A 461,373-nucleotide genomic window follows, 5' to 3' on the forward strand; every position below is an offset into this window, starting at 1 on the left:
TATCCGCCCTCCAGCTCCGCCACCGCCTCTTCGAAGGCGAAGCTGGTGGGGGTGCCGATCCGGCCGTAGTTCACCGTGTCGAAGGGCGCCCGGTCGCTGGCCTCCAGCGCTTCCAGGTTGGGATAGATGACGGTGGAGGCGTGGTAGACCGGCGGATTGACGATGCCGTGGTTGGCAAGGGGGTTGCGCCCGGCATGGGCCAGCACGGTATCGGGTTTGGCGTCCTTCATTCCTGAAAAGCCTGCAAATGGAAAGGGAAGGCGTCATTGTGCCCATGCCCCGCTCCCGCCCGCAAGCCGCGGCCCGGCGGCGGTTCCATGACCTCCCCGCAGCCCGGCCCTGCAAACCCCGCCCGGTGACCGTTGCCACCACGGACAGCTACGTGATCTCCACAAGACCCGCCGATTTCGGCAATGGAGAATCGACAAAAGGGCATGGCTTGCTAAACTTGACCCATAAGGCGCGGGACGGACTGTCCGAATTCCGGCCAAATCCGGGTTACGCCACTGTCGCGTAATCTAAGATCAAAAAACAGGGTGGAGTTTAACATGAAAGCGGTCTTTTTCGCGGCAACGGCGGCCATTGCGCTCAGCGTTGCTTCCGGTGCGGCCCAGGCCGGTCCGACACTGGATGCAATCAAGCAGCGTGGATTCGTCCAATGCGGCGTGAACACCGGCCTCGCCGGCTTCGGCAATCCCGACAGTGCCGGCAACTGGACGGGCCTGGACGTGGATTATTGCCGCGCCGTGGCGGTGGCCCTGTTCAACGACCCGAACAAGGTGAAGTTCACCCCGCTGTCGGCCCAGCAGCGCTTCCCGGCCATCCAGTCGGGTGAAGTGGACATGCTGTCCCGCAACACCACCGTCACCCTGACCCGCGACACCTCGGTCGGGCTGAACTTCGCCCCCGTCACCTATTACGACGGCCAGGGCTTCATGGTGCCGAAGAAGCTGGGTGTGAAGAGCGCCAAGGAGCTGAGCGGCGCCACCGTCTGCGTGCAGTCGGGCACCACCACCGAACTGAACCTCGCCGACTATTTCCGCACCAACAACCTTCAGTACAACCCGGTCGTGATCGAATCGGTGGACGAGGTGAACGCCGCCTACTTCGCCGGGCGCTGCGACGCGCTGACCACCGACGCCTCCGGTCTGGCCGGCACCCGCGCGGCGGTCGCGCCCAACCCCGACGACCACATCATCCTGCCGGAAATCATCTCCAAGGAGCCGCTGGCCCCCGCGGTGCGTCACGGCGACGACCAGTGGTTCGACATCGTGAAGTGGACCGTCTACGCCACCATCGCGGCGGAGGAAAAGGGCATCACGTCCAAGAACCTCGACGAATTCCTGGCCAGCAAGGATCCCGAAATCCAGCGCATGCTGGGTGTTGCCCCCGGCATGGGTGCGGCGCTGGGCCTGGATGACAAGTGGCTCTACAACGTCATCAAGAAGATGGGCAACTACGGCGAAATCTTCGAACGCAACGTCGGCGTCAAGACCCCGCTGAAGCTGGAGCGCGGCCTGAACGCGCTGTGGACCAAGGGCGGCATGCAGTACGCCATGCCGTTCCGGTAAGCCGGCAGGCACGGCCATTCCGCGGGCAGGGGGTGATCCTCTGGCCGCGGCTTGGCCGGGACTTATGTCAAAGGAACAGGGCGGCCCGGCCATGCGTGCGCCGGGCCGCCCCCCGTGAAAAACGTCGGGCGGCGGACTGGCCCCGCCGCAGACCTGAACGATGGAACGGAGGCCCCCCCGTGTCCAGCGAACACCGGGATTCCGGGCGCGCACCGCCGCGCGCGGGATTCGCTTTTTCCCTCAACGATCCGACCGTGCGGTCGCTGGCCTATCAGTTCCTGCTGATCGGCGGCATCCTGTTCATCGGCTGATATCTTATTCACAACACCCTCGACAACCTGTCGCGGCAATCGGTCGCAACCGGGTTCGGATTCCTGAACCGCGAGGCGTCGTTCGCCATCGGCGAAAGCCTGATCGACTACACGCCCCAGAACACCTATGGCCGTGCCTTCGTGGTGGGGGTGCTCAACACGGTCAAGGTGTCGGCCATCGGCATCGTCGCGGCGACCATCCTCGGCACGTTGATCGGCGTGGCGCGGCTGTCCAGCAACTGGCTGCTGGCGCGGCTGGCCGGCGGCTATGTGGAGGTGGTCCGCAACATCCCGCCGCTGCTCCAGCTTTTCATCTGGTACGCCGTCATCACCGAAAGCATGCCGCCGGTGCGTCAGGCGCTGAACCCGCTGCCGGGCGTGTTCCTGTCCCAGCGCGGCGTGCGCTTCCCCGTTCCCGCCGCCGATCCGGTGTGGATGTGGGTGGTGCTGGCGCTGGTTGCCGGCGCCGTCCTGGCCTTCGTCCTCAACCGCTGGGGCGGCAAGCGGCAGGCGGCGACGGGCAAGCCGTACCCGGTGCTGCTGTCGTCGCTGGGCTGCGTCGTCGGCCTGCCGCTGGTGGTCTATCTGCTGGGCGGCGCGCCCACGAAGATGGACGTGCCGGAACTGCGCGGTTTCAATTTCGTCGGCGGCACGGTCATCAGCCCGGAATTCTTCGCCATCCTGATGGGCCTGACCGTCTACACCGCCGCCTTCATCGCCGAGGTGGTGCGCAGCGGCATCGTGGCCGTCAACTGGGGCCAGACGGAAGCGGCCCGCGCCCTTGGCCTTCCCGCCGGGCAGACGCTGCGGCTGGTGGTTCTGCCCCAGGCGCTGCGGGTGATCGTTCCGCCGCTGACCAGCCAGTACCTGAATCTGACCAAGAATTCGTCGCTGGCGCTGGCGATCGGCTATCCCGATCTGGTGTCGGTCGCCAACACCACCCTGAACCAGACCGGTCAGGCGGTGGAGGGCGTGGCCATGATCATGGGCACCTATCTGGCGTTCAGCCTGGCGATTTCCGCCTTCATGAACTGGTACAACAAACGCATTGCCCTGGTGGAGCGGTAGGCCATGACCGGAACCGTCGATAACTCCGCTCCCGCCCCGGCCATGGAACGGCCCCCCGTGGCCACCGTCGGCCCGCTGGCGTGGGTGCGCAACAATCTGTTCAACACGTGGTACAACGCGCTGCTGACGGTGATCATCGTCTGGACCGTCATCCGTGTGGTGCCGCCGCTGCTGGACTGGCTGGTCATCAGCGCCCACGGGTTCGGGGCGGCGCCCAAGGAGTGCCGGGCCGATCTGGGCGGGGCCTGCTGGGCCTTCGTGTCGGAAAAGCTGCGCTTCATCCTGTTCGGCATGTTCCCCTATGACGAACAGTGGCGGCCGCTGGCCGTCATCATGATCTTCATCGCGCTGCTGGCCGCCAGTTGCGACCGGCGTTTCTGGCACGCGTGGTTCGGTCTGGTGTGGCTGGGCGGGCTGGCGCTGGTGGGCGTGCTGATGTGGGGCGGGGTGCTGGGGCTGACCCCGGTGGAGAACACGAGCTGGGGCGGTCTGCCGCTGACGCTGATCCTGTCGGTGATCGGTCTGGCGGTGGCCTTTCCCTTCTCCATCCTTCTGGCGCTGGGCCGGCGGTCCACCATGCCGGCGGTCAAGGCCATCTGCGTCACCTACATCGAGCTGATCCGCGGCGTGCCGCTGGTCAGCCTGCTGTTCATGGCGTCGGTGATGTTCCCGCTGTTCCTGCCCACCGGCGTGACGGTGGACAAGCTGCTGCGCGCCCAGGTGGCCTTCATCCTGTTCGCCGCCGCCTATATGGCCGAGGCCATCCGCGGCGGGCTGCAGGCCATCCCCAAGGGCCAGTACGAGGCCGCCGACGGGCTTGGCCTGTCCTATTGGCAGAAGATGGGCAAGGTGATCCTGCCCCAGGCGCTGGCGATTTCGATCCCGCCCCTGGTCAACACCTTCATCAGCTTCTTCAAGGACACCTCGCTGGTCATCATCATCGGCCTGTACGACCTGCTGGGCAGCGCCAAGGCGGCGCTGACCGACCCGGCGTGGCGCGGTTTCTACCGCGAGGCCTATCTGTTCATCGGCCTCATCTATTGGGCGTTCTGCTTCTTCATGTCCAAATACAGCCAGCGCCTGGAACGGGATCTGAACCGTTCGCGCCGTCACTAAGGGGACACCACGATCATGGCTATGGCCCAATCCCAGGCGGGCACCGCCCAGCCGGACACCGCGGCACCGGTCATCTCCTGCACCGGCGTCCACAAATGGTATGGGGAATTCCACGTCCTGCGCGACGTGAACCTGACCGTGCGCAAGGGCGAGCGGATCGTGATCTGCGGCCCGTCCGGGTCCGGCAAATCCACGCTCATCCGCTGCCTGAACCGGCTGGAGGAGCACCAGAAGGGCTCCATCGTCATCGACGGCATCGAGCTGACCGGCAACCTGAAGAACATCGAGCTGGTCCGGCGCGAGGTCGGCATGGTGTTCCAGCACTTCAACCTGTTTCCCCACCTGACGGTGCTGGAGAACTGCACGCTGGCCCCCATCTGGGTGCGCCGCCAGCCCAAGGCGGAGGCCGAGGCCACCGCCATGAAGTATCTGGAACGGGTGCAGATCGCCAGCCAGGCGCACAAGTACCCCGGCCAGCTTTCCGGCGGCCAGCAGCAGCGCGTCGCCATCGCGCGGTCGCTGTGCATGAGCCCCAAGATCATGCTGTTCGACGAACCCACCTCCGCTCTCGACCCCGAAATGGTGAAGGAGGTGCTGGACGTCATGATCGGGCTGGCGGAATCGGGGATGACCATGCTGTGCGTGACCCATGAAATGGGTTTCGCCAAATCGGTCGCCGACCGGGTGATCTTCATGGACCGCGGGCAAATCGTCGAGCAGAACACGCCCGACCTGTTCTTCACCAACCCGCAGTCGGACCGTACCCGGCTGTTCCTCAGCCAGATTCTCAACCACTGACGTTACAGGACTGAGACAACGGCATAATCGACGGTCACGGGCCTGTGGTGCAATGCGCCGCAGGCCCGTTTTTCGTGTGGGCGTTTTCTGGGCTGGTCAGGATCGGTTATTTCCGTTTGAATGCAGTGCACGCCGGTTGAACCACCGGATGCGACCGTTCGATTAAGCCGCGGAGCCGCCTGATGGAATTCTTGTCGCCTCGTCCCGGTATCAGCCATATCCGCCCCTATCAGCCGGCAAAACCATCCGACGACGACGGGCGGGCGTGGATCGACCTGTCGCTGACGGTCAACCCCCTGGGGCCGAGCCCGGCGGCGCTGCACGCCTATCGCCATGCCGCATCCCGGATCCACCATTACCCCGATTCACGCCAGACCGCGCTGCGCCGCGCCATCGCCCGGCGCTACGATCTGGACGACAGCCGCATCGTGTGCGGCGGCGGGTCCGACGACCTGCTCCAGCTTCTCTGCCAAGCCTATGCCGGGCCGGGGGACGAGGTGCTGTGCCACGAGCACGGCTACCGCGGCTTCATCAAGGCAGCCCGCCTGACCGGCGCCACCCCCATCGTCGCCGCCGAACGTGACATGGTGGTGGATGTGGAGGCGATGATCGAGCTGTCGGGCAACAAGACCCGGCTGTGCTATCTGGCCAACCCCAACAACCCCACCGGCACCTACATCCCGGCGGACGCGGTGCAGCGCCTGCGCGCCGGGCTGCCGCCCCACACGCTGCTGGTGCTCGATTCCGCCTATGCCGAATACATCCGCCGCGACAACTACGCCGATGGCGTGGATCTGGTGGAGGGCAGCGACAATGTGGTGATGGTGCGGTCCTTTTCCAAAATGCACGGGCTGGCCGGGCTGCGGGTGGGCTGGGCCTATGGCCCGCGCACGGTGATCGACGCGCTGGAGCATGTGCGCTCCCCCTTCGCGGTGTCGGTCCCGGCCCAGGCGGCGGCGGCGGCGGCCATTACCGACGCCGAGCACGAGAACGCCACCTATGACCACAACGCCGCGTGGCTGCCGTGGCTGACGCAGGAGTTGGAACAGCTTGGCCTGCGCGTATACCCCAGCGTGTGCAATTTCCTGCTGGTGCGGGTGGCGCCCGACCCGTCGCTGGGGGTACCGCAGATCCTGGACCATCTGGCCCGCCGCGGCATCCTGGTGAAAAGCTGCGTCGAATACGGCATGGCCGACGGCCTGCGCATCACCGTCGGCCTGGAAGAGGAAAACCGCGCCCTGGTCACGGCACTGGGGGAGGTGGTGGGATGAGCGGCCCGTCCACCCCCGCCGCCACGCCGGAGCCGCCCTATTACGCGGTGATCTTCACCTCCGTCCGCACGGATGATGATGACGGCTACGCCGAAACCGCCCGGGTGATGGCGGAGCGCGCCGCCCTTCAGCCGGGATACCTGGGTGTGGAATCGGCCCGGTCGGACGGGCTGGGCCTTACCGTGTCCTATTGGCGCGACCGGGAGTCCATCGCCGCCTGGAAAGCCGACGTGCAGCACCAGCTTGCCCAGGCGCTGGGGCGCGAACGCTGGTACGAACGCTATGTGACCCGCATCGCACGGGTGGAACGGGCCTACGGGTTCCCGTAAAGCCCTCTCCCCGGGGGGGGATTACGCACTGCACACATCGTACAACATACTGATATAACACAACCTTTCATCGTCATCCCAGCGAAGGCTGGGATCCAGAAGGTGTTTCCATGGCCAACACCTCAGGCGATTCATATCGCCGCTGATCGCGGCTCACACCTGGATTCCCGCTTTCGCGGGAATGACGACGAAAAATTGTTTTATATTAATGAGTTAAAGATCTGTGCAGTGCGTAGCCCCTGGGGGGAGAGGGGGATTGCGGTGGTCACGGGCGGAACAACTGGTCGATCACCGCGTCCGGGGTGGCGGCCAGCAGGTCGATGCCGGGGCCGGCACCGTGGGACAGGAACACCCCGTCGCCCGGCCGGGCGGCGGCGCGGATCTGGTCCAGCATCCGTTCCACCTTGGGCACAAGCTGGAAACGGTCGGCCAGCGACAGCGCGTCGTTGGCGGCACCGGGCAGGGCCAGCAGCAGCGCTGCCACCGCCAGCCGGTTTCCCCGCTCGGTCTCCGCCCCCGCGGCAACCGTCTGCGGCATCACCGCCGCCGCCAAAGCCTCCGCCACCGCCGTTTCCACCACGGCGGCAAGCCCCGCGGCGCCGGGGCCGGTGATGTGAATGGTGGCACTCATGCCATGCTCTCCCGGATGGACGCCTGAAGGGCGCGGATCTTTTCAACGGATGCGGTGCGTTTGAGGATGGTGAAGGCCTCGGCGGCCTGGTCGAGAACCGCGAGGGCTTCGTCCTTCAAGCCCCCGGCGGCCAGGATCTGGCCGAAGAGCTGGCCGACGATGGCGATGCCGTCGGTACGCCCGATCGTGCGGAACAGAGAAAAGCTTTCCGCCACTTCCGCGGCGATGGTATCCGCTTCCCCCGTTTCCAGCCCACCCCGGTTCAAACGGATGGTGGCGCAGGAAAAGCGGACATGGGCAAGGCTATCGCTATCTCCCATTGCTTCGGCGACAGGCAGTCTTTCTTCCACATGGATGCGCAGAGCCTCGTCGGTCTGTCCGCGTGTTGTCAGGATGTCGGCGATTTTGCCCATGGTCACGGCACGGGAGCGCACGTCGCCGAGGCGTTCATAGACGGGGAGTTGCTCCTGGTACCGGATGCGCAGAGCCTCGTCGGTCTGTCCGCGTGTTGTCAGGATGTCGGCGATTTTGCCCATGGTCACGGCGCGTTCCCGCACGTCGCCGAGGCGTTCATAGACGGGGAGTTCCTCGTCGCGCCGGATGCGCAGAGCCTCGTCGGTCTGTCCGCGTGTTGTCAGGATGTCGGCGATTTTGCCCATAGTCACGGCGCGGGAGCGCACGTCGCCGAGGCGTTCAAAGGCCGGAATGAGATCCTCTCGGAAGATGCGCAGAGCCTCGTCGGTCTGTCCGCGTGTTGTCAGGATGTCGGCGATTTTGCCCATGGTCACGGCGCGTTCCCGCACGTCGCCGAGGCGTTCAAAGGCCGGAATGAGATCCTCTCGGAAGATGCGCAGAGCCTCGTCGGTCTGTCCGCGTGTTGTCAGGATGTCGGCGATTTTGCCCATGGTCACGGCGCGGGAGCGCACGTCGCCGAGGCGTTCAAAGGCCGGAATGAGATCCTCTCGGAAGATGCGCAGAGCCTCGTCGGTCTGTCCGCGTGTTGTCAGGATGTCGGCGATTTTGCCCATGGTCACGGCGCGTTCCCGCACGTCGCCGAGGTCTTCGAAGCGTTTGACGGCATCCCGGAGAAGGCCTTCCGCCGTCTCTGTGTCGCCTTTTTCGAAAAGGCGTACGGCGTTGTCATACAGGGCCATGGCGGCAGCGCAGGGGTCGGTCCCTTTCGTAGCGGTGGCCCGCTTCAGAAGGCGGTCCTGTTGCCCGCCATGCCCCAGCCGTCCGGCGCATTCGGCGGCGAGGCGCAGAAGATGGAGGTCGGGCGGGATTTCCGCGGCGTCCAGGCAGGCGATGGCCCGTTCCGCCAGATCCAGCGCCTGTTTCGGTTCATGAGCGGTGTCGAACAGGAAGCGGCCCCCGAACAACCCCGCCCTCTGCACCACCGCCGGTGGCCCGCCGGCGCACAGGGCGAGGGTGGCCAGCAGGACGGCGCGCTCACCGACGGGCATATCCCCATCTTCGTCTGCCCAAGCCTCGAAAAGGGCCAGCACCACCGCCGCCGCCAGATGGGCGCGCTCGTCATCGGACAGGGCGGGAACCAGCGGGCGGGCGAGGGGGTTGACCTGGGCCTCCGTCGCCGTGCCGCGGACGGCGGTGCGGTCCAGCAGGCCCAGGCCGAGCAGGCGGTCCAGCGCCGCACCGGGGGCGCCGACACCGCCGGCCCGCCCCGCCGTTTCCAGAACCGGGCCGGGCACGGGCAGGGTGAACAGGGTGGCGGCGCGCAGCAGCGCGGTTTCGCCGGGGGTCAGCATGGCGCGGTACGCTTCCAGCGACACCCGGCGGAAGAACGTCTGCGCCGCGCTGTCGTCCGCCGGGACCGTGCCGGTGGCGCGGTAGTGTTCCACCGCCGCCACCGCGCGGGTTGCCGCGGCCAGACCGTCCGCCGGCTTCAGGGTCAACAGCGGGCGGGTCAGGATCTCCTGCAAACCGGGGTTGCCGCCCGCCACGTCGCGGATGCGGGCTTCCAGCCCATCACGCACGGGATCGTCGCCGGGGCCGCGCAGGCGACCGGCCAGACGGGCGGCGGTGTGCATCTGCTTGGCGCGCTGGGCGGCGTCCATGGCGGGGAAGGGGATGGCAACCAGTTCCGCCGCCAGATCCCGCCCGCGGTCATCGGTCAGGGCAAAGCTGTAGCGGCTGGTCACCAGCAGGCGGGAGCGGGTGGCCCGCCCGGCATCGCGGAACGCGGCGATCACCGCCGCCACCGCCGCCTGCGCGTCCTGTGAGGCGAAGGGCGTGGCCGTCTGCCCCGGCTTGGGCGTCTCCAGGCATTGTTCCAGATCGTCGATGATGAGCAGCACCGGGCGTGTGCCCCTGGTGCCGCTGAGCGGGCCCTTCAACAGCTTTTGCAGGACCAGTTTCAGCGCGGCGGGGGTGTGAAGAATGGTGTCCTCGTGGGTCTGCCGCACCGCCTCCTGCTCGTCTTCGGGCAGGGCGTCGAGCACGGCCAGGAACACCGCGTGGGCGTCGTAGCGCCCGTACACCACCGCCACCTCAGAGCCGTTGTGCCGGCTGGCGATCCGTTCGGCGAGGCTGGATTTGCCCAGATTGCCCATGCCCTGGACCAGAATCCCGGTGGCTCCGGCGTTCCATTCCCGGAACGCCGCCTGGATCGGGCGGCGGCGGCCGACGAACTGTTCCGGTGCCGCCACCGGCACCCGCCGCTTCCGGGGGTCCAGATACGCCTTGTCCGCCCGGCGGGGCAGGGCGCGGGCCGGCTGTTGGGTATCGCACAGCGGCCCGCCGCCGTCCGGCCCCACCCACAGGCGGGCCAGATGCCAATGGGTGCCGGTGTCCGCCGCCGGCTTGCCCGCCGCCGCGGCAGCCCGCTCCGCCGCCCGCATCTGTTTCAGCAGATCATGGCGCGCGGCGGCGACGGCATGAGCCACCGAAGAACCGCCGGCCAGCTTGCCATAAACCACGGCGGCAAAGCGGGTGGCGTCGGTGTCATAGACCGATCCGTCCCAGCCCAGCGCGTTGGCCACCCCGGCCCGGATCAGCGCCTGGGTATAGGGGGCCGCCGCCCCCTCCGTCTCCGCCGTGCGGCAGGCGGACAGGAACACCAGCCGCGGCATCTGGCCGGCATCGCCCAGCGTGGTGCACAGGGCATCGGCGTCCACCGGGTCCGGCCCGCCGTCCTCCGTCTCCAGCAGCAGGTAGGGGCCGGTTTCGCCGATCTCCCCGTGGGCGGTCAGGTGCAGCACGTCGGGGCGGATCTCCTGCCTTTGCCGCAGCCGCCGGTCCAGCCCGGCGCGGCTGCCGCTTTCCTCCACCGCCCAATGGACATCCAGCCCGGCGGTGGCGTCGAGGAAGGCCATTTCCTCCCGCTCGTAATTCAGCGTGCTCTGTCCCTCCACCTCCGCCGCCATGAACAGCACGGCGATATCGCCGTGCGGGGGCGAATCGGTGGGGGAGGCGGGCCGGGGTTTCCCCAGCCGGCGGACCACCTGGAACAGCCGCTGCGCATCCTCCGCCAGCAGGGCGCCGCCGGGGGCCAGCACCTCCCACGGGGCATCGAGCAGGGCCTGTTCGGTTGCATCCGGTGATTGCGGGGCGCGGATTTCCAACATCACCGGCCCGGTGCCGGCCGCCAGCCCGCGGTCGAGCCAGGAATCGCCGGCGTTCAGCCAGTCCGCCATCTCCCGCCCCACGGCGGGCAGCCTCTGGGGCTGGCGGATCAACACCGCCACGTCATAGCGCCCGGCCCAGGATTTCAACGCCTGGATGCCGTCGTCGCCCAGCGGCGTGCGGCGGGTGCCGTGGGGGCCGGTGCACAGCAGATCGCCGCCGTAAATTTCTAGGAAGAGAGGTTTCACCGCTCCCATGACACCCCCTGTCCGGCCCATCAGCACGAAAGATCAACCCATGGGATAGGGTAAATCAGCGTTCCCGCGTGTTCTACCCCCCTTGGTTCCTCAACCACCCATGCGCACCGCCCGCCGGACTTATCCCATTCGGAAAGCCACTCATACCCCTTGCGGCAGAGAGGGGAGTGGGGTACTAAGCAATCATAAGAATGAGAATCACTCTCATTAACAGCGAGAGCACACATCGGGGGTAGCAGCACAATGGGATATCGTTCAACGGGACCACGCCTGACGGCGCGGGGGCAGGGCACGTTTTCGTTCAAGTTTCTGCTGCTGGCGGCGGCCATGGCGGCGTTGGTGCCGGCGGGAGCACAGGCGCAGCAGGCCGCCGCAACCGATCCGAACGCCGACGCCGGCCATCTGCTGGGGCCGGTGGTGGTGACCGCCACGGGAACGGCGCAGACCACGCTGACCGCGCCGGCCTTCACCACCGTCATCACGTCGGAAGACATTGAAAAGAAGGGGCCGTCCAACGGCCTGCCCGACCTGCTGCGGGAAACGGTCGGGGTCAACAACAGCTCCGACAATCTGGGCCGGGACGAGGTGGTGATCCGCGGTCTGGGCGCCAACTACACGCTGGTTCTGGTGAACGGCAAGCGGGTGTCGTCGGGTGATGCCCTGTGGCGCGGCGGCGATTTCGACTATCACTCGGTGCCGCTGTCCTCCATCGACCGTGTGGAGGTCGTGCGCGGGCCGATGTCGTCGCTCTACGGCTCCGACGCCATGGGCGGTGTGGTCAACATCATCACCAAGAAGCCCACCGACAAATGGACCGGCAGCGTCGGTGCCGAATACCGCATGGTCGAACCGGGCCGCGACGGCAACCAGTACCGCGTCAACGTCTATGGCGCCGGCCCGGTGACGGACAAGGTTTCGGCCTCGGTGTCGGGGGAGTTCTACCGCCGCGATGCGTGGTACCTGGATTCCAAGGACGGCGGACGGGTGCCGTTGCTGGAAGAAAAGGATCTGAAGAACCTGCGCACCGCCCTCACCTGGGATGTGACGCCGGATCAGGCGGTGGACGTCGCCTATGACCTGAACCACGATTCACGGCCCTATAACATCTACGACAAAACGCCGTCGTACCGGGAACAGGAAATCACCCGCAACACCGTCAGCCTGAGCCACACCGGCAAATGGGGCTGGGGCACGACGCTGCTGGAAGGCAATTACGAAGACGCCAGCATCGACGACTACAATTCCACCTACAACGCGCCCAAGCAGCGCTCCATGTCGGAAAAGAACCTGTTCCTGCATGGGCGCACCAACTTCAAGGTGCTGGGCTTCAATTCCATCACCACCGGCGCCGAATACCGCAAGCAGAAGGTGGAGGATGCCGCCACCTACCTCGCCACCGGCGCGTTCGAGGTGGACCAGAAGGCAGCCTATCTGCAGGACGAAATCGCCGTCGGCGACGCGGTGACCCTGACCATCGGCAGCCGTTACGACAACCACGAGATCTTCGGCGGCAAGGTCACCAGCCGCGCCAACGTGGTCTACAAGGTCACCGACGGGCTGAGCCTGAAGGGCGGCGTCAGCCAGGGCTACAAGGCCCCCGACGCCTACCAGCTCAGCCGGGAGTACCGGGTCATCAGTTGCGGCGGCCGCTGCTATCTGGCCGGCAACCCCGACCTGCAGCCCGAAACCAGCACCAACTATGAAATCGGCGCCGAATACCGGCAGCGCACCTGGGACGTCAGCTTCGCCCTGTTCCGCAACAAGGTGAAGGACATGATCACCGCCGTCTACGACCCGGTGACGGTGCAGCGCAATTGGTCCAACGTCGATGAAGTCACCATCAAGGGCGTCGAGCTGAACGGCTCGGTGGACATCACCAAGGATCTCTATTTCTCGGGCAACTACGCCTATCTCTACACCCGCAACAATTCCAACATCGAGCTGGAGAACCGTCCGCGGCACAAGGTGAACGGCAGCCTGACCTACCGCTTCACCGAGATCGTCAGCGGCACCCTGTCGGCCTCCTACACCGGGTCGCAGTTCGAAGGCACCGGCAAGATGCCCGGCTACACGCTGGTCAACGTGGGCCTGACCGCCGACGTCAACGACAGCATCACGCTGCAGGCCGGGGTGAAGAACCTGACCAACGTGCTGCTGAACGAAAAGAACACCAATTTCCTGACCCACGAGCTGGGCCGCAACTATTACGTCAGCGCGCTTTACCGCTTCTAACGCTGACGGCCGGGGTGGGTTCGGGCGGCAGGCCGGACCCACCCCTTTTTTGAAACCCGCACAGGTGGAGCTCTCCCCGTGACGGCCAAGAAACTCTTCGTCGATACCGGCCTGTTGAAAAGCAACGCCCATTTCCGGCGGCTGCTGGTGGCGCGCATGATCTCCCTTCTGGGGCTGGGCATGCTGGCGGTGGCGGTGCCGTTCCAGGTTTATGAATTGGGCGGGTCGAGCACGCTGGTGGGTCTGGCGGTGGCGCTGGACGGCACCGGCATGTTCATCGGCCTGCTGCTGGGCGGCGTCCTGGCCGACTGCTACGACCGCCGCCGGCTGATTGTGTTCGCGCGCAGTGTCTGCGGGCTGGGGTTCGTGGCGCTGGCGGTCAACAGCCTGCTGCCGGCCCCGTCACTGGCGGCGGTGCTGGGACTGGCCTTTTGGGACGGGTTCTTCGGGGCGCTGGGGGTGACGGCGCTGCTGGCCGCCATGCCGCACATCGTCGGGCGCGAGCATCTGATGCAGGCGCGTGCGCTGGGGATGCTGACCATGCGCGCCGCCACGGTGGCGGCGCCGGCACTGGGGGGGCTGCTGGTGGCGTCGGTGGGGCTGCACGGGGCTTATCTGGCCGCCGCGGCGGGGACGGGGCTGACCGTGCTGACCCTGTTGGGCCTGCCGGCCATGGTGCCGCCGCGGGGGGAGAGCGGCGGACACCCGCTGACAATGCTGGCGGATGCCGTCGCCTTTCTGTTCGGGCACCGCGTCATTCTGGGCGTGGTGGCGCTGGGGACGCTGATGACCCTGACCACGGCGATCCGCGTGGTGTTCCCGGCCCTGACGCTGGAGGTCTATGGCGGCGGGGCGCTCGGCTTGGGGCTGATGTACACGGCGGTGCCGGTGGGGGCCACGCTGGGGGCGGTGGTCAGCGGCTGGGCCACCCGGCTTGCCCGGCCCGGCGCCACCATGGGGCTGGTCTGCCTGTCGGCCTTTGCCTGCGTAGCGGTGCTGGGGGTGGCGGGGTCGCTGTGGCTGGCGCTGCCGGTGCTGGTGGCCTATGGCTACGCCACCGCCATCGCATCCCTTCTGCAATACACGCTGGTGCAGGGGCACACGCCCGACGCCTATCTGGGGCGGGTCAACAGCCTGTGGACCGCGCAGGACGTGTTCGGCGACAGCGTGGGCGCCATCGGCATCGGGGCGCTCGCCACCCTGACCACGCCGGCCTTGGGCATCCTGGTGTTCGGCCTGTCGGCGCTGGTGCTGGGCGGGGCGGCGTGGGGGGCATCCGGGGCCATGCGCCGCGCGCCGCTTACCGATCCTTCCCTGGCCGATCCTTCCCTGGCCGATCCTGTTCTGGCGGAGGCGTCGTCATGAACCGGGCCACGCCCTTGCTGATCGTCGCCCTGGCGCTCCTGGCCGGGGAGGCCGCGGCGCAGACCAAGGTGCAGGTGGCCGACGTGGTGGCCGCCCCCATGCGCCGCACGCTCCAGCTCCCCGGCACGGTGGTGGCGCCGCAGGCCAGCCTGCTGACCATGCGCGTGGCCGGCTCGGTCGAGGCGCTGCTGGTGGAGGCCGGCGACCGGGTGGAGGCGGGGCAGCCGCTGGTGCGGCTGGACGACACGCTGGCCAAACTGGAACAGGAACGGCTGCGGCACGGGGTGGAGGAGGCGGACCTGACCTTCCGCGATGCCCAGCGCCTGGCCCGCGAGGCGGAAGCGCTGCTGGGCAGCCAGACCGTCCCCCCATCGAAATACCGCACCCAGGTGGCCCAGGCCGCCATCGGCGAGGCGAAGGTCCGGCAATTGCGGGCATCCGCCGCCGCCCAGCGCACCGAGCTTGAGCGCCACACCCTGACCGCCCCCGTCGCCGGCGCCGTCACCCAGCGGCTGGTGGAGCGGGGGCAGTGGGTGGCCGCCGACACCGCCGTGCTGCGGCTGGTGCCCATGGACCCGCTGCGCGTGGATGTGGAAGTGCCCGAGCGCTATTACGGCACCATCGCCCCCGGTGCCGCCGTGACGGTGGTGCCCAACACCGAGGGGGGCCGGGCGTTGCCCGCCGCCGTCGGGCGCATCGTGCCGTCGGGTGATACGGTCAGCCGCACCTTCCGCCTGCATATCCCGGTGGCGAACCCCGATTGGGCGCTGATGCCCGGCCTGTCGGTGCAGGCGCACATCGCGCTGGACGGTGTCGCGGGAGAGAGCGTGCTGCAGGTGCCCGAGGACGCGGTGGAACACCGCATCGACGGCACCGTGCGGGTATGGGCCATCCGCACCGTCCCGGACAAGGGCACGGTGGCCCAGCCGGAAACCGTGCGGCTGGGGCGGCGCAGCGGGACGCTGGTGGAAATCACCGCCCCGTCCTTACGCGCCGGCGACCGGGTGATCGTGCGCGGGGCCGAGGGGCTGGACCCCGGCGAGCCGGTGACGCCCGAAGCCTCCACCCCGGCCGGCTGAGGAGGGTGCTGATGTTCCGTCTGATCCTTGAAAAGCCGCTGGTCTTCCTGATCGGCATCCTGATCGTCTGCCTGCTGGGGGTGGTGTCGGTCCTGCGCATCCCGGTGCAGATGATCCCCGACGTCACCCCGCGGGAGGTCAGCGTCGAAACCTCCTGGCCCGGTGCGGCACCGGAGGATGTGGAACGCGACATCATCCTGGAGCAGGAACGCGTCCTGCGCGGCATCCCCGACCTGGAGCGGATGACCGCCACCGCCGACTTCGGCTATGGCTCCATCGTCCTGAAATTCCCTCCCGCCGTTCCCATCGCCGACGCCCTGGTGCGGGTGAACAACGCCCTGGCCGAGGTGCCGTCGTACCCCGACAACGCCGACAGGCCGCGGGTGGTGGCGGAATCCGTGTCCGATGATCCGTTCATGTACTTCAGCCTGGAGCGGCTGGCGGCGGACGGGCCGGGGGTGCAGACCGAAACCGGCTGGGTGGAAAACACCCTGCGGCCCCGGCTGGAACGGGTGCCGGGGGTGGCGAACGTGCGGGTGATCGGCGGGCTGGACCGGCAGATCCACATACTGCTCGACCCCGTGAAGCTGTCGGCCCGCCGGCTGACGGTGGGGGAGGTGCGCGACGCCCTGCGCGCCCGCAACCGCGACCTGTCGGGTGGCGACAGGGATTTCGGCAAGCGCCGCTATTTCCTGCGCACCATCGGGCGCTTCGCCGATGTGGAGGCGCTGAACGGCCTGATCCTGCGCGAAGACAACGGCACCCACATCCGCCTGCGCGACGTGGGCCGGGCCGAGATGGCGGCGGAAGAGCCCCAGAGCATGGCGTTCGCCGACGGCAAGCCCATCATCCTGCTGGGCATCGCCAAACGGGCCGGCGCCAACGTCATCGGCGTGCGCGACGCGGTGGTGGAGGCGGTGGCCGATCTGAACCCCCACACGCTCAAAGAGCGGGGCCTGACCCTGCGGCTGCTGACCGACGACGTGCGGTATGTGGAACAGTCGGTGCGCGCGGTGGTGGACGATCTGGCGCTGGGGGCGGTGCTGGCGGCGCTGGCGCTGTTCGTGTTCCTGCGCTCCCCCTCGGCCACGCTGATCGGGGCGGCGGGGCTGCCCATCTGCGTGCTGGCGGCCTTCCTGATTTTGCTGGCGGCGGGGCGGAGCATCAACGTCATCTCCCTGTCGGGCATCGCGTTCGCCATCGGCATGACGGTGGACAACAGCGTGGTGGCGCTGGAAAACATCAGCCGCCATCTGGCCATGGGCAAATCCCGCTTCGCCGCCGCCCTCGACGGTGTGGGGGAGGTCTGGCCGGCGATCCTGTCGTCCACCCTGACCACGGTCATGGTCTTCATCCCCGTGCTGTTCCTGGAGATGGAGGCGGGACAGCTCTATTCCGACATTGCGGTCGCCATTGCCGGGTCCATCGTCATGTCCATGATGGTGGCGGTGATCGTGGTGCCCATGGCGGCCAACCGCTGGCTGGCGCCGCCGTCCCCGGCGCAGCGGGCGCGGGGAGACGGGTGGTTCACCCGGCTGACCGTGCGCGCCGTGCGCTGGTCGGTGGGCGGCCTCGGCCGGCAACTGGCGATCCTGGCCGCCACGCTGGCCGCCACCGCCGCCGTCCTGCTGACCATGATCCCCGCCGCCGAATACCTGCCGGAGGGGGAGGAGGCGACGGTCTTCGGCTTCATGGCCACACCGCCCGGCACCAACATGGCGGCCATGACGGAGATGTGGCGGCAGGTCGATGGGGTGCTGACCCGTGCCGTGAACGATGAAAAGGGGGCGGAGGGCATCCCGCCCCTGTCGCTCAACCTCAGCTTCATCCGCCCCGGTTTCCTGCGCTTCGTGGCGGTTCCGCGGTCGCGGGAGGATTCCCAGGCGCTGATCGTTGCCATGACGCGGACCATGCGCGCCTTCCCCGGCGTGCGGGCCTTTGCCGCCAAGGGGTCGATCTTTTCCGGCAACGGCGGAGGAGCCAGGGCCATCACGGTGGAACTCAGCGGCGGCCGTTCGCTGGAGGCGCTCTACACCTCATCCCTGGCGGTGCTGGACCGGGCGCGCGGACTGTACGACGACGTACAGGTCAACAGCGACCCGTCACCGCCGACGCTGGCCCTGTCCCAGCCGGTGCTGGAGGTGCATCCGAACTGGGAACGGACCAGCGCACTGGGCATCAGCCAGACCGAGCTGGGCTATACCCTGCGCGCGTATGCCGACGGGGCCTTCGCCGACGAATTCCTGCTGGACGACGACAAGATCGACATGATGCTGCGGCTCGACCCCGCCGCGGGGAACGGGCGGCACGCGTTCGAAACGCTGGTTCTCTACACCGGGCGGGGGGAACCGGTGCCGGTGTCCGCCGTGGCGGAGATCCGCGAGACGGTGGGATCGTCCAGCATCACCCGCGTCGATGGCCGGCGCACGGTGACCCTGACCATCATCCCCCCGCGCTCCGTGGCCCTGGAAACCGCCATCGCCGAGATCCGCGGCACGCTGCTGCCCACCTTGCGGGCGGAGGGGGTGATCCCCGAGGGCGTTTCCACCCGTATCGCCGGGGCGGGCAGTGCTTTCGACGAGATCCGTTCGGCCCTGGCCGGCGGATTCCTGCTGGCGCTGGCCATCACCTATCTGGTGCTGGTGGCGGTGTTCGGGCACTGGGGCTTTCCGCTCATCATCATGGCGGTGGTGCCGCTGGGTGTGGGCGGCGGGTTCGCCGGTCTGTGGCTGTTCAACACGATGGGCGCGCATCTGGACCTGATCGGCATGGCGCCGCTGAACCAGCCGTTCGATGTGCTGACCATGCTGGGGTTCCTGATTTTGATCGGCACCTCGGTCAACAACCCCATCCTGATCGTCGAGTACGCGGTGGAAAACATCAAAAAACGCGGCATGACCGCAGCGGAGGCGGTGGAGGATGCCACCCGTCTGCGTCTGCGCCCCATCCTCATCACCACCGTCGCAGCCATCGCCGGGCTGGCCCCGCTGGTGCTGATCCCCAGTCCGGGAACCGAGCTGTACCGGGGGCTGGGGGTGGTGGTGATGTTCGGGCTGCTGTTCTCCACCCTGGTGTCGCTGATCGTGCTGCCGGTGGTGCTGGCGCTGGTTTTCCGCCTGCCGGCCCAGGACGGCAGCGGGGTGGCCGAGCCGGTTGAGCAGGGAGCCGCCGGCTAACGGAAGGCGAGCAGATTTCGCTTGCCTTCCACACTGCATACCCCTATATTGCAACTAAGAATTATTCGCATATTGGGGTGTGCGGCGGGACGTGGACTCCCATCGGGGCCGGACCCGCCGCCGCCCAGCGCGGCAAAAAAACAAACACCAGCGACGACGAATGCCCAAGAGCGGCGGGTCCAACCGCCGCATCCATCCGTATGCGTGTTTATGCGTGACCCGATCCGAACGTCCGGGCGCATCCGCATGGCGGCTGTCCCAACCCCTTACCCGACGGTGGAGGGCTTTCCCCATGGGTGTCATCCAATCCGCCACCACGGACGACGTGTCCGCCGGGGGCGATAGCGATCCCGATTTTGTCTTCTCGTCCAACGGCACGGTTCTGCGGGCCTTCGGCGTGGCGCACACGCTGGACACCGCCCTTGACGGCGATGATTTCGCCGGCGGCCGGTGGGACCGCCGGCTTTCCGGTATCTTCGACAGCCTGCGGGCGCAGGGCATGGCCAACCCGGTGGTGGTGGGGGCGGTGCCGTTCGATTGCCGCCAGCCGGCCCGGCTGTTCATTCCGCGCCGCTACAGCTTGAACAGCCTTCCCGACGGTGCCGCCGCCTCGTCCGCTCCCCCGTCCGCCGTCGCCGGGGTGCGGGAGGTGGTGGACCACAGTGCCTACACCGCCGCCGTCCGCCGCGCCATCGGGCTGTTCACCACCACGGACCTGCGCAAGGTGGTGCTGTCGCGCCCGCTGGACATCGACGCCGACGGCGGCTTTGCCCCCGCCCGTCTGGTGGACGCGCTGCTGCAGCAGAACCCCACCGCCTATGTCTTTTCCGTGCCGGTGGGGCAGGGGGAGCATCTGATCGGTGCCAGCCCCGAATTGCTGCTGCGCAAGGTGGGCCGCACCGTGCTGAGCAACCCGCTGGCCGGCTCTGCCCGCCGCGGCGGCCCGGAGCACGAGGAACAGGCACGGCTCGATGCCCTGCTGGCATCTGAGAAGGACCGGATCGAACACCGCTACGTGGTGGACGCGGTGCGCGATGCGCTGGCCCCCCATTGCCGCACGCTGTCCGTTCCCGACGAGCCGGAGGCTCTTTCCACCCCCACCATGTGGCACCTGTCCACCCGCGTCACGGGCGAACTGGCCGACGACGGGCTGTCGCCCCTGCGGCTGGCCCATGCGCTGCACCCGACGCCGGCGGTGTGCGGCACCCCCCATGCCCTGGCCCACGAGGCCATCGGTGCGCTGGAGGGTTATGCCCGCGGCTGGTACAGCGGCATGGTCGGATGGATGGACAGCCACGGCTGCGGCGAATGGGCGGTGACCATCCGTTGCGGGCTGGTCAGCGGCACCCGTCTGCGGCTTTACGCCGGTGCCGGCATCGTCGCCCATTCCTGCCCCGAGGCGGAGTGGGAGGAGACGGCGGCCAAGCTGCGCACCATGCTGAACCTGTTCGGCCTGGGCGGCGCGGTCGCCGCCGCCGGGTGCGGGGCGTGACCATGGCCGTGTCCTTCACCCCCTGGCCGGCGGATCTGGCGGCCCTGTACCGCGCCAAGGGCTATTGGCGCGACGATCCCCTGACCGACGTCATCGCCCGCCACGGGGAGTCCCCGGCCCCCGCCATCGCGTGCGGGGACCGGGTGTTTTCCTACGCCGACATCAACCGGCGCACCGGCGCCCTGGCCGCGGCGTTCCAGCAGCGGCTGGGGCTGCGGCCCGGCGACACGGCGCTGGTGCAGCTTCCCAACGTGGCGGAATTCTATCTGGTGTTCTTCGCGCTGCTGAAGTGCGGCGTGGTGCCGGTCAACGCGCTCAACAACCACGGCGCCTTCGAGATGCTGGCCTATGCCCGGCAGATCGAGCCGCGGGTGGTGGTGCTGGCAGCCCCCCACCCGCTGGTGCGGGCCGATCCGCTGGGGACCGCCCCCGGCTCCCTGACCGCGGCGTTGCGGGCCATGGTGGGCGGCACCCATATGCTGCTGCTGGAGGAGGGGGGCTTCGCCGACCTCGACGGCCTGCCCCTGGCGGTGGAGGCGGACGCCCGGCCCCGCGATGCCGTCACCGTGGACGGGGTGGCCTTCTTCCAGCTTTCCGGCGGCAGCACCGGTACGCCCAAGCTGATCCCCCGCACCCACAACGATTACCTCTACAGCGTGCGGCAGAGCGTGGCGGTGTGCGGGCTGGACGCCGGGTGCCGCTTCCTCTGCGCCCTGCCGGCGCCGCACAATTTCACGCTGAGTTCGCCCGGCGCGCTTGGGGTGTTCCACGCCGGGGGCACGGTGGTCATGGCCCCGGACCCCAGCCCCGACACCTGCTTCCCCCTGATCGAAAGGCACCGGGTGACGTGGGCGGCCCTGGTGCCCCCCGTTCTCACCCTGTGGCTGGCCCACGCGCCCAAGGCCGCCCCCGGCACCCTGGACAGCCTGGACGTGGTGCAGGTCGGCGGGGCCAAGCTCAGCCCGGCGCTGGCCGAGCAGGTGCCGGGCGTGCTGGGCTGCCGGCTGCAGCAGGTGTTCGGCATGGCCGAGGGGCTGGTGAACTACACCCGCCTGGACGACGACGCCTGGACCGTCACCAACACCCAAGGGCGCCCGATGAGCGGGGACGACGCGGTGCGCATCCTCGGCCCCGACGGCCATCCGGTCCCGGCGGGGGAGGTGGGGGAACTGTGGACCCGCGGCCCTTACACCTTCCGCGGCTATTACAAGGCCGATGCCCACAACGCCCGAGTCTTCGACGGCGAGGGGTTCTATTGCAGCGGCGACCTCGTGCGCATGACACCGGACGGGAACCTGATCGTCTGCGGCCGCAACAAGGACCAGATCAACCGCGGCGGCGAGAAGATCGACGCGCAGGAGGTGGAGGACGTGCTGGCCGCCCACCCCGCCGTCCGCCTGTCGGCGCTGGTGGCCATGCCCGACCCGGTGATGGGGGAACGGGGCTGCGCCTTCGTCGTCGCCCGCACCCCGGTGCGCCCGCCGGACCTGCGCCGGTTCCTGCGCGAACAGGGCCTGGCCGACTACAAGCTGCCCGACCGCTTCGTCTTCGCCGACGACCTGCCGAAAACCGCGGTGGGCAAGATCGACAAGCAGACCCTGCGCGCCCGCCTTCAAAACGATCCGAATCTTGTGTGAGTGGAAAACGTCATGACCATTCAAGCACTCTCTTCCTATGCCTTGCCCACCGCCGCCGACATGCCAGCGGACAAGGTGTCCTGGACCTTCGACCCGGCCAGGGCGGTTCTGCTGATCCACGACATGCAGGATTACTTCGTGGGCTTCTACGGCGCGGGGAACCCCACCATCGCCGCCGCCACCGAGGCCATGGTGGCCGTGCGCCGCCACCTGCGGTCCATCGGCGTGCCGGTGGTCTACACCGCCCAGCCGCCGGAACAGTCCGACGCCGACCGCGGGCTGCTGAACGACATGTGGGGGCCGGGGCTGACCCGCCAGCCGGACAAGGCCGGCATCGTTGCCGCCCTGGCCCCGGAAGACGGTGACCGGGTGCTGACCAAATGGCGCTACAGCGCCTTCTTCCGCTCCGATCTGGCCGAGATCATGGCGCAGGAGGGGCGGGACCAGTTGCTCATCGGCGGCATCTACGGCCACATCGGCGTGCTGCAGACGGCGGTTGACGCCTTCATGCGCGGGATCAAGCCGTTCCTGATCGCCGACGCCATCGCCGATTTCTCCCGCGAGGATCACCTGTGGGCGTTGCGCTACGTGGCCCGCAACGCCGGGCGGACGGTGCTGTCCGCCGATCTTCTGCAGGCCGGGGCGGCGGTGCCGCTGACCAAGGATGCCTTGCGCGCCCGCCTGCTGAGCGTCCTCGACGACGCGCCGGGGGATGGGGACAACCTGCTCGACTTCGGCCTGGATTCCATCGCCGTGATGAAACTGGTGGAGGAGTGGAAGGCGGCGGGCCTGACGGTCGGGTTCGCCGAACTGGCGATGGCGCCGACCATCGACGGCTGGTGGGCGCTGCTGGACGGCAAGCAGCGGCGGGATCGGGCGGCATGAGCGCGGCGGACCGTTTCGACGGACAAAACGTCTGGGTCACCGGGGCCAGCCAGGGCATCGGGCTGGCGGTGGCCCGGCGCTTCCACGCGCTGGGCGCCACCGTCACCGGCTTCGACCGCACCGGCGATCCCGCTGCCGAGGTGCCGTGGCAGCGGGTGACGCTGGACATTTCCGACGCCGCGGCGGTGGCGGACACCTGCACGGCCTTGCTGGCCGCGGGGACGGGCGTGGACGTGCTGGCCAACGTGGCCGGAATCCTGCGCATGGGCGCGGTGGACGACACGGCGGACGCCGATTGGCGGGACAGCTTCGCCGTCAACGTCTCCGGCCCCTTCCACCTGATGCGGGCGCTGATTCCGCAGTTCAAGGCACGGCGGCGGGGCTGCATCGTCACCGTGTCGTCGAATGCCGCCCATGTGCCGCGGGTGGGCATGGCCGCCTATGGCGCGTCCAAGGCGGCGCTGACCAGCCTGTGCCTGACGGCGGGGCTGGAGTTGGCGGAATACGGCGTGCGCTGCAACGTGGTATCGCCGGGGTCCACCGACACGCCCATGCAGCGGGGCATGTGGTCCGGCCCCGACGGCGCCGCCGGCACCATCGCCGGCAATCCGTCGGCCTACAAGCTGGGCATCCCGTTGAAGAAGCTGGCAACGCCCGAGGACATCGCCGCCGCGGTGGTGTTCCTGGCGTCCCCCGCCGCCGGGCACATCACGCTGGCCGACATGCTGGTGGACGGCGGCGCCACGCTGGGCAGGTAAGGACATCCCCCATGAGCAACGAGCGCAACGAGCATTACGTCAACCCGTTCGACGATGAGCGGCACGCCTTCCGCGTGCTGGTGAACGGGGCCGGGCAGTACAGCCTGTGGCCCGACTTCGCCACCGTGCCCGCCGGCTGGACCAGCGTTTTCGGCCCCGCCCCCCGCGCGGCCTGCCTGAACCACATCGAGGCGGCCTGGACCACGCTGGTCCCGGCCTGAGCGCCTTCCCCCTCTCTCTCCCATGACGAACACGGAAAACACGGCCATGCGGGACATTCCCCTGCTCAGCACGCAGCTCGGCATCTGGTTGGCGGATCAGGTGGCGGACCGCAAGAACGCCTATGTCATCGCGCACGCCGTCGAGATGCCGGGCGCCATCGACGCCGGGCGGCTGGCCCTCGCCATCCGCACCGTCATGGCCGAGGCCGACACCGTCACCGCCACATACCGCCAGACCGAGGACGGCATCGTCCAGACCATCCGCACCGCCTGCGGCACCGCCGATATCCCGGAGCCGGACCGCATGGACCTGCGCGGCGCCCCCGGCCCCATGGCGGCGGCCCGCGCGGTGATGGAGGCGGATCTGGCCTGCGGCCTGCCGGCGGACGGGCCGGGGCCGCTGTTCCGCCACGTCCTGTTCGATGTGTCGGGGGAGGAGGGGCCGCGGTGGGTGTGGTATCAGCGCTACCACCACATCATGCTCGACGGCTTCAGCTTCACCGCCGTCACCCGGCGGGTGGCCGAGGTCTATCAGGCGCTGCGCTGCCACGAACCCATCGGGCCGTCGCCTTTCGTGTCCGTTGCCGCGGTGGTGGAGGAACAGCGGGATTACGCGGCGTCCCCCGCCATCGCCCGCGACCGTGCCTTCTGGCGGGCGGTGTGCGCCGACCTTCCCCCCGCCGTCACCCTGTCGCTCCAGGGGGCCAAGCCTACCGAGCAGCAGGCCACGTCGGAGGTGGTGACCCACCGGGTGGATCTGCCCGCCGGGGCCGGCGCGGCCCTGGGCCGGATCGCGGAGGAACACGGGCTGGCCCTGCTCGACCTGCTGACCGGCGTCATCCTCGCCACGCTGGCCCGCGTGACGGGGGAGCGGCGGCAGGTGATCGGCTTCCCCTTCATGCGCCGCATGGGGTCGGTGGCGGTGAACGCCGTGGCCCCGGTGGTCAACGTGCTGCCGCTGCGCGTGGACGTGGACGAGGATGCGGCGGTGGTGGACACCGCGCGCGCCGTGCGCGAGGCGCTGAAGCACGCCCGCCGTCACCAGCGTTACGATGCCGAATGGATCCAGCGGGATCTGGGGCTGGTGGGGACGGGGCGGGCGCTCTATGGCCCCATCGTCAATGTCCGCCTGTTCGACGACGGGCTGGATTTCGCCGGTGTGCCCGGCATCACCCACCATCTGGCGACCGGTCCGGTGGATGATTTCGAATTCGGCGTGCGCGTCCAGGGGGGCACGGTGCTGATCGACCTGCGCGCCGACCGCACCCGCTACACCGTGGACGACCTGATCCGCCAGGGCCAGCGGCTGGCGCGGGTGGTGGAACAGACCATTGCCGCCCCCGCCACCCCCGTTCACGCCTTGTCGGTGATGGGGCGGGACGAGGACGCGGCCATCTCCCGCTGGTCCACCGGGCCGGTGTTCGAGGCACCATCGCGTCCCGCCGACATCATCGACGTGTTCACCCGTCAGGTGCAGGAAACGCCCGAAGCCACGGCCCTGGTGTTCGGCCCGGCCCGTCTGAGCTTCGCCGCCTTGGCCGGGCGTGTGTCGCGGCTGACGCGGGTGCTGATCGGGCGGGGTGCCGGCCCCGGCGTGGTGGTGGGCGTGGCGGTGCCGCGCTCGGCGGATTCGGTGACGGCCATGCTGGCGGTGCTGGCGTCGGGCGCCACCCACATGCCGCTCGATCTGGATTACCCCGATGAGCGTCTCGCCATGATGGTGGAGGACGCACGGCCCCGCGTCCTGCTGACCTGGATGTCCGTCGCCGGGCGGCTGCCGCCGGGGGTGGAGCGTCTGTGCCTGGACGATCCCGCCGTGCTGTCCGCTTGTGCCGCCGCGTCCGCAGCCCCCTTGGTGCCGTCGGAACGGTTGGCCCCTCTCACGCCCGCCACCATCGCCACGGTGATCTTCACCTCCGGCTCCACCGGGCGGCCCAAGGGGGTGATGAACAGCCACGGCGCGCTCCTGAACCTGCTGCTGTCACACGCGGGCACGCTGTACGGCCCGGCGCTGGCGGCGGTGGCCCGCCGGCACGGCGGACGGGCGGTGCGGGCAGCGCACACACATTCGTTTTCGTTCGATTCCTCGTGGCTGCAGATGTTCTGGATGCTGCTGGGCCAGGAACTCCATGTGTTCGGCGAGGACGCCCGCCGCGACGCCTTCGCGCTGGTGGAGGCGGTGCGGGAGACCGGCATCGACGCCATGGACCTGCCTCCGTCCTTTTGCACCCAGATGCTGAACTGCGGCCTGATGGAACCGGGGCACCACACCACCACCCTGATCCTGATCGGAGGGGAGGCGGCGTCGCCCGCCCTGTGGGCGCGGCTGCGGGCATACCCGGACCTGACCGCCTGCAACCTCTACGGTCCCACGGAGAACACCGTCGATACGCTGCAAGCCTTCGTGTCGGTGGCCGAGCGTCCGGTGGTCGGGCGCCCGGTGGGCAATGTGCGGGTGCACGTGCTGGACCACCGGCTGCGCCCGGTGCCGGTGGGGGCGGTGGGTGAACTCTACATTGCCGGCAAGGGTTTGGCCGCCGGCTACCTGGGCCGCCCGGCCCTGACCGCCCAGCGCTTCGTCGCCGACCCGTTTGACGGGGGCGGGGTGATGTACCGCACCGGCGATCTGGTGCGGTGGACGCCGGACGGGCAGGTGGATTTTCTCGGCCGCGGCGACCAGCAGGTGAAGGTCCGCGGCTACCGCATCGAAATCAGCGAGGTGGAAGGGGCGCTGAAGGCGTTGCCCGCCGTGGACAACGCCGTGGTGGTGGCCGAGGCGGTGAACGACAGCCATCGCCTGATCGCCTATTGCACCGCCCCCGGCGTGCCGGTGGATGAGCGGGCGGCCCTGGCCGGCAGCCTGCGCCACGGCCTGCGGGCGGTGCTGCCCGACTATATGGTCCCGGCGGCGTTCGTCGTGCTCGATGCCTTCCCCCTCAACGTCAACGGCAAGGTGGACAAGGCCCGGCTGCCGGCCCCCGGCAGCGCGGTGGCCGACGGCATCGACACGACTCCGCCCGCCACGGTTGAGGAGGCGATCCTCTGCCGTGCCATGGCCGATGTGCTGAAACTTCCCGCCGTGGGGGCGGAGGCGGATTTCTTCGCGCTGGGCGGCGACAGCATCACCGCCATCGCGCTGTGCACCGCCGCGCGGGCGGCGGGGTACGTGCTGCGCCCCCGCGATATCTTCGCGACCCGCGGCCCGCGGCGCATGGCGCGCCTGCTGGCCGCTTACGTGCCCGACACCGCCACGGGCGCGGTTGCCGCCGACCTGACCGCACTCGGCGCCGCCCATGGTCCAGTGGCCGACGCTGTGCCGGTGCTGCCGCTGCAAAAGGGCATGCTGTTCCACACCCAGATGGAAGGGCAGGGGGAGGTCTATACCGCCTTCACCCGCCTGACCCTTGAGGGGCGGGTGGACGAGGACCGTCTGCGCGATGCTTTCGATGCGGTGCTGCACCGCCACCCGCAGCTGGCGGGTCTGTTCATACTCGGTGACGAGGACGACCCGCTGTTCCTCATCCCCCGCCTGGACGGGAACGCCCGCCACCTGTGGCCGTGGGAAAGCCACGACGTGACCGATGATGCCGCCGTGGCGGCCATCGAAAACACCGTCATCGCCCGCGCCGGGGTGACCGACACCTTCCGCGGCATGGTCAACGCCGCCCTGCTGCGCCACGGCGGGGACCGCTCCACGCTGGTGATTGCCATTCACCATCTGGTGGTGGACGGCTGGTCCACGCCGCTGATCCTGCGCGATCTGTTGCAGGCGTACGAGGCGGGGGCGAACCGCCTGCCGCCGCTGCCCACCGGTTACGCCGCCGTGGTCCGCCGGCTGTCCACCCGCGATCCGGGACCGGCGCGGGCGGTGTGGGCCGAAGCCTTGACGGGCGTCACGCCCACCGTGCTGTTCGGCAACGCCACCCCCGCCATTCCGGTGACGGAGGCCACGGCCACCCTGTCCGCCGCCGAAACCGCGGCGCTCCTGGCCGTCCTCCGCCGCCGCGGGCTGACGCTGAACGCGGTGATGCAGGCGGTGTGGGCGGTGGTGCTGTCGGCGTTGGCCGGGCGAAACGACGTGGTGTTCGGCACCCCGGTGTCGGGGCGGTCGGGGGCCATCGACGGCATCGGCGATCAGGTGGGGCTGTTCCTCAACACCATTCCCGTGCGCGTGCCCTTGCTGCCCGGCCTGTCCCTGTGGGACCAGATGCCGGCCATCCAGGACCGCCACATCGAGCGGATGGAGCACGACGGGCTGGGGCTGGGCGAGATCCAGGCACTGGCCGGCGGTGCGGCCCTGTTCGACACGCTGCTGGTGGTGGAGAACTACCCTGACAGCGGCTATCTCGACCGCGACATCGGCGGGCTGAGGGTGCGGGAGATCCACAACCGCGGCTACAGCCATTATCCCCTGGCCCTGCTGGTGCTGCCGGGGGACGAACTGACCCTGCTGGTGGAGAACCGCGGCGCCGTGGCCGACGCGCCGGCTCTGGCGGAGCGGGTGCGCGGGCTGCTGTCCACCCTGCTGCGCGAACCGGAACGGCCCGTGGCCGCCCTGCCGCTCGTGACGGATGATGAGGTGCGGCTGCTGGAAAGCGTCAACGCCACCCGCCACCCGCTGCCGCCCCTGACCCTGCGCGACGCGCTGCGGGTGCAGGCGGTCCGCACGCCCGATGCCGTGGCGCTGACCGGCGACGGCCACACCCTGACCTTTGCCGAGGTGCGGCAACAGGTGCGCCATCTGGCCCACCGCCTGCGGGGCATGGGCGTGGGACCGGGGGCGGTGGTGGCGGTGGCGCTGCCGCGCTCGGTCCGGCTCAGCATCGCCCTGCTGGCGGTGGTGGAGGCGGGCGGGGCCTATCTGCCCCTCGACCTCGGCTATCCCGCCGGGCGGCTGGCCTTCATGATCGCCGACGCCCGCCCGCGGGCGGTGGTGACCGACGGGGCCACCCGCGGCCTGTTCCCCGATGATGCGCCCGTGTGCCTGTTCGACGCCCTGACCAGCGATGATGCGGCAGAGGGGGGGGATGATGGGCTGACCCCGGCCCACCCGGCCTATGTGATCTACACCTCGGGCACCACCGGGCGGCCCAAGGGGGTGGCGGTGTCCCATGGGGCCATCGTCAACCGCATCCTGTGGATGCAGCATGCATACCCGCTGGATGCCGGCGACGTGATCCTGCAAAAGACGCCGTGCGGGTTCGACGTGTCGGTGTGGGAATTCTTCTGGTCCTATATGGTGGGTGCCCGGCTGGTCATGGCCCCGCCCGAGGCGCACCGCGACCCGGCGGCGCTGCTCTCCCTGATCGACGCCCACCGGGTGACGACGCTGCATTTCGTGCCATCCATGCTGGCAGCCTTCCTGTCGGCGGTGACCGAACTCCACGGCGAGAACACGCCGGTGGCGGCCAGCCTGCGCCGGGTGTTCTGCAGCGGCGAGGCGTTGCCCAAGGCGCTGGCGCGGGCCTTCACCGTCCGCATCAAGGCCGAGCTTCACAACCTCTACGGCCCGACCGAGGCGGCGGTGGACGTGACCTATGCCCCCGCCTTCGGCGATCTCGGCCAGGGCGGGGCCGGGGTGCCCATCGGCAGGCCGGTATGGAACACGGGCCTGCGCATCCTCGACCACGCGCTGCGTCCGGTGCCGGTGGGGGTGGGCGGCGAGCTTTACCTGTGCGGCGAGCAACTGGCGCTGGGCTATCTGGGGCGGGCGGGGCTGACCGCGGAGCGCTTCGTGGCCGATCCCAGCGGCGACGGCGCGCGGATGTACCGCACCGGCGACGTGGCCCGGTGGCTGCCGGACGGGCAGGTGGAATACCTGGGCCGCACCGACCACCAGATCAAGATCCGCGGCCAGCGGGTCGAACTGGGCGAGATCGAGACGCAGCTTGAACGGATTGACGGCGTCCGGCAGGCGGCGGTTCACGCGGTGGTGCTGGGCGCCGGTTCCGGTACCGCCGGGGCCGACGAACGCCAGATCGTGGCGTGGCTGGTGCCGTCCCATGACGGCGGGCCGGACGACACCGCCCTGCGCGCCGCGCTGTCCGCCGTTCTGCCGGCCCACATGGTGCCGGTGGCCTTCGTGCGGCTGGACGCGCTGCCTCTGTCGGCCAACGGCAAGCTGGACCGCAAGGCGCTGCCGCCGCCGGCCGTGGCGTCCCGCCGGGGCCGGGGGCCGGCGCCGGGGGTGGAGACCACCCTGGCCGTCCTGTTCGCCGAGCTTTTGGGGGTGGAGGCCGAGACCATCGGGGCGGAGGATGATTTCTTCGCCATCGGCGGCCATTCGCTGCTGGCCATGCGGCTGGCGGCGCGCATCCGCCGCGCCCTGAAACGCCCGCTGACCGTGGGCCAGATCATGACCGCCCCCACCGTCGCCAGACTGGCGGCTCTGGTGTCGTCCGACGCCGAGGGGCACGAGCTGCGCCAGGGCTTCGACCTCGTGCTGCGGCTGCGGGAGGGGGTGGGGGCGCCGCTGGTCTGCGTCTATCCCGGATCGGGGATTGCGTGGCAGTACAGCGTGCTGACCCGTTATCTCGACAACGCCATGCCGGTCATCGCGCTGCAATCGCCGCGGCCCCATGGCCCCGTCGCCACCAGCGCCACCATGGAGGCGCTGTGGGAAAAGCAGCTTGCCATCCTGCGTACGGTCCAGCCCCGCGGCCCCTATTACCTGCTGGGTTATTCGCTGGGGGGCACGGTGGCCTATGGGCTGGCGGTGCTGCTGCGGCGGATGGGGGAGGAGGTGCGGTTCCTGGGCATGCTCGACACCTACCCCAGCGAGGATCACGACTGGAGCGCACTCGCCACCGGCGATGCCAACGCCGGGGCGGAGCGGGAGCAGGAACGGTTCATCGCCGACGCCATGGCCGACGACCGGGACGACGGCTTCCAGGGGGAAAAGGACGAACTGTTCGGCCATATCTTCCAGAACTACACCGACGCCGTGCGCCTGCTGTCCCGGACCCGCACCCCGGACTACGACGGGCCGATGACCCTGTTCGTGGCGGAACGGTCGATCCCGCCGGACATCGATCCCGACACCTGCTGGACGGGGCGGGTGGAGCAGGTGGCTATCCACCGCCTGTCCCATTGCAGCCACGAGGACATCCTCTCATCCTCGTCGCTGGAAACCCTCGGCCCGCTGCTGAACCGCGTGATTGCCGCCGCGGAGCAGGCGGCGGACGCATCGTGACGGGGGCAGCGCCATGATGGAACCATGCACCGTTTGCCTGTTTTGCTCGCCGCCCCGGTTCTCCTGATGACCGTCCTGAGCCAGCCGCTCGCCGCCCCCGCGGTGGAGACGGATCAGCCCTTCACCGCCGATCCCGGTGATTACGTGGAGGGTGTGATGGACACCACCGCCCATGCCGACCTGTCCCTGGTGGACGGGCAGGGGCGGGCGGTGCGCCGGCTGCTGACCCGTTCCGTGGGGCGGGACAGTTTCCGGTTCGTGGCCGAGCCCGGCGTCACCCATTTTCGGATAAGGGCGGAAGGGGCGGCCACCGTCACCATCACCCGCCGCGTCGGTGCGGGCCAGCAGATCGCTCCGCCCGCCGTCCCCCTCAGCCCGACCATCGCCGCCATGGCCGCGGCCCTGGAGCGGGGGGAGGGCACGGACGGGTTCTGGCAGCGCATGGCCGAGGCAGGAACCCCGCTGGTGGAACCGCTGAAGCCGGGAACGGTGATCCTGACCTTTCTTCAGCGCGGGGCGCAGCGCAACGTGCGCCTGCTGGGCGGCCCCACCGCCGACCACGAGATGCTGGAGCGGCTGGGCACCAGCGACATCTGGTACAAGAGCTTCACCGTGCCGGACGGCACACGGCTGGCGTACAAGCTGGCCCCCGACGTGCCCGACTTTCCCGGCACCTGCCGGGAATGCCGCATGGCGATCCTGTCTCAGGCCCAGGCCGATCCCCTGAACCGCCATCCCTGGCCCGACGATGCCCCCGACCGCTTCAGCCGGTGGTCGGGCGTCGATCTGCCCGCGGCCCCGCCCATGCCGGGGGTGGGGGTGCCGCCGGCCCCGGTGCCGGGTACGGTGGCGGTCCACCGCTTCGCCAGCGCGCGGTTGGGCAACACGCGGGATGTGGCCATCTATACCCCGCCGGGCTTCGATCCCCTGACCCGGGATACGGTGCTGCTGGTGCTGTTCGACGGGGACGATTACCGGACCCAGGTGCCCACGCCGGCCATACTGGACCATCTGACCGGGACCGGGCGGCTGCCGCCGGTGGTGGCGGTGTTCGTCGGCAACGTGGACGCCACCAGCCGGGCGCGGGAATTGCCGGCCAACCCGGATTTCGCCGCCATGCTGGCCGACGAGCTGGTGCCGTGGGTGGCGGCGAAGACCGGGCTGTCACCCCGGCCCGAACGCACGGTGCTGGGCGGGTCCAGCTATGGCGGGCTGGCGGCGGTGACGGCGGCGCTGGAGTATCCGCAGCGGTTCGGCAACGCGCTGTCGATCTCAGGTTCCTTCTGGTGGCACCCGGCGGGCACGCCGCCGGAGCGCGCCAACATCGTCGCGGCCTGGGCCGCGGAGCGGGAGCGGCAGCCGGTGCGGTTCTTCCTCAGCGCCGGCCTGTTCGAGAACGGAACCCCCGACGATATCGGAATCCGCGACGCCAACCGCCACCTGCGTGACGTGCTGGCGGCCAAGGGCTATGACGTGACCCACCGCGAATACGCGGCGGGTCACGATTACTATTCCTGGCGCGGGGTGCTGGGGGACGGGCTGCTGGCCCTGTTCGGGCGCCCGTCTCCGCCCCGGTCGTTCTCTCTTACTCTGCCGCCTGCGGCTGGGCGGCAGTGACCGTCCCGTGCTCCCGCCTGGCCGACCACACGCTGTCCGCCGGCCCGTCCTCCGCCCGGCGGGCGGCGGCGCGGGCCATCAGGGCGAAGGCGCCGGCCCCCATCAGCGCCACGGCGTCCACACCCAGCCCGGCCCCCGACACCCACAGCCCGGGTATGACGAAACCCAGCAGCGAGGTGGCGGGAATGGCCGCGGTGGCGCCGGCGGCCAGCCACAGCAGCTCGTACCCCGCCCGGCCCGCCCCACGCCAGAACGCCCAGGCGCAGGCGCCGAGGAACACGGCGTAATAGATCACCAGATGCCCGGTGTTGATGGACTCCAGCGCGCTCAGCCAGCGCCCGGCGGCGATGGTGGCCGACAGCCCGGCGACGGCGCCCAGGCTGACACCCACCGTGGCGGCGGCCATCAGCGTCACCGCGCGGGTCTGGGTCACCGGCCCCGACGCCCGCCGCTCGGTGCGCCGCCGCGCCTCCACCCACAGCAGGTTGCCGGAATAGAACAGAAAGGCCCCGGCCAGCCCCATCAGGAAATAGCTCCACCGCACCAGATCGCCGCCGAAGCTGCCGAAGTGCAGGGCGAAGAAGGCCGATACGGTGGCGCCCCAGTTTCCCTGGTGCCCCGGGAGATACTCGGTGCTGACCACGTTCCCGGTGGCGGGGTCGAGCGCCAGAAAGCCATGACGCCGCACCAGATAGCGGGGATCGTCGCCCCACACCCGCACCACGGCACCGGGGGTGCCGAGGCGCTGATAGTGCAGGCTGCTGGGGATCAGCCCCGGCTCCACCGCCGCGGTTTTGGCCAGCAGGTCGGCGGGGGACAGATAGGGGCCCCTGGACACCGGGCGCGGCGGCGGATCAGCCACGGCGATCACCTTCTGCATCCGGCCGCCGTAGACCACCTCGTCCAGGGAATCATAGAAATAATCGTGCAGCCCGAACACCACCGCCGACAGGGCGATGACGATGTGAAAGGGCACGCTGATGATGCCCAGCAGATTGTGGACGTCCAGCCACAGCCGCTTGGCGCTGTTGGCCAGCCGCAGGGCAAAGAAATCCTTGACCAGCGACGGGATCAGGATGATCACCCCCGATACCAGCGCCACCCCATAGAGTGCGCTGGCGATGCCGGTGATGACCGTGCCGGTCTCCAGATCGCCGGGCAGAATGGCGGTGCGGTGAACATCGTCCACCAGTTGGGCCACGGCCGAGGGTTCCTCCTGCCGGATATCCAGGCGCCCGTCGTGGCTCATGGCGGCGGTCCACACGGCGGTATCCTCGCGGTCCAGCCGCCATTCCAGGCGCAGGGCGCCGGCCTGCCCGTGGCCGGGCTCAAGGATCAGAGAGAAATCCTTGGCCGCTTCGGGGCGCAGAGCCAGCAGCCGGCTGACCAGCTCGCCGCCCCGGTCCAGCGGGATCAGGTTTTCCGCCGCCCGCGGCGGGGTGACCCACGCGGCCAGCGGCTCCTTGAACATCGTCAGGGCGCCGGCATAGAAGGCGATGAACAAAATCAGCCCGGAGACGATGCCGACCCAGGAGTGGACGACCCGGTACAGGCGGACGATATCGGTGCGCATAAAAGATCACCCGGCAATAATCAGGGAAGCGGGCCGCGGCTGAGAAGCAGCGCGGCATAAGCCAGGACGTTGGCACCCCCCAGCCACGCCCAGGCCCGCAGCCCGGTGCGGAACAGGAAGCAGCCGCTGACCACCGCCAGCCACAAGGGTGCGATCATCCACATGACGAACTGGTACTTGTTGGCCGCCAGAACGCCGCCGGGACCGGCCCAGGCGAACAGCCCGGCCAGGGCCACCGCCAGCGTGAAGCCCAGCACGGTGCCGGCGATGGTCTTGCTCCACCAGTCGGGCCGGATCGGGCTGTTGGGATCGAGCGTGGGGGCCGGCATGGATCAGGTCTTTCTCAGCAGAACGGGAACGGCGGCCACGAAGGGCAGGGCGGTCAGCACCAGCATCACCACGGTCAGTGATGTGAAAAAGGCCGTGGCCGGGTGCATCACCCCGCACCAGATGACCCAGCCCAGGTAAAGCCCGACGGCGCCACCGGCCCGGCCCGGACGCGCCGGCCATGTCTGTTTCAGCCAGATCTGCCGCGGTGCGCTGACATACAGGCACAGCGCCCCGGCGACGGTGACGGCCAGGGCCGTCAGATGCATGAGAAAGCTGACCATGGGTGGCGCATCCATGTTCGGGTTGGTTCGGTCGGCCCATACCGCCGGGATCACCCGGAAACGTTCAGGGCTTTTGCCCTTGTGCCTTCGTTCCGGAGAAAATGCAAATAATTCTTATTTGCTTTTTATCGCTGCGTGAAGGGAGCGCCACACACTGACGGATAGTGGCACCCATATTTTCCATAACAATCATTATGTGATCTTAATGCCGCCGACGGTGGCCGTCGTGGATGGCCTGATCCAGTTGCGCTGTGGTGATGTCAAAACGGCCCGGCCCGGTGTAGAAAGGCCAGGTTTCGTGAACACGGGAGACGCCGGAATGGCACCGCGGCCCACCACCGATCAGCCCTCCACCACCCTGCCCGCCTCATCTTCGGCGGCGGACGAGCGGCCCATAGACCGGCTGCTGGCCGTCATGGCGCGGCTGCGCGCGCCGGTGGGCGGTTGCCCGTGGGATCTGGAGCAGACCTACCGCACCATCGCCCCCCACACCATCGAAGAAGCCTATGAGGTGGCCGACGCCATCGAGACCGGCGACATGGACGCGCTGAAGGAGGAGTTGGGCGACCTGCTCTTCCAGGTCGTCTATTACACCCAGATGGCCCAGGAAGACGGGCTGTTCGATTTCGACGCCGTGGCCCAGGCCATCACCGACAAGATGATCCGCCGCCATCCCCATGTGTTCGGCAGCGACGAGGTGAACAGCGCCGAAATGCAGACATCCCGCTGGGAAGAGCACAAGGCGGCGGAACGGGCGAAGAAGGCCGAACGGGGCGGGGCCACGGCACCGCCGTCGGCGTTGGATGGGGTCAGTCCCGGCCTGCCCGCCTTGACCCGTGCGATGAAGCTGCAAAAGCGCGCCGCCCGCGTCGGCTTCGACTGGACCGACGCCCGCGACATCCTCGACAAGATCGAAGAGGAAATCGCCGAGCTGCGGGCGGAAATGACCGACACCCCCGCGCCGGAACGGGTGGCCGACGAGATGGGTGACCTGCTGTTCGCCGTTACCAACCTTGCCCGCCGGCTGGAGGTTGACCCGGAAACCGCACTCCGCGGCACCAACGCCAAGTTCGAGCGCCGCTTCCGCCATATCGAGGGGCGGCTGGCCGAACAGGGCAAGACCCCGGCGCAATCCACCCTGGATGACATGGAAGCCCTGTGGCAGGAGGCCAAGCGGGACGAGCGGGCCCCCTGATCACCCGAACAGGTAATCGTTCAGCATGTCCCAACTGTTGCGGTCGGGTGCCGCCAGCAGCCGCCCCTCGGTGACCGTGGGGCGGTAGGGGGCTCCACCCGCCAGGGCCGTATGCCCCCCGGCCTCCGCGTGAATCAGCACGCCGGCGGCGTGGTCCCACGGCATCAGCCGGTGATAGAGGGAGAAGTGGCTGAGACCGTCCGCCAGCCGGATGTATTCATGGGCGGCGCTGGCCAGACAGACGATCGGACCCAGTCCGCTTTCCCGCGCTTCCAGCCGCCGGCCCATGTCGGGGCCGCAATAGCGGGTGGACATGGCGCCGGTCATGGCGGCCAGCGGCACGGGGGCCGCCACGCGCAGGCGCCGATCTTCCCCCTCGCCGTCTGCGCTCATCCAGGCGCCCTGCCCCGCCACCGCCCAGGCGGTGCGGCGGTTCAGCGGGTCGTGGATCCAGCCCATGCGGGTTTCCCCGCCGGCCACCAGCGCCACGATGACGGCAAAGGCCGGGCGGCCCGACGCGAAGTTCAGCGTGCCGTCCACCGGGTCGATCACCCACACCGGCCCCGGCCCGGCCAGCCGGTCCAGCACCGCCGGATCGGCCGCCGCCGCTTCCTCCCCCACCACCGTAGAGCCGGGCAAAAGGGCGCTCAGCCGCTCCGTCAGCAGGGCTTCGGCCTCTTCATCGGCGATGGTGACCAGATCGGTGGGGCCGGTCTTCTGCCGGATGTCCCCCGATGCCAGTTGCCGGAAACGGGGGAGGATCACCGCTTGCGCCACCGCGGCCATCAGGCCGGTCACGGTGCCGGGCGCGGGCAAGGAAAGGGCGGAGGTCACGGTTTGGCCGGTGCCTTCTTTTGTGAATCCAGGGTCATGGTGGTGCTTCCCTGCTTGGGTGGGGCGGGCACGTGGACCTTTCCCTCCAGCCCGACCTCCCGGATGGCACGGACCAGGGCCTCATAGGTGGCAAGATCCGCTTCCGGGTTGGGGGGTGGTGGCTTTCCGCCCGTGGCCCCGCCCGGTTCCGCCGGCCCGCGCGGTTCCCCCGGTTTGGGGGGCGACGGCGGCGGGGGCGGCACCTTTTCCGGTTCCGGCGGGGGTGGCGGCGGCTGCCATTCGCGGAAACAGTCAATGAAGCTGGGTTGGGTGCAGCTCTTCAGCAAGTCCCGCGCGTCGGGTGCCAGCACCACCGGCCCCAGAGGCACCACGGCCAGGGGCTGGGGCGGGCGGGGCAGAAAGGGTTCCGGGGCCTGTTCCTCGTCCTCACCGCCATTTCCCGCATTTCCCGGAGGCTGGCCGAGAACGGGGGAAAGGACGGCAAGGGTTCCCGCAAGGGCGGCGCAGGACAGGATCAGGAAACGGGGCACGGGAACTCACCGCGGGAAGGCATCGGAAAACCGCGGGTATTATGACCCTACGCCGTCCAGCCCGCTACGGACAAAAATCCGCAAGCCTCCCCTGCCCCGTGGCGTCCGCTGCCTTTCCCTGCTACCCTTGGGTGTGCGGTTCAACGAAACGCTTTTCGAACCGTGCGATGTCGGCGGGGTCCAGCGCCACCTGCAGGTGGGCCGTCTCCTCCTCGTCGCGGCGGTCCAGCACCTCGCCGTTGGCGTAGAGCCAGGCCAGCGCCGCCCCGTCTCCCAGATTGACCGACAGGTCCACCACCCGCCGCCCGGCGTTCATCCGCCGGTCCAGCAGGGCATCCAGATCCGCGATCCCCTGGCCGGTGATGGCGGACACCGCCACCGACCGCGGATCGCGGCGGGTCTGGGTCAGCACCGCCTCGCGGTCGTCGGGCTCCAGGCAGTCGATCTTGTTCAGAACCTCGATCACCCGTTCGTCGGTGTCGGGGTCCAGCTCCAGTTCCCGCAGCACGGTGTGCACGTCGTCCCGCTGCGCCTGGGTGTCGGGGTGGGAGATGTCGCGGACATGCAGGATGATGTCGGCGGCGTCCACCTCTTCCAGCGTGGCGCGGAACGCCGCCACCAGATGGTGCGGCAGGTCCGAGATGAACCCCACCGTGTCCGACAGGATCACCTTGCGCCCCGACGGCAGCGTCACCTGACGCATGGTCGGGTCCAGCGTGGCGAACAGCAGATCCTTGGCGAACACCTCGGCGTTGGCCAGCCGGTTGAACAGCGTGGATTTGCCGGCGTTGGTGTACCCCACCAGCGCCACCACCGGGTACGGCACCTTCGCCCGCGCCTTGCGGTGCAGGCCGCGGGTCCGCCGCACGTCCTCCAGCTCTTTCTTGATCTTGATGATGCGGTCGCCGATCAGGCGGCGGTCCATCTCAAGCTGCGATTCGCCGGGGCCGCCCAGGAAGCCGAAGCCACCGCGCTGCCGTTCCAGGTGGGTCCACGACCGCACCAGACGGGACCGCTGGTAGGTGAGAGCCGCCAGCTCCACCTGAAGCTGGCCTTCACGGGTGCGGGCGCGCGCCCCGAAGATTTCCAAAATCAGGCCGGTGCGGTCGATGACCTTGGCCTTCAGTGCCTTTTCCAGGTTGCGTTGCTGCACCGGCGACAGGGCATGGTCGATGATGACCAGCCCGGCGTCGTGCTCCTCCACCGCCGCGGCGATGGATTCAACGCTGCCCGACCCCAGCAGGGTGGCAGGTTGCGGACGGTTCACCCGCACGGATTCGGCGTGGACGACATCAAGCTCGATGGCCTGCGCAAGGCCGACCGCTTCGTCCAGACACGATTCCGGGCTGCGGGCACCGGGTTCGCCGGTGCGCAGATCGGGATGAACAACGATGGCGCGGCCGGCGCCGTCCGGCTGCCGGCCTTCGCCTTGGGTCACGGTATCAGTCGCCTTCACCTTCTTTGGCAGGCTCGAACAGTTGAATCGGATGGGCCGGCATCACGGTCGAGATCGCGTGCTTATAGACCAGTTGGCTGTGCGCGTCACGGCGCAGCAGAACAGAAAAGTTGTCGAACCACGTGATGATGCCCTGCAACTTGACACCGTTCACGAGGAAGACCGTTACGGGAGTCTTATTCTTGCGGATGTGGTTGAGGAACACATCCTGCACGTTTTGGCTTTTTTCGGACATTACGTCACGCCCCCTTCTTTGAGTGTTCTTGGGGCTTCCCTCGGAAGCCCTCATCCCCGAACCATGAAAACAGATCACACATGGCCGGCCGCCCCAGCCTGTGCCGGGACGAATATGGTATCACCAATGCCTTTCACCAAGTCATTCAGCGATTGGCACGACGGAAAACGGTAGCGGGGTGGGAACTGGCTAATGCCCTCCCCCCCCTTGTCACCGATCAGGATGGGTATGCAGCCGCTGGCGTGCGCGCATTCCATGTCGATATCGGCGTCACCGATGAACCAGATCTCATCGTCGGCCCCCAGCGGTGCCCCGGTCAAGGCCATCCGTACGGGCGCGCAGTCGGGCTTGTCCCGCTCGGCGTCCTGGGCGCCCACCAGATGGGCGAAATAGCGGCCCCACCCCAGCGCCTCGGCCTCCGCCCGCAGGAAACGGCCGGTCTTGTTCGACACCACCGCCTGCCACACGCCGCGTTCCGCCAGGGTTTCCAGCAGCGCCTGGGCACCCGGCAGCGGGCGCAGGTGGTCCAGGTGGTGGGCGTCGAAATAGGCATAGAACACATCGCGCGCATCCGTCCAGCGGTCCCCGAACAGGGTGGGGAAGCTGTCGCGCAGCGATTGGCGGATGCGCATCCGCGCCTCGTCATCCGACCACGGGGCGTGACCGAAGGTGACGAGCGCATGGTTCAGAGCGGCGACCACGGTCCCCCAGTTGTCAACAAGGGTGTTGTCCCAATCGTACAGCACCGCTGTTGGAATTTTGTCTGGGTGGGTCAACGCCGGCCCTCTGCCGCCTGGGGTTTGCTCATATTTGAAACGAACTGTGAAACGAAAGCGTTAGGGCAGCCGCACGAAAAATTCAAGCCCGTAAAGCTTCAGCCCCCCACAGCCGGGGCGCGAGGGGGGAAGGCAGCGGTCAAAAGAACTCCAGCCGCACGGCGAAGAGCTTTTCCACCTTCTTCACCTGCCCCACGGTGGCCAGAATGATCACCCGGTCCTTGGGGCGGATCACCGTGGCCGGGCGGGGCATGATGACCTCTTCCCCCCGCACGATGGCGCCGACGATGACGCCGGACGGCAGGCGGATGTCGCGCAACGGCATGTTGACCACGGCGGAGGTTTCCAGCGCCTCGGCCTCGATCACCTCGGCAAAGCCTTCGCGCAGGCTGTGGACGGCGCGGATGCGGCCCCGGCGCACATGCTGAAGGATGGTGGAAACGGTGATGCCCCGCGGGCTGACGATGGCGTCGATGCCCAACGGGGCCACCATGGCGGAATAGCTGGTCTTGTTGATCAGCGTGATGGCCCGCCGGCAACCGTAGCGCTTGGCCAGCAGCGAGGCCAGGATGTTGCCTTCGTCGTCGTTGGTGACGGCGACCACGGTTTCGCTGGAGCGGATGTTGGCCTCGTCCAGGGTATCGGGATCCAGCCCGTCCCCATGGAGCACCATGGTGCGGTTCAGCCGCTGGGCCACGTACTGGGCGCGCTCGCGGTTCATCTCCACGATGCGGGCGGAGACGTGGGGGTATTTCGTCTCGATCTCCTCGGCCAGGCACAGGCCGATGTTGCCGCCGCCCAGGATGGTGATCCGCCGCGCCTCCCCCTCCTCGTGGCCAAAGGCGGCCATGCCGCGCTGCAGGTGGCGGGTGTCGCAGACGAAATACACCTCGTCCCCCGGCAGCATCTGGTCGTCGCCGGTGGGGATGATGGGTTTGTCGTTGCGGATGATGGCCACCACCTCCAGCCCCAGGCCGGGGAAGAGGCCGGTGAGCTGGCGCAGGGGGGTGTGGAGCACCGGGCAATTGTCGGTGCACAGCACCCCGATCACCCGGACGCGCCCATCGGCCAGGGGGATCATGTCCACCGCCCCCGGCACCTGCAGCCGCCGGGCGATGGCGCGGGCCACCTCGATCTCGGGCGAGATGATCACGTCGATGGGCAGGTGCTCGCGGGTGAACAGGTCGGACCAGATGGGTTTCAGGTACGACTGGTTGCGCACGCGGGCGATCTTGGTCGGGACGTTGAACAGGGAATGGGCCACCTGGCAGGCAACCATGTTCACCTCGTCCGTCTGGGTGACGGCGACGATCATGTCGCTTTCCGCCGCTCCCGCCGCTTCCAGCACGTCGGGATAGGACGCGTGACCGACCATGGCCTGCACGTCCAGCGTATCGTGCAGCTTCTGGATCAGCGTGGGGGACTGGTCGATGACGGTGACGCTGTTGCCCTCCAGCGCCAGATAGCGGGCGATGTTGGAGCCGACCTGCCCCGCGCCGCAAACGATCACCTTCATTGCCGGCCCCTTCCGATATGCACCGCCCTGTATGCCATCGGTGGGCGGGCAAGGAAAATATCACCGCCGCCGCCATGCCGCCAGAGGGGGCGGGGGCGGTTGCCGGCGCCCCTGCCCTTCCCCTCTGCGGGCTTTTCCCGCGGGGGCCGGCGCGGCATAGTCCGCCGTCCCTGTGGCCGCATGTCCGGTGCGGGGCCTTCCTCTTTTCCAGCCCGGTGGCGCGTTTTCCATGATGACTCTTCTTTTGCTGGTCTCGGCCTTTGCCGCCGGAGCCCTGAACGCCGTGGCCGGCGGCGGCAGCTTTCTGACGTTCCCGGCCCTGATGATGGCCGGGGTGCCGCCGGTCAACGCCAACGCCACCAGCACGGTCGCGGTATCCCCAGGTGCCCTGGCCAGCGCCTTCGGCTACCGGCGGGAGCTGAGGACCATCGGCCAATCCATCAACCTGCCGCTGATGATCGGCATCAGCCTTGTGGGCGGTCTGGCCGGGGCGCTGCTGCTGCTGTGGACGCCGGAGCGGCTGTTCGAGGCGATCGTGCCCTGGCTCCTGCTGTTCGCCACGGCCCTGTTCGCGGCCGGCCCGACGGTATCGGCCTATGCCCGGAAACACTTCACCATGGGCCAGACCAGCCTGATGGTTCTGCAGTTTCTGATCGCGGTGTACGGCGGCTATTTCGGGGGCGGGATCGGCATCCTGATGCTGGCGTTGCTGGGGGTGTTCGGCCTGACCGACCTGAACGCCATGAACGGGATGAAGACGCTGTTGTCGGGGTGCCTGAACGCCATCGCCGTGGTGGCCTTCGTGGCCGGCGGGGCGGTGTATTGGCACGAGGCCATCATCATGACCGTGGCGGCGGTGGCCGGCGGGTACGTGGGTGCATCGGTCGCCCGCCGCATTCCCGGCCCGGTCCTGCGCAAGTTCGTGATTGTGGTCGGGTGTCTGATGACGGTTTATTTCTTTGTAAACTGACAACTCCGGCAGCGTGATGCGGCTGGGGGTTGAGATGTGGCGGGATATGTTCCCGAATATGCACGACCCCCTTGCTTTCCATTCATTTTCCCGCCACATTCCCGCTCCCGGTAGGGCCTGTAGTTCAGCGGTTAGAACGCGCCGCTCATAACGGTGTTGTCGTCGGTTCGAATCCGGCCGGGCCCACCATCTTTTCAAGGGGTTGGCAGTGGCCCCAGATGGGAAAATCGGTAATGGGAAAGCAATGGGAAAGCAGGTTGGCCCATTGCTCCCCGGTCACCGCCCCTCACGCCGCCATGGGCGCCCGCCGCAGCAGCGCCAGCGGGACCATCACGGCCCGCGACGATCCCTGACCAAACTTGAACGGCTTGCCGCCATCGCGCGCCCCTTCCAAGGACAGCAGGGCGCGCCGTCCGTCGCCGCGCGCATGGCCCCAGGCCAGCAGCGTTGCCGGGCCGGTGTTGGCGATGGCGAAGAACCCAGGCCAACCGGGCGGGTCGATCAGCACACCGTTGCGCGCCAGGAACCGCCGGCAGTCGCCGGCCTCGATCATCTGGGCCACCGTGCTATGGGGGCTATGTTGGATTTATCATAAGTTGAATTTGTGGAAAGTTATTACAATTTCTTGGGTAAATTTCTTGGATAAGGCTGGTTTCAGCGACATTCTTCCGAGGTTGCGCCTCCCCCAAGTCCCCCCACGCCACGCCCGTGACCGCAGGGGAATCGCTTCAGGTTAAGGATCCGGATTGGCGGATGAGCTTTTCGAGATAATCGGGGTCGAGATTGGCCCGTTTTCGTCGAACCTTGAGACTGTGTTTGTCGATGGGTTGGCGGACGAGGTTCATGGCGATATGCCGGACGACGGCCATGTTCTGGGGACCGTGCCCGGAGCGCAGGCGGGCGAGGTCGTCGTGGAAGACGACATCAAGGATCCAATGCAGCCGGTTCTCGATGCCCCAATGGGCACGGACGGCGCGTGCGAAGGTCTCAGCGTCGAGCGGGGCGGAGGCGAGGTAATAGCGCCGCTCGGATCGTGTCCCTGGCCGTGGTGTAGGAACGGAGAGGCGCTCATGGTCTCCGGCTGGTCTGGCCGGGATGATCAGGCGGCCACGGCAGGCAGGCTGACGAGGGGGTCATCGCCGAGTGGGGCGATGGTTTCCAGGGTTATGTAGCGCGCCCTCTGGACAGCCCATTCGTCGTTCTGTTCCAGGAGGATGGCACCGATGAGGCGCGTAATCGCCTCCGGGTTGGGAAATATGCCGACCACCTCGGTGCGTCGCTTGATCTCGCCGTTGAGACGTTCAATCGGGTTTGTCGAGAGGAGCTTGGCCCGGTGCTCCTTGGGAAAGGTCATGTAGGCCAGGACGTCTTCTTCCGCTTCATCCATCAGCGCCGCCAGCTTGGGTAGCTTGGTTCGGACCTGATCAGCCACTTGCCGCCACTGCGTGCGTGCGGATGCCGCATCGTCCTGCGCGAAAGCCGTGGCGATGAAGGCGGCGACGACGCGCCTGCCGCTCTTGCCGGCATGGGCAAGGGCGGTCCTGGAGAAATGGACCCGGCACCTTTGCCACGTCGCCTGGAAGACTCGGGTGACGGCGGCCTTGATGCCACCATGGGCGTCGGAGATCACCAGCTTGACGCCGTTCAGCCCCCGGCGCTTGAGCTTGCGCAGGAACTCGATCCAGAAGGTCTCGGCCTCCGACGGGCCGATGTCCATGCCCAGGACCTCGCGGCGGCCGTCGGTGTTGACCGCCACGGCGATGGTGACGGCGACCGAGACGATACGCCCGTTCTGGCGGACCTTCACGTAGGTGGCGTCGAGCCACAGGTAGGGCCAATCGCCTTCGATGGGACGGCCCAAGAAGGTCTTCACCCGCTCGTCGATCTCGGCGCACAACCGGCTGACCTGGCTCTTGGAGATGCCGGACATTCCCATCGCCTGGACCAGATCGTCCACCGAGCGGGTCGAGATGCCCTGGATATAGGCCTCCTGGATCACCGCCGTCAGCGCCTTCTCGGCCATCCGCCGCGGCTCCAGAAAGCCGGGGAAGTAGGAGCCCTTGCGCAGTTTGGGAATGCGCAGCTCGACGGTCCCCGCCCGGGTTTCCCAGTCGCGGTCCCGATAGCCGTTGCGCTGGACAAGCCGCTCGGCAGACCGTTCGCCATGACCGGCGCCGGTCAGCCCCTGCACCTCCAACTCCATCAGCCGCTCGGCGGCGAAGCCGATCATCGCGCGCAGAACATCGGCATCCGCGCCCTTCTCAAGCAGCGCGCGAAGCGCCATCATCTCGTCGGTCATCGTGGTCACCCTCGGTCGAGGTTGTGTTGTGGTGACCAGACTCGACCGAAGAACCACGATGACCGCCCGCTGTGGATAACCGGCCCGCCTACGCCAGCCATGGAAGGGCGCTGCGGCGGGCCGGTTCCCCACAGCTCCTACACCACGCAATGGGACACGACCCTTCCGTTGCGGACGGGTGGGGACACGACCCCGTTCGAACAACCGAAGATGCACCGCCAAAGAAAAGATCGGAAAAATTGCCCGCCGCCGCCGTTGCTGTAGACTGGTGTCTCTTCGACGCTCACGGCTGATCAAAGGCGCATCCCATGTCCGTCACCCTCCCCGCCGCCGCCGCTTTCCTGGGGGTGGCTTCCAGCCTGACGCCGCCGGTTCCGGCCCCGCATGCTCTCCCGGTACCGGTACCGCCGGGACAGGCGCAGGTTCAGACCCAGCCGGCCGCCCCGGCAGCACTGCCGGCCCCGCCGAAGACGGCGGCGGCCCCCGCCGCGTCCGTCACCGGCCCCTACACGGTGCATCTGGCCTCCTACCGCAACCACGGCAACGCGGCGGACGGATGGCGGAAGCTGAGTCACGCGGCGGCCCCCCTGTCCAGCCTGCAGCCGGCCTATCGCCCGGTGGAGGTGCCGGGCCAGGGCGCGTTCGTGCGCCTGACCGCCGGGCATTTCGCCGACAAGGCCGCCGCCCAGAGCTTTTGCGACAGCATCAAGGCCGCGGTCGGCTATTGCCAGCCGCTCAAGGGGTAAGCGGTTCTTCCAGGGAGCGGCGGGCGCCGATCAGGAATTCCTTGTTGCCCTCGGGGCCAAGAATGGGGCTGTCGGTCAGCCCCAGAACCTCCCAGCCCGGCAGGGTGGCGATCCAGGTGCGGATGCGCTCGCACACCTCCTCGTGAAGGGCCGAGTCGCGGACCACGCCGCCCTTGCCCACCCGGCCCTTGCCCACCTCGAATTGCGGCTTGATCAGCGCCACCAGACGGGCGCCGGGCCGTGTCAGGGCCATGGCGGCGGGCAGAACGACTTCCAGCCCGATGAAGCTGGCGTCGCACACCACCAGATCCAGCGGGTCGGGAATTTCCGCGGCGGTCAGATGACGGGCGTTGGTCTTTTCCATCACCACCACGCGGGGATCCTGGCGCAGCTTCCACGCCAATTGTCCGTGCCCCACGTCCACGGCATAGACCTTGGCCGCCCCACGGGACAGCAACACGTCGGTGAAACCGCCCGTGGATGCCCCCACGTCGATGGCGGTCAGACCGGCGGGATCGATGGCGAAATGGTCCAGCCCCTTGACCAGCTTCAGCCCGCCGCGGGAGACCCACGGATGATCCTGTCCCTTGATGTGCAGGGGCGCTTCGGCGGGGATCAGGTCGCCGGCCTTGTCGATTCGGCGGGTTTCGGAATAGACCAGCCCGGCCAGGATCATCGCCTGGGCCTTTGCCCGGCTTTCCACCAGCCCGCGCTCCACCAGCGCCACATCGACCCGAACCCGCGCCATGCCGAAAAGACCCTTATCCGTCGTTCCGGGCCATGGATGGACCAGGGACGCCCGGCGGCGCAACCGAATTCGGCAGTGTCATGGCCGGCAGGCCGGCGGTCACGGCGCCGGCAGGTCGATGACGAAGGCCACCCCCGGCCCGGTGCGGTCGATGGCAATGCGCCCGCGAAGCTGGGATACGAAGGCGCGCGTCATCTTCAACCCCATGCCCCCCTGGCGGAACGGGTCGCACTCGGCCGGGATGCCGATCCCCCGGTCCGACACCACCAACTGGCGCCCGCCGTCGGCACCGGCGCGCAAGGTGACCGACACCACGCCCCCCTCCCCCGCACCATAAGCGTGGCGGGCGGCGTTGTTGACCAGCTCGTTGATGATCAGGGCCAGGGATACGGCGGTTTCCGCCGGCAGCAGCGCCGCATCGCTTTCCGTGACCACCGGGCACCCCCGGCCCGCCGCCGTCACGTCGTTGGCCATGTCGTGAAGATAGGCGGCGAAATCCACCCGTGGCGCTCCGTGCTCCAGCCGGGCCTTCTGATGAAGCTGGGCGATGATGCCGATACGCCCGCAACAGTCCTGCAGCGTCCGCCGCACGTCGGGATGGGGCGTGGACAGGGTTTGCAGGGTCAGCAGGCTGGTGATGAGCTGGAGCGTGTTCTTGGCCCGGTGGTTGGCCTCCCTCACGGCCTGGACGTGAGCGGCTTCCGCCGCGGCCAGACGCTCGCGGCTGGTCACGTCCTGGGCGGTCAGCAGCACCCCGGCGATTTGCCGCCCACCGCCGGTCAGGGGGGAACAGGCGAGATCCCAGCAGACATCCGTGGCCGGGTCGATCACCGCGGACCATTGCTCACGCCGTCCCGACGATCCCACCGCATCGATGCCCCCGTCGGCGCACACGGCGCCGAACACCGGGTCGGATGCCTTGAGAATCGCGTGTTCCATCAGGCACCCGCCAAAGGCATCTTCCGCCGCGGCGTTGACGCACAGGATGCGGCGGGACGGCCATTCGGCCACCAGGGCCGGCGTGGGCATCAGGTCCAGAATGGACAGCAGAAGGGCGGGATCGGACAGATCCAACCCGGTATGCCGGAAATTTGGCTGCGGAAGGCCCACGCGATACCACTCCCCTGCTCCGCCGCAGGCAGCACGCCCCGATGCAGCCTGATAATCGGGATCTTAATGATCGGCGGAGCCGGGCTCCAGATGGTCGAGCGTTATTTCCCTTACCAAATTCCGGCTATACCTTTTGCATGGTGCAATGCAATGGAACGGCCTATTTCCTATGCGGCACCCCTTACGCCCGAACCCCGATGAGGGAGGGTTCGCCCAGGCCCAACGCCGCCAAAGCGGCGGCGGTGATGCCGTTGGCGCTCAGCCCCGCATCGTCGTACTGCTGCGCCGGGGTGTCGTGATCCTGGAAGCGGTCGGGCAGCGTGAGCGGGCGGATCTTCAGCCCGTGATCCAGCAATCCGGCACGGGCCAGGAAATGCAGGACCAGTCCGCCGAAGCCATTGACCGACCCCTCCTCCACCGTCATCAACACCTCATGCTCCAAAGCCAGACGGCGGATGAGATCCTCGTCCAGGGGCTTGGCGAAGCGGGCGTCGGCGACGGTGGTGGACAGGCCGCGGGCGCCCAGATCCTGGGCCGCCTTCAGGCACTCGCCCAGACGGGTTCCATAGCTGAGGATGGCGACCTTCGACCCCTCGGTCAGCACCCGGCCCCGGCCCAACGGCAGCACGCTGCCCCGTTCGGGCAGGGTGACGCCCATGCCCTCGCCGCGGGGATAGCGCAGGGCCGAGGCACGGTCGTCGATGGCCGCCTGTGTCGCCACCATGTGCATCAGCTCCGCCTCGTCCGCCGCCGCCATTAGCACGATGTCGGGCAGGCAGCCGAGATAGGCGACGTCGAAGGCCCCGGCGTGGGTCGCCCCGTCGGCCCCCACCAGCCCGGCGCGGTCGAGCGCGAAGCGCACCGGCAGGTGCTGGAGCACCACGTCATGGACCAACTGGTCATAGGCGCGCTGGAGGAAGGTGGAATAGATGGCGCAGAACGGCTTGAATCCCTCGGTCGCCAGCCCGGCGGCGAAGGTCACCGCGTGCTGCTCGGCGATGCCCACGTCATAGCAGCGGTCGGGAAACCGCTGGGCGAACAGGTCCAGCCCGGTGCCCGACGGCATGGCGGCGGTGATGGCCAGAACCCGCTCGTCCGCTTCCGCCTCGCGGATCAGGGCGTCGGCGAACACGCGGGTGTATGTCGGCAGGTTCGATTTCGGCTTGGCCTGGGCACCGGTGATCACGTCGAACTTGGCGACCGCGTGCAGCTTGTCCGCCGACGCTTCCGCCGGGGCGTAGCCCTTGCCCTTCTTGGTCACCACGTGGATCAGGACCGGCTTGTCGTCCTGGGCGTCGCGGACGTTCTGGAGCACCGGCAGCAGGTGGTCCAGATTGTGCCCGTCGATGGGGCCGACGTAATAGAATCCCAGCTCCTCGAACAGGGTGCCGCCGGTCACCAGCCCGCGGGCGTATTCCTCCGCCCGGCGGGCGGCGGTGCGCAGCGGGCGGGGAAGCTGGCCGGCGATGTCCTTGGCCAGATGGCGCAGGCTGAGGTACGGCTTGGACGAGATCAGCCGCGACAGATAGGCGCTCATCGCCCCCACCGGCGGGGCGATGGACATGTCGTTGTCGTTCAGAATGACGATCAGCTTGCTGTTCATCGACCCGGCGTTGTTCATGGCCTCATAAGCCATGCCGGCGCTCATGGCGCCGTCGCCGATGACGCAGACCACGTGGTTGCCCGCCTGCTTGATGTCGCGGGCCACCGCCATCCCCAGCCCGGCGGAGATGGAGGTGGAGCTGTGGCCGGCGCCGAAGGGGTCATAGCCGCTTTCCGACCGCTTGGTGAAGCCCGACAGCCCGCCGCCCTGGCGCAGGGTGCGGATGCGGTCGCGCCGCCCGGTCAGGATCTTGTGCGGGTAGCACTGGTGCCCCACGTCCCAGATCAGCCGGTCGTCGGGGGTGTTGAACACGTAATGCAGCGCCACCGACAATTCGACCACGCCCAGCCCTGCGCCCAGATGGCCGCCGGTCACGGACACGGCGTCGATGGTCTCAATGCGCAGTTCGTCGGCAAGCTGGCGAAGCTGGTCCGGTTTCAATCCCCGCAGGTCGGCGGGGGTGCGCACGCGGTCGAGGAGCGGCGTCTTGCTGGTCGCGGTCACGCTGGTCAAAGCCTCCCTGTCACCCGTGGGCCCGTCAGGACCGGCGGTGAACGACGAAATCGGCCACGGCCTTCAAAAGGCCGGCCCGGCCGTCGAAGATTTCCAGATGCTGCGCCGCCTGCGCGGCCAGAAGCCCGGCCTGGGCACGGGCGCGCTCACGGCCCAGGATCGACACGAACGTCGCCTTGCCGGCATCGGCGTCGCGCCCGACGGTCTTGCCCGTTTCGGCCTCCGTCCCTTCCACGTCGAGGAGGTCGTCCACGATCTGGAACGCCAGCCCCAGATCGTGGGCATAGGCGCGCAACGCCAGCCGCTGGGGCGGCGACGCCCTGCCCAGAATGGCCCCGGCCTCGCAGGAAAAGGCGATGAGGTCGCCGGTCTTCATCCGCTGCAGCCGGGTGATGGCGGTCATGTCGAACGTCTCGTGCTCGGCGATCAGGTCGAGCATCTGCCCGCCCACCATGCCGTGAGCCCCCGCCGCCTTGCCCAGCGCCGCCACCAACTGGCACCGCACGTTGGGGTCTTCGTGGGTGGCGGGATCGGCCAGCACCTCGAACGCATAGGTCAGCAGGGCGTCGCCGGCCAGGATGGCCGTCGCCTCGTCGAATTCCCGGTGGACCGTCGGGCGCCCGCGGCGCAACTCGCCGTCATCCATGGCCGGCAGATCGTCATGGATCAGGGAATAGCTGTGGAGCATCTCCACCGCCGCACCCACGCGCAGGGCGCAGTCGGGGTTGACCCCGAACAGCCCGGCGCTGGACAGCACCAGGAACGGGCGCAGCCGCTTGCCGCCGCCCAAGGCGCCATAGCGCATGGCCTCGAACAGGCGGGCCTCCACCAGATCGGGCAGAGGGAGCAGGCGGCCCATCACGGTTTCGACCGCTTCCGCCGCTTCGGCCAGCGCCGCCTTGAAACTGGTTTCGTCCATGCTCGTCAATCCAAGGGGGTGATCACGTGAAGCTCTCAGCCGATGCGGGCAGGTTCCGTCCCGACGGAGCCGTCGGCGGCCATGGTGATCCTGTCCACCTTTTCCTGGGCCTCGCGCAGCTTCGCCTCGCAATGGCGCTTCAGCGCGGTGCCCCGCTCATAGGAGGAAATGGCGTCGTCCAGCCGCCCGCGTCCCTCTTCAAGCTGCCGGACGATGCGCTCCAGCTCGGCCAGGGCGTCTTCGAAGCTGAGCGCTGCGATGTCGGCGGGGATCGGCGGGGTGTCGGACATGACGGTTCCGTTGTGATCGTATCGTCCCGGAAAGTAGGACTTCCCCCCCACCCAACGCAAGCCCGGACGGCGTGCCATGGGCGGGCACACCGTCCGAAACGGGTTTTTTACCGGTCTGCGGGGCCGGTCAGGCCGCCATCAGCTCGCGCACATGGGCAGCACAGGCCGATGCAAGCGACCGAAGGTTGTATCCCCCTTCCAGGACCGAGACGATGCGCGCCCCGCAATGGGTACGCGCCAGGTCACCCAGCTTGCGGGTGGCCCAGACGAAATCGTCGTCGATCAGGTGCAGACCGGCCATGGGATCGCGGGAATGGGCGTCGAACCCCGCCGAGATCATGATCAGGTCCGGCTTGAAATGGTCGATGGCCGGCAGGATCACATGACTCATGGCGTGGCGGAATTCCGGGCTGCCCGCCATCGCCGGGAGGGTGGCGTTGACGCAATTGCCGTAATCGCCCTTTTCCGCCGGATCGCCGGTGCCGGGGTACAGCGGCGACTGGTGGGTGGAGCAATAGAGCATGTCGGGATCGGACTGGAAGATGTCCTGGGTGCCGTTGCCGTGATGGACGTCGAAATCCATCACCGCCACCCGCTGCAGCCCGTGGACCGCGCGGGCGTGGTAGGCACCGACGGCCACGTTGTTGAACAGGCAGAACCCCATGGCCTTGGCCCGTTCCGCATGATGCCCCGGCGGGCGCACGGCGCAGAAGGCGTTGCGGGAATGGCCGGTGGCCACCGCATCCACCGCCGCGATCACCGCACCCGCGGCGTGCAGCGCTGCGTTCCACGACCCCGCGGACACCACCGTGTCATCGTCCACGCCATGATGGTGGCCGGCCTCGGGCGTCATGGCCCGCACCGCCTCGATGTGCTCCATGGGGTGGGCGCGGGCGATCTGCTCCACCGTGGCGGGGGGGCCTTCCTGCCGGTCCAGAAGGTAGAAATCCTCGGACTCCAACGCCGACAGGACGGCCTTCAAGCGGTCGGAGCATTCCGGGTGCCCCAGCCCCGTGTCGTGCTCCAGGCACGCCGGGTGGGTGAACAGTGTGGTCTGCATGTATCGTCGTTATCGTTTGTTTTGCGAGAGCATTTCCCTCCGTCATTCTTCCCCTTCCGCCTTTAAAAGTACAGGAAGATTGCGGGTACGGATCGCCGCACGCCTCCCGGTTGCCGTGACGCGGAAGGCCGCGTACCGGCGGCTCAGGTCAGACGCTCGATCTCCAGCAGGTGGACGCCATCATCGCGCGTGCTCGCGGTCAGGCGGTTGCCCGTGGTCTCGCAAAAGGCGGCAAAGTCGCGGGGGGCCGCGGGGTCGGTCGCCTCCACCGCCAGAACGTCGCCGACGCTCAGATTTTTCAAAGCCTTGCGCGCGCGCAGGACCGGCAGGGGGCACAACAGCCCCTTGGCATCCAGGATGTGTCTGGCCATGACCGCCAACCTCTCTTTCGGAAAACCCGTAATTAGTTTTACGGATGGTAAAGCGCGCGGCAGAGGCGGACAATCCCGCACATCTGTCTGACCCGGCATCACATTTTCCCGAAGGTTCCGGCACCACCCATCAGCGTTCCCTATTACGGAGATCCCTAATAGACAGATCGGGGGACTTTTCGTAACGGTATGGTACGACCAGTTGATTGTGTGGTATGACCGCTCACGGCCCGCCTCGAGTTATCTCCCCAGATAGCATCTGAGGACCGGCAACAGCACGACGAAAGCAGATCGATGAAGATTGAGGATTTGCAGGCCAACGCGCGCAAGGCAAGCACTCTTTTGAAGGCCATGAGCAACGAACGCCGCCTTCTGATTCTGTGCTACCTCTCGACGGGGGAAAAATCCGTTGGCGAGTTGGAAGGGCTTGTCGGCCTCAGTCAGTCCGCGCTGTCGCAGCATCTGGCGCGCCTGCGCCGGGACAAGCTGGTCCGTACCCGCCGCAGCGCACAGAACATCTATTATTCATTGAGCGGCGGTGAAGCGACCGCGGTCATGGGAACGCTCCATTCCCTGTACTGCGCGACGGGAACGCCGGGCGGCGGTGACGCCGACGAACAGCCGATCGCCGCCGCCCCCTGCTGATACCGGCCAGCCGGAACGGTGCTCGGGCGTGACGGTGCTTAGGCGTGACGGTGCTTGGGCGTGACGGCGGCGGTTCAGCGCCGCTTCGCCGTCCATCCGGGCACCAGGGCGCCCAGCGCCAGCAGCGCCCATCCGGCAATCATCGACGATCCCCCCGCCGGGGCCGTGTTTCCCATAGGCAGGGCGATCCCCAAGGCCAGGGCGTACAAGGTGCCGCAGAACAGCAGGCTGCCCGCCAGGAACAGCCACCCCGACAGCCGCACCACCAGACGGGCCACCCCCGCCGCGCGCTCCGCCAGCACCGCGGCGGCAACCAGAGCCAGCGCGTGCCAAAGCTGGTATTGGCTGGCAAGCGTCATCCAGGCCCGCGCCTGTTCGTGCTCCGCCCCGGCAAGGGCGTGGTTGGCATAGGCTCCGGCCCCCACGGCCACCGCCCCGCCCAGACCGGCGAGCATCACCCACAGACGTCCGATCCCGCCCATTCCCATTCATCCTTCCCATCAGCCCAGCGTCCATACGGAACAGGATAGCGGTCACGCCGCCGTCCGTCCAACAGTCACGTCCACGCTGTGGGCCGGGTTGGCCCCGCAATTGCTTCTCATGACCGTGCGGGGCGATCCGCACCCGGAAAAGGTTCACTTTCTCAGGGTGCAGCGCCAAACTGCAGTGCAATTTGCGAATGCGTGACGGTCGGACGAGCAGCATGCACATCCTCCTGAATGGAGCCGAAGGTCGGATCAACCTGTGCGACGGCATAAGTCATGCCTCGCTGGCAAGCTGGCTGTTCGATCTCGACCGCTTCTGCATGGTGGATGCGAACCCGGCCGCCGTGGAGTTCTGGGAGGCGGATTCCCGCGACGAGTTGCTGGAGCGCGATTTCGCCACCCTCAGCCCCGCCGCCCGCGCCCGTCTCCTTGACATGGGGGAACGGCTGCGCCAGGGACAGGTGGTCTATGATCTGTGGACCCTGTATCCCCGCGGGCGTCCCAAGACCATCCAGTGCGAATGCCGGGGCGAGAAACTGGCCGACGGCCGCATCGCCATGCGCGTCACCGCCGCCGCCGCGCCGCCCCAGGTGGATTTGGGGTTGGAGGCGCTGCGCTGGACCGAGGCGTTCCGTCAGACGCCGTTGGCGATTTCCGTCTACACCCAGGATGGCGACTGTCTGATTCAAAATCCCGCGGCCATCCTGGCCCTGGGGATCAAGCCGCCGCTGCTGGATCACGTGCGCAACCGGACCGCCGCGCAAGCCGCGCTGGTCGCCCTGAGTGACGGTGAGACCACCCGCCTGACCGCGGAGGTGATGACCCAGCGGGGGGCACGCCACCACGATCTCTATCTGCGGCGCACCCTGGACCCCGCCACCGGCCGCACGGTGATCCTGGTGCAGGAGTTGGACGTGACCGAGCGGGAGGACGCGCGCCGCCGGCTGGAACGCAGCGAGGCATTGTTGTCCGGTGTGCTGGCCGGTTCCACCGATGGGATGATGGCCTTCTGCCCCGTGACCGGGAATGACGGGACCATCCGGGATTTCGAATGCCGGCTGGCCAACCCCGCCGCCGGGCGCCTGCTGGGGGTGGATCACGCCACCCTGCCCGGCCGGACCGCCAGCGACCTTTTCGGTACCGACCCCGTTCTGCTGGACCGTTGCCTGCGGGTGGTGCAGACGGGGGAACCGCTGGAGACCGTCACCGTGGGGCGTCTGCGGCTGAAGGCCGTCCGGCTGGACGAGGGTTTCACTCTCAACCTGTCGCCTCTCGCCTCCCTGCCCTCCCCCCAGCCACGGCGTCCGCAGGGGGGATCCCTGTCCTGCGGCAGCGGCGGCCCCGGCGAGAATGAGTGCGTGAAGCGGGGCGCTTCGCCGGTCATGGCCCTTGTGGGGGTGTTGGACCGGCTGGCCGCCACCGGGCTGACCGCGGAACAGGCGGCGCTGCTGGCCTCGGCCCGTCAGATGGCGGCCATGGCCCAAGAACAGGACAAGGAAAACCCGGTCTGTTCGGTCTGCCCCCAGCCCTGCGCCCCGGCGGCGGTTCCATCCGCCGTGGCCGGCGGCAGCCGGCTGGACCGGCTGTCGTCATGGGCGCAGCACCGCGGCGGGCGGCTGCTGGTGGTGGACGACAGCCCCACCAACCGCATGGTCACCGGGGCTGTGCTGGGAAAGGCCGGATTCACGATCGAGCTCGCCGCCAGCGGGGAAGAGGCGGTGCGCATGGTGGCCGACGCGGCGGAACCGCCCGAAGCGGTGCTGATGGACATCGCCATGCCCGGTATGGACGGGATGGCCGCCACCGCCGCCATCCGGTCCTTGCCCGGCGGGCGCGGGCAGATGCCGATCATCGCCGTCACCGCCCACGCCGACCCGGAGGACCGCGACCGGTGCCTGCAATCGGGCCTGGACGATTACCTGTCCAAACCGGTGCCCAAGGTGGAGCTTCTGGCGGCGCTGGAGCGCTGGCTCACTCCGTGACGGCCCGGGCGGCGGCGGGGCGGGTCACCGCCGCCGGCAGCCCCGCGTCCCAGTACGGTTCCGGCCCGAAGCGGGCCGCCAGGAACGCCACCAGCGCCCGCACCTTGGACGACAGGTGGCGGTTCTGCGGATAGACGGCATGGACCGCCGATTCCGACACGTAGCAATCGAACAGCAGGCAGCGCAGCGCCCCCGCCTCCACCGCCTGCCCGCACATGAAGGTGGGCAGCACCGCGATCCCCTGCCCCGCCATGGCGGCGGCCATCAGCAGGTCGCCGTTGTTGGCCCGCAGAACCCCCGACACCCGCACCGATTTCACCTCGGTCCCCACGCGGAACTGCCATTGTTCGGCGGCGGGGGTGTTGGTGTAGAGCAGGCAGCGGTGATGGGCCAGATCCTCCGGCGCCTCGGGCGTGCCTTCGCGGTCCAGATAGGCGGGGCTGGCCACCAGCACCCGGCGAGACGGGGCCAGCCGGCGGGCGATCAGCGAGCTGTCGCGCAGCCGCCCGATGCGCACCGCCATGTCGAACCCCTCGTCCACCAGATCGACGTAACGGTCGTTCAGTTCCACATCCACCTCGATGGCCGGGTGCTGGGCCATGAAGGCGGTGATGGCCGGGGCCAGATGCTGGATGCCGAACGACAGCGGCGCGGCCAGCTTCAGCCGCCCCCGCGGCGACGCCTGAAGGTCGGAGGCCGCCTGCTCCGCCTCTTCCAGGTCGGCCAGAATGCGCTGGCAGCGGTCATAGAACGCCTGCCCCACCTCGGTCAGGCTGAGACGGCGGGTGGTGCGGTTGAGCAGCCGGGCGCCCAGCCGGTTTTCCAGATCGGCCACCCGCCGCGACACCACCGATTTCGACAGGTTCAAACGGTCGGCGGCGGCGGTGAAGCTGCGGGCGTCCACCACCTTGATGAAGGCCAGCATGTCGTCGAGACGGTCCATCGGACTGTTCCGCTGCGGAGAACAATGAAATGCCACCCTGCCGGATTACCGGGACGCCTTCAATGCATTACTTCTAGGTCACCAACCGGCGGCACACCGCCGCCGGAACCCACACCGAAAGGGGAACAGGGATGGCCAAGGTTCTGGTGCTGTACTACAGCAGCTACGGTCACATCGCGACGATGGCCCAGGCGGTTGCCGAGGGTGCCGCGTCGGTGCCCGGCACCGAGGTGACGGTGAAGCGCGTGGCCGAGACCGTGCCGGAAGAAATCCGCGTCAAGGCCCATTACAAGGACGATCCCACCCCCGTGGCCACCGTGGACGAGCTGCCCGGTTACGACGCCATCATCATCGGCACGCCGACCCGTTACGGCAACATGGCGGCGCAGATGAAGAACTTCCTCGACCAGACCGGCGGCCTGTGGGCGCGCGGCGCGCTGAACGGCAAGGTGGGCAGCGCCTTCACCTCCACCGCCACCCAGCACGGCGGGCAGGAAAGCACCATCCTCAGCACCCACATCGTCCTGCTGCACCTGGGCATGGTGATCGTCGGCCTGCCCTATTCCTTCCAGGGTCAGATGGGCGTGGACGAGGTGAAGGGCGGTTCGCCCTATGGCGCCTCCACCATCGCCGGCGGCGACGGCTCGCGCCAGCCCTCGGCGGCGGATCTGGACGGTGCGCGCTATCAGGGCCGCCACGTGGCGGAAATCGCGGGCAAGCTGACCGCCTGATCCCTCTTCTCTTTCACAAAGGAGGCTCCCGATGGGCTTGCTGATCGACGGCCGTTGGCATGACCGCTGGTACGACACCTCGACCACCGGGGGCGCCTTTGTCCGGCCCGATACCCAGTTCCGCGACCGGGTGTCCGACGACGGTTCCACACCGTTTCCGGCGGAAGCCGGGCGCTATCACCTCTATGTCTCCTACGCCTGCCCGTGGGCGCACCGCACGCTGATCGCCCGCGCGCTGAAGAAGCTGGACGATGTGATTTCCGTCACCGTGGTCGATCCGCTGATGCGCGAGCACGGCTGGGTCATCCCCGAGGGATCGGACCCGGTGAACAACGCCCGCTTCCTGCACGAGGTCTACACGCGGGCGGAGCCGGACTACACGGGCCGGGTGACGGTGCCGGTGCTGTGGGACAAGGAAAACGGCACCATCGTCAGCAACGAATCCGCCGACATCCTGCGGATGCTCAACAGCGCCTTCAACGCCGTCGGCGATGCGTCGGTGGATCTCTACCCCGAGGATCTGCGCGGCGAGATCGACGCCCTGAACACCGTCATCTATGACCGGGTGAACAACGGGGTGTACAAGGCCGGCTTCGCTACCGCCCAGGACAAGTACGAGGCGGCGTTCGACGCGCTGTTCGCCACCCTGGACGATCTCGACGCCCGGCTGTCCACCCGCCGCTATCTGCTGGGGGACCGCATCACCGAAGCGGATTGGCGCCTGTTCACCACGCTGGTGCGGTTCGACGCGGTGTATGTGGGGCATTTCAAGTGCAACCTGCGCCGCATCGCCGATTACCCGCACCTGTCGGGGTATCTGCGGGATCTCTATCAGGTTCCGGGCATCGCCGGGACCGTCCATTTCGACCACATCAAGCGGCATTATTACGCCAGCCACACCCAGATCAATCCCACGGCCATCGTGCCCAAGGGACCGGCGCTCGACCTCGACGCCCCCCATGGCCGCGGCCGCCTCGGGTAAGGAACCACTGACATGATCGAGCTTCGCCCCTTCGACCGCCTTGGCCGTTTCGACGCCGATTGGCTGAAGGCCCGCTATCATTTCAGCTTCGCCGACTACCACGACCCCGCGCGCATGGGGGTGGGGATGCTGCGGGTGTGGAACGACGACATCATCCTGCCCGGCACCGGCTTTCCGCCCCACCCGCACCGCGACATGGAAATCGTCACCTATGTCCGCGAGGGCGCCATCACCCACGAGGATCATCTGGGCAACCGTGGCCGCACCGAGGCCGGGGACGTGCAGGTGATGTCCGCCGGATCGGGGATCGTGCACGCCGAATACAATCTGGACGCGGAGCCGGCGCTGATCTACCAGATCTGGATCCGCACCGACGCCCGCGGCCACACCCCGCGCTGGGCCAACCGCCAGTTCCCCAAGGACGAGCGGGCGGGCCAGCTGGTCCCCCTCGCCTCCGGCCGCCCGGAGGACGAGGCGGCGGGTGCGCTCCACATCAACCAGAACGCCGCGGTTCTGGGCGCCACCCTGAAGGCGGGGCAGACCATCACCCACGCCATGGCGCCGGACCGCTGCGGTTATCTGGCCGTGGCCAAGGGGGCGGTGACGCTGAACGGCCAGCCTATGGGCTTGCGCGACGGCGCGGCCATCGAGGACGAGCCGTCCCTGACCATCACCGCGGTGGAGGATGCGGAAATCCTGCTGGTGGACACGGTGGCGTAAGACGGAACCAGGGGCGCCGGCCATCACCGGCGCCCGTCTCCTTTTTGGTGTTGTCCATGGGTTGACAGCCGGCCTGTCATGACCGAGAGTCCCGGTCCATGTGCTCGATGCTCGTGAAACGCCGGGAACTGCTGATGGGCTGCGGTGTCCTGCTGCTGCTGCCGTCCCCCGCCCTGGCGCTGCCGTCCACCCCGCGCCGCCTGTCGTTACGCAACCAGAACACGGGCGAGACCTTCGACGGCCCCTACCGCGATGCGTCCGGTCCGCTGCCCGACGCCATGGCCGATCTGGGGAAATTCCTGCGCGACCACCGGGCGAACAAGACCGGCCCGGTGGATGTGGGGACGCTGGATTTCCTGGCCGACATCATGGACGCGGTGGGCCAGAACAAGGCGACGATTCTGTCGGCCTTCCGCACCCCCGAAACCAACGCGATGCTGGCGAGCAAGAGCCTTGGCGTTGCCGAGCACAGCCAGCACCTTCTGGGCAAGGCGCTGGACGTGTCCTTCGCCTCCCGCCTGCCCGACGCGCACCTGAAGGCGCTGGAGATGAAGCGCGGCGGCGTGGGGTGGTATCCGCGCTCGTTCTTCCTGCACCTGGACACCGGCCCGGTGCGAAGCTGGGAGATGTTCGGGCGCAACCTCGACAATCTGTTCGCTCCCGGCGTGAGGGGCCGGCTGCGCACCGTCGCCGACCGGATGAAGCTTCACCGCGCCCTCGCCAAGCGGCGGATCGCGGCGGCGGAGCGGCGGTGAGGGCCGTCAGGGAGATCACACCGTACACCCGCCCTTGCCAAGTGGAGGGTTTGCGGCTGGTGTGGGCGCAGATCATCACGAACCCCCTCCGGCTCGATGCGGAAATAAAGCGCGTAGGGAAAGTGGCGCACCAACGCTTGGCGAATTCCCGCGTGGACTACGGGAAAATGCAACGGATTCACCCCGATCCGGGCGACCGTGGCATCAATCGCTGAAAAGAAACGGTTCCCCAAGTCAAAGACCCGGCTGTCAGACTATGACTGTGCCTCGCGCAGATCGGCTTCGGCGCCCGGCAGGAAGAAAACGGGAAGGCTCACGGGGTGCCCGAACGCAGCCGGGCGCGGACCTCCGCCCAGGGAACGGCATGGGCGCGGGTTTCGGCGAAAGTGGCATTGCGTCGGTCAATCTCAGCCTTCGACTCCGCCGACAGGGGAACATCAGCTTCACTCAAGCTGCCCAACAAATCATCAGCCAGATCAAGACGCTCTCGCGGTGTCAGAAGGCTGAAATCAATGCTCGGCATTGGCATATCTCCGTAACAGACCGTTGAAAGGATGGCATTGGGACTGCCGTCTGTCGAGAATAGTGCACCGTTGCCGATTGTATGAAATTTCACCACGCACTTGGCTGCCGACGGAGCGCGACGGAGTAGTGAGAGGACAGCCTTACGGCGGGCAGCTTATCAGGTACCGTCGCGACAGGGCTAAGAACGGACTTTTGTAGGATATAATTTTATTGTATCATAATTATGATATTCATCATCAAGTTAGAGAACAGGAGTTATTGCTATGCCCATATCAAATAAAAAATTAATTAATTATTAAATTAACATCAATTTTAGATTTGTCTGCAGGAATATATTATGAAACGCGCAGATGACATTAAGCAAAAACTTGCATTTTCACTTTTAAAGCACAACAATCTCCATAGTGAAATAGATTATTCACAAAAAAATGATGCGGATATTGCTTTTATTGGTCAGAAAGTTGGTGATATATTGAGTGGGTGTAGGGAGTGTTTTGACTATTGTGCAAAAGATATGGCGGAAACTTTTGTATTGCAGAGTGCTAATCAAAATATGGTGAGTCGCTATTTTTCTGGAAAGGCAAAGGCATATTTCCCATTCTTTCCAACCCAGCTTTTGAACGGGACACTATTCTATGAACTGACCGCAACAGCTCCAGAATTATATGCTCATCTCTTCAATCTGGCGCACGAAATTGAGGAAAAGAAAATTATACCCGGTACGGTAATTGGCTATGACGTATGTAAGACATTAAATGAAATCGTAAATGATAAAAAGCATGATCAAATTACAGTTGCAAGGATTCGAGACAATGCAGCTACGCGCATAAGTTTTTCAGGCGGTACAGAGATTACAATTTCTCCGATGTTTCCCTTTACAGATAGACCTGATTTCAGCGCAGATATTGATGCAGAGCAAATGATTGGTTCAGATGGCGTGCAAATTAAATATGTTCGTGAGTATCGACTCTACCATAACAACTGGGAAGTAGAGAGATTTTGCCTTCACTCGATTCAGGCAACTAAATTCATTCTTTCGGATATTTACCAGAATTTTTTCAGGCTCTCTCGCGATTATTTTGATCCATGGGAGACTATAAAACCGGAAGATGTGAAAAGTGGCGAGGCACTTTTGCGATCGATCTCGCCAATCAATAATCGCCCGCTTCGGGTGGTTCTTTTGCTAGATGATGTGGAGTCCGCAAACATTAAGATAACATTTGAGGGCTATATTGAGGCAACAGATGCCACATATATTTCATTAGCAAGATTGTTTATGTTTATTTTTGAAAAATATTTTCAATATTTTGTTAAATTAGAGTTGGAAAAATACATCATGGAAAATTGGAAAAAATTTGATTCAAAAAATCACACTCCAAGATACTTTGAGATGGTGAAATCATTTCACAGAAGAAAAATTATAGTGATAAATGAATTTAAGCGCATTGAATTTAACAAAATTTTATTTGGTATTGGAAGCAAATTCTGTTGCAATGAAAATATATTACTGCAACAAGAAATGGATATCCAATCAATGCAGTCCGCCATTGCCATTATCAACAGTAGTACGGAAAATTTTGCTTTATATACCGATGCATCTGGACAGGTAATAAAATGTTGTATTTTATGAATTTCTGACTACCTGCCTTTTTATCGGACTTATCTGTAGTTACTACTTAGCGAAATATCCGGTGTCTTCGTTTCGACTCTGAAAGCAGCCAGACTGTTTAAGCCCATTTCGGGCTTTAGCAGGGCGCGGAAAAACGGACCGATGCGGTGGCATTGTCTCCGCTGAAGCTTGGAAATGGTGTTTTCGGGGCCTGTTTTGGTCTGGATGGCGCCTTTTTCCGCGCCCTCAGGCTCCTGGAGCCGCCATTCAGGCGGACTCCGGGATGATTATGCCGTTGTCAGCAGCTTGGGCAGACGGATCAGGTTATAGGCGGCGGCAGTCAGCGTGAACATCCAACCGACGCGGGCGGTGCCGCGGTGACGGGTCTTGCGCAGCCCCGCCCCCTTGATCCAGCCGAAGACCTCCTCGATCCGCTTGCGGATGCGCAAGGACACGGCATAGCCGGGGTGACGGGTGGTCCGGCCATCAATGGCTGAGCGGCGGTTGCTGGTGTTCTGGGCAACGTGCGGGGTGGCGCCCAGGCGGCGCATGTTCGCCACGAAATCCTTGGTGTCGTAAGCCTTGTCGGCGCCCAGCGTGATGCGGTGGCAGCCGGAGATGGCCTCGACCATCGACACCGCCGCCTCGCGTTCGGCCAAGCCCGTAGCCGCCGTCAGCCGGACATCCACCACCAGAGCATGGCGGTTCTCCATCAGCGCGTGGCCCATGAAGGCCAGCTTCGCCGGCTGCCCGTTGCCCTTGCGGTAGAGACGCGCCTCGGGATCGGTTGTGGAGGCATGCGTTTCGTTGGACCGTTTCTCACCGTGAAAGTCGCGCTCGCCGTTGCGGCCCGGCCCCGGCGGCTCACCGCTGCCATCTTTGGGCCGGAAGCTCTTCACGCTGGCCCACGCCTCGATCAGCGTGCCGTCCACCGAGAAGTGCTCGTCCGACAGCAGCGCCTTGACCCGCGGCTGATCCAGCACGGTGGCCAGGAACGTGGCCGCCACATCCCCCGCCAGCAAACGCTCACGGTTCTTGGTGAAGACCGTCACGTCCCACACCGGGGCGTCCATCGACAGCCCGACGAACCAGCGGAACAGCAGGTTGTAATCAAGCTGCTCCATCAACTGGCGTTCCGAGCGCACCGAGTAGAAGGCCTGGAGCAGCAGCGCCCGCAGCAGCTTCTCCGGTGCGATCGACGGCCGCCCGATCTTCGAGTACAGACCCTCGAAGGCTGGCGACATCACCTCCAGCGCTTCATCCACGATGGCCCGGATCGCCCGCAACGGGTGGTTGGCCGGAACCCGAGCCTCACAGCTCACGTAGCTGAACAGACCCTCGCTGCGTTCGTCCGAACCCCGCATCGCCCCCTCGCCGGCCTCATTCTCTACGAAATGAGAGAATCACGACCGGCCAGCCGGGCATAGCCTTTTTCCGCGCCCTGTTAGATTACGGGAGATCAATTTCCGCTTTTGGCGCAAAGCCCCTTCCCACCAAACACCCTCCCCCGCCACTCCCAGAGTGACGGGGGAAGCGCATCTCCCCAAAAGCCCCCCCTACACGCTTTCCACCACCGGCAGCAACCGTGCCAGCAGCGCCTTCGCGCGGTCGTGGGCGGCGTTGGCGTGGTGGTCCAGGGTGGGGAGGCCGCAGCGGGCCGCTTCGGTGTCCCAGCGTTTTTTCGTGGCGGATACCGCGTCCTGAACGGCGGGGAAGGCCGCCTGCATCGCCGGCTGGTCGGGCACCGGGATCAGGCGCAGGAGGCGGTAGAACTCGTTGGTGGTGGAAATCCGGATGGGGAAGGTCTGGCCGTCGGGAAGCTGCACCATCCCCAACGTCACGGCGCGGGGGCCGATGCGGCGGGTCAGGGCGGTGCGCAGGCGGTTGGCGTCGCGGCGCAAAGCCGCCGCGTCATAGGCGGCCTGGGTCCAGGCACGGCGCAGGGCGGAGTCGGGGGACAGACCCTCCTCCGCCGCCGCAAGTGGGGCGGCCAGGACCGGGGCCGCCGTGGCGGCCCCTAATAAAGAACGGCGGGATACGGTTACGGTTGTGTTATCGTCGTTGGTAGCCATGATCCGGGCTTTCCTTAAGCGGTGACGGATTGTGGTCAGGCCGGACGGAAGGGCGGCAACCCAACCGTTCGGCCGCTTCGGCGCCCGCGGGTCCGAAGATCCGGGGACAGCGAATCGTACATTCGTATGCCGAGTCCCGCAATCCGTTTCTGCGTTTCGAGCGTGCGGATTCACAACCACCGGACGGTACGGGTTCCAAGGGCCGCCGGCCCTTGGCCGGGGATGCGGGAAGGGGCCGGGAAGGCCCCTTCGCCGTGGCGCGCGGCCCGCAATCAGGACTCTGCCGCACCGCACATCCTGTGGCATAAGGGGCGACCCTACGTCACGGAACTCCGCCTGCCATGATCCGCTTTGAAAACGTCAGCAAACACAACAGCCACCGCATCCTTTTTCTTGAGGCTTCCGCAGCGCTGAACCGGGGGGAGAAGGTCGGGCTGGTCGGTCCCAACGGTGCGGGCAAGACCACGCTGTTCCGCATGATCACGGGCGAGGAACTGCCCGACACCGGGCAGGTCTCCATCGAAAAGCAGGTTCTGATCGGCTATTTCAATCAGGACGTCGGCGAAATGGCGGGCCGCAGCGCGGTGGCCGAGGTGATGGACGGGGCCGGGCCGGTCAGCAGCGTGGCGGCGGAACTCGCCAGCCTGGAAGCGGCCATGTGCGACCCCGGCCGCGACGACATGGACGCCGTCATCGAACGCTACGGCGAGGTGCAGGCGCGGTTCGACGAGTTGGGCGGCTATGAGCTTGAGGGCCGCGCGCGGGAGGTGCTGGCCGGGCTGAGCTTCAGCCAGGAGATGATGGACGCCGATGTCGGCGCCCTGTCGGGCGGGTGGAAAATGCGCGTGGCGCTGGCCCGCATCCTGCTGATGCGCCCCGACGCCATGCTGCTGGACGAACCCAGCAACCATCTGGACATCGAAAGCCTGATCTGGCTGGAAAAGTTCCTCAAGGAATACGACGGCGCGGTGCTGATGACCTCGCACGACCGCGAGTTCATGAACCGCATCGTCAACAAGATCATCGAGATCGACGGCGGCTCGCTGAACAGCTATTCCGGCGACTACGGCTTCTATGAACAGCAGCGGGCGCTGAACGAAAAGCAGCAGCAGGCGCAGTTCGAACGGCAGCAGGCCATGCTGGCGAAGGAGCTGAAGTTCATCGAGCGGTTCAAGGCCCGCGCCTCCCACGCCAGCCAGGTGCAGAGCCGCGTCAAGAAGCTGGACAAGATCGAGCGGGTGGAGCCGCCCAAGCGGCGCCAGACCGTGGTGTTCGACTTCCCCTCTGCCCCGCGCTCGGGCGATGACGTGGCGGTGCTGAAGAACGTGCACAAGGGCTATGGCAGCCGGGCCATCTACCAGGGCTTTGACCTGACCATCCGCCGCAAGGAGCGCTGGTGCGTCATGGGCGTCAACGGCGCCGGCAAGTCCACGCTGCTGAAGCTGGTGGCCGGCGTGACCGAGCCGGATCAGGGCACCGTTACCGTCGGCGGCAGCGTCAAGATGGGCTATTTCTCCCAGCACGCCATGGAACTGCTGGACGGCGACAGCACGGTGTTCGAGGCGTTGGAGGCGGCCTTTCCCCTGGCGGGCCAGGGGTCGCTGCGGGCGCTGGCCGGCTGTTTCGGCTTTTCCGGCGACGACGTGGAAAAGCGGTGCCGGGTGCTGTCGGGCGGGGAAAAGGCCCGGCTGGTGATGGCGAAGATGCTGTACAACCCGCCGAACTTCCTGGTGCTCGACGAACCGACCAACCATCTGGATCTCGACACCAAGCAGATGCTGGTGAAGGCGCTGGGGGCGTACGAGGGCACCATGCTGTTCGTGTCGCACGACCGCCATTTCCTGGCCGCCCTGTCCAACCGGGTGCTGGAACTGACGCCGGACGGCATCCACCAGTACGGCGGCGGCTACACCGAATATGTGGCGAGCACCGGCCAGGAAGCCCCCGGTATCCGCAACTGACCGGGCGTGGGGTGGGGGCCGGAAGAAGCCTCCCGCCCCTGCCCTTTTCCGCGCGTCAGGCCGGCAGCCAGTCCGCCGCCCGCTGCCGGGCCGCCGCCGCCTGGGCTTCCGGCGGGGCCAGCCGGCCAGGGTGGGCCCGCCAGTCGCGCCACAGTTCTTCGGCGTAGGGCAGAAGTTCCAGCACGGCGATGGCACCGATCACGGTGGCGAGGTAGCCGGTGGGCAGCGTGTCCTGTTTCCACCGGATGCCGGGGTTTTCCTCATCCCGCAGACCGGCCAGGGCCTGCACCTGCGGCCAGTGCAGCAGGCTGACGAAGGAGGCGGCCATCAGCGGCAGCATTTCCAGGAAGCTGTGGATGTGCTGCTCGATGGGGGGCACCTCGCGCCGGCTGACGGCGTAGGACACATCCCACAGCGCCGTCGCCTCGTGCAGAATGAAGGAGGCGATCATCAGCCCCAGCACCGGCGAATTGATCTCCAGGAACAGCCCGGCCAGGGTCGGCACCCCCATTTCCACCAGCATCAGCAGGTGGAGCATGCTTTCCTTGGCGCCGGCGGTGTCTTCGATGTGGGTGGCGCGGTGGCAGTACCAATCGGCAACGCCGGCCATCAGCCACAGCGGCACAATGTAATAGAGCAGGAAATTGCGGGTCAGCGCCTGCACATCGTGGGAGGGCGGCTCCCGAGCCGGTGGTGGTGGCGAAACCCGCCGCCGTGCCCTGTAGCGCATCAGGGAACCGGCCCCCAGCGCCAGCGCAGCGACCGACGCGGTCGCGAGCAAAAGCCCCTTCATCACGACGCTCCTTTGCAGCCGGGGAGTCGTTTCCCCCCTCCGCAACAGCCCCAGCGCCGCAACATCACAAAAATACCGGGTTCCAAGGGCCGCCGGCCCTTGGCCGGGGAAGCGCGAAGGGGCCGGGCGCCCCTTCGCAAGAACCCATACCTTAGAGTGTGATCGGTTCAAACGGAATCGTTTGAAGCGTGAATCACACGGGAAAACCAAAAGCTTAGAGTCCTTCAGGTGCTTCAATAAGCACCTGAAGGACTCTAAATCCGAGGTTTCACAAGCCTGACGGCTCGATTTTCGGGCTGCCGCGCGAAAATCGGCCCTCTCCCCGACGGGGAGAGGGGGAATGGACGGTTTGAGCGGCAACGAGCCTCACATCTGGATCTCGCCCCTCTTGGCGGCCCCCTCTTGGCGGCCATTGAGGCCGCGGCCAAGGGCGCGGATGCGCCCGCCCGGCGAGGGCAAAACAAGGGTCAGTGGGACATCAGCACCGGAATGGTCATCTGGCGCAGGATGTGGCGGGTGTTGCTGCCGCGGTTGAACAGGGGGAAGGCCCCGGCGCTGTAGCCGCCGAAGCCGCCCATCACCAGCAGGTCCGACCCCTCGTCCGACGCGCGCGACAGCACGGCGTCCATGGGCAGGATGTTCTGCACGGTCATGCGTTCCCGCTTGGCCTCGATCCCGTGGCTGGCCAGGTGCTCCAGGATGTCCACCTGCGGCACTTCACCGGAATCGGCCACGCTGTCGCGCGGCGGGTGCAGCGCCAGCACCAGCACCGACTTGGCGTGCTTCATCACCGGAATGGCGTCGTTGACGGCGCGGGCAGCCTCGCGGCTGGCGTTCCAGGCGATGATGACCCGTTCGCCCACCACCGGGAACTGCCCGGCGAAGGGCACCACCAGCACCGGGCGCCCGGCGTTCAGCAGCACCTCTTCCACCAGCGACGGGGGCACGCGGTTGTCGCCGCCCTGTTCGTGCTGGCCCAGCACCACAAGGTCGGTGTAGCGGGCGCAGATGACCGTTTCGCCGATCACATGGCCGTATTCCCCATGGGAAAGCTGCCACCAGCGCGCCGTCACGCCGGCATCCGCCGCCGCGGCCTCGAAAACTTCCCGTACCCGCTGGGCGGCGGCCAGAAGGTGGTCGCTGGCGCGCCGGGCCACCAGGCTGGGGCCGGAATTTTCGCTCTGGGCGAACAGGCCGGTGACCGTCGCCCCGCAGGACTGGGCCAGCCGCAACGCCACGCCCAGCCGCTCGCTGCAGCGGTCACCCTCGTCCAGATGCACCAGAATATTCTTGTAGCCCATGACCGTTTCCTCTTTTCCCTGTCCCTGTTCCACCCTTTTGCGGGTGCCTCGGCCCCAATCCTTAGGCGCAGCCGCGGGCACGGGCAACCTTGGATGCGGAAGGTCTGCCCAGATGTGCGCTGATGAACGCCCCGGCCTCCACCAGCCGGTCCAGGTCCACGCCGGTCTCGATGCCCAGCCCGTTCAGCAGATAGAGCACATCCTCGCTCGCCACATTGCCCGAAGCCCCCTTGGCGTACGGGCATCCCCCCAGCCCGGCGACCGAGGAGTCCACCACCGCCACCCCCATTTCCAGGGCCGCGAAGATGTTGGCCAGCGCCTGCCCGTAGGTGTCGTGGAAATGCACGGCGATGCGGTCCATGGGCACGACGCCGGCCACGGCGGCGATCATCGCCTGCGCCTTGCCCGGCGTGCCGGTGCCGATGGTGTCGCCCAGCGAGATCTCGTAACACCCCATGTCCAAAAGGCGCCGGGACACGTCCGCCACCGCCGCCGGGGCGATCTCCCCCTCGTACGGACAGCCCAGCACGCAGGAGACATAGCCCCGCACCGGCACCTTCGCCGCCTTGGCCCGCTCCATCACGGGCGCGAAGCGGTCCAGGCTTTCGTCAATGGAACAATTGATGTTCTTGCGGGAAAAGCTTTCCGAGGCGGCGGCGAACACCGCCACCTCGTCGGCTCTGGCCGCCAGCGCAGCCTCCAGCCCCTTGTCGTTGGGCGTGAGGGCGGCGTAGCGCACGCCCGGTTTGCGGTCGATCCCGGCAAAGACGGCGGCGGAGTCGGCCATCCGCGGCACCCATTTGGGCGACACGAAACTGCCGGCCTCGATCATCGGCAGACCGGCGGCGGACAGGCGGTTGACCAGCTCGATCTTCACCGCCGCCGGCACGTCCGCCGGTTCGTTCTGGAGACCGTCGCGGGGGCCGACCTCCACCATCCGCACGCGGGCGGGAAGAATGGTCATGCCTTTTTTCCCTCCTCGATCTCGATGGACAGCAACTCCACCCCCTCGGCCACCTGATCCCCGGCGGCGAAGTTCACGGCGGTGACGCGGCCGGCGGCGGGGGCCTTGATGGTGTGTTCCATCTTCATGGCCTCCAGCAGCATCAGCGGCGCGCCGCGCTCGACATCCTGCCCTTCGTCCACCAGCACGCGGACGACGGTGCCGGGCATGGGGGCGGTCAGCTTGCCCGATCCGCCCTCCGTCTCCGCCGCCTTGGCCGCGGGGTCGTCCAGGCGCAGGCGCCACACCAGACCGGCGCCGGGCAGGATGGTGATGTCGTCCTTCTGCATCACCACCGTGGCCCGCACCCGCTCGGCCCCCAGCACCACCGTCAGCGTGCCGTCGTCGAGCGAAACGGAGGAGGCGGTGACGGTGCCCTCCCCCTCCACCTGCACCTCATAGGTGCCGCCCGCGCGGAAATGCAGGGTGACGGTGCGCAGCGCCTCCCCGTCCAGGAAGCGCAGGTCGTGGTGGTTGTCGTCGTTCAGCCGCCAGCCGGTGGCAAGCAGCCAGGGGGAATGCGGGTCGGTCCCGGTACGGGCCGCGGCCCGCGCTTCCCCATGGCGGCGCATCAGCACGGCCAGGGCGGCCAGCACCAGCCCCCGCCCCGGCACCGGGGCCGGCGGCGGCAGCAGGTCGTCGCGGTGCCGCTCGATGAAGCCGGTGTCGATTTCCACATCCTTGAACGCCGCATGGCCGGCGATGGCGGTCAGGAACGCGACGTTGGTCGTCACCCCCACCACCTGATAATCGGCCAGCGCCCGGTGCAGCCGGCGCAATGCTGCGTCGCGGGTCTCGTCCCACACGATCAGCTTGGCGATCATGGGGTCGTAGTGGACGGTGACCGAATCCCCCTCGCGCACGCCGGTATCGACGCGGACGTGGGCGTTTTCCGCGGGCGGGCGCAGGCGGACCAGACGGCCCGTCTGGGGCAGGAAATCGCGCTGGGGGTCTTCGGCGTAAAGCCGCGCCTCGAACGCGTGGCCCTTACGGACAAGCTGGTCCTGCATCAGCGGCAACGGCTGGCCCGAGGCGACCCGGATCTGCCATTCCACCAGATCCTGGCCGGTGATCATCTCCGTCACCGGATGTTCCACCTGCAGCCGGGTGTTCATCTCGATGAAGTAGAAGCGGCCATCCTCGTAGAGGAATTCCACCGTGCCGGCGCCGACGTAGTTCACCGCGCGGGCGGCGGCCACCGCCGCTTCGCCCATGCGGCGGCGGATGTCGTCGGGCAGGCTGGGGGCCGGCGCCTCCTCGATCACCTTCTGGTGACGGCGCTGGAGCGAGCAATCGCGCTCGAACAGATAGACCGCGTTGCCGTGGGTGTCGGCGAAGACCTGGATTTCCACATGGCGCGGACGGGTCAGGTACTTTTCCAACAGCAGGCTGTCGTCGCCGAACGCGGCTTTCGCTTCACGGCGGGCACCGGCCACGGCATCGGCGAAGTCGGCCGGGTCGCGCACCACGCGCATCCCCTTGCCGCCGCCGCCGGCGGATGCCTTGACCAGCACGGGATAGCCGATGCGCCCGGCCTCCGCCGCCAGGGTGTCGAGATCCTGGGCGGTGCCGTGGTATCCCGGAACCAGCGGCACGTCGGCACCGCTCATCACCCGCTTGGATTCCGCCTTGGACCCCATGACCCGGATTGCCTCGATGGGCGGGCCGATGAAGGTGATGCCGGAGTCGGCGCACGCGGCGGCAAAGCCGGCGTTTTCCGACAAAAAGCCATAGCCGGGGTGGATGGCCTGGGCGCCCGTCAGGCGGGCCACTTCAAGGATTGTGTCCCCGCGCAGATAGCTTTCCGATGCGGCGGCGGGGCCGATGCACACGGCCTCGTCCGCCAAGGCCACGTGCAGCGCCTTGGCGTCGGCGTCGGAATGGACGGCGACGGTGCGGATGCCCAAACGGCGGGCGGTGCGGATCACGCGGGCGGCGATTTCGCCGCGGTTGGCAATCAGAATGGTGTCGAACATCGGCGTCAGCCCTCCGCGCCCGGCATACGCCAGCGGGGTTTGCGTTTTTCCAGGAAAGCCCCCACCCCCTCGCGCCCTTCATCAGAGGCGCGGACGGCGGCGATGCGCTGGGCGGTCCAGTCCAGCACATCTACCCCCGGTTCCGGGTGGGTGACCCCGGCGATGAGTTCCTTGGCCGCGGCCTGGGCGGCGGGGCCACCCTCGGCCAGCCGGGCCAGCGTGTCGGCCACGGCGGCGGCCAGACCGTCCGCCACCACCACCTGATGCACCAGCCCCAGCCGGTGCGCCTCGTCGGCGGCGAAGCGTTCGGCGGTCAGGAAATAGCGCCGGCTGGCCCGCTCGCCGATGGCGGCGACCACATAGGGGCTGATGACGGCGGGGATCAGCCCCAGCTTGACCTCCGACAGGCAGAAGCCGGCGTTGTCGGCGGCGATGGCGATGTCGCAGGCGGCCACCAGCCCGACCCCGCCGCCATAGGCCGCCCCCTGCACCGCCGCCACCACCGGCTTGGGGCAACGGTCGATGGTGCGCATCAGCCGGGCCAGCGCGCGGGCGTCGCGCAGGTTCTCGTCCTGCGAATATCCCGCCATCCGCTTCATCCAGCCCAGATCGGCCCCGGCGGAAAAGCTGGGGCCGGAGGCGGCCAGGACCACGGCGCGCACGCCGTCATCGGCCCCGGCCTTCTCGAAGGCATTGGTCAGGGCCGCGATCAGCGCGTCGTCGAAGGCGTTGTGACGGTCGGCACGGTTGAGCGTGATATAGGCCACCGGGCCGTCGCGGTGGGTCAGTACGGCATCGGTCATGATCCCCCCTCCCCCCATCACATGCGGAACACGCCGAACGGCGTCGGCGGGATCGGTGCATTCAGCGAGGCGGAAATGCCCAAGCCCAGCACCATGCGCGCGTCGGCGGGATCGACGATGCCGTCGTCCCACAACCGGGCGCTGGCGTAATAGGGGTGCCCTTGCGTTTCGTACTGCTGGCGGATCGGGGCCTTGAAGGCGTCCTCCTCCTCTGCCGGCCACGTCTTGCCCTGAGCCTCCAGCGCGTCGCGGCGCACCTGGGCCAACACGCCCGCCGCTTGCTCGCCGCCCATCACCGCGATGCGGGAATTGGGCCACATCCACAGGAAGCGCGGGCTGTAGGCCCGGCCGCACATGCCGTAGTTGCCGGCGCCATAGCTGCCGCCGACGATCATGGTGAATTTGGGAACCTTGGCGCAGGCGACCGCGGTCACCAGCTTAGCCCCGTCCTTGGCGATGCCGCCGCTCTCGTACTTGCGGCCCACCATGAAGCCGGTGATGTTCTGCAGGAACACCAGCGGGATGCCGCGCTGGCAGCACAGCTCCACGAAATGCGCGCCCTTCAGCGCGGATTCGGAGAACAGGATGCCGTTGTTGGCGATGATCCCCACCGGATAGCCGAAGATATGGGCGAAGCCGCACACCAGCGTGGCGCCGTACAGCGGCTTGAACTCGTCGAACCGGCTGCCGTCCACCACGCGGGCGATGACCTCGCGGATGTCGAACGGCTTGCGGGCGTCGTTGGGGATGATGCCGTAGAGTTCGCGCGGGTCGTACAGCGGTTCTTCCGGGGTGCGCAGGGCCAGCGGCACCGCTTTGGTGCGGTTCAGGTTGCCCACCACCTGACGGGCCAGCGCCAGCGCGTGGGCGTCGTTCATGGCATAGTGGTCGGCCACGCCCGAGGTGCGGCAATGCACGTCGGCCCCGCCCAGATCCTCCGCCGAGACCACCTCGCCGGTGGCGGCCTTCACCAGCGGCGGGCCGCCCAGGAAGATGGTGCCCTGGTTGCGGACGATGATCGCCTCGTCCGACATGGCGGGGACATAGGCGCCGCCCGCGGTGCAGCTTCCCATCACCACGGCGATCTGGGGGATGCCCGCCGCCGACATGTTGGCCTGATTGAAGAAGATGCGCCCGAAATGGTCTCGGTCGGGGAACACCTCGTCCTGGTTGGGCAGGTTGGCGCCGCCGCTGTCCACCAGATAGAGGCAGGGCAGATTGTTCTGTTGCGCGATTTCCTGGGCGCGCAGGTGCTTCTTGACGGTCAGGGGGTAATAGGTGCCGCCCTTCACCGTGGCGTCGTTGGCGACCACCATGCATTCCTGGCCCATGACGGACCCGATGCCGGTGACGATGCCCGCCGCCGCGATGTTGTCGTCATAGACCCCATAGGCCGCCATCTGGGACAGTTCCAGAAACGGCGACCCCACATCCAGCAGGTGGCGGATGCGCTCGCGCGGCAGCAGCTTGCCGCGCGCGGTGTGCTTGTCCCGCGCCTTGGCTCCGCCGCCCTGCTTGATGGCCGAAACCTTGTCGCGCAGGTCGGCGACCAGGGCCGCCATGGCGTCGGCGTTGGCCTGGAATTCCGCCGAGCGCGGATTGATGGCGCTCTTGATGACCGTCATGTCGGCCGTCCTCCCCTTCAGCCCTGCGCCAGCGCGCGGGCGATGACCAGCCGTTGAATGTCGCTGGTGCCTTCGTAAATCTGGCAGACGCGGACGTCGCGATAGATCCGCTCCACCGGGAAATCCTTCAGATAGCCGTAACCGCCATGGATCTGGATGGCGTCGGAGCACACCCGCTCCGCCATTTCCGAGGCGAACAGCTTGGCCATGCACGCTTCCTTCAGGCACGGCACGCCGGCATCGCGCATGGATGCGGCGTTCAGCACCAACTGCCGCGCCGCCTCCACCCGTGTCGCCATGTCGGCCAGCCGGAACGACACCGCCTGATGGTTGATGATGGCGGTGCCGAAGCTCTGCCGCTCCTGCGCGTAGCGGAGCGCGTGCTCCAGCGCCGACCGCGCCATGCCCACGGATTGGGAGGCGATGCCGATCCGCCCGCCCTCAAGATTGGCCAGCGCAATGCGGTAGCCGTCACCCTCCCGCCCCAGCATCAGGTCGGCGGGGACGCGGCAATCCTCGAACGTCACCAGACAGGTGTCGGAGCAATTTTGCCCCAGCTTGTCCTCCTTGCGCGCCACCACGTAACCGGGGGTGTCGGTGGGCACGATGAAGGCGGAGATGCCGCGCTTTCCGGCTTGCGCGTCGGTGACGGCGAAGACGATGGCGACGGATGCCTTGGACGCGCTGGTGATGAACTGCTTGGACCCGTTCAGCACCCAATGATCGCCGTCGCGGCGGGCGCGTGTCTTGATGGCGGCGGCATCCGATCCTGCCTGCGGCTCGGTCAGGCAGAAGCAGCCGATCGCCTCCCCCCGCACCATGGGGCGGAGGAAGCGTTCCTTCTGCGCCTCGGTGCCGTAATTCAGGATCGGGGTGCAGCCGACCGAGTTGTGGACGCTCATGATGGTGGAGATCGCACCATCACCGGCGGCGATTTCCTCCACCGCCAGAGCGTACGACACGTAATCGGTGCCGGCCCCACCCCATTCCTCCGGCACGGTCATGCCCAGCAGGCCCAATTCGCCCATTTCCCGCAATTCATCGGCGGGAAAGGCGCCGGTGCGGTCCCGCTCGGCGGCGGTGGGCGCCAGCCGCGCTTGCGCGAAGCTGCGCGCCATGTCGCGGACCATGCGCTGTTCTTCGGTCAGCATCATCGTTTCCTCCCCGCTTTTTTCTTTTCCTCCCGAAACGGTTCCGTCCGCATACGGGCGCGTGAATGACCAAAACCTCTTCTCTCGTCATTCCCGCGAAGGCGGGAATCCAGGCGTTGAGCCGCGGTCAGCGGCGACATGAGTCCCCAAGGTTTCGGCCATGGAGACACCTTCTGGATTCCCGCTTTCGCGGGAATGACGGAAAAGGGGTTGGCAGCCAAACACGCACGCGGCACGCAAACCCGGCCTTTCCGGGAAACGCCTCTTTCTTACACCCGCTCGACCGCGACCGCCGTCGCCTCGCCGCCGCCGATGCACAAGGAGGCGACACCGCGCTTCAGCCCGTACTTCTCCAGCGCTGCCAGCAGCGTCACCAGAATGCGGGCACCCGACGCGCCGATGGGGTGACCCAGCGCACAGGCACCGCCGTGGACGTTCACCTTGTCGTGGGGCAGGTCCAGGTCGCGCATGGCGGCCATGGTGACCACGGCAAAGGCTTCGTTGATCTCGAACAGGTCAACGTCGCCGGCCTTCCAGCCCACCTTGTCGAACAGCTTGCTCATGGCGCCGACGGGGGCGGTGGTGAACAATGACGGCTTCTGGGCGTGGTTGGTGTGCCCCTTGATCTCCGCCACGATGGGCAGGCCGCGCTTTTCCGCTTCCGACCGCAGCATCAGCACCAGTGCTGCACCGCCGTCGGAGATGGACGACGAATTCGCCGCCGTCACCGTGCCGTCGGGGCGGAAGGCTGGCTTCAGGGTGGGGATCTTGTCGGGGCTGGCCTTCAGCGGCTGCTCGTCCTGAACGATCTGGGTGTCGCCCTTGCGGCCCTTCACCGTCACCGGCACCACCTCGGCGGCAAACGCCCCGGTTTCGATGGCGGCCTTGGCGCGGCGCAGGCTTTCGATGGCATAGGCGTCCTGGGCCTCGCGGGTGAAGCCATAGGCATCGGCGCATTCCTCGGCAAAGGTGCCCATCAGGCGCCCCTTGTCATAGGCGTCCTCCAGCCCGTCGAAGAACATATGGTCGATCACCCGCCCATGGCCCAGGCGGTAGCCGCCGCGCGCCCGGTCCAGCAGATAGGGGGCGTTGGACATGCTCTCCATGCCCCCCGCCACCATGACCGAGGCGGTGCCGGCCTTCAGCAGATCGTGGGCCAGCATCACCGCCTTCATCCCCGACCCGCAGACCTTGGAGATGGTGGTGCAGCCCACCCCCAGCGGCAGGCCGGCGCCGAGTGCCGCCTGACGCGCCGGGGCCTGACCGACGCCGGCGGGCAGCACGTTGCCCATGAACACCTCGTCCACCGCGTCGGCGGCGATGCCGGCGCGCTCCACCGCCGCCTTGATTGCGGCAGCACCGAGCTGCGGCGCGGCGACGGAGGCCAGATCACCCTGGAAACCGCCCATGGGGGTGCGGGCAACGGCGACGATGACGACCGGATCGGTCATGGCTCTCTTCCCTTTGGTCTAAGGTGCCGGTGGTTACTTGGTTTCGTTGAACAGTTCGCGGCCGATCAGCATGCGGCGGATTTCCGACGTGCCGGCCCCGATCTCATAGAGCTTGGCATCGCGCAGCAGGCGGCCCGTGGGGTATTCGTTGATATAGCCGTTGCCGCCCAGCACCTGGATCGCCTCCAACGCCATCCAGGTGGCCTTTTCCGCGGCGTAGAGGATCACGCCGGCGGCGTCCTTGCGGGTGGTCTCGCCGCGGTCGCAGGCCTTGGCCACCGCGTACACATACGCCTTGCAGGCGTTCATGGTGGTGTACATGTCGGCGATCTTGCCCTGCATCAACTGGAATTCGCCGATGCTCTGCCCGAACTGCTTGCGGTCGTGGATGTAGGGGATCACCACGTCCATGCACGCCTGCATGATGCCGGTGGGGCCGCCGGCCAGCACCGCGCGTTCGTAATCCAGGCCGGACATCAGCACGTTGACGCCCTTGCCCACCGTGCCCAGCACGTTTTCCTCGGGCACTTCGCAGTCCTCGAACACCAGCTCGCCGGTGTTGGAGCCGCGCATGCCGAGCTTGTCCAGCTTCTGGGCGACGGAGAAGCCCTTCATCCCCTTTTCGACGATGAAGGTGGTGATGCCGCGCGGCCCCGCCTCGGGGTCGGTCTTGGCATAGACCACCAGCGTGTCGGCGTCGGGGCCGTTGGTGATCCACATCTTGGTGCCGTTCAGGACGTAGCGGTCGCCCTTCTTCTCGGCGCGCAGGCGCATGGACACCACGTCCGACCCGGCCCCCGGTTCCGACATGGCGAGCGCGCCGATGTGTTCGCCGGAAATCAGCTTGGGCAGATACCTGGCCTTCTGCGCCGCATTGCCGTTGCGGCGAAGCTGGTTGACGCAGAGGTTGGAATGGGCGCCGTAGCTGAGGCCCACGGAGGCGGATGCGCGGGAGATTTCCTCCATCGCGATCACATGCTCCAGATAGCCCATGCCGGCCCCGCCGTATTCCTCCTCCGCGGTGATGCCGAGCACGCCCAGTTCCCCCAGCTTGCGCCAGAGTTCGTTGGGGAATTCGTTGGTCCTGTCGATCTCGGCGGCGCGCGGGGCCACGTGGTCGGCGCAGAAGCTGCGGATGCTGTCGCGCAGCATGTCGGCGGTTTCGCCCAGATCGAAATTCAGCGACGGAAGCTGGTTTGCCAGCATGACGGGCACTCCCCCCAAAAAGATGTTTTTCGTTGCCACCGATCTTAACGCGGTGTGCGGCGTTTTGGAATACGGAACCGTATGGTAACGCAAACGGAGACCGCGGCACCCCTTTCCCCCGCGGGGGAAAGGGGTGCCAACGCATCACTTCATGTTGATGATGATGGTCTTCTTGTGGGTGAAGTGCTCCAGCATGGATTCCAGCGAGGCCTCCTTGCCAAGGCCCGAGGTCTTGACGCCGCCATAGGACAGGTTGGGCTGGACGACGAGGTTCTGGTTGACCTGCACGAAGCCGGCCTCCAGCCGGGTCACGGCGTCCATGGCGGCCTTGAGGTCGCGGGTCCAGATGGAGGCGGCGAGGCCGTATTCGCTGTCGTTGGCGGCGGCCAGCACCTCTTCGTAATCGCTCCAGCGGATGATGCAGCAGACCGGGCCGAAGATCTCTTCCCGCGCGATGCGGTCGTCGTTGGTGACGCCGGTGAAGACGTGCGGCTGCACGAACAGCCCCTTGGCCAGTTTGGGGTCGGTGGGCATGGCCGAGCAGACGTGGGCGGTGGCGCCCGCCGTCCCGTTGCCGATGGCGATGTAGCTTTTCACCCGGTCCATCTGCTGCTGCGAGATGATGGTCCCGATGTCGGTGGCCTCATCCAGCGGGTCGCCCATCTTCAGCGTGTTGACCTTGGCGGTCAGCTTGGCGACGAATTCATCGTGGATGCTGTCGTGGACGAAGATGCGGCTGGCGGCGGTGCAGCTCTGGCCCTGGCGGGTGAAGCGCATGCCGGCGATGGCCCCGGCCAGCGCCTGATCCATGTCGGCGTCGGCCATCACGATCATCGGGCTTTTGCCGCCCAGTTCCAGCGTGACGGGGATCAGCTTTTCCGCCGCGGCCTTATAGACGATGCGGCCCGTTTCCACCGACCCGGTGAAGGTGACCTTGTTAACCTTGGGGTGCGACACCAGCGGCGCACCGCATTCGGGGCCGAAGCCCGACAGGATGCTGACCAGCCCCGGCGGGAGGATGGTGTTCATGATCTGCACGACGCGCAGCACGGTCAGAGGAGCTTCTTCCGCCGACTTGACCACCACGGCATTGCCGGCCACCAGCGCCGGGGCGATCTTCATCGCCATCAGCAGCAAGGGCACGTTCCACGGGATGATGGCGCCCACCACCCCCACCGGCTCGCGCACGGTCATGGTCAGCATGGTGGGGTTGAAGGGCACCGTCTCGCCCTTCAACTCGCCGCCCAGGCCGCCGAAGAAGGTGAACATGTCGGCCAGCACGCCCGCTTCCACGCGGGATTCGGTGCGCAGCGCCTTGCCGGTTTCCAGCGCGATCAGGCGGCCCAGTTCCTCCACCCGCTCGGTCAGCAGCCGGCCGCATTCGGCCACCAGCTTGCCGCGTTCACGGGCCGGGCGCTTGGCCCAGTCCTTTTGCGCCTTGACCGCGGCGGCGACGGCGGCATCCACGTCGGCGGCTTCACCGAATGCCGCCTCCGCCACCGTCTCGCCGGTGGCCGGATTGACGACGGGGAAGGTCTTGCCGCCGGACGCGGGCCGGAATTCGCCGTCGATGAAGTGCTTGCCCGACAGCGCACGGGCCAGGGCAAAGGGATCAAGCTGGATGGCGGTATCGACGCTCATGATATCCGTGTCCTTTGGGACTTTTGTGTGAATGTCGGGGGTCACGCGCGGGTGTCGTCGATCACCTTGCCGTCGTTGGGCAGGGTGTCGGGCGGGCACAGCTCCACCGCACCTTTCAGGTTGCAGACCGCGTGAAGGGTCGCAGCCACGGCGTCCGGCAGGCCGGGGGACGCAACGCCGGCCGCCTCGCACCGCAGGGTCATGGTATCGTTGTCGCCCGCCCGCCCGACGACAAGCCGCGCGCGGCCAAGCTCGGGGTGACGGCGCAGGATTTCGGCGATCTGGCGGGGGTGGATGAACATCCCCTTGACCTTGGTGGTCTGGTCGGCACGGCCCATCCAGCCCCTCAGCCGGATGTTGGTGCGCCCGCAGGGGCTGACGCCGGGCAGCAGCGCCGACAGATCGCCGGTGGCGAAGCGGATCAGGGGATAGGCGCGGCAGAAGCTGGTGACCACCACCTCCCCCACCTCGCCCACCGGCACGGGGTCGCCGGTGCCGGGGCGGACGATCTCGACGATCACCTTCTCATCCACCACCAGCCCCGCGCGGGCCGGGGTTTCATAGGCGATCAGGCCCAGGTCGGCGGTGCCGTAGCTCTGATAGACCGTCACGCCACGCTCGGCGTAATGGTCGCGCAGGGAAGGCGTGAAGGCGCCGCCGGTCACATGGCCGATTTTCAGGCTCGACACGTCGGCCCCGGTCTCCTGCGCCTTGTCCAGGATGATCTTCAGGAAATCGGGGGTGCCGATGTAGCCCTTCGGGCGCAAATGTTGGATGACGCCGGCCTGCTGCTCGCTGTTGCCGGTGCCGGCGGGGATGACGGCGCAGCCCACCGCGTGCGCCCCGCTCTCGAACATCGAGCCGGCGGGGGTGAAATGGTAGGCGAAGCAGTTCTGCACCACGTCGCCCTTGCGCAAGCCGCTGGCGAACAGGGCGCGCGCCGTGCGCCACGGGTCGCGCCCGTGGGGTTCCACGTCATAGATGGGACCGGGCGACACGAAGAGGCGCGCCAGTTCCCCCGGCGGCACCGCCAGCATGCCGCCGAACGGCGGGGCCGTGCCCTGCAGGTCGATCAGGTCCGATTTGCGGGTGACCGGCAGGCGGGCGAGGCTGGCGCGGTCCACCACCCCATCGGCGTCCACCTCCGCCAGCAGGGCGGCGAAATAGGGCGACGCCGCCTTGGCGTGGGCCACCTGCCCCGGCAGCGCGCCGAACAGGGCGGCCTCGCGCTCGTCTGCTGAGCGGGTTTCCAGGTCATCGAAAAAGTCGGCCATGGCACTGCGTCTCCCCGTTCTTTTCTTGCGCTTTTCTCATCACCAGAACCGCCGCGCGCACGGCGCTTTCCTGAAAACCATTCCCTTTCACCGTCATCCCAGCGAAAGCTGGGATCCAGAAGGTCTCTCCCGCGCCGAAGCGTCCGGGACTCATATCGCCGCTGACCGCGGCTCATGCCTGGATTCCCGCCTTCGCGGGAATGACGATGAGGGGTGGTTTCGGTCCTCTTCAGATCCACCGCTTGCGGCGCTTGAAGCTCTTGAGGTTCTTGAAGCTCTTGCGCTCCTCGTTGCCGCCGCCGAGGTAGAATTCCTTCACGTCCTCGTTGTTGGTCAGCTCGTCCGCGGTGCCGTCCAGCACCACCTTGCCGCTTTCCATGATGTAGCCGCTGGATGCCGCCTGCAGCGCCATGCGGGCGTTCTGCTCCACCAGCAGGATGGTGACGCCCAGGTCGCGGTTGATCTGGCGGATGATGGAGAACACCTCCTTCACCATCAGCGGCGACAGGCCCATGGACGGCTCGTCCATCAGGATCAGCTTCGGGCGGGCCATCATGGCGCGGCCGATGGCGAGCATCTGCTGCTCACCGCCCGACAGGTAACCGGCCAGCCCGGTGCGTTCCTTCAGGCGGGGGAAATAGTGGTAGACCATCTCGATGTCGTCCTTCACCCCGCCGTCGCGGCGGGTGAAGGCGCCGAGGCGCAGGTTTTCCAGACAGGTCATGTCGGCGATGATCCGCCGCCCTTCCATCACCTGAAAGATGCCGCGGCGGACGATCTGGTCGGGGTCGATGCCGTTAATGCGCTCGCCGGCGAAGGTGATGTCGCCCCGGGTGACCTCTCCGTCCTCGGTCTTCAGCAGGCCGGAAATGGCCTTGAGCGTGGTGGACTTGCCGGCGCCGTTGGCGCCCAGCAGGGCCACGATCTCCCCCTCCGGCACCTGAAGGCTGAGGCCGCGCAGGACCAGGATCACGTCGTTGTACACGACCTCGATGTTGTTCACCGACAGCAGGATGCGCTTTTCGGGTGCAGCGGCGGGTGCGGCCACCGCGGCGGTGGCCGGAACGGCGTTCATCATGGGGCGCCTCAGTGCGAAGAAAGAACCGCTCCCCCTCCCCCCGCCCCGGCTGGAAACGGGGGGAGGAGGAACACGGGACAGGTCAGCCGGTTACCAGCCCAGCCATTCCGGCTTGCGCGGCACGTCCACGGTGGCGGCCTTTTCCAGCTTGATCGTGCCCGACTTCACCAGATCGGCCACCGAGGCGCCGGTGTCGCCCGACACGTTGGCCTTGTAGAGATGGACGGTCAGGGTGCCGCGGTGGTCCTTGTCGGTCCACGACGACGGGTCGCACACGCCTTCCAGCCCCGCCGGCACCCAGTCCTTCTTCTGGTACATGCCCTTGCGGATGTTCGGGCCGGTGACGCCGCCGTTCTTGTCGGCCCATTCCATCGCTTCCTTCATGTAGAAGGCCGAGCAGATGCCGGTGACGTAATGCACCGGACGGTAGGCGTTGCCCGAGGCGTCGGAGATCTTGGAGATCGCCTGCACCAGCTTCATGCCCGGCGCGTCGCCGCCCCAGATGGCGCCGGTGCGCACGGGGAAGATCACGCCGCTGGCGGCCGACCCGGCGGCCTTCATGGCGTTCTCGTCCATGCCCCACACGTTGCCCAGGAACTGGACGGTGGCGCCCACGGTCTGGCACGCCTTCAAGACCGAGATGTTGGAGCCGGCGGTGTTGCCCAGATAGGCATAGTTGGCGCCGCTTTCCTTCAGCGTCAGGCACTGGGCGGTGTAGTCGCCGGGGGTCAGCGCGAACTGCACCGCCGGCAGCACGTCGAAGCCCAGTTCCTTGGCCAGCGACTCGCCCGCTTCCTTGGGCGCGTTGGGATAGGGGTGGTTGGCGCCCATGTGGACGTACTTGGGCTTGCCCGCCCCGCCCTTCTTGGCCCAATCGTCCTTGGCCCACAGCAGCATGGCACGCAGCGCGTCGGAGTATGACGGGCCGTAGAAGAAGTTGTACGGCGCGCCCTTGCTGTGGCCCGACCCGCCGGTCGGATCGGTCAGCGCCCCGGCGTAGGAACCGGAATAATACGGGATCTCGTCCTTGGCGACGAAGCCGGTCAGGGCTTCGGTGTCGGCGGTGCCCCAGCCCTGGATGGCTGCCACCTTGTCGCTGCCGCCCGACCACTTCTTGTACTGGCTGATGGCGCGCGGGGCCTGATAGGAGTAATCGACGGTTTCCACCGCCATGGCCTTGCCATTGATGCCGCCGTTGGCGTTGATGTAGGCCAGAGCATCGGCCACGCCCTGGCCGAACGGCTGGCCGACGTCGGAGGTGGCGCCGGAATAATCGGCCAGATGCCCCACCGGGATCTTGTCGGCGGCCAGAGCGCCGGACGCACCGAGAGCGATGGCGACACCCGCCAGCAGCGCCGTCTTCATGGTCATTGGTCGTTTCCTCCTGAATTCGATTGGTTTGTTTTGATTGGTGCTTTTGCTTGGTTTTGGCCCGCTCAGTGCGAGAACGGGTAGAGCTTCCAGTACGCCTTGATCTGCTTCCAACGGTGGGCCAGCCCGTCCGGCTCGAAAACCAGGAACAGGATGATGACCACGCCGATCGCCATTTCGCGCAGGAAGGCGATGGAGTCCTTCAGGTTCAGCATCCGGTCCACGGCGGTGCCCGACAGCAGGTCGGTGGACGCCTGCATCAGTTCCGGCAGCAGAACCATGAACGCGGTCCCCATCAGCGACCCCATGATCGACCCCAGACCCCCGATGATGATCATGCCGAGGAACTGGATCGAGAACAGGATGGTAAAGCCTTCCACCGAAACGAACTGAAGATAATGGGCATAGAGCGCACCGCCGATACCCGCATAGAAGGCGGATATGCCGAACGACATGGTGCGGTACTTGGTCAGGTTGATGCCCATCATTTCGGCGGACAGGTAATGGTCGCGCACCGCCACCAGCGCCCGCCCGTCACGGGTGCGCATCAGGTTGGTGGCCAGCAGGTACATGACCACCATGTAGAACAGCACCACGTAGAAGTAGCGGCCATCGGTGTCGAACACGAAGCCGAACAGGCTGAACGGCTCGGCGATGGTGCCGGCGACACCGCCGGTGAACCAGTTGGCCCGCGCGAAGAAGTCCTGAAGGATGTACTGCGCCGCCAGCGTGGCGATGGCCAGGTACAGCCCCTTCAGCCGCGCCGCCGGCACGCCGAAGATCATGCCCACCGCCGTGGTCAGCACGCCGGCCAGCGGGATGGCGAGCGCCACCGGGATACCGAACCTGTTGTTGATCCAGGCCGAGGCGAAGGCCCCGAACCCGAAGAAGGCGGAATGGCCGATGGATATCTGCCCGGTGAAGCCCACCAGGATGTTCAGCCCCAACGCCGCAATGCCCAGATAGCCGATCTGGATCAGCAGGTTGAGCCAGTAGCGGTCGAGGAAGGCCGGGGCCACCGCCAAGAGCACGATGCCCAGGATGGCGAAGTTGCGGCTGGTGGCCGTGGGAAAAATGGTGGTGTCGGTGGCGTAGCGGGTCTTGAAATCGCCGCACGGGATCATGCTGGTCGTGGTCATGTAGTCCTCACACCCGCTCGATGTCTTTGGTGCCGAACAGGCCGTAGGGCTTCACCATCAGGATGGCGATCAGCACGTAGAAGGGCGCGATTTCGTACATGTTGCCGAAATTGAGCCACTGGCTGTCCACGTAATGGGCCATGTTCTCCAGCAGGCCGACGATCAGGCCGCCGACCACCGCCCCCACCACGCTGTCCAGGCCGCCCAGGATGACGGCGGGGAACACCTTGATGCCGAAGAACGACAGGGCCGACGACACGCCGTTGACCACGCCCACCACCACGCCGGCCACCGCCGACACCATGGCGGAAATCGCCCAGCTCATGGCGAACACCTGCCGGACCGAGATGCCCAGCGACTGCGCCACCTGCTGGTCGAAGGCGGTGGCACGCATGGCAAGCCCCATCCGGGAGAATTTGAAGAACCACCCGAACCCGGCCATGATCAGGATCGAGATGACCAGACTGACCACATAGACCGTCTGCACGTCCAAACCGAACACGTTGACGGTGGGGCTGGCGAAGATGGCCGGGAACGGCTTGGCGAACACGCCGAACATCCACTTCATCAGCGCCTGGAAGAAGATGGACAGGCCGATGGTCACCATGATGACCGAGATGATCGGCTCGCCGATCATCGGGCGCAGCACCACCACCTGCAGCACCACGCCGAAGATCATCATGAAGGCGAGCGTTATGGGGAACCCGATGTAGAAGGGCAGTTGCCAGTGGGTCAAAAGCCACCAGCAGGCCCAGGCGCCGATCAGCAGGAATTCGCCCTGGGCGAAGTTCACGATGCGGCTGGCTTTGTAGATCAGCACGAACGACATGGCCACCACGCCGTACAGCGCGCCGACGATCAGTCCGTTGACCAGAAGTTGGAACAACAGGTTCATGGGGCGTTTCCTCCCGCCACTCAGGCCGCGACCGGGGCGGGCTTGTTCGTCGCCGCTTTTCCGCCGGTGGGCAGCAGATCGACCACGCGCAGCGTTGTGCGGATGCGCTGCTTGGTGCCGTCCTGGAATGCGATGGTGGTGTCCACGTCGATGGTGGACTGGTCCGCGTACACCGCGTCGATGATGTCGCCGTATTTCTCGGCGATGACGCCGCGGCGCACCTTGCGGGTGCGGGTCAGCTCGCCGTCGTCGGCGTCCAGTTCCTTGTACAGCAGCAGGAACTTGGAGATGCGCTGGAACTCCGGCAGCGTGGCGTTGACCTTCTCCACCTCCTGCCGCAGCAGGTCATAGACTTCCGTCTTGGACGACAGGTCGGAGTATGTGGTGAAGGCGATGCGGTTCTTTTCCGCCCACTTCGACACGATGGGGAAGCGGATGCAGATGATGGCGGACAGGTAATCGCGCTGGTTGCCCAGGATCACCGCCTCGGCCACATAGGGGCTGAACTTCAGCTTGTTTTCGATGTACTGCGGGCTGAAGCGGTCGCCCTTGGCGGTGGTGGCGATGTCCTTGATGCGGTCGATGACGACCAGATGCCCCTTCTTGTCGATGAAGCCGGCGTCCCCGGTGTGCATCCAGCCGTCGCGCACGTCGGCATTGGTCGCCGCCTCGTTCTTGTAATAGCCGGCGAACATGTTGGGGTGGGTGGCGACGATCTCGCCCATGCCGTTCTGGTCGGGGTTCTCGATCTTCACCTGCACGCCCGAGTCAAAGGGCACGCCCACGGTGTCGAAATCCACGTCGGTGCCGCGGTGGACCGTGTAGGCCCCCATGGTTTCCGTCTGGCCGTAGATCTGGCGCAGCGGCACCCCCAGCGCCTGGAAGAAGCGGAAGGTGTCCGGCCCCAGCGCCGCACCGCCGGTCGCCGCCGATTTCAGGTTGGAGAAGCCCAACCGATCGCGCAGCGCCCGGTACAGGATCTGGTCCGCCAGCCCCGACCGGCGCTTTTCCCCCAGCGCTTCCAGCCCCAGCTTCATGCCGTAGTCGTAGAGCTTCTGCTTGAAGGGGGAGGCGTCCATCATGCGCGCCCGCACGTCCGCCGCGATGGCTTCCCACAGGCGGGGCGCGAACAGCACGAAGGTCGGGCCGATCTCGCGGAAGTCGTTCATCATCGTCTCGGCTTCCTCGACGAAGTTCACGCGCATCCGCGTCAGCATGCCCATGCCGACCGCGTACACCTGCTCCATGATCCACGACAGCGGCAGCACGGAGACGTATTCGTCCTCCGGCCCCTTGGGGTCGGCGGAGACATAGCTGGCGCAATGGCGCAGCAGCCGCCCTGACGGCAGCATCGCCAGCTTCGGGTTCGACGTGGTGCCCGAGGTGGTGCAGAGGATGGCCACATCCTCGCCGCGGGTCTGGGCCACCAGCTCGTCGTACAGGTGCGGTTCGCGGGCCGCCCGCGCCTGCCCCAGCCGGACCAGTTCGTCCGCCGGCATCAGCCGCGGATCGGAATACTTGCGCATGCCCCGCGGGTCGGAGTAAATGATGCGGTGCACACCGCCCAGGCGGTCGCCCAGGTTCAGGAGCTTGTCAACCTGCTCCTCATCCTCAGCGAAGATCACCCGTACGTCGGCGTATGTGATGAGGTAGGAGACTTCCTCGTCCAGCGCGTCGCGGTAGATGCCCAGGCTCATGGCGCCGATGGCGTGGGCGGCGATTTCCCCGCCCACCCAGTCGGGGCGGTTGTCGCCGATCAGCGCCACCACGTCGCCGCGCTTGGCGCCCAGTTCCAGCAGGCCGAGCGAAAAGGCCCGCACCCGGTCGTGGAACGCCGCCCAGGTGATTTCCTTCCAGATGCCGAAGTCCTTTTCGCGCAGGGCCACCGCGGAGCCATGGTCACGGGCGTGCAGCGCCAACAGCTTCGGCAGGGTGTCGTAGGTGTCGAGATTGGGAATGGTGGACATCACGCAACCTCCTGCTGCTGGGGAGCGGCGGGCGCCTCCTCCACGTCGTCCTCGCCCAGATAGGCGGAGCGGACGCGGGGATCGGCCAGCACCTCTTCCGGTTTGCCCTCGGCGATCTTGCGGCCGAAATCGAGCACGATGACCCGGTGGGAGATGTCCATCACCACACCCATGTCGTGTTCGATCATCACCACGGTCATGCCCCACTCCTCGTTCAGATCGACGATGTAGCGGGCCATGTCCTCCTTTTCCTCCAGGTTCATGCCGGCCATCGGCTCGTCCAGAAGGATCAGGTCGGGTTTCAACGCCACCGCGCGGGCCAGTTCGACCCGCTTGCGCAGGCCGTAGGACAGGGTGCCGGCGGTCGCCTTGCGCACGTGCTGGATTTCCAGGAAGTCGATGATCTCTTCCACCTCGCGCCGGTGGGCCAGTTCCTCCTTACGCGCACCGGTGAACCAATAGAGGGCGCCGGTCAGGAAATTGTTCTTAAGCTGGTTGTGGCGCCCGACCATGATGTTGTCGAGCACGGTCATGTGACCGAACAGCGCCAGATTCTGGAACGTGCGCCCGATGCCAAGGGCCGCGCGCTGGTTGGGGGCCATGGGTGTCACGTCCTGGCCCTTGAAGAACACCTTGCCGTCGGTCGGGCGGTAGCGCCCCGAGATGCAGTTGACCATGGAGGTCTTGCCCGCACCGTTCGGCCCGATGATGGAGAACAGCTCACCCTTCTTGATCGAGAAGCTGACATCCGTCAGCGCCCGCACGCCGCCGAAGCGCAAGGAGACGTCCCGCGCTTCGAAAATGGGGGTATCGGTGCCCCCGGTCACCGGGGGCGCGCTCATGAGCGGCCCCGGAGCATGTTGACGATGCCGGAGAAGTCCACGCCGGCATTGCCCAGGTTGCAGAACAGGGTGTAGAGCTGCGCCGCCTCGGCCCCCAGCGGCAGGGACGCGCCGACACTCTGGCCGGCGTCAACCGCCAGCTTCAGATCCTTCAGCATCATCGCCGCGGCGAAGCCCGGCTGATACTCGCGGTTGGCGGGCGAGGTGGGCACCGGCCCCGGCACCGGGCAATAGCTGGTCAGCGACCAGCACTGGCCCGACGATTTGGACGAGATGTCGAACAGCTTCTGCGCGTCCAGCCCCAGCTTTTCGGCGAGCGCGAAGGCTTCCGACACCCCGATCATGGAGATGCCGAGCAGCATGTTGTTGCAGATCTTGGCCGCCTGACCGTTACCGGGACCACCGGCATGAACGATGGTCTTGCCCATGGCCTCCAGGATCGGGCGGGCGCGTTCGAACGCCGCGTCGTCGCCGCCGACCATGAAGGTCAGCGTGCCCGCCGCCGCCCCGCCGACACCGCCAGACACCGGGGCATCGACCATGGCGTGGCCTGCCGCCGTGGCCGCCGCCGCCACCGCGCGGGCCGAGGCCACATCGACGGTGGAACTGTCGATGAACAGACTGCCGGGCTTGGCCGCGGCGATCACCCCACCCTCGCCCATATAGACCGCGCGGACATGGGCGCCGGCCGGCAGCATGGTGACCACCACCTCCGCCCCCGCGGCGGCGTCCGCCGGGGAGGCGGCGACACCGGCCCCGGCCTCTTTCGCCGCGGCACAGGCATCCTGCGCAAGGTCATAGGCCAGGACCGTGTGGCCTGCCTTCAACAGGTTGCGCATCATCGGCGCACCCATGTTGCCGAGTCCGATAAAGGCGATCGTCGCCATATGTTCCTCCCAGAACGTGCGGCCGGTCCCCTTTGCCCGCCGGAGAAGGGGCGGGGCCGGTGTTTCTTGCTGTTTTCAACCGCCGGTGAGCTGGCGGGCGATAATCACGCGCATGATCTCGTTGGTGCCTTCCAGGATCTGATGAACGCGCAGATCACGGAAGATGCGCTCGATGGGGTACTCTTTGATGTAGCCGTAGCCGCCGTGAAGCTGGAGCGCGTCGTTGGCGACCTGGAACCCGGTGTCGGTGGCGAAGCGCTTGGCCATGGCGCACTGCACCGTGGCCTCGGGCGAACGGGCGTCCAGGCTGAGGGCCGCGCGGTGCAGCATCAGCCGGGCGGCGTCAAGCTCGGTCGCCATGTCGGCCAGCTTGAACTGCAGCGCCTGGAAGGCGCTGAGCGGCTTGCCGAACTGCTTGCGCTCGCGGGTGTAGGCCACCGCCTGTTCCAGACAGAAGCGCGCACCGCCGATGGAGCAGGCGGCGATGTTCAGACGCCCGCCGTCCAGCCCCTTCATGGCGATCTTGAACCCCTCCCCCTCCGCACCGATCAGGTTTTCGGCGGGGACGCGGCAATTGTCGAAGATCACGGCGGCGGTGGGCTGGCTTTTCCAGCCCAGCTTGTGTTCCTGCTTGCCGAACGACAGGCCGGGGGTGCCCTTTTCCACCACGATGCAGGAGATGCCCCCCGCCCCCTCCCCGCCGGTGCGCACCATGCAGACGTACACGTCCGACACGCCGCCGCCGGAGATGAAGGCCTTGGACCCGTTCAGCACGTAATGGTCGCCGTCGCGCACGGCGCGGGTGCGCAGCGATGCCGCATCCGACCCCGCCCCCGGTTCGGTCAGGCAGTAGCTGGCGAACTTCTCCATGGTGGTCAACGCCGGCAGCCAGCGGTGGCGCTGGCCGTCGGTACCCCAGGTGTCGATCATCCACGACGCCATGTTATGGATCGAGATGAACGCGGCGGTGGAGGGGCAGGCGGCGGCCAGCTCCTCGAAGATCACGGCGGCGTCCAGCCGGCCCAGCCCCGAGCCGCCCACGTCGTCACGCACATAGATGCCGGCGAAGCCAAGCTCCGCCGCCTTGCGCAGCGTATCCACGGGGAAGATCGAGTCGTCATCCCAACCGGCGGCGTAGGGGGCCATTTCCCCCTGCGCGAACTCCCGCGCCGCTTCGCGGAACGCCAGCTGATCCTCGGACAAGCGCATGTCCATCGGTTCTGTCTCCCTAGCCTCGGGCCGCTTGGTGGTCCGGTGCCTTGTCCGGGCGCCGGTTTTCCGGTCATCCCGCCCGGTGGTCCGTGTCCGGCCGCCGGGTTTCTTTCCTTGGACACAGAGGTAACACAGCGCATACCCCTTGTCCACATTCTGTATACACCGCCGTACGGTTTTGTGTTCTTATTGCGGAAAGGGTACAACGCGCGCGGAAAAACCGCGCGTGGTACAGGGAGGGTAGCGTTCATGTCCGACAAGGCTGTGCTGGAGAGGGCCGACAAGGCCGCACCGGACAAAAAGTCGGCCACCCGCGCCGACGAAGTCCGGCTGGCAATCGAAGAAGACATCTTTCTGGGCCGCCTGCGCCCCGGAACCCGGCTGGACGAAGAGAGCCTGGCCCAGCGGTTCAATATCTCCCGCACCCCGATCCGGGAGGCGATTCTCCAGCTCGTCCATGCCGGTCTGGTGGAAAAGCAGCCCCGCCACGGCGCCGTCGTCGCCCCGCTCAAGCTCCACCGCATGGTGCAGATGTTCGAGGTAATGTCGGAGATCGAGGGCCTGTGCTGCCGCTACGCCGCCCGGCGCATGTCGGACGAGGAAAAACAACAGCTTAAGGAACTGCACGAGACATCCCGCGCCCATATGCAGGCCCGGCGCCTGGACGAATATTATGCCGTCAACCGGGCGTTCCACGAGGCGGTGCAGGCCGGCAGCCACAACGAGCCGCTTCAGGACATCGCCCGCGGCCTGTTCGTGCGGCTGGCCCCCTACCGCCGTTATCAACTGAACCATCCCTCGCGGATTCAGGACAGCTTCGACGAGCACGACGCGGTGGTCGAATCGATCCTGGCCGGCGACCCGGAGGGGGCGTATCAGGCCATGCGCCGCCACGTGACCATCCAGATCGACATCTTCGCCGAATTCGTATCAATCATGGGCGGGCAACAAATACAGTAGCATGGTATTTTGTATACAATACCCTGGCGCTCCGTCGGCGCCTGTGCTACTCCGCTGATACGGAGAACCGTCCGCATAACGGCCAAACCAAAAATCACACCGCAAAAAATCACACGAGGGAGAAACGCCCATGGTCGGATCAGCACCCGCCGGAACCATCGGCAACATCTATGACCTGTTCCGGTCCCGCTTCCCCGCCGACCTCTCCCGCCCCTTTCTGGAAACCGAGGACGGGGGCGTCTTCACCTATGGCGATCTGCACACGCTGGCCGGGCGTTACGCCCGGCTGCTGACCGACCTGGGCCTGAAGAAGGGCGACCGGGTGGCGGTGCAGGTGGACAAGTCGCCGGAAACCGTCGTGCTGTATCTGGCCACCGTGCGCGCGGGCGGCGTCTACCTCCCCCTCAACGCCGCCTACACCCCGGCGGAGGTGGATTACTTCCTGAGCGACGCCACCCCGCGGGTGTTCGTCTGCCGCCCCGGCACCGAATCGGTGCTCCAGCCCATCGCCGACAAGGCGGGGGTGGGCACGCTGCTGACGCTGGGCACCCGTGGCGACGGCACCCTGCCCCAGCGCGCCGCGGACCTGGACCCCGACTTTCCCACCGTGGCGGTGGGGGACGACGACATGGCGGCCATCCTCTACACCTCCGGCACCACCGGGCGGTCGAAGGGGGCGATGATGAGCCACCGCAACCTCGGCTCCAACGCCCTGACGCTGCACCAATACTGGGGGTTCCGGCCCGGCGACGTGCTGCTGCACGCCCTGCCCGTCTTCCACACCCACGGGCTGTTCGTCGCCACCAACTGCGTGCTGCTGAACGGCGGCAGCATGATCTTCCTGCCGAAATTCGACGCCGATCAGGTGCTGTCGCTGCTGCCGCGCGCCACGGTGATGATGGGCGTGCCCACCTTCTACACCCGCCTGCTGGCCCATCCCGGCCTGACGCGGGAGGCGGTGGCGCACATGCGGCTGTTCATTTCCGGCTCCGCCCCGCTGCTGGCCGACACCCACAAGGAATTCTCGGCCCGCACCGGCCACGCCATCCTCGAACGCTACGGCATGACCGAGACCGGGATGCTGACCTCCAACCCGCTGGACGGCGACCGCATCCCCGGCACCGTCGGCTTCCCGCTGCCCGAGGTGGAGTTGCGGGTGGTGGACGACCAGGGCACGGCGCTCGGCACCGACGCGGTGGGCATCATCGAGGTGAAGGGGCCGAACGTGTTTTCCGGCTATTGGCAGATGCCGGAAAAGACCAGACAGGAAATCAAGCCCGACGGCTTCTTCATCACCGGCGACGTGGGCAAGGTGGACGCCCGCGGCTATGTCCACATCGTGGGCCGGGCCAAGGATCTGATCATCTCCGGCGGCTACAACGTCTACCCCAAGGAGGTGGAGACGGTGATCGACGCCATCGACGGCGTGGTGGAATCCGCCGTGGTCGGCGTGCCCCACCCGGATTTCGGCGAGGGGGTGGTGGCCGTCGTCCTGCGCCGGCCCGGTGCCGCGGCCCCGGACGAGGCGGGGGTGATCGCCGTCTGCAAACAGCAGCTTGCCAACTACAAGATGCCCAAGCGGGTGTTCTTCGTCGATGAGCTGCCGCGCAACACCATGGGCAAGGTGCAGAAAAACCTGCTGCGCGACCAGCACACCGGCCTGTTCACGGGGAAATAAGACCAGCCATGAGCGAACCCACCGTCCTGTTCGAGACCCGCGGCGCCATCGGCCGCATCACCCTGAACCGGCCCAAGGCGCTGAACGCCCTGACGCTGGAACAGATCCGCCAGATCGACCCGGCGCTGCGCCGCTGGGCCGCCGATCCGGCCATCGCCGCCGTGGTGATCGACGGGGCCGGTGACCGCGCCTTTTGCGCCGGGGGCGACATCCGCGCGCTCTACGACGCCGCGGTGGCGGGGGACGAAGCCTTTCTGGTGGATTTCTACCGGGAGGAATACACCCTCAACCGCCTCATCAAGACCTACCCCAAGCCCTATGTGGCGCTGCTGGACGGCATCACCATGGGCGGCGGCGTCGGGCTGTCGGTCCATGGCCGCCACCGCGTGGCGACGGAGCGGATCACCTTCGCCATGCCGGAAACCGGCATCGGCTTCTTCCCCGACGTGGGCGGCACCTATTTCCTGCCCCGCTGCCCCGGTGCGGTCGGCACCTACCTCGGCCTGACCGGCGCGCGGCTGAAGGTGGCCGATGCGCTCTACGCCGGCATCGCCACCCACGTCACCCCGTCGGACAAGCTGGGCGACCTGCTGGCCGCCCTGGCCGACATCCCCGCGGGCGGTGACGCCGACGGGGATGTGGCCGCGGTGCTGGCCCGTTTCCACCAGGACCCCGGCCCCGCCCCGCTGGCAGCCCGGCGGGAGGCCATCGACCGGCTGTTCGCCGGCACCACGGTGACGGCGATCAAGGCAGCACTCGCCGCCGACGCCGACCCATGGGCGGCGGAAACGCTCGCCACCCTGAACACCAAGTCGCCGACCGCCGTCGCCGCCACCCTGGAACAGCTTCGCCGGGGCAAGACGCTGGACTTCGACGACGCCATGCGGCTGGAACTGACGCTGGGCGTCCACATGGCGCTGGCCCCCGACTTCCGCGAAGGGGTGCGCGCGGTGATCGTGGACAAGGACAACGCCCCCCAATGGCAACCGGAAGGCCCGGTGGCCCACTGGTTCGAACCGGGTCCGGTCCGGCTGGAATTTCCGGCGTAACGGAACGGAACAGTAATAAAGCCCCGCCCGAAACGGCGGGGCTTTTGCCATGTTGCCGGGGCCTGTGTTTCCTGACAGGATGATCATCACCGACAGCGGAGGCGACGGATGGCAAATCTTGGTTTCGGGACAGTCCGCCCGGCAGGACCGGGCAAGGCCACCGAGTCCGCCGAACAGCGCGTCTCCCGTCTTGCCCGCGAGCAAGCCTTGCTCGATGAAGCACGGGATGAGTTTCGGCAGGGCCTCACCATGGATGAGGACGAGGTTACGGCGTGGCTTGATGCGCTGGGCAACGGCGACCCGCGTCCTCTGCCCCGTGTGTACCGCAGCGGGCAAAATTAAAGGGTTTGGCGGGCTGTGGTCTGGAAGGTCACACCGTCACCCGCAGCCTTGCGCGATCTTGATGCTATTCAGCGATGGCTCTTGCAACCCGGGTCGGGCGTAACCGCCAGGGCCAAGCTTCGACGATTGATCAATTCCATACGCCAGCTTGAACACACACCTGAACGGTGGCCTGCCGGCGATCATCCGGGCGTCCGGGAAATTCCCGTGGAAGGCTGCCGGGTGATGTACGAGGTTCACTCCGGGATGATAACAGCCCAGGGCGTGGCCGGAACGGTGCGCATATTGCGTGTTTTTGGCCCCGGTCAGGACCGCTCGGCCCTTTGAGCCGGCCCCTCACCCCGCCCGTTTTCGGGCGCAAAGGCGGCACCGCCCGCCACCGCCTCCAGGGTCCGCATCACCCCATCCTTGCCCCCATTCGCGGCCATCCACTGGAGCACACGGCACACGGCGTCAGCGTAGATCATCGGCTCCTTGCCCGCCCGCACGTTCCAGTCGGACGGGTCGGCGGGCAAGGGCGCATCGGTCTGCCGCACACACCGTTCCGCCGGGGCCGCGCCGGGCTTGAGGTAACGCTCATCGCCCGAAAGCAGAACGGCAACCCCCTCGTCGAACCACGCCGGGAAGGCACCGGACAGCAGCGCCCACACCCCGATCCGCCGGTGCAGTTCCACATGCGAGAATTCATGGGTGAGAATCACCGGGTTCAGCCCCCGCGGCGAGGCTTGGATGACCGTCGCCAGCGGGGTTGACAGCGTGACCGCCCGGGCACCCCGCCCGCCCATCCGGCGGTCGCAGTCCTCGGTCGAGCAGGCGACCAGAAACGGGATGCGCTCAAAGGCCCCATAGAACGCCTGAACCTCCGTCCGCGCCGCCGCGGCGTCCCGCAGCAGGTCGGCGCGCTGGGGCGCCGGCATCGCCCGGTCAACGATTACGCGGGGGGCCGCGGCTTCCATCCCATAGCACGGCGGGCAGATCGGGGCCGCCAGCGCCGGATAGGCATAGGCCCCCCCGCCCAAGGCCACCACGCCCACCAGCGCGGCAGCGGTCAGCACGAACCGGGCAATCCTGCGCAAAACGTCCCCTCCCCTCATTCCCCCGGCATGGGCGCCGATCCCGGCGGGACCGGGGCCGGACCGCCGCGGCGCAGGCGGTTCAGCGCATCGCCCAGGCTTTCCATGAACAGGTACAGGACCGGCGTGATGTAGAGGGTCAGCATCTGCGACACCACCAGACCGCCGACCACCGCCAGCCCCAGCGGCTGGCGCAGTTCCGCCGACGCGCCGAAGGCCACGGCAATGGGCAAGGTGCCCATGATCGCCGCCATGGTGGTCATCATGATCGGGCGGAAGCGCAGCAGGCACGCCTGTTCGATGGCATCGCGCGGGCTCATGCCCTTTTCACGCTGTGCGGCGATGGCGAAGTCGATCATCATGATCGCGTTCTTCTTGACGATGCCGATCAGCATCAGGATGCCGATGATGGCGATCACGCTCAGCTCCTGCCCGAACACCACCAGCGTGCCCAGCGCCCCCAAGGCCGCCGAGGGCAGGCCCGACAGGATGGTGATGGGGTGGATGAAGCTTTCGTACAGCACCCCCAACACGATGTAGATCACCAGCACCGCGGCCAGCAGCAACAGGCCCTGGCTCTGCTGGGCATCCTGGAACACCTGGGCCGTGCCGGCGAAGCCGGTGCTGATGGTGGCGGGCAGGCCGATATCCTGCTCCACCTTGCGGATGGCCTCCACCGCTTCGCCCAGCGAGGCGCCGGGGGCGAGGTTGAACGACAGGGTGACGGCGGGCATCTGCCCCTGGTGGTTGACCGTCAGCGGCCCCGCCGTCCGCTCCACCCGCGCAAAGGCGTCCAGCGGGATCAGCTTACCGGTGCTGGAGCGCACATAGATGCGCGACAGGGCGGTGTCGTCCTGCTGATACAGCGGGTCCAGCTCGATCATCACCGCGTAATCGTTGCTGGGGGTGTAGATGGTGGACACCTGCCGCTGGCCGAAGGCGCTGTAGAGGGTGGCGCGCACCTGATCCACCGCCACGCCCAGGGTCGCGGCCTTTTCCCGGTCGATGCGCACGAACGCCTGCGGGTTGTTCAGTTGCAGGTCGCTGGTCACGTCCTGCATCACCCGCACGTCGTGCATCGCCCGTTCCAGGCGGTTGGACCATTGGAACAGCTCGTCCAGATCCAGCCCCTGGAGCGTGTACTGATAGGCACTCTTCGACGACCGGCTGCCCAGGCGCAGGTTCTGCACCGGCTGCATATAGACCTGGATTCCCGGCAGCCGGGCCAGCGACCGGCGCAGCTCCTGGATCACCTGCGTGGCGCGGGGACGCTCGTCGCGGGGCTTCAGGTTGACGAACAGGCGGCCGGAATTGACCGTGGCGCTGATCCCCCCCGACCCCACCGACGACGTGACCGTCGCCACCGCCGGATGGGCCTGGATGATCTCCGCCACCGCCTTCTGCCGCTCGACCATGGCGGGGAAGGAGATGTCGGGCGCCGCCTCGGTGGACACCGTGATCTGCCCGATATCCTCTTCGGGAAAGAACCCCTTGGGCACGGCCTGGAACAGCAGCACGGTGCCCACCACCGTGGCGATCATCACCAGCCCCATGACGCCGCGGTGGCGCAGCGCCCAGCGCAGGGTGACGGCGTAGCCGTGCAGCAGCCCGTCGAACCCCCGTTCAAGCGTCCGCCCGAACAGGTTCTCCTGCTGCCCATGCAACTCGCGCTTGAGGAAACGGGAACACAGCATGGGCGTCAGCGTCAGCGACACGAAGGCCGACGCGCCGATGGCCATGGTCACCACCACGGCGAATTCGTGAAACACCCGGCCGACCACGCCCCCCATCAGCAGGATGGGGATGAACACCGCCACCAGCGACAGGGTGATGGACAGGATGGTGAAGCCGATTTCCCGCGCGCCCGTGATGGCGGCGTCGAACGGCCGCATCCCCTCTTCGATGTAGCGGACGATGTTTTCCAGCATGACGATGGCGTCGTCCACCACCAGCCCCACCGACAGCGTGAGCGCCAGGAGCGAGATGTTGTCGATGGAAAAGCCGAAGGCGTACATGCCGGCGGCGGTGGCGATCAGCGAGATCGGCACCGCCAGCGCCGGGATCAGCGTGGCCGGCAGGCGCCGCAGGAACAGGAAGATCACCAGCACCACCAGAACGATGGTGAGCGCCAGGGTGAACTGCACGTCCTCCACCGCCTCGCGGATGGAGGTGGAGCGGTCGTTCATCGGCTCCAGCACCGCGTTGGCCGGAAGCTGAAGCCGGAACTGCGGCAGCAGCGCCTTCACCCGGTCCACCACCTCCACCGTGTTGGCGTCGGGCTGGCGCTGGACGGCCAGCACGATGGCGCGGGTGCCGTTGTACCAGCTTGCCGTGCGCACGTTCTCCACGCTGTCCAGCACGGTGGCGATGTCGCCCAGCCGCACGGGCGCGCCGTTGCGGCTGGATATGATCAACTGCCGGAACGCCGCGGCATCGGGAAGCTGAGGGTTGGAGGCGATGACGAGCTGCTGCCGCGCCCCCGACAGGGTGCCGACCGGCGTGTTGGCATTGGCGGCGGCCAGCGCCTTCTGCACCTCGTCGATGCCGATGCCGCGGGATGCCAGCGCGTTAGGGTCCACCTGCACCCGGACCGCGTATTTCTGCGAGCCGTAGACCATCACCTGCGCCACGCCGGGCAGGGTGGCCAGCCGCGGCTGGATCAGGGTTTCGGCATAATCGTTCAATTGCGACAACGGCAGGACCGGCGACGACAGCGCCAGCAGCAGGATCGCCTGATCCGCCGGGTTGACCTTGCGGTAGCTGGGCGGGGTGGTCATCTCCTCCGGCAGCCGGCGCTGGGTACGGGCGATGGCCGCCTGTACGTCCGCCGCCGCCGCGTCGATGTCGCGGTCCAGCGCGAACTGGATAGCGATGGAGGTGGAACCCAGGCTGGACGAGGAGGTGATGGCGTCGATGCCGGCGATGGTGGAGAATTCCCGTTCCAGCGGCGTGGCGACCGACGCCGCCATGGTCTCCGGGCTGGCACCGGCCAGGGTGGCCGACACGTTGATGACCGGGAAATCCACCCGCGGCAGGGCCGCCACCGGCAATTGCCGGTATCCCGCCAGCCCCGCCAGGATCAGCGCCGCGGTCAGCAGGATGGTCATGACCGGGCGGCGGATGCACAGCTCCGACAGGTTCACGACACCCCTCCCTTGGCCGGGGCGGCGGAGGCGCCCTGCCCCGGCCCCTTGTCCTTGCCGCCCGGATCCTTGCCGCCCGGATCCTTGGCCGCCTCGCGGTCGCTGACCGGCGCGCCGGGGAACAGGCGGGACTGGCCGTCGGTGACCACCGTTTCCCCCTCGCTCAGCCCCTTGGCGATGACGGCCACGCCGTCGGCGTAGCGGGTGACCGACAGGGGCCGCATCTCCACCGTCTTGTCCGGCTTGACCACATAGGCGAACGGCCCCTGCTGTCCGGTCTGCACCGCGGGAGCGGGAACGGTCAGTGCGTCGGCGTCGATGCGCAGGGTCAGCACCACGTCCACGAACTGGCCGGGCCACAGACGGGTGTCGGCGTTCTCGAACGTGCCCTTGGCCAGCACGGTGCCGGTCTGCTGGTCCACCTGGCTGTCGATGAAGGTCAGCGCCCCTTCCGCCGGCGGGCGGGTGTCGCCGGGGGCGCGGGCGGTGACGGCCAGGGTGCCGCCGGCCATCGCCTCGCGCACGCCGGACAGATGGCGTTCGGGGATGTAGAAGGCCACCTGGATGGGCCGCAACTGGGTCAGGCTGACCAGGGGGGTGGCGTCGGCGGCGCGCACCGAACTGCCGGGCTTCACGCCCACGGTGCCGGTGCGCCCGTCCATGGGCGAAAAGATGCGGGTGTAGCCCAGCGCGATGCGGGCGCTGTCGATGGCGGCCTGATCGGCCTTGACCGTCGCCTCCAGCCCGTCCGCCGCGGCGACCGCGGCGTCGTACTGCTGGCGGGCCACGGCGGCGCGCTTCAAAAGCTCGGAATAGCGGGCGACGTCGCCCTTGGCCTTGTCGAACTGGGCGGTGTCGCGCTCCAGATTGGCTTCCGCCAACCGGAGCTGGGCCTTGAGGCTGCGGTCGTCGAGGGTGAAGAGAAGGTCGCCGCGGCGCACCTCCTGCCCTTCGGTGAAATGAACCGTGTCCACCACGCTGTCCACGCGGGCGCGCACGGCCACGGTGGCGAGCGGCTGGGCCGAGCCGACGGTGGCGAAACGCTCAGGCACCGCCTGCCGCGCCACGGGCTTCATCACGACCGGAACGGCGGAACGGCCCGCGGGCTTGGCCACCGACGGCGGCGGGCTGGCGTCGGGATGGGAACCGAACCGCCAATATCCAGCACCTGCCACCAGCGCCACCAGCGCCACACCGATCAAAAGACGCCGCATATCCCCGAACCCATATGCCTGGAACGGCTTTTCCGACAAAAGCCCTGGGGGTCACCATGCCGCAGATCCTTGCCCCGCAAAACATCCGTAACACGCTGTAACAAAAATTTGCGGGGAAGCCTGCCCCGGACGGGGGCGGTCACAGTCAGGCATATTCGGGGTCACGCACCGACAACACGGTCCAGTTGCCGTCGATGACCGTGGCCGGAGACCGGGCGGAACCGGACGGACGGGCGGCGGGCGCCGCCTGGGCGGGACTCCGGCGGGCCGCGGAGGCCGCCCTGGTGAACAGGCGGGCAAGGCCGACACCGGCCATCACGCCGAACGACACCATGGCGGCAATCAGGCCGACCACCACCGCCGCTGGCAGCATCAGCACGGTGAACCAGCCGGGCACCTGGTCCAGGCGGCTGGAGGAACGGGCGGAGCGGGTGGTGAAACGAGACGGCATGACCTTCTCCCTGATTGGTGCGGTCATGGCCACAACAGCCATGGACAGGCTGCCATCCTGACGGCGGCCGTCTTGCGTCATGATGGGCGGATCATGAAATGCACGTCATGTTCGGGCCGCGGGCGCGGCCTGCATTTCCAAAGCCCGCACCGCCCCATGATATGGTACGCATGCGGCCCCGACCATCAGGAGGGCAGGAATATTGGCCCGGTTTCCGTTCCGCTGGTACAAGGTTTACTTCGTCCGTCCCATGCCGGGTGCCAGACCCGGACGGCCCGAACGTGACCTCTACACCGAAACATTGCGCCGCTTTATTTCCGAAAACGGGCTGGCGGGCGAGCTCAATACAATCGCTCCCTCGGCGGGATTCGGAATAATGGAAGTTCATTGCACAGAAAAGCTGGCTTCGCGCCTTACCGATCTGTCGGAAGTCGAAACGGTGCAGGAGCGCTAGGCATCTTTGCCGCATCCCCATCTTCCTATGGCCCATGCTGCGATCCTATGGCATTGGTCAGAGAGGTTTTTTCCATGGTGGTATTTTCTCCCTGATCGATCCGGGGCATGTTCTGGGTTGCCCAGCGCCAGAACAGGGGAACCCGATTTCCGGTCATGAGTGATGCCGCCGTCCCGCCGCCCGCCATCGTTTTCGACGTGTCCGGCCACCGCCTGTCCCTGCCGGCGGCGGCGGTCGTGCGCGTCCTGCCTTTGCCGCGGCTGGACCGGCTGCCGGCGTCCCCGGCGGTGATCGCCGGGCTGTTCCGCTATGGCACGGCACTGGTGCCGGCTCTGTATCTGGATGTGCTGCTGGGACTGCCCGCCGCCCTGCCCGGCCTGTACCGCCCGCTGCTGCTGTGCCGGCGGCCCGGCGGCATGACCGCCTATCTCTGCGACCGGGTGGTCGGGCTGGTGACCCCGCCGTCCCTGGCGCCGTTGCCGCAGCCGAACGGGGGCATGGTGCCGCTCAGCTTCAACCGTTGCGTGGCCGGACGGTTCGAGCACGGGGGGGCGGTGTGCCTGCTGCTGGACCCCGCGCGGCTGCTGACCGCGGCTGAGGAACAGAGCCTGGACGCCCACCGCCGCATCGCCGAGGAACGGGCCGCCGTGTGGACCGATACCCCCGTCTGGCCCGCCGCCGCGGAGGATGCGCCATGAACGCCCGCCCCTCCGTGCCCCTGCCGGTCCCCGGTCCGGCGGCCATCGCCCGCGACCCCCATTTCGCGCGGCTGAAATCCTTCATCATCCAGCGCACCGGCCTTGCCTATTACGCTGACAAGGATCTGGCGCTGGCCGAGCGGATCAACCGCCGCCTGACCGACCGGGGGCAGGCGGACCTGGGCGCCTATCACCGCGCGCTGGCCGACGAAAGCGTGCGGGGCACGGAGATGCAGGCGCTGATCAACGAACTGTGCGTCGGCGAAACCTTCTTCTTCCGCTATGTGGAACAGTTCGAGGCGCTGCGGGTGGTGGCGGTCCCCGAATGCCTGCGCCGCAACGCCGAAACCCGCACCCTGCGCATCTGGAGTGCGGGCTGCTCCATCGGGGCGGAGGCGTACACGCTGGAAATCCTGCTGAAACGCCATTTCGCCGCCGAACTGGACGGCTGGCGGGTGCTGATCCTGGGCACCGACATCAACCGTGCCTTCCTGGACCAGGCCCGCCGCGGGGTGTACGGCGACTGGAGCCTGCGCGGCCTGCCCGCCGCCTTGCAGAAGGATTGCTTCGACAGCGCCGGCAACGGCTGGTCGGTCAAGCCGGCGTTCCGCGCCTGGACCCGGTTCGACATGGTCAATCTGGTGGAAGACACCCTGCCCGATTTCTCCCGCGGCATCGCCGGGTTCGACATCATCCTGTGCCGCAACGTCATGATCTATTTCGACGAGCCCACGCGGCACCGGCTGATCGGCAACCTGCGCGACAGTCTGCTGGACGGCGGCTGGCTGGTGGTCGGCCATGCGGAGACGGGGGCGGAGATGAACGCCGCCTTCACGCCCGTGCCGGTGCCGGGCGCCACGCTCTACCGCAAGCCCGATCCGCTGGCCGCCCGCCGCCCGCCGCCCCCGCCCGCGGCGGACATGACGGCCGTGGCGCCCCCGCCCCTGTCGCCCGTCCTGCCGCCGCCCCAAAAGCCGTGCCGGCCCCGCAAGGCCCCGGCTGCCGAACCCGCCGCCGCCCCGCCGCCGGGCACCCCCGCCGTCACCCTGGCGACGGTGACGGCGCTGGAGGATGCGGGCGAACTGGCCGCGGCCCTGGAAGCCTGCACCACCCTGACCCGGGAGGAACCGCTGAACAGCGGCGCCCACTTCCATCTGGCCCGGCTGCAAGAGGAACTGGGGGTGGGCGACCCGCTGGTGCCGTACCGTGCAGCACTCTACCTCGATCCCGATTTTGCACTGGCCAGCTATCACCTGGGGCTGGCCTGCTGGCGGCGGGGCAAGCTGGCGCCGGCCCAGCGCTGTTTCCGCAACGCGCGCAACGCCATCGCCCGGCTGGACGGCGATGCCCCGGTGGCCGAGGGCCGCGGCCTGACCGTGCAGGAGCTGAACGGGATGATCGCCCTGTGGCTGGACGGCGAGGAGGGCGGCGCGTGACCCCGGCCAGCCTGCGCAAGGGGGAACCCATCGACTGGAACGACGTGCGCCGCCGGCTGGCCGAACGCCAGCGGGCGCTTCAGCAGGCGTTTGCCGGCGAAGGCCCGTGGGCCGACGCCCTGCTGGAACGGCGCACGGAGGAGTTGGCCCGCCTCGACTCCCCCGTTGACGGGGGGGCCGGGACCGGACGGCTGCTGGTGGCCTCGGGCACCCGGCTGCGCTACGGCATTCCGCTGGACCGGCTGTCACGGGTGCTGCCGGTGCCGCAGGTGGCCCCGGTGCCGGGGGCGCGGCCTGAACTGCTGGGGCTGATCGCCGTGTTCGGGCGGGTGATGCGGCTGTTCGACGCCGACGCCCTGTGCGGCGAGCCGGCGGAGGCCGACCGCGGCTTCGGCTATGCCGCCGTCCTGCGCGGCGGCATGCGGCCCGTGGCACTGCGCTTCCTGGCGCTGGAAGACGCGGTTCCCACCCCGCCGGCGGCGGAGGGCGGCGGGACGGACGCCCGCCCCTGCCCGTTCATCGGCGTGGTCACACCCGCCCGCATCGCGGTGCTGGACGTGCCCGCCCTCTTCACCTCCCTGGACATGAACGAGACATCGGAAGGACCGGCAGAGCCATGACGTTCAAGGTTGCCCACAAGCTGGCGCTGGGATTCGGGGCCGTGTGCCTGCTGACGGTCGCCCTGTCGGTGTATCAGCTCTACCATTTCGCCGACGCCCTGCGGCTGATGCGCGCCATCGCCACCCAGGACATCCTGGTCACCGACCTGATGCGCGACATCGTGCAGATCCAGGGCGAACTGCGCTACGCCCGCGAGGTGGCGGTGACCGACGCCGTGATCGCCCAGACCAGCGGCGCCCCGTCCCACACGGTGGAGCAGAACCAGGAGTATCTGGAGGCGTCCCAGCGCCTGCGCGGCCAGCTTCAGCGCCTGATCGACCACACCACCGACCGCCGCACCAGCGGCCTGACCGAGGGGCGGCGCAATGCCTGGGGGGAAACCGCCGAGGCGGTGCAGGAACTGTCCCGCCGCTTCCAGAGTCTGCGGGACCGGGTAACCCCGCTGTTCCAGGCGCTGAACGACGGGCGGCTGCAGGACGCCCTGCGCCTGCGCGGGGAGGTGGACGCGCTGCGCGGCCAGCTGGACAACCAGATCAACGCCATCAACGACCTGATCCGCAAGCTGGGCATGGCCGGCAACCAGGAACTCGAATCCATCTACGACACCGCCCTGCGCTCGGCGGCGCTGGCGCTGGCGGCCATGCTGATCACCGCCGTCACCATCGCCGTGCTGATCGGCCAGTCCATCAGCCGCCGGCTGGGGGAAGCCATCGGCTTCATCGGGCGGGTGGGCCAGGGCGACCTGACCCAGACCGCCACCATCCGCGGCAACGACGAACTGGCCCAGCTCGGCCGCCACCTGAACGACATGACCGTGAACCTCAAGGCGGTGGCCGGCACCACCCGCGCCGCGGCGGAAAACGTCCACGCCGCCACCGCCCAGATCCGCGCCAGCACCCAGCAGCAGGCGGCCAGCGTGTCGGAACAGTTGGCGGCGGTGGAGGAAACCACCGCCACCCTGTCGGAGATCACCGAATCCGGCGCCCAGATCAGCCGCCGCGCGCAGGAGGTGGCCCACAGCGCCCATGCCGCGGCCTCCACCGGCGACAGCGGCATCAAGGCGGTGGCCGACACCAACCAGGCCATGGACGCCATCCGCGAACAGGCCGAGGCGGTGGCGGAGAACATCGTCATCCTGTCCGAACGCACCCAGGCCATCGGCGAGATCATCATCACCGTCAGCGACATCGCCGAACGCTCCCACCTGCTGGCGCTGAACGCCGCCATCGAGGCGGCGGCCGCGGGCGAGCACGGGCGCACCTTCGCCGTGGTGGCCGGCGAACTGAAAAGCCTGGCCGATCAGGCCAAGGAGGCCACGGCCCAGGTGCGTTCCAACCTGTCGGAGATCCAGCACGGCATCAACGCCTCGGTCATGCTGACGGAAGAGGCGGTGAAGCGCGTGACCGCCGGCAAGCGCCAGACCGATGCCACCCAATCCACCATCCGCGACCTTGTGGACAACATTCAGGACAGCGTGGTGGCGTTCCAGCAGATCGTCGCCGGCACCAACCAGCAGCAGATCGGGCTGGAGCAGGTGATCCAGGCGCTGCAGAACATCCGGCAGGCGTCCAGCCAGACCGCCGCCGGCACCCGCCAGCTCGAAGGGGCTGCAACCAACCTCAACACCCTTGGCCAGACGCTGGTCGAAGCGGTCAGGAACTACCGGGTGTGACCGATATCCGCCAGCGGCTCCTGGCCGCCTTCGAACTGGAGCACAAGGAACATCTGGCCGCCATCCGCGACGCGCTGCGCCTTGCCGAGGGGGAGGGCGGCGCGCGTCTCGACCTGCAGGAAATCCATCGCCGCGCCCACAGCCTGAAGGGGGCTGCCCGCGCGGTGGACCTGCCGGATGTGGAAGCCCTGGCCCACCGGCTGGAATCCCTGTTCCTGATGGTGCAGCGGGGGGAGCGGGCGCTGGGGCCCGACCTGTTCAGCCTGATCCGTCACACGCTGGATGCCATCGAGGATGCGGTGGCCTGGGCCAGCCGCGGCGGGACGGAAGCCGGCAGCATCGCCATCGACACCGTGCTGGCCCAGCTCGACCGGGTGGTGGGGACCGGCGCCTCCCAGCCGCCCCCGCCGGCAGCCGTGCGCCACGCGCCCCCGCCCCGCCCCGTCCGCCCGGCGGACACGGCGGCAGCCCTGGCGGCGGCCCCGGTCCCGCGGCTGGTGCGCATCAACGCCGCCAGCCTGGAACAGCTTCTCGACACCGCGTCCGCCCTGCTGCCGGAGGTGGAGGAGCAGGCGGCGCTGAACGACGGGCTGCGCACGCTCAGCCGCGACATGGGGGTTCTGGAACAGGCGTGGCGCCGGCTGCGTCAGGCCCTGCCCGACACCCCCGACGCCCGGCTGGCGGAAACCCTGTCCGCCTTCGAACGGCGGCTGAGGACGGCGGCCTCCAGCACACAGGCCGTGCGCCGCCGCCAGGACCGCGCCCTGTGGAACCTGCGCCGCTGGGGCGGGGGCCTGCACGACGGGGTGCGGCGGCTGCGCATGGTGCCGGCGGAATCCCAGTTCGGCGGGCTGGGCCGCATGGTCCGCGACCTCGCCCGCTCCCAGGGCAAGGAGGTGGAGGCCGATATCCTGGGGCTGGATGTGGAGGCCGACCGCATGGTGCTCCAGCGGCTGAAGGATCCGGTCCTCCACCTGCTGCGCAACGCCGTCAGCCACGGCATCGAGCCGCCGGAGGAGCGGCTGAACGCCGGCAAGCGCGCCGCCGGCTCCATCCGGCTGGAAACCGCGGTGGTCAACGGGCGGCTGCGGGTGGTGATCGAGGACGACGGGCGCGGCATCGACCTGGCCCGCATCGCCCGCGAAGCCGCCGCCCGCGGCCTGATCCCCGATCAAGGAGAGGGGGAGGCGGCACCCCTGCCCCCGGAACAGCTCACCGGCCTGCTGGCCGAACCCGGCTTTTCCACCGCCGCCGCGGTGACCGAGATTTCCGGCCGCGGCATGGGCGTCACCATCGCCCGGCAGGAGGTGCTGCACCTGCAGGGCCAACTGACCATCGCGCCCCGCCCGCGCGGCGGCACGGTGGTGACGGTGGAGGTTCCGGTCAGCCTGTCGTCCCAGCGGCTGTTGTTCGTCTCAGTCGGCGGCCACACGCTGGCCCTGCCCGCCGCCGACGTGGCGCGGGTGATGCGGGTGCGCACCACCGACCTGCTGCCGCTGGGCGGTTCGCCCGTGCTGCGGCTGGAGGACGAGGATGTCGCGGTGGTGCCGCTGGCGGCATTGCTGTCGCTGCCCCTGCCCGCCCCGGCGGATTGGGCGGTGCTGGCGGTCACCCGCATCGGCGGGCGGCGGGTGGCGCTGGCGGTGGACGAGGCCCAGGCCACCCGCGACGCCGTGGTCAGCGGCATCGACGAGGTGGGGCTGGATCCGCAGCGCTTTTTGGGCACGGTCCTGCTCGAAAACGGGGCGCCGGCGCTGGTGCTGAACGCCGGCAGTCTGGCCCTGCCCGCCCATGGCCTGCCCAGCCTTCCGGTATCCACACCATCGGCTATGGTCCGCCGAAGTCATATCCTGGTTGTCGATGACTCCATTACGACACGCACGCTGGAAAAAAGTATCCTGGAAGCCCATGGTTACAGGGTAACCCTGTGCGTTGACGGGCGGGAGGCCCTGGAAACGCTCCATGGGCAGACTGTTGATCTTATCGTCAGCGATGTGGAGATGCCGCGGATGGATGGTTTCGCCTTGGTCCAGGCGGTAAAGTCCGATCCTGTTCTGTCGGATATTCCGGTGATCCTCGTCACCTCCCGCGCGTCGGACGAGGACCGGCAGCGTGGCCTGCTGCTGGGGGCCGACGCCTACATCGTCAAGACACGCTTCGATCAGGATGAACTGCTGGACGGAATACGGCGGCTGATATGACCACCCCCCGCCGCACCAAGGTGCTGATTATCGAGGATTCCCCGGTCGTGCAGGAGCTTCTCTGCCACATCGTGGGCCAGGATCCACGGCTTGAGGTGACCGGAGTCGCCGCGTCGGGAGAACAGGCGCTGCGCATGCTGGACCGCATCCATCCCGACGTGGTGTCGCTGGACATCCGTCTGCCCGGCATGGACGGGTTCCAGGTGACGCAGCAGATCATGCGCCACCGCCCGACCCCCATCGTGGTGGTGGCCTCGGCCTCCACCGACGCCGCCATGCCGATGAAGGCGCTGCAGGCGGGGGCGCTGGCGGTGGTGGAGAAGCCGGGCGGCCTGTCGCGCGGCGATTACCAGGCGCTGTCCCGCCACCTGTGCACCCAGCTCTACAGCATGAGCCAGGTGAAGGTGATCCGCCAGCGCATCACCCGGCCCGAACGGGGACCGCCCGTGCGGGGAAACGGACGGATGCCCGCCCCTGCCGACGGCCCGTCGCCGTTCGCTTCGGCACCGGCCCAGCGGGTGTATAAGGCGCTGGGCATCGCCACGTCCACCGGGGGGCCGAACGCGCTGGTCAAGCTGCTGGGCGGGCTGGGCGGGCTGCCGCCGCTGCCAGTCCTGCTGGTCCAGCACATCGGGGCGCCGTTCGTGGCCGGGTTCGCGTCATGGCTGGGGTCGGTCTGTCCGTTTCCGGTGGTGGTGGCGGAAAACGGTGCCTTTCCGATGCCGGGGACCATCCACATGGCCCCCGGTGACCGCCACCTGTCGCTGACGCCCACCGGGCGGATCGTCCTGACCGACGACCCGCCCCAGTGCGGCCAGCGCCCGTCGGGGGATGTGATGTTCGAGGCCATGGCCGCCACCTACGGCCCCGGCGGGTTGGGGGTGATCCTGACCGGCATGGGGGAAGACGGTGCCCGCGGCCTGCTGGCCATGCGGCGGGCCGGCGCCTACACCATTGCCGAGCACGCCTCCACCGCCGTGATCCACGGCATGCCCGGCGCCGCCGTGCGTCTGGGGGCTGCGCTGGAGGAACTGCCCTTGGACGACATCCCCGCCCGCCTCCTTCATCTGGTCCAAAACCCGACGGAATCGCCATGACGCCGGCCCGTGTCCTCATCCTGAACGGTTCAGCCACGCAGGCCATGCTCCTCCGCCACCTGCTGGAGGAGCGTGGCCTGCGCGCCGACTGCACCGACAGCGTGGCGGGGGCGGCGGCGGCCCTGGCGCCCGAATTCGGCACCTTCGATCCGGAAAACGGGCCGCCCGACGCCATCCTGGCCGACCACACCACGCTGGGGGAAAACGGGCTGGCGGAGTTGCGCCGCCGCTCCGCCGTGCCGGCCATCATCGTCACCGGCGCCGACCGGGTGCCGGCGGGGCTGAACGACATCCACCGCATCGAATCCCGCGACCCGGAGGCGGTGGCCGACGCGGTGGAGGCTCTGCTGAAACGGCGGGAGGAGCCGCCCACCGCCGACGCCATCTTCAAACGCGCCCGCATCCTGATCGTGGACGACAGCGTGACGTACCGCGAGTTCCTGCGCCTGGAGCTGATGGAGGAAGGCTGCGGCATCACCGTGGCCCGCAACGCCGCGGAAGCGATCCAGGCGTTGTCGGAGGCCACCTTCGACACGGTGATCATCGATCTCGTGATGCCCGGGGTCAGCGGCACGGCGCTGTGCCAGACGCTGGACCGTTTCCGCCGCCGCCGCGGCCTGTTCTTCCAGATCCTGATCCTGACCAGCCAGGAGGGGGACGAGCAGCTTGCCAGCAGCCTGAACGCCGGGGCCGACGATTTCATCGGCAAATCGCGGTCGCTGGAGGTCTTCAAGCTGCGGTTGATGGCGCTGTTGCGGCGGAAATACCTGATGGAGGACAGTCTGCGCCTGCGTATGCCGAACGCCCTACCCCGGCCATGAGCATACCAACCATGAGGTTACACCGTTCGATGGATTCCGCAGCGGCGCCGCACACGGTAAGTTCGAGAGACAACAATATTTCAGCTTGTTGAATTTTTCCGCCCGCTTTCCCGAACGAACGGACATCCCATGACCCGTACGGTCCATGCAGCCAGCGTCAACAGCCCGGTCCACGGCGCCTCCCCCGTGCCGGACGGGGTGGCTGCGGCGCTGGCCATCTGCCGGACCAGCCCGGTTCCGGCCTTTGCCGTCACCGGCCCCGAACGGTCTGTGATGGAAAGCCCGGCGCTGGAAAGCCTGCGGCTTTCCCGCGGGGGCCACGGCGTGCCCGCCGCCGCCCTGGCCGGGGCGGTGGAGGAGCTGTTCGGCGACGGGGTGACGGCGGACGACGCCATGATCATTTCCGTTCCGCTGGGCAACCCCGCCGTTCCCGTTTCCATGACCGCCGTCCCGGTGGTGGCAGGGGGGAAGGTTCAGGCGGTGTTCGCCAGCGGCGCCCCGCCGGCCGGAGACGACGCCGTGCGGGTGGAGGTGGAGCGGGCCACCGCCGCCAAATCCCGTTTCCTTGCCTCGGCCAGCCACGACCTGCGCCAGCCGTTCCAGGCCATGCGCCTGTTCCTGGAGGCACTGACGGTGCAGCTCGACGGGCAACAGCGCGCCCTTCAGACCGCCGGACTGCTGGGCAACGCGCTCCAGGCGGGGGAAAAGCTGCTGACCGCCCTGCTCGACATCTCCACGCTCGACGCCGGCACGGTCAAGGTGGCGCCCAAGACCTTCGCCCTCGATGACATGATACTGCGGCTGGCCGACGAGATCCGGCCCCAGGCGGCGGAAAAGGGCCTGTCCATCAAGGTGCGCATCCAAGCGGCCACCGCCGACACCGATCCGGTGCTGCTGGAACGCATCATCCGCAACCTGCTGTCGAACGCCGTGCGCTACACCCGTCAGGGGGCGATCCTGCTGGCCGTGCGCCCCCGTGGCGGCGCCCTGCGGGTGGAGGTGTGGGACACCGGCTTCGGCATCCCGCCGGAACAGCTCGACTCCATCTTCGACGAATTCCACCAGTTGGAAAACCCGTCGCGCGATCCCGACAAGGGGCTGGGGCTGGGGCTGGCCATCGTCCGGCGCCTGTCGCATCTGCTGCACACGCCGCTGACGGTGCGGTCCACCGTGGGGCGCGGGTCGCTGTTCGCCGTGACCGTGCCACGGGCGGCGGAGGAAGAGGTGGCCGCCGAGGACAACCCGGATTCCGCCGGCGCGCTGCCGCTGCACGGCACCACGGTGCTGGTGGTGGACGACGACGCCATGGTGCTGACCGGCCTGCGGCTCAGCCTGGAAAGCTGGGGCTGCACCGTGGTCTTTGCCGGCGACATGCGCGAGGTGATGCAGGCGGTGGACGGGCTGACCGAGCCGCCGGACATCATCCTGTCCGACCTGCGCCTGCCGGGCGGGGTGACGGGGTTCCAGGTGATCGACCGGGTACGGCGGCTGTTCGCCACCACCATCCCGGCGGTGGTGCTGACCGGCGAGACGGGGGAAGCGGAACTGGTGGAAGGCCGGCGCCGCGGCTGCGCCTTCCTGCACAAGCCGCTGCACCCTGCGGACCTGCGCCAGGTGCTGGGCCGCATCCGGTCGGGGGAAGCGTCATAATCAGGGCCGGTAATCGGCCCGGCAGTTGGGGGTTTCCCACACCGTCAGGGCCGACAGGCGGGCAAGACCGCCGCTGCGGCGCAGGACCAGCGGGGCCAGCCGCTCGAACCAGTGGCGGGCCAGACATTCGGCGGTGGGCTGGAACGGCACCACATAGAGCTTGGTGGCAAGCCGCGTGTCCTCGGTCAGCAGGAAGCCTTCCGCTTCCACCGCATCCCGCACCCGCGCGGTCCACGCCGCCGCTTCGCCGGGGGCGAACATGGCCAGCAGGTCATCGTCCGCCGCCGCGGCGATGAAGCCGTGGTCGCAGGGCGTGTCGATCACCTCCACCATCGCCCCTTTCAGGAAGCCGAAATCCACCACCATGCCGGTCTGTTCACCGCTGCCGTGGACGGCGGCGGCTTCCGCCGTCGCCTCGACGGCATAGCGGTGGCCGTGCATGTGCCGGCACTTGGACCCGTGGGTCATGATGCGGTGGCCGGCGTCGATCTCGATCCGGCGGGTGACGGTGAAGCTCATGGAATTCCGAGAAACTTGTGGGTTTGCAGGCTGAGCCGCCAGCGGGGGTGGTCCAGACAGTAGCGCACGGCGGCGGCGGTGTTGGCCGCCTGCTCCGGCCCGTCCATGGGCTGGAGGAAGCGGTGGGCAAAGGCCAGCCCGTCCAGAGCGTCGGGCGCCAGCCCGTCCTGGGGGAAGACCAGTTTCAACTCGTCCCCGCCGGTGACGGCCAGCGGCACCCCGGCCTTGGGGCTGACGCACAGCCAGTCGATGCCGGGCGGCGGCGCCACCGTGCCGTTGGTTTCCACCGCCACGGCGAAGCCCCGGCGGTGAAAGGCGTCCAGCAGGGCGGGGTCCAGTTGCAGCAGCGGCTCCCCGCCGGTGCAGACCACCAGCGGCGTTCCCTCCCCGCGTGCCGGCCACTGGTCGGCCACCGCATCGGCCAGGGCGTCGGCGCCGGCGAAGCGCCCGCCGCCTTCGCCGTCCATGCCGACGAAATCGGTATCGCAGAACCGGCAGGTGGCCTCCCCCCGGTCCTCTTCGCGTCCCGACCACAGGTTGCAGCCGGAAAAGCGGCAGAACACCGCCGGCGTGCCGGCCTTCGCCCCCTCACCCTGAAGGGTGTAGAAGATCTCCTTGACGGCGTAGCTCACGGCTCCTCGCTCATCCCCCGTTGGCGGCCGCATTGGGACACCGGGCCGCGGCGTCTTGGCAAGGGATTTCTGTGTCCCGCCCCCGCCGCCGCCCGGTTTGTCGCCTTTGCGACAAAAACGCTGGCCTGAGATTTGCTTCTTCATGGCGTGGGACAAGGGGGAGCCATGAAAACCCATCTCGACTGGTCGGCCTACGACACCTATGGCATCGGCGATGCCTTTTCCGGCATTCCCATCACCGGGGGCAGCTACGCCAGGGCGGTTGCCGTGTGCATGCACAACCGCCAATGCCAGCGGTCGGGCAAGGGGGTGATGTGCCCCAGCTACCGCATCACCGGCGACGCCGCCCATTCGACCGAGGCGCGGGTGGCGGCGTTCAAGGCGGCGCTGAACGGCCAGTTGGGCGATTCCCCCTTTACCAGCGCCGAACTGGCCCGGGCCATGGACCTGTGCGTGTCGTGCAAGGGCTGCAAGAAGGAATGCCCCAGTTCGGTCGATATGACGCTCATCAAGACCGAATTCCTGGCCCAGCGCAACGACGTGGCCGGGGTGCCGCGGCGGGCGCGGCTGTTCGGCGGGCTGCCGGCGTGGGTCGGCCATTACCGCCGCACGGTACGGGCCATCGTGGCATTGCGCAACCGCGTGCCGGCGGTGGCGTGGGTGGCGGAAAAGCTTCTGGGCATCGCCGCGTCCCGCGCAATCCCCGTCCCCGCCGCCCGGCCGTTCCAGGCACCGGCACCCGCGGCGGACCCGGCACCACGGGGGGACGTGATCTTGTTCGTGGACACCTTCAGCCACCATTTCGAGCCCGCGGTGGCCGACGCGGCAACGGCGGTGCTGGCCGCCGCCGGCTACCGCGTCATCCCCGCCCGCCCGGCGGCGACGGATGCGGAGCCGGAGCGGGCGCTGTGCTGCGGGCGCACCTACCTGTCCACCGGCATGGTGGACAAGGCGCGGGCCGAGGCGAAGCGGGTGCTGGAGGCGCTGCACCCGGCGCTGGAGTCCCGCACCCCCATCGTCGGGCTGGAGCCGTCGTGCCTGCTGGCGCTGCGCGACGAGTTCTACAGCCTGAGCCTGGGCGGGGCGGAGGTGGCGCAGTTGGGCAAGCAGGCGTTCCTGTTCGAGGAATTCCTGGCACGGGAGGCCATGCGGGGCATGACCCTGCCCCTGAAGCCGGTGGCGGCCCGCAAGGTTCTGGTCCATGGCCATTGCCACCAGAAAGCCTTCGGCGCCATGAAATCCATGCGCAAGGTGCTGTCGTGGATTCCGGGGCTGGAGTTCGAGCTGATCGATTCAAGCTGCTGCGGCATGGCCGGCAGCTTCGGGCTGGAGGTGGAGCACGCCGAGGCATCGCGCCGGATGGGGGAACTGTCGCTCCTGCCCGCCATCCGTGCGGCCGCTCCCGACACGCCGGTCATCGCCGACGGCTTCTCCTGCCGCCACCAGATCCATGACGGCACCGGACGGACGGCGGTGCATATTGCACTTTTGTTAAGGGAAGCGCTGGATATCTCTGACGATAAGCGTATAACAGGGGAATAACGCAACTATACTGTTTGTAGAGCAAGCGGACGGTCCAGACCGGACGCGCCAATGATGCCCATGACGATCACCGACGACCTGCTCGACCCCGACCTGCTGAACGATGCCATCCATACGCTGTCGCGTCAGCCGGACGGCACGCGGCCTCTGGCTGCGGTCCGCCGGCTCCAGGCCGTGCGCGACGGCGTATGCAGCCGGACGGATGATTGCCGCCGCTGCCCGGTGGAATGCCGCCTGAGCTACCACGCGGCGTGAACGGCGTGAGCTGTGCCCCCTTTACCGGGCCAATGCGGCCAGACAGGCTTCGCCGTCGGCGATCACCCGCGACGGTGGCAGGCAGACGGTGACGCTGGTGCCGGCACCGGCATGGCTGTCGATCAGCAGGCGGCCGCCGTGCCGCTCCACCAGCCGCTTGGCCAGCGGCAGCCCCAGCCCGGTTCCCCCATGGGTGCGGGTGATGGATTGGTCCAATTGCCCGAAGGGCACCAGGATGCGGGGGATATCGCCCGCCGGGATGCCGATGCCGCTGTCCTGCACCGACAGCACCACGCCCCCCTTGGCGGAGACACCGGCCCCCACCACCACCCGCCCGCCGGGATCGGTGAATTTGATGCTGTTGGACAGCAGATTGACCAACACCTGCCGCAGCCGCAGGGAATCGCCCCACAGCAACGGCAGCCCATCGGCCACCTGAAAGTCAACGGCCACCCCGCGCCGCTCCGCCTCCAGCGCCAGCAGGGTGATGGAATCGGCGGCCAGAGCCGCCACGTCCACCGGCTCCTCCTGTAATTCCATCTGGCCGGATTCCACCATGCTGATGTCCAGGATCTGGTCGATCAGGCCCAGCAGATGCTCGCCCGACGAGCGGATGGAATGGGCGTACTCCCCCACCCGCTCCGGCGTGGGCGGCCCCAGCGTCCGGGATTCGAGCAGTTGGGCGAAGCCGATCACGGCGTTGAGCGGCGTGCGCAGCTCGTGGCTCATCACCGCCAGAAAGGCCGTTTTGGCCCGGTCGGCGGATTCCGCCCGCTCCTTGGCCAGGATCAGGGCGCTCTGCGCCTCGATCCGTTCGGTGACGTCGCGGATGAGGGCGATGAACAGACGGCGGTTGCCGGCCTCCATCACCGAGATGGAAACGTCCGCCGGGCATGACGCGCCGCAGGCCCGGATCACCGGCACACCGGCATAGCGCTGCACCCCGTCGCCGCCCAGCGCCAGCAGGCCGCCGCACAGCCGGTCCTGCGCCGGGTCGAACAGGATGGGAAGCAGCCGGTCCACCCGCTGCCACAGAAGATCGCCGGGCGCCTGCCCGAACATGGTCCCGGCGGCACGGTTGGCGCTGTGGATCAGGCCGGCATCGTCCAGAACCACCACGGCGTCCGCCGCCGCCTCCATCACCGCGTTGGACCGCGCCTGGGCCACGGCCAGCGCCTCCACCGTGCGCACATATTCGCCCATGTCGGTGACGGTGCCGACCATGCCGCCGCCCAGCCCGCCGCCTTCGGGCAGGGGTGCGCTTTGCAGCAGGACCGGCACCTCCATGCCGTCGGGGCCGGTGAAACGGAAATCGATCAGCACCGGCTGGCGGGCGGCGGCACCGCGGCCCCATTCGCTGCGCACCCGGCCGCGGTCGGCGGGGTGGACGGCGGACAGCCATTCCATCCCCATGGCCCGTTCCGGCGATGCCAGCCCGGCCAGCATGGCGAAACGGCCGTTGGCGAAGATCACCCGGCCCGCGCCGTCCGTGCGGAAAATCCCATAGGGCGCCGAGCGCGCCAGCGTGTGATAGACCGCCTCCACATCCAGGAGCCGATGCCCGTCGTCCCCGCACCGGGCCGCACCGTCCCCGTTCCCGTCCCCGCAGTGGCGGGTCATGCGGACCACCACGCCGCCCACCGCCGGATCGCCCGTGTGGTCGAACGCAGTCAGGGACAGGGCGACCGACGACGCCTCGTCCTCCCCCGCCCGGTGCAGCACCGCCTCACCGCCGCCGCCGGCCGGCCCGCTGCGCCGCCACGCCGACAGGCAGGCGGTGGCCAGGGGGGGGCACAGGAACAGCGTGGCGAAGCCGGCCCCCACAACCGTCTCCGCGTCACGGCCCAGCAGAGCACGGGCAGGGCCGCTCACCTCCCGAACACGGTCATCGGGACCGACCAGAAGCAAGAGTTCGGTTGCAAAGGCTGCCAAGCCGGAACAGCCCGGCAACAGGTGATCCATCACACCCTCACTTTTCCGGTTGACGAAAGCCCGATACCGTCAGGCGGCCAACAGACAACCCCTAATTGCTTCCCTTTCGTAATATTTGAATTCAAATGTTAAAGACTGATAACGATAAACCTTCTATACATAGTGAACGAGACAACGCCCGGAACTCAACAGCGAAATGCCGCTATCACCTTCGATACGGGAACCGGGGTTTCCAGCATCATCATATGCCCCGCCCCCGCCATGGCGGCGACGGTGGCTCCGGGGATCAGCGCGGCCAAGGCCTTGCCTGCTCGGGCCGGGGACATGCGGTCATCATCCCCGACGATGACCAGCGCCGGGCAGGCCACCGCGGCGGCCCTGGCGGCACCGTCGGCAAAACCGTTGCACGCCGCCAGATCCACCCCCAGCACCCCCGGCCCCGACCGGCCCATCAGCCGCAGCGAACCGGGAATCAGCGCCAGCCCCGGCGTGGGCTGGCCGCCGACATGGCCGGCGGCGGCGAAACCCCAGGTAGCGATCAGACGGGGTGCCAGCGGGTCGCCGGCACGGGCCGCGGCCAGCAGGTCCGGGTGAACCGGCATCCGCTCCGCCGCACCCAGCAGGATCAGCCCGGCCACCCGCGCCGGGTGGCGGGCGGCGGCGCTGAGCGCCGTCAGCGCCCCCATGGAATGGCCGGCCAGCACCGCCCGTTCCACCCCCGCCGCGTCGAGAAAGGCGATGACCCAGTCGGCCAGCGCGTCGATGCTCTCCAGCGGCGCCCCACCCGACCGTCCATGACCCGGCAGGTCCACCGCCAGCACCGATTGCCCGTGGTGGGCCAGATAGCGGCTCTGGTGGACCCACACGGTGTGGTCCATGCCGGCCCCGTGCAGCAGCACCGTCACCGGGCCGCTGGTGTCCAACGGCCGCCCGCCGGTGTGGGCATAGACCGGGGCGCCGTTCACCATCACCTCCATGGGGCACCTCATGCCTTGGCGGCGGCGCGCAGCGCCTGCCGCAGGTCGTCTATCAGGTCGTCGGCATCCTCCAGCCCGATGGACAGGCGGATCATATCCTCCCCCACCCCGCTGGCGGCCAGCGCCTCGGCGTCGAGCTGGGCGTGGGTGGTGCTGGCCGGATGGATCACCAGCGACTTGGCATCGCCGACGTTGGCGAGGTGGGAGAACAGCGCCAGCGATTCGATGAAGCGCTTGCCCGCCGCCCGTCCTCCCTTGATGCCGAAGCTGACCACCGCCCCCGCTCCATGGGGCAGCAGGGCCGCGGCCAGCCGGTGGTCGGGGTGGTCGATCAGCTCGGGGTAGGTGACCCAGGCCACCGCGCCCTTGTCGCTGCACAGGTCGGATTCCAGGAACCCCACCACGCGGCGGGTGTTGTGGATGTGCCCCTTCATGCGCAGCGGCAGGGTTTCCACCCCCTGGAGCAGGTGGAAGGCGGTGGCCGGCGCCATGCAGGCGCCGAAATCCCGCAATCCCTCGGCCCGCGCCCGCATGATGAAGGCGGCGGGTCCGTATTCCTCGGCGAAGTCGATGCCGTGATAGCCGGCGTAGGGCTCGGTCAGGGTGGGGAATTTGCCCGACGCCTCCCAGTCGAAGGTGCCGCCGTCGATCACCGCCCCGCCGATGGCGATGCCGTGGCCGCCCAGCCATTTGGTCACCGAATGCATGACCAGATCGGCCCCATGCTCCAGCGGCCGGCACAGGTACGGGGTGCAGAAGGTGGAATCCACCAGGAACGGCACCCCGGCGTCGTGCGCGATGGCCGACACCGCCGGCAGATCCAGCACTTCCAGCCCCGGATTGCCCAGCACCTCGCCGAACACCAGCCGGGTTTCCGGGCGGATGGCGGCACGGAAGCCGTCGATGTCGCGGGGCGGAACGAAGGTGGTGGTGATGCCCAGCCGCGGCAGGGTATAGGCCAGCAAATTCCGGCTGCCGCCGTAGAGGGAGGCCGAGGCAACGATGTGCCCGCCCGATCCCATCAGGGTCAGGACCGCCAGGGTCAGCGCCGCCTGGCCGCTGGCGGTGCACACGGCCCCCACCCCGCCCTCCAGCCGCGCCAGCCGTTCCTCCAGCACCGCCACCGTGGGGTTGGAGATGCGGGAATAGATATGGCCCGGCTGTTCCAGGTTGAACAGCGACGCCGCGTGGTCGGTGTCCTCGAACACGAAGGACGAGGATTGGTAGATGGGCACCGCCCGCGCGCCGGTGTGCGGATCGGGCACCTGTCCGGCGTGCAGGCTGAGCGTGTCGAATTTCAGAAACTTGGCGTCCACCATGACCGGCCCCTCGCCCCCCGTGGCCTGTTCCATCCTCTTCCCCTAAAGGGAAGGTACGGGGGAGCCTATGGGGTGGTGCCGCAGCGCGTCAAGGACACTTACCCGGTTACGTTGGACGATCCGGGCGTGCGGCGGCGCAGGGGCACGGCCCCGCCCTCCCCCGGCGGGGAGTCGGTCAGCAGATCCTTGAGCGTGACGGACAGGATGCGGGATTCGCTGGCCTCCATCTCCTCCACCAGCCGGGCGGCCCGCTCCTCCCACGGGGTGCGCAGGCGGCCCAGGCCGCGCACCGACCCGCGCATGCCGATGCCCAGCGCCTTGCACAGGTCGTTCACCGTCGCCTCGTTCAGGTCGCGGGTGACCACCCAGGAATCGCGGGTGGTCAGCGCCACCCAATGGGCCTCGCGCAGTTGCTGGAGGATCGCTTCGACCAGCAGCGACCCGACGGGCACCCGCGTGACCAGCGTGCGCCGCCGCATCCCCACCCCCAGCCGGGCGGCCAGCATCAGCTCGTGCAGCACCGCCAGCGCCAGGGCCAGACGCTGGGCGGGCAGCAGCCCCTCCGGCCCCACGCGGGCGATGCGCCCGGCCCGCCATTCCGGCAGGGCCGCGGTGACCACCGCGCCGAACAGCACCGTTGACCACGCGATGAAGATCCAGAACAGAAAGATCGGCACGGTGGACAGCGCGCCATAAATGGTCTGGTACGCCGGGTATGCCCGCAGGTACCACCCGAATCCCGACTTGGACAGCTCCAGCAGCACCGCCCCCACCAGCCCGCCGTACACCGCATCCATCCACCCCACCGTGCGGTTGGGCAGCACGATGTAAAGAAAGGTGCAGCCGACAAACTGGAACGCGAACGGCAGCACCGCGCCGATGCCCTGGAGCGGATAGGCGTATTCGCTGACGTGGATCATCTCCAGCACCGACCACAGGCTGCTGGACAGCGACAGCGACACCCCGAACAGCAGCGGGGCAAAGGTCAGCAGCGCCCAGAACGACAGGATGCGGGTGACCAGTGACCGCGGTTCCTGCACCCGCCAGATGGACGCAAACGACCCCTCGATGGTCCACATCAGCAGGATGGCCGACACCGCCAGCCCGATCACGCCGAAGCTGGTCATCTGCCCGGCGTTGACCATGAACCGGCCCAGGTATTCCAGGATGGCGTCGCCGATCTCCGGCACCATGTTGCGGAAGATCAGCGCCTGAAGCCGGTTCTGCATGGCGCTGAAGGCGGGAAAGGCGGTGAAGATGGCAAAGCCGATGGTCATCAGCGGAACGATGGCCAGCAGCGTGGTATAGGTCAGCGACGCCGCGGTCTGGAAACAGTTGCCGTTGTAGAAGCGCAGGGCGGCATGGCTGAAGAAGCCCACGTAATCCATCAGCCACCGGCTGGCCCGCAGGGCCACGGGGGGCAGGTCCGGCGCGCCGGAAGGGGCGGAATCGCCCGGCGGCGGCGTCATCGCGGCCCACCTGGCCAAAGGTTGTGTTCCTTCCGTCCCTGTTCTGTCACAATCGCTCCCTTGCTCCGGTTTGACCGGGGCTTTCTTTCGTGTAGGATGCGCCCCGCTTTTCGCATTCTGAACCGTTGTTCACCAAAAATAACGAGGTCCGCATGTCCACCCCGAAGCCGCTGATGGAAGGCAAGCGCGGCCTGATCATGGGCGTCGCCAACGATCGTTCGATCGCGTGGGGCATCGCCCAGACTCTGGCGCAGCATGGTGCCGAACTGGCCTTCACCTATCAGGGCGACGCTCTTTTGAAGCGGGTGAAGCCGCTGGCGGATTCCGTGGGCTCCAAGCTGGTCCTGCCGTGCGACGTCACCGACGAGGATAGCATCACCGCCACCTTCGACGCCATCAAGGCGGAATGGGGCACCCTTGATTTCGTCGTCCACGCCATCGCCTTCTCCGACAAGAGCGAGCTGACCGGCAAGTACGTGGACACCACGCGGGCCAACTTCCTGCGCACCATGGATATCTCCTGCTTCTCCTTCACCGCGGTGTGCAAGGAAGCGGCAGCGATCATGCCCAACGGCGGCAGCCTGCTGACCCTCTCCTATTACGGGGCGGAACGGGTGATGCCCCATTACAACGTGATGGGCGTGGCCAAGGCGGCGCTGGAAGCCAGCGTGCGCTATCTGGCGGTGGATCTGGGTGCCGACAACATCCGCGTCAACGCCATCTCCGCCGGCCCGATCAAGACGCTGGCCGCCAGCGGCATCGGCGATTTCCGCTACATCTTGAAGTGGAACGAGCTGAACGCCCCGCTGAAGCGCAACGTCACCATCGGCGAGGTCGGCGGCGCCGGCCTGTTCCTGCTGAGCGATCTGGGTTCGGGCGTGTCGGGCGAGGTGATGCACGTCGATTCCGGCTATCACGTCGTGGGCATGGTGGCGGTGGACGAGGCGCAGAACGTCTCCCAGCTTCTCAGCTCGCTGGGCGGCGGCGGCAAGGCCGAGTAAGCTTTCTCTCCCTATCACCTGACCGGGACACGCGCATCATGGCCGGGAACAGCTTCGGCACCCTCTTCCGCTTCACCACCTGGGGCGAAAGCCACGGACCGGCCATCGGGGCCGTGGTGGACGGCTGCCCGGCCCGCATCCCCCTGACCGAAGCCGACATCCAGCCGTGGCTGGACAAGCGCCGCCCCGGCCAGTCGCGCTTCACCACCCAGCGTCAGGAACCCGATCAGGTGAAGATCCTGTCGGGGGTGTTCGAGGGCCGGACCACCGGCACCCCCATCCAGCTTCTGATCGAAAACACCGACCAGCGCTCCAAGGATTACGGCGACATCGCCGAGAAGTTCCGGCCCGGTCACGCCGATTATGCCTATTGGAAGAAATACGGCATCCGCGACTACCGCGGCGGCGGGCGGTCGTCGGCGCGGGAAACCGCATGCCGGGTGGCCGCCGGGGCGGTGGCCCGCAAGATCCTGGGCACCGGCGTCACCATCCGCGGCGCCATGGTGCAGATCGGCCCGCACACGGTGGACCGCAGCCGGTGGGATTGGGCGGAGGTGGACAACAACCCCTTCTTCTGCCCCGACCCCGTGGCCGCGGCCCAGTGGGCGGAGTATCTGGACGGCATCCGCAAGGCCGGCTCCTCCATCGGCGCGGTGGTGGAGGTGGTGGCGTCGGGCATCCCCGCCGGGCTGGGCGATCCGCTCTATGACAAGCTGGACAGCGACCTTGCCAGCGCCATGATGAGCATCAACGCCGTCAAGGGCGTGGAGATCGGCGAGGGCTTCAACGCCGCCGCCCTGACCGGCGAAGAAAACGCCGACGAGATGCGGCGGGGGCCGGACGGGGAGCCGCTGTTCCTGTCCAACCACGCCGGCGGCATCCTGGGCGGTATTTCCACCGGTCAGGACATCGTCGTCCGCTTTGCCGTCAAGCCCACCAGCTCGATCCTGGTCACCCGCAAGACGGTGGATATCCACGGCAACGATGCCGAGATCATCACCAAGGGCCGCCACGACCCCTGCGTCGGCATCCGCGCGGTGCCGGTGGGCGAAGCCATGATGGCCTGCGTCCTGGCCGACCATTGGCTGCGCCAGCGGGCCTATACCGGGTAAGCGCCGGGATGGCCTTCCGCCGGTCCCTCCTGTCCGCCCTGACCCTGGCCGCCGTCCTGGCGGCCCAGCCCGCCCGTGCGCAGGAACCGCCCTTGCGCGAGGTGACGGAGCAGGCGGGGGCCTGGCGCCTCTATTGCCAGATCTGGTCCGCCCCCCGCCGGCTGGAATGCGAAATCATCAGCCGCCAGAGCATGGGGTCCAGCCGCGGCGGGGCGCTGGTCTGGTACCGCTCCTCCACCCGCTGGGCGGAGGGGCTGCGCTTCCGGCTCGACGGCAGCGGCATCGACGTGGACAAGGGCGTGCGGGTGTGGATCGACAACGGGCTGTTCCGCCCGGAATTCCCCTGCAAGCCCTATGAACTGGAACCCGGCTCGTGCGTGGTGAGCGACCCCGCCGCCAACACAGCCCTGGTCCAGCGCATGGCCGCGGGCCGGGAAACCGTGTCGGCGGTGGGTGTGTCACCGTCGGGCGCCAAGGTGGATGTGTTCTTTTCCCTCAAGGGCTTCCGCGACATCATTGAGAAGATGGAGCAGGTGCGGGAGCAGGCGGGGATCCCCTTCTCCACCACGCCTTAACCACACTCTAAACCCGGACCAGAACCTCCACCGTGCGGGCCAGGACGGTGCCGTCCGCGTCCAGGCGGGCCACCCGCCCGAACAGCCGCGTGCCCGGCTCCACCGCCGCCTGCGCCGCGAGATCCCCGTCACACGCCACCGTGAAGAACGTCTCCGCCACCGCGCGGAACCCGATACCGTTGTCACGGAACAGACGCCCGAGCGGTACATCCGTAACAGGCAGGTGCGGGCGCAGCCCCGGCGGCACCGCGGCCAGCATCACGTCGATGCCCGCCACCTCCACCGGCACCGGGCCGGCGGACAGCACCACGCAGCGCCGCAGCACGCCGCCCGTGACGGTGCCGTTCAGCACCGTGGCGGCCAAGGGTGTGCGCCAGTGGCGCTCCAGGGTGCCTGTCATGCCGGTGTCCTGGTCCAGCAGCCGGCGGACGGGTGCCGGCAGGCCGCCGGCCCGCAGCCACTCCACGCCCATGACGGCGGAGCCGGCGGACAGATGGTGGTGCAGGGCGGCGATTCCAGACAGCGGCGGCATGGCACCACCTTAGCGCCCCGACGCTGCGATGCAACAGAAGCCTTGGGGGAAGGTGCGGAAAACGAAGGGGTTTTCCCCAAGGCGCCCCGACGCTACCCTGCTTCCCAACCAGAGCATCACCCGGAGGAAACACCCGTGCCGCAGCCCGATCACATCATGGACCTGCCGGTCCCCGAGCCAGAGACCCTGGACGCCGACCAGCGGGCCTATTTCGACAAGTGCGTGGAGAAGCTGGGCTTCGTTCCCAACGTGCTGAAGGCGTACAGCCTGCGGCCCAAGAAGCTGCGCACCTTCACCCTGCTCTACAACGAACTGATGCTGGGCGACAGCGGCCTGAGCAAGCTGGAGCGGGAGATGATCGCCGTCGTGGTCTCGTCCCACAACCACTGCTATTACTGCCTCGTCGCCCACGGGCAGGCGGTGCGCAAGCTGTCGCTGGACCCGGAATTGGGCGAAATGCTGGCCTTCAACCACCGTGTCGCCCCGCTGGAGCCGCGCCACCGCGCCATGCTGGATTTCGCCCACAAGCTGACCGCCGCCCCCAGCACGGTGGGCGATGCCGACCGCGCCGCCCTGCGCGCCGTGGGGTTCAGCGAGGAAGATATCTTCGACATCGCCGACGTGACCGGCTTCTTCAACATGTCCAACCGCGTGGCGACGGCGGTGGATATGATGCCCAACCGCGATTACCACAGCATGGACCGCTGACCGATGCGTTTCAGGACCGGATTGACAGGGTTGGTGTGTGCCGCCGTTCTGGCAATGGGGGCGGCTGACACGGCCACGGCGGCGGATCCGTCGCTTGCCCAATTGGTGGCCGACATTCCCCGCCATCCCGAACGGGTGGCCGCCGCCCTGGAAACCCGGTCCGAACCGGCGGCTCGGGCGTGGCTGCTCTACCTGCTGCGCACCACCGGTCCCCGCGGGGAAACCCCGAAGGAGCGCATTGCCGGGCTGGAGCAGGCTATCTTGTCCAGCGAGATCAAGAACGACAAATATCTTGTTGAAGAAATTAAGAATATTGGGGATCTGACCGACGCGCCGCTGCAAGGGGTGCTGCTGTTCCTGCGCCACATCCTATCGGCTGATGCGCAGGAGACGGCCCCCTGCTTTCTCTTCATCCTTCATGGTCAAGCTGCCTTCGAAGCCTTTGGTCCCTTTTGGGGAAACGGGCGCGACCAGCGGCCCAGGCTGTGCGAGGCGCCCCAGTCTCTCTACAGCCGGGCGGAATGGCGCAAGCTGGCCGCGGTGATCGACCCGGCCATCGAGCCGGCGCTGAAGGAACGGGGCAGCATCCGCATCGGGTACGAGCGTCAGTTCGCCGTGGACGCGCTCCAGGCATCGCTGGTGCCCGCCAGCCTGCTGGAACTGCCGTACACACCCCAGGGGCGCAAGGCGGCGGATGAACGGGGGCGGGCCATGGCCGCCTTCCGCTCGTGGTCCGACTGGAGCCAGTGGCCCAAGGAGCAATACGAGGCGGCAAAGCGGCTGCTGCCGACGGTTATCGACACTACATCAAAGTATTACGAGACGGCGTTCGAGCTATCCCCGAAGTTCGCCCGCCAAGCGGCGGAAGCGGCGGCGGAACGCTTCATCGCCAGCCGGCTGGTGCTGCTGACGGCGGAGTGAGGGAGAGTACACGCATGAAAAGCCCTCTCCCGAGGCGGGAGAGGGACAATCATCACACCGTGATCACCAGCCCGTCATAGGCCGGCTCGACGCCCGGCGGCAGCTTCCGCCGGATGGTCTCGTAATCCATGGTGTTGTTCATGTGGGTGAGGAAGGCGCGCTCCGGCTTCACCCGCGCGATCCAATCGAGGGTCTGGGCCAGATGGGAATGGACCGGGTGCGGCGGGTCTTCCCGCACGCAATCGACCACCCACACCTTTACCCCCTCCAGCGCGGCAAAGGCCGCCTCGTCCAGCCGCACCACGTCGGTGGAATAGGCGAAATCACCGAAACGGTAGCCCAGGGTCAGCGTGTAGCCGTGATCCTGGACGAAGGGGGTGACGGTTACGCCCTTCACCGAAAACGGCCCCGAGACATCGTGCGGGGTCAGAACCGGGCGGTAGACCGGCGCCCCCTCGGGCAAGGGCTGGAAGCAGTAGCCGAAGCGCCGCTTCAACTCCTCCACATGCTCGGCCATGCCATAGACATCGAGCGGCGCCTGCATCAGCCGGCAGATTTCCCGCAACTCGTCAATGCCATGGGCATGGTCGGCGTGCTGGTGGGTCCACACCACGGCGTCCAGCCGCTGAACATCGGCGTCCAGCAACTGCTGCCGCAGGTCGGGGGAGGTGTCCACCAGGATCGCCACCCCGTCCTGCTCCACCAGCACCGACGGGCGGGTGCGGCGGTTCCTGGGGTTGGCGGGGTCGCAGTCACCCCACTGGTTGCCGATGACCGGCACCCCCGCCGATCCGCCGCTGCCCAGGATGGTGACGCGCATGCCGCTCACGCCGCCTGGACTTCGGACGCATCCGCGCGGGGCACCCGCTGGAACAGGTCGAAGAAATTGGCGGTGGTCTGCCGCGTCACCTCCGCCGGATCGATACCCTTGATCCGCGCCACCTCGGCGGCGGTGTGGACCACGTACGACGGCTCGTTGCGCTTGCCGCGGAACGGCACCGGCGCCAGATAGGGGGCGTCGGTTTCCACCAGAATACGGTCGAGCGGAATGTCCGCCACGATGGCGCGCAGGGCGTCCGACTTCTTGAAGGTGATGATGCCCGACAGCGAAATGTAAAAGCCCAATTCCAGAGCTTTCTCAGCCACATCCCGGCCAGAGCTGAAGCAGTGGATGAGGCCCTTTTGCGCCCCCTCATCCTGCAACACGCGGATGGTGGTGTCGTCCGCGTCGCGGGTGTGGACGATCAGCGGCAGGTCCAGCACCTTGGCCGCCCGGATGTGCCGGCGGAAGGATTCCTCCTGCACGTCGCGGGGGCTCTGGTCGTAGAAGAAATCCAGCCCGGTTTCACCGATCCCGATCACCTTGGGATGGGACGCCATGGCGATGATGCGCTCGACCGTGGCGCCCTCGAACTCCTCCGCCGCCTGGTGGGGGTGGACGCCCAGCGAGCAATAGATGCCCTCGTACCGCTCGGCGACCGCCGCCACCTGGGCAAAGCGGGTGAGATAGGTGCAGATGGTGACCATCCGGCCCACCCCCGCCGCCCGCGCCCGGTCCACCAGCGCGTCCAGATCCTGGGCGAAATCGGGGAAGTCCAGATGGCAATGGCTGTCGATCAGCATCTCAGTTCTTCGCTTCCTCAACATAGCGGGGGAATACCCCCTGGGGTATCGGCAGCGGCGTGCCCGCCACCAGCGCCCCCGCCGGTCCCAGCCGGCCGAACCCGCGGGCGTCCTCGCCCTGCCCCAGCAACTCCAGAATGCGCGCCGAGGCGGCGGGCATGATCGGCTGGGTCAGGATGCCCAGATGACGGATGGTTTCCGCCAGCACATAGAGCACGGTGCCCATGCGCGCCGGGTCGGTCTTGCGCAGCGCCCACGGCGCCTGCTCGTCCACATAGCGGTTGGCATCGCCGATCACCGCCCACAGGGCATCAAGCACCTTGTGGAACGCCTGCACCTGGATTTCCCGGCGCACGGTGTCCAGCAGGGCATGGGCGCTGCCCAGCAGCCGCTCGTCGGCCTCGGTGAACGGCCCCGGCTGCGGCACGGCGGCACCGCAGTTCTTGCCGATCATCGACAGCACGCGCTGGACAAGGTTCCCGTAATCGTTGGCCAGATCGCCGTTGATGCGGTTGACCATCGCCCGGTGGGAGAAGTCGCCGTCGTTGCCGAACGGCACCTCGCGCAACAGGAAATAGCGCGTCTGCTCAAGACCATAAGTGTTGACCAGGGTCTCCGGCGCAATGACGTTGCCCAGCGACTTGGACATCTTCTGCCCTTCGATGGTCCACCAGCCGTGGGCGAACACCCGCTTGGGCGGCTGCAGCCCGGCGGCCATCAGGAACGCCGGCCAGTAGATGGTGTGGAAGCGCAGGATATCCTTGCCCACCATGTGCAGATCGGCGGGCCAGTATTTGGCGTAATCGCCGCCCTCGGTCTCCGGGTAGCCGACGGCGGTGATGTAGTTGGTCAGGGCGTCCAGCCACACATACATGATGTGCGCCTCGTCGCCCGGCACCGGGATGCCCCATTTGAAGGTGGTGCGGCTGATGGACAGATCCTTCAGCCCCGCCTTGACGAAGGCCATCACCTCGTTGCGCTTGCCGGGCGGCAGGATGAAATTCGGGTTCTGCTCGTAGAATTCCAGCAGACGGTCCTGCCACGCCGACAGACGGAAGAAGTAGCTGGGCTCCTCCACCCATTCGCATTCGGCGCCCGTGGGCGCGATCTTGCGGCCCGTGGGGGTGGTGGTCAGTTCGTCCTCGCCATAGAACGCCTCGTCGCGCACGGAATACCAGCCGGCATAGGAGCCGAGGTAGATCTCGCCGCGCTCCTGCAGCCGCGTCCACAGCGCCTGCACCGACTTAATATGGCGCGGCTCGGTGGTGCGGATGAAATCGTCGTTGGAATAGTTCATCAGCCCGACGAGATCGCGGAAGTTCTGCGACACGCGGTCGGTGAAGGCCTGCGGTTCCACCCCGGCGGCCAGCGCGGATTTCTCCACCTTCTGCCCGTGTTCGTCGGTGCCGGTCAGGAAACGGACGTCATAGCCGTCGAGACGCATGAAGCGCGCCAGCACGTCGCACGCCAGGGTGGTATAGGCGTGGCCGATGTGCGGAACGTCGTTCACATAGTAGATCGGCGTCGTCAGGTAATAGGTCTTGGACCCGGCCATGACAGATGCTCTCCCGTTCTTCTTGGTGCCGGCGGGCGCGCCGGTGTCAGGCGGCTGCCGCTTCCAACGTCAGCAGGGCGTTCAGAACCACCTGCTTGCGGTCGAGATTGGCGGAATCCGCGCGCATGAATAAGGTACGGATCTTTTCCCACACCTCCACCCAGCGATCAAGCCCACCGCTGCCCCCGGCCAGCCGGGTCATCAGCGCGATTTCCCCCGCCACCACCTCCGCCGGCCACGCACCGACGGCCAGGGCACGGGCGAAGCGCGCCAGCCACCACACCAGCAGGTCGGTGGCGGTGCCGTACATCCCGGTGTCCTGCCCCCGGCCCAACAGGTCGGCGAAGGCGTGGGCGGCGGCGATGTCCAGCCGCGGCAGCCCACTCAACAAGGTGATGATGCTGCGGTAAAGATCCAGCCCCCCGGCATCGGCCAGCGCCATGGCCCGCCCGATGCTGCCCTCTCCCAGCCGGGCCAGCGCCAGCCGGTCGGTTTCCGACAGACCGGGGCGGTGCCGGCCCAGCAGGTCGGCCACCAGCCCCTCGTTCAGCGGGTTCAGCACCAGCTTGCGGCAGCGCGACCGGATGGTGGGCAAGAGGCCGCCGGGGTTGTCGCTGACCAGCAGCAGCAGCGTGGAGGGCGGCGGCTCCTCCAAAATCTTCAGGATGGCGTTCAGGCCGCTGGTGTTCATGCGGTCGGCGCCGTCGATCACCGCCACGCGCCACCCGCCCTCCGCCGCCGTGCGGCGCAGGAAGGGGGCGATGCGGCGCACGTCATCGACGGCGATGTCCCGCTTCATCTGCCCGCGCTTCTCGTCCATCTGCCGTTCGATGGTCAGCACGTCGGAATGCCCGCCCGACGCCACGCGCAGAAACACCGGATCGTCCGAGGACAGCGCCAGGGTCTCGGGCAGGGCCGCCGCCCCGAACAGCCCGCCCGCCGCCTGGGGCGACGGGTTGGCCAGCACGAAGCGGGCGAAGCGGAAGGCCAGCGTCGCCTTGCCGATGCCGGGCGGCCCGCCGATCAGCCACGCGTGCGGCATCCGCCCCGACGACCACGCCGACAGCAGCAGCCGTTCCGCCGCCTCGTGCCCCCACAGGTCGGGGTTGCGGCGGGGGGGGAGCGCGGTCCCGGTGTCGGTGGCGGGTGCGGCGGCGCGGCTCATGACGCCGGCAGGTCCAGGCGGCGGGTGACGGCATCGAGAATGCGTGCCTGCACCGTCTCGATGGTTGCCGTGGCGTCGATGAGCGCACAGCGCCCCGGCTCGGCAGCGGCGATGGCGCGGAACCCGTCGCGCAGGCGGTGGTGAAAGGCCACGTCCATGCGCTCGTACCGGTCCTCGCCGCCATGGCGCACGGCGGCGCGGCGCAGCCCCGTTTCCGGCGCAATGTCGAGGATCAGGGTCAGGTCGGGGCGGAAATCGCCCAGCGCCACCCGCTGCACCTGGGCCACATACTCCGCCCCCAGCCCCAGCCCATAGCCCTGATAGGCCACGGTGCTGTCGAAGAAGCGGTCGCAGATGACCCACGTCCCGGCCTCCAGCGCCGGCCAGACGGTGCGTTCCAGATGGTCGCGGCGGGCGGCGGTGTGCAGCAGCACCTCCGTCACCGGCCCCCAGCGGCCCGTGTCGCCCGACACCAGCAGGGCGCGGATCTCCTCCGCCCCCTTGGAGCCGCCCGGCTCGCGCGTGACCACCACCTCCAGCCCGCAGGCCCGCAGCGCCTCGGCCAGCAGGCGGATCTGGGTGGATTTGCCCGCCCCCTCCCCGCCTTCCAGGGTGATGAACCGTCCGCGGCTCATGGGTCTCACGCCCCGCTGCCGAGAACGAGGTACTTGGCCGCGGCAATCGCCCGGCCGAAGAAGCCCAGACGGCCCACGTCGGCCGCCGCCACCACCGGCACCTCGCGCGTCGGTGCGCCGGGGGCGGTGATGACCAGCTTGCCCACCGGCGTGCCCTTGGCGATGGGGGCGGCCACGGGGGCGTTGGTGACCAGCGCCACCTTCATGTTGGGGCGGTCGGTGCGGGCCATGGTCTGGTTCAGGTTTTCCGCCACGGTCACCGGCACGGTTTCCTGCTCGCCCAGCCACACGGGCACCTGTTCGATGGTGTCGCCGGCCTTGAACAGGGTGTAGGTGTTGAACTCGCGGAAGCCCCATTCGATCAGCCGGGCGGATTCGTCGGCACGGGCCTGCATGTTGGGCAGGCCGTTGACCACCAGCACCAGCCGCCGCCCGTCGCGGATGGCCGATCCGGTCAGGCCGTATCCCGCAATGTCGGTGTGGCCGGTCTTCATGCCGTCGGCGCCGATGTTGCGGTAGAGCAACGGGTTGCGGTTGCCCTGCTTGATCCCGTGATAGGTGAATTCCCGGACCGAGTAGTAATGATAATACTCGGGGAAGTCGGTGATCAGCCGCTTGGCCAGCGTGGACAGATCCCGCGCCGTCATCAGATGGTTGGGGTCGGGCCAGCCGGTGGCGTTCACGATGGTGCTGTTGGTCAGGCCCAGTTCCTTGGCCTTGGCGTTGGCCTGCTCGGCGAAGGCTTCCTCCGACCCCGCCAGACCCTCGGCCAGGACGATGCAGGCATCGTTGCCCGACTGCACGATCACGCCCTTGATGAGGTCATCGACCTTGATGGAGTTGTGAAGCTCCACGAACATCTTGGACCCCTGCATCCGCCACGCGCGCTCGCTGACCGGCAGGGTGTGGTCCAGGGCCATGCGGCCCTTCTTGATGGCGTCGAACACCATGTACATCGTCATGATCTTGCTCATGGACGACGGCGGCATCCGCTGGTCGGCGTTCTTCTCGAACAGCACGGTGTTGGTGCTGACGTCGATCAGGATGGCCTGCTTGGCGATGGTGTCGATGTTGGCAGCACGCGCCGGCAGGATCGTGGCGGCGGCGGCCAGGGCGGCGGACAGCGCGGCGACGAAACGGACCCGGACAGCGGTCATGGCGGCTTCCCTCTTGGCAACGAGTGTTTGCGGTTTCCCCCGGAACGCGGATCATCCCGGACGGGGTATCAATCGACCACGATTTTGGCGTCGGTAAGGCCGGACTGGATCACCTGATTGAGAACGGCGTCGGCGCGGTCCACATCGTCCAGCGGCCCCACCCGCACGCGGTAGAACTGGCGGCCGTTGACGGTGGCCTGACTGACGCTGGCATTGCCGATGACGCCCAGCCGCCCGCTCAGCTTCTGCGCGTTCTCCGCGACGGAGAAGGCGCCGGCCTGCACATAGATTCGGTTCCTGCCCTTGACCGGGACCGAGGACACCACGGGCGCCGGCATGAACCGCCCGTCGTCCTCCGTCTTGCCGGGCACGCGGGCGGTGACGGACGGCGGCAGTTCCGCCACGGTGATTCCCGACGGGCGCGATGCGGACGGGGCCGGGGGCGGCACCTCGCTCACCTGCACGGGCGGACGGGCGGCGGCGGCCTGGACCGGCGGGGCGGTGCCGCCGTCCACCTGTGCCGTCAGCACCGGCGGGGTTTCGCCGCGCCGCGCGGCCTCGGCCAGGGCCCGGCTTTCGTCGGCCAGGATCTGCACCCGCACCTTGGCCGTGCCGGCCCGGTCGTACCCCAGAAGCTGGGCGCCGCGCTGGGACATGTCGATGATGCGGTTGTTGGCGAACGGCCCGCGGTCGTTGACCCGCACCACGATGGACCGGCCGTTGTCCAGGTTGGTCACCCGCACCAGACTGGGCATGGGCAGCGTCCTGTGCGCCGCCGTCAGGTCCATCTGGTCATAAGTCTCGCCGTTGGCGGTCGTCTTGGCGTGGAACCCCGGCCCGTACCACGAGGCGATGCCCGTCTCGCTGTAGCTGTAGTCTTCGGCGGGATAGTACCAGACGCCCTTGATCTGATAGGGCTTGCCCACCTTGTAATAGCCGCCGGTGCGCGGGCCGGCGGGACCGCCGGGCGACCCGGCGCACCCGGCCAGGATCAGCGTGCCCAGCACCGCCGCCGCCATTGCCGTGAACCCGCCGCTGCGCACCATCATTCCTTCGCCCCGTCCGGCCCTGCCGCGCCCAAGCCGCGCACTCTAGCGGCTTTGCCCCGGCAGGCCAAGACGGGACGATGCGCCCCCGCCGGGCATCACGGTCCCGGAAACAGCCGGTCCGTCCGGCCCATCAGGAAATAGCCGGCCAGCCCCAGCCACTCCCGCATCATGTCCGACGTCAGGTTCAACCCGCTCAGCAGGTCGAACGACGGATACCACACCCCGTCGGCACGGGTGCGGAAATCCACCGGATAGGGGATCACCGGCCAGTCCTGGCGGCGGAAGATCCCCACCGACCGCGGCATGTGGACGGCCGACGTGATCAGGATCCACGGCGCCCCCGGCTGCGGATCGGCCAAGGGGCGGCTGAACAGGGCATTTTCCCAGGTGTTGCGGGACAGGTTCTCGACCATCACCCGGCCGGTGTCGAATCCCATCTGTTTCAGCACCGCCACAACCACATCCCCCTCCTTCTGGCCGCTGTCCCACACCAGCCCGGCGCCCCCGGTGGCGATCAGCGGCGCATCGGGGTAGCGGCGGGCCAGTTCCACGAAGGACAGGAGCCGTTCGGCGGCCCCGTTCAGGGCGGGATCGCCGCGGCTGGCGGCGATGGGCGGCTCCACCGCCCCGCCCAGCACGATGATGCCCCCCACCCGTTCGGGCAGGACGGCGGGACGGGGGAAGCGGTCCTCCAGCGGGTGCCCCAGCCACGCCCCCACCGGCAGCAGGGCCAGCGCCGTGAAAACCGCGGCGGCGGTCCAGACCAGCCCCAGGCCCAGCCGGCGGCGGCGGGGCCGCAACGACAGGACCAGACCGCCCACCAGCATCCACAACAGGGCGTTGGCCGGCGCCAGCAGCCCCCAGGCCGCCTTGGTGAGGTAGAAATCCATGGATCCATCCTTTGAATGGGAAGGATGCGATGACGAAGGATTCGCCCCCTCCTGGATGACGGGATCATCGGGGCCTGTCCAGCGGTAACCGGACGCGCGATCCCCCGCCTCCGCGGCAAGTTTCTTCAAACTGTCACGCAACCGTCACGCAAGTTACCGGGATCGCGCGCATTGATGGCCCCGGTTGCATGTCTGGTTTCGTTCCATGGTTTTCACCAGTTCCGGGGGGGCAATGCTGTCGAAGGTATCCATCGGAACGCGCATCGGGCTGCTGGTCGCCGGTGCGCTGGTCACGCTCGGCCTGCTGGGGGGAACCGTGTCGGTGGGGGCGCTGCGCGTGTTCCAGGCCACCGACGAGCTGAACCAGTTCCGCAGCATCGACGAACGGATCGCCGGGATCGAACGGCGGGCCAGCCGGCTGCGGTTCCAGGCCCTGCGCTTCATCACCGAACGGGACCAGACCGCGGCCCGCACCTTCGCCACCAACACCGAGGAAATCGCCGCCCTGCTGGCCGAGGTGCGCGGCAAGGCCGGTTCCCTGGTTCCGGCGGACGACATCGACAACCTGTCCCACGGGGTGTCCACCCTGTCGGAACGGTTCAAGGCGGTGGTGGAGCAGGCATCCACCCTGGGCCTGACCGACGAGACGGGCCTGCGCGGCCAGTTGCGCGCGTCGGCCCGCGCCATCGAGGACGAGCTGAAGCAGTGGCCCAACGCCGACAAGCTGACCGCGCGCATGGAAGCGATGCGGAAGATGGAAAAGGACTTCATCATCTACAACGATGAGGAGCTTCTGTCCGGCCACCGCAAGGCGTTCAGCGAGTTCACCTTCTTCCTCAGCGACTCCGGCCTCGACCCCGCAACCGCGGCGCGGATCGAGAAACAGGCCCGCACCTACCGCAAGGATCTGCTGGCCTTCGTGGACGCCACCAAGGAATTCCGCGCCGGGGTCGCCCGCTTCAACGAGGCGTTCCAGAGCCTGGGGCCGCGGTTCGAAGCGCTGCTGGACATGGCCGGCGAAGGCATGGCGCGGGCGGTGGACACCCAGAACCGGGTCGGCAACGACGTGATCCGCACGGCCACGGTAACGGGATCGCTGTTGCTGCTGGGGTTCCTGCTCATCAGCCTGTACGTCGCCCGCTCCATCACCCGGCCGCTGGCCAGCATCGAAGGGGTGATGGAACGGCTGGCCGCGGGCGACCGCTCGGCCAGCATCCCCGGCATCGAACGGCGCGACGAGATCGGCGCCATGGCCCGCGCGCTTCAGGTGTTCAAGGAAGGTCTGCAGCGCAACCACGATCTTGAGATCGAAGCGCGGGAAACCGAACGGCGCGCCACCGCCGAACGGCGCCAGGCGCTGCACACCGTCGCCCACGATTTCGACGGCGCCTTCGGCAAGGTGCTGAACACCGTGGGCAGCGCCTCGGAACAGATCCGCACCGGTGCCCACATCCTGCGCGACACCGCGGAAAAGATGCGGATGCAGGCGCTGGACACCGCCGACAAGGCCGAGCAGACCTCCGAAGTGGTCGGGATCGTCAGCACCGTGTCCCGCACCCTGACCGACTCCATCGGCGAGATCGGGGTGCGCGTCTCCACCAGCACCACCGCGGTGCAGCGGGCCGTGGGGCATGCGCGCGACAGCGACGCCGCCGTGCGCGCCCTGTCGGAAAGCTCCCAGCGGATCGGCGAGATCGTCGGGCTGATCAACACCATCGCCGGCCAGACCAACCTTCTGGCGCTGAACGCCACCATCGAGGCGGCGCGGGCGGGCGAAACCGGCAAGGGCTTCGCCGTCGTGGCCAGCGAGGTCAAGACCCTGGCCAACCAGACCGCCAAGGCGACCGAGGACATCGCCGGCCAGGTGGCCGCCATCCAGACCGCCACCACCGACGTCGTGACGGCGATCGAGGCCATCCGCACCACCATCGAAGAGGTGGAGAGCCTGTCGTCGGAGGTCTCCACCGCCGTCACCCGCCAGCTTGCCCAGACGCAGGAGATCGTCCACGCGGTGGACCGGGCCACCAACACCTCCCACGAGGTGTCGGAAAGCGTGAGCACCATGGCCATGACCGCGGCGGAAACCGGCAAATCGGCCATCGAAATGATCTATTCCGCCAGCCAGCTTGCCGAGGAGTGCCGGCAACTGGAAAACGACGCCAACCGCTTCGTCGCCTCCATCCGCGAGTAAGGCGTCACGTGAAAGGCACCACCGGGCGTGCCGTCACACGCCCGGACCGCCGGGCGGCAGATGGACCCGCACCGTGGTGCCCGCCCCTTCCCGGCTTTCCAGCTCCAGCCGGCCGCCGTGGCGTTCGGTGAAGGCGCGGGCCAGCGGCAGGCCCAGCCCGGTTCCCCCCGCCCGGCGGGCCAGACGGTTGTCGGCCTGTCCGAACGGTTCCAGTGCCACGGCCAGATCGGCGGTGCTCATGCCGATGCCGGTGTCGGCCACCGTGATCACCACGCCACCCGTCGCCGGGTCGGGCCCCACGCTCAAATGAACCTCTCCGGGCGCGGGGGTGAACTTCACCGCGTTCGACAGCAGGTTCAGAACGATCTGCTTCACCCGCACCGGGTCGGCGTGAATGACCGGGGTGGCGCCGTCACAGGCGAACGACACCTCAACCCCTCCCTCTCCGGTCTGGTCGCGGACCAGAACGCAGCACCCCTCCACCGCATCGCACACGTTCAGCGGCTCGGGATTGATGGCGAACTTGCCGGCTTCGATCTTGGCGATGTCCAGGATGTCGTTGATGACGGCCAGCAGATGCTCGCCCGACGTGACGATGACGCCGGCGTATTCCTGATACTTGGGCAGCCCCAGCGGCCCCAGCATCTCCGCTTCCATCATCGACGAGAAACCGATGATGGCGTTGAGCGGGGTGCGCAGCTCGTGGCTCATGTTGGCGAGGAAGTCGGATTTGCTGCGGCTGGCGGATTCCGCCATCTCCTTGGCCCGCAGCAGGGCGGCCTCGGCCCGTTCCCGTTCCTTGATCTCGGCGATCAGCGCCTGCGTCCGCTCCGCCACCCGGACCTCCAGCGCGTCGTTCATTCCCCGCAGCGCCAGCTCGGCGGACCGGCGGCGGGTGATGTCCTGGCCGGCGCAGATGATGGCCGGGGGACCGTCGCCGCCGGGGGCCGGCAGGGCGGTCATGTTCCACAGAACCGCCCGCTCCTCCCCTTGGGCTGTCCGCCACACCAGTTCGGCGTTGCGGATGGTCTGCCCCGACAGGGCCACGGCCATCACCTGGGCGAACGCCCCGTCGGCGGGGATCAGATCCTGCCAGGCGCAGCCCGGACGCCAGGTCTCGCCCTCCTTTTCCGGCATCAGGGCGCGCACCGCCTCCCGGTTGGCTTCCTGGACACAGCCGTCGGGGCCGATCACCAGAATGATGGTGCCGGCGGCCTGGATCAGCGACCGGAACCGCGCCTCGCTGGCCGCGAGCGCGGTTTCGCGCCGCTTGATCTCCGTCACGTCGGCGATGGACCCCACCATGCGGTACGCCATGCCGTCCGCCCGCCGCAGCGCCAGCCCGCGGGCCAGCACCCAACGGTAGCTGCCCGCCGGGCCGGCCACGCGGTAGGTGTCCTCGAAATGGGGGGTCAGGCCCTTCAGGTGCTCGGTGACACGGGCCTCGTAATGGGCGCGGTCGTCGGGATGGACCAGCTTCAGCCACTCATGGGTCGTGGTGCGCACCGTATCGCGGTCGAACCCGATGATGGAAAGCAGGCGGGCCGACAGGTAGAGATCCTTGGTGATGGGGTTCCAATCCCACAGCCCGTCGTTGGCCCCGTGCATGGCCAGGTTGAGAAGCTCTTCCCGGTCCAGCAGAGCGGCCTGGGCGCGGGACCGCTCGGTTTCGTCCAGCCCCAGCAGGAACGCCCCCAGTATTCCCCCCGCCCCGTCGCGGTGCGGCACGAAGGACAGAGCCAGACGCCGCGGGGTATCGGCGCATTCCACGTCGGTTTCGAACGACAGCGCCTCCCCCTTCAGCGCGGCGGCCATGCCCTCCGCCACCTGGGTCAGGGCCGGGATGCCCTCGATCCCGGCGTCCAGCGGCAGGGCACCGAACCATTCCTGCCAGATGCGGTTGGCGTAGCGGCACCGGCGCTCCCCGTCGAAATAGGCGACGAGGGCGGGAATGGAATCGGCGATCAGCCGGATGCGCCCCTCGCTGGCCCGCGCCAGCGCCAGCGCCGAGCGCATCTGAAGCCGTTCGGCCTCCAATTCATGGACGCGAGCCTCAAGCCGGCGAATGCGGTCGCCCGCCGGCTCGAACGGGATCTCGTCCATATGGGTCGTTGCCACCGGCTGCGTGATCCTTTGGAAAGAAGGTGTGCTTTACCGCGGCGCACAATCCGAATCGAAACCTATCGAATTATGAACAGCGCGTCGAAAAGACGCAAGAGCCGCAAGGCAGTAGATCTCCCGCTTTTGGCTTTATACATTTTTAAGACAATTCTCGTTCCATACGACAATGCAGAGAATTTGACAGATCAGATGCGTCGAATCTCCCGGAGGACAGTGCGTGTTGAAATATTTGAAAATCGGTTCGAAAATATATCTTCTGGTGGGGCTTCTGTCCGCTGTTGCCCTGCTGACCGCCGTTCTGGGCGTTCTGGCGACCCGTGACCTCAGCGAACGCACCGCGCTTCTGGAAAATGCCGCCGCCCGCGAAGCGCTGGGCGAGCGGGTGAACGGTCTGATCATGGCCGTGGTGATGGACTCCCGCGGGGTCTACATGGCCCGCGACGCCGCCGAGGTGGAAAAGTTCGGCAAGCCGCTGCTGGCCAACCTGACGCTTCTGGACGAGCGGATGGCCGAATGGCTGCGCCTGGCCCCGGCCGGCGACCGCGCGGCGGTGGAACGGGCGCGCGCCAGCGTCACGGAGTTCATCCGCTTCCGGGCCGAGCTGGTCCGCATCGGGCGGGAGAAGGGCGCGGCGGAGGCACGGCCCTTCGGCGACAACGACGCCAACCGCAACGCGCGTCAGGCGCTGAACCGTGATCTCGAAGCGCTGGTGGCCGCCACCGGCGCTGCGGGCGACCGTGTGCGGGCGGAAATGGCCGTGGCCCAGAACACCTGGATGACCGTGATGGTGGGGGTGCTGGCCGCCGGCATCGGGCTGGGAGCGGTGCTGTCGATCCTGATCGCGCGGGGACAGATTTCCCGCCCCGTCGCCGCCATGACCCGTGCCATGAACGACCTTGCCGCCGGCAACACCGCCGTCACCCTGCCCCCGGCCAACGGCTCGGACGAGCTGGCCGACATGGCCCGCGCGCTGGTGGTGTTCCGCGACGCGCTGAGCCGCGTCACGGCCATGGCCGACCAGGAACGGCAGAGCATCGCCCAACAGGCCGAGCGTCAGACCCGGCTGGAGCGGATGACCCAGGACTTCGCCACCACCATCGACGGCATGGTCCGCGCCCTGACCGACGAGGCCGGGCTGATCCGCACCAACGCCCAGACCCTGAACGCCTGTGCCGGCGACGTGCGCGGCCGGGCCGACGCGGTGTCCGCCGCCGCCGGGGAAGCCCGCGGCAATGTGGAAAGCGTGGCCGCCGCCACCGAACAGCTCACCCTGTCGATCCAGGAAATCCGCCGACGCATGGACCGCGCCAGCAGCATCGTCGGCGACGCCGAACAGCAGGCGCAGAGCACCAACACCGTGATGCAGAGCCTGAACGCCGCCGCCGGACGCATCGGCGAGGTGGTGCATCTGATCACCGAAATCGCCAGTCAGACCAACCTTCTGGCGCTGAACGCCACCATCGAGGCGGCCCGCGCGGGCGAAGCCGGCAAGGGCTTCGCCGTGGTGGCGAGCGAAGTGAAGCAGCTTGCCAACCAGACCGCCCGCGCGACCGAGGAGATCTCCACCCAGATCGGCGCGATCCAGCAGGAAACCGGGCGCGCGGTGGACGCCATCGGCGGCATCGTCACCATCATCGGCCAGATCAACCAGATCAGCGCCGAGGTGGCGGCGTCGGTCGGGGAACAGAGCAGTGCCACCAACGACATCGCCCGCAACGTGCAACAGGCGGCGGGGGCGACCCAAACCGTGTCGCACACCATCTCCGGCGTGTCCGACACGGCGGAACGCACCGGCAGCGCCGCCGCCGACATGCTGCGCGCCGCCGAGGATCTGGCCCGGCACGCCAGCAGCCTGGGTTCCAACGTGGACAGCTTCGCCAGCCGTCTGCGCCAGGGCTGACCGGATCCGCTGGACGACACCAAGCGGCACCCGGCCGTCATGGCCCGGTGCCGCCCATGACGTCAGGACCGGGCTTCAGCCCCGCCCAGCTTCAGCCCCGCCCAGGCGCTTCAATACCGCCCAGGCAGGGCGGCCACATCGACAGCCGGCCCCAGCGGCAGGGCCGAGACCTTTCCGCCCTGCAGATGCCCGCGGGGATCGATGGCCTGGCTGCCGCGGCGCAGTTCGAAATGAAGCTGGGGCGACGTCACCGCGCCCGTCTGCCCCACGGTGCCGATCACCTGCCCGCGCTTCACCTTGGCCCCCCGCTCCACCGACATGGTGTCCAGGTGGGCATAAGCCGTGATCCAGCCGTCGGCGTGCTTCACCAGCAGCAGATTGCCGAACCCGCGCAGCTCGTTGCCGGAATAGGCGACGATGCCGTTGTCGGCGGCGATCACCGGCGCGCCCTTGTTGGCCGCGATGTTCAGCCCGTCGTTGTGCATGCCGTCCGGCTTGGGGCCGTAACCCGAAATCACCTTGCCCTTCACCGGCCACAGGAAACGGCTGCCGGCGCGGGCCGGCGGTTCCTCCTCCGCGGCGGCGGGGGGAGCCGGCGGGGCCGCCGGAGCCGCGGCGGGGGCGGCGGCCACCTCGGCCGGCTTGGCGGGGGGCGTGGGCTGCGGCTTGGAGGCCGGAGGCGCCTCGGAGGGGATCACCGACGGGGCGGCCAAGGGGACGGAGACGGCGGGCTTGGCGCCCGGCGCACGCAGACTCTTGGGCTCCTGCCCCGGCTGATAGGTGTGGTTTTCCTCCCCGCCGCCGGAATCGCTGGACGGCGCGGCGGCGGACGGCGCCACGGCAGCGGCGGGCGCTCCCGACGGGGGGGGCAGTTCGGCGGCGGCGATGCCGCCCTTGCCCGCCCGTGGCGAAACCGGCGGCAGCGGAGCGGCGGCGATGGCGGCAGGCTCGCCGGCCCCGCCTTGGGCCATGGCGCCCCCCCCCTCACCCGCCCGCGCGCCGGGCAGACGCAGCGGCTGGCCGACGGTCAGCTTGTAGGGCGGGGCCAGGTTGTTCAACTGCGACAGTTCACTGGAGTCCACGTTGAACATCCGCGACACGGTGTAGAGCGAGTCCCCCTTCTGCACGATGTACTGGCGCGAGGTGGGAAGGGTCAGGCGCTGCCCCACCTCCAACGTGTAGGGAGGCTTCAGCCCGTTGATCTCGATCAGGTCGCGCAGCGGCACATTGTAGCGGCGGGAGATGAGATAGGCGGAATCACCCTTGGCCACCGTCACGCTGCCGGCCCCGGAGTCGGCCGGGTTGGTCACGGTGGTGAAGGGAGCAAGCTCGCCCAGGCGCTCACACCCCGTCAGCGCCAGCGCCAGCAGAACGACGGCGGCACCGTTGGCGATGGCGGCGCGGCGGCGGGGGGCCGCCATCACGGGAGCCGGGCGGATGCTTCCGATCCCGGAGGCGTCTCCGCGGGCGGATCGGAAAGCAAAGGCACGAAACGCACTGGCCACAATTCCTCCCGGACGAGTCCCTCTGCGGTGCGGCGGAAGCGGACCACCCGCTGACCGCGGTCATCCACCCCCAACGGAATCACCATGACACCACCAACGGCAAGCTGATCCGTCAAGTCCTTTGGCGGTTCCGGCCCGCCGGCGGCGGTGACCAGAATGCGTTCGAACGGCGCCACCTCCGGCCAGCCGCGGGTGCCGTCGCCCAAACGGGTCGTGATGTTGTGCAGCCGCAGCCTCTGAAACCGCTTTTCCGCCTCCACCAGCAGCGGCTTCAGCCGTTCGATGGTGTAGACGCGGCGGCACAGACGCGACAGCACTGCCGCCTGATACCCCGAACCCGTGCCGATTTCCAGCACGGTATGCCTGGGTTCCAGTTCCAGCGCCTGGGTCATCAGCCCGACGATCAACGGCTGGCTGATGGACTGGCCCAGGGCGATGGGCAGCGCCGTGTCCTCCCACGCCTGATCGCGGAAGAGATCGGGGACGAACAGGTCGCGCGGCACCCGCTCAAGCGCGGACAAAACGGCCTCATCGGTCACGCCGTCGCGGCGCAACGCCATGAGAAGCCGGTTGGTCCGCGCGGCGATGGTCACATGAAGGCCTGTTTCAGCGTTTCCAGAGTCGGCACATGGGTCAGGTCGAGGAACAGCGGCGTCACCGCGATGCCGCCGTGGAACACGACATGGATGTCGGTGTCGGACGCCACCTCGGCCTCGCCACGGGCCGTACCGATCCAGATATAGGGACGGCCCCGCGGGTCAAGCCGCTCCACCAGCTCGTCGCCGATCTTGCGCTTGCCGTGGCGCACCACCTGGATGCCGGTCACGGCGTCGGGCGGCACGGCGGGGAAGTTGACGTTCAGCAGCACGTTCTTGGGCCACGCCCGCGACACCGCCTTGCGGATCACCGCCTCGCCCCAGCGTTCCGCCGTGGACCAGTCGATGACGCGGGTGACGGGATCGTAATGCTGGCTCAGCGCAATGGCCGGCACGCCCAGCAGCGTGGCTTCCATGGCCGCGGCGATGGTGCCGGAATAGGTCACGTCCTCGCCGATGTTGTGGCCGTGGTTGATGCCCGACAGCACCAGCGTCGGCAGCCCGTCCTTCAGGATGTGATTGATGGCCAGCAGCACGCAGTCTGTGGGGGTACCATCCACGGTGTAGCGCTTTTCCCCCACCTGCCGCAGCCGCAACGGGCGGTGGATGGTCAGGGAATGGCTGGCCGCCGACTGCTCGGTCTCCGGCGCCACCACCCACACGTCGTCGGTGATGGACCGGGCGATCTTTTCCAGCACCTTGATCCCGTCGGCGTGGATGCCGTCGTCGTTGGAAATCAGGATGCGGCAGTGGGACAGGTTGAGCGGGGCGTCAAACATGGGCCGTGATCCGTTCCAGCCCGCCCATGTAGGGGCGGAGCGCGTCCGGCACGAGGATCGAGCCGTCGGGCTGCTGGTAATTCTCCATCACCGCGATCAGGCAGCGGCCCACCGCCACGCCCGACCCGTTGAGGGTGTGGACGAACTGGGTCTGCTTGTCGCCCTTGGCGCGGAAGCGGGCCTTCATGCGGCGGGCCTGGAAATCGCCGCAGTTGGAGCAGCTCGAAATCTCGCGGTAGGCGTTCTGCCCCGGCAGCCACACCTCCACGTCATAGGTCTTGCGCGCACCGAAGCCCATGTCGCCGGTGCACAGAACGATGGTGCGGTAGGCCAGCCCCAGCCGCTGCAGGATGGTTTCGGCGCAGGCGGTCATGCGCTGCTGCTCGGCTTCCGACTGCTCGGGGGTGGTGATGCTGACCATCTCCACCTTCCAGAACTGGTGCTGGCGGATCATGCCGCGGGTGTCCTTGCCCGCCGACCCCGCCTCGGCCCGGAAGCAGGGCGTCAGCGCGGTGAAGCGGTAGGGCAGCGCCTCGGCCTCCAGGATCTGGTCGTTGACCAGATTGGTCAGCGGCACTTCCGACGTGGGGATCAGGTAATGGCCGCTGTTGGTGCGGAACAGATCCTCTTCGAACTTGGGCAACTGGCCGGTGCCGAACAGGGCGTTGTCGCGCACCATCAGCGGCGGCGACACCTCGGTGTACCCATGCTCGCCGGTGTGGACGTCCAGCATGAACTGGGCCAGCGCCCGTTCCAGCCGTGACAGCGCGCCGCGCAGCACGGTGAAGCGCGCCCCCGACATGCGGGCCGCCACGCCGGCGTCCATCAGCCCCAGCGCCTCGCCCAGGTCGAAATGTTCCTTGGCATTGGCGATGTCGGGCGGGGTGCCCCAGCGGCGCACCTCCACGTTGGCGGTCTCGTCCGGCCCGTCGGGCACGTCGGCGGCGGGGATGTTGGGAATCGCGGCCAGCAGCCCGTCGAGTTCGGCGCCGAGGCGGCGTTCCTCCTCCTCGACTTCCGGCAGGCGGGTCTTCAGCTCCGCCATTTCGTCGAGGATGGGCTGGACGTCGCGGCCCGCCTTCTTGGCAAGGCCGATTTCCTTGGCCGCCTCGTTGCGGCGGGCCTGCATTTCCTGCATCCGCGTCTGGGCATCGCGGCGGCGGGCGTCGAGATCGAGCACGGTGGCGGACAGCGGCTCCAACCCCCGGCGGCTGAGGCCACGGTCAAAGGCTTCGGGGTTCTCGCGGATGGCGCGCAGGTCGTGCATGGCGGCGAAACACGGGTTGGGGAATGGGGGTATGGTTATAGTCCCCCCACCCCCCCGAGGTCCAGCCCCCAGCGCCCGTCACCCGGCGGTCCGGGCGGGGGCGGTCCGGGTCGGGGGCGGTCCGGGTCAGGCGCCGGCGGCTTCCGCGGCGTCGCGCTTGCGCTCGATGGCGCGGCCCACCCAGATGGAAATCTCGTACAGCACCAGCAGCGGCACGGCCAGGCTGACCTGGCTCACCACGTCCGGCGGGGTCAGCACGGCGGCGATGACGAAGGCCAGAACGATGGCGTAGCGGCGCTTGGAGGTGAGCTGTTCGGTGGTCAGCAGCCCGGCGCGGATCAGCAGGGTCAGCAGAACCGGCAACTGGAACGCCACGCCGAACGCGAAGATCAGCGACATCACCAGCGACAGGTATTCGCCCACCCGCGCTTCGAATTCGATGGGCAGGGCATCCGCCCCCACCGGGTGGGATTCGAAGCCCAGGAAGAAGCGCCACGCCAGCGGGAACACGAAGTAATAGGCCATGGCCGCGCCCAGCGCGAACAGCACCGGCGTCGCCGCCAGGAACGGCAGGAAGGCCCGGCGTTCATGCTTGTAAAGCCCCGGCGCGATGAACATCCAGATCTGGTTCGCCACCACGGGGAACGAGATCAGGCAGCCGGCCCAGAACGACACCTTCACATAGGTGAAGAACGCCTCGGTCAGGCCGGTGTAGATCATGCGCCGGCCCTGCCCGGCCAAAAGATCGGCGAGCGGCTGGACCAGGAAATTATAGATCTTGTCGGAAACGGCGTAGCACAGGAAGAATGCCACCAGCATCGCCAGAACCGACCACATCAGCCGGTTGCGCAGCTCGATCAGGTGATCGATCAGCGGCATCTTGCCGTCGTCAAGCTCGTCGTGCTCGTCGGTGTCGTGAGGATTGGTCGTCACGAGGGTCAGGCCGTCTTGTCGGTGGCGGGCTTGTCGGATGCGGCGGGGGCCGCAGGCGCCGGCGCGGCGGCGGGCGCATCGGGTTCCGGCTCCGGCGGGCTGCCGGCGTGGCCGGTGGCCCCGGCGGCGCTCACGTCGAAAGCGGCGGCCCCGCTGCCCACCGCGGCCCCGGTTCCGGGAACGGTGGGGGCGGCGGCACCGGCGGCGGCAGCCGCCGCCGCCGCGTCGGAATAATGGCTGGTGTCCTTGACCTCCAGGTCGAAGACATGTTTCAGCCGACCGTCGGGATCGACGGTCTTGTCGATCACGTTGCCGAGATTCATGGTGTCGCGTGCCTTCAACGCCTGCTGGCGCAGGTCGTTGAGTTCCGCTTCGCGCATCATGTCGTCCAGGTGGCCCTGGAAGTCACGGGCCATCAGGCGCGCCTTGCGCACCCATTTGCCCAGCGCGTAGATCGCACCGGGAAGGTCTTTCGGGCCGATCACCACCAGGGCGACCACACCGATGACCATCAGCTCCGACCAACCGATGTCGAACATAGCCCCTCACGGTCTCCGCGGAACGCAAGACCCGCCGCCACGGGACGGCCCCGCCGGAACGGGATCGCTGTGGAACGGCGGGGTGTGCCGGGTCCGGCTGCGTACCCGTTACGGGCGCGCGGCCTCGTCCTTCTTCACGGCATGATCGGCCGCGGGGGCGGCCGGATGGACCGGGGCCGGCTGGTTCGGCAGGGTCTTGCTGCCGTCGGCGGCGGCTTCGTCCTCGTCCTTGAGGCCGGCCTTGAAGTTCTTGATGCCCTTGGCAAGGTCGCCCATCACCTTGGGCAATTTGCCGGCTCCGAACAGAAGCAGGACGATCAGGAGAACGATGATCCAGTGCCAGATGCTGCTAAATCCCATGGTGCCTTTTCCTGAGCGGTCATGCCCCAAACGCGGCGGCACTATGGCAGAAACCCCCCTGTGCCGCAACGCTGGGAGGAGCCTTCCGATAACAAATCAGCGCGGCTTTTCCATGGCAAAGACGAACACCTGCCCCCAATCGGGAGCAACCGAGACATACGATTCCTCCGGGGGTAGAAACTGCCCCGGCATGCGGGAATGCAGGTGAACCGCCCCGCCCCGCCCGTCGGCAAGGCTCAGATGGATCAGGCTGGACCGCCCCAGGAGCCGCGCCGTCATCACCCGCGCCAGATTGGGCACGTCCGCGCCCGCCGATGCCGCCAGCGGCGCCAGCCGCAGCGCTTCGGGCCGGATCAGAACCTCGGCCTCGGTGCCGTCGGACAGCCCCTCCGCGGAAACCGATCCCACCGGCGTGTCCACCCGCCCGCCGCGGACGGTGCCGGTGACGCGGTTGGCCTCCCCGAAGAACGCGGCGGCATAGGCGCTGACCGGGCGGGTGTAGAGGTCCACCGGGCAGCCCATCTGCACCACCCGCCCCTCCTGCATCAGGATGATGCGGTCGGCCAGGAACATCGCCTCTTCCGGGTCGTGGGTGACCAGCATGGTGGCCGCCCCGTTCTTTTTCAGGACATGCAGCGTCTCGTCGCGGATCTGTTCGCGCAGGCGGGCGTCAAGGCCGGAAAAGGGTTCGTCCAGCAGCAGCACCGCCGGCTTGGGCGCCAGGGCGCGGGCCAGCGCCACCCGTTGCTGCTGCCCGCCGGAAAGCTGGTGGGGGAAGGCGGCGGCGTAACCGGCCATGCCCACCTGCTCCAGCGATTCCAGGGCGCGGGCTTTCCGCTCCTCCGCCGGCAGGGCGTCCAGGCCGAAACGCACGTTGTCCAGCACCGACAGGTGGGGGAACAGGGCGTAATCCTGGAACACCAGCCCCACCCCGCGGCGTTCCGGCGGCACGGCGCCGGTGGTGTCGGCCACCACGCGCCCACCGATGCGCACACGCCCGGCCTGCAGCGGCTCCAGCCCCGCCGCCAGCCGCAGAAGCGAGGATTTGCCGCAGCCCGACGGACCGCACAGGCACACGATCTCCCCCGCCCCGATGGACACCGACACATCGTTGACCGCCACCACGCGGCCATAGCGGTGGGTCACGGCGTCCAGCGCCAGCGCCTCCACCGCCAGGGCCGCCCCCGTTCCGCCGGGGCCGCGGGCATCCAGGGGAAACGCCCCCGCCCCGCCCGGCACCCCCGCCGGCTGGCACGGAGCGTCAGTGCCGGCGGCAGTGGCGGCAACCGATGCCGCCGATGCACGAGAGAAGGGAAAATTCATCGCCTGCCCTGCCTTGTGTCCTGTCATGGGGGCCGATCACGAATGATGGCCTGCCTAGCTAAACGCGGACCGGCGGCCTATGCAATTGGTTCTTAATCTCGGACACTTATTTTTCGGCGCGCACCGGGCGGCACGGCAGAGGGTGAGGCGCGGGCGGCGCGCGCTCAGGGCTCCTTCGGAGTGCGGACGAAGAACAGGAGCCGGATGTCGTTTTCCGGCACAAAATTCTCGATCACGGATTCGAACACCGCCGGCCCGGTCTTCTTCAGGCCGTTCCAGCACAGCGACAGGATGTTTTCCGGCGCCCCCTTGTCCAGGGTCAGGTGGAACCGGCCGATCGGACCCTGCCAGTTGCGGGCGGTGGTCAGGATGTATTCGACCTCCCACGCGGTGAACGGCGATTCGGGTTTGCTGTTGCCCTTCTCCGCCGCGGCCAGGGCGCGTCGGGTGCCGGCGTCCAGGCAATAGCGGTCGCCCCCGGCGTCCTTCTCGTCGCCGACGAACCGCCCGACCACCCGGCGCCCGTCGATCTCCGCCGCCTTGCCGATGAGGGCCGAGCCGGCGAACGGGTGATAGGCGTGCTGAACCCGCACATCCACCCCCGGCGGGAAGGTCTGACGCCAATGGTAGCGGGTGCGCAGCACCCATTGCGGGGTGTTGTCGTCCTCGCCCTCCTGAATCAAACCGCTGCTGCGCAGCCGGGCGAGCGTGTCGGCGGGAATCGCCTTGACCTGATCGTCATAGCTTCCCGGCGCCCAGGGCGACAGGGCCAGCGCCCCCGCCGCCTCCAGTTCCTGCGTAACCTCACGCCCCTGGTAGAAGGCTCGGCGTTCCAGCTTCGGCGACAGCGGGCGGCCGTCCACCCACAGCCGGAAGCCCAGAAAATCCGCGTCCTGCCGGGGAAAGTTCCAATTGGGCGCCGTCGTCCCTTTCGACAGGTCGAGATCGGGCAGCGGGAACACAACCAGCGTGTCGATGGGCCGGCTGCCCGTGTTGCGGAACACGTACGACACCCGGATCTCGTCCAGGCCGATGCGCAGATCCTCCGACACCATCCGAATGTCGTTGGTGACCGACAATTCGATTCCACCCGTCCCCTGGAAGCCAGTGCTGTCGTTGGCCGCCGCCGGCACCACCCCCAGCATCAGGGACACCAGGAAAGACATCAAACCACGCTCGCTCATGATCGACCGGCCCCCGTTGCCGAACCCCGTGAGCCGCCATCCTAGCGCAGACGCGGCGGCGGGGCACGGGGGCTTGCCATCGGCCCCGGATTCGTCCTCGGCCCCTCCCGGCACGGGAATTTCGTTCCATGCACTGATGGTTCCGGCATGGGTCATGTTATTTTCCGTGCAGCCAATGGTGTAACGCACCATTCTTTTGGCCGATCAAAGGGTTACATTACGCTTCCCTGATGCACGATATTATATTGGTAATACCACTTATCGGCCAATGATGTCACACCGCGCCGCAGCATCAGTTATTTTCTTTCTTCGCCCTTTGACGGTTTGATGTAGATCAATGCCTGGATCGGTCCGCTTTTGCTGGAATGCCCATACACGCGGTATGCCTTAATATCCATGACAGACATATGGGTACCTGCCCCCGGTTGGGCGCGGGACGGGCTTTGCCGTGTCCGATGGACGCAATGGGTTGCGTCCGGCCACCGCACAAGGGTTTTTGGGGGGAGACATGCCCGACGGTCATCAGGACCTCGACACCGCCGACATCGGCGATCTTGACAGCTACGACGGCGCTCTGGGTGGTCTGACCCGCCGGGAGTTCCTGAACTACTGCACCGGCGTTGCCGCCGCCCTGGGCCTGTCGCCGGCGCTGGGTGTCAACATCGCCAACGCGGCGGTGACGTCCCCCCGCCCCTCGGTCATCTGGCTGTCGGGCCAGGCGTGCACCGGCTGCGTGGAAACCCTTCTGCGCACCAGCCACCCCAGCCTGGAGACGCTGATTCTCGATCAGATCTCGCTGGAATACAACGAGACGCTGAACGCCGGTTGCGGCCATCAGGCCGAGAACTGGAAGAACGCGGCCATGAAGGCCAACTGGGGCAAGTACCTGATGGTCACCGACGGTTCGGTGCCCACCAAGGACGGCGGCGTCTACTGCAAGGTGGCCGGCAAGACCTATCTGGAAAGCGTGCAGGAATGCGCCAAGGGGGCCGCGGCCATCCTGTCCATGGGGTCGTGCTCGTCCTGGGGCGGCTGGCCGTCCACCGGCGTCAACCCCACCGGGGCCGTCGGCCTGCACGAGGTGATCACGGACAAGCCGATCGTCACCATCCCCGGCTGCCCGCCCAACCCGTACAATTTCCTGTCCACGGTGCTGCACTTCGTCACCTTCGGCAAGCTGCCGGCGCTGGACGACAAGGGCCGCCCGAAGTTCGCCTATGGCCGTCTGATCCACGAGAACTGCGAGCGCCGCGCCCATTTCGACGCCGGCCGCTTCGCCATGGAATTCGGCGACTACGGCCACCGCCAGGGCTATTGCCTGTACAAGCTGGGCTGCAAGGGCCCGGAAACCTACGCCAACTGTCCGTCCATCGGCTTCAACGACGTGGGCCAGGGGTCGTGGCCGGTCGGCACCGGCCATCCCTGCTTCGGCTGCACCGAAAAGGGCGTGGGCTTCACCAAGAGCATCCACGAACTGGCGGCGCTGAAGTCGGTGACCCCGCCCAACTCCTACCCCGACGTGCGCATGCAGAAGGGTGAGGGGGCCAGCACCGGGGCCGTGGCCGCGGTGGCGGGCATCGCCGGGGCCGCGGTCGGTGCCGGCGCCATCATCGCCAGCCGGCTGGGCAAGCAGGACCAAAAGAATTCCACTGGGCCTAACGACACCAACCCCGGCGCGTGAGGCTGACATGTCCGTATCACGTCGCAATTTCCTGAAAAGGGCGGTGAAGGGCGGTGCAGCCGCGGCGGCGGCCGCCTGCACCACCGTGGCGGGCGCGCCCGAACCGGCCAACGCGCTCCAGCGCGAGCCCAAGCCGCTGGCCCCGGAAGCGGTGGGTCTGCTCTATGACAGCACGCTGTGCATCGGCTGCAAGGCCTGCATGAGTGCGTGCAAAGAGTCGAACCACATGCCGCAGGAGGTCGGGCCGGACCAGCCGTGGAACGACACCCGCCAGTGGGACACGCCGGTGGAGCTGTCGGCCAAGACCCTGAACGTCATCAAGGTCTACACCGACGGCAACGCCACCCAGAAGGACCACGAAAAGGACGGCTTCGCCTTCCTGAAGCGGCAGTGCCTGCACTGCACCGATCCGTCGTGCGTGTCGGTGTGCCCGGTGTCGGCGATGACCAAGGACAAGACCTCGGGCATCGTCAGCCACAACCCCGACGCCTGCATCGGCTGCCGCTATTGCGTGCTGTCCTGCCCGTTCGGGGTGCCGAAGTACGATTACAACGACGCCTTCGGCCAGATCCACAAGTGCCAGCTCTGCAAGCACAAGCTGGCGGAAAACCAGCTTCCCGGCTGCGCCGACGTGTGCCCCACGGGCGCCACCCTGTTCGGCAAAACCCCGGACCTGCTGGCCGAGGCCAAGCGCCGCACCGCGCTGAAGCCCGGCGAGTATGCCCACTATCCCCGCGGCGACATCAACGGCCACGTGGGCGGTGCCCGCGACGGCCATGAGAAGCGCGTGGAGGTGGCGTACCAGTCCCACATCTACGGCGAGCGGGAGTTGGGCGGCACCCAGTGCCTGTCGGTGTCGGCGGTGCCGTTCGACAAGCTGAACCTGCCCACCAACGTTCCCGAATACGGCTACCCCACCCTGTCGGAAGGCATCCAGCACACGCTGTACGCCGGCATGGTCGGGCCGGCGGCGGTGCTGGGGGGGTTGGTCTACTTCGCCCACCGCAACACCAAAGACCAACATGACCCGGATTGAGGGGGAACCGTCATGACCTCGTTGGCATCCCATGACACGGCCCCGTCCGCCCACCACGATCACGCGCCCGTCGGCGGGCGCCTCATCACGGTGCCGTTTCTGATCGCGCTGGCGTTCGTCGCCATCGCGGGTTTCATTCTGGTCCAGCGTTTCGCCCACGGCATCGGTGCGGTGAGCAACCTGTCCGACGGTTATCCGTGGGGCATCTGGGTCGCCATCGACGTGGTGATCGGCTCGGCCTTCGGCTGCGCCGGCTATGTGATGGCGCTGCTGGTCTATATCCTGAACCGCGGCGAATACCACGCCATGGTGCGCCCGGCGGTGATGGCCAGCCTGTTCGGCTATGGCCTGGCCGGTGCGGCGGTGCTGGTCGATCTGGGCCGGTACTGGAATTTCTACCACATGATGATGCCGTCCTACGCCCAGCCCAATTCGGTGATGCTGGAAGTGGGGCTGTGCGTCGCGACATACACCATCGTCCTGATCCTGGAATTCGCCCCGGCCTTCCTGGAGCGGTTCGGGATGCATGACGCGCGCCGCAAGCTGTCGAAGATCCTGTTCTTCTTCATCGCACTCGGCGTGCTGCTGCCCACCATGCACCAGTCGTCGCTGGGCACCATGATGGTGATCCTGGGGCACAAGCTGTCGCCGCTGTGGCAGACCCAGATGCTGCCGGTGTTCTTCCTGACCACCGCGGTTCTGATGGGCTTCGCCATCGTGGTGTGGGAATCGGTGCTGTCGGCGCTGGGCTTCCGCCGCCCGATGGAAACGGCGGAACTGGCCCGGCTGTCGGGGCTGATGGTTTATGCCGGCCTGGCGTTCGTGGTGCTGCGGTTCGTCGATCTGGCGGTGCGCGGCCAGTTGGGCGCCATGTTCGGGGCGCACGGCACCGTGATGTTCTGGGTGGAAACCCTGCTGATGATCGGCGGCATCGCCGCCATCCTGCCGGTGGCCAGCCGCCGCCGGGGCAAGGCGCTGTTCGTGTCCTCCTCCCTGTTCCTGGCCGGCGGGATCGTCTACCGGCTGAACGTCTACATCGTCGGACTGATCCCCGCGGTCGGCCCGTGGACCTATTTCCCGTCGCTTTCCGAAATTCTCATCACCGTCGGCATCTTCTCGCTGGAAGTGGTCCTGTACCTCGTCTTCGTGAAGAAGCTCCCCGTCATGCACGCCGTCAGCACCAAACACGGCTGACTCTAGGAGGACTTACCCGTGGTTCAGCGTATTGTTGTTGACCCGATCACCCGTATCGAAGGCCATCTGCGGGTCGATTGCGATGTGGACGGCGGCAAGGTGACCAAGGCCTGGGCGTCGGGCCAGATGTGGCGCGGGATTGAGCTGATCCTGCAGGGCAAGGATCCGCGCGATGCCTGGGTGTTCGCCCAGCGCATCTGCGGCGTGTGCACCACCGTGCACGCGATCACCTCCGTCCGCGCGGTGGAAAACGCGCTGAAGATGGAAGTGCCGCTGAACGCCCAGTTCATCCGCAACATCATCCAGGGCGCGCACGCGGTTCACGACCACATCGTGCACTTCTATCACCTGTCGGCCATCGACTTCGTGGACATCGTGTCGGCGCTGAAGGCCGACCCGGTGGCGACGTCGAAGCTGGCCCAGTCGCTGTCCGACTGGAAGATGAACGGTGTCGGCGATTTCGCCAACGCGCAGAAGAAACTGGCGGCTTTCGTCAACTCCGGCCAGCTCGGCATCTTCGGGTCGGGCTACTGGGGCCACCCGGCTATGAAGCTGCCGCCGGAAGTGAACCTGCTGGCGGCCACCCACTATCTCCAGGCCATCGAATTCCAGCGCCGCATGAACAAGGTGGTGGCGATCCTGGGGTCCAAGACGCCGCACATCCAGAACATGGCGGTGGGCGGTGTCGCCAACCCGATCAATTTCGACAGCCAATCCACCCTGACACTGGAAAAGCTGCACTACATCAAGGAACTGATCGACGAGGTGGGCGAGTTCGTCCAGCAGGTCTACATCCCCGACGTCTGTGCCATCGGCGCCTTCTACGCCGACTGGACCCAGATCGGGCGCGGCGTGGTCAACTACCTCGCCTGCCCCGACATGCCGGTGGACACCAAGGGCGAGAAGCTGTCGCTGCCGGGCGGCTTCATCAAGGGCGCCGATCTGGTGGGCGGCTTCAACCCGATCAAGACCTTCAACGACGCTTATTTCGAAAAGGGCGTGAAGGAAAGCGTCAAGCATTCCTGGTATCAGGGCGGCAAGGGTGCGCTGCACCCCTATGACGGCGAAACCATCCCGCAGTACACCGACTGGTCGGACGACGGGAAGTATTCGTGGATCAAGTCGCCGACCTTCTACGACAACCGTGCCCAGGTGGGGCCGCTGGCCAACGTGCTGTGCATGTTCGCCGCCGGCCACGAGCCGACGGTCCGCTGGACCACGGCGGCGCTGAACACCATCGCCATGCACCTGAAGACCCCGGTCGGCCCCGACATCCTGCATTCCACCATCGGCCGTCACGCCGCCCGTGCCGTCCGCGCCGCGGTCCTGCACGAGGAGGTGGGCAAGCAGTGGACCATGCTGATGGAGAATCTGGGCAAGGGTGATTTCACCACCTACAACAAGCCCGTGTTCCCCAAGGGTGAGATCCGCGGCTTCGGCTTCCACGAGGCGCCGCGCGGCATCCTGTCCCACTGGGTGGTCATCGAGAACGGCAAGATCAAGAACTATCAGGCCGTGGTGCCCACCACCTGGAACGCCGGTCCCCGCGACGAGGGCGAGCAGATGTCGGCCTATGAATCGGCCCTGCTCGACACGCCGGTGGCCGATCCCGAAAAGCCGCTGGAGGTCATCCGCACGGTCCATTCCTTCGACCCGTGCCTGGCCTGTGCCGTGCACCTGACCGACACCGAATCCCGGTCCAGCTATCAGGTGAAGGTGGTGTGACCATGGCCCCCTGCCCCATCCCGTGCTGATGGGGCGGGGAATTCCGTGTACTCTTCTCGGGCCCTCTTCTTCGATCGGGGAAGAGGGCCTTTTTCGTCTTCGCCTTTTTTGTCTTCAGGGAGTTGGTTTCATGTCCATCCTGGTCCTCGGCCTCGGCAACATCCTTCTGTCCGACGAAGGGGTCGGCGTGCGCGCGGTGGAGGCGTTTCAGGCCCAATGGACGGTGCCGGACGGTGTTGACGTGGTGGACGGCGGCACCTGCGGCATGGACATGCTGGACATCATCGCGTCCCACCGCACGCTGATCGTGGTGGACGCGGTGAAGACCGGCGCCCCGGTGGGCACGGTGGTGAAGATCACGGGATCGGACGTGCCGGTGTTCTTCCGCGGGCGGCTGTCGCCGCACCAGCTCGGGCTGTCGGACCTGCTGGCCACCCTGACCCTGACCGACGAGGCGCCGGGGTACGTGTCGGTGATCGGCTGCGTGCCGGCGTCCATGGAAACCTCGCTGGAGATGACGCCGGGCATCGCGGCGCGCATCCCCGCCATGGTGGATTTGCTGGTGGAGGAGCTGCGGTCGCTGGGCGTTTCCCTGGAACCCAAGGCGCCCTGAGACGGGATCGCCCTTTCCAATTCCCTTGGTTTGGTTCAGAAAGGGGAGCACGCCCTGTCGGGAAGACATGGCATATGACATATATTCGGGGAGAAATACTATGCGTCTTACCGCCATTTCCTTTGTCAGCGCCGCGGCGCTGCTGGCCGGTTTTGGCACGGCGCAGGCGGACATCGTGATCGGCCTGGGCACGGCGACCACCGGCCCGGTGGCGGCGCTGGGCGAACAGTCGGTGTTCGGCGCCAAGCAGGCGGTTGCGGACATCAACGCGAAGGGCGGCGTGCTGGGCCAGAAGCTGGTGCTGAAGGTCAGCGACGACGCGTGCGATCCGCGTCAGGCGGTCGCCGTCGCCAACCGGTTCGTCAGCGACAAGGTGACGGCGGTGGTTGGCCATCTGTGCTCCGGTTCCAGCATCCCGGCAGCCGACGTCTATCAGGAAGAAGGTCTGGTGATGGTCACCCCGACCGCCACCAACCCGCTGCTGACCTCCAAGAACTACCCGAACATCTTCCGCGTCTGCGGCCGTGACGACCAGCAGGGCGTGGTCGCCGGCACCTATCTGGCCGAGGCGTTCAAGGGCAAGAACATCGCCGTGCTGGACGACAAGCAGGCCTATGGCAAGGGTCTGGCCGACGTGGTGGCCCAGACGCTGGAAAAGGCCGGCGCCAAGGTCGCCTACCGCACCTCGGTCACGGCGGGCGAGCGCGACTTCTCCGCCCTCATCACCAGCCTGAAGGACAAGGCGGTGGAGGCGGTCTATTACGGCGGCTACCATCCCGAACTGGGGCTGATCGTGCGCCAGTCGCGCGAACAGGGGCTGAACATGCAGTTCATCGCCGGCGACGGCCTGAACAACCAGGAATACTGGGCCATCACCGGTGCCGCCGGCGAAGGCACGCTGTACACCGACAGCCCGTCGGCGGCCAGCGATCCCAAGGCGCAGGCGCTGATCGCCTCCTTCAAGGCCGCCGGCCTGCCGGAGCCGGGCAACTTCGCCTTCTACAGCTACGCCGCGGTGCAGACCATCGTCCAGGGTCTGGAAAAGGCCGGCAGCGCCGACAGCCAGAAGCTGGCCGCCGCCCTGCACAAGGGCACCTATGACACCGTGGTCGGCCAAGTCGAGTTCGACGCCAAGGGCGACGTGACCAAGCCGGCCTATGTCCTGTACGTGTGGAAGAACGGCAAGCCGGAGATGGTGGCGGCGAAGTAATCACCCCAAAAAAAACGGCCCGGCGGAGCGGCTTTCGGCTGCTCCGCCGGACTGGCTTACCTCACCATACCGGCAATAAGCCTTATCAAGATGATACTACTCTGACTGCGCTACCGCCCATAGCGGTTGCAAAAGCAAAGGTTGCAAAAGCAAAGGTTGCAAAAGCAAAAGGGCCTAGCCCACATTCTGGCTAAGCCCTTGAAATCGCTGGCGGACCCGACGAGATTCGAACTCATGACCTCTGCCTTCGGAGGGCAGCGCTCTATCCAGCTGAGCTACGGGTCCGCGCTTCAGCGGAGCCAGAACCTAGGGCATGAGGCCGGCGGATGCAAACACTTTTTTCACCCTCAAACCCCCTCGGGTGAAAAAATCTCATTCGAGGTTGAGAATTACCCGTTTGCCGGCCCGGCCCCCCGTGGGGTCTCATCATCCCATGGCGCAACGGGGATGGAAACGGCACCATGGGCACCCGCGTGGACACCAGTGATTCCGGGATGACCGCCGATGGCGTACCGCTTGCCGCCCCTGTCCACCCTGCGGGTGTTCGAAGCCGCCGGGCGCCTGCTCAGCTTCAAGGCCGCTGCCGAGGAGCTGGGCATCACCCCCAGCGCCGTCAGCCACTCCATCCAGACGCTGGAGGATTGGCTGGGCGTGCCGGTGTTCGTCCGCACCAACCGCAGCCTGAGCCTCAGCCCGGCGGGCGTGGCCTATCTGCCCCGTGTGCGCGACGCGCTGGTGGCGCTGTCGGAAGCCACGGCGGCGGTGCCGGGGCGGTTGGGCGGCGATCCGCTGCGCATCAGCGTGGCGCCCACCTTCGCGCTGCGCTGGCTGCTGCCCCGCCTGCCCGCTTTTCAACAGGCGAACCCGGAGGTCACGGTGTCCATCGACACCGACCAGCGGGTGGTGGAATTCCCCCGCGATGGCTTCGACCTTGCCATCCGCATGGGCCGTGGGGGGTGGGCGTCGGTGCGGGCGGAACGGCTGGTCACCGAACGGCTGATCCCCGTCTGCACCCCGGCGCTGGCCGCCCGCCTCCGCACGCCCGCCGATCTGCGCTCCGTCCCCCTGCTGCACGTGGTCAGCGTGCGGGAGGACTGGCGGGCCTGGGCGGCGGCGCGCGGGGTGGATGCGCTGGACCTGCGGCGGGGGCTGCGGTTCGACACCGTGCATCTGGCCCTTGATGCCGCCCTGCAAGGGCTGGGGGTCGCCATCGGTCACAAGCCCCTGACCGATGGCACTCTGGCCGGCGCCGACCGGGCGGACGGCGGGCTGGTGGAGGTGCTGGGACCGCCGGTCGCCAGCGAAAGCGCCTATTGGCTCGTTACCGGAAACCGGGGACCGCTGCGGCCCGAGGCCGCCCGGTTCCGCGACTGGCTCTTTGACCAACTGGCCGCCGACCGGCCCGCATCCTGAACGGCGGGCCGCAACGGCCCCCTTTGCCCGTTCACGATGGAGGATACCCATGCGTGGCCTGCCCTCGCTGCTCTATGCCGAACAGATGGCGGACGCCCGCCGCCGGCGCGCCGATGCCGTCGCCGTTCTGGTCCGCCGGCTGCTGTTCTGGCGCCCCGCCGCCGCCCGCACCTGTCCCGCGGCCAACGCCAACCGCCGGCCCGGCGGCGGGCGGGGGGTGACGGCATGACCACCGGCGAGCAAACGATCCTCTGCCACACCGCCGATGGGGTGGCCGAGGTGGTGCTGAACCGCCCGCGGGCGCGCAACGCCCTGTCCCGCCCGCTCATCGCCGCGCTGGACGGCACCCTGGAGCGGCTGGCGGCCGACGATTCCGTCCGTGTGGTGATCCTGACCGGGGCCGGCGGGCACTTTGCCGCCGGGGCCGATCTCAAGGACATGGCGTCCATGACGGCGCAGGAGGCCGCGGCGGCGGATTTCGCCGGCTGCTCCCACGCCCTGCCCCGCCTGCCCCAGCCCGTGGTGGTGGCGGTGGAGGGGGTGGCGCTGGGCGGCGGGTGCGAGATGGTGGAAATGGCCGACATCGTGATTGCCGGCCTCGGCGCCCGTTTCGGCCACCCGGAGGTCACCGCCGGCACCATGCCGGGGGCCGGGGGAACCCAGCGGCTGCCCCGTCTGGTGGGGCCGGCGCTGGCGCTGGACCTGCTGCTCACCGGGCGCAGCCTGACGGCGGCGGAGGCCCTGTCCGCCGGGCTGGTGTCGCGGGTGGTGGACGATGGGCAGGCCCTGGGCACCGCCCGCGCCGTGGCCCGCCACCTGTCCACCCTCTCCGCCCCCGTGCTGCGGGCCGTCAAGGCGGCGGTACGGCGGGGGCAGGAAGTGCCGCTGTCCGCCGGGCTGGCCGAGGAACGGCGGCTGTTCCACCGCACCTTCGCCCTGGATGACCGGCGGGAGGGGATGTCCGCCTTCGCCGAAAAGCGCCCGCCGCGCTTTCAGCACCGTTAGGCGGCGCGGCGGCCCATCAGAATGGTGGTGAGCATGGTGGCGATGAACAGCACCAAGGCGGCGCCGTTGGTCAGCGCCCCGGCCTGACGCAGAAGGATGTCGTCGGCCAGCACCCCGCCCACCCGCAGGGCCACGCCCCCGTGCAGCACCGCCAAGGGCAGATAGAGCGCCGGGCGGTACGGCACCGCCACCCGCAACACCGCGGGCAGGATCACCGGTGCGTGCCCGAATACCATGGCCAGCACAAATCCCAGAAACACCGCGTGCAGCACCGCGTCGTACAGCGGCCCGCCCACCGGGTCGCCGCCCGCCAACGCCAGGGCACCGCCCACCGCCAGCCAGCCATAGCCGGTCAGCAGGCACAGGGCGACATAGCGCACCAGCCCCACCCCGCGCACCGTGCGGCGGGCGATGTCGAACCGCGCCAGCCACCCGGCCAGCGCCAGCATCCCGGCCCCGGCCAGCCGCCACCCGGCATCCCCCGCCAGCGGTACCAGGGCGGCCCCCAGCACCAGCGCGCCGACGGTGACGGCAAAGGCCGGCACCGCCCAGCGGCTGGGCGGGCGGAAACGGCTCAGTTCCAGCCGCTCCCCGGCGATGGTCAGCACCAGGAACAGCAGCCACCACAGCACCACCCCGGCCACCGGCACCCCCGCCAGCCACAGCAGGGTGCCCAGCAGCCAGCAGGCCGCCGCCCCGGCCATGACCGCGGTGAAACCGGCCCGGTGCCCCTGCCACACCATCACCGACGCGGCGGTCAGGATGGCGGCGCCAAAGGCCATCAGCCCGGCCCCCATGGCCACCGGCGCCCCGACGGCCAGCAGCACGCCGCCCAGCCCGGTGGCCAGCGGCCCGCCATAGACCCACGCCCGGCCCAAGGCCGCGGCGCGCTCCAGCCCGATGACGGTGCCGAAGAAACCGCCGACCATCAGCGGCCCGTGCAGCAGCGCGAGCCCCGCCGCCCCATCTTCCAGCAGCGGGACCGGCACACCCAGCCGGGCCAGCCCGGTGAGCAGCCCGGCCATCAGCGACACCGCCCCCAGCATCAAGAGCGGCAGGCGCCGCGCCCGCAAGGCAACGGGCGACGACACTCCGTTCGGTACGGATGACAGACAGGCCATGGCTTCAGCCCTCCCCCCAGCCCAGGCTGCGGCGGGCCTCGGGCGACAGGCGGTCGGGGGTCCACGGCGGATCGGTGGCCAGCGCGACGCTGACCGATGGCGCGCCGGGCAGCGCGCGGCGCACCGCCACCGCCGCCTCGTCGCACAGGAACGATCCCAGCGGGCACGAGGGCGAGGTGGTGCCCAGACGCACCCGCACCGCCCCGTCGTCGCCGTGGCCAATGTCATAGACCAGCCCCAGCGCCACCACGTCCAGGCCCATTTCCGGGTCGATCACCGTCTTCAGGGCCATCAGCACCGCATCGTCGTCCATGTCCGTCACTCCTCCTGCCGTAATGACGGAAAGGATGCGCCCACGAAAGCGAACGGTTCTTGACTCCGGTCAAGGAGCTCCCGCGGCCCCGATGCCATGGTCACCCCCATGGCGGCATGGTGCCGTCAATAAGAAAACCCTGTTATTACTGGGGACAACCGGCCTTTTAGGGCTTGGAGGGGCAAAGGCAAGGGCATGGACACCGATGGCGGATGACCGTTCCACGCATAGGAACTGATCTTTTGTCATAGTGTTCTTGACTTGCGAACAGGTCACGGTCCTTTACTTTTTTCCCAAGCCCCCTCCTACGATCAGCGGTGACAGGCGAGCGCTATGCCAGACGGTAGTTCCCAGAAGCCCGAGACGCCGAAATACGCCCTGTGGGAAACCCACAGGAAGATCCACCCCAAGGCGGTGATCGGCCGGTTCCGGTCCATGAAGACGTGGCTGCTCTATGGGCTGCTCGCCTTCTTCATGGTTCTGCCGTGGATCCGCTGGGACCGCGGTCCCGACGCGCCGAGCCAGGCGGTCCTGTTCGACATGAGCCAGGGCCGGTTCTTCATCTTCGGCCTGGAGATCTGGCCGCAGGAAATCTACTACCTGACCGGCCTGCTGGTGATCGCGGCCATCGGCCTCTTTATGGCGACGGCGCTGGCCGGGCGCGTGTGGTGCGGCTTCACCTGTCCCCAGACGGTGTGGACCGACCTGTTCGTGTGGGCCGAGCGGCTGGCGGAAGGCGATCGTGCCGAGCGCATCCGCAACGACATGGCGCCGATGAACCGCCGCAAGCTGATGCGCAAGACGGCCAAGCACGCCATGTGGCTGGGCATCAGCCTCGTGTCGGCCTTTGGCTTCTGCGCCTATTTCGGCGATGCGCCCACGCTGCTGACCGATCTGGTGACGTTCCAGGCGACGGGCACGGAATGGTCGTTCTTCGCCATGTTCGGCATCGGCACCTATGTCATGGCCGGCTGGGCCCGCGAGCAGATGTGCATGTACATGTGCCCCTGGCCGCGCATCCAGAGCGCCATGCTGGACGAGCACAGCCTGGTCGTGACCTATGATGCCGCCCGCGGCGACAGCCGCGGCCCCCGCCGCAAGTCGGAAACGTGGGAGGAGCGGACGGCCCGTGGCCTGGGCGACTGCATCGACTGCAACCAGTGCGTCCAGGTCTGCCCCATGGGGATCGACGTGCGCACGGGCGAGCAGTCGGATTGCATCAACTGCGGCCTGTGCGTGGACGCCTGCGACAGCATCATGGACTCGGTCGGGCGTCCGCGCGGGCTGATCGCCTTTGAAAGCCTGGCGCGTCAGGCGGCCATGGCGGCGGAACCCGCGGCCCCGGCGGCGGCCCAGTGTGCCACCCCCGCCGCGGCTCCGGCGGTGGTCAAGAAGCCCAAGCCCCAGCTCGCCCGCGCCCGCATCATCGTGTATCTGGTGCTGATGACGGTGATCGGCAGCGCCATGACCATCGCGCTCACCCAGCGCAGCGCGTTCACCCTGGCGGTGCAGCGCGACCGCGCGCCGCTGTACATCACCCTGTCCAACGGCTCGATCCGCAACGCCTACACGGTCAAGATCGCCAACAAGACCCGCGAGGATCGCCATTACGTGCTGACCGCCAGCGGGGTTCCCGGCCTGACGCTCTCCATGGCCGGCAGCGAGGATACCCATGGCGACCGCCTGACGGTGAACGCCGGGGGTGACAGCGTGGGCACCTTCCGCGTCTACGTCACCGTTCCGGCGGGGACAAAACTCGACGCCTCCAACCCGCTGACCATCGTGTCCGCGGCCGAAGAAGGGCGCAAGGAACGCACCAGCTACGCCACCGTCTTCATGGCCCCGGCGCCATAGGACACCTCCGTCCCCCCACCCCCCTCAAGGACACGCCCCATGACCACCCCCGGCCGGAACCGGCCCCTGAAAATCGGCATCGTCACCGTCTCCGACCGGGCCAGCCGGGGGATTTACGAGGACAAGGGCGGTCCTGCCATCCATCACGAACTGACGCGCATCATCGCCAACCCGTGGGAGCCGGTGGCGCGCGTCATCCCCGACGACATCGACACCATCGCCGCCACCCTGACCGCGCTGGTCGATGACGAGGGGTGCGATCTGGTGGTGACCACCGGCGGCACCGGCCCCGCCCCACGCGACGTGACGCCGGAAGCCACCGAACGGGTGTGCGGAAAAATGATGCCCGGCTTCGGCGAGCTGATGCGCAGCGTCAGCCTGTCGGTGGTGCCAACCGCCATCCTGTCGCGCCAGACCGCCGGCATCCGCGGCACGGCGCTGATCCTCAACCTGCCGGGAAAGCCGTCGGCCATCCACGACTGCCTGATGGCGGTGTTCCCCGCCATCCCCTATTGCCTGGACCTGACCGGGGGGGCATGGATCGAGACCGACCCCGCCGTCTGCGCGGCGTTCCGGCCCAAAGGTTGAGCAGCCTGCCCCATTCCTGGGCGAAATCAACCGTACTCTAACCATTTCTTCATCCCGATCGGGTAACCGCAAAAGGATGGGGTCAGGGGATACGCAACCGGCGGGGGCAACCATCCGCCCGCCCCTGCCCCCGCTTTGGCTGTGCCTTGGGGGGAAATGCGCATGACCGTCCGTCTGTCCAACTGGCCGCTGCACCGTCAGGTGCTGGCAGCCCTGGCTGCTGCCATCGTCGCCCTGGTCGCCCTGTCGGGCGGGGTGGTGGTGGAACGCTGGCGCCAGATGACCGCCATCGGCCATCTGAGCAATCTGGCCGACGCCGCCACCGCCATCGGTGCCGCGGCGCACGAGATGCAAAAGGAACGCGGGGCCAGCGCCCTGTTCCTGGGCAGCGGCGGCACCCAGTTCCGCGACGAGCTGGCGGCCCAGCGCCGCGCCACCGACACCGCCCTGTCCGGGCTGCGCGCCGCCCTGGCGCCGCTGCGGGCGGAGGCCGCCTACGCCCCCTTCTTCACCGCCATCGGCGACGCCGAAGGCGCGCTTGAGGGGCTGCCGGCCCGGCGGGCGGGCATCGACGGGCTGACGGTCAAGGGGCCGGATTCGTTCGCCTTCTACACCCGCATCATCGTCGGGCTGCTGGATTCCGCCTATGCCATCGTGTCGCTGGCCGACGATGCGGCGCTGAAGAGCCGGGTGATGACCTATGCCCTGTTCATGCAGGGGAAGGAGCGTGCGGGCCAGGAACGGGCCACCGGCTCCGCCGGCTTCGCGGCCAAGGCGTTCGACGGTGCGCTGTACCGCCGCCTGACCAGCCTGATCGCAGCGCAGGACACGTTCTTTTCCGGCGTCCGGGGGATCGCCCCGCCGGCCATCCTGACGGCCATGGACGCGGAGATGACCGGCCCGGCCCTGGAGGGGGTGCAGGCCATGCGCACCACGGCCCTCGACGCGGGCATCGGCGGCGACCTGAAGGGGGTGAAGGCCCCCGACTGGTTCGCCACCACCACCGCCCGCATCGACCGCATGAAGCGGGTGGAGGACGCCATCGCCGCCGACCTGCACGCCCAGGCCGAGACCGCGGCGGGAGCCGCGGCGCGGGAATTCGTGATCGTGCTGGGGGTGGCCGTGGGCGGATCGCTGCTGGCGCTGGCGGTCGGCATCGCCGTGGTGCGGTCCATCACCCGCGCCATCGGCGGCTTGACCGCCGCCACCGAACGAATCGCCGCGGGCGACGTGCAGGTCGCCATTCCCGGCGAGGAGCGCGGGGACGAGGTGGGGGCGCTGGCCCGCGCCATCCATGAAATCCGCAACGCCGGGGTGGCCGCCATGCGGGTAAAGGCGGCGCTGGACAGCGTGTCGGCCAACGTCATGCTGTCGGACACCGACGGCACCGTGATTTACGCCAACCACGCCATCACCGGCATGTTCCGACGGGCGGAAGCCGATATCCGCACCCGCATTCCCGATTTTTCCGCCGAGACGGTGACCGGCGGCAACATCGACCATTTCCACGACGATCCCGCGGCCAACCGCCGGCTGCTCGACACCCTGACCGCCCCCCACCACACCCGCATCGCCATCGGTGCCCGCCGCTTCGACGTGGTTGCCACCCCGGTGCGCGACGAGGCCGGCGAACGGCGCGGCACGGTGGTGGAATGGCGCGACGTGACCCAGGAACTCGCCATCCAGGAGGAGGTGAGCGCCATGGCCGCCGCCGCCGCCGCCGGGGATTTCAGCCGCCGCGTGCCGGAGGCGGGCAAGGAAGGCTTCATGCTGGACCTGGCCCGCAGCATGAACGGGCTGGCCGAAACCGCCGCCCGCTCGCTGGACGATGTGGTGCGGTTCCTGGCGGCGCTGGCGGCGGGCGACCTGTCGAGCCGCATCACCGGCGACCACCGGGGCATGTTCGCCCTGATCCAGACGGACGCCAACCGCACCGCCGAACGGCTGGGCGGCATCGTCACCAGCATCGTCGATGCCTCCACCACCATTTCGTCCGCCGCGGGGGAAATCTCCGCCGGCTCCGCCGATCTGGCCGAGCGCACCGAGCAGCAGGCATCCTCCCTGGAGCAGACCGCGGCCAGCATGGAAGAACTGGGCGCCACCGTGCGCTCCAACGCCGACAACGCCCAGCGCGCCAACCGCATGGCGTCCGACGCCCGCACCCGCGCGGAATCGGGTGGCGGGGTGGCCGGGTCCGCCGTCGGCGCCATGCGCCGGATCGAAGACGCCAGCCGCAAGATCACCGACATCATCGGCGTGATCGACGAAATCGCCTTCCAGACCAACCTGCTGGCGCTCAACGCCGCGGTGGAGGCGGCGCGCGCCGGCGATGCGGGCCGCGGCTTCGCCGTGGTGGCGCAGGAGGTGCGCAATCTGGCCCAGCGCTCGGCTCAGGCGTCCAGGGAGATCAAGACCCTGATCATGGCCAGCGACGCCCAGGTCCATGACGGCGTGGAGCTGGTGCAGAAGGCCGGCACCACCCTGGAGGGCATCGTCGGCGGCGTGAAGGAGGTGGCGGGCCTGATCGCCGAGATGGCGACCGCCTCCGCCGAACAGGCCGGCGCCCTGGACGAGATCAACACCGCCGTCGCCCAGATGGACGAGATGACCCAGAAGAACGCGGCCCTGGTGGAGGAAACCACCGCCGCCGCCCACCAACTGGCCGAACAGGCCCAGACCCTGACCCAGCTCGTGGCCTTCTTCCGCCACACGGGCCGGTCGTCAGGGATGCCATAACCCCACGGAGGCTTCCATGACCGCCATCCCCGCCGCCCTGCGCAGCATCCGCCCGCCCCTGCTGGTGGCGTACGGCTTCCGCCCCTTCTTTCTGCTGTCCGGCATCGCCGGGTTCGGGCTGGTGGCGGGGTGGCTGGCGGTCCTGGCCCATGGGGGATGGCCGCCGGGGCCGGTGGCGCCGGCCCAATGGCACGCGCACGAGATGCTGTTCGCCTTCGCCGCCGCCGCCATCGCCGGGTTCCTGCTGACCGCGGTGCCCGGCTGGACCGGCACCCAGCCGCGCCACGGCTGGCCGCTGGGCATCATGGTGGCGCTGTGGCTGGCCGGGCGGCTGGTGCTGCTGCCGGGCGTGGGGTCGCCCCCCGCCGTGGCGGCCGTGGCCGATCTGGCATTCCTGCCGGCGCTGGCCGTGGCGCTGGCCGGGCCGCTGGTGCGGGCGGGAAAGGCGCGCAACACCGCCTTCGTCGGGCTGCTGGCCGTGCTCACGGCGGCCAACCTGCTGTTCCATCTGGATTGGCTGGGGGTCGTGGACGGCGGCGCCGCAGCGGGCGAGCGGCTGGCCATCGCCGTGGTGCTGATGATGGTGACGGTGGTGGGCGGGCGCATCGTGCCCAACTTCACCCGCAATGCCCTGAACGCCCGCGGCATCACCGCCCCGGTGGTCACCGGCCCGTGGGTGGAACGGGCGGTGCTGGGCGGCACGCTGGCCCTGCTGCCGCTCGACCTGCTGCTGCCGGACTCCCCCGTAACCGGCATCGTGGCGCTGGCCGCCGGGCTGGCCCACGCCGCGCGCCTGTCCCGCTGGCAGGGGCTGCGGACGCTGGACCAGCCCATCGTGTGGATTCTCCACGCCGCCTATGCCTGGATTCCCGTGGGGCTGCTGCTGAAGGCGGCGGCGCTGCTGGGAACGGAGATCAGTGGCAGTGCCGCCATCCACGCCCTCACCGTCGGAGCCTTCGCCTCCATGATCCTGGCGGTGATGACCCGCGCCACCCTGGGCCACACCGGGCGGCGGCTGGACGTGCCGCGTCCGATTGCCGCAGCCTATGTCCTGGTCCTGCTGGCGGGGGCGTTGCGGGTGCTGGCGGCGCTGGTCCTGTCCTATGGCGAACCGCTGCTGCACGGCGCGGGGGCTGCGTGGTTGCTGGCCTTTGGGCTTTACCTGTGGGTCTATGGGCCGATGCTGCTGTCGCCGCGGGTGGACGGACGCCCCGGCTGACAGCCCGTATTCCGCAACGGAAAAGAAACAATTACCCTCCTAATCTTCACGTCCGCCCCGATTAGGGCGGGTTGATGCAACGAATACTTCTTTTTGACTGGCCGGGGTGCAACCATGTCGCTCATCGCATGGGACGACAAATTTTCGGTGGGCGTGCGCGAATTCGACGACGCCCACAAACGACTGATGGCGCTCCTGAACCAGTTGTGGGACGCGAACGAGCAGCGCCAGGGCGGCGACGTGCTGGGCCGCATCCTGGCGGAACTGATCAGCTACACCGCCACCCACTTCGCCGAGGAAGAGGCGCTGTTCCGCAAATGGAACTACCCTGTCCTCGACCGTCATAGGGACATCCACGAGAAGCTGAAGGCGACCGCCGTCTCGCTTCAGCAGAAATTCGCCAACGAAAAGGCGGACGTCATCTCCGACGAGGTGTTCGACTTCCTGCGCGACTGGCTGACCAAGCACATCCTGGGCGAGGATATGCTCTACAAGAGCTATTTCAACAGCCTTGGCATCACCAGCACCCGTGACGAGCCGCCGGACCTGGACAACGCGCAGAACCCGTTGCGCGGCGCCGGGCTGGCCGTCACGACCGGGGCGCTGCTGGCCGGCGGCACGGTGGCCGGCGGCATCGGGCTGCTGGGGGTGCCGTGGCTTGTGCCCACGGGCATGGCGTTGAGTGCGGCCGGGCTGGGGCTGTACGCGGTGTTCACGCTGCGGCTGTTCCCGACGCTGCGGGCCATGGCCTCGGCCTTCGGGCGGGCGGCGCTGCGCGATTCCGATGTGCCGATCCCGGCCGGGGCCGCTCATGGGCCGCTGGCCGACCTGTCCCGCGCACTGCGGGTGCTGAAGGCCAACACCAGCGAAATGCGCCGCCAGACGTCGGAGGTTGACGGGCTGATGCGCAAGGCGGAACAGGAGCGCCGGCAACAGCTTCTCGATATGTCCGACGGGCTGGAAGGGGTGGTGAACGAATCCGTCACCACCATCATCGACCGGGCCCGCCAGATGCGCACCAGCGCCGAACACATGCACGCCCAGGCCGACGACGTGCGCAGCCAGAGCCAGTCGGTGGCCCGCGCCGCGCAGGAGGCGACCCACAGCGTCCAGGGCGTGGCATCGTCGGCCAACGAGCTGGCCCACGCCATTTCCGAGATCGAACGCCACGTGCAGCAGTCGAGCGGCATCGCCGCCGATGCGGTGACCGAGGCCGACCGCACCAGCGCCATCGTCAGGGCGCTGGCCGAATCCTCCGCCCGCATCGGCGAGGTGGTGCAGCTCATCAACGACATCGCCGGGCAGACGAACCTTCTGGCGCTGAACGCCACCATCGAAGCGGCCCGCGCGGGCGAGGCCGGCAAGGGATTCGCCGTGGTGGCGTCGGAGGTCAAGAGCCTGGCCAACCAGACCGCCAAGGCCACCGAGGACATCACCGGCCAGATCGGAGCCATCCAGGGGGCGGTGAACGAGGCGGTGCAGGCCATCGGCTCCATCAGCGCCACCATCGGCCAGATCAGCGCCATCACCCGCACGGTCAGCGTTTCCGTCGCGGTGCAGAAGACGGCCACCAGCTCCATCGCCGAACAGGCCAGCCACGCCGCATCGGGCACCACCCGCGTGCTGGCCAGCATGGACAGCGTGTCCTCCACGTCCGAAGACGCCGGGCGCATGTCGGCGGCGGTGCTGGAAAACGCCGCGTCGGTGGCGGAGGAGATCGAACGGCTGCGCAGCCGTCTGGTCGCCACCCTGCGCCAGTCGGCGGCGGGCAACCGGCGCGAGCACAGCCGGGTGCCGGTGGACCTGATCATCCACGCCGACGGCCAGGGCCATCACCTGTCCAGCCATGTGAAGGATCTCAGCATGGGCGGCGCCCTGCTCGACCCGCGGCTGGACGTGGGGCCGGGCACGCGGCTGTCGGTGACCATCGACCAGGAACACGCCAGTTTCCCCGCCGTGGTGGTGAACCACAGCGCCAAGGGCACCCACATCCGCTTCGATCTGGATGGGGCCGGGGAAACCCGCCTGCGCCACATCATCGAACGGCTGTCGGGCAGCATCGAAGGGCTGACGGTGATGGCCGCCCACGGCTATCGTTCCTGACGGGGAATGGCGGCGTCGATCAGCACCGACGCCGTGTCCGCCGCCGCCGGGGCATGGACGCTGCGGCTGCCGGCGGCGTAGGCGCCGTCCATCACCATCAGCAACTGCACCGCCAGCCGTTCGGGATCCGCCGCCCCCGCTGCCCCCGCCAGCCGGGTGAAATAGGCCAGCACGTCGCGGCGGTGGGCATCGGCCACGTCCAGCCCCGGATGACCCGCCGCGCCATACTCCACCACCGTGTTGAGAAACGGGCACCCGCGGAAGCCCGGACTGACCGCCCAGCGGTCCAGCGAGCGGAACAGCGCCTTCAACTGTTCGCGCGGGTCGCCGGGATGGCGGCTGGTCACCCGGCCCCACCATTGCCACACCTGCGCCCGGGTTTCCTCCAGCCACGCGCAGACCAGATCGTCCTTTGACGGGAAATTGCGGTACAGGCTCATCTTCGCCACGCCGGAGCGGGCGATGATGGTGTCCACCCCCACCGCCCGGATGCCCTCGCGGTAGAACAGGTCCGCCGCCGTCTCCAGGATGCGCACACGGGCGGACCGGGGCGGGGTGGCGGCGGTGCCGGCGGGCGGGGTGGTCATGGCGCATGGCTTTCCGGGCGGGAAGTGACGAAGCCCTCTCCCCACCAGGGAGAGGAAGGGCGAAACGGGAGGGCTTGACAATGATACAGCTCTGTCTCATCCTCGGGCAAGAGACAGACCTGTCTCATTCATACCAACGACACGACCCGGACGGCATCCCATGCGCTATTTCGACGACCTGTCCCCCGGCGACCGTTTCAGCGGCGGCCCCGTCACCGTCAGCGAGGCGGACATCACCACCTTCGCCCAAGCCTATGACCCCCAGCCCTTCCACCTGGACCATACGGCGGCGGACTCCTCCATCTTCGGCGGGCTGGCGGCCAGCGGGTGGCACACGGCGGCCCTGTCCATGCGCATGGTGGTGGACAGCGACGCACGTCTGGCCGCCGGCTATGTCGGTTTGGGGGTGGAGGATATGTCGTGGCCGCGCCCGGTACGCCCCGGCGACACCCTGCGCATCGAGCAGCAGGTGGTGGACACCCGCCTGTCCGGCAAACGGCCCGGCAGCGGCATCGTCAAGGTGCGGGTGGAGACGTTCAATCAGAACAACGAACTGGTGATGCGCTGGCACGCCAATCTGTTGGTTCCGCGGGCTCCCGCCCGAAGCAGTACCACCCTTTCGTCAGCGGCGGAATAATGCTGCATCTGCGAAAGGTATAGGCCAAAATAAAAAACCCGGCGGAAGATCCACCGGGCGGCAGGTGTTCATAAATTCTTCTTAGACTGTTTGGCGTTTCCTCCCTCGGGGCGTCTTTGGCTTTTGCCTTTTTAGCTCCCGTGGAAAGGTTTATGCCAAACTCAGACCCATATTAGAAGGATGCATTAGTCATAATCCCCACGCTCTTTGGTCTGATGAACGTAATAGAGATACCCCTTATAGCATATTATCTTTCGCTAGGCTGGAGGGGGCACACCATGGGCCGCCAACGCCTCCTTCTGGCGGGCGGCCATGGCGTCCACGTCGAAATCGTCGATCAGGCCATGGAACAGACGGTGCCAGTTGACCTGTGAGCCCAGCCGCAGGAACACCCCTCCCAACCCGATGGCGGCGCGGTCCATGAACACGAACTCGCGCGGGATCTCCACCCCGCCCACCCGGCGCAGTTCGGCGTGGACCCGCTCGGCGGTGTCGCGCCCATAGTGGCTGGCGTTGGTTTCGTCCAGCCCGCGGGTGCGGTCCTCCATCAGCGGGCCATAGATGAAGCGCGCCCAGATGTTCAGCACATCCACCAGGTCCCGCGTCAGGTTGCCGAAGCCCCAGGCGCGGTAGGCCTCCACCGCCCGTTCCTCGTCCCCTGCCCGCAAGGCGTGGTAGAGGTCGAGCACGCCCTTGACGAAACGGGGCGGAAACACGCGGATGCAGCCGAAATCCAGCAGGTTCAGCGACCGGTCGGGCCGCACCGTGTAATTGCCCAGATGCGGGTCGCCGTGGATGACGCCGTAGCGGTAGAACGGCACGTACCACGCCCGGAACATGGTCAGCGCCAGAGCGTCGCGGGAATCGGGGTTGTCGGCGACGAAATCCAGGATCTTCCGCCCCTCCACCCATTCCAGGGTCAGCAGGCGGCGTGTGGACAGCTCCGGCACCACCGCCGGCACATGCACCCCGTCCACCCCGTCCAGCATGGTGCGGTAGAGGGCGGCGTGGCGCGCCTCCAACCCGTAATCCAGTTCCTCGCGCAGGCGGGCGGCGATCTCCTCCTGCACCTGCCGGGTGGACACCGCGTTGTCGGCCCGCTGGTAGAGCGAAAAGATCACCGACAATTGCCGCAGGTCGGCCTCCACCGCCGAGGCCATGTCGGGGTATTGCAGCTTGCAGGCCAGCACCCGCCCGTCCAGCCCCACCGCCCGGTGCACCTGCCCCAGGGAGGCCGCGGCGGCGGCGGTGTGCTCGAAGCTGCGGAACCGGCTCTGCCAGTCCGGCCCCAGTTCGCCCGCCATGCGGCGCTTGACGAAGGGCCAGCCCATGGCCGGCGCGTCGGATTGCAACTGCGCCAGTTCGGCGGCGTATTCCCGTGGCAGGGCGTCGGGGATGGTGGACATCAGTTGTGCCACCTTCATCAACGGCCCCTTCAGCCCGCCCAACGCCGCCCGCAGATCGGCAGCGTGCTTTTGGCGTTCCAGCGGCAGCCCCAGAACCCGTTCTCCGGCCAGCCGCGCCGCCAGCCCGCCCACGGCGGTGCCGACACGCGCATAGCGCGCCAGCCGCCCGCCCAGTGTGTTTTCATCGTGTTCCGCCATGCCCCCCAATGTGGAGCGGCGGGGGGAAAGGTCCAGGGGGCGCTGGAGGGTTGGGCTACCGCGCATCCCCCCTTTCTCTTCTCACTGGCCGCCGCGCAGGCGGATCCAGGCGGCGGTGGCGCTGTCCATGGTGTTCTTGTGGTTGATGAACCAGTCGGGGACGATTTCGGTGATGTAGCCGCGGGCCAGCATCAGGTTGCCGGCGGCCAGCCGCTTTTCGATGCCCTCAAGCTCACGGCGCACCCGCTCGTGCTCGTGCTTGTGAATGGGGGTGGCGGGGAAGTCGTACTGCTCCATCAGCCCCTCTTCACGGGCCAGATGGTCGCGCAGGTGGTCGGCGAAGCGCTTGAACCCGGCGGGAAAGTCGGTGTTGCTCAGGCCCGCCACCTCGGCCAGCAGTTCGACGGTTTCCTTGTGGTCGGCGTCGATGACGGCGTTGCCGACTTCCAGGCTGGAATCCCAGGACAGGGCGGTCAGGGTGGACATGGGCGGTTTTCCTTATGGGCAGAATGCACGTTTGTGCGCTGCGGTGAAGGTAACCCGCCCACCCCCGGCGGATCTTGACCGAGATCAAGCAATCCGCCGGTTTAGCTTTTTCCTGCCTCACGCCGCGGTGAGCACCCTTACTCCGCCTTTTCCAACTCGTCGATGAAACCGCGGATCACCGCCAGCCCCTTGCCCCAGAACGACGGATCGGCGGCATTCAGCCCGAACGGGGCCAGCAGTTCCTGATGCCGCAGGGTGCCGCCCGCCGACAGCATGGCGAGATATTTGCGGGCAAAGCCCTCTTCCGCGTCCTGATAGACGGCGTAGAGCGAGTTCACCAGACAATCCCCGAAGGCATAGGCGTAGACGTAGAACGGCGAATGGATGAAATGGGGGATGTAGGCCCAGTAATGCCGGTAACCCTCGTCGAAGCGCAGCGACGGACCCAGGCTGTCGGCCTGCACCTGCATCCAGATCTCGCCCAGCCGCTCGGCGGTCAACTCGCCCTCGGCCCGTTCGGCGTGGACCCGCGTTTCGAAATCATAGAAGGCGATCTGGCGGACCACCGTGTTCAGCATGTCCTCGACCTTCGACGCCAGCATGATGCGGCGGCGTTTGGGATCGGTTTCGCCGTCCAGGAGCGCGCGGAAGGTCAGCATCTCCCCGAACACCGACGCGGTTTCGGCCAGCGTCAGCGGCGTGTCGGACAAGAGATGCCCCTGCCCGCCCGCCAGGATCTGATGCACCCCGTGCCCCAGTTCGTGGGCGAGCGTCATCACGTCGCGGGTCTTGCCCTGGTAGTTCACCAGCAGATAGGGATGCGCGCTGGGCACGGTGGGGTGGGCGAAGGCGCCCGGCGCCTTGCCGGGGCGCACCGGCGCGTCGATCCAGGCGTTGCGGAAGAAGCGTTCGCCCAGGTCACCCAGTTCCGGCGAGAATCGGCGGTAGGCGCCCAGCACCAGATCGCGCGCCTCGTCCCAGCGGATGCTGCGGTCGGCGTCGTCGGGCAGCGGCGCGTTGCGGTCCCAGTAATCCAGGTGCTCCCGGCCGAACCATGTCGCCTTCAGCCGGTAATAGCGGTGGGACAGGTCGGGGTAGGATTCCTTGACCGCCGCGGCCAAGGCATCCACCACCGAATCCTCGACCCGGTTGGACAGGTTGCGGGACGACACCGGGCGGGGGTAGTTCCGCCACTTGTCGTCGATCTCCTTGTCCTTGGCCAGGGTGTTGGTGATGAGCGCGAACAGGCGCACATTGTCGCCCAGCACACGCCCCACCACCTCCGCCGCGTCCCGCCGGACGGCGGCAGAGCGGTCGGACAGGCGGTTCAGCGCCTCGGCGCAGGTCAGATCCTTGCCGCCGATGGGGAAGCGCAGCGACGCGATGGTCTCGTCGAACAGCCGGTTCCACGCCGCCCGGCCCACCACGTTCTTCTCGTGCAGCAGCCGTTCCATCTCGTCGGAAAGCTGGTGGTCGCGGAACAGCCGCACGTCGTTCAGCCACGGGGCATAACGGGCCAGATCCGCTGATTCCGCCAGCCGGGCGCGGAACTCGTCGTCACCGATGTGGTTCAGCTCCAGGGTGAAGAACACCAGATGGGTGGAGATGCCGTTCACCCGCTCCTGCATCGACTGATAGAACTTGCCGATCACCGGGTCGGTCTGGTCGGCGGAATAGACCAGCCCGGCATACGACATGACGCGCGACAGCACCTCGTCGATGCGCTCGTACTCGGCGACGGCACGGGCCAGTTCGGCGCCGTCCACATGGGCCACCCGCCCGGCGTAGGTCTTGTGAAAGGCCTTGGACGCCGCCTCCATCCGGTCCAGGTCGGCCTTCAGCTCCGGCCCGTCCATGGACGGGTAGAGATCCCGAAGATCCCAGGTGGGCAAATCCCCCAGATCGGCATCCCCGGCGGCGGACGGGGCCGCGGCGGTGTCGGGCATGGACGGATGGTCGGACAGGATGGAAGAACGCATGGCGATACCCCGGCTCATTCGGCCCCTCGCAGCATCAACAGGTTGATGGGATATAGGCCGCCGCGGCGCCGGGGAAAAGCCCGAAGCTCAGGCCCCGCCCTTTGGGGGCAGCGGGACGGCGGCCCGCTGGATCGCCACGTTGACGCATTGCATGTGCAGCTTGCGCCGGGCCAGCGCGCGGGCGCGGCTTTCGTCGGGGTCGGTGGTGGGCATGGCTTCGATGGTGCAGCCGCGCCAGCCGTTGGCGTCCAGCGCACGGGCCACCTCGGCATAGCCGAAATACCCCTTGTCCGGCTGCTCCCACGGGGCCCGCAGGTCGGCGCGGCGCAGCACGAAGCGGTTGGACTGGCTGGACGCCCCCACATTGGTCAGCCGGGCCACCAGCAGCCGTTCGCCGTTGGTGTGGATCAGGGTCAGGATCGGGCGGATCCCGGTGATCGGCACGTCGTGGGTCATCGTCGCTCGGCCATGAAGCCCCGCTGGGAAGGGCGCTGCACCACAAGCTTTAGTGCCGCACCCGTTCCATGACCAGCGTTTCCGTCACCGCCCCGTTCAACTGTCCTTGTTGCGGGTGTCGCTGACCGGCTGGACCGGGTTCATCTGGTCCTGCGGCGGCCCGTCCGTGCTGTGCTGCTGGGTGTCGGCGGGGGGCTGCTGCTGGGACTGGCGTTTGGTCCGGCCCGACTTCACCTCCTCGTACACCGCCTTGGAGATGTTTTGCAGATCCTCCTTCGACAGCCGCCCGATCAGGGCATAGGCGGTCGAACCCTCCACCCAGTAGAACGCCGCCACATCGCCGTTCTGGGCAAAGCGGAACGATGTCTCGGCACCGCTGACGGGGTTGCCGACGAACAGGGTGATCCGTTTGCCCTGCTCGTTGATGTACATGTACTGGGCGCCGGCCCCGGTGTCGGTGGGCAGCGACCGCCCGCCGATCAGGCGGTAGCCGATGCGCCCCAGGTCGGGGCCGAAGATGTCGCGCCCCACCCGCTGGGACAGGAAGCTGTCCAGTGCGCCGCGGTCGTCGGCCCCCATCTCCACCTGGAACCGTTCGTCGGAGGTGTAGAAGCGGTGGGCCTGCGTCGCCTCTTCCGCGAAAAGCTGAAGCGAATGACCCTTGTCCATGGCCACGGGCGACGGCGCCACCGCACCGCGGCCCAGATAGCCGCCGGCCACCCCGGCGACCAGCAGGACCACGGCGGCGGCGGCCCGCATCCACGTCCGGCTGTACCACGGGGGGGTGTTGTCGTTGCCGGCCAACCGGCCCTTCAGCCGTTCGGCCAGCGCGTCCACGGGCACCGGGGCCGGTTCCCGCAGCACCGAATCGAACATCTCGTGCAGCAGGGCCGACTGGACACGGTAATCCTCGGCCCGCGCGGCGGCCTCGGCGTCTTCGGCCAGCCAGCGTTCCACCGCCAGCCGCCGCCCGGCATCGAGGTGCCCATCCACATAGGCGTGGAGATCGTCTTCCGTCACCCGGTACTCGCTCATCACTTCACCCTTCGCAGGGCCACCGATCCCTCGGTCGCCAGCTTCGCCCGAACCGCTTCCCGCCCGCGCGACAGGCGCGACATGACGGTGCCGATGGGAATGCCGAGCACCTCGGCCACCTCATCGTATTTCAGGCCCTCCAGCGCCACCAGAAGCAGCACCTGGCGCTGCTCGTCGGGCAAGGCTTCCACGGCCCGCATCATCTCGCGGACCTCCACCCGCTCCTCCTGGCGCGGCGGGGTGGTCAGGCGGCTTTCCACCGCCTCCACCGGCACCTCGTCAGGGCGTGCGGCGCGGGCACGGACCTGATTGACGTGGACGTTGTGCAGGATGGTGAAAAGCCACGCCCGCAGGTTCGTCCCCGCCTGAAAGCTGTCGGCCCGCGACACCGCGCGCACCAACGCTTCCTGCACCAGATCTTCGGCATCCACCGGATTGCGCAGCAGCGCGCGGGCGTACCGGCGCAACGACGCGATGTGGACTTCCAGCTCCGACCCGAATCTGCTCAACCGCGCACCTGCTCGTTCCATCGCCCGCCGGACGGCGGGTCCGTCATCACACCCGCCGTCCGGCGGGCCGTTTACCAAGCATAATCAACGCGGCACAGGCACTCAGGTCAAGACCAAGCCGGCGGTCCCGAATTCTGGTTCGTCCTGATGAACGCGCCCTTGTCCCGGTTTATTCCATGCGAACAGTGCCTGTGCAGCAAAATTTCGGCGGGATCGCGGCAACTGTGGGGCAAGCCCATGAACGGCAACCCTTTTGTTTCCACGCCACCGTTCCGCCATGATACAAACGCCGGCCCGCCCCCCGGTCCCGAGAAGGAGATACGCCCGGATGCCCCGCCCCCCGTCCGGCCACCGCGGCGCGCTCGATATCCTGGTGACGGTCCGGCATCTGGAGGCGCAGGGGCTGCGCCCAACCCCGCGCATGGTGCGGCTGGCGCTGGGCGGCGGCACACCGTCGGCCATCGCCCAGACCATGGCCGCCGCCGCGGTCACCCCGGTCGAGGAACTGCTGGACCGCCGCCGCCGCGAGCTGGAAAGCGACATCCTGGCCGCCCGCCGCCATCTGGCGGAACTGGAGGCGGAACTGGCGCGGGTGGAGGAACTGGCCGCCACCCTGCCCCCGCCCGCAAAAGGTTAGAATTCCTGCAAAACCTTCGGGCTGGATTTCAGCAGCTCGTCGATCATCTTCAGCACCTCCTCGATCTTGACGCGGGTGGCGTCGAGTTCGTCGGCGGTCTTGTCGTCGATGCCCGCTTCCATGATCAGCATATCGAAGTACGACAGCACCTCGGTAAACGAGGCGTGCTCGGTTTCCAGCAGCGCGAAGGCACCCAGGGATTGCGTCAATGCAATCGGAGGATTCTGGATGAAGGCATGGCTGATGTCGGTGAAAATCGCCAGGGAGTTCAGCTTCTGCCGCACCACCCATTGGCCGAAGTTGGGGGGAAGTTTATCCGCAACATCGGGAAGACGTTCCTGAATGGCGAAGATCAACCCATCGATTTCCCGAAAAATATTACGGATGTCGCGGAATTGCGGCACCGTTTTCGGGACCAGCCGGCGATAGCGACCAAATGACGCAATATCATCCTGCAGTTTTCGCGCCATCTGCTTGACAACTTCGGCCGCGCGGGGATCGACACCCTTTTTCTCAGACATCAGCGTACTCTCCCGGCAGGACCGAATTCCGCTTCCGTCATACTCTCATCGCGCAATTTTGTCATCGTTCTCGGTAACACGGCCGGCGGGAACAATGCATTGCGCGTCACAACGATAATCCGTCACGACCCGATGCACGGCTGGGTTATGATGGCATCCCCTTTTCCAACGCACAGATCATCCCCGGCCCATGCGCATCCTGATCGCCGACGACACCTTGCTGATGCGCTCCATGCTGTCGGAGATGGCCGAGTCCTTCGGCCACACCGTCATCCTGGCCAAGGATGGGGCGGAGGCGCTGGAAAAGGCCTGGAGCGAGGCACCCGACATCGCCATCATCGATTGGGAAATGCCGCGCATGGCGGGGATCGAGGTGTGCTGGCACCTGCGCGCCGATCCGCGCACCGCCTACACCCACCTGATTCTGATGACCGCCGGCGACGAGCCGTGGCGGGAGCTGAAGGCGCTGGACTGCGGCGCCGACGATTTCCTGCACAAGCCCATCAACGCCGCACACCTGAAGGCGCGGCTGACCGCCGGGGTGCGCATCCGCGCCATGCACGAACAGTTGCTGCATCTGGCCCTGACCGACGGGCTGACCGGCATCCTGAACCGCCGCGCCTTTCTCGACCGGGCGGATCAGGAACTGGCCCGTGCCCGCCGCACCAAACGCCCGCTGGGTCTGGTGATGGCGGACATCGACCATTTCAAGCGCATCAACGACACCCACGGCCACGCCGCCGGGGACGCGGCGCTGAAACGCTTCGTCACCGGGTGCAAGGTCAACCTGCGGGTCAGCGACGTGCTGGGGCGGCTGGGGGGCGAGGAATTCGCCATCCTGCTGCCGGAATCCGACCGCGCCGGCTGCGTCATCACCGCCGAACGGCTGCGCAAGGCGGTGGAGCGGCTGGATCTGGAGTTCGAGGGGGCGCGCATTCCCATCACCGCCTCGTTCGGGATCACCGCGCTGGCGCTGAATGAGGAAGGGGAGAGCATCACCGCCGCCCTGCAGCGCGCCGACCACGCGCTTTACAGGGCCAAGGAGGGCGGGCGGAACAGGGTCGAACTGGAATAGCCCCCTATTTGACGGCAAAGGCGAAGCTGGACGCCGGCACCGCCAGATTGCGCCGCCGCCCCTCGCCGGTGACCACCGCCACGTTCACCCCGGCCACCGCCCAGCCGTCGCCACGCCGCACCAGCAGCGGCCCGCCGCTGGTGCCGCGGGTGCCGTCGCAGTCGTGGACCAGCAGCGGTCCCGCCGCCGTCTCGTTCCGGCCCATCAGGGAACAGGTTGTGTCGGCCATCAAAATCTGCGCCCGGTCCTGGCTGTAGCCGCCGAGCGCCAGCGCCTGCCCCCGCGATGGCGCCGGGTCCAGCGGCAGCACCGGCACCCCGGCGGGCACCGGGCCGTCCAGCACCAGCACCGCCCAATCCACCGGCAGCCCGTCCAGCGGGCGTTCGGGATCATACCCCGGCCCGCTCAACACCGCCCGCACCCGCGCATGGCCGCGGTACTGCCCGCGGTCATACCCGAACAGCACATGCAGGGATGACGCCTGCACCGGCTTGCGCGTGCGCGGGCCGATGATGCAATGGGCGGCGGTCACCACCCGCCCCGGCCCCACCAGCGCCCCGGTGCAGCGCGTGCCCAGCTCCGACTGCACCTTGACCAGGCTGTTCCACGGGGCGGCGGACACCGCGACGGGGGCCCGCCGGTCGTCCGGGCCAACGCCGGGCACCCGTTCCGCCACCGCCGGCACCGGGAGCAGACCCAGAAGGACCGCGCCGGCAAAACGCCGCGTCCACGCTTTATGTTCTTGAAAAGTTGCCATAACGCCCCTATCCTGTTTCCATCTTAACGCCGTGGGCGGTATCGGGAAAGCCTGTTCGTGTCAGGGTTGCGGTGATGGCCACGCTCATCATTACGGAAAAATCCAGTCAGGCCAAGGATCTGCGCGCGGCGCTCGGATCGCGCTATGGCCGCATCCTCCCCGCCGAGGGCCATCTGTTGCGCCTTGCCGAACCGGAGGAGGTGAACCCGGCCTGGAAACGCTGGACAACCGACGTCCTGCGGCCCGACACCCTGCTCTACCCCACCCGCCCCGACGGCAACGGCAACAAGCCGGCCAAGCTCCAGGCCATCGCCGCGGCGCTGAAGGAATGCGACTCGGTGATCCTCGCCACCGACTGCGACCGCGAGGGGCAGTTGATCGGGCAGGAGATCCTGGAGCACCTGAACTACCGCGGACCGGTGCGCCGTGCCCTGTTCACCGCGCAGGATCCCAAGACCATCCGCGAGTCCTTCGGCCGGCTGAAGCCGAACGCCGAGATGCGCTCCCTGTACGAGGCGGCGGTGGCGCGGCAGCAGGCCGACCAGATCTTCAACCTGTCCCTGACCCGCACCGCCACCACCACCCTGCGTGCCCCCGGCACCCGCGGGGTGATCGGCATCGGGCGGGTGAAGACGCCGACGCTGGCCATCGTCTGCCTGCGCGCGATCGAGATCCGCGATTTCAAGCCGGAGGATTATTTCGAGGTGGTGGCCACCGCCGTCACCGGCCAGGGCGGTTTCCTGATGCGCCACGCCCCGCCGCCCAAGGACCGCATCAAGGACCGCGCGCGGGCCGAGGCCGTGGCCCGTGCCGCCGCCGGCCACAACGGCCCGCTGTCGGTGACGGTGGAGGACAAGCGGCAGGCGCCGCCGCGCCTGTTCGACCTGCCCACCCTGCAAAAGACCTGCGGCCAGCGCTGGAGCTGGACCGCCGACAAGACGCTGGCCGTGGCCCAGAGCCTGTATGACGGCGAGGGCAAGAAGCTCATCACCTACCCACGCGCCGAGGCCCGCTATCTGGCGGAAAATCAGGCCGGCGATGCCCCGGCCCTGGTGGCGGCCCTGACCCGCCTGCCGGGATTCGCCCATCTGGACATCGGCAGCCCGGTCATCCGCCGCGGCAAGTCCGGCCATTTCTGCGACAAGGCGCTGGAGGGGGTGTCGCACCACGCCATCGTGCCCAACGTCAACGTCATGGACGATCTGGAAAGCCGGCTGGGGCGGCTGAGCGCGGATGAAAAGCGGCTGTTCGCGCTGATCTGCCGCTCCTACCTTGCCGCGGTGATGCCGGATTTCCACTACCGCCAGACCACCGTCACCATGACCGTGCCGGTGCCGGACGGCACCCCTGCCCTGTTCCGCGCCACCGGGCGCATCCCGCTCAAGCTGGGCTGGAAAGCCGTCTATGGCGGCAGTGAGGCGGCGGACGCGCCCGCGGACGGCAAGGGTGGCGACGGCCGGGAGGCGGAGGCCGATCAGACCCTGCCCCCCCTGGCCGACGGCGAGCCGGCCACCCTGACCGACCCGACGGTGGAGGCCAAGCGCACCCAGCCGCCACCGCGCTACAACGACGGCACCCTGATCGACGCCATGCAGAACGCCTGGCGCTTCGTGGACGATCCCGCACTGCGCGACCGGCTGAAGGAGGCCAAGGGCATCGGCACCCCCGCCACCCGCGCCGAGGTCATCAAGGGGCTGAAGCTGCAGCAGTTGATCGGCAACGAGGGCAAGTGGCTGCACCCGACCCCCGCCGGGCTGGCGCTGTTCGAACGGCTGCGCGCCGCCGCCCCGGCGCTGGTCGATCCCGGCACCACCGCCCTGTGGGAGATGCAGCTCGACGATGTGGTGACGGGCCGCGCCGATTACCGCGCCGTCATCGACTCCATTGCGTCGGAGGCCGGGCGGCTGATCGGCGTGTTGGCCGGCAGCGGCGGCCCCGCCATCGCACTCGCCCCCGACACCGGCTTCGCCGCCCGCCGGAAGCGCACGGTGCGGCGGGCCAAGCCCGGCGGCGGCACGCCCAAAGCCGGCACCGGTGCGCCCGAGGATGGCGCACCCGCACCCCGCAAGCCCCGCACCCGCAAGGCGGCGGTGGGCAAGGCGGAGGTGCCGAAGACGCTCGCGCCCAAGGCCGCCAAGGCCGCAAGCCGTACCCGCAAGACCACGGCCCCGGTGGTGGAAGCCACGGTTGCGGACACGCCCGCCCCCTCCCCCGCCACGGCAGCCCAGCGGCGCAAGGCGCCGACCGAGCGGATGCTGTCGTTTGCCCGCGCGCTGGCGGAGCGCAACGGCATGACCCTGCCGCCGGGGGCGGAGGCGGATTTCGACGCCTGCCGCCGCTTCCTCGACGCCCACGCCCGCTTGCGTCCTCTCGACTCCCGCGACGGGTTCCGCCAAGGTAGCGGCCCATCAACAGGATCGCCGCCATGACCGACAGCACCGACGCCACCACCGTTGCCGCCCCCGCCGCCGCCCCGTCCGCGGGCGGGCTGTATCTGGTGGACGGGTCGGGGTTCATCTTCCGTGCCTTCCACGCCCTGCCCATGCTGACCCGGCCCGACGGCACGCCGGTCAACGCGGTGCTGGGCTTCACCAACATGCTGACCAAGCTGCTGGCCGACCTGCACGCCGAGGCGGTGGCGGTGATCTTCGACGCCAAGCGGGAGAATTTCCGCAACGCCATCTATCCCGCCTACAAGGCCCAGCGCCCCGAACCGCCCGAGGAACTGCGCCCGCAGTTCGCCCTGATCCGCGAGGCGACGGAAGCCTTCTGCCTGCCGGGGGTGGAGCTGGAAGGGTTCGAGGCCGACGACCTGATCGCCAGCTACGCCCGGCTGGCGGTGGAGGCCGGACGCCCCGTGACCATCGTGTCGTCGGACAAGGATCTGATGCAGCTCGTGGGGCCGGGCGTGCGCATGCTCGACCCGCTCAAGAACAAGATGATCGGCCCCGACGAGGTGATGGAAAAGTTCGGTGTGCCGCCGTCCAAGGTGGTGGACGTGCAGGCGCTGGCCGGCGACAGCGTGGACAACGTGCCCGGCGTGCCCGGCATCGGCGTCAAGACCGCCGCCCAGCTGATCACCGAATACGGCGACCTGGACTCCCTGCTGGCCCGCGCGGGCGAGATCAAGCAGCCGGCCCGCCGGCAGAAGCTGATCGACTTCGCCGAGCAGGCGCGCATCTCCCGCCGGCTGGTGCAGTTGGACGCCCACGCCCCGGTGCCGGTGCCCCTCGACACCCTGACGGTGCGTGAGCCGGACCACGGCAAGCTGTTGTCCTTCCTGCGCGCCCAGGGCTTCCGCAGCGTGGTGGCGCGCATGGAGGCGGAGTTGAGGAAGGACGGCATCATCACCGCCGATCCGCCGCCCGCCCCCGCCGTCACCGATCCGGCATCCGCTGAGGGCACCCCGGCCCCCGCCGGCAAGACCGCTCCCGCCTTCGACGGGGCGGAGAAGCGCTACGCGCTGATTCAGGATCGCCCCGCGCTGGAAGCCTGGGTCGCCCGCGCCCTGGCGGCGGAGGTGGTGGCGGTGGACACCGAAACCAACTCCCTCACCCCGTCCACGGCCACGCTGGTGGGGGTGTCGCTGGCGCTGGCGCCGGGCGATGCCTGCTACATCCCCCTTGCCCACGTGGGCAAGACCAACGGCGAGGGGCAATTGTCCCTGGACGGCGACGACACCCCGCCGCAGATCCCCGCCGCCGACGCCATAGCGGTGCTGAAGCCGCTGCTGGAAAACCCGGCGATCCTGAAGGTGGGGCACAACTTCAAGTTCGACTTCCAGCTTTTCGACCGCCACGGCGTCCGCCCGGCGCCGCTGGACGACACCATGCTGATCTCCTACGTGCTGGACGGCACCACCCACGGCCACGGCATGGACGAACTGGCGGAAACCCTGCTGGGGATCACCACCATCAAATACGCCGACGTCTGCGGCACCGGCAAGAACGCCATCACCTTCGATAAGGTGCCGCTGGACAAGGCGCTGGATTACGCGGCGGAAGACGCCGACGTCACGCTGCGCCTGTGGCTGCTGCTGAAGCCGCGGCTGGTGCAGGACCGCATGGTCACGGTGTACGAGACGCTGGAACGCCCGCTGATCCCGGTGATCGCCGACATGGAACGGGCCGGCATCCGCATCGACAAGACCGAACTGAGCCGCCTGTCCCGCAATTTCGCCGAGCGCCTGACCCAGATCGAAGGTGAGATCAACGCCCTGGCCCCCCGCCCCTTCAACGTCGCCTCGCCCAAGCAACTGGCCGAAATCCTGTTCGTGGACATGGGCCTGACCGGCGGCAAGAAGGGCAAGACCGGTACCTACTCCACCGATTCCGGCGTGCTGGAGGGTCTGGCCGAACAGGGCATCGACATCGCGCAGAAGGTGCTGGACTGGCGCCAGCTCGCCAAGCTGAAAAGCACCTATACCGACGCTTTGCAGGAACAGACCGACGGCGACAGCCGGGTCCACACCAGCTTTTCCATGGCCCTGACCAACACGGGCCGTCTGTCCTCCACCGATCCCAACCTGCAGAACATCCCCGTGCGCAACGAGGAGGGGCGGCGCATCCGCCGCGCCTTCATCGCCGATCCGGGCTTCACGCTGCTGTCGGTGGACTATTCCCAGATCGAATTGCGGCTGGTGGCCGAAATCGCCGACATCGCGGCACTGAAGGACGCCTTCCGCAACGGCATCGACATTCACGCCATGACCGCATCCCAGGTGTTCGGCGTGCCGCTGGATCAGATGACCTCGGAGATCCGCCGCAAGGCCAAGGCCATCAACTTCGGCATCATCTACGGCATCTCCGGCTTCGGCCTCAGCCGCCAGTTGGGCATCACGCCGGGGGAGGCCAACAGCTTCATCAAGGCGTACCTGGAACGCTTCCACGAACTGAAGACCTGGATGGAGAAGACCAAGCAGGAAGCGCGGGAACAGGGCTACGTCGCCACCCTGTTCGGGCGCCGCTGCTACATCCCCGGCATCCAGGAAAAGAACGCCGCCCGCCGCGCCTTTGCCGAGCGTCAGGCCATCAACGCCCCCATCCAGGGCACCGCGGCGGACATCATGAAGCGCGCCATGGCCCGCATCCCCGCCGCCATGACCGCCGCCAGCCCCCGCAGCCGGCTGCTGCTGCAGGTGCATGACGAACTGCTGTTCGAAGTGCCCGAGGATGAGGTGGAAGCGCTGAGTGCCGCCGTACGCACGGTGATGGAGGGGGCTGCCAGCCTGAGCATTCCGCTCGTCGCGGAAGCGGGCGTCGGGCCGTCGTGGGACGAGGCGCATTGAGAAGGCTTGTCGAGGGGATCTTCCCCTCGACGCTCCCCGACAGGGGCCCAGCGGCCCCTGTACCCCATCAATGGGGTCAGTGGTCCCGGGTGTTTCTGATGGTTTTCGACACGGCGTCCAGGCTGGAAACCACAGCACCGAAAATCAGGTTCACCCCAAGGATACCTTCGCCGGTAAGGTGGCCGCTCCGTCCCGAAAGCGCGTTGCAGACGGCGCCGTTCAGGAACGTCACGACAGCCTTCACATTTTCCAGCACATCGGCGGGATCATCGTACTCGCCGCCGAAGCAATGCAGCGAAACCGTGGATGGCTGTCGATCGGAAGCGTCTTGTGACATAATGAGAACGTCTCCATCCTGTGAAGCCGGCTCAGATATAAAAATTGTGCCCCAGCCACAAGAATGTGGACCATATCTCGTTATGGGTCAACAAAATTGTGAATGATACACAGCTTCGAATGGCACGGGCGGCCCTGAAATGGAAGATTGCGGACCTTGCCGCACGGTCGGGGGTGCATGCCAACACGATTTCGGCTTTTGAATCGGGCAAGACCACGCCCCACGGCCCGACCATGGCCGCCCTGCGCCGCGCCTTTGAAGAGGCCGGCGTGGAATTCATCGAGCGCGGCGTCCGGCTGAAAGAAGGCGAAGCCGGAACCACTCCCCCACAGGCCGCCGCACCCTGAGTGGTTGATCAATGGGATGCAAGGGCCGCCGCCCTTGCTGGGGGGTGTCGGGGGGCAAAGCCCCCCGACGGGTTACACATCACGCATCGGTCAGCACCAGAACCACGAATTCCTTCGGCCCGTGAACGCCGAAGGCCAGGGTCTGTTCGATGTCCGCGGTCTTCGACGGGCCGGAAACCAGCACCACGTTGGTGGGCATGCGGTCCTTCCACCCCTGTTCCGTCACCACGTCGGCCATGGTGTCGCGCACCGACGACGCGGCGACGACCGCCACATGGACCGGCGGCAGCAGCGACATCAGGCGGGGCTCGTCAGCGCCGGGCCACAGGACCACGGTGCCGGTTTCGGCGATGCCGGCCACGGTGCCGGTCACCCCGGCATCGGCCTGCTGCACCAGCACCGTTTTGAAGCTCTCCACCGATTCGATATAGGGAACCAGCACCGGAACGTCGCTCCGCCCGGCCCAGGCTTCAGCCAGGGTCTGGCCGGTGACGGTGTTGGGGGCGTGGATCACGGTGCGGCTGTTCTTGCCGGCCAGCTTGGTGCCCAGAAGTGCCGCCAGTGTCTCCGGCCACGCGGCGGCGGTGGTGTCGTGCACCTCCGCCCGCCAGGATTCCAGCATGGTGCGGAACTTGGCCAGCCGCTGATCGCCGAAGCGCGGCGGCTGCCAGTCGGGACGGTCGGGGGCCACCGACGGCGGGGCCGCGCGCAGGCGCGACAGGATGCGGGCGCGGGCTTCAGACATCGGAATACCCCTGTTCCTTGGCCAGTTCGTGCAACGTCTTCTTGGCGAACACCGGGCGGGTGCGGACGGAGGTCCACTCCTTCAGCAACGGCATTCCCCCCGGCATCATGTTGCCGAAGCGCTGCATCATCTTGGCCCCCATGCGGTAGAGCGCGGGAGAAGCGTACATTTTCTTCCACCCGGCCCACACCGCGGCTTCGGTGGCGGTGTGCTTGCACCCGGCCCCCATCACCGCCGGGCTGTCCGACGGGTGCACCGCCTCGCGGCGCAGGCGCACCATGATGTCGGCGATGGGGATGTTGACCGGACAGATCTCGACGCAGGCGTTGCACAGCGTGCAGGCGTGCGGCAGGTCGCCGGCCACGGCGATGCCGTCCAACTGCGGCGTCAGAATCTTGCCGATCGGGCCGGGATAGACGGCGTTGTAGGTATGCCCACCCACCCGCGCATAGACCGGGCAGTGGTTCATGCACGCACCGCAGCGGATGCAGCGCAGGGTGTCGCGCAACTGGTTGTCGGCATAGACGCGGGACCGGCCGTTGTCCAGCAACACCAGATGAACCTCCTGCGGGCCATCCTTTTCCCCCGGCTTGCGGGGCGAGGTGATCATGTTGACGTAGGTGGTGATGCTCTGCCCGGTGGCCGAGCGCGGCAGCAGCGACAAGAGCGGCGGAATGTCGTCCAGCGTTTCCACCAGCTTCTCGATGCCCATCACCGCGATGTGCAGCGGCGGCAGGGTGGTGGACAGCCGCCCGTTGCCCTCGTTCTCGATCAGCACCAGCGTGCCGGTCTCGGCCACCGCGAAATTCACCCCCGACAGACCGGCGTCCGCCGCGGCGAAGCGCGAGCGCAGCACCCGGCGGGCGGCGTCGGTCAGCTCGGCCACGTCCTCGGTGTAGGGCTGCCCGTCGATGTGCCGGGTGAAGAGTTCGGCGATCTCGCCCTTGTCCTTGTGGATGCAGGGCATGACGATGTGGCTGGGCGCCTCGCCCGCCAACTGGATGATGTATTCGCCCAGATCCGATTCGATGGCCTCGATGCCGTGCTTTTGCAGGAAGGCGTTGAGGTGCATCTCCTCCGACACCATCGACTTGCCCTTGACGATGGTCCGGGCGTCGTGGTCCTGCAGGATCTTCAGGACGATGCTGTTGGCCTCGTGGGTGGTTTCCGCCCAATGGACTTTGATGCCGTTGGCGGTGCAGTTGGCCTCAAGCTGCTCCAGCAATTCGGGCAGACGGGCCAGCACCCGGCGCTTGGCGGCGGCCCCGCGGGCGCGCAGGGATTTCCAGGCGGCGATGTCGGCGAACTGGGCCGCGCGCTTGGCCATCAGCCCGTCCATGGCCCGGCGGAAATTGCCCCGCAGCTTGGTGTTGCCCAGAACCTTGTGGGCGCGCTCGACGAAGGTGGACGCGGCAGCGGTTTCAGCCATTGGTGCGCTCCTTCAGGAATTCGGCGATGTGACGCGGCTTGACCGGGGAGCCGGACTTGGCCATCGCCCCTGAGATGTTCATCAGGCAGCCGCAGTCACCGGTGACCATCTGGGCCGCCCCGGTGCCCTCGATGCTCGCCACCTTGTCGGTGACCATGGCGCCCGACACCTCGGGCATCCGCACGGCGAAGGTGCCGCCGAAGCCGCAGCATTCCTTCTCCCGCGGGTTTTCCACCAGCGTGACGTTGGACAGCCGGCGCAAAAGCTCCTTGGGCTCGTCGGTCACGCCCATTTCCCGCACGGAATGGCACGATCCGTGCCATGTGACCGTCAGCGGCTCGCCCTTGTCCTTCAACTGGATGTCCAGCACGTGGACCAGGAACCACGTCAGCTCATAGACGCGGGACGCGAACGCCTCCGCTTCCGCCTGATCGGGTTCGCCGGCGAACAGCTCGGGGTAATGCATGCGCATCATGCCGGCACAGCTTCCCGACGGCACGATGATCGGCCAGGGGTTGGGGAACGCCTTGAACTGGGCGCGGGCGACGGCGCGCGCCTCCTCATACATGCCGGTGTTGCGGGCCGGCTGGCCACAGCAGGTCTGGTTCTGCGGAAACACCACCTTCAGCCCTTCGCGCCGCAGCAGATCCATCCCGGCCAGACCGGCGTCGGGGTAGAACAGGTCCACCAGACAGGTGCCGAAATAATAGACGGTGGCGGGACGGGGCGGGACGGGATACGCCGATGCGGGGGTCAAGGCGTCACCTCATGGATGGCAGGGGGAGCGGTCAAAGAGACAAACAAAGAAATAAATAAGCGGGATGGGATGAATGAAAAAGACGGGGGCGACGCGCGCACCCCCGCTGCAAGTTGCCACCGGGCGGGCCTGGACTGCCCCTGCCCCGCCCGGTGCCTCCGATGCGAACTCAGTGGTGGATCACCATCTGGGTGAACGGCCACACGTAAGCCTGGAGCATCACCAGCCCGCCGATCAGCGAGGCCATGGCGATGGAGTGCCAGAAGACGTAGCGCAGGATCTTGCCCTCGTGCCCATGCCACTTGGTGGCGACGGCGGCGACGACGATGCTCTGGGCGTCGATCATCTTGCCCATCACGCCGCCCGAACTGTTGGCCGCGGCCATCAGGGTGGGCGACAGGCCGAGCTGTTCCGCCGACACCTTCTGCAGGCTGCCGAACAGCACGTTCGACGCGGTGTCCGATCCGGTCAGCGCCACGCCCAGCCAGCCCAGCAGGGTGCCGAAGAACGGATAGAGGAAGCCGGAGTTGGCAAACGCCAGACCCAGCGTGGTGTCGAGGCCCGAATAGCGGGTGGTGTAGCCCAGCGCCAGCATCGCCGCGATGGTCAGCAGGGAATAGCGGATCGCCACCAGCGTGCGCCAGTAGGTGCGGGCCATTTCCTTGACCGAGCAGCCCATCAGCAGGCCGGCGAGGACCGCCGACAGCAGGATGCCCGTGCCCGTGGCCGACAGCCAGTTCAGGGTATAGACCGCGGCCTCGGTGTGCGGCTTCACCACCACCGGGGGCACGCGCTGGATCATCTGGTGCAGCCCGTCGATGGGGAATTTGAACACCGACACGCCGTCCAGGAACGTCTTGATCTGCGGCACGCCCCAGATGAACACCAGGATCGACAGGATGGCCCAGGGCATCCACGCACGGCGCACGTCCGACGGGGCGTAGCCATGATCGGCACGGGCCGAAGCCTTGCCTTCATCCACCGGAGCTTCATCGCCGTTGACGGTGTACCAGATGGTCTTGGGATGCCAGACCTTGAGGAACAGAGTCAGGCTGACCATCGACACGATGGCAGCCACCACGTCCACCAGCCACGGGCCGTGGAAGTTCGACACCAGATACTGCGGAACGGCGAAACTGACGCCGGCGACCAGAACCGCGGGCCAGATCTGGAGCATGCCGCGCCAGCCGGCAAACGCGACGATCAGCCAGAACGGCACGATCACCGAGAAGAACGGAAGCTGACGTCCGATCATGGCCGACAGGTCTTCCAGCGGCAGGCCGGTCACCGCGGCCAGCGCGATCACCGGGGTACCCAGCGCGCCATAGGCCACGGGGGCCGTGTTGGCGATCAGCGACAGGCCCGATGCGGCCAGCGGCGAGAAGCCCAGGCCGATCAGCATGGCGCCGGTCACCGCCACCGGGGTGCCGAAGCCTGCCGCCCCTTCGAAGAAGGCGCCGAAGCAGAACGCGATCAGCAGGAGCTGCAGACGGCGGTCGTTGGTGATCCCCGTGATGCTTTCCTGCAGGATCTTGAACTGACCCCGCTGTTCGGTGAGGTGGTAGAGGAAGATGATGTTGATGACGATCCAGCCGATCGGCAGCAGGCCGTAAGCCGCGCCATAGGCCGCCGTCTTGCCGGCCATGGCCACCGGCATGCCGAACACGCCGATGGCCACCGCCAATGCTGCGGCCAGACCCATCAGGGCCGCCTTGTGCGCCTTGATGTGGAAGATGCCGAGCGCGCCCAGCATGACCAGAACCGGGATCGACGCCATGAACGTCGAGAGCCACATGTTGTTGAGGGGGTCGTAGACCTGCGACCAGACCATTGGGAATCCATCCTCCGCCAGACCGTTTGTCACGTTGGCGGTGCGCTTTCGGGCAAGACGGAGGCAGCCCACGGCGGCCATGGCACGGGCCATGACGGCCCGCGGCGGCACACCGGCGGCGTTTCCCGTATTCCCAAAACCCGGATGTTTCATTCGTTGCAGCGCAGCATTCGGAAAGGATGCTGCGTTGGGCTGCGGCCAAATGACATCTCTTAGCCAACGTTGAAGTTTGGATAAAAGATTTGACCATGGCCCGCAACAGGAAAATTCTTCTGACGACGAGCCCGTCTCAACCCGCTGGACGCGCCCGGCGGGGGAGGCTATCTAACCCTCAAACACACCCGGTTGAACGGGGAGACGACGCGAAGGGAAACGCCGATGCCGCCCGAGGGCACCACCAGCGACAGGATCAAGCCGGCAAAGCTGTCCGACGCCATTGCCGAGCACCTGGAAAAGCTGATTCTGGAAGGGGTTCTGCGCCCCGGCGAAAAGCTGCTGCCCGAACGGGAACTGGCGTTGAAGCTGGACGTGTCGCGCCCGTCGCTGCGCGATGCGCTGGCCAAGCTGGAAAGCCGCGGGCTTCTGATCACCGGGCGCGGCGGCACGCAGGTGGCGCAGTTCCTGGCCCCCATGACCGACCCGCTGGTGTCGCTGCTGCAATCGAAGCCGGAAACCGCGTACGACTATCTGGAATTCCGCACGACGATCGAGGGGACGGCGGCGGCACTGGCCGCCGAACGGGCCACCGACCTGGACCGCCGGGCGATTCAGGATTCCATCGACCGCATGACGACCGGCCACGGCCAGGACGACCCCACCATCGAGGCGGACGCCGACGCCGACCTGCATCAGGCCATCTATGAGGCGGCGCACAATGTGGTGATGCTGCACATCATGCGGGCCTTTTCCGCCATGCTCCGCAACGATGTGTTCTACAACCGCTCCCGCCTCTACACCCGCCCCGGCGTGCGGGAGATGCTTTTGAGCCAGCATCTGGCCATCGCCGACGCGGTGCTGGGCGGGCGCCCCGCCGACGCGCGGCGGGCGGCGGAGGAGCACGTGACCTTCACCCTGCGCACCCTCCAGGAAATCCGCGACGACGACCAGCGGCTGGCGGTGTCGCTGCGGCGAATCGGGCGGTCGGATCTGGTGGACGGGGTGACGCCGCCGCCCTCGGCATGACGGCGGTTACGCGCCGTCATCCTCCCCCTCGGCATCGTCCGGCGGGCCGTCCAGGCTGAGCAGGACCGACCGGGCCAGCGGCACGGTGATCCGCCGCTGCTCCACCAGGGATGCGTGGTCCAGCGCCGCCACCACCCGGCGGGCGGCGTCCAGCGACCGTTCGATTCGGGCCACCAGATAATCCACAACCTCTTCCCCCGGCATCACCTGCCGGTCGGCGAACAGCTTGACCAGCACGGCGGCCAGCAGGGCGTCGTCGGGCGGTTCCACCGCCACCGCCGGGGCGGCGTTGAGGCGGGAGCGCAGGTCGGCCAGCTTCACCCGCCAGCGGGCCGGCGGCTGGTGCGCCAGCAGCAGCAGATGACCGCCCGCGTCCCGCATGCGGTTGTACAGATGGAAAAGCGCCTCTTCCCGGCCCTTGCGCCCGGCCACCTTGTCGGCGTCGTCCACCACCACGGCACGCCCGGCGGCCAGCGCCGGAAGATCGGCGTCGGTCAGGTCCGCCGCCGCGATGCACGGCGCGCCCGTACGCGCCCGCCACACGCTGGCCAGATGACTCTTGCCCGACCCGGCGGGGCCGAACAGGGCCAGGGCCGGCGCCGGCCACGCGGGCCAGCGGTCCAGCCACGCCACCGCCTCGGCGTTCGACGGGGCGACCAGGAAATCCTCCCCGCCCATGGCCGCACGGTGACCCAGATCCAGGGGGATTTGCGTCGGGCCGGTCATTCCCCCTCCCCCCGGATCGGCAGGGTGCCGCGGTAATAGGGGCTGTCCATGTAGCGGGCCACGGCGAAGCGGGTCAGCACCCCGATCACCGCCGCCACCGGCACCGCCAGCAGAATGCCCAGGAACCCGAACAGATAACCGCCGGCCAGCAGGGCGAACATCACCCACACCGGGTGCAGCCCCACCCGGTCCCCCACCAGCTTGGGCGACAGGAAATTGCCCTCCACCATCTGGCCGAACAGGAAGATGCCGACCACCACGCCGGTGCTCCACAGCTCGTCGAACTGCAGCAGCGCCAGCCCGGTGGACGCGATGAAGCCGAACAGCGTCCCCACATAAGGGATGAAGGACAGCAGGCCCGACACCAGCCCGATCACCAGCCCGAACTTCAGCCCCGCCGCCGACAGCCCGACCGCGTAGAAGGAGCCGAGGATCAGACACACCAGCGCCTGCCCGCGCAGGAAGCCCGACAGGGTTTCATCCACCTCCCGTGCCTGCTGGCGGATCACCGCGGCGTGGGGGCGCGGCAGGCAGCGGTCCACGGTGGCGACCAGGATGTCCCAGTCGCGCAGCAGGTAGAACGCCACGATGGGCATGATGAACAGCATGGACAGCACATCGAACAGCGCCATGCCGCCGCTCAGGATGCGCTGGATCACGCTGCCCAGCCACCCCACCGCCTGTCCCGCGTACTGACCGGCGGCATCGCGCAGCCGCTGCATGTCGTCGCTGGGCAGCCGGCTCAGGAATTTCTCCAGGGCCGGCAGCACCCGGTCGCGCACGGCGTGGGAATAGCCCGGCAGCGCGTCGATCAACTGCACCACCTGCATCTGCACCAGCGGGATCAGCAGCAGGATCACCGCCACCAGCATCAGCAGGAACAGCAGCAGCACCAGCGCCGTGGCGGCCCAGCGCGGCAGCCGGTATTCCTCCAGCCGGTCCACCAGCGGATCGAGGAAATAGGCCAGCGCCAGGCCAGCGACGAACGGCAGCAGCATGCCCGACAACTGCCACAGGACCAGAAGGAAGATCCCCAGCCCGATCAGCCAGAACCGCGCCTGACGCCCGCCGCTCATCACACACCGCCATGCCGGTTGAACAGACGCCCGCCTCGGTACAGGTAGCCGGCCCCCGACAGCAGCGTCGTCGCCAGCACCACCCACACCAGGGCGTTCACCACATCAACACCCTGAACCACCAGATTGGGCAGCCCCAGCCCGGCGGGGGCCAGCACCGCGGTGGCCAGCGCGATCTGGGCCGCGGTGTTGATCTTGCTGATGGTGGAGGGCTGCATCACCAGCGCCTCCTTGAGCGTATAGAGCAGCATGACGCCGCCCACGATCATGATGTCACGCGACACCACCACGATCACCAGCCACAGGGGCAGCGCGTTCACGTGCCCCAGCGCGATGAACACGCTGACCAGCAGCACCTTGTCCGCCAGCGGGTCGAGATAGGCGCCCAGCGCCGTCAGCGACCGGAACATGCGGGCGATGGCGCCGTCCAGCGCATCGGAAATCCCGGCGCCCACCACGACCCAGAAGGCCCAGCCCAGTTCACCCGCCAGGATGAAATAGACCGCCGCCGGAACCGCCAGCAGCCGGGCGAAGGTGATGATGTTGGGGATGCTCAACGCCCCGCCCCCTTACAGGCCGCCCGCGCCGCGCGGGGCGGCCGGCACGCCGCCCAGGCCCGACAGGCGCAGCTCCCACGCCGGGGCGGCGGCCGGCGGCTGGCCGGGGGTGGCCATCACCGGGGCGCGCGGCGGCGCTTCGGTCAGGGACAGGCCGCTGCCGGCCAGGGTCTGGCGCAGCTTGCCCACGTCGCCGCGGAAGCTCAGCCCGATGGTGGCGGCGGTGCGGCCCAGCGACTGCACCTCCACGTTCGACACGGCACCGATGGCCGACAGGCGCTTGCGCGCCTCGATCCAGTCGCCCAGACCCGACAGGGGCACCGACACGGCAATCGTCTGTTCCGGGCCAGCGGGGGCGGTGTTTTCCTGCTTCCACCCCTCGTCGATGGCGGTCGCGGTGGCGGCCACGGCACGGGCCAGGAAGTCGGCGGGCTTTTCCGTGGCGCTGCCGGCCACGGTCACGGGCCGCTGGTCGCGGCTGCCGTCGGGCATGTAGCGCACCACGTCCACCGTCAGCCCCGCCTTGGGATCGGGGCCGGAGGCCGGCAGGTCGGTGCGGACCACGATCACGCCGCCCGCCTTGTACCGCTGGGCGATCTTGCCGAGAGCCGCCGAGTCGCCCGCCAGCGCCTCCGACACGCCGATGGCGGCCACATCGTCGAGTTCCCCGTCGGGAACCAGCAGCGGCACGAAGGAGGAGGCGCCATGACGCGCTTCCCACGCTTCGCGCCACGCGGTACGGTCCTCCCACAGAATCGGGCGGCCCGCGACGGTCGTGACGGGCAGCAGGACGAAGGGGCGCGTGGGCTGTTCGGTGATGGCCGCGGCCCCGCTGTTGCCCAGCGCATCGCGCACCGCCTGGGGGCGGAAACGCACGGTGTAGCTGGCGACGTAGCGGCCCGGCGCCGTCTTTTCATCCTCGATGTCGAAGCCCTGGACCATGCGGGCCAGATCCGTGTCGGACATCTTGGGCACCGCCCCCCCGCCGGGGGCCATGCGCTGATAGAGGCTGTCCCACGCCTTGCGCTGGGCCTGGGTGATGGCCTGATCCCGCGCGGTGGTGGGATTGGCGGACGACACGTCCACCGTCACGCCCGACACGGTATAGGCTTCGCCCCCCCCGGCGGCGGCCCCGGCGGTCTGGGCCAACGCGGGGCGCACAGGGGCCAGGGCCGGCCCGGCAGCGGCCAGAATCACCCCCAGAACCATCGCGGAAGCCCTGATGGAGGGGACAAGACCCGTTTTCAGGGTCCGGCAGCGGCGGTGGAGCATTGCAATGCCTTCCGATTCGAGTATGTTTCGGCCATTCCGTTGGCCCGGTTTATAGCCCAGCCCAAGCGAGGATACCATCAGCACCCAACCCAACAACACGTCCGACGCCTACAAACAGGCGGGTGTGGACATCGACGCGGGCAACGCGCTCGTCGAGGCGATCAAGCCGCTGGCGCGTTCGACCGCACGGTCTGGTTCCGACGCCGGCCTCGGCGGCTTCGGCGCGCTGTTCGACCTGCGCGCCGCCGGTTTCCGCGACCCGCTTCTGGTCGCCACGACCGATGGCGTCGGCACCAAGCTCAAAGTGGCGATCACCGCGGGAAAACACGATACCGTGGGCATCGATCTCGTCGCCATGTGCGTCAACGATCTGGTGGTCCAGGGGGCGGAACCGCTGCTGTTCCTGGATTATTACGCCACCGGCAAGCTGGACGTGGCCGCGGGCCGCGCCATCGTCGCCGGCATCGCCGAGGGCTGCCGTCAGGCCGGCTGCGCGCTGGTCGGCGGCGAGACGGCGGAAATGCCCGGCATGTATTCCGACGGCGATTATGATCTCGCCGGCTTCTCGGTGGGGGCGGTCGAGCGCGACTCCGCCCTGACCGGCGCCGGGGTGACCGACGGCGACGTGGTGCTGGGGCTGGCCTCGGCGGGCGTGCATTCCAACGGCTATTCGCTGGTCCGCCGTCTGGTGGAAAAGTCGGGCCTGGGCTATGCCGATCCCGCCCCCTTCGCCCCCGGCCAGACCATGGCCGAGGCGCTGCTGACCCCCACCCGCATCTATGTCAAGAGCACGCTGGCCGCGGTGCGCGCCGGCACGGTGAAGGCCATGGCCCACATCACCGGCGGCGGGCTGATCGAGAACATTCCGCGGGTTCTGCCCGACGGGCTGGGCGTGACGCTGGATGCCAAGGCGTGGCAGTTCCTGCCGGTGTTCGGCTGGCTGGCCCGGACGGGCGGTCTGTCGGCGCTGGACATGGCCCGCACCTTCAACTGCGGTCTGGGCATGGTCGTCATCTGCCCGGCGGGGATGGCCGACGAAGCCGCCCGCATCCTGCGTGACGGCGGCGAGACGGTTTATACCGTTGGCCGCGTCCACACCCTGGCCGATGGCCAGCCGCGGGTGACCGTGGAAGGAATGGACACGGAATGGCCCCTGTAAACGACAAAGGGCTGACTCGTCTGAAGCTCGGGGTTCTCATCTCCGGGCGGGGCAGCAATCTCCAGGCGCTGATCGACGCGGCGGCGGATCCGTCGTTTCCGGCGGAGATCGCGCTGGTGCTGTCCAACAAGGCCGACGCCTATGGGCTGGAACGGGCGGCCAAGGCCGGCATCGCCACCACCGTGGTCAGCCACCGCGATTACCCCGGCGACAAGCCGGGGTTCGAGGCGGCCATGGACGCCCGCCTGCGCGATGCGGGCGTGGAGTTGGTGTGCCTGGCCGGCTTCATGCGGCTGCTGTCGCCGTGGTTCGTGAACCAGTGGCACGACCGGATGATCAACATCCACCCGTCGCTGCTGCCGTCGTTCAAGGGGCTGGACACCCACCAGCGGGCGCTGGACGCCGGGGTGCGGTTCCACGGCTGCACCGTGCATTACGTGCGGGCGGAAATGGACGCCGGCCCGATCATCGTGCAGGCGGCGGTTCCCGTCCTGCCCGGCGACGACGACCACGCCCTGGCCGGCCGCGTGCTGGAGCAGGAGCACCGCATCTACCCCCTGGCCGTCCGTCTGGTGGCCGAGGGGCGCACGCGGGTGGACGGTGACCGCGTGGTCATCGACGGGCCGGTCCCGGCCTTGCCGGCGCTGGTCAACCCGCCGGCCTGAGCGTCTTCCCCGCCGCGGGCGCTTGCCACGCCCGCGGCTGCTTCCCATCTCCTCAGCCTGAGCGTTTCGCCGGTCACGGCAGCAACCGAGGGGGGGAAGACGACATGGTGGATGTGGCACACGGCGGTGAACACCGCGCGGTCGATCCCGAACTGGTCCGCCAGCGGATGGCCGATTGGCACGCCTTCACCCATTTCACCAAGATCGCCGTCGCCGGGGTCATCGCCCTGCTGATCCTGCTGGCGCTGATCACCCTTTGAGGTTTCCGATGGACGACCGTACCCGAATCGAACTGGAAGCCGCGGCCTTCCGCGGTCTGGTGGCGCATCTGCAAAAGCGCACCGACGTGCAGAACATCGACCTGATGAATCTGGCCGGGTTCTGCCGCAACTGCCTGTCGAAATGGTATCTGGCCGCCGCCAAGGAACACGGCGTCGCCATGACCGACGACGAGGCGAAAGAGGCCGTCTACGGTATGCCCCATTCCCGGTGGCGGTCGGAATTCCAGACCGACGCCACCGCGGAACAGAAGCAGAAATTCGAAGACACTAAGCCGCTGCACGCCGAAATCAGCGGCCACTGGCTAAAGAAGTAATTTTTACACAAACAACCCGGTAAAGGGCAGGAAGGCCACCATGTCGCCTTCCCGCACTTCCTGCGTGTCGGCGGGGATGTCCACCAGCCCGTCGGCTTCCACCATCGAGGTCAGCACGCCCGACGAATCGTTGGGGAACTTGTGGGCCACGGGCAGCCCGTCCGGCCCGGTGCCGAGCGTGGCGCGCAGGAATTCCCGCCGCCCCGCCTTTTTGCGGAAGGAGAAGCCGGCCACCGCCAGACAGCGCGGCGCCGCGGTCTTTTCCACGCCCATCAGCCGCATCACCAGCGGGCGCCCGATCAGCATGAACGTCACCATGGCCGACACCGGGTTGCCGGGCAGGCCCAAAAACGGCGTGCCGCCCACGCGGCCCCCCCGGATTTTACCAAGCGCAACCGGCTTGCCGGGCTTGATCGCCAGCCGCCACAGGTCGATGCCGCCCAGCGCGTTGACCGCCGCCTTCACGTGATCCTCCTCCCCCACCGACACCCCGCCGGAGGTGACGATCAGGTGGCCGCGGGCGGCGGCACCGGCCAGCGCATCCCTCACCACCTCGGCCCGGTCGGGCAGGATGCCCAGATCCTCCACCTCCACCCCCAGCGCCTGAAGCTGGGCGGCGATGGTGTAGCGGTTGGCGTCATAGATGGCGCCCTCCGGCTTCGGGGTGCCGGGTTCGCGCAACTCGTCCCCGGTGGAGAACAGCACCACCGTCACCCGCTGGCGCACGCGCAGCCCCGCCCGGCCCACCGCCGCGGCCAGCCCGACGTCCTGGGCGCGCAGGCGCGCACCCGGGTGCAGCACCACCGCCCCCGCCCGCATGTCCTCCCCCGCCGGGCGGATGTTGGCGCCGGGCTTGGGCGGGCGGTTGACGGTGACCGAGCCGTCCTCATGGGCGGTGCAGTCCTCCTGCATCGCCACGGTGTCCACCCCGGCGGGCACGGGTGCCCCGGTGAAGATGCGCACCGCCTGCCCCGCCGCCACCGTGCCGGAAAACACGGTGCCCGCCGGCACCCGCCCGACGACGGGAAGGGAGAACGGCCCCCCGCCGGCCCCGGACGCGGCGGCATAGCCGTATCCATCCATGGCCGACACCGCCGCCGGAGGCACGTCGATGGGGGCCGTCACCGGCTCGGCCAGCACGCGCCCGCGGGCGTGGGACAGGGGCACGCTTTCGGTGTCCACCGCCGGGCCGAAACCGGACACGATGCGGGCCAGCGCATCATCCAGCGACAGCAGCCCGGCTCCCTTCGGGGCGTAGCAATCCATTCGTCCATCCTCCCAGACGGGTGCGCCGGCTGACCGGCTTTGGTTTGATTATCCCACGGTTGTGCCGCCCGGCGCCACGGCGGGCAATGAGCAAGGCGCCGCAGGGGCATGAAGGCAAGGGCTTATTGGCACATCCCCCCGCATGGCCGCCTTGACCTCCCTCAAGCGCCCTGCCCGTGGCGCGATGTCTATAGGTTAAGTAGTGTTCATGCCCCCTTCCCCCTGTCGCGGCAGCCCCATGACCGACGCCCCCTTGCCTGTGCGTTCCATCGTCCTGCTGAGCATCGCGGCGTTCGCGTCGTCGGCGACGATCCGCATCGCCGACCCGCTGCTGCCGCAGATCGCCGGGGAATTCGGCACCACGGTGGCGCACGCCTCCATCATCAGCACCGCCTGCACGCTGGCCTATGGGCTGTGCCAGCTTGTCCATGGGCCGGTGGGGGACCGTTTCGGCAAATACACCATCATCACGCTGATGACGCTGGTGTCGGCGGTGATGACCGGGGCCGGCGGGTTCGCCGACGATCTCGCCACCCTGGGTTTCCTGCGGCTGCTGGCCGGGGCGACGGCGGCGGCGCTGATCCCGCTGTCCATGGCCCACATCGGCGACATCGTGCCGCTGGACCGGCGCCAGCCGGTGCTGGCCCGCTTCATGTCCGGCCAGATCCTCGGGTCCATCGCCGGGCAGGCGGCGGGCGGCATCTTCGGCGAGTTCCTGAGCTGGCACGCGGTGTTCATGGTGCTGGGCGTCATCTATCTGGGCGTGGCGCTGCTGCTGTGGCGGGAGGTGCTGTCGGGCCGGGTCAAGCAGACGCGCACGGCGGTCAGCCCGTCGTTCCTGGCCACCACCCTGCTGGCGCTGGCCCGCACGCCGCGGGTGCGGCTGGTGGTGGGGGTGGTGTTTCTGGAAGGGGTGAGCTTCCTCGGTCCCTTCACCTATCTGGGGGCCTATCTGCACGAGCATTATGGGCTGGGGTATGCGGCCATCGGCGGCATTCTGGCGTGTTTCGGGCTGGGCGGGCTGGTGTACGCCGGGCTGTCGGGGCGCATCGTCGCCACGCTGGGGCCGCGCAACATGGTGGTCAGCGGCGGCGTGCTGATGGCGCTGGCCTTCGCGCTCGTCCTGTTCGTGCCGGCGTGGCCGGTGGTGCCGGTGGCGTCCGCCGTGTGCGGTATGGGCTTCTACCTGTTCCACAACACCCTCCAGACCCAGGCGACACAGATGGCGCCGCACGTGCGCGGCATCGCGGTGTCGCTGTTCGCCTCGGGCTTCTTCCTGGGGCAGTCGGCGGGGGTGGCTGTGGGCGGGCTGGTCATCACCGCCGCCGGCTATGCCCCGGTGTTCGCGTGGCCCATCGTGACGCTGCCGCTGCTGGCGGTGTTCTTCCGCCGCCGCATGGGGTGAAACCGGGGAAGAGGGTTGCCCGGTGGGCGGGGCGGGCCTATTGTGGCCGCGGATTTCCGCCTTTTTCCCTCTTGAAAGCGCGCCCCCGCGATGACCGACACCGCCGCCCTCGCCCCCCATCTGCACAATGTCCTGGTGGATGTGGACATCCCCGAACTGCCGAACCATTACCACGGCAAGGTGCGGGACAATTACGACCTGCCCGACGGGCGGCGGATCATCATCGCGTCGGACCGGCTGAGCGCCTTCGACATCAATCTGACGGCCATCCCGTTCAAGGGGCAGGTGCTGACCCAGACCGCCCGCTTCTGGTTCGAGAAGACCGCCGACATCATCGCCAACCACGTGATCGACTATCCCGATCCCAACGTGGTGGTGTGCAAGCGGCTGACCATCCTGCCGGTCGAGGTGGTGGTGCGCGACTATCTGGCCGGCACCACCTCCACCTCCATCCTGTCCATGTACAAGGCGGGCAAGCGGGAGATGTACGGCCATAGCTTCCCCGAGGGCCTTCGCCCGAACGAGAAGCTGCCCCAGACCATCATCACCCCCACCACCAAGGCCGCCATCGGCGACCACGACACGCCGCTGTCCCCGGACGAGATCGTGTCGGGCGGCATCCTCCCCGCCGCCCAGTGGGAGCAGGTGCAGGCCGCAGCGCTGGCCCTGTTTGCCCGCGGGCGGGAGATTGCCGACCGCCACGGCCTGATCCTGGTGGACACCAAGTACGAGTTCGGCGTGGACGAGAACGGCACCGTGTTCCTGGCCGACGAGATCCACACCCCCGACAGCAGCCGCTATTGGATCAAGGACAGCTACGCGGCCCGCTTTGCCGCCGGTGAGCGCCCGGAAAGCTTCGACAAGGATTTCGTGCGCACCTGGGTGTCGGAACGCTGCGATCCGTACAACGACCCCATCCCCGCCATCCCCGACGAGCTGGTGCTGAACACCGCGCGCGTCTACATCACCGCGTACGAGATGATCACCGGCCAGCGCTTCACCCTGCCGGACCAGCCCGTGCCGGTGCTGGAGCGCATCCGCGCCAACCTCGCGGCCTATTTCTAAACCCATGACGGTGGGGGGCGGCCTTCTCTCGGAACGGATGCGGCGCATCGGCCTGTGGGCCGGTGTGCTGGCGCTGCTGTTCCAGATGCTGGCCGTTCCCTTCACCATGCCCCGGATGGGGCAAAAGGCCGGTGACACCATCGTCATCTGCACCGCCGAGGGGATGAGCACCGTCACCCTCGACGCCGCCGGCCTCCCGGTGACCGACGCGGCCGGCACAAGCGGCCCGGCCAGCGGGCATGATGCCTGCGACGGCTGCCTGACCTGTTCCCTGTGCAGCCCGTCCCTTCTTCCCGCTCCCCTGCTGGTTCTGGCGCTGCCCGTGGTGTGGGTGCTCCATGGGCCGGAAGCCCTGCCCGGCTCGCACATCGCCGCCGGGTGGTTCCTGTCGTGTCTGCAGGCGCGCGCACCCCCATTCTTCGGCTGATCCCTCCCTCACCCCACCGATCACATATGCCCGCACCGGCCCGATGAGCGCCGGTGCGGCTCACGGGATTTGCCGAATCATGTCCGTCCGTTCGTTCAAACGCGGCCTGCTGGCCGTGACCGCCCTCATCATGCCCGCCGCCGCCGTTGCCCAGACGGTGAGCCTGGACACCATCACCGTGGAAGGGGCGCCGGAAGCCCTGACCGCCACCACCCTCGGCGGGGAGGCGCTGGCGTCCCGCCGCCTGTCCACCAGCGACACCGCCGGGCTGCTGCAAAGCGTGCCGGGGGTCAGCCTGAGCAGCGGCGGGGCCATCTCCGCCCTGCCCGCCCTCAACGGGCTGGGCGCCGACCGGGTGAAGACGCTGATCGACGGCATGAGCATCACCGCCGCCTGCCCCAATTTCATGAACCCGCCGCTGTCCACCATCACGCCCGCGTCGGTGGGCCAGATCACGGTGCTGGCCGGCATCACCCCGGTCAGCGCCGGGGGCGACAGCATCGGCGGCACCATCGCCGCCGACTCCCCCGCCCCGCCTTTCTCCCAAGCCGGCCAGGGGGTGACGGTCAGCGGCCGAGCCTCCACCGCGTTCCGCAGCGTGAACGAGGGGGTGACCGCCGCGGCCTCCGCCACCGTGGCGACGGAGAGCGTCAGCCTCGGCTATGACGGGTCGTGGAGCCGCTCCAACAACTACCGCGCCGGCGGCAACGGCGCGCGGGTGCGCTCCACGGAAGCGGAGGCAATCAACCACGCCCTGACGCTGGCCCTGCGCAGCGATAACCATCGGGTGGAGATCAAGGGGGGCGTGCAGTCCATCCCCTATCAGGGCTTCCCCAACCAGCGCATGGACCTGACCGACAACCAGCAGGGGTTCGTCAACCTGCATTACGCCGGCAGCTTCGGCTGGGGCGGGCTGGACGCGCGGGCCTATTTCCAGCGCGTCAACCACACCATGAACTTCCTGGACGACAAGGGCGGCACGTCACGCGGCGGCATGCCCATGAAGACCCGCGGCACCGACACCGGCTATACCCTTACCGGCACCATCCCGCTGACGGAGCGCGACACGCTGCGGGTGGGGAACGAGTTGCACAGCTACGCGCTCGACGATTGGTGGCCGCCGGTGGCCGGGGCGATGATGATGTCGCCCCTGACCTACATCAACGTCAACGACGGGCGGCGCACCCGGCTCGGCACCTTCGCCGAGGTGGAATCCCGCTGGTCGCCGGCCTGGACCACCCTGCTCGGCGTCCGCAACGATATGGTATGGTCAAGGGTGGGCACGGTGCAGCCCTATTCCTGGGCCAGCCGCATCGGCATGATGGCCAACCCCGATGCCGCCGCCGCCACCGCCTTCAACCGCGGCGACCGGTCGGCCACCGACGCCAATATCGACGCCACCGCCCTGGTGCGCTACGAGCCGTCGGCCACAGCCACCTACGAGGCGGGGGTCGCCCGCAAGACCCGCTCCCCCAACCTGTACGAGCGCTATTCCTGGGGCACGGGGCAGATGGCGAGCACCATGTCCGGCTGGTACGGCGACGCCAACGGCTACATCGGCAACCCGGCGCTGAAGCCGGAAAAGGCCTACACCGCCAGCCTCAGCGGCGGCTGGCACGACGCCGGGCGTGCCGACTGGGCGGTCACCGTCACGCCCTATTACACCTATGTCCAGGATTACATCGACGTGGACCGGGTGCAGCGCTTCAGCCAGGATTTCGTGCAGCTTCGCTTCGCCAACCACGACGCGGTGCTGTTCGGCATCAACGCCTCGGCGTTCAAGGTTCTGGCGCGCGGGGAACGCTGGGGTGACCTGAAATTGTCGGCGGTGGCCGGGTGGGTGCAGGGCCGCAATCTGGACGATGGCGGCAGCCTCTATCACCTGATGCCGCTGAACGCCACGGTGACCCTGGAACACCGTCTGGGCGGGTGGAACAACGCGCTGGAGCTTCAGGGGGCTGCCGCCAAGAACCGGGTGGACGACACCCGCAACGAGCCGCACACCGCGTCCTATGCGCTGGTCAACCTGCGCACCGGCTATCAGTGGGGGAATGTGCGGGTGGATGCCGGCATCGACAACCTGTTCGATGCCCGCTACGACCTGCCGCTGGGCGGTGTCAGCTATGGTGACTTCAAGGCCGGCGGCAGCGTGGCCGGCACCCTGCGGGCCCTGCCCGCACCGGGCCGGTCGTTCAACGCCGGCCTGACCATGACGTTCTGAACACGGATCGTTCCGAACGAACCCGCCCCCGGCCCCCGTTTCCGCGGGGGCCGGGGGCGGGTTTCCCGTCCGTTAGCCCTTCAGCCCGCCGCCGACGCGCAGGCAATCGGCCTCGTCGCTGCCCGGCTCGGCCTTGCCGGTGGAAGCGACGTAGCGGGGATCGTCGCATTTGCCGTCAAAGGCGAACTGCATGGTCCACCGCGGCTTGCCCCAGGCGGGGTTCGCGGCATCGCGGGTGATGGGGGCCACCGTTTCGGCGGACGCCATGCCGCCGAAGGTTCCCGGCAGACCGACGGCGGCAAAGGCGGCAAGCGTCAGCAGCGCACCGGCCGGAGCCAGCACACGGAAAACAAACGTGCGTTTCATGGCGGATCGTGGGGAATGTGTGTGAGGGATGAGGGTCGTCATCACCGGGGCCGGCACCGCGCCGCCCCTTCACCCCTCATGAACACGGGCTGTCAACCGTTATTCCGAACTTTTTGCGGCGGGGAAATTTTTTCCGCCACCCCCGGTCCCGCCAGCGCGCGGGCGGCACAGAGCACCGCGGCGCTGGCGGGATCCGCCGCAAACCCCGCGCGGTGCTCGCCGGGGCAGACCTCCCACAAGGCCAGCAGCAGCGCGGCCATGTCCTGATCCCGCGCCTTCCGGCGCTGCCGGAAGAGACGCTGACGCTCCGCATCCGACATCGGCTTGAAAAACGGCTCCACCATGGCCTGTACCGGACTCCCCGTCGGTTCCACCATGGCATGACGATGACGTATGTATGAAAAAGCGCAACCGGTGATGCGTGACGCCGGTTGCGCACCCGCCCCAAAGCCGTCCCTACTGCCCGTTGCACACCCGTGCGACGAAATCGTCGATGTCGCGGTTCAGGTCATTGGCCCGGCGGGACAGGGCGCCGGCAGAGGTCAGCAGCTCGCCCGCCGCCGCACTGGCGTCGTTGGCGCCGCCGGCCACCCGCGACACCGCCCCCGCCACCGTGCGCACGCCGTTGGACGCTTCCTGGATCGAGCGGCTGATTTCGCCGATGGCGGCACTCTGCTCCTCCGCGGCCCCGGCGATGCCCATGGCGATGCCGTCGATGTCGCGGATCATGGTGCCCACCGCCTGGATCACCACCGCGGTTTCCCGCGTCACCGCCTGGACCGAAGCGATCTGGCGGCTGATCTGGTCCGTGGCCTGGGCCGTCTGATTGGCGAGCGTCTTGACCTCGCTCGCCACCACGGCAAAGCCCTTGCCGGCCTCGCCCGCCCGCGCCGCCTCGATGGTGGCGTTCAGCGCCAGCAGGTTGGTCTGGCTGGCGATGTCGGTGATGAGTTGCACCACCGCCCCGATCTCGTCCGCAGCACTCAGCAGGGAACGGATGGTGGTGTCCGCCGCCTCCACCCGCGTCACGGATTCCTTGGCCAGCGTCGCGGTGCGCGACACGCCCTGGGCCACCTCGCCCACCGCGCTGGACACCTGCGAGGTGGCGGCGGCCACACCGTCCACGTTGCCCGACACATGCTCCGCCGCGTCCGCCGCCGACGAGGACTGGTCGAAGGTGGTGGTGGCGATGCCGCTCATGCTGCGCGACGCGGTTTCAAGCTGGGCGGCGTTGGCCGACAGCCCTTGCGCCACCGCGCGGATGTTGGCGCCGATGCGGGTGGCGCTTTCCACGAAGGCGCGGCTCTTGCGGTCCATGGCCTCCAGCCCGGCGTTGACGCGGCTGGAGAAGGTGGCGAAGTCGCCGGTCATCCCCACCATGACGATGCGGCGGAAATAATCGCCCCTGGCCGCGTATTCCATGGCCGCGTTCGCCTCTTTCCCGAAGGATTCCACGCGGTCGAGCAGGCGGTTGACGTTGCGCTGCATCTCGGCCACGCCGTCGGCGCCGCGGATGCGCAGGATGCGCGGCTCCAAGTTGCCGCGCTCGGCGGCGGACAGCACGGCGTTGGCCTGGGCGACGGCGGCCAGCACCCGGCCCGACCAGCGGGCGGCCAGCACCGCCGCGGCCAGGGACGCCGCCCCCAGGCCCGCCATGATCCAATCGCCGCCCATGGCCCCATAGCCGGCCTGCACCAGGGACAGAACAATCAGGACCGAAACCGCAAGACGCCCGTTAAAGGCTGAAGACGAATTCGTCATAGCTCGCCCCTTTTTCGCGCAGAATCGACTGAAGCAGGGCGCCACCGGCCTCCATCCCCGCTTTCCGGTCGGCGTGTTTCGCCTCTTCCGCCCTCAATGCCGCGTACAGGCCGGTTGCGGCAGTCACCGCCGCGCGCGACGGCACGCGGCGGCTGGAATGATAGCCCGTGACCGCCGTCCCGCCGGAATAAACCGGTGTGACATGGGCCAGAACCCAATAATGGTCACCGTTCTTCGCCAGATTGACCACATAGGCGAAGATCTCGTGACCCGACGAAATCCGGTCCCACAGCAGCTTGAACACGCACCGCGGCATGTCCGGGTGGCGGATCAGGCTGTGCGGACGGCCCAGAAGCTCGTCTTCGGCAAAGCCGCTGACGCGGATGAAGACGTCGTTGGCATAGGTGATCACACCCTTCAGATCGGTCTTGGAAACGATGATCTCGCTCTGATCGAACGTCCGTTCACGGCCCGTCGGAGCCGCCGTTGAACGCGCCATGACATTCCCCGTCCGCGCGAAGAAAACCTTATCGCGCAAGAAAGTAGTTGAATCTAATATGCGGTGGAAAGCTGTACGGCGGGAGTATTAATACACAATCCCGGACTGTAAAGTGAATTTATGATCAAAGAGAGCCATGATTACGCCGACGATATAAAACATGAGGCAGGCCGGAATAAATGAAATTCCGCTCATATAAGAAGCCTGTTTTCTCCATCACGCGGCGGGATTGCACATTTGTCGGCAGCGTGAACGAAACAAGACTGGTAAACCGCAACCGAGAAAAGGCAATATCAGCCAAGGCTACCGCTATTTCGGTAGCAACACCCCTTCCCCACCACCTTTTGCTGTAACCGTACAGCAATTCGTCTTCCCAAACCCCGTCCAGCGGCAGACGGCGCAGCCCGGCCCGCCCGGCAAAATCACCGGTCGCGGTGTGGCGGATCGACCACAGGCCGAACCCGTGCTCATCCCAATGGGCCTGGACCCGGCCCAGAAAGGCACGGGTCTCATCCTCCGACCACAAACGGCCGCCCAGGGTCGCCATGACCGCCGGGTCGGTGTGCATGCGGAAAATATCGTCGAAATCGGCGACCCCCAGACGGCGGGCCGTCAGGCGTTCGGTCCGGAACTCCTCGATCACGCGCACTCCCCCCTTTGCCCAGCGGGTTTTCCCGCTTTTCTTATGACGGGCGGACGGGCCTGACAGCCGGGTGGGCGGGCTGTCCGGGCCGGATCACATCCCGCTTTCGTACACCACCACCCGGTTCCGCCCTTCCCGCTTGGCACGGTAGAGCGCAAGGTCGGCGCGGTGGATCGCCTTTTCCAAGGTGTCGCTGTGAATGTCCACCGCCGAGATGCCGATGCTGGCGGTCAGCGTCACGCGGTCGCGCGACACCGGAATCACCAGACGCGACAGGTTGCGGCGCAGCCGGTCGGCGACCACCCGGCATTCGTCGGTGGTGGTGCCCGGCAGGGCCACCACGAACTCCTCGCCCCCCAGCCGGCCCAGCACGTCGTATTCGCGCAGGCTGGTGTTGCAGGCGCTGGCCACCATCCGCAGGGCGTCGTCGCCCACCGCGTGGCCATAGGTGTCGTTGACCCGCTTGAAGTGGTCCACGTCCAACACCAGCACCGACATGGGTTCGTTGAAGCGGTGGGCGCGGGCGAACTGCTGCCGGGCCATTTCCATGAAGGACCGGCGGTTGTAGATACCGGTCAGCGGGTCGCGGGACGCCATTTCCCGCAACGCCTCTTCCATGTTGCGGCGTTCGGTGTAGTCGTAGATCCAGGCCAGATTGACCGGCACGCCATTGATGACCGCGTGGTTGACGGTGAAGAGCGTCCAGAAGGGTGAATCGTCGGCGCGCTTGAACTGCACCTCCATGTTCATCACCGCTTCATTGGTCTTGAGCTTCTCCACCACCCGTTCCCGCTGGGCGTCGTCCACGTAATAGTCGCGCGCCCGCGATCCCACGATCCGGTCGCGGTCCAGCCCCACCAGTTCGGCGAAGCGGGTGTTGGCGAAGATGATGACCCCGTTGTCGCGGCGCGACACCGACACGCCGATGGGGCTCTGCTCCAGGATCATCTGCAGCTTGGCGCCCGTCGGGTTGTCGCCGGACAGGTCGTGGATGACGCCGAGAATGCCGCCGAACTGCCCGTCGGTGCCGCGGAACACGGATTTGGAGATGCGGACCTTGTGCAGTGTGCCGTCGGCGTGGGGGATCAGCTCCTCGTACGAACGCTGACCCCACGACGCCTGAACCTCGCGGTCCATATCCTCGTGCGCGGCGGCCAGATGGGGATCCATCATGCTGAACGAGGTGCGTTCGATCAGGTCGCGGCGCGGCAGGCCGGTGAACCGTTCGAACGCGTCGTTGCAATCCACGAACCGCCCCTCCGCGTCCTTGATGAACACCGGAACCGGCAGGGTTTCGAACAGCACGTCCTTCAGCAGCATCTGGTCGCGCAGCGCCGCTTCGGCCCGGCGGTGATGGCTGACGTCGGTCAGCACCCGCAGTTCGCAACTGCTTCCGTCAGGAGCCGTGACCGACGACGACGCTTCCAGAACCCACACGAATTCGCCGTCGCGGCAGCGGTAACGCCGCTCGCGGCCCGCGCGCGGCTGAAGGGGCAGCCCCTGGTCGGGCATAGGGTCGGCAGCCTGAAACAGATCAACCCGTTCCCCGGTCAACTCCCCATAGGGATATCCCAGGAGTTCGTGAAGGGCGGGGTTGGCATAGAGGATGGCGCCGTCCGCCGCGGCGATGCACACCCCCGCGGGCAAAGGGTCGAACATGGCCCACGGCGCCGACGTTTCCGCCCCCGCTTCGTTCATTCCCGCCACCGTGGTGCCAACCGCCTCGAGCATGGAGCGAAGTGTGTCATAGCGGCTTCCGAGTCAGCAACCACCGTTATGCCCGGTTGCGTGCCGGATGCCGTTTCCATAGGCAACCGCGCGCTTATGTCGCGGATACCATACGCATGCCAACCTATGGTTAGTTTTTATTAACTTATTTGGCGGCCAAGGCCACATACAATCTGCGCTCGCCATCGGAATCGGGGGGCAAACCAAAACGCAAGCGCGTGGGATGATCGGCAAAACGGCGGACCAGAATTCCCGCCCGGCCCAACCGGGAATAGAATTCCGGTGCCCGATGATCTTCGGCCAGACGGAACAGGCTGGTGCCCCCGGCAACCGCCAGCCCTGCCCCCGCCAGCACCCCGTCGAGCCGGCGCGCCGCCGCCTCCAGCCACCGGCGCGTGTCCTGCGCCCAGGCCGCGTCGTTCAGGGCGGCCGTGCCGATGGCCAGGGCCGGACCGGCCACCGCCCATGGGCCGACGGCGGCGCTCACGGTCCCCGCCAGCGCCGGGGCGGCGAGAACGAAGCCCAGACGCACCCCGGCCAGCCCGAAGAATTTCCCGAAGGACCGGATCACCACCAGCCCCGGCATCCCGGCCCGGGGTGCGATGCTGGCCTGCGGCGTCACCTCGGCAAAGGCTTCGTCCACCACCAGCCAGCCGCCCGCGGCATGGCGGCGGGCGGCCAGGGCCGACAGGGTGTCGGGGGGCAGAATGCGGCCATCGGGGTTGTTGGGGTTGACCACCACCGCCACGTCGGCATCGGCCAGTTCGTCCAGGCCGGCAACCGTGCGCACCCGGTGCCCGGCCTGCGCCCATGCCTGCGCGTGTTCGGCATAGGTGGGGCCGAGAACCGCCACCGTCCCCGGCGGGCGCAGCCGGGGCAGAAGCTGGATCAGCGCCTGCGACCCCGGTGCGGCGGCCACATGGTCCGGCGACGGGGCGCCGTAGAAGCCGGCGGCGGCGCGGCGCAGCCCCTCCTCCTCTCCCCGGCCCGGCAGACGGGTCCAGGCATCCGTGGCGAGGGGGGGAAGCGGATAGGGCCGCGGGTTGATGCCGGTGGACAGGTCCAGCCACGGCTCATGCGCACCGGGAAAGGCCGCGCGGGCGGCATCGAGATCGCCGCCGTGCAGGATCGGTTCGTCCTTGGTGCCGACGGTGGTTTCCGCCATGATCCGTCCCTCTTTTCTTTCTCTTTCCCGCCCGTACCGGCCCTGGAGCCCCGCCTGGACATGGAGTTGCATTTCACGCTGCTGGCCGCCGCCCTCGCCGTCGAGGGGCTGGCCGGCTATCCCGGCCCCCTGTACGCCCGCATCAGCCACCCGGTGGTGTGGTTCGGAGCCCTCATAAACCGGCTGGACCGGATGCTCAACCACGATGGCGCCCCGCCGCTGAAACGGCGGCTGGCCGGGGTGCTGGGACTGGCGGCGTTGCTGGCGGTGGTGGGCTGGGGATCGGCGGCGCTGGCGGCGGCGCTGCGCACGCTTCCCTTCGGCTGGCTGCTGGAGGCGCTGGCCGCCTCCACCCTGCTGGCCCAGCGCAGCCTGTACGACCATGTGGCCGCGGTGGCGGCGGGCCTGCGCGACGGCGGGCTGGAGGGCGGACGCCGCGCCGTCGCCATGATCGTCGGGCGCGACCCGGCGACCCTGGACGAGCACGGCGTGGCCCGCGCCGCCATCGAAAGCCTGGCCGAAAACTTCTCCGACGGCATCGTCGCCCCGGCGGTGTGGCTGGCGGCGGGGGGGCTGCCCGGCATCGCGCTTTATAAGGCCATCAACACCGCCGACAGCATGATCGGCCACCGCACCCCCCGGCACGAGGCGTACGGCTGGGCCGCGGCGCGGCTGGACGATCTGGTCAACCTGCCGGGGTCGCGGCTGGCGGCCCTGCTCGTCATCGGAGCGGCGGCACTGACGCCGGGGGCCGATCCGCAGGCGGCGGCGGCCAGCGTGCGCAAGGACGCCACCCGCCACCGCTCCCCCAACGCCGGCTGGCCGGAATCGGCCATGGCCGGGGCGCTGGATCTGCGGCTGGGCGGCCCGCGGGTCTATGGGAACATGCGGGTGACCGACCACTGGATCGGGCCGGGGCGCACCGCCGCCACCGCCCAGGACATCGACCGCGCGCTCGCGGTGTTCCGCCGCGCCTGCCTGCTGCTGCTGGCCGGTGCGGTGGTGCTGGGCATCGTCGTGCCGTAGCGGCTGGCGTCGGGGGCGGCGGGCCGCCCCTTATTCCTCCTCCACCGCCGGGGCTTTCTGGATCAGGATCTTGTCGATCCGGCGCCCGTCCATGTCCACCACCTCGAAGCGGATGTCCTGCCACAGGAAATGCTCGCCGGCCTTGGGAATATGGCCGAAGCGGTCGAGCATGAAGCCGGCGATGGTGTGGTAATCCCCCTCCCCGCGCAGGTCGCGCACGCCCACCAGATCCTCGATCTCCTCGACCGGCGACATGCCGTCCACCAGCCACGAGCCGTCGTCGCGCTGGACCGCCGCCTCACCGTCGTCGCCCGGTTCGGGCAGGTCGCCGGCGATGCTGACCAGGATGTCGGTGACGGTGACGATGCCCTCCACGCTGCCGTACTCGTCCACCACCACGGCCATGTGCACGGTCGCCTGCTTGAACAGCTCCAGCATGCGCATGATGGGGGTGCCGTCGTGGACGATCAGCGGTTCGGCCATGGCCGCGCGCAGGTCGATGGGCTTGCCGCGCAGCGCCTGTTCCAGCAGCGCCTTGGTGGAGACGATGCCCTGCACCTCGTCCACGTCGCCGCGGCAGACCAGGAAACGGGAATAGGTGCTGGTGCTGATTTCCTGCGCGATGGCGTCGGGGGGGTCGGTCATGTCCAGCCACATCACGTCCGGGCGGGGCGTCATGATCGAGCGCACGGTGCGGTCGGACAGGCGCAGAACCCCCTCGATCATCGCCTGCTCGACGGGATCGAACACGCCGGTCTGAGTGCCCTCCTTGATCAGGGTCTTGACCTCTTCTTCCGTCACCGTCTGTTCGCGGGTGGTCTGCTGCCCGAACAGCTTCAGCAGCCCCTCGGTGGATGCCCCCAGAAGCCAGACGAACGGGCCGGTGGCCGACGACAGCACCCGCATGGGCCGCGCCACCGCCGAGGCGATGCGCTCCGGATGCACCAGCGCCATGCGCTTGGGCGCCAGTTCCCCCACGATCAGCGACAGATAGGTGATGACCGCCACCACGATGGCGAAGCCCGCCTGGCTGCCGTACGGGGCGATCCACGGAATGGTGTCCAGATATTGCCCCAGCCGGTCGGCCAGGGTGGCGCCGCCATAGGCACCGGCAACGATGCCGATCAGCGTGATGCCGATCTGTACCGTGGACAGGAACCGGCTGGGGTCGTCGGACAGCGCGAGCGCCGCCTTGGCCCCCCGCGCCCCCTTTTCCGAGGCCATCTGCTGAAGCCGCGCCCGCCGCGCCGACACCACCGCCATCTCCGACATGGCGAAGAAGCCGTTCAACACGATCAGCAGCACGATAATCAGAACTTCCCAGATCATAGCCTCATGCCCCCCAGGGACGAATGTGTGTCTTGCCCACCGCTGTCACTCAACGCCGTCCTCTCCCCGCCCTATCCCGTCGCCTGCCGCACGACGAAGGCGGCGCCCTGGAACAGCCCGAGCCCCACCGCCGAGACGATGGCCAGCGCCGCCAGCCCCGCCACATACCCGGCCAGGACGAACAGCCCGTCCCGCTCGATCAGGCCCAGCGCGATGAGGGCGATGGCGAAGGCGGGCGGCTGGTTGCCGAACACGATGGGCAGCGCCATCACCGCCGCCATCAGCATGATGACCAGCCCCGCCCCCCGTTCCCCCGGCCCCTGCGCCAGCGGCACGAGCCGGGCGCGCAACAGGTTCCGTTCGATCCAGGCGATCTTCGGCCGTGCCCGTTCCAGCACGCGCAGCAGCGCCCTCCGCTCCACCGACGCCGCGGCCAGACGCCGGGGCAGCCATGGCGTGGACCGTCCGGCGGCGATCTGCGCCCCCAGAAACAGCATGGGCAGCCCCGTCACCGTGGACAGCCCCGGCACCGGCAGCACGTTGGGAACCGACAGCAGGATGAGAAAGGCGCCGAACGCCCGGTCCCCCAGCGCCGCCATGGCATCGCCGAGGCGGATGCGCTCGTCATGGTCAAGCGCAAGGAAATCGTCCAGCACCTGCGAGGCGCGGACGCTTTCCGGCCGGCCCGCGTCCGCGCCGCTTTGCGTGGGGGGTGATGACGGCATGATGACCGGCCCGTCCGCAGGGGACGGGGATCGTGGCGGCGGGTCGTCGCTCACAGCGTCCCCTGTGCTGACGAACCGCGGCTATGGCGGGAGTGACCCATGACTCCGAATGATATTCAACCAAACCGTTGGGGACAGCTTTACAGGAACAGGGGCCGCTTGACCAGCCCCGCTGACGCTTTACCCCCAACAGCCCATGATTGCGGGGACGATGGTTGCGCGGATGATGGTCATCACGAGGACGATCCGCGACCCTTCTGCATGGCAAAGCTCAGCCGCTTGACCAGATCGGCCTTCGACACCGGCTTCACCAGATAGCCCGAGATGCCATAGGCGATGGCGCGTTTGACCATATCCGCCTCCCGGTGGGCGGTCAGGACGATGACGGGAATGTCGGACAGCGGGTTGCCGGTGGCGGTGCGCAGCGCGTGCAGCAGGTCCAGCCCGCTCATCCGCGGCATTTCCAGATCGCAGATGATCAGGTCGATGCCGTCGCCCTTGTCCCGCAGAACCTCCAGCGCGTTCATGCCGTCGCGCGCCTCGGTCACCAGGTGGACGTCCAGGTCGTGCAGCAGGCGCAGCACCAGCCGCCGGGTGAAATCGTCATCCTCCACCAGCAGCACGCGGAGATCCCGCATCATGGGATGGCCGCCGCCCATTCCCCCGCCCTGCGTCGCACCCCGCCCCCATTGCTGCATCCCAGCCCCCCAATAAAACGCACCCCTTCACCGGGATTGGACGATGTAGCCTGACATACACGCTCCATGTCTATCTTTTTTGATTAAGACGAAAGACAGGAGTCGCAAATTTTAATTCCCTTTGAAAAGCATTTATCATTGATTATTGAATAAATTCGATAAAATTACCCAGGACGATCGCTGGCACATACCCGCATAATCTTCCGCCGTGCCCGCCCAGCCAGCGGGTAGACTTGCATCCGTATGCAGGCGGCACGGTTGCCCGGCGGCGGCGGGCTCTGCTATGGCTTATCCATGAGCGACACGCCCCCTTCTTCCCGGCGCCCGTCCCGCCGGCGCGCCGGCGCCCCGGACCCCGACCAGTACGACCTTCTGGACGTACCGGAGGCGACGTCGGTGCTGCTGACCTATTCGGGCCGCACCGTCGATCTGGAAAAGCCCGATTTCAGCCGTTTCGACATCGAGGACATCGCCCGCCCGCTGGCGTACCAATGCCGGTTCGTCGGCAACACGCGGGTGTTCTTCAGCGTGGCGCAGCATTGCATCGTGGCCAGCGATCTGGCCCCGCCCGGCTATGCCTATGACGCGCTGCTGCACGATTGCGAGGAGGCGTTCACCGGCGACTGGCCCACCCCGTGGAAGGTGCGGATCGGACGCGACCGGCTGCGGGATGCGATCGCGCCGCTGAAACGGGCGCTGGCCGACCGGTTCGGGTTCCGTTACCCCGAACCGGCGGCGGTGAAGCTGGCCGACCAGCGGGCGCTGGCGACCGAGTTGCGCGACCTGTGCGCGCCCCACCGGGTCAACTGGCAGGATCTGCCGCCCCCGGCGCCGGCCCCCATCGTCCCCCTGGGACCGGAAGAGGCCCTGGCGGCCTTCATCGAACGCTACCACGCCCTGAAGAAGGCCGCCTGACCGGTCCGCCGGATGCTGGATCAGGCCCGCCCGGCGGCGTGGCCGTAGGTGCCGGCGGCAGAACCGGCCGCCGGGCCGGCACCGTCGTCCACGGCGCAGCGTTCGGCCAGTTCACGCAGCGCGCTGCGGACCTGGGGGTCGCGGATGCTCTGGAAATAGCGGGCCAGCATCAGGGCCTCGCGCGAGCGCAGCGTGTTGGCGTCAACGCTTTCCGCGGCATGGGTGTCGGAAACCGCCGCCGGGCTGCCGGTCTGGGAATCCAGCCCTTCGAAGAACACCGACACGGGAACACGGAAGAACTGGGCCAGCTTGTACAGCCGGCTGGCCGACACCCGGTTGAAGCCGCGCTCGTATTTCTGAAGCTGCTGGAACGTCAGGCCCAGGCCCGCCGCCACGTCGCTCTGACTGAGCCCCGCCAGCATCCGCAGTTCGCGAAGCCGCTGTCCGACGAAGACATCCACCTCGTTCAGACCCTCTTTTTTCTCACGGCCACGTTTTTTCACGGCCATCTCCCTGCTTGAAGCCGCATCGGAAAAACCGGCGGCATACCAAAAACCATACTAATTTTCGCCGTATCTGAGGTGAACGCGGAAAAGAGGAAAATCAACAAGTGCACCCCCACCCCCGTCACTCACCTTTGCGGCGAATGGCATCATCAACTTTATGCAGATGATGGCCTAGACCTGTGTTCTCCTTATCAGCATGTCAACGGGGAGCAAAATATTTGCTGTCATCCTCAACTGAAAACAGCGTGCTCCAACCTTTGCACGCAGCCTCCCGCCGGCCCCCTGCGCATGGCCGGGACCGTCATGGAGCACGGGGCCGGGCGGGTGTGACGGGGGCGCATCATCACCTGTAACGCGGCCGCACCAGTGGGCAGATTTTGCCTAGCGCCCGGCAAAAGCTGCCGGGGAATTTACCTTCTGTTCATCAAAACCTTCCTAGCATGACCGGACCTTAGGGAACGGAAAGCCGGAAACCGGGCCGCGGCGGAAGCCGTCGGGCCGGGGTGCGTGACTGTGGCACAGGGGTAACAGCCACGCGGCCGCACGGGGCGGCAACGGGACGGCTACCCCCCGCGGCGCCCATCTGCTAGGGATAGGCTGAACCGTGCCGTCTGATCCCCTTCTGTGACAAACCCTGGCCGATTGGGAGCCGCCCTCGTGAACAACCTGCTGCAGACGTTGCGCAATCTGGGGCCGGCGCGCCTGGCGGCGATCGGTGGCGTGGCCCTGCTTCTGATCGGATTCTTCGTCTATTTGACCACACGGCTGTCGTCGCCGGAGATGGAACTGCTCTACGCCGAGCTTCAGCCCGCCGACGCCGCGGCCATCGCCAAGAAGCTGGACGAGTCCAAGATCCCCTATCAGGTGGACAAGAACGGCACCAAGATCATGGTGCCGCCCGACAAGGTGGGCCAGATCCGCATGAACATGGCCCAGGCCGGGCTGCCGTCGGGCGGATCGGTGGGGTACGAGCTGTTCGACAAGCCCGAAGGGTTCGGGGCCACCAGCTTCATCCAGAACATCAACCATCTGCGCGCCCTGGAAGGTGAGATGGCCCGCACCGTCGGCACGCTGAACGGCGTGATGCAGGCGCGCGTGCATCTGGTGCTGCCCAAGCGCGAGCTGTTCGCCCGCACCCAGAATCCAGCCACCGCCAGCGTCTTCGTCAAGATGAAGCAGGGTGCCACGCTGTCGCGGGAAAACATCCTGGCGATCCAGCACCTGATCGCCGCGTCGGTGCCCAACCTGGAACCCACCCAGGTCTCGATCATCGACGACAAGGGCAAGCTGCTGGCCCGCGGCATGGGCCAGAACAGCGAGGAAATGCTGCTGGCCACGGCGGAGGAAAAGAAACAGGCGTACGAACACCGCATGGTCGGCGTGCTTGAGGATCTTCTGGGCCGCACCGTCGGTTACGGCAAGGTGCGGGCCGAGGTCTCGGCGGACCTCGACTTCGACCGCATCAGCACCCAGTCGGAGGTGTTCGACCCCGAAAGCCAGGTGGTGCGGTCCACCCAGACCGTCAACGAAAGCAACGAAAGCCAGGACCGCGACCCGCTGGCCCCGGTGACCGTTGACCAGAACCTGCCCACGGCACAGGCCGGCAACGGCTCCAATTCCGGCCCGATCTCGTCCAACAAGGCGAACCGGACCGAGGAGACCATCAATTACGAAATCAGCAAGACCACCAAGAGCCATGTACGCGAGACCGGGCAGATCCGCCGCATCTCGGTGGCGGTGCTGGTGGACGGCCTCTACGCCCCCGATCCCAACGGTGGCAAACCCACCTATCAGCCGCGCTCGGAACAGGAGATGGAGAGCATCCGGGCGCTGGTGCGGTCGGCGGTGGGGCTGGACATGGTGCGCGGCGACACGCTGGAAGTCATCAACATGCGTTTTGCCACCCCCGACGACGAATTCGCCAAGCCCGAGGAGATCTTTCTGGGCATGACGAAGGAAGACCTGTTCCGCATCGCCGAAATGGTGGTTCTGGGCATCGTCGCCGTGCTGATCATCCTGCTGGTCATCCGTCCGCTGATCACCCGCGCCTTTGAAAAGGCCGAGGAGGGGGACGAGGACGAAATGGACAAGCTGCTGACCGACCAGAGCGGCATGCCCGCCGCGCTGGCCGGCCCCAGCGGCGCCCTGGCCCAGGATCTGGCGCTGGAAGCGGCCCAGGCCGACGAAGAACTGGAACAGATGATCGACATCAACCGGGTGGAAGGCCGGGTGCGCGCCTCGTCCCTGCGCAAGGTGGGCGAGATCGTGGACAAGCACCCGGAAGAAGCCGTGTCCATTCTGCGCAACTGGCTGTATCAGGAAAGCTGATAGTCCTCTTTCGTGGTAGTGAAGCGTTTCGGTCTGGATTTCCGTCGATACAGGACACACCATGCCCTCGATCCGCAAATTTCTGTTCGACGAATCGTTCGACGTCGATGTTCCCAACCGCAGCTACTATGTGGAAGATGAGGAGCTGCTGCCGGAACCCGAACCGGAGCCGGAACCCGAACCGGAGCCCGAGCCGGAGATCCCGCCCCCGCCCACCTTCAACGAGGAGGAGCTGGCCGCCGCCCGGCGGGAGGGGTTTGCCGAGGGTGAACGGGCCGGACAGAGCGCCGGCTACGGCAAGGGCTTCACCGAGGGGTTGAACGCCGGCAAGAACGAGGGGCTGGAAACCGGCCGCGCCCAGATGGCCGCCAGCAGCGAGGCGCGGCTGGCCGGCGCGCTGGAGCGCATCGCCGGGGGCATCGGCCAGTTGCTGGCCGACCGTCAGGCCACCAACGCCATGCGCCAGGACCAGCCGGCCCACATCGCGCTCGCCATCGTGCGCAAGCTGATGCCCGAGCTGGCCCGCCGCGGCGGGCTCGACGAGATCGAAGGGCTGGTGCGGTCCTGCCTGACCGAGCTGCTGGACGAACCGCGTCTGGTGGTGCGGGTGGCGCCCGACATCATCGACCCGGTGCGCGAACGGCTGGAAGCGCTGGGGACGCAGTCGGGGTTCGGCGCCCGCATGATGGTGGTGGCGGAAGCCGGGCTGGAGCCCGGCGACTGCCGGATCGAATGGGCCGAGGGCGGCGTGGAGCGTGACACGCGGCGCCTGATGGCCGATATTGAGCATTGCGTGGCGCAATTGTTGCAAGCTCCGGCGCAGCCGTGACCGGCGCCGCTCACGGTTCCTGTTGGGAAAGGGTGTGACACTCCATGGGCAAGGACAGTTTCAGCCTGGACGAGATCGAGGGCGGCGGACGCTCCGATTCCGATTACGAAACCGGCCTCGGTCCCGCCAAGGATCTGGAGGCGGTCTATGACATCCCGGTGCAGATTTCCGCCGTGCTGGGCAAATCCACCATGCAGGTCAGCCAGTTGCTGAAACTGGGCCGCGGCGCGGTGGTGGAGCTGGACCGCAAGGTGGGCGAAGCCATCGACATCTATGTGAACAACCGGCTGGTGGCCCGCGGCGAAGTGGTGGTGGTGGAAGACCGGCTGGGCGTGACCATGACCGAAATCATCAAATCGGACCGCGGATGACCGACGCCCGCGACTCCGCCCCCTCCCCCTCTTCCGGCAGCGGTGTCAGCGCGGCGGCCCCGGCGCGGGCGCGTCTGCGCGGCGGGCTGGACGCGGCCACGCTGCTGGGTCTGGCGGCGGCGGCGGGCGTGGTGGTGGTGGCCATCACGGCGGGCGGTTCCTTGCGCGCCTTTCTCGACCCGCCGTCGCTGCTGATCGTGCTGGGGGGGACGCTGGCGGTGACCACCGCCTCCTTCTCCATCCCCGACATCGGCGCGGCGTGGCGGGATGCGGCGCGGGTGCTGGTGCACCAGCCCCACGACCCCCGCGCGGTGGGGCGGCAGATGATGCTGGTGGCCGAAAGCGCCCGGCGGGCCGGCCCGGAAATCCTGCGCGCCATGCTGCCGGAGGTGCGGGGCGAAGCCTTCCTCCACCGATGCCTGACCCTGGTGACCGAGGGGCTGCCCCACGACGAGGTGGAACGCATGCTGTCGGGCGAGGTGGAGGCATCCGCCGCCGGCCGGCTGAAGAGTGCGTCCGTGCTGCGCCGGGCGGCCGAGGTGGCGCCGGCCATGGGGCTGATCGGCACGCTGATCGGGCTGGTGCAGATGCTGGGCAGCCTGAACGACCCGTCGGCCATCGGCCCCAGCATGGCGCTGGCGCTGCTGACCACCTTCTACGGGGCGGTTCTGGGCAACGTCTTCCTGGCGCCGCTGGCGGCCAAGCTGGAACGCAACGCGGAGGAAGACGCGCTGATCCGAACCCTATATACCATCGGAGCGGTCTCCATCGCGCGGCAGGAAAACCCGCGGCGGCTGGAAATGCAGCTCAACACCGTTCTGCCGCCGGGGCGGCGGATTCAGTATTTCGACCGTGAATCCCCGAGGGGAGCCTGAGTGATGCGTCTGTTGATCGTTGGAACGCTGGAAGGATACATCACCGCCGCGGGCAAGATTGCCATGCAGCGCGGTGCGAAGGTGTCCCACACCGACAGCATTGAGGGCGCGCTCAACGCCTTGCGGGCCGCTGCCGGCGCCGATCTCGTGATGATCGACGTCAAGCTGGACATCGCCGCCTTCATCACCAGCCTGAAGGCCGAGCGCATCCACATCCCCGTGGTGGCGTGCGGCATCGGCACGGATGCCAGTGCCGCCGTGCGCGCCATCCGTGCCGGGGCAAAGGAATACGTGCCGCTCCCCCCCGATGCCGAACTGATCGCCGCCGTCCTGGCCGCGGTGGCGGAGGAAAGCCACGCCATCGTCTGCCAGGATCCGGCCATGCTGGCGGTGCTGGGGCTGGCCGACCAGATCGCCCCCAGCGACGCCTCGGTCCTCATCACCGGCGAATCGGGCACCGGCAAGGAGCTGATGGCCCGCTACATCCACCGCAAGAGCCGGCGGACCAACGAACCCTTCGTCGCGGTCAACTGCGCCGCCATCCCGGAAAACCTTCTGGAATCCGAACTGTTCGGCCATGAGAAGGGCGCCTTCACCGGCGCCGTCGCACGGCGCATCGGCAAGTTCGAGGAAGCCAACGGCGGCACCCTGCTGCTGGACGAATTGTCGGAGATGCACCCGCGGCTGCAGGCCAAGCTCTTGCGCGCCATCCAGGAACGGGAAATCGACCGCATCGGCTCGTCCCAGCCGGTGAAGGTGAACGTGCGCCTGATCGCCACCTCCAACCGCAATCTGGAGGCGGAGGTCCGGGCCGGCAATTTCCGCGAAGACCTGTTCTTCCGCCTGAACGTGTTCAACCTGCGCCTGCCCAGCCTGCGCGAACGCCCGCTCGATATCCCGCTGGTGGCCGATTACTTCATCAAGAAGTATTCGGAGGCCAACGGGCTGGCGCCCAAGCCGCTGGCCCCGGAAACCCTGGCCATGCTCCAGGGGCACCACTGGCGCGGCAATGTGCGCGAGCTGGAAAACACCATGCACCGGGCGGTGCTGCTGTCGCGCGGGGACAGCATCGGGCCGGAAGCCATCATGCTGTCCAGCCAGATGCTGGCCCCGGAAGGGTCGGGGCCGGCGTCGGTTCCCAGCAATTCGCCGGTGGCCCAGCCCTTCGCCTATCCCGGCGGCACGGTGCCGCCGGCGGCCCCCGTCACCGCCCCGCCGGTCGCGGTGCCCCCGGCGCTCCCCCCCGGCTCCAGCCCCTATGGCATGACCGGGTACGGCATGCCCAAGGTGGCCGCCCCGGCGGCGCCCACCGTGGTTCCGCCCCCCGGCACGCCGATGGCGGGGCTGGTCGGGCGCACGGTGGCCGACGTGGAGCGCGACCTGATCCTGGAAACGCTGACCCACTGTCTTGGCAACCGCACCCACGCTGCCAACATCCTGGGCATTTCCATCCGCACGCTGCGCAACAAGCTCAAGCAGTACAGCGAGGAAGGCATCCCGGTGGTTCCGCCGGGTGCGGAAGAGCGCGCTTCGCTGTAAGGTGGCAGAACGCGGGGTGATGGACGGCGGCAGAATGGACAGCGGCGGACGGCATTAGGGCATGGCGCTTACCGAACACACCAATCCAGGCGGCGGCAAGGGCGGCGGGGGCGGCGGCAACCTGTCGGCCCTGACCGACATGCTTGCGGTCGCCAAGGCGTCGCTGAAGCGCGGCGACGTGGTGATGGCGTTCGGCATCGTCATCATCATCGTCGGCCTGATCGCGCCGATGCCGTCGATCATGCTCGACATGATGCTGGCCATCAACATCACCATCTCGGTGCTGATCCTGATGGTGGTGCTGTTCATCGAAAAGCCGCTGGAACTGTCGGCCTATCCCACCATCCTGCTGATCACCACGCTGCTGCGCCTGTCGCTCAACATGGCGTCCACCCGTCTGATCCTTCAGCACGGGCACGAGGGCACCGACGTGGCGGGCCATGTGATCGAGGCCTTCGCCGGCTTCGTGATGGGCGGCGACTTCATCATCGGCGTGATCGTCTATTCGATTCTGACCATCGTCAATTTCAAGGTCATCACCGCCGGCTCGGGCCGCATCGCCGAAGTGGCGGCCCGCTTCACCCTGGACGCCATGCCCGGCAAGCAGATGGCCATCGACGCCGACCTGTCGTCGGGCATGATCGACGAGGCCACGGCGCGGGCGCGGCGCAAGGAACTGGAGGACGAGAGCGCCTTCTTCGGCTCCATGGACGGTGCGTCGAAGTTCGTGAAGGGCGATGCCGTCGCCGGCCTGATCATCATGGTGATCAACATCGTCGGCGGCGTGTCCATCGCCGTGCTGCGCCACGGCCAGCCGGTGATGCAGGCGCTGGACACCTTCACCAAACTGACCATCGGCGACGGCCTGGTGTCGCAGATCCCGGCGCTGATCATCTCCATCTCCGCCGGTTTCCTGGTGGCCAAGGCCGGTGCCGGCGGCTCCACCGACAAGGCGGTGGTGGGGCAGCTCACCAACCACAGCGCGGCCCTGGGCCTGTCCACGGTGATGATCGGCGCCATGGCGCTGCTGCCGGGCATGCCGCTGCTGACCTTCCTGCCGGTGGCCGGGGCGGTGGGCGCCGCCGCGTGGTACATCCCGCGCGCCAAGGCCAAGAAGGAACTGGAAGAGGCGGAGGCCGCGGCGGCCGCGGCGGAGGCGCAGGCCGGGGGCGGGGGCGGTCCGGCCCCGGTGGCCGACGAGCCGATCGCCACGGCGCTGGCCATCGACCTGATCCGGCTGGAGCTGGGTTATGGCCTGCTGACGCTGATCAACCAGCCGCAGGCGGGCAGCCACCGGCTGACCGACCAGATCAAGGGGCTGCGCCGCCAGATCGCGGGCGAGGTGGGGTTCGTCATGCCCGCCGTGCGCATCCAGGACAATCTGCAGCTCCCCCCCAACACCTACATCATCCGCATCAAGGAGATCGAGGCGGGGCGCGGCGACATCCGCCCCAACATGCTCCTGGTGATGGACCCGCGCGGCGAGGCCATGAGCATGCCGGGCGAGCAGACCACCGAGCCCACCTTTGGGCTTCCGGCCATCTGGATCGAGCCGGGATACCGGGAAGAGGCGATGTTCCGCGGCTACACCGTGGTCGATCCCTCCACCGTCGTCACCACGCACCTGACCGAACTGATCAAGGACAACATGCCGGAACTGTTGTCCTTCACCGAGACGCAGAAGCTGCTGGACGAGTTGGACAAGGAGCACCAGAAGCTGGTGGCCGACGTGGTGCCGCAGCAGATCACCGTCGGCGGGCTGCAGCGGGTGCTGCAGAACCTGCTGGCCGAGCGCATCTCGGTGCGCGACCTGCCGACGATTCTGGAGGGGATCTCGGAAGCGGCCAGCCAGACGCGCAGCATCACCCAGATCACTGAACACGTCCGCACCCGTCTGGCCCGCCAGATTTGCGACGCATGCGCCAACGAATTGGGTATTATCACCCTGATCACCCTGTCCCCCGAATGGGAGCAGGCGTTCGCCGAGGCCCTGGTGGGCGACGGCGACGACCGGCAGTTGACCATGGCGCCCAGCCGGCTGCAGCAGTTCATCACCTCGGTGCGCCAGACGTTCGAGCGACAGGCCATGATGGGCGAAACCCCCGTTCTGCTGACCAGCCCCTACATCCGGCCCTACGTGCGCTCCATCGTCGAGCGGTTCCGCCCGTCCACGGTGGTGATGTCCCAGAACGAGATCCACCCCAAGGCCAAGATCAAGACGCTGGGGCAGATCTGATGACCTGCCCCCCTCCCACCCGTGACCGGAAGGAGCTTCGCCGATGCGGTTGAAATCCTTCCACGCCAAGAACATGGCCGATGCCATGCGCCAGGTCCGCCAGGCGCTGGGCGACGATGCCATCATCGTCGCCACGCGGGAGGAGGAAGGCGGGGGCGTGCGCGTCACCGCCGCGGTGGAGGACGACGACCAGCATTCCCACAACAGCGCCGCCGTCTCCATGGCGCGCGTGCCCCCGCCGCCGCCCGAGCCGGTGGTGGACGTGGGCGAGGTGCTGGCGGAGGCGCTGCACCGCCACGGCGTACCGGCGGTTCTGGCCGAACAGTTGCTGGATTCGGCGCTGGGGCTGGACACCGACGATCCCACGCTGGCGCTGGGGGCGGCACTCGATTCCATGTTCACCTTCCACCCGCTGCCCGACGGCGGGCGCGGCCGGACCAAGCCGCTGGTGCTGATGGGACCACACGGCAGCGGCAAGACGCTGACGGTGGCCAAGCTGGCCGCCCGCGCGGTGTTCAAGAACCGCAGCGTCAGCGTCATCTCCACCGACACCGTGCGGGCCGGCGGGGCGGAACAGCTTGCCGCCTTCACCCGTCTGTTGAAGGTGAAGTTCCACATGGTCGAAGACCCGGAGGCGTTCAGCGGTGCCTTGCAGATGAGTGCCGACAACGATCTGGTCCTGGTGGACACCGCCGGGCACAACCCCTTCGATCCCGACGAGATGAACGACCTGAAACTGCTGCTGTCCGCCACCGCCGATCAGGTGGAACCGGTTCTGGTCCTGCCCGCGGGTCTGGACATGGTGGACGCCGCCGAAACCGCGCTGATCTTCCGCCAGATGGGTGCCCGGCGCATGCTGGTGTCGCGTCTCGACACCGCACGCCGCCTGGGCAACGTGCTGGTGGCGGCCCACCGATCCCGCCTGGCCTTTTGCGACGGGGGCGTCGCCTCCAAGGTCGCGGAGGGCCTGACCCCCCTCAACCCCATTGGACTGGCCCGGCTGATGATGCCGGACCAGGACAAGAAGAAGCGGCCGGCGGCGTCCCCGTCCCGCTCCAAACCGTCCGGGAACAAAGCCCGCGCCATGAGCACCCCGTCGTCGAGGACACTTCCATGACCGACCCGGTTTTCAACACGAACCCCGCCTCCATGAGCAATGTCCGCCCGCTGCGCGGCGCGAACGTCATCGCCGTGGCCAGCGGCAAGGGGGGTGTGGGCAAGACCTGGTTCTCCATCACGCTGGCCCATGCCCTGGCCCGCGCCGGCAAGAACGCGCTGCTGTTCGACGGCGACCTGGGTCTTGCCAACGTGGACATCCAGTTGGGCTTCACCCCCCGCCACGACCTGGGGCAGGTGATCGACGGCTCGGTGAGCCTGAAGCGCGCCGCCGAGCGGTTCCCCGACACCGGGTTCGACATCGTGGCCGGGCGGTCGGGGTCGGGCACGCTGGCCACCCTGCCCAGCCAGCGGCTGTCGGGGCTGCGCAACGACCTGCTGGAGCTGGCGCGCAACTATGATTACGTGATCATGGACATGGGGGCCGGCGTTGACCGCACGGTGCGCACCCTGGCCGGTCCCGCGGGCCGCACGCTGGTGGTCACCACCGACGAGCCGACGTCGCTGACCGACGCCTACGCCTTCATCAAGCTGACCCACGCCACCAACCCCAACGCCGACCTGCGCATCGTGGTCAACGTGGCCCAGAGCCTGAAAGAAGGCGAGCGCACCTACAACACCATCCTGAAGGCGTGCCAGAACTTCCTGAAGTTCAAGCCGGAACTGGCCGGGATCATCCGCCGCGACCTGAAGGTGCGCGACGCCATCCGCACCCAGACGCCGCTCCTGACCCGCTCGCCCGCCTGCGATGCCGCCAACGACGTGATGGGCATCGCCCAGCGGCTGATCCGCGAGTAACGGGGGACCGGCGCCATGGGCGGCGTTCCCCCCTCGGTCACCGCCGCCGCGACGGCCCCGGCGGCGTCATCCGCCACCGTTACGGTGGGGGAGGCGCCGGTCAAGGCCGTGCCGGAAAAGCTCCAGGATCTCGCCCGCCCGGTGGTGCTGCCGGGCACGGTGGCGGGGGAAACCGCCGACGGGCTGACCCGCGTGCGCACCCAAGCCGGCGAGGTGGTGATCAAAAGCCCGCTGCCGCTGCTGACCGACCGGCCCGTGACGTTGCAGATTGCCGCCGGCCAGCCACCGTCGCTGGCAACCATCCTGGCCCCGCCCACCTCGCTGGGCACCGCACCGGCCCAGACGCCGGCACCGGCGCCGGCGGTGCTGGTGCAGATCGGCGGCCCCCCCGTGCCGGCACCGGCGATGCCCTCCCCCTCCGGCCCGGCGGTTGCCGGACCATCGTCCGCGCCGTCTCCCACACCCGCGGCCCCGCTGCTGTTGCCGGGGCCGGCGGGGACGGTTTCCCTTCCGGCTTCGCCGATCCAGCCGGGCGCCCTGCTGCCGGCGGTGGTGCTGGCGGTGGCGCGCAACGCCCAGGCCCCGGTGGGGCGGGATGCCGCCGGGGTTCCCCTGCCCGCCACGGCCCCGCAACCGTCCACCGCCGCATCGCCCCCACTCCCTGCCCAGACGGCGCCCACCGCCGCGGCACCACAGGCCGGCGCTCCGGCCAGCCCCGCCGCGGACGGGCTGGCGGCGGCGGCTCTCAACGCCTTTGTCGGTCCCGACGGGGCGGAGGACAACCCGGTGGAACTGGGCGGGGACGCGGCCCATCCCGGCGGCGGTTCCGGCCAGCCCCCGGCGGCCAAGGGCGATGCCGCGCGCCCGCCTCTGCCCCCCGTCCTGCGCCCGGGAGGAACGGTGGCGGTGAAGATCCTGATGCTGGAGCCGCCCACGGCCCAAGCGCCGGCCTTCGACGGCGGGGACACCCCCGTGCCGGAGCCGCCGGACGGGCTCCCGCCCGGATCGGTTGTGGTGCGCGGCACCGTGGCCGGCACCACCGGCGAAGGCCGCCCGATCATCGCCACCCGCCTGGGCATGCTGGCGTTGGGCCAGGGAGAGGCGCTGCCCAAGGGCACGGTGCTGACGGTGGCGCTCAGCGACCCCGGCACCGCGCTGGAGGGGATCGCCGGGCGGGAGGTGTTCCTCGCCTCCTCGCGGGAATGGCCGGCGCTGCGGGAAGCGCTGGTGACGCTGGCCGGCATCGACCGGGCGCTGGCGCAGTCGCTGATGAACACGGTGGTGCCCCAGCCCAACCGGCGCATGGCCGCAGCGGCCAGCTTCTTCCTGGCCGCGGTGCGCGGCGGCGACGCCCGCGCATGGCTGGGGGACGACGCCACCGAGACCTTGCGCCGCCATGGGCGCGGCGACCTGCTGGCGGCACTCGACCGCGAATTCCGCGCCATGCAGCAGCAGGCCGCCGACCCGCTGCCCGGCGGCTGGCACGGCTTCACCCTGCCGGTGTTCGACGGCACCATGCTTCAGCCGGTGCGGGTCCACATCCACCCCATCCACGGCGACGAGGACGAGAAGGGCGCGGCCAAGGACCGTCCCCCCAAGGGCAGCCGGTTCGTCATCGACGTGGATCTCAGCCGGCTGGGGCCGCTGCAGCTTGACGGCATGGTGCGGGAACGGCGGTTCGACCTGATCCTGCGCAGCCGCACCCCGCTGGACGCCGGCCTGCGCGATGAGCTGGGAGGGGTGTTTTCCACCAGCGTCGGCGCCGTCGGCTTCGCCGGCAGCCTGCTGTTCCAGACCGACAGCCGGCAATGGGTGACCCTGACCCCCGGCGGCGGGCCGCGGATGGGGGTGACGGCATGACCGCTCCGCCCGTCCTGACGCCGGCCCAGCGGCGCAGCCCCCTGCGCACCGCCGCCAACCCCGCCGGGACCGCCGACGCGCTGGTGATGCTGACGGCGGAACCCCATCCCGGCCTGCACGTCGTGCTGCGCTATGTTCCCGACCGCTGGACCGTCACCGCGGCCAGCGTGAAAGAGTATCTGGACACGCTGGCCGCCGCCCCCGGCTGGGGCGATGCCGGGCCCGAGGCACTGGCCGCCGCCATCCTGGACGACATCGCCAACGAGGCGGTGCCCCGCTGGGCCGAGGTGTGGGTGGAAACTGCCGCCCCCTTGCGCCACGGTGCGCTGTCCACCGAACGTCAACCGGGATGGGACAATCCCGCCCTTCTCAACCGGCTGGCACCGCTGGGTGGTTTGGCACGGATTGATTGAATAAAATGCCCTTAAATTATTCCACCGGCGGAGCACGCCACCGCCAATCAGGCGTCTGTCTTTGTTTTCAAAAACCTGTCATACCAGCGGGCATACAAACAAAGATTGACAGAAATCAAACATACCCCCATATCTGAGTACATATATATTTTAGCAGCACCGGGCGTGCGGACGTGAATTTTCTCCAGGGGATAGCCGGGCAGTGGCGGGCACGCCGGAAGAGTCTCGTTTTCCGTCTGCTGGCGTTCGGCATCACCTTGGTGATTGTCGGCGGCACGGCCCGGCTGGGCTTCGTCACGCTGTACCTCAAGGATGCGGTCGAATCCATGACCGCCGCCCAGCAGCAGGCCATTGCCTCCTACGTCGCCCATGACATCGATGAAAAGATCAAGGCGCGGCTGACCGCGCTGGAACGCATCGCCGGGCTGGTTCCCGTCCCCCTGTTGCGCGATCCCGCCGCGCTGCGGTCATGGCTGGCCCAGCGTTACGATACGGAGCCGCTGTTTTCCCGCGGTCTGGCGGTCATGGCGCTGGACGGGCAGCAGGCGCTGGCCGAACACCCGGTGCTGCCGGGGCGCAGCGATCTCAACTATACCCTGTGGGACTGGTTCGAAAGCGCCCGCGGCGGACAGACGGTTCTGGGCCGCCCGGTGCGCAGCCCCATCGACGGCAAGCCGATCATCGTGATGGCCGCCCCGGTCCGCGACGCCCAGGGAACTCCCATAGCGGTTCTGGCCGGGATCGCCGACCTGAACGCTCCCGGCTTCCTCAATCTGGTGCAGGAATCGAGCATCGGGCAGACCGGCGGTTTCCTGCTGATTTCCCCGCGCGACAAGCTGTTCGTCGCCGCCACCGACCCGCACAAGGTGCTGACCGACACGCCGGCCCCTGGAATCAACCCGCTGCACGACCGGGCCATGCAAGGATTCCGCGGGTCGGGAATCACCACCAACGCCGCTGGCGACGAGGAATTGTCCACCATGGTGTCGGTGCCCAGCGCCGGCTGGTTCCTGGTGGCCCGGATGCCCGCGTCGGAGGTCTTCGCCTCCGTCTACAATTTCCGCACCATCGTCATCACCGCCACGCTGGCGACGGTGGTCGTGGTGGTGGTGGTGGTGTTTCTGGTCCAGCGGCACATGCTGCGCCCGCTGGCCGACGCCGCCCGGCAGATGCACCAGATGGCCGACGGCACCCAGCCCCTGTCCCACCTGCCCGTGCGCCAGGACGACGAGGTGGGGGATCTGGCCAAGGGTTTCAACTATCTGCTGGGCAAGCTGCGCGAACAGGAAGCCGCCTTGCGCGAGAGCGAGGCGCGCATGGCCCACATGGCCCATCACGACCCCCTGACCGGCCTGCCGAATCGGGCCATGTTCCAATTGAAGTTCCGTGGTGCGCTGGTGCGGGCCGAACGGGACAAGCAGCCCTTCGCCCTGCTCTACATCGACCTGAACGGGTTCAAGCCCATCAACGACACCTACGGCCATGCGGTGGGGGACGAGGTGTTGCGCCACGTGGCCCGGCGTCTGTCAACGGTGCTGCGGCCCGGCGACACCATCGCCCGCATCGGCGGCGACGAATTCGCCGTCCTGCTGCCCGGCACCGGCAACGCCCGCCCGCCGTGCGAAACCATTGCGCGCCGCTGCCGCGAAGCGCTGGCCGAGCCCATCATCGCCGACGGGCACGAGGTGACCGCCGGCCTGTCCATCGGCTGGTCGATCTATCCCGACAATGGGACCGACGCCCACCACCTGCTGACCCATGCCGATCAGGCGATGTACGCCGCCAAGGCGGCATCGAAGCGGGAGACCTCCCGCTCTGCGGGTGCCGAGCAAGGATTTCTGACCTGAATTCCGAGAAAACCATCCTCCAAAGGATGAATTTTGGGTTAACATGTGTTCGCTCCAGGGAACGCCACCGCTCCCGGACCCCGTAAGGACACATGACCATGCGCCCCATCCTCCGCCGTCTGGCCCTTGTCTGCGCGCCGATCCTCGTCCTGGCCGCCGCTGGCTGGACCGGGGCCTGGTTCCTGGCCGCGCGGACGGTGGAACGGGGGATTCACGACTGGGCCGACACCCAGCGGGCTCACGGCATCGACGTCCGGTTCGCATCCTTGGGCATGGAGGGTTTCCCCTTCGCCGTCCGCGCCGTGGCGACCGACGGTGCCATCGCCACCCGTTCCCTCCAGTGGCAGGGGGCCAAGCTGGTGGCGGAAGCGGCGGTCGGCAACCCGTCCGACATCGCCATCACCCTGCCCGGCACGCAGAAGCTGACCATCGTCGATGGCGCCGTCACCTCGCTGGAGGCCGTCTCGGGCCATGGCCGCGTGCTTTTGGGACCGGATGGGCAGGTCACGGACGCCACCATGATCTTCACCGACGTGGCCGCCGCCCCCGCCGGGCCGCATTCGGCCCCCGTGCGGGTGCGCAGCCTGTCGCTGGTCATGACCCAGCCGGGCCGCCCCCCGGCAGACCATCAGGAAACCGGCCTGACCATGGCCGTCACCGCCGACGGCATCACCCTGCCCCCCGAAGCCGCCGCCCTGGGACCGGCCATGGAACGGGCGGAAGCCACCGTGCGGGTGCAGGGCCGCCCCCCGGCACCGGAACCGGCCAGCCTGTCGGCGTGGAGCCGCAGCGGCGGCACGGTGGAACTGGACCGGCTGGCGGTGAACTGGGGTCCGGTGAAGCTGTCGGTCAACGGCACCTTCGCCCTTGACCGCGAACTGCAGCCCCAGGCGGCCATGACCATGGAGGTGCGCGGGGCGCAGCAGGCGCTGACCGCCATCAGCGCCATGCTGAAACCGAAAGAGGTCAATCTGGCCCGCACCATGCTGGCCATGCTGTCGCGCCCGGCGGCGGATGGCGAGCCGGTGGTCACCGCCCCCCTGACCATCCAGTCGCGCGCCCTCTACGTCGGCCCCATGAAGGTGGCTGCCATGCCGGAAGTGGTGTGGTGACGGTTACAGGAACGGCAGGCTGACGATCAGGGTGAAGCCGTTGACCATCGCCAGGAAGCCGGTGACGGCGCAGGCGCCGCTGAGCCACAGCAGGCCCGACACCCCGATCACCGTGGACACCGACGCCAGCACGATCGCCAATTGCAACAGCGCTTCCGCTGCGTCGAAATAGGGATCCTGGCGGGCGGCGTAATCCCGTTCGGCCTCTTTCGCCTTGGCCTTGGCCAGCAGTTCCTTCTTGCCCTCCCCGCTCTGGGGATCGCTTTCATAGCGGGCGACGGTCTGGCGGTAGGACGCCACCTCCCGCTCGACGTCGGCGCGCTGGTCGGGCGTCAGGTCGGTGCGGGACAGGACCGACAGTTCCAGGGCGCGGGCGGCCTGCTGATACTGGGTCTGGCGCAGCACCTTTCCCTGGTAGAATGAGAAGACGTCGCTGGCCTCGATGTTGGCATTGACCATCTGCTTGGCGGCGTTGGAACCGCCGACGCTGGTGATCGCCAACAACGCGGCCAGGACGGAGATGTAGATCGCGATGCCTTTACGCTCGGAGCGTTCGGCGTCGCGTTCCTCCTTGGCCGCCTCCTGGATCTTTTCCTTGATTTCGTCGATGTCCATCTGGGGGCGGCTCGTCGGCTGGGGTGGGTTACGCCTGCCGGGCGTCGATGATGCTGCGGCGGATGGCGCGGGTGCGGGTGAAGGTTTCGAACAGCACGTCGCCCTCGCCCCAGCGGATGGCCCGCTGCAGCGCCGTCAGATCCTCGGTGAAGCGCTGGAGAACCTCCAGCACCGCCTCACGGTTGTTGAGGAACACGTCGCGCCACATGGTGGGGTTGGAGGCGGCGATGCGGGTAAAGTCGCGGAAGCCACCGGCGGAGAACTTGATGACCTCCGACTTGGTGTCTTCTTCCAGATCCGACGCCGTGCCGACGATGGTATAGGCGATGAGGTGCGGCAGGTGGGAGGTGATGGCCAGCACCCGGTCATGGTGCGACGGCTCCATCAACTCCACCTTGGACCCGAAACGGCGCCACATCTCGGCCACCGTGGCCGCGGCCTCGGCGTTGCTGCCGGTGGGCGGGGTGACGATGGCCCACCGCCCGTCGAACAGGGTGGCGAAGCCCGCTTCCGGCCCCGAATGTTCGGTGCCGGCCACCGGGTGGCCGGGGATGAAATGCACCCCCGCGGGCACGAAGGGGCCGACGTCGCGCAGCACCGCCTGTTTCACCGAACCGACGTCGGTGATGATGGTACCGGGCTTCAACACGGGGGCGATCCGCTCGGCCACCGGGCCGCAGGCGCCGACGGGCACGCACAGCACCACCACGTCCGCCCCCTCGGCGGCGGCGGCAAGGTCGGTGGTGGCGCTGTCCACGATGCCCAGCTCAACGGCCTTGTCACAGACGGCGGCGTCCAGGTCGCCGCCGGCCACGTATCGTGCCACCCCGTAATACCGCAGAGCCCGCGCCAGCGACGAGCCGATCAGCCCGATGCCAAGGATCGTCACGCGGTCGAAAAGCGGAGTCTGGGTGGTCATGATACGGGTTCCGTTCAAAGGCTCATGTCAGCTTTCTAGGAAAGCCTTCAGGGTATCGGCGACGGTGCGCATGTCGTCGCCCGTGCCGATGGTGACGCGCAGACAGGTGGGCAGCCCATAGGCCGACATCTGCCGCACAAGGATGCCGCGGGCCTTGAGATACTGGCGCGCGGCCTCGGCATCGTCCTTCCCCGGTTTCTGGCCGGCGAAATCGACGAGCACGAAGTTGGTCACGCTGTCGTGGACCGTCAGCCCCAGCCCCTGCACCGCATCGCGGAACCACGTCCGCCATTGGGTGTTGTGGGCGCGGGAACGCTCCAGGAAACCGGTGTCGGCCAGCGCCGCCACGCCGGCGGCATGGGCCGGGGCGGAGACGTTGAAGGGGCCGCGCACGCGGTTCAGCACGTCGGCGATGGCCGCCGGGAAATACCCCCAGCCCAAACGCAGCGCGCCCAGCGCGAAAATCTTGGAGAAGGTGCGGGTCATCACCACGTTGGGGTGCTTTTCCACCAGCTCTACCCCCGACGAATAGTCCGGGGCATCGACGTATTCGGCATAGGCCGCATCGATCACCAGCACCACGTCCGACGGCAGCCCGGCGTGCAGGCGCGTCAGCTCGTCCGCGGTCAGGTAGGTGCCCGTGGGGTTGTTGGGGTTGGCGATGAACACCATGCGGGTGCGCGGGGTCACATGGGCCAGCAGCGCGTCGATGTCGGCCTTCAGGTTCTTTTCCGGGGCGGCCACCGGGGTGGCGCCGCAGGCCTTGGCCGAAATCGGGTACATCAGAAAGCCGTGGGCGCTGTACAGCACCTCGTCCCCCGGCCCCACGTAGGAACGGGTGAGCAGGCTGATGATCTCGTCCGACCCGGCGCCGCAGATGATGCGGGCGGCGTCCAGGTTGAAACGCTGGGCCAAAGCCTGCCGCAGCTCGGTGGACCCGCCGTCGGGGTAGCGGTGGATGGAGCCGGCCAGACGGCTGTACGCTTCCATGGCATGAGGCGACGGACCTAAGGCGCCCTCGTTGGACGCCAGACGGATGGTGCCGTGCGCCTCGCCGCCCACATAGGCGGCGATGTCGAGAATGCCCGGACGGGGTGCCGGACCGGAAGTCGTGGTCATGTCGGACGGACCTTGAGCGATAAGACGGAACGAAAACGGGGGTGTTGTGGGGTTTCGGCCGGAGCCGGGATCAGGGATGGTGGAGCGTCAGCGGCACGGCATAGCCGCCCATGACGTTCACCCGCACCGGCTGTTCCCCGGCCCGCCCCAGGAAATAGGACAGGCGCTGGTCGCCGGGGCCGACGAAATCGGCCACTTCCACCAGATGCAGCGAATGGCCGGCGGCTTCGCGGGCGTGCCAAGTGCAGAAGGCGGTGGGGGCCAGCCCCGACGCCTCCAGCATGTCCTTCAGCCGGCCGCGGCTGAGGTCGAAGCCCAGTTCGATGGCCAGCAGCGTGCGGTCGTCGCCCGTGGGCTCGTTGGGGCACAGCGCGATGGCCAGCGCATCGCGGTCCTCGCCGCGGGCATTGCCGCGGCCGGCGAACGGCAGGCGGGCCACCACCCGCGGGGTGCGCCCGTCGGACGACAGCAGGTAGCGCCACCAGGGATCGGTGTCGTCTTCGGCCGGATAGGGGACGATGCCGACGGTGGCCGTGCCCTCGCTGACCGCGCGCACGGCCGCCACCGGGGTGTTGACCGCGGTCATCGGCACGATGCTGCCGTAATGGTCGCGGGCCACGTCCCAGAATCCGCGCCGGTCCTCGGGCGCATAGACGGCGACGGCGAACGGCCCCTGCATGCGGGTGAAGGCGGTGATGAGTTCGCGCCACATGCGCACCACCACGGCGGGGGGCAGGCTGCCGCTGTGCCGCGCCACCAGCCGGCGCAGGATGACCGCCTCGCGCCCTGGACGCAGGAAGATGCCGCCCGACCCGCCGGGCTGCTGCCCCTTGGCGGCGGCCACCTGGCCCACGATCTGGGCGCGGCGCATCAGCAGGTCGTGGATCGAATCGTCGATCCGGTCGATGTCGCGGCGCAAATCGTCAAGAGCGGTCGTCGAGGGCTGCATGGGAAAAACCGTAACATGCGGATTCACTTTAGGTGTAGACCGCAGCCCCGCCAAAATCAAAGAAAACGTTGACACCCCCGGCGGGTGGTTCCTAGCTATACCGTCCCGTCATGGTCGAGGCTGGAAAGAGCGCCCAACCGATGCCTCCCTCCGACACCCCCGCCGCACCGGCCCGCCCCATCGACACCGCCGCCCTGCCCGGCCACCGGGCGCATCTGGGCGCCGGCGCGCCGCTGCGGCTGGATTGCGGGGCGGACCTGGGGCCGTTCACCATCGCCTATCAGACCTATGGCGCGCTGAACGCGGACCGGACCAACGCGGTGCTGGTCTGCCATGCGCTGACCGGCGACCATTACGTGCTGGACCGCCACCCGGTGACCGGGAAGGACGGCTGGTGGGAACGGATGGTGGGGCCGGGGCGCCCGGTGGACACGGACCGTTATTTTGTCATCTGCTCCAACATCATCGGCGGCTGCATGGGGTCCGCCGGCCCGCTGGAGCCCGACCCGGCCACGGGAGAGCCGTACGGGCTGAACTTTCCCGTCATCACCATCCCCGACATGGTGCGGGCGCAGAAGATGCTGATCGAGCATCTGGGCATCAAACAGCTTTTCTGCGTGATCGGCGGGTCCATGGGCGGGATGCAGGTGCTGGAATGGGCCACCGCCTACCCTGAATCGGTGTTCTCGGCCATCCCCATCGCTACGGCGTCGCGCCATTCGGCGCAGAACATCGCCTTTCACGAGGTGGGGCGGCAGGCGATCATGGCCGACCCCGACTGGGCCGGCGGCACGTACCACCGGCAGGGCACCCGCCCGCACCGCGGGCTGGCGGTGGCGCGCATGGCCGCCCACATCACCTATCTGTCGGAACCGGCGCTGCACCGGAAATTCGGGCGCAACCTGCAAAACCGCGAGCGGGTGACCTATGGCTTCGACGCCGATTTCCAGGTGGAAAGCTATCTGCGCCACCAGGGCATCAGCTTCGTCGAGCGGTTCGACGCCAATTCCTACCTCTACATCACCCGCGCCATGGATTATTTCGATCTGGCGCGCGACCACGGCGGCACCCTGTCCAACGCCTTCCGTCTCCCCGATGGGCGGGGCACGCCGGTGCGGTTCTGCGTGGTCAGCTTTTCCAGCGACTGGCTGTTCCCCACGGCGGAATCGCGGGCGGTGGTCCACGCGCTGAACGCCGTGGCCGCCAACGTCAGCTTCGTCGAGGTGCAGACCGACAAGGGCCACGACGCCTTTCTCCTGGACGAGCCGGAATTCTATCAGGTGGTCCACGGCTTCATCGAGGGCTGCGCCCGGCACCGCGGCCTGATTCCCCGCCGCAGCGCCCAGACGACGTAGCCGCTTTCCCCCTATCCTTCCGGGTTCAGCACCGATGACCACCGCCCCCGCCGCCCAGACCATCCGCATCGACCTGCGCCTGATCGCCGACATGGTGGCACCGGGGGCGCGGGTGCTGGACGTGGGGTGCGGCGACGGCACGCTGCTGGCCCATCTGACCCGGGAAAAGGGCGTGGACGGGCGCGGCATCGAGCTGAGCATGGATGGGGTCAGCCGCTGCGTGAAGCACGGGCTGTCGGTGATCCAGGGCGACGCGGAAACCGATCTGAAGGATTATCCCCCGGACGCCTTCGACTATGTGATCCTCAGCCAGACCATCCAGGCCATGCGCGACCCGCGCGGCGTTCTCAACACCATGGTGCGGATCGGGCGGCGGGCCATCGTGTCGCTGCCCAATTTCGGGTATCTGCCCATCCGGCTTCAGCTTCTGTTCCGGGGGCGTATGCCGGTGACGGAGCGGCTGGGCTATCAGTGGTGGGAAACCCCCAACATCCATTTCTGCACCATCGCCGATTTCGTCGAGCTGTGCGCGCAGATGGGCATCGTCATCGAAAAGACCGCCATCGTGGACAAGGCCGGGCGGGTCACCCGCCGGTCCCCCACCGGGCTTGCCAACCTGCTGGGGGAACAGGGGGTCTTTCTTCTGCGCCGGGGATGAGCGGCCCCGCCGGCTGTTGGTTTTTCGAAAACCAACCAACCCGACGGGAGACGCCGCCATGCCCCTTTCTCGCCCCCTGCTCGCCGCCCTGATCCTCCTGTCCCCCGCCATCGGAGCCGCGCAGCAGCCGCCCCCCGGCGGCTCTGCCCCCGCCCCGCTGATGACCGCACCGCGGGCCGACGACCGCGCCGCCACCCCGCCGGCCCAGCCCACGGACACCACCCCCCTGCCCCCGGTGACGGTGGAGGACGCCCAGCGGCTGGCCGGACGCACGGTCACCACCCAGGACGGCAAGGCACAGGCGGTGATTCACGGTGCCGCCCACCGGGACGGCACGGTCACCGGCCTGATCCTGGCCACCGAGGCGGGGCGGACGGTGACCGTGCCCGCCCAGGTGCTGCGGGTGGGCAGCGACGGAACCCTGACCATCGCCATGACCGCCGAAGCGCTTGCTGCAGCACGGTAAAAGGGAGGGCGCCCCGTTTTTGCAACCAGATTTTAAACAAAAACGGTTATGGTGCCCCCCTGGCCTGATTCAAGGAGACGGACCGTGGAATTGAGCGCGAAGACTGCGCAGGACATCTGCGACCATATGGCGCGGGAACTGGAGGTTACGGTTTCGTTCATGGGGCCGGGGGGTGCCATCATCGCCTCGTCCGCCCGCGAACGGGTCGGCCAGACCCACGCCATCGCCGCGGAGATCATGGCCCGCCGTGCCGACGAGCGCCCGGTCAGCCGGGACGAGGCCGCCCGCTCCGGCGGGACCATGCGCGAAGGCTACAACGCCGCCATCGACGTGGACGGCGAGCGGGTCGCCAGCCTGGGCATCGCCGCCCCGGTGGAGCAGGCCCGCCGCTATGCCCGCGTGGCGCGTCAGTGGGCCCTCTCCATGCTGCGCGCCGAACGGGCGGAACAGCAGCGCAGCCAGATCCTCCGCGACCTGTCGTCCCAACTGGAGCGCGACGTGGGCGCCGTGGTGAACGAGGTGTCGGACACCGTGCGCCAGCTCGACAGCGGCATCAACGGGGTGAAGCGCGCCAACGGCGATTGCGTGCGCCAGGCGTCGGAAGCCGCCCGCGCCTCCCAGTCGGTGGATGAATCGGTGGGCACCGTGGCGTCGATGATCGGCCAGTTGGCCGCCACCGCCGACCGCATCGCCGCCGACACCGCCAAGGCCCGCGACATCAGCGCGTCGGCCACCGCCGATTCCGAACGTGCGACCACGGTCATGACCTCCCTGCGCACGGCGGCGGAGCAGATCGCCAGCGTGGTCAAGCTCATCAACGCCATCGCCAGCCAGACCAATCTGCTGGCGCTGAACGCCACCATCGAAGCGGCCCGCGCGGGCGAGGCGGGGCGCGGATTCGCCGTGGTGGCCAACGAGGTCAAGGCCCTGTCGCGCCAGACCGCCGACGCCACCAAGCAGATCGCCGATCAGGTGGCGAACCTGCAGCGGGAAACCGCGGCGGTGGACGGCGCCTTGTCCAGCATCCACGGCACCATCCGGTCGATCCAGACCATCAACGACACGGTGGCCGGGGCCATCACCGAACAGACCCATCTGGCCGGCGACGTGTCCCAGCGCCTGGACCGCACCCGCCACGACGTGGCGGCGGCGGAACAGAGCATCCGCGCCGCCGAACGCGCGGTGACCGAGGTCACGGCCACGCTGGACGGCCTGTCCGGCCCCATGCAGACCCTGAGCGGCCGCATGGGCGGTCTCAACGACCGCGTGCGCTCGGTCCTGGGCACGCTGCGGAAGTAACACGGCCGTCGTCTCCCCTCTCCCGCCGGGGAGAGGGTTTTTAGCCCCTACTCCACCCCACGGCGGGCCGCCGGGGCGGCGCCACCGGGGAGGGAGACGATCAGGCGGCGTTTGGGCTGTTGCACCACACGGCGCGGGGTGGCGGCGGCGAAGATCTGCTTGGAGGCTTCGATCATCGTCACCCCCGCGAACGCCTTGAACCAGCGCGACCCGATCTCCTCCCACGCCGGGGCGGACCGCAGCAGCATCCGCGATTTCAAGGGCGGGATGAACAGCGCGTGTTCGGTGCGTTCGGGCACGAACATGGCTTCCCGCATCACCTGCTTCAGTTGCGAGGGCGAATAGGGGAAGCCGTGGCCGAACGGCGTCCAGTCGGCGCGCGCCCACAGGCCGCGGCGGTTGGGCACCACCGCCAGCACCCGCCCGCCACCGGCCAGCACCCGCCAGATCTCCCGCATCAGCGGGCGGAGCTGCTCGGTGCCCTCCAGCCCGTGGACCAGCAGCACGCGGTCGATGGTCATGTCGCCGAAGGGCAAATCCCCCTCGTCCCCCAGCGCCACCAGCCCCGGCCCCTCGGGCGGCCAGAAGCCCACGCCCTGCGTCGCCGGCATCAGCGCGATCACGCGGTCCGCCTCCTCGCGGAAGGGCCGCAAATAGGGGGTGGCGAAGCCCAGACCCAGCACGATCTGCCCGCGCACGTCGGGCCAGATGAGGCGGATGCGGCGGCGGATCATCCGCCGGGCGGCCTGCCCCAGGCTGGTTTCGTAGAATTCGCGGAGATCGACAATATCCGTATGCATGGCGATAGTGGGCTCACACGGTTGTCAGAAAGGGACGGAAAGCCATGGACATCCATCGGATACCAGCGTTCGACGACAATTATATCTACCTTCTGCACGATGGGGAAACCGGCACCACCGCCGTGGTCGATCCCGGCGATGCCGCCCCGGTCCAGGCGGAGCTGGACCGCCGCGGCTGGCGCCTGACCCACATCCTGCTTACCCATCACCACAACGACCACATCGGCGGCGTCGCAGCGCTGAAGGCGGCGCATCACTGTACCGTGGCCGGCCCCCGCGCCGACCGGCACCGCATTCCTGATATGGATGCGCTGCTGTCGGATGGCGAGGTTTTTTCCGTGGGACCGCAACAGGCACAGGTGTTTTTCGTGCCCGGCCACACGTCGGGCCACATCGCCTATTATTTCCCCGGCCTGGGGGCGCTGTTCTGCGGCGACACCCTGTTCGCGCTGGGCTGCGGGCGGCTGTTCGAAGGGACGGCGGAACAGATGTGGGACTCGCTGTCGCGCCTGCGCGCCCTGCCCGCCGGCACGCGGGTTTATTGCGCCCACGAATACACACTCTCCAACGCCCGCTTCGCGGTGACGGTGGACCCGGACAATGCCGCGCTCGCCCGCCGCGCCGACGCCATCAAGGCCGCCCGCGGCCGTGGCGAGCCGACGGTGCCCTTCACGCTGGAGGAGGACCGGCAGACCAACCCGTTCCTGCGCGCCGACGATCCGGCGGTGCAGGCCGCGGTGGGGATGAGCGGCGCCGAACCGGCGGCGGTGTTCGCCGAAATCCGCCGCCGCAAGGACGTTTTCCGCTAAGCTTGCCGCCGACGCTGCCCGCCTAAGGGACCGACAAGGGACGAGAGAAGACCCGATGATTACCCTACGCCACAGCCCCACCTCGCCCTATGTGCGCAAGGTGATGATGACGCTGATCGAATGCGGCCTGGAGGATGCGGTGACGCTGATCCGCACCGACGCGTGGTCGCCGGACACCGACCTGCCCAAGGACAACCCGCTGGGCAAGGTGCCGGCGCTGTCGCTGGGCGACGGCACGGTGCTCTACGACAGCCCGGTGATCTGCGAGTATCTCGACACCCTGCACGACGGCCACCGGCTGTTCCCCGCCCCCGGCCCCGCCCGCTGGACGGCCTTGCGTCAGCAGGCCCTGGCCGACGGGCTGAACGATGCCGCGGTGCTGCGGCGGCTGGAACTGAACCGCCCCGACGGCGAACGGTCGCAGACCTGGGCCGACCGTCAGGCCCGCGCCATGGCCCGCGCCTGCGATGCGCTGGAGAGTGAGGCGGACAGCCTGTCCCCCACCCCCACCATCGGCACGGTGTCGATCCTGTGCGCGCTGGGCTATCTGGATTTCCGCTTCGCCGCGGACGCCTGGCGCCAGGGGCGCCCGGCCTTGGCCGCGTGGTTCGACAAGGCCGCCGACCGCGACAGCTACCGCCGCACGGCCCCGCCGGCGTAAATGCCCCCTGCCCGGTAAGCAGGTGGCGAAGGGACGGAACGCCCCTTTGCCACCACTCCGGCGCTTATACTTCCCGGCGCTTACTTGGGCAGCTTGCCGACCACGCCTTCCACGAACCAGTCCATCTTCAGGATCTGCTCGTCGGTGGCCTTCTGGCCGGCGGGGATCACGACCTTGCCCGACTGGTCCTTGATGGGGCCGGTGAAGGAATGGCGGCTGCCGTCCATGATGCCGTCGCGGACCGTGTTGGCCAGCGCCACCACGTCCGCCGGAATCGCCGGGTTGTAGGGGGCCAGGTACAGCATCTTGTCCTTCAGCCCGCCCCAGGTGTCCTCGGCCTTCCAGGTGCCGTCGAGAACGGCCTGGACGCGCTGGATGTAATAGCCGCTCCAGTCATCGACGATGCCGGTCAGGTGCGACTTCGGCCCGAAGCGGGACATGTCCGACGACTGGCCCACGGACCACAGGCCGCGTTCCTCGGCGGCCTGCACCGGGGCGGGGCTGTCGGTGTGCTGCACGATCACGTCCGCACCCTGGTCGATCAGGGCCTTGGCCGCTTCGGCTTCCTTCGGCGGGTCGTACCAGGAATTGACCCACACCACGCGCACTTCCGCCTTGGGGTTCTGCTCACGCAGGGCGATGGTGAAGGCGTTGATGCCACCCACCACCTCGGGGATGGGGAAGGAGCCGATGTAGCCGACGATGTTCGACTTGGTCATCTTGCCGACGATGGTCCCGACCACCGTGCGCCCCTCGTAGAAGCGGGCGGAGTAGGTCGCCACGTTCTTGGCGCGCTTGTAGCCGGTGGCGTGCTCGAATTTCACGTCGGGGTAGCGCTGGGCCACCTTCAGCGTCGGGTTCATGAAACCGAACGAGGTGGTGAAGATGAGCTTGTGGCCGGAGGCGGCCAACTGCTCGATCACGCGCTCGGCGTCCGCACCCTCGGGCACGTTCTCGACGAAGGTGGTGGTCACCTTGTCGCCCAGCGTCTTTTCCACGGCCAGACGGCCCTGATCGTGCTGGAAGCTGTAGCCGTGATCGCTGATCGGGCCGACGTACACGAAGCCGACCTTCATCTTGTCCTGGGCCACGGCGGCCCCGGCGCCCAGGCTGCACAGCGCCGCGACCGCGGCGGCCCCCATCAGGGCCTTGCCCATCGTCCGTCTGTTCACTTGAGTGACTCCCCGTTTTGTTATGAGACGATCAATCGGGATAAAAGATCTTGCCCAGGCTGGCCGGCGCGTTCAGCCGGATGCGCGTGACGTCCCGCGAGATCAGCACCAGAACCAGAACCGTAGCCAGATAGGGCAGCATGGACAAGAGCTGCGAGGGAACGGCGAACCCCACCCCCTGCGCGTGAAGCTGAAGGATGGTGACGCCGCCGAACAGCCACGCCCCGGCCAGCACCCGCCCCGGCTTCCACGTGGCGAAGACCACCAGCGCCAGCGCGATCCAGCCGCGCCCCGCGGTCATGCCCTCGGCCCACATGGGGGTGTAGTCCAGCGACAGATAGGCCCCGCCCAGCCCGCTCATGGCGCCGCCGAACAGCACGGCCAGGAAGCGGATGCGGATGACCTTGTACCCCAGCGCGTGGGCTGCCGTGTGGTTCTCCCCCACCGCGCGCAGCACCAGCCCGGCGCGGGTGCGGAACAGGAACCAGTGCACCGCCGGCACCGCCGCCAGCGCCAGATACACCGGCAGGCTCTGCCCGAACAGCGGCTGGCCGATGATGGGCAGGTCGGTCAGGACCGGGATGTGCAGTTCCGGCACGTCGGCGATGGGGTGGCCGACATAACCCTGCCCCACCAGCGACGACAGCCCGACGCCGAACAGGGTCAGCGCCAGTCCGGTCGCCACCTGATTGGTGAACAGCCCCAGCGTCAGCACCCCGAACAGGGCCGCCAGCAGCAGCCCGGCCAGCGCCCCGGCCACGAAGCCCACGGCGGAACTGCCGGTCAGCACGGCGGCGGCGAAGCCGACCACGGCCCCGCCCAGCATCATGCCCTCCACGCCCAGGTTGAGAACGCCCGATTTCTCCACCACCAGCTCGCCCAAGGCGGCGAACAGCAGCGGCGTGGCCGCCGTCATCATGGCGGCAATGACGGGGCCGGCGACCTCGATGCTCATGCGGTGGCTCCCTGGGAAACGGTCTTGCGGGCGCCCACACGCACGCGGTAGCGGATCAGCACGTCTGATCCCAGCAGGAAGAACAGCAGCATCCCCTGGAACACCCCGGTGATCGCCTTGGGCAGGCCCAGGCCGATCTGGGCGGCCTCCCCCCCGATGAAGGACAGCGCCATCAGCAGGGCGGCCAGCACGATGCCCACCGGGTGCAGACGCCCGAGAAAGGCGACGATGATGGCGGTGAAGCCGTAGCCGGGCGACACGCTGGGCACGATCTGGCCGATCGGCCCCGCCACCTCCCCCAGCCCGGCCAGACCGGACAGGCCGCCCGACAGCAGCAGCGTCAGCCAGATGATCTTCTTTTCCTTGAACCCGGCGTAACCGGCCGCCGCCGGGGTCAGGCCGATGACGCGGATCTGAAAGCCCACGAAGGTGCGGGCGACCAGCACCCAGCACCCGGCCACCGCCGCCAGCGCGAACAGCGCCCCCAGATGGATGCGGGTGCCCGACACCAGCACCGGCAGGGTTGCCGCCTCTTCGAACAGGCGGGATTCGGGAAAGGCGAAGCCGTCGGGGTCGCGGTACGGCCCATGCACCAGATAGCTGAGCAGCAGCAGCGCCACATAGGTCAGCATCAGGCTGGTCAAAATCTCGCTGGCGTTGAAGCGGGTGCGCAGGAACGCCGGGATCGCCGCCCACGCCATGCCGCCGGCGATGCCGCCCGCCACCATCAGCGGCAGCAGCCACCACCCGCCCTCGCCGTAGAACGCCAGCGCCAGCCCGCCGCCGGTGACGGCGCCCAGCGTCAATTGCCCCTCCGCCCCGATGTTCCACACGTTGGCGCGGAAACCCACGGCCAGACCGACGGCGCACAGGGTCAGCGGCGTCGCCTTCACCACCAGCTCGCCGATGCCGCGCGCGCTGGTCAGCGGCGCCACGAAGAAGGCGTGGAGGGCTGCCACCGGGTTGAAGCCCATGGCCCAGAACAGCAGGAAGCCGCTGACCAGCGTCAGCGCCACCGCCAGCAGCGGCGCCCCATACACCCACAGCGGCGATGCCTGCCCCCGCGGTTCAAGACGGATGAAACTCATGAGGTGACTCGGGATGAGGTGGGTGTGACGGTCTCAGGCGGCGCCATGGGGCAGGTCTTCCTCGCCGGGGGCCGCACCGAACAGGCCGCCCATCAGCAGCCCGATCTCCTCCACCGTCGTGTGGTGGGTGGGACGGCTTTCCGACAGGTGCCCGTGGAACAGCACGGCGATGCGGTCGCTCAGCACGAACAGTTCGTCGAGATCCTGGCTGATGACCAGCACCGCCGCACCGCCGCGGGCCAGGTCGATCAGCGCCTGATGGATGGCCGCCGCCGCCCCGGCGTCCACGCCCCAGGTCGGCTGCCCCACCACCAGCAGGGTGGGCTTTTGCAGGATTTCCCGCCCGATGATGAATTTCTGCAGATTGCCGCCGGACAGCGAGCGCGCTTCCGCCTTGTGCCCGTGGGTGACCACGTTGAAACCGCTGATGATGCGTTCGGCGAACCCGCGGGCGCGCCCGAAATGCACCAGCCCGCGGCGCACCAGCGGCTCGGCCACATAGCCGGACAGGATGGCGTTTTCCGACAGACTCAATTCCGGCACCGCCCCGCGGCCCAGCCGCTCCTCGGGCACGAAGGCCAGGCCCAGAGCGCGGCGCTGGCGGGGGTCGAGATGGCCGGCCGCCTGCCCCTTGATGCGCACGGATCCTTCGTCGGCGATGATGATTTCCCCCGACAGCGCCGACAGCAATTCCGCCTGCCCGTTGCCGGCCACCCCGGCAATACCGAGGATCTCGCCCGCCCGCACCTCCAGCGACACATCCTTGAGGTTGGTGGCGAAGGGATCGTCGGAGGTGGTGGACAGGTGCCGCACCTCCAGCGCCGCCGCCCCCGTCACCGCCGCGGCGCGCACGGGGGCGGTCAGGGTGGTGCCGATCATCATCTCGGCCATGCTGCGCGCCGATTCCCGGCGCGGATCGCAGGCCCCGACCACCCGCCCGCCGCGCAGCACGGTGGCCCGGCTGCACAGCGCCCGGATCTCCTCCAGCTTGTGGGAGATGTAGAGGATGGTGCATCCCTCCTCCGCCAGCCGGCGCAACGTGCCGAACAGCCGGTCCACCTCCTGCGGGGTCAGGACGCTGGTGGGTTCGTCCATGATCAGCAGGCGGGGATCCTGCAACAGGCAGCGCACGATCTCCACCCGCTGCCGCTCGCCCACCGACAGGGTGTGGATGTGGCGGGCGGGGTCCAGCGTCAGGCCGTACCGCTCCGACACCGTGCGGATCTTGCTCTCCAACTCACGCATGGGCGGGGGCTGTTCCAGGCCCAGCGCCACGTTCTCCGCCACCGTCAGCGTGTCGAACAGGGAAAAGTGCTGAAAGACCATGCCGATGCCCAAACGGCGGGCGGCGTGGGGATCCTTGATCACCACCGGCTGGCCTTCCCACAGGATGGTGCCGCTGTCGGCCTGCTGCACGCCATAGATGATCTTGACCAGCGTGCTCTTGCCGGCCCCGTTTTCCCCCAGCAGCGCGTGGATTTCTCCCGGCATCAGGGTCAGGCTGACCTGATCGTTGGCAAGGCAGCCGGGAAAGCGCTTGGATATGGACGAAAGCTCGAGGCGCGGGACGGTCACGGGCGGCGGGTTCCAGTGTGCGGGGATCGGGGCGGGACGGCTATGCCAACGCCGTGCCAAACATCCCTACAGTTAGGCGGAAACCCCCGGCATCCGTCAACTCTTTGACGTGTACGGGAGTTCACGGAGGCGATGCCCCTTGCCCCGGCGGCCCGCTTGCCCCACGTTGAAGCCGGAACGCCCACAGGACGGGCAGTGTCCCGCGGGTGGCGCAGAAAGAGGCAAAGGACGATGACGGAACAGGATGCGGTCTTTGCGGTGCTGGACAACCGCGGGGTGGTGGCCCTGGGTGGGGAGGAGCGGTCGGCCTTCCTCCAGGGGCTGGTGACCAACGATCTGCGCAAGCTGGCGGCGAATCGGGCGCTGTATTCCCTGCTGCTGACGGCGCAGGGAAAGTTTCTGCACGACTTCATCCTGACCGACGCCGGCGACGCCATCCTGGCCGAGACCGAGGGGGACCGCACCGACGAGATGATCCGGCGGCTGAAGCCCTACAAGCTGCGCTCCAAGGTCACCTTTGCCAACGCCACGGCCACTTACCGCGTGCTCGCCCTGTTCGGGACCGCCGCGCTGGCAAAGCTGGGCCTGACGGCGGAGCCGGGGGATGCGAAGCCCTTTGCCGGGGGCGTGGCGTTCACCGATCCCCGCCTGCCCGGCCTGGGTGCCCGCGCCGTGGTGCCCGTGGACGGCGGGTGGGAAGCGGCGGTGGCGCAGGCCGGGTTCGCGCCGGTGGAACCCGGGGCCTATGACGCCCACCGGCTCGCGCTGGGGGTGCCCGACGGCAGCCGCGACATGCCGGTGGAGCGCACCATCCCGCTGGAAGCCAACATGGATGCGCTGAACGCCATCGCGTGGGACAAGGGCTGCTACATGGGTCAGGAACTGACCGCCCGCACCCGTTACCGCGCGCTGATCAAGAAGCGGCTGTTCCCGGTGACGGTGGATGGCCCGCTGCCCGGCAGCGGCACGCCGCTGACGCTGGACGGGGTGGACGCGGGCGAGATGCGCGGCGGGGCCGGAACCCAGGCCATCGCCTTGATACGGCTTGAACTTCTGGCGCAGGCGGAGGACGGGGGGCGGGCGTTCGCCGCCGGGGACAGTGTGGTCCGGCCCCACCGTCCCCAATGGCTGACCGCCCCCTCCCCCGAACAAGGTACGCCCTAAGCGCACCCGGTGCCGCGGGAATGCGGAGCCGCCAGCGTTGTTTGTACCGGTGTCTTCACAACGCCAACAGACAACGCTGAAAGGAAAGACGATGCGGAGGGAATTGTTCGCGGCCGCTTCCGTGCTGGTGCTCATGACCGGGGGCGCCTTCGCCCAATCGTCCGGCAGCACCACGACGGGCGGGACCGGCTCCACGATGTCGTCCACCACCCACAGCGGGCAGCTTGCCAGCACCGAAAAGATGCTGGGCAAATCGGTGGTCGGCCAGGACGGCAACAACATCGGCGAGGTGGAGGACGTGATCCTCGACCCCACGTCCGGGCAGGCGCGGCAGCTTGTGATCTCGTCGGGCGGCTTCCTGGGCATCGGCGCCAAGCAGATCGCCGTGGATTTCAATCAGGCCAAATGGAATCAGGACACTGACAAGATCCAGCTTTCCGGCCTGACCCGCGAGGACGTGCGCAATATGGCGGAATTCGAATATTCCGACAGCATGACCTCGCTCAACCGCCCGCACAAGAGCGGGACCGGCACCGGCACGACCGGCACCACCACCACCCCGGCCACGCCGGGTGCGTCGGGCGGCAGCACGGGCACCATGACCACCCCGTCGCCGCAGTAACCTTGCGCGCAATCGAAAGCCCCTCCCCCGGCCGGGGGAGGGGCTTTCGCCGTTCTGTGCTTATCCCAGCAGGGCGAGGAAGCGTCCGGCGGCGCCGATGTCCCGGCGCAGGCCGGCGCGGCGGCGGGTGGACTCGGCGTCCTCCCCCCATTTCTCGATCTGGAAGGTTTCGTCGATCTGCGAGATGTCGAACGCCTCGTCGGCGCTCACCCGCCCTTCGGCGAGCGCCAGCGCCACGATCAGCGACCCGCAGGACGCGGTGGCGCTCTGCAGCGCCGACAGGTGCCAATGGCCGTACGAATCCACCGCCCGTTCCAGCGCGTGCAGCGCGTCTGCGGGCTGCGGGCGGGGCATCAGACCGGCGGCGATGTGCAGCGAGGCGTCGAACCGGTGGGTGGCCCAGTCCAAAAGCGGCTGCCAGTGGCGGTTCTGCCGCTCCACCAGGGCCTCGGGGTGTTCGGCGCGGTAGCACAGCAGGTCGGTTTCGGCGTATTTCGCCACCCCGGCCACGATCTCGGCCCGCTTTACCGCCACCACGTCCACCGCGGTGGCGGCCAACTGCATCAGCACCATGGAATCGGGGATCACCTGCTCCCCCTGCTCCTGCCATTCGGCGGCGATGGCGTCGGCCAGCGCGCCGGTGGGCAGGAGCAGCGGCGCCTTGGCCGGGCTGCGCAGGCTGCGGCCGTCCAGACGGACCTCGAACCCGCCGTCCACGGCGGCGGAGGCTGCTTCCTTGTAAAAGCGCTTCATATCCCTACCCGATTCCTTACTCTTGCGTGGCGCGCAGCATGTCGAGCACCGCCGCGGTCAATTCATCGGCGCTGTCCACGATGCGGGCCGCACCGGCGCTTTCAAGCTCCGCCACCTCGTGATAGCCCCACGACACACCCACCGATTCCACATGCGCGCTGCGCGCCATCTGGATGTCGAAGGTGGTGTCGCCGATCATCACCGCCCCGCCCGCCGGCACGCCCGCTTCGCCCAAGGCGCGGTAGAGCATGTCGGGGTGGGGCTTGCCGGGGCCGCGGTCGCTGGTCTGCAGCGTCACGAACCGCCCGGCCAGCCCGTGGTGCTCCAGCACCGCGTCCAGCCCGCGCCGCGATTTGCCCGTCGCCACCCCCAGCAGCACCCCTTCGGCCTCCAGCGCGTCCAGGCATTCGCGGATGCCGGGGAACAGCGGTTCGTGCAGCGTGCCGCTGCGCCGCTGACGGAAGAAGGCATCGCGGTAGCTTTCGGCCACCGCGGCGTGAAAGGCCGCGTCATGGCCCGGCAACAGCACCGCCACGGCCTCCGCCAGCGACAGCCCCACCACCCGGCGCACCGGGCGCGGGTCGGGCGGCGGCAGGTCGTGGACGGCGAACGCCGCGGTCATGGCGCCGACGATGGAAAACTGGCTGTCCACCAGCGTTCCATCGCAATCGAACACCGCAAGGCGCAGACGGGTGTAGGGCATCACTCCACCTCGGCGAAGGGGTCTTCCCGCAGGTTGGCGGAAAAGCCCAGATAGCGCCACGTCGCCGCCATGTGCTCCGGGATCGGCGCCGTCACGTCGATGGTGCGGTGGCCGCCGCGGGGGTGGGGCAGGATCAGCCGGCGGGCGTGCAGGTGCAGCTTCTTCGGCACCTCGGCACCGGGCAGGAAGGCTTCCGCCCCGCCGTACTTGCCGTCGCCCAGGATCGGCGTGCCGATGGCGGCCATGTGCACGCGGAGCTGGTGGGTGCGCCCGGTGCGCGGCCACAGCGCCACGAAGGCCGCGGTCTTGCCCAGGTTTTCCAGCACCGAGAAATAGGTCAGCGCCCGCTTGCCGTCTTCCTCGTTGGCGGCCACCCGCTCGCCGTGGGGGCCGCCCTCTTTCGCCAGGGCCAGGTCGATCTTGCCCTGGAACGGGCGCGGCACGCCGACGGTGGCGGCCCAATAGATCTTGCGCGCGTCACGCCCGCGGAAACTCTCCGCCAGCCGGGTGGCGGCAAAGGCGTTGCGGGCCAGCAGCAACACGCCCGAGGTGTCCTTGTCCAGCCGGTGGACCAGCCGGGGCCGCTCCGCCGAGCCGAAGCGCAGGGAATCGAGCATGGCGTCCAGGTGCTTGGTCATGCCGGTGCCGCCCTGGACCGCCAGACCGGCGGGCTTGTCGATGGCGATCACGTCGTCGTCGCGGTAGAGCACGCGGCCCACCAGCGCCTCCGCCTCCCGCTTGGCGGCGGCGGACAGGGCGGGCTTGGGCTTCGGCGGGGAATCGGGGGACGGGGTGGGAGCGGTCAGCGGCGGGATGCGGATCGCCTGCCCCGCGGCCAGCCGGGTGGAGGCGTCGGCGCGCTTGCCGTCCACGCGCACCTGCCCGGTGCGCAGAAGCTTTTGCAGATGGCCGTGCCCAACCTCGGGGAAATGCCGCTTGAACCAGCGGTCAAGGCGGATGTCCGCCTCGTCCGGGGCAACGTTGCGTGTCTCCACAGCGCTCATAGCCGATACCGAACCACTCAATCCTGGAAAAGCGCGGGATTAGACGCCAAAGCGGGGCTTTTGTCACGCGCCCCTTTGCAGCAGACTTCCGTTTTTGCCACGCCCCACCCCAGACCAGCGAGCGGCCATGATTCCCGACGGTGCGGCCCTTCTCATCATCGACGTGCAGCGGGCCATCGACGATCCCCGCTGGGCCGCCGACGGCCCGCGCAACAACCCGGGCGCCGAGGCCAACATGGCCGCCGTCCTGGCCGCGTGGCGCGACCGCGGGTGGCCGGTGGTCCACATCCGCCACGATTCCACCGTGCCGGGCTCCACCTACACCCCCGGCACGCCGGGCCACGGGTTCAAGGACGCGGTGATGCCGCGGGCCGGGGAAACGGTGATGGGCAAGGCCACCAACAGCGCCTTCATCGGCACCGGGCTGGAGCCGTGGCTGCGGGGCCGGGGCATCGGTGCGGTGGTGGTGATGGGCGTCATCACCAACAACAGCGTGGAAGCCACCGTGCGGACGGCGGGCAATCTGGGATTCACTGTGTGGCTGGTGGAGGATGCCTGCTTCACCTTCGCCCGCCGCGACCGCCGCGGGCACCTTTGGACGGCGGAGGATGTCCACGCCCTGTCGCTGGCCAACATGGACGGGGAGTATGCCGCCATCGCCACCACGCGGCAGATCGCGTGATGCCGGGTCTTTCCGGGGGGCAGGCCCCTGTTTTTCCACGCCCCCGGCGGGGCAAGCGCCATTGTGGAAGAGGGGCATCGGGCGTATATCATAACCGTCTATTCCTTTAGGAAGAGGTCGGAGTGTCTGGACACGTCTCCGCCGTTCTCCGCGCCCTGGCCGCCTGCGTGGCCGTGGCGCTGAGCCTTTGCGCCGCCGCTCCCGCCCTTGCCGCCGAAGGGGCGGCCCCGCTTCCCCCCACCATCAAGATCCGACCGGTGCTGGTGCCGGTGGTCAGCACCCGCGGCGAGGTGCAGCGCTACAACCATCTTGAAGTCACCCTGGAACTGCTCAACGCCGCCAAGGTGCCGGAGGCGCAGGCCATCGCCCCCCGGCTGCAGGACGCGGTGCTGGGCGTGATCTACATCGGGGTGGAGAAAGGATGGATCGTCAACGGGGCCATCACCAACGCCCAGGCCGTCCGCCAGAAGATCCTGGAACGGAGCGAGGCGCTGATGGGCCGGGCCTCGGTCACCCGCATTCTGATCACGCCGGTCGCCAAGCAGGCGTCCTGGCCCTGAACCCGGCATAGAGGTTCCTGCCATGAGCGTGCGCAGCCTCCTGCGCACCGTTCTGGTTGCCGCCGCCCTGGCGATGATCGGGGTGGCCCAGCCCGCCGAGGCGGTGCGCACCAACAGCATCAGCTTCCCCGACCTGCTCCTGCCGACCGAGCGGGACGGGATTCTGACCGGCAACGCCCGGTTTCAGGTCACCCTGGAACTGTCCAGCCCCCGCGTCCTGAAGGTTGCGGACGGGCGGCGGGCACAGATTCAGGACGCCATCGTCTCGGTGTTGTTCACCGCCATGGGCGAACGGCTCATCGTCAACGGCGGCATCGAAAACGGCGCGGAACTGCGCCGCCGCCTGGACGAGGCGGCGGAACGCATCACCGGCGCCGGCACCGTCATGCGGGTTCTGGTCTTTTCCGTCCCCCAGAAGCCTTAAGCCAAGCCGCAGGCCATTACCCCTCCGCCAGCGCTTCCAGCTCCGCCAGGGGGGCGGCGGCGTCCACCGGGGTGTCCCACAGCACCGCCGCGATGCGGGGACCACGCAGGGACAGGCCGCATTTGGTGCGGGCGGAGGGGGACACCCCGTCGAATTCCACCACCACCACCAGCCCCGGCGCCACCTCGCGCACCGGACCGAAGCGGTTGGTGGTGGCGGCGGTGATCCAGCGGTCCAATTCCCGCCGTGCATCCGCGGGCAGCGCCGCGGTGGCCTTGCCCAGCGGCACCAGCGCGCCGCCGCGCCACAGGCCGGCGGTGTAGCTCTCGTACCCGCCGCCGCCCGGGCCGCCGGCCCGCTGGGCGTACATCAGCACGGCGCGGACGCTGCGGGTGGCGCGCTTCCACGCCAGCCACGCCCCGCCGGCCCCCGCCGGGTCATAAGGGGCGTCCCGCCGTTTCAACACCATCCCCCGCACCCCCGCCCCGGCGATGCCGGTGTGAAGCCGCCGGGCCTCGGCCAGGGGCAGCAGCGGCGACAGAGCGGCCAGGGCCGGGGAACGGCCGGCGAACCACCGCTCCAGCCGGGCGCGGCGGACGGCGAAGGGCATGGGCCGCAGATCCTCCCCGCCGTCGGCCAGCATGTCGAACAGGCGCACGAACACCGGCACCGCCCGCCCCCTGGCCGTCCGCTTCAGGCGCGGCTGCAGCAGCGCCGCCGAGGCCGGGGCGAAGGGCGGGCCGTCCGCCGCGGCGGCCAGGATTTCCCCCTCCACCGCACCATCGATATCCAGCGCTTCGGCCAGGTCGGGGAAGGCCGCCGTCAAATCCTCCCCCTGGCGGCCATAGACGGCACGGCCCCCGCTTCCCGCCACAAGCTGGACCCGCAGCCCGTCCCACTGCCATTCCGCCGCCCATTGGGCGGGGTCGAGCGCGTCCAGCGCACCGGCATCGAACGGTGCCGCCGGCATGAAGGGACGGAACACCGGCCCCTGCCCCGCCGCCGGGCGCGGCCCCCGCCGTTCCAGCCACGCGAACAGCGGCCCGTAGGGCGGGGTCAGGCCGTGGCGGCATTCCTCCACCGCGTGAACGTCCACCCCGCCCCACTCCGCCAGCGCCTCCGCCACCAGCCGGGGGCTGACGTCCAGTTTCAATGAGCCGGCAGCCAGCTTCAGCAGGGTGTAGCGGCCCGTGGCGTCCAGGGTGTCCAGCCACCCTTCCAGCAGATCCTCCACCCCGGCGCGGTCCGCGGACAGCAGGGCCGGCGCCACCTCGGCCATGGGCGGGGGCAGGCTGTTGGAACGCGGCGGCGGGTCCGGCCACATCAGCGCCACGGTTTCCGCCACATCGCCGACGAAGCCGTGGGACAGGGTGAACAGCACCGGATCGGTGCGGCGGGCGGCCAGGGCGCGCAGCACCGCCGGACGGGCGTGCCGCACCGCCACCGCCCCCAGCAGCACCGCCAGCCCCCACCCGCGGTCCGGATCGGGCGTGGTGGCGATGTAATCGGCGATCAGCCGCCGCTTGCCGGTATCGGAGGCCATGAAGGCCAGGGCTTCGGCCAGACGGGCGAAACGGTTCACGCGCCCTCCTCCTCCCCGTCCCCCTCGCCACTCCGGCCCACCAGCGCCAGGGCGCGGGCGCGGATGCCCAGACGGGCGGCGTGGTGGGACAGCGCGTCGTCACGGCCATGGGTGATCCACACTTCCGCCGGGGACAGTTCGGCCAGGGTGGCGGTCAGTTCGTCCCAATCGGCGTGGTCGGAGATGACCAGGGGCAGTTCCGCCCCCCGCTGGCGCGCCCATTGCCGCACCCGCACCCAGCCGGACGCCACGGCGGTCACCGGGTCGCTCAACCGCTCCATCCAGTGTCCCCCGCCGCCGGAGGTCAGCACCACCGCCCCCCGCAACGCCGCCGCGCCGGCCTCCGCCGCCGGGCGCAGGTCGCCCAGATCCACACCGAACCGGGCATAGAGGGCGCATAGCGGCTCCAGCGCGCTGTGCAGATAGATGGGGCGGCCGTAGCCGGCGGCGCGCAACAGCGCGATCACCCGCTGGCATTTGCCCAGGGCATAGACCGACACCAGATGGCTGCGCTCGGGAAACAGGGCCAGGGAGTGGAGCAGCCGCCCGATCTCCGCCTCCGCCGGCGGGTGGCGGAAGATGGGCAGGGCGAAGGTCGCCTCGGTCACGAAGACGTCGCAGGGCACGGGGTCGAAGGGGGCGCAGGTGGGATCGGGCCGGCGCTTGTAATCTCCCGACACCACCACCCGTGCCCCCCCATGCTCCACCACCACCTGCGCGCTGCCCAGCACGTGGCCGGCGGGCACCAGGGTGAGGCGCACATCCCCGACGGTCAGGGATTCGCCATAGTCCAGCGGCTGGCGCACCGCCCCGGCGGCACGGCCCAGACGCTGCTCCATGACCGCCAGCGTGGCCGGGGTGGCCAGCACATGGGAATGGCCGCCGCGGGCGTGGTCGGAATGTCCATGGGTGATGACCGCGCGTTCCACCGCCCGCACCGGGTCGATGAAAAATCCCCCCGGCGCCACGAACAGCCCGGCGGGGGTGGGATGAATCCAGCGGTCTGCCGCCGCGGCACGGGCCGCTGACGGAACGAAGGCGGACGATATCGGCATCGCCGCCACTATGGCGCGCCACGCGGGCGGGCGCCACCCCGCTTCGGGGGAATCAGCGCTGGGATGCGCTTTCGTCCGCCGTATGGCCGGTTTCCGGCACCACCTTGGCGGCCAGGGCCGGGTTGCGGGCCAGACGGCGTTCCACCGCGTCCATCTGCCGTTCGCGGGCGGCTTCGGCGGGCGGGGAACCGCGGCGGCGGCTGCGCAGCGGCAGGCCGGCGCGCTGGGCCAGAAGCTCCTGATACGTCAACATTTCGTCCTCCTGCTCCGCGCGGCCGTCCCCGGAAACGGGGGATGGGCGTACGCGGGCCATCCTTCCCTGTGATTACCATGGGCGGCGGCAAGAATGTCAGCGCGACTGACCATTTTCCGTCAAGCCAACCATTTCCCGTCAAGGATAACCGTCGCCATATCCCTTTTCTTTTTCAGGGTATAGGGCGCATTCACCCATTTCCATTATGATAACCAATCCAATCTGCCGGGGAAACCACCATTTGGTCTTATCAATTATTCCATAACTTTTGTAATGACTTTGCCATGGGGCATTTTCGCTCCAGCCGTCGCATCCCATTGCGCGCGCCTGCGTACAGGGGCATTCTTGCGGGCGTTTCCCGTCAAGCTCCGGCAGTGCGATGCACGATTTCCTGTCCATCACCCCCGCGGTGGCCGATGCCATCCAGCGCCGCCGCCCGGTGGTGGCGCTGGAATCCACCATCATCTCCCATGGCATGCCCTATCCCGAAAACATCGCCACCGCCCAGCGGGTGGAGGCGGTGGTGAGCGCGGCGGGGGCGGTGCCCGCCACCATCGCCGTGCTGGACGGGCGCATCCGCATCGGCCTGACGGCGGAGGATCTGGAACGGCTGGCGCGGGGGCCGCACGTGGCAAAGCTCAGCCGCCGGGATCTGCCGGTGGCGCTGGCGACGGGGGGCATCGGCGCCACCACGGTCGCCACCACCATGATTGCCGCCCGCATGGCCGGCATCCCGGTGTTCGCCACCGGGGGCATCGGCGGGGTCCACCGGGGGGCGGAGTCCAGCTTCGACATCTCCGCCGACCTGGAGGAACTGGCCCGCACCGACGTCTGCGTGGTGTGTTCGGGGGCCAAGTCGATCCTGGACCTGCCCAAGACGCTGGAATACCTGGAAACCCGTGGGGTGCCGGTGCTGGGGTTCGGCACCGCGGATTTCCCCGCCTTCTACACCCGCACCTCGGGCCTGTCCGTGGACCACCGCTGCGGCACGGCGGAGGAGGTGGCGCGGATCATGGCCGTCAAATGGCGGATGGGGCTGGGCGGCGGCGTGCTGCTGGCCAACCCAGTGCCGGAGGACAGCGCCGCCGCCCCCGGCGCCATCGCCACCGCCATCGCCACCGCCCTGGACGAGGCAGGCCGGCGGAACGTGCAGGGCAAGGATGTGACGCCTTTCCTGCTGGCACGGGTGACCGAACTGACCGGCGGCGACAGCCTCAAGGCCAACATCGCGCTGATCTGTGACAATGCGCGCGTTGCCGCGGCGGTGGCGGCGGCCTATTCCCAGCAGCAGGCGGGTCCGGGCCTGCCGCCCAAGCCCGCGGCACCCAAGGGGCAACCCCCGCGGCCACGGCTGTGACCCCGCCGCGGGTCAGGGAAAACACTTAATCCAGGGCAAACGGTCGTTTTACCTCTTGCGAAAGGGCGTAGGCACTCTACTATTTGGGTACGACTTCTGCCCCTGATCGTCTTAAGCCGCCGTTAACCGCCTAGGACTGACGCTAGGGCCATCTACAACGGAGGTCATTATGCGCGCGTCCAGCCCGTCGAACCTGATGTCCCGTATGATCACTATGGCCGCCAATCCCACCATGCCCGCCGCGGAGGACCAGAGCCCCGCACGCGTCCAGCGCATCATTTGGACCGCCCAGGCGGCCAAGCTGCACGCGGCCATGCCGGCCTTCATCGCCCACCAGATCGAATGCCGCGTGGCTGCCGAACTGGACGCCATGGAACTGCCGGAAATCTTCTTCACCTCGGTCGAGGTGGCGGATCGGGTCATCACCTGCGATCTCGACTCCTCGGGCACCGCCTCCATCTTCGGCGTGATCGATTCCGCCGAATACGAGGATCTGGTGGAGGACGCCGGCGAAGATGCCCTGTTCGGCGTCGATTGGGATGGCGTCTACGTCACCCCGGCCCGCACCCGTCACTGACCTCCGCCCCTTTCCCGGCGGCCCCGCCGCGCATCGGGGCCACCGGGGTTATGACCTTTGCACGAGGCCGGATGAACGGGGACGGGCATAAGGGGCGGCGATCCTTCCCCTCATGCCCCCTTGCCCCGCCGGCAGCACCGCCCCCATCCTGACCGGCAGGACCGGATCAGCCATGGGGGACCGCCGCATGACGGCTTTTCAGCGTGCACAAATCCTGCGCTGGCGTCTTCAGCAGCATTTCCGCATCGACCTTTATTCGCCCGTCGCCGAGCGCGATTTCGAACGCCGGCTGGCCGAGGCCATCGACGCCGCCGAGCGGGAAGGCTACCGCCGCGGCCAGGAAGAGGCGCGCGGGACAGCCGCCCCCCACCATCCCCACACAGCCCCTCATCCCCACGCCGCCGCCCCCCATCCCCACGCTCACCGTCAGCGCAGCGGCATCATCGCGCGCCGCCAATAACCGCCGCGTTTTCGCCTCCCCGATCATCCTGCCCTTGCATCCTGGGCCCGGACGCGCATCTCTTACGGAAACGGCGACCCCTTGCCGTCAACGATAAGAACGGCCGAGCACCGGATGGATGATCTCTGGGCGGCGTTCCGGGCCGCCGCGGCGCTGGTCACCAGCGCAAACCCGGACTTCCTGTCCATCGTCGGGCTGTCCCTGCGCGTCACGCTTCAGGCGGTGACCGTCGCCGCGGTGGTGGGCATGCCGCTGGGGGCGCTGCTGGCCGTCACCCGCTTTCCCGGCCGCGGGATCGTGGTGGTGATCTTCAACGCCCTGATGGGCCTGCCCCCGGTGGTGGCGGGTCTTCTGGTCTATCTGATGCTGTCGCGCGCCGGCCCGCTGGGGCCGCTGGGCATGCTGTTCACGCCGGGGGCCATGGTGGTGGCCCAGACCGTGCTGGTGCTGCCCATCGTCCTGTCGCTGACCCGTCAGGTGGTCGAGGGGCTGTGGGAGGAATACGCCGACCACCTGCGCTCGCTGGGCGCCACCAAACGCCAGGCGGTGCCCACCTTGCTGTGGGACGGGCGCTATGCCCTGCTGACGGCGCTCCTGGCCGGGTTCGGGCGGGCCAGCGCCGAGGTGGGGGCGGTGCTGATCGTCGGCGGCAACATCGCCGGCCTGACCCGCACCATGACCACCGCCATCAGCCTGGAAACCGGCAAGGGCAACCTGCCGCTGGCCCTGGGGCTGGGGGTGGTGCTGCTGGGGCTGACGCTGGTCATCAACGCCGCGGCCTATGCCGTCGGGCACGCCGCCCGCCGCTGGGCCGGGGCGTGAGGGCGTTTGCCGTGCGCGCCGCTCCCACCATTTTGCCGCTGCGGCTGAGCGGGGCCGGGTTCGATGCCGGCGGGCGGACCCTGCTGGACGGGGTGGACCTGACCATCGGCGGCACCGCCCCCACGCTGATCCTCGGCCACAACGGGGCGGGCAAGAGCCTGCTGCTGCGCCTGTGCCACGGGCTGCTGACGCCGACCCGCGGGCGGGTGGACTGGCTGGGGCCGGGGGCGGCATCGGCGCGGCGCCAGCCGTTCCGCCACGCCATGGTGTTCCAGCGCCCGGTAATGCTGCGCCGCTCCGCCCTGGGCAACCTCACCCACGCCCTGGCGGTGGCCGGGCACGGCGGTCTGCTTACCGGCTGGCGCCGCCGGGCGGACACCGCGCGCGCGGTGCTGGAGCGCTTCGGCCTGACCCATCTGGCGTCCCGCCCGGCACGGGTGCTGTCGGGGGGCGAGCAGCAGCGGCTGGCGCTGGCCCGCGCCTGGGCGCTGGAACCGGAGGTTCTGTTCCTGGACGAACCCACCGCCGCCCTGGACCCCGCCGCCACGCGCGCGGTTGAGGCGATGCTGACCGGCTTCACCGGGGACGGCATCAAGGTGATCATGACCACCCACGATCTGGGACAGGCGCGGCGGCTGGCCGGCGACGTGGTGTTCATGGACCATGGCCGGGTGGTGGAGCACACCCCCGCCGAACGCTTCTTTCAATCCCCGGACAGTCCCCAGGCCACCGCGTTCCTGCGCGGCGACCTCTATCCCTGAACCCAACAACGATAAACGGAGGGAGTCCCATGCCCACCAGCACCCTGAACCGGCGGCTGTTCACCGCCCTGACCCTGACGGCGGCCCTGGCGACGGCAACCGCCCTGCCCGCCGGCGCCCATGCACAGGACAAATCCATCGTGGTGGCCTCCACCACCTCGACCGAGCAGTCGGGGCTGTTCGACCACCTGCTGCCGGCCTTCACCAAGGCGACCGGCATTGCCGTGCGCGTGGTGGCCCAGGGCACGGGCCAGGCGCTGGAAACCGGCCGCCGCGGCGATGCCGACGCCCTGTTCGTCCACGACACCCCGTCGGAAACGAAATTTGTCGCCGACGGCTTCGCCGACGCGCGCCACGACGTGATGTACAACGATTTCGTGGTGGTCGGCCCCAAATCGGACCCCGCCGGGATCAAGGGCGGCAAGGATTCCGTCGCCGCCCTGAAGGCCATCGCCGCCAAGGGCGCGCCCTTCGCCTCCCGCGGGGACGACAGCGGCACGCACAAGGCCGAACTGCGCCTGTGGAAGGACGCGGGCGTGGAGGTGAAGTCGGGCGCCGGCTGGTACAAGGAAACCGGGTCGGGCATGGGCCCCACCCTGAACACCGCCGCCGCCATGAACGCCTATGCCCTGACCGACCGCGGCACGTGGCTGAACTTCAAGAACCGCGGCGATCTGGAAATCGTGGTGGAGGGTGACAAGCGCCTGTTCAACCAGTACGGCGTGATGGCGGTCAGCCCGGCCAAGCACCCCCATGTGAAGGCGGCGGAGGCCAAGCAGTTCGTCGATTGGCTGATTTCCCCCGCCGGGCAGGAGACCATCGCCGGCTACAAGATCAACGGCGAGCAGCTCTTCTTCCCCAACGCCGGGAAGTAAGGCATCCCCAAAACGGAACCGCCCGGCACCGCATGACGCGGGCCGGGCGGTTTCCGGGGATGATCGGAGGCGCGGGTCAGCCCAGCCAGTGGCGGACCGGGCCGACGTCCACGTGCACGAAATTGCTGTCGGGGTAATACCCCACCCCGCCGGCCCGCAGCGACAGGGCCGCGCGGTGCAGCTTGGACAGTTGCACGCCGGGGAAACGCAGGTCCACCGCCTTGCCGTCCATATGATAGCTGCGGCGGGCCACACCCTCGGGATCGGCCTCGCGCAGTGCCGCATTGGTCGCGGGCGAGCGGTAGGCGGACACGATGTGGATCGGCCCCTTGGTCCCGGTCATGCGCTGAAGCTGGAACAGCACGTCCAGCAGCTTGGGCTCGATGGGGTGGATGGAGCCGTTGCGGTGGTCGCGCATCAGCTTGTTCACCTGGCGAAGCCCGTCGCGCACGTACTTCCCGCGCGCCCAGTACTCCACCGACACCTTTTCCGAGGTGTGGAGATTGTAGAAAGACAGCCGGCGCCCCGGAACCGCGGGCAGCGCCCAGGATTCATCCGGCGTCAGCAGGGTCGCCGAGGCGGCGGCGGCCAGTCCCAGACGAATGAATTTCCGCCGTCCGATCTCCGGCTCCTGGTCGGGCGGAGTGCATTCGGTGGTCATCGTGATCCCCCTTTGAGGCTCAGGAAAGCTGCGGCCGCTGCAGCGGCTCTCATGCGTCGTGAGCGCACCTTTAGGGGATCTTTACCTCCTTTGACAAGTCACCAAATGGCCACGGACCCGCCCTTCGCGGTATCGCTGGAGCTAACCCTTTGGCGGAGCGCGGAGGTTGGGACGTGCTTTTTTTGTTACGGACGGGCGGCAAGCTTGGCCTTGGCCGGCGGAACCGGGGGGGCCGTCACCGCCGCGGCCCGCGGGGCGGCGGGCTTCGGCGCGGCCGGCAGGGCCACGACCGGCTGGGCGGCGGTGGGCTGGGCGGCGGTGGGCTGGGCCGCCGCCGGGGGCGTGGGGCGGCGGCGGGCGATGGCGTCCATCAGCTCGCCGTCGCGGCCATAGATGTCGTCGCGCACCTGCACCACGCCGGCCCCGTCCACCCAGACGGTCTGGTAGAGCAGATGGACCTCCAGCGGGTCTTTCAGCGCGACGGTGCGGGTCGCGGCCTTGTCCAGCGTCTGCTGGCGGCGCTCCGGCGTCCAGTCGCCGTTGCCGCCCAGCACGAAATCGGCCAGCACCAGCGGTTCGCCCACCCGCACGCAGCCCGACGACAGGGCGCGGGCGTGCTGCTGGAACTTCTCCCGCGCGGTGGTGTCGTGCAGATAGACGTCGTAGCCGTTGATGATGTTGAACTTCACCTGCCCCAGCGCGTTCTTGGGCCCGGGATCCTGGCGCAGACGCAGCTTGGTGATGCCGGTGCCCACCGCCTTCCAGTTGATGCGGCCGGCATCCAGCGGGCGGGAATCGGCGCCCCAGCCGGAATAGACCGTGAAGCCGTGGGCCGCCAGATAGCCCGGATTGCGGATCAGCTTGGGCAGGTAATCTTCGCGCGCGATGGTCGGCGGGATGGTCCAGGTGGGGTTCAGCACCACCGACGGCACCACGCTGGACAGCACGGGCGTGCGGCGGGCCTTGCTGCCGACGATCACCCGCATCTGCAGCGCCGGCTTGCCGCCGTCGAAGGCGCGCAGGGTGTATTCGGGGATGTTCACCTCGATCCGCCGGTCGGCGAAGCGGGGGGGCAGCCAGCGGGCCCGCTCCATGTTGGCCTGCACCTGGGCGATACGGACGGAAACGGGCACGTTCAGGGCCGCAAGCGTGGCCGCGTTCACCTCTCCGTTGGCCGGCAGGCCGTGGCGGGTCTGGAACCGCTCCACCGCTTTGCGCAGGGCGGCGTCCATCACATCCGGTCCATTGGCCGATCCCTTGGCGTCCGCCCGCCCGTCGAAATCGCCCGACGCGGCCAGACGGCGGCGCAGGGCCGGCACCGCCGGATCCTTGGCCCCCACGGCCAGCGTTCCCCCGCGCGGGGACGGCACCAGCGGCCAGCCGCCCGCCTTTTCCGCCGCCGCCATGCGCTTCAGCACGCCCTTCAACGCGCCATAGGCCGGGTTGGGCGGGGCCAGAGGCGCCAGCAGGGGGCGGGGGTCGGCGGCTTCCGCCACCTGGGTGGCCAGAGCCACCGCGTCCACCTCGGGCCGCGGAACCTCGGCGTAATCGGCGCTGACCAGCCGCGGGGCCACCCGCCCGGCGCGCAGGTGGGTTGCGTATTTGATCACCGCGTCGGTCAGCAGGACGTCAAGCTCCATCCGCCGGGCCTGGGCCGGATCGGCCAGCCGTTCGGCGATGGCCGCGGCGTGATAGTCGGCGGGGGCCAGCCCCTCTGCGTCCGACTCGCGCAGGACGGACAGCACCGCCGAGGCCGCCGGCACCACCGCGCCGCCCGAAACACCACCCGGTTGCACCCACAAGGGCACAAATCCGCGCTGTGCATAAAAACGGCGCAAGCCCTGCAAATCCACCGGGTCGCCGGCGACGAAACGGCCGTTGTCCACCATCCGCGCGGCGATCGCCACGTCGAGGGACGCGCGCTCCGCCCCCTCGGCACGGGCCGGAACCGGCGCCGCCGCCAGGGGCAGAACCGGCCAAAACGCAGCGGCGGCAAGGAGGAGACGGGCGAAACCAGCGGAAGAGCGTGTCATGGAACCAACCTCGGCGAATGAGGCAAGCGATAGACCATCGCCGGCGCCTCTGTCGATGTGGGTTCCATGGTGTGTTTCTGCAAAGCCGCAGGCTGTGACAAAGACGCAACAAAAGACTGCGCGTTTTCTACCCCCTTCGCGGAGGATCCGTTTAGCCTTCGGTAAGGAATGCTGTCAGAGAATTGCGCTACGCACTCCTTGCGTCCACAACCATACAGACGTGCTTCCGTGCAAACGCCGTCCGCCGTCCAGCCCCGTCCGCCCGCTCCCGTCCCCCCCGACCAACTGGCCGAGGTGCTGGAACGGCACGTGCGCTGGGTGAAGGGGCTGCCGGGCGGCATGCGCGCCGATCTGGTGATGGCGGACCTGGAGGGGGCGGATCTGGCCCACCGCGACCTGCGGTCGGCCCGCATGACCGGGGCGCGGCTGGTGAAATGCCGGCTGCACGCCACCAATCTGGCCGGCGCCGATCTGTTCGGGGTCAACCTGAACAACGCCGACATCAGCAACGCCAACCTGTCCCAAAGCGACCTGCGCGGCGCCCGGCTGCGGGCGGCCAATTTCACCGAGGCCATCCTGCGCGGCGCCGACCTGTCCAGCGGCACCCCCGCCGGGCCGAAGCGCCGCAACAGCGTGCTGGAATCCCCGGAGCGGGAGGCGGCCCAGCGCCAGCTCCGCACCTCGGTCCTGGTCCAGGCGTCGCAGGGGCTGGCCATGGGCGAACCGTCGGTGCCCACCGACATGACCGGCGCCATCCTGCGCCAGGCGGAATTGTCCGACGCCGACCTGTCCAACGGCATCCTGCAGAACGCCGACCTGCGTCTGGCGGTCCTGGTCAACACCTGCTTTGCCGGGGCTCGGCTGAACGGCGCCATACTGGCCGGCGCCCGGCTGACCGGGGCGGTGTTCCGCGACGCCGAACTGGTGGGCGTGGGGTTGGCCGACTGCGACCTGTCCCAGGCGGATTTCTCCGGCGCCCTGATGGCCCGGCCCATCGACGCCATGGGGTCGGAGATCCAGCGCGCCATCTTCGACCATGAACGCTGGATCGACAGCATGGGCCAGCGCGGCCAGCGGGCGGAGCTGGACGGCATCGATCTCAGCCGCGCCAACCTGCGCGGGGTCAACCTGTCCGCCGCCAGCCTGCGGGGTGCCAACCTGTCGGGGGCGTCGCTGGCCGGTGCGCGGCTGATCATGGCCGACCTGTCGGGGGCCGACCTGTCGCGGGCCAACCTGATGGGGGCCGACCTGTCGGGGGCCAACCTGTCCTATGCCCGGCTGGCCGACGCCGACCTGACCGGCGTGCGGCTGAACGCGGCGGAGATCAAGGATCCCAACGGGCGGTCCACGGGCCGGTCCTGGGCCTCGAACCTGATGGGGGCCGATCTGACCCGCGCGCTGCTGACCGGGGCCAATCTGGTGCAGGCCAATCTGGCCGACGCCATCCTGCTGGGCACGGTGCTGGACGGCGCCAACCTGACCGGCGCCCGGCTGCAACGCGGGCAGGTCACCTTCAGCGGCATCCGCCGGCGTTAGGCCGGCCCGCATCCCACCTCTTTTCGGTTGCATTCGTATGCTGTAAGGATGGGTCTGGTGTGTGTTCCGGCCCCGGTCATCCTTCATGGCGATGCGCCGTCTTCCCCTCCTTCTTCTTCCGATGGCCGTGCTGGCGGTGTGTCCAGCGTCGGCGCAGCCGCTGACGCCCACCCTGTCCGACTGGGGCGGCACCGGGCTGCTGGAATCGCCCAGCGCCCGCATGCTGCCCGCCGGCACCGTCACCGCCGGGTTCGCCCGGCAGCGGTACGGAACGCAGCACCTGACCTTCGGGGTTCAGCCCCTGCCCTGGCTGGAGGTGGTGGCCCGCTCCACCCTGTCGCCCAGCCTGTTCGGGCTGAACGAACCGGGCCTGGATGTGAAATTGCGCCTGTGGGACGAGGGGGAATGGTGGCCGGCGCTCGCCATCGGTGCGCGGGACGTCAGCGGCATCGGCTATGACCTGCGGGAACGGGGGCGGCTGGCGTCGGAATATCTGGTGGCGACACGGCGCTGGTGGGATCTGGATCTGACGGCGGGCCTGGGATGGGGCCGGCTGGGCGAAGGGCCGGGCATCGCCAATCCCCTGCCCGGCCGGCTGCGGCGGGACCGCCCGCTGCAGGGGCCCGGCAGCCGCGGCCCGCCCGGCTGGTTCACCGGACGCCGCATCGGTCTGTTCGCCGGGGTGGAATGGCGCACGCCGCTGGACGGGGTGTCGCTCAAACTCGACCTGCCCGGCAGCCGCTTCGCCTATGAACGCAGCGTCGATCCCACCTACCCCGCCGGGCCGCCGTGGGGCGTGGCGGTGGCGTGGAAGCCGGCGGGCTGGGCCGACCTGTCGCTGGGGTGGCAGCAGGGCTATGCCGGGGTGCGCCTGTCGCTCACCCCCGGTCCGGCGGATCTGGCGGAGGAGGGACGCATGCGCACGCCCCCGCCCCTGTCCTGGCCGGTGCCCCGCGCCCCCGCGGCCATGCCCCGCGACGACCTGCTGGCGGTGGCCGAAGCCGAAGGGCTGCCGGCCCGCGCCGCGGTTCTGGACGACGCCCACGCGGTGCTGTGGCTGGACCCGGCGGGCCAGGACGGCCCCGCCGCCCGCCCGGTGGGCCGCGCCGCCCGGCTGCTGGCGGAGGCCGCCGCGCCGGGGGTGGACTCCCTGACCGTGGTCACCGGATCGGGCGGGCTGACCGGTGCATCCTACAGCCTGCCCCGCGCCCAGGTGGAGCGGGCCATGGCCCGCCGCGGCAGCCCCGAGGAGATTGCCCGGACCACCGGGGTGACCGGCACCCCGCCGGTTCCGCCCGCGTCCTGGTCGTGGCGGATCATGCCGGTGCTGACCATCACCTCCGACCAGAGCCTGTTCGAAGCCGGCGTACCCTATGCCGGGCGCACGGTGACCGAAGCCGGGATGACGGCGGAGCCGGTGCGCGGGGTAGTCCTCGACGCCACCGCCCGCATCACGCCCGCGTCCACGCTGGGGGCTCTCGACCTCAGCGCCCTGCCGGTGGAACGGCCCGTGCGCAGCGACGTGGCGCTCTACGACGCGGTGCCGGTGCGTGCCGGGCGGCTGATGCTGTCGTGGCTGTCCACCCCTGCGGACGGCTGGCACGCCCGCCTGTCCGCCGGCTGGATGGAGGAGATGTTCGCCGGCGCCGGGGCCGAGGCGCTGTGGAAACCGGTTCAGGCCCGGTGGGCCATCGGCCTGGACCTGAACCGCGTGTGGAAACGCGAGCCCGCCGCCGGGCTGGCGGTGCAGCGGGGCAGCGGCCGCATCACCGGGCATCTGGCCGCGTATCTGGAGTCCGGCGACGGCATGAGCACCGCCACCCTGCGCGCCGGGCGCTATCTGGGCCGCGACCGGGGCGCCACGCTGGACCTGTCGCACCGCTTCGACAACGGGATTGCGGTGGGGGCCCATGTCACCTGGACCGACGGGCCGCACACCGGCGGCAACGCGCTGGCCGCCGCTTACGGCCTGTCGGAGGGACGCATCGACCATGGGCTGCGGCTGACGGTTCCGCTGGGCGCCATGGGGCTGGGCATGGCCGACGGCCTGGCGGCGGGCGGCGCCGCCGTCACCACCCGCAGCATCGGACGCGATGCCGGCCAGCGCCTGGAGCTGCCGTGGACGCTGCACGGGCGGGTGAACGCCGCCGGTTTCGGCCCCGTGGCGGGAAGCTGGGGGCGGCTGATGGATTAGGCGGGCAGCCCCAGGGGAATCGGGTGAAGGGTTTATGAGGTGATGAGACTGGCCAGGAAGTCGTCGTCCCAAGCAGCGAGCTTCCGGCGGATGCGCAGGGAGTCCTTGCCCGGTGCTCTTCGGAGCAGGTTATGGGCCATGTGCTTGATGGTGGTGAAGTTGGCGGGGGCGTGCTCGGTACGGATGCGGCATTCGTCGTCACGGAAGATCATGTCCATGACCCAGTGCAGGCTGTTTTCCACCGCCCAATGGCTGCGAATGATCGGCCCCAGTTGGGCAGCCAGGAGCACCAGGGAAGCGATGTAGAAGCGGGTTTCGACCTCGGATTTGTCGCCGATGTCGCGCCGGCTTTCGACCATGACGACGCTGTTCAGCCCCGGCCAATTGTGGCGCTCCTGTAGCCAGGCGACGTCGTGAATGACCGTGGTGGTGCGCGTTTCGATGCGGCCATGGTCGCCGTCAACCGTCTGGTGCCGGCTGATCGTGGTGTCCGGGAAGCCGCGCTCTTTCTGTTCGATCACGAACAGTTCGACGTCCTCGCGCAGGCTGCCCTGGTTGCCCTTGAGAGCCAGAAGGTAGTCGGCCTTCTTGGCAAGGATAGCCGTGGCGATGCCGCGCTGGCAGCCCATCGCGTCGATGGTGACGATGGCACCTTCGATGCTCAGCATTTCCAGCAGCTTGGGAATGGCGACGATCTCGTTCGCCTTCGCGGCGACCTGGACCTGCCCGAGCACCAGCCGTTGCCGGGCGGCGAAGGCGGAAACCATGTGGATGGCCCCCTTGCCGGCGCTCTTGTGGTGCGACCGCCGCACCGTCTTGCCGTCGATGGCGATGACCTCGGCGGGGGCGCCGGTCAGGGCGGCAACCCAGGCGACGAAGCAGCGCTGGAAGTGCTCGGCGACCAGCGTGGCGAAGATGTCGCCCAGTTGGTCATGCGACGGAGTTCCGTGGGCAAAGGCCCGGAACCGCTGCAAAAACGCCAGCTTCTTAGTCCCAAAGCGGGCGATCTCGACAAAGCTCTCCGCTCCCGCCAACACCGCCAGCAGACACAGCAACAGCACCTCGTCCAACGGGTAGATCACCTTACCGCGTTGCCGAGGGTCCGGCAGCGCACGAAAATGATCCAGAAAAACAATCGTCTCACCCAGCGCCCCGGTCGCGTCCATCATGCCCGCCAGTGTCGATGCCAAGGCACGGCATCGATTCAGAACTCCGACCCGTTGTCACGCACTCCTTCACCCGATTGCCCTGGGCAGACCCCCTTGCCGTTCCCGGCCCGCCGCGCCATAGTCTCTGCCTCAATCACTGGGGGGAGCCGGCTGGCGGCTGAGAGGTCTCCGCACCCCTGCGGAGGCGACCCCTGGAACCTGATCCGGTTCATACCGGCGTAGGGATCAGTGAGCCATGCATGATGTCCTGCGGGCTGGGCCGTCGGTCCCGGCCCCCCTCGGCCTATCCATCGCCCGGGCACGGCTGACCCGCGGCGGCGCCCGCCTGTTCGACGGGCTGGGCCTGAGCCTGGAGCCGGCGGCCATCACCAGCCTGCTGGGGCCGAGCGGGGTGGGAAAGACCACGCTGCTGCGGCTGCTGGCCGGGCTCGACACCCCCGAACCGCCCACCGCCATCGAAACCTCCGACGGCACCCCGCTGGCCGGACGGGTGGCCTATATGGCGCAGCAGGATCTGCTGCTGCCGTGGCTGGCGCTGCTGGACAACGTGACGCTGGGCGCCCGGCTGCGGGGAGAGGCGCTGACCGCCACCGTCCGCAGCCGCGCCCGCGGGCTGCTGGCCGCCGTCGGGCTGGCGGGGCGGGAGCGGGACCGGCCCGCGGCCCTGTCGGGCGGCGAGCGGCAGCGGGTGGCGCTGGCCCGCACGCTGATGGAGGACCGGCCCGTGGTGCTGATGGACGAGCCGTTCTCGGCGCTCGACGCCATCACCCGCCTGCGGCTTCAGGATCTGGCCGGCACCATGCTGGCCGGACGCACCGTCCTTCTTGTCACGCACGACCCGCTGGAGGCGTTGCGCCTGTCCCACCGGGTCCATGTGATGAGCGGGCGCCCCGCCGCCATCGGCCCGGCGCTGGAACCGCCCGGCCCCCCGCCCCGCGATCCCGCCACGGTGATGGCTCTGCACGCCGAGGTGCTGCGGAGGCTGGCGGCATGATCCGCATCATCCGCGGGGCCGTCACCGCCGCCGTGCTGCTGGCGCTGTGGCAGGGGGTGGTGTGGCTGACCGACGTTCCCCGCTTCATCCTGCCCGGCCCCGGACGGGTGGCCGAGGCCCTGTGGACCCAGGCCCCGCTGCTGGCCCATCACGCCCTGTGGACGCTGGCCGAAATCGTGGCCGGGCTGGGGCTGGGGGTGGCGCTGGGGGGGGCGTCGGCGCTGCTGCTGTCGGGGTTCCGCCCGGCACGGCGCTGGCTGCTGCCGCTGCTGGTGGTCAGCCAGGCCATCCCGGTGTTTGCCCTGGCGCCGCTGTTGGTGCTGTGGCTGGGGTACGGCATGGCGTCGAAGATCGCCATGGCGACGCTGATCATCTATTTCCCCGTCACCACCGCCCTGTTCGACGGGCTGCGGCGCACCGATCCCGGCTGGGTCGATCTGGCCCGCACCATGGGTGCGGCCCCCGCCGCCGTTCTGTGGCGGGTGCGGCTGCCGGCGGCGCTGCCGGCGCTGGCGTCCGGCGTGCGGGTGGCGGCGGCGGTGGCCCCCATCGGTGCGGTGATCGGCGAATGGGTGGGGTCGTCGGCGGGGCTGGGATACCTGATGCTGCACGCCAACGCCCGCATGCAGACCGACGTGATGTTCGCCGCCCTGACAATTCTGGCGGTGTTCGCCATCGCCCTTTACGCCGGGGTGGACGCGCTGCTGCGCCGTGCCCTGCCCTGGCAGCCCGATGAAGCAACCCTCAACGAGGAACCCACACGATGAAGCATGTGATGGCCGCGGTGGTGCTGGCCGCCGGTCTGTGCGCGGCGGTGCCCGCGGCGGCGGCGGACAAGCTGACGCTGATCCTGGACTGGTTCGTCAACCCCGACCATGCCCCGCTGGTGGTGGCCAAGGAGCTTGGCTTCTTCACCGACGAAGGGCTCGACGTGGAACTGGTGGCCCCCGCCGATCCCAACGACCCGCCCAAGCTGGTGGCCGCCGGCCAAGCCGACGTGGCGGTCAGCTACCAGCCGCAGCTTCAGGTGCAGGTGGGCCAGGGGCTGCCGCTGGTGCGCATCGCCACGCTGGTGTCCACGCCGCTGAACTCCGTCGTCGTCCTGGCCGACGGGCCGGTCAAGAGCGTGAAGGATCTGAAGGGCCGCAAGGTCGGCTTCTCGGTCGGCGGGTTCGAGGATGCCGTGCTGGGCGCCATGCTGGAAAAGAACGGCCTGTCGCTGAAGGACGTGTCGCTGGTCAACGTGAACTTCAGCCTGTCGCCGTCGATCCTGTCGGGTCAGGTGGACGCGGTGATCGGCGCCTTCCGCAATTTCGAACTGAACCAGATGGCGCTTGAGGAACGCCCCGGCCGCGCCTTCTTCCCCGAGGAAGAGGGGGTGCCGCCCTATGACGAACTGGTCCTGGTCGCCAACAAGGCCAAGCTGGACGATCCCCGCCTGCCGCGGCTGGTGCGGGCGGTGGAGCGTGCATCGCTCTACATCCTGAACCACCAGGAACCGGCCCACGCCGCCTTCGTCAAGGGGCGCCCGGAGCTGAACGACGATCTGAACCGCCGCGCCTGGGCCGACACCCTGCCCCGCTTCGCCAACAACCCGGCAGCACTGGACCCGGCCCGCTACACCCGCTTCGCCGAGTTCCTGAAGGCCCGCGGCCTGACCGGCACGGTGCTGCCGGTGGACGCCTACGCCGTCACCTTGCCGGTGAAGTGAACAGAAAAAGGGCCGGCGATGGGTACCGCCGGCCCTTCTCTTCCCATGATCGGTGCTGCACCCGTCAGGCGCTGATGTTCACCGACGAGGCCGCGGGCGTGGACGACGACGCGGACGAATCCGCCGCCGTCGAGGCCGCTGCCGCGCTGCTGCCGCTGCTCAAGCCGTCCACCGGCACCGACAGGTCCACGTTCAGGTGCATGACCCCCTTGGAATCGGTGGAGGGGGACAGGGTGGCCAATCCCTTCATGCCGCCACCCTTCGACGCCATGTCGGTCAGCTTGCCCAGGATGTTCTTCATCTCGTCCGAGCTGAAGTTCTCCGCACCCCGCACGATGATGCCGGTGGCCTTGGCCGTGGCGGTGGTGGTGGACTGGCCGAACATGGCTTTGGTCATGTCGCCGTTGGCGCCGAACACGGCGGATGCGCTCTGCTCATCCTTGCGGAAGTCGAGCGTGGACTTGGCGAAGGAGATCGACACCTCGCGGTCGCCGTCCTTGATCTTCAGCTCGATGCCGCGGGATTCGATGGTCCACTGCGACCGGGCCGTCTGCATATCGACGGCCATGTTGCTGAAGTCCATGTTCGCCATCTTGGAGTTCATGGCGTCGTCGAAGCTGCCCATGGCGTCCTTGACCTTGTCGTCGGACATGCCGAGGCCGCTGAGCATGGAGCCCAGATCGCTCTTGAACGAACTGACCGCCTTGTTCAGCAAGCTGGCCACCTGCTTGCCCTGGTCCGCCGCCGCCTGCATGTAGCGCTGCGCGTCCGTCGCCCGCTTCAGCCCCGCGTTGGCCGACGAGGACGACGGCGCCGAGGACGAGCCGCCGCCCGAGGAATCGGTGGCGGTGCCGCTGTCGTCCTGGGTCTTGGCCGGCGCCTTGCCCGACATGGCGTCGAGCAGGGATTCCATGGACTGGCTGATGGTGTAGGCCGGGCTGGACGATGCCGGCGTAGCCGCGGACGTGGTTGCCGCGGCCTTGGCATCCGCAGCCTTGGCGTCCGTGGTCTTCTTGGTGACCGGCGTCGCCACGGTGCTGGCGCTGCTGCCGGGTCCGGTAACTTGCGTGCTGTAATACATGACACACCCTACAGGCCGCGTGATTGCCCCCGGTGCATAGTATTTCGTTCGCACCGTTTACGGTAGATTAAAATAGCATCGCATCACAACGCATAGTGTACATCACCTGTCGTCATCGTGATTCCTTACCAATAAAAGAATCTCCCTATGACGGAAGCGGCGTTGCGATCACCGGGCGGCGGCGTTACCTAAGGGCATGGCTCCGCAAGGGCCGCCCCACGAGACAGAGCGGGTTCCATGCCGATCAAGACCATTCTGCTTCACATGGCCAACGATGAACGCCACGACGTGCGGCTGCGTGTCGCGGTGTCGCTGGCCGCCCGTTTCGGTGCCTTCGTCGATGTGCTGTACATTGCGACTCCGGTGCACATGCCGGCGGCGGTGACGGGGCGGGGGGCATCGTACGGGTTCCTGGCCGAAGCGACGGCCATCGCCCATGAGAAGGCCGGGCAGATCGAGCATGAGGTGCGGCAGGCGCTGAAGGACTGCTCCTATTCCTGGACGGTGGACGAGGGGGACCATGTGGAGCTGCTGGCCGCCCGCGCCGCCTTCGCCGACCTTGCCATCATCACCCAGAGCCACGCCGGCCACCTGGAGGACCGGGTGCTGCTGCACGTGCCCGACCGGCTGCCGCTGCAATCCCCCTGCCCCGCCCTGGTCCTGCCTTACGGGGGCATGCCGGAGGACGAGTTCGGGCGCAACATCGTCATCGCGTGGAAGAACACGCGCGAGGCCGGGGCCGCGGTGCGCGCCGCCCTTCCCTTCCTGGCCGCCGCGGGCAAGGTGACGGTGCTGACCATCGACCCGCCCGGCCATACCGGCGACAGCGGGCGCAACATCATGATCTATCTGGAACGCCATGGCATCCGCACCCACCACCAGTCGGTCATCCAGCAGGGCGGCGATGTGGGCGCCACCATCCTGGAGTGCACCCGCACGCTGGGGGCCGACATGCTGGTGATGGGCGCCTATGGTCATTCACGCCTGCGCGAACTGGTTCTGGGCGGCGCCACCCGCACCATTCTGGGCGAAGCCACGGTGCCGGTGCTGATGGCCCATTAGGGCCCCCTAGCCGGGAGCGGCGGGGGCACCAAGGGCGGGTGCAAGATGGGCGCCGCCATGGGCGGCGGGGCCGCCTGAGAGCAGCGCCTTGGCCGCGCGCCCGGCCTGCCGGGTGGACACGGCGCTCAAGCCCCCGCTGATGAGGCCGCCGACGACGGGCAGGAATTTCGTCATGGTGACCACCCCGCCCGCCCCCGCCTTGGTGGAAAGGCGGGCGGCGATGCGCCGGTTGATCTGAGCAAGGACGGGATCGGACACTCCGGCGACCAGCCTGCCGGTCAGCCGGCTCCCCACCCGCACGCCCGCCGAACGCACCACCTCCGCCGCCGCCCCGCCCAACAGGCAGAGCTGCGCCAGGGTCTTCACCCGGTGCGACGGCAGATCCCAGCCGTACAGCAGCGCCACCACCGCCACCGTGCGAAGCTGAAGATAGGTCGCCACCGTCAGCCCGGCGGGAATGGTCACCGCGCCGAACACCAGACCGGGCAACCCCAGCAGAAAGCCGCTCCCCGCCGCCTTGGCGGTTTGCCACGCGATGAAATGATCCACGCTTTCGTCGGGGGTCCGCCCGCTTTTGCGGTATTCCGCAGAAAGCTGGTAGCAGGATTTTTCGGGGTTCCAGGCGCTGTCGGCGTTGACGATGCCGGCCCAGATCTTATCGACCACCTGAACAGCCAGCCCCGGTTTTTCATGGGTTGAATAGCCGCTGGTAATTGCCATTCGAATACCTTGGAATTCAAAATAATAAAACCACTCCCTTCTTGAAAAGAGAGCACAGAGACTCATTCGAAATCCACAAAAACAAAACGGCCCCAAACGGGGCCGTTTTGCACACACTCGAATTCTTGTTCTGTCAGATAAAGAACACCAGCGTCACCACGGCGAACGACGGCACCAGCAGGGCGCACGACCACAGCATGTAACCGAAGAAGCTGGGCATGGCGACCCCGCGCTCCTCGGCGATGGCCTTGACCATGAAGTTGGGGGCGTTGCCGATGTAGGTGTTGGCGCCCATGAACACCGCCCCGGCGGAAATGGCCGTCAGCGTCACCGCAAGCTCGCCCATCAGGTGCGCCGCATCGCCCCCGGCGGTGTTGAAGAAGATCAGATAGGTGGGTGCGTTGTCGAGGAAGCTGGACAGGATGCCGGCAGCCCAGAAATAGGCGGCGGGCACCGGCTGCCCGTCGTGGTTCACCGCGGCGATCACCGCCCCCAGCGCCCCGTCGGTGCCGGCCTTCAGAATGGCGATGGCGGGAATGATGGTCAGGAAGATGGCGGCGAACAGCTTCGCCACCTCCACCATCGGCCCCCAGGAAAAACCGTTGAGCGCCCGGCTCCGGGCACTGGTCAGGCGCAGCGACGCGGCGGTGATGGCGATCAGCAGGCCCTGGCTGACCAGGCTTTCCAGCGGCACCGCCACCCCGAACACCGGCAGGGCCACGCCGGGATGCCACACGCCGCTCAGCAGCACCGCCCCCACCACCGCCCCCAGCAGCAGCAGGTTGACGCCGCCCTCGATGCCGATGGGTTCGGCAACCCCGTCGGTTCTGGCCGGCGGCGGCTCGTCACGGGCATAGAGCACCAGATCCATCACCAGATAGGCCGCCAGCAGCATCCCCGACACCAGCAGCATCGGTTTCAGCAGGTGCTCGGCGGGCCAGAAGAAGCCGACCCCCTTCAGGAAGCCCAGGAACAGCGGCGGGTCGCCCAGCGGCGTCAGCGACCCGCCGATGTTGGCGACCAGGAAGATGAAGAAGACCACCGTATGGACCTTGTACCGCCGGTGGGCGTTGGCGCGCAGCAGCGGGCGGATCAGCAGCATGGCCGCCCCGGTGGTGCCCATCACGCTGGCCAGCGCCGTACCCAGCGCCAGACCGGCGGTGTTGGCCACGGGCGTGCCCACCAGCGCCCCCTTCAGCCTCACCCCCCCGGCGACGGTGAACAGGGCCGTCAGCAGGACGATGAAGGGGATGTATTCCAGCAGCGCCACGTGCAGCACCTCGTACACCGCCAGCGCGGGGCCGAAGGTGACGGCGAAGGGCACCAGAAAGGCCAGCGCCCATCCGGCGGCGATCTTCCCGAAATGGTGGTGCCAGAGGCTGGGAGCGGCCAGCGGCATGACGGCGATGGAGAGCAGCATTCCCACGAACGGCACCACCCACAGCGGCCCCATCAGCCGCCCGTCCAGCAGCGGCTCGGCTTCCGACGCCCAGGCCAGGGCGGGCAGCAACAGGGCGGCGGCGCCGCCGGCCAGCCCCGCCGCACGGCGGAGCGTTCGGGAGAACGGGGTTACGTCCATCGTGGGGGGTCTTCTTTGTTCCGTGTGGGGGCGCAGTATGCGTTCGCAGGCAAAGGATGCCAAGCCTGAACGCGGCACAGATCCATGCCGTCCACGGAACGGGACGGGGCCCGGCTTTCAGCCCCCCGGCGGGCCGGCGCCCTTATCCCCGCCGGCGCTCGAACTCCACGCCGGCAATGGCGTCGGGGAAGATGTCCAGCTTTTCCACCCGCACCCGCACCCACCGGACCCGCGGGTCGGCCAGACAGCCGGCGGCGGTGCGCTCGGCCAGGGTTTCCAGCAGCATGATATGGCCGGATGCCAGAACGGCGTGCAGTGCGGCGATGGCGTCCGCCGCGGTGACCGCCGGGGCCTGCGGATCGGTTTCCAGCTCCAGCCCCACGCGGATGCGCTGCTGGCGCCCCTGTTCGTGGTCATAGATCCCGATGCCCGCCATCAGCACCAGATCCCGTACCACCACGCGCGTGGGCGTGGACGGCATGGCGCCGGCTTCGAACGGGAGGGACGCGGGAGCGTGGAGCGTGGTCATGGATTACCCGTTAACACGCCCGTCCCCACCCTGCCAAGCGGCGCAACCCTGCCAGAACCGCATACCGGGGAAGTCAGGTGCCCCCCTCACATCTTCTCCGACCGGATCTGTTCGCGCAGCACGTCGATGGGCAGAAGCTCGCCGCCCTTCTCGAAATGCCAGAAGGTCCAGCCGTTGCAGGCCGGCAGCCCGGTCATGGACGCGCCCACCTTGTGGATCGACCCGGCATGGCGGCCCAGATGGTTTTCCCCCGACAGGGTGCCGTCGGCACGCACGCGGGCGGCCACGCGGCGGCGGTGGTCCATCAGCAGCGTGCCGGGGTTCAGCAGGCCGCGTTCCACCACGGTGCCGAACGGCACGCGCGGGGCCTGGCGCTTGCTGGCCGGGGTGTCGATCACCTCGGCGTCGTCCATCTCCTGCACCTGATCGATGCGGGCCTGGGCGGCGCGGGCATAGGTCTCGTCACGTTCCAGCCCGATCCACTTGCGGCCCAGACGCTTGGCGACGGCCCCGGTGGTGCCGCTGCCGAAGAACGGGTCCAGCACCACGTCGCCGCGGCGGGTGGACGACATGATCACCCGGTACAGCAGCGATTCCGGCTTCTGCGTCGGGTGGGTCTTGCGGCCCTGCTCGTCGCGCAGCCGTTCCGGGCCGGAACAGATGGGCAGCAGCCAGTCCGAGCGCATCTGAAGATCCTCGTTCAGGTTCTTCATGGCGTCGTAATTGAAACGGTAACGGGCGTCCTTGTCGCGGGAGCACCAGATCAGCGTTTCATGGGCGTTGGCGAACCGGGTGCCGCGGAAATTGGGCATGGGGTTGGTCTTGCGCCACACGATGTCGTTCAGAATCCACATCCCGAGATTCTGGATGGTGGCGCCGACGCGGAAGATGTTGTGGTAGCTGCCGATGACCCACAGCGTGCCGTGGGGCTTCAGCAGACGGCGGGCCGCCGACAGCCACTCCTGCGTGAATCGGTCGTATTCCTCAAAGTCGTGGAACTTGTCCCAATCGTCGTCCACGCCGTCGACTCGGGTGTGGTTCGGGCGCAGCAACTCCCCGCCAAGCTGGAGGTTGTAGGGGGGGTCGGCAAAGATCATATCGACCGACTCAGGTTCCATGGAGTTCATCATCTCCACGCAGTCCCCAACCCGAATCTGGTTCACATCCACCATAGCCCCCACCTGTTTTTGCAGCGCGAATCACCCCCCGACAATGAATCCCGCCCGAGTCGGCGTCAATGGTTTTATTCGTAGCCTTGTGGAAAGAGTCAGGAGAGTCAGGTGGTTAGCCCCAGAACCTCCCGCACCGGACTAAAGCTTGTGCGGTGATGGGGGGTAGCCCCCAACCGCTTGAGTGCCTCGCGGTGCGACGCGGTGGGATAACCGGCGTTGCGATCCCACCCGTAACCCGGAAATTGGTTATGCAATTGCCGCATGACAGAATCTCGGTCCACTTTGGCGATGATCGAGGCCGCGGCTATGGACAAGCTGCGTGAATCCCCCTTCACCACCGCGGTGCCCGGACAGGGCAGGTCGGGCAGGATCTTGCCATCAACCAGCGCGTGTGTCGGCACCACGCCGGCCAGGGCCAGACCGTCGAAGGCGCGGCGCATGGCGACCAGGGTGGCACGCAGGATGTTGAGATCGTCGATCTCCTCCACGCTGGCCTCGGCGATGGCATAGGCCAGGGCGTGGCGGCGGATCTCCGGGGCCAGCCGGTCGCGCGCGGCCTCCGACAGCGCCTTGCTGTCGCGGATGGCCAGGGCCAGGCCGTCGGGCAAGACGGCGGGCAGGACCACGGCGGCGGCGGTGACGGGACCGGCCAACGGGCCGCGCCCCACCTCGTCGATGCCGCAGACGACGGCGCCGGGGCCGCAAGCGGCCTCCAGCGACAAATCGGCGATGGCGGCGGGTGTCACGGCAACGGTGGTGCGGGGCTTGCGGGGCGGCATGGCGGCGTCGGGTCCGGCGGTTGAAGGAAAAACAGCCGGCAGAGTATGCGCCCCTTGTGCCCGGTGCCAGGGGGCTGCACTCTGCCTGCCCCATACGGAACATGAGAGGTGCGTGATGGAACGGGTGGATGTGCTGGTGGTGGGCGGCGGCATGGCCGGCGCCTCGGCGGCGTACGAACTGGCGGCCACCCATCGCGTGGTGGTGCTGGAGCGTGAGGCGCAGCCCGGCTATCACACCACCGGCCGCTCCGCCGCCCTCTACACACAAACCTACGGTCCGCCCACGGTGCGGGCGCTGACGGTGGCGAGCTGGGATTTCTACACCCGCCCGCCCGCCGGCTTTGCCGACGCGCCCCTGCTCACTCCCCGCGGCGTGCTGCTGGTCGGGCGCACGGATCAGGAGGCGGAACTGCGGCAGGCGCTGGACGAGGGGCGGCGCTTCACCCCCGCCATCCGCCGGCTGGACGCGGCGGGCGCCCTGACCCGCGCGCCCGTCCTGCGCGCCGATTACGTGGCCGGTGCCGTGGACGAGCCGGACGCCATGGACATCGACGTCCACGGGCTGCTGCAGGGATATCTGCGGGGGCTGAAGGCGCGGGGCGGGCGGCTGGTCACCGATGCCGAGGTCACCGCCATCGCCCGCGCCGATGGGCTGTGGCGGGTGGACAGCCCCGCCGGGCGCTTCGCCGCCCCGGTGCTGGTGAACGCCGCCGGGGCGTGGTGCGACGTGGTGGCGGGGCTGGCCGGCATCGCCCCCATCGGTCTGGTGCCCAAGCGGCGCACCGCCGTGCTGGTGGACCCGGTGACCGATTCCCCCGCGGTGTCCCAAGGGGTGAACGGCTGGCCCATGGTGATCGACGTGGCCGACACCTTCTACGCCAAGCCCGACGCCGGGCGCGTCATGCTGTCCCCTGCCGACGAGACCCCCATGGAGCCGTGCGACGTGCAGCCCGACGAGATGGACATCGCCGTCGCCGTGGACCGGGTGGAACGGGCCACCCGCCTGACCGTGCGCCGGATCGCCCATTCCTGGGCCGGCCTGCGCAGCTTCGTCGCCGACAAGGTGCCGGTGGCCGGGTTCGACGATCAGGCCGAGGGGTTCTTCTGGCTGGCGGGTCAGGGCGGCTATGGCATCCAGACCGCCCCGGCCATGGGGCGCTGCGTGGCGGCGCTGGTGACCGGCGGCATCCTGCCCGCCGACGTGGCGGCGCTGGGTGTGACGCCGGGGGATCTTTCACCGGCCCGCTTGCGTTCCTAAATACTAAGACTGACTTTCATTGGGGAGATTCGTCATGGTCCGCCCCTTCCTTCGTCCTGCCCTGGCCGCCGCGGCCCTGCTGGCGCTGGGGGCTTGCGCCAACCCGCAGGCCGACAGCGCCGCCGCCGCCCGCAACCTGCTGGTCGGGATGCCGAAACAGACGTTGCTGTCGTGCGCCGGGGTTCCCGACCGTCAGACCAGCGTGGACACCCGCGACTTCTTCACCTACCGCAGCCAGCGGCTGGTCAGCACCCCCGACCTGTCCGTCGGAACCGGCTATTGGGGGCCGGGGTGGGGATGGGGAATGGGGGCGCCGCTCTATGGCCAGGACGTCCGTACCTATGATTGCGACGCCACCTTCACCCTGCACAACGGACGGGTGGAACGGCTCGTGTATGGCGGGGGCGGCAACCTGGACCAGTGCTACGCCATCGTGCGCAACTGCCTGGCCGCCATCCCGCCCCAGCCGGGTGTCACCCGCCCGCCACAGGCTCCCTGACCCCCTGCCCCAGCGTCAGTATCTGCGACAAGACGCCACTGTGGCTTTGCAGCCGCAGTATGACGGTTTTGCTGTGCTCCCCCGGTGTCAGTCTGGTGCCGGGGAAAAACACCTGCTAAGAGAAGGGGAATAACAGCAACCAATCCTGATCCCTCGGGAGCATACACATGACCGTCCTGAAGCGCGCCGCCGCCGCCCTGCTGGCGACCACCGCCATCGCCGCCTTTGCCTCCACCGCTTCCGCCCAGGAATTCAAGGGCAAGCAGGCCGGCGACATCATCGTCCGCGCCCGCGCCCTGGCCGTGATGCCGCAGGAAAAGGCCGATGTGAACATCGCCGCCACCGGCGCCAAGCTGGGCACCGCGTCGGTTGACAACGCCTACATCCCCGAAGTGGACCTGTCCTACTTCATCACCAACAACATCGCGCTTGAGCTGATCGCCGGCACCTCGCGCCACACCGTCAACGCTGACACCGCGCTGGGCCACGTCAACGTCGGCAAGGTGTCGCTGCTGCCCCCGACCCTGACCGCGCAGTACCACTTCCTGCCCACCTCGCGCGTCAGCCCGTACGTCGGCGCCGGCATCAACTGGACCCTGTTCTACCGCGAAGACGCCGCCGGCGGCGTGGTGACCAGCACCGACTACAAGAACCGCTTCGGCTGGGCTCTGCAGGCCGGCACCGACGTGTTCCTGACCGACAAGATCCTCCTGAACTTCGACGTCAAGAAGATCTTCCTGAAGACCGACCTGACCGCCAACACCAGCCTGGGCATCCCGCTGAAGTCCAAGGTCACGCTGGATCCGTGGCTGGTCGGCGTGGGCATCGGCTACAAGTTCTAATGCTCTGACGGCTTCGCCGTTCGGAAAGGGCCGGCCCCCTCGAAAGAGGGGCCGGCCCTCTCCTTTTGCGCCCTTTGCATGGAACCGGCCCCGTGGAAACCTGATTGAAAGTGTAAAATTCCGGGAGGGTTTTTGCCCATGCATGTGTCCGCCGTTTTGAAGCGCAAGGGCCGCGACGTGGTGACGGTCCACCCCACCCACAGCATCGCCGCCGTGGCCGAGGTGCTGTCACGGCACCGCATCGGGACCGTTCTGGTGGTGGATGATCTGGGCCACCCGGCCGGCGTCGTGTCGGAACGCGACATCGTGCGCCTGATCGCCACCGAAGGCCCGGCAGCGCTCGACCGCCGGACGGGGGACGTGATGACCCACCCGGTGGTGACCTGCGCCCCGTCCGACACCATGTCCGAAGTGATGGCGGTGATGACCGAACGGCACATCCGTCACCTGCCGGTGATGGACGGCGGCGCGCTGGTGGGCATGGTCAGCATCGGCGACGCGGTGAAGGCACGCCTGGACGACGCCGAACTGGAGGTGGACAGCATGCGCACCTTCGTGGCTGGCGTGCGGTAGGAGAGGCACCGGCCACAAACGAAAAGCGCGCCGACTCCGGCGCGCTTTTTTCTGTTTGTGAGCGGCCTTTTACGCCGATGTGGACTGGGGGAAGGCCATGGCCGCCTGGGTGCGGTTGCGCACGCCCAGCGACTTGAAGATCGCCGTCATGTGGATCTTCACCGTGCCTTCGGACAGGCCCAGTTCGTGGGCAATCTGCTTGTTCGACTTGCCTTCACGCAGGCGTTCCAGCACCTCGCGCTGGCGCTGGGTCAGAAGCTGCTCCAGGGCCGGGTCGGCGGGCGGCACCGCGGGGCGCGGCTCGGCAACCTCGCCCGGTTCACGCAGCACCGTGGGCGGCACATAGACACCGCCGGAGAAGATGAGGTCCAGCGCGCTCAGCATGATCTTCACGCTGCTCGATTTCGGAATATAGCCGGCGGCCCCGTGTTCCAGCGCATCGCGCACGTCGGAGTGCGCCTCCGACGCCGAGACCACCACCACCTTGGCGCCCGGCTGCTTTTCCCGCAGCATCTGAATCCCCGAGAACCCCGGCCACCCCGGCATCCGCAGGTCGGTCAGCACCAGATCGAACGTGGCATCCCCGTCGCACATGACCAGCAACTCGTCGAAGCTGCTGGCTTCGAGGAATTCGCTGCCTTCCTTGAGTTGCTCAAGGAGTCTCCGCAGACCCTCACGGAACAGGACGTGGTCGTCACCGATCAGGATCTTCATCGCTCATTCCCCCGTATGCTTGTACTGAAGCGGCTGCTCAACCGGCGGCTGACCTGATTTTGCTTCGCGTACGCAGCATATGACTAAGACTAAATGCAGAATAGACATTATATCTTGTGTATTCCGATCTGAGACATATCACGATCCGGTGTCAGCCCTCAACCCGATTTCGCCCCTGGTCACCTGTCCTATCTCCGCCATGCTTTTGCCATATAGGACATACGTCGATTCGTTCAAGAGAAACGGCCCCGCGGCAAGAGCCGGGGACCGTTTCTTCATGGGTACATCAAAGTTGTGCCGAAACCTTTAGAACGCCTCAACCTCCATATCCATCAATGGCTTAGCGCCGGACATGATGGTCAGGAACAGGGTGTTCGTCTGCGGCAGCAGCTTGGCGGTGAAGAACGCCGCCGTCTTGAGCTTGGCGTTGAGGAAGGTAACGTCCCCTTCGCCCGCCGCCAATTTTTCCGACGCGGCCTTGGCCATGCGCAGCCACATCCAGCCCAAAGCCACCAGACCGAACAGCCGAAGGTAGTCGGTGGCCGCCGCCCCGGCTTCCTCCGGGTCTTTCAGACCCTTTTGCGCGATCAGTGCCGTGGCCTGTTGCAACTTTCCGAACGCCTTGGCCAGCGGCCCGGCCAGTTCGGCCAGCGAATCATCATCCAGGGCCGCGGTCAGTTCGGCCTGCACCGGGTGGAAGAACCGGCGCAGCAGACGGCCCATGTCCTGGCCCATCTTGCGGCCCACCAGATCCAGGGCCTGGATGCCGTTGGTGCCCTCGTAGATCTGGGTGATGCGGGCATCGCGGACGTACTGCTCCACCCCGGTTTCCCAGATGAAGCCGTGGCCGCCGTGGACCTGCACCGCGATGTTCGCCACGTCGAATCCGATGTCGGTCATCAGCGCCTTGACGATGGGCGTCATCAACTGGACGAACTCGTCGGCCTCGGCGCGGACCTTGGGATCGGCGTGCTTCTCGGCCACGTCGAGCTGGTAACCGACCAAGGCCGCCAGCGCGCGGGAACCTTCGATGTACGCCTTGCCGGTCAGCAGGTTGCGGCGTACGTCGGGGTGGACGATGATGGGGTCCGCCGGCTTGTCGGGGAACTTCGTCCCCTTCAGCGAGCGGCCCTGGAGCCGTTCCTTGGCGTAGGCGACGGCGTTCTGGTACGCCACCTCGCCCAGCCCCAGCCCCTGGATCCCCACCGCCAGACGGGCGGCGTTCATCATCACGAACATGGCGCGCATGCCCTTGTGCGCCTCGCCCACCAGCCAGCCGGTGGCGTCATCGAAGTTCATGACGCAGGTGCTGGACGCCTTGATGCCCATCTTGTGCTCGATGGAGCCGCAGGCGACACCGTTGCGCTTGCCCGGCGTGCCGTCGTCGTTGGGCAGGAACTTGGGCACCAGGAACAGGCTGATGCCCTTGGTGCCGGCGGGCGCGTCGGGCAGACGGGCCAGCACCAGATGCAGGATGTTCTCGGTCAGGTCGTGCTCGCCGGCGGAGATGAAGATCTTCGTGCCGGTGATGCGGTGGCTGCCGTCGTCCGCCGGCACCGCCTTGGTGCGGATGATGCCCAGATCGGTGCCGGAGTGCGGTTCGGTCAGGCACATGGTGCCCGACCAGGTGCCCTCCACCAGCTTGGGCAGGAAACGGGCCTTCAACTCGTCCGACCCGTACAGCGACAGGGCGTTGTACGCCCCCAGCGACAGGCCGGGGTACATGCCGAAGCTGAGGTTGGCGGAGCAGACGAACTCCTCCAGCAGCGTGTTGACCAGCTTGGGCAGCCCCTGCCCGCCATACGCCGGCTCGCACGACAGCCCGATCCACCCGCCCTCGGCGTATTGGTTGTAGGCTTCCTTGAAGCCCTTGGGCGTGCGGACCACGCCGTTTTCGTAATGGCAGCCCTCGGCGTCGCCGGACTGGTTGAGGGGGAACAGCACCTCCTCGCACAGCTTGGCGCCCTCGGTCAGCACCTGGTCGATCAGGTCGGGGGTGGCGTCCTCGTAGCCCGGCAGAGCCGACAGGGAGTCCTTGCCCACGATGGTGTCGAGGACGAAACGCACGTCCTCCAGCGGAGCCTTGTAGATCGGCATCCTTCAGTCCTCCCTCAACTCAGTTCCGCAGCGGCTTGCCGGTGGTGAGCATATGCTCGATCCGGTCGATGGTGCCCGGTTCGCGCACCAGCGCCATGAAGGCTTCGCGTTCCAGCTCCAGCAGACGGTCCTCGCCCACCGGTTCGGTAAAGTCGGCGTCGGCACCGGTCAGCACGCGGGCCAGATGGTCGCAGACCACCGCATCGTGGGGCGTGGCCTTGCCCTGCAGGCGGAAGCCGTGGACGAACATGTCCAGCGCCGCCTTGCCCCCCGGCCCGGCCAGGGTATAGCTGGGCTTTTCCGGCGGGGTGTAGTTGGCCGCCAGTTCCAGCGCCTTGGCCTTGGCGTCGGCCAGCAGCCGGTCGCGGTTCATGGTGATGCCGTCGCTGCCGCGCAGATACAGCATGTCCTTGGCCTCGGCGGCGGACTTGGCGACCTTGGCGGTGCTGATGGTCTCGAACACCGGGGCCAGTGCCGGCATCGGCCCGCGCGGGTTCTTGCGATTGGCCGCCGACCGGGCCAGAAGCTCGGTGCACCCACCCCAGGCGGGGATCAGCCCCACCCCCACCTCCACCAGACCCATGTAGGTCTCGGCGTGGGCCTGGACGTGGTCGGAATGCAGCAGGATCTCGCACCCGCCGCCCAGCGCCATGCCCGACGGGGCGGCAACCACCGGGAACGGCGCGTATTTCAGCGCGCGGTACGTGGCCTGACCCGTTTCCACCATCTCGTCGATCGCCGGCCACAGGCCGATGTTGACGACGAACATGGCGAGGCCGAGGTTGGCGCCGACCGAGAAATTGTCCGCCTCGTTGTGGATGACCAGCGCCTTCCAATCCCCCTTGCCGGTGCCGATCAGCTTCATGGCCTTCTGATAGGCGGCCATGATGTCGCCGTCGATGGCGTTCATCTTGGAGGTGAACTCGACGCACAGCACGCCGTCGCCGATGTCCCACAGGGATGCCGAACCGTTCTTCCACACCGGCTTGGACGCGCGCTTGATGTCGCTCAGCAGCAGCACGCCGTCAGGGCGGACAACCGTCTCATACTCCCCGGCCACCGACAGCGCCTGGAGTTTGCCGCCTTCGACGCGGTAGAACGGACGGCCCGCCGCCGTTTCCACCAGCGCCGGGACCGGCACGCCCATGCCGCGGCACAGGTCGGCGAAGGCCGCGGTGCCGATGCGGTCGATCAGTTCGAACGGACCCTGGCGCCAGTTGTAGCCCAGCTTCATGCCTTCATCGACCGCGGTGATGCCGTCGGCGATGTCCGGCACCAGCGAGGCGGCGTAGGCCAGCGTCTTCACCAGCACCGAGCGGGCGAAACGGCCGCCGGGGCTGTCGTGTTCGGCCAGGGCCCGCAGATCCTTGCCCGCCGCCGATACCGCCTCCGGCTTCGGGCGTTCGGCGGGGCGGAAGGCGCCGGTCGTCAGATCGACGGCTTCCTTGACCTTGCCGCCGCCGGCCTTGTTGACGCGGTAGAAACCGCCCTTGCCCTTGCGTCCGGTGTAGCCGTCGGCGATCAGCTTGGTGATGACCGGGTGCTCACGCGATTCCGCGCGGTACGGGTCGTTGGCCGGCAGGGTCGCCAGCATGGACCGCGCGATGTGCGGCATCAGGTCCAGACCCACCAGATCCATCAGGCCGAAGATGCCGGTCTTGGGGATGCCCATGGGGCGCCCGCCGATGGCGTCGGCCTCTTCCACCGACACGCCATGTTCGACCGCGGCGTTGATGGCCGCCTGGATCCAGAACACGCCGATGCGGTTGGCGATGAAGCCGGGGGTATCCTTGCAGCGCACCACGCCCTTGCCCAGCTGCCGGTCGCAGACGTCGGCGATGAGTTCGGCGGCGTCCGTGCGGGTCTCCGGGCTGGTGACCAGCTCCAGCAGGCGCATGTAGCGCGGCGGGTTGAAGAAGTGGGTGATCAGGAAGTCGCGGCGGAAGGCGTCGGACTGCCCCTCGGTCAGGATGTGCAGCGGGATGGTGGAGGTGTTGGACGACACCACCGACCCCGGCTTGCGCACCGCGTCGATCCGCGTGTAGAGGTCGGCCTTGAGCGCCTTGTCCTCGATGATCGCCTCGACGATCCAGTCCACGTCGGCCAGCAGGCCGATATCGTCCTCCAGATTGCCGGTGGTCACCAGCCGGGCGTTGCGCTTGTGCATGAAGGCCGCGGGTTCGGTCTTGAGCATCCGCTCGACCGCCCCCTTGGCGATGGCGCTGCGGTCCTCGCTGTTCTTCGCAACGATGTCCAGCAGCACGACGGGAATGCCGGCGTTGGCGAAATGGGCGGCGATGCCGCTGCCCATCACCCCGGCGCCGATGACGGCGGCGCGCTTGATCTCCGCGCGTTTGGAGTCCATGGCGTTTTCCTCCCTTGGAACCAGCGCGGGATCAGACCGCTTCCAGAATGGTGGCGATCCCCTGGCCGCCGCCGATGCACTGGCTGGCCAGTGCGAACTTCTTGCCTTCGCGCTTCAGGAGCTGGGCGGCCTTGCCGGTGATGCGGGCACCGGTGGCGCCCAGCGGGTGGCCCAGCGCGATGGCGCCGCCGTCCAGGTTGATGCGGTCCAGGGGGATCTTCAGATCGCGGGCACAGGCCAGCGCCTGGGCGGCGAACGCCTCGTTCAGTTCCACGATGTCGATGTCCTCGATGGCCAGCCCGGCGCGGGCCAGCGCCTTGCGGGTGGCGGGCACGGGGCCCAGGCCCATCACCTCCGGCGCACAGCCGGCAACCGCGATCGACCGGATGCGGGCCAGGATCGGCAGGCCATGGGCGCGGGCGTATTCCTCCGACGCCACCAGCACCGCCGACGCACCGTCGGTCAGGGGGGAGGAGGTGCCGGCGGTCACCGACCCGTCAACCTGGAAGGCGGGCTTCAGCCCGGCCAGCGTTTCCGCGGTGGTGCCGGGGCGGATGCAGCCGTCACGCTCCACCGTGCCGCCGGGGCCGGCGATGGCGACGATCTCGTCCGACAGGCGCCCGGCGGCCTGGGCCGCGGCGGCCTTGGCGTGGGACGCGGCTGCCAGTTCCTCCTGCTCGGCGCGGGAGATCTCATAACGCTTGGCGACGTTTTCCGCCGTCACGCCCATGGAGCAGTAAGCATCGGGGTAGGTCTGCGACAGGCCCGGATGCAGGATCGGGTTGTAGCCCATCATCGGCACGCGGCTCATGGATTCGATGCCGGCGCACACGAACACCTCACCCGCTCCCATCTGGATGGCGCCGGCGGCCATGTGGATCGACTGCATCGACGACCCGCAATAGCGGTTGACCGTGGTGGCCGCAACGGTCAGCGGCAGCTTGGCCAGGAACGACACGGTGCGGGCGACGTTCATACCCTGCTCGCCTTCGGGGAAGGCGCAGCCGACGATCAGATCCTCGATATCATCGGCGTTGACACCCGTGCGCTTCACCAGATCGGCGACCACGGCGGCCAGCAGATCGTCGGGGCGGACCTTGGCAAGCTCCCCCTTGGTGGCGAAGGCGAAGGGCGAACGGGCGTAGCCCGCGATGACGACGGGTTTCATTGGTTTTTTTCCTCCCATGCGGCCACGGCGGCAGCACCGCAGCGGTTCAGGTGACGGTCGATGGCGGTGTCCAGATCGCGCAGTTCGGCCAGCGTTTGCTGCACGTCGGCAAGCTGGCGCTCCAGCGCGTCGATTCGGCGGCGGGCGATGGATTGGGTGTAGCGCATCTGCTCCACCTGCCCGTCGCCCAGTTCATAGAGGTTGAGGAAGTCCTTGATCTCCGCGAGGCTGAAGCCCAGACGCTTGCCGCGGCAAATCAACGCGAGCCGCGCCCGGTCGCGGTGGGTGTACACGCGCGTCTGCCCGTCGCGGGACGGGGCCAGCAGCCCCTCCTCCTCGTAATGGCGGATGGTGCGCAGCGTCAGCCCGAATTCCGCCGCCAACTGGCCGATGGCGTAAGTGGATGAAATGGAACGGTCGGCACCGTCCACCCCCTCCCCGCCTTCCGCCGTGCCAGCGCGCCGACAGGACATGATCCGCGTTTCCTTCCACCCTGGGGGCCGGCCCCATGCATGGGCCATGCCTTATTTATTGTATGTGGTGCGGCATGCCGGCGCATGCCTTACGTTTACGTAAAGGTAAGTTGGCTTCACCCAAGCGTCAAGTGTTTTGTCGGCATCCCGCGAACGGAGTGTGACAGCGTGCCGCGCAGGGAAGTTTCAGGTGCTTGTGGCAGGGTGGAAGGAAACAACGAAGAAACGCGTACCGGAGTCACACTCGAAGGGTTTGAGGCAAACGATGTCGGCACGCATCATCGTGACACTGGGAATCTGGATTCTCGTCATGGTTCTGATCGGGACCATGACCGTGGGTCTGACCGGAACGTTCTATCTGGCCATGACGGCGTTCTTCGCCGCTGTGGTGGGGGTCATGACGCTGCTGTCCCGGCGACGGGGCGAGCCGCACGACACCCCCGCCCACCACGGGCCGTCGCGCCACGGATGACCATCCCCCCGCTGTCCCGGCTGGACCACATCACCGTCGCCGCCGCCACCGTGCGCGACGGGGTGGAATGGGTGGCTGCACGGCTGAAGGGAATCACCCCGCCGGCCGGCGGGGCGCACCCGGTCATGGGCACCCATAATCATCTGCTGCGGCTGGGCGACGGCCTGTTTCTGGAGGTCATCGCCCCCGACCCGGCGGTGCCCGATCCCCCGCGCCGTCCGCGCTGGTTCGCGCTGGACGATCCCGCCTTTCTGGCGGGCCTGCGCCGGGACGGGCCGCGGCTGGCCACCTGGGTGGCGCGCACCGACGCTATCGGTGCGGTGGCCGCCCGGTCCCCGGTGCCGCTGGGCGCGCCGGAACGGGTCGGGCGCGGAACCCTGGAATGGCTCATCACGGTGCCGCCCGACGGTTCGCTGCCGGCGGACGGGGTGGTGCCGACGCTGATCCAATGGCCGGCGGACCGGCCCCACCCGGCGGAATCCATGGCCGATTTCTGCGTGCGGCTGGAAGGGCTGACCCTTCACCATCCCGACCCCGCCCTGGTGGCGGCGGCGCTGACCCAACTGGACGTGGCGGAGGCCCGCCCCGGCGGCCCCGTGCGTGTGGACCCCGCCCCCGCCGCCCCGCGTCTGGTGGCGCGGCTGCGGCTGGGGTCGGGGGACGCTGTGGTGTTGGGGTAATGCTGGGGTGACGGTGCCCCTTCCCCGTCAGGGCTCGCCGCCCACCGTCAGCCGCCCGCCAGCGGTGCGGGCGGTGGTGCCGGGGCGTTCCAGATCCTCGGCCACGGCACCCGGCTGGACGAAATCGCCCGGCAACACCGCGCGGGCCAGATAGGCCAGACGGAACCCCGGCTTGTCGCGGCTCACCGGCACCACCCCGGCGAAACGGTCGTCGCGGTATTCCACCAGATGCACCGGCGACAGGGCATCCAGCCACGCCAGATTCCCCAGCGACCCGCTGTCGCCCACCCGCACGTTCTCGATCACCAGACCGGCGGGCAGCGGGTCGGCCACCGCCAGCGTGCGCTCCGCCGGCTCCAGACTCTCGCCCGCCAGGATCACCACCACCAGCTCGTTGTGGCGCAGGGTGCCGGCGGTGACCGGCTTGCCGTCCATGGTGTAGAGGCTGCGGGTCAGGCGCAGGCCGTTTTCTTCCGCCGGCAGCGGTGCGGCGGGAACGCCGGTCACCGCCACGGCCACCCGCCCCTCGCCCGCCAGCACCACCGGGGCGGCCAGAAGATCGATGCGGCGCACCACGCCCCTGGCGGAATCGAAGGGCTGGCCGTCGATGGTGAGTTTCGGCGCATCGCCGCGCCCGGCCCCGCGGGCGGCCAGGGCCACCCACGCCTGTTCCTGCACCCCCGTGCGGGGTACCGCGGCCACGGTGCGGCCCAGACGGGTGACGGCCTCGCCCAGCCGGCCCTTGTCCACCACACCGCTTTCCTGCATCAGCGCCAGCACCGCCGCCTCGTCACGCAGGGCGGAGCCATGGTCTCGCAAGGCCGCCGACACCATGCGGGCGCTGGACAGGCCGGTGAACGCCTCCGCCCCCGCCTTGGTCTCCCCCGCCAGCACCAGGGCTGCGGCCACATGGGCGCGCGCCAGATCGGTGGGCAGGCTCTTCCACCAGCTCTCATGGAAGAAGCGCACGGCGCCGGCGTCGGCCTGCTTGGCGCGGGCCAGCACGTACCCGATGTAGGCGCGGGCGGGAAGCTGCTCCTCCTCGGTCCAAGCGCTTTCGGTCTGCTGGCGCAGCCAGTCCATGCCGCGGCGGTAGGCCGGCTCGGGCACGTCATGGCCGGCATCCCGCACCCGCCCCAGCACATCCATGACAAAGGCGCTGAGCCACGGGTCGGGATCGCCCTGGGCGTTCCAGGGCGAAAAGGCGCCGTCGGCCCGCTGCATCGCCAGCAGCCGGCCCAGCAGCAGCGGCACCCGCTGCTTCGCCGGTTCCACCGCAAAGGGCACCAGCGGCGCGTCGCCGCCGGCCAGCGCGATCAGCGACAGGATGCGGCTGCCCAGCGCCTCCGCCCCGCCGGCCAGCGGACGGTCGAGGCCCAGCGCCAGGGAGGGCAGGTCAAGGTCGGCCAGCGGCCCCGCCGCCAGCACCGCCGTCACCGTGCCCGGCACCAGCCCGGCGGCCAGATCGGCACCCAGCGTGCGCGGCCCCTCGGCCAGGGAGAAGACCTGCCGCCGCGGCGGCATTCCGCTGGTGCCATGGACCCGCACCGGCCATTCCTGCTCCAGCGACAGCCCGTCCGGCCCGGCCAGCGACAGGCGCACGGTGCCCGCCCCGGCCCCGTCGGCCTTCAGCGTGCCGGACAGGGTGGCGCGGCGTCCGGCTGGGATGGCGACCGCCTGCTCCGCGTCCTCCGCCACCGTGACGGCGCCCGTGGCGGACAGGCGGGCGGTGTAGGCGCCCTCCGGCCCCTCGATGGTCAGGGGAGCGTGGACCGCATCCCCCGGCGCCAGGGCGGGCGGCAGGGCCAGACCCGCGAGCACCCGTTCACCCACGGTGACGGTGGCATCGGCGCGGCCCAGCTTGTCCGCACTCCACGCCGCCGCCATCACCCGCAGCCGCCCGTGGAAATCGGGAAGCTCCAGCGGCACGGCCACCGTTCCATCGGCCCCCACCGGCAACACGCCGGAGAACAGCGACACCACCTGACGGTTGCGCGGCGGCACGGCGGCGCCGGGGCGCACCCGGCGCAGGGTGATGGCCGGGGCCGGCGCCGGGTCGGTATCCAGCAGCCGGCCATAGACGTCGCGCATCTCCACCGCCAGCCCGCGGCGGCCGAGGAAATAGGCCACCGGGTCCAGCACCGGCACCGGGTCGGCCTGGGGCGCCAGGGCCAGCATTCTGTCGTCCACCGCGGCCACCACGGCAAAGGCCGGCTTGCCCGCCGCCGCCCCGCGGACGGTCAGGGTGACGGGCAGCGTCCGCCGCGGCTCCGCCGCAGCCGGGGCCGACAGGGCCACGTCCAGCCGCCGCGGCGCCGGGTCCAGCCCCAGCCACGACAGGCCGACGGCACGGCGCAGCGCCCCCTTCTGCCCCGCTTCGGGCACGGGAAAGGCGGTGGCCAGCACATAGGCGCCCGCCGTCCACGCCGGATCGACGGGGATGTCAAGAAATGCCCCCTCCGGCCCGATGGTGCGGGTCAGCGCCATGCGCACGGAACGGTCGGCGACGGTGACCAGCACCTCGCTGCGGTACGGCGGGCGGATGTGGACGCGGGCGGTGTCGCCGCCCTTGTAGGCGGCGGTCATCACCGTCACGTCCACCTTGTCGGGGCGGGCGGCGGCGGGGGCCGCACTCCACCACCCCGCACCGAAACGCACGCTGGAGGCGACGCCGGTCTGGGGGTCGAACACCTCCAGCCGGTAATGGCCGGCCTGCACCGGCTCCTCCACCACCGCCGGGGCGGACGCGGCGGCCGACAGGGTGCCGCCGGTGACGCGGGTGTCCTTGGTCGTCGTCTCGTAATCCCAGCGCCCGTTGGTTTCCACCCAGCGGTAATCCTGGGTTTCCTCGAACAGGTCGAAGGACAGGTCGGGCTTGTCCACCGGGGTGCCGTCGCGGCCCACCACCACCACCTCGAACGCGGCGGACGCGCCCTCGGGCACGCCCTGGCCGTCGAAACGGGGGCGGATGCCGATGGCGAAGGGCTGGTGGTTGACCGGCAACACCATCTCGCGGGTCAGCGGGCGTCCGCCGATGTCGGTGACGGTGGCGCGCAGCACCGCTTCCAGCGGACGGGTGGTGTCGGGGCGGCGGGGCAGAGCCACGGCGATGTGCGCCTGGCCGTCCGGCCCGGTGGTGAAGCCGGGAAGATCCTGTTTCTGTGGCGGGAATTCCTTTTCCACCGGCCCGAAGCGATAGCCGGACAGGCCCGGTGCCGGGCTTTCCGCCGGGCGCAGGGTCAGGCTGGCCTCCCCCGGCAGGCCCGCCGCCGGAGCGCCGTAGAGGTCGCGCACGTCCAGCGTCACCGCCACCGGCTCCGTCCCTTCCAGCGCCGGACGGTCGGCGGCAAGGCCCAGCGTCAGGCGGGGAGGAACCACATCCTCCACCTGGAACCGGGCGGAGCCGATGGCTTGCCCGCCGTCCCCGTCATGAACCGTGGCCGTCCATTGGCCGGTCATGGCGTTGGGGGCGATGGGGAAGGACACCGCCGCCCCGCCGGCACCGGCATCCATCACCGTCCTGCGGTCCACCTCCACCCCGTCGGGGCGGCGCAGCGACACCGCCAGCGCGCGGCCCGTGACCGCGTTGGCATCGCCGTCGCGCACCAGCACCGTCAGCACCGCCGGCTCGCCGGGCCGGTACAGCCCACGGCTGGGGGAGATCCAGGCATCGAGCGCCTTGGGCGGCTCCAGCGCCCCGGCCGCCTTGGGCGGGCGCCCGTCCCCCGGCCCGTTCAGATCCATCATGGCCAGATCGCCGCCGCGGCGGGCCAGCAGCACCTGGGCCGGCCTGTCGCCCGCCAGGGCGTCGGCGGGCACGCGGGCGATGCCGTCGGGGCCGGTGGTCACCGTGGCCCTGTCGCTGTGGTCGCGGGCCAGCAGGCGCAACTCCACCCCCTCTTGCGGGCGGGCGGTGGCGACGGAGCGGGCATAGACCAGCAGCCCGTCGTCGCCGCGCACGGCGGTCAGCCCCAGATCGGTCACCAGGAACCATTGGGTGGCGCGCGATGCCCAATCCTTTTCCGGCACCTCGTCGGCGGACGCCACGGCCACATAGACGCCGGGGTCCAGCCGGCCCACCACCGCATCCACCGGGAACGGGGTGATGAGCACGGCGTTGCGGGCGCCGGGCACGGCCATCTCGCCCTTCCACACCTCCTGCCCCGCCTTGGCGACGATGGCGCCGACGTCGTTGTCGGTCAGTTCCTGGTTGATGCGGCCCTGATGGATCTGTTCGACGATGGCCGGGTCGGGCAGCCGCAGGATCTGCAGGCGCACCCGCGCCACGTTGATGGTGCGCAGCGGCAGCCCCTCCATCCCCAGGCGGGGCAGGATGTAGCCGGCGCCGCGGAACGCCAGGGCGGAGCGGCGGTTCGGCACCTCCACCGTGCGCGATACCCCTTCGGCCAGGGTACGGCCGTCGGCGGCGGGCAGGCCGGCGGCCACCGTCACCTGATAGCTCTGCCCGTGCTGCAGCCCGTCCAGACAGACGGAGCGGTCGCGGGCGGCCAGCGTGCCCTTGACCTCCGGCGTGACGCTCAGCCAGGGGCGCAGGTCGGGGGTACCCGCCCGCTCGACCCGCGCGTTGAAGGTGACGCAGACCTGGGGCACGTCCCGTTCGGCCACCACCTCCACCTCGCCCACCGCCAGGGGGGCGGAATCGGCGGGTGCGGGATCGGCGGCGGCGGCCGGCTGGGCAAGGACAGCCGACCAGACGGCGAAGACGCCGAGGGTGCACGCCAAAGCACGTTGCATGACGGGAAGGACTCCGTGTCTTCGGGGCTGACGGACCGGCGGAGTATGCCCAAGCAGCCACCCCAGCGCCATGGGGTTGTTTTTGTTTCGGAAAGAGCCCCGCCGTCAGGCGGCGAACTCGAGGGTGACCTGACTGCCCTGCCCCGGCTGGCTGTCGATGCGCAGGCGCCCGCCCTGGGCCTCGATCAGCGCCTTGACGATGGACAGCCCCAGCCCGTGGCCCTGCCCGTCCCGCGCCGCCAGGGCCGAATCCTGGCCGAAGGGGATGGCCGCCTGCTCCACCTGTTCCGGCGTCATGCCGATGCCGGTGTCGCACACCCGCAGCATGCAGCCCCGCCGCCCCCGCCCGGCCAGGGCGATCACCATGATGCGCCCGCCCCTGGGCGTGAACTTCACCGCGTTCGACAGCAGGTTCAGCAGCATCTGCCGCAGCGCGCGGACATCCGCCATCACCGTGCCCACACCGGGCAGGATGTTCTTTTCCAACACGATGTCCTTGCGGTCGGCCTGGGGGGCCATGACCCGCAACGCCCATTCGATGGTGGCGTCCACATCCACCGGTTCCCGCTTCAGCACCGTGCGCCCGGCCTGCAGCCCCGACAGGTCCAGGATATCGTTCACCAGCCCCAACAGTTCCTGGCCCGAGGCGTGGATGTCGCGGGCGTATTCCAGATAGCGCTCCGACGCCGCCGGGCCGGTGCCCAGCACCTGATCCCTGATCATCTCGGAAAAGCCGATGATGGCGTTCAGCGGCGTGCGCAACTCGTGGCTGACGCGGGCCAGGAAGTCGCGGTTGACCTTCAGCGCCAGCCGCAGCCGGTCCGACACCCGCCATTGGGTGATGAGAAAGGCCGTGCCGAGAAACACCGCAAGGCTGAACGCCACCGCCCCGGCGAACAGCATGCGGATGATGCCGTGCACCGCCGCGTCCACATCCGCCTGCGCCACGCTGACCGTCACCACCAGCGGATAGCCGGCCACCCGGCGGTAGGTGACGGTGCTGCCCGACACCCCGCCCTTCCCCGGAACCGGAAAGACGCCCTCGGGCGACAGGCGGGCATGCTGGAGCAGCAGTGCATTGGGAAACGAGGCCGCGGCCTCGTCCACCCCGGCCCGGCTGCGGCGCAGGCGGACCACCCCGTCCATCCCCACCAGCGCCACGTTCCCCCGCGCCCCGATGGAGACGGACGGGTAGAAGGACACGAAATAAAGCGGGTCAACCACCGCCACCAGCACCCCCCCCGGCGCCCCGTCCACCAGATGCAGGGGCCGGCTGATGGCCATGCTCCACGGCCCGTCCACACCGGAGCGTTCGGGAATGCCGATGTAAAGGCCGGTGACCGGGGATTGGTAATGGATGGCGACGGCGGGCAGATCCCCCGCATGCTCGGGCAGCAGGCCGGGGGTGGACTGGTACGTCACGAACCCCGACGGCGCCACCACGGCAAAGCCGCGGATCAGCGCCCGGTTGTAATAGCCGCGCGACACGATATCGGCCATGGCCGGATAGCGGGCATCGACGATGCTGAGCGCCAGAACATTCAGCGTTGTCCCGACCTCGTTCAGCGTACCGGCGGCGTTATTTTCAAAGCTCTTGACGACATTTTCGGCATTGGCCAGGGTTTCTTTGTATTGGCGGTCGTGAATTCGGTCACTGAAACGGACGGAATAGATCCAGACCGCTGCAATGATAGCGGCGGCGATCAAGACCAACCCTTCGCGCAGTCCTGCCCATTTCATGACACCGACCATCCTTGGCCTGTGGTCCGGCTGCATTCCCGTGGTCCGATCCGCCGCCGCCCGCTCTTTCTCCTTTGAAGTCTATACGATCTTTGCGCGTTTTCGGCATCCGATGAAAGTTCTATACACTTCAGATGGAAAAACGCCGCTTCAGCCGGGCCGCCGCCTCGTCCAAAATCTCATCACGCTTGCTGAAACAGAAGCGGATGCAATCCTTCGGGGCGTCCTGCACGTAGAAGGCGCTGACCGGAATGGCGGTCACCCCGGCTTCGGCCGTCAGCCAGCGGCAGAAGTCCTGGTCGTCGATCTCATCCCCGGCGAATCCGGCGTTGGCCGCCGCCGCGGCGCCGATGCGGGCCACGATGAAATAAGTACCCGCCGACGGTAGAACGTCCAGCCCCGCCGCCGACAATCCCGCCGCCAGCCGGTCGCGCTTGCCCTGCATCTCGGCGGCCAGACCGGTGAAATAGCCGTCCTCCTTGCCCAGGCCATAGGCGACGGCGGTCTGCAGGTTCGGCGGCGTGGTGAAGGTCAGGAACTGGTGCGCCTTGGCCACCGGCTGGAGCAGATGGGGGGCGCCGGTGATATAGCCCACCTTCCACCCGGTCAGGGAAAAGGTCTTGCCCGCCGATCCTATCTTCAGGCAGCGGTCCCGCATGCCCGGCAGGGTCATCAGCGGGATGTGGCGCCGCCCGTCGAACACCAGATGCTCGTACACCTCGTCGCACACGGCATAGGCGTCGAAGCGCTGGACGAATTCGGTGATCAGGCCCAGTTCGTCCCGGCTGTAGACCTTGGCCGCCGGGTTCAGCGGGTCGTTGAGGACGATCAGCTTGGTCTTGGGCGTAAAGGCCGCTTCCAGGTCTTCGCGGGTAAAGCCCCAGTCCGGCGCCTTCAGCGTCACGAACCGGGGGATGCCACCGGCCAGCCGGATGATGGGCAGGTAGCTGTCGTACATGGGCTGGAACAGCACCACCTCGTCCCCCGGCTCGATCAGGCCCAGCAGGCTGGCGGTCAGCGCCTCGGTGGCGCCCGACGTGACCAGCACCTCCGTCTTCCAATCGACGGTCAGGCCGTAGAAACGGGCGGCGTGGGCGGCCAGCGCCTGACGCAGGTCGGGGGTGCCCAGCATGGACGGGTACTGGTTCCAGCCGTCCAGCAGCGCGCGGGACGCCACGTCCAGCACATCGGCGGGGCCGCGGGTGTCGGGGAACCCCTGGCCCAGATTGATGGCGCCGTGCTCGTCGGCCAGACGCGACATCACCTCGAAAATCGTCGTTCCATACCCCGACAGAATGGCGTTGCCCGTCTTCACCCGTCGTCTCCTTCTCTCTGGCCGTCCGCACGCACGCGGACGGGCCCCAAGGATGGACGGGCGTTTCCCTGTCTGTCCAGGGGAGAAAGCGGACGGCAGGCCCGCCGCTTACCGGCGCCGCCGCTGGCGCAGGTAGAGGCGCACCTTCTCCACCGGCGCCAGCATGCGCGGATAGCGCCGCTTGGTGCGGACGAACAGGCGGCGGGCCGCCGCCGAATTGCGCAGAAGAATGGCCCCGCCCACCAGCGCCACCGGCAGGCCGCCCGGCCCCGGCAAGGGCGCCAGCAACAGGCCCATCAGAATGATCGTGCAGCCCACGCCGATCAGCATCCCCTGCCGCAGCCGGGCGAAGGATGGCATGACACCGCCGGGCGGCGGTTCCTTTCCGTGCACCGCGTCCCCCTCTTCCTTGAACGGGAAAGATATGGGGAGCAACCGCCGGGTTACCAAGACCGCACGAAAGGGTTGTGCCGCACCCCGAAGGGTCAATGCAGGCGCCCCCGTCCGCCTGCGGCCCCCCCTGCTGATATCCCCCCTGCTGATATCCCCCCTGCTGATATCATGGCCGCCGGGACCGGGACGCTAAAGGAAATGCGCGAGGACTGCGGCAGGTCCAGACGGTGCAGAACCTCCGTCACCTCCGCCGGTTTGGGCTGCCAGCCGAATTCACTGGCCAGCCGGGCGCGGGCACGGCCGGCGCGGCGGGCTGCCTCGTCACACCCGGACGGGCCGGCAGCGGCGGCACGGCACCGGCGGTCCTCGCAGCTTTCCAGCATCAGCCGGATCATGCGGTCGCGCTTGCCGCGGTCAACGAAGCCCACCGCGTCGAAATAGAGCTTGGTGAAGGACATTTCGGCCAGGGTCGGATTCTCCCCCTGCTCCCCCACCAGAACCGCCGACACAACATCGACGCATTGCCCGGCGAAATCCGGCAGGGGTGCCACACGGTCTTCCGCACGGTCGAACAGACGGCTGGACAGTTCGGTCAGATGACCCGACGGTTCCCGCACGAGGTAACGGCGCCACACCGGCATCATCGCCTCCCCATGTGTCTTGATTGGGCCCATGTGTCTTGATTGGGATCAGGGTACCGCAAATCGGGGACGAGGAACATTAACGCGAAGGTTCGATGCCGAAACTGAACCTCGGCCATTTGGCCTAACCCACTGTTTCCCCCGCCCCCCGGCACCGGATCCTTAGAGCATGCAGGATTCCATTGCAGGAATCCCGCACGATACGCCCAAAGATACGGACGGGTTACAGAACGTCCAGGATCGCTTCCGCCGACGACACCTCGAACTGGCCGGGTTTTTCCACCGCCAGATGCGTCACCGTCCCGTTCTTGGCAACCAGGGCGAAACGCTGACCGCGGGTGCCCAGACCATAAGCCGAACCGTCCATGGTCAGCCCCAGGGCGCCGGTGAAGGCGGCGTTGCCGTCGGGCAGCAGGAACACCTTGCCCGCCGCCTCGTGCTTGTCGCCCCAGGCGCGCATGACGAAGGGATCGTTGACCGCCAGGCAGACGATCTCGTCCACGCCCTTGGCCTTCAGCGCCTCGGCCTTCTGCACGAAACCGGGCAGGTGCTTGGCGGAACAGGTGGGGGTGAAAGCCCCCGGAACGGAGAACAGCACCACCGTCTTGCCGGCGAACAGGTCGCCGGTGGCGACCTCCTGCATGCCATTGTCGGTCAGATGCTTCAGCGCCACGTTCGGAATCGGATCACCGACGGTGATGGTCATGATTCGGCCCTTCCCCTGTTGCTGCCGCCCCCTCATGGTCGTCGTCCGGTCTTCTTGCGGTCCGGGTGGAAGCGGCGTGTGGGTTCCTTCTACTCCGCTTCCCAGCCATGGGCAAGATGTCCTACTGTTTCACTTTGTCTTCGCCTGCTCCAGCGCCGCCAGTACCGCGGATTCACTCAGCAATTCGGGCAGGACCACCCCTTCCGGCGCAGCGGGGCCGTAGACGATGTTGAACGGGATGCCATAGCGGCCATAGCGGGCCAGGAAGCGGCTGATCCGCTCGTCCGGGCGGGTCCAGTCGGCGCGCATGGGGATCACCGCCGCCGCCTCGCCCAGCCGCTGGGCCACCGTACCGCGGTTGATGACCAGCTTCTTGTTGGCCTGGCAGGTGATGCACCAGTCGGCGGTGACGTCCACGAACACCGTGCGCCCACCGGCGACGGCAGCGGCGATGGCCGCCTCGTCGAACGGCACCCACGGCACCGCGGCGTGGGACGGCTCGTCCCGCACCGGAGAGGCCCCGGCCCCGCTGCCCACCTGCGCCGGCACGGCGAAGGCCGCGGCGGCCAGAGCCGCGGCCAGGGTTCCGCCGGCCCAGCCGGGGGCCGCGGCGATGCGCCGGCCCAGCCACAGGGCGCCGACCACCGCCGCCATCAGCACGGCCACCAGACCCGCCGCCGTGGCCCCCGCCGACACCGACAGCACCGACAAAAGCCACACCCCGGTCAGAGCCAGGGCCGCACCCAGGATGCGGCGCAGCCCGATCATCCACCGCCCCGGGCGGGGCAGCGCGCGGGCCAGCCCCGGCACCGCCGCCACCAGCAGATAGGGGGCCGCCATGCCCACCCCCAGCGCCAGGAACACCAGCCCGATCTCCATCGGCCCATGGGCCAGGGCGAAGCCCACCGCCGTGCCCAGGAACGGTGCCGAGCACGGCGTCGCCAGCAGCGTGGCGAAGGCCCCGGTGGCAAAGGCCCCGCCCGACGAGGACGTGGCGGAATCGGCCAGGAACCGCGGCAGGGGCACCTCGAACAGCCCCCACAGGTTGGCGGCGAACAGGGTCACCAGCACCACCATGAACACCAGGAACAGCGGCTCCTGGAACTGGATGCCCCAGCCCACGGCGGCGCCGGCGGCCTTCAGCCCCGCCATGGCCGCGGCCAGCACGAGGAAGGAGAAGATCACCCCCGCGGCGGACGCCAGGAATCCGGCCCGCACCCGTGCACGGTCCTGCCCGCCGTGGCTGACCACCGACAGCAGCTTCAGCGACAAGACCGGCAGCACGCAGGGCATCAGGTTGAGGATCAGCCCGCCCAGCAGCGCCACCCCCAGCATGGCCCACAGCCCCGCCCCCGCCGTCCCGCCGGACAGGGAGGGGGGTGCCGCCAGCGCCGCCACCGTGGCCGGCACGGTCATGGCCCGTTCACCGTCCACCACCGTCAGCGTCACCGTGCGCCCCGTCAGGCCGGCCAGGGTTTCCCCCTCCGCCGGGTCCAGGCGCAAGGTGACGAGCCGGTCATCCTCGGCAAAGCGCCGCTGCGGCGCCTTCAGAGCCAGGGGCGGATCGGTTTCCACGAAGACGTCGGGGGACACCATCGGCTCGCGCCCCGCCACCGTCACCACCAGCGCCGTTCCGTCGAAGCCGGTGCTGCGCAGCTCCAGCCCGGCGGCGGCCCCGCTGCCGGGCACCGAGGCCACGGCGCGGGCCACGTCGTTGGCCTCCGGCCCCGGCGTGGCCGGGCCGGCGGGAAGATCCAGCCTCAGCACCAGGCGCTGGGGGACGCACAACTCGGAACAGACCAGCAGGTCGGCGGCCACCGACAGCCCCACGGGCTGCCCCGGTGCCGCCGGGGTCAGGCGGATGGGGAAGGTCACATCCCCCTCGTACCCCACGGTTTCGATGCCCAGCGTGGTGATGCGGTGCGGGGTGGGATAGTCGAGCGTTGCGCCGCGCAGGTTGACCGACCCCGCCCAGTCCAGCCGCGGCGGCAGCCCGGCATCGCCAGGAGAGCGCCAATAGGTTTTCCACCCGCGGTCAAGACGAACCTCCAACGCAGCCGGAATGGTGGTAAGATCACCGGCGCCGTCAACCGCCGACACCAGACGCGCCTCCACCGCCCCGTCCCGTGCCCAGGGAGATGAGGCAGCCAGGGCCGTGCCACCCCATATGAGGAGGAGCAACGCCGGCAGGAGGGTGCGGATGGAGCGTTTCGCCGGGACGGCTGTTTCCAGAAGCTTCACGAAAGACACCCTATCGCCGCTATAATCCGCGCAGACCCCCGCAGGGGCCGCCACAGTTTCGGGAACCATCAAGCCCAAGGGGGTGGGGCCGGCGCACCGGCCATCCCCGGACGTTTGACCATAAGGATAAACCGGATGCCACGCTCCACCAAGTCGCCAGCCTTCCTGACGGGCCAATTCCTGATCGCCATGCCGGGAATGCTCGATCCGCGTTTCCAGCGTTCGGTCGTCTATATATGCGCCCACAACGAGGATGGCGCCATGGGGCTTGTCATCAACAAGCTGTTCGGCTCCATCACCTTCCGCGATCTGTCGGAACAGCTTGAACTGCCGGCCCCCACGCCCGCGGTGGGCCGCACGCCGGTGCATTACGGCGGGCCGGTGGAATCCGGCCGCGGCTTCGTGCTGCACACCGCCGATTACGTGCGCGACGGCACGCTGGTGGTGAACGAGGACATCGCGCTGACCGCCACCATCGACATCCTGCGCGCCATGGGCGAGGAGCGCGGGCCGAAGCAGAGCCTGCTGCTGCTGGGCTATGCCGGCTGGGGGCCGGGCCAGCTCGATTCCGAGATCCAGGCGAACGGCTGGCTGAACGCGCCCTGCGACACCGGCATCCTGTTCGACGACGATCTGGAGGGCAAATGGGAGCGCGCCATCGGTCTGCTGGGTGTCAGCCTGTCCATGCTCTCGCAAGAGGCCGGGCACGCCTGATCCGTCCATCGAACCATGGGCCGTGAAAGCGGGATACGGTCCTAAACAGTCCGTATCCCCCTGAATTTGCTCCCGGAAATTTTTCTCAGCCACCGTCATTTTTTTGCTTGCGCACCCGGCGCGATCCCCCTATAAACCCGCTCACCGAACGACGCCGACGGCGAAGCGAAAGCGGACAACGCGGAAGCAAAACGGCGACGGAGTTCAGTAAAACGCGCTTGTGGCGGAATTGGTAGACGCGCTAGGTTCAGGTCCTAGTGGCTGAAAGGCCGTGGGGGTTCGAGTCCCTCCAAGCGCACCACTTTGTGGGGCCGTAGCTCAGCTGGGAGAGCGCCGCAATGGCATTGCGGAGGTCAGGAGTTCGATCCTCCTCGGCTCCACCATCTCTCTAAAAGAGATTGGTGATTTGCGATGGAAGCTTTGTCCTGCCGGACAAGGCTTTTTTCGCGTTTTGGGGCTGGCGCCACCCCTCCCCTTGCTCGCCGCGGAGGCGCAGGCGCGCCACCCTGCTCACCCTCATTCGCTCAAACGAAAAAGCCCCCTCGCATGGCGTGCGAGAGGGCTTCGTCATCCGCCGGACGGGTCCGGGAAAACCTTAGGAGCGGCCCACCTTCTGGCGCAGAGCCTGGATCAGCGCCGCCACCTGTCCGCCGCCGCCCTGGATGACGGAAGCGAATTCCTGGCGCTGGGTCAGCCCCATGCTGACCCCTTCGACCGCCACGTCGATGATCTTATAGCCGCTGCCGGCCTTGCGCACACGCCAGTCGGCGTTGATGGGCGGGCCGTCGGGGCGGATGATCTGGGTGGTGACGGTCGTGTCGTCGCCGGCCTCCGGCCGGGTGCCGGCGATCTTGAAGGTCTGGCCGGAGTAATCGACGAACCGGTTGGCATAGGTATCGACGATCAGACGCTCGAACAGCTTCTGATACTCGGCCTGCTCGGCGGGGCTCGCCTGATTCCAGTAGCGCCCCAGCACCCAGCGCCCGATGTAGGGAACATCGAAGCCGGTGTGCAGCAGCGCGCGGAACCGCTCCACCGCCTGCTCGCGCGACAGCGATTTGTCGGCGAAGGTGGCGATGGTCTGGTCACCCAGCTTCTGGATGAAGGCGCTGGCGCCCGGATCGGTGGACTGGGCGAACACGGCACCCGGAACCATGCTGCCAATCGCGAGCATGGCCGAGCTAATGAGGAGGTGGCGGCGGGTCAGCATCGTAGCTCTGAAGATGGTTGAATCGGTGTCCCTGTCAACCGGCGGAATCGCGGTCCAGCGTCCGCAATTCCGCCGCACGGCCCCGACGGGACCAGCCGCAAGAGGCCGGCGTCAGTTGCCGAAGACCGGGAATTCCGGCGCTGCATCGGTCTTGTTGTCGTTGATCTGCGCGCGGCGCTGCTGGGCGTACAGGCTGCGCACGGCGGCGTAGTAGTCCAGAGAATTGCGCTTCAGATCGTCCACCTGCTTGAGCACCTGCGAACGCCGGTCGATGGCCGACACGCCGGTGCGGACATAGAGGACGTTCTTGGAGTCGTTGGCATAGGCCCACACGCGCAGGGGATCGGCAACGGTATCCACCGCCAGTCCGGTGGCGTCGCGCACGCTGGACGGACCGAAGAGCGGCAACACCACGTACGGGCCGCTGCCCAGGCCCCACACGCCCAGGGTCTGGCCGAAATCCTCTTCCTCGTCCTTCATCCCGGCGACGGACGCCACGTCGAACAGACCGCCCACGCCCAGGATGGTGTTGGTCAGCATGCGGCCGGTGGCCACCTGCGCGCCCTCCAGATCACCCTGAAGCAGGTTGTTGGCGATCACCAGCGGCGACACCAGATTGCGGATGAAGCTGTGGACGGCTTCGCGCACGGGGTCGGGGGCGACGGCCACATACACCTCCGCCGCAGGGCGGAGAAGGATGGTGTCGGCGGCATCGTTGAAGCCGAAGATGATCCGGTTCACCGGCTCGATCGGGTCGCTGATGCCCGCACCGTCCTGCCCATCGGGAGTGTTGGCGCAGCCGGCGGCGGAAAGGGACAGCATCACCGCAGCGGCGACGCGGATGAAAGGACGGGTAAAGCTGGCCATGGTCATGGAGGCGGGGACTCGTCTTTTGTCGCGTCAACTGCTCAACTGCGAGCGATTCTCATCATCCCGGCAGCGGAGACTTTGGGGCGGCACCGCACAAAGGCCCGATTCACTTTCGGTTTTGGCGGCTCGATCCTAGCTAACATAGGCATAGCCATTTGACCAGCCTGCCATTCCGGCATGGTGCTCTATTTCCAACAGGTGTGTTCACGGTGCCGCCATACCCCTTTCACGGCAACCGCCGGCTTATGCAGAATGGTGTTTACGAGGCATAAAGATATCTTTATATCTCTATTAAGCCTCGGCGACGGGGCATCTCCCTATTCTCATCAAGACGGCGGACGGTACGGGCGTGATACGGTCGATGGATGACCTGCTCCAGATCCTGAAGGCGGCGGCGGAACCGACCCGGCTGCGGCTTCTGGCGCTGTGCGCGCGGGCGGAGCTGACCGTCAGCGACCTGACCCAGATTTTGGGGCAGAGCCAGCCGCGGGTGTCGCGGCATCTGAAGCTGCTGTGCGACTGCGGCCTGCTGGACCGCTCGCGGGAGGGGACGTTCGCCTTCTTCCGCCTGTCGGAAAAGGGGCGGGCCACGGCGTTGGCCCACACGCTGGTGGACGCCATCCCCAAGGACGACGCCACGCTGGCCCTGGATCTGGAACGGCTGGACACCATCCGCCGCAGCCGGGCCGACGCCGCACTGGCCTATTTCAGCGACAACGCCGAACGCTGGCACGAGATCCGCGCCCTGCATGTTCCCGAACGCGAGGTGGAAGGCGCGCTGGCCGCCCTGTTCCCCGAATCGGTCGAGGACATGCTGGACATCGGCACCGGCACCGGCCGGATGCTGGAAATCCTCGGCCCCCGCTGCCGTCACGCGGTGGGGGTTGACCTGTCGCGGGAAATGCTGGCGATCGCACGGGCCAAGCTGGAGGCGGCGGGCCTGCGCCAGTGCCATGTGCGTCAGGCCGACATCTATCAATTGCCCTTCCCCGCCGCCAGCTTCGACGCGGCGGTGATCCACCAGGTGCTGCACTTCGCTGAAGACCCTGCCGGGGTGGTGGCCGAAGCCGCCCGCGCGTTGCGGCCCGGCGGGCGGTTGCTGATGGTGGATTTCGCCCCGCACGAACTGGAATCCCTGCGCACCGACCACGCTCACCGCCGGCTGGGTTTTGCCGATGCGGAGGTGGCGCAGTGGTGCCGCCAGGCCGGGCTGACCATGGCCGCCCCGGTGCATCTGCCGGGCGACCCGCTCACCGTATCCATCTGGGCGGCGGAACGGACCGCCGCCCCGCCCTCTTCCCCCGTCACCGGAGCCGCGTCATGACGACCGCACCTTCCGTCAGCTTCGAGTTCTTCCCGCCCAAGACGGAGAAGATGGAGCAAAGCCTGTGGCAGGCCATCCAGCGGCTGGCCCCGCTGGCCCCGGCCTTCGTGTCGGTGACGTACGGGGCGGGCGGCTCCACCCGCGAACGCACCCACGCCACCGTCTGCCGCATCCAGGCGGAAACGGGCATTCCCGCCGCCGCCCACCTGACCTGCGTCGGCGCCACCCGCGACGAGATCGACGCCATCGCCCGCACCTATTGGGACGCCGGCATCCGCCACATCGTGGCGCTGCGCGGCGACCCGCCGGAAGCGGCTGGCGGTCTGGGCGGCGCCTATGTGCCGCACCCCGGCGGCTACGCCTATGCCGCCGATCTGGTGGCCGGGCTGAAGGCGGTGGCCGATTTCGAGATTTCCGTGGCGGCCTATCCCGAAGCCCACCCCGACGCCCCCTCGGCCGCTTTCGATCTGGACAACCTGAAGCGCAAGGTGGACGCCGGCGCCACCCGCGGCATCACCCAGTTCTTCTTCGACAACGACAAGTACCTGCGCTTCCGCGACCGCTGCGTGGCGGCGGGGATCACGGCGCCCATCGTGCCCGGCATCCTGCCCATCACCAATTTCGCCCGCGCGGTGGAATTCGCGGCCAAGTGCAACGCCACCATGCCGGCCAAGCTGGCCGAGACCTTCGACGGGCTGGATTCCGACCCCGAGACCCGGCAACTGGTCGCCGCCACCGTCGCCGCCGAGCAGTGCCAGGCGCTGCAGGCCGAAGGGGTGGACGCCTTCCACTTCTACACCCTGAACCGCTCGGACCTGACCACCGCCATCTGCCGGATGCTGGGGGTGAAGGCGAAAGCGGCGGTGGCCTGACACGGCCCCCATGATAAGGTGACGGAGCCTTTACCCCACGGGGGCAACGCCATGGACAGCCGGTTCGACCACGACAGGGATTTCCACGCCTGGACCCGCGAGCAGGCCCGCCTGCTGCGGGAAGCGGCGCGGCAGCGGATCAACGCGCCCATCGACTGGGAGCACATCGCGGAGGAACTGGACGGCATGGGCGATCAGATCCGCGATGCCATCCAAAGCCATCTGGCGACGGTGATCGAACATCTGCTGAAGCTGGAGCATTCCCCCGATCCCTATCCCCGCCGGAAATGGCGGGCGTCGGTGGACAAGGCCCGCCGCCATCTGGCGCGCAAGCTGGAACGGCATCCCAGCCTGAAGCACTGGCCGGAAACCGTTCTGGACGATGCGTGGCAGGATGGCCGCGACGATGCTCTGTCGGACGACAGCCTGTCATCCGCCCCCCTGCCCGGCTCCTGCCCCTACACGCTGGACCAGATCCGCGATGACGCGTGGTGGCCGGAAAACCGTCACGGCCACCCCCTCTGACCACACCCTTACCGGCCGGCTTTGCGGCCCGGCGACCGCTGAAAGGTAACGTTTCCCCATGGCCCATATTCTCGACACCCTGCGCGACCGCGTTCTGCTGTGCGACGGCGGGTTCGGCAGCCGGATTCAGGCGCTCGATCTGGATGTGGAAAAGGATTTCTGGGGGCACGAGAACTGCACCGACATCCTGCCCCTGTCCCGTCCCGACATCGTGCGGGAAATCCACCGCGGCTATTACGAGGCCGGGGCGGACATGGTGGAAACCGACACCTTCGGCGCCTCCCCCGTCACGCTGGGCGAATTCGGGCTGGAGGACAAGGCGTTCGAGATCAACAAGCGCGCCGTGGAACTGGCCCGCGAGGCCGCCGACAGTTTCAAGGACGGGCGTCCGCGCTTCGTGCTGGGGTCCATGGGGCCGGGCACCAAGCTGCCCAGCCTGGGCCATATCCCTTACGCCAAGGCCGAGGACTCCTTCTATGCCCAGGCCGCGGGCCTGATCGCCGGCGGCGCCGACGCGGTGCTGATCGAGACTTGCCAGGATCCGTTGCAGATCAAGGCCGCGGTCAACGGCGTGAAGCGCGCCCGGGCCGAAGCCGGGTCCGACACCGCCATCTTCGTGCAGGTGACGGTGGAAACCACCGGCACGCTGCTGGTGGGCACCGACATCGCCGCCGCCGCCACCATCATCCAGGCGCTGGACGTGCCGCTGATGGGGCTGAACTGCGCCACCGGCCCGCTGGAGATGAGCGAGCATGTGCGCTGGCTGACCCAGAACTGGCCGGGGCTGGTGTCGGTGCAGCCCAACGCCGGCCTGCCCGAACTGGTGGACGGCAAGACCCACTACCCCCTGCGCGGCGAGGATTTCGGCACCTGGATCGAGCGCTTCGTCCGTGACGACGGCGTCAATCTGGTGGGCGGGTGCTGCGGCACCAACATCCCCCACATCGCCGCCGCCGACGCCGCATTGCGCCGTCTGGCCCCGGCGGGCCAGATCCGCCCGGCGCCCAAGAACCGTACGGTGCACTGGGTGCCCGCGGTGGCCTCGCTCTATTCCCAGGTGACCTTGCGGCAGGAAAACGCCTTCTTCGCCATCGGCGAGCGCTGCAACGCCAACGGCTCCAAGAAGTGGCGCGAGCTTCAGGCCGCCCACGACTGGGACGGCTGCGTCGATATGGCCCGCGAGCAGGTGAAGGAGGGCAGCCACTCGCTGGACGTCTGCACCGCCTTCGTCGGGCGGGACGAAAAGGCGGAAATGAACGCGGTGGTGCAGCGCTTCGTCGGCTCGGTCACCGCCCCGCTGGTCATCGATTCCACCGAACTGGGGGTGCTGGAAGCGGCGCTGGCCCTTTACGGCGGCAAGGCCATCATCAACTCCATCAACTTCGAGGATGGGGAGGAGCCGGCGCGCAAGCGTCTGGCGCTGGCCAAGAAGTTCGGCGCCGCCGTCATCGCGCTGACCATCGACGAAGAGGGGATGGCGAAGACGCCCGAGCGCAAGCTGGAGATCGCCAAGCGCCTCTATGACATGGCGGTGGGCGAATTCGGGCTGGCGCCGTCGGACCTGCTGTTCGACCCGCTGACCTTCACCATCGCCACCGGCAACGAGGACGACCGCAAGCTCGCCATCTGGACGCTGGAGGGCATCGAGGCCATTGCCAAGACGATGCCCGACTGCCAGATCATCCTTGGCCTGTCGAACGTGTCGTTCGGGCTGAACGCTGCGGCGCGGCACGTGCTGAACTCGGTGTTCCTGGACCACGCGGTCAAGCGCGGCATGACCGGCGCCATCGTGCACGTGTCCAAGATCATGCCGCTGCACCTGATCGCCGAGCAGGAGGTCAGGACGGCGGAAAACCTGATCTTCGACCGCCGCGCCGAAGGGTATGATCCGCTCCAGGCCTTCATCGCCCTGTTCGAGGGCCGCAAGGCGGCGGACGCCAAGAAGAAGGCCCGCCCCGACACCATCGAGGAATGCCTGAAGCAGCGCATCATCGACGGCGACCGCACCGGGCTGGACGACGACCTGAAGACCGCGCTGGAGAAGTATCCGCCCATCGAGATCATCAACACCTATCTGCTGGACGGCATGAAGGTGGTGGGCGAGCTGTTCGGGTCGGGCAAGATGCAGCTTCCCTTCGTGCTGCAATCGGCCGAAACCATGAAGGCCGCCGTCGCCTATCTCGAACCCTTCATGGAAAAGGCCGACGGCCAGCAGAAGGGCACCATGGTCCTGGCGACCGTCAAGGGCGACGTCCACGACATCGGCAAGAACCTCGTGGACATCATCCTGACCAACAACGGCTACAAGGTGGTCAATCTGGGCATCAAGCAGCCGGTCACCGCCATCATCCAGGCCGCCAAGGAGCACAAGGCCGATGCCATCGGCATGTCCGGCCTGCTGGTCAAATCCACCGTCATCATGCGCGAGAACCTGGAGGAGATGACCCGCGAGGGGCTGGAAATCCCGGTGTTCCTCGGCGGGGCGGCCCTGACGCGCGCCTATGTGGAGGAGGATTGCGTCCGCTCCTACGGCTGCGGGCGGGTGGCGTACGCCGGCGATGCCTTCGACGGGCTGACGCTGATGGACAAGGTGGTGGGCGGCAGCTTCGACACCGATCTGGCCGTCATCCAGACCAAGCGCCAGGGCCGCGCCGTCAACCGCCGCCGCACCATCGGACGCCCGACCGAGGCCGCGACCGGCCCGGTGGACCGCGCGGCCGTGCGCGCCCGCCGCACCCGCCTTGGGGAGGGTGTTGCGGTGCCCACCCCGCCGTTCTGGGGGCCGAAGGTCATCGAGCACGTGCCGCTGAAGACGCTCGTCACCTATCTCAACGAGCGGATGGTCTATCAGCTTCACTGGGGCTACCGGAAGGACGGGCGCACGCTGGACGAGTTCAAGGAATGGGCGAAGAAGGATCTGCGCCCCATCCTCGACACTCTGCTGGCCACCTGCGCCAGGGAAAACATCCTCCAGCCCCAGGCGGTCTACGGCTACTGGAAGGCTGCGGCGGAAGACAACGACCTGATCCTGTTCGCCGAGGACGGCACGACGGAGGTGGCGCGCTTCACCCTGCCGCGTCAGGCCAAGGAGGACGGGGAGTGCATCGCCGACTTCTTCCGCGACGTGTCGGCACCGGAGCGCGACGTGATCGGGCTGCAGGTGGTGACCATGGGCCAGCACGCCACCGACGTTCTGCAGGACTGGTTCGCCGCCAACCGCTATCAGGATTACCTGTACCTGCACGGCGCGTCGGTGGAGATGGCGGAAGCCATGGCCGAATATGTCCACGCCCGCATCCGCGCCGAACTGGGCTTCGCCGCCGAGGACAGCCGTGACAAGGAAAAGCTGTTGCAGCAGGACTATCACGGTTCCCGCTACAGCTTCGGCTATCCCGCCTGCCCCAATCTGGCGGATCAGGAGGCGTTGTTGCGGCTGCTGGGGGCCGAGCGCATCGGCATCAGCCTGTCCGACGAGCACCAGCTTCACCCGGAACAGAGCACCTCCGCCATCGTCGTGCATCACCCGAAGGCGAAGTACTTCTCCGTCTGACGGCATGGTTCCCGCCCCGCCCCGGCCTTTTCACGCCGGGGCGGGGTTTCATTTTTCCATCCGCTCCCCATCTGGAGGGTCATGACCGACACCGCCCCGCTGACGCTCCACCGCGCCACGGTCCGCCCGGAGTGGATCGACTACAACGGCCATATGAATGTGGCCTATTACCTGCTGGCGTTCGATCAGGCCACCGACGCCGTGCTCGACCATCTGGGCATCGGCAAGCGGTATGTGGAGGAGGAGAACCGCTCCCTCTTCGTGGTGGAGGCCCACCTGACCTACGCGCGCGAGGTGACGGAGGGCGACGGGCTGGTGTTCGACACGCTGGTCCTGGGCGCCGATCCCAAGCGGCTGCACCTGTTCCACACCATGCGCCATGAAAGCGAAGGCTTCCTGGCCGCCACCGCCGAATTCATGCTGCTGCACGTGGACCTGAGCGACCGGCGCGCCGCTCCCTTTCCGCCGGCCATCGGCGACCGGGTGACCGGTCTGGCCCGCCGCCACGCCGCCCTGCCCCGCCCGGCCCAGGCTGGGCGCGCCATCGCCCTGCCCGCCCGCGCCGCGGATTCAGGGCCGCGGCCATGACCGCCCGTTCCATCCTGTGCGCCCTGGCCGCCGCCGTGACCCTCGCGGGGGCCGGGACCGCCCGGGCCGACTGCGCCGACCAGCCGCAGGCCGAGGTGGTGTGGCGCCGCTGCACCTTCGACGGGCGGGATCTCAGCGGTGCGGTTCTGGACAAGGCCAACGTGCGCGATTCCGCCTTCGTCCGCGCCCGGCTGAACGGGGCGTCGCTGACGGACGCCGACGGCTACCGCGCCAAATTCGTCAGCGCCGACATGACCGGCGTGAAGCTGGACCGTGCCCGCCTGATCGAAGCCGACTTCACCCGCGCCACCATGACCGGCGCCAGCCTGCGCGACGCCGACCTGCGCAACGCCAAGCTGACCGGCGCCGACCTCAGCGGTGCCGACCTGACCGGCGCGCGCCTGTCGGGCAGCGATTTCCGCCACGCCAACGTCAGCGGCGCCACCTGGACCGACGGCAAGACCGTTTGTGGCGAGAACTCCGTGGGACAGTGTAATTAAAGTACGGAGATAAAAACTTTATTTGCTAAAAGGACGACCAAAGGCATCTTTCGGTCGTGAAGCGCGATCAGCGCTTCCATTTTTAGGAAAATTGCGTTTTTCTCTGGGAAAAGCGGTGCCGCCACCGATGTTTCTTTCGTGCGCCTGTGCCCGACGTTTCCCGGAGCGAGCGTCCCCATGACCGAACAGAGCCAAGCCGAGATCGAGGCCATCAAGGCCATTCTTCAGGCGCATCAGCTTTGGCTGAAGCGGCGGGGGGGCCGGCGGGCCGACCTCAGCTTCCGCAACCTGTCGGGGCTGCCGCTGAACCGGGTCAACCTGACCGGGGCCAAGCTGTCGGGGGCCAGCCTGGTGCGCGCCCGGCTGGCCGGGGCCGATCTCAGCCAGGCGGACCTGTTCGGCGCGGATCTGGAGGCGGTGGACCTGACCGGAGCCAACCTAGCCGGGGCCGACCTGCGCGGGGCCAACATGCACCGGGCCACCCTGACCGATGCCATCCTGCGCGGCGTCGATTTCCGCGCCGGGGTGCTGGAAAACAGCGACGGCAAACCATCGCTGGGCGGGCAGACCAAGCTGACCGAGGCGCATCTGGAACGCTCCATCCTGGCCGGGGCCAATCTGGAAGGATGCGACCTGACCGGCGCCGACCTGAACGACGCCGACCTGACGGGGGCGGAACTGGGCAGCGCCATCCTGATGGGCACCGACCTGTCGGGGGCGGTGTTCGACAACGCCCGCTTCGGCCAGACGGTGCTGGACCAGCAGACGCTCAAACGGACCTACATCCCCTTTTCCCTGCCTCCCGACGCCATCGCCGAACCCACCTACACCGCCCTGCCCGCCGCCCAGGCCATGGCGGCGGTGGAGGCTCACGAGGCATGGGTCAACACGCAAGGGGCCGAAGGCAAACGGCTCGACCTCGACATGGTGGAGGTGGCGGGGCTGAACCTGGACAACCGCATGCTGTCGGGGGCACGGCTGCGCCGCTGCCGCCTGCCGGGGCTGACGCTGCGCATGGCCAGCCTGGAGATGGCCGACCTGTCCTATTCGGAGATGGACGCGGCGGACATGCGGGGGGCGGAGGTCAACGGCACCAACCTGCGCCGCGCCACCCTGACCAATGCCCTTTTGAGCGCGGTGAAGGGGCGGCCCGTGATGCTGAGCGGCGGGCGCCCGTGGCCCACCAATCTGGACGGTGCCGACCTGTCCGGCGCCGATCTGGCCGGGGCCGAACTGGGCGGCGCGATCGTCACCAACGTCCGCCTGACCGGGGCGCGTCTGGACGGATCGGGAATCACCGGGCCGGTGGAGGTTCCGCCCCCGCCGCCGCTGCCCAGCCAGGAACGCCGCCGGCACAAGCGCTACGCCCGCCCGGCGCTGACGGTGGAAAGCGGGGGGCTGCGCTTTGCCACCCGCAACTGGTCCATCGGCGGCATGTGCCTGCTGACCGACGGCCACCCCTTCGTCCACGGCCAGACGGTGCAGGCCACCGTCATCCTGGACGAGAGCAAGGGGATCAAGGCCCCCGCGGAATTCGTGGTGGTCCACAGCAACCGCGGGCGGGCCCAGATCTCGGTGCGGTTCGACCGCTACAGCGATGCGTTGAAGGCGGTCCTGAAGACCGCCTTCCTCGAACACCAGCGGATCGCCGGATAGGTGAATGGCTATTCCGCCGGGCTGGTGCCGGGCGTCATGCCCGGCTCGCGGGGGAGCGGGGTACGGGCGGGGTTGCGCTGCTTGCCCTTGAAATCCTGAAGCTGGCGTTCCGCCGCGTCGAAGGCATCGCGCACCGACGTGGCGGCATCGGGGTTGCTGTAGCGCTTCTGCACCTTGGCCGGGCGGCTGACCACCAGATCCGTGCCGGGCACCATCAGTTCCACATGCACGTCGAACACGTTGCCGGTGCGGTGCTGGGCCATCTGTTTTTCCACCACCACCCGCACGCCGACCAGCCGGTCGTAACGCTGCTTCAGACGGTCGGCCCGCTCCGCAATCAGGGTTTCCAACGAGGGCGAGGTGTCCATGTTGTGGAACGCAACTTCCAGATTGACGTTCATCGACTCCCCCTTGCAGTTGCTGGGATTGAGGCTGATATCAGCGGCGCCCCGCCCGGCGTTTGGCCTGTGCCGGCCGGGCCGGCGGCGGACGCTCGGACGGCGGCGGGCTCAGGCTGCCGGTCGCGCTCTCGGGCAAGGAGAATTCCTCCCCCTGGTCGGCCAGACCGGGCAGATCGCCCAGAACGGCCACGCTTTCGACACGCTCCACCGGCTCGGTGCGCTGGGCGGTGGCCTCCGGGCCATCGGCGGGGTTGGGAAGAAGGGTCTGGGACAGGTTGTCTTCGATGGCGATCTCTTCACGGGCGAGCGCCCAATGATCGGCGTCCCGCCCATCGGGACGGCCCTCCCGTTCCCATATGGCATACGCGCGGCGGCGGATGCGTTCCTCCACATCGACAGGATCGTCAGCCATTCGGATTGATCCTCCCTGCTTTGGTCACATAAGCACTGTCGGGGAATGGTCAAGGGATAACCGGACCGGACGCGTCCGGTTCCCGCCCCGTCCGTCCATCAGAAAAAGCTTTGAAATTGATATTTATTTCATAACGTTGCTAATAATTGTGTTCCCTCCCTTTTCAAGAGCGGCGATAGTCATCCGCATCCGGCTTGGGGTTTTGAGGACACGCAAGGGGACGGAGGGGAGATGATGGCGGCGGAGGGACGGACGGCGCGGCGTTTCCGGGCGCGCCGGGTGCGTGGGGGGGAAGCCTTCCATGTCGGGGTTGCGGAGATGCGGCTGCGCCGCATCCACAAGGCCAGCGTCGTCGCCCTGGCCACCCTGGCCGAACACAAGGATCCGTCCGCCGGACAGCACATTCTGCGCGTTTCCCGCCTGACCGACGAGATTGCCCGCGCGCTCCAGCACAGCGGCCCCTATACGGCGCAGGTGACGGACGCGTTCCGCGAACGGCTGCGGGTGGCGGCCATGCTGCACGACGTGGGCAAGATCACCATTCCCGACAGCATCCTGCAAAAGCCGGGGCGCTTCACGCCCGACGAACGCGCGGTGATGGAGCGGCACAGCAGCAACGGCCGCGCCATCCTGGAGCGCACCGCCCGTTTGTCGGAGGACGGCGGCTATCTCGCCCTGGGGGCGGAGGTGGCCGGGTGCCATCACGAGAAATTCGACGGATCGGGGTACCCCGCCGGACTGAAGGGCCGGGACATCCCCCTGTCCGCCCGCATCGTCGCCGTGGCCGACGTGTTCGACGCCCTGACCCACCGCCGCGTCTACAAGGACGCCTGGAGCGTCGGCGCAGCGCTGGACTATATCCACGAGCGGGCGGGCCGCGATTTCGACCCCGACGTGGTGGCGGCCTTCGACACGGCGCTGACCGCCCGCGCCGCCGTCACCATCATCCGTTGGGACGACGGCATGAGCGTGGGCGTGGAGGATCTGGACAACGATCACCGGGTTCTGATCGACCTGATCAACCAGCTCGCCGCCGCCGACGCCCGCCACGACCGCATCATCCTGGAAGCGGTGTTCGACGAACTTCTCGATTACACCGTGTTCCATTTCGAGAAGGAAGAGGGCTATATGGCCCGAGCCGGGTATCCGGCGCTGGATGGCCACCGAAAGCTGCACGCCGCCCTGACGGCGGAAGTCGTGGCGATCCGCCGCCGGCTGCTGCGCACCGACCAGGACACGCTGGGCGATGACGTACTGGCCTTTCTCAGCCGCTGGCTACAGGATCATATCCTGTGTTCCGATGCCGGCTACAGGCCGTATCTGAACGGCAACATGACCACGGAATAACGCGGCCCTTCCTCATTTTCGCCACACTTCCGATTGGTTTTTCCCGACACAGGTGGTACTTCGACCGGGTTGCCCCCTCACGGTTCCACAGGGCCCTGCCCCGAACCGCCACACGGGAACCCGCATGGTGCTGCCCACGTTGCCTGTCGCCTCCCGCCTTCCCCTGGATCGGTCCTGCCGGGCCGGCATGTTCCGGCGGGGGGGTGCTCTGCTCCTCATGATGGGGGTGGCCCTGGGCGCCCTGATGGCGGACGCGTCCGCCACCGTCATTCCGGGGCGAAAGCCCGTCCACCTGCTCCAGCAACAGCAAGCCCCGGTGGTTCCCGGCGAAAAGCCGCGCGACACAACAGCCCCCGTCACCCCGGCCGCCCCGGTCCAGCCCGCCCAGCCCGCGGCCGCAGCCCCCGCGGCCCCCTCCACCCCGGCCGGCGCGCCCGTGCTCCAGTTCGGCCTTTACCAGCGCGAGGGCGAGGCCTGGGCCGATTGGGGCATGCTGACCCGCAAACTGCCGGGAATGGTGTCGGGCATCACCCCCATGATCGTTCTGATCGACCCGCAGCGCCCGGCGTCGGGCTATGCGCTGCGCGGAACGATTCCGGCGGGCGAAAACGCCGCATCCCTGTGCCGCCGCATCATCGGCGCCGGCTTCGGCTGCCTGGTCATGGACCGTGCCCCCGCTGCGCCGCCGGTGGCCGCGGCCCCGGCACCCGCTCCCGCCGCGGCACAGATCGCATCACCTGCGGCGCCGGCACCGGCCCCCGCGGACGCGGCCCCGCCATCCGCCCCGCCCCCCGCCCCGGTGGTTGCCGCCGCCCCGCCGGCAGCGGCAACCAAGACCGCCGCTGCGCCCCTGCCCTCCGCCCCCTCCATTTCCGACATCCAGGACGCGGCCCCGCCGCCCAACGCCATGCAGGCTGCCGCCGTGGCCCTGGCCAAGGTGGTGCCGCTGTCCACCGAGCCGGTGGTGCAGGCGGACGGCGTGGTCCATTATTCCGCCGAAGAAGCCAAGGTGCTGAACGAGATCGAGCAGCGCAGCCGCCGCACCGGACGGCTGGGCAGCGTTCTGCCCGACACCCGGCTGAAGGTCACCCACGCCGTGCTGGAACGGGAAAAGTGGAACCTGTGCGCCCTGACCTTCGATGACGGCCCACACCGCACCGTGACGCGCCAGATCCTCGACATCCTGCGCGAGGAAAAGGTCACGGCCACATATTTCCCCGTCGCCAAGGTGGCGGCGCGCTACCCCGAGGTCATCCGCGATTTCGTGGCCGAGGGGCACGAGATCGGCAACCACAGCCTGACGCATGCCGACCTGCGCGCCCTGCCCCCCACCGCCCAGCGCTTCGAGATCGCCGAGGCGAACCGCATCCTGCGGACCATGGGGGCCGACCCCGTGCTCTTCCGCCCGCCCTACGGCCGCTACACCAACGACATGCTGGCCATCACCCGCGACGAGAACATGAGCCCGGTTCTGTGGAACGTGGACACCCGCGACTGGCAGGTGCGCGACCCGGACAAGATCGTCCATCATGTGAAGACGTCGGCGGGCACGGGCAGCGTGATCCTGCTCCATTCCACCTACGCCTCCACGGCGGCGGCGCTGCCGCGGGTGATCGCCGAACTGCGGGTCAAGGGGTGCAACTTCGTCACCCTGTCGGAATGGATCACCAGCATGAAGGCGCTGGCCACCCCCATGATGGTCAACGCCACCACCACGGCCCGCCAGTAACACCGCCCGCCTCCCCCCCGGCCCGTTCCAATGCGGGCCGGGGGGAACGGAGCATCACCCCCGCTTCGCCTTTTCCTTGCGCCGCTGGGCGTAGGTCTTGAGCCGCGACACCATGTCCGGCGTCAGCAGGGTCCATTCCCCCACGCATTTCCCGTTCGACGCATCGTTGATGGCGACGGTGGCGGGAAAGCTGAACAGGCCGATCTCGTCGTCCACCTTCACCGTGATTCGTGCGGTCTGGCCGGCAATCAGCGATCCGTCGAACTGGGTGGCGACGAACCCCTTGTCGGTCAAGGCGGCCAGGGGAAAGCTCTTGCCGTCGAATTCGATCTTGCTGTTGTTGGAACGGGCCGCTTTCTCGGGCTTGGTCTTTTTCTTGTCCGAAATCAGCACTTTGAGAAAATCGAGAGCGCCCATGCCACATCCTCCGCGTCGTCCATAACACGCGCGGATTTAACCCCGTCACAGGGACCGAGGGCAACACTTCCTTAATGATATTTTATCACGTACCGGATGTTTCGCCCCGTGCCGATGCCCCGCGCCACCCACGCACGGTCCTGTGCAGCAGCACGACCATGATCGGCAGCAGGGTCACCGCCACCGCCGCCAGCCCCAGGACCACCGACAGGGCGTCGTCACCTTCCGCCCCATAGCGGGCCAGCTCGGCCACAACCTGAAGCATCAGCACCGACAGCAGGGCCGCCCCCGCCCCCGGCATCACCCATCCCACCGGGCGGCGGGGCATCCCGCCCGCCGGAGGCAACAGGCTGATTCCTCCCGGCACGCCACCGGGAACACCCGGCACAGAGACACCGGCCATAGGCTCCTCCCCTTCCGCTGGGCGCGAAACGGCTGACCCGAAAGGAAACTATAAGGCGTCCGAAACAACTTTCATCAGCAACATATGTTCTAATACAAAAGGGTTAAACATAATAACATCTTCAAAAACTTCGCCTTTTTAAAGATGAGCGGGAAGCCGCCCTTCGTCTCAGGCCGTATAAAAAGTGGTTTCACCTTTGGATAGGGGCAAGGGCCATGGCGCATCCGTTCGACGATCCTGATGGCTGTGATGGCGTGGATGCGGTCGCCGCGGTCAGTCACCTGCGGCGGACCGAGATACAGCCGCGCAGGGCGACGAAGATCTGCACCCCATTCATGGCAAACCGCTGATGGAATCCTTGACAGCCGCCCGCTGTCTTTGCACAGTAGCGCCCATGACGACCTGCATGATTCCGAACGCCCTGCTGCTCCTTATCGACCCGGCGCTTTGACAGCGACCGGGCAAACGGCGTTCCACCCTATCCAGCTTCACAGGTCGAAGTACTCATTCCATGATCGAGCATCGGACCAGCGGCGCTTCCCGGCGGGGGCCGGGGCTGCGACTTAGGGGCGGCCGCAGAGCCTCCCCGGCGGCTCGGCGGCCGTATTGCGCGCCGGATACCCGACCTTCCCCTTGATGACGACCGTCCCGCCGGCCACACCGAAACAGACGCCGGTACAGGGAATCAGGAGTGCGATAAGCGCCATGACCCACGTCTCCTCCATGCCGATCCACCGCTACACCCCGTTCCAGTCCGTCGATATGGGCGGCAAGCGCGAATGGCCCAGCCGGGTGCTGGACAAGGCCCCCATGTGGTGCTCGGTCGATCTGCGCGACGGCAACCAAGCCCTGATCGAACCCATGGGTGCCGACCGCAAGCGCGCCATGTTCGACCTGCTGGTCAAGATGGGGTTCAAGGAGATCGAGGTGGGCTTCCCCGCCGCCTCCCAGACCGAATTCGATTTCTGCCGCGAGTTGATCGACGGCGGGCGCATCCCCGGCGACGTCACCATCCAGGTGCTGACCCAGGCCCGTGAGGAGCTGATCCGCCGCACGTTCGAAGGCATCAAGGGTGCCAAGCGGGCGGTGGTCCACCTGTACAACTCCACCTCCGAATTGCAGCGCCGCGTGGTGTTCGGGATGGACCGCGCCGGCATCATCGACATCGCGGTGAAGGGCACCAAGCTGGTCCGCGAGATCGCCGCCCAGTACCCGGAAACCGAGGTGGTGCTGGAATATTCGCCCGAAAGCTTCACCGGCACCGAACTGGACTTCGCGGTGGAAATCGTGGAGGCCGTGGCCGATGCTTGGGGTGCAACCCCTGAGCGCCGGATGATCGTCAACCTGCCGGCGACGGTGGAAATGGCGATGCCCAACATCTACGCCGACCAGATCGAATGGTTCGGGCGCACGGTGAAGAACCGCGACAGCCTGATCATCAGCGTCCACCCCCACAACGACCGCGGCACCGGTGTGGCCGCCGCCGAGCTGGCCGTGCTGGCCGGCGCCGACCGGGTGGAAGGCACCCTGTTCGGCAACGGCGAGCGCACCGGCAACGTGGACATCGTGACCCTGGCCCTGAACATGTTCACCCAGGGCGTCGATCCCGGCCTGGTGGTCAACGACATCAACGAGATCGTGCGGGTGTCGGAATACTGCACCCAGTTGCCGGTCCACCCCCGCCACCCCTATGCCGGCGAACTGGTGTTCACCGCCTTCTCGGGCTCCCACCAGGACGCCATCCGCAAGGGTCTGCACGCGCTGGAAAAGGCCAATTCCGACAAGTGGGAAGTGCCCTACCTGCCCATCGACCCGCAGGACATCGGCCGCAGCTACGAGGCGGTGATCCGCATCAACAGCCAGTCGGGCAAGGGCGGCATCGCCTATATCCTGGAGACCGAGCACGGGCTGAAGGAAATCCCCCGCCGCCTGCAGATCGAATTCTCCAAGGTGGTGCAGAAAGTGGCGGACGAAACCGGCAAGGAATTGTCCCCCACCGCCATCTGGGAAACCTTCCAGGCCGAATACCTGGACCGCGACCGTCCCCTGATGCTGCTGGAACACGGCACCGAGCCGCGCGGGCCGAACTCGGGGCAGCGCGCCCTGACCGCCTCGTTGCTGAAGGACGGCAAGCCCCTGACCATTCGCGGCAAGGGCAACGGCCCCATCGACGCCTTCCTGAACGGTCTGCGCGCCGATGCCGGCTATGACGTCCACATCGTGGATTACAAGGAGCACGCGGTCGCCACCGGCGAGGATTCCCAGGCCGCGTCGTTCGTGGAAATCCGCACCAACGACGGGCGCACCCTGTTCGGCGTCGGCATCGATCCCGACATCGTGACGTCCAGCCTGCGCGCCATCGTCAGCGCCGTGAACCGGGCCTACCACGCCGGCTGACCACCCCGCCGGTCCTGATGACGGAAAAGGGCGCCTCCCTGACGGGGGCGCCCTTTTTTCATACGCGGCCCATCAGGACCAGAACCAGCAGCACGACCAGAACCACCCCCAACAGCCCGCTCGGCCCATAGCCCCATCCCCGGCTGTGCGGCCACGCCGGCACCGCGCCGATCAGCAGCAGAATCAGGATAACCAGCAGGATCGTCGAAAGCATCCCATCCCTCCCGGCCGGGTCGCGGCCTTGTCCGTTTTCGGTCTGGTCGGAAAACGGCAGAGGTGCCGCCGCCGTTCCCTCCGCGGACGGGGGGCTGCGGAAGAGGGGGTGCTCATCCGTTCGGGGAGTTTGCCAGGGGCTTCGCCCCCGGCGGCCCCCACCAAGGGCCGATGGCCCTTGGAACCCGGTAAAGGGGTTTTGTCATGTTTCCGACAGCGCAACTGTCGTGAATCGGACAATTGGTGCGTCACAAACACGACAAAGACAGTTTGTCGAACAATGCAAAATAGATCAACCTATTGAAAAATAACAAAATATAAAAAGAGCAAAAACTGGCACGCTCTTTGCTGAATAGAGGCGAGCTTGGCGGGCAACGGCGTCCGACGGGCTTTTGTCAGGTTTCGCGCACCCGTCCAACGGCGGATGGTCGGCGCACACGTTCACCGGTCCAATGGCGGGCCGGACCACCGGATAATGGCGTCCGATTGGCGGAAGATGTTCCGCTGACGGGCGCCTTTTTGTTTTTTTCGGCCTTATCCGGCCAGAACGGAGCGTAGCATGGACACCACGTCCGACCAGAACCACACGGGACAGAACCGGGAGCGGCGCGGTATCCTGGCCGCGGGTGCCCGGATCGCCGCCGGTGTGGCGCTGGCATCCGCCGTCACGGCCATCCTGCCCCACGCCGCCCTGGCCGGGGCGCTGCCCAAGGGGACTATGGTGGAAAAGAGCGCTCTGACCCTGGGCTTCGTGCCGCTGACCGACTGCGCCCCGCTGGTGGCCGCCAAGGAAATGGGCTTCTTCGCCGACGAGGGGCTGGACGTCACCCTGTCCCGCGAGCCGTCGTGGGCCAACATCCGCGACAAGGTGTCGGTGGGCATTCTGGACGGGGCACAGATGCTGGCCGGCATCCCGCTGGCCGCCAACGCCGGCATCGGCGCCTTCAACGTGCCCATGGTCGCCCCGCTGGTGCTGGACCTGGGCGGCAACGCCATCACCCTGTCGCGCACCCTCATCCAGCGGATGGACGCCGCCGATCCCGCCGCCATGGCCGAACGCCCCCTGTCGGCCCGCGCGCTGAAGCGGGTGATCGAGGCCGACCGCGCCGCCGGGGCGCCGCGCCTGACCTTCGGCGTGGTGTTCTCGGTCGCCAGCCACGCCTATCAACTGCGCTACTGGCTGGCCGAGGCCGGCATCGACCCCGACGCCGACGTGCGGCTGGTGGTCATCCCGCCGCCCGACATGGTGACCAGCCTGCAGCTCGGCGCCATCGACGGCTTTTGCGTGGGTGAGCCGTGGAACAGTCTGGCCGCCGCCACCGGCATCGGGCGCATCGCCATCACCTCCCACGATCTGTGGGCCAACGCCCCGGAAAAGGTGCTGGGCGTCACCGCCGACTGGGCGGCCCGGCACCCCGCCACCCTCGCCGCCCTGATCCGCGCCCTGCTCCGCGCCGGGCGCTGGCTGGACCAGCCGGACAACCGCCGGGTGGCCGCCGCCCTGCTGTCGGACCCCCGTTACGTCGGCGCCCCCGCCTCGGTGCTCGACGCCGCCCTGACCGGCGCCCTGACCGGGACCGGGGCCAGGAACGACGATTTCGTGGTGTTCCACCGCTACGCCGCCGGTTTCCCCTGGCATTCCCACGCCGTGTGGACGCTGGCCCAGATGGTCCGCTGGGGGCAGGTGCCGTTCGGCACCGATCTGGCCGCCATCGCCGCCGCCACCCACCGCACCGACCTCTACCGCACCGCCGCCGCCACCCTGGACGAGCCGCTGCCGCTGGCCGATACCAAGGTGGATGGCACCCACGACACCCCCTGGACCCTGACCGACGCCACGGCCCCCATCGCCATGGGGCCGGACCGTTTCCTCGACGGCCAGCCCTTCGACCCCGCCGACGTGGCGGGCTATCTGAACCGGTTCGCCATCACCCGCCACCGGCCGGTGCCCGACCCCACCGCCTAAGCCCGCGAAAACTCCCCCCCTTAAAAACGGCCTCAACGGCCCCGACGCCCGACGTGCGCCCGCGCATACCCTTTTTACGATACAAACCAACGGACGACGCAACCATGAAGACGAATTTCCCCTCGGTCTCGCGCCGCTCGCTGCTGACCGGCACCGCCAAGGCCGCCGGTGCCGCCGCCCTGCTGTCCACCGCCCGCACGCTGGTGCCGGGCGGTGCCTGGGCCGCCGGGCTGGACACCCCGGAAACCACCAAGGCGCTGTTGGGCTTCATCGCCCTGACCGACGCCGCCCCGCTGATCGTCGCCAAGGAAAAGGGCCTGTTCGCCAAGCACGGCATGCCCGATGTCGAGGTGCTGAAACAGGCGTCGTGGGGCACCACCCGTGACAATCTGGAACTGGGCTCGGCGGGCGGCGGCATCGACGGCGCCCACATCCTGACGCCGATGCCGTACCTGATGACCGCCGGCAAGATCACCAAGAACGGCACCAAGGTGCCCATGAGCATCCTGGCCCGCCTGAACCTGGACGGCCAGGGCATCTCGGTGGCCGGCGCGTACAAGGGGCTGAAGGCCGGGCTGGACTCGTCGCCCCTGAAGGCTGCCTTCGCCGACGCCCGCAAGGCCGGCAAGGACATCAAGTGCGCCATGACCTTCCCCGGCGGCACCCACGATCTGTGGCTGCGCTACTGGCTGGCGGCGGGCGGCATCGACCCCGACCACGACGTGTCCACCATCGTGGTGCCGCCGCCGCAGATGGTCGCCAACATGAAGACCGGCACCATGGAAGCCTTCTGCGTCGGCGAGCCGTGGAACGCCCAACTGGTCACCCAGGGCATCGGCTACACCGCCGTCACCACCGGCGAGTTCTGGCAGGGCCACCCGGAAAAGAGCCTCGCCCTGCGGACGGACTGGGTCGAGAAGAACCCCAAGGCCGCCAAGGCGCTGCTGATGGCGGTGCTGGAGGCGCAGCAGTGGTGCGACAAGGCCGAAAACAAGGAGGAGATGTGCCGGATCGTCGCCAAGCGTGAATGGCTGAAGATCGACGCCGCCGACATCCTGGGCCGCGCGTCGGGCACCTTCGACTACGGCACCGGCACGGTGGTGAAGGACAGCCCGCACCTGATGAAGTTCTGGCGCAACCACGCCTCCTACCCCTTCCCCAGCCACGATTTGTGGTTCCTGACCGAGGATATCCGCTGGGGCTACCTGCCCGGCAACACGGACACCAAGGCGCTGATCGCCGCGGTGAACCGTGAATCCCTGTGGCGCGAGGCAGCCACCGCGCTCGGCGTGACCGGCCTGCCCGCCGGCACATCGCGGGGCAAGGAAACCTTCTTCGACGGCAAGGTCTTCGATCCCGAAAACCCGTCCGCCTACCTGTCCAGCCTGACCATCGTCCGCGCCTGATGCCCGGTCCAGAGGAGCCTGCCGCCATGTCCGTCACCGTCAACACCGAAGACCGCGCCGCCCCCACCCCCTCCGCCATGGGCCGTCTGATCGCCGGCTTCATCGCCAGCCTGCCGGACCGGGGCCGGGCGCTGGCCCACACCGCCGTGCCGCCGCTGGTGGCGCTGGCCCTGCTGGTGGGGGTGTGGCAGGTGCTGTGCTCCCTGCCCGGTGCCGCCCTGCCGCCGCCGACCAAGGTGGTGGCCGACACCTGGGAACTGATCGCCCACCCGTTCTTCGACAACGGCGGCACCGACAAGGGGCTGTTCTGGCATCTGGCGGCCAGCCTGCAGCGCGTGGCGGTGGGCTTCACCCTGGCCGCCGTGGGCGGCGTGCTGCTGGGGGTGCTGATCGGGCAATCCAGCCTGGCCTACCGCGGGCTCGACCCGATCTTCCAGGTGCTGCGCACGGTGCCGCCGCTGGCGTGGCTGCCCATTTCGCTGGCCGCGTTCCGCAACGCCGACCCCTCGGCCATCTTCGTGATCTTCATCACCGCGGTGTGGCCGATCATCCTCAACACCGCCGTCGGCATCCGCCAGATCCCGCAGGACTACCGCAACGTCGCCCGCGTCATCCGCCTGTCCGGGCCGGAATACTTCTTCAAGATCATGCTGCCGGCGACCGTGCCCTACATGTTCACGGGCCTGCGCATCGGCATCGGCCTGTCGTGGCTGGCGATCATCGCGGCGGAGATGCTGATCGGCGGGGTGGGCATCGGCTTCTTCATCTGGGACGCCTGGAACAGCTCGCTGATGAGCGAGATCATCCTGGCCCTGGTCTATGTCGGCGTCGTCGGCTTCATCCTCGACCGGCTGATCGGCGCCGTCGCCGCCCGCGTGTCCGGCCCCCGGGGCCGCGCCTGATCCCCCTCCACGCCCGCGAAAGGGACCATTCCCATGGCCTATCTCAGCCTTGAAAACGTCGGCATGGAGTTCAAGACCTCCAAGGCCCGCTTCACCGCCCTTCAGGACGTGAACCTCAAGATCGAACGCGGCGAGTTCATCTCCATCATCGGTCATTCCGGCTGCGGCAAGTCCACGGTGCTGAACATCGTCGGCGGCCTCATCACCTGCACCGGCGGCGGCGTGCTGCTGGACGGGCAGGAGGTGAACGACCCCGGCCCCGACCGCGCCATCGTGTTCCAGAACCATTCGCTGCTGCCGTGGCTGACCGTCTACGACAACGTGCGGCTGGCGGTGGACAAGGTGTTCGGCAAAACAAAGACCAAGCAGGAGCGCCACGACTGGACCCTGCACAACCTGTCCCTGGTCCACATGGACCACGCCCTCCGCAAGTTCCCCGAGGAAATCTCCGGCGGCATGAAGCAGCGCGTCGGCATCGCCCGCGCGCTGGCCATGGAGCCCAAGGTGCTGCTGATGGACGAGCCGTTCGGGGCGCTGGACGCGCTCACCCGCGCCCACCTGCAGGACAGCCTGATGGAGATCCACCTGACGCTGGGCAACACCGTCATCATGATCACCCACGACGTGGACGAGGCGGTGCTGCTGTCCGACCGCATCGTGATGATGACCAACGGCCCCGCCGCCACGGTGGGCGAGATCCTGTCCGTCCCCCTGCCCCGCCCGCGCCGCCGGCTGGAGCTGACGGAAGACCCCACCTACACCCACTGCCGCGGGGAGGTGATCCGCTTCCTCTACGAACGCCACCGTCACGCCGACGCCGCCTGACGTCCGTCCCCGCCTGTTGGAGAGCATTCCCATGAAAGAACGTCTCGTCGTCGTCGGCAACGGCATGGCCGGCATCCGCGCGGTGGAAGACCTGCTGGCCAGCGCCCCCGGCCGCTATGACATCACCGTCTTCGGGGCCGAGCCGCACCCCAACTACAACCGCATCATGCTGTCGCCGGTGCTGGCCGGGGAAAAGACCTTCGACCAGATCATCCTGAACGGCCACGACTGGTATGAGGCCAACGGCATCACCCTGTACACCGGCGATGGGGTGACGGCCATCGACCCGGCGGCCCGCATCGTCACCTCGGCCAGCGGGCGGACGGTGGCGTACGACAAGCTGCTGCTGGCCGTCGGCTCCACCCCGGTGGTGCTGCCGGTGCCGGGGGCCGGCCTGCCCGGCGTGATCGGCTTCCGCGATCTGGCCGACGTGGACGCCATGATGGACGCCACCCGCACGGGCCGCAACGCGGTGGTGATCGGCGCCGGCCTCCTGGGTCTGGAAGCGGCCAACGGGCTGGCCGCCCACGGCATGACCGTCACCGTGCTGCACCTGATGGGCACCATCATGGAGCGCCAGTTGGACGAGGCCGCGGGCGCCCTGCTCCAGGGTGAACTGGAAGGCCGCGGCATTTCCATCATCACCCGCGCCCAGACCGCCGCCATCGAGGGCGACGGGCGGGTGCAGCGGGTGCGGCTGAACGATGGCCGCGTGATCGACGCCGATCTGGTGGTGATGGCCGTGGGCATCCGCCCGGCCACAGCGCTCGCCAAGGCCGCCGGGCTGGAGGTCAACCGCGGCATCGTGGTCAACGACCGCATGGTCACATCCGACCCCAACATTCTGGCGGTGGGCGAATGCGTGGAGCACCGCGGCCAGACCTATGGCCTCGTCGCCCCGCTGTGGGACATGGCGAAGGTGGTGGCCGGCGAACTGGCCGGGATCGGCGGCGCCGGCTATCACGGCACCGTCACCGCCACCCGCCTGAAGGTGACGGGCATCGAGGTGTTCTCCGCCGGCACTTTCAACGAGCCGGGGGCGGACGACATCGTGTTCCGCGACGCCGCCCGCGGGGTCTACAAGCGCATCCTGATCAAGGACAACCGTATCGCCGGGGTGGTGCTGTACGGCGACACCGCCGATGGCCCCTGGTACTTCCAGATGCTCAAAGACGGCGAGAGCGTGGAGACGATCCGCGACACGCTGATCTTCGGCCCCAACGCCGGGGCGGTGGACGCCGATCCCGCCGCGGCGGTGGCGGCCCTGCCCGACAGCGCCGAGATCTGCGGCTGCAACGGCGTGTGCAAGGGCACCATCGTCGCCGCCATCCGGGACAAGGGCTGCACCTCGGTCGATGACGTACGCACCCACACCAAGGCGTCGGCGTCGTGCGGCAACTGCACCGGGCTGGTGGAAAAGCTGCTGGCCTCCACGCTGGGCGCCTCATACGCGGGCGAAAGCGCCAGCCGCCCCATGTGCAAATGCACCCACCACACCCACGACGACGTGCGCCGCCTGATCGTTGCCGGGAACCTGAAATCCATCCCCGCGGTGATGCAGGCGCTGGAATGGACGACGGCGGAAGGGTGCGCGTCGTGCCGCCCGGCGCTGAACTATTACCTGATGTGCGCGTGGCCGGGCGATTACCGCGACGACGCCCAGTCGCGCTACATCAACGAGCGCGTCCACGCCAACATCCAGAAGGACGGCACCTATTCCGTGGTGCCGCGCATGTGGGGCGGGCTGACCAACCCGGCGGAACTGCGCGCCATCGCCGATGTGGCCGAGCGATACGCCATCCCCACGGTGAAGGTCACCGGCGGCCAGCGCATCGACCTGCTGGGCGCCAGGAAGGAGGACCTGCCGGCCATCTGGGCCGACCTGAACGCCGCCGGCATGGTGTCGGGCCACGCCTACGCCAAGGGCCTCCGCACGGTGAAGACCTGCGTCGGCAGCGAATGGTGCCGCTTCGGCACGCAGGCGTCCATGGACATGGGCGTGCGGCTGGAACGGATGACCTGGGGCACCTGGACCCCGCACAAGTTCAAGATGGCGGTGTCCGGCTGCCCGCGCAATTGCGCCGAGGCCACCATCAAGGATTTCGGCGTGGTGGCGGTGGACAGCGGCTGGGAACTGCACGTCGGCGGCAACGGCGGCATGAAGGTCCGTGCCTGCGACCTGCTCTGCAAGGTCGAAACCATGGAGGAGGTGGAGGAATACTGCGGCGCCTTCATCCAGATGTACCGGGAGGACGCCCGCTATCTGGAACGCACCGCCCCGTGGATCGAGCGCATCGGGCTGGAGCCGATCCGCGCCCGCATCCTGAACGAGGCGGACCGCAAGGCGCTGCACCGGCGCTTCCTGCATTCCCAGAGCTTCGAGCAGACCGACCCGTGGGCCGAGCGCGCCTCGGGCCGTGTGGACGCCCACGAGTTCGCGCCGCTCGCCACCTTCGACGCCCCCGCCACCCCGACCACCCTCGCCGCGGAGTAAGCCCCATGAACGCCATCTCCCCCATCTCCTGGGTCCGCATCGGCCATCTGGACGATATTCCGCCCCGCGCTGCCCGCGTCGTCCGCACCCCTGCCGGCGACGTGGCGGTGTTCCGCACCGGCACCGACGAGGTGTTCGCGCTGAAGGACCGCTGCCCCCACGGCACCGGCCCCTTGTCCAACGGCATCGTTCACGGCCGCCGGGTGACCTGCCCCCTGCACGGCATGGTGTTCGACCTGACCACCGGCGAGGCGGTGGGGCCGGAAACCTGCTCCGCCGCCACCATCCCGGCGCGGGTGGTGGACGGCATGGTCGAACTGGGCGGTCTGGACGCGCTGGGGATGGCCCATGGCTGAGATCCGCACCACCTGCCCCTATTGCGGGGTCGGCTGCGGCGTGCTGGCGGACGTGGCCGCGGACGGGCGCATGACCGTCCGCGGCGACCCGGACCACCCGGCCAACCGCGGGCGGCTATGCTCCAAGGGCGCGGCCCTGGGGGAAACGGTGGGGCTGGCCGGGCGGCTGCTCCACCCCACGCTCGACGGACGGCGGGTGACGTGGGACCACGCCACCGCCACGCTGGCCGCCGCCATCACCGATGCCGTCGAACGCCACGGGCCGGAGTCGGTCGCCGTCTACGCCTCCGGTCAGTTGCTGACCGAGGATTACTACATCGCCAACAAGCTGATGAAGGGCTTCATCGGATCGGGCAACATCGACACCAATTCGCGGCTGTGCATGGCCTCCACCGTCGCCGGGCACAAGCGGGCCTTCGGCGCCGACACCGTGCCCGGCACCTACGAGGATCTGGAACAGGCCGATCTGGTGGTGCTGGTGGGATCCAATCTGGCATGGTGCCACCCGGTGCTGCACCAGCGCCTGCTGGCGGCCAAGGCGGCGCGGGGCACCCGGATCGTGGTGATCGACCCGCGGCGCACCGCCACCTGCGACGCCGCCGACCTGCATCTGGCGATCCGGCCCGGCAGCGACGTGACCCTGTTCAACGGGTTGCTGGCCTGTCTGGCCGCCAACGGCCGCATCGACACCGCCTTCACCGGCGCCCACACCACCGGGATGGACGCGGCCGTCGCCGCCGCCCGCGCCGACGCGCCGTCACCGGAGGCGGTGGCCGCCGCCTGCGGCGTTCCGGCGGCGGACCTCGCCCGCTTCTACGCCCTGGCGGCCGCGACCCCGCGCATGGCCACCGTCTTTTCCCAAGGGGTGAACCAGTCGGCCCACGGCACCGACAAGGTGAACGCCATCCTGAACGTCCACCTGCTGACGGGCCGCATCGGGCGCCCCGGCATGGGCCCGTTCTCGGTCACCGGCCAGCCCAACGCCATGGGCGGGCGCGAGGTGGGCGGGCTGGCGAACCAGCTTGCCGCCCACATGGGCTTTTCACCCGCAGAGGTGGACCGGGTGGGCCGCTTCTGGAACGCCCCCCGCATGGCCACGCGGGAGGGGCTGAAGGCCGTGGACCTGTTCCGCGCGGTGGAGGACGGGCGCATCCGCGTGCTGTGGATCATGGGCACCAACCCGGCGGTGTCCATGCCCGACGCCGCCCGTCTGCGGGGCGCGCTCTCCCGCTGCGGTTTCGTCGCCGTGTCCGACGGCTTTGCCGACACCGACACCGCCCGGCTGGCCCGGCTGGTGCTGCCCGCCGCCCTGTGGGGGGAAAAGGACGGCACCGTCACCAATTCCGACCGCACCCTCTCGCGCCAGCGGGCCACCCTGCCGCTGCCGGGGGAGGTGCGGCCCGACTGGCGCATCGTCCGCGACGTGGCCCACGCCCTGGGCCACGGCCCGGCCTTCGCCTATGACGGCCCCGCCGCCATCTTCCGCGAGCACGCCGCCCTGTCGGCGTTCGAGAACAACGGTACGCGCGATTTCGATATCGGCGCCCTGGCCGGTATCGCTGACGCGGCTTACGACGCGCTGGCCCCGGCGCCGTGGCCGCGCCCGGCGGGGGGGCAGCCGGTCCGCCGCCTGTTCGCCGACGGGCGGTTCTTCACCCCCGACGGCAAAGCGCGGCTGGTGCCGGTCGCCACGGGCGGGCTGGCCCGCGCGGTGGACGACGCCTTCCCCGTGCTGCTGAACACCGGCCGGGCGCGGGACCAGTGGCACACCATGACCCGCACCGGCCTGTCGCCGCGGCTGTCGGCCCACGCGCCGGAACCGTGCCTGGATGTCCACCCCGCCGACGCCGCCCGCTGGGGGCTGACCGACGGCGGTTTCGTCCGCATCGCCACCCGCGCCGGCATGGCGGTGACCCGCGTGGCGGTCAAGGACGGGCAGCGTCCGGGCGAAGCCTTTCTGCCCATGCACTGGAACGACGGCTTCACCGCCGATTGCGCCGTGGGCCGGCTGATCGACGCGGTGCCCGACCCCGTGTCCGGCCAGCCGGAGCTGAAGGCCATGCCGGTGCGGCTGGAGCCGGTGGCCGTGCGCTGGATGGGCTGCCTGATGACCGCCGCCCCGGTTACCCCCCGCCACGGCGGCTATTGGGCGCGGCAGACGGTGGAGGGCGGTTCCCTGCTGACCATCGCGGGGGAAGGCGCCATCCCCGACGCGGCGGCCATCGACGCGCTGCTGCCCGGCCTGCCGGCGGGGTGCGAGACGCTGGAGTACGGCGACAGCCGCCGCGGGGTTCTGCGGCGGGCGTGGGTGGACGGCACGCGGCTGGCCGGATGCCTGTTCATCGCCGCCGAGGGCGCCCTGCCGCCGCAAAGCTGGCTGTTGCGCCTGCTGGCGGGCGAGCCGCTGGAGCCGGCGGCCCGGCTGGCGGTGCTGTCGGGCCGCGCCCCCGGTGCGGTCGGCGACGACGGCAAGATCGTGTGTTCGTGTTTCCGCGTCGGGTTCAACCGGCTGGTGTCGGCCATCCGCGGCCAGTCCCTGACCTCGGTGGAGGCCATCGGCGCGGCGCTGAAGGCCGGCACCAACTGCGGCTCCTGCATTCCCGAACTGAAGGAGGTTCTTGCCCATGCCCAACGCGCTGCCGTGGCTTGACGCCGCCCCCGTCCTGGCCGCCTGCGCCGCGGTGGCCGGTTTCCTGCGCCCCCGCCGCGGCACGGCGGAGGTGTTCCTGGTCGGCGCCGGCCCCGGCGACCCCGACCTGCTGACGGTGGCGGCGGTCAAGGCGCTGGGCCGGGCCGACGTGGTGCTGTACGACGCCCTGGTCGGCCCCGGCATCCTGGATCTGGCGCCCAAGTCCGCCCTGAGGGTGTTCGTCGGCAAGCGTTCCGGCGCCCACGCCATGGCGCAGGAGGCGATCAGCGCGCTCATCGCCGCCCGCGCGGCGGCGGGCAAGGTGGTGGTGCGGCTGAAGGGCGGCGACCCCATGATGTTCGGCCGTGCGGGCGAGGAGATCGACCATCTGAAGGCCCGCGGCATCCCGGTGACGGTGATCCCCGGCATCACGGCGGCGCTGGGCTGCGCCGCCTCCGCCGGGGTGTCGCTGACCCGCCGCGGGGTGGCGGCGACTGTGCATTTCGTTACCGCCCACCGCTGCGACGCCGGGGCCACCCCCGACTGGTCCCGTCTGGCCGACCCGGAAGGGACACTGTGCGTCTATATGGGCAAGGAGCAGGCGTCGGCGGTGCGCGGCGGCCTGCTGGCCGGCGGGCTGGACCCGGCAACGCCGGTGCTGGCCATCGAGAACGGCACCCGCCCGGACGAGCGCCGGGTGTCCGGCCCCCTCTCGGCCCTGCCGGACCTGACGGCGGCACTGGGCGGTGGCCCGGCACTGATTATCATCGGGTGGGCGGTGGCGGGGGCCGAGGCCTCATCCCCGGTGTCCGCCGCCCTCGCCGGCTGAGCGCAGACGGCGCAGTTCCACCAGCCCGGCGGCGGCGCGGCCCGCCGCTTCGAACCACGCCGGGTCGCGGTGCAGGAGGGAGGCGGAAAAGGCCCCGTCCAGCAGCAGCAGGATTTCCCGCGCCAGCGTCTCGGCATCGTCCAGACCGGCGGTGCGGATCTCCCCGGCCAGCCATGTGGCGAAACCGTTCTTGTGGCGGGCGCCGATGCGCACCGCCGGGTGGCCGGGCATGGACGCCAGTTCGGCGGTGGTGCGCAGGAAGCCGCAGCCCTTCCATTTCGGGTGCGCCGCCACGCGGGCAAGATGGGCGAACACCGCCGCCACCTTGTCGCCCAGCCCGCCCTGGGCCTCGGCGAACCACGCCGCCATCTGCGCCAGGTTCGGCTGGTCGCGGGCGTCGAGATAGGCGGCGATCAGGTCGTCCTTGCTCTGGAAGTGATAGTAGAGCGTGCGCTTGGTGACGCCGGTCTTTTCCGCCACCGCGTCCATGCTCACCCGCCCGATTCCCTCGGCGTAGAACAGCTTGGAGGCGGCGGCGACGATGCGGTCGCGGGTGTCGGTGGGGCGGGCCATGGGGCAATGGTATACCGTACAGTGAGTATACACAAGCCGCCCCCGGCCCCATCCTCCCCCCATTCCCAAGACACGGAGGAAACACCCATGGAACCGACGGTTCTGGTGCACATCGACGGGCCGGTGGCGACGCTGACGCTGAACCGCCCGCACAAGCTGAACGCGCTGAATTACACGCTGATCGACACGCTGCTGTCCCATCTGGACGCCATCGAGAGCGATCCCGCCGTGCGCGGCGTGATCCTGACCGGCGCGGGGGAGCGGGCCTTTTCCGCCGGGGGCGACATTCCCGAATTCGCCCGTTCGGTCGCGGATGGGGCGGACACGGCCCGGCGCGATTTCGTCGCCCGCGGCCAGCGCCTGACCGCCCGCATCGAGGCGTTCCGCAAGCCCATCGTGGCGGCGGTCAACGGCCTGGCCTATGGCGGCGGCTGCGAGGTGACGGAGGCCGCGCCTCTGGCGGTGGCAAGCGAACAGGCGCTGTTCGCCAAGCCGGAAATCAAGCTCGGGATGCCGCCCACCTTCGGCGGCACCCAGCGTCTGCCCCGTCTGGCCGGGCGCAAGCGGGCCATGCAGCTTCTGCTGACCGGGGAGAGCTTTTCCGCCGCCCGCGCGCTCGACCTCGGCCTCGTCAACGCGGTGGTGCCCCATGACGACCTGCTGCCGGCGGCGCGGGATCTGCTGGACCGCATCCTCGTCCATTCCCCGCTGGCGGTGGCGACGATCCTGACCGCTGTGACCCGCGGCATCAACCTGCCCATCGCCGAAGGGCTGCTGGTGGAAGCCGAGCAGTTCGCCCGCATGGCCCCCACCGCCGACCTGCGCGAGGGGCTGGACGCCTGGATCGCCCGGCGGCGCCCGGATTACCGCGGGTCGTGGTTCGCCACGGCACCGGGCGCCCCGCGGTAACCGCCGGCCCCATCCGCCATCACCCTCTGTGGCTGTACGGGCCGGGCGTCAGGAATGATGACCGCCCTCGTGATGCTCATGGGGGTGGTGGGGATCGGCGGCGGGTTTGACCGTGCCGGCGAAATAATCGCGGATAGCGGTCAGGGGGTCGGTTTCGCTGGTGATGACCGGCTCGATGCCGCGGCGGCGCAGATGGTTGATGAAGCCCTGGCCGGAGGTGCCGGCAACCAGCACCTGCACCGCGTCGATGGGGTGCGGCGCGCCGTCGCCATGGAGGTGCAGCACCATGTCGTCGGTCAGGTCCAGGCGCCCGGCGGCCACCGGCCCGGCCCCCGCCTCGGCGTCGAACAGCAGGAAGCTGCGGGCACGCCCGCCGTGGGTGGCGATAGTCTGGCCGTCCTGGGTGGCGATGGCGAATTTCATGGTGCGGTTCTCGTCGGGGAAAATCCATAAGGGAGTTGGCAGAATAAGCCGGCCCGAAAACCGCTGCCACAACGGAATGAACGCATCACCAACCACCCGCCCCACCACGGCGCATCTGGTCAAACGGGCCGCTGCCGTGTCATAAGGAAGAATGCCCGATGGATCACCCGAAGAGCACGGATCACGTCCGTTGAAGAAAACCGATATCGTCGCCGCGTGGCAGGGTCTTGCCAATTGCAAGGGCTGCGGCGTGCGGGATCTTGCGCTGTTCGCCGATCTGACGGAACAGGATTTCAATCTGATCCATCTGCCCATCGACGAGCTGCTGATCGGTCCCGGCGCGCCGCTGTACCATCTGGGCGATGATCCGTCGGCGGTGTTCACCGTGCGCAGCGGGCTGGTGAAGCTGGTGCAATATTCCCCCAACGGCGGCCAGCGCATCGTACGGTTGCTGCGCCGGGGCGACACCGCCGGGCTGGAAGCGGTGCTGGGCGAGCCGTACCAGCACACCGCCATCGCCATTCACCCGGTGCTGACCTGCCGCATCCCCCGCGCGGTGATCCAGCGCCTGTCCAATGAAACGCCCCGTCTGCACCAGCAGCTTCTGCGCCGCTGGCACAAGGCGGTGGAGCGTGCCGACGCCTTTCTGGTGGAGCTGGGCACCGGCACCGCGCGGGCGCGGGTGGCGCGGCTGTTCCTGACCCTGGTCAACGACGACGAGGCCAGCACCGAATGCGACCTGTTCGGGCGCGAGGACGTGGGCGCCATGCTGGGCATCACCACCGAAACCGCCAGCCGCATGGTGGCGGAATTCAAACGCCAGGGGCTGGTGACCGAACTGCGGCCCAACCACTTCGCCTGTGACATCGACGCCCTTCAGGCCATCGCCGACGAAGGGTGATCGGCCGCGCCCGCCGGTTGAGGGAAAAGAAAAAGAGTCAGTCGCCGCGCGACTCCGGCACGCCCATGATGCCGTTGGGGCGGAAGATCAGAAACAGCGTCAAAAGGCCGAACGCCACGATGTCCTTGTAGGCGATGGCGAAATAGCCGGACCAGAAGGTCTCGATCACCCCCAGCAGCGCGCCCCCCAAAAGCGCGCCCGGCACCGATCCCACGCCGCCCACCACCGCCGCGGCCAGGGCTTTGAAGCCCACCTGATAGCCGGTGTAGAAATTGACCCCGCCGTAATAGAGCGCGATCACGCACCCCGCCGCGCCCGCGCACGCCCCGCCCAGCAAAAAGGTCAGCGCCACCGTGCGCGGCACATGCACCCCCAGCAATTCCGCCGTGGGCAGATGGTCGGTGCAGGCCCGGTGCGTGCGGCCAAAGGCGGTGCGGTGCATGATCCACCACAGCCCGCCGGCAAACGCCCCTGCCAGCCCCAGAATGACGAGCTGCGCGGTCAGCACCGTCAGGGTGAAGCCCCCCGCCTCCATCAGATCGTGGCGCTGGGCCAGCACCGGCGGCGGCCACCATTCCCGCGCGCCCTGCAACAGCCGCGTGCCCTCCTGCATGGCGATGCCCAGCCCGACGGCGGCGATCAGCGGCGTGTGGCTGCGCACTCCCTGCAAATGACGGAACACCAGCCGGTTCATGGTCCAGCCATAGGCCCCGCCGATCAGCATCGACAGGGCCAACACCAGCACCAGCGCCGGCACGAACGCCTGCGCGCCCCCCATGGACAAACCGGCCATGGCCATGGCGGCGACGATGGCCCCCAGCATGGTCAATTCGCCCATGGCCAGGTTGATTTGCCCCAGAATGCCGTAAATCAGCGTGTATCCCACCGCCAGCAGCCCATAGACGCAGGCCACGGTGATGGCATTCACCAGTTGCTGCGCCAGGAACAGCAGCGGTTTCCACGGCGACGGCGCCACCGGCTGAACCGGCCCCGCCTGAACCGCCGGCAGCGGCAGCCGCGCCCACAGCCGCAGCATGGTGAAGCGCATGGGCGTCAGAACGCCGGTGCGGCTGGTCGCCACCGCCTCCAGCGTATGGCGCCCGGCGTCAAGAAAGCGTCCGGCAAAACGGCAGGCGATCCAGCGGTTCACACCGCCGGTCTCATAGGCGACGATCAGGGTGTTTTCACCCTCGTGCCGTTGGTCGAGGATGCGGGCCGGCTGGTCTTCAAAGGCGGGGATCAGGCGGCGGCACAGGGTGGATTGTTCGGCATCGACGCCGCACCCGGCCAGCAGCACCCCGGCCACCAGCAGCCACAGCCAGCGGCCCCAGCCGCTCACGGAACGGAGGGGCTCCACCCCGGCGGGGCCAGCTCGAAACCGGCGAAGTCGAAGGCCGGCGACACCGAACACCCGACCAGCGTCCATCCCCCCAGCGGGCGCGCCGCCTGCCACGCATGGGCCGGCACCACGCCCTGGGGCCGTTCGCCGTGGGACAGCCGGCTGCCCAGCCGGACCGTTTCGATCCCCCGCCCCTCTTCGGCGATGGACAGGTCGAGCGCTGCCCCGGCGTACCAGTTCCAGATTTCCACCGCATCGACCCGGTGCCAGTGGGACACCTCCCCGGCCTGGAGGAGGAAATAGATCATGGTGACCGCCCCGCGCTGCCCGTCGGGGGCCGGCGCGCGGTAGGTCTCCACAAAGTGCCCGCCCTCGGGGTGCGGGGCCATGCCGAGCCGCGCGATGATGGCGGCGGCGTCCAGGGCGGGGTCGAGGGAAAACCAGTCGGGAACGGGCGTGGTGGTCAGTGTGGCGGTCACGGCGGCTCCGGCGTCAGGCGGCGCCACCGGCCAGACGGTGCGCCACCCCGCGAGCCTGCATGAATTCCACACAGCGGTCAATCAGGCGGGAGTCCAGGTAAACCGCCCAGCGGCTTTGGAACCCGGCTTCCTCGTACCGCAGTTCAACGCGGTGGGAGCCCCTGCGCATTTCATAATGATGGGACGTCCGTTGCGTCCAGCTTGACCTTTCGGACATGGGAAAACCTCGCATCAAGTCACGTCGTTACCGTGATCCTGACTCTATTCGATTAAATATTTCCTAACAAGGCCGCTCAGAGACACAACAAGAAAGTGGTGGCGTAACCCCATGGGTTTTTCTACCGCTGTTGCGGCGGTGCAACGCCACGGTCGCGCCATTCGTCGGCCAGGATGGCGTAGAGCACATGGTCCCGCCACACCCCATCGATGCGCAGATAGCCGCGGGCATAGCCTTCGTGGGTGAAGCCCACCCGTTCCAGCAGCGTGCGGCTGGCGTCGTTGATGGGCAGACACGCCGCCTCCACCCGGTGCAGCCCGATGTGGGTGAAGGCGAAATCCAGCACCAGCCGCGTGGCGGCGGAGACATAGCCCTTGCTGGCATAGGGCTTGCCGGCCCAATAGCCCAGCGTGGCCGTCTGGGCCACGCCGCGGCGCACGTTGGTCAGCCCCAGCCCGCCGACCACGGCGTCGGTGTGGGGATCGAAGATCAGGAAGCTGTAGGAAAGATCGTCGCGCCATTCCTGCGCCTGACGCCGCAGCCGGCGGGCGAAGGACGCACGGCTCAGCGCGTCCGCCGGCCACGTGGGTTCCCACGGCGTGAGGAAATCCCGCGAGGCCGACCGCAATTCCGCCCACGCGCGCCAGTCGTGGGGGGATGGGGGGCGGATGTAGCAGCGCGGCCCGTCCAGCCGCACCGCGGGCGGGCCAATCAGCCCCCCGCTGAGGAAGCGAATCATCGGCCCTGCCCCGTCATATGCCCCCGGCCTTTACGCCAGACGCGCCGTAATGCGGCTGTAATCCTCCAGCCCGCTCACCGGCCCCAGAGCGGCCACCGTCGGCATGCACGCGCGCAGCCGGCGGGCCACCCGCATCACCGCGTCGCAATCCACGGCGTCGATGCGCCGGACCATCTCGTCCACCGGCACCGGGCGGCCATAGACCAGCAACTGCTGCCCCAACTGCTCGCAGCGGGACATGGAGCTTTCCAGCGCCATCAGCGTGCCGGCCTTCATCTGCGCCCGCGCCCGCGCCACCTCGTCCTCGGTCACGTCCTTGCCGACCTTGACCAGTTCCTCGCAGACGATGGGCAGCAGTTCCGTCACCTCGTCCGGGCCGGTGCCGGCGTAGATGCCGAACAGCCCGCCGTCGTGATAGCCGCCGGTGAAGCTGTAGATGGAATAGACCAGCCCGCGCTTTTCCCGCACCTCCTGGAACAGGCGCGACGACATGCCCCCGCCCAGCAGGGTGGACAGCACCGAATGGGCGTAGAAATCGGGATCGTGGATGCCCACCCCGTCGAAGCCCAGGACCAGATGCAACTGCTCCAGATCCCGCTCCTCGCGGAAATCACCGCCGCGGTAGGCGGCGGCCTCCCCCTTCGGATCGGCGTTGGCCTGCAGGCCGGCGAAGGCTTCCTCGGCCAGGGACACGAAGCGGTTGTGCTCGATCCGCCCCGCCGCCGCCAGCACCATGGACGACCCGGCGTAGTTCTGCCGCATATATTCCACGAGCGCGTCGCGCGACAGGCTGCCGACGATCTCCTCCGACCCCAGCACCGGGCGGCCCAGCGCCTGGCTGGGGTACGCAGTGGCCTGGAAATGGTCGAAGATCACGTCGTCGGGGGTGTCCGCCGCCTGCCCGATCTCCTGCAGCACCACGGTGCGCTCGCGGGCCAGCTCCTCCCCGTCGATGACGGAGTTCTGGAGCATGTCGGCGATGATGTCGAGCGCCAGCGCCGAATCCTCGTGCAGCACCTTGGCGTAATAGGCGGTGTGCTCGCGGGTGGTGTAGGCGTTCAACTGGCCGCCCACGTTCTCGATCTCTTCGGAAATGCGGTAGGCGGACCGGCGCTGGGTGCCCTTGAACAGCATGTGTTCGACCAGATGGGCGACACCGTTGACCGGAGCGGGCTCGTTGCGCGTGCCGACCCCCACCCAACAGCCCAGCGATACCGTCTGCACGTCGGGCATGGTGTCGGTAGCGACCCGCAGCCCGTTGGAAAGCGTCGTGACCTTCACTGCACTCATGCGTTGGCTCCGGCGGCCCGCGACCGCCCCATGACGAAGGACTGCACTTCGGCCAGATCGTTGGGCAGAACGGTCAGCCGTTCCTCCCGCTCGAACAGGTCGGACAGGCGCGGCGGCAGGCCGGGGCGCCGCCCGGTGGCCTGTTCCACCGCGTCGGGGAACTTGGCCGGATGGGCGGTGGACAGCACCACCATCGCCGCCGCGTCATCGACCACGCCGGCATCCGACAGCGCCGCCGCCGCGGCCCCCACCCCCACCGCGGTGTGCGGATCCAGGGTGTAGCCGCCGCTGGCCGTGGCCGTGGCGCGGATGATGTCCATGGTCTGCGTCTCGTCCACCCGGTAGCCGGCGAACAGGACGAGCGCGGCGTTCAACTGGTCCGGGGTGACGGCGAAGCGGCCCTCGGCGCGGAAACGGTCCATGCTCGCCTGCACCGCGGAACCGTCGCGGCCCAACAGGTCGAACAGCAGCCGTTCGAAATTGCTCGAAATCTGGATATCCATGCTGGGACTCAAGGTAGGCGTCACCGGCGCCATGACCATGGACCCGCTGGCAAAAAATCGCGCCAGGATGTCGTTGCTGTTGGAGCCGACCACCAGCCTGTCGATGGGCAGACCCATGGCGCGGGCGCCATAGGCGGCATAGACGTTGCCGAAGTTGCCGGTGGGCACGGTGAACGCCACCTTGCGGTCGGGCGCGCCCAGAGCCACGGCGGCGGCGAAGTAATAGACGATCTGGGCCATGATGCGCGCCCAGTTGATGGAGTTCACCGCCGACAGCCCCACCCGGTCGCGGAAGGCCCCGTCGTTGAACAGCGCCTTCACCAGATCCTGGCAATCGTCGAAGGTACCCTCCAGCGCCACGTTGTGGACGTTGGACGACAGAACCGTCGTCATCTGGCGGCGCTGCACCGCCGACGTGCGGCCCTGGGGGTGCAGGATCACGATGTCCACGTTCTCGCGGTCGCGGCACGCCTCGATGGCCGCCGAGCCGGTATCGCCCGAGGTGGCGCCGACGATGGTCACCCGCTGGCCGCGCTTGGCCAGCACATGGTCGAACAGCCGGCCCAGAAGCTGGAGCGCCACATCCTTGAACGCCAGCGTCGGGCCGTGGAACAGCTCCAGCACCCAGGTGCGGGAATCGAGCTGCACCAGCGGCGTCACCGCGGCATGGTCGAAGGTGGCGTAGGTGTCGCGGACGATGGCGCGGAATTCATCCTCGGCGATGGCCCCGCCCAGGAAGGGCAGCATGACCCGCACCGCGATTTCCGCATAGGGCAGACCGCGCAGGGCGCGGATTTCATCGGGTGAGAACTGCGGCCAGCTTTCCGGCACGTACAGCCCGCCGTCGCGGGCCAGACCGGCAAGGAGGACATCTTCGAAACCCAGAACCGGGGCCGCACCCCGCGTGCTGACGTACCGCACCGCTTGACACTCTCCTGACGGAAGAAACGACGGAAGGTAGCGGGGGTGCGGGGTGTCCGCAAGGGATTCAGCACCGGTCACGGGGCCGCGGGGCCGGGAATTTTCCCGGCCCCCGCCCGTTTCGCGCCGCAGTCCGCCGCCGTCAGGCGGTGGGCAGCGTCAGGTAAAGCAACTGCTGGTACGTCCAGGGCATGTGCTGCCACAGGTTCGACGTGGTGCTGTTGATGGTGGGGCCGGCGGTGTTCAGCGTGGCGATGTTCCACTGGGACGGCGGAACAACCCCGGTGCCCGACCCCTGCGACACCAGATAGGTGGGGTAATAGACGGTGGCGTTGCCGTTGAGCGGGAAGGTGTAGGTATCCGCCGGGGTCTGCGGGCTGGCGGTGGTGACCGGGGCGCCGTTCAGGATGATCGGCGTGCCCACGCGCGTGTAGTTGAGGTTGTAGGGCAGGTTCAGCGTGTTGATCACGTTGAACAGGTCATCGACCAGTTGCGACGCGCCGGCCGCCTGGGCGATGGCCTCGATCCCTTCCCAATAGTTGAGATCCTTGGAGGTCTGGATGGTCAGCGGCACCTGGGGCACGGTGTCCAGCGTGTTCAGCACGGTGTAGAAGCCGAAGCCCTGATTCTGGAACGCCAGCGCGGTGGCATAGGCGAAATAGTCGTTGCCCGGCTTGGGCTGGGCGAAGGCATAGCACTTGACGTTGATGGTGTAGCCGCTGAACGGCTGGGTCGCCAGCCACGCCGCCGCCAGCGACGCCAGACCGGCGCCCAGGCTGTGGCCGGTGACGTACAGGTTGATTTCCTTCACACCGGCGGGAAGCTGGCTCAACAGGGCCTGAATCCGTCCCGACAGGGACGTCATCACCGGAACCGGCTTGGTCTGTTCCGGCAGCTCGGTCGCCAGGGTGTCCAGGCTTTCCAGCGCCAGCCGGAAGCCCAGATGCACCAGCGCGCTTTCCGCCGAGATGTTGCCGGCGGTGTTCACGTACGACTTGGAAAGGCCGATGGTGTTCAACACCGTCTGCACCGCGGCGGGCAGCGCGTTCCAGATGTCGGCGGGGATCAGGGTCTTCAGCTCACCCGCGGGAATCGGCTGGGCCGTGACCGGGATGGCGAAGAAATCCTCCAGCACGTTCACGCCGGTCATGGTGCCGCGGAACGCCAGGGCATAGGTGGGGGTGGACGTCTGGCTGACCAGACCGGCCAGGATCGCCTGATTCCCCAGCGAAGATTCGACGATCGACCAGGCCCAGTCCAGATTGCCCAACGCACCCTTGGTGAAGGCAGCCTGCCAATCGGACGGCCAACGGTTGTAGAAGATGGACGGGATCAGATCCTGCGTCGCCGCGGCAAAGGGGGAGCCGGTGGCCGGCTGGCTTGGCAGCAGATACCCCGGCTGCCCCTCGGGCGCATAGGCGGGCAGGAACGAGTCCACCGCGCTGGCAAGCTGAAGAATTTCCAGGCATTCCGCGGCGTCGTACGCCGCCCCAAAAGTAGGCAGGGCCATAACGGTCTCCAAAAAATATCGTGGAATGGATCGGACAGGGCTAAATTTGCCGCCGGATGCATTATGGCCGGCAAGCGCGCATGCTCTCGGGCGCACCCAAATTGGAATTTCGGGTGCTAGCATCTTTCAGGTGTTTCATCTTTACTTGGAACAGCGCTACATTGCGTAAGCTAATCATTGGCAATCAAGAACAAATTGATTACAAACGAATTATTACATATGAGTTCAATTCGACCCTTCACCCCCTTCCTCGTATGGGAGCGGCCATGACTCATCGCCTCGTCCTTTTCGACTTCGACGGAACGCTGGCAGACTCGTTCCCCTGGTTCATCGGCATCCTGAACGAGGTGGCGGAGACCTTCCGCTTCCGCCCCGTGGCCGATGACGAGGTGGAGGAACTGCGCGGCCTGGACGCCCGCGCCATCATCGCGCGGCTGGGGGTGCCCCTGTGGAAGCTGCCGATGATCGCCACCCACATGCGCCAGGCCCAGCGCCGTGACATCGGGAAAATCCACCCCTTCGACGGCGTGCCGGAGATGCTCGGGACGCTGAAGGACGCCGGCCTGACCCTGGCCGTGGTGACGTCGAACAGCGAGGAGAACATGCGCCGCGTGCTGGGGGACACCGCCAGGGTCTTCGCCTGCACCGACTGCGGCGCGTCGCTGTTCGGCAAGGCGGCGCGGCTGCGGGCGGTGCTGCGGCGTACCGGCATCCCCGCCGGATCGGCCCTGTTCATCGGCGACGAGATCCGCGACGCCGACGCCGCACGGGACGCGGGGGTGGATTTCGGCGCCGTGGCCTGGGGCTATACCACGGCGGGTGCGCTGGCCGCCACGCAGCCGGCCCACCTGTTTTCCACGGTCGCGGACATCGCCGCCGCGCTTTCCACACCAAAATGTTGATTTAAAGATGAAACAATACATACAGTGTGGAGTATCTTTTTCGAGAGACGCATGATGCCTGATGCGGTGAATATACGGCCCCTGTCCCTGACCGAATTGGAACAGCGCATCGCCCCGCTGACACAAAAAGACCTTGAGCTTCTGAAGCTTGACATTCGGTTTGAGACCGAGGAAAGCAAGATTTTAGATTACAAAATCACCGTTCTGTACTACAGGGAAGAGAAAATCCCGATGCTGTATTGTCTGAAATTACCGGAGAATCAACCGGTCAACCTCCCGATAAGCCGCATATTATCGATCAAAGACTGCGACAATCTCATCGAAGGACCGGTGCGATTCTTTTCCCGCTTTGGGATCAGCACCGATGGGGTGTGTTTTTCCCGCCACGCCTTGAGCGACAGCCAACCGTCCGGCACACAGATGTTTCGGGGCTATGGCCGCAAATTCCCGCCCAGACCACCGGCCGGAGGATTCGATGCCGCGGTGAATGCGCAGCAGCCCAAGACCTCCCCTCCTCCTCCGCAGCCGCAGCCGCAGCCGCAGCCGCAGCCGCAGCCGCAGCCCGCTTCGGTTGAAGAGGAACTTCCTGTACGGGATTTAAATCAACCGCTTTGGAGATTTATGCGGAAATCAGTATTGATTTTTTTCATCATTTTTGCATCCCTCTTTTTCATGTATGGAGGTGCAATGGCGGCATCGGGTATTATTTTTTTTGAAATGATTCTAGCAACAATTTTTGGAACGCTAATGCCCAGGCTGATCTTGCCCCACGAGCTTAATCCATCGAGATTAAAAGTATTTTTGATATGCTTTTTCACTCTCCTTGTTTTTACTATCTGTACCGCAATCATCATGGGATAACAGCAGAGGGGCTGCCCTCTCCTCCCGCGCCGGTCTCTACCCCATCCGAACCCGGCGCCCCTTTGGCCCATCCTCCTTCGCGCCCGTGATTTCCGCTCTGCCTCTCCACACTATCGGGGATGCGGCCCCCACGAAATGGGAGGGGCCGATCACAAGCGGAGGACACCATGCGCAGATGCCGCACAGCCGCGGCGGCCATCGGTCTGCTTCTGATGGCCGGCTCCACAAGCACCCTGGCGGACGCCAGCACGCGCCGCATCGGCACCGGTTTCGAGGATTCGTTCCTGAAATTCGACCTCACCCGCTGGCACAAGGGCAACGGGTGGAGCAACGGTACCTATATGGGCTGCGCGTGGAACGCGCGGAATCTTGCCGTGCAGGGCGGCAACCTGATGCTGTCGATCACGGGTGACCGGGCTGGGCGCGAGCAGTATTCCTGCGCCGAGTACCAGACCAACCAGCATTACGGCTACGGCATCTATCAGGTAAACCTGAAGGCGGTGCGGGCCGACGGGGTGATGACCAGCGTGTCCCACTACACCGGCCCGCCGTTCAACGACCCGTGGGACGAGATCACCATGGGCATCGCCGGCAAGGACACGGGCAAACTGGAGGTCAGCTACGTCTCCAACGGCACACCCCACCGGGACACGGTGATCGATCTGGGCTTCGACGCCGCTGCCGACTTCCACACCTATGGTTTCGAATGGAAGCCGGACCGCATCACGTGGCTGGTGGACGGCAAGCCGGTCCACACCGTCACCGGCGCGCCGGGCAGCCTGCCCATGGTGCCGGGGCGGCTCTATCTGCAATTCTGGAACGGCATCGGCGCGGGAGAGTGGCTGAAGCCGTTCAAGTATCCCGGCCATCCCCTGACCGCGACGGTGGCGTGGGTGTCCTATCGTGAAGAGGCGTCCACGCTGAACAACTGAGTCCTATTGCCGTCAAGCTCCCACCGGGACCATTGCCGTGGTCCCGGCGGCGGCTCGCCCGCCGGGGAGGCGGCCCATCAAGGGAGAAGAAAGGAGAAGGTGACCGCATCCTTCGCCCGGGTGATATCCTCGATCGTCCAACGGTGGCAGGGGGTCAGAACGCCCGGAAGCGGGCGCATGCCATTGGAGTCGACCACCTTCACCCCCTTGTCGGGCTTGATGCAGATGGTGCCCTGCCCCTTGATGCCTTTCTTGCGCAGGGCCGCTGCGTGGCTGTCCTCCATATCCCGCAAGGAGATGGCGTATTCCCCGTTGGAGAAGCGGTGGAAGGAGAACCAGATCGTTCCGCCGCCCGCATCGGGCACAAAGGTTTCGGTCTCTTTCGTGACGTCCCCCTTCCACGTGAACGCCCCCGAAGAGCGCAGGGCGCCGCGGTAGGTGCCGCTGAAACCCAGCTCCCGGAGCGCCTGCGCCATGTCCTCCGGCGGAGTATCGGCCTTGGCACCGGCCGGCTGACCGTCCTCGGCCGAAGACAGGGAGATCACGTCACCCGCATACTGCAACTCATAGGTGCCGTCGCGGTGGATGGTCAGCGTTGCCGTGAATTTGTCGGGAGCCAGGCAACTGGACAGCGACAGGGCTGCCAGCACGATCAAAAATGGGCGCATCCATGTCATGGCAAGGAAACCTTCCACGGCGATCCGGGAGGTTTCATCAACTCGATGTTGCCGATATTTGTCTTTATGATACCGTTCTTGAGGATAACGTCAATTTTGCATTCGGCCGATTGAAACTCGGCACCAAGAATTTCTTTTTTCTCATACTCACAAGCGTACGCCTTCACTGTTTCCAGACCGATGATGTGCATCTCGTCCTTTTCCAGCCCCTCGCGCATCTTGACCAGCAGGTTCGGGTCTTTGGCCATATTCTGCTTCATTTCGCCGGTCATGAGGATCAGCGACTGCATGGCATCGATATCGGCCGCCGCGATCGCTTTGATGAACGACTCGGCGGTGGAAGCGGCATCGTCCCTGAACCAGGCTTTGCCCCCCAACACCACGAAAGCCACAGGCACCGCAACGGCGACAGCCGCCAGCAACGCCAGCTTCTTTTTACGGCCACTCATGACAAAACCCCGTTCTTCGCCCCGAAACCGCGGAGCAGCCTGAAAAAACGGGGGAAAATATATGGTCAGGGCCGCGCCATCGGCAATTGGGGGAATTTCCCCATAGCAGGGTTAGCGGCCCAGATAGCGCGCCTCCAGATGCCGGCGGAACACGGCGGCGTCCAGGGGGCGCCCGGTGGCGTGTTCCAGCACCGCGTCGGTGGAGGGCGGCAGGCAGCCCAGGCCATGGACCTTCTCCCGCAGCCATCCCACCAGCGGCGCGAAATCGCCGCGGGCCAGCGCCGGGCGGATATCCGGCGCCGCGGTGGCGGCGGCATCGAAAAGCTGGGCGGCGGTCATCGCCCCCAGCGTGTATGTGGGAAAGTACCCCCAGCCGCCGCCGGGCCAATGGATGTCCTGCAGACAGCCGTGCCGGTCGTCGGGCGGCACCACGCCCAGCAGATCCCGCATCCCGTCGTTCCACGCGCCGGGCAGGTCGGACAGCGCCAGGGTACCGCCGATCAGCGCCCGTTCCAGCCGGTAGCGCAGGACGACATGGGCGGGATAGGTCACCTCGTCGGCGTCCACGCGGATGAAGCTGCGCTCCACGCGGGTGTAATGACGGCGCAGGTTGTCCGGCTCCCACGCCGGGCCGCTGCCGCCGAACGCCTCGCGGGCCACCGGCCCCAGCCACGACAGGAATTCCGCCGAACGCGCCGCCTGCATCTCAATGATCAGCGATTGGGATTCGTGCACCGCCATGCCACGGGTCTGCCCCACCGGCTGGCCGCGCCACGCCGCCGGGCGCCCCTGCTCATAGAGGGCGTGGCCGGTTTCGTGCAGCACGCCCATCAGCGCCTTGGTGAAGTCGCCCTCGTCGTAGCGGGTGGTGATGCGCACATCGTCGTCGGCCCCGCCGCAGAACGGGTGCAGGCTGACATCCAGCCGCCCGCGGGTGAAATCGAACCCCGCCTGCCGCATCAGCCGCTCGCCCAGCGCCCGCTGGGTCTCCACCGGGAACGGGCCTTCGGGCGCGGTGGAGGGGGGCTGCGACGCCTGCCGCTCCAGCGCTGCGCCGATCAGGCCGGGCAGGAATCCCGCCAGCTCGTCGAACAGCGCGTCGATGCGCACCGCCCGCGATCCCGGATCATGCTCGTCCAGCAGCGCGTCATAGGGGCTGAGGCCCATCGCCTCCCCCATGGCGGCGGCGCTGTCGCGCACGCGGGCCAGCACCTCGGTCAGCGTGGGCAGCAAGGCTGGGAAATCGCTGTCGGCCCGCGCCGTGCGCCATGCCATCTCGCACGCCGAGGTCGCCTTGGACAGCGCCTCCACCAGATCGGCGGGCACGGCGGTGGCGCGGGTATGGGCAGCGCGCATTTCCCGCACATTGGCCCGCTGCCAGGGGTCCAGGCTCCCATCGGCCTCCGCCGCCGCCAGATCATCGGCCACCCGCGGATCGGTCAGAAGCTCGTGGGCCAGCACCGACAGGGTGGCCGTCTGCTCCGCCCGCGCGTCCGCCGCCCCGTCGGGCATCATGGTCTGGGTGTCCCACCCCAGAATGCCGATGGCCCCGCCGATGGCCGACAGGCGGGCGAAGCGTTTTTCCAGGGCGGTGGCGGCGGTGACGGTCATGACGGCTCCCGTGGGCGGCGGCGCTGGGACAGGACGTAGATCACCACCAGCGTGGCGGCCAGACCGAACCACGTCAAGGCGTACTGGGCATGGTTGTTGGGAAGCTCGGCGCGCGGCTCGATCCCGGCGGGCGCCCCCGCCGGCTCCTGCCCCGGCGTCACCTCCACCACCACCGGCAGGGCGGTGCCGATACCGGCCAGCGCCACCAGATCGGGGATGTGGACCCACCCCGACGATCCCGGCACCCGCGCCACCCCGCGCCACGCCACGAGCCGGTCGGGGCCGGGGGCCGCGTGATAATCCAGCGGCACCCAGCCGCGATTGACCAGCACCGGCGGCCCGGCGGCCCGCTGGACCGGGGTGACGATCTCGTACCCCGCCCGGCCCTGGCGCGGGCGGGCCGGCACCTTCTGCGAGCGGCTGTCCAGCAGCACGCCCGCCACCGTGACCGGGCGCAGGTCCAGCGCGTCCGCGTCGTCCACCGCCGCCGGCAGCGGCACGGGCGGGGCGTGGATGCGCTCCTGCACGCGGGCCAGCAACGCCTCCTTCCATTCCAGCCGGTGAAGCTGCCACACGCCCAGCCCCACCATCACCGCCACCGCCGGCACGGTGACGAGGGTGGCGCGGCGGGAGGGGCGGAACGCCGCGGTCCTCACTCGTCCATCTCCGAACGGCGGTGACGGTACTGAAGCGCGGTGGTGTAGGCCTTGGCCGGGCGCAGCATGCCCAGCGCCAGCCCCAGCACCAGCGCCCCCCAGACCAGCGTGTGCAGCCACAGGGGCCAGTCCACCGCCATCGACACCCACAGGGCCGGCGGCACCACCAGGAAGCTGATGATGAAGATCAGGAACACCGCCGGCCCGTCGCCGCTGTCGTGGCGGGCCAGTTCCAGCCCGCACACCGGACAATGCTCCACCACCGTCAGGTATCCGGCGAACAGCCGGCCCTTGCCGCAGCGGGGGCACACGCAACGCAGGCCGGCATCCAGCGGCGAGACCGGCGGGTAAGAGGGGCTTTCGTCCATACCCGCGCTCAATGCTGGGCCAGGGTGCCGCCGTGCGATCCCCACCAATAGATGGAGACAAACAGGAACAGCCACACCACGTCCACGAAGTGCCAGTACCACGCCGCCGCCTCGAACCCGAAATGGCTGGTGGGGGTGAAATGGCCCTTGACCGTCCGCACCCAGCACACGGCCAGGAAGATGGTGCCGACGATGACGTGGAACCCGTGGAACCCCGTCGCCATGTAGAAGGTGGACGGGTAGATCCCCTCCTTGAAGCCGAAGGCGGCGTGGGCGTACTCGTACCCCTGGAAGAAGCTGAACGTCACGCCCAGCAGCACGGTCAGGCCCAGCGCCTTGGCCGCCTCGCCGTTCCGCCCCTCCAGCAGCGCGTGGTGCGCCCAGGTGACCGTCACCCCCGACAACAGCAGCACCACCGTCATCAGGAACGGCATGTCGAACGGGCTGAACACATGCACGTTCGGCGGCGGCCACACGGCGTGCGGGTTGACCTCCGTCACCTTGGGAAACAGGGCGGTGTCGTAGAAGGCCCAGAAGAAGGCGGCGAAGAACATCACTTCCGACGCGATGAACAGCGCCATGCCATAGCGCAAGCCCACCTTGACCACCGGGGTGTGGGCCTTTTCCCGCACCGCCTCGTGCACCACGTCGCGCCACCAGCCGGCCATCACGCCGATCACCGACAGCAGGCCCAGCACCAGCACCCAGACGGTGCTGTAGTGCATGTAAAGCACCATCCCCACCGCCAGAAGCCCGCCGGCAAAGGCGCCCAGCAGCGGCCACGGGCTGGGCCGCACCAGATGATAGGGGTGGGGAATGCCCGTTCCCACCCGGTCCGTGGACGGGTGCCCGCCGTGGTGGGGGGCATCGTGGGTGATATCCGCCATCGTCTCCAACCCTCATGAAGTTATACCGACCCGCCAATGAATTGGCGTGTCGTATTGCGTTCAAACGCCACGCGGGCTTTTCCGCGCCATGTGGCGCGCCGCCGCGGTCGCGTCGGCCGGCGAACAGCGTTCGCCGGGATTATGGTTCGGGCCGTTCCGCCGTCTGCTGCTGCCGGCTTGCGCGGAAAAAGGTGTAGGACAGGGTGATCGTGCCCACATCCGCCAGATCGGGATCGTTGGCCATGGCCGGATCGACGAAGAACATCACCGGCATGTCCACGGTCTGCCCCGGTTGCAGCGTCTGTTCGGTGAAGCAGAAGCACTGGATCTTGTTGAAATACAGCCCGGCCTTGTCGGGGGTCACGTTGAACACCGCCGTGCCGGTCACAGGCGTGCTGCCACGGTTCTCGGCGCTGTAGCTGGCAAAACCCTGTTCCCCCAGCGCCAGCGTCACGTCGTGCTGGTTGGGACGGAAGCGCCAGGGCAGCGGCCCGTTGACGTCGGCGTTGAAGCGGATGGTCACCACCCGCCCCGCCGCCGCCCCGTCATGGGCCGGTCCCGGTGCGGCCGCCGCCCGCTGGGTGGTGCCGCCGAAGCCGGTGACCCGGCAGAACAGCGAATAGAGCGGCACGGAAGCGAAGGCCAGCCCCACCATGGAGAAGACCAGCACGAACAGCCCCGCCATCATCCGCGCGTTGCGCCGCCGCACGTCGGGGGTCATGGCTCAGCTCCCGCCCATACGCACCAGCGTGATGGCGTAGAACAGCGCCACCAGCCCCATCAGGGCGGCCAGGGTCGCCAGATTGCGCCCGCGCAGGCGGCGGCGGCGTTCGGCGTACAGGGTGGCGGCGGAAAGGGTGGATTCGCTCATGACGGCACTCCCCCGGTCAGGTGCTCGCCCACCAGCAGGGCGAACAGGGTGAACAGGTGCAGGATGGAAAAGCCGAACATCCGCTTGGCCGGACGGTCGTCGGTAGCCCACAGCACGTTCAGCGCGCAGAGCACGAACAGCCCCCCCATCACCAGCGCCCCGGCCAGATAGGCGGGCCCGGCGATGCCCACGGCATAGGGGGCAGCCCCCGCCGGCAGCAGGATCAGGGTGTAGGCCAGCATCTGGCGCCTGGTGCTGTCCGGCCCCGCCACCACCGGCATCATGGGCACCCCGGCGCGGGTGTAGTCGGCGTTGCGGAACAGGGCCAGCGCCCAGAAATGCGGCGGCGTCCACAGGAAGATCAGGGTGAACAGCACCACCGACCCCAGATCCACGCCCCCGGTCACCGCCGCCCAGCCGATCATGGGGGGAAAGGCCCCAGCCGCCCCGCCGATGACGATGTTCTGCGGCGTGCGCCGCTTCAGCCAGATGGTGTAGACGAACACATAGAACAGCGTGGCCAGCGCCAGCAATGCGGCGGCGGTCCAGTTCACCGCCAGCCCCATCACCACCACCGACACCACCGCCAGCACCACGCCGAAGGCCAGCGCCTCCGCCGGATCGACCCGGCCCGACGGGATCGGGCGGCGGGCGGTGCGGGTCATCACCGCGTCGATGTCACGGTCGTACCACATGTTGATGGCCGCCGACGCCCCGGCGCCGACGGCGATGCACAGCACCGCCACCGCCGCCAGCACCGGGTGGATGTGCCCCGGTGCGGCCACCAGCCCGGCAAAGCCGGTGAACACCACCAGCGACATCACCCGCGGTTTCAGCAGTTCGATGAAGTCCCGCGCACTCGAACCGGCAGCGGCGTGCTGAAGGCTGAAGTCGGTGCTGAAGTCGGTCATGGGTCACCCCCTCACTTCACGGTCGGCAGCTCTTCGAAGGCATGGAAGGGCGGCGGGGAGCTGACGGTCCATTCCAGGGTCGCCGCCTGCGGCCCCCAATAGGCGGCCTCCACCCGCACCCCATGGCGCAGCGTGCGCCATGCGATCCACACGAACAGCAGCGTGGAGGCGAAGGAGATGTAGGCGCCGATGGACGACACCATGTTCCACCCGGCAAAGGCGTCGGGGTAATCGGGGATGCGCCGCGGCATGCCCGACAGACCCAGGAAATGCTGGGGGAAGAACACCAGGTTGACGCCGATGAAGGTGGTCCAGAAATGGACCTTGCCCCAGAATTCCGGGTACTGGCGCCCCGACATCTTGCCCACCCAGTAATAGAAGCCGGCGAAGATCGAGAACACCGCCCCCAGCGACAGCACATAGTGGAAGTGCGCCACCACGTAATAGGTGTCGTGCAGCACCACGTCCATGCCGCCGTTGGCCAGCACCACGCCCGTCACGCCGCCGACGGTAAAGAGGAAGATGAAGCCGATGGCCCACAGCATGGGCGTCTTGAACTCGATGGACCCGCCCCACATGGTGGCGATCCACGAGAAGATCTTGATGCCCGTGGGCACGGCGATGATCATCGTCGCGGCGGTGAAATACGCCTTGGTATCGACGTCCAGCCCCACCGTGTACATGTGGTGCGCCCATACCACGAACCCGACCACGCCGATGGCCACCATGGCATAGGCCATGCCGAGATAGCCGAAGATCGGCTTTTTCGAGAAGGTGGACACGATGTGGCTGATGATGCCGAAGGCCGGCAGGATCATGATGTAGACTTCGGGGTGGCCGAAGAACCAGAACAGGTGCTGGAACAGCAGCGGGTCGCCGCCCCCTTCGGGGTTGAAGAAGGTGGTGCCGAAGTTGCGGTCGGTCAGCAGCATGGTGATGGCCCCGCCCAGCACCGGCACCGCCAGCAGCAGCAGGAACGCCGTCACCAGCATTGCCCACACGAACAGCGGCATCTTGTGCAGCGTCATGCCCGGGGCGCGCATGTTGAAGATGGTGGTGATGAAGTTCACCGCCCCCAAGATCGACGAGGCGCCGGCCAGATGCAGGGCGAAGATCGCCATGTCCACCGACGGCCCGCTGTGCCCCAGCGCCGACGACAGCGGCGGGTAGATGGTCCACCCCGTGCCGGCCCCGGTGCCGACGAAGGCCGAACCCAAGAGCAGCAGGAACGCCGGCACCAGCAGCCAGAAGCTGATGTTGTTCATGCGGGGAAAGGCCATGTCGGGCGAGCCGATCATCAACGGCACGAACCAGTTGCCGAAGCCGCCGATCAGCGCCGGCATCACCACGAAGAACACCATGATGAGGCCGTGGGCGGTGATCAGCACGTTCCACATCTGCCCGTCGCTGACGAACTGCAGCCCCGGACTGTGCAGTTCGGCCCGCATGATGACCGAGAACAGCCCGCCGATCAGCCCGGCAATCACCGAGAAGAACAGATACAGCGTGCCGATGTCCTTGTGGTTGGTGGAAAACAGCCAGCGCGCCACGAACCCCGGATGGGCATGGGCGTGATCGTGGCCGTGGTGGATGTCGTCGTAGGTTCCGTCAGCCATTCTTGGTCACCCTCCTGGCGGGGTCAGCGGGTGGGTTCGGGGGCTTGCGCCACCGACACGGGTGCTTCGGCGGGGATGCCCTGCGCGGTCTTGGTCTGGGCGACCCATTGGGTGAAGGCGTCTTTCGACACCGCCTCCACCGCGATGGGCATGAAACCGTGGTTCACGCCGCAGATTTCCGAGCACTGGCCGTAATAGACGCCCTCCTTCTCCACCCGGAACCACGTCTCGTTCAGGCGGCCGGGCACGGCGTCCTTCTTGATGCCGAAGGACGGCACGGCCCAGGAATGGATGACGTCGCCCGCGGTCACGATCACCCGCACCGTGGTGTTGACCGGCACCACCAGCCGCCGGTCCACCTCCAACAACCGCTTCTGACCCTCCTTCAGGTCGGAATCGGCGATCATGTAGCTGGAAAAGGCGATGTTGCCGTGGTCGGGGTATTCGTAATCCCAATACCACTGGCGGCCCGTGACCTTGACGGTCATGTCCGCCTCCGGCACCACCTCCAGCGTGTAGAGCAGCTTGAACGACGGTACGGCGATCACGATCAGGATGATCACCGGGATCACCGTCCACGCCACCTCCAGCACCGTGTTGTGGGTGGTGCGCGACGGGGTGGGGTTGGTGCGGGCGTTGAACCGCGCCGCCACCACCACCAGCAGCGCCAGAATCAGCAGCACGATGGCGGTGATGATCACCACCAGCAGGCCGTGAAAATCGTCCATCAGATGCTTGACCGGGGTGGCTCCCGGCTGCAGCCCCATTTCCCAGGGCTTCGGTTCGGCAGCGGCGGCAGAGCCCGCCAGAACAGCACCAAAGGCCGCCACCGCGGCGGCGCGCAAGGAACGTCTGGTCATTCCCACCCCTTCCCCTGGACCACGGCCGTGACAGCGGGGGCCGTGATCAGTTTTTGCGCTTGCGGTATTTCGTATTTTGCAATGCGGTGTTACGCCGCATCATGGATCTGTCTTCAGCTTTCTGACTTTTACCGGCGGAGGCAACCGTCCGTTCGGGCCATAACTTTTGGAAAAGCCCTCATCCGAAAGCCGCTTCCCCAATGGTTGAGCTCCAGGCTCGGCTTTTGTATGCGTCATTTTGCCGCATAGTGTCCGGTGCGGCGAACGGCGGCCCGTGCAACCGAAACTGGGGCACGGCGATGGCGCTGCCCAGCGTCTCTTTGGCGATAGGCCGATGGGCAAGCGGGGGAATACACCCTCTTGTGCCGGGGGCGGGGGCGGCTTATGGTCCCCGGCCATGATCCTCGACCTCGACGCTCTCGCCGCCGCCCTGCCAAGGGGTGGGCGGCTTCTCGGCCTTGACCTCGGCACCAAGACCATCGGCATGGCCGTGTCCGATCCGGGCCTGGTGGTGGCATCCCCCATCGGCACCGTCAAGCGCACCAAGCTGGGGCCGGACCTGGTGGAATTGGCCCGTGTTATCAAGGACTACGCCATCGCCGGCATCGTCCTCGGCCTTCCCCTCAACATGGACGGCAGCGCCGGGCCGCGGGCGGATGCCACACGCTCCTTCGCCGATGTCCTGGCCCAGCGGGGCGGCGAGATGAAATGGTCGCCCCTGATCACCCTGTGGGACGAGCGGCTGTCCACCGTGGCGGTGGAGCGGTTCATGCTCGCCGACGACATGACCCGCAAGCGCCGGGGCGAGGTGGTGGACAAGATGGCCGCGGCCTACATCCTGCAAGGCGCCCTGGACGCCCTGGCCCACCGCCGCCGCCTGGCCGCAGAGGCCGCCGCGGATCTGGCCGACGGCGAGGATAACGACGAGGACGGGCGCGACTCGGAACGGTTCTAAGACCGCCATGACGGTCGTTTTCGGCGCCCTGGCCCCCACATTCCTGCTGATTTTGCTGGGGTATTTGCTGCGTCGCAGCAAAATGGTGCCCGACAGCTTCTGGCCGCCCGCCGACCGGCTGACCTATTATGTCTTCTTCCCCTGCCTGATCGTGGACGAACTGTCCAAGGCGCATCTGGACGCCGCCACCGTCCTGCCCATGGCCCTGTCCATGGCGCTGGCCGTGCTGGCGGCGGGCGGGCTGGCGGTGGCGGCCAAACGCTGGACCGGGCTGGACGGCCCTGCCTTCACCTCGGTCTTTCAGGGCAGCATCCGGCCCAACACCTATGTGGGTCTGGCCTCGGCCCGTGCGCTCTACGGCGTGCCGGGGCTGACCTTGACCGCGGTCGGCATCGCGGTGGTGGTGCCGCTGGTCAATGTGCTGAGCGTCGCCGCCATGACCCGCTGGGGGGCCGGGGCCAACGGCGGCGGAGTGCGGGCGGTTCTGGGTGGGCTGGTGCGCAACCCGCTGATCATCGCAGCGCTGATCGGCGCCTTCCTGGCGGTGTCCGGCATCGGCCCGCTGCCGGTGGCCGGCAGCGTGGTCGAAATTCTGGCCCGTGCCGCCCTGCCCCTCGGCCTGCTGTCGGTGGGGGCCGGGCTGGACCTGTCGGCGGTCCGCGGTGCGGGAGCCGGCGTGGCGCTGGCCGGTTTCTGGAAACTGCTGCTGGCCCCGGTGCTGACCGCCGCCATCGGCTGGGCGCTGGCGGTGGAGCCGCTGGCCCTGACCATCGCCGTGCTGTTCAACGCCCTGCCATGCTCGGCCAGTTCCTATGTTCTGGCCCGCCAGATGGGCGGCGACCATCGGCTGATGGCCGCCATCATCACCGTGCAAACCCTGCTGGCCGCCCTCACCCTGCCGCTGGTGCTGGTGGCGTTCGGGTGATGGCGCTCACCCCTCCGCCCTCACCCGGCCCGTTTCAGAACGCCGCCGCCTTCAGGCCCGCCGCGGAAAAGCCGGGGCCGGACGACAGGGTATAGAGCCCGCGCTGCCCGTCCACCGGACGGAAACGGTCGGTGATGCCCAGCACGGTTTCCGCCCCGCCCAGATACAGCACGCCGTCCGGCGGCATGATGCGGGCGATGCCGTCCAGCACCTTGCCCTTGGTCGGCTGGTCGAAATAGATCAGCACGTTGCGGCAGAACACGATGTCGAACTGCCCAAGCCCGCCCAGGTCCGTCAGCAGGTTGTATTCCCGGAACGTCACCATCTGGCGAAGCTGCGGGTTGATCTGCCACTTGTCGCCCTGCTGCTTGAAATGCTTCACCAGCATCTGGATGGGCAGGCCGCGCTGAACCTCGAACTGGGTGTAGACGCCGGCCTTGGCCCGCTCCACCATCTCCGCCGACAGGTCGGTGCCGACGATCTCGATGCGCCAGCCGGCCAGCCTGGCCTGTTCCTCCTGCAACAGCATGCACAGCGAATAAGCCTCCTGCCCCGAGGAGCAGGCCGCCGACCAGATGCGCAAGGACCGCTTGGTCGCGCGGGCCTCCATCATCTTCGGAAGAACGATCTGCTTGAACTGGTCGAAGGGCTTCTGGTCGCGGAAGAACGACGACTCGTTGGTCGTCATCGCCTCCGTGATGTCCCGCAGCAGGGCCTCGTCCTTGCGGGTCCGCACGGTGGCGGCCAGCTCGTCGAGCCCCTTCATGTTCCATTTCCTGGCCACCGGCATCAGCCGGGATTCCAGAAGATAGGCTTTGTCTTTCGTCAGCACCAGGCCGGAGCGCTGCTTCAGCAAGGTGGCGAACATGTCGAAGTCTTCGACCCTCATGCTGCCGTCCTCGATGCATACTTGCGGATTGCGGGACCGATTTCCTTGAGCGGCAGGATGACGTGGCACAGGCCCGCCTGGGCCACGGCACCCGGCATCCCCCACACGACGCTGCTGGCTTCGTCCTGACCGATCAGGGTTCCGCCGTTGTTCACAACGTCCGTGCAGCCTTTCAGCCCGTCCTGCCCCATGCCGGTCAGGATGCAGGCCAGAATCTTGCGCCCGCCAAAGGTCTTGACCAGCGACCGCATCATCGGATCGACGGCGGGCCGGCAGAAGTTCTCGGGCGGATCCTTGGTCAACTGGATCACGTTCACCCCGCCGCGCTGCACCGCCAGCATGTGGAAGTCGCCGGGGGCGATGTAGCAGCGGTTCTCGACGATGCGCTCGCCGTCCTTCGCCTCCGCGGCGTTCAGGCCGCACTGGCGGGTGATGTGCTCCGCCAGGATGGTGGTGAAGGTGGCCGGCATGTGCTGGGTGATCATGATCGGCTGGGTGATGCCGGTGCGCAGGTTGCCCAGCACCTCGAACAGCGCCTGCGGGCCGCCGGTCGAACTGCCGATGGCGATGATGTCGGGGCGGACGGTCACGCCCGCAGGCTGGGGCCGCACGGTGACCGGCCCGGCTTCGCGCGGGCGGAAGCCCGACGTGATGGGGGCCGCCCCGCCCTCGGTGCTGCGCGCGGCGCTGAAGCTGGCGGACGGAGCCGCCAGAGGCCGCATCTCGCCGCGGCTGCGCGATCCGGCGCGGCGGGCGGCCGCCCCCAGCGCCTTGACCTTCGACACCAGCTCGCGCTTGAAATCCTCCGCCGTGCTCACCTCGCGGGTGGAGGTGGGCTTGGGGATGTAGTCGGCGGCCCCCGCCTGCAGGCAGCGCATGGAGATGTCCGCCCCCCGCGCCGTCAGGGTGGAGGCCATGATGATCTTCACCTGCGGCGCCACCGCCAACAGCTTCGGAATGGCGGTCAGACCGTCCATCACCGGCATCTCGATGTCCAGCACCACCACGTCGATGGTGTTGCGCTGGAGCGAGTTGACGGCCATCTGCCCGTCGCCCACCGACGCGGCGACGCGGATTTCCGGGTCGCCTTCCAGGGCACGGGTCAGAAGCCCGCGGATGACCGCGGAATCATCGACCACCATGACCCGGTAGGGATCGGGGCTGGGCGGACGCGCCGCGGTGGACAAACCTCGAAACGAATCGGACATGAGAACGCCGGGCCTTCCTGCGCTGACATTCCGGTCCCCTGGGATTACAGGAGGCCGACCTGAGCAAATTTCGTCTGGATGATATCGCTGTCGAAGGGTTTCATGATGTACTCATTGGCCCCGGCCGACAGCGCCTCCTGAATATGCGCCAAGTCGTTTTCCGTCGTGCAGAAGACAACCTTCGGACCATCCCCCCCGCTCATCTTGCGAAGGCGCCGCAGGAACTCGATTCCCGACATGACCGGCATGTTCCAATCCAAAAGGATGGCGTCCGGCATTTCCCGCGCACAGGCTTCCATCGCCTGCTTGCCGTCCTCGGCTTCCGAACAGGCGAATTCCAGCTCTTCGAGGATCTTACGGGCGACCTTGCGGACGACCCGGCTGTCATCAACCACCAAACAGGACTTCATCGTCTATGCCCCGGCTGTTGCTTGGGGTGCGGCACCGGCCGCACCCACCGTCATCCTGGGGGTACGGCGTGGGCGCCGTACCGTCACGCCGCTTCCATATTTGTGAAATTGAGCAGACGCGGCACGTCCAGGACAACCATCAATTGGCCGTTGAGGCGATAAATACCAGTTGACACCTCGCGCCAGCGCGGATCCAGCGTTGCCGGATTGCGCTCGAAGTCCTCGTTGGACAGGCTCAGCACCTCGCCCACGCTGTCCACCATCAGGCTGTAAAGCTCGCCGCGCAGGTCCACCACGATGGACATGCCGGGCTTGTCCTTGGACCGGGCCGGCAGGCTGAGGCGCAGCCGGACGTCGATGGCGGTGACGATGCGCCCACGCAGGTTCAGCGACCCGGCCACCTCCGGCGGGGCCAGCGGGATGCGGGTGATCTTCTGATGCCCCAGAACGTCCTGGACCTGAAGGACCGGGATGCCGAACAACTGGTCGGCAATGGTCATGGTCACATAGTCCTGGTTGCCCCCGGAAATGACCTCCTCGCCCTTGGTTTTCTTGGCGGGAACCTTGGCGTTGTTGGTCATGCGGCACCTTTATGTTCGGAGAGGGTCTGCTGCAGGGTGTAGAGGAGCGCGTCGCGGTCGAACTTGGCGACGTAATCGGTAAAGCCGACCTGACGGCCGCGGTCAAGATCACGCGGGGTCGCGTGGCTGGACAGCGCCACCATGGGCACGTCCTGCCAGCGGGTGCCGTGGCGGACGGTGTGGGCGAAGTCGAAGCCGCTCATGCCCGGCATTTCGATGTCGGAGACGATGACGTCGAAGTCCTCGCCCGCTTCGCACAGCGCCAGCGCTTCCGTCGGGTTCTCCACCGCGGTCACGTCGTAGCCGGCGACCGACAGCAGCGGCGTCAGCAGGTTGCGGAAGAAGGGGCTGTCGTCCACCAGCAGCACGCGCTGGAGCTTCTCCTCCTCGAACCCGTCGGTGGACGACGAGCCGAACCAATCCTTGTACGCCTGGGTCAGGTAGAAGCCGGCGTCGATCACCTCGGTCGCCTTGCCGGCGATGATGGCGCTGCCCATAAGGCCGGGACGCTCGGCGGTCAACTGCACCACCAGCTTTTCTTCGACGATATCGACGATCTCGTCCACGATCAGGCCCATGGAGCGGTCGCCGTCGGCGAACACCAGCACCGGCTGGCGCCCTTCCTGGCCCAGCGAGAAGCACGGGTCGATGGGCACCAGCGGCATCAGCTTGCCGCGGTACTGCACCACCGGCAGGCCGTTGGACAGCTCCACGGCGCTGAGCTCCACGTCTTCCAGGCGGGCGACCAGCGACAGCGGCACCGCCTTGGGCGCGCCCTCGCCCGCGCGGAACAGCAGCAGCGCCATCTTGTCCTCCTGACGCTGGGCCTGGACGGCGGCGGCTTCCTTGCTGACGTTCTCGCCCATTGCCATTTCGCCGGTGGCCGACGCGATGCCGTTGGGGTCGAGGATCATGATGACCGAGCCGTCACCCAGGATGGTGTTGCCCGAGAACATCTCGATGTGGCGCAGGATCGGGGCGACCGGCTTCACCACGATTTCTTCGGTGTCGAACACCCGGTCAACCATGATGCCGAAGGTGTAGGTGCCGACCTGGGTCACGACGATGAAGGTCTCGTCGTCGTTCTTGACCTCCTGCCCGTCCTCGCGCTCCAGCCGCAGCAGTTCCTGCAGGCTGACCAGCGGCAGCAGACGGTTGCGCAGGCGCAGGACCGGCGTGCCCTTCAGCCGCTCGATGGTGTGTTCGCTGTCGGCCGCCGCACGCACCAGCTCCACCACGCTGATCTGCGGGATGGCGAAGCGTTCGCCGGCGCATTCCACGATCAGCGCCGAGACGATGGCCAGCGTCAGCGGGATCTTGATGACGAAGGTCGATCCGCGGCCCTGCACCGACTTGATTTCGATGGTGCCGCCGATCTTTTCGATGTTCGTCTTCACGACGTCCATGCCGACGCCGCGGCCCGACACGCTCGTCACCTTGGCGGCGGTCGAGAAGCCGGGCTTCATGATGAACTGGATGATCTGCTGGTCCGACATGTTGGCGAGTTCCGCCTCGGACGCCATCCCGTTCTGGATCGCCTTCTGCTTGATCTTGTCGATCGCCAGGCCCTTGCCGTCGTCCTGGATCTCGATGATGATGTGGCCGCCTTCGTGATAGGCGTTCAGCGTGATGCGGCCCGTTTCGGTCTTGCCCGCGCGCACGCGGTCCGCCGGCACTTCCAGCCCGTGGTCGGCGGAGTTGCGGACCATGTGGGTCAGCGGATCCTTGATGAGTTCCAGCACCTGCCGGTCAAGCTCGGTGTCGGCACCCAGCATCTGCAGGTCGATCTTCTTGTTCAACTCGTGCGCCAGATCGCGCACCAGACGCGGCAGCTTGGCCCAGGCGTTGCCGATGGGCTGCATGCGCGTCTTCATCACGCCTTCCTGCAGCTCCGACGTCACATGGTTCAGGCGCTGGAGCGGGGCGGCGAATTCGCTTTCCTTCTGCGACCGCAGGATCTGGAGGAGCTGGTTGCGGGTCAGCACCAGTTCCGAGACCATGGTCATCAGGTTTTCCAGAAGATCCACGTTGACGCGGATGGTCTGGGCGGCGACCGCCGATTCCTTGTTGCCGGCCTCGCGCACCTCGTCGCCGCCCTGGGCGCCGGCGGCCTGGGCCGCGGGGACGGGCATCTTGGACGGGGCGGGGGCGGGTTCGGGGTCGGGCACCACCAGATCCTGCGACGGGGCCGCCGCCTCTTCCGGTTCGGGGGCCGCCACGGGGGTCAGGGCGGTGCTGGGGCCTTCGGCGGCCTGCCACGCGGCTTCCAGCTCTTCCAGCGACACGCTGGGAACCTCGACCGTGGCCGCGGTGGGGGCCGGCGGCGGGGGCGGAGCGGGCGTCGGGGCCGGGGCGCCGGACAGCTTGCCCTCGGCGCAGGCGTTCAGCCGCGCGATGAGGTCGTTGTCGTCGCCGGGGGGTTCGGCCTCGGTCGCTTCCAGAACGGCCAGCAGCCCCTTGATGGTGTCCAGCGCCTTCAGGATCAGCGACACCGCTTCCGGCGTGATGGTCAGTTCGCCGTCACGGAACTTGCCCAGCACGTTTTCCGACGCGTGCGCCACCTTTTCCAGGCGCGGCAATCCCAGGAAGCCGCAGGTGCCCTTGATGGTGTGGACGAGACGGAAAATATTCGAGAGCAGTTCGGGATTGTTCGGGTTCTGCTCAAGCCGCACCAGCTCTACGTCGAGAACCGACAGGTTCTCGTTGGTTTCCGTCAGGAATTCACTGAGCAGATCATCCATATCCTATCCCCAGGCGTTTTGGTCGCGGCACGGCACGGTCCGCATCTTGACCGCCCCGGCGGTCGAGGGATGGGGCGGTCCGATGGTTTATTCCGGCGGCAGCGGGCTGATTCAGCCATTCCGGCACGGTTTGGAGCGTGTCAAATACTGATAAACAAAGTCTTACCTTTTGTCCGCCCCCCCGCGTTCAACCGGGGGGCGGCGGGGCGCCGCACCCCACCCCCCTTTTACCAGACCAGGGTGAACACCAGCGTGTCCGGCCCCGCCGGCTGGGCCGACAGCCGCACGCCGTAGGATTCGGCGAACCGCCCGGTGACATAGGCGTGCACCGTGCGGGGGGTGACCGCATCGGGGGCGGCGGTGCCGTCCAGGGCGGCCTGGGACGCGGCGGTCAGCGCGCCGGGACGCCCGGCGGCGGTGACGGTCAGACGCCCGGCGGCGCCGTCCCCCTGCCCCGCCACGGTGATGCTGCCGCCGTGGGTCAGCGCCTCTTCGGCCAGGATGATGGTGTTCAGCAGCACCTTGGCGATGCCGGTGCGTTCGGTCACCGCATCGGCGGGCACGCCGGCATCCCACACCGCGGCGGTGCGGCTCCCTTCCAGCCAGCCGGCGATGATGGCGCGCATCTCCCCGAATCCGCGCACCTCGCGCCCGGCCACGCCATAGGCCAGGCGGAAAAGGCGCAGCCGCCGGTCGGCCTGGCCCGAGGAATGGTCGATGAGCTTGATCGCCTCCCCCATGAAGCTGGGGTTGGGCTCGTCCTCCATCTCCTCGATCAGTTCCAGGCCGTTGCGGATGGCGCCGACGGGGCTGACCAGATCATGGCACAGGCGGGAGGCGAGAAGTTCCAGGATTCGGATATCGAAAGCCATGATGACTCCGGCGGAGGGGCGTAGAACGGGAAGAGACGTTTCTTTCCGCCTTCGGGGGAATGTTCCGGGCGGATCCGACATCTATATAACATGCGGACGCGGGGTGCGCCTCCCCGGCGACACCGGACATCCCCGACGGCTCCGGCCCCGCCCCATCACCGGGGGTGGGACGGGAGCGGTCGGCCAAGCCGGCGTCCGCCCCGTTTCGGTTCTGGAGAAAAGGTTTTCGCCATGATGGACGACATGATGGTCCCCGGTTCCTGGGTCCGCCACCCCACATGCCCGGAATGGGGGCTGGGGCAGGTGCAATCGGCGGTCGGGCCGCGGGTGACGGTCAATTTCGAGAACGCCGGCAAGATCCTGATCAACTCGGCGCTGGTCACCCTGGACATCGTTGACCCCGACGAGCTGTCATGAACCGGGGCTTCACGATGCGGGCGGGTGGCCGGTGATCTTCGGCTTCGCACGGCAGGCCAGGGCCGAGCCGGCGGCGGTGCCGCACGGGCTTCGTCTCTATGCCGTGGGGGACATCCATGGGCGGCTCGACCTGCTCGACCGCCTGCTGGCCGAGATCATCACCGATGCGGAACGGGCGGGCGACGCGCCGGGCGGGACCATGAACTATCTGGTCTTCCTGGGCGATTACGTGGACCGCGGGCCGGACTCCTCCGGCGTCATCGAACGGCTGGCCGAAGGGCCGCCGCCGGGGTTCGGCGCCTTCTACCTGAAGGGCAACCACGAGGCGGCGATGATCCGTTTCCTGACCGACCTGCGAGCCGGGCCGGCGTGGCTGCGCTTCGGCGGCGACGCGACCCTGCACAGCTACGGCATCCTGGCCCCCGACCCCGCCGACCCGCTGTTCGCCGCCCACCTGCAGCGGGTGCAGGAGCGGCTGTGCCATGGGTTGCCGCCGCGGCATCTGGCGTTTCTGACCGGGCTGCGGCCCAGCCTTGCCATCGGCGGCTATCTGTTCGTCCACGCCGGCATCCGCCCCGGCGTGCCCATGGACGCGCAGCAGGAGGACGACCTGCTGTGGATCCGCGAGGATTTCCTGGACTCCCCCGCCGACCACGGGCCGGTGGTGGTGCACGGCCACACCATCACCACCAGCCCCGACGTGCGCACCAACCGCATCGGCATCGATACCGGCGCCTATGCCACCAACCGCTTGACATGTCTGGTGCTGGAGGGCACGGAACGGCGGTTCCTGTCCACCTGACGGTCCCGCTCCCCCGATGATCCCCGGCATGCCCCCCGTTTCCCGCACCGATCCCGGCGCCCGGCTGGCCCTGGCCCTGTCCAAGCCCCTGTTCCTGCTGGCCGCCGCCCCGGACACCCCGGTCGAGCCGCTGGCGGCCGCGCTCAACGCCCACGGGGGGCTGGCCGTCGGCGGCAACGGCCATTTCACCGACGCGCTGGCCGTGCCGCTGAAGGATGTTCTGTCCGGCTACAACGAAACCCACGCCGGGGCGGCGGCCTTCACCCAGGCGGATTTCCGCCAGCTCGTGCGCACCGCCGCGGGCCTGTCGCTGGCGCGGCTGCCGGGGATGGAGGGCGCGCGGGCGCTGGGCACCACCGTCACCGTGCACGCCCACAACCTGGATTTCCTCGACCTGCTGTTCCCGTCCATGATGGTGGTGCACGCGGTGTGCGACGGGCGCGGGCTGCTGCCCGCGGACGACGGGGCCCAGGCCGCCGCCCATGTATGGGCCGACGCCGTGGGCACCGCCTGCCGTTTCGGCGCCAGCCGGCCCGAGCGTTGTTACGAGATCCGGCTGGAGGATCTGTCCGGCCCCGACTCCGCCATGCACTGGCGCTCCCTGCTCCGCTTCCTGCTGGGGGATGAGGCGGGGGACACCACGCCCCCGCCCCTGCCCCCCCCGCCCACCGGCACGGCGGACGGTGCCACCCTGGCGCGCATGGCCCCGCTCTTGCGGCAGTTCGACTATCTTTGATCCACTGGGGTGGCATCCACCCGACGGAACCCACCCATGGCCCGCCTTCCCGTTCCAGCCCTTGCGCTGTGCTCCCTTCTCCTGTTCGCCGGTCCGGCGGCGGCGGCCAGTTTCGATTGCGCCCAGGCCCGCAGCGCCGACGAGCGGCTGATCTGCTCGGTGCCGGCGCTGGACGCCGCCGACACGGCGGTGGGGGCGGCGTACAAGACGCTGATGGGAACGCTCGCCACCGACGAGACCGCCCGCGGCTTCGCCCGCACCGAACAGCGGGCATGGACGGAACGGCGCAACCGCGCCTGCGGGTTCGGGCCCGGCGCCGTGGCGGGCGTCACCGATCCCGGCGTCTGCCTGCTGGCGGAATTGACCCGGCGGTCCCGGCAGCTCGTCGCCCTGCGCGCCAACCCCGCCCTTGGCGCCCGCCTGCGCACGGTGCCGGTGACGAAGGGACAGCCCGGCACCCGCCTGTTCATTCAGGCCGAACAGCCGGACATCGCCGATCCCGCCTATCCGGGGGCCGCGGCCTTCAACGAGACCATCCGCCGTTTCGTGGCCGGGGAGATCCAGACCTTCCGCACCGATGCCGCGGATCTGCCCAAAGAGATGGAATCGGAGCTGATCCTGACCGCCGATGCCTATCTTCCCGCCCCCGGCATCGTCTCGGTGCAGTTCGTGGCCGAAGGGGTGCAGGGCAACGGCTTCCGCTATGCCGCCGCGGTGACGGTGGATGTGGCACAGGGTCTCCCCCTGACCCCGGCGCAGATGTTCGGCGACAGCCCGTGGCTGGCCACGGCCACCGCCGCCTGCCGCACCGCCGTCGGCCCCGATCCCGGCATGGCGGAGGTGTGCACCGGCCCCGATCTGCAGAACCCGCGCACCTGGCGGTTCGAGCCGGACCGCGCCGTCGCCACCCTGTTGCTGCCGGGCAAGGAGTTGCGGGAAATCGCGGTGCCGTTCCGGCCAAGTCTGTGATTGGGATACCGTCCCCCCCTCTTCTTTTCTTTTATCAAGAAAAAAGGGGGGAGGTTTGGAGGCGCCGGCCTCCAAGCGGGGCCGGGGCAGCCGCCCCGCTCTCCCCATTACATCGCCCGCACCCCCATGGTGCGCACCACCGACCACCCTTTGCCCGCCTGCAGCAGCCGGTCGCGGATGGCCGGGATATGGGCCTGACCGTAGAGGATCAGGATGTTGCGCCCGGCCTCGTCCTGGATGGCCTGGGCCACCTTGGCCTCGCGCTTGAGCGTCAGCCCTTCGGGCAGGCCGGCGTGCAGCCAGCTTCCCGACGCGGCCAGCGACAGGCCGATGCGCACGGCGGCGCGCAGCCGCACCTGAATCCACGGCGGCAGCGTGGCGAATTCGTCCCGCGCGGCGGCCAGATCCACCATGGGATCGTCGGCATCCGCGGGTGGCAAAGCGGACAGCAGGTCCGACAGGGTGATGTCCACGTTGCGCTCGTCCGGGCCGGGCGGCCCCAGCAGGGCGCGGTTGTCCTGGAGCACCAGCCCGTCGCCCAGCAGCGACGACAGCATGACATAGGGATGCTCGCCGGACTCGGGCGACCATTCGGCGCCCAGCCGCTTCATCACCTCTGCCGTGCCGGCCTTGGCGTCGTCGCCGGGTTCCGGGCGCACCTCTTCATAGAACACCAGCCAGCCGGCCCGCCGCCGTTCCGCCACCAGATCGGTGACGTCGCGGTAGAAGCGCGGCTCGGCCAGATGGACCATGCCCTGCATCTCCACCGTGCGGGCGCCGTCGGTCATGGTCACGCGGCTGAGCACCAGGGGCACATGCTCGGCGATGGTGGGCAGGGCCGCGAAGATCCCGCCGGCGGCGCCCAGCACCACCACGGTCAGGATGCCCAGCACCACCAGCAGCACGCGCACGGCGCGCCAGAGGAATCTCATCGTGTCAGGTCTTCATCGCTTGAGGGCCGCATAGCGCGGGGGCGGGACGGGCACGAACTTGGCCCGGTCCTCTTCGTTCAGCATGCCCATCATCACCTTGCGGAACCCCTCCACCGCCTCCGCCCCCGCCATGCGATACGCGCGCGCGATGCGGTGACGCTGGGTTTCCGACAATTGCCGTTCCAGATCCGTCCCCTTCTCGGTCAGTTCCAGCAGGCGCTGGCGCCGGTCGCGGGTGCCGGTGGTCTGCTGCACATAGCCCTGGCGCACCAGTTCGCCCAGCACCCGCGACAGGCTCTGCTTGGTGATGCGCAGGATGCCCAGCAGGTCGGTGACGGTGATCCGCGGATGGCGGCCCACGAAATAGATCACACGGTGGTGCGCCCGCCCGAAACCGATCTTGCCCAGGATGGCGTCGGGTTCGGCGGTGAACTCGCGGTAGGCATAGAACAGCAGCTCCATGCCGGTGCGCAGTTCCTCCTCGCGCAGGTAAAGCTGGTTGACGCCGGCTTTGATGTCGGACATGGGGCTGTCGGTCCGCTCCCGTACAGGACGTGGGGGAAAGGCTGTGGGATTTAGGTCAGCGATTCAGACATAAGCGATGGTCCGGCCCGCGGCAAGCCATCGTTCTTCGGCTTTGTTTCGTCCTGTCCTGTGTAAAAGACACGGATGGTTTTGACAACGGCACGAACGTCGCGCCCCCCTCTTCCCGGGGCGGGGGGCGCGGCGATTGCCCGCGGCAAATTTTCGCGGTTGCCGGCGGCGGGGCGTGCTATGAACCCGCCTACGGAAAAAAACCGCTCTCCGCCAAGGGGGGCGCGACAACGGCGGATACGGCGGATGACACCACGGCAAGCCCTGCAGCAGCGCCTGAACGCGCTGGAGAACCATCTGAAGTCGGAAAACCCGATCCTGCTGCCGATCATCCCCACCTATCGGCAGTTCGACCGGCTGCTGTATGGCATGGGGCTGCTGCAAGACGACGAATCGCTGGCGACCCGCATTCCGTGGTGGCCGATGATCGCGGTGCTGGGCACCTTTTCCGCCGGCAAGTCCAGCTTCATCAACACCGCGCTGGGCGCCAACCTGCAAAACACCGGCAACCAGGCGGTGGACGACAAGTTCACCGTCATCTGCTACGGCGCCGACACCAAGTATGAGCCGCTGCCCGGCACGGCGCTGAACGCCGACCCGCGCTTCCCCTTCTACCGCATCTCCGACGAGATCGAGAAGGTGGCGGCGGGCGAAGGCAAGCGCATCGACAGCTACCTGCAGCTCAAGACGCTGAAGAACGACAGCGTGCGCGGCAAGATCGTCATCGATTCCCCCGGTTTCGACGCCGACGACCAGCGCCGCTCGGTCCTGCGCCTGACCGACCACATCATCGAGCTGTCGGATCTGGTGCTGGTGTTCTTCGACGCCCGCCATCCCGAGCCGGGGGCGATGCAGGACACGCTCCAGCATCTGGTGTCGAAATCGGTGCGCCGGGCCGACGCGCGCAAATTCATCTATGTCCTGAACCAGATCGACACCACCTGGAAGGAAGACAACGCCGAGGCGGTGTTCGGCGCATGGCAGCGGGCCATCGCCCAGGCCGGCCTGGTCAGCGGGCGCTTCTACGCCATCTACAACAAGAAGGCCGCCCCGCCCATCGACGACGAGACCCTGCGCGCCCGGTACGAGGCCAAGTGCGACGCCGACCTGACCGAGATCCAGGGCCGCATCGCCGAGGTGGAGGTGGGCCGCGGCTACCGCATCGTCGGCATGCTCGATTCGCTGACCAAGGAACTGGAGGGGGAGATCATTCCCTTCCTTCAGCAGGCGCTGGCCCGCTGGCGCCGCGGGGTGCTGATCGGCGATGCCCTGTGGGCCGGCTTCCTGGCCGTGGTGCTGGGCGGCCTGTCCTATCTGATCGGCGGGGAGTCGCTGGGCCGGTTCGCCGGGTGGCTGGGCGAAACCGGGGCCGGGCCGGACGGCGGCGGGCTGCCCATCCGCCTCTTGGTGGCGGTGGCGCTGCTGGCCGGCGTGTTCCTGGCCGGGCATCACTGGATCCGCGGCTGGATGGCCAGACGGGTGGCATCCGGCCTGCCCGAACGCATGGGCGAGGCCGACCTGAACCCACGCCACGCCTTCCTGCGCAACACCCGCTTCTTCCGCATGGCATTTCGCAAGCTGCCGGTGGGCTGGGGCAAGCGGGCCAAGGGCCGCATCTTCGCCATCCGCGAAGCGGTGGCCCAGCATGTCCAGCGGCTGAACGACCTCTACACCGATCCCGCCGGCCGCCGGCCGCACCCGGCTCAGAGCGAGTAATCCGGGCCAAACGCCACAGTAACGCTAGGAACAAAGGGGTGTTTCTCCCCGCTCGCGAAACCGTGTATCGTCACGCTTTCGTTTGCGGGGGATCGTCCGATGCGTTTTTCCATTTCCTTGTATGCCGTTTCCGCCGTTCTTCTGGCGGGCTGCGCCACCGCACCGGAGGCGGAGAAGGCGGCGGTCCCGGCGCAATCCCAGCGCGCCGCCTATGACGCCACCATCACCGACACCGCGGTCTACCGCGATTCCAACGTCCGCCCGCTGACCCCGCTGACCTATCCCATCCAGGCCCTGACCTTCACCGGCAACACCGCCTGGGCCGAGGGGAAGGAGGGGCAGACGGTCACCGTCGCCAGCTCGTACGGCATGTGGATCACCGTGGAACCGGAGGTGCGGACCATCTGCCGCACCTTCGCCCAAGGCACGGTGATCGAGGGGCTGCATTATCTGCTGGGCCTCCAGCCGGTGAAGCCGGGGGACGAGAAGGCCCGCTTCGTCCGCTTCACCATCGACGCGCCGCAAAAGACCGGCCCCACCGGTCGGGGCGTGTACCGCCCCTGCGCCAACCCCGATCCCGCCGCCACGTCCTGCGGCAACCAGATCAAGGGCACGGCGGACTATACGGCGTGGTTCGCCAACCAGATGGTCTATTCGTATCAGATCAACCCCGACCTTGCGAAAACCGGCTATCCCTGGACCCGGCTGGGCTACACCTACAACTGGGCGCCGGGGGCCGCCGACCACCGCGGCGCCCAGGAATACATCGTGCCCGGCGGCACCAAGGTGCGCGTGACCGAGATCGTGGCGCCAGAGGTCTATTGCGCCGGGGTCAACAACTGACCGAAAGACGCATGAACGGAACGGCAATCCCGCGTTTGCGGGCATTGCCCTTCCGCAAGGCCGTGCTATAAACGCGGCACCTAAGATAACCATCCGAAGGCGTGGTCCCGTGGCGATCAACGCATCTGTGCTGATTCTGAACGGCCCGAACCTCAACATGCTGGGGGTGCGGGAACCGCAAATCTATGGCTCCCTGACGCTGGACGATGTGGAGGCCATGTGCCAGGAACACAGCCAGCGGCTGGGGCTGGAGGTGGATTTCCGCCAGTCCAACCACGAGGGCGAGCTGGTCACCTGGATCCAGCAGGCCCGTTCGGAAAACGACGGGATCATCATCAACGCCGGCGCCTACAGCCACACGTCGCTCGCCATTCTGGACGCGCTGATCCTGGCCGAGCTGCCGGTGGTGGAGGTGCACCTGTCCAACATCTTCAAGCGCGAGCCGTTCCGCCATCATTCCCACGTGACGTCGGTCGCGCGGGGCATGATCTGCGGCTTCGGCCCGCAGGGCTATGTGTTGGGTCTGGACGCCATGGCGCAGATCCTGAACAACCGTTCCTGACCTTCGACTCCCGCGCGCCGGTCGCCGCTGCTTACCGCCCCTCTTCCGCACGCGCATCTTGGATTTTGTGAACCCGGACTGAAACGATGGCCACTTTCGATATTGACGGCGACCTGATCCGCAAGCTGGCGGACCTTCTGCGCGAAACCGGCTTGAACGAGATCGAATTCGCCGAGGGCGAAAAGCGCATCCGCGTCAACCGCGGCGCGCCGGCCCCCATGGCGCTGCAGGCCGCCGTGGCCGCCGCCCCGGCCCCCGTGGCCGCGGCACCGGCCGCCCCGGCGGTGGCCGCGGCCCATCCGGGTGCGGTGAAATCGCCCATGGTCGGCACCGCCTACATCGCGCCCGAACCGGGCTCCGCCCCGTTCGCCCGCGTGGGCGACACGGTGAAGGCGGGCCAGACCCTGCTCATCATCGAAGCCATGAAGGTGATGAACCCGATCAAGGCGCCCAAGGGCGGCACGGTCGTGGAGGTCATGGTGTCGGATTCGCAGCCGGTCGAATACGGCGAAGTCCTGATGATCATCGAGTGATAAGGGGCCAATCCCTTGGCGATGTTTGAAAAGGTTCTGATTGCCAACCGCGGCGAGATCGCGTTGCGCATTCACCGCGCCTGCCGCGAGATGGGCATCCAGACCGTGGCCGTGCACTCCACCGCCGACGCCGACGCCATGCATGTGCGTCTGGCCGACGAAAGCGTGTGCATCGGCCCGCCCTCGGCCCGCGACAGCTATCTGAACATCCCGGCCATCCTGTCGGCGGCCACCATCACCGGGGCCGACGCCATCCACCCCGGCATCGGCTTCCTGGCGGAAAACGCCCAGTTCGCCGAAATGGTGGAAGAGCACGGCTTCGCCTTCATCGGCCCGACCGCGGACCACATCCGCATCATGGGCGACAAGGTGACCGCCAAGTCCACGGTGAAGAACCTGGGCCTGCCGGTGGTGCCCGGCTCCGACGGGCCCGTGGCCTCGCTGGACGAGGCGGAGGTCATCGCGCGCTCCATCGGCTTCCCCGTGTTGATCAAGGCGGCGGCGGGCGGCGGCGGCAAGGGCATGAAGGTGGCGCGCAGCCCCGAGACGCTGCGCGAGGCCTACCAGCTCGCCCGCGGCGAGGCGCGCGCGGCCTTCGGCAACGATGAAGTCTACATCGAAAAGTACCTGGGCCACCCGCGCCACATCGAAATCCAGTTGCTGGGCGACATGCATGGCAACTGCGTGCATTTCGGCGAGCGCGACTGTTCGGTCCAGCGCCGTCACCAGAAGGTGATCGAGGAAGCCCCGTCGCCGGCGCTCAACGCCGAACAGCGCAGCTTCATCGGCGATCTGGCCGCCCGGACCACCGCCGCCATCGGTTACCGCGGCGTCGGCACCATGGAGTTCCTGTTCGAGGACGGGCAGTTCTATTTCATCGAAATGAACACCCGTCTGCAGGTCGAGCACACGATTTCGGAAATGATCACCGGGATCGACCTCGTGCGCGAACAGATCCGCGTGGCGACCGGCGCGCCGCTGGGCTACGGCCAGGCGGATATCCGCTTCGAAGGCCACGCCATCGAATGCCGCATCAACGCCGAACACCCGGAAACCTTCCTGCCCTCGCCGGGCAGGATCGACGGGTATCACGCGCCGGGCGGCTTGGGCGTGCGCATCGATTCGGCGCTGTACGACGGCTACCGCATCCCGCCGCACTACGACAGCCTGATCGCCAAGCTGGTGGTGCACGGCTCCACCCGCAACGAATGCCTGATGCGCCTGCGGCGGACGCTGGAGGAATACGTCATCGGCGGCATCGACACCACCTTGCCGCTGCACCAGCGGATCATCGCGCAGCCGTCGTTCATCGACGGGGCCTATGACATCCACTGGCTGGAGCAGTTGATGGCCAAGGGATCATGACGGAACGCCGGCTGTACGTCCGCCCCACGGGGCTGCTGCCCGCCGGCTCACCGAACGCAACGCCCGCCGCACCGCTTGCCGGCGGGCGTTTTGCGTTCACGCTGGTGGACCTGACGGTGCGCGAGGCTGCGCGGATCACCGCCCGCACCACCCTGCCCTTTGGCGAAGCCCGCGCCTGGGCGGCACGCCATGGGCTGGCCGCGGCGTTCGATCACCGGATGGCCTTGCTGACCCGCCCCCGCGTGCCCTTCGGCGGGGTGGACATCCGGCGCCCGGCGGTGATGGGCATCGTCAACGTCACCCCCGACAGCTTTTCCGACGGCGGCGATTTCTTCCATGCCGGCACCGCCATCGCCCATGGCGAGGCGCTGGTGGAGGCCGGGGCCGACATTCTGGACGTGGGCGGTGAGTCCACCCGCCCCGGCGCCGCCACGGTGACCGAGGATGAGGAAAAGGCCCGCGTCCTGCCGGTGATCCGCCATTTCGCCGCCCGCGGGGTGGCGGTGTCGGTGGACACCCGCCACGCGGGCGTCATGGCCGCGGCGCTGGACGCCGGGGCGCGCATCATCAACGACATCAGCGGCCTGGCCGGGGATCCCGCCAGCCTGGACGTGGTGGCCCGCGCGGACGCCCCGGTGGTGGTGATGCACATGCAGGGCGAACCGGGCACCATGCAGGACGATCCCCGCTACGACGACGCGGCCCTGGACGTGTTCGACTGGCTGGAAAACCGGGTGGCCGCGTGCCGGACCGGCGGGGTGCCGCTGGACCGCATCGCCGTGGACCCCGGCATCGGCTTCGGCAAGACGGTGGCCCACAATCTGGAGATCCTGCGGGCGACGACGCTCTATCACGGCTTTGGCTGCCCGCTGCTGATCGGCCTGTCGCGCAAGCGCTTCATCGCCGGCCTGTCGCGCCAGGAACCGCCGAAGGAGCGGTTGCCCGGCTCGCTGATCGCCGGTTTCGAAACCTTGAGCCAGGGAGCCCAGATCCTGCGCGTCCACGACGTGACCGCCACCGTCCAAGCCCGCGCGGTGTGGGACGGGCTGCACCCGGCGGGGTAGCGCTGCCAGCTTTTTGCATTCGGCGTGGGGCGTGGTATGATCGGAGACAGGAGGTGACGCGCTGTCCGTTCCCTGGCGGTGAGGCCGGTTTCCCGGCCCCACCTGTTGGCCTTACCGATCCTGATTCTCATTGAAGCTGGCTTGGAACTCAATCTTCAACGTGAACCGGAAGCAGTGCAGCCACTTCAGGAACTCTCTCAAACGCGTCACCTCCTTTCGGTCTGCCAGCCGGGAACGGCCCGGCCAGCGCTCACACATTGGTATGAGTCACACGGATATCCAACCGATGCGCGCAAAAGCCCCTCCCCCTTATAGCGGAAAGGGCGTCGTGTGGATGATCCTCTGTCCAGCTTTTTGAATCCACCGCGGGACATGGTATGATCGGGGACAGGAGGTGACGCGCTGTCCGTTCCCTGGCGGTGAGGCCGGTTTCCCGGCCCCACCTGTTGGCCTTACCGATCCTGGTCCCAGTTGAAGCCGGCCTCGAACTCCAACTTCACCCGGAACCGGAAGCGGTGCAGCCACTTCAGGAACTCTCTCAAACGCGTCACCTCCTTTCGGTCTGCCAGCCGGACACGGCCCGGCCAGCGCTCACACATTAGTATGAGCCGTGCGGATATCCAACCGATGCGCGTCGAGGTGATAGCGAAGAAACGCCGAGGACGCAAAATCCATGGACACGCAACCCCAGATTTTTCATGATGCGGCAAACACTCAGGGGAATGCCGCCATGAAACGGGTTTCTGCCGTTTTCGTCTTATCCGCTGCCCTCATCCTCGCCTTATCCGCCGTGCCGGCGCTGGCGCATCCCGGCAATGTGGATAAGGAGGGGTGCCACGTGCAGAAATCCACCGGGCAGCGGCATTGCCACCCGGAACGGCGCAAGGCCGGCGGCGAAGCGCCCAAGAAGGCCCCCGCCACCGACAAGAAACCAAGCGGCGATGAGAAATCCAAGCAGCAGTAACCCGGCGCCTACGCCGGGCGGGCCGCCACGATCTGGTTGATGAGGAAGGTCAAAACCACCTCGCCCTGCTGGTTGCGGGTGGCGTAGGCGCAGCGCACGGTGCCGCGGTCGCCCCGGCGTGACGGGGTGACCGACACCACGGTCATGGTGACGGACAGGGTGTCACCGGGGCGCACGGGTTTCAGCCACCGCACCTCGTCCATGACGCCACCGCCCAGGCTGGTTCCGGCGAAGATGCCGGTTTGCAGCAGCAGACGGAACGACAGGGCCATGGATTGAAAGCCGCTGGCGATCAGCCCGCCGAACGGCCCGGATTCGGCCGCCACCCGGTCGATGTGGAACGGTTGCGGGTCGTGGACGAGCGCAAAGTCGATGATGGCGCTTTCGGTCAGGGTCACCCCCGCCGTTTCCACCACGTCGCCCACCGCAAAATCCTGAAAATAACGTCCGGTCATGGGTTCCTCCCGAGGGTGTTCTTACAGGGATTTTTCCATGTAAAGAACGCCATCGAGCGGATTGGCGCAATAGGCGCCGATGCGGCGGAAGCCCAGGGTCTCGTACAGTTTGATCGCGGCCCCCAGCTTTTCCAGGGTGTCCAGCCGCATGGCGCGGTAGCCCCGCTCCACCCCGGCGGCGATGATGGCCTCGGCCAGCCGCCGCCCGGCCCCGGTGCCACGGAAGGCGGGGCGGACGTAAAGCCGCTTCATCTCGCACACCCCGTCCTCGTCCAGCGGGCGCAGGGCGACACAGCCGGCCACAGCGTCCCCGACGCGGGCCAGCAGCAGTTCCCCCGACGGCGGCGCGTACTTGCCGGGCAGGCCAGCAAGCTCCTCGGCAAAGCCCTGGAAACACAGGGACACGCCGAGGAACGCCTCGTACTCGCGGAACAGACCGGCCACCACCGCCATGTCGGCCTCCCCCACGGCGCGGGACAGGACGACGGTGGCGGCGGCGGATGGATCAGACATGGATGCGCCCTTCCAGATACAGCACGGCACGCCCGCCGATGCGGACACGCTCGCCGCGATGTTCGCACATCAGCGCACCGCCGCGGGCGGAAATCTGCCGCGCCTCCAGCACCGTCTTCCCCAGCCGCTTGGCCCAGAACGGGATCAGGGTGCAGTGGGTCGAGCCGGTCACCGGGTCCTCGTCGATGCCGTGGGTGGGGGCGAAGAAGCGGGACACGAAATCCACCCCGTCCGTCCCCGGCGCCGTCACGATGACCGCGCGGTCCAGTTGCCCCAGCACGCGGAAATCGGGGGTGAGGTCACGCACCGCCGCCGCATCCTCGTACAGCACCACGTAATCACGCGCCGTCAGCACCGCCAGCGGGGCCGGGCCGCCCAGGGCTGCGGTCAGCGCCGTGGGGGCGTTGACCGTCTTGGGCGGACGGGAGGGGAAGTCGAGGATCAGCCGGTCCCCGTCCCGCTCCACGGTCAGGATGCCGGCCACCTGGGTGAAGAAATCCACCCGCTGCCGGTCCGGCTCCAGAAGGGTGGTGATGACGTGGGCCGCCGCCAGGGTGGCGTGGCCGCACAGATCGATCTCCACCGTCGGGGTGAACCAGCGCAGGCCATAGCCGACACCCTGGGGCACGATGAAGGCGGTTTCCGGCAGGTTGTTTTCCGCCGCGATGGCCTGAAGCCGGTCGTCGGGCAGCCAGCGTTCCAGCGGCACCACCGCGGCGGGGTTGCCGCCGAACACGGTGTCGGTGAAGGCATCGACCTGATAGATGGGCAGCGTGGTCATGGATTGTCCCCCTTCCTTATCGGATTAATCGCGCCAGAAGGGCTTGCGCCCCTCGCCGTCGGCCTCCACGCGGGAGATGCCGATGTCGCGCAACAAATGATCATCCAGCGCCTGAAGCGCGAGGCGCTGGCGCCGCCGCTCCTCCCACTCCAGGATTTTTTCGACAAAGGCCCACATGGCACGGGCGGTGGCACGAACCACGCCGGCCGGGGCCTGGGTGGCCGGGCTCTGGGCGGGGGCGGTGCGCAGCGCGTCGTTTGTGCTCATGATAACCTCCGTCGGATGGGATCAATCGTTCCCTGTGATCGAGACAATTTGCATTATGCAGTGCGAAATGCGCCGGTCAATGTCTTAATTGTCACCATTACATATCCGTGATGGGATGTATTCCGTTTGCAACACCAACCATAACCAACTGGCGGACATACAAAAAGGCGGGCCGCAACCGCGGACCCACCCTTTTCAGCCTGCCATGATGACGCAGGTGACGCTTAGGACAACGCTTTATTCCCGCACCCGGATCCCCCGCCCCGGCAGGGCATCGCGTCCGTGCGGGCCGTCCAGGTCGATGGCGGGGCCTTTGGGCACGATCAGGGTGGGGTTGATGGCGCGGTTGACGTAATAGCCGGTCTTGATGTGGTCCAGCCGCACCGTGGCCCGGATGCCCGGCCACTGATACAATTCCCGCAGATACCCGGACAAGGCGGGGTAATCGGCGATGCGCTGGCGGTTGCACTTGAACGCCCCGTGATAGGCCGCGTCGAACCGCACCAGCGTGACGAACAGGCGCCAGTCCGCCTCCGTCAGATACTCCCCGGCCAGATAACGGCTGCCCGACAGGTGCGCCTCCAGCCGGTCCAGTGCCGCGAACAACTCGTCGAAGGCGGCGTCATAGGCGCCTTGCGACGTGGCGAAGCCGCAGCGGTACACGCCGTTGTTCACCGCCGGATAGATCAGCGCGTTCCACCCGTCGATGGTCTCACGCAGGGATTCGGGGTACAGGTCCAGCCGGTTGCCGGTCAGCCCGTCGAAGGCGGTGTTGAGCAGACGGATGATGTCCGCCGATTCGTTGTTGACGATCCGCCCCTGCTGCCGGTCCCACAGCACCGGCACCGACACCTTGCCGGTGTAGGTGGCGTCGCTGGCGGTGTAGAGCTGGTGGTGGAAGCGCACCGGCCCCAGCGCCGGCCCGGCATCCTGCGGCGTGGCATAGGTCCAGCCGTCGTCACCCATGATCGGCTCGGCCACCGACACCGGGATCACGTCCTCCAGCCCCTTCAGCACACGGACGATCAGCGTGCGGCAGGCCCAAGGGCAAAGATACGACACGAAAAGCTGATAACGCCCGGCCTCCGCCCGCTCGATGGGGCCGCGGAAGCGGGTGGGTTCGCGGTGAAAGGCACCGCCCTTCTGTTCCCCTTGGGCGATGGGGGTGTTGACCCATTGCCCGTTGACCAGCCCGGCCATGCTCCGCCCTCCCCTGCTCGTGTCAGAAACAGAAGAAAACGCCGGCGATCCCGGATGGGGAACCGCCGGCGCCGTCTCCCGTGGTGCCGTGACTTACGCCAGCCCTTCGGCGGCCAGGGCCGCGCGCACCGCCGGACGGTCGGCGACACGGGCGGCGAAGGCCTTCAGATTGGCCAGACCGCCGACGTCCACGCCGGCATGCCCGGCCCAGCGGCTGACGGTGTAGGCATAGGCATCGGCCACGGTGAAGGTATCGCCGGTCAGGTACGGCTTACCGGCCAGTGCCGCGTCGAGCACCGCCAGCTTGGCAGCGACGTTGGCACGCGCGATGGGCTTGTAAGCCTCGGGCGTGTCGGGGCGGAACAGGGGCGAATAGCTCTTGTGGATTTCCGACCCGATGAAGTTCAGCCATTCCTGCACCTTGTAGCGCTCGAACGAGCCGGCGGGGGGCAGCAGGCCGGAGTCCGGCGCCTGATCGGCCAGATACTGGACGATCACCGCCCCTTCGGTCAGCAGCGCACCGTTGTCGAGCAGCAGGGCCGGCACTTGGCCCCGGGGCGCCACGGCACGATAATCGCTGCCGTCTTCCAGGGTCTTGGTGACCAGATCCACCTTGACCGCCTGCACCGCCAGCCCGGCTTCGTGGGCGACGATGTGGGGGGAGAGGGAGCAGGCACCGGGCTTGTAATAGAGCTTCATGATACGCTTTCCATTCCCTGGTCGGTTATTTCTTCACCGTCTCGGATTCGATGAGCAGGGTCACGTCGTCACCGATGGCCGGCACACCGTACTTCATACCAAAATCGCTGCGCTTAATCGTCCCCCGCGCGGAGAAGCCGGCGGTTTCCAGCTTGCTGGCCGGGCTGACCCCCGCCTTGTTGAAGGTGACGTCCAGCACCACCGGCTTGGTCACGCCCAGCAGGGTCAGGTCGCCGTGCAGCTTGCCCGTGGTGGCGCCGGTCTTTTCCACCGACGTGCTCTTGAAGGTCAGCGTGGGGAATTCCTTGGTGTTGAAGAAGTCGGGCGACTTCAGGTGTTCGTCACGCTTGGCGTGGTTGGTATCGACGCTGCCGGTATCGATGGTGACGCTGACGGCACTCTTGTCCAGCGCGTCCTGGTCCAGCGTCAGGTCGCCGGCCACGGCGTTGAAGCGGCCGATCAGGTTGGCGAAGCCCACGTGGTTGATGATGAACACCACGCTGGTGTGCGCCGGGTCCACCTTGTACGCCACCGGGGCGGCGGACGCCGGGGCCAGGCCCAGGGCGGCGGTGGCGAACAGGGCGGCGGCGAACAGGGTCTTCTTCATGGCATCAAGCTCCGTTTCGGGAATGAGGTGAATGTCGGGTCAATAAGGCGACGGTTCGCCGCCGCTGAGCGCATAGGCGGCACCGATGGCCGCCAGCGCCGGGATCAGGGTCAGAACGGTCACCACGGCGGCCCCCGCGGCGCGGCCCACGGCGGTGTCGGCCAGCGGCAGCCGCACCCGGCCCGCCAGCACCGCCGGCAGGGTCAGCAGCAGCACCGCCCCTTGCGTCTGGGTGAACAGGGCCAGCACGCCGGCCAGCAGCACGGCAACGCCCAGCGCCGCCCGCCCCGCCTGCCCCCACACGTGCCGGGCCACCGGCCAGTTCCACAGCAGGAACCCGCCCGCCGCCGCGGCCAGCGCCAGCGCCATCTGCGCGATGGAGGCGGAGGAGCCGATCAGCGCCGTGCCGCCGATGGCAAGCGACAGCGCCAGCAGCAGCGCCGCCCCGCCCACCGGCCCGGATCCACCGGCACCGGCACCGGTGCCGGAACCGAACAGGAAGGCCACGCCCCCCGCCGCCAGCACCGCCAGCGTCACCCCGGCGCTCGGCCCGTCGAGTGCCGGCAGCGCGATCCATACCAGTGCGGCCACCAGCCACAGGGACAGGACCGCGGCCCCGCCGCGCCCCTTCACCCCGGCAAGATCCAGGCCGGCGCCCAGAACCAGACCGGCGGCGGACGCCCAGAACAGCTTGCCCAGGCTGGACGGCGGCGGCAAAGCGGGCACCCCGACCACCAGGGCGAAGACGCCCAGGAACACCGCCCCCACCGCCGCGGCGGCCAGCGGCTTCCACAGGCGGTGCAGGACGCCCACCGCCAGCAGGGCGAGCAGCAGGGGCAACAGGCTGGATTGGATGAAGGGATCGTGGAGAAGCTCGGTCATCGCAGGCACCGGATCGAAAAGGTGAACCGTTCCCCCAAGGGTTAACCTGTGCTCTTATGAGCGTGAATTCCCCATCTTTGCCGAAAGGATCTGCATGAACGAGCGGGAGAGCTGGGACGACCTGCGTTATCTGCTGGCGGTGGCCCGCCACGGGTCGCTGTCGGCGGCGGCGCGGGTTCTGGGGGTGAACCACTCCACCGTGCTGCGGCGGGTGACGGCGCTGGAACAGACCATGGGCGCCCGGCTTTTCGACAAGCTGCCCGGCGGCTACGTCCTGACCGCCGCAGGCGACGAGATGACCCGCGTCGCCCAGCGGGTGGAGGAAGAGATGGCCGCCGCCAACCGCCTGTTGTCCGGGCGGGACGCGCAGTTGCGCGGGACGGTGCGGGTGACCACCATCGACATCGTGGCACTGCACGTGCTGCCGCGGCATCTGGCGGCGTTCCACGACCGTTATCCCGACCTGCGGGTGGACCTGATGACGGCGGAGGCGTCCCTGAGCCTGACCCGGCGGGAGGCGGACGTGGCCATCCGCTCCACCAACCGCCCGCCGGACAATCTGGTGGGCCGGGCGGTGTCGGGTCTGGCCTTTGCGGTTTACGGCGCCGCGGGCTATCTGGCAAAGGCCGGCGGGGGAGAGGATCCGGCCGCCCACCGCTGGGTGGATCTGGACGAATCCTTCGCCCATACCGCCATCGGCCTGTGGCGGCAACACACATACCCCGAGGCGCGCGTGGTCCAGCGGGTGAATTCCGTGGCGCTGGCGGTGGAGGCGGTGCGGGCCGGGGCCGGGCTGGGGCTGCTGCCCTGCGGGCTGGCCGGACGCGACCCCGCCCTGCGCCGGCTGGGCCCGCCGGTGCCCGGCGTCGGATCGGCGCTGTGGCTGCTGACGCACGAGGATCTGCGGCACATGGGCCGGGTGCGCGCCTTCCTGGATTTCATGGCCGCGGCCTTCGCCGGGGAACGCCCGCTGCTGGAGGGGCTGACTTCGCCCTGAGACCACAAAGAAAAAGGGCCGCCCGTTGATGGCGGCCCCGAGGTCAGGGAGGAACACGGAACCAAGAAGCGTTCGTGTCGAGAATTGTTTTCTCATAGAACTCTTAAGCGAAGGTAAATATGACTGGTCACAAAAGGCATACTCCTTTTGAGAAATACGAACGGATGTCTTCTTCCGATACCATCACCGACACGGGCGATACAGTGCGTCACGCATCGCGTATCTTCAGGACGACGCCCCTCTGTAAGGCTTGGTTTTGTTAAGTCCCGATTAACCGCTTCCTTAACCAAGCGTTAAGCAACAATCTCCGCAGTGTGACACTCCGTATCGGCCATCGAAACAGGGATTACCCCCTATCGGGGTGCCAGGGGCCGCCGGGACGGGCGAACCCTTCGATATGGTCGCGCAGCTTCTGCACCTGCGACGGTGTCAGCTCCACCCCGGCCAGATGGCGCATGCCCTCGGCCAGGGCGCCGCGGGTCGGGCGGCGTCCACCGGCGGACAGGTGCTGATAGACCACGAACCCGTCCAGGTAGCGCTGGACCAGATCGGCCCGCCCGCGCAACTGCTGCGCCTGACGGGAGGGGTCGGCCCGCAGGTGCTCGGCCAGCCGGCGGGCAGCCTCGCGCACCGGGATGGGGGGCAGCACGGCGGCGGCGGCCGGCGGCGGGGGTGCTGCGGGGTGGCCGGCGCGCTGGGCGGCGCGGTGGCGGGCCTGCCGTTCCCGTTCGCCCGCCCGCAGACGTTCGGCGAAATCCGGGTCGGCGGCCCGGCGGGCGGTGCGGACGGCGTTGGCGCGGGCAAAGCGGGCGGCACGCTTTTCCTGGGGCGACAGCCCCTCCTCCAGCCCGCCGCCCAGCAGGAAGGCCACCTCCTCCGGCGTCAGGCGGGCCAGGGAATCGGTCTCGGTCTCGGCCATGCGGGCGCCCTCCCCCTGCGTTCGTCCCATGCGGGACGAAACGGGCGGAGGGCCGCCCCGGTTCCACCATGATCAAACCGGGGGGATCAAACCGGGGGGATCAAACCGGGGGGATCAAGCCGGGGGATCAGGCCGGCAGACGGGCCAGCGCGCCGGGCAGGTCGGCAAAACGGTCGATGATGATGTCGGCGCCCAGCTCCGACACCGGCATGCGCGGATAGCCGTAGCTGACCGCCACCACCGGGATGCCGACGGCACGGGCCGACAGCACGTCGTTGCGCCCGTCACCCACCATCACCGCGGCGGTGGCGCCCAGCTTTTCCATCACCCACGCCACCGGGGCGCCGTCGGGCTTGCGCACCGGCAGCGTGTCGCCCCCCGCCACCACCGGCAACAGGTGGCCCAGCCCCAGCAGCCCCACCAGCTTGCGCGCGATGCGCTCGGGCTTGTTGGTGCACAGCCCCAGCTTGACGCCGGCGGCGTGCAGCCGCGTCAGGGTATCGACCACGCCGGGGTACAGGCACGACGGTTCCGCCGAATGGCTGAAATAGGTGTCGGTGTAATGCTGCAGCACCGCCGGCACCTGTCCGTCGGACAGGGCGGCACCGGTGGCGGCGAAGGCGGCGCGCAGCAACTGCCCCGACCCGTCGCCCACCATGGTGCGCACGTCGTCCACCGTCAGCGCCCGCCGCCCGAAATGGGCCAGGGTCTCGTTCAGCGCCTGGGTGATGTCGGGCACGCTGTCGATCAGCGTTCCGTCGAAATCGAACACCAAGGCGGACGGAAGGGCGGCGGACGGAAGGGCGGCGGAATCCAGGGACATGGCGCTCACGGGGCGGGCGGTGGCAGGGATCGGACCGGGACTGTCGTACCACCCCCCGCCCCGCCCCTCAACCCGCCGGATCACGGGATGATGGGCGAAATGGGGATAGCAGCCCCGCCAAAGAACAAGCCCGCTATCCTTTTGGCGAGGTTTTCACTATTTCACTCCGTCACAAAAGTTGACTTGGGCGGCGGCGGGCCGATGTGGCACACAGAAAAATGTGGGTCCGGGCCAGCCGCCGCCCGGCGTCCCATGTTTCGTTCGTTTTCGTCCGCACCAGCATCAGGAAGCCGCATGACCCGCCGTCCGCTCGCCTGCGTCATCCTTGCCGCCGGCAAGGGCACCCGCATGAAGTCCGATCTGCCCAAGGTGCTGCACAAGGTGGCCGGGCGGCCCATGGTCGGCCACGTGCTGGCCACCGTCGCGGCGCTGGAACCGGAACGGGTGGCCGTGGTGGTCGGGCCGGGCATGGACGACGTGGCCGCCGCCGTCGCCCCCGCTCCCACCGCCGTGCAGCGGCAGCAGCAGGGAACCGCCGACGCCGTGCGCGCCGGCCTGCCGCTGCTGGGCGGTTTCGACGGCAACGTGGTGGTGCTGTACGGCGACACGCCGCTGGTCACCCCCGCCACGCTGGAGAAGATGACGGCGGCACTGAATGGCCCCGAGGCCCCGGCAGTGGTGGTGCTGGGCATGCGCCCTGCCAATCCCCACGGCTATGGCCGGCTGATCCTGAACGCCGATGGCGGTCTGGACCGCATCGTCGAGCATCTGGACGCCACGGCGGAGGAACGCGCGGTCACCCTGTGCAACGCCGGGCTGATGGCGTTCGACGGGGCGCGGATGGGCGGCATCATCGGGCGCATCGGCAACGCCAACGCCAAGGGCGAATATTACCTGACCGACGCTGTGGAGATCGCCCGCGCCCTCGGCATGGCCTGCGCGGTGGTGGAGGTGGACGACACGTCGGAGGTGCTGGGCGTCAATTCCCGCGCCGAACTGGCGGAGGTGGAGCGCATCCTGCAAAACCGCCTGCGCACCGCCGCCATGATCAACGGTGCCACCCTGGCCGACCCGCAGACGGTCTCTTTCTCCCACGACACCGTGCTGGGCCGCGACGTGGTGGTCGGGCAACACGTGGTGTTCGGCCCCGGCGTGACCGTGGGCGACCGGGTGGAGATCAAGCCCTTCTGCCATTTCGAGGATGTGACGGTGGCCGACGGCGCCGTCATCGGCCCCTACGCCCGCCTGCGCCCCGGTGCCGAGATCGGGCCGGACGCCCACATCGGCAATTTCGTGGAAATCAAGAACGCGCGGATCGAAGCGGGGGCCAAGGTCAACCACCTGACCTACATCGGCGATGCGCGGGTGGGGGCCAGGGCCAACATCGGCGCCGGCACCATCACCTGCAACTACGACGGCTATTTCAAGCACAGGACCGACATCGGCGCCGGCGCCTTCATCGGGTCGAACACGGCGCTGGTGGCACCGGTCACCGTGGGTGACGGGGCCATCGTCGGGGCCGGCAGCACGATCACCGGCGACGTGCCCGCCGACGCCATGGCCGTGGCCCGCGGGCGGCAGGCCACCCTGCCCGGATGGGCCGCGCGGTTCCGCGCGCAGAAGCAAGACGAGAAGAGCCGTAAGGCGTGACCGGGCCGGACCAGGCCCCCTTTCCCGACCAGTAACGGAGAACGGTTCGACATGTGCGGCATCATCGGCATCATCGGCACCCGCGACGCGGCCCCCCGTCTGGTGGAGGGACTGCGCCGGCTGGAATACCGCGGCTATGACAGCGCGGGCGTGGCAACGCTCATCAACGGCCACATCGACCGGCGACGGGCGGAAGGCAAGCTGCTGAACCTGGACGCCAAGCTGCGCGAAAACCCGCTGCCCGGCATCGTCGGCATCGGTCATACGCGCTGGGCGACCCACGGCGGCCCCACCGAGAACAACGCCCACCCCCACGCGACCCCCCGCGTGGCCGTGGTCCACAACGGCATCATCGAGAACTATCAGGAGCTGAAGGACGAGCTGATCGCCCACGGCCACGCGTTCGAAAGCGCCACGGACACCGAGGTGATCGTCCATCTGGTCACCCACTATCTGAACCAGGGCATGACCCCGGTGGATGCGGCCTCGGCCTCCTTCAAGCGCTTCACCGGCGCCTTCGCCCTGGTGCTGATCTTCGCCGGCGAGCACGACCTGATGATCGGTGCGCGCCACGGCACGCCGCTGGCGGTGGGATACGGCGAGGGGGAGATGTATCTGGCCTCCGACGCCTTCGCGCTGGCGCCGCTGACCAACCGCATCTGCTATCTGGAGGACGGCGACTGGGTGGTGATGACGCGGGAGCGCTGCACCGTCCACGATGCCACCGACACGGTGGTGGACCGCCCGGTCAAGACCACGGCGGTGTCGGGTGCCCTGATCGGCAAGGACGGCTATCGCCACTACATGCTCAAGGAAATCTATGAGCAGCCGCAGGTGATCGGCGACACGCTGAATTCCTACATCAACCCGGAAACGGCGCGGGTGACCCTGCCCGACCTGCCCTTCGACATTTCCCGTGCCACGCGCCTGACCATCGTCGCCTGCGGCACGGCGTATTACGCCGGTCTGGTGGCGAAATACTGGTTCGAGACGCTGGCGCGGCTGCCGGTGGACATCGACATCGCCTCGGAATTCCGCTACCGCGAGGCGCCGCTGCCCGAGGGCGGGGTGGCGCTGTTCATCTCCCAGTCGGGCGAGACGCTGGATACGCTGGAGGCCCTGCGCTACTGCAAACGCCAGGGCCAGAAGATCCTGTCGGTGGTGAACGTGCCGGAAAGCACCATCGCGCGGGAATCGGACGCGGTGCTGATGACGCTGGCCGGGCCGGAAATCGGCGTGGCCTCCACCAAGGCGTTCACGACGCAGTTGACGACTCTGGCCTGTCTGGCGGTGTCGGTGGCGCACGCCCGCGGCGCCATTTCCACCGAACGGATGCAGGAGATCGCCCGCGCGTTGCGCGAAGTCCCCGCCCGCGCCGCCGAGGTTCTGGCCCACGACGAGCGCCTGAAGGAACTGGCGGCGGAGGTGTCGGAGGCCCGCGACGTGCTGTACCTGGGCCGCGGCGCCATGTACCCGCTGGCGCTGGAAGGCGCCTTGAAGCTGAAGGAAATCAGCTACATCCACGCCGAGGGTTACGCGGCGGGCGAACTGAAGCACGGGCCCATCGCGCTGATCGACGATTCCGTTCCGGTGATCGTTCTGGTGCCGTCGGACGGGTTGTTCGAGAAGGTGGTGTCGAACGTGCAGGAGGTGTGCGCACGGTCGGGCAAGGTGCTGCTTCTGGCGGATTCCAAGGGTATCGACAAGCTGAAGGACAAGGTCCGCTGGTCGGTTGAACTCCCCGCCTGCGACCCGCTGGTGGCCCCGCTGCTCTACGCCATCCCGGTGCAGTTGCTGGCGTATCACACCGCCGTGCTGAAGGGCACGGATGTGGACCAGCCGCGGAATTTGGCCAAGAGTGTCACGGTGGAGTGAGGGTGCGCCGGGCGGTTACGCCGGTGTCCGCGGACAAAAATGTTTGCTCATGGACAATAAAGTCTGCACATGGACAAAATAGTCTGCTCCTGACGCCTGCCTTTCCACGCCCAGGCCGAACAAAAAAGTTTGCACGTGGTTAAGCTTTGCAGAACTCCCATGGGGGCGTATCCTTGAATAAGGAAGCGCACCCATGGGGGCGGGCATGGCTCGCAATCGGTACGGTTTCGACGAAGACAAGATCACGCGCTTCCACAAGGAAGGGCGCGGGACCGGGCGGGGGGGGCGTACAAGCCCTGGCTTACCGTCCTTGACGTTCTTCCAGCGGACGCTCCCATCGGCCGCACGGCCTCAAGACGGGCCGGGTCCATCATCTGCTGTCCGACATCGAGCACGATCTCTTCCTCCTGCTCGATTGGGCCGACAGCGTTCGCGGCATCCGCGAGCAATTTCCCCTCGACCGATCGATCACCCAACGGATCGTGGAAAGGACCGGCATTCAATCCCAACCAAACCCGCAAGACAAAGCCAGATTTTGACACGGATGCCTACAAGGATAGTAAAAAATTAAACAGATGATGTGGGTCGCAATTCGTTATGACAAGCCCCACTCTTCCTTCCTCACCTTCATCAATCTCGCCGCTATTCGTATTTTGATACCAACATTTGTCCAAAAACCTGGCGATCCAGGCCGACCGGCGACACCATCCTTCCTGCACGGGGAATCATTCGGCTTTTCGCGTAATACGGATGCTGAGCTTCTTGACCCGGTGCCACAGGCTGCGTTCCGTGATGCCCAGTTTCTTGGCGGCACTGGCCTGAACGCCGCCGCTTTCGTGAAGGGCATCGGTCACGATCTTTCGCTCGATCCGTTCCAACTCGGAATCCAGATCGATGGGAAAGCCCGACGCCTGCGCGATCTTCGGGCGCCCTTCGAAGATGTACTGCGGCAGGTCGCCCACATCGACCATCGCGCCGCGCGCGACGATCACCGCCCGTTCCACGCAATTCTGCAATTCACGCACGTTGCCGGGCCAATGATAGGCCGCCATCGCAGCGGCGGCCGGACGGGTGAACCCGGTCAGCCGCTTTCCCATGGCGGCGGCGTGCCGCGCCAGAATGTGGGCCGCCAGCATGTCCAGATCGTCCTTGCGGTCCCGCAGCGACGGCACATGGATCGGAAACACGTTCAGACGGTAATAGAGATCGTCCCGGAAGGCCCCCCGCTCCACCTCCCGGCGCAGGTCGCGGTGGGTGGCGGCGATGAAGCGGATGTCAACGGTCTGGGACCGCGTGCTGCCCACCTTCTCGAACGTCTGTTCCTGGATCGCGCGCAGCACCTTGGCTTGCAGCGGCAGCGGCATGTCGCCGATTTCGTCCAGGAAAAGGGTGCCGCCGTCCGCCGCCGCGAAGCGGCCCTCGCGGGTGAAGACGGCGCCGGTGAACGCCCCCTTCACATGGCCGAACAGCTCGCTTTCCATCAGGCTTTCCGGGATCGCCGCACAGTTGACGGCGATGAAGGGCTTGTTGCGCCGCTGGCTGTTGTCGTGAACGGCGCGGGCGATCAGTTCCTTCCCGGTCCCGCTTTCCCCTTGCAACAGGACGCTGGCCCGGCTGTCGCACACCTCCGTGATCTGCTTCAGGACAAGCTGGAACGGGGTGCTCGTGCCGATGAGGCTGCCGAAATCATATTTTTCCCTCAGCTCTTCGCGCAGGCGGAGGTTTTCCGCCTCCGCCTCCCGCAGCTTCAGGGCGCGCCCGATGGTTGCGACCAGATCCTCGATTTCGAACGGCTTGGAGATGTAGTCGAAGGCCCCGTCGCGCACCAGCGCCACCGCATCCGGCACCGAGGCATAGGCGGTGATGATGACCACGGGGATTTCCGGCCGCGCCGCCTGCAAAAGGCGCAGGAACTCCCGCCCGTCCATGCCCGGCATGCGCAGGTCCGACAGGACGAGGCTCACCGGATTGTCATCGATCCACGTCAAGGCGGCTGCGGCCGAATCGACGAAATGCGCCCGGAAACCACGGACCTCCAGGGCGTCGGCAACCACCTCGGCCAACCGGACCTCATCATCGACGATCAGAATCACCGTGGATCTCCCTCACTGCCGGGAACCATGGGAAGGCGCAGGGTGAAGGTGGTGCCGACACCCGGCAGGCTGTCGAAGTGGATGCTGCCGCCATGCTGTTCCATGACGTCGCGCACGCGCGCCAGACCAAGCCCCGTGCCCCGCGGTTTGGTGGTCACGAAGGGATCGAAGATGCGGTCCTGAACCTCGGTGGAGACGCCGGCGCCGGTGTCGCCGATGGTGACCACGATGTCGCCATCCTCGCGCGCCACGGCCACCGTCAGGGTTCCGCCGTCGGGCATGGCGTCCATGGCGTTCAGCAGGATGTTCAGGAAGGCCTGATGCAGCCGCGTGGCGTCGCCCATCGCCACGGCCCTGCCCGTGGGCCATGCGGTCTGGACGGCGATGCGCCGCTGCGCCAGTTCGGGGGCGGTGAACTCCAGCACCGTGTGCAGTTCGGCCCCGATATCGACGGGAAGGCGGGCAATCGTCTTGGGCTGGGCGTAGTCCAGGAGTTCCTGCACCAGCTTCTCGATCCGCCCCACCTCGTCGAGCACGAAGCTGATCAGCCGTTCGGATGCCTGCGGCAACTGGAACTTCATGCGCAGAACCTGGCTCGACGTCTTGATGATGCCGAGCGGGTTGCGGATTTCATGGGCCATCACCGCCGCCGCCTCGCCCAGCACCGCCAGTTTCTCCCGGCGGCGCACCAGCGCCTCCCGGCGGCGCAGGGTTTCGAGCTGCTCGGTCATGTCGTTGAAGCCGGTGGCGAGCTGGACCAGTTCTCGCCCGCCTTCCACCGCAACGCGGGTGGAATAGTCGCCTTCGTGAACGCGCCGCAGCGCCTGGGTCAAGCGGCTGAGAGGACGGGAAATCAGCTTCGACAACGAGAGCGCCACCACCAGGGACAGCGCCCCGGCGATCCCCGCCAGCAGAACGAAGAGTTCGAGCGTGCGGACGTGGGACAGAAGCGTGAGCTGGTCGGTCATCCGGCAGGCGACGACGCCCACCAGACTGCCGTCGTTGTCACGCAGCGCCGCAAAGCCGGTGGCCATGCGGTCGGTTTCGAACATCTTGGCGGTCACGCTCGGCATCCCGGCGGAGAATTTCTCCAGCACACCGCCGGGAAGCTGCGCCGCTTCCCCGCCGCCGGGGTTCAGCGTGGCCACCTGACCGTCGGTGACGGCAAAGACCTGGACCCGCAGGTTGGGGTTGGTTTCCCCCATGTTGACCACGGTGCCGTCCCAGCGGTCGCCGACAAAGATGCGATAGGTCTGGCCGTTCCTCTGAAACCGCTTCACGGCCCCCAGCAGCAGGATCGGACGGTCCTGGTCCTTGAACACGAAGAACCGGTTCTGGCGCGAGCGGGGCAGCCAGCGCCCATCGCCGATGGCCCCATGGCTGTACAGGATCTGTCCGGCATCATCGTAGATCGCCACGGCGTCATAACCGACCGAGGCGAGGAGATTGGCCGACATTTCCATGATCTTTTTTTCAAGATCGCCGGTATCATTGCCCAGGCTGGCGGCAATGATCGTTACGGCCTGCTTGGCGTCCACCTGCTCGTCGATGAGGCGCTGCGTCACGAACAGCGACGCATCCTGGAGCCAATGCTCCATGCTTTCGCTGAACAGGCCGGCGATCAGGTCGGCCACGACGAGGCTTGCCATCAGAACCGGAAAGGCGCTGACCGACAGGAACGCGATCACCAGCCGCCACCGCAACGTCATCCCGCCGAACAGCGCGAACCGCCCCGGCCGGTTCACCGCCCGGAGCGCCTTGGGCGGGGCGGGCACGGTGGTGCCGGTCATGACGCCCGGTCCGGGCGGCGGGACCGGAAAGCCCGGAGATCCGGATCCCAGCGGTCAAGGGCGAGCCAGGGTGCAGCCCCGCGGATGATCCGGTTCAAAACCCCGTTGCGGCACTGGACGAAATTCGTGGACGGTGCCAGACGGCTGCCGAAACGCAGTTTCGAGGCGTAGGCCGTCTGCCCCACCTGCAACAGGGGGCGATGGGATTCCATCGCGAAACGAACGTTCTCCATCCAGCTCACGGCGTAGAGATTGTGCTCCCGCGCCAACGGATACGCCATGCCGAGGAATTTGTCGATCACCCGGTCCGGCTGCAAAAGAAGGAGGTTGAAGGCGGCCAGACGGTCCCCCACCCAATACAGGACGAACCGGGTCCGTCCGGGCTGCATGCGGGCGACGTTCTGGAAATAACCGTCCGGCAGATCCTCGAACTCGCCATAGCGCACCTGGCTGTTTTGCCGCGTGCTCTCATAGAGGGCGTCGATCTCGGCGGCGATGCCGTCGATCCCGCTGCGGTGTTCGATCCGCACCGACGCGCGGCTTTTCAGCTTGCGCTTCAGGTCTTTGCGCGTCGCCGGCGACAGGCTGGCCAGATAGCCCGCCGCGTCACACCCGCCCAGATCCAGCACGGCAACCGGCAGGCTGCCGACCGCGGCGTAACGGTGCGCGCCCAGGACCGGGGCCAGCCAGCCGGCGTCCGGTTCCGCCACATCCTTGAAGACGACGAGCCGGTCACCCGTCCGCGCCGCCTCCGCCTCCAGCAGCGCCAGCAGCGCCGCGAGGGCGCGGGCGCGGTCTTGCGGGGACAGTCCGGGCCGCACCGCCACATGGCAGCGTTCGGTCAGCGGCGACCCCACCCCCAGCATCCCCCAGCGCATCAGCCCCGGCACGGCATCGCCCAGCCGCTGGGCCACCGCGGCGGCACGGCCCTGCAACGGCGTGTCCAGCCGGTATTCCATGCGGAAAAGCGGCGCCCCCAGCACCAGCCCGCGGTCATCGAACACCGCCGCCGCCCGGTCGTTGCCGCAGGCGCGGTAATAGTCCCAGCCCTCGGCCTCGCCGGGAAAACACGCGGTCCAGTCCTCGGCGGGCAAGGCGCCCACGCCGGGCACGATGGCCGCGCGGAGCGCCGGCTCAGCGTTCATTGACCGCTTCCTCCCGGTGGAAGGCGGGGGCGGGCAGCCCCGCGGCCAGCGACGCCAGAAACGCGGCGACCCGCCGGGCGACCACATCCCGCTGCCGATCCACGGTGATGAGATGGTAGGAATCCTCCAGCACCAGCGCATCCACCCGTCCGCCCAGCCGGCGCTGAAGATAAAAGGCGTTGGACAGGCTGGCCGTGTCATCCTCGCGCGCGTGGATCAGCAGCGTCGGCTGGCGGATCTCGGGCAGGCGCGGTTTCAGATCGGCGGTCAGGCGCCACATCTCCTGAATCGCCTGGGACGGCGTGGACAACAGCCCGGCGCCGGCGGAATCGCCGCTGTTCATGGCGCGCACCACCAGCGCCCGGATGCGGGCGTCCTTCACCCCATAGGGTTCATGCTCGACGAAGGAATAGCGCTGGCCGATCGGCGTGTTGATGAGCAGCTTCAGCAGAAAGCTGTACCAGGGGATCGCCCAGCCGTCGTACCGCAGCGTCGGCGCCAGCATCACCAGACCGCCCACCCGTTGCGGCTGTCCCCAGGCCAGACGGGCGGCCAGCAGGGCGCCCATGGAAAGCCCGCCCACCACCACCGTGTCGCAAACCGCCTCCAGCCGGGCCAGACCGGCCTCCACGCTGGCGTACCAGTCGCGCCAGCCGGTGGCCTTGAGATCCCCGGCGGTTCCGCAATGGCCGGCAAGCTGGCAGCACAGCACCGTCGCCCCGCTTTCCTGAAGCCGGCGGCCCAGCGTCTTCATCTCCACCGGCGTGCCGCCCAGCCCGTGGATGAGCAGAATGCCCAGACGCTGGTGCCCGGTGCCGGAACCGGGAAGAAAGATTGTCCGATCGACGGTCATGGCACCCCTGGCCCTTTCGCCCATAGCCCTTTCGCCGCCATGTCGTCGGCGGCCTCCATAATGCGCGCGTTGGTCCGGCCATTGACGGCGCGGGCCGCGTCCGGGCTGGCCGCCGGCAGGACCGGACGGTCCGTGGCCGACAGCAGCGCCCGGAACGGATCGGAAAAGGCGGGGGGCGAGTGGTCCCCGCACACATCCATGCCCAGCAGCGGGCGCCGCCCCGCCAGACACCGGATCAGCGCCAGCACCGCATCCAGCGTCAGCCCGCCCTGGTCCCAGTTGGTCACCGCGTCCGCCGGCACCAGCGCGTCCTTGTCGAGCGAGACCCAGACCGGCAGTTGCGGCAGCCGCCGATCCAGCGCGACGATGAAATCCTCCCACCGCTGCCCTTCCAGGCAGTGCCAGACAAGGCGCCCCTTCACCGTGGTGCAGCCGGGGGCGTCGATCCGGCGGCCCCACAGCCGGCTGGACGGCGCCCGCCACGGGTGAACCTCCAGCGTGCCGCGGCGGATGGCGTCCAGATTGGCGAACGACCATTGGGGGCGGTCGAGATCGCCGCTGGCCGGGCCGATGGTCACCACCCGCCGGACCCCCGGCAGCTCCAGCGCCCGGTTGACCCAGGAGCCGCAGTTCCAGGTCGCCGGAAAGGTCGTCCAGTCGGGATGATTGTCGATGTGCAGCACCATCAACGGCCCGCTCAGCGCGCTGAGGAACAGGGCCGCCAGATGGTGAAAATCGCCGGACCCGTAAAAGATCAGCGGCGGCGGCCCGTCCGCCAGGGGAAAGGCACGCTCGATCCGCCCGCGCAGATCGGCCAGCGCCCCACGGCTGGCGACGATGCGCAAGCGGGCCGCCAGATCCCGCGCATCGATGCGCGTCATGGTGCCGGCGGCCAGACGCCGCTGCACCTCCGGCTGGTCCGGCACCGCACCGTCGAGGTCGATCAGCACCGCCCGGACCGCCGCCGCACCACCCCGGTCCTCAGTGGACGTGCCGTCGGGCATCCGCGTCTCCCAGGGTGGCCGGCACCGGGGCCGTGTGGTCCAGCATCCGCTGGAACAGGGGGATCAGATCGGCGAAGCCCGCGAATGCGGTGTGGGGAATGGCGCGCTCCCGGCAATGGGCCGCCAGCTTGCCCTTGGCGAAAACGAGGCCGGCGGCCCCGGCGGCACAGAAATCCGACCGCCCGTCGCCGATCAGCACCGACGCCGGTCCCAGCGCCGGCCGCGGCACATCCGGCCAGACGCGGGCGCATTTGCAGTTTCCGGCAGCGCTGGCGCAGTCGGCGCGGGCGTGGGGGAAATCCAGCCGCCAGCGGTCCCCCCCCTGCCAGCTCAGACGGTTGGACACCACCGGCGCATCGACCCCGATCCGGTCCAGCACGCCCCGCGCCACCCGGTCCAGCCCGTCCGACAGGATGGTGACCGGCACGCCGTACCGCCGGCACAGAGCCATGAAGCCCGCAAAGGCCGGATCGACGCGGATGCCGTCGAGGAACCCTTCCAGCGCCGCGGGCGTCACGCGCAGCAGGCCGACCTGACGGGACATGCATTCACGCGACCCGATCGCACCGCGCAGCCACGCCTCCTCCACCGCCTCCCATTCCGGGTCGGCAAAGCGCTGGAGAAGCAGGTCGGTCGTATCCTCTTCCGAGATGGTGCCGTCGAAGTCGATGAAAAGGTGAAGGGGCATGGGCAAGGGACTGTCTTTCGGTGTCATCGCGCCGTGCAGGAACCGGCGCCATCCCCCCGTATAAGCAAAAGCTGCGCCAGCGCCCGCACAGCCGGCGTCATCCCCCTCTCGCCCCCGTGGGAGAGGGGGAACGTCGGCGGCAATGGCGCCAAACGGGGTACCCCGAAGCTACAAATTTTGTAGATCCCCCCGTTTGGGGGAGGAAACGGGGTGCTCCTCCAGACCCGCGGAACGCCTCCGATGCGTGGAAACCAGCCGCGGCACCTCCCTTGGCGCCGGGTGGAACGGGGTGTGCAAAGGAAGCGGTGCTGGCCGACGGCGGCCGGCACCGGATTCTCAAGCCACAGCAGGCACACTACCCATGACGTCAACCTACCAGCGGCCGGACCGCACGTGCCGCAGCGCCGCATTGTTCGACAAGGCCCGCACCCTCATTCCCGGCGGGGTGAACAGCACGGCACGCGCCACGTGGTCGGGTTGGGATCCTTATCCCCTGTTCGTGGACCACGGGACCGGCTCGCGCGTGACCGACGTGGATGGCAACGAATACATCGACTATCTGCTCGGTCTCGGCCCGATGCTGCTGGGCCATCGCCCCCCGGCGGTGACGCAGGCGGTCGTGGATTTCATCGAACAGCGGGGCACGGTCTTCGCCCTGCCCTGCGCCGAGGAAATCAGCCTCGCCGAGAAGATCACCGCCGCCGTGCCCAGCCTGGAGCGGGTCCGCCTCTGCAACACCGGCACCGAGGCCGTGCTGTACGCCGTCCGCCTTGCCCGCGCCTTCACCGGGCGGCCCAAGCTGGTGCGGTTCGAAGGCATGTACCACGGCTTTTCCGACGGGGTTTACTGGAGCAAGCACCCCAGCCTGGCCACCGCGGGCGACGATAAGGCGCCGGTGGCGGTGCCGCAGGGGCCGGGCATGCCCCAGGGGGTGGGGGATTCCCTCATCATCCTGCCGTGGAACGACGTGGACGCCCTGCGCGACACGCTGGAACGCGAAGGCAGCCGGATCGCCGCCGTGCTGAGCGAACCGATCATGTGCAACACCGGCTGCATCCTGCCCGAACCCGGCTATCTGGAGGCCATGCGCGACCTGACCCGCAAGCACGGCGTCCTGATGATCCTGGACGAGGTGATCACCGGGTTCCGCATCGGGCTGGGCGGCGCCCAGGGCCATTACGGGGTGACGCCCGACCTGTCGGTGTTCGCCAAGGGTCTGGGCGGCGGCTTCCCCGTGGCGGCCATGGGGGGCCGGAGCGACATCATGGCGCTGGTGGAAACGGGAACGGTGTCGATCGCCGGCACCTACAACGCCAACGGCATCGCCGTCTCCGCCGCCAACGCCACGCTGGACGAGCTGGCCCGGCCGGGGATGTACGAACGGCTCTACGCCGTGTCCGACCGGCTGCGCGAAGGATTGGCGCGGCTGGTCCACGACCTGCGCGTTCCGGCCCACGTCGTCGGGCTGGGGCCGGTCTTCCAGCTCTGGTTCTCCGAACACCCGATCCGCAGCTACCGGGATGCGGTGCGCCACGCCGACCACGCCGCCTTCCGGCTCTGGTGGGAAGGGATGCTGGAACGAGGTGTTCTCTTCCACCCCGGCGCCTATGAAAACCTGTTCGTGTCCTTCGCCCACACCGAGGACGACGTGGACCGCACGCTGGACGCGGCACGGTCCACGCTGACCGCGATGCTCGTCGCGTGAGGGGGGGGCTTTTCCGGTCCGCCGCCGTTCTCGCGCTCATGGCCGGGGGACCGGCCATGGCGCAGACGGCGGGTTTTCCCGGGCTGCCGGAGGGCACAACGCTCTCCCTCGGCGGCGGTGCGGTGGCGTCCCCCTCCTATCTGGGAGCGCGGGGGATGGAGGTGTCGCCGGCCCCCTCTTTCAACGCCGAGATCGGGCGGGATGTGTCCATCGACGCCGCGGACGGCATCCGCTACACGGTGCTGCGCGCCGGTGGCTTCAGCCTTGGGCCGATTGCGCGCTACCGTCCGGGGCGGAGCCGCGGCTCCCTGCCCATGCGGCTGCGCGGGCTGGGCGGCATCGCCGATGCCGGGGAACTGGGCGGCTTCGCGGCCTACGAGGCCGGTCCCGCCGCCCTCGACCTCATCGGGACCAGGGACATCGGCGGGTATGGCGGCGCCCTGCTGGAAGCGCGGGCAACGCTGTCGATCCCCTTCGGCGACCCGGCCAGCCAGCAGGGCATCGTGGTGGGACCGTTCGTCAAGATGGGCAACCGGGCCTTCCTTCAGAAGAACCTGGGCGTCGATGCGAAGCAGGCGGCGGCGACCGGGCTTGCCGTCTCCCAGCCGGGGGGCGGGCTGTACATGGCCGGGCTGGAGGCCAACGCCGCCGTCGGGCTGTCGGATCACTGGTCGCTGCGCGGCACCGCTTCCTGGGGGCGCCTGACCGGCGATGCCGGCTCGTCCTCCCTGGTCCGCGACGGGGGCCGGCGGGATCAGACATCGGGGGGCCTTTTCCTGGTCCTCACGCCATGACGGGGGCCGTATGAGCACGCTTGCCTATCTCATCTGGGCGATGAACATCCTGTGCGACACCGGCGGCCAATTGGCCTTCAAGAAGGCGGCGACCGTGCCCGGCGACGGGCTGGACCGCTGGACCGCCATGGCGGCGGACCCGTGGCTGTGGGCCGGCATCGCCTTTTATGTGGGGGAATTCGTGGCGTGGCTGGCGTTCCTGTCGCTGGTCCCGCTGTCGGAGGGGGTTTTGCTGGGGTCGATCAACATCGTCCTCATCATGGTCGCCGGGCGGCTGCTGTTCGCGGAACGGATCACCCGCCTGCGGCTGGCCGGGATTCTGCTTGTCGCCGCCGGTGTGGCGGCCGTGGGGGTGGGAAGCTGATGCGCCGCGGTCTCGTCATCGGATTTCTGTGCCTGCTCGGCTTCGACATCATGGCGCAGCTTGGGTTCAAATACGCCGCCCTTGCGGCGCTGCCGGTGTCGCCCGACGCCGGGTGGCTGCTGCGGGTGCTGGGGCAGCCGGCGGTCTTTCTGGCGCTTCTGGGCTATATCGGCGCCTTCTTCACCTGGATGTCGCTGCTCAAGCACGCACCGATCGGCCCGGCCTTTGCCGCATCGCATTTGGAGGTGGTCGTGATCCTGCCCTTTGCCGCCGTGCTGTTCGGCGAACGGATCGGCGCGTGGCAGATGCTGGGAGCTTTGGGGATCCTGTCGGGCATCCTGTGCCTGGCCCTGGATGAAGCCCATGGGGATGAAGCCCATGGGGATGGCGCCCATGGGGACGAGGCCCATGCCGGACCGGCCTAACCCGTTCCGCGAGTTGCCGCCCACCGCCGGCCTGCCCCTGGGCTGGAAAGACCTGCTCGGGGCCGCGGTCACGCGCACGCCGCCGGATTTCGCGCGGGATGCCGCCCGTTTTCTCGGCGTCGATGACCTGCTGCTCACCTGTTCGGGGACGGCGGCGCTGGTGGTCATACTGACCACCCTGCGGCGGTTCAGCGCGCGCCGGCAGGTGGTGGTGCCCGCCTACACCTGTCCCCTGGTGGCGATTGCCGTTGCCCATTGCGGCCTCGATCCCGTTCTCTGTGATCTGGCGCCCGGCAGCCTGGATCTGGATCCCGCTGCCCTGCGCCGCCTGTGCGGGGCGGACACGCTGGCCGTCGTTCCCACCCATCTGGCCGGGCGCGTTGCCGATGTGGCCACGGCGGCGGCCATCGCCCGCGCGGCGGGGGCCTGGGTGATCGAGGACGCCGCCCAGGCGTTCGGCGCCCGCACGGCGGCGGGCATCGTGGGCACCGACGGCGATTTCGGCCTTTTCAGCTTGGCGGTGGGCAAGGGGCTGACGCTGTTCGAAGGCGGCCTTCTCCACGTGCGGGAGCCGGCGTTGCGGGCCGAGATGCGCCGGACGGCACAGACGCTGCTGCCCGCCGCCCCCTGGCGGGAGGCGCTGCGGGCGCTCCAGCTTGCGGGATACGCCGCCGCCTATCGTCCGGGGCTGCTTCCCTTCGCCTACGGCGCCGGGGTGCGGCGGTCGCTGCGGCGGGGTGACCCGGTTGCGGCGGCGGGCGACGCGTTCAGCCGGGACATCCCCCTGCATCGCGTCGGCGCGTGGCGGCAGCGGGTGGGCCGTTCCGCCATCCGGCGGTTGGGCACGTTTCTGGACGCGGCGGCGGAGCGTGCCCACCGGCGGGTGGAGCGGCTGCGGGCCGTCACCGGGCTTCATGTCTTCGGCGATGGGCCGGGTGGCCGGGGTGTCTGGCCGTTCCTGCTGGTCCGCATGCCGGACCGGGCGGCCCGTGACCGGGCGCTGGCCGTGTTGTGGCCGGCGGGGCTGGGTGTTTCGCGCCTTTTCGTCCACGCCTTGCCCGGTTACGGTTTCCTCCGCGGGCTGGTGCCGCAGGAGGCCGTTCCCAACGCCGCATCGCTTGCCGATACCACCCTGACCATCGGGAATTCCCCCTGGATGTCGGAGCAAGACTTCGCAGCCATCTGCGGCCGCCTCGAACGGGCGCTGTGAGTGACGCCGGTCCTGAAGGAAAGGTTCAACCCGCCCCAAGCCGATCACACCGGGCAAGCCAATCCCGCAGCACCGGCACGAGCCGCCGCGTGGCCTCCGCCCCCAGAAGCTGCCCGTGCCGATGGGGAAGGTCGAGACGCTCGACCCCGCCGGCATACGGCTCCCACCGGCGCGGGTCGAGAACGTTGCCCCCATCCTCCAGGGCCGCGCGGACGTGCAGCAACGTTCCCGGAAAACGCCGGTGATGGTGGCGCCGGACCAGACGGTTGGTGTGCAGCATCGACCGCGTGATGCCGGCCAGAACGGCGTCGGGCAAATCCGCCAGCGGGTGGCCGGCGGCCCGCAGCCGCGCGATGGTCTCCGCACGGGCCGGCGCGGGCGGCGGGTCAAGCCCGGCGATGAGCAGCAGAGCCTTGAGAGCCGCTGACTCATCCGGCTCCGGCGCGTGGCGCCAACAGTCGCACGGATAGGCGTCCAGCAGGACCAGCGCACCGGGCAGCCCCCCCGCGGCGGCCAACTGCACCGCCATCTCGTGGGCAATGATGCCGCCGGCCGACCAGCCCACCAGATGACAGGGGCCGCGCGGCTGGATCGCCCGGATCTGCGCGAGGTAGTCGGCGGCCATCTCCGTCAGGCCGGCGGGCAGGGGCTGCGCCGGATCCAGGCCGCGCGCCTGCACGCCGTACACCGCCCGCCCCGCCCCGATGGCCCGCCCCAGCCCGACATAGCACCAGCCGATGCCGCCCGCCGGATGGATGCAGAAGACCGGCGGCGCGCCCTCCCCTCCCCCCTCCACCAGAGGGAGCACGACATCCAGCCCCTCACGCCCACCCGGCCCCGGCCCGCCGCCGGCATCCGGGGCACCGGGACGCCGCGCACCGCACAGCGTGTCCAGATGCGCGGCGAGGCGGGCCGGGGTCGGGTGGGCGAACAGCGCGCCGAGCCCGACCGTCACCGGCCATGCCGCGCGGATCCGCTGGATCGCCCGCGCCGCCAGCAGCGAATGCCCGCCCAGCCGGAAGAAATCATCGTCGGCACCGATCCCGCCGCACGCATCCGGCGGGGCGAGAAGCTCGGTGAAGAGCTGAACCAGACGCCGTTCGGTGTCGGTCGCCGGCGGACGCCGCCCGGCGGCGGCAGCGCGTCCGGGCGGCGGCAGGGCGGTCCGGTCCAGCTTGCCGTTTGCGGTGAGCGGCAAGGCCGGCAGCACCACGATCGCGGGAATGAGGGGCTCGGGAAGATGGGCCGCAAGACGCATCTGCAAAGCCGCCGGGTCGATCGCTGCGCCGGCGGAAGCGGGCGTGACATAGGCGACCAGACGCGGGCCGCCCGGATGATCCTCCCGCAGGATGACGGCCAGGGGGCCGGCCGGACCGGCGGCGTGGACCGCCGCTTCGATGTCGCCCAGCTCGATGCGCATCCCGCGCAGCTTGACCTGATGGTCCGAGCGCCCGAGAAACTCCAGCGCCCCATCCGCCCGGCGGCGGGCGATGTCGCCGGTGCGGTACATGCGCGCCCCGCCGGACGGGCCAGGGGGGGCAAACGGATCGCCGGAAAACCGTTCCGCCGTCAGGGCCGGGCGGTTGAGATAGCCGCGCGCCACCTGGCGTCCGGCGATGTAGAGGTCACCGGCCACCCCCGGCGGCACAGGCCGCAGGCGGCGGTCGAGCACGTACAGGGCGGTGTTCCACACCGGATGCCCGATGGGAACCGGCACCGACCGGTCGCCGGGGGACGCGGCCCAGTGGGTGACGTCGATGGCCGCCTCGGTCGGGCCATAGAGGTTGTGCAATTCGCCCACGGCCGTCCGGTGAAAGCGGTCGCGCAGCACGGCGGGCAGTTCCTCCCCGCTGCAGAAGACCCGGCGCAGAACAATGCCCTCGGCCGACGGCTCCGACAGGAACAGCGCCAGCATCGAGGGCACGAAATGCACGGTGGTGATCCGCTCCTCCCGCAGCAGGCGCGCGATCCAGGCGGGATCCTTGTGGGCCGACGGCGGGGCGACCACCAGGGTGGCCCCGGCGATCAGGGGAAGGAAGAATTCCCACACCGAAACGTCGAAGGTGGCCGGGGTCTTTTGCAGGATGCGGTCGTCCGGGCCGATGGCATAACGGGTGCGCATCCATTCCAGCCGGTTCACGATGGCGCGGTGCTCGGTCACCACGCCTTTGGGCACGCCCGTGGACCCGGAGGTGTAGAGGATATAGGCGGCATCCTCCGGCTGCGGCGGCTCGATGGGCACGTCCATTCCACCGCCGGGGCCGTCCGGGCGCAGGACGGGGATGTCCGGCGGCAGGCGGGATGCCGAAGCGGCATCGCCGAGGATCAGCCGAGGCCGGGCCTCGCCAAGAATACGGGCGATGCGGCCCGGCGGATGGTCGGGGTCGATGGGCAGATAGGCCGCCCCCACCCGCAGGACCGCGGCCAGCGCCACCACGAGGTCCGGCGAGCGCGGCAGGGCGACACCCACGACATCCCCGCGCCGCACCCCCGCCGCCGCCAGCCGCCGCGCCAGCCGTTCCACCGCACAGGCGAACGCCCGGTTGCTGAGGGCGATACCGCCGAAGGTCAGCGCCACGGCGTCCGGTGACCGCGCCAGCGCCGCCCCGATCAGATCGGTCAAGGTCCGCTCCGCGACCGGATGGGCGGTGTCGTTGATGCCGATGGTCCAGCGGCGATGCTCCTCCGGCGTCAGCGTCGGCACCTCCGCCAGCCGCGGCGCCGCAACCGCCGTTTCCAGGAAGCGGGCCAGACGGCAGGCATGCACGGCGGCCGCGGCGGCGGCGTAGCGGTGCGGGTTGGCCTCGACCCGCAGGCGCAGGTTCCGGCCCCGGCTGTCGGCCCGCAGGGTGATGGTGAGATCCTCCACCGGCCCGCTGCCCAGAATCCGCAGCCGGGTCACCGCCTGGGGCAGGACCGGCGGCCCATCGAAGGGCACGACGTTGATGATCGGCCCATAGAGGCGCCGGTCCGGGCCGAACAGCCGAAGATCGCGGCGCACCTGTTCGCTGCGGTAACGCCCATGCCGCCGGGCCAGCCGGAGATGACGCGCGGCCTCAGCGACGAAGCCGGGCAACGGTGCGTCCTCGTCGATGGGCAGCCACACCGGCAGGACGTTCATCACCGTCGCGGGCGTCCCCGACGCCACCGAGCCGAAACGGTTCATATGGGGAACCCCGACCATGGCCGCGCCGTCTCCGCCACTCTCCCCGTCATCGCCCCCCTCGCCGAGATGGCGGCGGACATAGGCGGCCACCAGGGCCACCAGCGCATCGGGCCAGCCCACGCCAGCCGCCGCCGCCAGCCGGTCGAGCGCCCCGGCGCCGAGATCGTCCAGCGCCGCGTCGCACCGCAGCGCCAAAGGTCCGTGCGATGCCGGGTCCGGCGCCATTCCCGCCTCAAGCCCCCTCATCGGCCCTTTTCCCGGCGGGCGGCTCCCCAAGACCTCCAGCCAATAGGCCCGGTCCGCCCTGCGCCGCTCGGACAGGCGGTAGGCGGCATCCTCGGCCAGCAGATCCCCATAGGGCGACAGGGCCGGCCCCGGCGCATCGCCGGTCAACCGCGCGGTGTAGAGACCGGCGATGCGCCGCGTCAGCAGATCGAAGCCATAGCCGTCGATCACCAGATGATGGATGCGCTGGTACCAGACATGCCGGCCGGGGCCGAGGATGAACAGCGTCTCCCGCACCAGCGGATCGCGGGTGGGATCGAGCGGCGTCGCCAGATCGCGCGCCATCGCGGCCTCGGCTGCCGCCGCCGGATCGGGGGCGGCGCACAGATCGACGACGCCAAGCTCCGGCACGGGGGCGCCGGTCCACTGGAACGGTTCACCGTCGCTCTCGCCGAAGCGCACCGTCAGGCCGTCCGCCTCGCCCAGCGCCGTACGAACCGCCCACGCAAGGGCGGCAATCTCCAGCCGGCCATCGATCTCGATGCAATGGGCGGTGTTGAAGGCCGGATTGTCCGGCTCAAGCCGCTGCGCGTACCACAGGCCGAGCTGGGCCTCCAGCAACGGCAGCGGGGCGGACCGGGGCGGCGCCATGGCCGGTAACGCAAGGGCGTCGAGATGCTGGGGCATGGGCCGTGGCCTTGTGGTGTATGGGTCGGAACGGGGGGAACAGAGGGTCACTCGCCCCCGCGGAAGGGGCCGCGGCGCATGAGGTCGCGGGTTCCCTTGAGCGCGCTCATCGGCTCCAGCCGCGCCGCCGCGCGCACGGGAACCGCCGCGCCGGCCAGGCCGGTCAGCACGGCGGCGGCGGCGGTGGCGGCGGCCACCGCCGGGTCGAAGGACAGCACCAGCACGGGAAACACCAGCCCGGCGACATGAGCGGTGACGAAGCCGAGCAGAACGCCCATCAGCGCCGCCGCCGTGAGCAGCACCGACACCTCACCCATCAGGGTCACCAGGATGTCGCGGTCGCGCGCGCCCAAGGCCTTGCGGATGCCGATCTCGGGGATGCGCTGGAGCACGATGACGGTGATGCCGCCGGAAACGTTGAACCCCGCGACGAGCAGGCACGTTGCGATGATGCTGCCGAACAGGGTGTAAAGCCCCTGTGAAAAGCGTTCGTAACGCCCGATCAGCCCTTCCGACTTCACGATCAGGAAGTCGTCCTCGGCCTGGGTCGCCACCTCGTGGCGCAGGCGCAGCAGCTGGGCGATTTGCGTTGCGACGTGATCGGTGGCTCCGGGCTGGGCCACCTGGGCGATGATCTCGATGTTCGGTTCCCCCTTGGCGACGATCAGCGAGCGGCCGACGTCGAAGGGGATCAGCACGAAATTGTTGCGGCCGGACTGGGTAAGCTGGGATTGGGGCTGCATGACGCCGACGATCAGGAAAAGCTGGCCGGCGATCTCCACGTCGCGCCCGACCACCGGGGCCGTCATGCCCAGCAGCGGCGGCACGTCGCTGCCGACGACGGCGACGCGGCTGTGCCTGGCCGCGTCCACAGCCGACAGGAACCGGCCATCGGCCATGTCCATGGCCAGGATGCGGCGGTAATCCTCCTCGGTCGCCAGGATCGTGGTCGCCAGCCGCCGCACGCCCCACCGCAGATCCACCGGCCGGTAACTGTTGACGCGCAGGGACGGCACCACGAAGGACAGCCCGCCGATCCGGCTTTCGATGGCGGCCATGTCGCCCGCCGTCAGCTTGGGCGGCGGCCCGCCCTGGATGTGGCGGTTGTCCAGATGGGGGATGATCGACAGCGTGTTGCGGCCAAGCGCGTCGAACTGGCCCCGGATCGAGATCACCGCCGCGTCCAGCAGCGTCGCGATGGTCAGAACCAGTGCGACGGACAGCGCGGTCCCGACGACGCAGATCGCCAGCTCGCGCCGGAAATAGCTCAGGTAATGGCGAAAGGAAACGAAGGCGCCCGTCATTCCCGCGGCATCTCCGCGATCCGGCCGCCGCTGACCGAGATGGCCCGGCCGCATTGGGCGGCGATGGCCGGGTTGTGGGTCACGATGATCGTCGTCGTGCCCGCCCGGTTGCGCTCGGCGATCAGATCGAAGACCGCCTGCCCGGTGTCCGGGTCCAGGTTGCCGGTCGGTTCGTCGGCCAGCAGAACCTTGGGATCGTTGATGAGGGCGCGGGCCAGGGCGACCCGCTGCTTCTGCCCCCCCGACAGTTGGGAGGGAAAGGCCCCGGCCAGCTCGGCAAGCTGCACGCGCTCCAGCACCTCCATCACGATGCCCCGCCGCCGCGGCGCCGCGACCTTGGCGTAATGAAGGGGCATGGCGACATTCTCGGCCACCGGCAGGTGCGGCACGAGATGGAAGTCTTGAAAGACGAAGCCGAAGCAGCGGGTGCGCAGGGCGGCGAGCCGCTCCCGGCTCAGACCCTCCAGCGGCTCGCCGTCAAGACGGTAGGTTCCGGCATCGGCCCGCATCAGCAACCCCACGATCGCCAGCAGCGTCGTCTTTCCCGACCCCGACGGGCCGCAGATGGCCAGGCTTTCCCCCTGCGCGACCGATAGATCGACGTCGTTCAGCACCGTCACGTCGCGGCCGGTGCTTTGGCGGAAACACTTCCGTATCCCGCCGAGATGGAGAAAGCCGCCGCCCGTTTCCCCGCCCATGCCGGTGTCCATGCCGGCGCCGGTCCCCATGGTCACGCGCCCAACGGCAGCAGCAGGCACAGCACGCCCAGAACGACGGCGGCAGCCGGCACCAGACGCACGGTTCCGGTGGCGATGGCCGGGGCGGCGTCGAAAACGCTATCGGCGTCCGGCTTGTGCCGGCGCTGCCGCGCCACCACCGCGACGATCGCCAGATTCCACAGCACCACGCCGGCGGCGAACAGCAGGACGACGCCCACCGGCAGCCCGAAGCCAAGGTTGACGGCACCGATATGGAGCAGGGCCAGGGCCGGAACCAGCGCAAAGGGCGCGGTGCCGAGCGCCGCCGTCTCGCGGTCGAACCGGCCCACGCGCGACGGGCGCGTCGCCAGGGCGATGAACAGCCAGACCAGCAGCACCGACAGGCCGATCAGAAGCAGCTCGCCCCGCCCGCCGGAACGGTTGGGCTCGCCCGCGGCGCTCCAGTGATAGACGACCGGCTCCGCCAGCGTCCAATAGAGAATCAAACTCATGGCGAACGTCACCACGGACGTGACGAGGACCACCGGAACGAACCGTGTGGGAAACAGCGTTTGCATGTCGATTCTCCTTGGGGTCAACGGAACCACAGCCCGTCCTGTCCGGGCTCCGACAGGTCGATGTACTGGAAACCGGGGGCGGGATCGTTGCAGACGGTCAGATAGTAGGAGCAGAGATGCATCTGCCCGAACCCGGTGCGCAGGTGGTCATACTGGCCGCGGACGGTCTCGCGGTCCTGGCCGAGGCAGCGCTGCGCCGTCGTCGTCAGCATGTCGAACATCGGCGTGCCCGGCTGGAAGGGGTTGTGGTGGGTGACGACGACCGTGGCCGACATGCCGTTGGCGGCGGCCCACGCCGCCACCTCGTCGGTGAACATCGGCGCGGCACCGTCGCTGAACGTGGTGCCCAGCGTCTGGAAGCGGCCCCCCGGCGCCAGCGCGCCGGGCAGCGCGTGCAGTATCTGGCGCGTGATCCGCAGCCCGTCGTCGCCGCCGTCGCCGACCAGGGGATAGAAGGTGCCGGACGGGACCGGCAGCAGCGGCGGGTTGGCGACGATCAGGTCGAAGCGCCCCTCCACCGGCCAGCGGGCGGTCAGATCGGCCTGGGTCAGCCGGACCCGGCCCGCGGGAATGCCGTTGACCGCAAGATTGCGCCCCGCAAGGTGGAGCGCCACCGGGTTGATATCGACGGACGTCACCTCGGCGCCCGCCGCCGCCAACTGCAGCGTCTGGATGCCCGGCCCGCAGCACAGGTCGAGCGCCCGCATGCCCGCCCGGACCCGCAGCCGGTTGAGCAGGGCGAAGGAATCATCCCCGTAATAGAGCGTCATCATCACATGCGGACGCTCGAAGAACAGCCAGTGATTGAGGACCGGCAGCAGCATCAGCCCGTGCAGATGGACATTGCCCGCCGGGTCGGTGTCAAGCAGGCCGGCATCGCCCAAGGCATCGGGCACCAGGGACGGCAGGCCCGCCAGCTCCGCCGGTGTCAGCGGTTCCCCCAGATAGAGGAGCCGCACCAGCGCCCGGAGCCCGTCGTCGAGAATCGGCGCCAGTTCGATGAAGCGGCCGGGGCTGAAGGAGGCCGGATGGAAACTGGAAAACAGGTCGGCATACCCCGTTCCGTCGAGCCAGCGCCCCAGGGCGGCCAGACCGCCTTCGGACGTCCGGGCCGAAGAGACCGTGGCCGCGAAGGGCGCCGCCGGGGGATGGGCGATGGTTTGGGCCGTGGTGGCAGTCATCATGGTGTCGTTCCCGTTCAAACGTCGCATCCAATGCCGAGCAGCCGGAGGGCCAGCTCGTCGGTGTGTTCGCGCAGCAGGGCCACCGCCTGCGGGTTTCCCGTCACGTCCTCGCACAGCTCGCACATGGAGCCGTAACGCCCGCGCAGCGGAGACATCCGGCTGCGCTCCTCGACGAAGGAGGCCAGGAATTGCGGTCCCTTCTGGGCGATGCAGCGGACCAGCAGGTCGCCGAAGGCGCGGTCGAGCAGCGGCAGCGCCGGCTCGGCGTCGAGCGCGCCGAAATCAAGGATCCGGTTGTGTTCGGCCTCGAAGCCGCAGCAGGCGAGCAGGTGGTTCTTCGGCGACACCGCCGGGCTGACCCCGGCATAGCGGCAGCCGCCCTCCATCGAACGCCAATCGATGTCCTCGACCTCGCCGGGGTCGAGTTCACGGTGGAAGCGGCCCAGACGCTGCAATTCCGTCTCGTACACGACATAGATCGTGCCGTCGGCCTGCCGCGGCACGGTGTCCAGCTCGTCCTCGGCACAGATCAGCCGGGCCTCGGGATCGTCCAGCGCCTCCAGCAGCCCGGCGCCGGTCAGACGGCTGGAACGCCCCACGGCACAGGCCGCGAGGACCGTCTCGAAACCGATGCTCTTGGCCGCCCGCCAGGCGTTGACGATGTTGTCCAGGGGCACATAGGGAAGATGATAATCGTCGGCGCTGATGTTCAGCTCGTCCAGGCCGGCCTCCCGCAGCGCCAGCAGCGTGGCGCGCGCGCGCTCGACCGAGGTGGCATAGGCGACGTTGGTCACGAGGCGGGTGCTGAGGCCGAGCGAACCGGCATAGGCGATCGATTCGAACAGATGCTCCTTCAACAGGGTCGGCTCGCCGCCGGCAAAGATGACGGTGCGCAGCCCGCCGCGCCCGGCAAGGGAATCAAGTGACCGGCGAATTCGTTGAAAATCCAGCCGGTCCCTGCGATCCGGCGCAGAATTGACGCTGCAATGCGCGCAACGAGCGGTGCATGTGCTGGTAACAAGAAATGTCACACGAATCGGCTTGAACATTGGGCGTCTCGGCTGCGGAGATCGAAAAGAAAGAGAAGACGTTTCCTCGCTGACTGACGGGAGGAATTAATTCAGCAAGGAGCCGCCATGCACTTCAGCGACACGGCCATTCAGCCGCACCGCGATCCGCAGAAGCTTGTCTTTGTGCGGATAGTCGAGAGTCGTCAGGGAATCGTCCATGTCCGAACCCGTCTCATCGTCGTCCTGCCCGCGGTGGGCCGCCCCGCCGGCCGCGGCCAGCCGGTGCGCGCGGAGCGCGTGCCGCAACAGCGCCTTGGCCCTGTGGTCGGACACGGTGTTCTCCTTGAAATAGCGGGACAGCGGGCTGTTCTCGAACGTGTCCGAAAACACGATCTGGAGCGGTGAGTCGATGTGCGACCCGCAGCCGACCGTGGAAACGTTCACCGCCGAATAGACGTTGGCGTAGGCGCCGGCATTGACGCCGACCGCCACGTTGACCAGCAAGCCGGCGTTGACGTTGACCGCGGCGTTGATGTTCAGCACCGCGTTGACGTTGTTCACGATCTGCGCGTGCTTCTCGATCTGGCCCGAGCCGTCCGCATGGGGCCCGACCAGACTGGACAGCACCTCGGCGCGGCGCTTTTCGCTGAGCGTTTCCAGCAACTGGCCGAACGTGGCCGCGTCGGCCTCCCCCACCGGAAAATTGAGATTCTTCTCGGCGAAATAGCCCGCCGGATCCGACACCAGCCGGTCCATGCTTTCCGGTGCACGCGCCAAATCCGCACGCAATGCATTCAGCCCGTCCCACAGGCTGTGCTGTTGTCCTTCGGACATCATCGTCTCCATAAATATTTGCAATCAAAGGATTATTTTGTGCATTCGAATGCACGCATTTTCGATGCGTGCCGCGCAGCAATTAAACCCTTCGATTGAACGATACGGCGAGAGTGATAAAAATCAAGTGCAATTGCGAATGAGACTCATTAATCTGGCGCTCATAAGGACGCCTCGGCTGCCGCAAAAACACTTTTCACATCATTGCATTCAATTAACACAACCAAGGGGGCGGCCATGACCGGGTATGACGGCACATTGGAGAGCGGGAATGTGGAAAACAGCGGCGACTCCAGCACAAAAACCACCTTGTCCTTGGTAATATCGGCATTTTCAAAGAAAAAAATTTCCGTTATTTTGATATTAATCCTATCACTTCTTGCCCAGGCGGTGGCGATAGGGTTCCCTATCTTCCTTCAAAAATTCATCGATACGATCCTATCCACAGATGGCAGCCATTATCTGCTGCTGGTCAGCGCGGCGATCGTGTCTTTTGTCGTCGCGGAATTTCTGATCAATTTTGCCAAGGTTCTCCACCTGTCGCGGATCATCACGTTCGTCGGCATCCGCCTGCATTCCCAACTGTTCGCGCACATCATACGCCTGCCGGTTCCGCTGTTCCGGCGGCTCGGCATCGGGTCGGTCAGCCAGCGCTTCAGCGACATCGAGGCGGCGCAATCCGCGTGCCTTCAGGCGGTGCTGGCGGTGCTGTCCGAACTGCCGTTCCTGATCGCCGCCGGGGTGGTGATGATCGCCTATTCCCCCCTGCTGGCTGGGGTCATGGCGGTGAATCTGCTGCTGGTCGCGGCGGCGTCCCTCTGGTTCCAGCCCCGCATCAAGACCGCCGTCGCCCGCCAGATGCAGTTGCGCGCCGAGGAGGAAACCGGCCTGATCGAATCGCTGGGCGGCTTCGAACAGGTCAAGACGTCCCGGCTGGAAGCGCTGATGGCCGGCCGCTGGAGCGAACGGGTCTCCGCCGTCGGCGCACAGGGGCTGAAGACCTCGTTTCTCTACAACCTCCTCACCCAGACGGTGACGGCGTTCGAGCGGATCGGCCTGCTGTGCGTGCTGGGCCTGAGCGCGGTGGCCGTCCAGCGCGGCACCATGACGCTGGGCGATCTGATGGCGGTGAACATGATCGCGGCTCTGGTGATCGGCCCGGTCCACCGGATCGTCCATCAGGTGGAACTGCTCCAGTTCACCGCCGCCGCCATGGGCCGCATCGACGAGCTGCTGCGGCTGCCGGCGGAACGGGGTGAACCGGACGGCGGCGGGTCCGGGGACCGGGTGGGGACGCTGACCGTGACGGGGATCGCGTTCCGCCACCCGCCGGGAACGGCGCCCGTGCTGGAATCCTGCGACGCCGTGTTCCGGTGCGGGCGGCTGCACGCCCTGGTGGGATCGGCCGGCGCGGGGAAAAGCACGCTTCTGGACCTGATCCACCGGCTCTATCCGCCCGGCGGGGGCGACATCCTGATCGATGGGGCGCCGATCGCCGCGCAGCCCATCGGCCATCACCGGGGGCGGATCCTGTACTGCCGCCAGACCCCCCACCTGTTCGACGGCAGCGTGCGCGACAATCTGGTCTGGCTCGGCGCGCAGCCGGAGGCGCTTGCCGGCGCGGCGGCGGTGGAGGATCTGATCCTGCCCTTCTTCCCCGACGGGCTGGACACCCGGATCGGCAACGGCGGCGCCACCCTCTCGGGGGGGCAGAGGCATCTGGTCAGCCTGGTGGCGGCGCTGCTGTCCGGCCGCCCGGTCATCCTGCTCGACGAGCCGACCGCGCATCTGGACATCGATGCCACCCGGCGGCTGCTGCGCCACCTCGCGCGGGTCAAACACGGCCGGATCGTCATCGCCGCGACCCACGACCCTTTCCTCGTCCTCGACGCCGACGAGGTTCTGCTGATGAAGAGGGGCCGCATCGCCGAACGGTTCGACGGGCACGCGGGCGAGACGCCGGACCGGGGCGCGAGCGGGCGGGCAGGACGGCGCCTCGACCTGATCCACCGGCTCGCGGCACGGGACGACGGCGCGCTCGACAGCGACCTCGTTCAGTTGATGACGGTGATGGAGCAGACCGGCCATGCCCCCCGCACCACCCATTGATCCGCCTCTTGACCCGCCCCGCCCGGCCCCGCAACGGAGACCGACATGACCGCCTCGGACGCCATGACCGGCCTGATCCGCTTTCCCGCCCTCTGGCTGCGGCGCCTGGTCTTTCCCCTCGACGCGTCCTGGCAGCCGCCGCAGCCGGCCACCGTGTCGCTGCTGCGCATCGCCGCCGTGATCCTGTTCTTCATCCTGGCCAACCTGATCTATGTCCAGGGCGTCGATCTCCTCTGGTACAAGCGCGCAGCACTGGGATTGCCGACGCTGGACGCGGCCACGGTCGAGACGGTCATTCCCTTCGGGCGCGACACCTTCCTGCGCTTCGCAGCGCTCGACCCGCTGAGCAAGACGCTGCCCGGCATCCTGATCGCCGTGGCCGCCGCCGCCCTCGTCCTGCGGCTGCACCGCCCCCCGGCGGCGCCCCGGCTGTTCGCCGGCGCCCTGGACTGTGTTGCCACCAGCTACGGCTATCTTTTGCTGTCGAAGCTGATCGCCATCGCCCGCATGCTGGCGATGGGGGTGGAGACCACGCCGCCGCACGTCTTTCTGGTGACGTCGGCGAACAGCCTCATCTTCCACCTGCCGATGCATCACATCCGCTATGGGCTGATGGCGTCCATCGACCTGATGCTGATCCCGGTCTGCTTCCTTCAGGTGGTGTGCCTGCGCCGCGCCTGGGGGGTGCCGCTGGCGCTGGCGGTTCCCGCCGTGATCATCGGGAACACCGCGCTGCAGGCGGGCGAATATCTGCTGGTGCGGATGCTGCTGAAATGAGCCGGGCCCCGCACATCCTGCGTTACGGTCTGCCGCTGCTGATCGGCGGCGCCCTGGCGGTGCTTGCCGTGACCGGCGGTATCGACAAGACGCCCGAAGCCGTCGTATCCGATCTGGCCGCCCGGCCGATGGTCAACTCCATCGTCACCTTCGGACGGATCGTCCATGGGCGCGAGGCGACGCTGCGGTCGGAGGTCACCGGGCGGGTCGTCCGGGTGCTGGCCGAGCCCGGCGACATGGTGGCCGCCGGCGCGGTGCTGATCGAGATCGACGCCGCCATCCTGCGCCAGCGCATCGCCGAGATCCGCTACCGCATCGACGGCCTGGAGGTGGACATCAAGCTCCGCCGCGTCGAGCGGGACATGGGCGAGAGGGCGATGAACCGGCGCTTCGCCCTGTTCCAGGGCGGCCACGCCAACGAAACCGACCTTGATGCCGAACGGGTGCGGTACGCCACCGCCCAAACCGCGCTGGAGAAGGCGGAGGTCGAGCGCAACATCCTGAGTTCGCAGCTGGCGGCGCTGGAACAGGAACTGGCCAAGACCGTCATCCGCGCCCCCTTCGCCGGACGGGTCGTCCGCGTCTTCGTGGCGGAAGGCGAAACGGTCATCGGCGCCACCACCAACGTCCCCGGCAACAGCTTCATGACGCTGGTCGATCCGGCCAGCATCCGGGCCCGGCTGCGGGTTGACGAGGCCGACGTCATGGGCATCCGCACGGACATGCCGGTCGCCGTCACGCTGCCGGCCCACCCCGAAACGGCCCTGCGCGGCCGCGTTCTGCGCGCCGCCCTGGTTCCGGCGGTGGCGGGCGACACCAACGCCACCGGCGGGTACGAGGTCGAGGTGGTGTTCGATCCCGGCCAGGCGACCGATGAGCTGCGCAGCGGCCTCAGCACCCGCGCGGTGATCGAAACCGGGCGGCGGGACGACGCGATGCTGGTCGCCACCCAGGCGGTGCAGTCCGACCGGGGCGGGTTCTACGTCTGGCTGTGGGACGGGACGGCGGTCCGCAAGCGGCCGGTCGATCTGGGATCGGCGGCCGGGCTGGAACAGGAAATCGCCTCCGGCCTGCGCCCCGGCGACCGCGTTGTGGTGGGGCCGGCGGATCTGCTGCCGCGGCTGCGGGACGGGATGGCGGTCACCCCGGCCAGCGGCGCCCCTCCTCCGCCGAGCCGTCTGGCCGCCGGGGACACGAACAGGACAGGGACACCATGACGGCCATCGGCACCGGAACGGACAGGGGGAGAGGGGCATTGCGCAGGCGCGGTTTCATCATGGCGGCGGGTGTGGCGGTGGCGCTGACCGCCGCGTGTCTTCAGCCCGCGGCGGCGGCGGATCCGCCACGGACCGCATCGTTCGACCTGACGGCGGGCCGCACCGGGATGGTCTACCGCATCCATCTGGCCGAGCCGCCCGAACCGGCGCCGCCCGGCGGCTATCCCGTGCTCTACGCACTCGACGGCGGCGTCAGCGTCCCCGTCTTCCAGGCGATCCGCGCGGTGATGGAGACCGGGCCGGTCGTGGTGGTCGGCATCGGCTACCCGGACGATCCGGCATCCAGCGTGCGGCGCCGCTATCGGGATCTGACGCCGCCGACGCCGCCCGCCCTCATCCCGGTCAAGGGCTCGGCCCCGCCGCCGCCGACCGGCGGGCAGGATGATTTCCTCGCCTTCATCGAAGAGGATCTGAAGCCGGTTATCGAACGGCGCCTGCCGATCGACCGCCGCCGGCAAACCCTGTTCGGCCATTCCCTGGGCGGCCTTTTCACCCTGCATGCCCTCTTCACCCGCCCGGACCTGTTCCAGGTCTTCGCGGCGGCAGCCCCATCGGTCTGGTGGAATCAGGGTTCCCTCCTGCGGGAGCAGGCCGCCTTCCTGTCGGGCGGCATGGCCCCGATGGAGACCAGGACCGTCCTTATCGAAATGGCCCGGACGCCGCCCAAGGAGGAGGGCGGCGACCGTGAGGCGGGAAAATGGGACCATCTCCGCGCCGGCCCGACCGGCACCGACATCGCCCACGCCCTGCACGGAAAGCCCGGGCTTCTGGTGATGCTGCGGGAGCATCCCGAACTGCCGCACGGCGGGGTGCTCGACCATGCCCTTGCCGACGCGCTGTTCCTGACCACGGGCCGCCTGAGCCCGCGCGCACCCTGAGGTGCTGTGCCGCGGGGGCGCGCAAAGCCAGCGAAGCCCCTGCCCGGCGGCCGAACCGTTCCTTCCAGGAGATTGCCCAATGCGTTCGCGTTCCTTCCGTTCCAGCCTGTTCGCCTGCGCCCTTCTGCTGCCGGTCCTGTGCGCCGGCCCCCGTCCGGCCGCCGCCGACAACGCCGCGTCCGCCGAACGGCTCCGCACGTTCCTGACCACACCGGATGTGTCCGCCGACCTGTTCTCGCAGCGCATGCTGGACAAGATCCCGTTGGCGGATCTCGTCGGCAGCCGCCAGTCGCTGTTCGACACCTTCGGCAAGCTGTGCGCCATATCGCCCCTGCGGGTTCACCTGCTCCAGCATCTCGACCGCGGCACCATCGAGTTCGAGCGCGGCGCGGTCGATGTCAAGGTGGTGCTGGACGGCCATGGCCGGATCGACGAACTGCTGTTCCTCAATCCCATTGCGATGAACGGCGACATCACCCCGGCGGTGCGTGGCATCCTGGACCTGCCGGGGACCGTCAGCCTGGCCGTGATCGACAACGGGCATCTGGCCGAAGGCGCGCGCGAGACCGAGAAGACCCCCATTCCCAACATCGAATCGCTGTCGCTGCTGGAACGGGTCACGCGCGCCGTCGATGCCGGCCGTCTCGACTGGAACAGCGCGGTTCCCTGGCGGCGGGCGTGGAGCATCGAGGGCAGCCGCATCCTGGCCAACTGGCCGGACGGCCATGCCTTGACCATCCGGGCCCTGACCGATTTCGCGGTGCAGAACGAAACCTCGGCGGTGCGTGCGCTCGAAACCATCCTGGACGAAGCGCGCTTGGGGGATACCGCCGGCGACACCGCCCAATCGCCGGTCGAATTGTGCCGCCGGGTCGAGGCGATGGACAAGGACGGCAGCCTGTCGGTCTGGCATGGGCCGGCGGTCGATCTCGGGTGGGACCGCGTTTCCTACAAGGGCGGCGGCAACGCCACCACCATCAATCACACGATGCTTTTGCAAAGCGGACAGCGGCGGGTCTGCCTGTCCGCAACCTGGAAACAGCCCGAAGGCGCAAGCGCGCTGCTGTTCCAGGCGCATGTCCGCACCCTTGCCGGCGCCCTGCTCAAACAGACGTCGGGCTGCATCGCTCCGAACAGTTGATGCCGCCGCTCACCCCCTGGCCTGGATGGAGAAAGCCGATGCGTATGACCGATGCGGCCCGCCCGGCGGGCGCACGCGGGCGGGTGCCGGTCGTCATGGCCGCCGCCGTCGCCGGGCTCGTCCTGTCATTCACCATGCCTTGCCCGGCGGGCGAACATGCGGGCGGAGACGGCGTTGGCCATCCTGCGCCCGGAGCGGTGGACGGGGAACGGGCCGGGGAACGGAAGACACGCACCGGGACCGTTGCCCCGGCGGGGCTTGCGGCCGGCGCCCTGACCTGGTGCAACGGGATCGATGCCTTCGTCGATCCGTCCGGGTTCGAGAAAAACGCGCTGATGGACAGAAACGTCTTTCTCAGCCGGTTTTCGGAAAGGAACGGGTGCCGGGCCGACCACTGGCCGCCGCAGCAACGCCGGTGACGGCCCGCGGGGCCGGGCGGGGCGAAGGACGCCCGGCCCGCCACCATCCGGGCAACGGATGACCGCCGGTCACCAAGCCGCCCACGAACCGATCATTCCATAAAGTTATCATTCCCATCTTATTTGATCACAAAATATCTTATTTACCAGAAAATCAAGAAATTGGCGTCAATTTTGATAATTTATACATCATTGACGGCGAATCTGTATTTCATGAATTCTTGCAAATCGGCGTATTTCCGTCCTTTATGGAGCAAGAAATGGTCAAGAGTCTCCCGGGTCCTCTGGTGGTCCATCCGCATAATGTCTATTCGGGCTCCACCCTGCATACGGAGGGAAAGTTCGATACGCCCGGTCCGGGGCGCAACGCCCTGTTCACCACGGTCATTCTTCCCGATGGCCAGCAGCACCGCGTCCAGATCGACACCGGTTCCTGCGGTCTGGTGCTGCCCGCCTCGATGCTGACGGATTCGGCGGGCAAGCCTCTGCCGCACGTCAAATATGTCCGGTCTTTTTCGATGACCTACCACCCCAGCGGTGATGTGGTCGCCGGCGCCATCTATGCGATCGAGTATGTCCAGTTCCCGCTCGCCGACGGGTCCGGCGTGGTCACGACCGATCCCCTCTACATCCTGGGGACGGACAGGGGCGATCCGGGGATGATGGGCATCGGCTTCGGGCGCGCCAACGTCCCGGCGGGCACGGACCAGCCCTATCCCAACTGCGTGCCGCCGGCCGGCCTGTTTTCCAGCAGCCAGCCGGCCGCCGATACCGACGGCGAAGCGGCCAAGAATCCCGCGCAGTTGAGCAACGCCCTGCTGAACATCCAGGGAATGGCCGCGGGGACCGTCCCCGCCAATTATGTCATCACCAGCGGACCGATCTCGGCGCTGGCGCTGGGCGTCGATTCGACCGACCTGGGGAAATTCGATTTCCTCACGCTGAGCAAACAGTACCCGAAGCTCACGTCCTATCCGCCGAACTCGCCCTATTACGCCACCCCGTCCTACCAGATCACGCTGAGCGCGTACAACGACGGCAAGCCGTTCCCCTGCCCCACCCTGCTCGACACCGGCGTGGATTGCATCATGATCCGCATCCCCCCCGGCGGCGATTCCAAGCACAGCATCAGCGGCTGGACGAGCGGCTATGACTGGGCCAGCCCCAACCTGCTGGGCCAGACCCTCACCGTCAGCGCCTATCCCACCGGCTCCACCACCCCGATGATGCAGTACAGCTTTGCGTTCGGCACCGTCCACGCGACCTACACCGGCTCCAGCCCCAGCAACGCGACGGTCACCGCCAACCTCGACCCGGCCCAGGGTTCCACCGCCATGGCCCCCAGCAATCTGCTGCCCCTGGCGGAGGCGAGCACCGCCCCCACGACCTTCTTCATCAATATCGGCATCAATCCTTTGGCGAATTATGACTATTGCTTCGATGCCAATAACAGCCGCGTAGGCTTCCGGCCGGCTCTGGCCCCCTTCGACAACGGCGGGATCCAGTAACCGGCCGCCGCAGACCGGTGCCTTTTTCCGGTGATGCCGGCGGCTGCCATCGCAGCCGCCGGCAACCGGGGCCGGCCTGGAGGAGAGTTACCCTAGCCCCCGTTCCAATCCGCTGAGAACGAAGCGGAAACCGACGGTGCGCGGGTCGCCGGGGTTGCCGAGATAGCTGCGCGCCTCCAGCGCGTATTCGGATTCCAGGAACAGCCAGTTGGTTCCGGCCTTCAGCGGCACCGTCACCGTGCTTGCCCGGTCGGTCACGTCATGAAAGCGGACATCCTCGTTCACGGCCAGCATGACCGGATGCGCGGCCCGTTCGGAATGCTTGGTGTAGACCGGGCCGAACTCCAGCGTCAGTTCCACGGGTTCGGCGAGAACGGCGCACAGCCCGCTGCGCGTCCCCGTGATCACCGCCGGCGTGCCCAGGGACCAGCCGTCGTCATACCGGTTCAGCAGGACGAACACCCCCGCCGGGCCGGACAGCGCCGTCCCCCACTCGCGCACCGGCAGCGGCGCCGCGCCGGCCACCGCATCGCCCAGCCCCTCCGGCACGGTGTGGCAGCACAGCAGATCGTCCACCTGATCCCCGGCGATCATCAGACAGCGCAGTTGCGCGTAGCTGCCGACCCGGTGCAGGCGCGAATCCCGGCCCATCAGGAACAGATAGGGGAAACGCCCGGACAGCGCGCGGAAGAAGAGGACATCGCGCGGCATCTCCGGGAAAACGGTGCTCCCGGCCTTGCGCTGCGGCGCCACGGCGAATTCGAAGATGGCGACGGTGCCCGGATGGGCAAAGGCGGCGGCCCCGCCGGCCAGCACCTCGATCTCGTGCCCTTCGACGTCCACCTTGATGAAGCCGGCGTGGGAGACCCCGGCCGAGCGCATCCAACGGTCCAGACCCTCCAGCCGGATGGTCTGCACATAGCGCATGCCGCGGTCGGCAAGGTTGATCCGTTCGCCGGGCGTAAGCTGGCGGGCGTTGCCCAGCATCGTCCGGTCAACGACGATCTCGGCCTCGCCCGGCCCGTCGGACAGGCCGAGCTGAACCGGCGTCACGTTGGCGACGGCGTTCTGTTCGACGTTGCGGCGCAGGAAGGCGAAGGTGTGCTCCACCGGCTCGAAGGAATAGACGTGCCCCTCCGCGGCGAAGACGGCCATGGCCAGCGCGCTGGTGCCGATATTGCCGCCGACGTCCAGGCAGACCGAACCCCGCCGGATGACACGGGCATAAACATCGAGGTGCCAGGGCTCCCACGACCGGGTTTCGGCAAGGCTGCCGGCAAGAAGGCCATCGTTGCCGTCGTTGATGATGGCGAAGTTCTGCCCGGCAACCGTGAAGGTGTAGGTCTTGATGTTGGAATCGAGAAAGGCAGGGTCAGGGGTCATCGGCTCATCATCAGCGTTGTCGGCGGCGGAAACCGCGCCACGATACCACATGAGCCGGCGCACGGGCGATGAATGACACGGGACGGTTGGGCGAACCGCGCCGATCCATCCTCTGCGTGCGTCCCCTCCTCCCGGCGGGCACAAACGGCAGCGATGCGGCAGCCGGAAAACACCCCACCGGCCGAACCGGCGCAGCAGCACGGGAGCGGACAGGGGAAAAGCAAAGAAAATCTCCGTATCACATACAGTTGCAGGGGACCGTGCACCCCGCCCCTACCCGGATGCCGGCGGGGCACAAGCATCTGGACTTCCCGGATTACCAAGGCATAATGACCCGGACGGCGCTTTACGCCATTGGTTTTGTTTAATTTTATTTCCAATTCGAACAAAATCGACACACACCACTCCACGCAGGGAAAGGGGCCAGTCATGAGCGAGCGGTTGGAAGACGCACACAAGATCACCCGCACCGCAGCCAAATGGGCGGCAGGGGCCGGGCTTATTCCGGTGCCCTTGCTGGATGTGGCCGGCGTGTCCGGGGTGCAGATCAAGCTGGTGAACGATCTGGCCAAGCTCTACGGCATTCCCTTCGCCAAGGACCGCGTCAAGACCCTCGTCGCCACCCTTCTCGGCGGTGCCGTGCCGTCGGCGCTGACCAGCGGCGTGTTCTCGCTGGTCAAGACGGTGCCGGTGGTCGGCCCGCTGGCCGGCATCGCCCTGATGCCGGCCCTGTCCGCCGCCTCGACCCTGGCGCTGGGCACCGTGTTCATCCAGCATTTCGAAGCCGGCGGCACCCTGCTGGACTTCGACCCGGAAAAGATGCGCGCCTATTACAGGGACGAGTTCGAGCGCGCCAAGGCCGCCGGTCCGCTGGAACCGGCCGTTCCCGGCGATACGGCGGCGGCCATCTGACCACCTGCCCGGCTCCGCAGGGTGGCGGCCCGTGAGAACGGGCGGCCACCCCGGGCGGCGGATCCCTTTTCCCATGACGCTGCGAGGCTGGTCATGATGCCTGTGCTTGTCTATGTGGGCATATGCCTGCTGATCGGAGTGATCGGGGAAAGCCGCCGGGGCGGCTTCGTGCTGTATTTCCTGCTGGCCTTCGCCATCACGCCGCCTGTGGCGCTGCTGGTCATGATCCTGATGTCGCCCCGCCCCAAGAAGCCGGCGGTGTAGCAGCCCCCTCCACCCGGTCCGCACCGGCGCGCGCGCAACGCCCCCCTCGGGGCCGGCGGGCCACCCATGCCCTGTCTGTTTGAAGAGGCGCGGCCCGCGCCGCAACGGGAGTCCTTGCCACGATGACGGCACCCACCGCCTCCGCCGCCCCGCCGACCTCCCGTGGGGCCGGTCTTTCATCCCGGATACGGCGGTGGGTCAGCGAACATGCGCGGGTGTTGCTGATCGCGCTTCTCATCGTTCTGACGCTGTTCGCCTATGCGGCCCCCAGCATGATCGCGGTGGTTCCGGCGGGCCATGGGGGCGTGCTGTGGCGGGCGCTGGCCGGCGGGACCGTGCGCGGGGTGGTGCTGAGCGAGGGGGTCCACGTCATCGCCCCGTGGAACCGGGTCTTTCTCTACGACATGCGCCAGCACGAAGAGACGCGCACATATTCCGCCATCGCCGGCAACGGCCTGTCCATCGAGGTGGACATCGGCTTCATCTATCATCTGCGCCCCCAGACGCTGGCGACCCTCCACCAGAAGGTCGGCCCCGACTATCTGGAGGTGCTGCTGATGTCGCAGATCGGCACCGTGGCCCGCGACAGCATCGCCCGCTGGCCCGCCGATGCCCTGTACGGCCCCGACCGGGCGAAGATCGAGGCCGACATCTTCAACCGGCTGGTGGACCGCGCCAACCTGAACAACATCACCAGCGCCGCCAAGGCACAGATCAAGGGCGAAGCCGACATCATCAAGTCCGGCACCGACAGCGACGAGGACGATTACTTCGAACTCGACAACGTGATGATCCGCGAGGTGACGCTGCCCGAACAGGTGCAATCGGCCATCCGCCGCAAGATCGAACAGCAGGAAATGGTGCTGGAGTACCAGCACCGGCTGGACCGCGAACGGCTGGAAAGCGAACGCAAGGCGGTGGAGGCCGAGGGCATCCGCAAGTTCCAGGAAACCGTGCAGCAGGGCATCTCCGACACCTATCTGGCGTGGCGGGGGATCGAGGCGACCGTGCAGCTCGCCACCTCCAACAACGCCAAGGTGGTGGTGATCGGCAACAACAGCCACGGGCTGCCGATCATCTTCAACACCGGGCCGGACGCCGGCCTGTCCGGCACCGCGGGCGCGGTGACGGGCGGCACGGCGGCGGCGGAACAGCACCCCCCCGCCGGCACCGCCACGGGAACCGCCCTGCCCCCGGCGCCACCGCCCGCCGCCGCACCGCCCGCGTCCGGCCCCCCGGCTCCCCTGCGCAAGCCCGAGGGCGAACCGCCGCGGGAGAAGGCGCCGCCCCAGGAGCAGGGGCGCAAGACCAGCGAATTCCAGCCGGCCCCCGCCGCCGCGGAGCCGGTCACGGAAAAGGACGTGGCCGGGGGCAGCGCCCTGCTGACCATCCCCTATCTCGGGCTGACGGTTCCGCAGCCGTTCCGCTGATCCGGTCCCGCCCGGACCACCCGCCTTCCCGCCGCATCAGGATCCCGATACCCGATTCCCACACCCACAAGGGACAGCGCCATGCACGACGCCGCCACCGCCGGGACCATCCCCGCCATCGCCCCCGACAGCGCCGAAGCCGCCCTGCGGGCGCTGCCGGGGGTGCTGGACGCCTGTGTCCTGGCCCGCCGCACGGTGGACGGGGGGGACGCGCTGGTGGGGTACGTCACCATGCGCGACGGCGCGGCCCCGCCGCCCGCCTTCGGCGGCCTGTGGGCGGTGGTGCGGGTGAACCGGATGCCGCGCGGAACCGGTGGGATCATCGACCGCACCGCATTGGAACGGGTGCCGGTGTGGGATGACGGGCTGTCCGCCGCGTGGCGGGACCGGCTGGCCGCATCCCCCGGCCTCACCGGCGCCGTCGTGACGGTGCAGCCGGCGGACCTGAGCCGCCCCCGCCTGCATCTGGCCGACCTGCTGCCGGACCACGGCGCGGCGGCGGAGATGGAGGACGGCGGCGCTGCCGCCCCTCCCGCCCACGGCCAGCGCGCCGTCATCGGCCAGCCGCTGTCGGACCGCCTGGCGCTCGCCCGCGGGGCCGATCTGGTGCCCGACCCGGCCTTTCCCTGGACCTTTGCGGCAGCACTCGACCGGGCGGCGGCCACGCCCGGCGCGCACATCGTCCATGTGGCCGATGATTTCGGCGAAACCACCGAAACCTATGCCGCCCTGCGCGGCCGCGCCCGCCGCACCCTGGGCGGGCTGCGGCGGCTGGGGCTGGAGCGGGGAGCACGGGTCATCATCGACGCCTCCGACAGCAAAACCCTGCTGGGCGCCTTCTGGGGAGCGGTGCTGGGGGGCATGGTGCCGGTGCCCATGCTGCTGCACACCGCCGCCGGGACGGGGGTGGAGCGGCTGCGGCTGGTGTGGGATTTTCTGGGCAAGCCCCCGGTGGTGGCCGGGGCCGCGGCCATCGCCGCCCTGGCCCCGCGGCTGGCGGAACACGGGCTGCCGGCGCTGACCCTGACCGACGGGCGGGATCTGGAAAGCGCCCCGGCGGACGAGCCCGCCCCCGCCACCGACCCGGACGAGCCGGCGCTGATCCTGCTGACCTCGGGCAGCACGGGCGTGCCCAAGGGGGTGGTCGGTTCCCACCGCAGCCTGCTCAGCATGGTGGCGGCCATGGCGCAGTTGGAAGGGTTCGGGGCGGCGGACGCCACGCTGAACTGGATGCCGCTGGACCATGTGGGGGCGATTGCCTTCTTCAGCCTGCTGCCCACGGCGCTGGGGGCCAGCCAGGTGCATGTGCGCACCGACCCCGTGCTGCGCGAACCGCTGCGTTGGCTGGACCTGATGGACCGCCACCGGGCGTCCATCGGCTGGGCGCCCAACTTCGCCTATGCCCTGATCGCACAGGCCGTGGCGGCGGCGGCGGACCGCACGTGGGATCTGTCGTCCATGCGTTTTCTGGTCAACGCGGGCGAGGCGGTGTCCAACGGCACCATGGCGGAATTCTTCGGGCGGCTGAACCGGCACGGGCTGCGCCCCGGCGCCATCCGCCCCAGCTTCGGCATGACCGAAACCGCGTCGGCCATCACCACCGCCCCGTGGTTCGCCCGCGAAACCGCCGTTCCCTTCATGGATCTGGGGCCGCCGGTGCCCACCGCCGCCGTGCGCATCGTGTCCGAAGACGGCACCCTGCTGCGGGAGGGGGAGATCGGGCAGCTTGAGCTGTCCGGCCCGCAGATCTTCCGCGGCTATCACACCCGCCCCGACCTGACGGCGGAGGCGTTCCGCGACGGCTGGTTCCGCTCGGGCGATCTGGCCTATCTGGCCGATGGGCGGCTGTTCATCACCGGGCGCGACAAGGACGTCATCATCGTCAACGGCGCCAACATCTACAGCCACGAGATCGAAACGGCGCTGGCCCCCGTGCCCGGCCTGGACCGCACCTGCACCGCGGCGGTGGGGGTGCGCCCGCCCGGTGCCGGCACCGACCGGGTGGCGGTGTTCTTTCACGCACCGGCCCACGGTCACGACGGCCGGGCGGTGGCCGGCATCGTGCGGGCCATCCGGCGGCGGCTGTCGGCGGAACTGGGGGTCGCCGCCGATCTGGTGATTCCCATCGAACCGGAGCGGGTGCCGCGCACCTCCATCGGCAAGATCCGCCGCCCGCAGTTGAAGACGTGGTTCGAAAACGGTGATTTCGACGAGGCGGTGCGGCGGATCGAGCGGCTGACCGCCGGCCCCGCCACCCTGCCCGACTGGTTCTTCGAAAAAACCTGGACGCCCCTGCCCCCCGCCGTCGCCGCCACCGGGCCGCGGGGCGGCGTGCTGGCCTTCACCCATGGCGGCCCGCTGGCGGCGGCGCTGCGGGATACGGCCCCCGGTGACGCCTGGACCGACGTGACGGCGGACGACGGCGGCCCCTTCGATGGCCTGCTGGCCGGGGCCGCGGCCCGGCGCATCCTCTATCTGTGGACCCATGGCCGCGGCGAAGGCGGCGTCACGCCGCTGCTGCGGCTGGGGCAGGCGCTGCAGCGCCTGCCCGACGCCGCCCGCCCGGACGAGCTGACCGTGGTGGTTTCCAGCGGCCAGCCTGTCCGCCCCGGCGATGCGCTGGCCGGGGAACGGGCCGCCCTGCCCGGCCTGCTGGCGGCGCTGGCGGCGGAGGTGCCGGGGCTGGCCTGCCGCCTGATCGACCTGCCGGACGGCGGCGATCCCGCACCGCTGCTGGACGAATGGGCCGCGGCCCCGTCGGAACCGGAGATTGCGTTGCGCGACGGGCAGCGGCTGGCCGCCCGCTTCGTGCCGGTGGACACCCGCGGGTGCGCCCGCCCCCTGCCCCCCGGCGGGGTGGTGCTGGTGACCGGCGGGCTGGGCGGCGTCGGGCGGCTGGTGGCGCCGCACCTGCTGACCCGCCACAAGGCGCGGCTGCTGCTGGTGGGCCGCACCGCCGAAACGGATCTGGACGGGGAGCGGGCCGCCGCCCTGGCCGCCCTGCGCGCCCAGGGGGATGTGCTCTACGCCGCCGCCGACGTGACGGCCCCCGCCGCCCTGCGCGCCGCCGCCGAGGCCGCCCGCACCCGCTGGGGCCAGCCGCTGGCCGGCATCGTCCATCTGGCGGGCGAGGGCAGCCCCCGGCCCCTGGCCGATGAGACGGCGGAGCGGCTGTCCGCCGCCGTCGCCGCCCGCACCGCCGCCCTGCCCGCCCTGCTGGATCTGATCGCGGGGCGGGCGGATGCGTTCCTGCTGGTGGGCGCCAGCGTGGCCGGGGCGCTGGGCGGGGCGGCCATGGCCCCCTATGCCGCCGCCAACGCCGCCCTGGCGGCGCAGACCGCCGCCCGCATCGCCGCGGGCGACCGGCGGCTGCGGTTCACCGCCTTTTCCTCCTGGCGCGACACCGGCATGAGCCGCGGGATCACGGCGCCCGAACGGGTGCGCGCCGCCGGGCTGCACGTCATCGGCCCCGCCGCCGGGCTGGCCAGCCTGGACGCGGCGCTGGGGCTGCCGGGCCGTTATCTGCTGATCGGCATGGACGGCGATCACCCGCGCCACGCCCCCCGCGTGCCCGGCCCGGTGCAGGCGCTGGACACCCCCGCCGCCACGGTGACCGGGCCGGCGGCCCTGGACGGCACCGCGGTGCTGGAGGACCGTTTCGGCACCGCCGTCACCGCCCCGGTGACGGCGGCGGAGAGCCTGACCCGCCGGGACGACGCCGCGGAGCCGCCGGACGGCCCCGCCGAACGCCGCCTTGCCCGCATCTGGGAGGCGGTGCTGGGCACGGCGGTGGAGGGGCGGCACGACGATTTCTTCGCCCTGGGCGGCAATTCCCTGCGGGCGGCACAGGTGGCGGCGCGGGTGCGCGACACCTTCCGCATCGACCTGCCGGTGATGGCGGTGCTGACCGGCCCCACCGTCGCCCGTCTGGCCGAGGCGCTGCGGGCATTGGAGCCCAAGCCCGGCTTCGCCGACACCCTGGCCCGCCGGCTGGAGGAGATCGAACGGATGACGCCGGAACAGCGCGCGGCCCTGCGCACGGGGAAACCATCATGACCGGCCCCGGCATGAACAACGACCTGCTGGCCCTGCTGCTGGCGGAGGACGGCTTCGCCCTGCCCGGCGACGGCCCGGCCCCCATCCCCCGCCTGCCCGACGGCGCCGTGGTGCCGGCGGCCCCGGCGCAGGAACGGCTGTGGGTGCTGGACCGGGTGGAGGGGCCGTCGGCGGCCTACAACCTTGCCATGACCCTGCGGTTCGGCGGGGCGGTGGACCGGGGGGCGCTGCAAACCGCGCTGGATGCCCTGAGCGAACGGCACGAACCGCTGCGCACCGATCTGGCCGAACACGACGGGCGCCCGGTCCAGCGCATCCACCCGCCGGCCCCGGTGCCGCTGCCGGTGGAGGCGGTCACGGCGGACGCGCTGGACGGGGCGATCCTGCGCACGGCGCTGGTGCCATTCGACCTGGGCCGCGGGCCGCTGTTCCGCGCCCGCTGGTTCGACGTGGCCGGGGGGCCGGGCGTGCTGCTGCTGGCGTTCCACCACGCGGTGGTGGACGGGTGGTCGGTGGCGGTGATGATCCGCGACCTGACCCGGCTCTACGCCGCCGCCCTGACCGGCGGTGATGCCGGCCTGCCGCCGCTGCCCATCCGCTACCGCGATTACGCCGCGTGGTGCGCCGATCCCGCCCGCGGGGCCGAGCGGGAAGCGGCGCGCGCCTATTGGCGCCGGCGGCTCGACGCCCTGCCCGCCGCCCTGGATTTGCCCAGGGCCGGCACCCCCGACGGGTGCTGCGGCCTTGTCCCGCTGCGCCTGGACGCCGGGCTGACGGCGCGGCTGGAACGGTTCGGGCAGGAGCGGGGGGCGACGCTCTATATGGTGCTGCTGGCGGGCTATGCCGCCCTGCTGGCGCGTTTCACCGGGGCGCGCGACCTGCCCATCGGCACCCCCGTCGCCAACCGCACCCGCACCGAGACCGAGGGGCTGGTGGGCTTTCTGGTGGACACGCTGGTGGTGCGCGCCGACGTGAGCGGCGAGCCGGACTTCGCCACCCTGACCGAGCGGGTGCGCGACGCCTGCCTTGAGGATTTCCGTCACCAGGATCTGCCCTTCGGCGAGCTGGTGGCCCTGCTGAAACCGGAACGGCGGGCGGGGAGCACGCCGCTGTTCCAGGCCATGTTCAACCTGCTGACCCTGCCGGCGTGGGAGGAGCGTATCGGGTCCGTCCATGTGGTGGGGGAAGCGGTGGCGCTGCCCGCGGCCCGCTTCGATCTGGCGCTGGAGCTTCAGGCGGACGGCGGGGCGGTGTCGGGGCGGCTGGAATACCGCGCCGGGCTGATCGACGGCGCTGTGGCGCAGGCCATGGCCGCGGCCTATGGCACACTGCTGGCCGCCGCCCTGGACGATCCCCGGCGGCCCATCGACACCCTGCCCCTGATGGACCGGGCGGCAGCCGCCGCCTGGGTGGCGCGCACCAACGGCCCGGAAACTCCGGCCCCGGCGGAGACGCTGCACGGCCTGTTCGCCCAACGCGCTACGGAAAACCCGGCGGCGGTGGCGCTGATCGACGGCGGGACGGCGGTCACCTATGCCACGCTCGACCGGCAATCCGCCGCCCTGGCCGCGCGGCTACGGGCGTTGGGGGTGGGGAACGAGGTGCCGGTGGGCGTGTGCCTGGAACGCTCCGCCGCTCTGGCGGTGGCGTTCCTGGGCGTGCTGCGGGCCGGGGGGGCGGTGCTGCCGCTCGACCCCGGCTATCCGCCCGAGCGGCTGGCCTTCATGGTGGCCGACAGCGGCGCCCCGGTGCTGATCGCCCGCAGCACCCCGCGCTGGCTGCCGGAAAACGGCCCGGTGCTGGTGGACGCGGACGAAGACAGCCCCCTTCTCCCCCCCGGGGAGAGGGCCGGGGTGAGAACCGATTTTCGCGCGGAACGCCCGAAAAGCGAGCCGTCAGGCTCTCGGAACCTTGACTTGGGTGTTGCTTCGCAACGGATTTCGGGCCATTCGGCGCGAAATCCGGCCCTCACCCAACCCTCTCCCTGGCCCTCTCCCCGGGGGGGAGAGGGCCAGGATGGTGCGGGGCCGGATGGCCTCGCCTATCTCATCTACACCTCCGGCTCCACCGGGCGGCCCAAGGGGGTGATGGGGCTGCACCGGGGGGCGGTCAACCGCATCCGCTGGATGGAGCAGGCGTTCCCCTTCGCCCCCGGCGAGGTGACGTGCCAGAAGACCACCATCACCTTCGTCGATTTCATCTGGGAATTCTTCGGGCCGCTGCTGGCCGGGGTGCCGTCGGTGATCGTGCCGCCCGAAGCATCGGGCGACCCGCTGCGGCTGGCCGAGACGCTGGAACGGGGGGGCGTGACCCGGCTGGTGCTGGTGCCGTCGCTGCTGCGCGCCCTGCTGGACGGACTGCCCGATCCCGCATCCACCCTGCGCGCCCTGCGCCTGTGCGTAACCAGCGGGGAGGCGATTTCCGCCGACCTCGCCGCCCGCTTCGCAACATCACTGCCCCAGTGCCGCCTGCTGAACCTCTACGGCTCGTCGGAGGTGTCGGCGGATGCCACATGGCATGTGGTGGAGCCGGGGGTGCGGGGGCTGGTGCCCATCGGGCGCCCGATCCCCGGCAACCGCGTGCTGCTGCTGGACCGCGGCAACAACCCGGTGCCTCCGGGGGCGCCGGGGGAAATCGCCATCGGCGGCGTCGGGCTGGCCCGCGGCTATGCCGGGCAGCCGGCCCTGACGGCGGAGCGGTTCACCGACGACCCCACCGGGCTGGCCGGCGGGCGGCTGTTCCGCACCGGCGATCTGGGCCGCTGGCGGGCCGACGGCGTGCTGGACTATCTGGGCCGGCTGGACCGGCAGGTGAAGATCCGCGGCGTGCGCGTGGAACCGGGGGAGGTGCAGGCGGTGCTGTCCGGCCACGCGGCGGTGCGCGAGGCCGCGGTGGTGGCCCGCCCGCTGCCGTCCGGCGAAACCGGGCTGGTGGCGTACGTGGTGTGGCGCGGGGAGCCGGCCTTGGCGGACCTTCGCCCGTTCCTGCGCGCCCGGCTGCCGGCGGCCCTGGTGCCGGCGGCGTTCGTGACGCTGGAGCGGCTGCCCCTCAATCCCAACGGCAAGACCGATCTGGCCGCCCTGCCCGATCCCGCCACGGCGGACGAGGGCGCGGACGAGGGCGCGGAGGACGGCACCCCCGCCCGCCCCCTGGCCCCCGACGAGGCGCTGGTGGCCGCGGTATGGGCGGAGGTGCTGGGCATTACCGTCACCGGCGGCGGTTGCGATTTCTTCGACCACGGCGGCGATTCCCTGCTGGCCGTGCGGGCGATGACGCGGGTGAACGCCGCCTTCGGCACCGCTTTGCCCGTCGCCGCCCTGTTCGACGCCCCGACCCCGCGGGCGCTGGCCGAACGGCTGCGCGCCGCCGGGGATGGCGCCGGCCTGCCGCCGGTGCCCACCGGGCCGCGGCCCGCGCGCATCCCGATGTCGTTCAACCAGATGCCGCTGTGGCTGGCGGAGCGGGCGCAAGGTGCTGCCGCCTACAACGTCCCCACCGCCTACCGCCTGGACGGCCCGGTGGACGAGGGGGCGCTGGAACGGGCGCTGGCCGGCCTGTACGACCGGCACGAGGGCTTGCGCACCCGCCTGACCGCCCACGGCGACGAGCCGGTGCAGGAGATCCTGCCCCCCGGCGGTTTCCAGCTGGAACGCCGCAGCGCCGTGGGGCTGGCCGATGATGCGCTCGACGCCCTGCTGACGGCGGAGGCGGCGCACCCCTTCGCCCTGGATACCGAGGCGCCGTTCCGCGCCACCCTGTTCACCCTGGGGCCGGATGCGCGCCTGCTGCTGCTGGTGATCCATCACACCGCCTGCGACGGGACCACCGGCACTCTGCTGGTGCGGGAGTTGGAGGCGGGATACCGCGGCACCGCCCTGCGCCCGCCCGCGGTGCAGCCCGCCGACATTGCGCTGTGGCAGCGGATGTGCGTGGAAAACGGCATCTTCGACGCGGCGCTGGAGGGCTGGCGGGCCGATCTGGCCGGGGCGCCGATGCATCTCAACCTGCCCCGCCCTGCCGGTGCGGCAGACGGGGAAACCGCGGCCAGCCGCGCCGGGCGGGTGCCGGTCGCCCTGCCCCCCGATGATCTCGCCCGGCTGGACGCCCTTGCGCGCGAGGGCCGGGCCACCCTGCCCATGGCGCTGATGGCGGCGTGGGCGCTGCTGCTGTCGCGTGCCACGGGTCAGGACGACCTGCTGATCGGCATCCCCGCGGCGGCCCGCGTGCGGCGGGAGATGGAGGAAACCGCCGGTTTCCTGGTCAACACCCTGCCCCTGCGCGTCACGCTGGATGGCGATCCCGATTTCATCGCCGTGGTGACCCGCGTGCGCCAGCGGCTGCTGACGGCGCTGGAGCGGCAGCACGTGCCGCTGCCGCTGGTGGCCGACGCGGTGGCGGCACCGCGGCTGCCGGGCCGCCCGCCGCTGGTGCAGGCGCTGTTCGTGCAGCAGGACGCCCGCGCGTGGTCGCTGTCCCTGCCCGGCATCACCGCCGCGGCCCTGCCGGTGCCCACCCCGGTGGCCCGTTTCGACCTGACCCTGCTGGTGGTGGAGCGCGACGGCGGTCTGTCCGGCGAGTTGGAATACGACACCGCCGTGGTGGACGACGCCACGGCCCGGCGCATGGCCGAACGCTTCACCGCCATCCTGGCGGCGGTGGCGGCGGCCCCCCACCGGCCCCTGTCGGCCCTGGACCTGCTGGGGGACGGTGACCGCCGGCTCAACGCCGCGCTCAACGCCGGAACCGGCGGCGGCCCCCGCCCGCCGGCGGACCGGCTGGACGCCCTGGTCAGCCATCAGGCCGCGGTGCGGGCGGACGCGCCGGCCCTGTGGTGGCCGGACGGCACGCTGAGCTATGGCGCGCTCGACCGCCGCTCCGGCCGCTTCGCCCACCGGCTGAGCGCGTTGGGCGTCGGCCCTGGTGACCGCGTCGGGCTGGTGGCCGAACGCGGCCCCGGCCTGTTCGTCGCCCTGGTGGGCATTCTGAAGGCGGGGGCGGCCTATGTCCCCGTCGATCCCGCCTACCCGGCGGAGCGCATCGCCGCGATGCTGACGGACGCCGAGGTGACGGCGGTGGTGGCCGAAACCGCCCCGCCCGCCCCGGCCGTGCCCTGCCTGTTCCCCGATGAGGACGAGGACGGATCGACACTCCCCGCCGATCCCCCTCTCTCCCCGGGGGGGAGAGGGCCTGTGGACGAGGACGATGCCGTCGCCTGCCTGATCTTCACCTCCGGCTCCACCGGGCGGCCCAAGGGGGTGATGGTCCGCCACGGCGCCCTGTGCCGTCTGGCCGCCGCCTTGGTGGACCGCTACGCCATCGGGCCGGACAGCCGCATCCAGCAGCTTGTGGCGCTGGGGTTCGACGTGGCGGCGTCCGACATCGCCATGGCCTTCACCGCCGGGGCGGCGCTGTGCCTGGCCCCGCGCGACGGGCTGCTGCCGGGGCGCACGCTCACCCAGACGCTGGCCGCGTCCGCCGCCACCCATGTGCAGATCCCCGCCGCCCTGCTGGCCGCCACGCCGGTGGCGCCGCTGCCGGCCCTGCGGGTGCTGGCGGTGGGCGGGGAAAGCTGCCCGGCGGACGCCGCGGCGCGCTGGGCCGCCGGGCGCCGGCTGTTCTTCGCCTACGGCCCCACGGAAACCACGGTGACGGCGACGGTGGCGGAGTATGCCCCCGGCCTGTCCCCCGCCTGCATCGGGCGCCCGGTGGCCGGCGCGCTGGCCTTTGTCCACGGCCCCCACGGCCAGCCGGTTCCGCCGGGCACGGCGGGGGAACTGTGCATCGGCGGGGACGGTGTGACCGCCGGCTATTACGGCCAGCCGGAGATGACCGCAGCGCGCTTCATCGCCGATCCGGCCACCGGCGGCACGCTCTACCGCACCGGCGACCGGGTGCGGCTGGGGGACGACGGGAACCTGCTGTTCCTGGGCCGGCTGGACCGGCAGGTGAAGCTGCACGGCTTCCGCATCGAACCCGGCGAGATCGAATCCGCCCTGGCCGCCCAGCCCGGCGTCGCCCGCGCGCTGGTGGCGGTGCGCCCCGGTACGGGCGATGGCGACCGCGGCCTTGCCGCCTTCCTGCTGCCCGCCGCCGGTGCCCGGCTGGATGGGGAGGCGGTGCGGCGGGCCGTGCGCGCGGTGCTGCCGCCGCACATGGTGCCCAGCGCCGTCACCGTGATCGCCACGGTGCCGCTGACCCTGCACGGCAAGGTGGATTGGGACGCGCTGTTCGCCCTGCCGCCCACCCCTGCTGCGCCAACCGCCCCCTCCGCCGCCACCCTGTCGGCGGTGCAGGAGCGGGTGGCCGCCATCTGGCGCGCGGTGCTGGGCTGCGATACCATTGGGCTGGACGAGAATTTCTTCGACGCCGGGGGCCATTCCCTGCGGCTGGTGCGGGTCCACGCCCGGCTGGAAGAAGAGTTCGCCCGCACCCTGCCCATCAGCGACCTGTTCCGCCTGCCCACCATCCGCAGCCTTGCCGCCCATCTGGCCGGGGCCGTGGATGAGGCCCGCCCCGCCGCGGCGGACGGCGGCCCCCTTGGCGGGCCGGTGGCGGTGATCGGCATGGCCTGCCGCTACCCCGGCGCGCCCGACGTGGACTCTTTCTGGCGCCTGCTGGTGGAGGGGCGGGAGGGCATCGCCCGCCTGGACGCCGCCGCCCTGGCCGCCGAGGGGCTGGACCCGGCGCTGCTGGACCAGCCCGGCCATGTCCCCGCCCGCGGGGTGGTGGATGGCGCGGACCTGTTCGACGCCGCCTTCTTCGGCTTCAGCCCCCGCGACGCGGTGGTGATGGACCCGCAGCACCGGGTGCTGCTGGAATGCGCGTGGCACGCGCTGGAGGATGCCGGCTACGACCCCGCCCGCACGGGCGGGCCGGTGGGGGTGTTCGCCGGAGCCGGCCTCAACACCTATTTCCACGGGGTGCTGCACGCCGACGGCCCGGCGCCCGAGGGGGCCGCCGCCTATCACGAGCTGACCGGCAACGACAAGGACTTCATCGCCACCCAGATCGCCTACCGCCTGGACCTGCGCGGGCCGGCGGTGGCGGTGCAGTCGGCGTGCTCCACCTCGCTGGTCGCCGTGGATCTGGCGTGTCAGGCGCTGCGGGCCGGGCGCTGCCGCATGGCGCTGGCCGGCGGGGTGTCGATCCGCTTCCCCCAGGCCACGGGCTATCGCTACGAGCCGGGGATGATCCTGTCGCCCGACGGCCATTGCCGCCCCTTTGCCGACGATGCCGCCGGCACGGTGCCGGGCGGCGGGGCCGGGCTGGTGCTGCTGAAGCCGCTGGCGCTGGCCCAGGCCGACGGCGACCGCATCCTGGCCGTCATCCGCGGCACCGCGGTCACCAACGACGGGGCGGCCAAGGTGGGCTACACCGCCCCCGGCGCCGACGGCCAGACCGCAGCCATCGCCGCGGCCATCGCCGATTCCGGCCTCGACCCCGCCACCATCGATTATGTGGAAACCCACGGCACCGGCACCGCGCTGGGCGACCCGGTGGAGGTGGCGGCGCTGGCCCGCGTGTTCGGCGGGCGGGACCGTCCGCTGCTGCTGGGGGCGGTCAAGAGCAACATCGGCCACGCCGACGCCGCCGCCGGGGTGGCGGGCCTGATCAAGACGGTGCTGGCGCTGCACCACGGCACCGTGCCGCCCACGCTGCACGCCCGCACCCTCAACCCGCGCATCGACTTTGCCGCCGGCCCCTTCGCCGTGGCGGCGGCGGCTCAACCCTGGCCCGCGAACGGCGGCCCGCGGCGGGCGGGGGTCAGCGCCTTCGGCATCGGCGGGACCAACGCCCATGTGGTGCTGGAACAGGCACCCACCTCCGCGCCCGCCGAACCGCCCGCGGACGGCCCCCGCCTGCTGCTGCTGTCGGCCCGCAGCGACGACGCGCTGGAGCAGGCGGCGGCGGCCCTGGCGGCCCATCTGGCGGCCAACCCCGCCCTGCCCCTGGCCGACGTGGCGCACACGCTGGCCGCCGGGCGGGCGGTGTTCGACCACCGGGCCGCGGCGGTGGTGCGGGACGTGCCCGATGCGGTGCGCGCCCTGTCCACGCCCGCGCTGATCCGCGCCACGGCCCCGGCGCAGCCCCCCGCGGTGGCCCTGCTGTTCCCCGGCCAGGGCAGTCAGTCCCCGCGGATGGGGGAAGCGCTGTACCGCACCAGCCCCGCCTACCGCGCCGCCCTGGACCGCTGTGCCGCGGTTCTGGAGCCGCACATCGGCGCCGACCTGCGCGCCCTGCTCTACGGCCCCGAGGACCGGGCCGCCGATGCCGCCGCCCTCCGCCGCACGTCCCTGACCCAACCGGCGCTGTTCAGCGTCGGCTACGCCGCCGCCCATCACTGGCAGGCGCTGGGGGTGGAGCCGGCGGCGATGCTGGGCCACAGCGTCGGCGAGTATGTGGCCGCCTGCCTGGCCGGGGTGTTCACGCTGGATGACGCCCTGGCGCTGGTGGCGGAGCGGGGACGGCTGGTGGACGGCCTGCCCGCCGGGGCCATGCTGGCCCTGCCGCTGGCGGAGGACGAGGCGGCGGCATTGGTGCACGGCACCGGCCTGTCCATCGCCGCCGTCAACGGCCCGCGGCAGGTGGTGGTCGCCGGCCCCATCCCGTCGATCACCGAGCTTCAGGGCACGCTGGACGCCCGCGGCGTGCGCTGCTGGCGGCTGGAGACGTCCCACGCCTTCCACTCCGCCATGCTCGACCCGGTGGTGCCGGCGTTCGCCGCACGGGTGGCGGCGCTGACGCTGCGCCCGCCGGAACGGCGCTTCGTGTCGAATGTCACCGGTACCTGGATCACGGTGGAGCAGGCCACCGACCCCGGCTATTGGGCGCGGCACCTGCGCCACGCCGTGCGCTTCGCCGACGGCATCGCCAGCGTGCGCGACGGCGGCGCCGGGCTGCTGCTGGAGGCGGGGCCGGGGCACACGCTGTGCGCTCTCGCCCGCAGCGCCGGGTGGAGCCGGCCCGCCGTCGCCACCCTGGATGCCGACCCGCTGGAGGCGGTGGGGCGGCTGTGGGCCGCGGGCGTGCCGGTGACCCTGCCCGACACCGGCGGGCGCCGGGTGGCGCTGCCCACCTACCCGTTCCAGCGCAAGCGCTTCTGGCCCGAGCGGGCGGCACCGGCCCCGGCCCTGCCGGCCAAGCGGGCCGAGCGGGAGTCCTGGTTCTATCAGCCGGTGTGGCGGCAGGCCCCGGCCCCGGCCACCGCACCGCTCACCGGCCCGTGGCTGGTGCTGGCCGACCAGGGCGGCACCGGCGCCCGGCTGGCCGAGGCGCTGGCCGCCCGCGGTGAGGCCGTGACCGTGGTGCCGGTGGCCGGCGTCACCGATGATGCCCCCCGGCTCGTCCCGCCGCCCGCGCGCATCGTCCATCTGGGGTGCCTGGACGGCGACGACGCGCTGGAGCGGGGCTTCCACAGCCTGACCGCCCTGGCCCGCGCGCTGGGGACCGCGGGGGTGGTGCAGCCCGTGCGCATCGACGTGGTGACCACCGGCACCGCCGACGTGACGGGGGAGGAGGCGCTGAACCCCACCGCCGCCACGGCACTGGGTGCGGTGAAGATCATCCCGCTGGAATACCCCGCCATCCGCTGCCGTGCCATCGACATTCCCCCCGGCCTGGACACCGCCCGGCTGCTGGACGAGCTGACGGTGGAGGATGCCGCTCCCCACACCGCCCTGCGCGGCCGCCACCGCTGGCAGCCGGACATCGTGCCGGCGCCCCTGCCCCCCGCCGGCAACGGGATGGCGCGGCTGCGCCCGCGGGGCGTCTATCTGGTGACCGGCGGTTTCGGCGGCATGGGGGCGGCCATCGCCCGCGATCTGGCGGAAACGCTGCACGCCCGGCTGGTGCTGGTGGGCCGCACGCCGCTGCCGCCGCGGGACGAGGCCGCCGACGATCCCCGCCGCCGCCTGATCGACGCGATCGAGGCGGCGGGGGGCGAGGTTCTGGCCGCCGCCGCCGACGTGGCCGACGAAACCGCCATGGCCGCGGTCATCGCCCAGGCCCGCGCCCGGTTCGGCGCCATCAACGGCGTGATCCACACCGCCGGCCTTGCCGACCGCGGCGGCGTGATCCAGACCCGCACCCGCGCCGACACCGACGCGGTGCTGGCGCCCAAGGTGGCGGGGACGCTGGTGCTCGACCGGCTGCTGGCCGATGGGCCGCCGCTGGATGTCATGCTGCTGTGCTCCACCCTCGGCTCCATCCTCTATGGCGCCAAGTTCGGGCAGGTGGCCTATGCCGGCGGCAACGAGTTCCTCGACCTGTTCGCCGCCGAACGCACCGCCCGCACCGGCCAGTTCACCCAGGCCATCAACTGGGACGACTGGACCGGCGGCGGCATGACCGTGGCCGCCTATGAACGCTGGGGCCACGCCGCCCCGTCCGAGGCGCAAGCGCTGACCCCGGCGGAGGGGGTGGCGGTGTTCCGCCGCGCGCTGGACAGCCCCCACACCCGCCTTGCCGTGTCGATCCGCGACCTTCCGGCGCTGGCCGCCCGCGGGGCCGGGCTGATGGACGATCTGGCCCGCCACACCGCCCCGGCGGCGGAACCGGCGGCGGCTGGCTTGCCCGAGGATGGCGGGGACGGTTCCACGCACGCGCTGCTGGCCGGCTGCTGGCGGTCGCTGCTGGGGGTGGAGCGGGTGGACGGGGCGGCGGATTTCTTCGCGCTCGGCGGCCATTCGCTGCTGGCGATGCAGATGCTGGCCTTCATCCGCGCCACCTTCGGGGTGGAGATCGGGCTTGCCACCCTGTTCGAAGCCCCGGTTCTGGCCGATCTCGCCGCGCGTATCGACGCGCTGCGCACCCCCGCCCTTTCCGTCCCCGCCCTTCCCGTCAACGTCCCGGCAGAGGACGAAGAGGAGTTCATGCTGTGACCCGGATCAAGGATCTTCTGGCCGCTCTCGCCGCCCGCGGCGTCACCGTCACGCGCGAGGGCGACGGGCTGAAGGTGCGTGGCCCCGCGGGCGCCGTCCCGCCGGAGATGCGGGCGGAAATGGCGGCCCGCAAGGCGGAGATCCTGGCCTTCCTCGGCGGCGGCCAGCCGGCCCCGCTGGCGCCCCGGCCCGATCCGTCGGCGCCGGCCCCGCTGGCGTTCAACCAGCGCCGCCTGTGGTTTTTGGACACGCTCGACGGCGGCACCGCCTTCGTCATGGCCGCCGGGTGGGAGATCGACGGGCCGTTCGACGCCGCGGCCCTGGCCCGCGCCCTGACGGCGCTCACCGCCCGGCACACGGTTCTGAACACCGTGATCCGCGAGGAGGACGGCGGCCCGTGCATGGTGCCGTTGTCCCCCGCCCCCTTCGCCCTGGCCGAAGAGGACGCGCCCGGCGCCGACCCCGCCGCCATCGTGGGCGAGGCCGCCCGCCGCCCCTTCCGGCTGGCGGACGAGCCGCCGTTCCGCGCCCGGTTGGTGCGGGTGGGGCCGGACCGGCGGGTGCTGGTGCTGTCCCTGCACCACATCGTGTCCGACCGCTGGTCCATGGGCGTGCTGATGCGCGACCTGTCGGCGCTGTACGGGGAGGCGGTGACGGGGGTTCCCGCCGCCCTGCCGCCCCTGCCCGTGCAATACGCCGACGTCGCCGCGTGGCAGCACGCCACCGCCGACGAAGGGCGCATGGCCGAGCAGGTCGAAGCGTGGTGCCGGCAGTTGGACGGCGCCCCCACCGATCTGGCCCTGCCGCTGGACCGCCCGCGCCCGCCGGTGCGGGGGGATCAGGGCGGGATGGTGCGCTTCACCCTGCCGCCCGCGGTGGCCGAGGCCCTGACCCGTCTGGCGCGCGCCGAGCAGGCGACGCCGTTCATGGCGCTGCTGGCGGTCTATGCCGCCGTGCTGGCGCGGTGGAGCGGCCAGGACGAGGTGACCATCGGCTGCCCCGCCGGGGGCCGCGACCGGGTGGAGACGCAGAACCTCGTCGGTTTCTTCGTCAACAATCTGGTGCTGCGCGCCGACCTCACCGACGATCCCGGCTTTGCCGCCCTGCTGCGCCGGCTGCGCGCGGTGTGCCTGGACGCCTTCAGCCGCCAGGACGTGCCGTTCGACCGGGTGGTGGAGGCGCTGAACCCCGAACGCGCGCTGAACCGCGGCCCGCTGTTCCAGGCCATGTTCGTGCTCCAGACCGCCACGGTGGAACCGCTGGCGTTTGCCGGCGTGCGGGTCCGCCCGGTGGAGAGCGGCGGCGGCGCCTCGGAACTCGACCTCAACCTGTCGCTGGAGGCGGCGGCGGACGGCGGCCTGCTGGGCCATCTGGAATACGACGCCGGCCTGTTCGACGCCGCCACCATGGAACGGCTGGCGGGGGATGTCGTCCGTCTGGCCGCAGCGGCGGTGGAACGGCCCGGCACGCCCATCTCAGCCCTGCCCCTGTTCACCACGGACGAGCGGGACGCGCTGATCGCCGCGGGCGGTCCCCTGTCCGGCCCCCTGTCCGATGAGACCGTGCCGGCACTGATTGCGGGACAGGCTGCGCGCAATCCCGATGCCCCGGCGCTGATCCACGGGGACACCACCGTCACCTATGGCGCCCTGGACGCCGCGGCATCCGCCCTGGCCCGCCGGCTGACGGCGCTGGGGGTGGGGCCGGGCACCCCGGTGGGGGTGGCCACCGGGCGCGGCCCGCATCTGGTGACGGCGCTGCTGGCGGTTTACAAAGCCGGGGGCGCCCATGTGGTGTTCGACCCCGCCCAGCCCGCCGCCCGCACCCACGCCATCATCGCCGACACCGCCATGACCGTGGTGATCGGCCCGGACACGCTGGCCGAACGCCTGCCCGCCGGGCTGACGCTGGTGACGCCGGACAATCCCCCTCTCTCCCCGGCGGGGAGAGGGCCTGTGCTCCCGCTGCCGGGACCGGGAGATCTCGCCTACATCTGCTTCACCTCCGGGTCCACCGGGGCGCCCAAGGGGGTGATGGTGGAGCACGGCGGGCTGGCGAACCACGCGCGCGCCGTCATCGCCGATTACCGGCTGGAGCCGGGGGACCGGGTGCTGCAGTTCGCCGCCCCCGAATTCGACGTGGCGCTGGAAGAGATCCTGCCCACCCTGGTGGCCGGGGCCACGCTGGTGCTGCCCGCGGACGGCATGGCGGCGGACCTGGGTGCCTTCACCGAGGCGCTGGGCGCCCTTGGCATCACCATCGCCAACCTGCCCGCCGCCTTCTGGCACGCCTGGGTGCGGCATCTGGCGGAGACGGCCACCCCCCTGCCCCCCACCCTGCGGCTGGTGGTGACCGGCAGCGACCGGGTGTCGACGGAACGGCTGGCCGAGTGGCGGGCGCTGGCCGGGCCGCGCACCGCGTGGCGCAACGCCTATGGCCCGACCGAGGCCACCATCACCGCCACCCTGTTCGACCCCGCGGTGGACCAGGCGCCCGAGACCGGCACCGTGCCCATCGGGCGGCCCATCGCCGGCACCCGCGTCCATGTGCTGGACAGCGCCGGACAGCCGGTGCCGCCGGGGGTGGTGGGGGAAATCGTCATCGCCGGCCCCGGTGTCGCCCGCGGCTATCTGAACCGGGATGGGGAAACGGCGGCGCGCTTCCGCCCCGATCCCTTCGTGCCCGGCGCCAGCACCTTCTGGACCGGCGACCGCGCCCGGCGGCGGGCCGACGGCACGCTGGAATTCCTGGGCCGCCGCGACGATCAGGTGAAGATCCGCGGCTTCCGCATCGAACCGGGGGAGGTGGCAGCCGCCCTGGCCCGCCACCCGCGGGTAACGGAGGCCGCCGTCCTGCCCCTGCCCGGCCCCGGCGGGGAACCGCGGCTGGTGGCCTTCGCCGAGACCGCCGCGGACGCCGCGGAGTTGCTGGAATGGCTGCGCGGCGCCCTGCCGGCCTATATGGTGCCGGCGGCGGCGGCGCCGCTGCCGTCCCTGCCCAAGACCGCGGGGGGCAAGGTGGACCGCCGCGCCCTGGCGGCGCTGGCCCCCGCCGATGCCCCTGCCCCCACCCCGGCGGCCCCGCGGACGGAGGCCGAACGCACGCTGGCCGGCATCTTCGCCGCCGTGCTGGGGCTGCCCGCGGTCGGCGTGTTCGACAATTTCTTCGACCTCGGCGGCGATTCCATCCGCAGCCTGCAAATCGTGTCGCGGGCGCGCCACGCCGGGTTCGACCTGACGGTGCGCCACCTGTTCCAGCACCAGACCGTCGCCGCCCTGGCCGCGGCCACCGCCGGGGCCGCACCCGCCGCCGCCGTGACGGGGCCGGACCACGGCCCGGTGCCGCCGCTGCCGGTGCAGGCGTGGTTCCACGCCGCCATCACCGACGATCCCCACCATTACAACCAGGGCCTCGTGCTGGCGGTGCCCGCCGCCATCGACGCCGATGCGCTGGAACGGGCACTGGATGCGCTGATCGACCGGCATGGCGCCCTGCGCCTGCGCATAATCGACGGCGTTCAGACCGTCCCGCGCGCCGGGGCCGGGCCGTATGGGGTGCTGCGCCGTCTTGGCCCCGGTGCGGTGACGGCAGAGGAGCGCGCCGCCGCCTTCGCCGCCGCGCAAACCGGCTTCGACCTGTCCCGCGGGCCGCTGCTGCGGGCGGTGCTCGACCCCGCCGCGGGCCGGCTGCTGATGACCGCCCACCATCTGGCGGTGGACGCGGCGTCGTGGCCGGTCCTGCTCGACGGGCTGGCCGTGGCCTATGAACAGGCGGTGCGGGGCGAGGAACCGGCCCTGCCCGCCCCCACCACCCCGTACCGGCTGTGGGCGGAAAAGCTGGCGGACCTCGCCGCCTCCACTGCTCTGACCGCGGAAGCGGCGTGGTGGCGCGACACGCTGGGCGGCCCGGCGGTGCCCCTGCTGCCTGCCGGCACCGATCCCGGCACGGTGGGCGGTGCCGCCCGGCTGGTGCTGGATCTGGACGCAGACCAGACGGGCGCGCTGCTGCGCGGCGTGCCGGCGGCGTTCGGCGTGCGTCCCGACGCGGCCCTGCTGGCGGCGCTGCAGCGGGCGGTGTGGCGGCTGACCGGCGGCACCCGGCTGCGCGTGGATGTGGAGCGGCACGGGCGTGCCGACCTGTTCGAGGGCATCGACCTGTCGCGGACGGTGGGGTGGTTCACCACCGTCCAGCCGCTGCGGCTCGACCACCCCGGCGCCCCCGATCCCCGCGCCGAAGTAGCGGCCAGCGCCGCCGCCCTGCGCGCCGCCCCGCGGGAGGGGATGGGGTACGGGCTGCTGCGCCACCTCAGCCCCGACGCCGGCATCCGCGCCGCCATGGCCGCGCTGCCGGACGCGGAGCTTCTGGTCAATTACCTGGGCGTGATGGACGGCCCGGCGGACGGCGGCACCTTCGTGCCGGTGGACGAGCCGCCGGGGCCGCTGCTCAGCCCCCGTGCCCGCCGCAGCCACGCGGTGGAACTGAACGCCGGGGTATGGCGGGGGTGCCTGCGCCTGGACATCACCTTCCCGCCATGCGCCGAGGCCACGGTGACCGCGCTGGCCGAGGCCACCCGCACGGCGCTGGTGGAACTGGCCGAGGCCGCCGGACGAATGGGGCCGGAACCGCTGCCCCTGACGCCGCTGCAACAGGGGGTGCTGGCCCACAGCCTGCGGGATCCCGACACCTATTTCGACCAGTTGCGGCTGCGGCTGGACGGGCCGCTCGACGCCGGGCGGCTGCGGGCGGCGTGGGATGCGCTGGTGGAACGGCACGAATCCCTGCGCGCCGCCTTCCGCTGGCAGGACGGCGGGCAGCCGGTGCAGGTGTTCGCCCCCCGCACCGCCCTGCCGTGGCGGGAGGAGGATTGGCGCAGCCTGTCCCCCGCCGCACAGGACGCCCGCATGGAACGGCTGCTGGCCGAGGACCGGGCGGCGGGGTTCACGCTGGACCGCCCGCCGCTGATGCGGATGCATCTGGTGCGCACGTCCGACACCACCCACGACCTTCTGTGGAGTTCCCATCATCTGCTGATGGACGGCTGGTCGGTGTCGGTGCTGGCGGGCGAGCTGTTCGCGCTCTACCGCGGCACGCCCCTGCCCCCCGCCCCGCGCTTCGGCGATTATGTCCGCCATCAGGCGAGCCTGGACCGGGCCGCGTCCGATGCCTTCTGGCGGGAGGAGCTGGCGGGGATCGAGGCCGCCACCCCCATCATGCTCCCCGGCCTCGCCCCCGATCCGGCGGACGATCCCGATGGCGGCGGGGCGGAGATCCACGCGCCGCTGAGCACGGACGAGACCGCCGCGCTGACGGCCCTGGCCCAGCGGGGCCGCGTCACGCTGGGCGCCATCGTGCAGGGGGCCTGGGCGCTGCTGCTGCACCACTATACCGGACAGCGCGACGTGGTGTTCGGCGTTACCGTGTCGGGCCGCCCGCCGGATCTGGCGGGGGCGGAAACCATGGTGGGGATGCTCATCAACACCGTGCCCGCCCGCGTGACGGTGGACGGGGACGAACCCGGCCTGCCCTGGCTTCAGCGCCTGTTCGCCCGCCATCTGGAGCGTGACCGCTTCGGCGCCACGCCGCTCGGCGACATCGTGCGCGCCTCGGCCCTGCCGGCGGGCACCGACCTGTTCCACAGCCTGGTGCTGTTCCAGAACTACCCCGCCGCCGGGGAACTGGAAGCGGACGGCCTCCGCCTGACCGGCGTGCGGGCGTACGAGCGCACCAACTTCCCCCTGACCCTGGTGTGCCAGCCCGGCCCGGTGCTGCACCTGGGGCTGCATTACGACCCGCGGCGGTTCGCCGGATCCGCCGTCCGCCGGATGCTGGGGCATCTGCGCACCCTGCTGGCCGGGCTGGCGGCGGCACCCGAAGCACCACTGTCCGCCCACACCCTGCTGGGGCGGGACGAGCGCGCCGTGCTGGTGGCCGCCGGGCGCGGCCCGGTCCTGCCGGTGACCGCCCCCTTCGCCCACGCCCTGCCCGCCGCCTGGGCGGCAACCCAGCCGGACGCCCCGGCGCTGGAGGGGCACGACGGCACCTTGACTTATGCCCAACTGGACGCGGCGACGGCGGCACTGGCCGCCCGGCTGGCGGCGGCGGGTGTTGGGGTGGGCACGCCGGTGGCTGTGTGCCTGCGCCGGTCGGCGGGGCTGGCGGTGGCGTTCCTGGCGGTGTTGCGCGCCGGGGGCATCGCCGTGCCCCTCGATCCCGATTACCCGGCGGAGCGCCTGCGCTTCATGCTGGACGACAGCGGCACGCGGCTGGTGCTGGCCGGCGCCGGCACCGCGGGAGCGGTCGCCGATATCGGCGTATCGGTGATGGACATCGACGTTACAACCGTAATGGACGCCCCCGCCTGGACCCCGCCGGTGCCGGGGCCGGCGGATGTGGCCTATCTGATCTACACCTCCGGGTCCACCGGGCGGCCCAAGGGGGTGGAGAGCACCCACGGCGGCCTGCGCAACCTGATCCAGGCCCAGCGGCACCTGTTCGCGCTCAAGCCCGGCGACCGGGTGCTGCAATTCGCCTCCCCCTCCTTCGACGCGTCGGTGTGGGAAATCGCCATGGCCTTGGGGGCCGGGGGGACGCTGTTGCTGCCGGGGTCGGAGGCCACGCGGCCCGGCCCCGACCTTGCCCGCACGCTGGAGGAGGCCCGCGTGACGGCGGCGACCCTGCCGCCCACCGCCCTGGCGGTGATGCCGGATGCGCCGCTGCCGGCGCTGCGGCTGCTGGTGGTGGCGGGGGAGGCGTGCGCGCCCGATCTGGCGCGGCGCTGGGCCGCCGGGCGGCGGTTCGTCAACGCCTACGGCCCCACGGAATCCTCGGTCTGCGCCACGCTGGACGAGGGCGGCGGCGATGGCCGGCTGCTGCCCATCGGGCGGCCCCTGCCCAACATCGACGTGCATCTGCTGGACGAACGGGGCGTGCCGGTGCCGGTGGGCGTGCCGGGTGAACTGCACATCGGCGGCGCCGGTCTGGCCCGCGGCTACCGCCACCGCCCGGACCTGACGGATGAGCGCTTCATCACCCACCCCGCGTGGGGCCGGCTGTACCGCACCGGCGACATCGGCTACCGGCTGGAGGACGGGCGCATCCAGTTCCTGGGCCGCCGCGACCATCAGGTGAAGCTCCGCGGCCACCGCATCGAACTGGGCGAGGTGGAGGCGGTGCTGGCCGCCCACCCGGCGGTGACCAACGCCGCCGCGGTGGTGCGCGACGGGCGCCTGCTGGCCTATGCCGCCGCCGCGGAAGGCACGGTGGACGAGGCTGCACTGCGCGACCATCTGCGCGCCCGCCTGCCGGCCCACATGATCCCGGCGCGCATCGCCGTGCTGCCGGCCCTGCCGCTGACCCCCAACGGCAAGACCGACCGCGCCGCCCTGCCCGACCCCGACGCCCCCCCGGCGGAACGCGCCGCCCGCGCCCTGCGGGGCGATGCCGAACGCACCCTGGCCGCCATCTGGGCGCAGGTGCTGGGGGTGCCGTCGGTCGGTCCCGACGACGCCTTCTTCGATCTCGGCGGCGATTCCATTCTGGCGATCCAGGTGGTGGCCCGCGCCAATCAGGCCGGGCTGCCCATCACCCTGAACCAGCTTCTGACCGCCGGACAGCAGACGGTGGCGGCCCTCGTCGCCCTGATCGGCGAGGCCGGCGGTATCGCCGCCATCGCCGACGATCCCGACACCGATGCGCCCCAGCCGGTGCCGCCGACGCCGATCCAGCGCTGGTTCTTCGGCCTGGGCGCCCCCGACCCGCACCATTACAACCAGGGCTTCCTGCTCGACGTGCCGGGGGATCTCGACCCCGCCCGGCTGGAGCGGGCGGCGCGGGCGGTGCTGGCCCACCACGACGCCCTGCGCCTGCGCGCGTGCCATACGGCGGACGGCTGGGTGCTGGAGCGGGTGCCGGCGGACCACCTGACCGCCCCCGTTCTGGAGGTACGGGATCTGGGGCAGGCCACGCCCCACGCCATCGAGACCGCGGCGGCGGAAGCCCAGACCGGGTTCGACCTGTCCGCCGGGCCGCTGCTGCGGCTGGTGCTGCTGCGGCTGGGGGCCGGGGACCGGGCGCGGCTGCTGGTGGCGGCCCACCATCTGGGGATCGACGCGGTGTCGTGGCGGTTCCTGCTCGACGATCTGTTCGACGGCTATGTGCAGGCCGCATCCGGCCCCATCCACCTGCCCGCCCGCACCAGCACGTTCCGCCAATGGGCCGAGCGGGTGGCGGAGACCGCCGCAACGCCCGCCCTGGAACGGGATGCCGCCCACTGGCTGGCCCCCCGCCCGCCGCTCGCCCGGCTGCCGGACACCGGGCACACCCGCAGCACGGTGGGCGATGCGGTGCGGCTGGAGCGCAGCTTCCCCGCCCCGGTGACGGAGGCGCTGCTGCGCACCCTGCCCAAACGCAGCGGGGCCGCGGCCCAGGATGCGCTGCTGGCGGCCCTTGCCACCGCCGCCACCACGGTTCTGGGCGGCGACGCCCTGCTGGTGGATGTGGAGGGGCACGGGCGCGACGCCCCGGTGCCCGGGGTGGACCTGACCCGCACGGTGGGGTGGTTCACCACCATCGCCCCCGTGGTGCTGCCGGCCCCGGCCTCGGCCCCCCCGGCGCGCACGCTGGCGGCGGCACGGGCGGCGGTGGCGGGGCTGCCGGGCCGCGGCTTCTCCTATGGTGCCCTGCGCGCGCTCAACCCGCGGGTGGGGGCCGCCCTGGCCGCGCTGGAACCGGCGGAGGTGCTGTTCAACTATCTCGGCCAATGGGACCAGTCGTGGCCGACGGCGGTGCCGGTGCGCCCGGCGGCGGAATCCGAAGGCCCCGGCTTCGCCCCCACCACCCCCCGCCCCTACCGGCTGGAGGTGGCGGCGCTGGTCATGGACGGCCACCTGCGCATGGACTGGACCTATGACCCGCGCCAGACCGATGCGGCGGTGGTGGAGCGGCTGGCCGACGCCTTTGCCGCGGCCCTGAACGCGCTGCTGGATGACGGCACCCCGGCGGCGGAAGCGGAGGCGGAGGAGGAGACCCCCCGCACGCTGGCGCCGCAGCAGGCGGCGATGCTGGCCCACGCCACCGCCCATCCCGGCAGCGAAGCCTATGTGGCCCAGCTTGCCGCCACCCTGCCGGACGGGTTGGACGTGCCGGCCTTCCAGGCCGCGTGGGACCGGGCGCTGTCCCGTCACGCGGCCCTGCGCGCCGCCTTTATCACCGGGGCGGACGGGGCGGCGGAACAGCGCTTCCCCAGCCGGGTTCAGGCCCCCTGGCGGCTGGAGGACTGGCGGGATCCCGACCCGGCGGCGGAAGAGGCCCGTTTCGCCACGGAACGGGCGCGGGACCGCCACGCCGGCTTCGACCCCGCCACGGCCCCGCTGATGCGCTTCACCCTCGCACAGGGAGCCGCGGGTTACCGCTTCATCTGGACCCACCATCACCTGCTGATGGACGGCTGGTCCATGCCGCTGCTGCTGGAGGAGGTGCGGCGGGCCTATGACGGCGCCGCCCCGGACCAGCCGGCCCCCGACTTCCGCGCTTTCCTGACGTGGCTGGAGCGGCAGGACGCGGCGGCGGCGCGGGCGTTCTGGGCCGACGCGCTGGCCGGGCTGCCGCCTGCCGCCCTGGCGTGGCCGCCGGTCCCGCCCGATGCCCCCGCCGGGCACCGCTTCGCCGAGGTGGTGCGGACCCCGCCGCCCGCGGTGGGGACGGCGCTGACCGCCTTCGCCCGCCGCCACCGGCTGACGGTGCCGGCGGTGGTGATGGGGGCCTGGGCATTGGTGCTGGGGCGGTACACCGGCAGCGATGACGTGGTGTTCGGCGTGACCTCGGCCCTGCGCCCGCCCGACCTGCCGGGGGTGGAGGGCATGATCGGCCCGCTCATCAACACGCTGCCCCTGCGCGTTCTCCCGCCGGGGGCGGCACCGCTGCCGGCGTGGCTGGCGGGGGTGCAGCGGCGGCGGGCGGCGCAGACGGCGCACGCCCATCTGTCCATCGCGGCGGTGGCCGGGGCCGCCGGGCTGGCACCGGGGCAGGCGCCGTTCACCACCACGCTGCGCGTGCAGACCTATCCCGCCGGCAAGGACGGCGGCGGTTTGCGCTTTGCCGATGCCGTCATGACCGACCATTGGCATTATCCGCTCAATCTGGAGGTGGTGCCGGGCGAGGCCATGGTGGTGGCCGCCGGCTACGACACCGCCCTGTTCACGGCCACCGCGGTGGAGGACATTCTGGGCGCCTTTCTGACCACACTGACCGCCGTCGCCGAGGGGCGCACCCCATGAGCGACGCACAAGTCGGCGCGCCGCTGCTGCGTTTCCTGGGGGTGGCGCCGGGGCTGCGGCGCAAGATCCTGCTGGTGTCGGCGGCGTCGGGCATTTCCAACGCCATGCTGCTGATGGTCACCAACACCGCCGCCGTCCAGGGCGGCGGGTTCTTCGATCTGGTGGCGTTCATCGGGCTGTTCACACTGTACGCCATCGGCTTCCGCGCCTGCTTCAATCAGGTGACCGTGCTGTTCGAGGACGCGGTGGAGCGCACCCGCACCCGCATCGCCGGCAAGCTGCGCGGGCTGGACCTGTTGGGGCTGAACCAGTTGGACAGCACCACCGTCTACAACCGCCTGACCCAGCAGACGGCGGTGATTTCCGATGCGGCGGGGGTGCTGGCGGCGTCGCTGCAATCGGCGGCGCTGGTGGTGTTCACCGCCCTGTATCTGGCCAGCGTGTCGATCCCGGCCTTCATCCTGGCGGTGCTGCTGATCGGCGGCGGGCTTTTGACCTATTTCCACCGGGCGGGCGAGGTCAACGCGCGGATGCGCGAGGCATCGGCCCACGAAATGGCCTTCTTCGACAGCATCGGCGACCTGATCGGCGGCTTCAAGGAACTGAAGCTCAATTACGGGCGCAGTACCGCCCTGGCGTCCCGCATCGCCGAGGCCGCCACCGCCGTGCGGGCCTTGCGCATCCGCACCGCCGACCTGTTCAACACCAACTACATCTTCGCCTACAGCCTGTTCTACGCGCTGTTGGGCGTGCTGGTGTTCATCGGGCCGCAGTACCAGCCCAGCACCGGGGCCGACATCATGCGGCTGACCGCCATCGTGCTGTTCGTCATCGGCCCCACATCGACGGTGGTGGCCGGCATCCCCGCCTGGGCCAAGGCCACGCTGGCCGCCAGCGAGATCGCCAGTCTTGAGGACGATCTCGACCGGCTGGCCCGCCACCCGCCGCCGGCCAGCCCGCCGGCCCCCGCCCCGGCCTTTTCCACCATCGAACTGCGCGACGTGGATTTCCAGTACCGCGGCAACGCGGAAAAGTTCGAGGTCGGGCCGCTGAACCTGACCATCAACCGCGGCGAGATCCTGTTCATCACCGGCGGCAACGGCAGCGGCAAGAGCACGCTGCTGAAGCTGTTGTGCGCGCTCTACCACCCCGACGCCGGCCATATCCTGCTGGACGGGCGCACGGTGCGGCCCGAAGACATACCGTCGTACCGGGCGCTGTTCTCGGCCATCTTCACCGATTTCTACCTGTTCAAGACGCTGGACGGCGCCGACGCCATCGACCCGGCGACGGTGGACTCCCTGCTCCAGTTGATGCGCATCGACACCAAGACCCGGTTCGAGGGGGAACGGTTCAGCACGCTGGATCTGTCCACCGGCCAGCGCAAGCGGCTGGCGCTGGTGGTGGCGCTGATGGAGAACCGCCCGGTGATGATCTTCGACGAATGGGCCGCCGACCAGGACCCCGAATTCCGCCGGTATTTCTATGAAACCCTGCTCCCCAGCCTGAAGAGCCAAGGAAAGACCGTGATCGCCGTGACCCACGATGAACATTACCTGCACCACGCCGACCGGCTGGTGAAGATGGAATACGGGCGGATCGAACCCTATCATCTGCCCGCCGCCGCCGTTCCCGCCACCGGCCGGCGAGAGGAGGATTTATGAGCCAAACCCCGGTCCTGCTGCGCCCCGATGTGGTGGTCGAACCGCTGGTCGCGCGCTGGTACGCCTGGACCCACCTGATCTCGCCGGCCACGGCGGCGATGAACGTGGCGTTCCGCCATCTGCGGCTGATGGACTCGTTCCTCGACGCGCCGGACCTGCACGCCGCCGCCGCCGCCAACCCGGCCCTGCGCGGCGGCCCCTTCCTCGACCTTCCCGCCACGGCGGTGGACGGCATCCGCGCGCTGGTGGACGAGACGCGGGCGCGGCAGGCGCCGGCCATCGCCTTCGGCGAGGCGCTGCGGGACGCGGTGCGGATGGTGGTGGAGCGCGCCGACGGCCATGCCATGGAACCGCTCTACCCCGCCCTGCCCGGCCCGGTGCGCGGCGTCATCGAACTGGTCTACACCATCGGCGGCGCCCCCGACCTGCGGGTGATCGAACCGCTGCTGTACCGCAGCCCGGTCTATGACCCGTCGGTGCAAGGCGCCATGATCCACCGCACGGCCAGCGACCTGCGCGCCTTTTCGCTCAGCACCCCGCGCCTGCGCCGGGCCGATGCGGTGGAAGTGGAACGGCCCTTCGCCGATGGCGCCTACGACCTGCTGGCCCGCCTGCGCACCCAGCCGCAGCCCGTGGGCGCGGTGTTGGACGGGCTGGGGCTGAGCGGGGCCGACGCCGCCCTGTTCCGCGATTTTCTGGTGGAGGCGCCGGCCCCGGTCACCCCGCCGCCGCCGGCGGGCGCCACCCGCTGGCGCTATTTCGGCCACGCCTGCGTGCTGGTGGAGGCGCCGGACGGCACCAACGCCCTGATCGACCCCATCGTCGCCTATGAATGCGGCGCCGATCCCGAACGCTTCACCCTGGCCGACCTGCCCGAGCGCATCGACTATGTGCTGCTGACCCACAACCACCAGGACCATGTGCTGCTGGAAACGCTGCTGGCGCTGCGGTGGAAGATCGGCACCATCGTGGTGCCGGCGGGCGGCGGCGGCTTGGCCGACCCGTCGCTGAAGCTGGCGCTGCAGGCCGCCGGATTCCCCCGCGTGGTGGAGCTGGATTCCCTGGCCAGCACCGGGCACGGGGATCTGCGGCTGACGGCGCTGCCGTTCCTGGGCGAGCATTCCGACCTGGACATCCGCACCAAGGCGGCATGGCTGGTGGAGGCCGGCGGCGGCACGCTGCTGTTCGCCGCCGACAGCAACAATCTGGAGCCGCGCCTCTACGACCTGTTGCGCCCGCTGGTGCCGCGGGTGGACGCGCTGTTCATCGGCATGGAATGCGCGGGCGCGCCCTTGAGCTGGCTCTACGGCCCGTTGCTGCCGTGGCCGCCGGAACGGGCGAAGGACCAGTCGCGGCGGCTGAACGGCTCCGACTTCCCCCGCGCCATGCAGGCGATCCGCAGCCTGGGCTGCGATCAGGTGTTCGTCTATGCCCTGGGCATGGAGCCGTGGCTGAAGTTCATCTCCAGCATCGAGCCGGACGACAGCACCCCGCCCATGCGCAACTCCAGCGCCCTGGTCGCCGCGTGCGAGGACATGGGCATCCCCGCCGAACGGCTGTACGGGCAGGCCGAGGGGTGGCTGTAGGCGCCGGCAAGCCCTCTCCCCGGCGGGGAGAGGGCGATTACCGGGACCGTCCCCGCCGTCAGTTGGCGGACCGATTCCCCGCCGCCGCCCCACCGCCGGGGACCGCCGGTGCGGTTCCTCCCGAACTGCCGGGGGGAACCAGATTGGTCTGTTTGCCGCGGTAGTCCTTCAGGAATTTCTGGAACACGTCCACCTCGGCCACGCGGGAGCGGATGGCGCCCACGTCCATCAGCCCGCCCGCCTGTTCCGGGCGGGTCAGCAGGCGGAAGGCGTCGGAGTCCGGCCCCTTGTCCATCACCGCCCCGAACTCGCGGCGCAGGATGCCCAGGCCCGTGCTGTCGCCGCCCAGCGCCATGGCCACAGCCCGGTTCAGCACCATCTGCGAGGTTTCGGACTTCAACGGCTGGTTGGGCGCCGGGGGCGGGCCGACGATCTTGCCCAAGGCGGTCGCCGCCTGCGCCCAGTTCTGCGAGCGCCACGCGATGTCCACGCGCAGCAGGTTGGCTTCCCGGCTGTCGTCCTGGGCCAGAAGCTGCACGGCTTCCGACGATTTTCCCATCTCGGCCAGCGCCTTGGCGCGCATGATGCGGCGCTCGGCCTGGGTTTCGGGGGGGATGCCGGGGACGTTGCTCATCTCCAGCGCCTGGATCGCCTCTTCCGGCTTGTTGTCGAGCAGGCGGACGGAGGCAAGGCGGGTGCCGATGTTGGCCTTGTCCATGCCCGACAGGCGATAAGCCACCTGATGTTGCAGCAGGTCGGCGGCCTTGGCCAGCAGGTCGAGCTGGATCAGCCGTTCGGCAAGCTGGCGGATCATCTCGTCCCCCGCCGCCCCCACGGGCGTCAGTTCGCGGAACTGGTCGTACAGCGCCAGCGCGTCCATGGTCGGCAGGCGGGCGGCCCCGTCCTTGAACAGTTCGGCAAAGGTGCGCTGCATGTCCTGGGTGATCTGTTCCGCCTTGGCCGGGTCGCTGGCGAGAGCCGCATTCTCCTTCATGGTGTTGAAGCCCTCGGCGTAATTGCCGGCGGCGATGTGGACCTCGGCCAGGCGCTGGCGGATGGCGGCCTCCAGCTCGTCGCCGCGCCAGACATAGGTCAGGCCGGCCAGCCTTTCCACCGCCGCCGCGGGGGACATCTTGCCCTCGGCCAGCTCCAGATTGACCAGCGCCAGACCGGCCTTGGCGTGATAGAGCCGGTCCAGCCCGTTGTAGGCGGCCTTCAGCTCCTCGCCCGCACGGTCGGTCTCCCCGGCCTGGCGGAGCTGTTCGCCGCGCAGGAAATGCAGGGCCGGAATATCCTCGGAATCGATGCCGATCTTCTGCTCGATCTTGTCCAGGATGCGCTTGGCGGTCACCGTGTCGCCGGCCTGCAGCGCGGCCTCCGCCCCCAGAAAGCCCAGACGGGACAGCAGCGGTTCGGGGTATTTGGTCAGGATGGCGAAGTTGTCGCGGAAACCGCGGCTGGCCTGGGGCCAGTTGCGCTGTTCGGCGTCGATGGCGGCGCGCCACAGGGCCGCCTCCCCGTTGTCGATCAGGGCCGGATCCATCAGGTCGGAGCGTCCCCCGGCCAGATCCCCGGCCAGAAAACGGGACGCACCGCGCAGCGCCCGGAACTCCGGCCAGCCGTCCAGGTCGGGCTGGGCGTTCTGCAGCATCTCCAGCATGCCCAGCGTTTCCGGGCCGAAGCCGTTGGCAAAGAAGAACCGCGCCAGATCGAGCTGTGTGCGCGGGCGGTCCACGTCCGCCGCCTCGACGATGTTCATCTGAAGCTGCTGGCGGCTGTCGGTGAAATTCTCCAGCCCGCCGCGCTGCCACGCCTCGGGCGAGAACAGGCGGCGGCCCTTGGGCTGGGCCTGGGATGATGGGGGGACCATCGCCTGCTGCTGGGCGGACGGACGCGGGCCTTCCGACACCGGGCCGGCGGCGGGGGGCGTGCGCGGACCGGTGTCGGCGGGGCTGGACAGGTGCAGCCCGCCGGCGGCGGTGATCTCCACCCCCTCCTTCACCGGGCGCACGGTCACGGCGTCGGCGATGGGGCGGACGGCCACCCCCTGGAACGCGCCCAGAATCTCGGCGTCGGGATAGCGGTGGGGCTGGGACACCGCCTGCGACGCCACCGGCAGCGGCACCACGTGCAGCCGGTCGCCCACCTCGGGGTCGGTGAACTGCACGATGGTGTGGGCATCGCCCGTGCGCACCAGAACGCGGGCGCCCAGCAGGAATTCCGGCTCGGGATCGACGCGCAGTTCCTGGGGCGGCGGGGCGGTCAGGTTGGTCATGGGCACCACGCGCCACGTGGAGCCCTGGCGCTCCACCGCCGGCCAGACGAAGGGGCCGATGCGGATGCGGAACGCGGAGCCGCCCGTGGCCGGCACCGGCTCGATCCCGCCCACCTGTTCGGGCGGAATGCCGATCACCTTGCCCGCCCCGATGGGCAGCGGCTTGTCGAACACGGCGTAGAGATAGCCCGCCCGCGGGAACAGCGCCATGGAGGCCGGCCCGTTCACCTCGAACACCAGCGCGCCGCGCTCGGCGGTGGGCGCCGCCGGGGCGGGGGCTGCGGCGGGGGCCGCCGGAGCCGGGGGGCCGGGGGGCAGCGCCGCCGTCTGGCGCGCCGCGGGGGCGGCGGGGGCCGGGACCGGCGGCGTTTGGGCCGCCGGAGCGTGAGCCGCCGGGGGCGGGGCCGCTGGAGCCGGGGCCGCCGGGGGCTGCCGGGCGGGCGCCGGTTCCGGGGCCGCCGCGTCATCCCCCTTGGCGCGGGAACCGGCGTTGAGCACGTCGATCACCACCGACTTGCCGTTCAGGAAGTCGCGCACGGCGGCGGTGGGCGGGGCGGCGAAGGTGATGGCGGTGCCGCCGCTGGGCGTCTTGAATGTTTCGATGTTGGCGACGTTGCGCAGGTTGGCGCGGCGCACCGGCCCCAGATCGACCGCGGCGGCCTTGTCGAAGGTCAGCGTCACCGCCGCCCCGTCGCGCGACAGGGTGTAGGCGGGCGTCTTGGTCCAATCGAACACCAGCCGGCTGTGCGTGGGGTGGTCGCCGACACGGATCTTCACCCCCGCGGCTTCCGCCGCCCCGGCGGACGATCCGGTCGGCGCGCCGGCCGGGCCCGTGGCCCCCGACAGCGCCGGGCCGGTCACGCCCGCGTCAACCGGCAGGGCCGGCGGCTCGCCGGCGGCGGCCACCGCCGCCGCATCGGGGCGCAGGTCGATGGCGACGGAATTGCCGTTGCGGAAGCTGCGCATGGACACCGGCTGCTTCAGCACGAAGGTCACGCTGCGCCCGTCGTCCCCCCGTTCGGCGGACACGATGTAGCGGGACAGCGCGGTGACGGCGCGGTTCAGCGGGGCCGTCACCGGCTCGCCGAAGGTCACGGTCAGCCGTCCGGCCTCAACCCGCGCGGTGTAATCCACCAGAGCGGGCCAGTCGAACACCATGCGCCCGTAGCTGGAATGGTCGAAGGCGCGCAACGGCACGTCCGCCGCCTCCACCGCCGCGGCCCACCCGGCCAGCGGGGCGGACAGCAGCAATGAGGCGGCCAGAAGCCACCCCCGATGCCGTCGTTCGTGCGCCCCGTTGCCCATGGGATAAGCCCTTACCCTTTCTGTTCACGAATGACCAGATCAACCATCGCCTCGCCCGCGTCCGCGGCATCGCGGTCCAGCGGCGCCACCAGCGCGCGGGCCACCAGATCGCGGCGGTATCCCATCTCGCGCAGGGCCATGGACACCGCCGCCGCCTTGCCCAGCGCGCGTTCCCATTCCCGGCCCGCGTGCTCCACCTCCCGCTCGGCATGGCCCACCACCTCCACCCGGTTGGGCAGCCGGCCCAGCACGTCGCCCAGCAGGAACAGCAGGCGCCGGCCGGCTTCGCTGAACCGCGGGGCATCATCGGCGAACAGCCGCCCGCCCGCCAGCGCGATCACCACCCGGTCGTCCTCCCGCCGCACGGGCAGCACCGCCAGCAGCGGATCGGCGGCCAGATGGTTGCGCAGCAGCGCCGCCAGATAATCCAGATTGGCCGCCAGCGCCGGTTCCACCGTCGGCGCGTTGAACACCGCCCCCGGCTCCGGCGGCAGGTCGGACGGGCGGGTGGCGGTGGACCGGGCCGACGCCCCCTTGGCCAGCGCCTCGAACCGCTGCTGTTCCGGCTCGGCCATGGAGAACATCAGCACGAAGAAGGCCAGCATCAAAGAGATGAGGTCGGTGAAGCTGACCAGCCACATGCTGCGCCCGGCAGAACGGCCATGACGCCGCAGGACAGCGGGAAGACGCAGGACGGCCATCACCGGTGCCCTCCCCCGCTGCTGCTACTGCCGGCGCCGCGGCCCGGCGGCTCCTCGGCCAGACGGATGGAGAACAGCAGCCGCGCCGTGCCGGGCAGCCCGCGTTCGATTCCCACCGTCACCGCCGCGGGCGGCGCCCCCACCGCCACCAGCGCGCGGGCCAGCGCCCCGGCGCGTTCCACCGGCCCCGGCGGCTGCGACGGACGGTCGGGGCTGATGGCCAGCAGGGCGTCGAGTTCGATCCGCTCCCCCGTGCGGGTCTGGCGCAGCGATTCGGCCACCCGGTCGATCAGCCCCTGGCGTTCGGGCAGAACCTCCGCCGTGCCGGGGCGGAACAGCGCGTCCTCGGGGATGCGCACCTCCAAAAGCCGTCCGGGGCGGACCTCGGTCACCTTGACCACGGCGACGGCGGTGGCGAACAGGTCGCCCACCTGCGCCAGCCGTTCGGCGGCGAACACGGTGCCGCTGCGCGATGCCACCGGGTCCAGCCCCTCCTTCAGCCGGGGGTCGATGGTGAAGCGCTGTTCGATGGAATGGATCACCGCCCGCGCCTTGGCCGCGTGCTGCACGGTCTGCCCGTTCAGCACGATGAAGAACACCAGCAGCAGCAGGAACAGCGACAGCAGCAGCACGATGGACCCGTTGCCGCCCCCCTGCCCCGCATGGCCATGCCCCGAATCAGCCCCCCCGCCGGCCCGGAGCGTCTCCAGCCGGGCCATGGTCAGCCGGCGTACGCCGGGGGATGTGGGGCCGGGGGCGGCCATGGTCAGTCGAAGCTCGCCAGCAGGCGGTCGATCTCGTCCTGATCGATGGCGTTGCCGGGCATCTGCGGGCCGTGCAGCAGATCCTTGTCGGGGTCGCGGTTGTCCGCCGGCGCCTCGTTCGCCGGCGGGGGCGTGACGTGGGTCATCTCCTCGCCGAAGAAGGCGATCAGGGCATCCACCTTGGCCTCGATGTGCTTGAGCGCGCGGACCACCTTGGTGATGCGCTGGCCGGTGATGTCCTGGAAGTTGCACGCCTCGAAGATGCGGGTGGTGGCGTCGGTCAGTTGCGCCGCGTTCTCGCCGTCGATTCGCCCGGCCACGGCACCGACCACGTCGCAGGCGTCGAAGATGGCGAAGGTCGCCTGCTCCGTCGCCCCCACCACGGCGTCCAGCTCGTCGGTCGCGGTGGGGATGTGCTGGTCGCGGATGTCGGCGGGGCGCAGCGACGCCAGTTCCTTCTTGGCTTCCTGGATGTACTGGGCCAGCCCCTCCAGCTCGCGGTAGAGCTGGAGATCGTGGGCGGTGGCATCGCCGGCCAGGCTGGACAGCACGGTCTGGACGATGCCCGCCACCTCGTCGCGGCCCAGCGGCGCGGCGCTTTCGGCTCGGGCGGCGGTCAGCCGCTGTTGCAGCATCTTCTGTTCGGCGAAGGCAGTGGGGGCATAGGGCGGCATGACGGTCCCAAGGCTCTGGATCATGGCATCGCGGGGGATCGGCAAAGGCCGGGCCGGTCCGCCCGGCGCCCCCTTGGGAAGGCTACCCCCTTCGCCTCCCCGTGTACGGTAAATAGGCCGTATTAACACTGTGTAAACAGTGACTGTTGCGCTTTTGCCGCGTGACCTTTGGGTTGTGATTGTTGCTGCTTGGCAACACGGCCTTCTCTTCACCCCGAGTCCCGCCGCGGCCTGCCGGGTTGGTCCATGGGATAAGTGGCGGGGTGCCTGTGCGCAACCCGGCAACCCCGCTTTTCAAAGCCTGGATTTTCAATGAGTCGCCCCGGCGCCCCGGTTTTCCACACCCTGGGCACCCCGGACGCGCCCGCAGCATTTATGCACAGCCATCCCCACCCCTTGGGGATAAGGCAAATCGCAAGCACAAAATGCTGTTGCGAAACCCCAGGAATGGGGGCTAGGCTCCGCTCCGTTACACAGGATGTAGGGGCACACCACGCGACAGATGCGGCCACGGGCCGGCGTCTGGCGCGGACCCTTGCGCCTGCCCGGCGCCGTCCTGATGCGGAGCCGGGGGACGGCCAACACCACAGGAGCAGGATCTCAATCATGCGCTTCCAGCGACGCTTCACGTTCGAGGGACAGGACGCCTACGCCGGCATCGGTTTCCGCACGACCGGCAGCGAGATCCGCAATCCCGACGGTTCGGTGGTGTTCGCCCAGACCGGCATCGAGGTGCCGGAAAGCTGGAGCCAGGTGGCCTGTGACATCCTGGCGCAAAAGTATTTCCGCAAGGCCGGTGTGCCCGCCGCCCTGAAGCCGGTGGAGGAAAACACCGTCCCGTCGTGGCTGTGGCGCAAGGTGGCGGACGACTCGACGCTGGCCACGCTGCCCAAGGAACAGCGCACGGTGGGCGAGACCTCGGCCCGCCAAGTGTTCGACCGTCTGGCCGGCACCTGGACCTATTGGGGCTGGCAGGGCGGCTATTTCGACGGCGAGGCGGACGCGCGCGTCTTCTTCGACGAAATGCGCTTCATGCTGGCGACCCAGATGGCCGCCCCCAACAGCCCGCAGTGGTTCAACACCGGGCTGCACTGGGCCTATGGCATCGACGGCCCCGGCCAGGGCCATTTCTATGTGGATTTCAAGACGGGCCTGCTGACCTCCTCGGCTTCGGCCTATGAGCACCCGCAGCCGCACGCCTGCTTCATCCAGTCGGTTCAGGACGATCTGGTGAACGAGGGCGGCATCATGGACCTGTGGGTGCGCGAGGCGCGCCTGTTCAAGTACGGCTCGGGCACCGGCTCCAACTTCTCCCGCGTGCGCGGCGAGGGGGAACGGCTGTCGGGTGGGGGCAAGTCGTCGGGCCTGATGAGCTTCCTGAAGATCGGCGACCGCGCCGCCGGGGCCATCAAGTCGGGCGGCACCACGCGGCGCGCGGCCAAGATGGTCACCGTCGATCTGGATCACCCCGACATCGAAGCCTACATCGACTGGAAGGTGATCGAGGAGCAGAAGGTGGCCGCGCTGGTCACCGGCTCCAAGACCTGCCAGACGCACCTGAACGCGGTGATGGCGGCGTGCGCCAACGGCACCGATCCGAAGGAAAACAAGGATCTCAGGAAGGCCATCTCCGCCGCCCGCAAGGCCGGCGTGCCGGAGAACTACGTCCAGCGGGTGATGCAGTTCGCGGGCCAGGGCTTCACCAGCATCGACTTCCGCACCTATGACACCGATTGGGATTCGGAAGCCTATCTGACCGTTGCCGGCCAGAACTCCAACAACTCGGTGCGCATCCCCAACGGCTTCGTGCAGGCGGTGCTGGACGATGCCGACTGGAACCTGATCCGCCGCACCGACGGCAAGGTGGCCAAGACCGTGCGCGCCCGCGATCTGTGGGACAAGATCGGCCATGCCGCCTGGGCCTGCGCCGATCCGGGCGTGCAGTTCGACAGCACCATCAACGAATGGCACACCTGCCCGGAATCGGGGCGGATCAATGCGTCGAACCCGTGTTCGGAATACATGTTCCTGGACGACACGGCGTGCAATCTGGCGTCTCTGAACCTGCTGGCCTTCCGCCGCCCCAACGGGTCGTTCGATATCGAGGCGTTCGAGCACGCCTGCCGCCTGTGGACGGTGGTGCTGGAAATCTCGGTGCTGATGGCGCAATTCCCCAGCCGCGAAATCGCCCAGCTTTCCTATGAATTCCGCACGCTGGGCCTGGGCTACGCCAACCTGGGCGGCCTGCTGATGGCCGCCGGCCTGCCCTATGATTCCGACGCGGGCCGGTCGCTGTGCGCCGCCATCACCGCGGTGATGACCGGTGTCGCCTATGCCACCTCCGCTGAAATGGCCGAGGAGCTGGGGCCGTTCGCCGGCTATGAGGCCAACCGCGAGCCCATGCTGCGCGTGATCCGCAACCACCGCCGCGCCGCCCATGGTGCGAAGGACGGGTACGAGGGGCTGTCGGTCGCCCCGGTGCCGTTCGACGCCGCCGCCTGCCCCGACCCCGATCTGGCCGCCGCCGCCATGCGCGCCTGGGACCGCGCGCTGGAGATGGGCGAGGCGTTCGGCTTCCGCAACGCCCAGTCCACGGTGATCGCCCCCACCGGCACCATCGGCCTGGTGATGGATTGCGACACCACCGGCATCGAACCCGACTTTGCCCTGGTGAAGTTCAAGAAGCTGGCCGGCGGCGGCTATTTCAAGATCGTCAACCGGCTGGTGCCGGTGGCGCTGCACGCCCTGGGCTATGACGCCGAGGCGATCCGCGCCATCGAACGCTACGCGGTCGGCCACGGCACGCTGAAGACCAGCCCGGCCATCGACCACGCCGCGCTGAAGGCCAAGGGCTTCACCGACGCCATCCTGGCAAAGGTGGAAGCGGGCCTCGCCACCGCCTTCGACATCAAGTTCGCCTTCAACAAGTGGACGCTGGGGGCGGAGTTCTGCACCGGCGCGCTGGGCATCCCGGCCGACGCGCTGGACCGTCCCGGTTTCGACCTGCTGGCCCACATCGGCTTCAGCCGGGCGGAGATCGACGCGGCCAACACCTATTGCTGCGGCGCCATGACGCTGGAGGGCGCGCCCTTCCTGAAGCCCGAGCACCTGGCCGTGTTCGATTGCGCCAGCCCGTGCGGGCGCATCGGCAAGCGGTTCCTGTCGTGGGAATCGCACATCACCATGATGGCGGCGGCCCAGCCCTTCATCTCCGGCGCCATTTCCAAGACCATCAACATGGCGAACAACGCCACGGTTGAGTCGTGCAAGGATGCCTATCTGTTGTCCTGGCGCCTGGGTCTGAAGGCCAATGCCCTCTACCGTGACGGCTCCAAGCTCAGCCAGCCGCTGGCCGCCGCCATCCTGGAGGACGCCGACGACGCGGAGGAGAGCACGCTGGACGCCGTGCTTGCCGCCCCCGACGCCGCCCGCGTGCCGATGATCACCGAGCGGGTGGTGGAAAAGGTCATCGAGAAGATCATCGAGCGCAAGGTGTCGGAGCGGCAGAAGCTGCCCCACCGCCGCAAGGGCTACACCCAGAAGGCGATGGTCGGCGGTCACAAGGTCTACATCCGCACCGGCGAGTACGAGGACGGCCGGCTGGGCGAGATCTTCATCGACATGCACAAGGAAGGGGCCGCCTTCCGCTCGCTGATGAACAACTTCGCCATCGCGGTGTCCATCGGCCTGCAGTACGGCGTGCCGCTGGAAGAGTTCGTGGAGGCCTTCACCTTCACCCGCTTCGAGCCGTCGGGCTCGGTGCAGGGCAACGACGCCATCAAGATGGCGACGTCGGTGATCGACTACATCTTCCGCGAGGTGGCGATTTCGTACCTGGGCCGCACCGATCTGGGCCACGCCACGCCCGACGATCTGCTGCCCTTCACCGTCGGGACCGGCGACTCTCAGGGCGACCTGCCGCAACAGGGGCCGAACGAGGTGGTGCGCAAGCTGACCTCCAAGGGCTATGTGCGCTCCAACCTGCGGGTTCTGCACGGCGGTCAGGCGCAGAAGGCGGTGGCGGCCATGGCCACGGTCAGCAGCACCGGCACGGCGGCAGCCACGGCCTATGCCGGCGGCGGTGGCAGCGGCGGTGCGGCGGCGGCGGTGGCCACCGCCACCGTGACCACCACGGCCCCGGCCCCCACCGACCGCTATGAACGGGTCCGCGAAGCCCGTGCCAAGGGATACGAGGGCGACCAGTGCGGCGAATGCGGCAACATGACTCTGGTCCGCAACGGCACCTGCCTGAAATGCGACACCTGCGGGTCCACCACCGGCTGCAGTTGAGGGCAGCCGCGGGGGCCGGGCCGGTTCCTGGATCGTCTTAATCGTAGGGTTCACTGGTACGCCGCCCGGACGGACACTCCGGGCGGCGTTGCCGTGTCATGGCACCGGGATCACGCCCGGCCACGGCCGCGGGCGGGCGCGCGCCAGTCTCTTACGGGTGGGCCGTTTCCGTGCTACACCCTTCCGCTCCCGGCACCAGGCCCACCAACACCCAGAAGGATCCCGCATGACCCAGCCTTCGCCCACCGCCACCACCATTCCCACCATTCAGGGCAATCTGGGGCAGATTTTGGGCTATCTTTCGCAAAACCTGAAGAATTTCCCCCGCCGGGTTCCCGGACGGCTGGTGATCGACGGGCGGGAGTTGCGCTATGTGGACCTTCACAGCTTCTACTGGCAGGCTTTGCAGATTTTCCACAGCCGTCTCTACGACATCCGCACGACGGAGACGGCGCCGCTGATCGTGGATTGCGGCGCCCATATCGGGCTGGCGTCGCTGTACTTCGCCAGCCGTTTTCCCCAGGCCACCATCCACGCGTTCGAGGCCGATCCGGCCATCGCCGAGGTGATGGCCGCCAACCTGCTGGCCCAGGGGATCATGCAGGTGACCCCCTATGCAAAAGCGGTCTGGACCCACGGCGACGGCATCACCTTCGCCGATACCCATGATGATTCCGGCCATGTGGTGAGCGGCGGGCCGGCGGAGGGGAAACGGGTGGAATCCATCCGGCTGCGCGATTTCCTGGCCGGGCTCGGCCGTCCGGTGGACCTTCTGAAACTGGATATCGAAGGGGCGGAATTCGCTGTCGCCGACGACTGCGACGGCGCCCTTGGCGGTGTCCGCCGCATCATTGCCGAGGTTCACTGCATGGACCACGCCGACGGAACCCTGGCCAGCTTCGTATCCGTGCTGGAACGCAACGGGTTCCGCACCGTGATGCATGACCTGCATCTGGCCGACTGGCTGGGCACCGACAACCCGCCGCCCTTTACCGCCCTGCCCACCCACCAGTACATCATCACCGTTTTTGCGTGGCGCTAACCCGATGCCGCCATCCCCGCGCACAGGCGGGGATCAGCGTGGGCCGGACGGCGGGACGGCGCTTCCCTACGCCCCGTCCCCCGGCCCCCCATCCTCCGGCTCGGTATGCCCACGGTCGGGGCCGGGGTCGGTGATGCGGGTGATGGAACGGGGCCCTTCCTCTCCCTGCGCCATGGCGCGCAGCTTGTAGCGCTGGATCTTGCCGGTTTCCGTGCGCGGCAGGGCATCGATGAAGGCCACGTCGCGGGGAAACTTGTACGGCGCGATGCGGTCCTTGACGAAATCCTGCAGGCCGCGGGCCAGCTCGTCCCCCGCGTCCACCCCGCGCTTGATGACCACATACGCCTTGGGGATGGTGCCGCGCAGGGGGTCGGGGGCGGCGACGACGGCGCATTCCTCCACCGCCTCGTGCCGCAGCAGCACATCCTCCACCTCCAGGCCCGAGATCTTGTAGCCCGCCGACACGATCATGTCGTCGGTGCGGGCGTGGTACCAGAAATAGCCGTCGGCATCCTGGTGAAAGGCGTCGCCGGTCAGGTTCCAGCCGTGCTGCACATACTGGCGCTGGCGGTCGTCGTCGATGTACAGGCACCCGGTCGGTCCCCGCACCGCCAGCCGCCCGATCTGCCCCGCCGGCACGGGGCGGAAGGCGTCGTCCACCAGCATGGCCTCGTACCCCGGCACCGTCCTGCCGGTGGCGCCGGGGCGGATGGCATCGGGGGGCATGGCGATGACGGCGTTCAGCATCTCCGTCGTGCCCAGGGAATCCAGGATCGGCAGGCCGCTGGCGTAATACCACGCCTCGAAGGTGGAGGCCGGCAGCGGTTCCCCCGCCGACACGCAGGCGCGCAGGCTGGACAGCGCCTCCACCGTCACCACCTCCGCCTCCAGCAGCGTGGTCATGGCGCGGTAGAGCGTTGGCACGGTGAAGCACAGGGTGGCCCGGTGCCGCTCCATGGCGGTCAGCAGCCGTTCCCCGGTCGCCCGCTCCAGCAGCACCACCGACGCTCCCACCCGCAGCGGGAACAGCAGCAGCCCGCCGATGCCGTACGCGAACGCCAGCGTGGGCGAGCCGCAGAACACGTCGTCGGCGGTGGCGTTCAACTGGCTGCGCGGCGACAGGTCGGCCACCGCCAGCAGGTCGCGGTGGAAATGGGCCGCCGCCTTGGGCACCCCCGTGGTGCCGGAGGTGAAGATGATCAGCGCCACGTCGTCCGCCGCCGTATCCACCGCGGCGAATCCCGGTGCGGTGGCCGGCAGCAGCGCCTCCAGCCCCGCCGCGGGCGCCCCGCCAGGCCCCGGCTCCCCGTTGAAGCGGACGATGGTCAGCTCGCGGCCCGCGGCGGCCACCTCCATCTCGGACAGGAAAGCGGCGTCGCACAAGGCCAGCCGCACCGCCACCTTGTCGATGATCTGCCCCAGCTCGCCCGAGCGCAGCAGCGGCATGGTGGGCACGGCGATGGCGCCGGCCTTCACCACCGCCATCCAGCACGCGGCCAGCATCGGCGTGTTGGGGCCGCGCAGCAGCACGCGGTTGCCGGGGATCACCCCGTAATTCTCCACCAGCCGCCGGGCGATGCGGTCCACGGTGTCGGCGAAGCGGGCGTAGGTCCAGGTTTCCTGCGGGCCGATGATGCAGGGCCGGTCCCCGTGGCCGCGGGCGATCCAGGCATCCACCAGTTCGGCCGCCGCGTTCAGCCGGGGGGGATAGGACAGCCCGGCGCGGTCGAAGCGCAGGTCGGGCCAGGTGCCGCGCGGCGGCAGGCGGTCGCGGATGAAGCTGTCGGCGCGGGCAGCGATGGTGCTCATGACGGCGCGTCCTCCTGTTCTCCCGGCCCCCAGCCGTCCATGCCACGCCGGACCGACCGTTTCAGCCGGTCCAGCAGGCCCAGCAGCGCCGTCATCTCCTCCCGCCCCAAGGAACCCATGACCTCGGCCAGCCAATCGGCGTGCAACCGTTCCATGGCCTGCACCTCCTCCCGCCCCGCGGGCGTCAGGCGGATGATGTGGGTACGGCGGTCGCCGGGCAGCGGGGTGCGGGTGACCTTGCCGTCACGGACCAGCCTGTCCACCAGCCCGGTGATGGCCCCATTGCTGACCATCAGGCGTTTGGACAGCTCCCCCATGGTCATGCCCTCCCGGCCTTTGTCCAGCAGGGCCATGGCGTGGTAGCGGGCGGGGGTGATGCCGTGTTCCCGGCGCAGGCGGACGCGCAGGTGCCCGTCCAGCAGGGATTGCACCGCCCCGATGCGCAGCCACAGCCGCACCTCGGGCGTGGCCGTCACCCCGGCCAGCGCCTCCCGGTCGTCGGACAGGGGATCGGGCGGGACGGGCTTGGGCAGAAGGGCGGCGGCTTTCACGGGCGGCGGTCTTCCCGGCGGAGGAGGCTTCCCCCCACTTTAGCGGGGTTCAGGGCTTTCTGCCATGCGTTGACGGAATGGTGGTAGGACCAGCAGCCGCCATCCCCGCGATTCCCCCTCACAGAGCCGAGGTGAGATACAGGTCGATTTCGCCCTGCTCCATCACATGGGCGGCACCATGGATGATGCCGTTGGCCACCTGGATGATGCGGTGGATCATTTCCGCCGATTGCTGGCAATCGATGCGCAGCCGGTCGGTATCGCCCTCGGCGATGTCCTGGGCCATGCGGTCGAGCGCGTGGCGGACCACCTGGTTGATCTGGGCGATGGAATCCTCGAACGGCTGGCGGAATTTCGCCGGCACATGATCGTACGCTTCGATCGCCAGCTCCTTGTCGGAGAAACCGCTGTCGCGAAAATGCTCCTGATAGGATTTGGGGGTCCAGGCGTAACAATCCTCCGCCATGTCGGGCATGTCGGGGATCATCTCGATCAGCATCACGATTTCGTTGAAGTGATTGAGATAATCGGTTGCCAGAAGGGTCTTGTCGGAAATGTTGGTTCCCTGGACCCGCCGGCGCCATGTCAGAAAATCGTCCCGTTCGTCGGGGGCTACGCCCTCAAGCAGAAGCTGTTCGGGATCGAGGTCGGCCATGCGTGTTCCGGATTCAGCCGTGTGGGCGCGGACAGGAAACAGACCCGGCACCCCTGCGGCACCGGCACTCGTCCTTGTCATTAACGCCCAAAATGCTCCGGCGCAAGATGACCGCAAGGGCGGGATGGAAAAAATACGATCTTTTCCGGTTTGCGGAAACCATTCCTTCATACAAAGCCGCCGGCCGCTTTCGAAAACGAAAGGCGGGCCGGCGGAATCGAAGGTTCTGGCGGTTCAGGGAGGAATCACACCATCGCTCTGAAGAACAGGCCCCCGGTGATTTTGTTCCCCACCGGCCGCACCCTGCCGCCGTGGCGCCCGATTCCGCCCCTTTCGGATTAACACCGATGCCTCGGCGGAGGAAAAGAGGGGTCTTATGCCTTCGGGCTTCTCCCAACGCCGGGCGAGATCACGACATTTGTCCTGACGCACACGCCGGACGGTTTCCTGCCCCGTCCGCGTCCGAAGGGATAGAAGACATGGACAGACGCGCCAACACCTCGACCAACCGTGAAGAGCGCATCCACAACCTGATGGCCCATGTGCCGTACCTGCGCCGCTATGCGCTGGCCCTGACCGGCGACCCGGATCTGGGCGACGGCTTCGTCACCCGCATTCTCGACGACGCCATGACGGCCGACGACTTCATCCGTCTGGAGAATCCGCGGCTGGCGCTGTACGCCGCGCTGAACGAGCTGGCCGACACGATGGCCCTGCGCCCGGCGCCGTCGCCCCGGCCGGTGGAAGCGGCCCTGGCCGCCCTGCCCGAAGACGCCCGCCGCCTCTACCTGCTGGTCAGCCTGGAGGATCTGCCTCTGCACGATGCGGCGGCCGTGCTGGGCCTGCCGGTGGAAACGGCGGTGGAACGGCTGAACGACGCCCGGCGGCAGGTGCGCGAACGGCTGACCGCCACCATCCTGATCGTGGAGGACGATGCCATCATCGCGTTCGATCTGGCGGAAACCGTCCGGGGGATGGGGCATATGGTGTGCGGCACCGCCCCCACCATGGACGAGGCGCTGACCCTGGCCGCGGCCCACACCCCCACGCTGGCCCTGCTGGATATCCGTCTGGCCGAAGGGGACAACGGCATCGAGGTGGCCCGCGAGCTGCGCCGCCGCCGTTTCCTGCCGGTGATCTTCGTCACCGCCTTTCCCGACGAATTGGCCAAGCGCGGGCTGGAGCATCTGGGGCCGGTGATCCCCAAGCCCTTCACCCGCGACCAGATCGAGCAGGCGATCACCCGGGCCGTCTTCACCCCCGCCGAAAGCGGCGGCCCCGCCGCCGTGTCCCCCGCGGCGTGAGGATTATTTGAACACCACCGTCTTGTTGCCGTTCAGCAGCACGCGGTGTTCGACGTGGTATTTGACCGCACGGGCCAGCACCACGTTTTCGATGTCGCGGCCGATGGCGACCAGATCGTCGGGGGTCAGGGTGTGATCGACCCGCTCCACCTCCTGGTCGATGATCGGGCCTTCGTCCAGGCCGGACGTGACATAGTGGGCGGTGGCCCCGATCAGCTTCACCCCGCGGGCGTAAGCCTGGTGATAGGGCTTCGCCCCGCGGAAGCTGGGCAGGAAGGAATGGTGGATGTTGATCGCCCGTCCCTCCAGCGTGGCGCACAGGGACGGCGACAGAACCTGCATGTAGCGGGCCAGCACCACCAGATCCACCCGCTCCTCGTCGATGATCTCCAACAGGCGCTCTTCCTGCGCCTGCTTGGTGTCGGCGGTGACGGGCAGGTAATGGAACGGCACGTTGTGCCACGCCGCAAGCTGGTAGAAATCCCGGTGGTTGGACACGATGGCCGGAATCTCGATGGGCAGGTAGCCCAGGCGGTAGCGGTACAGCAGGTCGTTCAGGCAGTGCCCGAACTTCGACACCATGATCATCACCCGCTGCGGACGGGTGGCGTCGTGCAGTTTCCACGACATGCGGAACGGGGTGGCGATCAACTCGGCAAAGGCCCCTTCCAGCGCCGTCTTCGCCGGGCTGCTGCCCGCGGCGGAGAAATGGATGCGCAGGAAGAACAGGCCGGTCACCCGGTCGCCGAACTGGGCGCTGTCGATGATGTTGCACCCTCGCTCCGCCAGGAAACCGGACACGGCGAAAACGATGCCCACGGTGTCGGGGCAGGAGATCGTCAGGATGTATTCGGTGCCGTTGGCGGACGTGGCGTGATCGGACATGGCGTGGCGAACCCGGTGAAAGACGGAAACCGCATCCCGGGGATGGGATAAGCGGATGCCTGTCCTATCACAAACCGGCGGGGGGATTCACCTGTCCTCGACACCCCAGGCGTGCGATGGCCGGGTTTCGCGCCACCGGCCCGTCCAGAGGGCACCCGCGGCCCCGGCAAAGAAAAACCCCCTTTCGCCCGGATGGGCAAAAGAGGGCCGGAAAGCACGGGTTCAGCAGGAAAAATTATACATTGGAGAAATGTTCAAGCTCCCGCCGCAGGCTGGTTGCCTGCTGGCGCAGGGCGCCGATGCGCCGGGTGTCGGGCGCGGGACGGCGTTCCTCCCGCTCCAGCTCGGTTTCCACTTCCCGCTGTTCCTGCCGGATGATGTTGAAAAGGGCTTTCGTCAACATCGCGACCTCCTGAGACTGTCGGGAAAACATTAATTCAAATCACACGCTCGTTCAAGAAAGTGTTTGGGGTGTGTCTGTTGGGGCACATATCCCGTTTGGACGGCCACACCCCCCTCCTCTTTTGACGATGAAACCACCACTTTATGGTCTGTCAGGACAAGCGATCGGAACGCGGGTATTTTTATTGCATTGCACCATCGCCGACAGGGCCGCAAACCGGGCCACGACTCCGAAACGACTCCGCCGCGACTCCAGGACCGGCCACCGGAACGCCGGCTGGATTGCGCAAGTGCAGCATTAGCGCCTCACTGCTGAATCTTTTCGTCGCGGAGGGCAAAAACTCATTGCTTTCCCGACACAGCCGTGACTTGTTCGACACAGCGATTTGCCTCGTTTTCAGCCGATGGAACGGAGGGTGGAGTGACGGCTTGGCCGCGCCTGATCGGAATCCTCGCAATGGCTGTGGCAGCGGCGCTCTCCGCCGGCTGCGCGCCGCTGGTGGTGGGCGGGGCGGCCGTCGCCGGCACCGCCTCGGTCACATCGCGTGAGGGCGGCGTCACCGCCTTCGTGTCCGACACCGACATCCGCGCCCAGATCAACCAGCTTTGGTTCCATCATTCGTTGGACATGATGAACCGGCTCAGCCTGACCGTCACCCATGGCCGGGTGCTGCTGACCGGGCGCGCCAGCGATGCCCAGCAGCGGCTGGACGCCGTGCGGCTGGTCTGGCAGGTCAACGGCGTGACCGAGGTCATCAATGAAATCCAGGTGGACGACGACAGCACGCTGCTGGATTCCGCCCGTGACACCTGGATCGCCACCCAGCTCCGCACCAAGCTGCTGTTCGACGGCGGCGTGTCGTCGCAGAACTACTCCATCGACGTGGTGAACGGCGTGGTCTACCTGATGGGCCTGTCGAAAAGCCAGGACGAGGTGGACCGTGTTCTCGAACACGCCCGCTCCACACCCTATGTGCAAAAGGTGGTGAACTACGTCCGGCCGCGCTGACCCGCACGGCCCGTGACGGCGTTTGCCGCTTCCGCCCATCCGCCCCCCCTTGCCACCGTCCCCGCTATGGCTATGGCTGCCGCAACCGCTTCCGCCCTTTCCGTCCGTTCCTGGCTTGCCCTGCTGGCGGCGGTGCTGGCGCTGGCCGGTGCCGCCGTGTTGCCGGCCAGCGCCTTCGCCCAGGACACCAGCCCGGCCAACCGGCTGTTCGTGCAGGCCATGCAGATCATCCGCCAGGCCGACGCCACCTACGACGTGCAGGAGGAGAGCCGGCTGCTGAAGGATGCCGACCGCATCTTCAACGAGATCATCATCAAGTATCCCGACAGCGCGCTGGCGGTGCAGCTCGTCACCAACCAGTTCGTCGGCGATTTCGACTTCTTCGAATTCCGCGCACGGGTCAAGGCGCTGGTGTGCAACGAGGCGCTGTCGTCCCTGTGCTTCCTGCACCGCATCAGCGATTTCCTGCCGCCGGTGGAAGCCCCGGTCTCCACCGCCCGCTGGGATTGGCTGTCGCTGGCGGTGGCCTATCACCATCTGGGCGACACGGCACGGGCCCGGGAGATCATGGCCCCGTTCGTCAGCGCCGTGCGCCGCGGCGTGACCAGCACCGACGCGGGCGAGGATCTGTTCGTGTCGCGCGCCCTGGCCCTGATGGGACAGACCCAGTTGGCGCTGGAGATCACGCGGCAGTTCCCCGACTGCTCCACCCGTATCTACAATCTGGCCGACATCGCCAAGGCCGCCGCGTGGCGCGGCGACACCGCCACCACCGACCGTCTGGCGGAAGAGGCCAAGCAGTACGCGGCATCCCACGCCTGCTCGTGGGAGCTGGGGCTGGTGGCCCAGACGCTGCTGCGCGCCGGCAAGGAGGCGCCGGCCCGCACCCTGTTCCTCAACACCGTGGAAAACCAGTTCTCCCGCTTCCAGGAGAAGAAGGGCGACTGCTGCCCGCCGGAACTGGCGGTGGCCGCCGCCGATCTGGGCGACCCCAATCTGGCGCTGCGCCTGCTGCGCACGGTGCAGGAGGACAACCCCTGGACCGTGCCCGCCGTCCTGGGCCGTCTGTCCCGCCGGGGCAACGGCGCTCTTGCCGCCGCCTACACCGAACAGATGGACGACCCCGACCTGAAGGCCGAAGCCCTGGCCGAGCTGATCGACGCCGCCCTGACGCGCAACGACCGCGCGGGGGCGGAGGAGCTGATGGGACGGCTGAAGCGTCTGGCCGCCGACGACCGCGAACGCCGCCCGGTGCTGCTGGCCCAGCGCGCCAAGGCCGAACGGGTGCTCTACAACGACGACCGCTGGCGTGCCACCTTCCAGACCGCGCTGAACGTCACCGACCGCGCCAGCAACTTCATCCGCCGCGACGCGGGCGCGCCGCTGCTGGCCGCCCTGGTCAGGATCGAGACCGGGCTGCCGATGCTGGATTAAGCGCTTGGTTGTCGATTGACAACTGAACGCCGCCTTCCCACGGTCTTTACACGGAGATTGGCTTGCTCCGCGCCGCCATTCGAAAAAAGCAATCGAAGAAGCGGTCGCGTACGCGGAAAACCACGGCTGGACATCCGTCAAGGGGCACGGCCATTGCTGGGGGGATGCTTCGTTGCCCGCACAACGATGCCGAATGCCCGTGCGGCGAGTTTTGCCAACTCTCTCTCCGGAGCACGCCCCGCGTGCCTGAGAACGGAGCCCGGAAGAACGCCGCGGGAGAGATCAAATCCGTCCCAATCCCCTTCTCCGAGCCCATTTATACAGGAAGCCCAAGCCTCTGGCGGCTTGCCGAAGTGCTTCCCTGGCTGGATCGGAACACCGATCTGCATCCTCGGCGCCACGTCCTCGATCTTGCCCGTGTCACCTCGCAATTGAACCTGGATATCCAGCGCCAACGGCTGACGGCGTCCCAATCCACCGATTGAACCACCCCCACCGTCACAAAACCTTGGCTTGGGCCGGCGGGGCGAGGGGGGTATGAGGCTGGGGAGCCTTTTCCCCGGAACCGACGACGCGAGTTACCGCCATGGCCCTCACCCCCGGTGCCTCCAAGCCCGCCAAGGTCTACAACGTCCTGTTCCTCTGCACTCAGAATTCGGCCCGCAGCATCATGGCCGAATGCCTGCTCCGCCGCTGGTCCAACGGGCGCTTCAACGCCTGGTCCGCCGGCAGCCGGCCCAGCGGCACGGTGAATCCCTTCGCCATCCGCACGCTCCAGGCCTTCAACCACAAGACCGAGGGCTTGCGCTCCAAAAGCTGGGACGAGTTCGCGGTGGCCGGCGCCCCGGTGATGGATTTCGTCTTCACCGTCTGCGACAACGCCGCGGGCGAGGTCTGCCCCGTGTGGCCGGGCCAGCCCATGACCGCGCACTGGGGCGTGGAAGACCCCGCCCCCGCGATGACGGAAGGGGAGGACAAGGCCATCCGCGCCTTCCGCCGCGTCTATGTGGAGCTGGAAAGCCGCATCAAGATCTTCGCCAGCCTGCGGGTGGAGGGGCTGGACAAGCTGACCCTGGAAAAGCACCTGTCGCGCATCGGTGGCGA

At 68.6% G+C, this 461,373-nt stretch carries 398 protein-coding genes, 4 tRNA genes, 2 pseudogenes and 1 riboswitch (2 of these 405 cut by a window edge); of the genes and pseudogenes, 193 read left to right on the forward strand and 211 right to left on the reverse strand.

Annotation, left to right across the window (positions count from 1 at the left end; all coding sequences use genetic code 11):
* Positions 1 to 230 carry the beginning of a cystathionine beta-lyase gene (gene metC / locus M2352_RS10960; protein WP_264664523.1) on the reverse strand. The gene continues 946 nt to the left of window position 1, outside the view, so the window shows 230 of its 1,176 coding nt (coding positions 1–230); its start codon is at positions 228 to 230; its stop codon lies beyond the left edge, outside the window.
* Between the two features lie 318 nt (positions 231 to 548).
* Between metC and M2352_RS10965 the strand changes: the two genes are divergently transcribed.
* From M2352_RS10965 to M2352_RS10990, 6 genes and pseudogenes are all read left to right on the forward strand, one after another.
* The gene (locus tag M2352_RS10965) at positions 549 to 1,571 is read left to right on the forward strand and encodes an amino acid ABC transporter substrate-binding protein (protein ID WP_264664524.1); all 1,023 of its coding nucleotides are present in this window, start codon (positions 549 to 551) and stop codon (positions 1,569 to 1,571) included.
* A 179-nt stretch (positions 1,572 to 1,750) separates the two neighbouring features.
* Positions 1,751 to 2,950: pseudogene (locus M2352_RS10970) on the forward strand (amino acid ABC transporter permease).
* Between the two features lie 3 nt (positions 2,951 to 2,953).
* Positions 2,954 to 4,066 (forward strand): amino acid ABC transporter permease, encoded by a 1,113-nt coding sequence (locus tag M2352_RS10975; RefSeq protein WP_264664525.1) that lies wholly within the window; start codon positions 2,954 to 2,956, stop codon positions 4,064 to 4,066.
* Positions 4,067 to 4,081: 15 nt separating this feature from the next.
* Positions 4,082 to 4,864 carry an amino acid ABC transporter ATP-binding protein gene (locus M2352_RS10980; protein ID WP_319802032.1) on the forward strand — a complete coding sequence of 261 codons (783 nt, stop codon included), beginning with the start codon at positions 4,082 to 4,084 and terminating at the stop codon, positions 4,862 to 4,864.
* Positions 4,865 to 5,046: 182 nt separating this feature from the next.
* Entirely contained in the window at positions 5,047 to 6,135 is a 1,089-nt protein-coding gene (gene hisC, locus M2352_RS10985) for a histidinol-phosphate transaminase (RefSeq protein ID WP_264664526.1), read from the forward strand.
* A complete protein-coding gene (locus M2352_RS10990) occupies positions 6,132 to 6,464 on the forward strand; it encodes an antibiotic biosynthesis monooxygenase family protein (protein WP_264664527.1) in 333 nt (110 codons plus the stop codon). Before hisC (M2352_RS10985) ends, M2352_RS10990 begins: the two co-directional genes overlap by 4 nt.
* Positions 6,465 to 6,729: 265 nt before the next feature.
* Here the strand turns inward: M2352_RS10990 and M2352_RS10995 are convergent, their stop codons facing one another.
* Together M2352_RS10995 and M2352_RS11000 are read right to left on the reverse strand one after the other, a co-directional pair.
* Positions 6,730 to 7,095, reverse strand: coding sequence for a hypothetical protein (locus M2352_RS10995; protein WP_264664528.1), 366 nt, complete (start codon positions 7,093 to 7,095; stop codon positions 6,730 to 6,732).
* Complete coding sequence (locus M2352_RS11000) at positions 7,092 to 10,934, reverse strand: CHAT domain-containing protein (protein WP_264664529.1); 3,843 nt, start codon at positions 10,932 to 10,934, stop codon at positions 7,092 to 7,094. The genes M2352_RS10995 and M2352_RS11000 overlap by 4 nt, the downstream gene beginning before the upstream one ends.
* A gap of 243 nt (positions 10,935 to 11,177) precedes the next feature.
* Between M2352_RS11000 and M2352_RS11005 the strand changes: the two genes are divergently transcribed.
* The 11 genes from M2352_RS11005 to fes all read left to right on the forward strand — a co-directional run bounded on the left by M2352_RS11005 (position 11,178) and on the right by fes (position 32,588).
* Positions 11,178 to 13,166: a TonB-dependent receptor plug domain-containing protein gene (locus tag M2352_RS11005; RefSeq protein ID WP_264664530.1), complete on the forward strand. Its 1,989-nt coding sequence runs from the start codon at positions 11,178 to 11,180 to the stop codon at positions 13,164 to 13,166.
* A 78-nt stretch (positions 13,167 to 13,244) separates the two neighbouring features.
* Positions 13,245 to 14,531: an enterobactin transporter EntS gene (entS, locus tag M2352_RS11010; protein WP_264664531.1), complete on the forward strand. Its 1,287-nt coding sequence runs from the start codon at positions 13,245 to 13,247 to the stop codon at positions 14,529 to 14,531.
* Complete coding sequence (locus M2352_RS11015) at positions 14,528 to 15,610, forward strand: efflux RND transporter periplasmic adaptor subunit (RefSeq protein WP_264664532.1); 1,083 nt, start codon at positions 14,528 to 14,530, stop codon at positions 15,608 to 15,610. The genes entS and M2352_RS11015 overlap by 4 nt, the downstream gene beginning before the upstream one ends.
* Before the next feature lie 11 nt (positions 15,611 to 15,621).
* Complete coding sequence (locus tag M2352_RS11020) at positions 15,622 to 18,786, forward strand: efflux RND transporter permease subunit (protein WP_264664533.1); 3,165 nt, start codon at positions 15,622 to 15,624, stop codon at positions 18,784 to 18,786.
* 292 nt (positions 18,787 to 19,078) lie between these two features.
* Positions 19,079 to 20,278, forward strand: coding sequence for an isochorismate synthase (locus M2352_RS11025; protein WP_264664534.1), 1,200 nt, complete (start codon positions 19,079 to 19,081; stop codon positions 20,276 to 20,278).
* A 2-nt stretch (positions 20,279 to 20,280) separates the two neighbouring features.
* Positions 20,281 to 21,915: a (2,3-dihydroxybenzoyl)adenylate synthase gene (locus M2352_RS11030; protein ID WP_264665340.1), complete on the forward strand. Its 1,635-nt coding sequence runs from the start codon at positions 20,281 to 20,283 to the stop codon at positions 21,913 to 21,915.
* 12 nt (positions 21,916 to 21,927) lie between these two features.
* Positions 21,928 to 22,800 (forward strand): isochorismatase family protein, encoded by an 873-nt coding sequence (locus tag M2352_RS11035; RefSeq protein ID WP_264664535.1) that lies wholly within the window; start codon positions 21,928 to 21,930, stop codon positions 22,798 to 22,800.
* The gene (dhbA, locus tag M2352_RS11040) at positions 22,797 to 23,558 is read left to right on the forward strand and encodes a 2,3-dihydro-2,3-dihydroxybenzoate dehydrogenase (protein WP_264664536.1); all 762 of its coding nucleotides are present in this window, start codon (positions 22,797 to 22,799) and stop codon (positions 23,556 to 23,558) included. Before M2352_RS11035 ends, dhbA begins: the two co-directional genes overlap by 4 nt.
* Before the next feature lie 11 nt (positions 23,559 to 23,569).
* The gene (locus tag M2352_RS11045) at positions 23,570 to 23,779 is read left to right on the forward strand and encodes an MbtH family protein (protein WP_264664537.1); all 210 of its coding nucleotides are present in this window, start codon (positions 23,570 to 23,572) and stop codon (positions 23,777 to 23,779) included.
* Positions 23,780 to 23,825: 46 nt separating this feature from the next.
* Entirely contained in the window at positions 23,826 to 30,971 is a 7,146-nt protein-coding gene (locus M2352_RS11050; RefSeq protein ID WP_264664538.1) for a non-ribosomal peptide synthetase, read from the forward strand.
* A gap of 66 nt (positions 30,972 to 31,037) precedes the next feature.
* On the forward strand, positions 31,038 to 32,588 hold the full coding sequence (fes, locus tag M2352_RS11055) for an enterochelin esterase (RefSeq protein WP_264664539.1): 1,551 nt from the start codon (positions 31,038 to 31,040) through the stop codon (positions 32,586 to 32,588).
* Here fes and M2352_RS11060 read toward each other — a convergent pair.
* From M2352_RS11060 to M2352_RS11070, 3 genes are read right to left on the reverse strand one after another with little or no spacing between them, the layout of a single operon-like run.
* Positions 32,557 to 34,161 (reverse strand): PepSY-associated TM helix domain-containing protein, encoded by a 1,605-nt coding sequence (locus M2352_RS11060; RefSeq protein ID WP_264664540.1) that lies wholly within the window; start codon positions 34,159 to 34,161, stop codon positions 32,557 to 32,559. The genes fes and M2352_RS11060 overlap by 32 nt on opposite strands.
* Positions 34,162 to 34,181: 20 nt before the next feature.
* Positions 34,182 to 34,490, reverse strand: a complete 309-nt coding sequence (locus M2352_RS11065) for a hypothetical protein (RefSeq protein ID WP_264664541.1) — start codon at positions 34,488 to 34,490, stop codon at positions 34,182 to 34,184.
* Between the two features lie 3 nt (positions 34,491 to 34,493).
* Entirely contained in the window at positions 34,494 to 34,772 is a 279-nt protein-coding gene (locus M2352_RS11070) for a hypothetical protein (protein ID WP_264664542.1), read from the reverse strand.
* Between the two features lie 415 nt (positions 34,773 to 35,187).
* Here M2352_RS11070 and mazG point away from each other — a divergent pair, with 415 nt between their 5' ends.
* A complete protein-coding gene (gene mazG / locus M2352_RS11075) occupies positions 35,188 to 35,967 on the forward strand; it encodes a nucleoside triphosphate pyrophosphohydrolase (protein WP_454464566.1) in 780 nt (259 codons plus the stop codon).
* Here the strand turns inward: mazG and M2352_RS11080 are convergent, their stop codons facing one another.
* The 6 genes from M2352_RS11080 to trkA all read right to left on the reverse strand — a co-directional run bounded on the left by M2352_RS11080 (position 35,968) and on the right by trkA (position 41,314).
* On the reverse strand, positions 35,968 to 36,801 hold the full coding sequence (locus M2352_RS11080; protein WP_406567249.1) for an inositol monophosphatase family protein: 834 nt from the start codon (positions 36,799 to 36,801) through the stop codon (positions 35,968 to 35,970).
* A complete protein-coding gene (locus tag M2352_RS11085) occupies positions 36,798 to 37,331 on the reverse strand; it encodes a hypothetical protein (RefSeq protein WP_264664544.1) in 534 nt (177 codons plus the stop codon). Before M2352_RS11085 ends, M2352_RS11080 begins: the two co-directional genes overlap by 4 nt.
* Before the next feature lie 121 nt (positions 37,332 to 37,452).
* A complete protein-coding gene (gene hflX / locus M2352_RS11090; RefSeq protein WP_264664545.1) occupies positions 37,453 to 38,769 on the reverse strand; it encodes a GTPase HflX in 1,317 nt (438 codons plus the stop codon).
* 4 nt (positions 38,770 to 38,773) lie between these two features.
* Entirely contained in the window at positions 38,774 to 39,022 is a 249-nt protein-coding gene (hfq, locus tag M2352_RS11095) for an RNA chaperone Hfq (protein WP_264664546.1), read from the reverse strand.
* A gap of 74 nt (positions 39,023 to 39,096) precedes the next feature.
* A complete protein-coding gene (locus M2352_RS11100) occupies positions 39,097 to 39,768 on the reverse strand; it encodes an HAD family hydrolase (protein ID WP_264664547.1) in 672 nt (223 codons plus the stop codon).
* Positions 39,769 to 39,937: 169 nt separating this feature from the next.
* Positions 39,938 to 41,314 (reverse strand): Trk system potassium transporter TrkA, encoded by a 1,377-nt coding sequence (trkA, locus tag M2352_RS11105; RefSeq protein WP_264664548.1) that lies wholly within the window; start codon positions 41,312 to 41,314, stop codon positions 39,938 to 39,940.
* Between the two features lie 229 nt (positions 41,315 to 41,543).
* Here trkA and M2352_RS11110 point away from each other — a divergent pair, with 229 nt between their 5' ends.
* Entirely contained in the window at positions 41,544 to 42,284 is a 741-nt protein-coding gene (locus M2352_RS11110) for a sulfite exporter TauE/SafE family protein (protein WP_264664549.1), read from the forward strand.
* Between the two features lie 113 nt (positions 42,285 to 42,397).
* A tRNA-Ile gene (locus tag M2352_RS11115) sits at positions 42,398 to 42,473 on the forward strand.
* A 97-nt stretch (positions 42,474 to 42,570) separates the two neighbouring features.
* Here the strand turns inward: M2352_RS11115 and M2352_RS11120 are convergent.
* From M2352_RS11120 to M2352_RS11130, 3 genes and pseudogenes are all read right to left on the reverse strand, one after another.
* The gene (locus M2352_RS11120; RefSeq protein WP_264664550.1) at positions 42,571 to 42,837 is read right to left on the reverse strand and encodes a hypothetical protein; all 267 of its coding nucleotides are present in this window, start codon (positions 42,835 to 42,837) and stop codon (positions 42,571 to 42,573) included.
* A gap of 175 nt (positions 42,838 to 43,012) precedes the next feature.
* A pseudogene (locus M2352_RS11125) lies at positions 43,013 to 43,321 on the reverse strand (ISAs1 family transposase); the annotation flags it as partial.
* 62 nt (positions 43,322 to 43,383) lie between these two features.
* Positions 43,384 to 44,583: an IS256 family transposase gene (locus M2352_RS11130; RefSeq protein ID WP_264664551.1), complete on the reverse strand. Its 1,200-nt coding sequence runs from the start codon at positions 44,581 to 44,583 to the stop codon at positions 43,384 to 43,386.
* A 308-nt stretch (positions 44,584 to 44,891) separates the two neighbouring features.
* Here M2352_RS11130 and M2352_RS11135 point away from each other — a divergent pair, with 308 nt between their 5' ends.
* A complete protein-coding gene (locus tag M2352_RS11135; RefSeq protein ID WP_264664552.1) occupies positions 44,892 to 45,329 on the forward strand; it encodes an SPOR domain-containing protein in 438 nt (145 codons plus the stop codon).
* Here the strand turns inward: M2352_RS11135 and M2352_RS11140 are convergent.
* From M2352_RS11140 to M2352_RS11170, 7 genes are all read right to left on the reverse strand, one after another.
* Positions 45,319 to 46,077 carry a TlyA family RNA methyltransferase gene (locus M2352_RS11140; RefSeq protein ID WP_264664553.1) on the reverse strand — a complete coding sequence of 253 codons (759 nt, stop codon included), beginning with the start codon at positions 46,075 to 46,077 and terminating at the stop codon, positions 45,319 to 45,321. The two genes, M2352_RS11135 and M2352_RS11140, sit on opposite strands and share 11 nt — an antisense overlap.
* A gap of 99 nt (positions 46,078 to 46,176) precedes the next feature.
* The gene (locus M2352_RS11145; RefSeq protein ID WP_264664554.1) at positions 46,177 to 47,151 is read right to left on the reverse strand and encodes a sensor histidine kinase; all 975 of its coding nucleotides are present in this window, start codon (positions 47,149 to 47,151) and stop codon (positions 46,177 to 46,179) included.
* A gap of 217 nt (positions 47,152 to 47,368) precedes the next feature.
* Positions 47,369 to 49,294 carry a 1-deoxy-D-xylulose-5-phosphate synthase gene (dxs, locus tag M2352_RS11150; protein WP_264664555.1) on the reverse strand — a complete coding sequence of 642 codons (1,926 nt, stop codon included), beginning with the start codon at positions 49,292 to 49,294 and terminating at the stop codon, positions 47,369 to 47,371.
* A gap of 34 nt (positions 49,295 to 49,328) precedes the next feature.
* Positions 49,329 to 50,222, reverse strand: a complete 894-nt coding sequence (locus M2352_RS11155; protein ID WP_264664556.1) for a polyprenyl synthetase family protein — start codon at positions 50,220 to 50,222, stop codon at positions 49,329 to 49,331.
* 35 nt (positions 50,223 to 50,257) lie between these two features.
* Positions 50,258 to 50,512: an exodeoxyribonuclease VII small subunit gene (locus M2352_RS11160; protein WP_264664557.1), complete on the reverse strand. Its 255-nt coding sequence runs from the start codon at positions 50,510 to 50,512 to the stop codon at positions 50,258 to 50,260.
* Positions 50,513 to 50,639: 127 nt separating this feature from the next.
* Complete coding sequence (locus M2352_RS11165) at positions 50,640 to 51,572, reverse strand: histone deacetylase family protein (protein ID WP_264664558.1); 933 nt, start codon at positions 51,570 to 51,572, stop codon at positions 50,640 to 50,642.
* A gap of 143 nt (positions 51,573 to 51,715) precedes the next feature.
* Complete coding sequence (locus tag M2352_RS11170; protein ID WP_264664559.1) at positions 51,716 to 51,943, reverse strand: sulfurtransferase TusA family protein; 228 nt, start codon at positions 51,941 to 51,943, stop codon at positions 51,716 to 51,718.
* A gap of 294 nt (positions 51,944 to 52,237) precedes the next feature.
* On the opposite strand from M2352_RS11170, the gene M2352_RS11175 reads away from it, so the two are divergent.
* Positions 52,238 to 52,588 (forward strand): ArsR/SmtB family transcription factor, encoded by a 351-nt coding sequence (locus tag M2352_RS11175; protein WP_264664560.1) that lies wholly within the window; start codon positions 52,238 to 52,240, stop codon positions 52,586 to 52,588.
* Positions 52,589 to 52,662: 74 nt separating this feature from the next.
* Here the strand turns inward: M2352_RS11175 and M2352_RS11180 are convergent, their stop codons facing one another.
* Positions 52,663 to 53,070: a DUF423 domain-containing protein gene (locus tag M2352_RS11180; RefSeq protein WP_264664561.1), complete on the reverse strand. Its 408-nt coding sequence runs from the start codon at positions 53,068 to 53,070 to the stop codon at positions 52,663 to 52,665.
* Between the two features lie 221 nt (positions 53,071 to 53,291).
* On the opposite strand from M2352_RS11180, the gene M2352_RS11185 reads away from it, so the two are divergent.
* Positions 53,292 to 55,055, forward strand: coding sequence for a response regulator (locus tag M2352_RS11185; RefSeq protein ID WP_264664562.1), 1,764 nt, complete (start codon positions 53,292 to 53,294; stop codon positions 55,053 to 55,055).
* On the opposite strand, the gene M2352_RS11190 is transcribed toward M2352_RS11185, so the two are convergent.
* A complete protein-coding gene (locus M2352_RS11190; RefSeq protein ID WP_264664563.1) occupies positions 55,045 to 55,998 on the reverse strand; it encodes a LysR family transcriptional regulator in 954 nt (317 codons plus the stop codon). The genes M2352_RS11185 and M2352_RS11190 overlap by 11 nt on opposite strands.
* 131 nt (positions 55,999 to 56,129) lie before the next feature.
* On the opposite strand from M2352_RS11190, the gene wrbA reads away from it, so the two are divergent.
* The 4 genes from wrbA (at position 56,130) to M2352_RS11210 (ending at position 59,186) form a co-directional block, all read left to right on the forward strand.
* Positions 56,130 to 56,729 (forward strand): NAD(P)H:quinone oxidoreductase, encoded by a 600-nt coding sequence (gene wrbA / locus M2352_RS11195; protein ID WP_264664564.1) that lies wholly within the window; start codon positions 56,130 to 56,132, stop codon positions 56,727 to 56,729.
* A 31-nt stretch (positions 56,730 to 56,760) separates the two neighbouring features.
* On the forward strand, positions 56,761 to 57,711 hold the full coding sequence (locus M2352_RS11200) for a glutathione S-transferase family protein (RefSeq protein ID WP_264664565.1): 951 nt from the start codon (positions 56,761 to 56,763) through the stop codon (positions 57,709 to 57,711).
* 12 nt (positions 57,712 to 57,723) lie between these two features.
* On the forward strand, positions 57,724 to 58,431 hold the full coding sequence (locus M2352_RS11205) for a pirin family protein (protein WP_264664566.1): 708 nt from the start codon (positions 57,724 to 57,726) through the stop codon (positions 58,429 to 58,431).
* A 98-nt stretch (positions 58,432 to 58,529) separates the two neighbouring features.
* Positions 58,530 to 59,186 (forward strand): DUF882 domain-containing protein, encoded by a 657-nt coding sequence (locus tag M2352_RS11210; protein WP_264664567.1) that lies wholly within the window; start codon positions 58,530 to 58,532, stop codon positions 59,184 to 59,186.
* Between the two features lie 313 nt (positions 59,187 to 59,499).
* Here the strand turns inward: M2352_RS11210 and M2352_RS11215 are convergent, their stop codons facing one another.
* Positions 59,500 to 59,709: an addiction module protein gene (locus tag M2352_RS11215; protein ID WP_264664568.1), complete on the reverse strand. Its 210-nt coding sequence runs from the start codon at positions 59,707 to 59,709 to the stop codon at positions 59,500 to 59,502.
* A gap of 339 nt (positions 59,710 to 60,048) precedes the next feature.
* On the opposite strand from M2352_RS11215, the gene M2352_RS11220 reads away from it, so the two are divergent.
* The gene (locus M2352_RS11220; RefSeq protein WP_264664569.1) at positions 60,049 to 61,341 is read left to right on the forward strand and encodes a hypothetical protein; all 1,293 of its coding nucleotides are present in this window, start codon (positions 60,049 to 60,051) and stop codon (positions 61,339 to 61,341) included.
* 266 nt (positions 61,342 to 61,607) lie between these two features.
* On the opposite strand, the gene M2352_RS11225 is transcribed toward M2352_RS11220, so the two are convergent.
* Positions 61,608 to 62,684: an IS5 family transposase gene (locus M2352_RS11225; RefSeq protein ID WP_264662801.1), complete on the reverse strand. Its 1,077-nt coding sequence runs from the start codon at positions 62,682 to 62,684 to the stop codon at positions 61,608 to 61,610.
* 192 nt (positions 62,685 to 62,876) lie between these two features.
* Positions 62,877 to 63,392, reverse strand: a complete 516-nt coding sequence (locus M2352_RS11230; protein ID WP_264664570.1) for a hypothetical protein — start codon at positions 63,390 to 63,392, stop codon at positions 62,877 to 62,879.
* A gap of 341 nt (positions 63,393 to 63,733) precedes the next feature.
* Here M2352_RS11230 and M2352_RS11235 point away from each other — a divergent pair, with 341 nt between their 5' ends.
* Positions 63,734 to 65,353: an ABC-F family ATP-binding cassette domain-containing protein gene (locus M2352_RS11235; protein ID WP_264664571.1), complete on the forward strand. Its 1,620-nt coding sequence runs from the start codon at positions 63,734 to 63,736 to the stop codon at positions 65,351 to 65,353.
* A gap of 55 nt (positions 65,354 to 65,408) precedes the next feature.
* Here the strand turns inward: M2352_RS11235 and M2352_RS11240 are convergent, their stop codons facing one another.
* The 19 genes from M2352_RS11240 to M2352_RS11330 form a co-directional block, all read right to left on the reverse strand.
* Positions 65,409 to 66,146 (reverse strand): hypothetical protein, encoded by a 738-nt coding sequence (locus M2352_RS11240; RefSeq protein WP_264664572.1) that lies wholly within the window; start codon positions 66,144 to 66,146, stop codon positions 65,409 to 65,411.
* A gap of 467 nt (positions 66,147 to 66,613) precedes the next feature.
* Entirely contained in the window at positions 66,614 to 67,447 is an 834-nt protein-coding gene (locus M2352_RS11245; protein WP_264664573.1) for a universal stress protein, read from the reverse strand.
* Positions 67,448 to 67,508: 61 nt separating this feature from the next.
* Positions 67,509 to 68,411: a hydroxymethylglutaryl-CoA lyase gene (locus tag M2352_RS11250; protein ID WP_264664574.1), complete on the reverse strand. Its 903-nt coding sequence runs from the start codon at positions 68,409 to 68,411 to the stop codon at positions 67,509 to 67,511.
* The gene (locus tag M2352_RS11255; protein ID WP_264664575.1) at positions 68,408 to 70,426 is read right to left on the reverse strand and encodes an acetyl-CoA carboxylase biotin carboxylase subunit; all 2,019 of its coding nucleotides are present in this window, start codon (positions 70,424 to 70,426) and stop codon (positions 68,408 to 68,410) included. Before M2352_RS11255 ends, M2352_RS11250 begins: the two co-directional genes overlap by 4 nt.
* A 5-nt stretch (positions 70,427 to 70,431) precedes the next feature.
* Entirely contained in the window at positions 70,432 to 71,229 is a 798-nt protein-coding gene (locus tag M2352_RS11260) for an enoyl-CoA hydratase/isomerase family protein (protein WP_264664576.1), read from the reverse strand.
* Between the two features lie 17 nt (positions 71,230 to 71,246).
* Positions 71,247 to 72,854, reverse strand: coding sequence for a carboxyl transferase domain-containing protein (locus tag M2352_RS11265; RefSeq protein WP_264664577.1), 1,608 nt, complete (start codon positions 72,852 to 72,854; stop codon positions 71,247 to 71,249).
* 17 nt (positions 72,855 to 72,871) lie between these two features.
* Complete coding sequence (locus M2352_RS11270; RefSeq protein ID WP_264664578.1) at positions 72,872 to 74,008, reverse strand: acyl-CoA dehydrogenase; 1,137 nt, start codon at positions 74,006 to 74,008, stop codon at positions 72,872 to 72,874.
* A gap of 266 nt (positions 74,009 to 74,274) precedes the next feature.
* A complete protein-coding gene (locus M2352_RS11275) occupies positions 74,275 to 75,456 on the reverse strand; it encodes an acetyl-CoA C-acyltransferase (RefSeq protein WP_264664579.1) in 1,182 nt (393 codons plus the stop codon).
* A gap of 33 nt (positions 75,457 to 75,489) precedes the next feature.
* Positions 75,490 to 76,662, reverse strand: coding sequence for an isovaleryl-CoA dehydrogenase (locus tag M2352_RS11280; protein WP_264664580.1), 1,173 nt, complete (start codon positions 76,660 to 76,662; stop codon positions 75,490 to 75,492).
* A 144-nt stretch (positions 76,663 to 76,806) separates the two neighbouring features.
* Positions 76,807 to 78,303 carry an aldehyde dehydrogenase family protein gene (locus M2352_RS11285; protein ID WP_264664581.1) on the reverse strand — a complete coding sequence of 499 codons (1,497 nt, stop codon included), beginning with the start codon at positions 78,301 to 78,303 and terminating at the stop codon, positions 76,807 to 76,809.
* A 41-nt stretch (positions 78,304 to 78,344) separates the two neighbouring features.
* Positions 78,345 to 79,577, reverse strand: a complete 1,233-nt coding sequence (locus M2352_RS11290) for a phenylacetate--CoA ligase family protein (RefSeq protein WP_264664582.1) — start codon at positions 79,575 to 79,577, stop codon at positions 78,345 to 78,347.
* Positions 79,578 to 79,806: 229 nt separating this feature from the next.
* Complete coding sequence (locus M2352_RS11295) at positions 79,807 to 80,652, reverse strand: ABC transporter ATP-binding protein (RefSeq protein ID WP_264665342.1); 846 nt, start codon at positions 80,650 to 80,652, stop codon at positions 79,807 to 79,809.
* 93 nt (positions 80,653 to 80,745) lie between these two features.
* On the reverse strand, positions 80,746 to 82,026 hold the full coding sequence (locus tag M2352_RS11300) for an ABC transporter substrate-binding protein (protein ID WP_264664583.1): 1,281 nt from the start codon (positions 82,024 to 82,026) through the stop codon (positions 80,746 to 80,748).
* Positions 82,027 to 82,091: 65 nt separating this feature from the next.
* Positions 82,092 to 83,165 carry a branched-chain amino acid ABC transporter permease gene (locus tag M2352_RS11305; protein WP_264664584.1) on the reverse strand — a complete coding sequence of 358 codons (1,074 nt, stop codon included), beginning with the start codon at positions 83,163 to 83,165 and terminating at the stop codon, positions 82,092 to 82,094.
* A gap of 7 nt (positions 83,166 to 83,172) precedes the next feature.
* On the reverse strand, positions 83,173 to 84,060 hold the full coding sequence (locus M2352_RS11310) for a branched-chain amino acid ABC transporter permease (RefSeq protein WP_264664585.1): 888 nt from the start codon (positions 84,058 to 84,060) through the stop codon (positions 83,173 to 83,175).
* 20 nt (positions 84,061 to 84,080) lie between these two features.
* Positions 84,081 to 86,027, reverse strand: coding sequence for a long-chain fatty acid--CoA ligase (locus M2352_RS11315; protein WP_264664586.1), 1,947 nt, complete (start codon positions 86,025 to 86,027; stop codon positions 84,081 to 84,083).
* On the reverse strand, positions 86,027 to 86,869 hold the full coding sequence (locus M2352_RS11320) for an ABC transporter ATP-binding protein (RefSeq protein WP_264664587.1): 843 nt from the start codon (positions 86,867 to 86,869) through the stop codon (positions 86,027 to 86,029). The genes M2352_RS11315 and M2352_RS11320 overlap by 1 nt, the downstream gene beginning before the upstream one ends.
* Positions 86,866 to 87,756, reverse strand: a complete 891-nt coding sequence (gene mmsB / locus M2352_RS11325) for a 3-hydroxyisobutyrate dehydrogenase (RefSeq protein ID WP_264664588.1) — start codon at positions 87,754 to 87,756, stop codon at positions 86,866 to 86,868. The genes M2352_RS11320 and mmsB overlap by 4 nt, the downstream gene beginning before the upstream one ends.
* A 75-nt stretch (positions 87,757 to 87,831) precedes the next feature.
* The gene (locus M2352_RS11330; RefSeq protein WP_264664589.1) at positions 87,832 to 88,971 is read right to left on the reverse strand and encodes an isobutyryl-CoA dehydrogenase; all 1,140 of its coding nucleotides are present in this window, start codon (positions 88,969 to 88,971) and stop codon (positions 87,832 to 87,834) included.
* 246 nt (positions 88,972 to 89,217) lie between these two features.
* Here M2352_RS11330 and M2352_RS11335 point away from each other — a divergent pair, with 246 nt between their 5' ends.
* From M2352_RS11335 to M2352_RS11355, 5 genes are all read left to right on the forward strand, one after another.
* Positions 89,218 to 89,928 carry a GntR family transcriptional regulator gene (locus M2352_RS11335; RefSeq protein WP_264664590.1) on the forward strand — a complete coding sequence of 237 codons (711 nt, stop codon included), beginning with the start codon at positions 89,218 to 89,220 and terminating at the stop codon, positions 89,926 to 89,928.
* A 130-nt stretch (positions 89,929 to 90,058) separates the two neighbouring features.
* On the forward strand, positions 90,059 to 91,606 hold the full coding sequence (locus M2352_RS11340) for a malonate--CoA ligase (RefSeq protein ID WP_264664591.1): 1,548 nt from the start codon (positions 90,059 to 90,061) through the stop codon (positions 91,604 to 91,606).
* 8 nt (positions 91,607 to 91,614) lie between these two features.
* Positions 91,615 to 92,655 carry an enoyl-CoA hydratase/isomerase family protein gene (locus M2352_RS11345; protein WP_264664592.1) on the forward strand — a complete coding sequence of 347 codons (1,041 nt, stop codon included), beginning with the start codon at positions 91,615 to 91,617 and terminating at the stop codon, positions 92,653 to 92,655.
* Between the two features lie 108 nt (positions 92,656 to 92,763).
* The gene (locus tag M2352_RS11350) at positions 92,764 to 92,997 is read left to right on the forward strand and encodes a hypothetical protein (RefSeq protein ID WP_264664593.1); all 234 of its coding nucleotides are present in this window, start codon (positions 92,764 to 92,766) and stop codon (positions 92,995 to 92,997) included.
* Positions 92,998 to 93,012: 15 nt separating this feature from the next.
* The gene (locus M2352_RS11355) at positions 93,013 to 93,324 is read left to right on the forward strand and encodes a type II toxin-antitoxin system RelE/ParE family toxin (RefSeq protein ID WP_264664594.1); all 312 of its coding nucleotides are present in this window, start codon (positions 93,013 to 93,015) and stop codon (positions 93,322 to 93,324) included.
* Here M2352_RS11355 and M2352_RS11360 read toward each other — a convergent pair.
* From M2352_RS11360 to M2352_RS11375, 4 genes are all read right to left on the reverse strand, one after another.
* On the reverse strand, positions 93,303 to 94,052 hold the full coding sequence (locus tag M2352_RS11360) for a hypothetical protein (RefSeq protein WP_264664595.1): 750 nt from the start codon (positions 94,050 to 94,052) through the stop codon (positions 93,303 to 93,305). The genes M2352_RS11355 and M2352_RS11360 overlap by 22 nt on opposite strands.
* Before the next feature lie 35 nt (positions 94,053 to 94,087).
* Positions 94,088 to 97,213: an efflux RND transporter permease subunit gene (locus M2352_RS11365; RefSeq protein ID WP_264664596.1), complete on the reverse strand. Its 3,126-nt coding sequence runs from the start codon at positions 97,211 to 97,213 to the stop codon at positions 94,088 to 94,090.
* Complete coding sequence (locus M2352_RS11370) at positions 97,210 to 98,427, reverse strand: efflux RND transporter periplasmic adaptor subunit (RefSeq protein WP_264664597.1); 1,218 nt, start codon at positions 98,425 to 98,427, stop codon at positions 97,210 to 97,212. The genes M2352_RS11365 and M2352_RS11370 overlap by 4 nt, the downstream gene beginning before the upstream one ends.
* Before the next feature lie 145 nt (positions 98,428 to 98,572).
* A complete protein-coding gene (locus tag M2352_RS11375) occupies positions 98,573 to 98,878 on the reverse strand; it encodes a hypothetical protein (protein ID WP_264664598.1) in 306 nt (101 codons plus the stop codon).
* Positions 98,879 to 99,080: 202 nt separating this feature from the next.
* Here M2352_RS11375 and M2352_RS11380 point away from each other — a divergent pair, with 202 nt between their 5' ends.
* The 9 genes from M2352_RS11380 to M2352_RS11420 all read left to right on the forward strand — a co-directional run bounded on the left by M2352_RS11380 (position 99,081) and on the right by M2352_RS11420 (position 109,528).
* Positions 99,081 to 99,332: a hypothetical protein gene (locus tag M2352_RS11380; protein WP_264664599.1), complete on the forward strand. Its 252-nt coding sequence runs from the start codon at positions 99,081 to 99,083 to the stop codon at positions 99,330 to 99,332.
* Positions 99,333 to 99,487: 155 nt separating this feature from the next.
* Positions 99,488 to 100,030, forward strand: a complete 543-nt coding sequence (locus M2352_RS11385) for a chemotaxis protein CheW (protein ID WP_264664600.1) — start codon at positions 99,488 to 99,490, stop codon at positions 100,028 to 100,030.
* A complete protein-coding gene (locus tag M2352_RS11390) occupies positions 100,027 to 101,466 on the forward strand; it encodes a CheR family methyltransferase (protein WP_264664601.1) in 1,440 nt (479 codons plus the stop codon). Before M2352_RS11385 ends, M2352_RS11390 begins: the two co-directional genes overlap by 4 nt.
* Entirely contained in the window at positions 101,463 to 102,086 is a 624-nt protein-coding gene (locus M2352_RS11395; RefSeq protein WP_264664602.1) for a chemotaxis protein CheW, read from the forward strand. The genes M2352_RS11390 and M2352_RS11395 overlap by 4 nt, the downstream gene beginning before the upstream one ends.
* Positions 102,083 to 103,759 (forward strand): methyl-accepting chemotaxis protein, encoded by a 1,677-nt coding sequence (locus M2352_RS11400; RefSeq protein ID WP_264664603.1) that lies wholly within the window; start codon positions 102,083 to 102,085, stop codon positions 103,757 to 103,759. Before M2352_RS11395 ends, M2352_RS11400 begins: the two co-directional genes overlap by 4 nt.
* The gene (locus M2352_RS11405; protein WP_264664604.1) at positions 103,756 to 105,960 is read left to right on the forward strand and encodes a hybrid sensor histidine kinase/response regulator; all 2,205 of its coding nucleotides are present in this window, start codon (positions 103,756 to 103,758) and stop codon (positions 105,958 to 105,960) included. Before M2352_RS11400 ends, M2352_RS11405 begins: the two co-directional genes overlap by 4 nt.
* A complete protein-coding gene (gene cheB / locus M2352_RS11410; protein ID WP_264664605.1) occupies positions 105,957 to 107,057 on the forward strand; it encodes a chemotaxis-specific protein-glutamate methyltransferase CheB in 1,101 nt (366 codons plus the stop codon). Before M2352_RS11405 ends, cheB begins: the two co-directional genes overlap by 4 nt.
* Positions 107,054 to 107,878 carry a response regulator gene (locus M2352_RS11415; protein ID WP_264664606.1) on the forward strand — a complete coding sequence of 275 codons (825 nt, stop codon included), beginning with the start codon at positions 107,054 to 107,056 and terminating at the stop codon, positions 107,876 to 107,878. Before cheB ends, M2352_RS11415 begins: the two co-directional genes overlap by 4 nt.
* Positions 107,879 to 108,007: 129 nt before the next feature.
* Positions 108,008 to 109,528 (forward strand): ATP-binding response regulator, encoded by a 1,521-nt coding sequence (locus M2352_RS11420; protein WP_264664607.1) that lies wholly within the window; start codon positions 108,008 to 108,010, stop codon positions 109,526 to 109,528.
* Here M2352_RS11420 and M2352_RS11425 read toward each other — a convergent pair whose 3' ends face one another.
* On the reverse strand, positions 109,529 to 110,047 hold the full coding sequence (locus M2352_RS11425; protein ID WP_264664608.1) for a 6-carboxytetrahydropterin synthase: 519 nt from the start codon (positions 110,045 to 110,047) through the stop codon (positions 109,529 to 109,531).
* Positions 110,044 to 110,679: a 7-carboxy-7-deazaguanine synthase gene (queE, locus tag M2352_RS11430; protein ID WP_264664609.1), complete on the reverse strand. Its 636-nt coding sequence runs from the start codon at positions 110,677 to 110,679 to the stop codon at positions 110,044 to 110,046. Before queE ends, M2352_RS11425 begins: the two co-directional genes overlap by 4 nt.
* 165 nt (positions 110,680 to 110,844) lie before the next feature.
* Here queE and M2352_RS11435 point away from each other — a divergent pair, with 165 nt between their 5' ends.
* Together M2352_RS11435 and M2352_RS11440 are read left to right on the forward strand one after the other, a co-directional pair.
* Positions 110,845 to 112,221 carry a (Fe-S)-binding protein gene (locus tag M2352_RS11435; RefSeq protein WP_264664610.1) on the forward strand — a complete coding sequence of 459 codons (1,377 nt, stop codon included), beginning with the start codon at positions 110,845 to 110,847 and terminating at the stop codon, positions 112,219 to 112,221.
* 51 nt (positions 112,222 to 112,272) lie between these two features.
* Positions 112,273 to 112,476: a hypothetical protein gene (locus tag M2352_RS11440; protein ID WP_264664611.1), complete on the forward strand. Its 204-nt coding sequence runs from the start codon at positions 112,273 to 112,275 to the stop codon at positions 112,474 to 112,476.
* Between the two features lie 21 nt (positions 112,477 to 112,497).
* On the opposite strand, the gene M2352_RS11445 is transcribed toward M2352_RS11440, so the two are convergent.
* From M2352_RS11445 to M2352_RS11460, 4 genes are all read right to left on the reverse strand, one after another.
* Complete coding sequence (locus M2352_RS11445) at positions 112,498 to 114,438, reverse strand: sensor histidine kinase (protein WP_264664612.1); 1,941 nt, start codon at positions 114,436 to 114,438, stop codon at positions 112,498 to 112,500.
* Positions 114,439 to 114,593: 155 nt separating this feature from the next.
* Complete coding sequence (locus M2352_RS11450; protein ID WP_264664613.1) at positions 114,594 to 115,385, reverse strand: alpha/beta fold hydrolase; 792 nt, start codon at positions 115,383 to 115,385, stop codon at positions 114,594 to 114,596.
* 8 nt (positions 115,386 to 115,393) lie between these two features.
* Positions 115,394 to 116,704 (reverse strand): O-acetylhomoserine aminocarboxypropyltransferase, encoded by a 1,311-nt coding sequence (locus M2352_RS11455; protein WP_264665343.1) that lies wholly within the window; start codon positions 116,702 to 116,704, stop codon positions 115,394 to 115,396.
* Positions 116,705 to 116,802: 98 nt separating this feature from the next.
* Positions 116,803 to 118,173, reverse strand: a complete 1,371-nt coding sequence (locus M2352_RS11460) for a YihY family inner membrane protein (RefSeq protein ID WP_264664614.1) — start codon at positions 118,171 to 118,173, stop codon at positions 116,803 to 116,805.
* 152 nt (positions 118,174 to 118,325) lie between these two features.
* Between M2352_RS11460 and fabI the strand changes: the two genes are divergently transcribed.
* The 3 genes from fabI to M2352_RS11475 are packed head-to-tail and all read left to right on the forward strand — an operon-like array spanning position 118,326 to position 120,861.
* The gene (gene fabI, locus M2352_RS11465) at positions 118,326 to 119,174 is read left to right on the forward strand and encodes an enoyl-ACP reductase FabI (protein WP_264664615.1); all 849 of its coding nucleotides are present in this window, start codon (positions 118,326 to 118,328) and stop codon (positions 119,172 to 119,174) included.
* 38 nt (positions 119,175 to 119,212) lie between these two features.
* Positions 119,213 to 120,286, forward strand: coding sequence for a chorismate synthase (gene aroC / locus M2352_RS11470; RefSeq protein WP_264664616.1), 1,074 nt, complete (start codon positions 119,213 to 119,215; stop codon positions 120,284 to 120,286).
* Between the two features lie 8 nt (positions 120,287 to 120,294).
* On the forward strand, positions 120,295 to 120,861 hold the full coding sequence (locus M2352_RS11475; protein WP_264664617.1) for an invasion associated locus B family protein: 567 nt from the start codon (positions 120,295 to 120,297) through the stop codon (positions 120,859 to 120,861).
* A gap of 7 nt (positions 120,862 to 120,868) precedes the next feature.
* On the opposite strand, the gene M2352_RS11480 is transcribed toward M2352_RS11475, so the two are convergent.
* A complete protein-coding gene (locus M2352_RS11480; RefSeq protein ID WP_264664618.1) occupies positions 120,869 to 121,393 on the reverse strand; it encodes a hypothetical protein in 525 nt (174 codons plus the stop codon).
* Between the two features lie 135 nt (positions 121,394 to 121,528).
* On the opposite strand from M2352_RS11480, the gene M2352_RS11485 reads away from it, so the two are divergent.
* Positions 121,529 to 122,101 (forward strand): peroxidase-related enzyme, encoded by a 573-nt coding sequence (locus M2352_RS11485; protein WP_264664619.1) that lies wholly within the window; start codon positions 121,529 to 121,531, stop codon positions 122,099 to 122,101.
* Positions 122,102 to 122,104: 3 nt separating this feature from the next.
* Positions 122,105 to 123,022 (forward strand): hypothetical protein, encoded by a 918-nt coding sequence (locus M2352_RS11490; RefSeq protein ID WP_264664620.1) that lies wholly within the window; start codon positions 122,105 to 122,107, stop codon positions 123,020 to 123,022.
* Positions 123,023 to 123,074: 52 nt separating this feature from the next.
* On the opposite strand, the gene M2352_RS11495 is transcribed toward M2352_RS11490, so the two are convergent.
* From M2352_RS11495 to M2352_RS11530, 8 genes are all read right to left on the reverse strand, one after another.
* Positions 123,075 to 123,842: an MBL fold metallo-hydrolase gene (locus M2352_RS11495; RefSeq protein WP_264664621.1), complete on the reverse strand. Its 768-nt coding sequence runs from the start codon at positions 123,840 to 123,842 to the stop codon at positions 123,075 to 123,077.
* A 5-nt stretch (positions 123,843 to 123,847) separates the two neighbouring features.
* Positions 123,848 to 124,645 carry a TatD family hydrolase gene (locus tag M2352_RS11500; RefSeq protein ID WP_264664622.1) on the reverse strand — a complete coding sequence of 266 codons (798 nt, stop codon included), beginning with the start codon at positions 124,643 to 124,645 and terminating at the stop codon, positions 123,848 to 123,850.
* Between the two features lies 1 nt (position 124,646).
* Positions 124,647 to 126,200: a methionine--tRNA ligase gene (metG, locus tag M2352_RS11505; RefSeq protein WP_264664623.1), complete on the reverse strand. Its 1,554-nt coding sequence runs from the start codon at positions 126,198 to 126,200 to the stop codon at positions 124,647 to 124,649.
* Positions 126,201 to 126,246: 46 nt separating this feature from the next.
* A complete protein-coding gene (locus tag M2352_RS11510; protein WP_264664624.1) occupies positions 126,247 to 127,365 on the reverse strand; it encodes a DNA polymerase III subunit delta' in 1,119 nt (372 codons plus the stop codon).
* A complete protein-coding gene (gene tmk / locus M2352_RS11515) occupies positions 127,362 to 128,000 on the reverse strand; it encodes a dTMP kinase (protein WP_264664625.1) in 639 nt (212 codons plus the stop codon). Before tmk ends, M2352_RS11510 begins: the two co-directional genes overlap by 4 nt.
* A 5-nt stretch (positions 128,001 to 128,005) precedes the next feature.
* Positions 128,006 to 129,157, reverse strand: coding sequence for a D-alanyl-D-alanine carboxypeptidase family protein (locus tag M2352_RS11520; RefSeq protein WP_264664626.1), 1,152 nt, complete (start codon positions 129,155 to 129,157; stop codon positions 128,006 to 128,008).
* A gap of 68 nt (positions 129,158 to 129,225) precedes the next feature.
* Positions 129,226 to 130,206, reverse strand: a complete 981-nt coding sequence (locus tag M2352_RS11525) for a septal ring lytic transglycosylase RlpA family protein (RefSeq protein ID WP_264664627.1) — start codon at positions 130,204 to 130,206, stop codon at positions 129,226 to 129,228.
* Positions 130,207 to 130,301: 95 nt separating this feature from the next.
* Entirely contained in the window at positions 130,302 to 131,096 is a 795-nt protein-coding gene (locus M2352_RS11530) for a YdcF family protein (RefSeq protein ID WP_264664628.1), read from the reverse strand.
* A gap of 232 nt (positions 131,097 to 131,328) precedes the next feature.
* Here M2352_RS11530 and M2352_RS11535 point away from each other — a divergent pair, with 232 nt between their 5' ends.
* The gene (locus M2352_RS11535; protein ID WP_264664629.1) at positions 131,329 to 133,287 is read left to right on the forward strand and encodes a methyl-accepting chemotaxis protein; all 1,959 of its coding nucleotides are present in this window, start codon (positions 131,329 to 131,331) and stop codon (positions 133,285 to 133,287) included.
* Positions 133,288 to 133,320: 33 nt separating this feature from the next.
* Here M2352_RS11535 and M2352_RS11540 read toward each other — a convergent pair whose 3' ends face one another.
* Positions 133,321 to 135,405 (reverse strand): ATP-binding protein, encoded by a 2,085-nt coding sequence (locus M2352_RS11540; RefSeq protein ID WP_264664630.1) that lies wholly within the window; start codon positions 135,403 to 135,405, stop codon positions 133,321 to 133,323.
* A gap of 223 nt (positions 135,406 to 135,628) precedes the next feature.
* On the opposite strand from M2352_RS11540, the gene M2352_RS11545 reads away from it, so the two are divergent.
* A complete protein-coding gene (locus M2352_RS11545; protein WP_264664631.1) occupies positions 135,629 to 137,308 on the forward strand; it encodes a methyl-accepting chemotaxis protein in 1,680 nt (559 codons plus the stop codon).
* A 110-nt stretch (positions 137,309 to 137,418) separates the two neighbouring features.
* On the opposite strand, the gene M2352_RS11550 is transcribed toward M2352_RS11545, so the two are convergent.
* The 9 genes from M2352_RS11550 to M2352_RS11590 all read right to left on the reverse strand — a co-directional run bounded on the left by M2352_RS11550 (position 137,419) and on the right by M2352_RS11590 (position 145,776).
* Positions 137,419 to 138,729 carry a LysM peptidoglycan-binding domain-containing M23 family metallopeptidase gene (locus tag M2352_RS11550; protein WP_264664632.1) on the reverse strand — a complete coding sequence of 437 codons (1,311 nt, stop codon included), beginning with the start codon at positions 138,727 to 138,729 and terminating at the stop codon, positions 137,419 to 137,421.
* Complete coding sequence (locus M2352_RS11555; protein WP_264664633.1) at positions 138,729 to 139,406, reverse strand: protein-L-isoaspartate(D-aspartate) O-methyltransferase; 678 nt, start codon at positions 139,404 to 139,406, stop codon at positions 138,729 to 138,731. Before M2352_RS11555 ends, M2352_RS11550 begins: the two co-directional genes overlap by 1 nt.
* Positions 139,403 to 140,188, reverse strand: coding sequence for a 5'/3'-nucleotidase SurE (gene surE / locus M2352_RS11560; protein WP_264664634.1), 786 nt, complete (start codon positions 140,186 to 140,188; stop codon positions 139,403 to 139,405). Before surE ends, M2352_RS11555 begins: the two co-directional genes overlap by 4 nt.
* Positions 140,181 to 141,455 (reverse strand): serine--tRNA ligase, encoded by a 1,275-nt coding sequence (gene serS / locus M2352_RS11565; protein WP_264664635.1) that lies wholly within the window; start codon positions 141,453 to 141,455, stop codon positions 140,181 to 140,183. The genes surE and serS overlap by 8 nt, the downstream gene beginning before the upstream one ends.
* A gap of 126 nt (positions 141,456 to 141,581) precedes the next feature.
* Complete coding sequence (gene tatC / locus M2352_RS11570) at positions 141,582 to 142,388, reverse strand: twin-arginine translocase subunit TatC (protein WP_406567250.1); 807 nt, start codon at positions 142,386 to 142,388, stop codon at positions 141,582 to 141,584.
* A gap of 5 nt (positions 142,389 to 142,393) precedes the next feature.
* Positions 142,394 to 142,927: a Sec-independent protein translocase protein TatB gene (gene tatB / locus M2352_RS11575; RefSeq protein ID WP_264664636.1), complete on the reverse strand. Its 534-nt coding sequence runs from the start codon at positions 142,925 to 142,927 to the stop codon at positions 142,394 to 142,396.
* A 108-nt stretch (positions 142,928 to 143,035) separates the two neighbouring features.
* On the reverse strand, positions 143,036 to 143,287 hold the full coding sequence (locus M2352_RS11580) for a twin-arginine translocase TatA/TatE family subunit (protein ID WP_264664637.1): 252 nt from the start codon (positions 143,285 to 143,287) through the stop codon (positions 143,036 to 143,038).
* Between the two features lie 96 nt (positions 143,288 to 143,383).
* Positions 143,384 to 144,637: an ABC transporter ATP-binding protein gene (locus M2352_RS11585; protein WP_264664638.1), complete on the reverse strand. Its 1,254-nt coding sequence runs from the start codon at positions 144,635 to 144,637 to the stop codon at positions 143,384 to 143,386.
* 137 nt (positions 144,638 to 144,774) lie between these two features.
* Positions 144,775 to 145,776 carry a DUF4424 domain-containing protein gene (locus M2352_RS11590; RefSeq protein WP_264664639.1) on the reverse strand — a complete coding sequence of 334 codons (1,002 nt, stop codon included), beginning with the start codon at positions 145,774 to 145,776 and terminating at the stop codon, positions 144,775 to 144,777.
* Positions 145,777 to 146,302: 526 nt separating this feature from the next.
* Between M2352_RS11590 and M2352_RS11595 the strand changes: the two genes are divergently transcribed.
* From M2352_RS11595 to M2352_RS11620, 6 genes are all read left to right on the forward strand, one after another.
* Complete coding sequence (locus tag M2352_RS11595; protein ID WP_264664640.1) at positions 146,303 to 147,475, forward strand: hydrogenase small subunit; 1,173 nt, start codon at positions 146,303 to 146,305, stop codon at positions 147,473 to 147,475.
* A gap of 7 nt (positions 147,476 to 147,482) precedes the next feature.
* Positions 147,483 to 148,511 (forward strand): hydrogenase 2 operon protein HybA, encoded by a 1,029-nt coding sequence (gene hybA, locus M2352_RS11600; RefSeq protein ID WP_264664641.1) that lies wholly within the window; start codon positions 147,483 to 147,485, stop codon positions 148,509 to 148,511.
* A gap of 12 nt (positions 148,512 to 148,523) precedes the next feature.
* Positions 148,524 to 149,705 (forward strand): Ni/Fe-hydrogenase cytochrome b subunit, encoded by a 1,182-nt coding sequence (gene hybB / locus M2352_RS11605; RefSeq protein WP_264664642.1) that lies wholly within the window; start codon positions 148,524 to 148,526, stop codon positions 149,703 to 149,705.
* An 18-nt stretch (positions 149,706 to 149,723) separates the two neighbouring features.
* Entirely contained in the window at positions 149,724 to 151,430 is a 1,707-nt protein-coding gene (locus M2352_RS11610) for a nickel-dependent hydrogenase large subunit (protein WP_264664643.1), read from the forward strand.
* 130 nt (positions 151,431 to 151,560) lie between these two features.
* Positions 151,561 to 152,043, forward strand: coding sequence for a HyaD/HybD family hydrogenase maturation endopeptidase (locus M2352_RS11615; protein WP_264664644.1), 483 nt, complete (start codon positions 151,561 to 151,563; stop codon positions 152,041 to 152,043).
* A 100-nt stretch (positions 152,044 to 152,143) separates the two neighbouring features.
* Complete coding sequence (locus tag M2352_RS11620; RefSeq protein WP_264664645.1) at positions 152,144 to 153,253, forward strand: ABC transporter substrate-binding protein; 1,110 nt, start codon at positions 152,144 to 152,146, stop codon at positions 153,251 to 153,253.
* Between the two features lie 208 nt (positions 153,254 to 153,461).
* On the opposite strand, the gene M2352_RS11625 is transcribed toward M2352_RS11620, so the two are convergent.
* Positions 153,462 to 153,538: transfer RNA gene (locus tag M2352_RS11625), tRNA-Arg, on the reverse strand.
* A gap of 219 nt (positions 153,539 to 153,757) precedes the next feature.
* Here M2352_RS11625 and gcvA point away from each other — a divergent pair.
* Genes gcvA through M2352_RS11640 form a run of 3 tightly spaced genes read left to right on the forward strand, consistent with a single transcriptional unit; the run spans position 153,758 to position 155,671 of the window.
* On the forward strand, positions 153,758 to 154,666 hold the full coding sequence (gene gcvA, locus M2352_RS11630; RefSeq protein ID WP_264664646.1) for a transcriptional regulator GcvA: 909 nt from the start codon (positions 153,758 to 153,760) through the stop codon (positions 154,664 to 154,666).
* A 49-nt stretch (positions 154,667 to 154,715) separates the two neighbouring features.
* Entirely contained in the window at positions 154,716 to 154,895 is a 180-nt protein-coding gene (locus tag M2352_RS11635) for a hypothetical protein (RefSeq protein ID WP_264664647.1), read from the forward strand.
* Positions 154,892 to 155,671, forward strand: a complete 780-nt coding sequence (locus M2352_RS11640) for an enoyl-CoA hydratase-related protein (RefSeq protein WP_264664648.1) — start codon at positions 154,892 to 154,894, stop codon at positions 155,669 to 155,671. Before M2352_RS11635 ends, M2352_RS11640 begins: the two co-directional genes overlap by 4 nt.
* Here M2352_RS11640 and M2352_RS11645 read toward each other — a convergent pair.
* Both M2352_RS11645 and M2352_RS11650 read right to left on the reverse strand, forming a co-directional pair.
* Positions 155,668 to 156,792, reverse strand: a complete 1,125-nt coding sequence (locus M2352_RS11645) for a hypothetical protein (RefSeq protein ID WP_264664649.1) — start codon at positions 156,790 to 156,792, stop codon at positions 155,668 to 155,670. The genes M2352_RS11640 and M2352_RS11645 overlap by 4 nt on opposite strands.
* Before the next feature lie 4 nt (positions 156,793 to 156,796).
* Complete coding sequence (locus M2352_RS11650) at positions 156,797 to 157,105, reverse strand: metal-sulfur cluster assembly factor (protein ID WP_264664650.1); 309 nt, start codon at positions 157,103 to 157,105, stop codon at positions 156,797 to 156,799.
* 333 nt (positions 157,106 to 157,438) lie between these two features.
* On the opposite strand from M2352_RS11650, the gene ccoG reads away from it, so the two are divergent.
* From ccoG to M2352_RS11675, 5 genes are all read left to right on the forward strand, one after another.
* Positions 157,439 to 158,959, forward strand: coding sequence for a cytochrome c oxidase accessory protein CcoG (gene ccoG / locus M2352_RS11655; protein WP_264664651.1), 1,521 nt, complete (start codon positions 157,439 to 157,441; stop codon positions 158,957 to 158,959).
* Between the two features lie 39 nt (positions 158,960 to 158,998).
* The gene (gene mog / locus M2352_RS11660; RefSeq protein WP_264664652.1) at positions 158,999 to 159,547 is read left to right on the forward strand and encodes a molybdopterin adenylyltransferase; all 549 of its coding nucleotides are present in this window, start codon (positions 158,999 to 159,001) and stop codon (positions 159,545 to 159,547) included.
* Between the two features lie 162 nt (positions 159,548 to 159,709).
* Positions 159,710 to 162,283 (forward strand): nitrate- and nitrite sensing domain-containing protein, encoded by a 2,574-nt coding sequence (locus M2352_RS11665; protein WP_264664653.1) that lies wholly within the window; start codon positions 159,710 to 159,712, stop codon positions 162,281 to 162,283.
* 16 nt (positions 162,284 to 162,299) lie between these two features.
* Complete coding sequence (locus M2352_RS11670; protein ID WP_264664654.1) at positions 162,300 to 163,502, forward strand: NnrS family protein; 1,203 nt, start codon at positions 162,300 to 162,302, stop codon at positions 163,500 to 163,502.
* A 114-nt stretch (positions 163,503 to 163,616) separates the two neighbouring features.
* Complete coding sequence (locus M2352_RS11675; RefSeq protein ID WP_264664655.1) at positions 163,617 to 165,605, forward strand: bacteriohemerythrin; 1,989 nt, start codon at positions 163,617 to 163,619, stop codon at positions 165,603 to 165,605.
* Here the strand turns inward: M2352_RS11675 and M2352_RS11680 are convergent.
* On the reverse strand, positions 165,593 to 166,192 hold the full coding sequence (locus tag M2352_RS11680) for a TetR/AcrR family transcriptional regulator (RefSeq protein ID WP_264664656.1): 600 nt from the start codon (positions 166,190 to 166,192) through the stop codon (positions 165,593 to 165,595). The genes M2352_RS11675 and M2352_RS11680 overlap by 13 nt on opposite strands.
* A 160-nt stretch (positions 166,193 to 166,352) precedes the next feature.
* Here M2352_RS11680 and M2352_RS11685 point away from each other — a divergent pair, with 160 nt between their 5' ends.
* Positions 166,353 to 166,829: a MaoC family dehydratase gene (locus tag M2352_RS11685; protein WP_264664657.1), complete on the forward strand. Its 477-nt coding sequence runs from the start codon at positions 166,353 to 166,355 to the stop codon at positions 166,827 to 166,829.
* Positions 166,830 to 167,086: 257 nt separating this feature from the next.
* Here M2352_RS11685 and M2352_RS11690 read toward each other — a convergent pair whose 3' ends face one another.
* The 6 genes from M2352_RS11690 to M2352_RS11715 all read right to left on the reverse strand — a co-directional run bounded on the left by M2352_RS11690 (position 167,087) and on the right by M2352_RS11715 (position 172,898).
* A complete protein-coding gene (locus M2352_RS11690) occupies positions 167,087 to 168,433 on the reverse strand; it encodes an ABC1 kinase family protein (RefSeq protein WP_264665345.1) in 1,347 nt (448 codons plus the stop codon).
* A gap of 81 nt (positions 168,434 to 168,514) precedes the next feature.
* Positions 168,515 to 168,919 (reverse strand): bacteriohemerythrin, encoded by a 405-nt coding sequence (locus M2352_RS11695; RefSeq protein WP_264664658.1) that lies wholly within the window; start codon positions 168,917 to 168,919, stop codon positions 168,515 to 168,517.
* 137 nt (positions 168,920 to 169,056) lie between these two features.
* Entirely contained in the window at positions 169,057 to 170,865 is a 1,809-nt protein-coding gene (locus M2352_RS11700) for a M3 family oligoendopeptidase (protein WP_264665346.1), read from the reverse strand.
* 120 nt (positions 170,866 to 170,985) lie between these two features.
* Positions 170,986 to 171,354 (reverse strand): hypothetical protein, encoded by a 369-nt coding sequence (locus M2352_RS11705; protein ID WP_264664659.1) that lies wholly within the window; start codon positions 171,352 to 171,354, stop codon positions 170,986 to 170,988.
* A 96-nt stretch (positions 171,355 to 171,450) separates the two neighbouring features.
* Positions 171,451 to 172,389, reverse strand: coding sequence for an anti-sigma factor family protein (locus M2352_RS11710; RefSeq protein ID WP_264664660.1), 939 nt, complete (start codon positions 172,387 to 172,389; stop codon positions 171,451 to 171,453).
* Positions 172,389 to 172,898, reverse strand: a complete 510-nt coding sequence (locus M2352_RS11715; protein ID WP_264664661.1) for a sigma-70 family RNA polymerase sigma factor — start codon at positions 172,896 to 172,898, stop codon at positions 172,389 to 172,391. The genes M2352_RS11710 and M2352_RS11715 overlap by 1 nt, the downstream gene beginning before the upstream one ends.
* Positions 172,899 to 173,226: 328 nt before the next feature.
* Here M2352_RS11715 and M2352_RS11720 point away from each other — a divergent pair, with 328 nt between their 5' ends.
* Positions 173,227 to 173,535, forward strand: coding sequence for a hypothetical protein (locus tag M2352_RS11720; protein WP_264664662.1), 309 nt, complete (start codon positions 173,227 to 173,229; stop codon positions 173,533 to 173,535).
* On the opposite strand, the gene M2352_RS11725 is transcribed toward M2352_RS11720, so the two are convergent.
* The gene (locus tag M2352_RS11725) at positions 173,532 to 174,056 is read right to left on the reverse strand and encodes a hypothetical protein (RefSeq protein ID WP_264664663.1); all 525 of its coding nucleotides are present in this window, start codon (positions 174,054 to 174,056) and stop codon (positions 173,532 to 173,534) included. The two genes, M2352_RS11720 and M2352_RS11725, sit on opposite strands and share 4 nt — an antisense overlap.
* Positions 174,057 to 174,246: 190 nt before the next feature.
* Between M2352_RS11725 and M2352_RS11730 the strand changes: the two genes are divergently transcribed.
* Positions 174,247 to 175,131 carry a diguanylate cyclase gene (locus M2352_RS11730; protein ID WP_264664664.1) on the forward strand — a complete coding sequence of 295 codons (885 nt, stop codon included), beginning with the start codon at positions 174,247 to 174,249 and terminating at the stop codon, positions 175,129 to 175,131.
* Positions 175,132 to 175,135: 4 nt separating this feature from the next.
* Here the strand turns inward: M2352_RS11730 and M2352_RS11735 are convergent, their stop codons facing one another.
* A complete protein-coding gene (locus tag M2352_RS11735) occupies positions 175,136 to 175,888 on the reverse strand; it encodes a trypsin-like serine peptidase (protein ID WP_264664665.1) in 753 nt (250 codons plus the stop codon).
* A 74-nt stretch (positions 175,889 to 175,962) separates the two neighbouring features.
* Here M2352_RS11735 and M2352_RS11740 point away from each other — a divergent pair, with 74 nt between their 5' ends.
* Together M2352_RS11740 and polA are read left to right on the forward strand one after the other, a co-directional pair.
* Entirely contained in the window at positions 175,963 to 178,317 is a 2,355-nt protein-coding gene (locus tag M2352_RS11740) for a DNA topoisomerase (RefSeq protein WP_264664666.1), read from the forward strand.
* Complete coding sequence (gene polA, locus M2352_RS11745; protein ID WP_264664667.1) at positions 178,314 to 181,175, forward strand: DNA polymerase I; 2,862 nt, start codon at positions 178,314 to 178,316, stop codon at positions 181,173 to 181,175. The genes M2352_RS11740 and polA overlap by 4 nt, the downstream gene beginning before the upstream one ends.
* 76 nt (positions 181,176 to 181,251) lie before the next feature.
* Here the strand turns inward: polA and M2352_RS11750 are convergent, their stop codons facing one another.
* Positions 181,252 to 181,512, reverse strand: a complete 261-nt coding sequence (locus tag M2352_RS11750; RefSeq protein ID WP_264664668.1) for a hypothetical protein — start codon at positions 181,510 to 181,512, stop codon at positions 181,252 to 181,254.
* Positions 181,513 to 181,577: 65 nt separating this feature from the next.
* Between M2352_RS11750 and M2352_RS11755 the strand changes: the two genes are divergently transcribed.
* Positions 181,578 to 181,859 carry a helix-turn-helix domain-containing protein gene (locus tag M2352_RS11755; protein WP_264664669.1) on the forward strand — a complete coding sequence of 94 codons (282 nt, stop codon included), beginning with the start codon at positions 181,578 to 181,580 and terminating at the stop codon, positions 181,857 to 181,859.
* A gap of 79 nt (positions 181,860 to 181,938) precedes the next feature.
* On the opposite strand, the gene M2352_RS11760 is transcribed toward M2352_RS11755, so the two are convergent.
* The 4 genes from M2352_RS11760 to M2352_RS11775 all read right to left on the reverse strand — a co-directional run bounded on the left by M2352_RS11760 (position 181,939) and on the right by M2352_RS11775 (position 186,621).
* Entirely contained in the window at positions 181,939 to 182,604 is a 666-nt protein-coding gene (locus M2352_RS11760) for a LutC/YkgG family protein (RefSeq protein ID WP_264664670.1), read from the reverse strand.
* Entirely contained in the window at positions 182,597 to 184,033 is a 1,437-nt protein-coding gene (locus M2352_RS11765) for a LutB/LldF family L-lactate oxidation iron-sulfur protein (protein ID WP_264664671.1), read from the reverse strand. The genes M2352_RS11760 and M2352_RS11765 overlap by 8 nt, the downstream gene beginning before the upstream one ends.
* Positions 184,026 to 184,790 (reverse strand): (Fe-S)-binding protein, encoded by a 765-nt coding sequence (locus M2352_RS11770; RefSeq protein WP_264664672.1) that lies wholly within the window; start codon positions 184,788 to 184,790, stop codon positions 184,026 to 184,028. The genes M2352_RS11765 and M2352_RS11770 overlap by 8 nt, the downstream gene beginning before the upstream one ends.
* Positions 184,791 to 184,959: 169 nt before the next feature.
* The gene (locus M2352_RS11775; protein WP_264664673.1) at positions 184,960 to 186,621 is read right to left on the reverse strand and encodes an L-lactate permease; all 1,662 of its coding nucleotides are present in this window, start codon (positions 186,619 to 186,621) and stop codon (positions 184,960 to 184,962) included.
* Positions 186,622 to 186,999: 378 nt separating this feature from the next.
* On the opposite strand from M2352_RS11775, the gene M2352_RS11780 reads away from it, so the two are divergent.
* Positions 187,000 to 187,803, forward strand: coding sequence for an FCD domain-containing protein (locus M2352_RS11780; RefSeq protein ID WP_264664674.1), 804 nt, complete (start codon positions 187,000 to 187,002; stop codon positions 187,801 to 187,803).
* A gap of 6 nt (positions 187,804 to 187,809) precedes the next feature.
* On the opposite strand, the gene M2352_RS11785 is transcribed toward M2352_RS11780, so the two are convergent.
* Genes M2352_RS11785 through M2352_RS11800 form a run of 4 tightly spaced genes read right to left on the reverse strand, consistent with a single transcriptional unit; the run spans position 187,810 to position 191,371 of the window.
* Positions 187,810 to 188,529 carry an HdaA/DnaA family protein gene (locus M2352_RS11785; protein WP_264664675.1) on the reverse strand — a complete coding sequence of 240 codons (720 nt, stop codon included), beginning with the start codon at positions 188,527 to 188,529 and terminating at the stop codon, positions 187,810 to 187,812.
* Positions 188,526 to 189,605, reverse strand: a complete 1,080-nt coding sequence (locus M2352_RS11790; RefSeq protein WP_264664676.1) for an AI-2E family transporter — start codon at positions 189,603 to 189,605, stop codon at positions 188,526 to 188,528. The genes M2352_RS11785 and M2352_RS11790 overlap by 4 nt, the downstream gene beginning before the upstream one ends.
* Positions 189,605 to 190,162: a CDP-alcohol phosphatidyltransferase family protein gene (locus tag M2352_RS11795; RefSeq protein WP_264664677.1), complete on the reverse strand. Its 558-nt coding sequence runs from the start codon at positions 190,160 to 190,162 to the stop codon at positions 189,605 to 189,607. Before M2352_RS11795 ends, M2352_RS11790 begins: the two co-directional genes overlap by 1 nt.
* 12 nt (positions 190,163 to 190,174) lie before the next feature.
* The gene (locus M2352_RS11800; protein WP_264664678.1) at positions 190,175 to 191,371 is read right to left on the reverse strand and encodes a DUF2066 domain-containing protein; all 1,197 of its coding nucleotides are present in this window, start codon (positions 191,369 to 191,371) and stop codon (positions 190,175 to 190,177) included.
* A gap of 139 nt (positions 191,372 to 191,510) precedes the next feature.
* On the opposite strand from M2352_RS11800, the gene purM reads away from it, so the two are divergent.
* The 4 genes from purM to M2352_RS11820 all read left to right on the forward strand — a co-directional run bounded on the left by purM (position 191,511) and on the right by M2352_RS11820 (position 193,853).
* Positions 191,511 to 192,593 (forward strand): phosphoribosylformylglycinamidine cyclo-ligase, encoded by a 1,083-nt coding sequence (gene purM / locus M2352_RS11805; protein WP_264665347.1) that lies wholly within the window; start codon positions 191,511 to 191,513, stop codon positions 192,591 to 192,593.
* Entirely contained in the window at positions 192,581 to 193,258 is a 678-nt protein-coding gene (gene purN, locus M2352_RS11810) for a phosphoribosylglycinamide formyltransferase (RefSeq protein WP_264664679.1), read from the forward strand. Before purM ends, purN begins: the two co-directional genes overlap by 13 nt.
* Before the next feature lie 104 nt (positions 193,259 to 193,362).
* Entirely contained in the window at positions 193,363 to 193,518 is a 156-nt protein-coding gene (locus M2352_RS11815; protein ID WP_264664680.1) for a hypothetical protein, read from the forward strand.
* 8 nt (positions 193,519 to 193,526) lie between these two features.
* Entirely contained in the window at positions 193,527 to 193,853 is a 327-nt protein-coding gene (locus tag M2352_RS11820; protein WP_264664681.1) for a DUF1244 domain-containing protein, read from the forward strand.
* 3 nt (positions 193,854 to 193,856) lie between these two features.
* On the opposite strand, the gene M2352_RS11825 is transcribed toward M2352_RS11820, so the two are convergent.
* Positions 193,857 to 195,119: a molybdopterin molybdotransferase MoeA gene (locus M2352_RS11825; RefSeq protein WP_264664682.1), complete on the reverse strand. Its 1,263-nt coding sequence runs from the start codon at positions 195,117 to 195,119 to the stop codon at positions 193,857 to 193,859.
* Between the two features lie 238 nt (positions 195,120 to 195,357).
* Between M2352_RS11825 and M2352_RS11830 the strand changes: the two genes are divergently transcribed.
* The 4 genes from M2352_RS11830 (at position 195,358) to M2352_RS11845 (ending at position 200,237) form a co-directional block, all read left to right on the forward strand.
* The gene (locus tag M2352_RS11830; RefSeq protein WP_264664683.1) at positions 195,358 to 196,524 is read left to right on the forward strand and encodes an MFS transporter; all 1,167 of its coding nucleotides are present in this window, start codon (positions 195,358 to 195,360) and stop codon (positions 196,522 to 196,524) included.
* A 90-nt stretch (positions 196,525 to 196,614) separates the two neighbouring features.
* Positions 196,615 to 197,589: a phosphoribosylaminoimidazolesuccinocarboxamide synthase gene (locus M2352_RS11835; protein ID WP_264664684.1), complete on the forward strand. Its 975-nt coding sequence runs from the start codon at positions 196,615 to 196,617 to the stop codon at positions 197,587 to 197,589.
* 37 nt (positions 197,590 to 197,626) lie between these two features.
* Positions 197,627 to 198,016 (forward strand): DUF2946 domain-containing protein, encoded by a 390-nt coding sequence (locus M2352_RS11840; protein ID WP_264664685.1) that lies wholly within the window; start codon positions 197,627 to 197,629, stop codon positions 198,014 to 198,016.
* Positions 198,017 to 198,095: 79 nt separating this feature from the next.
* Positions 198,096 to 200,237: a TonB-dependent receptor gene (locus M2352_RS11845; protein WP_264664686.1), complete on the forward strand. Its 2,142-nt coding sequence runs from the start codon at positions 198,096 to 198,098 to the stop codon at positions 200,235 to 200,237.
* A gap of 72 nt (positions 200,238 to 200,309) precedes the next feature.
* Here the strand turns inward: M2352_RS11845 and M2352_RS11850 are convergent, their stop codons facing one another.
* The 7 genes from M2352_RS11850 to cobD all read right to left on the reverse strand — a co-directional run bounded on the left by M2352_RS11850 (position 200,310) and on the right by cobD (position 206,399).
* Complete coding sequence (locus M2352_RS11850) at positions 200,310 to 200,603, reverse strand: hypothetical protein (protein ID WP_264664687.1); 294 nt, start codon at positions 200,601 to 200,603, stop codon at positions 200,310 to 200,312.
* Positions 200,604 to 200,695: 92 nt separating this feature from the next.
* Positions 200,696 to 200,947, reverse strand: a complete 252-nt coding sequence (locus M2352_RS11855; protein WP_264664688.1) for a hypothetical protein — start codon at positions 200,945 to 200,947, stop codon at positions 200,696 to 200,698.
* A 112-nt stretch (positions 200,948 to 201,059) separates the two neighbouring features.
* Positions 201,060 to 202,364, reverse strand: a complete 1,305-nt coding sequence (locus M2352_RS11860) for a methyl-accepting chemotaxis protein (protein ID WP_264664689.1) — start codon at positions 202,362 to 202,364, stop codon at positions 201,060 to 201,062.
* Positions 202,339 to 202,863: a PAS domain-containing protein gene (locus M2352_RS11865; protein ID WP_264664690.1), complete on the reverse strand. Its 525-nt coding sequence runs from the start codon at positions 202,861 to 202,863 to the stop codon at positions 202,339 to 202,341. Before M2352_RS11865 ends, M2352_RS11860 begins: the two co-directional genes overlap by 26 nt.
* A 124-nt stretch (positions 202,864 to 202,987) precedes the next feature.
* Positions 202,988 to 203,506 (reverse strand): GNAT family N-acetyltransferase, encoded by a 519-nt coding sequence (locus M2352_RS11870; RefSeq protein ID WP_264664691.1) that lies wholly within the window; start codon positions 203,504 to 203,506, stop codon positions 202,988 to 202,990.
* A 93-nt stretch (positions 203,507 to 203,599) separates the two neighbouring features.
* On the reverse strand, positions 203,600 to 205,237 hold the full coding sequence (locus tag M2352_RS11875; RefSeq protein WP_264664692.1) for a sensor domain-containing diguanylate cyclase: 1,638 nt from the start codon (positions 205,235 to 205,237) through the stop codon (positions 203,600 to 203,602).
* Between the two features lie 142 nt (positions 205,238 to 205,379).
* Positions 205,380 to 206,399: a threonine-phosphate decarboxylase CobD gene (gene cobD / locus M2352_RS11880; RefSeq protein WP_264664693.1), complete on the reverse strand. Its 1,020-nt coding sequence runs from the start codon at positions 206,397 to 206,399 to the stop codon at positions 205,380 to 205,382.
* Between the two features lie 60 nt (positions 206,400 to 206,459).
* On the opposite strand from cobD, the gene cbiB reads away from it, so the two are divergent.
* A complete protein-coding gene (gene cbiB, locus M2352_RS11885) occupies positions 206,460 to 207,425 on the forward strand; it encodes an adenosylcobinamide-phosphate synthase CbiB (RefSeq protein ID WP_264664694.1) in 966 nt (321 codons plus the stop codon).
* Positions 207,426 to 207,455: 30 nt separating this feature from the next.
* Here cbiB and M2352_RS11890 read toward each other — a convergent pair whose 3' ends face one another.
* The 3 genes from M2352_RS11890 to M2352_RS11900 form a co-directional block, all read right to left on the reverse strand.
* Positions 207,456 to 208,754 (reverse strand): hemolysin family protein, encoded by a 1,299-nt coding sequence (locus M2352_RS11890; protein WP_264664695.1) that lies wholly within the window; start codon positions 208,752 to 208,754, stop codon positions 207,456 to 207,458.
* A gap of 71 nt (positions 208,755 to 208,825) precedes the next feature.
* Positions 208,826 to 209,479, reverse strand: a complete 654-nt coding sequence (locus tag M2352_RS11895; RefSeq protein ID WP_264664696.1) for an exopolysaccharide biosynthesis protein — start codon at positions 209,477 to 209,479, stop codon at positions 208,826 to 208,828.
* A gap of 233 nt (positions 209,480 to 209,712) precedes the next feature.
* Entirely contained in the window at positions 209,713 to 210,120 is a 408-nt protein-coding gene (locus M2352_RS11900) for a response regulator (protein WP_264664697.1), read from the reverse strand.
* Between the two features lie 351 nt (positions 210,121 to 210,471).
* Here M2352_RS11900 and M2352_RS11905 point away from each other — a divergent pair, with 351 nt between their 5' ends.
* Positions 210,472 to 211,092 carry a transcriptional regulator gene (locus M2352_RS11905; RefSeq protein WP_264664698.1) on the forward strand — a complete coding sequence of 207 codons (621 nt, stop codon included), beginning with the start codon at positions 210,472 to 210,474 and terminating at the stop codon, positions 211,090 to 211,092.
* Positions 211,093 to 211,112: 20 nt separating this feature from the next.
* On the opposite strand, the gene M2352_RS11910 is transcribed toward M2352_RS11905, so the two are convergent.
* The gene (locus M2352_RS11910) at positions 211,113 to 211,595 is read right to left on the reverse strand and encodes a helix-turn-helix domain-containing protein (RefSeq protein WP_264664699.1); all 483 of its coding nucleotides are present in this window, start codon (positions 211,593 to 211,595) and stop codon (positions 211,113 to 211,115) included.
* Between the two features lie 660 nt (positions 211,596 to 212,255).
* On the opposite strand from M2352_RS11910, the gene fliF reads away from it, so the two are divergent.
* The 12 genes from fliF to M2352_RS11970 all read left to right on the forward strand — a co-directional run bounded on the left by fliF (position 212,256) and on the right by M2352_RS11970 (position 226,922).
* Positions 212,256 to 213,926 (forward strand): flagellar basal-body MS-ring/collar protein FliF, encoded by a 1,671-nt coding sequence (fliF, locus tag M2352_RS11915; protein ID WP_264664700.1) that lies wholly within the window; start codon positions 212,256 to 212,258, stop codon positions 213,924 to 213,926.
* Between the two features lie 61 nt (positions 213,927 to 213,987).
* A complete protein-coding gene (locus tag M2352_RS11920; protein WP_264664701.1) occupies positions 213,988 to 214,755 on the forward strand; it encodes a FliH/SctL family protein in 768 nt (255 codons plus the stop codon).
* 44 nt (positions 214,756 to 214,799) lie between these two features.
* Positions 214,800 to 215,126, forward strand: a complete 327-nt coding sequence (gene fliN / locus M2352_RS11925) for a flagellar motor switch protein FliN (protein WP_264664702.1) — start codon at positions 214,800 to 214,802, stop codon at positions 215,124 to 215,126.
* The gene (locus M2352_RS11930) at positions 215,123 to 216,001 is read left to right on the forward strand and encodes a motility protein A (protein ID WP_264664703.1); all 879 of its coding nucleotides are present in this window, start codon (positions 215,123 to 215,125) and stop codon (positions 215,999 to 216,001) included. Before fliN ends, M2352_RS11930 begins: the two co-directional genes overlap by 4 nt.
* Before the next feature lie 3 nt (positions 216,002 to 216,004).
* On the forward strand, positions 216,005 to 217,540 hold the full coding sequence (locus M2352_RS11935) for a sigma-54-dependent transcriptional regulator (RefSeq protein WP_264664704.1): 1,536 nt from the start codon (positions 216,005 to 216,007) through the stop codon (positions 217,538 to 217,540).
* Between the two features lie 61 nt (positions 217,541 to 217,601).
* Positions 217,602 to 219,776: a flagellar biosynthesis protein FlhA gene (gene flhA / locus M2352_RS11940; RefSeq protein ID WP_264664705.1), complete on the forward strand. Its 2,175-nt coding sequence runs from the start codon at positions 217,602 to 217,604 to the stop codon at positions 219,774 to 219,776.
* A gap of 43 nt (positions 219,777 to 219,819) precedes the next feature.
* Positions 219,820 to 220,893, forward strand: a complete 1,074-nt coding sequence (locus M2352_RS11945) for a flagellar biosynthesis protein FlhF (protein ID WP_264664706.1) — start codon at positions 219,820 to 219,822, stop codon at positions 220,891 to 220,893.
* Positions 220,890 to 221,690 (forward strand): MinD/ParA family protein, encoded by an 801-nt coding sequence (locus M2352_RS11950; RefSeq protein ID WP_264664707.1) that lies wholly within the window; start codon positions 220,890 to 220,892, stop codon positions 221,688 to 221,690. The genes M2352_RS11945 and M2352_RS11950 overlap by 4 nt, the downstream gene beginning before the upstream one ends.
* Before the next feature lie 15 nt (positions 221,691 to 221,705).
* Positions 221,706 to 223,550: a hypothetical protein gene (locus tag M2352_RS11955; protein ID WP_264664708.1), complete on the forward strand. Its 1,845-nt coding sequence runs from the start codon at positions 221,706 to 221,708 to the stop codon at positions 223,548 to 223,550.
* Positions 223,547 to 223,963, forward strand: a complete 417-nt coding sequence (locus M2352_RS11960; protein WP_264664709.1) for a tunnelling fold family protein — start codon at positions 223,547 to 223,549, stop codon at positions 223,961 to 223,963. The genes M2352_RS11955 and M2352_RS11960 overlap by 4 nt, the downstream gene beginning before the upstream one ends.
* Positions 223,964 to 224,136: 173 nt before the next feature.
* Entirely contained in the window at positions 224,137 to 225,810 is a 1,674-nt protein-coding gene (locus tag M2352_RS11965; RefSeq protein WP_264664710.1) for a diguanylate cyclase domain-containing protein, read from the forward strand.
* A 98-nt stretch (positions 225,811 to 225,908) separates the two neighbouring features.
* Entirely contained in the window at positions 225,909 to 226,922 is a 1,014-nt protein-coding gene (locus M2352_RS11970) for a DUF2125 domain-containing protein (protein ID WP_264664711.1), read from the forward strand.
* A gap of 3 nt (positions 226,923 to 226,925) precedes the next feature.
* On the opposite strand, the gene M2352_RS11975 is transcribed toward M2352_RS11970, so the two are convergent.
* The 4 genes from M2352_RS11975 to M2352_RS11990 form a co-directional block, all read right to left on the reverse strand.
* Positions 226,926 to 227,537: a DUF4337 domain-containing protein gene (locus M2352_RS11975; protein WP_264664712.1), complete on the reverse strand. Its 612-nt coding sequence runs from the start codon at positions 227,535 to 227,537 to the stop codon at positions 226,926 to 226,928.
* 28 nt (positions 227,538 to 227,565) lie between these two features.
* Positions 227,566 to 228,456: a prephenate/arogenate dehydrogenase family protein gene (locus M2352_RS11980; protein ID WP_264664713.1), complete on the reverse strand. Its 891-nt coding sequence runs from the start codon at positions 228,454 to 228,456 to the stop codon at positions 227,566 to 227,568.
* A 27-nt stretch (positions 228,457 to 228,483) separates the two neighbouring features.
* A complete protein-coding gene (gene hisC, locus M2352_RS11985) occupies positions 228,484 to 229,575 on the reverse strand; it encodes a histidinol-phosphate transaminase (RefSeq protein WP_264664714.1) in 1,092 nt (363 codons plus the stop codon).
* A gap of 70 nt (positions 229,576 to 229,645) precedes the next feature.
* The gene (locus tag M2352_RS11990; protein ID WP_264664715.1) at positions 229,646 to 230,524 is read right to left on the reverse strand and encodes a chorismate mutase; all 879 of its coding nucleotides are present in this window, start codon (positions 230,522 to 230,524) and stop codon (positions 229,646 to 229,648) included.
* A 140-nt stretch (positions 230,525 to 230,664) separates the two neighbouring features.
* On the opposite strand from M2352_RS11990, the gene metX reads away from it, so the two are divergent.
* From metX to M2352_RS12010, 4 genes are all read left to right on the forward strand, one after another.
* Positions 230,665 to 231,879, forward strand: a complete 1,215-nt coding sequence (gene metX, locus M2352_RS11995) for a homoserine O-acetyltransferase MetX (RefSeq protein ID WP_264664716.1) — start codon at positions 230,665 to 230,667, stop codon at positions 231,877 to 231,879.
* A gap of 34 nt (positions 231,880 to 231,913) precedes the next feature.
* Positions 231,914 to 232,537 (forward strand): methionine biosynthesis protein MetW, encoded by a 624-nt coding sequence (gene metW, locus M2352_RS12000; RefSeq protein ID WP_264664717.1) that lies wholly within the window; start codon positions 231,914 to 231,916, stop codon positions 232,535 to 232,537.
* 58 nt (positions 232,538 to 232,595) lie between these two features.
* The gene (locus M2352_RS12005; RefSeq protein WP_264664718.1) at positions 232,596 to 233,003 is read left to right on the forward strand and encodes a hypothetical protein; all 408 of its coding nucleotides are present in this window, start codon (positions 232,596 to 232,598) and stop codon (positions 233,001 to 233,003) included.
* 84 nt (positions 233,004 to 233,087) lie between these two features.
* Positions 233,088 to 234,302, forward strand: coding sequence for a methyl-accepting chemotaxis protein (locus M2352_RS12010; RefSeq protein WP_264664719.1), 1,215 nt, complete (start codon positions 233,088 to 233,090; stop codon positions 234,300 to 234,302).
* 47 nt (positions 234,303 to 234,349) lie between these two features.
* On the opposite strand, the gene M2352_RS12015 is transcribed toward M2352_RS12010, so the two are convergent.
* Entirely contained in the window at positions 234,350 to 235,102 is a 753-nt protein-coding gene (locus tag M2352_RS12015) for a class I SAM-dependent methyltransferase (RefSeq protein WP_264664720.1), read from the reverse strand.
* Between the two features lie 44 nt (positions 235,103 to 235,146).
* Between M2352_RS12015 and gloB the strand changes: the two genes are divergently transcribed.
* Positions 235,147 to 235,911, forward strand: coding sequence for a hydroxyacylglutathione hydrolase (gene gloB, locus M2352_RS12020; protein ID WP_264664721.1), 765 nt, complete (start codon positions 235,147 to 235,149; stop codon positions 235,909 to 235,911).
* A 55-nt stretch (positions 235,912 to 235,966) separates the two neighbouring features.
* A complete protein-coding gene (locus tag M2352_RS12025) occupies positions 235,967 to 236,572 on the forward strand; it encodes a glutathione S-transferase N-terminal domain-containing protein (protein ID WP_264664722.1) in 606 nt (201 codons plus the stop codon).
* An 80-nt stretch (positions 236,573 to 236,652) separates the two neighbouring features.
* On the opposite strand, the gene M2352_RS12030 is transcribed toward M2352_RS12025, so the two are convergent.
* The 4 genes from M2352_RS12030 to M2352_RS12045 are packed head-to-tail and all read right to left on the reverse strand — an operon-like array spanning position 236,653 to position 241,362.
* Entirely contained in the window at positions 236,653 to 237,729 is a 1,077-nt protein-coding gene (locus M2352_RS12030) for a BMP family ABC transporter substrate-binding protein (RefSeq protein WP_264665348.1), read from the reverse strand.
* A gap of 46 nt (positions 237,730 to 237,775) precedes the next feature.
* Positions 237,776 to 238,699 carry an ABC transporter permease gene (locus M2352_RS12035; RefSeq protein ID WP_264664723.1) on the reverse strand — a complete coding sequence of 308 codons (924 nt, stop codon included), beginning with the start codon at positions 238,697 to 238,699 and terminating at the stop codon, positions 237,776 to 237,778.
* Entirely contained in the window at positions 238,696 to 239,787 is a 1,092-nt protein-coding gene (locus M2352_RS12040; RefSeq protein WP_264664724.1) for an ABC transporter permease, read from the reverse strand. The genes M2352_RS12035 and M2352_RS12040 overlap by 4 nt, the downstream gene beginning before the upstream one ends.
* Before the next feature lie 33 nt (positions 239,788 to 239,820).
* Positions 239,821 to 241,362, reverse strand: a complete 1,542-nt coding sequence (locus tag M2352_RS12045; protein ID WP_264664725.1) for an ABC transporter ATP-binding protein — start codon at positions 241,360 to 241,362, stop codon at positions 239,821 to 239,823.
* A gap of 231 nt (positions 241,363 to 241,593) precedes the next feature.
* Here M2352_RS12045 and ygfZ point away from each other — a divergent pair, with 231 nt between their 5' ends.
* Together ygfZ and M2352_RS12055 are read left to right on the forward strand one after the other, a co-directional pair.
* The gene (gene ygfZ / locus M2352_RS12050; protein ID WP_264664726.1) at positions 241,594 to 242,526 is read left to right on the forward strand and encodes a CAF17-like 4Fe-4S cluster assembly/insertion protein YgfZ; all 933 of its coding nucleotides are present in this window, start codon (positions 241,594 to 241,596) and stop codon (positions 242,524 to 242,526) included.
* 91 nt (positions 242,527 to 242,617) lie between these two features.
* Positions 242,618 to 243,148: a PRC-barrel domain-containing protein gene (locus M2352_RS12055; protein WP_264664727.1), complete on the forward strand. Its 531-nt coding sequence runs from the start codon at positions 242,618 to 242,620 to the stop codon at positions 243,146 to 243,148.
* A gap of 60 nt (positions 243,149 to 243,208) precedes the next feature.
* On the opposite strand, the gene M2352_RS12060 is transcribed toward M2352_RS12055, so the two are convergent.
* Genes M2352_RS12060 through M2352_RS12070 form a run of 3 tightly spaced genes read right to left on the reverse strand, consistent with a single transcriptional unit; the run spans position 243,209 to position 245,608 of the window.
* On the reverse strand, positions 243,209 to 243,901 hold the full coding sequence (locus tag M2352_RS12060; RefSeq protein ID WP_264664728.1) for an ATP12 family chaperone protein: 693 nt from the start codon (positions 243,899 to 243,901) through the stop codon (positions 243,209 to 243,211).
* A 16-nt stretch (positions 243,902 to 243,917) separates the two neighbouring features.
* Complete coding sequence (locus M2352_RS12065; RefSeq protein ID WP_264664729.1) at positions 243,918 to 244,604, reverse strand: HAD-IA family hydrolase; 687 nt, start codon at positions 244,602 to 244,604, stop codon at positions 243,918 to 243,920.
* Complete coding sequence (locus M2352_RS12070) at positions 244,604 to 245,608, reverse strand: RluA family pseudouridine synthase (protein WP_264664730.1); 1,005 nt, start codon at positions 245,606 to 245,608, stop codon at positions 244,604 to 244,606. The genes M2352_RS12065 and M2352_RS12070 overlap by 1 nt, the downstream gene beginning before the upstream one ends.
* Positions 245,609 to 245,735: 127 nt before the next feature.
* Here M2352_RS12070 and M2352_RS12075 point away from each other — a divergent pair, with 127 nt between their 5' ends.
* The 3 genes from M2352_RS12075 to M2352_RS12085 all read left to right on the forward strand — a co-directional run bounded on the left by M2352_RS12075 (position 245,736) and on the right by M2352_RS12085 (position 247,274).
* A complete protein-coding gene (locus tag M2352_RS12075) occupies positions 245,736 to 246,290 on the forward strand; it encodes a cysteine hydrolase family protein (protein WP_264664731.1) in 555 nt (184 codons plus the stop codon).
* A 122-nt stretch (positions 246,291 to 246,412) separates the two neighbouring features.
* Complete coding sequence (locus M2352_RS12080; RefSeq protein ID WP_264664732.1) at positions 246,413 to 246,850, forward strand: hypothetical protein; 438 nt, start codon at positions 246,413 to 246,415, stop codon at positions 246,848 to 246,850.
* Positions 246,851 to 246,872: 22 nt separating this feature from the next.
* Complete coding sequence (locus M2352_RS12085) at positions 246,873 to 247,274, forward strand: flagellar basal body-associated FliL family protein (protein WP_264664733.1); 402 nt, start codon at positions 246,873 to 246,875, stop codon at positions 247,272 to 247,274.
* Positions 247,275 to 247,290: 16 nt separating this feature from the next.
* Here the strand turns inward: M2352_RS12085 and M2352_RS12090 are convergent, their stop codons facing one another.
* Genes M2352_RS12090 through M2352_RS12100 form a run of 3 tightly spaced genes read right to left on the reverse strand, consistent with a single transcriptional unit; the run spans position 247,291 to position 250,164 of the window.
* Positions 247,291 to 248,856 carry a cisplatin damage response ATP-dependent DNA ligase gene (locus M2352_RS12090; RefSeq protein WP_264664734.1) on the reverse strand — a complete coding sequence of 522 codons (1,566 nt, stop codon included), beginning with the start codon at positions 248,854 to 248,856 and terminating at the stop codon, positions 247,291 to 247,293.
* Positions 248,853 to 249,911 carry a ligase-associated DNA damage response exonuclease gene (locus M2352_RS12095; RefSeq protein ID WP_264664735.1) on the reverse strand — a complete coding sequence of 353 codons (1,059 nt, stop codon included), beginning with the start codon at positions 249,909 to 249,911 and terminating at the stop codon, positions 248,853 to 248,855. Before M2352_RS12095 ends, M2352_RS12090 begins: the two co-directional genes overlap by 4 nt.
* Before the next feature lie 52 nt (positions 249,912 to 249,963).
* Entirely contained in the window at positions 249,964 to 250,164 is a 201-nt protein-coding gene (locus M2352_RS12100) for a hypothetical protein (RefSeq protein ID WP_264664736.1), read from the reverse strand.
* Positions 250,165 to 250,543: 379 nt separating this feature from the next.
* Here M2352_RS12100 and M2352_RS12105 point away from each other — a divergent pair, with 379 nt between their 5' ends.
* From M2352_RS12105 to M2352_RS12130, 6 genes are all read left to right on the forward strand, one after another.
* Positions 250,544 to 251,521 (forward strand): pseudouridine-5'-phosphate glycosidase, encoded by a 978-nt coding sequence (locus M2352_RS12105; protein WP_264664737.1) that lies wholly within the window; start codon positions 250,544 to 250,546, stop codon positions 251,519 to 251,521.
* 169 nt (positions 251,522 to 251,690) lie between these two features.
* Entirely contained in the window at positions 251,691 to 252,098 is a 408-nt protein-coding gene (locus tag M2352_RS12110) for a hypothetical protein (RefSeq protein ID WP_264664738.1), read from the forward strand.
* A gap of 187 nt (positions 252,099 to 252,285) precedes the next feature.
* Positions 252,286 to 252,558: a hypothetical protein gene (locus tag M2352_RS12115; RefSeq protein WP_264664739.1), complete on the forward strand. Its 273-nt coding sequence runs from the start codon at positions 252,286 to 252,288 to the stop codon at positions 252,556 to 252,558.
* Positions 252,559 to 252,672: 114 nt separating this feature from the next.
* Positions 252,673 to 253,380 (forward strand): ABC transporter permease, encoded by a 708-nt coding sequence (locus M2352_RS12120; RefSeq protein WP_264664740.1) that lies wholly within the window; start codon positions 252,673 to 252,675, stop codon positions 253,378 to 253,380.
* An 11-nt stretch (positions 253,381 to 253,391) separates the two neighbouring features.
* Positions 253,392 to 254,141 (forward strand): ATP-binding cassette domain-containing protein, encoded by a 750-nt coding sequence (locus M2352_RS12125; RefSeq protein WP_264664741.1) that lies wholly within the window; start codon positions 253,392 to 253,394, stop codon positions 254,139 to 254,141.
* Between the two features lie 29 nt (positions 254,142 to 254,170).
* Entirely contained in the window at positions 254,171 to 255,016 is an 846-nt protein-coding gene (locus M2352_RS12130) for an extracellular solute-binding protein (protein ID WP_264664742.1), read from the forward strand.
* 76 nt (positions 255,017 to 255,092) lie between these two features.
* Here M2352_RS12130 and M2352_RS12135 read toward each other — a convergent pair whose 3' ends face one another.
* The gene (locus tag M2352_RS12135) at positions 255,093 to 255,677 is read right to left on the reverse strand and encodes a DUF882 domain-containing protein (RefSeq protein WP_264664743.1); all 585 of its coding nucleotides are present in this window, start codon (positions 255,675 to 255,677) and stop codon (positions 255,093 to 255,095) included.
* Between the two features lie 185 nt (positions 255,678 to 255,862).
* Positions 255,863 to 257,710, reverse strand: a complete 1,848-nt coding sequence (locus tag M2352_RS12140) for a L,D-transpeptidase family protein (protein WP_264664744.1) — start codon at positions 257,708 to 257,710, stop codon at positions 255,863 to 255,865.
* 228 nt (positions 257,711 to 257,938) lie between these two features.
* Between M2352_RS12140 and M2352_RS12145 the strand changes: the two genes are divergently transcribed.
* Positions 257,939 to 259,246 carry a pentapeptide repeat-containing protein gene (locus tag M2352_RS12145; protein ID WP_264664745.1) on the forward strand — a complete coding sequence of 436 codons (1,308 nt, stop codon included), beginning with the start codon at positions 257,939 to 257,941 and terminating at the stop codon, positions 259,244 to 259,246.
* An 85-nt stretch (positions 259,247 to 259,331) separates the two neighbouring features.
* Positions 259,332 to 261,440, forward strand: coding sequence for a YjbH domain-containing protein (locus M2352_RS12150; protein WP_264664746.1), 2,109 nt, complete (start codon positions 259,332 to 259,334; stop codon positions 261,438 to 261,440).
* Between the two features lie 32 nt (positions 261,441 to 261,472).
* Here the strand turns inward: M2352_RS12150 and M2352_RS12155 are convergent, their stop codons facing one another.
* Positions 261,473 to 262,606 carry an ISAs1 family transposase gene (locus M2352_RS12155; RefSeq protein WP_264665349.1) on the reverse strand — a complete coding sequence of 378 codons (1,134 nt, stop codon included), beginning with the start codon at positions 262,604 to 262,606 and terminating at the stop codon, positions 261,473 to 261,475.
* 132 nt (positions 262,607 to 262,738) lie between these two features.
* A riboswitch (TPP riboswitch) is annotated at positions 262,739 to 262,852 on the forward strand.
* Here M2352_RS12155 and M2352_RS12160 point away from each other — a divergent pair.
* From M2352_RS12160 to M2352_RS12170, 3 genes are all read left to right on the forward strand, one after another.
* Positions 262,845 to 263,603 (forward strand): ABC transporter ATP-binding protein, encoded by a 759-nt coding sequence (locus M2352_RS12160; protein ID WP_264664747.1) that lies wholly within the window; start codon positions 262,845 to 262,847, stop codon positions 263,601 to 263,603. Its footprint overlaps the riboswitch before it by 8 nt.
* Complete coding sequence (locus M2352_RS12165) at positions 263,600 to 264,370, forward strand: ABC transporter permease (protein ID WP_264664748.1); 771 nt, start codon at positions 263,600 to 263,602, stop codon at positions 264,368 to 264,370. Before M2352_RS12160 ends, M2352_RS12165 begins: the two co-directional genes overlap by 4 nt.
* A complete protein-coding gene (locus M2352_RS12170) occupies positions 264,367 to 265,314 on the forward strand; it encodes an ABC transporter substrate-binding protein (protein WP_264664749.1) in 948 nt (315 codons plus the stop codon). Before M2352_RS12165 ends, M2352_RS12170 begins: the two co-directional genes overlap by 4 nt.
* A 64-nt stretch (positions 265,315 to 265,378) precedes the next feature.
* Here M2352_RS12170 and M2352_RS12175 read toward each other — a convergent pair whose 3' ends face one another.
* Positions 265,379 to 266,395: a hypothetical protein gene (locus tag M2352_RS12175; RefSeq protein WP_264664750.1), complete on the reverse strand. Its 1,017-nt coding sequence runs from the start codon at positions 266,393 to 266,395 to the stop codon at positions 265,379 to 265,381.
* A gap of 237 nt (positions 266,396 to 266,632) precedes the next feature.
* Between M2352_RS12175 and M2352_RS12180 the strand changes: the two genes are divergently transcribed.
* Complete coding sequence (locus M2352_RS12180) at positions 266,633 to 267,457, forward strand: universal stress protein (protein WP_264664751.1); 825 nt, start codon at positions 266,633 to 266,635, stop codon at positions 267,455 to 267,457.
* A gap of 6 nt (positions 267,458 to 267,463) precedes the next feature.
* On the opposite strand, the gene M2352_RS12185 is transcribed toward M2352_RS12180, so the two are convergent.
* From M2352_RS12185 to M2352_RS12205, 5 genes are all read right to left on the reverse strand, one after another.
* The gene (locus M2352_RS12185) at positions 267,464 to 268,177 is read right to left on the reverse strand and encodes an EcsC family protein (protein WP_264664752.1); all 714 of its coding nucleotides are present in this window, start codon (positions 268,175 to 268,177) and stop codon (positions 267,464 to 267,466) included.
* 133 nt (positions 268,178 to 268,310) lie between these two features.
* Positions 268,311 to 269,756, reverse strand: a complete 1,446-nt coding sequence (locus tag M2352_RS12190) for a sodium:proton antiporter (protein WP_264664753.1) — start codon at positions 269,754 to 269,756, stop codon at positions 268,311 to 268,313.
* Positions 269,757 to 269,898: 142 nt separating this feature from the next.
* Positions 269,899 to 270,285 (reverse strand): dihydroneopterin aldolase, encoded by a 387-nt coding sequence (locus tag M2352_RS12195; RefSeq protein WP_319802033.1) that lies wholly within the window; start codon positions 270,283 to 270,285, stop codon positions 269,899 to 269,901.
* Positions 270,286 to 270,371: 86 nt separating this feature from the next.
* On the reverse strand, positions 270,372 to 271,412 hold the full coding sequence (locus M2352_RS12200) for a site-specific DNA-methyltransferase (protein WP_406567269.1): 1,041 nt from the start codon (positions 271,410 to 271,412) through the stop codon (positions 270,372 to 270,374).
* Between the two features lie 149 nt (positions 271,413 to 271,561).
* Positions 271,562 to 272,188: a ribonuclease HII gene (locus tag M2352_RS12205; protein WP_264665351.1), complete on the reverse strand. Its 627-nt coding sequence runs from the start codon at positions 272,186 to 272,188 to the stop codon at positions 271,562 to 271,564.
* Positions 272,189 to 272,351: 163 nt separating this feature from the next.
* On the opposite strand from M2352_RS12205, the gene M2352_RS12210 reads away from it, so the two are divergent.
* The 4 genes from M2352_RS12210 (at position 272,352) to M2352_RS12225 (ending at position 275,408) form a co-directional block, all read left to right on the forward strand.
* Positions 272,352 to 273,494, forward strand: a complete 1,143-nt coding sequence (locus M2352_RS12210; RefSeq protein ID WP_264664755.1) for an NAD(P)/FAD-dependent oxidoreductase — start codon at positions 272,352 to 272,354, stop codon at positions 273,492 to 273,494.
* A 34-nt stretch (positions 273,495 to 273,528) separates the two neighbouring features.
* Positions 273,529 to 273,993: a hypothetical protein gene (locus tag M2352_RS12215; RefSeq protein ID WP_264664756.1), complete on the forward strand. Its 465-nt coding sequence runs from the start codon at positions 273,529 to 273,531 to the stop codon at positions 273,991 to 273,993.
* Positions 273,994 to 274,160: 167 nt separating this feature from the next.
* Positions 274,161 to 274,835, forward strand: a complete 675-nt coding sequence (locus tag M2352_RS12220) for an OmpW/AlkL family protein (protein ID WP_264664757.1) — start codon at positions 274,161 to 274,163, stop codon at positions 274,833 to 274,835.
* 138 nt (positions 274,836 to 274,973) lie between these two features.
* Complete coding sequence (locus M2352_RS12225) at positions 274,974 to 275,408, forward strand: CBS domain-containing protein (RefSeq protein ID WP_264664758.1); 435 nt, start codon at positions 274,974 to 274,976, stop codon at positions 275,406 to 275,408.
* 69 nt (positions 275,409 to 275,477) lie between these two features.
* Here the strand turns inward: M2352_RS12225 and M2352_RS12230 are convergent, their stop codons facing one another.
* The 5 genes from M2352_RS12230 to M2352_RS12250 all read right to left on the reverse strand — a co-directional run bounded on the left by M2352_RS12230 (position 275,478) and on the right by M2352_RS12250 (position 282,225).
* Entirely contained in the window at positions 275,478 to 276,122 is a 645-nt protein-coding gene (locus M2352_RS12230; protein WP_264664759.1) for a response regulator, read from the reverse strand.
* A 306-nt stretch (positions 276,123 to 276,428) separates the two neighbouring features.
* Positions 276,429 to 278,219, reverse strand: coding sequence for an acyl-CoA dehydrogenase C-terminal domain-containing protein (locus M2352_RS12235; RefSeq protein WP_264664760.1), 1,791 nt, complete (start codon positions 278,217 to 278,219; stop codon positions 276,429 to 276,431).
* Between the two features lie 19 nt (positions 278,220 to 278,238).
* Positions 278,239 to 280,584, reverse strand: coding sequence for a 3-hydroxyacyl-CoA dehydrogenase/enoyl-CoA hydratase family protein (locus tag M2352_RS12240; RefSeq protein ID WP_264664761.1), 2,346 nt, complete (start codon positions 280,582 to 280,584; stop codon positions 278,239 to 278,241).
* A 31-nt stretch (positions 280,585 to 280,615) separates the two neighbouring features.
* On the reverse strand, positions 280,616 to 281,752 hold the full coding sequence (locus tag M2352_RS12245; protein ID WP_264664762.1) for a thiolase family protein: 1,137 nt from the start codon (positions 281,750 to 281,752) through the stop codon (positions 280,616 to 280,618).
* A complete protein-coding gene (locus M2352_RS12250) occupies positions 281,749 to 282,225 on the reverse strand; it encodes a MerR family transcriptional regulator (protein WP_264664763.1) in 477 nt (158 codons plus the stop codon). The genes M2352_RS12245 and M2352_RS12250 overlap by 4 nt, the downstream gene beginning before the upstream one ends.
* Positions 282,226 to 282,490: 265 nt before the next feature.
* Between M2352_RS12250 and M2352_RS12255 the strand changes: the two genes are divergently transcribed.
* Together M2352_RS12255 and M2352_RS12260 are read left to right on the forward strand one after the other, a co-directional pair.
* Positions 282,491 to 282,697 (forward strand): hypothetical protein, encoded by a 207-nt coding sequence (locus M2352_RS12255; protein WP_264664764.1) that lies wholly within the window; start codon positions 282,491 to 282,493, stop codon positions 282,695 to 282,697.
* Positions 282,694 to 283,377: a VOC family protein gene (locus tag M2352_RS12260; protein WP_264664765.1), complete on the forward strand. Its 684-nt coding sequence runs from the start codon at positions 282,694 to 282,696 to the stop codon at positions 283,375 to 283,377. Before M2352_RS12255 ends, M2352_RS12260 begins: the two co-directional genes overlap by 4 nt.
* A 27-nt stretch (positions 283,378 to 283,404) precedes the next feature.
* Here the strand turns inward: M2352_RS12260 and M2352_RS12265 are convergent, their stop codons facing one another.
* From M2352_RS12265 to M2352_RS12295, 7 genes are all read right to left on the reverse strand, one after another.
* Positions 283,405 to 288,132, reverse strand: a complete 4,728-nt coding sequence (locus M2352_RS12265; protein WP_264664766.1) for an alpha-2-macroglobulin family protein — start codon at positions 288,130 to 288,132, stop codon at positions 283,405 to 283,407.
* Positions 288,133 to 288,237: 105 nt separating this feature from the next.
* Positions 288,238 to 289,872, reverse strand: coding sequence for a sensor histidine kinase (locus tag M2352_RS12270; RefSeq protein WP_264664767.1), 1,635 nt, complete (start codon positions 289,870 to 289,872; stop codon positions 288,238 to 288,240).
* Positions 289,873 to 290,002: 130 nt separating this feature from the next.
* Complete coding sequence (locus M2352_RS12275) at positions 290,003 to 291,187, reverse strand: aminotransferase (RefSeq protein ID WP_264664768.1); 1,185 nt, start codon at positions 291,185 to 291,187, stop codon at positions 290,003 to 290,005.
* A 108-nt stretch (positions 291,188 to 291,295) separates the two neighbouring features.
* Entirely contained in the window at positions 291,296 to 291,547 is a 252-nt protein-coding gene (locus tag M2352_RS12280) for a PGPGW domain-containing protein (RefSeq protein WP_264664769.1), read from the reverse strand.
* 125 nt (positions 291,548 to 291,672) lie between these two features.
* Entirely contained in the window at positions 291,673 to 292,224 is a 552-nt protein-coding gene (locus tag M2352_RS12285; protein WP_264664770.1) for a hypothetical protein, read from the reverse strand.
* A gap of 220 nt (positions 292,225 to 292,444) precedes the next feature.
* Positions 292,445 to 292,927: a peroxiredoxin gene (locus M2352_RS12290; protein WP_264664771.1), complete on the reverse strand. Its 483-nt coding sequence runs from the start codon at positions 292,925 to 292,927 to the stop codon at positions 292,445 to 292,447.
* Positions 292,928 to 293,056: 129 nt separating this feature from the next.
* Positions 293,057 to 295,168 (reverse strand): protein-disulfide reductase DsbD family protein, encoded by a 2,112-nt coding sequence (locus M2352_RS12295; RefSeq protein ID WP_264664772.1) that lies wholly within the window; start codon positions 295,166 to 295,168, stop codon positions 293,057 to 293,059.
* A 135-nt stretch (positions 295,169 to 295,303) separates the two neighbouring features.
* On the opposite strand from M2352_RS12295, the gene M2352_RS12300 reads away from it, so the two are divergent.
* The 3 genes from M2352_RS12300 (at position 295,304) to M2352_RS12310 (ending at position 296,265) form a co-directional block, all read left to right on the forward strand.
* Positions 295,304 to 295,882, forward strand: coding sequence for a YqgE/AlgH family protein (locus tag M2352_RS12300; protein WP_264664773.1), 579 nt, complete (start codon positions 295,304 to 295,306; stop codon positions 295,880 to 295,882).
* Positions 295,883 to 296,096: 214 nt separating this feature from the next.
* A tRNA-Leu gene (locus tag M2352_RS12305) sits at positions 296,097 to 296,183 on the forward strand.
* Between the two features lie 6 nt (positions 296,184 to 296,189).
* Positions 296,190 to 296,265 (forward strand) — tRNA-Ala (locus M2352_RS12310).
* Between the two features lie 212 nt (positions 296,266 to 296,477).
* Here M2352_RS12310 and M2352_RS12315 read toward each other — a convergent pair.
* Both M2352_RS12315 and M2352_RS12320 read right to left on the reverse strand, forming a co-directional pair.
* Positions 296,478 to 297,038 (reverse strand): MlaC/ttg2D family ABC transporter substrate-binding protein, encoded by a 561-nt coding sequence (locus tag M2352_RS12315; RefSeq protein WP_264664774.1) that lies wholly within the window; start codon positions 297,036 to 297,038, stop codon positions 296,478 to 296,480.
* A gap of 165 nt (positions 297,039 to 297,203) precedes the next feature.
* Positions 297,204 to 297,965: an MlaA family lipoprotein gene (locus M2352_RS12320; RefSeq protein ID WP_264664775.1), complete on the reverse strand. Its 762-nt coding sequence runs from the start codon at positions 297,963 to 297,965 to the stop codon at positions 297,204 to 297,206.
* A 358-nt stretch (positions 297,966 to 298,323) separates the two neighbouring features.
* Here M2352_RS12320 and M2352_RS12325 point away from each other — a divergent pair, with 358 nt between their 5' ends.
* The 7 genes from M2352_RS12325 (at position 298,324) to M2352_RS12355 (ending at position 306,977) form a co-directional block, all read left to right on the forward strand.
* Positions 298,324 to 299,286, forward strand: coding sequence for an ArsR/SmtB family transcription factor (locus M2352_RS12325; protein ID WP_264664776.1), 963 nt, complete (start codon positions 298,324 to 298,326; stop codon positions 299,284 to 299,286).
* Entirely contained in the window at positions 299,283 to 300,158 is an 876-nt protein-coding gene (metF, locus tag M2352_RS12330) for a methylenetetrahydrofolate reductase (RefSeq protein ID WP_264664777.1), read from the forward strand. The genes M2352_RS12325 and metF overlap by 4 nt, the downstream gene beginning before the upstream one ends.
* A gap of 51 nt (positions 300,159 to 300,209) precedes the next feature.
* Positions 300,210 to 300,683: a DUF29 domain-containing protein gene (locus M2352_RS12335; protein ID WP_264664778.1), complete on the forward strand. Its 474-nt coding sequence runs from the start codon at positions 300,210 to 300,212 to the stop codon at positions 300,681 to 300,683.
* Between the two features lie 58 nt (positions 300,684 to 300,741).
* Positions 300,742 to 304,233 carry a methionine synthase gene (gene metH, locus M2352_RS12340; protein WP_264664779.1) on the forward strand — a complete coding sequence of 1,164 codons (3,492 nt, stop codon included), beginning with the start codon at positions 300,742 to 300,744 and terminating at the stop codon, positions 304,231 to 304,233.
* A gap of 81 nt (positions 304,234 to 304,314) precedes the next feature.
* A complete protein-coding gene (locus tag M2352_RS12345; protein WP_264664780.1) occupies positions 304,315 to 304,821 on the forward strand; it encodes a thioesterase family protein in 507 nt (168 codons plus the stop codon).
* Complete coding sequence (locus tag M2352_RS12350) at positions 304,818 to 305,321, forward strand: pentapeptide repeat-containing protein (protein ID WP_264664781.1); 504 nt, start codon at positions 304,818 to 304,820, stop codon at positions 305,319 to 305,321. Before M2352_RS12345 ends, M2352_RS12350 begins: the two co-directional genes overlap by 4 nt.
* Positions 305,322 to 305,498: 177 nt before the next feature.
* Positions 305,499 to 306,977 (forward strand): pentapeptide repeat-containing protein, encoded by a 1,479-nt coding sequence (locus M2352_RS12355; protein ID WP_264664782.1) that lies wholly within the window; start codon positions 305,499 to 305,501, stop codon positions 306,975 to 306,977.
* Between the two features lie 8 nt (positions 306,978 to 306,985).
* Here M2352_RS12355 and M2352_RS12360 read toward each other — a convergent pair whose 3' ends face one another.
* Together M2352_RS12360 and M2352_RS12365 are read right to left on the reverse strand one after the other, a co-directional pair.
* Positions 306,986 to 307,378: an HPF/RaiA family ribosome-associated protein gene (locus M2352_RS12360; RefSeq protein WP_264664783.1), complete on the reverse strand. Its 393-nt coding sequence runs from the start codon at positions 307,376 to 307,378 to the stop codon at positions 306,986 to 306,988.
* A gap of 37 nt (positions 307,379 to 307,415) precedes the next feature.
* A complete protein-coding gene (locus M2352_RS12365; RefSeq protein ID WP_264664784.1) occupies positions 307,416 to 307,790 on the reverse strand; it encodes a DUF2934 domain-containing protein in 375 nt (124 codons plus the stop codon).
* Positions 307,791 to 308,021: 231 nt separating this feature from the next.
* Here M2352_RS12365 and M2352_RS12370 point away from each other — a divergent pair, with 231 nt between their 5' ends.
* Together M2352_RS12370 and M2352_RS12375 are read left to right on the forward strand one after the other, a co-directional pair.
* On the forward strand, positions 308,022 to 309,137 hold the full coding sequence (locus M2352_RS12370) for a bacteriohemerythrin (RefSeq protein WP_264664785.1): 1,116 nt from the start codon (positions 308,022 to 308,024) through the stop codon (positions 309,135 to 309,137).
* Positions 309,138 to 309,261: 124 nt separating this feature from the next.
* Complete coding sequence (locus M2352_RS12375) at positions 309,262 to 310,866, forward strand: polysaccharide deacetylase family protein (RefSeq protein WP_264664786.1); 1,605 nt, start codon at positions 309,262 to 309,264, stop codon at positions 310,864 to 310,866.
* Between the two features lie 54 nt (positions 310,867 to 310,920).
* Here the strand turns inward: M2352_RS12375 and M2352_RS12380 are convergent, their stop codons facing one another.
* Both M2352_RS12380 and M2352_RS12385 read right to left on the reverse strand, forming a co-directional pair.
* Positions 310,921 to 311,283, reverse strand: coding sequence for a hypothetical protein (locus M2352_RS12380; protein ID WP_264664787.1), 363 nt, complete (start codon positions 311,281 to 311,283; stop codon positions 310,921 to 310,923).
* An 85-nt stretch (positions 311,284 to 311,368) separates the two neighbouring features.
* Positions 311,369 to 311,686, reverse strand: a complete 318-nt coding sequence (locus M2352_RS12385) for a hypothetical protein (RefSeq protein ID WP_264664788.1) — start codon at positions 311,684 to 311,686, stop codon at positions 311,369 to 311,371.
* Positions 311,687 to 311,901: 215 nt separating this feature from the next.
* On the opposite strand from M2352_RS12385, the gene M2352_RS12390 reads away from it, so the two are divergent.
* Positions 311,902 to 312,036, forward strand: coding sequence for a hypothetical protein (locus tag M2352_RS12390; RefSeq protein WP_264664789.1), 135 nt, complete (start codon positions 311,902 to 311,904; stop codon positions 312,034 to 312,036).
* Positions 312,037 to 312,391: 355 nt separating this feature from the next.
* A complete protein-coding gene (leuA, locus tag M2352_RS12395; RefSeq protein ID WP_406567252.1) occupies positions 312,392 to 314,083 on the forward strand; it encodes a 2-isopropylmalate synthase in 1,692 nt (563 codons plus the stop codon).
* A gap of 58 nt (positions 314,084 to 314,141) precedes the next feature.
* Here leuA and M2352_RS12400 read toward each other — a convergent pair whose 3' ends face one another.
* The gene (locus tag M2352_RS12400; RefSeq protein WP_264664790.1) at positions 314,142 to 314,297 is read right to left on the reverse strand and encodes a DUF3309 domain-containing protein; all 156 of its coding nucleotides are present in this window, start codon (positions 314,295 to 314,297) and stop codon (positions 314,142 to 314,144) included.
* Positions 314,298 to 314,855: 558 nt separating this feature from the next.
* On the opposite strand from M2352_RS12400, the gene M2352_RS12405 reads away from it, so the two are divergent.
* From M2352_RS12405 to cobA, 8 genes are all read left to right on the forward strand, one after another.
* On the forward strand, positions 314,856 to 316,262 hold the full coding sequence (locus M2352_RS12405; RefSeq protein ID WP_264664791.1) for a CmpA/NrtA family ABC transporter substrate-binding protein: 1,407 nt from the start codon (positions 314,856 to 314,858) through the stop codon (positions 316,260 to 316,262).
* Between the two features lie 104 nt (positions 316,263 to 316,366).
* Positions 316,367 to 317,668: a CmpA/NrtA family ABC transporter substrate-binding protein gene (locus M2352_RS12410; protein WP_264664792.1), complete on the forward strand. Its 1,302-nt coding sequence runs from the start codon at positions 316,367 to 316,369 to the stop codon at positions 317,666 to 317,668.
* A gap of 26 nt (positions 317,669 to 317,694) precedes the next feature.
* Positions 317,695 to 318,570: a nitrate ABC transporter permease gene (ntrB, locus tag M2352_RS12415; protein ID WP_264664793.1), complete on the forward strand. Its 876-nt coding sequence runs from the start codon at positions 317,695 to 317,697 to the stop codon at positions 318,568 to 318,570.
* A 33-nt stretch (positions 318,571 to 318,603) separates the two neighbouring features.
* Complete coding sequence (locus tag M2352_RS12420; RefSeq protein WP_264664794.1) at positions 318,604 to 319,395, forward strand: ABC transporter ATP-binding protein; 792 nt, start codon at positions 318,604 to 318,606, stop codon at positions 319,393 to 319,395.
* A gap of 31 nt (positions 319,396 to 319,426) precedes the next feature.
* On the forward strand, positions 319,427 to 321,889 hold the full coding sequence (gene nirB, locus M2352_RS12425) for a nitrite reductase large subunit NirB (protein ID WP_264664795.1): 2,463 nt from the start codon (positions 319,427 to 319,429) through the stop codon (positions 321,887 to 321,889).
* Positions 321,890 to 321,894: 5 nt separating this feature from the next.
* Positions 321,895 to 322,245, forward strand: a complete 351-nt coding sequence (gene nirD / locus M2352_RS12430) for a nitrite reductase small subunit NirD (RefSeq protein WP_264664796.1) — start codon at positions 321,895 to 321,897, stop codon at positions 322,243 to 322,245.
* Positions 322,238 to 324,895 carry a nitrate reductase gene (locus tag M2352_RS12435; protein WP_264664797.1) on the forward strand — a complete coding sequence of 886 codons (2,658 nt, stop codon included), beginning with the start codon at positions 322,238 to 322,240 and terminating at the stop codon, positions 324,893 to 324,895. Before nirD ends, M2352_RS12435 begins: the two co-directional genes overlap by 8 nt.
* Entirely contained in the window at positions 324,870 to 325,703 is an 834-nt protein-coding gene (cobA, locus tag M2352_RS12440) for a uroporphyrinogen-III C-methyltransferase (protein WP_264664798.1), read from the forward strand. The genes M2352_RS12435 and cobA overlap by 26 nt, the downstream gene beginning before the upstream one ends.
* Here the strand turns inward: cobA and M2352_RS12445 are convergent.
* Positions 325,671 to 326,276, reverse strand: a complete 606-nt coding sequence (locus M2352_RS12445; protein WP_264664799.1) for a TetR/AcrR family transcriptional regulator — start codon at positions 326,274 to 326,276, stop codon at positions 325,671 to 325,673. The genes cobA and M2352_RS12445 overlap by 33 nt on opposite strands.
* Positions 326,277 to 326,363: 87 nt before the next feature.
* Between M2352_RS12445 and M2352_RS12450 the strand changes: the two genes are divergently transcribed.
* Positions 326,364 to 327,185: a crotonase/enoyl-CoA hydratase family protein gene (locus tag M2352_RS12450; protein ID WP_264664800.1), complete on the forward strand. Its 822-nt coding sequence runs from the start codon at positions 326,364 to 326,366 to the stop codon at positions 327,183 to 327,185.
* A gap of 48 nt (positions 327,186 to 327,233) precedes the next feature.
* On the opposite strand, the gene M2352_RS12455 is transcribed toward M2352_RS12450, so the two are convergent.
* Positions 327,234 to 327,608 (reverse strand): NifB/NifX family molybdenum-iron cluster-binding protein, encoded by a 375-nt coding sequence (locus tag M2352_RS12455; protein WP_264664801.1) that lies wholly within the window; start codon positions 327,606 to 327,608, stop codon positions 327,234 to 327,236.
* 190 nt (positions 327,609 to 327,798) lie between these two features.
* On the opposite strand from M2352_RS12455, the gene M2352_RS12460 reads away from it, so the two are divergent.
* A complete protein-coding gene (locus tag M2352_RS12460; protein WP_264664802.1) occupies positions 327,799 to 328,509 on the forward strand; it encodes a Crp/Fnr family transcriptional regulator in 711 nt (236 codons plus the stop codon).
* 37 nt (positions 328,510 to 328,546) lie between these two features.
* Here the strand turns inward: M2352_RS12460 and M2352_RS12465 are convergent, their stop codons facing one another.
* From M2352_RS12465 to M2352_RS12490, 6 genes are all read right to left on the reverse strand, one after another.
* On the reverse strand, positions 328,547 to 329,848 hold the full coding sequence (locus tag M2352_RS12465) for a branched-chain amino acid ABC transporter permease (RefSeq protein WP_264664803.1): 1,302 nt from the start codon (positions 329,846 to 329,848) through the stop codon (positions 328,547 to 328,549).
* A complete protein-coding gene (locus M2352_RS12470; protein ID WP_264664804.1) occupies positions 329,845 to 330,327 on the reverse strand; it encodes a cupin domain-containing protein in 483 nt (160 codons plus the stop codon). The genes M2352_RS12465 and M2352_RS12470 overlap by 4 nt, the downstream gene beginning before the upstream one ends.
* Positions 330,328 to 330,665: 338 nt before the next feature.
* The gene (locus tag M2352_RS12475) at positions 330,666 to 331,283 is read right to left on the reverse strand and encodes a GNAT family N-acetyltransferase (protein ID WP_264664805.1); all 618 of its coding nucleotides are present in this window, start codon (positions 331,281 to 331,283) and stop codon (positions 330,666 to 330,668) included.
* A gap of 30 nt (positions 331,284 to 331,313) precedes the next feature.
* Entirely contained in the window at positions 331,314 to 332,573 is a 1,260-nt protein-coding gene (locus M2352_RS12480; protein ID WP_264664806.1) for a M16 family metallopeptidase, read from the reverse strand.
* Positions 332,570 to 333,997 (reverse strand): threonine synthase, encoded by a 1,428-nt coding sequence (thrC, locus tag M2352_RS12485; protein WP_264664807.1) that lies wholly within the window; start codon positions 333,995 to 333,997, stop codon positions 332,570 to 332,572. The genes M2352_RS12480 and thrC overlap by 4 nt, the downstream gene beginning before the upstream one ends.
* Positions 333,998 to 334,139: 142 nt before the next feature.
* Positions 334,140 to 335,507 carry a lipase family protein gene (locus tag M2352_RS12490; protein WP_264664808.1) on the reverse strand — a complete coding sequence of 456 codons (1,368 nt, stop codon included), beginning with the start codon at positions 335,505 to 335,507 and terminating at the stop codon, positions 334,140 to 334,142.
* A 266-nt stretch (positions 335,508 to 335,773) separates the two neighbouring features.
* On the opposite strand from M2352_RS12490, the gene M2352_RS12495 reads away from it, so the two are divergent.
* The 3 genes from M2352_RS12495 to M2352_RS12505 all read left to right on the forward strand — a co-directional run bounded on the left by M2352_RS12495 (position 335,774) and on the right by M2352_RS12505 (position 338,202).
* A complete protein-coding gene (locus M2352_RS12495) occupies positions 335,774 to 336,409 on the forward strand; it encodes an HAD hydrolase-like protein (RefSeq protein ID WP_264664809.1) in 636 nt (211 codons plus the stop codon).
* A 51-nt stretch (positions 336,410 to 336,460) separates the two neighbouring features.
* Positions 336,461 to 337,270, forward strand: coding sequence for a hypothetical protein (locus M2352_RS12500; RefSeq protein ID WP_264664810.1), 810 nt, complete (start codon positions 336,461 to 336,463; stop codon positions 337,268 to 337,270).
* Positions 337,271 to 337,437: 167 nt separating this feature from the next.
* Positions 337,438 to 338,202: a family 16 glycosylhydrolase gene (locus M2352_RS12505; protein WP_264664811.1), complete on the forward strand. Its 765-nt coding sequence runs from the start codon at positions 337,438 to 337,440 to the stop codon at positions 338,200 to 338,202.
* Positions 338,203 to 338,279: 77 nt separating this feature from the next.
* On the opposite strand, the gene M2352_RS12510 is transcribed toward M2352_RS12505, so the two are convergent.
* The 11 genes from M2352_RS12510 to coxB form a co-directional block, all read right to left on the reverse strand.
* Positions 338,280 to 338,879, reverse strand: a complete 600-nt coding sequence (locus M2352_RS12510) for a hypothetical protein (protein ID WP_264664812.1) — start codon at positions 338,877 to 338,879, stop codon at positions 338,280 to 338,282.
* On the reverse strand, positions 338,876 to 339,328 hold the full coding sequence (locus M2352_RS12515; RefSeq protein WP_264664813.1) for a hypothetical protein: 453 nt from the start codon (positions 339,326 to 339,328) through the stop codon (positions 338,876 to 338,878). Before M2352_RS12515 ends, M2352_RS12510 begins: the two co-directional genes overlap by 4 nt.
* A gap of 111 nt (positions 339,329 to 339,439) precedes the next feature.
* Complete coding sequence (locus tag M2352_RS12520; RefSeq protein WP_264664814.1) at positions 339,440 to 340,939, reverse strand: carboxypeptidase M32; 1,500 nt, start codon at positions 340,937 to 340,939, stop codon at positions 339,440 to 339,442.
* Entirely contained in the window at positions 340,936 to 341,595 is a 660-nt protein-coding gene (locus M2352_RS12525; protein WP_264664815.1) for an SURF1 family protein, read from the reverse strand. Before M2352_RS12525 ends, M2352_RS12520 begins: the two co-directional genes overlap by 4 nt.
* Positions 341,592 to 341,963: a DUF983 domain-containing protein gene (locus M2352_RS12530; protein WP_264664816.1), complete on the reverse strand. Its 372-nt coding sequence runs from the start codon at positions 341,961 to 341,963 to the stop codon at positions 341,592 to 341,594. The genes M2352_RS12525 and M2352_RS12530 overlap by 4 nt, the downstream gene beginning before the upstream one ends.
* Positions 341,964 to 341,971: 8 nt before the next feature.
* Positions 341,972 to 342,850, reverse strand: a complete 879-nt coding sequence (locus tag M2352_RS12535; protein WP_264664817.1) for a cytochrome c oxidase subunit 3 — start codon at positions 342,848 to 342,850, stop codon at positions 341,972 to 341,974.
* Positions 342,851 to 342,989: 139 nt separating this feature from the next.
* Positions 342,990 to 343,571, reverse strand: a complete 582-nt coding sequence (locus M2352_RS12540) for a cytochrome c oxidase assembly protein (protein WP_264664818.1) — start codon at positions 343,569 to 343,571, stop codon at positions 342,990 to 342,992.
* 3 nt (positions 343,572 to 343,574) lie between these two features.
* Positions 343,575 to 343,721: a hypothetical protein gene (locus M2352_RS12545; protein WP_264664819.1), complete on the reverse strand. Its 147-nt coding sequence runs from the start codon at positions 343,719 to 343,721 to the stop codon at positions 343,575 to 343,577.
* Positions 343,718 to 344,632: a heme o synthase gene (cyoE, locus tag M2352_RS12550; RefSeq protein WP_264664820.1), complete on the reverse strand. Its 915-nt coding sequence runs from the start codon at positions 344,630 to 344,632 to the stop codon at positions 343,718 to 343,720. Before cyoE ends, M2352_RS12545 begins: the two co-directional genes overlap by 4 nt.
* An 11-nt stretch (positions 344,633 to 344,643) precedes the next feature.
* Entirely contained in the window at positions 344,644 to 346,248 is a 1,605-nt protein-coding gene (ctaD, locus tag M2352_RS12555; RefSeq protein WP_264664821.1) for a cytochrome c oxidase subunit I, read from the reverse strand.
* Between the two features lie 23 nt (positions 346,249 to 346,271).
* Complete coding sequence (coxB, locus tag M2352_RS12560; protein ID WP_264664822.1) at positions 346,272 to 347,108, reverse strand: cytochrome c oxidase subunit II; 837 nt, start codon at positions 347,106 to 347,108, stop codon at positions 346,272 to 346,274.
* A 397-nt stretch (positions 347,109 to 347,505) separates the two neighbouring features.
* Here coxB and ruvX point away from each other — a divergent pair, with 397 nt between their 5' ends.
* Together ruvX and M2352_RS12570 are read left to right on the forward strand one after the other, a co-directional pair.
* On the forward strand, positions 347,506 to 348,063 hold the full coding sequence (gene ruvX, locus M2352_RS12565) for a Holliday junction resolvase RuvX (protein WP_264664823.1): 558 nt from the start codon (positions 347,506 to 347,508) through the stop codon (positions 348,061 to 348,063).
* 7 nt (positions 348,064 to 348,070) lie between these two features.
* Complete coding sequence (locus tag M2352_RS12570) at positions 348,071 to 348,988, forward strand: AEC family transporter (protein ID WP_264664824.1); 918 nt, start codon at positions 348,071 to 348,073, stop codon at positions 348,986 to 348,988.
* Positions 348,989 to 349,022: 34 nt separating this feature from the next.
* Here the strand turns inward: M2352_RS12570 and M2352_RS12575 are convergent, their stop codons facing one another.
* From M2352_RS12575 to M2352_RS12600, 6 genes are all read right to left on the reverse strand, one after another.
* Positions 349,023 to 349,877, reverse strand: coding sequence for a CheR family methyltransferase (locus M2352_RS12575; protein WP_264664825.1), 855 nt, complete (start codon positions 349,875 to 349,877; stop codon positions 349,023 to 349,025).
* Positions 349,874 to 351,085, reverse strand: a complete 1,212-nt coding sequence (locus M2352_RS12580) for a protein-glutamate methylesterase/protein-glutamine glutaminase (RefSeq protein WP_264664826.1) — start codon at positions 351,083 to 351,085, stop codon at positions 349,874 to 349,876. Before M2352_RS12580 ends, M2352_RS12575 begins: the two co-directional genes overlap by 4 nt.
* A 44-nt stretch (positions 351,086 to 351,129) precedes the next feature.
* On the reverse strand, positions 351,130 to 351,495 hold the full coding sequence (locus M2352_RS12585; RefSeq protein WP_264664827.1) for a response regulator: 366 nt from the start codon (positions 351,493 to 351,495) through the stop codon (positions 351,130 to 351,132).
* Between the two features lie 83 nt (positions 351,496 to 351,578).
* The gene (locus M2352_RS12590; RefSeq protein ID WP_264664828.1) at positions 351,579 to 352,076 is read right to left on the reverse strand and encodes a chemotaxis protein CheW; all 498 of its coding nucleotides are present in this window, start codon (positions 352,074 to 352,076) and stop codon (positions 351,579 to 351,581) included.
* Complete coding sequence (locus M2352_RS12595; protein WP_264664829.1) at positions 352,073 to 354,817, reverse strand: hybrid sensor histidine kinase/response regulator; 2,745 nt, start codon at positions 354,815 to 354,817, stop codon at positions 352,073 to 352,075. Before M2352_RS12595 ends, M2352_RS12590 begins: the two co-directional genes overlap by 4 nt.
* A 227-nt stretch (positions 354,818 to 355,044) precedes the next feature.
* A complete protein-coding gene (locus M2352_RS12600; RefSeq protein ID WP_264664830.1) occupies positions 355,045 to 355,689 on the reverse strand; it encodes a histidine phosphotransferase family protein in 645 nt (214 codons plus the stop codon).
* Positions 355,690 to 355,923: 234 nt separating this feature from the next.
* Here M2352_RS12600 and M2352_RS12605 point away from each other — a divergent pair, with 234 nt between their 5' ends.
* Genes M2352_RS12605 through M2352_RS12620 form a run of 4 tightly spaced genes read left to right on the forward strand, consistent with a single transcriptional unit; the run spans position 355,924 to position 358,613 of the window.
* Positions 355,924 to 356,106, forward strand: a complete 183-nt coding sequence (locus M2352_RS12605) for a DUF3553 domain-containing protein (protein ID WP_264665353.1) — start codon at positions 355,924 to 355,926, stop codon at positions 356,104 to 356,106.
* Between the two features lie 31 nt (positions 356,107 to 356,137).
* Positions 356,138 to 356,908 (forward strand): metallophosphoesterase, encoded by a 771-nt coding sequence (locus M2352_RS12610; RefSeq protein ID WP_319802034.1) that lies wholly within the window; start codon positions 356,138 to 356,140, stop codon positions 356,906 to 356,908.
* A gap of 28 nt (positions 356,909 to 356,936) precedes the next feature.
* Complete coding sequence (locus M2352_RS12615) at positions 356,937 to 357,644, forward strand: hypothetical protein (RefSeq protein WP_264664831.1); 708 nt, start codon at positions 356,937 to 356,939, stop codon at positions 357,642 to 357,644.
* Positions 357,645 to 357,680: 36 nt separating this feature from the next.
* Entirely contained in the window at positions 357,681 to 358,613 is a 933-nt protein-coding gene (locus M2352_RS12620) for a lysozyme inhibitor LprI family protein (protein WP_264664832.1), read from the forward strand.
* 107 nt (positions 358,614 to 358,720) lie between these two features.
* Here the strand turns inward: M2352_RS12620 and M2352_RS12625 are convergent, their stop codons facing one another.
* Together M2352_RS12625 and M2352_RS12630 are read right to left on the reverse strand one after the other, a co-directional pair.
* Positions 358,721 to 359,545, reverse strand: a complete 825-nt coding sequence (locus M2352_RS12625) for a hypothetical protein (protein WP_264664833.1) — start codon at positions 359,543 to 359,545, stop codon at positions 358,721 to 358,723.
* A 12-nt stretch (positions 359,546 to 359,557) separates the two neighbouring features.
* Positions 359,558 to 360,070, reverse strand: a complete 513-nt coding sequence (locus M2352_RS12630; protein WP_264664834.1) for a MarR family winged helix-turn-helix transcriptional regulator — start codon at positions 360,068 to 360,070, stop codon at positions 359,558 to 359,560.
* A gap of 315 nt (positions 360,071 to 360,385) precedes the next feature.
* Between M2352_RS12630 and M2352_RS12635 the strand changes: the two genes are divergently transcribed.
* From M2352_RS12635 to M2352_RS12665, 7 genes are all read left to right on the forward strand, one after another.
* The gene (locus tag M2352_RS12635; protein ID WP_264664835.1) at positions 360,386 to 361,855 is read left to right on the forward strand and encodes a dynamin family protein; all 1,470 of its coding nucleotides are present in this window, start codon (positions 360,386 to 360,388) and stop codon (positions 361,853 to 361,855) included.
* A gap of 99 nt (positions 361,856 to 361,954) precedes the next feature.
* Complete coding sequence (locus M2352_RS12640) at positions 361,955 to 362,698, forward strand: hypothetical protein (RefSeq protein WP_264664836.1); 744 nt, start codon at positions 361,955 to 361,957, stop codon at positions 362,696 to 362,698.
* Between the two features lie 109 nt (positions 362,699 to 362,807).
* Entirely contained in the window at positions 362,808 to 363,260 is a 453-nt protein-coding gene (aroQ, locus tag M2352_RS12645; protein ID WP_264664837.1) for a type II 3-dehydroquinate dehydratase, read from the forward strand.
* Between the two features lie 86 nt (positions 363,261 to 363,346).
* Positions 363,347 to 363,793 (forward strand): acetyl-CoA carboxylase biotin carboxyl carrier protein, encoded by a 447-nt coding sequence (gene accB, locus M2352_RS12650; RefSeq protein WP_264664838.1) that lies wholly within the window; start codon positions 363,347 to 363,349, stop codon positions 363,791 to 363,793.
* Positions 363,794 to 363,814: 21 nt separating this feature from the next.
* Positions 363,815 to 365,158, forward strand: a complete 1,344-nt coding sequence (accC, locus tag M2352_RS12655; protein ID WP_264665355.1) for an acetyl-CoA carboxylase biotin carboxylase subunit — start codon at positions 363,815 to 363,817, stop codon at positions 365,156 to 365,158.
* Positions 365,155 to 366,222, forward strand: coding sequence for a dihydropteroate synthase (gene folP, locus M2352_RS12660; protein WP_264664839.1), 1,068 nt, complete (start codon positions 365,155 to 365,157; stop codon positions 366,220 to 366,222). The genes accC and folP overlap by 4 nt, the downstream gene beginning before the upstream one ends.
* 673 nt (positions 366,223 to 366,895) lie before the next feature.
* Entirely contained in the window at positions 366,896 to 367,186 is a 291-nt protein-coding gene (locus M2352_RS12665; RefSeq protein ID WP_264664840.1) for a YHYH domain-containing protein, read from the forward strand.
* Between the two features lie 8 nt (positions 367,187 to 367,194).
* Here M2352_RS12665 and M2352_RS12670 read toward each other — a convergent pair whose 3' ends face one another.
* The 8 genes from M2352_RS12670 to M2352_RS12705 form a co-directional block, all read right to left on the reverse strand.
* On the reverse strand, positions 367,195 to 367,641 hold the full coding sequence (locus M2352_RS12670) for a MaoC family dehydratase (RefSeq protein WP_264664841.1): 447 nt from the start codon (positions 367,639 to 367,641) through the stop codon (positions 367,195 to 367,197).
* A gap of 21 nt (positions 367,642 to 367,662) precedes the next feature.
* Positions 367,663 to 368,154: a GNAT family N-acetyltransferase gene (locus M2352_RS12675; protein ID WP_264664842.1), complete on the reverse strand. Its 492-nt coding sequence runs from the start codon at positions 368,152 to 368,154 to the stop codon at positions 367,663 to 367,665.
* Positions 368,147 to 368,935 (reverse strand): PhzF family phenazine biosynthesis protein, encoded by a 789-nt coding sequence (locus M2352_RS12680; RefSeq protein ID WP_264664843.1) that lies wholly within the window; start codon positions 368,933 to 368,935, stop codon positions 368,147 to 368,149. The genes M2352_RS12675 and M2352_RS12680 overlap by 8 nt, the downstream gene beginning before the upstream one ends.
* A gap of 24 nt (positions 368,936 to 368,959) precedes the next feature.
* Positions 368,960 to 369,202, reverse strand: coding sequence for a DUF1127 domain-containing protein (locus M2352_RS12685; protein ID WP_264664844.1), 243 nt, complete (start codon positions 369,200 to 369,202; stop codon positions 368,960 to 368,962).
* Between the two features lie 237 nt (positions 369,203 to 369,439).
* Positions 369,440 to 370,402: a glutathione S-transferase family protein gene (locus M2352_RS12690; protein ID WP_264664845.1), complete on the reverse strand. Its 963-nt coding sequence runs from the start codon at positions 370,400 to 370,402 to the stop codon at positions 369,440 to 369,442.
* Positions 370,403 to 370,495: 93 nt separating this feature from the next.
* The gene (gstA, locus tag M2352_RS12695) at positions 370,496 to 371,101 is read right to left on the reverse strand and encodes a glutathione transferase GstA (RefSeq protein ID WP_264664846.1); all 606 of its coding nucleotides are present in this window, start codon (positions 371,099 to 371,101) and stop codon (positions 370,496 to 370,498) included.
* Positions 371,102 to 371,126: 25 nt separating this feature from the next.
* Positions 371,127 to 371,708: a YceI family protein gene (locus M2352_RS12700; RefSeq protein WP_264664847.1), complete on the reverse strand. Its 582-nt coding sequence runs from the start codon at positions 371,706 to 371,708 to the stop codon at positions 371,127 to 371,129.
* Between the two features lie 39 nt (positions 371,709 to 371,747).
* Positions 371,748 to 372,590, reverse strand: a complete 843-nt coding sequence (locus M2352_RS12705) for a hypothetical protein (protein WP_264664848.1) — start codon at positions 372,588 to 372,590, stop codon at positions 371,748 to 371,750.
* A gap of 94 nt (positions 372,591 to 372,684) precedes the next feature.
* Here M2352_RS12705 and M2352_RS12710 point away from each other — a divergent pair, with 94 nt between their 5' ends.
* Positions 372,685 to 373,587, forward strand: coding sequence for a LysR family transcriptional regulator (locus M2352_RS12710; protein ID WP_264664849.1), 903 nt, complete (start codon positions 372,685 to 372,687; stop codon positions 373,585 to 373,587).
* 346 nt (positions 373,588 to 373,933) lie between these two features.
* On the opposite strand, the gene M2352_RS12715 is transcribed toward M2352_RS12710, so the two are convergent.
* Both M2352_RS12715 and M2352_RS12720 read right to left on the reverse strand, forming a co-directional pair.
* Positions 373,934 to 374,506 (reverse strand): hypothetical protein, encoded by a 573-nt coding sequence (locus M2352_RS12715; RefSeq protein ID WP_264664850.1) that lies wholly within the window; start codon positions 374,504 to 374,506, stop codon positions 373,934 to 373,936.
* Between the two features lie 127 nt (positions 374,507 to 374,633).
* Positions 374,634 to 375,329 (reverse strand): HAD-IA family hydrolase, encoded by a 696-nt coding sequence (locus M2352_RS12720; protein WP_264665356.1) that lies wholly within the window; start codon positions 375,327 to 375,329, stop codon positions 374,634 to 374,636.
* A 294-nt stretch (positions 375,330 to 375,623) separates the two neighbouring features.
* Here M2352_RS12720 and glmU point away from each other — a divergent pair, with 294 nt between their 5' ends.
* Both glmU and glmS read left to right on the forward strand, forming a co-directional pair.
* Complete coding sequence (gene glmU, locus M2352_RS12725; RefSeq protein WP_264664851.1) at positions 375,624 to 376,979, forward strand: bifunctional UDP-N-acetylglucosamine diphosphorylase/glucosamine-1-phosphate N-acetyltransferase GlmU; 1,356 nt, start codon at positions 375,624 to 375,626, stop codon at positions 376,977 to 376,979.
* Positions 376,980 to 377,030: 51 nt separating this feature from the next.
* Positions 377,031 to 378,854, forward strand: a complete 1,824-nt coding sequence (gene glmS, locus M2352_RS12730) for a glutamine--fructose-6-phosphate transaminase (isomerizing) (RefSeq protein ID WP_264664852.1) — start codon at positions 377,031 to 377,033, stop codon at positions 378,852 to 378,854.
* A 725-nt stretch (positions 378,855 to 379,579) separates the two neighbouring features.
* On the opposite strand, the gene M2352_RS12735 is transcribed toward glmS, so the two are convergent.
* Genes M2352_RS12735 through M2352_RS12760 form a run of 6 tightly spaced genes read right to left on the reverse strand, consistent with a single transcriptional unit; the run spans position 379,580 to position 386,427 of the window.
* Complete coding sequence (locus M2352_RS12735; RefSeq protein ID WP_264664853.1) at positions 379,580 to 380,947, reverse strand: sigma-54-dependent transcriptional regulator; 1,368 nt, start codon at positions 380,945 to 380,947, stop codon at positions 379,580 to 379,582.
* Complete coding sequence (locus M2352_RS12740) at positions 380,944 to 382,737, reverse strand: sensor histidine kinase (protein ID WP_264664854.1); 1,794 nt, start codon at positions 382,735 to 382,737, stop codon at positions 380,944 to 380,946. The genes M2352_RS12735 and M2352_RS12740 overlap by 4 nt, the downstream gene beginning before the upstream one ends.
* Positions 382,734 to 383,882 carry a GNAT family N-acetyltransferase gene (locus M2352_RS12745; protein WP_264664855.1) on the reverse strand — a complete coding sequence of 383 codons (1,149 nt, stop codon included), beginning with the start codon at positions 383,880 to 383,882 and terminating at the stop codon, positions 382,734 to 382,736. Before M2352_RS12745 ends, M2352_RS12740 begins: the two co-directional genes overlap by 4 nt.
* Entirely contained in the window at positions 383,872 to 384,735 is an 864-nt protein-coding gene (locus M2352_RS12750) for an alpha/beta hydrolase (protein ID WP_264664856.1), read from the reverse strand. Before M2352_RS12750 ends, M2352_RS12745 begins: the two co-directional genes overlap by 11 nt.
* A complete protein-coding gene (locus M2352_RS12755; protein WP_264664857.1) occupies positions 384,732 to 385,739 on the reverse strand; it encodes an arginase family protein in 1,008 nt (335 codons plus the stop codon). The genes M2352_RS12750 and M2352_RS12755 overlap by 4 nt, the downstream gene beginning before the upstream one ends.
* Positions 385,717 to 386,427 carry an HAD-IB family phosphatase gene (locus M2352_RS12760; protein WP_264664858.1) on the reverse strand — a complete coding sequence of 237 codons (711 nt, stop codon included), beginning with the start codon at positions 386,425 to 386,427 and terminating at the stop codon, positions 385,717 to 385,719. Before M2352_RS12760 ends, M2352_RS12755 begins: the two co-directional genes overlap by 23 nt.
* Before the next feature lie 361 nt (positions 386,428 to 386,788).
* Here M2352_RS12760 and M2352_RS12765 point away from each other — a divergent pair, with 361 nt between their 5' ends.
* From M2352_RS12765 to M2352_RS12785, 5 genes are read left to right on the forward strand one after another with little or no spacing between them, the layout of a single operon-like run.
* Complete coding sequence (locus M2352_RS12765; protein ID WP_264664859.1) at positions 386,789 to 388,132, forward strand: aspartate aminotransferase family protein; 1,344 nt, start codon at positions 386,789 to 386,791, stop codon at positions 388,130 to 388,132.
* A 56-nt stretch (positions 388,133 to 388,188) separates the two neighbouring features.
* A complete protein-coding gene (locus M2352_RS12770; protein ID WP_264664860.1) occupies positions 388,189 to 388,926 on the forward strand; it encodes a MipA/OmpV family protein in 738 nt (245 codons plus the stop codon).
* A gap of 10 nt (positions 388,927 to 388,936) precedes the next feature.
* The gene (locus M2352_RS12775; protein WP_264664861.1) at positions 388,937 to 389,290 is read left to right on the forward strand and encodes a DMT family transporter; all 354 of its coding nucleotides are present in this window, start codon (positions 388,937 to 388,939) and stop codon (positions 389,288 to 389,290) included.
* Positions 389,290 to 389,715: a DMT family transporter gene (locus M2352_RS12780; protein ID WP_264664862.1), complete on the forward strand. Its 426-nt coding sequence runs from the start codon at positions 389,290 to 389,292 to the stop codon at positions 389,713 to 389,715. The genes M2352_RS12775 and M2352_RS12780 overlap by 1 nt, the downstream gene beginning before the upstream one ends.
* Positions 389,699 to 390,925: a DegT/DnrJ/EryC1/StrS family aminotransferase gene (locus M2352_RS12785; RefSeq protein WP_264664863.1), complete on the forward strand. Its 1,227-nt coding sequence runs from the start codon at positions 389,699 to 389,701 to the stop codon at positions 390,923 to 390,925. The genes M2352_RS12780 and M2352_RS12785 overlap by 17 nt, the downstream gene beginning before the upstream one ends.
* A 25-nt stretch (positions 390,926 to 390,950) precedes the next feature.
* On the opposite strand, the gene M2352_RS12790 is transcribed toward M2352_RS12785, so the two are convergent.
* The 7 genes from M2352_RS12790 to M2352_RS12820 all read right to left on the reverse strand — a co-directional run bounded on the left by M2352_RS12790 (position 390,951) and on the right by M2352_RS12820 (position 400,623).
* Complete coding sequence (locus M2352_RS12790; RefSeq protein WP_264664864.1) at positions 390,951 to 395,003, reverse strand: amino acid adenylation domain-containing protein; 4,053 nt, start codon at positions 395,001 to 395,003, stop codon at positions 390,951 to 390,953.
* A 47-nt stretch (positions 395,004 to 395,050) separates the two neighbouring features.
* A complete protein-coding gene (locus tag M2352_RS12795) occupies positions 395,051 to 396,307 on the reverse strand; it encodes an ABC transporter permease (RefSeq protein WP_264664865.1) in 1,257 nt (418 codons plus the stop codon).
* The gene (locus M2352_RS12800; RefSeq protein ID WP_264665357.1) at positions 396,304 to 397,035 is read right to left on the reverse strand and encodes an ABC transporter ATP-binding protein; all 732 of its coding nucleotides are present in this window, start codon (positions 397,033 to 397,035) and stop codon (positions 396,304 to 396,306) included. Before M2352_RS12800 ends, M2352_RS12795 begins: the two co-directional genes overlap by 4 nt.
* Positions 397,036 to 397,037: 2 nt before the next feature.
* The gene (locus M2352_RS12805; protein WP_264664866.1) at positions 397,038 to 397,583 is read right to left on the reverse strand and encodes a DUF1648 domain-containing protein; all 546 of its coding nucleotides are present in this window, start codon (positions 397,581 to 397,583) and stop codon (positions 397,038 to 397,040) included.
* Positions 397,584 to 397,600: 17 nt separating this feature from the next.
* Positions 397,601 to 398,767, reverse strand: a complete 1,167-nt coding sequence (locus M2352_RS12810) for a methyltransferase (RefSeq protein WP_264664867.1) — start codon at positions 398,765 to 398,767, stop codon at positions 397,601 to 397,603.
* A gap of 14 nt (positions 398,768 to 398,781) precedes the next feature.
* On the reverse strand, positions 398,782 to 399,816 hold the full coding sequence (locus tag M2352_RS12815; protein WP_264664868.1) for a radical SAM protein: 1,035 nt from the start codon (positions 399,814 to 399,816) through the stop codon (positions 398,782 to 398,784).
* A 66-nt stretch (positions 399,817 to 399,882) separates the two neighbouring features.
* Positions 399,883 to 400,623, reverse strand: coding sequence for a hypothetical protein (locus M2352_RS12820; protein WP_264664869.1), 741 nt, complete (start codon positions 400,621 to 400,623; stop codon positions 399,883 to 399,885).
* Positions 400,624 to 400,848: 225 nt separating this feature from the next.
* Here M2352_RS12820 and M2352_RS12825 point away from each other — a divergent pair, with 225 nt between their 5' ends.
* From M2352_RS12825 to M2352_RS12855, 7 genes are all read left to right on the forward strand, one after another.
* Positions 400,849 to 402,720, forward strand: a complete 1,872-nt coding sequence (locus M2352_RS12825; RefSeq protein WP_264664870.1) for a peptidase domain-containing ABC transporter — start codon at positions 400,849 to 400,851, stop codon at positions 402,718 to 402,720.
* A gap of 45 nt (positions 402,721 to 402,765) precedes the next feature.
* Positions 402,766 to 403,497, forward strand: coding sequence for a hypothetical protein (locus tag M2352_RS12830; protein WP_264664871.1), 732 nt, complete (start codon positions 402,766 to 402,768; stop codon positions 403,495 to 403,497).
* Positions 403,494 to 404,714, forward strand: coding sequence for an efflux RND transporter periplasmic adaptor subunit (locus tag M2352_RS12835; RefSeq protein ID WP_264664872.1), 1,221 nt, complete (start codon positions 403,494 to 403,496; stop codon positions 404,712 to 404,714). Before M2352_RS12830 ends, M2352_RS12835 begins: the two co-directional genes overlap by 4 nt.
* Positions 404,711 to 405,652: an alpha/beta hydrolase gene (locus M2352_RS12840; protein ID WP_264664873.1), complete on the forward strand. Its 942-nt coding sequence runs from the start codon at positions 404,711 to 404,713 to the stop codon at positions 405,650 to 405,652. The genes M2352_RS12835 and M2352_RS12840 overlap by 4 nt, the downstream gene beginning before the upstream one ends.
* Positions 405,653 to 405,731: 79 nt before the next feature.
* Entirely contained in the window at positions 405,732 to 406,793 is a 1,062-nt protein-coding gene (locus tag M2352_RS12845) for a serine hydrolase (protein ID WP_264664874.1), read from the forward strand.
* A gap of 38 nt (positions 406,794 to 406,831) precedes the next feature.
* Positions 406,832 to 407,212 carry a hypothetical protein gene (locus M2352_RS12850; RefSeq protein WP_264664875.1) on the forward strand — a complete coding sequence of 127 codons (381 nt, stop codon included), beginning with the start codon at positions 406,832 to 406,834 and terminating at the stop codon, positions 407,210 to 407,212.
* Positions 407,213 to 407,472: 260 nt separating this feature from the next.
* Positions 407,473 to 408,720 (forward strand): hypothetical protein, encoded by a 1,248-nt coding sequence (locus M2352_RS12855; protein ID WP_264664876.1) that lies wholly within the window; start codon positions 407,473 to 407,475, stop codon positions 408,718 to 408,720.
* Between the two features lie 87 nt (positions 408,721 to 408,807).
* Here the strand turns inward: M2352_RS12855 and M2352_RS12860 are convergent, their stop codons facing one another.
* Positions 408,808 to 410,103, reverse strand: a complete 1,296-nt coding sequence (locus M2352_RS12860; protein ID WP_264664877.1) for an FkbM family methyltransferase — start codon at positions 410,101 to 410,103, stop codon at positions 408,808 to 408,810.
* Positions 410,104 to 410,463: 360 nt separating this feature from the next.
* Here M2352_RS12860 and M2352_RS12865 point away from each other — a divergent pair, with 360 nt between their 5' ends.
* The 8 genes from M2352_RS12865 to M2352_RS12900 all read left to right on the forward strand — a co-directional run bounded on the left by M2352_RS12865 (position 410,464) and on the right by M2352_RS12900 (position 441,169).
* On the forward strand, positions 410,464 to 411,015 hold the full coding sequence (locus M2352_RS12865; RefSeq protein ID WP_264665358.1) for a YcjF family protein: 552 nt from the start codon (positions 410,464 to 410,466) through the stop codon (positions 411,013 to 411,015).
* Positions 411,016 to 411,108: 93 nt separating this feature from the next.
* Entirely contained in the window at positions 411,109 to 411,279 is a 171-nt protein-coding gene (locus M2352_RS12870) for a hypothetical protein (RefSeq protein ID WP_264664878.1), read from the forward strand.
* Positions 411,280 to 411,401: 122 nt separating this feature from the next.
* On the forward strand, positions 411,402 to 412,709 hold the full coding sequence (locus M2352_RS12875; protein WP_264664879.1) for a prohibitin family protein: 1,308 nt from the start codon (positions 411,402 to 411,404) through the stop codon (positions 412,707 to 412,709).
* 81 nt (positions 412,710 to 412,790) lie between these two features.
* Complete coding sequence (locus M2352_RS12880) at positions 412,791 to 416,765, forward strand: SDR family NAD(P)-dependent oxidoreductase (protein WP_264664880.1); 3,975 nt, start codon at positions 412,791 to 412,793, stop codon at positions 416,763 to 416,765.
* The gene (locus M2352_RS12885; RefSeq protein WP_264664881.1) at positions 416,762 to 427,645 is read left to right on the forward strand and encodes a non-ribosomal peptide synthetase/type I polyketide synthase; all 10,884 of its coding nucleotides are present in this window, start codon (positions 416,762 to 416,764) and stop codon (positions 427,643 to 427,645) included. Before M2352_RS12880 ends, M2352_RS12885 begins: the two co-directional genes overlap by 4 nt.
* Complete coding sequence (locus M2352_RS12890; protein ID WP_264664882.1) at positions 427,642 to 437,919, forward strand: non-ribosomal peptide synthetase; 10,278 nt, start codon at positions 427,642 to 427,644, stop codon at positions 437,917 to 437,919. Before M2352_RS12885 ends, M2352_RS12890 begins: the two co-directional genes overlap by 4 nt.
* On the forward strand, positions 437,916 to 439,583 hold the full coding sequence (locus M2352_RS12895) for a cyclic peptide export ABC transporter (RefSeq protein ID WP_264664883.1): 1,668 nt from the start codon (positions 437,916 to 437,918) through the stop codon (positions 439,581 to 439,583). Before M2352_RS12890 ends, M2352_RS12895 begins: the two co-directional genes overlap by 4 nt.
* Entirely contained in the window at positions 439,580 to 441,169 is a 1,590-nt protein-coding gene (locus tag M2352_RS12900; protein ID WP_264664884.1) for an MBL fold metallo-hydrolase, read from the forward strand. The genes M2352_RS12895 and M2352_RS12900 overlap by 4 nt, the downstream gene beginning before the upstream one ends.
* Positions 441,170 to 441,227: 58 nt before the next feature.
* On the opposite strand, the gene M2352_RS12905 is transcribed toward M2352_RS12900, so the two are convergent.
* The 4 genes from M2352_RS12905 to M2352_RS12920 are packed head-to-tail and all read right to left on the reverse strand — an operon-like array spanning position 441,228 to position 446,912.
* Positions 441,228 to 444,749 carry a tetratricopeptide repeat protein gene (locus M2352_RS12905; protein ID WP_264664885.1) on the reverse strand — a complete coding sequence of 1,174 codons (3,522 nt, stop codon included), beginning with the start codon at positions 444,747 to 444,749 and terminating at the stop codon, positions 441,228 to 441,230.
* Positions 444,750 to 444,760: 11 nt separating this feature from the next.
* Positions 444,761 to 445,450 carry a flagellar motor protein MotB gene (locus M2352_RS12910; protein ID WP_264664886.1) on the reverse strand — a complete coding sequence of 230 codons (690 nt, stop codon included), beginning with the start codon at positions 445,448 to 445,450 and terminating at the stop codon, positions 444,761 to 444,763.
* On the reverse strand, positions 445,450 to 446,214 hold the full coding sequence (locus M2352_RS12915) for a hypothetical protein (protein WP_264664887.1): 765 nt from the start codon (positions 446,212 to 446,214) through the stop codon (positions 445,450 to 445,452). The genes M2352_RS12910 and M2352_RS12915 overlap by 1 nt, the downstream gene beginning before the upstream one ends.
* Before the next feature lie 2 nt (positions 446,215 to 446,216).
* Positions 446,217 to 446,912 (reverse strand): protein phosphatase CheZ, encoded by a 696-nt coding sequence (locus M2352_RS12920; protein WP_264664888.1) that lies wholly within the window; start codon positions 446,910 to 446,912, stop codon positions 446,217 to 446,219.
* A gap of 582 nt (positions 446,913 to 447,494) precedes the next feature.
* Here M2352_RS12920 and M2352_RS12925 point away from each other — a divergent pair.
* Both M2352_RS12925 and M2352_RS12930 read left to right on the forward strand, forming a co-directional pair.
* Positions 447,495 to 451,178: a vitamin B12-dependent ribonucleotide reductase gene (locus M2352_RS12925; protein WP_264664889.1), complete on the forward strand. Its 3,684-nt coding sequence runs from the start codon at positions 447,495 to 447,497 to the stop codon at positions 451,176 to 451,178.
* Positions 451,179 to 451,404: 226 nt separating this feature from the next.
* Positions 451,405 to 452,220: an FkbM family methyltransferase gene (locus tag M2352_RS12930; protein ID WP_264664890.1), complete on the forward strand. Its 816-nt coding sequence runs from the start codon at positions 451,405 to 451,407 to the stop codon at positions 452,218 to 452,220.
* A 66-nt stretch (positions 452,221 to 452,286) separates the two neighbouring features.
* Here the strand turns inward: M2352_RS12930 and M2352_RS12935 are convergent, their stop codons facing one another.
* From M2352_RS12935 to M2352_RS12945, 3 genes are all read right to left on the reverse strand, one after another.
* Positions 452,287 to 454,029, reverse strand: a complete 1,743-nt coding sequence (locus M2352_RS12935; RefSeq protein ID WP_264664891.1) for an AMP-binding protein — start codon at positions 454,027 to 454,029, stop codon at positions 452,287 to 452,289.
* Entirely contained in the window at positions 454,026 to 454,580 is a 555-nt protein-coding gene (locus tag M2352_RS12940) for a MarR family winged helix-turn-helix transcriptional regulator (RefSeq protein WP_264664892.1), read from the reverse strand. The genes M2352_RS12935 and M2352_RS12940 overlap by 4 nt, the downstream gene beginning before the upstream one ends.
* Positions 454,581 to 454,698: 118 nt before the next feature.
* Positions 454,699 to 455,235: a hypothetical protein gene (locus M2352_RS12945; protein WP_264664893.1), complete on the reverse strand. Its 537-nt coding sequence runs from the start codon at positions 455,233 to 455,235 to the stop codon at positions 454,699 to 454,701.
* A gap of 479 nt (positions 455,236 to 455,714) precedes the next feature.
* Here M2352_RS12945 and M2352_RS12950 point away from each other — a divergent pair, with 479 nt between their 5' ends.
* Positions 455,715 to 456,539: a PhyR family response regulator anti-anti-sigma factor gene (locus M2352_RS12950; RefSeq protein ID WP_264664894.1), complete on the forward strand. Its 825-nt coding sequence runs from the start codon at positions 455,715 to 455,717 to the stop codon at positions 456,537 to 456,539.
* A 3-nt stretch (positions 456,540 to 456,542) separates the two neighbouring features.
* Here M2352_RS12950 and purU read toward each other — a convergent pair whose 3' ends face one another.
* Entirely contained in the window at positions 456,543 to 457,424 is an 882-nt protein-coding gene (gene purU / locus M2352_RS12955) for a formyltetrahydrofolate deformylase (RefSeq protein WP_264664895.1), read from the reverse strand.
* A gap of 235 nt (positions 457,425 to 457,659) precedes the next feature.
* On the reverse strand, positions 457,660 to 457,827 hold the full coding sequence (locus M2352_RS12960) for a hypothetical protein (RefSeq protein WP_264664896.1): 168 nt from the start codon (positions 457,825 to 457,827) through the stop codon (positions 457,660 to 457,662).
* Between the two features lie 456 nt (positions 457,828 to 458,283).
* Between M2352_RS12960 and M2352_RS12965 the strand changes: the two genes are divergently transcribed.
* The 3 genes from M2352_RS12965 to M2352_RS12975 all read left to right on the forward strand — a co-directional run.
* Positions 458,284 to 458,835, forward strand: coding sequence for a BON domain-containing protein (locus tag M2352_RS12965; RefSeq protein WP_264664897.1), 552 nt, complete (start codon positions 458,284 to 458,286; stop codon positions 458,833 to 458,835).
* 72 nt (positions 458,836 to 458,907) lie between these two features.
* Positions 458,908 to 460,269 (forward strand): hypothetical protein, encoded by a 1,362-nt coding sequence (locus M2352_RS12970; protein WP_264664898.1) that lies wholly within the window; start codon positions 458,908 to 458,910, stop codon positions 460,267 to 460,269.
* A gap of 586 nt (positions 460,270 to 460,855) precedes the next feature.
* A protein-coding gene (locus M2352_RS12975) for an arsenate reductase ArsC (protein ID WP_264664899.1) crosses the window boundary here: on the forward strand, positions 460,856 to 461,373 show its 5' portion. The gene runs 40 nt beyond the window's last position; only the first 518 of its 558 coding nucleotides appear in the window; the start codon lies at positions 460,856 to 460,858; its stop codon lies beyond the right edge, outside the window.

The sequence above is a fragment of the Azospirillum fermentarium genome, assembly GCF_025961205.1.
GTDB lineage: Bacteria > Pseudomonadota > Alphaproteobacteria > Azospirillales > Azospirillaceae > Azospirillum > Azospirillum fermentarium.

Bases quoted from the DNA above. Each gene is read 5' to 3' on its own strand.
- M2352_RS12015 (WP_264664720.1), bottom strand. From the start codon at position 235,102: ATGCATACGGATATTGTCGATCTCCGCGAATTCTACGAAACCAGCCTG.
- M2352_RS11330 (WP_264664589.1), bottom strand. From the start codon at position 88,971: ATGGACATGCGCTTGTCCGAGGATCAGCTGGCGTTCCGCGAAGCGGCG.
- M2352_RS11490 (WP_264664620.1), top strand. From the start codon at position 122,105: ATGCGTTTCAGGACCGGATTGACAGGGTTGGTGTGTGCCGCCGTTCTG.
- serS (WP_264664635.1), bottom strand. From the start codon at position 141,455: ATGCACGACCTGCGCGCCATCCGCGAGAACCCCGAAGCCTTTGACCGT.
- M2352_RS11955 (WP_264664708.1), top strand. From the start codon at position 221,706: ATGGGCGGCGTTCCCCCCTCGGTCACCGCCGCCGCGACGGCCCCGGCG.
- M2352_RS12790 (WP_264664864.1), bottom strand. From the start codon at position 395,003: ATGCCCCAGCATCTCGACGCCCTTGCGTTACCGGCCATGGCGCCGCCC.
- M2352_RS12640 (WP_264664836.1), top strand. From the start codon at position 361,955: ATGCGTTTTTCCATTTCCTTGTATGCCGTTTCCGCCGTTCTTCTGGCG.
- M2352_RS12170 (WP_264664749.1), top strand. From the start codon at position 264,367: ATGAAGCATGTGATGGCCGCGGTGGTGCTGGCCGCCGGTCTGTGCGCG.
- M2352_RS12115 (WP_264664739.1), top strand. From the start codon at position 252,286: ATGACGGCTTTTCAGCGTGCACAAATCCTGCGCTGGCGTCTTCAGCAG.
- M2352_RS12150 (WP_264664746.1), top strand. From the start codon at position 259,332: ATGGCGATGCGCCGTCTTCCCCTCCTTCTTCTTCCGATGGCCGTGCTG.
- M2352_RS11160 (WP_264664557.1), bottom strand. From the start codon at position 50,512: ATGTCCGACACCCCGCCGATCCCCGCCGACATCGCAGCGCTCAGCTTC.
- M2352_RS11820 (WP_264664681.1), top strand. From the start codon at position 193,527: ATGGACGACCGTACCCGAATCGAACTGGAAGCCGCGGCCTTCCGCGGT.
- M2352_RS12750 (WP_264664856.1), bottom strand. From the start codon at position 384,735: ATGACCGTCGATCGGACAATCTTTCTTCCCGGTTCCGGCACCGGGCAC.
- M2352_RS12670 (WP_264664841.1), bottom strand. From the start codon at position 367,641: ATGACCGGACGTTATTTTCAGGATTTTGCGGTGGGCGACGTGGTGGAA.
- ccoG (WP_264664651.1), top strand. From the start codon at position 157,439: ATGCCAGACGGTAGTTCCCAGAAGCCCGAGACGCCGAAATACGCCCTG.
- M2352_RS12630 (WP_264664834.1), bottom strand. From the start codon at position 360,070: ATGTCCGACATCAAAGCCGGCGTCAACCAGCTTTACCTGCGCGAGGAG.
- M2352_RS11240 (WP_264664572.1), bottom strand. From the start codon at position 66,146: ATGAAGGGGCTTTTGCTCGCGACCGCGTCGGTCGCTGCGCTGGCGCTG.
- M2352_RS11890 (WP_264664695.1), bottom strand. From the start codon at position 208,754: ATGATCTGGGAAGTTCTGATTATCGTGCTGCTGATCGTGTTGAACGGC.
- M2352_RS12005 (WP_264664718.1), top strand. From the start codon at position 232,596: ATGCCCCTTTCTCGCCCCCTGCTCGCCGCCCTGATCCTCCTGTCCCCC.
- M2352_RS12235 (WP_264664760.1), bottom strand. From the start codon at position 278,219: ATGCCGATCTACAAGGCTCCGCTGGAGGACGTGCGTTTCGTCCTCGAC.
- M2352_RS12135 (WP_264664743.1), bottom strand. From the start codon at position 255,677: ATGACCACCGAATGCACTCCGCCCGACCAGGAGCCGGAGATCGGACGG.
- M2352_RS12480 (WP_264664806.1), bottom strand. From the start codon at position 332,573: ATGAGTGCAGTGAAGGTCACGACGCTTTCCAACGGGCTGCGGGTCGCT.
- M2352_RS11860 (WP_264664689.1), bottom strand. From the start codon at position 202,364: ATGACGAATTCGTCTTCAGCCTTTAACGGGCGTCTTGCGGTTTCGGTC.
- M2352_RS12665 (WP_264664840.1), top strand. From the start codon at position 366,896: ATGGACACGCAACCCCAGATTTTTCATGATGCGGCAAACACTCAGGGG.
- M2352_RS11835 (WP_264664684.1), top strand. From the start codon at position 196,615: ATGACCGACACCGCCGCCCTCGCCCCCCATCTGCACAATGTCCTGGTG.
- M2352_RS12935 (WP_264664891.1), bottom strand. From the start codon at position 454,029: ATGAGCACCATCGCTGCCCGCGCCGACAGCTTCATCCGCGACCGCCTG.
- M2352_RS11335 (WP_264664590.1), top strand. From the start codon at position 89,218: ATGTCCGACAAGGCTGTGCTGGAGAGGGCCGACAAGGCCGCACCGGAC.
- M2352_RS11070 (WP_264664542.1), bottom strand. From the start codon at position 34,772: ATGGTCAGCTTTCTCATGCATCTGACGGCCCTGGCCGTCACCGTCGCC.
- ntrB (WP_264664793.1), top strand. From the start codon at position 317,695: ATGTCCGTCACCGTCAACACCGAAGACCGCGCCGCCCCCACCCCCTCC.
- M2352_RS11165 (WP_264664558.1), bottom strand. From the start codon at position 51,572: ATGCAGACCACACTGTTCACCCACCCGGCGTGCCTGGAGCACGACACG.
- M2352_RS12800 (WP_264665357.1), bottom strand. From the start codon at position 397,035: ATGGGGACCGGCGCCGGCATGGACACCGGCATGGGCGGGGAAACGGGC.
- accB (WP_264664838.1), top strand. From the start codon at position 363,347: ATGGCCACTTTCGATATTGACGGCGACCTGATCCGCAAGCTGGCGGAC.
- M2352_RS11790 (WP_264664676.1), bottom strand. From the start codon at position 189,605: ATGAGCGGCGGGCGTCAGGCGCGGTTCTGGCTGATCGGGCTGGGGATC.
- M2352_RS11285 (WP_264664581.1), bottom strand. From the start codon at position 78,303: ATGAGCGTCGATACCGCCATCCAGCTTGATCCCTTTGCCCTGGCCCGT.
- M2352_RS12220 (WP_264664757.1), top strand. From the start codon at position 274,161: ATGACCGTCCTGAAGCGCGCCGCCGCCGCCCTGCTGGCGACCACCGCC.
- M2352_RS12315 (WP_264664774.1), bottom strand. From the start codon at position 297,038: ATGGTTCCGGGTGCCGTGTTCGCCCAGTCCACCGATCCGGGCGCCAGC.
- polA (WP_264664667.1), top strand. From the start codon at position 178,314: ATGACCGACAGCACCGACGCCACCACCGTTGCCGCCCCCGCCGCCGCC.
- M2352_RS12545 (WP_264664819.1), bottom strand. From the start codon at position 343,721: ATGAGCGAATCCACCCTTTCCGCCGCCACCCTGTACGCCGAACGCCGC.
- M2352_RS11785 (WP_264664675.1), bottom strand. From the start codon at position 188,529: ATGACCGGCCCGACGCAAATCCCCCTGGATCTGGGTCACCGTGCGGCC.
- cyoE (WP_264664820.1), bottom strand. From the start codon at position 344,632: ATGACCGACTTCAGCACCGACTTCAGCCTTCAGCACGCCGCTGCCGGT.
- M2352_RS12240 (WP_264664761.1), bottom strand. From the start codon at position 280,584: ATGGACTCCAAACGCGCGGAGATCAAGCGCGCCGCCGTCATCGGCGCC.
- cobA (WP_264664798.1), top strand. From the start codon at position 324,870: ATGCCCAACGCGCTGCCGTGGCTTGACGCCGCCCCCGTCCTGGCCGCC.
- M2352_RS12880 (WP_264664880.1), top strand. From the start codon at position 412,791: ATGCACGACGCCGCCACCGCCGGGACCATCCCCGCCATCGCCCCCGAC.
- M2352_RS12720 (WP_264665356.1), bottom strand. From the start codon at position 375,329: ATGTCCCTGGATTCCGCCGCCCTTCCGTCCGCCGCCCTTCCGTCCGCC.
- M2352_RS11595 (WP_264664640.1), top strand. From the start codon at position 146,303: ATGCCCGACGGTCATCAGGACCTCGACACCGCCGACATCGGCGATCTT.
- M2352_RS12945 (WP_264664893.1), bottom strand. From the start codon at position 455,235: ATGGCCGACCTCGATCCCGAACAGCTTCTGCTTGAGGGCGTAGCCCCC.
- M2352_RS12580 (WP_264664826.1), bottom strand. From the start codon at position 351,085: ATGTCCGATTCGTTTCGAGGTTTGTCCACCGCGGCGCGTCCGCCCAGC.
- M2352_RS12195 (WP_319802033.1), bottom strand. From the start codon at position 270,285: ATGACCACGCTCCACGCTCCCGCGTCCCTCCCGTTCGAAGCCGGCGCC.
- M2352_RS11305 (WP_264664584.1), bottom strand. From the start codon at position 83,165: ATGACCACGACCAGCATGATCCCGTGCGGCGATTTCAAGACCCGCTAC.
- M2352_RS11620 (WP_264664645.1), top strand. From the start codon at position 152,144: ATGCGTCTTACCGCCATTTCCTTTGTCAGCGCCGCGGCGCTGCTGGCC.
- M2352_RS11275 (WP_264664579.1), bottom strand. From the start codon at position 75,456: ATGACCGATCCGGTCGTCATCGTCGCCGTTGCCCGCACCCCCATGGGC.
- M2352_RS11875 (WP_264664692.1), bottom strand. From the start codon at position 205,237: ATGCTCGAGGCGGTTGGCACCACGGTGGCGGGAATGAACGAAGCGGGG.
- M2352_RS12110 (WP_264664738.1), top strand. From the start codon at position 251,691: ATGCGCGCGTCCAGCCCGTCGAACCTGATGTCCCGTATGATCACTATG.
- M2352_RS12185 (WP_264664752.1), bottom strand. From the start codon at position 268,177: ATGGCAATTACCAGCGGCTATTCAACCCATGAAAAACCGGGGCTGGCT.
- M2352_RS11840 (WP_264664685.1), top strand. From the start codon at position 197,627: ATGCGGCGCATCGGCCTGTGGGCCGGTGTGCTGGCGCTGCTGTTCCAG.
- gstA (WP_264664846.1), bottom strand. From the start codon at position 371,101: ATGAAGCTCTATTACAAGCCCGGTGCCTGCTCCCTCTCCCCCCACATC.
- M2352_RS11800 (WP_264664678.1), bottom strand. From the start codon at position 191,371: ATGGTTCTGGGGGTGATTCTGGCCGCTGCCGGGCCGGCCCTGGCCCCT.
- M2352_RS12325 (WP_264664776.1), top strand. From the start codon at position 298,324: ATGGATGACCTGCTCCAGATCCTGAAGGCGGCGGCGGAACCGACCCGG.
- M2352_RS10980 (WP_319802032.1), top strand. From the start codon at position 4,082: ATGGCTATGGCCCAATCCCAGGCGGGCACCGCCCAGCCGGACACCGCG.
- M2352_RS12585 (WP_264664827.1), bottom strand. From the start codon at position 351,495: ATGAAGTCCTGTTTGGTGGTTGATGACAGCCGGGTCGTCCGCAAGGTC.
- M2352_RS12780 (WP_264664862.1), top strand. From the start codon at position 389,290: ATGCGCCGCGGTCTCGTCATCGGATTTCTGTGCCTGCTCGGCTTCGAC.
- M2352_RS11690 (WP_264665345.1), bottom strand. From the start codon at position 168,433: ATGGCGGAACACGATGAAAACACACTGGGCGGGCGGCTGGCGCGCTAT.
- mmsB (WP_264664588.1), bottom strand. From the start codon at position 87,756: ATGGCGACGATCGCCTTTATCGGACTCGGCAACATGGGTGCGCCGATG.
- M2352_RS12840 (WP_264664873.1), top strand. From the start codon at position 404,711: ATGACGGCCATCGGCACCGGAACGGACAGGGGGAGAGGGGCATTGCGC.
- ctaD (WP_264664821.1), bottom strand. From the start codon at position 346,248: ATGGCTGACGGAACCTACGACGACATCCACCACGGCCACGATCACGCC.
- M2352_RS11225 (WP_264662801.1), bottom strand. From the start codon at position 62,684: ATGCGGGGTTCGGACGAACGCAGCGAGGGTCTGTTCAGCTACGTGAGC.
- M2352_RS12805 (WP_264664866.1), bottom strand. From the start codon at position 397,583: ATGCAAACGCTGTTTCCCACACGGTTCGTTCCGGTGGTCCTCGTCACG.
- M2352_RS11680 (WP_264664656.1), bottom strand. From the start codon at position 166,192: ATGACCACCCCGCCCGCCGGCACCGCCGCCACCCCGCCCCGGTCCGCC.
- M2352_RS11945 (WP_264664706.1), top strand. From the start codon at position 219,820: ATGCGGTTGAAATCCTTCCACGCCAAGAACATGGCCGATGCCATGCGC.
- M2352_RS11175 (WP_264664560.1), top strand. From the start codon at position 52,238: ATGAAGATTGAGGATTTGCAGGCCAACGCGCGCAAGGCAAGCACTCTT.
- M2352_RS12770 (WP_264664860.1), top strand. From the start codon at position 388,189: ATGGCGCAGACGGCGGGTTTTCCCGGGCTGCCGGAGGGCACAACGCTC.
- purN (WP_264664679.1), top strand. From the start codon at position 192,581: ATGGCCCCTGTAAACGACAAAGGGCTGACTCGTCTGAAGCTCGGGGTT.
- M2352_RS12120 (WP_264664740.1), top strand. From the start codon at position 252,673: ATGGATGATCTCTGGGCGGCGTTCCGGGCCGCCGCGGCGCTGGTCACC.
- M2352_RS11315 (WP_264664586.1), bottom strand. From the start codon at position 86,027: ATGTCCACCATTCCCAATCTCGACACCTACGACACCCTGCCGAAGCTG.
- surE (WP_264664634.1), bottom strand. From the start codon at position 140,188: ATGTTTGACGCCCCGCTCAACCTGTCCCACTGCCGCATCCTGATTTCC.
- M2352_RS11730 (WP_264664664.1), top strand. From the start codon at position 174,247: ATGCGCATCCTGATCGCCGACGACACCTTGCTGATGCGCTCCATGCTG.
- M2352_RS11230 (WP_264664570.1), bottom strand. From the start codon at position 63,392: ATGGCTACCAACGACGATAACACAACCGTAACCGTATCCCGCCGTTCT.
- M2352_RS12520 (WP_264664814.1), bottom strand. From the start codon at position 340,939: ATGACCGTCACCGCCGCCACCGCCCTGGAAAAACGCTTCGCCCGCCTG.
- M2352_RS11235 (WP_264664571.1), top strand. From the start codon at position 63,734: ATGATCCGCTTTGAAAACGTCAGCAAACACAACAGCCACCGCATCCTT.
- M2352_RS12180 (WP_264664751.1), top strand. From the start codon at position 266,633: ATGCCGATCAAGACCATTCTGCTTCACATGGCCAACGATGAACGCCAC.
- M2352_RS12410 (WP_264664792.1), top strand. From the start codon at position 316,367: ATGAAGACGAATTTCCCCTCGGTCTCGCGCCGCTCGCTGCTGACCGGC.
- M2352_RS12335 (WP_264664778.1), top strand. From the start codon at position 300,210: ATGGACAGCCGGTTCGACCACGACAGGGATTTCCACGCCTGGACCCGC.
- M2352_RS11030 (WP_264665340.1), top strand. From the start codon at position 20,281: ATGGCCGTGTCCTTCACCCCCTGGCCGGCGGATCTGGCGGCCCTGTAC.
- metW (WP_264664717.1), top strand. From the start codon at position 231,914: ATGACCACCGCCCCCGCCGCCCAGACCATCCGCATCGACCTGCGCCTG.
- M2352_RS11245 (WP_264664573.1), bottom strand. From the start codon at position 67,447: ATGGGCTACAAGAATATTCTGGTGCATCTGGACGAGGGTGACCGCTGC.
- ruvX (WP_264664823.1), top strand. From the start codon at position 347,506: ATGATCCTCGACCTCGACGCTCTCGCCGCCGCCCTGCCAAGGGGTGGG.
- M2352_RS11645 (WP_264664649.1), bottom strand. From the start codon at position 156,792: ATGGCCTGTCTGTCATCCGTACCGAACGGAGTGTCGTCGCCCGTTGCC.
- M2352_RS11550 (WP_264664632.1), bottom strand. From the start codon at position 138,729: ATGGCGGCCCCCCGCCGCCGCGCCGCCATCGCCAACGGTGCCGCCGTC.
- M2352_RS11825 (WP_264664682.1), bottom strand. From the start codon at position 195,119: ATGGATTGCTACGCCCCGAAGGGAGCCGGGCTGCTGTCGCTGGATGAT.
- M2352_RS11415 (WP_264664606.1), top strand. From the start codon at position 107,054: ATGACGCCGGCCCGTGTCCTCATCCTGAACGGTTCAGCCACGCAGGCC.
- M2352_RS10995 (WP_264664528.1), bottom strand. From the start codon at position 7,095: ATGAGTGCCACCATTCACATCACCGGCCCCGGCGCCGCGGGGCTTGCC.
- trkA (WP_264664548.1), bottom strand. From the start codon at position 41,314: ATGAAGGTGATCGTTTGCGGCGCGGGGCAGGTCGGCTCCAACATCGCC.
- M2352_RS12030 (WP_264665348.1), bottom strand. From the start codon at position 237,729: ATGGGCAAGGCCCTGATGGGGGCCGCCGCGGTCGCGGCGCTGTGCAGC.
- M2352_RS12025 (WP_264664722.1), top strand. From the start codon at position 235,967: ATGATTACCCTACGCCACAGCCCCACCTCGCCCTATGTGCGCAAGGTG.
- M2352_RS12130 (WP_264664742.1), top strand. From the start codon at position 254,171: ATGCCCACCAGCACCCTGAACCGGCGGCTGTTCACCGCCCTGACCCTG.
- M2352_RS11500 (WP_264664622.1), bottom strand. From the start codon at position 124,645: ATGCTGATCGACAGCCATTGCCATCTGGACTTCCCCGATTTCGCCCAG.
- M2352_RS11930 (WP_264664703.1), top strand. From the start codon at position 215,123: ATGACCGACGCCCGCGACTCCGCCCCCTCCCCCTCTTCCGGCAGCGGT.
- M2352_RS11585 (WP_264664638.1), bottom strand. From the start codon at position 144,637: ATGACAGGACACAAGGCAGGGCAGGCGATGAATTTTCCCTTCTCTCGT.
- M2352_RS11185 (WP_264664562.1), top strand. From the start codon at position 53,292: ATGCACATCCTCCTGAATGGAGCCGAAGGTCGGATCAACCTGTGCGAC.
- M2352_RS11750 (WP_264664668.1), bottom strand. From the start codon at position 181,512: ATGTCACAAGACGCTTCCGATCGACAGCCATCCACGGTTTCGCTGCAT.
- M2352_RS11130 (WP_264664551.1), bottom strand. From the start codon at position 44,583: ATGACCGACGAGATGATGGCGCTTCGCGCGCTGCTTGAGAAGGGCGCG.
- nirB (WP_264664795.1), top strand. From the start codon at position 319,427: ATGAAAGAACGTCTCGTCGTCGTCGGCAACGGCATGGCCGGCATCCGC.
- M2352_RS11200 (WP_264664565.1), top strand. From the start codon at position 56,761: ATGGGCTTGCTGATCGACGGCCGTTGGCATGACCGCTGGTACGACACC.
- M2352_RS11140 (WP_264664553.1), bottom strand. From the start codon at position 46,077: ATGGCGCGGGTTCGGGTCGATGTGGCGCTGGTGGAGCGCGGGCTGGTG.
- M2352_RS12595 (WP_264664829.1), bottom strand. From the start codon at position 354,817: ATGGATGATCTGCTCAGTGAATTCCTGACGGAAACCAACGAGAACCTG.
- M2352_RS12420 (WP_264664794.1), top strand. From the start codon at position 318,604: ATGGCCTATCTCAGCCTTGAAAACGTCGGCATGGAGTTCAAGACCTCC.
- M2352_RS12055 (WP_264664727.1), top strand. From the start codon at position 242,618: ATGCGGAGGGAATTGTTCGCGGCCGCTTCCGTGCTGGTGCTCATGACC.
- M2352_RS12455 (WP_264664801.1), bottom strand. From the start codon at position 327,608: ATGAAATTCGCCATCGCCACCCAGGACGGCCAGACTATCGCCACCCAC.
- M2352_RS11025 (WP_264664534.1), top strand. From the start codon at position 19,079: ATGGGTGTCATCCAATCCGCCACCACGGACGACGTGTCCGCCGGGGGC.
- M2352_RS11895 (WP_264664696.1), bottom strand. From the start codon at position 209,479: ATGCCGTCATCACCCCCCACGCAAAGCGGCGCGGACGCGGGCCGGCCG.
- M2352_RS12075 (WP_264664731.1), top strand. From the start codon at position 245,736: ATGATTCCCGACGGTGCGGCCCTTCTCATCATCGACGTGCAGCGGGCC.
- M2352_RS11000 (WP_264664529.1), bottom strand. From the start codon at position 10,934: ATGGGAGCGGTGAAACCTCTCTTCCTAGAAATTTACGGCGGCGATCTG.
- M2352_RS12255 (WP_264664764.1), top strand. From the start codon at position 282,491: ATGTCGGCACGCATCATCGTGACACTGGGAATCTGGATTCTCGTCATG.
- M2352_RS12930 (WP_264664890.1), top strand. From the start codon at position 451,405: ATGACCCAGCCTTCGCCCACCGCCACCACCATTCCCACCATTCAGGGC.
- M2352_RS11980 (WP_264664713.1), bottom strand. From the start codon at position 228,456: ATGACCACCCAGACTCCGCTTTTCGACCGCGTGACGATCCTTGGCATC.
- M2352_RS11530 (WP_264664628.1), bottom strand. From the start codon at position 131,096: ATGGATTTCTACCTCACCAAGGCGGCCTGGGGGCTGCTGGCGCCGGCC.
- ygfZ (WP_264664726.1), top strand. From the start codon at position 241,594: ATGACGGAACAGGATGCGGTCTTTGCGGTGCTGGACAACCGCGGGGTG.
- gloB (WP_264664721.1), top strand. From the start codon at position 235,147: ATGGACATCCATCGGATACCAGCGTTCGACGACAATTATATCTACCTT.
- M2352_RS11970 (WP_264664711.1), top strand. From the start codon at position 225,909: ATGCGCCCCATCCTCCGCCGTCTGGCCCTTGTCTGCGCGCCGATCCTC.
- M2352_RS11340 (WP_264664591.1), top strand. From the start codon at position 90,059: ATGGTCGGATCAGCACCCGCCGGAACCATCGGCAACATCTATGACCTG.
- M2352_RS11700 (WP_264665346.1), bottom strand. From the start codon at position 170,865: ATGCCCGACACCGCCGCGGCCCCGTCCGCCGCCGGGGATGCCGATCTG.
- M2352_RS12370 (WP_264664785.1), top strand. From the start codon at position 308,022: ATGATGGCGGCGGAGGGACGGACGGCGCGGCGTTTCCGGGCGCGCCGG.
- M2352_RS11950 (WP_264664707.1), top strand. From the start codon at position 220,890: ATGACCGACCCGGTTTTCAACACGAACCCCGCCTCCATGAGCAATGTC.
- M2352_RS12680 (WP_264664843.1), bottom strand. From the start codon at position 368,935: ATGACCACGCTGCCCATCTATCAGGTCGATGCCTTCACCGACACCGTG.
- M2352_RS11300 (WP_264664583.1), bottom strand. From the start codon at position 82,026: ATGACCATGAAGACGGCGCTGCTGGCGGGTGTCGCCATCGCTCTCGGT.
- M2352_RS12500 (WP_264664810.1), top strand. From the start codon at position 336,461: ATGATGCCTGATGCGGTGAATATACGGCCCCTGTCCCTGACCGAATTG.
- M2352_RS11495 (WP_264664621.1), bottom strand. From the start codon at position 123,842: ATGCGCGTCACCATCCTGGGCAGCGGCGGATCGGCGGGGGTGCCGGTC.
- M2352_RS12765 (WP_264664859.1), top strand. From the start codon at position 386,789: ATGACGTCAACCTACCAGCGGCCGGACCGCACGTGCCGCAGCGCCGCA.
- M2352_RS11990 (WP_264664715.1), bottom strand. From the start codon at position 230,524: ATGCAGCCCTCGACGACCGCTCTTGACGATTTGCGCCGCGACATCGAC.
- M2352_RS11270 (WP_264664578.1), bottom strand. From the start codon at position 74,008: ATGATGCTGACCGAAGAACAGCGCATGGTCCGCGACATGGCGCGCAGC.
- M2352_RS12870 (WP_264664878.1), top strand. From the start codon at position 411,109: ATGATGCCTGTGCTTGTCTATGTGGGCATATGCCTGCTGATCGGAGTG.
- M2352_RS11760 (WP_264664670.1), bottom strand. From the start codon at position 182,604: ATGTCTGAAGCCCGCGCCCGCATCCTGTCGCGCCTGCGCGCGGCCCCG.
- M2352_RS11920 (WP_264664701.1), top strand. From the start codon at position 213,988: ATGCCCTCGATCCGCAAATTTCTGTTCGACGAATCGTTCGACGTCGAT.
- M2352_RS11420 (WP_264664607.1), top strand. From the start codon at position 108,008: ATGACCCGTACGGTCCATGCAGCCAGCGTCAACAGCCCGGTCCACGGC.
- M2352_RS12405 (WP_264664791.1), top strand. From the start codon at position 314,856: ATGGACACCACGTCCGACCAGAACCACACGGGACAGAACCGGGAGCGG.
- M2352_RS12605 (WP_264665353.1), top strand. From the start codon at position 355,924: ATGGACGACATGATGGTCCCCGGTTCCTGGGTCCGCCACCCCACATGC.
- M2352_RS12265 (WP_264664766.1), bottom strand. From the start codon at position 288,132: ATGCAACGTGCTTTGGCGTGCACCCTCGGCGTCTTCGCCGTCTGGTCG.
- M2352_RS12140 (WP_264664744.1), bottom strand. From the start codon at position 257,710: ATGACACGCTCTTCCGCTGGTTTCGCCCGTCTCCTCCTTGCCGCCGCT.
- M2352_RS12505 (WP_264664811.1), top strand. From the start codon at position 337,438: ATGCGCAGATGCCGCACAGCCGCGGCGGCCATCGGTCTGCTTCTGATG.
- glmS (WP_264664852.1), top strand. From the start codon at position 377,031: ATGTGCGGCATCATCGGCATCATCGGCACCCGCGACGCGGCCCCCCGT.
- M2352_RS12760 (WP_264664858.1), bottom strand. From the start codon at position 386,427: ATGCCCCTTCACCTTTTCATCGACTTCGACGGCACCATCTCGGAAGAG.
- M2352_RS11725 (WP_264664663.1), bottom strand. From the start codon at position 174,056: ATGTCTGAGAAAAAGGGTGTCGATCCCCGCGCGGCCGAAGTTGTCAAG.
- M2352_RS11120 (WP_264664550.1), bottom strand. From the start codon at position 42,837: ATGATCGAGGCCGGCGACTGCCGGCGGTTCCTGGCGCGCAACGGTGTG.
- M2352_RS11295 (WP_264665342.1), bottom strand. From the start codon at position 80,652: ATGAACGCCGTTCCGGCCACCGCCGCGGTGGCCGCACCCGCCGCTGCA.
- M2352_RS12895 (WP_264664883.1), top strand. From the start codon at position 437,916: ATGAGCGACGCACAAGTCGGCGCGCCGCTGCTGCGTTTCCTGGGGGTG.
- M2352_RS12615 (WP_264664831.1), top strand. From the start codon at position 356,937: ATGCCCCCCGTTTCCCGCACCGATCCCGGCGCCCGGCTGGCCCTGGCC.
- M2352_RS12950 (WP_264664894.1), top strand. From the start codon at position 455,715: ATGGACAGACGCGCCAACACCTCGACCAACCGTGAAGAGCGCATCCAC.
- M2352_RS12515 (WP_264664813.1), bottom strand. From the start codon at position 339,328: ATGAGTGGCCGTAAAAAGAAGCTGGCGTTGCTGGCGGCTGTCGCCGTT.
- M2352_RS12285 (WP_264664770.1), bottom strand. From the start codon at position 292,224: ATGATGCCGGTGTGGCGCCGTTACCTCGTGCGGGAACCGTCGGGTCAT.
- M2352_RS10975 (WP_264664525.1), top strand. From the start codon at position 2,954: ATGACCGGAACCGTCGATAACTCCGCTCCCGCCCCGGCCATGGAACGG.
- cbiB (WP_264664694.1), top strand. From the start codon at position 206,460: ATGGAGTTGCATTTCACGCTGCTGGCCGCCGCCCTCGCCGTCGAGGGG.
- M2352_RS12960 (WP_264664896.1), bottom strand. From the start codon at position 457,827: ATGTTGACGAAAGCCCTTTTCAACATCATCCGGCAGGAACAGCGGGAA.
- M2352_RS11320 (WP_264664587.1), bottom strand. From the start codon at position 86,869: ATGAGCGCGCCCCCGGTGACCGGGGGCACCGATACCCCCATTTTCGAA.
- M2352_RS12570 (WP_264664824.1), top strand. From the start codon at position 348,071: ATGACGGTCGTTTTCGGCGCCCTGGCCCCCACATTCCTGCTGATTTTG.
- nirD (WP_264664796.1), top strand. From the start codon at position 321,895: ATGAACGCCATCTCCCCCATCTCCTGGGTCCGCATCGGCCATCTGGAC.
- M2352_RS11190 (WP_264664563.1), bottom strand. From the start codon at position 55,998: ATGGACCGTCTCGACGACATGCTGGCCTTCATCAAGGTGGTGGACGCC.
- M2352_RS11525 (WP_264664627.1), bottom strand. From the start codon at position 130,206: ATGATGGTGCGCAGCGGCGGGTTCACGGCAATGGCGGCGGCGGTGCTG.
- M2352_RS11815 (WP_264664680.1), top strand. From the start codon at position 193,363: ATGGTGGATGTGGCACACGGCGGTGAACACCGCGCGGTCGATCCCGAA.
- M2352_RS12250 (WP_264664763.1), bottom strand. From the start codon at position 282,225: ATGTCCTGTCGGCGCGCTGGCACGGCGGAAGGCGGGGAGGGGGTGGAC.
- M2352_RS12360 (WP_264664783.1), bottom strand. From the start codon at position 307,378: ATGAACGTCAATCTGGAAGTTGCGTTCCACAACATGGACACCTCGCCC.
- M2352_RS12100 (WP_264664736.1), bottom strand. From the start codon at position 250,164: ATGTTGACGTATCAGGAGCTTCTGGCCCAGCGCGCCGGCCTGCCGCTG.
- M2352_RS12910 (WP_264664886.1), bottom strand. From the start codon at position 445,450: ATGGCCGTCCTGCGTCTTCCCGCTGTCCTGCGGCGTCATGGCCGTTCT.
- M2352_RS11830 (WP_264664683.1), top strand. From the start codon at position 195,358: ATGACCGACGCCCCCTTGCCTGTGCGTTCCATCGTCCTGCTGAGCATC.
- M2352_RS12675 (WP_264664842.1), bottom strand. From the start codon at position 368,154: ATGTCTGATCCATCCGCCGCCGCCACCGTCGTCCTGTCCCGCGCCGTG.
- coxB (WP_264664822.1), bottom strand. From the start codon at position 347,108: ATGACCAGACGTTCCTTGCGCGCCGCCGCGGTGGCGGCCTTTGGTGCT.
- M2352_RS12620 (WP_264664832.1), top strand. From the start codon at position 357,681: ATGGCCCGCCTTCCCGTTCCAGCCCTTGCGCTGTGCTCCCTTCTCCTG.
- M2352_RS11865 (WP_264664690.1), bottom strand. From the start codon at position 202,863: ATGGCGCGTTCAACGGCGGCTCCGACGGGCCGTGAACGGACGTTCGAT.
- M2352_RS11385 (WP_264664600.1), top strand. From the start codon at position 99,488: ATGAGTGATGCCGCCGTCCCGCCGCCCGCCATCGTTTTCGACGTGTCC.
- fliN (WP_264664702.1), top strand. From the start codon at position 214,800: ATGGGCAAGGACAGTTTCAGCCTGGACGAGATCGAGGGCGGCGGACGC.
- M2352_RS11905 (WP_264664698.1), top strand. From the start codon at position 210,472: ATGAGCGACACGCCCCCTTCTTCCCGGCGCCCGTCCCGCCGGCGCGCC.
- M2352_RS11015 (WP_264664532.1), top strand. From the start codon at position 14,528: ATGAACCGGGCCACGCCCTTGCTGATCGTCGCCCTGGCGCTCCTGGCC.
- M2352_RS12755 (WP_264664857.1), bottom strand. From the start codon at position 385,739: ATGCCCGACGGCACGTCCACTGAGGACCGGGGTGGTGCGGCGGCGGTC.
- mazG (WP_454464566.1), top strand. From the start codon at position 35,188: ATGGCGCGGCTGCGCGCGCCGGTGGGCGGTTGCCCGTGGGATCTGGAG.
- M2352_RS12900 (WP_264664884.1), top strand. From the start codon at position 439,580: ATGAGCCAAACCCCGGTCCTGCTGCGCCCCGATGTGGTGGTCGAACCG.
- M2352_RS12775 (WP_264664861.1), top strand. From the start codon at position 388,937: ATGAGCACGCTTGCCTATCTCATCTGGGCGATGAACATCCTGTGCGAC.
- M2352_RS12795 (WP_264664865.1), bottom strand. From the start codon at position 396,307: ATGACGGGCGCCTTCGTTTCCTTTCGCCATTACCTGAGCTATTTCCGG.
- M2352_RS12365 (WP_264664784.1), bottom strand. From the start codon at position 307,790: ATGGCTGACGATCCTGTCGATGTGGAGGAACGCATCCGCCGCCGCGCG.
- M2352_RS11250 (WP_264664574.1), bottom strand. From the start codon at position 68,411: ATGACCATTCTTCCCGCCCGCGTGCGGATGGTGGAGGTCGGCCCCCGC.
- M2352_RS12855 (WP_264664876.1), top strand. From the start codon at position 407,473: ATGGTCAAGAGTCTCCCGGGTCCTCTGGTGGTCCATCCGCATAATGTC.
- M2352_RS12095 (WP_264664735.1), bottom strand. From the start codon at position 249,911: ATGCCGATATCGTCCGCCTTCGTTCCGTCAGCGGCCCGTGCCGCGGCG.
- M2352_RS11845 (WP_264664686.1), top strand. From the start codon at position 198,096: ATGTCCGTCCGTTCGTTCAAACGCGGCCTGCTGGCCGTGACCGCCCTC.
- M2352_RS12715 (WP_264664850.1), bottom strand. From the start codon at position 374,506: ATGGCCGAGACCGAGACCGATTCCCTGGCCCGCCTGACGCCGGAGGAG.
- M2352_RS11460 (WP_264664614.1), bottom strand. From the start codon at position 118,173: ATGACGCCGCCGCCGGGCGATTCCGCCCCTTCCGGCGCGCCGGACCTG.
- M2352_RS12060 (WP_264664728.1), bottom strand. From the start codon at position 243,901: ATGAAGCGCTTTTACAAGGAAGCAGCCTCCGCCGCCGTGGACGGCGGG.
- M2352_RS12245 (WP_264664762.1), bottom strand. From the start codon at position 281,752: ATGAAACCCGTCGTCATCGCGGGCTACGCCCGTTCGCCCTTCGCCTTC.
- M2352_RS12345 (WP_264664780.1), top strand. From the start codon at position 304,315: ATGACCGACACCGCCCCGCTGACGCTCCACCGCGCCACGGTCCGCCCG.
- M2352_RS11390 (WP_264664601.1), top strand. From the start codon at position 100,027: ATGAACGCCCGCCCCTCCGTGCCCCTGCCGGTCCCCGGTCCGGCGGCC.
- M2352_RS12845 (WP_264664874.1), top strand. From the start codon at position 405,732: ATGCGTTCGCGTTCCTTCCGTTCCAGCCTGTTCGCCTGCGCCCTTCTG.
- M2352_RS12475 (WP_264664805.1), bottom strand. From the start codon at position 331,283: ATGATTCGCTTCCTCAGCGGGGGGCTGATTGGCCCGCCCGCGGTGCGG.
- M2352_RS12270 (WP_264664767.1), bottom strand. From the start codon at position 289,872: ATGAAATGGGCAGGACTGCGCGAAGGGTTGGTCTTGATCGCCGCCGCT.
- M2352_RS11035 (WP_264664535.1), top strand. From the start codon at position 21,928: ATGACCATTCAAGCACTCTCTTCCTATGCCTTGCCCACCGCCGCCGAC.
- M2352_RS11220 (WP_264664569.1), top strand. From the start codon at position 60,049: ATGAAACGCGCAGATGACATTAAGCAAAAACTTGCATTTTCACTTTTA.
- M2352_RS11710 (WP_264664660.1), bottom strand. From the start codon at position 172,389: ATGAGCGAGTACCGGGTGACGGAAGACGATCTCCACGCCTATGTGGAT.
- M2352_RS12530 (WP_264664816.1), bottom strand. From the start codon at position 341,963: ATGGACGAAAGCCCCTCTTACCCGCCGGTCTCGCCGCTGGATGCCGGC.
- M2352_RS11535 (WP_264664629.1), top strand. From the start codon at position 131,329: ATGCTGTCGAAGGTATCCATCGGAACGCGCATCGGGCTGCTGGTCGCC.
- M2352_RS12085 (WP_264664733.1), top strand. From the start codon at position 246,873: ATGAGCGTGCGCAGCCTCCTGCGCACCGTTCTGGTTGCCGCCGCCCTG.
- M2352_RS12070 (WP_264664730.1), bottom strand. From the start codon at position 245,608: ATGAGCGCTGTGGAGACACGCAACGTTGCCCCGGACGAGGCGGACATC.
- M2352_RS11705 (WP_264664659.1), bottom strand. From the start codon at position 171,354: ATGACCCACGACGTGCCGATCACCGGGATCCGCCCGATCCTGACCCTG.
- M2352_RS11580 (WP_264664637.1), bottom strand. From the start codon at position 143,287: ATGGGATTTAGCAGCATCTGGCACTGGATCATCGTTCTCCTGATCGTC.
- M2352_RS11170 (WP_264664559.1), bottom strand. From the start codon at position 51,943: ATGGCCAGACACATCCTGGATGCCAAGGGGCTGTTGTGCCCCCTGCCG.
- M2352_RS11265 (WP_264664577.1), bottom strand. From the start codon at position 72,854: ATGACGGTCATCAAGAGCGCCATCAATCCGCGCTCGGCGGAATTCCAG.
- M2352_RS12875 (WP_264664879.1), top strand. From the start codon at position 411,402: ATGACGGCACCCACCGCCTCCGCCGCCCCGCCGACCTCCCGTGGGGCC.
- M2352_RS12815 (WP_264664868.1), bottom strand. From the start codon at position 399,816: ATGTTCAAGCCGATTCGTGTGACATTTCTTGTTACCAGCACATGCACC.
- cobD (WP_264664693.1), bottom strand. From the start codon at position 206,399: ATGGCGGAAACCACCGTCGGCACCAAGGACGAACCGATCCTGCACGGC.
- metH (WP_264664779.1), top strand. From the start codon at position 300,742: ATGGCCCATATTCTCGACACCCTGCGCGACCGCGTTCTGCTGTGCGAC.
- M2352_RS11615 (WP_264664644.1), top strand. From the start codon at position 151,561: ATGTCCATCCTGGTCCTCGGCCTCGGCAACATCCTTCTGTCCGACGAA.
- fes (WP_264664539.1), top strand. From the start codon at position 31,038: ATGACCGTCCTGAGCCAGCCGCTCGCCGCCCCCGCGGTGGAGACGGAT.
- M2352_RS11650 (WP_264664650.1), bottom strand. From the start codon at position 157,105: ATGGACGACGATGCGGTGCTGATGGCCCTGAAGACGGTGATCGACCCG.
- M2352_RS12495 (WP_264664809.1), top strand. From the start codon at position 335,774: ATGACTCATCGCCTCGTCCTTTTCGACTTCGACGGAACGCTGGCAGAC.
- M2352_RS12350 (WP_264664781.1), top strand. From the start codon at position 304,818: ATGACCGCCCGTTCCATCCTGTGCGCCCTGGCCGCCGCCGTGACCCTC.
- M2352_RS12920 (WP_264664888.1), bottom strand. From the start codon at position 446,912: ATGATCCAGAGCCTTGGGACCGTCATGCCGCCCTATGCCCCCACTGCC.
- M2352_RS11020 (WP_264664533.1), top strand. From the start codon at position 15,622: ATGTTCCGTCTGATCCTTGAAAAGCCGCTGGTCTTCCTGATCGGCATC.
- M2352_RS12040 (WP_264664724.1), bottom strand. From the start codon at position 239,787: ATGAGTTTCATCCGTCTTGAACCGCGGGGGCAGGCATCGCCGCTGTGG.
- tatB (WP_264664636.1), bottom strand. From the start codon at position 142,927: ATGTTCGACATCGGTTGGTCGGAGCTGATGGTCATCGGTGTGGTCGCC.
- M2352_RS12575 (WP_264664825.1), bottom strand. From the start codon at position 349,877: ATGAGGGTCGAAGACTTCGACATGTTCGCCACCTTGCTGAAGCAGCGC.
- M2352_RS11435 (WP_264664610.1), top strand. From the start codon at position 110,845: ATGAAAACCCATCTCGACTGGTCGGCCTACGACACCTATGGCATCGGC.
- M2352_RS11205 (WP_264664566.1), top strand. From the start codon at position 57,724: ATGATCGAGCTTCGCCCCTTCGACCGCCTTGGCCGTTTCGACGCCGAT.
- M2352_RS11900 (WP_264664697.1), bottom strand. From the start codon at position 210,120: ATGATGCGGGATCTCCGCGTGCTGCTGGTGGAGGATGACGATTTCACC.
- M2352_RS12850 (WP_264664875.1), top strand. From the start codon at position 406,832: ATGCGTATGACCGATGCGGCCCGCCCGGCGGGCGCACGCGGGCGGGTG.
- M2352_RS12625 (WP_264664833.1), bottom strand. From the start codon at position 359,545: ATGAGATTCCTCTGGCGCGCCGTGCGCGTGCTGCTGGTGGTGCTGGGC.
- M2352_RS11855 (WP_264664688.1), bottom strand. From the start codon at position 200,947: ATGGTGGAGCCGTTTTTCAAGCCGATGTCGGATGCGGAGCGTCAGCGT.
- M2352_RS11290 (WP_264664582.1), bottom strand. From the start codon at position 79,577: ATGGCCGACTTTTTCGATGACCTGGAAACCCGCTCAGCAGACGAGCGC.
- accC (WP_264665355.1), top strand. From the start codon at position 363,815: ATGTTTGAAAAGGTTCTGATTGCCAACCGCGGCGAGATCGCGTTGCGC.
- aroC (WP_264664616.1), top strand. From the start codon at position 119,213: ATGGCCGGGAACAGCTTCGGCACCCTCTTCCGCTTCACCACCTGGGGC.
- M2352_RS10965 (WP_264664524.1), top strand. From the start codon at position 549: ATGAAAGCGGTCTTTTTCGCGGCAACGGCGGCCATTGCGCTCAGCGTT.
- M2352_RS12785 (WP_264664863.1), top strand. From the start codon at position 389,699: ATGCCGGACCGGCCTAACCCGTTCCGCGAGTTGCCGCCCACCGCCGGC.
- M2352_RS12510 (WP_264664812.1), bottom strand. From the start codon at position 338,879: ATGACATGGATGCGCCCATTTTTGATCGTGCTGGCAGCCCTGTCGCTG.
- M2352_RS11260 (WP_264664576.1), bottom strand. From the start codon at position 71,229: ATGACCGATGCCGTACTGACCCACCGCGACGGCCCGGTGGCCTATATC.
- M2352_RS12355 (WP_264664782.1), top strand. From the start codon at position 305,499: ATGACCGAACAGAGCCAAGCCGAGATCGAGGCCATCAAGGCCATTCTT.
- M2352_RS11440 (WP_264664611.1), top strand. From the start codon at position 112,273: ATGATGCCCATGACGATCACCGACGACCTGCTCGACCCCGACCTGCTG.
- M2352_RS12820 (WP_264664869.1), bottom strand. From the start codon at position 400,623: ATGGAGACGATGATGTCCGAAGGACAACAGCACAGCCTGTGGGACGGG.
- M2352_RS12705 (WP_264664848.1), bottom strand. From the start codon at position 372,590: ATGACCGAGCTTCTCCACGATCCCTTCATCCAATCCAGCCTGTTGCCC.
- M2352_RS11180 (WP_264664561.1), bottom strand. From the start codon at position 53,070: ATGGGCGGGATCGGACGTCTGTGGGTGATGCTCGCCGGTCTGGGCGGG.
- M2352_RS12260 (WP_264664765.1), top strand. From the start codon at position 282,694: ATGACCATCCCCCCGCTGTCCCGGCTGGACCACATCACCGTCGCCGCC.
- M2352_RS11675 (WP_264664655.1), top strand. From the start codon at position 163,617: ATGTCGCTCATCGCATGGGACGACAAATTTTCGGTGGGCGTGCGCGAA.
- M2352_RS11780 (WP_264664674.1), top strand. From the start codon at position 187,000: ATGCCGCCCGAGGGCACCACCAGCGACAGGATCAAGCCGGCAAAGCTG.
- M2352_RS12635 (WP_264664835.1), top strand. From the start codon at position 360,386: ATGACACCACGGCAAGCCCTGCAGCAGCGCCTGAACGCGCTGGAGAAC.
- M2352_RS12710 (WP_264664849.1), top strand. From the start codon at position 372,685: ATGAACGAGCGGGAGAGCTGGGACGACCTGCGTTATCTGCTGGCGGTG.
- M2352_RS12590 (WP_264664828.1), bottom strand. From the start codon at position 352,076: ATGACCAACAACGCCAAGGTTCCCGCCAAGAAAACCAAGGGCGAGGAG.
- M2352_RS11850 (WP_264664687.1), bottom strand. From the start codon at position 200,603: ATGAAACGCACGTTTGTTTTCCGTGTGCTGGCTCCGGCCGGTGCGCTG.
- M2352_RS12450 (WP_264664800.1), top strand. From the start codon at position 326,364: ATGGAACCGACGGTTCTGGTGCACATCGACGGGCCGGTGGCGACGCTG.
- M2352_RS12885 (WP_264664881.1), top strand. From the start codon at position 416,762: ATGACCGGCCCCGGCATGAACAACGACCTGCTGGCCCTGCTGCTGGCG.
- M2352_RS11255 (WP_264664575.1), bottom strand. From the start codon at position 70,426: ATGTTCGACACCATTCTGATTGCCAACCGCGGCGAAATCGCCGCCCGC.
- M2352_RS11060 (WP_264664540.1), bottom strand. From the start codon at position 34,161: ATGCGCACCGATATCGTCCGCCTGTACCGGGTCGTCCACTCCTGGGTC.
- M2352_RS12035 (WP_264664723.1), bottom strand. From the start codon at position 238,699: ATGAGCATCGAGGTCGCCGGCCCCGTCATTGCCGCCATGATGACGGCG.
- M2352_RS11740 (WP_264664666.1), top strand. From the start codon at position 175,963: ATGGCCACGCTCATCATTACGGAAAAATCCAGTCAGGCCAAGGATCTG.
- dhbA (WP_264664536.1), top strand. From the start codon at position 22,797: ATGAGCGCGGCGGACCGTTTCGACGGACAAAACGTCTGGGTCACCGGG.
- M2352_RS11735 (WP_264664665.1), bottom strand. From the start codon at position 175,888: ATGGCAACTTTTCAAGAACATAAAGCGTGGACGCGGCGTTTTGCCGGC.
- M2352_RS12400 (WP_264664790.1), bottom strand. From the start codon at position 314,297: ATGCTTTCGACGATCCTGCTGGTTATCCTGATTCTGCTGCTGATCGGC.
- M2352_RS11005 (WP_264664530.1), top strand. From the start codon at position 11,178: ATGGGATATCGTTCAACGGGACCACGCCTGACGGCGCGGGGGCAGGGC.
- M2352_RS11960 (WP_264664709.1), top strand. From the start codon at position 223,547: ATGACCGCTCCGCCCGTCCTGACGCCGGCCCAGCGGCGCAGCCCCCTG.
- hybA (WP_264664641.1), top strand. From the start codon at position 147,483: ATGTCCGTATCACGTCGCAATTTCCTGAAAAGGGCGGTGAAGGGCGGT.
- M2352_RS11665 (WP_264664653.1), top strand. From the start codon at position 159,710: ATGACCGTCCGTCTGTCCAACTGGCCGCTGCACCGTCAGGTGCTGGCA.
- M2352_RS11425 (WP_264664608.1), bottom strand. From the start codon at position 110,047: ATGAGCTTCACCGTCACCCGCCGGATCGAGATCGACGCCGGCCACCGC.
- M2352_RS12535 (WP_264664817.1), bottom strand. From the start codon at position 342,850: ATGGCGGATATCACCCACGATGCCCCCCACCACGGCGGGCACCCGTCC.
- M2352_RS11685 (WP_264664657.1), top strand. From the start codon at position 166,353: ATGCGCTATTTCGACGACCTGTCCCCCGGCGACCGTTTCAGCGGCGGC.
- M2352_RS12320 (WP_264664775.1), bottom strand. From the start codon at position 297,965: ATGACCATGGCCAGCTTTACCCGTCCTTTCATCCGCGTCGCCGCTGCG.
- M2352_RS11045 (WP_264664537.1), top strand. From the start codon at position 23,570: ATGAGCAACGAGCGCAACGAGCATTACGTCAACCCGTTCGACGATGAG.
- M2352_RS11110 (WP_264664549.1), top strand. From the start codon at position 41,544: ATGATGACTCTTCTTTTGCTGGTCTCGGCCTTTGCCGCCGGAGCCCTG.
- M2352_RS12540 (WP_264664818.1), bottom strand. From the start codon at position 343,571: ATGACCCCCGACGTGCGGCGGCGCAACGCGCGGATGATGGCGGGGCTG.
- M2352_RS11720 (WP_264664662.1), top strand. From the start codon at position 173,227: ATGCCCCGCCCCCCGTCCGGCCACCGCGGCGCGCTCGATATCCTGGTG.
- M2352_RS12190 (WP_264664753.1), bottom strand. From the start codon at position 269,756: ATGGACGTAACCCCGTTCTCCCGAACGCTCCGCCGTGCGGCGGGGCTG.
- M2352_RS12155 (WP_264665349.1), bottom strand. From the start codon at position 262,606: ATGGACGCGACCGGGGCGCTGGGTGAGACGATTGTTTTTCTGGATCAT.
- flhA (WP_264664705.1), top strand. From the start codon at position 217,602: ATGGCGCTTACCGAACACACCAATCCAGGCGGCGGCAAGGGCGGCGGG.
- M2352_RS11520 (WP_264664626.1), bottom strand. From the start codon at position 129,157: ATGACCGCTGTCCGGGTCCGTTTCGTCGCCGCGCTGTCCGCCGCCCTG.
- M2352_RS11375 (WP_264664598.1), bottom strand. From the start codon at position 98,878: ATGCCGTCTCGTTTCACCACCCGCTCCGCCCGTTCCTCCAGCCGCCTG.
- M2352_RS12905 (WP_264664885.1), bottom strand. From the start codon at position 444,749: ATGGGCAACGGGGCGCACGAACGACGGCATCGGGGGTGGCTTCTGGCC.
- M2352_RS11050 (WP_264664538.1), top strand. From the start codon at position 23,826: ATGCGGGACATTCCCCTGCTCAGCACGCAGCTCGGCATCTGGTTGGCG.
- M2352_RS11975 (WP_264664712.1), bottom strand. From the start codon at position 227,537: ATGGACATCGACGAAATCAAGGAAAAGATCCAGGAGGCGGCCAAGGAG.
- M2352_RS11670 (WP_264664654.1), top strand. From the start codon at position 162,300: ATGACCGCCATCCCCGCCGCCCTGCGCAGCATCCGCCCGCCCCTGCTG.
- M2352_RS12390 (WP_264664789.1), top strand. From the start codon at position 311,902: ATGGCGCATCCGTTCGACGATCCTGATGGCTGTGATGGCGTGGATGCG.
- M2352_RS12160 (WP_264664747.1), top strand. From the start codon at position 262,845: ATGCATGATGTCCTGCGGGCTGGGCCGTCGGTCCCGGCCCCCCTCGGC.
- M2352_RS11695 (WP_264664658.1), bottom strand. From the start codon at position 168,919: ATGTCCACCCTGACCGCCCTGTCCTGGGATTCCAGCCTGGAAGTCGGC.
- hybB (WP_264664642.1), top strand. From the start codon at position 148,524: ATGACCTCGTTGGCATCCCATGACACGGCCCCGTCCGCCCACCACGAT.
- M2352_RS11445 (WP_264664612.1), bottom strand. From the start codon at position 114,438: ATGGATCACCTGTTGCCGGGCTGTTCCGGCTTGGCAGCCTTTGCAACC.
- M2352_RS12175 (WP_264664750.1), bottom strand. From the start codon at position 266,395: ATGTATTACAGCACGCAAGTTACCGGACCCGGCAGCAGCGCCAGCACC.
- M2352_RS12165 (WP_264664748.1), top strand. From the start codon at position 263,600: ATGATCCGCATCATCCGCGGGGCCGTCACCGCCGCCGTGCTGCTGGCG.
- M2352_RS12690 (WP_264664845.1), bottom strand. From the start codon at position 370,402: ATGGCCGGGCTGGTCAACGGGCAATGGGTCAACACCCCCATCGCCCAA.
- M2352_RS12700 (WP_264664847.1), bottom strand. From the start codon at position 371,708: ATGAAGAAGACCCTGTTCGCCGCCGCCCTGTTCGCCACCGCCGCCCTG.
- M2352_RS12740 (WP_264664854.1), bottom strand. From the start codon at position 382,737: ATGACCGGCACCACCGTGCCCGCCCCGCCCAAGGCGCTCCGGGCGGTG.
- hfq (WP_264664546.1), bottom strand. From the start codon at position 39,022: ATGTCCGAAAAAAGCCAAAACGTGCAGGATGTGTTCCTCAACCACATC.
- M2352_RS11640 (WP_264664648.1), top strand. From the start codon at position 154,892: ATGACCACCGGCGAGCAAACGATCCTCTGCCACACCGCCGATGGGGTG.
- gcvA (WP_264664646.1), top strand. From the start codon at position 153,758: ATGGCGTACCGCTTGCCGCCCCTGTCCACCCTGCGGGTGTTCGAAGCC.
- M2352_RS11455 (WP_264665343.1), bottom strand. From the start codon at position 116,704: ATGGTGGACGCCAAGTTTCTGAAATTCGACACGCTCAGCCTGCACGCC.
- M2352_RS12435 (WP_264664797.1), top strand. From the start codon at position 322,238: ATGGCTGAGATCCGCACCACCTGCCCCTATTGCGGGGTCGGCTGCGGC.
- M2352_RS12230 (WP_264664759.1), bottom strand. From the start codon at position 276,122: ATGAAGATCCTGATCGGTGACGACCACGTCCTGTTCCGTGAGGGTCTG.
- M2352_RS12200 (WP_406567269.1), bottom strand. From the start codon at position 271,412: ATGAACTCCATGGAACCTGAGTCGGTCGATATGATCTTTGCCGACCCC.
- M2352_RS11280 (WP_264664580.1), bottom strand. From the start codon at position 76,662: ATGCTGGCAAACCAGCTTCCGTCGCTGAATTTCGATCTGGGCGAAACC.
- M2352_RS12375 (WP_264664786.1), top strand. From the start codon at position 309,262: ATGGTGCTGCCCACGTTGCCTGTCGCCTCCCGCCTTCCCCTGGATCGG.
- M2352_RS12445 (WP_264664799.1), bottom strand. From the start codon at position 326,276: ATGGCCCGCCCCACCGACACCCGCGACCGCATCGTCGCCGCCGCCTCC.
- M2352_RS12825 (WP_264664870.1), top strand. From the start codon at position 400,849: ATGACCGGGTATGACGGCACATTGGAGAGCGGGAATGTGGAAAACAGC.
- wrbA (WP_264664564.1), top strand. From the start codon at position 56,130: ATGGCCAAGGTTCTGGTGCTGTACTACAGCAGCTACGGTCACATCGCG.
- M2352_RS11155 (WP_264664556.1), bottom strand. From the start codon at position 50,222: ATGGACGAAACCAGTTTCAAGGCGGCGCTGGCCGAAGCGGCGGAAGCG.
- M2352_RS12860 (WP_264664877.1), bottom strand. From the start codon at position 410,103: ATGACCCCTGACCCTGCCTTTCTCGATTCCAACATCAAGACCTACACC.
- leuA (WP_406567252.1), top strand. From the start codon at position 312,392: ATGACCCACGTCTCCTCCATGCCGATCCACCGCTACACCCCGTTCCAG.
- M2352_RS11590 (WP_264664639.1), bottom strand. From the start codon at position 145,776: ATGTCTTTCCTGGTGTCCCTGATGCTGGGGGTGGTGCCGGCGGCGGCC.
- M2352_RS11135 (WP_264664552.1), top strand. From the start codon at position 44,892: ATGTCCGTCACCCTCCCCGCCGCCGCCGCTTTCCTGGGGGTGGCTTCC.
- M2352_RS12965 (WP_264664897.1), top strand. From the start codon at position 458,284: ATGGCTGTGGCAGCGGCGCTCTCCGCCGGCTGCGCGCCGCTGGTGGTG.
- hisC (WP_264664714.1), bottom strand. From the start codon at position 229,575: ATGACCACGACTTCCGGTCCGGCACCCCGTCCGGGCATTCTCGACATC.
- M2352_RS11475 (WP_264664617.1), top strand. From the start codon at position 120,295: ATGGCCTTCCGCCGGTCCCTCCTGTCCGCCCTGACCCTGGCCGCCGTC.
- M2352_RS12280 (WP_264664769.1), bottom strand. From the start codon at position 291,547: ATGCCATCCTTCGCCCGGCTGCGGCAGGGGATGCTGATCGGCGTGGGC.
- folP (WP_264664839.1), top strand. From the start codon at position 365,155: ATGACGGAACGCCGGCTGTACGTCCGCCCCACGGGGCTGCTGCCCGCC.
- glmU (WP_264664851.1), top strand. From the start codon at position 375,624: ATGACCCGCCGTCCGCTCGCCTGCGTCATCCTTGCCGCCGGCAAGGGC.
- M2352_RS12300 (WP_264664773.1), top strand. From the start codon at position 295,304: ATGCCACGCTCCACCAAGTCGCCAGCCTTCCTGACGGGCCAATTCCTG.
- M2352_RS11480 (WP_264664618.1), bottom strand. From the start codon at position 121,393: ATGCCGCCGCTGTCTGGAATCGCCGCCCTGCACCACCATCTGTCCGCC.
- hisC (WP_264664526.1), top strand. From the start codon at position 5,047: ATGGAATTCTTGTCGCCTCGTCCCGGTATCAGCCATATCCGCCCCTAT.
- M2352_RS11935 (WP_264664704.1), top strand. From the start codon at position 216,005: ATGCGTCTGTTGATCGTTGGAACGCTGGAAGGATACATCACCGCCGCG.
- M2352_RS12915 (WP_264664887.1), bottom strand. From the start codon at position 446,214: ATGGCCGCCCCCGGCCCCACATCCCCCGGCGTACGCCGGCTGACCATG.
- M2352_RS11765 (WP_264664671.1), bottom strand. From the start codon at position 184,033: ATGGCTGAAACCGCTGCCGCGTCCACCTTCGTCGAGCGCGCCCACAAG.
- M2352_RS12105 (WP_264664737.1), top strand. From the start codon at position 250,544: ATGCACGATTTCCTGTCCATCACCCCCGCGGTGGCCGATGCCATCCAG.
- mog (WP_264664652.1), top strand. From the start codon at position 158,999: ATGACCACCCCCGGCCGGAACCGGCCCCTGAAAATCGGCATCGTCACC.
- M2352_RS12215 (WP_264664756.1), top strand. From the start codon at position 273,529: ATGGTCCGCCCCTTCCTTCGTCCTGCCCTGGCCGCCGCGGCCCTGCTG.
- metX (WP_264664716.1), top strand. From the start codon at position 230,665: ATGCCTCCCTCCGACACCCCCGCCGCACCGGCCCGCCCCATCGACACC.
- M2352_RS11510 (WP_264664624.1), bottom strand. From the start codon at position 127,365: ATGAGCCGCGCCGCCGCACCCGCCACCGACACCGGGACCGCGCTCCCC.
- fabI (WP_264664615.1), top strand. From the start codon at position 118,326: ATGTCCACCCCGAAGCCGCTGATGGAAGGCAAGCGCGGCCTGATCATG.
- M2352_RS12830 (WP_264664871.1), top strand. From the start codon at position 402,766: ATGACCGCCTCGGACGCCATGACCGGCCTGATCCGCTTTCCCGCCCTC.
- M2352_RS12600 (WP_264664830.1), bottom strand. From the start codon at position 355,689: ATGGCTTTCGATATCCGAATCCTGGAACTTCTCGCCTCCCGCCTGTGC.
- M2352_RS11345 (WP_264664592.1), top strand. From the start codon at position 91,615: ATGAGCGAACCCACCGTCCTGTTCGAGACCCGCGGCGCCATCGGCCGC.
- M2352_RS11450 (WP_264664613.1), bottom strand. From the start codon at position 115,385: ATGGAGGTGATGGTGAACGGCGCCCCGGTCTATGCCCACACCGGCGGG.
- metF (WP_264664777.1), top strand. From the start codon at position 299,283: ATGACGACCGCACCTTCCGTCAGCTTCGAGTTCTTCCCGCCCAAGACG.
- M2352_RS12810 (WP_264664867.1), bottom strand. From the start codon at position 398,767: ATGATGACTGCCACCACGGCCCAAACCATCGCCCATCCCCCGGCGGCG.
- M2352_RS12835 (WP_264664872.1), top strand. From the start codon at position 403,494: ATGAGCCGGGCCCCGCACATCCTGCGTTACGGTCTGCCGCTGCTGATC.
- purU (WP_264664895.1), bottom strand. From the start codon at position 457,424: ATGTCCGATCACGCCACGTCCGCCAACGGCACCGAATACATCCTGACG.
- M2352_RS12225 (WP_264664758.1), top strand. From the start codon at position 274,974: ATGCATGTGTCCGCCGTTTTGAAGCGCAAGGGCCGCGACGTGGTGACG.
- M2352_RS11215 (WP_264664568.1), bottom strand. From the start codon at position 59,709: ATGCCGAGCATTGATTTCAGCCTTCTGACACCGCGAGAGCGTCTTGAT.
- M2352_RS12065 (WP_264664729.1), bottom strand. From the start codon at position 244,604: ATGCCCTACACCCGTCTGCGCCTTGCGGTGTTCGATTGCGATGGAACG.
- M2352_RS12210 (WP_264664755.1), top strand. From the start codon at position 272,352: ATGGAACGGGTGGATGTGCTGGTGGTGGGCGGCGGCATGGCCGGCGCC.
- M2352_RS12290 (WP_264664771.1), bottom strand. From the start codon at position 292,927: ATGACCATCACCGTCGGTGATCCGATTCCGAACGTGGCGCTGAAGCAT.
- tmk (WP_264664625.1), bottom strand. From the start codon at position 128,000: ATGAGCCGCGGACGGTTCATCACCCTGGAAGGCGGGGAGGGGGCGGGC.
- M2352_RS11350 (WP_264664593.1), top strand. From the start codon at position 92,764: ATGGCAAATCTTGGTTTCGGGACAGTCCGCCCGGCAGGACCGGGCAAG.
- M2352_RS11310 (WP_264664585.1), bottom strand. From the start codon at position 84,060: ATGAACCTGTTGTTCCAACTTCTGGTCAACGGACTGATCGTCGGCGCG.
- M2352_RS12925 (WP_264664889.1), top strand. From the start codon at position 447,495: ATGCGCTTCCAGCGACGCTTCACGTTCGAGGGACAGGACGCCTACGCC.
- M2352_RS11635 (WP_264664647.1), top strand. From the start codon at position 154,716: ATGCGTGGCCTGCCCTCGCTGCTCTATGCCGAACAGATGGCGGACGCC.
- M2352_RS12685 (WP_264664844.1), bottom strand. From the start codon at position 369,202: ATGAGCACAAACGACGCGCTGCGCACCGCCCCCGCCCAGAGCCCGGCC.
- M2352_RS11210 (WP_264664567.1), top strand. From the start codon at position 58,530: ATGTGCTCGATGCTCGTGAAACGCCGGGAACTGCTGATGGGCTGCGGT.
- M2352_RS12490 (WP_264664808.1), bottom strand. From the start codon at position 335,507: ATGGCCCTGCCTACTTTTGGGGCGGCGTACGACGCCGCGGAATGCCTG.
- M2352_RS12380 (WP_264664787.1), bottom strand. From the start codon at position 311,283: ATGGGCGCTCTCGATTTTCTCAAAGTGCTGATTTCGGACAAGAAAAAG.
- M2352_RS11370 (WP_264664597.1), bottom strand. From the start codon at position 98,427: ATGCGGCGTCTTTTGATCGGTGTGGCGCTGGTGGCGCTGGTGGCAGGT.
- M2352_RS10990 (WP_264664527.1), top strand. From the start codon at position 6,132: ATGAGCGGCCCGTCCACCCCCGCCGCCACGCCGGAGCCGCCCTATTAC.
- M2352_RS12970 (WP_264664898.1), top strand. From the start codon at position 458,908: ATGGCTGCCGCAACCGCTTCCGCCCTTTCCGTCCGTTCCTGGCTTGCC.
- metG (WP_264664623.1), bottom strand. From the start codon at position 126,200: ATGGCCGGGTCCAAGACCTATTACCTGACGACGCCGATCTACTATGTG.
- M2352_RS12745 (WP_264664855.1), bottom strand. From the start codon at position 383,882: ATGAACGCTGAGCCGGCGCTCCGCGCGGCCATCGTGCCCGGCGTGGGC.
- cheB (WP_264664605.1), top strand. From the start codon at position 105,957: ATGACCACCCCCCGCCGCACCAAGGTGCTGATTATCGAGGATTCCCCG.
- M2352_RS12385 (WP_264664788.1), bottom strand. From the start codon at position 311,686: ATGGCCGGTGTCTCTGTGCCGGGTGTTCCCGGTGGCGTGCCGGGAGGA.
- M2352_RS11775 (WP_264664673.1), bottom strand. From the start codon at position 186,621: ATGGTCTGGTCGCAGGTCTACGACCCCCTCAACAACATGTGGCTCTCG.
- M2352_RS11065 (WP_264664541.1), bottom strand. From the start codon at position 34,490: ATGCCGGCCCCCACGCTCGATCCCAACAGCCCGATCCGGCCCGACTGG.
- M2352_RS11400 (WP_264664603.1), top strand. From the start codon at position 102,083: ATGACGTTCAAGGTTGCCCACAAGCTGGCGCTGGGATTCGGGGCCGTG.